This window comes from Kordia zhangzhouensis (assembly GCF_001005305.1).
GTDB lineage: Bacteria > Bacteroidota > Bacteroidia > Flavobacteriales > Flavobacteriaceae > Kordia > Kordia zhangzhouensis.
Genome location: NZ_LBMH01000006.1, coordinates 1 through 343,165, shown reverse-complemented (window position 1 = coordinate 343,165; position 343,165 = coordinate 1). Strand labels below are relative to the sequence as shown.

The window sequence follows — 343,165 nt, the reverse complement described above, 5'->3', positions numbered from 1 at the left end:
CTATTCCTTAAAATCAAGTTATTCCTTTTTCTTTTTATGATTCTTTTGTAAACACTACATTTAATTTTATTATAGTTAAATATTTTTATACTGCTATACTGACTGTATAACTTTTGTGGAAATAGCCTTTTATAGCTATAAAAAAACCTCTTAGGTTGCTAAGAGGCTTTGCGAAACAAAAAATAGAAGCTTATTATTTTACAATAAGCTTTTTAGTTATTTTCAAATCATCAGATGTTATTGTAACTAAGTACAGACCGGAAGCAATATTGCTCACATCAATTGTATTTTCTTCTGATAATTGAAGATGAATTAGTTTTCCTGAGTTGTCATAGATTTCAATTTCTATATTATTTACGCGTTCAGGGGTTATTATTTTTACAATATCACTGGCTGGATTTGGATACAATGATAAAGTATCTAATTCATTTGTTTCTTCCACAGATAGTGTATTGAAATTGAATGTACTCATTCCAGATACAGCAGCAGAATTTGGATCGACTACGTTTACAAAAACCGTAGTACCATCATCTATCATGTCTGCTTGCTTAAATGACTTTAAGGGTGTTACTGAGTTTGCCAAAGCAGAATTGTTTTCTAAAATATATATAGTTCCACTAGTTGGACTTCCATTTACTGTAAATGTGTACACGTTTGTGTTGGTTGCGGTTGAAGGAGCTGGATATGTAGCAGGACTCCCCAAAGTTTCTGTTATTAAATATCCATCAATTGAAGGCATTCCTACATTGGTGCCATCAAAGAATGTAGCACTAGCACCACCTCCTAACGAAGTAGCAGATCCAGTATCAATTGTAACTCCATCAGGTACTATAATTGTAAATCCATAGCTTTGTACTAACGGGGCAAATGTATTTGAACTTGTATTTGGTACTGCTTGTACAGTAAAGTTATAAGCTCCATTATGTTGAAACGTATAGGTGTAGCCATCTTGAGCTTTTAGTGATGTAGCTAAAAAATAGATAAAACTCAATATTAATATGTTGATTGCTTTTTTCATAATTTTAATTTTCTGGTAATTGTTCTAAAATTTGATATGTACTAAAATTTAGGAAATTTCCTGGGTGGATTAATACATTTTGTAATATTATTGGCGTGTCTGGAGATGTTCCGGTATATTGAGTGTTTCCATCCATATCAATATCATGTGTATTGTATCCGTTCACTATATACGTAGGGAAGTTTAGGAAGTTTCCAGGATCATTGAGCACTAATGATAAAATACTTGGTGAATCAGGAGTAGTTCCTGAATATTGAATAATAGTATCTCCGTTTACATTTCCTGACCACATTGCCATTGTTCCATTTGCCAGTTGTACACGTGCATTACTTCCATAAGTAGCAAGACCACTGTTCGTAAAGTCAACACTAGTAGGAACTACAGATAGCGCTATTGTACTTTGTGTCATCATTGCTAAATGATTTCTATGGCGTATAGTAATAAAATAATTCCCTGTCATTCCTCGTAAAATAACATCTGAAGTCCCGTCTAAGCTTACAATATCTCCATCACGTTGTAATAGAGCAGACGTTTCGTCAACTATTAACGTATTGTCAGAACTGTCTCGAATTTCTACTAATACCCAATCTACAATATTATCTGCCATTAAACCTGTTCCAGAAATACCTCCATTATTAAACACATCTGAATTTGGTATAGATGTACCTGCATCATATGGGCTTATTTTCGGAATTAAGTTTCCTATCCGAAGATCATCATTCATTAATCCATCATCATTTGGACTCAATATGGGGCCTTGAAGTAGAGCCTTAGCTTGGATTCGTAAGTCTACAATTTGATTCGGATTTAAAAAACCTGTTTCTTGATCTACATCAAATCCATCACCATTTCCTCCTGAATACAACACGAATAATTGAGTATTTTGTAGCGTTGTTGCATTAAGAGAAGTATCATCATATCCGTCACCATTTCCTCCTGAATACAATACAAATAATTGAGTATTTTGTAGCGTTGTTGCATTGAGAGAAGTATCATCATACCCGTCACCGTTTCCTCCAGAATACAATGCGAATAAAGGAGCATTCTGTAAAGTGGTAGCGTTTAGACTTTTTTCATCAAATCCATCACCATTTCCTCCCGAATATAAAGCAAATAGAGGCGTGTTTTGTAGCGTCGTTGCGTTGAGAGAAGTATCATCATACCCATCACCATTTCCTCCTGAATATAACACAAATAATGGTGTATTTTGCAAAGTTGTAGCATTTAAAGCCCTTGCGTCATATCCATCTCCATTACTACCTAAGTACATTATTGTTAGCGAAGTATTGGTTAAGGTTGTGGCTGATAATTCTTCTTTGTCATATCCATCACCATTAGACCCGTTGAACTGTGCCGATATTTGCAAACTGTACAGGAGAGAAATATATAGTAAGAAAATAATTTTTCTTTTCATCTCCGTACTTTTAAGGTGCAGTTCTTACAGCTCTAAAGCCTAATCGGTTATTGCCTGTTCCAATTACAGACGCACCATCAAATCTATCAGAAACTCTAATGAAGTCAGATCCATTCAACCAACTTCCTCCTCGATAGCTGTAACCATCTCCTGTAGAATTATTTGGCCAATTGATAGCAGTTCCATTACCAGTAGAGCTAATGATTCCATTACCATGAACACCTGTAAAATTACGTCCTTGAGCAGTTCCAACAGTCACACAACGTTCATATAAGTTTCCAGACATTTCCATGATACCATAGTATGTGCCACCAGTTTCTTCACGATTATTATTTACGGCACTTGCGGCAAAAATTCCATTACGTAAAGGGCCACTAATCGTTCCGTTAGTATCAGCATAAATTGCATTTCCAGTATTCGTTTCCGGATTTGAAACACGTTCACTTGAAAAACCTGAGTTCACTAACGTATATGCATTTGAAGCGATATTAGCACTTCCCCACGCAAATTCTCCTGGTTTTGGTAGTACAGGACCGCGACAGGCTTTTTCGTATTCCAATTCAGTCATAGGGCGCATTCCTGTCCAATCCATATAAGCATTTATATCTCCAGGACTTAAATAACTACAAGCTCTATCAGGTGCAGAAGTTGTAGCACTTGCTGATCCTCCTGTCCAAGAAATGGTATTTCGACTGACAACACTGTCACTGTTTTTGTGATTTGCGTCTGTTACATCTCTGTTGGTTTTTTGTGTTTCGGTTAAGCTATTAAAAAAGCCTAACCATTGGGCTTCGGTAACCTCATATTTCATACAGTAAAAGGCATTAAACCCTTTTGGGAAAGCAGCTCCAAGTGTTCCGGTTTGATCTCCACCACTCGCACTGTCTCCAGTATAGTATAAATTTCCCGAAGTATTTGCTATGGTGATAGCAGCTTCGGAAGTAATTTGAAATGACGAACTTGTAGAAAAACCTCCAGCATAAAATTTATTAGATTCACTTCCTGTTGTTCCACCTACGTAAAAAGCACTTTGAGGAACATATACCATTTCAATGGCAAATACTTGAATGTCTATAATATCATTCGTATCTGTTGCGCCAAAATTCCAGCGAAGCTGTACGTTTTGAAAATTTACATTTCCACTCCCGTCACTATCTCTATAGATAAAAGCACCCATGCCATCAGAGGTGACATCTAAAGTGCTACCTGCCGCAGCGACTGAGTTTGCTTGGCTTACAATTGCATGAGTCCATGCTCCATTATTAACTCTATATTTTACAAAAACCCATGCAGCATCCCAGTTAGAAGGACCTGAGCTAATTCTCCAAGAATTGTCCCAAGCTACATCAAATTCTACATGAACCCAATTGGATACTTCATTTAAATTCTCCAGAGAAATATTATTTACCCTGATATTGTTTGCCTGCACAGAAAATATGAAGCAAACAAGTGTTAAAAATAGTGTAATTCTTTTCATTACTTTGATGTTTGATTGTTTAGTTATTAGATAATTGTATTGATGTGATTAAAAATCATATATCATAACATTAGGGCGATCATCTAAAATTTGGGAGTAGTTTGATTGACTCAAATATAGAATATGAAAGACATGCAACGAGTGATTTTTGTATAGATGGATTTAAAAGTTGTATAACCTGTTAATGCGTAAAAACAGTGAAAATACCCTTGTCTGTTATTTATTTAAAAAACCAAACCGCATATACATATTTTTACACCAATGATACGAACTACATAAGAAATATGTGTAAAAAGTGTACCTTTAGACTAATAAAAAGCAAATATGTATGCTCAGAGCGATTTTAATTGATGACGAACCTAAAGCACTAGAAAGCCTTTCATGGGAATTAGATAATTTTTCTGATGAACTAGAAATTCTAGCAAAATTTACGGATCCTGAAGAAGCTTTAGTATATATTGAAAAAACGCCTTGCGATTGTATTTTTTTGGATATAGAAATGCCAACAATGGACGGGTTTCAATTTCTAAATAGATTAAAATCAAAAGATTTTGCTGTAATCATTACAACAGCATACAATGAATATGCAATCAAGGCACTTAAAGAAGAAGCCATCGATTATTTGTTGAAACCTATTGATATGGACGATTTAAAAATTGCGATTTCAAAGGTTAAAAAGTATATATCCAGAAATGATGTCTCGACTGAAAAATTTGAGCGTATCTTGTCAGATTATAATAGTAGGTTCAATAAAAAACGAATTACAATTAATACTGATGGGAAATTAATTTTTTTAGACTTGGATGATTTGCTTTTTGCCGAGTCGGATGGGAATTATAGTACACTGTACTTGAATAATTCAAAAAAAATCGTCTTAACTAAAAAACTAAAAGAAGTCAATTCAATGTTGCCAGATGAACGATTTTTCAGAATTCATAACTCTTATATTGTGAATTTAGACAAGATTAAAGAATTTATTAAGTCTGATGGATATGTGATTTTGGTCTCAAATCATAAAATACCAATTTCAAGACAACGAAAAGCCGCTTTTTTAGAGAAATTATAAGAAAATTAGAAGTGTATGCGCCATTTTAATAAGAATGCAACACTGTTCATTCTTGCCCTATTTTTTACAATGATATGTTTTTCACAAACTTCAGATAGTACTTTTGTGAAAGAGGCACATGCCTTGTTGGTAAAAAGACCAACAGCGTACTTCGAAATTAACGAGAAACTTAAAGTCTATACTAGAGATTCGTTACAACTTCAATATTTAATTAACGTATACCACAACAACGAATATCTTCAAGGAGAAAGTTATGCGCTGAATGCCATAGGAATTTATTGCAGAAATACTTCTCAATATGATAAAGCAATTGAATTTCACCAAAAAGCACTAGAAAAAGCGACAGAAGCGGGAGACAAGGAACTTCGTGTCAATGCGTTAAATATGCTAGGTGTAGTGTATCGCCGAATAGATGATATTCGAACAGCATTAGATTACCATCAAGAGGCATTAGCTTTGGCAGAAACTATTGAAAATCGTACCGAATCAGTAAATAGAAGTATTGCAGTTTCACTAAATAGTATGGGAAATATTTTTTTAGTGTTAGAACAGTATGACTTGGCTGTTCAGCGATTTACAAAGTCTATGAAAATAGAAGAAAGTGTTGGTAATAAGCTAGGATTAGCAATTAATTACCACAATATTGGATATGTAAAAGAAGCCAAAGGTGACCTAGAAGGAGCGCTTGCTGATTACAAAGAATCGTTGCGTTATAATAACGAAATCGATTCTGATTTGGGACGTGTAATTTGCAATAATACAATTGGTCGAATTTACATAAAGCAACAAAAGTATAATGAAGCCATCGAAATAATATCTTCTACTTTTGAAAAAGCGAAAGGATTACGAGATAAATTTCACCTTTCGGGAGTCTATACAAACTTAGGCTGGGCACATTTAGAATTAAAAAATTACCAAGAAGCTAAAAAATATTTAAATGAAGGACTGGCTCTTTCTAAAGAGTACAATCTGAAAAGTGCTATTGCAGAAAGCTATGGGCGTTTATCTGTCGTAGCAGAAGAAGAAGGTCATTACAAGGAGGCATTGGAGTTTCAAAAGAAGTCATACGAGCTTAATGAAGAAATTACTAATGAGAAGAATTTTAAATATGTAAATGACCTTATTGTAAAGTATGATACTAAAAAAATTAGCACACAAATTGAAACGCTAGAAAAAGAAAATCAAACAGTTAAGCAAACTTTAAAAAGGAATAAAAGTATTTGGATAACAAGCAGTATTGTATTTGCCTTTCTTGCAATCATGATTTACATTTTGTACCGACAACGACTGCTTAATAACGAGAAAAAGATCCTGACACTAGAGCAAGATATGCTGCGTAGCCAAATGAACCCACATTTTGTGTTTAACTCTCTTAATTCTATCAAACAATATATTATTAGCAATGAGCAGAAAAATGCAGTACATTACTTAAACAAATTTGCTAAGCTTATTCGAAAAATTTTAGATGCTTCTCGAGTAAAAGTAGTTTCACTAAGTGACGAATTGGAAACGATGGATTTGTATATGAGTATTGAAAATATTCGTTTTTCCAATGAAATTAATTTTGAAGTATTAGTTGATGAAGATATAGATCTTGATCAAATCAAAATTCCATCCTTAGTATTACAGCCGTTTCTAGAAAATGCATTATGGCATGGTTTGTCTTCTAAAAAGGGAGAAAAAAATATTAAGTTAGTGGTTAAAAAAACAAAAGATGATTTTGTAACAATTTCTATTATTGACAATGGAATTGGGCGTGAAGCAGCTCAAAAAATTGCCAGTGAAAAAATTGTAAAGCGAAAGTCTATTGGAATTGCGCTGACTAAAAATAGACTGGCAAATTTTGTAAAAGACTTTAAAAATAGTTTTTCAGTACATTTTTTAGACCTAAAAGATCAGCATAAAAAACCTAGTGGAACAGAAGTTGTACTTACAATTCCTTTAAAATAAAAAAACGCTGTTTTTATATAGAACAACGTTTTTTATTAAGTAGTTAAAAAAGCAAAATTAGTGTTTAATGCTATCTTTTTGAATTGCCAAACTATCAGCTACTATGTTCTCTTTTTGAACGGAAATCGTATCAACTATACTAAGTCGTTCCGTGTTTTCCTTGTCAGGATATAAATCACTATCTGATAATTGTTCAGAATCTTTCCAAGTTTCTCCCAATTGGTTCAAAATTTCAGTGTTCCATTGTGATGGATGCTTTGCATCAATCCAAACTACATCCTTATACGAAACATCTACTAAAGCGAGATCAGGTGTTGAACCGCCATCAAATTGATCGCTGTTTTCGCGTTTTGCGGCGATGGTACTTAGCATAAATAGACGTCTTTTTCCGGCAATATCTCTAATAAAAGGTCTGAACTCTACAGGTTTATTTACAGTCCAATCATACGATTTTTTAGATTCCATTACTTTTGCAGGCATGGCAGAAACACCTGCCAATCCTTCTTTTCGGCTAGCGTGATTGTAATAGTACACTTTTTTACTTCCATCAGCAGGAATGAAAACACTGATAGACAAACTTGTACGTTCGTCACCAATCGGTTCTAGTCCAAACCAATGATATAAACCATCATACGCATTGTTGACTGTTCCTGAAAATTTAAAATCAGTCACAAAAGGTTGCTGGTTTTGATCTTCTACAAGATCAGGAATTTTAACAGCCGTCTTTTTATTCCACGGAAGTGGATCTGTAAAACCACCTAAAAACATCATTGATTTTGCTTGTAAACGAGATACTTTTTCAGATAAAGTATTTTGACGTTGTAAATACGGATATTTTTGTACATCTTCTGCAGAAATATAAGTTCCTTTTCCAATAAGAAGGCGTTCTAAATAGTCGTTAAAATCATGGTCGCCAGCTTCTAGAACCATCACGCCTCCAAATGTGGGATAAGGAAAAAAGAATCCTTTCCATTTAATTAAACTTACTACTTGTACCCAATTTCCTTGATCGTTTTTCATGTAATATGCTTCGTGTGGTTCATAATTAAATAATTGCCACGGATTGAAGCGTTGTACAACCGCATTATACGTATTTCTGCTGAATGCTAGTGATTCACCAATGGAAAATGTCGCTTGAATTCTGTTCTCACTTGAAAAGCGAGGAGAAGGAGACGTACTTGATACAGAGAATAACTCTTCAATATTGTCTTTGGTTCGTTGGATAAAATATTCTTGCGAAGGCTGTACAGCCATTGTCCATTGATTGCGATCATCTACACGAACTAGTTGCGGTGTGGAAACTTCTTGTGTTTCAGAAATAGACTCGTATGCCATTGTTCGAATGTTATTGTATGGTTGAATTCGCTCATTTCTACTTAACGGTAGTTTTGAAATTTCTTGCAAATTCATATCATTAAAAACATTGTAGGTTTGCATGTAATCATACATCCCAACATTCCATAAGAGTACATAGATTACTGCAATGGAAGCAATGGTTAAAATTGCTCTAAAGATTTTTTTTAAAGCTGTAGTAGCTTTACGAAACGAACGTATTCCTAAGTAAATAATCGCAGCAAACAGTAGTAATATGAATAGGTACTTGCGTATGAACAATAAAAACGGTTGGTAGTCGTCTCTCAAAATGAACAACGTGCAGAAAAGAATCAACCCTATAATGATTAAGATTGTTTTTTGCTTGGTTCCTTTATTCCAATATCTTTTTAACATAGTTTCTATTTTAATAGTCCTTTATCTTTCAAACGTTCTCTGGCACTTTTTTCATTCGTTTCAGAGGTGTGATTGGTTTTTGTGCTTTCTTCTTTTTTATCAGATGAAAAACTAGAGGCTGCTTCTTTGCCTTTTTCTTTGATATCGTCTAGAAAGTCTTTTCCAGAATCGACTACTTTATCAATAAAATCTTCTGATTTGTCCTTTACATCAATAATGAAATTAGCAATGTAAATTCCAATCATCATTCCTAATAATGCGGAGACATAATGATATTGAAGCCCTGCGCTTTTAATTAAAGGCAGCACTAAAATAATAATGAGCCCTATAATGAGTAGTACATTCACAAAGATTAGTCTTGGAATAAATCCTCGCTTAACGATAAACCCTTTTTTGCTATGCACAGGCATTTGCAATTCTTTGGAATTAACCATTTTGTCAAACATTCGGTATAGTTTATTGTTTTTTGCTTCCAACCAATACAGGGAAATTCCAAAAACTATGCTCGAAATGAATATGATAAGTTCTAATAAGTTCATGAGTTCCAGGTGTTTTGTTTAATTAAATTAATAACCCAATCTTTATAAGATTCGTCCCAAGAGGTATATTCTTTATAAAAAGTTTCTTTGTCATACCAATACAAGAATAACGGATCTTTAAAGTTTGTTGTTTTTACAATAAGCTTCCATACCAGTTCTTGTTCATTCATAGGTAATTCTGGAGATGGAATTTGAATACAAGCAAGTACTTCAGGAGTCAATCCGCCTTCAATAGTGAGCGCATTTTCATCAGAAGAATTGGCTTGCAATCGATCTAATATTACTAGTTTCTTTCGCGATTGAATCGATAAGCTATTTAAATATCTTTTATATACATTTGGATTTTGTAAAATGGCACTCATGTCATGTGTTGGATCTTTGATTTGTGATAAAAAAATAGCTTTTTTCACACGTTCAAAATAGCCAGATTGAACACTAACCTCAGGGTCAAGTACAATCATTTTTTCAGCAGCCAAAGTACTGAAATAACGTTTGTCTTCAATATGAAAAGCTTGTGTTTGACTAGAGGTTTCTACTTTTTCGGCTTCTTCTTTTGATTCAAAGATTAAAATGTTTTTACCACTTCCATATCTTCTAAAAACAAATACGCCTCCAAAGGCCTTGGTGTAAAATGAACTGGTTTTGTAATCAATACTTTCCATTGTAAGCGTACGTGAGCGAAGGTCGCCATACTTTCTTGCAGAAGCTAGAATTTTTAAATGTAGACTTTCGTCTAAAAAATTATCTTCTTCACGAAACTCACGAATGAGTTCTAATTGTTGTTGTTGTATGCTATATAAATCATCTACAACAGTAAAACCTACTGTGATTTGGTTGTAATTTAATAGATCTTCAGGTTCATAGAATGCATCTATGTATTGATTTAAATCTACACAAATAGCAGCATCACGTGTTATATCTTTAATAGCAAGTTTATGTTCTTTAAACACAGAATTCATAATTTCTCTATCAAAACTGTGGAATGGCGAATACGCAGGTTTTTCATTTTGCTTTGGCGAAAGAATGATTGCATTTGGGTTAGCTTCTCCTGAATTCAAATAGAGAAAATCATTTTTTTCTTCGGCAATCTCCGGACTCCAACCCATAGCATCAATATGAAAACTTGATAAATTTGTTGGTGTGGTTCCTATATACAACAAACATTTATTATAACGCTCAACCAAAGCTCCTGTAATAGGAACTAATGCAGCGCCAAATAATTCAGATCGTTTTAATTTTTCCATGTATTCGGTTTCAAAGTGCTATAAAAATACAATTATTTATAGTTTTCTGATGAATAAAAAAGGTTCTTTTAAGTTCTCAAAAAAGCATATCTCATATTATATGAGTAAGAAATTTATATGTTTTGTTACAGATGTTTAAAAGCTACGTTTTTTTAAATCTATTTTAAATTGAATAGTGTGTTTTGATATACGCCTGTAAGTGCATTGGTATCAATTAAACCCAAAATGCGACTATCAATCGAATTGTCGCGATTGTCACCCAATACAAATATTTTTCCTTTGGGGATAATCAACGGACCAAAATGATCTTTGTTCCATGGTTGTTGATAGATTTCTTTAATTCTTGGATTTGGAATTGTTTTCAAGTCACGATAACGTGCTGTGTGTAAGTTAAAGTTTCGGGCATCTACATCTTCCACAAAAGTAAGAAGCAAATCGTCACCTTTATCGGAAGAAATTGGAAAATATTCTATTGTAGGGTCTTGTAAGAGTTTGTATTGTGCTTTGTCCAAAAGATAGGCGTGTAGTAAGTTGTAATTTTTGTCAAAACTTTTTCCATTTACAAATAATTCGCCATTTGTAATTTGAATTGTATCATTTTCTACACCGCATAATCGATGGATTTGTGAAACTTTTCCATATGTAGGGCAATCAAACACATAGGAGACAAAATCACCTCTTTTTGGAGTAATTAAATTGGAAACTGCAATAAAATCATGGTACTTGATATTGGGTTCATTACCAGTGGTTGGAATGCTGTAAAAAGCATACATGCCTGTTTTGTTGAGCAAGAAAACGACAGCTACTAAAGAAACAGCGATAATGAATACGATTTTAAGTGTTTTATTCAAACTCAAGGCGTTTTAAGAACTATATGTCAACGATTTTTCATGTCAGTTACATTCCTTTTTTCGAAACGATTACGAGCTTCTGCTGCAATTTTAATCTGAGTAATCTGTTGCTCTACTTTGCGAGAAAAATCAGTATCTGCAATAGTTGCTACATTGTCTAAATAACGAATAACTTCTTGTTTTCGAATATCAGCAAAGTTCAATCCTTTCATGTTTTCTGTCATTAGCTCTTTAAGCATTCCTAATTTGGTGTCGTAATCTTTTAAGAAATATAACTCCGGATTTTCAAACCAATCTTCTGGAAGGTTAAAGTCAGTCAATCGTAATGAAATTGCACTTTGAATGTTTCGAATGTCTCGTGAAGAGAAAAATGGAAACTCCTTTTGAACAGCGCCATACAAACTTGAATAGAATGTATGTGAGTCCAGTGAATCTTTTGTTAGCACTTGATTGTAAATAGTCGCAATTTTTTCTTCCGAAGGTCTGTCTAATTGCCCAAGGATTTCTCCTGCATTTTTTGCTAAAGCTTGGTCACTTAAGTATTGATAGTTTGGATGATTTTTCATCCCAACAAAACCCGGCACTGTTTTTTCGATTTTAGACCACCAAATATAATCTTGATCTAAAAAGTCATGCTCTGTGCGTGCACCATCAATTTTGAAACGGCCTTGGATTCTTGAAATTACCGCTTTGTCTAGCTGTTCAGGTAAATTCGTAAATAAACCTATTGAACTATTTCCATGATTTACTGCATATGCGCCTTCTGTGTAGCGAAGAAAAACTCCAATCACTTCTTTAACACCCGCAGAAACACCTTGTGCGGTACGTTCTTGCAAGTTGTTTTCGGCGTCATCAATCGGTGCAAAAATTAAGCGAGAAGGGTCTTGCATAGGTTTCATCCATTGTACCATTTTTTCGGCAGATCCACCTTGAAAGGTTGAAACTACAGTGTCTGGCATTGGATGAAATAAGAACGGAATATTTAAGTGGTCGCAACGCTCTTTTAACATAGTAGCAATGGCAGCAATTAACATACTTTTTCCTGTTCCAGGAATTCCGTATCCCATAAATACAGGCATAAAACCACCCAACTCTTGAAATGGATTTCGTTTGGTTGTCATGTCGTAGCTCATCAAACGCTCTACCAAACGCTTGGCAAAATGCTTGGCATCTTTGTTTCCAACAATTTGTTCAAAACGAATTGGATTGAATTCAACACTAGTTGCATTTCCTGTAAAAACTGTTTCCCAACCAGCAATTGAAAATTCTGAACCTTCAAGCTGATAGGTTCTATCTGTAATTACATCGGTATAATCTAAAGCCCCTTTTCGTTGTACAATCTCATCCAAATATGTTTCGAAATACATAACTGTAAAATCAATTACGTCTTGTTCAGAGTTAATTAGGTTTGGATGGTTTAGGTATTTATCGTAGTAAAATAACTGGCAAGAGATTCCTTTTGTTGGGGAAATAAGTGATACTTCAGGAATGCCAGCAAATTTATTGTGCATCACAGTATTGTCTTCTGAGGCTTTTTCTTTGAGTTTAGAAACTACATAATACGCCAAACTGAAAACCATAAATGCAGTAGCCGTTTGCTGTTTTGATTCATATTCTTTACGTTGTTCAGTAGAAAGTCCTGCTCGTTTTTCATGAAGAATAGACAAACCAGAGGCATCATAATAGCTATCGCGAATCCACAATCCAATTGCAATAGCTTCTTGCAAATTGAACAAGGTTTCGTTTAATGCAAGTGGTAAGGCAACAGAGTCAGGGAGTAATCTTTTTTTTAAGCTTAAAATTGTTTTTGAAATAGAAACAGCATTTCCGTTGTCACTTCCTTTTACTTTGGATAAGTATAAAAGAATATCTTCTTGTTCTTTATTGCCGTCACGACTTCGCGCTTTGTAACCTTGCTCCCAATGTATGCTTTTTATAAAGGAAGAAGCTTCTTCGCGCAGAATTTGTAATTCAGTTTTTTTGATAGGAAAAGTCGGTTGTTTCTCCATGTATGCTTTTATTATTTATTTTAGTATAGGTTTAATCGCTTTTGCAGAGGTTGTTATAGCTCAGGCAATTCTTCAACTTCAAAAGGTTCATGATGAAGATGTATAATGGTCTTTGGAATTTTTCCGTACAGTAATTGAATTACTCGATGCGGAGCCAAAATATATTGATGTTTGGTTATTTCACTCCAAACTTGAATTTCTTGTTTTTTAAACGATAGTAAGTCATTACTAACTTTTGACGAATTGATTGCTGTGATTGTATCTACCGTAGTGGTTAGTGAAAAAGAATGTAGATGCACTTCTTTTTGGGCAATCGCTTTGAGCAATGCATGCGTGATTTCATGGTCATCTTTAGAGAAAATGCTATGTAAAATTCCCAAATCAACACGCTTTATTTTTCTTGGATGCACATTTTTTAATCGTTTATCAATCATATACGCCATATTGTCAAGATCCAAATAACGATCAGCGCAATCTTTTACAGTAGTGTAAATTTCCTGCTCTATTTTTTCATCGAGTTTGGCATCAAAATACATGAAACATATAAATGGTCGGTTGAGCGTTACATCATAAAAAGCCCAATCTAAAACATATGTTCCAAATGTACTGCTGGTTTTTTTTATGCTTCCGCAGATAAATTTTTGAAAGATTTTATCTTCTTGAATTCTGTTATAATATAGAGAAGAAGAAGCTTCAAAAAGGTCACGTTTATCAACGTGTTTTTTGTTTACCATTAATTGATGAATAAACTTGTCTTTGAAAGTTTCTGCATCTGGAAATTTAGCTTTGAATTCTTCTTTTAAATCTAAATCATTATGAATATAGCGCAATTCCAAATAGTTTGGAAAACCAGATTCGGTTAAATCAACCTTTAGATGTTCTTCGTCAAAACGATATTTAAGCTGCATAACCTTGATGGAAAATGCAAGTCGCTTGCAATAGTCTTCTAAAGCTTTGAGTTCTTCTTTAGTGCAAATTCGAAAATGATTCCATTCCACTAGATTGATTTCAAATTCATCTAATACATGTGTGACCATTCGGTAATACAGGTCATATTGCGCATCAGAGTCTAATTTTGCGGCATCTAAAGGTGTGATAATTTCGTTTATGGACATGAAAACAATCGTGTTTCGTAATTATTTAGTTCGTAGGCATGTTCGCCAATTAGAAATTGACGCTCAAATGATTTTCTATATTTTTTGATATATCATTACAAGAAAATTCATAGAAAAAACGGTAATCTGTCTAATTGTAGTTACAAATTACAATGCTATTCATTCTTGTAATGATATACTAATTCATTTCTATTCTTCTATACGAAAAGGCAGAATATGTGAGGAAGTTATCCTAAAAGATCATCCGAATTGCCATCGTTTTTTGGAGCACCATTTCCTCCGCCGGTAGAATCACCAGCTCCGTCAGCATTTCCTGTAGATGGATTTTCGTTGTTTTTATAATATTCTTCGAATAATTCTTTCATGTCAATTCCGTAGCGATCGGCAAAATTTTTGCGAATTTCTATATCCTTTTCACGAATTTCTTGTAAGGATTCTGCATAACTACTGTAAATTCCTTTCATTACTTTTTCATGCACTGGAATATTTTCCATCATATCTTGACGTGCTTTCGAACTAGCTGTATACATAGCCGCTAAGGTTTCTCCAATCTTTTCATCTGTTTTAATTCCTAAATGTTCTAAGATTGCAGCAAATTCTTGGTCTGTTCTAGCTTTTAAAGCAACTACATAACCGTCATAATAGCGAATACGTTCTTCGGTATCTGACTTTAGCTTTGCGCGGTGCGTTTGTAAATTACTGCGTAATGAAGTAAGTACTTTGATGGTTAAATTATGTTTGTGCACAAAACTATCTTTACTAGCAGCAAGGGTAATGTAAGCCGTTCGTAAACCGTCTAATTCTTCCACTTTTTGCTCTAATTTTGTAATTTTAGCTAAGGCTTCCGAATATGCAGTAGACTGCTTGTCAACAATTTCTTCTAATTCTTGTCGTGCTTGACTCAACAACGCTTTTTGCTCCTCTAGTTGGTCTTCAGTTTCTTTTTTCTTTTCTAACGCTTTCGTATGATTTTTACTCGCTTCTACAATGGCATCTTGAAGTTTGTCTTCCACTTCTTTAATTTCCACTTCACGATCTTTTAAACGTTTTACAGCGGCTTGACTCTTGAATGATAATTCTTTAAGTAATGTTTCTGTATCAGAACTCTCAATTCGCTTTTGAAACATTTCTTTAGCTTTAGAGTCGGCAAACTTTCTATCTTTTTTTGCTTGTTCTAATTCGGTTTTTTCACGCTTAATTCGAGATTTTCTTCCCCAAAGATTATTCCACCATGTATCTGGCTTATTCAAAGCTTCTTGATATTCGGCTTCTGCTTTTTCCAGTTCTTTTTGTGCATTATCTATGACACGTTGCTCTTCATCATTTAATGTGGAGAAGCGTTCGAAAATAATACCAACTTCATCTTGATAATCAGTTAAATCTTTGATAGCATCCAATAAAGATGTACGATCTTTTTCAGCCATATCTACAACATTGTCTAATGTTGCATTTAATATTTTTTGACGTACTTCTGGACTATCTTCTTGGGCAAGTTTTGACTTCATTTGGTCAATTGCTTTTCCCCAATCTACCTTATCGTTTGATTTTTGTTGTTGTTCTGCTCCTGAAGTTTCCAGTAAATCAAATTCGTCAGCCATATACTATGAGTTATTATTTGTTAATGAATGTTATTTTTATGTTTAGCTTAGTTTTGCTTGAAAAGTTACTTTTTGTAAGCAATTTCTAAAGATAAAGAATTTAATAGTATATGTGTATTTTTTTTGGTAGATGTTACATAAAGTTAAAATAAGACAAGATTTTCGTTGATTTTATAAATGATTTTTTGAGAGGTAAGTTTCTAAAAAACAATACTTTTTACGAACTGTTGATTGCGCTTTTTTCCTGTGTAATGAGGAGCAAAAAATAAGTATAATTGAGTATTGCTTGAAGTTGGTTTTTGAATGATATTTATGAAAACCAAAAACACAATTAAATGAAATCATCAAAGACAACTATCGAAATAGGTAATGAATTTAAAGAAGTGGAAATTTATTACGATGAAGCAAAAAACTCACAGTTAACGATTGCTATTCATAAGAATCAGGTTACTGTTTTTCAAGAAGGAAATGATTGAAGTTGGTTTTTTGAAACATTTTTAATGATTGTATACCGTTGAGAACAGCTTGGCACTTTTCTTGATGACATTTTGCAACATTAAAACCAAATTATGAAGCCAAAAATTACACTATCATTCGCACTATGTTACCTATTTTTTAATTTTTGTGCCGCGCAAGGAAAGCTCAATAGAGCTAAAGAAGATCTTTCAGGGAGCTCTTCGTCTGATACGCGTTCAGAACGTTCTTGGAACGATGACAGTGATGGTAATGATAGTGTAGGCTTTTTTGATGATGTTTTTATAGAAATTGCATATCATGCTACTGTTGGTATATTTTTCGGAAACATGGAAACACGCTATTTTTATCAGTATCCGTATGCAAATGGATCACATGGCGAATATGCATTTCTTGAAGAAGATGGTGCGTTAAAAAGAAGCCAGCTACTAATCTCTAATACCGTATTTGCTAGCGGAAAAGAATTCTATGGGAATGATATAAAAGTAAATTTTAGAGTACTTCCAATACTAGGATTAGAAGCAAATCATTTGCATTTTTTTGAATCAAGACCTGATTCCGAGCTAGGAATTAGTTCGTTTATGCTAAATTTTTATCGCGTTCGTGAAAAGTATGTAACTGCATTTTGGGGTGTTGGAGCCTCATATGTGGGAAATGGAGTTGATGAAACCGGATTTGCTTATCAAGTTGGGTTAGAAGTTTTTTTGAATGCACCTTTTAGTATAAGTTCTTTATGGAAACAATCGTTGATTAATAATTCATCTGTAGATGAATTTACACTTCAAGCAAAGTATTATATGAAACGATTTGCAATTCATGGAGGTTATAGGCATTATCAACTAGGAAGTGTTACCGTGAATGCTTTAGGAGTTGGAGGAGAATATCGGTTTTAAATAAAAAAAAAGCGCATGAGTTTTATCATACGCTTTTTATAGTAATAAAGATTTTTTATGCTTTCAAAATTCCTCTAGAGATTACGATTTTCTGAATTTCAGAAGTTCCTTCGTAAATTTGAGTAATCTTCGCATCACGCATCAAGCGTTCTACGTGATATTCTTTTACAAAACCATTTCCTCCGTGTACTTGAACCGCTTCGACTGTGGTGTCCATTGCTACTTTTGAAGCGTATAGTTTGGCCATAGCGCTTGACATGTCATAGTTATTGCCATTGTCTTTATCCCAAGCAGCTTTCGTAACCAAATGACGAGCAGCTTCTATTTCTACATGCATGTCTGCCAATTTGAAGGCAATTGCTTGATGATTTGCGATCTCAGTACCAAAAGCTTTACGCTCTTTTGAATATTTTTTAGCCAATTCATAAGCTCCTGAAGCAATTCCTAGTGCTTGAGCAGCAATTCCAATTCGTCCACCTGAAAGTGTTTTCATGGCAAATTTAAACCCGAAACCATCTTCTCCAATACGGTTTTCTTTTGGAACTTTAACATCATTGAATTGTAATGTATGTGTATCGCTTCCACGAATTCCTAACTTGTCCTCTTTTGGACCAATATCAAAACCAGGAGTTCCTCTTTCTACGATAAACGCATTGATTCCTCGGTGCCCTTTATCTCTATCGGTTTGTGCTATAACAAGATAAACATCTGCACGACCTCCACTTGTAATCCAGTTTTTAGTTCCATTAATTACATAATGATCACCCATGTCAATAGCTGTTGTTCTTTGTGAGGTTGCATCACTACCAGCTTCTGGCTCACTCAAGCAAAATGCACCTACATTTTCTCCAGTGGCTAACTTTGTTAGGTATTTTTGTTTTTGTTCTTCTGATCCGTATGCTTCTAATCCGTAGCAAACTAAAGAATTATTTACAGATACAATTACAGAAGCAGAAGCGTCAATTTTGGAAAGTTCTTCCATGATTAAAATATAGGAGATTGTGTCCATACCACTTCCACCATATTTAGGATCGACCATAATTCCCATAAAACCTAATTCACCCATTTTGCGAACTAATTCTTGTGGAAACTCCTGTTTGTTGTCACGTTCTATGACTCCTGGAAGCAACTCAGTTCTTGCAAAATCTCTCGCTGCATCACGAATCATGATGTGTTCTTCTGTAAGATTAAAATCCATAACTGTATATATAGTAATTAATAAATTTTTAAAAAAGTCGCACAAAGATAATTTTAAAATAGCAGATTTTCAATAATCAATACGAATTTCTAAGAATCTTTAATCTGTCTAAATACTAGTTTTTTGTAAAATGTGAAGATTATCTTAAAACTGAAAAACATATGGTATAAAATAAATAGTTTTACCGAATGAGTATGTATAAAGTGATTGGAGTAATGTCGGGAACATCTCTCGACGGTATAGATGTAGCCTATTTACATTTTGAGAACAAAGAAAAATGGTTTTTTTCTATAGAAAAAGCAATCACAATTCCGTACTCAAAACCTATGCAACAACAATTGCGAGAAGCAATTAATTACTCCGCAGCACAATTGGAAGCATTCGATGCTGTCTACACGAAATATTTAGCAAAAGCTATTGGCTCTTTTATAGATAATCAAAAAATTACAACTATTGATGCAATATGTTCACATGGACATACAATTCTACATCAACCTGAAAAAGGAATTACTTATCAAATAGGAAATCAACGTCAACTAGCAACATTACTGCAACAAAAAGTAGTGTGTGATTTTAGAGTACAAGATGTTGCTCTTGGCGGACAAGGTGCGCCATTAGTGCCCATTGGGGATGAGTTGTTGTTTGAAGGATATGATTATTGTTTGAATTTAGGAGGATTTGCAAATGTATCCTATCATGAAAAAGGAGCAAGAGTTGCCTACGATATCTGTCCTGTAAATATTGTATTGAATCATTATGCAAATCGTTTGGGACTTGAATATGATGATAAAGGACAAATGGCTCAATCGGGAAATTATATAAAAAAGTTGGCAGAAGAGTTGGATCAACTGGCATATTATCAACAATCAGCACCTAAATCATTAGGATTGGAATGGGTTCAAGAAGAAATATTTCCTCGGTTAGAAGCCTCAAATCTGAAGCCGCAGGATATTTTACACACTTTTGTAGAGCATATTGCTCGACAAATGAGTAATAATTTTTTAAAGGAATCCAAAGTTTTAGTAACAGGTGGCGGAGCATTTAATGATTATTTATTGACAAGAATACAAAATTACAGTACTGTCAATTTGATTATACCGGATAAAAAAATCATCAACTACAAGGAAGCTTTAATCTTTGGTTTTTTAGGAGTATTGCGGCTGAGAAACGAAGTAAACTGTCTGAAATCGGTTACAGGAGCTTCAAAGAATCATAGTTCGGGCGTCATATACGATTACACATCATTATGATTACGTTAAATAGTCTTAAAATGATTATCTAAAGAAGCTAACAATTTTTATATTTGCTTGATTTAGATTTGAATTCTAATAAAAACTACTAAATTGAAAGAATTACTCAAAATTTACGAAAATAAAGCCCCTGAAATTGTATTCAACTGGAAAGACCCAGAAACAGAAGCCGAAGGTTGGACTGTTATAAATTCATTGCGCGGAGGAGCTGCCGGTGGAGGAACACGAATGCGAAAAGGATTAGATATGAATGAAGTGCTTTCGCTTGCTAAAACCATGGAAGTGAAGTTTACCGTGTCTGGTCCAGCTATTGGAGGCGCAAAGTCAGGAATTAACTTTGATCCACGAGATCCTCGAAAAAATGGAGTGTTAAAACGCTGGTATAATGCAGTGGCTCCTTTGCTAAAAAGCTACTATGGAACAGGAGGAGATTTGAATGTTGATGAAATTCATGAAGTGATTCCTATTACAGAAGATAGTGGTGTTTGGCATCCGCAAGAAGGTGTTTTTAATGGGCACTTTAAGCCAACAGAAGCTGATAAAATCAATCGAATTGGACAGTTGCGTCTAGGAGTAATCAAAGTGATTGAAAGTACGGATTATTCTCCTGATGTTTCTCGTAAATATACTGTGGCAGATATGATTACAGGATATGGAGTGGCGGAAGCTGTTCGACACTATTATGATATTTATGGAGGAACTGTAGCAGGAAAACGTGCCATTGTGCAAGGATTTGGTAACGTTGGAGCAGCTGCAGCCTATTATTTATCCCAAATGGGAGCTAAAATAGTAGGAATTATAGATATTGTGGGAGGAGTAATCAAGGAAGATGGATTTTCTTTTGAAGAGATTAAAGATTTCTTTTTGCGAAAAGAAGGAAATACTTTGGTAGCGGATAACTTGATTTCATTTGAAGAAATGAATAAGCGTATTTGGGAATTGCCAACAGAAATATTTGCACCTTGCGCAGCTTCAAGACTCATTACACAAGATCAAATTGATAAGATGATTGCAACAGGACTAGAGGTAATAACGTGCGGAGCTAATGTGCCTTTTGCAGACAAAGAAATCTTCTTTGGTCCTATTATGGAACATACAGATCAAAAAGTAAGTTTAATACCAGACTTTATCTCCAATTGTGGAATGGCAAGGGTATTTGCTTATTTTATGGAAAGAAGAGTGCAAATGACTGATGAAGCTATTTTTGAAGACACGTCCAAAGTCATTAAAAAAGCATTACAAAACACATTCAAAAAAAATGCATCCAAAGTAGATATTAGTAAAACTGCTTTTGAAATTGCATTAAAAGAATTAGTATAAATTCAACTTATAAAAACTATATATGGAATCAGCAATAGTAGCCGTATTCGTCATAGGATATTTAGCAATAACCCTAGAACACAACCTTAAAATTGATAAGCTTATTCCTGCATTGGCCATGATGGCTATTTGTTGGGCATTTGTCGCATTCGGGATTGAAGATTTTCAAAATTGGTTCGACTCTGGAGCGCATGCTCTTGTAGATAATTTTGAAGGAATGCCTAAAGGTGATAAAATGCATTTAATGGAAGAAACCTTGTTGCACCATCTCGGAAAAACTGCCGAAATACTTGTTTTCCTACTTGGGGCAATGACCATTGTAGAAATTATAGATTACTTTAATGGATTTGCAACTATTAAAGGATTCATTAAAACACGTAGCAAAAAGCGTGTTCTTTGGATTTTTGCTTTCTTAGCATTTATCTTATCTGCAATTATTGACAACCTAACAGCGACAATCGTATTGATTTCTATTTTGCAAAAAATAATCTCAGATAGAAACTTACGTATTTGGTATGCTGGTTTAATTATCATTGCAGCAAACTCAGGTGGTGCTTGGTCACCAATTGGAGATGTAACGACTACAATGTTGTGGATTGGTAAAAAAGTATCAACAGGTAAATTGTTAGGATATTTATTCATTCCTTCTTTGCTATGTATGCTTGTTCCTACACTTATTGCTTCATTCCTAAAACCTTTTCAAGGAAACTTGCCTAATGAAGAAGAAGAGGATAACACAGAAAGAACTCATCGTTTTGGACCAACAATGTTATATTTAGGTTTATCAGCAATTATTTTTGTTCCGGTCTTCAAAGTAGTTACGCACTTACCACCATACGTAGGAATGATGTTGTCGCTATCTGTAGTTGCAATTTTTGCGGAAATGTACAGTAATACAAAGTTTACTATGGCTTCTGTGGCGGCAAACGAAGGACATGATGCTGATTCAGATAATTCATTAGGTGCGCACCATAGTCCTGTGCATCATTCATTATCTAAAATAGAATTGCCTAGTATATTATTCTTCTTAGGAATCTTAATGGCTGTGGCAGCTCTCGAATCTTTAGGATTACTATTTGGTTTTGCAGATTGGTTAAAAGAAGCAACACCACAATTGGGAACTGAAATGGAAACAGGAGGTGTTTCTGATTTGGTAATAATGTTATTAGGTGTGGGGTCAGCAGTAATTGACAACGTACCTTTAGTAGCAGCAAGTTTAGGAATGTTTACAGAACCATTAGATCATGAATTATGGCACTTTATTGCCTTTGCGGCAGGAACTGGAGGAAGCATGTTAATTATAGGTTCTGCAGCTGGTGTTGTGGCTATGGGGATGGAAAAAATAGACTTTTTCTGGTATCTTAAAAAAATATCTTGGTTGGCACTCATAGGGTTTGTTGTTGGTTCAATTGCCTTTATGATTATGCGAACATTATTCTAAAGTATACTTAACTCAAAAAATAAACGTTATATAGTTTTAATCAAAAAATGCGTATGTTATTATTTCAATCAACAGGAAATCCTGAAGATGCGGCGGAAGTTCAAGAAAAAACACTTTCCATCTATGAATTAGTTGTCAATGGTGGTATTGGAAGTATTATCATTATCAGTGTGTTATTGGTGATGCTGGCAGTAGCACTTTATATCTATTTTGAACGAATTTTTGCTATTAAAGCTGCTTCGAAAATTGATAAAAACTTCATGAATCAAATTAGAGATAATGTGATGAGTGGGAAAATAGAAGCTGCTAAAATATTATGTGCGCAAACTGATTCGCCAGTGGCAAGACTAACGGAAAAAGGAATAAGTAGAATAGGTAAGCCACTAGAAGATATCAACAAAGCTATCGAAAATGCAGGAACACTAGAAGTTTATAAATTGGAAAAAAATGTTAGTATTCTGGCTACAGTTGCAGGAGCAGCACCAATGATTGGTTTCTTAGGAACAGTAATTGGTATGATTTTGGCTTTCCATGAAATGGCAACAAGTGGAGGGCAAGCTGAAATGGGTAGTTTGGCTGATGGAATTTATACAGCGATGACCACAACTGTGGCAGGTTTAATTGTGGGAATTATTGCGTACATGGGATACAATCACTTAGTAGTAAAAACGGATAAAGTGGTGCATCAAATGGAAGCAAATGCAGTAGATTTCTTAGATTTATTGAATGAACCTGTGTAATTTTTTTCTATGAAATTAAGAGGTAGAAACAAAGTGAGTCCAGAGTTTAGTATGTCATCAATGACAGATATTGTATTCTTGTTATTGGTGTTTTTCATGCTTACTTCAAATTCTCCTAATGCGCTCGATTTATTATTGCCAAAAGCAAAAGGGAAGTCAACAAATACACAAAATGTAGCTGTAAGTATTAAAAAAAACTTAGAAATCTACATTGATGCAGATCGTGTAAGAGCAGGAGAGGTAGAAGCGAAGTTGCAAGCTAAACTAAAAGGTCAAGAAGAGCCAACAGTTATATTGAGAGCAGAAGAAGGTGTGCCTATCGAGGAAGCTGTAAACATCCTGGATATTGCCAACAGAAATAAATATAAAATTATTTTGGCAGTACGACCTCAATAATGTCTTTGCTTCAAACTAAAAATAGCAAATTTAAAATACCATTTGTTTTCGTTGCAGGTGCTCTTTTTTTAATTTTTTTGATGTTTTTTGCTCGATATATAGAAGGATATCAAGAAAGTACACCAAGTAAAGATTTCTCAAAAGAAAAGGTAGTATTCGCTGTAAAAATTGCAAGTGAAGAAACTGTATACCTAGAAGAAGTTAAGATTGGTATGCAAGAATTGAAGAAAAAATTCGTAAGTTTAACTGATAGTCAGTACGTAAGAGTGAAAATTCAAACCTACGATTTTACTTCTTTTACGACATTAGAAATTATAAAAATGCTTCAAGAAAAAAACTATCAAGTTGAGGTTGTAGCATTGTCAAAATAAATAGATTATGTCATTATTCAATACAGAACATAAAAGAAAGTCTGCTACAATAACCACTATAGTAATGGTTGCATTGTTGATTATTATGTTTCTCTTCGGAATGCAATATTTAGATCCACCGGAAGAAAGCGGGATTGCTGTGAATTTTGGAACGACCAATGTTGGTAGTGGTAATGAGCAGCCTAAGGATGCGTTAAAACCTAAAACGGCTCCTGAATCTCAAGAAAAAGAAGTAGAAGAACAAACTGAATCGCAACCAGAAGAACAAACAGAAACGGTTACGGAAGAAGTGTCTTCTGAAGAAGTAGTTACACAAGATTCGGAAGAATCGATTGCAATAAAAAAAGCAGAAGAAGCAAAACGTAAAGCGGCTGAAGAAGCTAAAAAAGCTAAAGCAGAAGCAGATCGAATCGCCAAAGAAAAAAGAGAAGCTGAAGAAAAGAAAAGACAAGAAGAAGCTGCGAAGAAGGCAAAATTGGATGCTATGATGAATGGTGTAAACAATTCTAATGGCAATGAAGAAGGAGGAGAAGGTCCAGGCGATGGAGAAGGCGATAAAGGAAATCCTAACGGAGATCCTTATGCAGCTAGTTACTATGGAGACCCAGGAACTGGTAATGGCGGAGCTGGAGGATATGGTCTAAATGGAAGAAGCAAGATAGGTGGTGGGAATGTTGACAAACAAGACTGTAATGAATCTGGTAGAGTGGTGGTAAAAATTACCGTAAATCGTGAAGGTAAAGTAATTGATGCAGTTGCAGGTGTAAGAGGAACTACAAACAAAGCAGCGTGTCTTTTAAAACCGGCAGAAAAAGCTGCATATGAATATCGTTGGAATAAAGATTCTAAAGCTCCTGCCACGCAAACAGGTTTTATTGTGGTAAACTTCAAGATAGGGCAATAATTTTTTTGTAAACAAATGTCTGAAGTTGAAGAATTGCAATGGCTTGAACAAAAATTAGCTTCATCTTATCAAAATAAAGGAGCTGTTCAAGGAGATTTGGAATGGAGCTTAGATAAAATAATTGCTTTTTCTAAGTGTTTGAAGTCGCCTGAAAAATCATTCAAAAGTATCCATGTAGGAGGAACCAACGGAAAAGGTTCTACGAGTCATATGATTGCTTCTATTCTTCAAGAAGCAGGTTACAAGGTGGGCTTGTTTACTTCGCCTCACTTAAAAGATTTTAGAGAACGTATTCGGATTAATGGTAAAATGATTGAATATGTTCAAGTAATTAACTTTGTGCGTACGTACAAATCATACATACATACGCATAGACTGTCTTTCTTTGAATTTACCACTGGGATGGCATTTGATTACTTTGCTCGAGAAAAAGTAGATGTTGCAATTATAGAAGTAGGAATGGGTGGGCGATTAGATGCTACCAATATTATAAATCCTGAGGTAAGTATCATTACAAATATAGGGTTGGAACACACAAAATTTTTAGGAGATACATTGTCTGAGATTGCTGCTGAAAAAGCAGGAATAATAAAAAAAAGAACACCTATTGTCATTGGTGAGTATCATCCAGAAACATTTCCTGTGTTTGTAAATGAATCAAAAAAACATGAAGCGCAACTATTTTTAGCTGAAAAGACTATCCAGAAAAAGTACAAAACAGATTTAAAAGGAGTTTACCAGCTTAAAAACTACAAATCAGCAGTGCAAGCTATTCGGTTGTTAAAACACTTCAAAATAGAAGAAAAACATATTGAAAATGGATTGATGAATGTGATGGGCAATACCAATTTATTGGGAAGGTGGCAAATCATCAATGAAAACCCAAAAACTATATGTGATACAGCACATAATAAAGAAGGGTTAAGCGCTACAATAAAACAACTTCAAAAAGAAAGATATACTAAACTGCATATAGTATTTGGAGTTATGAAAGATAAAAATGTGGATGATTTTTTAAGTTTTTTTCCAAAAAAGGCAACTTATTACTTTTGTGCTCCAAAAAATGAGCGTGCTTTATCTGTAAATGAATTACAAAAAAAAGCAGCTCAATACAATCTTTTTGGGAATGTACATAATTCAGTTTCAGAAGCCTATGAGCAAGCATTGGCAAAAGCGTCTCATGAAGATGTGATTTACATTGGAGGAAGTACATTTGTAGTTGCAGAAATACTTTAAAATTTTTGAGTTTAAATTTTGTCAGATATAAAATGTATTCTATATTTGCATCCGCAATAAGGGCGATTAGCTCAGCTGGTTCAGAGCACCTGCCTTACAAGCAGGGGGTCACTGGTTCGAATCCAGTATCGCCCACAAAACTTATTGAAAATAGAATTCGGGTGATTAGCTCAGCTGGTTCAGAGCACCTGCCTTACAAGCAGGGGGTCACTGGTTCGAATCCAGTATTACCCACAAAAAAAGCTTCTTTTAAAGAAGCTTTTTTTATTTTACAATAATTCTAAAATTCGTTCTAGAGCCATCCCTCGAGATCCTTTAATGAGTAATGTGCTATCTGTAATTGAAGGAAAGTTATCTTTCAAAGAGTTAAATGAGGAGTGTGTAATAATGTTCTTGTCTTTGTTGGTAGTTTTGCTGAAATTTTCTCCAATTAAATAAATTGTGTCAATAGTAAGAGTTGCGGCATAGTCACTAATTGACTGATGCTCTTCTTTTGCGCTTTCTCCTAATTCGAACATATCTCCTAAAAATGCAATCTTTTTAATATCGCTCAAACTTGAAAAATTATCTAATGCGGCTTTCATGCTTGTCGGATTTGCATTGTAAGCATCTAAAATAATCTTGTTAGTGTTCTTTTTAATAATTTGAGATCTATTGTTTGAGGGAATGTAGGACTCAATAGCTTCTTTTATGCTGTTTCTGTCGACGTTAAAATAAGTTCCAATGGCAACTGCTGCAGCAATATTCGAAAAGTTGTAAGCGCCAATTAAATGACTTTTAATTTCTGTTTGTCCTACTTTTAAGTGAACCATTGGGTTTGCACTTTGGAATTCAATTGTGATATTGGTGTTATCAGTGTCTCCAAAAGTGTATTTATTGGCTTGTTTGGTGCGTTCTATTTGTTTTTGATCATTGGCATTAACAAAAATAAATTTGTCATTAGCCTTCAGGTAATCATATAGTTCACTTTTTCCCTTTATAACACCTTCTACGCCTCCAAAACCTTCTAAATGTGCTTTGCCGAAATTGGTAATATAGCCATAATCAGGTTCGGCAATATTACTCAAAAATTCAATTTCTTTTTGGTGGTTGGCACCCATTTCTACAATTCCAATCTCAGTGTCTTCATTCATGGAAAGCAATGTTAAAGGAACTCCAATATGATTATTTAGGTTTCCTTTGGTTGCGGTAGTTTTAAATTTCTTTGACAATACGGCATTTATCAACTCTTTTGTTGTAGTTTTTCCATTACTACCTGTTAAAGATATGATTGGAACTTTAAGTTGTTTTCTGTGATAATTGGCTAGTTTTTGTAATGTTTCTAAAACATTTTCAACTAGAATTGTTCCCTTTGGTAGATTAAACTCTGATTCGTCGATAACGGCGTAAGCGGCTCCTTTTTGGAGGGCTTCTTTTGCATAGATGTTTCCATTGAAATGTTCTCCTTTCAAGGCAAAAAAAATACAATCTTTTGTGATATTTCTAGAGTCAGTGGAAACGCTAGAATGTTTTTTATAAATACGATATAGCTCTTCAATCATACTACTTTTTATTAACGTGTAAACGAAAAAAAAGCCCTGAATAAGGAATCAGGGCTTTGATGTTATAGGTGCGCTAGAAAAATTAGTTTCTAGGTCTTTTCTTTCCTTGAGATTTAGAACCAACTCTTGACATAGCACATCTGAATCCAATGTAAGAAGTTGCCATGTATTCAGGGAAAGCTCTTCTTTGTGCAGGATCAATCCAGTAAGCTCTGTCTTTCCAAGAACCGCCTTTGTATACACGAACATTGTCGTCAATTAAAGTTGTTCTAGTGTCTGATTTGTCATACTGTCTTAGCATTCCTGTAGAATCTGAAGAAACTACGTGCTTTGGAGCGTTGTACATGCGTTTTGCATCAGATTCTCCTTCTTCTTCATCTTCATTATATAGGTCAAAATATCTAGAAGATGCTACATCTCCATCACGGTAGTTTCTGTTGTCCGATTTGTCAAAGTTGGTACGTAAATATGTTTCTTTTTCATCAACAGAAACTTCAGCTAATTGTCCAGGAAGGTTTCTTGCTACAATTCTACCATTGGCTAACGTGTCATACTTAATTGTTTCTGTAGATACGATTTCAACAGTTCCTTCATCGTTGATTTTGTTTTTCATGTAAACGTTTCCACGATAGTAGTTGAAATCATTAGCTTCGTCATCAACAATAGGACGATAAACGTCTGCAACCCATTCCGCAACGTTACCAGCCATGTCATATAAACCAAAATCGTTTGGCGGGTATGATTTTACTTCAGCAGTAATATCAGCACCATCATCTGACCAACCAGCAATTCCACCGTAGTCACCTTTTCCTTGCTTGAAATTAGCTAACTGATCTCCACGTCTTTTTCTGTTTCCGCTTCGTGTGAATTCTCCTTTCCAAGGATATTTTTTTCTACCACGTACGTTATTATATTCACGTAATCCGTCTAAACCTTTTGCTGCATATTCCCATTCAGCTTCGGTAGGTAGGCGATACTCTGGTAAAATAATTCCAGAAGTACGTTTTGCATATACGTTTTTATTTGCGTCTGTAGAGTCTTTTGACTTGCTATTAGCTTTTTGAGCAACACGACCTTGGTATTCATCAATGTTGCCTCCGTATGTTTCGCCTGGTTTTGTCAAATATGCTTCAGTGCTGAATGTGCTAGTTGCATCAATACTGTCTGTTTTAACTCCTTTGGCAATATAACCTTCGCGCTCTAATACGGCTTCATTTACTCTGTCAGTTCTCCACTGGCAGAATTGTACTGCTTGAATCCAGTTTACTCCAACTACTGGGTATTGTGCATATCCAGGATGTCTTAAGTAATTGGTAGTCATTGTTTCGTTAAATCCTAAACGATCTCTCCAAACAAGAGTGTCAGGTAGAATACCAGTGTAGATGTTTTTATAATTTTCATTTTCTGGTGGAAAAACAGTTTTTGTCCAATACAAATATTCTGTATACATTAAGTTGGTAACTTCTGTTTCGTCCATATAGAAAGACTGAACGTGTTGTTGATTTGGAGTGTTGTTCCAATCGTGCATAGGGTCATCCTGAGTTTTCCCCATTGTAAAGGTACCACCTTCAATGAATACGAGTCCAGGAGCGGTCTCCTGATCCTTGTATTTTGTGTTGGCTGCGAATCCTCCATCTTTTCCGTCAATACGCCAACCTGTGGCTCTTGAGGTGTTTTTGGATGATGATCTTTTACAGCTAAAAAATCCTAATGAAACTACTGCGACAAGTAGCATAATTTTGAATGTACGCTTTTTCATAGTCAAGACTTGAGTATTGAAAAAAATTTTGGTTTGCAATATAGCAATTAAAGGTAAATTATCAAGTTTTATTTCAAAATTTAATAAGGAGTTTTACCTTCATCACAATTATCAATAGTTTTCTTATAACGACTTCAGTTGTTATTTATTATTCTTAATTTTGTTTTTTTAGAAAAATAGCGAAAACATTGAATAATATTTCAAAGTATTTACCGTTTTAGTTGCAATGAAAAAAAAACTTACTCTCCTTATAGGACTCCTTTTTATAAGTGTTCAAGCGCAAAATAAGCACTTCGATTTGACATGGAGTGACTCGCCCGTTGAATTTTTGAAAGAAAATACAATCACTAAGCTGCCAACGTTTAATGAAGAATATTATGTAAATAATGACGATGGCACAATCAGTTTCATTGCACAATGGAATGATGATCGTTATGTGAATGCAAATTCAATTCGTATTGATAATGTGGTGTATGGCGCTATTTCTCGTGAAAATTTAGGGGCAATCAACAAACAACTATTGCCAACTACTATTAAAGCGAAAATAGTAAACTCTAGTGCTCGTAATAAAAATGCACATATCTTAATAGTGTCACCGCTAATTAACGATAATGGGAACGTTAAAAAAGTACTGAGTTTTGATGTAAGCTATAATTTTTTAGCAAATCGTTCAAATATTGTTGTTAAAAGTGCAGAAGCAATAACAAATTCTGTTTTAGCAAGCGGGAGTTTTTATAAATTCTCGGTTGAAGAATCGGGAGTATATCGCTTAAGTGCTGATTTTTTGAATCAATTAGGATTGGATACAGGAAGTCTTGATCCTAAAAAAATAAAAATCTATGGAAATGGAGGAAGAATGATTCCTTTATTGAATTCTCAAAATGAATACTATGACGTCACAGAAAATGCTATTACAGTAGTTGGCGAAGATGATGGGCAATTTAATGCGCAAGATTATATATTATTCTATGCAGAAGGACCAAAAAAGTGGAATGCAGATAGTCAAACACATATCAATGCTTATACAGATAAGACTTACTATTACATCACAGCAGATGGAACTGCAGATGGAAAACGTATTCCAGAAGCTGTACAACCTACAGGAACGCCAGATGTAACAATTACCGAATATGATGGTTATCAATTCCACGAAGTTGATAATATTAATATTGTAAAACTTGGTAGACGATGGTTTGGAGAAGTATTCAATATAGAAACAGAGCAAACATTCAATTTTACATTACCTAATTTAGTAACGTCAGCTCCTGTTCGAATTGGTATCAAACCTGCTGCGGTTTCTAATGGAACAACTTCCATGACAACAGTTATTAACGGACAACCTGCTCAAAACACAAATGGACAACCAACATTCGCTTTCAGTTTTGCTCCGATTAATGACTCTTCATTTGCAACGCAACATATTGTTTCGGGAGTCTCGCAATTGCAACAAGGATTAATAGAAGATGAAGTAAACCTGTCTTCAGAAAATTTGAATATAACACTCACGTACCAAAATAATGGTATTGCGGGTTCTGTGGCGTATTTAGATTATATTTCTATCTGGTCAAAGCACACACTTACAGGAACAGGAAGTCAATTTACATTTAGGTATAATGATGCACGAAATAGTATGGGAATTGGTGAATATGTTTTCTCTAACGCATCTTCAATAACACAAGTTTGGGATATTACTGATATATGGAATATACGTAAAATTTCAAATGATACTGCGGCTAGTGCCTTTTCATTTACAGCACCAATGGGTGAAATAAGAGAATATATTGCAGTGGATGGCTCACAGTTCTTAATTCCAACAATCGAACCGAATAGCCTAGTGGCAAATCAAGACTTAAAAGGAACTATCTTCAATGATGGCGATGTAGACTATATTATTGTTTCTCCTGATCACTTTACAGTACAAGCAGAGCGTTTAGCTGATTTTCATCGTAATTATTCAGGAATGAATGTGAAAGTTGTAACCTTAACCTCAATTTACAATGAATTCAATACTGGAAATCCAGATATAGGAGCTATTCGTAACTTTATTAAATATGTGTACGATAATGCAAGTAGTTTAGATAATCGACTGAAATATGTTTGTTTTTTTGGTGATGCTTCGTACGATTATAAAAACCGTATTGCTGGCAACTCAAATATCGTTCCTGTATATCATGCGTATGATAGTTTTAACCTAACAAGAGGTTTTATGAGTGATGATTTTTATGGAATGATGGATCAAAATGAAGGAACACTTGCGGTGTCAGACCGTTTGGATATTGCGCTTGGAAGAATGCTGGTTAATGATGTGAATCAGGCTAAAGAAATGGTTGATAAAACACTTACTTATTATAGTAAAGAAGCCTATGGAAGATGGCGAAATACAGTAACGATTGTTTCAGATGATGCGGAAAATAATTCAGACAAAGATTTAGAAGTTGACTTAGATGCACTTGGAAATACAATTGCGCAAGAAAAACCATTTATCAACATTTCTAAAATTCACTCAGACGCCTATGTGCAGCAATCATCTGCTGCTGGTGAGCGATATCCAGAAGTAAATGAGGCAATTAAAGATAATATTGCGCTTGGTTCATTAGTTGTGAATTATTTTGGGCATGGAGGAGAAGACGGACTAGCAGGAGAACGAATTTTTGAAAAAGTAGATTCGCAAGAACTGGCAAATGATTGTAGACTTCCTTTATTTATTACAATTACATGTGAATATACTCGTTTTGATAATCCTCTGCGTGATACTGCAGGTGAATTTATGTTTTGGAATGAAAATGGAGGTGCAATATCTTTACTAACAACAACACGTCAAATATTCCAAAATGTAGGTGTAAGTATTAACGAATTACTAGCTCGTTATCTCTTCTCGTATGGTTCTAATGAATATCAACCAATATCAGAAGCATTGCGTCAAACAAAAAATCTAGTTACAACTAGCAATAAACGTACAGTATTCTACATTGGCGATCCTGCATTAAAATTGGCTATTCCTAAGCCAAGAGTCAATCTTACAGCAATCAACGATGTGCCAATCACGCAGCCAACAGATACATTGAAGGCACTAAGTAGAATAAAAATGGCAGGAAATATTACTGATGAAGCGGGTAATATAATGAATACGTACAATGGAACTGTTTTTTCAACGATTTATGATAAAAAAATTCAAAGACAAACATTAGCAAACGATTTTCCTTTTATATTAGACTTCGAAACATTAGGAGAAATCATCTTTAGAGGAAAAGCTGAAGTAGTAGATGGTACCTTTGAATTTGAATTTGTAGTGCCTAGAGATATTACCATTCCTGTCGGAAATGGTCGTGTCAGTTTTTATGCTGAAAAAGAAGGGGTGTTAGAAGATCACACAGGATTTAATGAAAGTTTCAAAGTGGGTGAGCTTAATGAAGATGCACCAGTAGATAATGAGCCGCCTGTTATTAATCTATATATGAATGATGAAAGTTTTGTTTCTGGAGGAATTACAAATGAATCTCCTTTCTTATTAGCCAAACTCTCTGATGAAAACGGAATCAATACGGCTAGTGGAATAGGTCATGATATAGTGGCCATTCTTGATGGAGATGAAGTAAATCCGTTCATTCTAAACGATTATTATGAGACAGAACTAAATGACTATACAAGAGGAATTGTTAAATTTCCTTTGCGCGATTTAGAAGATGGAACACATACATTATCTCTCAAAGCATGGGATGTGTATAATAATTCCTCAACAACAGAAATACAATTTACCGTTTTCAACGAAAACAACTCGTTAACCATTACAAATGTGTTAAACTATCCAAATCCATTTGTAAGCTATACTGAATTTTGGTTCAATCACAATAGCTCAAGTGAATTAGATATCATGGTGCAAGTCTTTACTGTTTCCGGAAAAGTGGTACGTACACTAGTAGGGAAAACGAACGCTGAAGCTACAAGTAAAGATTATAGCTCATTGTCGAGAGATATTGTGTGGGACGGTAAAGATGATTTTGGAGATAAACTAGGAAAAGGAGTCTACGTATACAAGATTACGGTAAAATCTCCGTTAACTAATCAGAAAGTTGAAAAATTTGAAAAACTTGTAATCCTATAAATAAAACCTATATTTGTTAAAATTTTAACTGAATGAAGAAGCTAATCTTATTTATATTGTGCTTAATTCCAGTAGGAATGATGGCGCAAACTACTGTCACAAACCCAAATGATACACGAGTAATCACAACAGGTGTTCCTTTCTTATTAATTACGCCAGATGCTAGAGCAGGCGGAATGGGAGAATTAGGTGTGGCAACTTCACCAGATACCTATTCACAACAATGGAACCCAGCAAAATATGCGTTTGCTAATGAACAAATAGGAGTGGGGATTAGCTATACACCATACTTAAGTGATTTGGTAAATGATATCTTTTTAGGAAATCTTACATTCTATAATCGTATCAATGAACGTAGTGCGTGGTCGGCTAGTATTAAATATTTTAGTTTGGGTGAAATAGAAATTATTACACAACAACAAGCAGATATAGGAAACTTTACTCCATTAATTGAACGTCCTAACGAATTAGCAATTGATGCTTCGTATGCGTTGCGTTTAAGTGATCAATTTTCAATGTCGGTAACAGGACGTTTCTTGCGATCAGATTTAAAACTTCAATCACAACAAGATGTAGAAGCGAATGCAGCAAGTACATTTGCAGTGGATATTGCGGGTTATTATCAATCAGAGGAAATTGCGTATGACAATTATAACGGGCGTTGGAGAGCAGGATTTAATATCTCTAACTTAGGACCAAAACTAAAATATGACGAATTAGGACAAGAAAATTTCTTGCCAACACAGTTAAAACTAGGTGGTGGATTTGATTTTATTTTTGACGAATACAACAAGCTAGCGGTAAGTGCTGAAGTTAACAAGCTATTAGTGCCTACGCCACCAATTCTCGGTTTTGTTGATAAAGATGATGACGGGAATCAAGACTCTGACGACCTTTCAACTCCAGATGTTGACGAAAGTGAACCAACAATTATTGTTGAAGGACAAGATGATAATGTAGGTTTTGTCTCAGGAATTTTTCAATCGTTTGGAGATGCGCCAGGCGGATTCAGTGAAGAGTTAAAAGAATTTACATGGGCATTAGGTGCAGAATATTGGTATCAAGATTCATTTGCATTGCGAGTTGGATACTTTAATGAAAGCGAAATCAAAGGAGCAAGAAAGTTCTTTACATTAGGAGCTGGTTTCAAATACAGTGCTGTAAAAATTGATGTTTCCTATCTATTCTCAGCTTCAAAAGTGAGAAATCCTTTAGAAAATACCTTGCGCTTTTCTTTGACATTCAATCTTGGAGAAACCTATGATGAATTCTAGAATTCTATAAAAACACATAAAAAAACCTTTCAAATAATACTTTGAAAGGTTTTTTTATGTCCAATACTTATCTTTTTGCGATTGTTGACAATGACTTTAAAGGGAATCGACATACTGTAATGTAAATAGTTCTACATTCCATAAATAATTTAGTATCTTTCTAAGCTGATTTTTTGTGAATACAAAACAAAAAACGGAGAGTAAACAAATTTCAGATGCAAGAAATAAAAATTACGACAATACTTACGTGTTACGATCATATAAATGAGTTGCCTCAGCAGACACAAAAATTAATGGAACATGCGGTTGAAGCTAGAAAAAATGCGTATGCTCCGTATTCTAATTTTAGAGTTGGAGCTGCTTTATTACTAGCCAATGGGGAAGTAGTTACAGGGAATAATCAAGAAAATGCTGCGTATCCTTCAGGGCTATGTGCAGAACGAGTTGCTATATTTCATGCAGGAGCTAAATATCCAGGTGTGCAAATTAAACAAATTGCCATCACCGCTACGTCAGATCTTCATGTAAATAAAACTCCAATACCTCCTTGTGGGGCGTGTAGACAATCTATTGCAGAATATGAAATGCGTCAAGATGAAGCTATTGAAATTTATTTCATGGGAGGCGAAGGGAAAATCATGAAATCCAATTCTTTAAAGGATTTGTTGCCGTTGGTTTTTGATAAAACATATTTGTAAACTTTAAAAAACTAACAAAAAAATCATTTGCAGCAGAGTAAAATAACATATGTAATTAAAATTCTATTTTTCTCAAACGTTTTCGAATGAATATTTCATGTTAAAAGCACGATAATTTACCGCTACATTTTTTCCCTTCTTATTAAAATAGTATTTTTGTTATTTGTATAAGAAACAAACAACAAGAAGCTATAAACCTTAAAACGGAATTGTCAACAGGAAACAAGACAAGGACAACCAATTTGAAATAAATGGAAAAAATCACTAAAGAAGTATACCTCAAATGGTATGAGGATATGTTATTTTGGAGAAAATTTGAAGATAAGTTAGCCGCTGTATATATTCAGCAAAAAGTGCGAGGATTTCTTCATTTATACAATGGTCAAGAAGCTGTCTTAGCAGGATCATTACACGCAATGGATTTGTCAAAAGACAAAATGATTACAGCGTATAGAAATCACGTGCAACCAATTGGTATGGGCGTTGATCCAAAAAAAGTAATGGCAGAACTATATGGAAAAGCTACTGGGACATCTCAAGGTCTAGGAGGTTCTATGCATATCTTTGCGCCGGAAAATGGATTTTATGGAGGACACGGAATTGTAGGAGGACAAATTCCTCTTGGAGCAGGGTTAGCTTTTGCAGATAAATATTTCAAAAGAGATGCGGTAACACTTTGTTACATGGGAGATGGAGCGGTGCGTCAAGGTTCTCTTCATGAAACCTTCAATATGGCGATGAACTGGAAACTTCCGGTTGTCTTTATTTGTGAAAACAATGGGTACGCAATGGGAACTTCCGTAGAAAGAACCGCAAATCATACAGATATATGGAAACTCGGTTTAGGGTATGAAATGCCTTGTGGTCCTGTTGATGGAATGAATCCTGTAAAAGTGGCAGAAGCAGTATATGAAGCTGTTGAACGCGCTAGAAGAGGTGATGGACCTACATTTTTAGAAATGAAAACCTATCGTTATAGAGGTCATTCTATGTCTGATGCACAACACTATCGTACAAAAGACGAAGTGGAAGAGTACAAAAAAATTGATCCAATTACGCAAGTAAAAGAAACTCTTCTAGAAAACGAATACGCAACTGAAGATGATATTGCAGCAATGGATAAACGTGTGAAAGATTTAGTAAGAGAATGCGAAAAATTTGCAGAAGAATCACCTTATCCAGCGAAAAACGTAATGTACGATACTGTGTACGAGCAAGAAGATTATCCATTTTTACCTCATAAACTATAAAATATGGCAGAAATTATAAACATGCCAAGACTTAGTGACACTATGGAAGAAGGTGTCGTGGCATCATGGTTAAAACAAGTAGGAGACAAAGTAGAAGAAGGAGATATACTGGCTGAGATTGAAACGGATAAAGCAACGATGGAGTTTGAGTCCTTCCATGAAGGAACTTTGTTGTACATTGGTGTACAAGAAGGAGAAACTGCACCTGTTGATGCCTTGCTAGCTATTATTGGAAAAGAAGGAGAAAACATTGACGGACTAATCAATGGTGGCTCCAATAATACAGAACAGAAAAGCAAAGTTGCTGAAGAAAATATGGCAAGCGAAGAAATAAAAGAAGAGCCATCTTCTGAAAGTGTAAAAATGCCCGATGGAGCTGAAGTAGTTACAATGCCGCGTTTGAGCGATACTATGGAGGAAGGAACAGTAGCAACTTGGTTAAAACAAGTAGGAGACAAAGTAGAAGAAGGTGATATTTTAGCTGAAATCGAAACAGATAAAGCAACGATGGAGTTCGAATCATTTTATGAAGGAACTTTATTATATATAGGAATTCAAGAAGGTGAAACTGCTCCAGTTGATAGTATTTTAGCAATCATCGGAAAAGAAGGAACAGATGTAGATGCGGTGTTGAATGCAGCTAAATCTGGCGGAAGTTCAAAGAAATCTTCAAACAAAGAAGAAACTGGATCGATAGAAACTAAAGTTGTTGAAGAATCTCAAGAATCAGCATCAAACCAAGGAAAAACAGAGAGTTCTAACAGTCGTATCATAGCTTCTCCTTTAGCAAAGAAAATAGCAGAAGATAAAGGAATCGATTTGTCAAAAGTAAAAGGAACAGGAGATCATGGACGTATCATAAAGCGTGATGTGGAAAACTATCAACCTGTAACGGAAGCTAAACCAACTCCTGCTAAAGAAACTCCTATAGCAAAAGAAACTTCGGCTCCAGCACCATTTGTGCCTGCAGGCGAAGAGAGTAGTGAAGAAGTGAAAAATTCTCAAATGCGTAAAACGATTGCACGTCGTTTAGGGGAGTCAAAATTCTCTGCACCTCACTACTACCTAACGATAGAGTTAGATATGGATAATGCAATCGCTTCTCGTAAAACGATTAACGAAATTCCAGATGTAAAAGTATCATTCAATGATATGATTGTGAAAGCTTGTGCAATGGCATTACGTAAACATCCACAAGTAAATACCTCTTGGAATGGAGATACAACACGTTACAATAAGTATATTCATGTTGGTGTAGCCGTAGCTGTTGATGAAGGGTTGTTAGTTCCTGTATTGAAATTTACCGATCAAATGAGTCTAACAACTATAGGAAGTCAAGTGCGTGAATTAGCAGGAAAAGCAAGAAACAAAAAGATTTCTCCTGCGGAAATGGAAGGAAGTACATTCACTATTTCAAATTTAGGAATGTTTGGTATTCAAGAGTTTACTTCTATTATCAATCAACCTAATTCTGCAATTCTTTCAGTAGGAGCTATTGTTCAAAAACCAGTAGTGAAAAACGGTGAGATTGTTGTAGGAAACACAATGAAAGTTACCTTAGCATGCGACCATAGAACTGTAGATGGGGCAACAGGAGCGCAATTCTTACAAACTGTAAAACAGTACGTGGAAAACCCTGTGACCATGCTAGCTTAATAATATATCATCATAAAATCCCACGTGAGTGGGATTTTTTATTTTTTAGAAATAATCATCAATCAAAAAAAAACACTATGAAACATTTTGCACACTATGTCGCTCTCTTTTGTTTAAGTTTATTGGTTTTTTCATGTAAAACCAAAGAAATAATTATTCAAGCAGAAGAAGTTGATGATATTGTAACGTACTTAGCTTCCGATGAATTGGAAGGAAGAGACACAGGAAGTGAAGGTATTGAGAAGGCGGCTATCTACATTGAAAACTACTTTAAGGGGTTAGGAGTAAAACCTTATTTTGACACATACAGAGATAATTTTACGGTCAGAGGAAAAGAAGCATACAATGTTATAGGATATTTAGAAGGAACTGATCCTGTGCTAAAAGATGAATTTGTAATATTAGGAGCACACTATGATCATATTGGATATGGAGAAGCAGATGGAGACGATACAATTGCTAATGGAGCAAATGATAACGCAGCAGGTGTGGGTACTGTAATGGCAATGGCAAAGTATTTTGCAAAAACTAAAAGTAACAAACGAAGCATTCTCTTTACATTATTTTCTGCGGAAGAGAAAGGATTATTAGGGTCAAAATACCTTGCAAAAACCTTAAAAGAAAAGAATATAGATCTTTACATAATGCTTAATTTTGAAATGGTAGGTGTTCCGTTGGTAGATAAAGATTACATAGCCTATGTGACGGGATTTGATACATCGAACCTTGCAGAAAAGATGAATGAATATGCAGGAAAGAAAATTGCTGGGTTTCTTCCAAAAGCAGGTGAATACAGATTGTTTATGCGTTCTGATAACTATCCGTTTTTTCAAGAGTTTGGAGTGCCTTGCCAAACATTTTCAACATTTGACTTTACCAACTTTCAACACTATCATAAAGTAGGCGATGAAGCAGAAAAGATGAATTTCAATCATATGGCGAGTTTTGTAAACACTTTCATTCCAGCAGTAAAAAAAGCGGTTAATGCGCCTACAAAAGAAATCTTACTGAATTCTTCAGCAAAATAAATATCCTTTGATAGAGTAATCAAAAAATAAGAAAGATGAAAAACATCATCATTACTGGTACGAGTAGAGGAATTGGGTTTGAATTGGTACATTTATTTGCTACTGCAGGACACAATGTATTGGCACTTTCTAGAAATGAAAAACCAATTTCAAATCTAACCTATGACAATATTACTTCTTTTGCTTTTGACTTGACTAAGCAGGAAGATTATCAGCGAGTTACGGATTTTGTAAAAGATAATTGGCAACAAGTTGATGTGGTAATTCATAACGCAGGAGCTTTGCTTAATAGAGCTTTTTCGGAAACGACTATGGAAGATTTTGAATGGATATACAAAGTAAATGTATTTGGAGTCGCCGAATTGAGTCGTGTGTTGTTACCTTTTATGGTTGAAGGAAGTCATGTGGTAACAATTAGTTCTATGGGAGGTATTCAAGGAAGTATGAAATTTCCAGGATTGGCGGCCTATAGTTCTTCCAAAGGAGCTGTTATTACTTTAGTCGAATTATTGGCAGAAGAACACAAAGATCAAGGAATCGCTTTTAACGTTCTAGCGTTAGGAGCTGTGCAAACAGAAATGTTGGCAGAAGCCTTTCCAGGTTATAAAGCGCCACTATCAGCATTGGAGATGGCAGAATATATTTTTTATTTTTCGCTTAACGGAAATAAATATTACAACGGAAAAATACTGCAAGTATCTAGTTCGACTCCATAAAAAAAGGAAGCTAAACAGCTTCCTTTTTTATGTCTATTAAACTACTACATTTCTTCAATAATCTTTTCAATCAATTCTGTAGTAGAACTATAACTTAGTCCTTCTTTTTTTGCAATATCTACGGCTTCTTTTGCTCTTTTTAAGGCTTTGGTGTAATTGCCTGTTTTATACAATAAAGCAGCATGTGTATCTACATTGTAATAGTTTTTTTCTAATTCAATAGAACGTTCTACAATCTTAATAGCTTTGAGCAAATGCTTTACGTTATCATGTTTTTGGTATGCATGCCAAGCAAGAGAATTTAACTTGCTGGAAGAGTTCCAAATTTCATCTAATGTTGATTGAGAAAACTCATCAGAATTACCATGATTAGCACTTACGTCGTAATAACTACTGTCACCAGAATTGGAAGAAACAGTGGTAGTGCTTGCTTCGTTATTCATGTGTTTTTTTATCAAGTTTTCCATTGTTGTCTTACTCATTGCACCTTCTATTTGTTCTAAGTTTGTGCTATTTTTAATAAACAAATATGTGGGCATTGCATTAATTCCTAATGCATCATCTATTTGATTCTTATCTACGTCTATTTTATAAAAATCTACACGATCTTTATATTTAGCTTCTAATTCTTTTAAAATCGGATCCATGCGTTTACAAGGGCCACACCAAGTAGCGTAAAAATCCAAAACAATCAAGCGATCGTTGTTTACTAGTAGTTTTGCTTCTGCGGTTTGGTCTGTTAGCTCAGTTTGCGCAAAAGTTAAGCTGGTAGCACAACATAAGAGGAGTAGCAATACATTTTTCATACAATAAAATTTAATTACGACTTAAAGTTAACTAAAAAAATGAGGTCAAAAAATGTTTGCCTTGGTTTTTATGCAGATGATTTCTCACTCTTTTATAATTTGAAACGTAAAAGAAGTCTGCACTTTTTTTCTATTTTCAACCTCTACAATCGTTTGTTTCATTACCAAATTAGCACTGTCTTTTAGTGAATGTACTGAATTTACGATCATTGCATATCGAATTTTTTGAACGGCGATACTGTCATTAATAACTTCTAGATTATCAATATATTGTATGTCTTTTATTTTAATGGACTGAATAGAATCTGATAACAAAGTAGCGAACTTATTAGAATGGGCTAATTGTTCTACAATGGCATCTTTGAATTCTGGGTGTTTTGTAATCAATACAGATGCTTCATAACTAGCTTGCAATTTTTCTTCAATTTCTGAGTGCATACTCTGTAACAAAGATGTATATGTGGTTTTTATTTTTTTTGCATCTACATAGGTTTGTGAAGTTATGTGGCGATCGTTTGCTAATTCACTTTCAGTTGCTTCTTCTGTAGCAACAGTATTTTCTGCCTTTTGTGTTGAATTAGAGCAAGAGAAATTCAAAAGCAACAATAAAATAAAAACAACCTTTCGTATCATTGGATCATAAATTTAAGTTTTACAATTTTATTATCAACGTATACTTTGTCTAGTACATGCATTTTCTTCAAGGTACTTGTTGGGATTGTTAATAGATTGATAAACTCCTTTTTAGTGTATAATTCAATTCCTAAATTATTTTTAAATACACGGTAAATTTGAGCTTGATCGTCAATTAGCATATTTAATTGATCTCTTCTTTTTTGCCAATCTTCTTTATTTCCATTAGCATAATACAGTAACATTAGGGCATAATCATCTGTTTGCAATTTGACTGTTTTGTGGTTGCTAGAGTTGATGTGTCGAACAATAGTATCTGTTTTATGATAAGGCGATTTGACTACAAACCTAAGTTCGTCTTCAGTAGTTGTATAAGAAAAACAACCTAAACTATCCGTTTTAATATACACAGGTGATTCATGCTTTCTCAATATAACAATATCCAACGGAATTTTCGTGATGGCTTTTTGCTGATCAGCATCCACAAAACAAAAAGAAAATATATTTTCTGTTGGATACAACCTATAAATTCCAAAAGCAACAAAAGGTAATAGTAATAACCACATAAACTTTTGATACGACGTTTTAGCTTTTTTAGATGAATCTTCTATTTTGTCTTTATTTACATGTTGTTGTACAAAATCATTCCAATTGTTATAACCTACGTATACGCTCAATAAATTTAGCATATCAATACGCGGAAGTTTAGCTGTTTCTTTTTTGATGTATGTATAAAACCATTTTTCACTAATGCTACCTTTGGTTTTTCTTCTTAGGTCTTCTTGGAAATCTGTAATTGTATTTCCCTTCCACATACGAATATCGTTTTCAGCAGTATGAGAAGCTAAAAAAGTAGTCGTTATATGCTGTTTTAGTAATGAAAAGAGATATGTTTCTTGAGAATTCAATTAACGGTTAATATGTTGATATTTAATAGATTGTAATTTGTAAAATAATTTACAAGACGCTTACAACTCTTTTACAAAGTTTTTTGATGGCATCCCAATAGGTTTGTGTCTGTAATCCTTAAAAATAAAAAATTATGAATGCAATCACACGAAAACAAACACTAAAATTATATGTATTTACATTTCTTCTAGTAACAATTATGTCTTGTAATGAACATGCAGCAAAGTATAAAACGGAAGAACTCACGATAGAAACAGTCGATTTACGGAATGATTATAACGGAATAGAGAGTTCTCCCTCTTTAAAAAAAATAGAACAATCTCATCAAGAGCAAACTACAGGATTTACATCTTCTGATAAAGTGTCTGTGACTTCAAATATTCCTGAAAACTTACAAATTATAAAAACAGCAAGCACACGCTATAAAGTAAAGGATATATCGGAAGCATTAATAGCAATTAAACAAGAAATGTACGTACAAGGAGGTTATATATCAGAGTTGCGGTTTGATAAAAACTATCAGGAAAAGAAAAATAGATTTACAATCAAAATACCAAAAGAAAATTTTGATCAAATGCTAGATGGAATTCAAAAGTTTGCAGAAGAAACAGATTATGTTAACATATCAACAACTGATGTAACTGAAAAATATATGGATGCACAAACACGCTTGCAAACTAAATTGGAAGTAAAAGCTCGTTTAGAAGCTGTATTACGCAAAAATGCTAAAACAGTTAAAGATATATTAGATACTGAAAGTCAATTGCGTGTTCTTCAAGAAGAAATTGAAGCAGTACAAGGAAAAATTAAATATATGTCCAACCGAGTTGCGTATAGTACAATTCAAGTAGAGTTGTATGAAACAATTACCTATAAAGAAAAACCAGTAACGTATCAAAAAGGGTTTGGTGCTAAAGCAAAAGAAGGATTGATTGCTGGTTGGCAATTCATCCAGAATGTTATAATTGGAATGTTGCATATTTGGCCTTTTATTTTAGTTGTAACTATTGCAATTATTGTATTTAAACGCTGGAAGAAAACAAAAAAATAATAGTGGTTAAACTCATATTGAGTACAGTCAAAAACAATAGAAAAAAATCCATTTCGCAGTTTTTGATTGTACTCTGTTTTTTAATTTTCAATCATTCAATCTTTTCATTCAAAAAAACAAATCCTTACATTTGAATAGTGAAAGATATTTTAGCAAAATACATTCCCGAACGTGCTGTCGATGAAACTTTTCAATTAATCAAAGTACATCAAGTACATTTAAAAATCGTGAATCAACGGGTAACACGTCATGGTGATTATCGAAAAACGCCTGATGGAAAACATCAAATCACTGTAAATGCAGGAGAAAATAAGTATCGATTTTTTGTAACACTTATTCACGAAATAGCACACTTGGTCGCTTTTGAAAAATACGGACGTTTCATTAAGCCACACGGGATTGAGTGGAAACGAACTTTTCAGCAACTCATGTTGCCTTTTATCAATCCACAAGTATTTCCCACACGTATTTTGCCTATTGTAGCTAATCATTTTAAAAATCCACGCGCTAGCAGTGATACGGATGCGAAATTTGCTTTAGCACTCAAACAATACGACCCTGAAAATGACAAGCATTATGTTTTTGAAATTCCACTAGGAAGTACCTTCCGTTTGCATAATGGAAAAATATTCAAACGCGGTAATAAACGCATTAAACGCTATGAATGTTTGGAAGTCGCTACAGGTCGGGTTTATTTATTCAATCCAAATGCAGAAGTTGAGTTATTGAGAAGTTAATAATTGTGACTTTTATTATTTTTCTCATCAATCTGTAGTATCTTGCTAATTCATAATTCTACACTGAATTTACATGAATATGAACACGAATTATTATGCAATTCTAATGGCTGGTGGCGTTGGTTCACGTTTTTGGCCAGTTAGTACTTCGAGCTTTCCCAAACAGTTTCATGACATGTTAGGAACAGGAGAAACACTCATTCAAAAAACATTCAATAGGCTTACAAAGCTTATTCCTAAAGAAAATATTTTCATTCTTACAAATGAAAAATACAATGATTTGGTACTAGAACAATTGCCCGATGTAGCTCAAAAACAAGTAGTATTAGAGCCTGCAATGCGTAATACAGCACCATGTATTTTATATGCTTCATTGAAAATTCAAAAGGAAAATCCGAATGCAGTTATGGTTGTTGCTCCAAGTGATCACTGGATTGAAGATGAAGATGCTTTTATAAATGACTTGCAAACATGTTTTCGAAAGTGTGAAAAAGAAAATGTATTGATGACACTTGGCATTCAACCTACATTTCCTAATACTGGATACGGTTATATAAATTTTGAAAAAAGTGAAAAACCAATCAAAAAAGTACATCAATTTACAGAAAAACCCAATTACGAAACAGCAAAACAATTTCTTGAAAGTGGGAACTTTCTGTGGAATGCAGGAATATTTATTTGGAGTGTGAATACTATCATTACTGCTTTTCAAAATTTTCAACCCAAACTGTATGATTTGTTTGATGAAGGAATGACTGTATATAATACAGATTTTGAAGACGATTTTATTCGTGATAACTACAGCCGTGCCGAGAATATTTCTATCGACTATGCAATTATGGAACGTGCAAGTCAAGTATATGTGTTGCTAGCTACGTTTGATTGGAATGATTTAGGAACTTGGGGAAGTTTGTATGACAAACTACAAAAAAATGAAGGAGAAAATGCAGTGATTAATGCACGAACAGTTTTGCAAGATGCAAGTGGAAATATGATTCGTACCACAGGGAAAAAAGTTGTGGTGATTGATGGATTAAATGAGTATATTGTGGTTGATAACGATGATGTTTTGCTTATTTATCCAAAAACTAAAGAGCAAGACATTAAACAAGTATTACAAAAGGTAAAAAATACTTTTGGAGAACAATACGGATAAAATTTATGAGTACAGAAGAAAGCAAATTCAATTTCTCTGAAGACAAACCAAAAGAGAATACACAAACAACGCCTGCAAATGATGACCCAAAAGGGTTGTGGGAAGGATTAAAAAGTTTTATATATAAACTCTTAGATATTCGAGATGATGTAGATAAAGATCAAACAATCGAAGATGTTAAAAAAGACATTCCGTTTAAAGGAGCTACCGCTTGGATTTTAGTTTGTTCCATATTTATAGCATCTATTGGGTTGAATGCTAACTCACCTGCTGTAGTAATTGGAGCCATGTTAATTTCTCCACTTATGGGACCAATTTTGGGAATGGGAATGTCTATAGCGATTAATGATATATATACACTGCGAAAATCATTAGTCAACTTTGGTGTCATGGTTTTTTTAAGCGTGTTAACAGCATTCTTATTTTTTAAATTCTTTCCGTTACAGGAAGATTCATCAGAGTTATTAGCGAGAACACAACCTGATATTCGAGATGTATTAATAGCCTTCTTTGGTGGATTAGCATTAATTATTGCTCGTACTAAAAAAGGAACCATTGCTTCGGTAATTTTTGGGGTGGCAATTGCAACAGCTTTAATGCCACCATTATGTACAGTTGGTTACGGATTGGCAAAAGGAGGATCACAAGGATTAGGATATGCGGGTGGAGCGATGTATTTATTTACAATCAACACCATTTTTATTGCATTAGCGACTTTTTTGGTATTGAAGTTGCTTCGATTCCCGATGCTAAAATATGCAAACTCCCAAAAACGGAAGCGTATTTCTCAGTTAGCATCAGTCATTGCGTTGGCGGTGATGATTCCAGCAATTTGGACTTTTTGGAATGTATTACAAGAATCTAACATACGAAGAGATTATAACTTATTTATAAAACCAATTGCTGAAAATACTGAAGTTTGGTTGCAAAAGCGCGATAAAGACTTGGATATAGATAAGAAAAAAATATCCTTGCACTTTAATGGCGAAGTGCCTCCAGCTTTAGAAGCGGATTATCGTGCAGCATTAGAAAAATACGAATACATAAAAGATTTTGAATTGGTTGTAAGCGGAAACAAAACCCGAAGTGTTGATCAACTTTCAGAATCGTTAGAAAGGGCTTATTCAGATTTGGATGAAAGCAAAAATATTATTGATGGTTTGCAAAAACAAATAGCAGAACTTAAACAAGAAATTTCAAACTTAAATTCACAGTTAGAATCAAGAGCTTCTGTAGAAAATGATAGCTATGTGAAGTTTAGTAAAGTTGCTAAAGATGCCAAAATCCGATATGCAGATTTGCGTCAGTTTGGTTTTGCGAAAATGTTAAACTCAACTGATTTTATCAAAGTAGATACAATTCCTGTGGCAGCTGTTAAATGGAATGCGCAATTGTCTGACAGTGTAAAAACAGTGCGTGAGCAGGAACTTAAACAATGGTTAAGAGATGAATTAACGTTAGATACATTAATCATTGAACGCATAAAGTAAAAATTAGAAAAAATCTTATACTTAAAAAAGCGAGCTTCGGTTCGCTTTTTTGTTTTACAGAAAGTAACCCCACGAACTAACCTTCTGATAAAAGGTTTTCATCTCAATAGTTAATTTGGTGTTTTTCCCTATTCATAATTAGTGTTTTTATCGTTGAGTATTTTTTAAGATGGTCAGATCTTTGAGAAACGAAACAAAACAATAGAAATTATGAAAAAAAAGAAGGTAAAAAGTTTGGTCTTACACAAGGAGTCAATCTCTAAATTGGACAGCCAGCAAGTTTCAGGAGGAGCTTATATTTTATGGACATTGTTATGGTGTAAAGATAAGCCAGCACCAGCGCCGCACAATCCAATACCACAAGAACCACTTCCAGTTTCATGGACGTGTCCTCCAGAACCAACAGGAATCCTTTCAGGTTGTCCTAACGCTACTTGTTAATGAATTTTATAAGCGAACTTTGGTTCGCTTTTTTTAATCTTCCAACTCTTTCAAATACACTTCGCGTACTTTTTTGAACAAATCAGAAGAATATACAAAGTCAGTGACAGATTTGTTATCTGTCTTGAAGATTTCTTTGTTGGTTCCTTCCCACGCTTTATGACCGTCTTTTAAAAAGACAATTTTTTCCCCAATTTCCATAACAGAGTTCATGTCATGCGTATTAATTACAGTGGTGATGTTGTATTCGTCTGTAATTTCTTGAATTAAATTATCAATAACAATCGCAGTTCGAGGATCTAGTCCAGAGTTTGGTTCGTCACAAAACAAATACTTAGGATTCATCACAATAGCGCGTGCAATTGCTACTCGTTTTTGCATTCCACCAGAAGTTTCAGCCGGATACTTGTGGTGCGCATCAATCAAATTTACACGCTTCAATACAAAATCAACACGGTCTTGCATTTCACTTAATGGTTGATTTGAGAACATTCGAAGAGGAAACATAACATTTTCAGAAACTGTCATCGAATCAAACAAGGCACTTCCTTGAAAAACCATACCCATTTCGGTTCGCAATTCTCTTTTTTGTTCATCAGAAAGGGTTTTGTAGTCTTTTCCATCAAACAAAATAGAACCTTCTTCAGGAGTAAAAAGGCCTAGTAAAGATTTTAAAAAAACGGTTTTTCCAGAACCACTTTGACCAATTACCAAATTAGTTTTTCCTTTTTCAAAAGTGGTAGAAATTCCTTTGAGAATCTCTACTCCGTCAAACGATTTTTTTATGTTTTTTACTTCGATCATTACGTCAATAATAATTGTGTGATGAGGTAATTTATCAAAATTATAACTACACTCGTCCATACAAATGCAGTCGTACTTGCTTTTCCAACTTCAAGTGCACCACCTTTCATGTAGTATCCATAAAATGATGGAATTGTTGCTAGGATAAACGAAAATACAAATGTTTTTACAAACGCATAGGTAACGTGAAAAGGGATAAAATCAATTTGTAACCCTTGTACAAAATCCGCACTTGTTGAAAACCCTCCATATATAGAAGCCATCCAACCACCAAGAATTCCTAAAAACATGGCGATAGTAATGACAAAAGGATATAATGATAGGGCAATTATCTTAGGGAAAATAAGATAATTTAATGAATTAACTCCCATTACTTCCAAAGCGTCAATTTGCTCGGTAACTCTCATGGTACCTATACTAGAAGTAATAAATGAACCTACTTTTCCTGCCATAATAATGGAAATGAATGTAGGAGCAAACTCCAAAATTACGGATTGTCGCGTTGCAAATCCTACCAAATATTTTGGAATTAAAGGATTGTTGATGTTTAAAGCTGTTTGAATGGCAACAACTCCACCAACAAAAAAGGAAATAAAACAAACTATTCCCATAGAACCAATGATTAAATCATCGATTTCTTTAAAAATAAGATTTCTTAGCATTGACCATTTGGTCATTTTGCTAAATACGCCTTTTAACATTAAAAAATAGCGTCCTATATTTTCTAGGTAAATCATGGGCTAAAAATACACTATTCGAATTAGCTATTAAAATAATTAATGGAATTAATGATTACTTAAATGCTATTTATTTTAAAACGATTATTTTTGAAAAATTTTAGAAGGAAAACTTCTTTTAGTTAAAATCAATTAAAATCTCCCATGAAGAAAGTAATTACTTTAGGTATTTTGTCTGTCTTTTTTGTGCAGTGTATTTCAGTAAAGCAAAAAACGAAAACGGAACATAAAGTTGTTCAGACTCAAACAAACACACGCACTTCATCTTCCTCAAAAGTAAAATTGGTAGTAGGTATTGTGGTAGACCAGATGCGATATGATTACTTAACCCGTTTTGAACGTAAATATGGAGAAGGTGGATTTAAGCGGATGATTTCTGAAGGATTTAATTGTAAAAATAACCATTACAACTATATCCCAACCTATACAGGGCCTGGACATGCTTCCGTTTACACAGGAACAACGCCTGCTAATCATGGAATAATAGCAAACAATTGGTATGATAAATTTACAAAAGAAGATGTGTATTGTGCTTCTGACTCCAATCAAAAATCTATAGGAGTTGAAGATAAGTATGAAGGAAAAATGTCTCCGCATCGTATGCAAACAACTTCTGTAACCGATCAATTACGCTTAGATACACAACAACGAGGAAAGGTTATTGGTATAGCCATTAAAGATCGTGGAGCTATCTTGCCTGCAGGACACGCTGCTAATGGTGCATACTGGTTTTATGGAAAAGATAAGGGATATTGGATTACAAGTTCGTATTATCGAGATAATCTTCCAGGTTGGGTACAAGATTTCAATGCCTCTGATGAAGCTGAAAAATATATGAAACCATGGAATACTTTGTATGATATTGCCAATTATACAGAAAGTGATGCAGATGAAAACTCTTATGAAGGAACATTCAGGGGAAAAAACGACACGAGCTTTCCTTATGATTTAAATGCTTTGAAAGATCAAAATGGTGGGTTTGATATTTTAAAAGGAACAGCGTATGGAAACAATCTTACTACAGATTTTGCTATAGCTGCCATAAAAGGAGAGCAATTGGGAGCTGATGAATACCCTGATTTTTTAGCAGTAAGCTACTCTAGTACAGATTATGTAGGACATAAATTTGGGGTTAATTCGAAAGAAATAGAAGATACCTATATTCGCTTAGATAAGGATATTGAACGGTTATTGATTGCATTAGATGAAGAAGTTGGAAAAGGAAACTATACAGTTTTCTTAACTGCAGATCATGCGGCTGTTCATGTGCCATCCTATTTGCAAGATCAAAAAATTCCTTCGGGATATTTTGATGGAGGATTATTGAAAAAACATTTACAGGCATTCCTGCAAACCAATTATGGAAGTGAAAATATAATTACTAACATTTCCAATGGTCAGATTTTCTTTAATCATGACGAAATTAAACGATTAGGACGTAATGCTGAAGAGATAGAAAACGCTCTGCAAAAGGAATTATTAGCCTATAAACAAATAGCTAAAGTATATACGCGTCACAGTTTAACAACAAGTGAATTTAATTATGGAATTGCAAGCGCATTGCAAAAAGGATTTCATCAAAAACGATCAGGGGATGTATGCTTTGTGTTAGATGTTGCTACGATTTCATATTCACGAACAGGTTCAACCCATGGCTCAGGATTTAATTATGATACACATGTGCCATTATTATTTTATGGAAATGGAATTCGACAAGGAGCAACTTGGCAACGTACTGAAATCACAGATATTGCTCCTACAATTTCGGCTCTTTTGGAAATATCATTGCCAAATGCAGCTACAGGAAATCCTATTCATTATGTGTTGAAAAAATAAAGGGATTACTTGTTTTGAAGCATTAAAATTTCTAACACTTTTTTTCGATTACGAATAGAGATAGGAATTTCTTTTTGATTGGACATGATGATGTTTCCTCCTTTGGAGAATTTTTCAATATATTTTGTATTGATTAAAAAAGAACGATGCACTCGATAAAAATTATCTGCTTCAATCATGTCTTCTACTTTTTTTAAGTTTTTGGAAATTACAGATTGTTTGTTATTCACAGTATAAACAGTAGTGTAGTTTCCAAAAGCTTCAATATAAATTACGTCACTTAATCGAACAGAAATATATTGTCCTTTTTCATAAATGGTAATCCGTTTGTTTTTTTGTTCGATTTGTTCTTTGAAAGCGTTGTATTTCTTGACATTGAAAGCACTTATCTTTAGTTGATACATATCAAGTACTTTTTTGAGCTCCGTTTCTTGTATAGGTTTATTCAGATAATAAAAAGCAAAATAGTCCATCGCTTTTTCTTTATAATCTAAAAAACCTGTTGTAAAAATAACCTCAAAAGTCATTTGTATTTTTAATAGGTCTAATACTTCAAAACCATTGCCATCATTCAACTGAATATCTAAAAAAACAATATCTGGGTCGTTTTCTTCAATAAATGATATAGCTTCTTGAACATTGGTAGCCCAGCCTAGAATATTAATATTTTTGTGATTTCTTTTTAGAATAGAAACGAGATATTCCATAGAAGATTTTTCATCTTCAATGATGATAGCATTTGCCATGAACTATTTATATGTTAGGGTTATTTGAAAGAGAACGATGACAGCAAATTACGGTTAATTTTTGAAAGATTGTAATTTTTTTAAAAATAACAATACATTCTTAACTTACTTTTAAAAAATAGCCTTCAATTTTTTTAACATCTGTGCACGTCTATAAGACCGGATGAAAGAGGCTTGTTTGTTAGTTACCATTTTGGGAATTTTGGCTTTTCTTGCTTTCAAGAAACCTTTCATATAAGCTATAAATATGGAAACATTTCTCTTTTGTAAAGCAATCTTTGCAGAAGAAATCAATGCAATCCAAAAATCATACCCTAGTTTGTAAAAAACAGCTCCGTGATCCTGATGTACTTTTTGCTTATAAGCGTTTCCAGTAGGTTTTAAGTGTTGTACATGTAAACTTTGATCTACATAAATTTTCCAACCGTAAAAGCGTGCCAAAAGAACATCGGCAGTGTCCCATCCTAACGATTTTTGTAAGCCTCCAATTTCATCAAAACAAGCTTTTCGATACGCTTTAAATGGTCCTCTAACGTGATTTTTATCAGCAACAGTTTCATAAACCCATTTTCCTTGCTGCTCAACAAAGGCTAAGCCACCTGCGATACCAATTTTTGGATCGTTTTTGAAATGATTACAAATTGTCTCAAAATAATTTTTAGGTAAAATGATATCGGCATCTAGTTTTACGATTATATCAAAGTTTTTATCAAGTGTTTCAAATCCTTTGTAAAATGCATCGATTACTTTACTGCCTGGCAAATGTGCATCGCTTGCATTTGTGTTAACCTTAGTGATATAAGGATGTTGTTGGGTAAAAATATCAATAATTTTCTCTGTATCATCAGATGAGTTGTCATTCACTATAACCACTTTTTTAGGTAAGTAAGTTTGCGAAACAATAGAATGTAGCGTCATTTGTATAAACGCAGCTTCATTGTGTGCAGGAATGATAACACTATAACGCATCTAATTTTTTGAGTTTTTAAGGTAAAAAATGAATCTTAACGTATAATCCATTTGTCCACGAGGTTTTGTTTGTCTTTTGGAACAAAAAATACATTTCGCACCTGATTGTCTACTTCTCTTACCAAAGTATTCATTAGTTGTAAACCTTTCTCAGTATGTGCATAAAATGTATACTCGTGTTTGCTCATGAGTTCTTCAAGTTCTCTCTCAATTCTGTTGAACAATAATTCACATATGATAATAGGTTGATAATGTTCAATGGTCTTGCTGGCGCCTTTTAAAATATAACATTCAGCACCTTCTGTATCCAGCTTAATGAGGTCTAAGGTTTCAATCGTACGATCTGCAACATATGCATCAAGTGTAGTGGCTTGCACTCGAATTTTAGTAGCCAATTTATACGTTTTCGTACCAATATTATGTTCTCCGGATAAATTATAGATAGCAGGGTATTTTTTATTTCGGATCTCAAAAAAATCGATCTCACCTGGACTGTCCATCAACGCATAAGCTTCCACAAAAATTTGATGATCTAGCTTATTGATCTTTACGTTTTCGGTTAAATATGTGCGAGCACCTAAAGCAGGTTCAAAAGCGTACGTGGTCAATTGTGAATTTACATTACATCCCAAAATAGAATAGTACCCTATATTGGCTCCAATATCAAAAAAAACAGAGGCTTTCTTTATCAGATCAATAAACACTGGCGTATATTCAAAATTGGATGCGCCATCCCAAAAAAGCTCTTTGCTGATATAACTGGTTTGATTGGTTTGTAAAATAAAAGGATCATGGTCTTTATCAACAGCAATGGTCAGTTTTCCTGAAGGATGGATCTGAAATTTTGAAGGTAGGATTTTTTTGAAGAGAAAACTTAGGTTTCGAAGCGCCTTGTTAATTGCAGGTTGATAGATAATTGTATACAGTAGATTCATAATTTTATGTATATTGCAAATATAGTGATATCAAAACTCTTCTAAACAATTTTTTCACATGATAAAGTGGTTAGTTGCCTTCTCTTTTTTTGTCTTCACATGCTTTAGTTGTGCTCAAAATTATTCAGTTGCTAGTTTCCAGAAAATCAATGAGTTGTATGGTGGTTTTTCAGGAAACCTTGATGCAAATGATAATTTTGCAATTTCGATAGATAACATAGGCGATCTTAATGGTGATGGTATTAATGACGTAGCAGTGGGAGCGTATACAGATGATGATGGCGGGACTGATAAAGGAGCTGTTTGGATTTTATTTTTAGATGCTAGCAATCAAGTAATTTCTCATACAAAAATTAGTAATACGAGTGGGAATTTCACAGGCAGCTTAGATCCAAATGATAGATTTGGAGGTGCAGTTGCTTATTTGGGAGATCTTAATAATGATGGCTTAATCGAGTTGGCAGTAGGCGCAGACTATGATGGTGACGGTGGCTTTTGGCATGGTGCTGTTTGGATTTTAAGTTTAAATAGTGATGGAACAGTAAATTCTCATACCAAAATAAGTGACACGCAAGGAGGTTTTACTGGGTTTATAAATGGAGACGCAATTTTTGGAACGGATATAGAAAATATAGGCGATCTAAACGGTGACGGAATACAGGATTTGGCCGTAGGTTCAAGAAGAGATGCAGACGGAGGTTCTAGAAGAGGCGCGGTTTGGATCTTATTTATGAATGCTGATTTTACCGTGAATAACTACCAAAAAATCAGCGATACGCAAGGGAATTTTTTTGCACCACTAGCATTTGAAGATTATTTTGGTGGATCTGTGGCGAATGTTGGCGATCTAGATCAAGATGGTGTCACGGATATCGTGGTGGGCGCGTACCGCGATGACGATCAAAATACCAATTCAGGAAGTTTCTACGTACTATTCTTAAACTCGAATGGAACGGTAAAAAACTATCAAAAAGTATCAAATTTATCAGGAGGATTCAATGGAACAATTTCTACGGATGCTCTTTTTGGAGAATCTATTGATGGTGTTGTTGATATTGATAATGATGGTAAAATTGAGATCGTCGTTGGTGCGTTGCGACAACAAAACCCTACGACATTGCTTCAAACAGGCGCTTTTTTTCTGATTGAGTTAAATGCTGATGGAACCGTTTCGGAAGAACGTATGTATACATTTGGTGAAAACTGTTTTTCAGGAAACTTAAACTCAGGCGATTTTTTTGGAGGTGCTGTTACTGTGCTGAATGATGCCGGAACGATTCGCTTTGCCGTTGGCGCTTATAAAGACAGCGAAAATGGTAATGACAAAGGCGCCGTTTGGATTCTAGAACTCGGAGAATTATCTTTTACGATAGAAGCTACGCAAAATCCTACTTCGTGCAGTACAAATGACGGAGAAATTGCACTGGGAAATTTAAGTCCAAATACGACGTACAATATTGCCTATGAGCTCAACGGAACAATGATGACGCAAACTGTGACTTCAAACGTGAGCGGAGAAGCATCAATTGTAGGTTTGTCTGTTGGAAACTATACAAATATTGTTGTTGGCGATAACACTATTGGATGTTCCGAAAATCTAGGTGCTGTGTCGCTAAGTGGCAATCTCAATGCGAATTATGTTACGCAAGATCCTTCCATGTGTGGCGCTGCTGACGCGAGCATTCTCATAAGCAATTTAGGAGCAAACATAACCTATCAAATAACGTATCAACTTGATGGAGTGCAAGAAGTATTGAACGCAACGTCTGACGCTAGTGGCGAAATACTGATCTCCAATCTTACGGGTGGCGTATATGCTTCCGTTGAGGTTACCAATACAAATTTGAACTGTATGGATGCCTTGGGAGATATTTTTATAGATCAACCTGCCTTTGTACTGACATTTACTGAGACTGATATATCTTCTTGCAATGCGTCAAATGGAACTATTCTGATCTCAGGATTAGTGCCAAATCAAGCTTATGTGGTCGATTATTCTTATCAATCGAACTTGGTGCAAAATACCTATAATGCAGATGCCAACGGCGAAATCTTACTTACAAACTTAAGTGAAGGACTCTATGAATCTATCATGGTCGTTGATACGGTTTCTCCATGTACGGATGGAATCGGAATGCTAGAAATAGAAGGAGTTTCGTTAGTGTTAACAGCAAACACAACCGATCCAAGTGGATGCGGAATCAACGATGGTGAAATTACTCTTCAAGGTGCTTCTGCGAATGAAAATTATACTATTTCGTACAATTTGAATGGCACAACGGAAACGATTACGGTAAGTTCAGATGCTTCTGGCGTGATTACAATCAACAATTTAGGCGCAGGAACCTATACTTCGATAGTAGTAGAAGAGATCGCGACGAATTGTATCACTACGGTAAATGATCAAGTGTTGCAAAGTACAGACATAACTTTTACCACAAGTGTGACCGATCCCAGTGGATGCGGAATCAATGACGGAGAAATTATCCTTCAAGGTGCTTCAGTGAATGAAACCTATACTGTTTCATACAATTTGAATGGCACGACCGACACGATTACAGTAAGTTCAGATGCTTCTGGTGTGATTACAATCAACAATTTAGGCGCAGGAACCTATACTTCGATAGTAGTAGAAGAGATCGCGACGAATTGTATCACTACGGTAAATGATCAAGTGTTGCAAAGTACAGACATAACTTTTACCACAAGTGTGACCGATCCCAGTGGATGCGGAATCAACGACGGAGAAATTATTCTTCAAGGTGGTTCAGCGAATGAAAACTATGTCGTTTCGTACAATTTGAATGGCACGACCGAAACGCTTACGATAAGTTCAGATGCTTCTGGAGTAATAATGATCAACAATTTAGGTGCAGGAACGTACACTTCGATAGTAGTAGAAGAGATCTCGACGAATTGTATCACTACGGTGAATGATCAAGTGTTGCAAAGTACAAATCTAACTCTAATACCAAACATAACGCATCCGAGCGAATGTGAGGTCAATGACGGAACGATCGCTTTTCAAGGAGCCACCGCCAACGCTACGTACACAGTTTCTTATGAATTGAATGGAATAACGAATACAGTATCTACCGTGGCGAATACTCAAGGTGCTATTGTTCTTGAAAACTTGCCGTTTGGAGAATATCTGAATATCGTCGTAGAAGAAAACCTTACAGGATGTGCTGACATGTTTGCTTCTTTGCAATTAACTTGTGAAGACGAAACAGAACAATGCTTTCGAGTTCGTAAATTTTTTACACCAAATAACGACGGTTATAATGATGGATGGTATTTGGAAGATGTGCAAGGTTGTAACTACATCGTACACATATTTAATCGTTATGGAAAATTAATCAAAACGCTAACGCCACGATTTCCTGCATGGGACGGAACATACAGAGGGAAAGCACTTCCGTCAAGCGATTACTGGATTTTGATCAATTACACAAGAAACGATCAAGCGCAAACGTATATTACCAACATCACGCTACGACGATAAGAATTCATCAAACAAGTAGAAAGCAGTTGGTAAAACAACAACGTTAAAATACGGCATTCGGAAAATAAATGATTAATATTGTGACTTTAAACGAAGCGATCATTTTTTATCTCAACAGATGGAATTTTTAAAAAAAATACTCCGAAAATATAAACCTACCGCAAGAGTATTGGAATTGTATTTTTTCTCTAAAAAATACCTAACGCCTAAAGGTTGGTTTTTAAGTCGATTTTTATCAACTCCAGTTGATCAACACAATTCGCCATTGCCTTGGTTTACGTATGCGTCGATTCATTTCATCACACAAAAACTAGAAAACACATCGTTCAAAGTATTTGAATATGGAAGTGGAAACTCAACACTTTGGTTTGCTCCCAAAGTAAAAAGTATGCTTTCGGTTGAACATGACAAAGTATATTTTGATCTAAAAAAGAACGAGATCAGTGCGCTGTCAAACGTAGCATATGAATGCATTCCGTTAGAAGAAGGATACAGTGCTAAAATACTTGAATTTACGAACGAATTTGACATTATCGTGATCGATGGTAGAGATCGTGTCGCTTGTGCAAAAAACTGCATCAACGCGCTAAAAGAGGACGGAATCGTGATTTGGGACAACTCTGACCGAACCGAATATGAAGAAGGATACGAACACTTTCGACAAAACGGATTCAAGAAAATCAACTTTCAAGGATTAGGACCTATCAATCATCGAGAATGGGAAACATCTATATTCTACAGAAGTAACAATTGTTTTAACATATAGAACAACATCGGAGACACAATCCAAAAATCCGTACATTTGTTTTTATAATTACTGCGCGCTTGGAAAATCACCAAAAAGAAGTATCATCACAAACGCTTAAATTTAGTATCATTAATTATATTGGTGCTGCTATCGGAATTGTATCTACGCTGTTTATTTACCCTAATAATAAAGAGTTTCTAGGAATTATCCGTTATATTTTTGACGGTGCACAAATTTTAATGGCTTTTTTTGTGTTTGGAACTTCACAATCGTTGGTGAATTATTTTCCACGATTTAAAAACTCAAGTAACGAACGGAATTCTTTTTTTTCAACAACCTTATTCGTCGTAGTGATTAATAGTATGCTATTTTCAGTAATGTTTTTATTATTAGCAAATTCTTTAAAGCATCTGTTTCCAGCTATACGCACGTTTGATTATTTAGGATATTCGATAGTTGTAGGATTTTCATTTGCAATTATGGATATAAGCAAGCGACAAGCATCTAATTATAAGAAAATTGCAATTCCTACGTTACTAGAACGCTTTTCGGTTAAAGTGTTTTTTCCTCTAATTTTTTTATTGTTATTGGGAGATTATATTTCGGTTGAAACAGGAAAGCTTGTGTATACACTTTGCTTTGTTATCTTGATGTTGGTAGCTTTGCGATATGTCATAAAAGTGTCTCGTATTCAATTTCGTTTTCGCCCGAAAGAAGTCTTTAATCCTTCTTTTAGAAGAGAATATGTTCAATATAGTCTTTTTGCTTTTTTTAGTATTCTCGGTTCTTTATTAGCATTTAAGATTGATGGTATTATGGTGCCCAACTTGATAGAAGGAAGCAATGCGATGACAGCCAATGGAACATATAGTATTGGTGTAGTTTTGGCAGCAACATTGGCAATTCCAGCAATTGGATTGTACACAATTTATAGTCCAATTATCACAGAGCTGATTGCCAAAGACGATATTTCTTCCCTAGGTAAAAAATATCAAGAAGTGTCTAAATTATTGTTTGCGATAGGAGGATTTCTATTTAGCTGTATCTACTTAGGTGTTGAAGATTTGTTCTCTATTTTGCCTACACGAGAAAATTTAATGGACACCATTCCGGTAATCTTGATTTTGAGTTTTAATGTTGTGATTGATATGACCACATCTTTTAACTCTCATATTTTATTGTATTCAAAGTACTATCGTTTTAACATGATTGCTATTGCTATATTAGTGCTATTAAATATTACGTTAAATATATATTTTATAAAATATCTTGATTTAGGAATTGAAGGTGCCGCATATGCAACATTGATCTCAATGACGTTGTACAACAGTGTCAAATTAGTGTTTATCTACACAAAATATAAAATTCAACCATTCACAAAAAAACACCTTCTATTGCTTATTTCTTTCGTGGGAAGTGCAAGTTTACTGTATCAAATTCCAGCAACCAATTCAACACTTTTAGACATCGTAATCAAAGTAGGAGTGTTCATGCTTTTAAATGGATTTTTGATTTACAAATTACGAATGATTCCAGCATTGAATGATTGGCTGGCTACATTTAAAATTAAATAGAAAGATTACTTTTTTAGCGCATTTTTTTCGGTAATTTCCAATTGACGTTCTAGCAATTCTGTCATTCGATTCAATAGTTCTATTTCTTTAGGTGTAGCGACTGTTTTGTTTTTTGGATCTTGTGCTTTATTTCGAATAGAGTTCATGAATTTCACTACTAAAAATACAACAAACCCTATAATAGCAAAGTCCATTAATACTTCAAGAAGTTTACCGTAAGCAATAGCAACTTCTTGAACTTTTACAGTAGTATCTTCTATAATGGCTTCACGTAAAATTAATTTTTTGTCAGACCAGTTGATTTCATCTGTCAATAAAGATAGTGGCGGCAAAAACACTTCTTTTACCAATACATCTACCACTTTATTGAAGGCAGCACCAATAATAACACCAATTGCGATGTCTATCATATTTCCTTTAACAGCAAATTCTTTGAACTCTTTAAATAGTCTTCGTGTCATGCTATAATTTTTTGGCAAAAATAGCACTCCTTTTTTTAGTTATAGAATGTGGTATAAAATAATTTTAATACTGGTAAATGACAGCGTTGATATTCATTCCAGCACCTACACTCGCAAACATAATAATATCTCCTTTTTGAATTTCTTGGTTTTCCACTTTTCCTTTTGTTACCATGTCAAAAAGTGTAGGAACAGTTGCAACAGAGCTATTTCCGAGTTTATGAATATTCATAGGCATAATCCCTTCGGGAACTTTTTGATCATACAATTGATAGAAGCGGTGAATGATAGCTTCATCCATTTTTTCATTAGCTTGATGAATGAAGATTTTCTTTAATTCTTTAATTGTTTTGCCACTTTTATCTAAGCAAGCTTTCATGGCTAAAGGAACGTTGGTGAGAGCAAATTCATAAATTTTTCGTCCATACATTTTGATATAACGTGTGTCTTTGCATAACTCCTGATTGTTTGACTTTCCAAAGAAAAGATAATATGCCTCATCATATGCAAATGTAGCTGTTTCATGTGCGATAATTCCACCGTCATTATTTGTAGCTTCTAAGATGGTAGCGCCAGCGCCGTCAGAATAAATCATCGAATCCCTATCGTGTTTGTCAACAACTCTCGACAATGTTTCGGCACCAATAACCAAACATTTTTTTGCAATTCCCGCTTTGATAAAAGCATTGGCTTGAATCATTCCTTCAACCCAACCAGGACAACCAAAAAGAATATCGTATGCAACACATTTAGGGTTTTTAATACGTAAACTGTGTTTAACTCTACTTGCTAAACTTGGTAAAATATCACTCTGGATGGCATTGTGTTTTACATCGCCAAAATTATGAGCAAAGATGATATAGTCTAGTTCTTCAGGGTTAATTTTGGCATCAGCAATTGCTTTTTCGGCAGCAAAAAAAGCCAAATCGGAAGCATTGTGATGATTTTTAGCATATCTGCGTTCACCAATTCCAGTAATGGCTTTGAATTTTTTTATAATAACATTGGTGTTTTGCTTAAAAGGGCTACCATCATCATTTAAGAATTGATGTTGGTAAAAGTTTTCATTAGTTTCAACTTCAGAGGGAATATAGCATCCAGTTCCTGTGATTTTCACGTTCATACAGCTATGAATTTTAGGGTTTATGAATACTAAATTAACGATTATACTTTTTCTTTATTTAGCAAAATGTACAAATTTGCAATTTTTGAGGATATTGCATTCAAATGTTAATGTTTTGAAATATTTTTAATTTAGAATAGGTTTTATTGAGAAATGTTAAAGTGTGTTTAGGGAATAATCATAAAAAAAGGAACATTTATGAAAAATGTTCCTTTTTTTTGAAGTTATTTTAACTATTGTAGTTTAGGCTTCAGCATATGCTTCAATTGGCGCACATGTACAAATAAGGTTTCTGTCTCCATAAGCATCATCAACTCTACGAACAGAAGGCCAAAATTTATTTTCGGCAACATATGAAAGTGGGAATGCAGCTTTTTGTCGCGAGTAAGGAAGATTCCATTCGTCAGCAGTTAGCATTTGTAAAGTGTGAGGAGCGTTTTTCATCACATTATTGGTGTCGTTTGCACTTGCTTCAGAGATTTCTTCAAAAATAGATAGCATTGCATCACAGAATCGATCTAATTCAGCAATACTTTCACTTTCAGTAGGTTCTATCATAATCGTTCCATTTACAGGGAATGATACTGTTGGTGCATGAAAACCATAATCCATCAAGCGCTTTGCAATGTCTGTAACTTCAATACCATTTTGTTTGAATGGTCTACAATCGATAATCATTTCGTGAGCACAACGTCCGCGGTCGTTGGTATATAAAATTGTATACTTGCTTTCTAAACGGCCTTTGATATAGTTTGCATTTAAAATTGCATATTGTGTCGCATCTGTTAAGCCTTTAGACCCCAACATTGCAATATATCCATAGGAAATTAAGCATACTAAAGCGCTTCCCCAAGGAGCAGAAGAAATAGCTGTAATAGCATTTTCTCCACCTGTTTTAATAACCGGGTTGCTTGGTAAAAATGGTGCTAAATGTGAAGCTACACATATAGGACCAACTCCAGGACCACCACCACCATGAGGAATGGCAAATGTTTTGTGAAGGTTTAAGTGACAAACATCCGCACCAATTGTAGCAGGATTTGTTAAACCTACTTGTGCATTCATATTGGCGCCATCCATGTATACTTGTCCGCCGTTATCGTGAATTATTTTTGTAATTTCTTTAATAGTAGCTTCAAACACACCATGTGTAGAAGGATAAGTTACCATTAAAGCCGCTAAATTATCTTTGTGTAATTCTGCTTTTTCACGTAAATCTTCTACGTCAATATTTCCGTCTTCAGTAGTTTTAGTTACCACAACTTTCATTCCTGCCATGACAGCACTTGCAGGATTGGTTCCGTGGGCAGAAGAAGGAATTAAACAGATGTCACGGTGCGAATCATTGTTGGCTTCGTGATAGGCTCTAATAACCATTAATCCTGCAAATTCTCCTTGAGCTCCTGAGTTTGGCTGTAGTGAAGTGCCAGCAAAACCAGTCACAACATTTAATTGATGCTCAAGCTCTTTCAACAGAATTTGGTAACCTTCGGCTTGATCTGTAGGAACAAAAGGGTGAATATTATTCCATTGAGGAGAACTTAGTGATAACATTTCTGCGGCAGCGTTCAATTTCATCGTACAAGAACCCAAAGCTATCATTGAATGATTTAAAGAAAGGTCTTTACGTTCTAGTTTTTTGATGTAACGCATCATTTCAGTTTCTGAATGATAACTGTTGAATACTTCTTCTTCTAAAAAGGAAGTTTTTCTAGCAACAGAAGGCGTTATTTTAGTTTCTTCAGTATGTATAACTTCTACAGTTTCTTTTTCAATAGAAGCAGCAAAAATGAAGATAATATCTTGTAAATCACGATCGGTAGTCGCTTCATTTATAGAAATTCCAATCGTTTCTTCATCAATATATAAAAAGTTTACATCGTTTTGCTCGGCAATCTCTTTTACTTTTTCAGCATTGGCTTTTACAACGATTGTGTCAAAAAAGGTAGAGTTGGTTTGCTCAAATCCTAATGATGTTAATGTATTTGCCAAGTTTACAGCTTTAGTGTGTACTTTGTTGGCAATATAGCGCAGTCCATTAGGACCATGATATACAGCATACATTCCAGCCATGACAGCTAGTAATACTTGCGCTGTACAAATATTTGAAGTTGCTTTGTCTCGCTTAATGTGTTGTTCACGTGTTTGTAAAGCCATGCGAAGAGCACGGTTTCCATCTGTGTCACGAGTGATTCCAATGATACGCCCAGGAATGAAACGCTTGTATTCTTCTTTGGTAGCGAAAAAACCTGCATGAGGTCCGCCATATCCTAAAGGAATTCCAAAACGTTGTGTAGTTCCAACCACTACATCTACACCAAAATTCCCTGGAGATTCTAACAATACTAAACTTAAAATATCAGCAGCTACTGCTACTTTGATTTCGTTTGCATTGGCTTTTTCTGTAAACGCTCTATAATCGAAAATTTGGCCGTATTTTCCAGGATATTGTAGTAATGCACCAAAATATTCTGAAGAAAAATCAAATTCTTCATGATTTCCGAAAACCAATTCAATTCCAATTGGAATAGCTCTTGTTTTTAAAAGAGAGATTGTTTGTGGTAATACTTCATTAGACACGAAAAATTTTGCTACATCATTTTTTTTCTGAGTTCTAGAACGCACTGCATATAACATAGTCATGGCTTCTGCTGCTGCGGTACTTTCGTCTAATAGAGAAGCATTGGAAAGTTCCATCCCCGTTAATTCAGTGACGACTGTTTGGAAATTCAATAAAGCTTCTAATCTTCCTTGAGCAATTTCTGCTTGGTAGGGTGTATACGCAGTATACCAACCTGGGTTTTCAAGAATATTTCGTTGAATCACTGGAGGAGTTACGGCTTCGTGGTATCCTAATCCAATGTAGCTTTTAAAAATTTTATTGTGACCAGCCAAATGTTGCATGTGCGACAAAAATTCGTACTCACTCAATCCTTCAGGAAGTTCTAGAGCTTTTTGCAATCGGATGTCGTTAGGAATAGTTTCATTAATCAATTGATCTAATGAGTCAACTCCAATAGTTTTTAACATTTGAGGAATATCTTGCGTGCGAATTCCGTTGTGTCTCAATGAAAAAGAATCAGTTTTCATCAGCTATATTTTTTCTTTTTATAGTTGCGTTTATGGCATGCAAAAGTACAACTAAAAAATTACATCTTTACAATTTTATAAACATCCTCATAGGGAAAGTTTTTAACTAAAAATAAAGGTTATGAACAGTTTGGTTATTTTTGTTTGATGAATCTTTTTAAAAAGTTTTTCGATTTTTACTTAGATAGCAGTATTCATATAGGGTTGAGTGTGTATTCATTGACTTATATTACGTTGTTATACTTTCGGTTGCCGTATGATGAAGCTGTGCTATATTTCACATTTTACGGTACAATTGTGACGTACAATTTTATTAAGTATGGAAGTTCTGCTAAAAAGTATTTTTTTATGGAAACCAAGTACTTAAAGGTAATACAATTGGTTAGTTTTGGGTGTTTTGTTTTAGCACTTTATTATGCGGTTCAATTGCAAGTAATTACGTTGTTAATTGCTGTAGGATTGACTTTGCTTTCTTCTTTATATATTATTCCTTTTTTGCCAAATCAAAAAAACTTTAGAACGTTGCCAGGGTTTAAGATTTCAATTGTTGCTTTATGTTGGACAGGTGTAACAGTAATTCTGCCCATGGCAAATGCAAATATCCTGTTTGCTACAGACATTTCAATTGTACTTGTATGTGTACAGCGTTTTATTTTAATCTTGATTTTGATGATTCCTTTTGAGATTAGTGATTTATCGTATGATGAAGAAGCTTTAGGAACTTTACCACAGCGTATAGGAATCAAGTATACCAAATATGTTACCTATGTGTGGATTGGAATTTTTTTACTCTTTGCATATTTGTTACAAAATCAATTAGACTCGCATTTGTATGTTACGTTGACAATTGCCTGTTTGTTGTTTTTATCAATCTGGTATTCAAGCATAAAAAAATCGAAATACTATACCGCTTTTTGGGTGGAAAGTATTCCGATTGTATGGTTGATACTATTGTTAACTATGTAAACTTTAGTATTTTTTCATTTCTTCTTGCAGTTTTCGTTGCATTTCTTCTTTTTTATCTCTCTCAATAGCATCAATCTTCGATTTTTTCATCAATTTCGTTAATTTACCATTGTTATTTGAGTAGGCTCTTGTAATGTGACACCAAGAAAGTCTCACATTCAGTTTTACTTTTTCCCAAAAAGTAGCTTCGCCATATTGTGCTTTGTCACAAATATGTTTGGCTTCTTCACAAGAAATAAAAAATTTATATTTAGTTTTTGTACTCATTTTTTCAATTTAATACCAATTTTCTTCTAAACATTCAGAGAGAGCTGTACGCGCTCTGTGGATAATTACCCAAAGGTTAGACGCTGTAATATTCAGTTCATTACAGATTGTTTCTGTGTCATACCCTAAAATCGTTTTCATTTTAAAAATCATTGCTTGCTTTTCAGGAAGTTTATCAATACATTCTTCAATAGCAAGTCCGAGTTCTTCATTTTGAATTTGATCTTCTGCGTTTCGGTCAAAATTATCTGCAACACGTTCTTCCAGCCAATCGCCTTCCGATTCTGTGTCAGCATTATAGGCTATTCGAACTTCTGCTTGTCCCTTTTTAGAGTTTATTTTACGATAGTAATCAATAATTTTTCTTTTTAGGATAGAGATAAGCCATGTACGCTCAGAAGCATCACCCTTAAAGTTCGCCATTGATTTCAATCCAGCAAAAAACGTTTCTTGCACGAGATCTTGGGCAGTTTCTCTATCTTTTACCCTTACAATAGTGTAATTGAAGAGATAATCAGCATAGAGTGTAATCCAGTTGTTTGGATCCAATTGATTGTTTGGCATTTGAGAGCAATTGTTTTTTCAAATGTAGTTGATAATTGTTGAAATAAAAAATTATACATACATAAGAAGATATAGCTGTTTTTTGTGGCTATGTCAATGTTGCCTTTTGTTGCAAATGACGGTTTCTATTTAGTAAAAAGCGAGTGAGATATGACCTTAATAATAGTGTGTCAAAGAGTTTCCCAATACGACCTAACGGAACTTCATATGTAAAGACATCTGTCATTTTAGTTTCATTATTAATTTCTTCAAATATATGTTCGTGTAGCATACTTTTGAAAACACCTTTTACCATTTTATCTACAAAATAGGTCGGCGAATTAAACTCAGAAATTATACTAGTGTGTTGAAAGTATATACCAAAGTGTTTGGCTCGCCATGTGACGGTTTCTCCTAAACCAATTTTTCCAGAAGTTATACCTGCTATTGCTTTTTCATGCGTATGTTTGTTTGATAGTTCATGTTCTGAAATGTCTCTAGCTATATTAAATACTACTTCAATGGGAGCTTTAATATGAGTAGTTAGTTTGATAGTGGTCATGTTCGTTGAGTGATTTCTGTGATAGCTTCTTTGACAATTGGATAATTGAATTTGAATCCAGATTCTACCAACTTTTTAGGAATTACATATCTGCTTTTTAAAATTAATTCAGTTTCTGTACCTATTATTTTTGCGCCTAGTTTCAATACCCAAACAGGTTGAAATAGTCCAACAGGTATTTTCATTACATCTCGAATGATTTTCATGAATTGCTTGTTGGGTATCGGATTTGGAGCTGTGATATTGTATATCCCATATTTATGCTCGTCAATTAAAAATGCTACTGCACGACAAAAATCGTATTCGTGAATCCAGCTTACTTTTTGATTTCCTTTTCCTTGAGTACCGCCTAAACCAAATTTTACTAAATTCTGTAGCGGAATAAATGCACCTCCATTTTTACCAAGCACGATTGAAGTGCGTAAAGCAATTTTAAAAGTTCGAGGAGTTTTACATGTAAAAAATGCTTGTTCCCATGCTGTTGCAACACTCATTGAAAAATCGTGTCCGATACTCCCTTTTTCTTCGGTCATTTTTTGGTGCAATGAATGTTCATAAATTGTCGCTGTTGAGGAGTTTATCCATACTTTGGGAGGTACAACACATGCCTGTATTGCCTTGCCTAATATTGAGGTAGATTGGACACGCGAGTTTAAAATGGCAGTTTTATTCTTTTGGGTGTAACGGCAGTCTACAGACTTTCCTGTTAAGTTAATCAATACGTCTGCTCCTTCGAGTTCTGTTATCCAAATATCTATTGTTTCAGCATTCCATTGAACATACCGCACATTTTCCTGAATGTTCTTTTTTTCTTGTCTTGATAAGATGACAATTTCATAGTTTTTTGGTAAAAAATGAGCAACTAAAGCTTGACCTAAAAAGCCTGTGCCACCTGCAATAACCATTTTTTTCATGTTTTTTATTTTTTAGCTGTGATAATGTAGTATCCAAAGTTTGATAGACTTAGACTAGAAAGTAATGCAAAAAAGGAACCTTTTAAGTTTTGAATGGTTTCTGGTTTTAAGGTTTCTTTCTTGAGAAATTTTTTCAAAATAAAGCCACTTATAGAGAAGGGAACATGTAATACTGAAGGAGCAACTCTGTACCAAATGTTTTCCACTGTAATCTCTTTGAATCCTATAGATTTCAAATTGGCAGTTACTTGATGTATGTTTGCTAAACTTTCTAAACTCCAGGAATGACACAATCCTTTATACGTATTTTTTGCTATTGAATTCATTTGACTATAATCTTTCTTCGTAAAAGCATCGGCTATAACAAAGTATGTATTTGGTTTTAAAATCCGATAAGCTTCTTCTAAGGAAGCTTTGTTGCAACCTGAGTGGCATAAACTTTCAATCGCAATTGCTCCATCATAATATTGATTTTCAAAAAATGTACGTTGATAGTCTCTATTAAGAATAGTGCCACGTTCTGACTGTATTAATTGATAACCTTTTTTCACTTGAAAAGGAGAAATAGTCAGCCCTGTAATTGCAAGTTTTGGATATTTTTGAATACCATATCGGATTGATCCGCCCATTCCACAACCAAGATCTACAATATGTTTTTTCTGATCAGTAACGTGTAAGCGACTAAAAATTTCTTTATTCATTTGGTTCAACATTGTATCACGTTTCAATAAGCTAGTTTGAAAAGGGACATAGTAACCAAAATGCATGTTTAAATCACGACTCCAAAATCGATAATCTTCTGTTGCTCCATCATAAAAATCAATAACACGTTCTTTTACAGAAGTTGGTTTGTAAAGTTCTTTTGATACATAAGAAAGTAGACAAAGGTTTTTCATAATACTTGTTGATTTAATTTATAGATGATGTAGGTGAAATAAGTGCCGATAAGCATTGGAACAACAAAGAAAAATATGATTGAGCCACTAGTGTTTGAGACTAAACTCCAAAAAAGAATCAAAAACGCAGTAGTTATAATTCCATATACCTTTAAATGTAACTGGATTGTTTTGCTAAATTTTCCATAATTAAAAAGCAGTATGAGAAAAAATAATACTTGAACTATGCCTAAAAGGACTTGCATATACATGCCGAAAATAATTGTTGTGTACAATACTAATGTGAGCACATAAATGATGTTGTTGATGTAATACATAAATTTCATAACTATTGTATATTTTAAACTTTCAAAAAATATTGAAATAATGATTAAAAATAAAAAGGAAGCTCAGTTCCTTTTATTTACTATTTTAAGAGCTTAATAAAGGTTTTTGTAAGCCAATTAGACTCTTGATTTACGATACGATTCATAATAGAATCAGCAGTTTCTGCCAGCTCATGAAGTGATTTCGTTTGTTTGATAAATTCTTTGGTTTTAGCACTTCCATCATCTTCAATATTGCTCACTTCTTTTAACACTTTAAGTGTAGGCTGAATTTCTCTTCGACTACGTTCACGAGCTATTTGTTTGGCTAGTTCATTTACGTCTTTTTCTGATGAAAAGAATTCTTTACGTTCACCAGCAATAGAAGTTTTGTATACAATTCCCCAATCAATTAACTGTCGTAAATTCATACTTGTATTTCCTCTTGAAATTTGTAATTGCTCCATGATATCTTCCATAGATAATGGCTCAGGAGAAATTAATAGCAGCGCATGAATTTGTGCCATAGCTTTGTTAATGCCCCATAATGTTCCAAGTGAGCCCCAAGTTTGAATAAATTTATCTTTTGCTTCTAAGTAATTCATAGTACAAATATATAATATATTTTAAACTTTCAATATTTTTTGAAAGTTTATTCTTGTTTTTTAATAAATTGAATACTATCGCTTTGGTCAGTAGTAAGTGTAACCAAAGCGATATATTACTATTTTTTTAGAATCTTATAAAAGATATTAAACTTATTCGGTAAGTAAGCCTGCACGCTTGAGAAGGGCCTCAGGTTTCGGTTCACTACCTCGGAAACGTTTGTAAAGTGTCATAGGATGTTCTGTTCCACCTTTTGATAATACATGTGTCGCAAATTTACTGGCAATCTCTTTACTAAAAATATCATGCTCTTTAAAATATTCAAAAGCATCTGCATCTAATACTTCTGCCCATTTGTAACTGTAATATCCAGAAGAGTAACCTCCTTGAAATATATGAGAAAAGGAAGTGCTCATTGCTGTTTTAGGATTTTCAGGAAACAAACGTGTCTTGTTAAACGCTTTATCTTCATGTTCTTTTACATTTGTAACACTAGAAGGATCAATTCCATGCCAGCTCATGTCAAGTAACCCGAAACTCAACTGACGTAGAGTAGCCATGCCTTCTAAGAAGGTAGCAGAAGCCTTGATCTTTTCAATATATTCCATCGGGATTATTTCACCTGTTTCATAATGCTTGGCAAAAATGGCGAGGGCTTCAGCTTCGTAGCACCAATTTTCCATGATTTGACTTGGCAATTCAACGAAATCCCAAAAAACAGAGGTGCCGCTTAAGCTTGGGTATGTAGTATCTGCTAACATACCATGTAATGCATGTCCAAATTCATGAAATAGCGTTGTTACTTCATTAAATGTAAGTAATGAAGGTTTGGAAGCTGTTGGTTTAGTGAAATTACATACAATTGATATATGTGGGCGTTCAACGCTTCCATTTTTTCGTAATTGTGGCTTGTAAGAAGTCATCCATGCACCATTTCGTTTTCCTTTTCGTGGATGGAAATCAGCATAAAAAACAGCCACAAAATTGTCGTCACCATTGTACACTTCGTACGTTTTAACATCTTCGTGGTACGTATCGATATCAAAAACTTGTTTAAAGCGTAAATCAAATAGTTTGTTGGCAACTGTAAATGCACCATCAATTACATTTTCTAACTTAAAATAAGGCTTTAACTTTTCATCATCTAAGTCAAAAAGTTCTTGCTTTAACTTTTCAGAATAATATGCATTGTCCCAGCTTTGTAGTTGCTCAATACCGTCAATTTTTTGTGCAAAGTTTGATAATTGTTTGAATTCGCGTTCTGCCGCAGGTTTTGCTTTTTCAAGTAACTCTTCCAAGAAAGAAATTACTTTTTCAGGTGTTTCTGCCATACGTTCTTCCAATACAAAATGGGCATGCGTTTTATACCCTAGTAAGTTGGCGCGTTGATGACGTAGTTTGGCAATTTGTAGGACATTTTCTTGATTGTCCAATTCGTCTCCTTTAAAGCATTTAGAGCCAAAAGCAGTAGCCATTTGTTGACGCAATTCCCGATTTTCAGCATATTTCATGAAAGGAATGTAACTTGGGTAATTCAAAGTGAAAATCCACCCATCTTTATTTTCGCTTTCTGCAAGTGTTTTGGCAGCTTCCAAAGCACCTGCAGGAATTCCTTTTACATCATTTTCAAGAGTTAGGTGTAATTGAAATTTATTGGTTTCTGCTAGTACGTTTTCGCCAAAAGTAAGACTGAGTTTTGCTAATTGTTTATCAATGTTTCGTAAGATTTCTTTTTTTTCTTGAGGTAAATTAGCTCCATTCCTAGAAAATGATTTAAACTTTTTATCTAATAATGTTTGTTGTTCGGTAGATAAATTGAGATGCTCTTTTTCAGAATATACTGCTTTTACTCTTTCAAAAAGGGCTTCATTGAGCGTAATGTCATTTGACAGTTCAGTTAGTTTTGGAGAAATCTCTTGCGCAATTTTTTGAATAGTTTCGTTGGTTTCGGCAGAATTTAGATTGAAAAATATGCTTGTAATACGATCTAATTGCTCGCCTGAATATTCTAATGCCTCAATGGTGTTCTCAAAAGTAGGCGTTTCTGACGTGTTAGTAATGGCATCAATTTCTGCTTTTGTCTTTACAATTTCAGCTTCAATGGCTGATTTAAATTCGTTTATTTGAATTTTTGAAAAAGGAGCAGTTGTATATTTTGTAGGAAATTTTTTGTTTAGGATTGTCATTTTAACGATTGAATTGTATAGTTTATCGAAATTGAACTCATGTTTTTGTAAGAAAAAGCTAGCTTTACGAGAAATATATACCTTGTATATAAATTAGTTTTTCTATACTTCTTTAAAAACCAAAGATAGAGAAATTGCGTATATATTTAAAAAGCTAAATAATGAAAAAGATACAATTACTCACGTTACTATTGCTTGTAGTGTCTCATATTATAGCGCAACCATCTACAGATGGATATTATCTTGACGGGACAAACGACTACATTGAATTGACAGATTCAGATAATATAAACACTACCACAATCAACAATAGAACCATTGAAGGTTATTTTAAAGTAGACAATGGAACAAGTAGACAAGTTATATACAAAGAAGGTGGTGGTACAAGAGGAATTATGGCATATGTAGAGAATAATTATTTAATAGTTGGAGCTTATAATAGGTCAAATAGTGATTACACGCCTCGATGGGATGGAACATATTTTAGAGAGCCAATCAGTGATGATACGTGGTATCACTTCGCATTGGTTTTTGATAACTTATCTACTCCAGTAAATAATCCAATATCAGCATCAGACAATACAAATATTAAATGGTATTTAAACGGAACCTTGATGGACTCAAGAGCAGGTTTCGAAATTAGAAATCATTCTGGAGATGTAAATTTAGGGCGATCTGACTCCAATATAAGATATCCAAATTGTACTACATGGACAAGTGGAGGAAGTTCTGAATACTGTTTCGATAATAATTCTCAATCAAATTCAAATAACTATTTTGGAGGAAATATTTGGGGATTTAGAATTTGGAATGACGTTCGAACGGCTACTGAAATAGATGAAAATAAAGATGTTTTAATTACTTCTGTAGGAACAAATGATTTGGTAGGAGCTTTGGATGGAGACACCATGTATTATCTGGATGATGCAGATGCTGTTACTTCTAGGACTGCAAATAATAAAACGGTGATTACTTGGTCTGCAACTGCGAGTTCCAATAGCTGGACTACGGGAAGCAATTGGGTTGGAGGAGTTGTGCCAGATGCTAGCAAATTAGAATCGGTTATTATCCCAGTTTCGACAAACTACCCAGTGTTGACAGGACATACAATTGTAGGAGAACTAACTGTTCAGTCTTCCGCAACAATTACTGTAAATGCAGGAGCAACACTCGATGTAAATTATGACCTTACCAACAATGGAACTATTACTGTAGAAAATGATGGAGCTTTACTTTCACGAGAAAATACTCCTATAATAGGAACAGGCGATTTTATTATAAAGCGTGATTCTCCAAATTATACGAATAGATATTTTTACTCCTATTGGTCTACTCCAATTGATCAAAGTAGTAGTACAATCGTTTCTATTTTTCCTAATGTGGGAGGATACAATTATTATTGGGATGCATCAGCAAGCAATGCTTTTTGGAATAATAATCACACTCATATGGAAGTGGGAAGAGGTTATGCCTTCAGAGCAAATCATTTCAATGTAGAAACAGCTATTTTTACTGGAACGGTAAATAATGGTGATATCTCAGAACCTGTATACTATACTGTTGATCCAAATTCGAGTGAATCAGGATATAATATCATCGGAAATCCATATCCGTCAGCAATTGATTGGGAATCTTTCCAAAAAGACAATTCAGATGTAATACAAGGAACATTATATTATTGGCGACAAACGGATGCTCCTGTGGGAGATAATTTAGCTTCAGATTATATTGAGTACAATAATACAGGTTCAAATCCACTTGGTGCTGCCGATGGAAATATTGGAACTGCACAAGGATTTGCCGTGCAAGCTAAAACTGGAGGAGGAACGGTTACATTTAAAAACACACACAGAGTAGTAGCAAATAATGCGCAATTTTTTAGATCAAGTAATGAGTATGGAATGTTCTCTCCAGAAAATTCCACAAGTGCGAACAATAGCCAAACTGATGGAAGACTTTCGCTTCGCATGGCAGGAAGTGGTTTGTATGCTACGCAATTACTTGGGTTTATGCCTGAGGGAACTGAAACTTATGACGATACGTATGATGGGCCATTTATTAATGAAGGTGCAGGAATTGAATTTTATTCCTATTTAAATACTGATAAAATGTCTATTCAGGCGCTACCTGCGTTGACAAATATTGATAGAGAAATTCCATTAGGATTTCAAGTATTGTCAAGCGGGACGTACACAATTTCTATTGATGCAGATTATTTATCACAAGATTTTGATATTATTTTGGAAGATAGATATCAGGGAACGTTTACCGATTTAAGACAAGCAGCTTACACATTTACGAGTAATCCTACTGAAGAGAACGACCGATTCTTTTTAAATGTTCAATACAGAAACACGTTAAATATTGAGCCTGTTGAAACTATTGCAAACCAGATTAATGTATTACTTAAAGGAAATACTTTGCAAACATTAACTCAGCGTTCTGATATAGAAACTTTTTCCTTGTATGATATTTCTGGGAAGCAGTTATTACAAGGAGAATTTTCAAAATTAATTGCTGTTCCATCATTATCGCAAGGTGTATACATTGTAACGTACTCTATAGCTAGTGGGGCTACTGTAACAAAAAAAGTAATACGTTCATATTAATACAAAAAGAACACCGAAAGATTGCTTCTTTAATTCCCTCATAAGAGATTATTAATCCCCAAACTATCTCTACAATGAAAGTCAAATTAATTATAACTGTATTGATGTGCTTTTTAAATATTTTTAAAGCACAAGAAAAAGAAAATAATTTCCTTTCTAAAAACACGTTCGAAAAAGGAGATAGTCATCGGTTAAGCAGTCCTACAGATGGAAGAATTTCTCTTCGTTTGGCAGGGAATGGTTCATACATGACCATTCTATTAGGGTTTATCCCTGAAGGAACTGTGAATTTTGATGAAGGATATGATGGACACTTTATTAATGATGGAGCCGCCGTCGAATTTTATTCTTTGTTAGGAACAACACGATTATCCATTCAAGCCTTACCTGAACTTAACATGACAAATGTATCTGTTCCACTAGGTTATGAGCTTACTACGAATGGTACTTACACAATTTCAATTGATGCTGAATTTATAGATCCAAATTTTGATATTATTCTAGAAGATACTTATCAAAACACATTTACAGATTTAAGACAAATAAGCTACAGTTTTTCAGGCGAAATTGGAGAAGTTCATAATCGTTTTAAAATTAATTTTGATAATCGTTCTACGTTGGATGACCATCAAATAGAAGAAAACACCAAAAATGCACATGTGTTTTTTTCATCAAATAAACTTCATATTCAAACGTATAGAAAAGATTTACAAAGAATAGAGCTATTTACAATAACTGGCAAAAATTTATTAAAAACAAAATTTACTAAAAATGTGCACATAAATAATTTATCTTCTGGAGTTTATATTGTTTTATTGACAACTGATTCGGGAGAAAAGATGATTAAAAAACTAATCAAATACACAAATTAATTGCGTTTTGTCGATTAATCATGCTTGTTATCGATTCTTGAGAAAAAGCAATGCGCTCATGAAAGGAATTACTTGAGAATTAAGAATTTTGTCCTGTTGATTTAGTAGAGATATTTTTTTTCATGATAATAATACAGTATATGTAACCTACTTGATGCATTATTACAATGTTGATAGCCCTATTAACTGTATAATAATTAAAATGGATTGGTTGATTGAAAGCCCTTTAAATGCCCTTTAAAGGGTTTTTTTATGTAAAAAAGTAAAGGAAAGTAAAAAGATGTTTTTTATCGATAAGTTGGCACAGTTAAACGAGAAAACAATTTTTTGTTAATTGAAAAAGTGAAAAAAATAAACATAGCAATACATTTGAACATTCTTACAAACCGAAATTTTCCAAGTTGTTTTTTGGAATGAAAAAATGATTAATAATATGGTAGGTTAGTTTTATTTTTGAATGGTTTGTAAAGATAGGAAAGCCGCTTCATTGAAGCGGCTTTTACATTATACATACTATTTTACTTAGCTAGAAACTTTTTTAGCTCCTTCTATAACTTTTTGTTTTAATCCTTCTTTGTATACCAAAACTTTATCTAGTACACATTTATCAGCACTTCCTATAATTTGTGCCGCTAAGATTCCTGCATTTTTAGCACCATCTAAAGCGACAGTTGCCACTGGAACACCACCGGGCATTTGTAAGATTGACAATACAGAATCCCAACCATCTATGGAGTTTCTTGATTTCACAGGAACGCCAATCACCGGAAGAGGAGACAAGGAAGCAATCATTCCAGGTAAATGAGCAGCTCCGCCAGCACCAGCAATAATTACATTAATACCACGTAGATGAGCATTTTTTCCATAATCAAATAACTTATCAGGAGTTCTATGTGCAGAAACAATATCTACTTCAACTTCAATATCAAATCCTTTTAAAATATCAATTGCTTCTTGCATTATAGGAAGATCACTTGTGCTTCCCATAATAATTCCCACTTTTGCCATATTATTTACTAATTACGTTGATTGTTTGTTTTACTTTTTGAGCAATTTTACGAGCTTCTGCAACATCTTTGTTAACAATTGTTACATGTCCCATTTTTCGAAATGGGCGTGTTTGTTTTTTTCCATAAATATGTGGAGTTACTCCATCCAATTTCATGATTTCTTCAATATGTTCGTAGACAACGTCACCTGTATGACCTTCAGCTCCGACCAAATTTACCATTATACCTGCCACAATACTTTCGGTATTTCCTAAAGGAAGCCCTAAAATAGCTCGAATATGCTGTTCAAATTGATCAGTATAACTCGCTTCAATGCTGTAATGTCCACTATTATGTGGTCTTGGAGCTACTTCATTTACAAGAATTTCATCATTTTTTGTTTGAAACATTTCTACGGCTAAAATACCTGTGTGTTGCAATCCTTCAGAAACTTGTAAAGCTATTTTTGTTGCTTTTTCTTGAATATTTTCAGGAATTCTAGCAGGACAAATTACATATTCTACCTGGTTAGCTTCTGGGTGAAATTCCATTTCCACAACAGGATACGTTTTAGTTTCTCCCGAAACACTACGTGCCACAATCACAGCAAGTTCATTCTTAAAATCAATCAACTCTTCGCACATACATTCTACATTTGGCAATCGCTCTAAATCTTCAATAGTGCGTACAATTTTTACACCTGTTCCATCATACCCAAATTGTGTGCTTTTCCAGACAAAAGGAATCGAAATGACTTCATTTTCAACGCTGTGAATCAATTCTTCCAATGACATATAAATTGAAAAAGGCGCTGTTGGAATATTGTTTTTTTGATAAAACAGCTTTTGAACACCTTTATTTTGAATTGTTTGTAATGTATTGGCAGATGGAAATACACGAACTCCTTCCTCTTCAAGTTTTTGTAAGGCTTCTACATTTACATGCTCAATTTCAAATGTAAGCACATCAACCTCTTTTCCAAAATTATATACTGTATCAAAATCCATTAAATCACCTTGATGAAAATCATTGCATGCAATTTTACATGGAGCCTCAGCACTAGGGTCTAAAACTTTGGTAAAAACATCAAATTTTCGTGTTGTATAGAGTAGCATTTTGCCCAATTGGCCGCCACCTAGAATTCCTAATTTGAAATTGGAAGAAAAATAATTCATAAAACGCTCATTTTCGACAAAAGTACAAATCTAAACTGGTAAAAGTAAACTCGTTAAACGTTATTCATAAATCAATTTGTATCTTTGCACCTTTCTATAGGAAAAAAGACTAAAATAAAACACACAACAATCGCTAAATCTTTATCATACAAGTGATCAAATTACACGATAAATATTTTAAAAAATTCATATCAGAAGCGCAAATTCAAGAAGCAGTTGCTAGAATGGCAACAGAAATGGCTGTCGATTTGAAAGAGGAACAACCTATTTTTATTGGAATTTTGAATGGTGTTTTTATGTTTTTTGCTGATTTTATGAAGAAATACCCGTATCCGTGTGAAATGAGTTTTATCAAATTAGCTTCGTATCATGGAACGTCTTCTTCTGGAAACATAAAAGAACTAATTGGTCTTTCACAAGATATTGAAGGTAGAACTGTAGTCGTACTCGAAGATATTATTGATACAGGGAATACATTAGACGAATTACACAAAATATTTACAGCAAAAAAAGTAAAGCAGTTCAAGATTGGAACTTTATTTTTTAAACCTGAAGCCTATACAAAACAGTACAATATAGATTATATCGGAATGGAAATACCTAACGAATTCATAGTCGGTTACGGACTAGATTATGACGAGTTGGGACGCAATCTACCCGAAGTTTATCAATTACATACACACAACATGATCAATTTAATTTTATTCGGAAAGCCAGGTGCCGGAAAAGGAACACAGGCAAACTTTTTAAAAGAAAAATACAACTTAGTACACATTTCTACAGGTGATGTGTTTAGATATAATATCAAAAATGGAACAGATTTAGGCGTTTTGGCAAAATCATACATTGATAAAGGTGATTTGGTTCCTGATGAAGTAACGATTAATATGTTGCAAGCGGAAGTAGAAAAAAATACAGAAGCGAATGGTTTTATTTTTGACGGTTTCCCAAGAACCACGGCGCAAGCAGAAGCACTGGATAGTTACCTAGCGTCAAAAAATATGATCATTTCTGGAACCATTGCGCTCGAAGCAGACGATGAAATCTTAATTAAGCGTTTGTTGGAGCGAGGAAAAGTAAGTGGTCGTGCAGATGATCAAGACGAAAGCAAAATTAGAAATCGTTTTGATGAGTACAATCAAAAAACAGCTCCTTTAATTAACTATTACGAAAACCAAAACAAGTTTTACAGCGTAAATGGTATAGGAACTATTGAAGAAATTACAGGGCGACTAAGTGCCGTTATTGATGAATTATAATAAAGAAATATACACACAAAAAATAGCACAAGAGCTAGCTCCACTACAACAAAAAATAGTGTCGCACTCCTTGTACAATAAAGTAAATTCTGTAGAGGCTTTGAACGCATTTATGGAATATCACGTATTTGCCGTATTTGATTTTATGTCACTATTGAAAGCGTTGCAAATACACTTAACACAAACACAATTGCCTTGGACTCCTAAAGGAAATCCTATAACAAGACGTTTTATTAATGAAATTGTATTAGGAGAAGAAAGTGATGTAGACCAAGATGGTAAACCGCTGAGTCATTACGAAATGTATGTAGAAGCAATGAAAGCTTCAAATGCTGCTACTACACTAATTGAGGAATGTATCAATCATATTTCTAAAGGAGAAGATATTAGGACAAGCTTACACGCTGTCAAAGCACCAAAAGCAGTTCAAGATTTTGTGAATTTTACCTTTTCAATCATTGAAACAAACGAAGTGCACAAAATTGCTACGGTTTTTACATTTGGCAGAGAAGATTTAATTCCGAACATGTTTTTGGAAATAGTCAAAGGAATTGATCGCAAGCATATTCATGTAAATCTTGATAAATTTATCTACTATTTAGAAAGGCATATTGAATTAGATGGAGATGAACATGGTCCATTGGCTTTACAAATGATTAATGAACTTTGTGGAGATGATTCACAAAAATGGGAAGATTGTATCTCGGTAAGTAAAGAAGCTTTACAGCATAGAATTGATCTTTGGACAGCAATTGAGCAACAAATAGAAGTACTTCAAAAACGTCAATTGGCGTAACCAATAAAAATAGGATATCATGACGGATGGGAATTTTGTAGATTATGTAAAAATGCACCTTTCTTCGGGAAACGGAGGAAAAGGTTCTGCGCATTTATTGCGGGAAAAGTACAACGCCAAAGGAGGTCCTGATGGAGGAGATGGTGGTCGAGGAGGACATATCATTGTAAGAGGGAATCAAAACCTTTGGACTTTATATCACTACAAATTAAAAAGACACTATAAAGCAGGTCATGGAGAGCATGGTAGTGGAAACCGTAGTACTGGAGCCGATGGGCAAGACGTGTATTTGGATGTACCTTTAGGAACTGTAATTCGTGATAAGGAAACCAACGAGGTTATTTTTGAAATTACGGAACAAGGTGAAGAACGAATTTTAGTAGAAGGAGGAAAAGGCGGCCGTGGAAACTGGCATTTTAAATCTTCAACCAATCAAACGCCACGCTATGCGCAACCAGGTATTCCTGGTCAAGAAAAAGACGTCATTTTTGAACTAAAAGTATTGGCAGATGTTGGTTTGGTAGGTTTTCCAAATGCAGGGAAATCAACGTTACTTTCGGTGATTACTTCTGCAAAACCAAAAATTGGCGATTATGAATTTACAACATTAAAACCCAACTTAGGAATTGTAGAATATCGCGATTTCAAATCGTTTGTGATGGCAGACATTCCTGGAATTATAGAAGGTGCTTCCGAAGGAAAAGGGTTAGGACATTACTTTTTACGTCATATTGAGCGAAATTCGACCTTACTTTTCTTAATTCCTGCAGATAGTAAAGATATTTCCAAAGAATACGACATTTTACTCAATGAATTAAAAAAATACAATCCAGAAATGTTAGATAAGGAGCGATTTATTGCCATTTCAAAATCTGACATGTTAGACGACGAACTCAAAGCAGAAATGAGTAAGGAACTCGATAAGGACTTAAATGTGCCATATATGTTTATCTCGTCTGTTGCACAACAAGGTATTACAGAATTGAAAGACAAACTTTGGGAAATGTTAAACAATTAGAAACAAGCGGCGTGTACGTCGCTTTTTTTATGTCTTTTTATTAAAAAAACATAAACTTACTGGGCAAAAATTGTGAATAGTAAGTGTCTCTACAGAATTAAAAAATCTATATCTTACCATTATAAACAAAAATATAGTTACAAATAGGTTAATCGCATTGTTTTGAATTTATTTTTAACATATTGTGTATAATCTAAAAACTTAAAACCAATAACAACCCAACCATGAAACCAACTCTATTTATTTATGGCGGACAAGTAAATCGTGAATTTGTAAAATACACCGCAACACTTACTAAAAAAGAAAAACCACGAATTTGTTTTTTGCCAACAGCCACAGGCGATGCACTATGGTACATTAACTATTGGTATGAACTCTGTCATGATTTGGATGTAGAACCACACGTATTAAAAGTATGGATTAGTTCCAGTTCGCAAGACTGGGATTTTGAAGACTATTTATTAGAAATGGACGCTATTATTGTTGGTGGTGGCAACACGCTCAATATGATGACTTTGCTAAAAGCTCACGAAATTGACAAAGCGTTAATGAAGGCTTATAAAAAAGGCATCATTTTAGCAGGCGGAAGTGCAGGCTCGCTGTGTTGGTTTAATGGTGGATTTACTGATTCACGACCAAAACAACTCACATTTGTAGAAGGGTTTAATTTTTTGCCATATAGTCATTGTCCGCATTACCATTCAGAAGCATCACGCCGACCTTTATTTCACCATAATATCGCCAATGGAATATTAACGGATGGATATGCGTGTGATGATCTTTCGGGAATCTTATTTGAAGATGGAAAAGCTGTTAAATCAATATCTCTCAATGAAAAAAATCATTCTTTCTATGTTTATAAAAAAAATGGTGAAATTGTAGAAGAACGATTAAATTCAGAAATAATTTAGTATATCTATAGAGCTTTTCAACTACAATCTAAGCTAGTTGTATTGCGCTATTACTTTAACATAATCTTATTCTTTTGCACTAATGTTTTTATCTATCTTGCGTCGCTGTGAAATGTATTTATCAATATATACTGCATAATGACTGCTGCAAATGCCAGATACCAAGCGAAGAAAACAGGCGAAAATATTAAGAATATCAAGAAGTATTCACCGTACAATGGGAGTGTTTTTGTGTGTGTGCTTCTTTTTTATGGCGATATCAGGAACATTGTTGGGGTGGAAAAAAAATAGCAACGGTTATATTCTTCCAAATTCAGCAAAAGGAACTTCTACAACGCTTAAAGATTGGTTGTCTGTGGACAGTTTACAAACTATAGCATTTCAAACTTTACATGATTCAATTTCCACTGAATTGTCAACAAAACTCGATAGAATTGACATTAGAAAACACAAAGGCATTGTCAAATTTGTATTTAAAGATCATTTTTGGGGAATTCAACTTGATGGAGCCACAGGAAAAGTATTATCTATTGGACATCGAAAGTCTGACTTAATTGAAAAAATTCATGATGGTTCAATTCTAGATTACTATGCAGGAACTTCTGGTCAGTTCAAATTGATCTATTCTAGTATAATGGGCTTATCTCTTCTCATGTTTACTATTACAGGTTTTTGGCTTTGGTACGGACCTAAACGGATGCGAAAAGCTAAAAAAAATCGTCATAAATAAATTATGTTTTGGCAATGCAGTATCAAATAATACTGTAGGAAGAGTGTAGAAACGCAGCTAATTAGAGAATTTTTTATGACTAACGAGGCTATATGGAAACCTTTATTACTTTTTAAGAAACAGAAATTAAAACTTTTAAGAATAAAAGTACATCTGTTTTTATTGCAAAAATAAAAATAAAGTGTTCATTAGTAGAAATTTACAATTTTAGCCAAAAAACAAGCAATCGATTTGCAAATCAAGTTTTTGAGGAAGCAAAGTATTTTTCTAAAAGACAAAAAATCTATCTAAATAAATTAAAAAAATCACTAATTCATCTGTATATTGCCTTTGTTTTCAACAGGCTAACATTTTTTTTATGAATGATAAACTTGCACTATTATTCTTTCTGTGTGTCACTTTTGTGAAAGTAAATGCGCAAAAGATTGAACTCCCACGATTGGAATCGCCAGAGAATAATTTTTATGCATATTTGGAGAATGAACAAATTTCAAATCCTGAAAAATTTTATGGAAAGGTTAAAAAGGTTGTAAAAACTATAAAGCAATCACATGAAGAAGAAGCCCTAATGGTTGGTTCCATAGAAACCTTTTACATGAATAAACAACAAAAACTAGAAAAATCAATTGAACGGTTTTATTGGTATGGTGTGGAAGAAAGTGCTGAAGAAACAGAGTATTTAAAAACTCCAAAGTTTACAGTAAAGAAAAAAGGAACTCAGACTATCAAAATTTTAAAAAAAGAATTTGCAGCGAGTACAGATTATGCGCAAGAGTTTTTAGATCCTAACGATTATTATATATACGAAAAAGACCGTTTAGTCACTTTTTACAATGCCAATGATAGCATTTCTTATACGTATAACAACGCTGGCAAACTAACTCAAATACGTTATATGGAGAGCATACTTTCGGAATCGTATGATGAAGATGGAACAGTAACTATTTGGAAAAGTCAGTTTGTAGATCGTGCTTTAGAAAAAATAAGCTATACAAATGGATTGCCAAAAGAAAAAAAGATATACAGTAAATATGATGAAAGTATTAATACTGAAACGATTTCATACACATATACTGCTAAAAAACAACTTCTGAAATATCAAACAACTTATAGTCGATATCATGAAGGCGAGTACAGTAATAATTATTTGATGGATGGTATTGATTATTCAAAACTGTCAAAAGCAGAAGAAGACAAAATTCAAACAGGAACTTATACATACACAGCTTCTGGCCAGTTAAAAACATACCAAATTATTGCTGGTGATAGTCAATCTAAATATACGCTTGTTTATGACAAAGCAAACCGTTTGCATAAAGTAATAGGAAACTTGCAAACCACTCAAGAAGACGAACCTAATGTTAAATCGGTAGAATATGCGTATTTATATGACGACAAAGGAAATCCTAAAATAATTCGTCAGTATACACTAACTGATGGGAAAAAAGAATTAGAAGAGGAAATAACTTTTGAAATTACGTATTACCAAGAACCATAAATACAAAGAAGTAGGAATGTTGTGTTATATTTTTCGTATAAATTTCAAATCTACAAGTGTATTGCCAAGAGAAGTATAAAGAAAGTCTTTTGTAAACTATTATTTAGGTTTGAAGTCCTGTCAATACATCACTAATTCTCTATTTCCTTAGAATCTTCTTTCATTTTTAGTATTGAAATCCATATTCCCATAGCTAAAGAAATTCCAATAAATAACAAAGAGAACCATTCAGGAATTTCAAACCAATTAGCAACCATGAGTTTGAGAGAAACAAAGATTAAAATTGCAAAAACACTATACTTTAAATAGCTAAACTTCTCTAAAAGATTTGCTAAGAAAAAGTACAGAGATCTTAATCCCATAATGGCAAAAATATTGGAACTAAAAACAATGAAAGGATCTTTAGTAACTGCAAATATGGCAGGAATACTATCTAATGCAAATAAAAGATCTGTAAATTCAATCGTCAACAATGCTCCAAAAAGTGCAGTAAAAACTCTTTTCCCATTCACTATAGTTGTAAAGTGACCATTGTCTAAAGTATTCGAAATATTAAAATATTTTGCAAATCCTTTATTCTCATTAAATTGAGGTTGTTGCTCCTCTTTCTTTAACATCTTAAAAGCAGTATACAATAAAAACAATCCAAATACAATTGTGATATGATGTAGCTTATTGATAAGAATGAGACCTACACCAATTAAAATAGCTCTAAAAACAATAGCACCTAAAATTCCTAAAAATAAAAGTCTATGTTGGTACTGACTCGGAATTTTATACCCTAAAAAAATAATCGCAATCACAAATAAATTGTCTACACTCAAGGAAAGTTCAATAATGTAGCCCGTATAGTACTTAATAATACTATCTAAAGGAGTTAAATGGTTAGGATTGGCAACCAAATCATTTTGATAAAACCAATACAGAATGCCGCCAAAAAGTATTGCATTACTAATAAAAAAAATAGTTTCGTATAGTGCCTTTTTAGAACTAACAGGCTTATTTTTTTTGTGTAAAATAAAAAAGTCAATACACAACAATAAAGCTACATATACAAAAAGGACAATCCAAGGTAAACTATTTTCCATAAGTAAAATTATTTTCAAATTAGTGATATATCACTTAACAACAGGTACAAGTTAAAAAAAAGAAATCCCAGAAAAGAAATATTCTTTACTGAGATTTTAAATTATAGTAAGTATATAGTGTTGTTTAAAATACACTATTATTTTTTCTTCTTCGATTGAGAAACTAAAGAAGGTCCTTTCTTGTTAGATTTAGTAACAACAGATTTTGCCTTCGTTTCTCTAGCAGCTTTCTTTTTTGCTTTTTGCTCTTCTGCTTTTTTTCGTGCATCGCTTGCCTTACTTGTTTTTGCTACTCCCATTTTGTTTGGTTTTAAAATTGTTGATAATAATTTTTTACATTAAGACACCATAAAACTAAAAAGTCACTCAATGATTTAATTTTTTTTGAAAAAAAGTTGATACATTGTTAATGTTCTTGTTTTCAGTAGATTTATGGGGAGTTGTATACGTAAATAAAATTTTACGAAACAATTCTCTTTGTAGGGAAGTAGCAAATTTTTATCTTTTAGGTCGCTAATTACATGAAGAGTCTATAGACCGTAAAATGAAAAGAATGATTATTTTATTTAGTGCATCTCTCGAAAAAGAGAAAAGATTATTATCCGACGAAGAGTTGATAAAACGCATCGTTGAAACAAACGATCCTTCACTTTTTGGGATATTGTATGATCGATATGGTAAAAAAATATACAATAAGTGTTATAGCTTTGCTGAAGATTCGGATGAGGCTCAAGATTTAACACAAGATATTTTTCTAAAACTATTCGTACAACTTCACAAATACCAAGGACGATCAAAGTTTTCAACTTGGTTGTACTCTTTTACCTATAATTTTTTGGTGAACTATAAAAAAAGAGAAACAGGTAAAAAACTAGGTGAACGTTGGGAAAAACTAAATAAAAACGAAAAACATTTGACACAAGTGGATGATGTAGATGAAGAAGATTTATTTGAACTGAAAGTATCAGGTTTGGAAAAAGCAATTGATCTTATTGAACCTGCCGACAAAGCCTTATTATTGCTCAAATATCAAGATGATATCTCTGTGAAAGAACTACAAAACCTATTGCATATTAATGAAAGCGCTGTGAAAATGCGACTTAAAAGAGCGCGTATTAAACTGATTAAAGTGTACCAAAAATTGCAAGAAAATGAATGAACAAAATCCTTTCAAGAAAATTGAAACTGAAATCAAACCTCCAGAAGATTTGAAACAGGATATTCTTCAAGAGATTAAAGAAAACATTGAAGAAAACGACGAAGCATAAAACAGAAGTGCAAACAACATGCAATTAGTACAATGTGACGCAACCTTTCTTTTGGTGTCTTATATGATAATTTAAAATTTTTAGGGTATATGGAAAAAGAAAACCCTTTTAAATATATAGGAATACCGTTAAAAGAAGTGCCCGAAGACCTAAAGGAAGTTGTCATGTATGAAGTCAACAAAATGACGTCAAGTGCGAACCAATTTTCATGTGTCGATAATGATGAAAGCTTTTTTAACGAGATAAAACTTGATGAAGACAAGCAAGAATGACCAAAAGAGCCATTCCTTCAAATAGAGTTTTTAGTGATATTGATGATTACTTATCGTATTATCATGCACCTGAAAGAAGTGTACTTTCTTCAGAAAATCAATTACATTCTTTTATTTCTCAAAAAGAAGAAGCGTATTTTGAACATGTGAAAAGTTTGATGATATTAGAGAAAAATGAAGATCAACATCTCTCTGAAGAACAGAAAAAAGTAAAATATACACATCAAGCTTTTGAAAAACTGTTGAGAGAAATTACAGATGACCTGAAATTTCAATTCTAAAGCACAATATTTTTTTTAATTTAGTAATCCAGCAAGACTTGTTGAGTTTCTTTTTTATCAGAAGAACAGTTCTTTGGCAAGTTTATAAGCAGAGTTTAGTGAAATAACTTCATTGCTCATGCTTGTTTTATCAACAATGAAAAAGATGCTACATGGCACGATTTACAAACAAAAGTAAACACGAAATAGGACGAGCTCCAGATGAACTCTTTTTCAGAGGTGAAAAGAAAATAGAAAATGTATTGCTGCGCATTATTGATTATAGCGAAAATCATTTTGAAGAAATCAATATCTCCAAAACGAAAGAAGCTATAAAATATCGAGAACGCGATTCTGTTTCTTGGTTCAATATCGACGGATTGCACAATCCAGATGCTTTAAAAAACATTGCATTGGCATTTCAATTGGACAAATTGATTCTCGCTGATGTAATGGATACGCAAGCAAGACCAAAATCGTACGAGTACGATAATTGCATGGCTATTTCTGTAAAAATGCTCATGCTAGATGAAAAAACAGGAACCATTTCTGTTGAAAACCTTAGTTTGATACTTACCAAGTCTGTACTCATCTCTTTTCAAGAACGCACAGGCGATGTTTTTGAACCAGTCCGTGAACGCATCCGCAATAAAAAACGAATCATCACGGCAGGAACAGATTATTTAATGTATGCTTTGTTAGATATCGTAATCGATAATTACATTTATATCATTGGAGATCTTGGAGATAAAATTGAAGATTTAGAAGAAAAACTTCTCAATAAGCCTAGTAAAAATGTACTTAAGGAAATAAACAAGCTAAAAAAAGAACTAAATTTTTTACGTAAAAACATAAATCCTGCTAAAGAAATGTTTATCAACCTTTCTAAAATGGAGTCTGACTTTATTGAAGAAAAAAATGAAGTACATTACAAGGAATTATTAGCAAACATCAATCAGGCAATTGAAGCTTCAGATAGTTATCGAGAAATCTTATCCGATCAGCTCAATATATATCATACAACCATTAGTTCTAGACTTAATGATGTGATGAAAGTACTGACTATATTTTCAGTGCTTTTTATTCCACTAACATTCATAGCAGGTATTTACGGAACTAATTTTGAATATGTGCCAGAACTACAATACAAATATGGATACTTTGTAATGTGGGGATTTATGATTGTAATAGCACTAATTATGTTTTATTTCTTCAAACGTAAAAAGTGGCTCTAAATCGGCACTATAGATTTAGAAAAAAATATAAAAGCAGTAAGTTTTTTTATTTTATAAAATACACTTTTGAATAAGTGACCTAATTCAATTTTTGTGTCTTAATAGCCAAAAGAATCGTACTTTAAATAAATCAAATGATACTAAGAGACGGTGTTAAGTCTGTAGAAATAAAAGTTTCTTCAGAAACGCGAAAACTAAGTGATTTTGTTAAAGATAAAAACAAAACGTTGATAGATCGCTTAGAAAGTTTTGAAGACATCATCAACATTGAAGTTGGCGATACAAGCTTGTCAAGAGTAAAAACCATTGAACGCGAATTTGATATCAGACAATTGTACATTAAATACGAAGGCGATAATCCAACAGGAACTCAAAAAGACCGTATTGCTTTTGCTCAAGTATATGACGCCTTACGTCGTGATTTTGATACCATCGCATTAGCGACTTGTGGGAACTATGGAGTAGCTGTTGCTTTGGCGGCAAACTTAGCAGGAATTCAATGTAAAATATTTATTCCAGCTAGTTACCATACAGAACGTATCAAAGAAATGGAAGCTTTACAGGCAGAAATTATCAGATTGGACGGAAGTTATGAAGATGTCGTAAAGTCAAGTACTTTAGTTGCGTCAAAAAATGATTGGTACGATGCAAATCCTGGAGGAGCCAATACTCCTTTACAAATAACGGCGTATTCGCAAATTGCTAACGAAATTGTAGACGATTTAGGAGATGCGCCAAAATATTGCGCAGCACCAGTATCTAACGGAACATTATTTGCAGGGATTTATCGTGGTTTTGTAACACTCCATAAGCGAGGAAAAACTTCGAGGATTCCCAAAATGATTGCAGCTTCGTCTACTCGAAAAAATCCAATCATAAGCTCGTTCAAGTTGGGACTTTCTGAATGCGTGGATCTTGATCCCAAAATGATTAAAGAAACGCTCTATAATGAACCGCTAATCAACTGGCACAGCTTTGATGGAGATGAAGCACTATATGCTTTGCGCGAATCGGGAGGAGAAGCATTTCACATAAGTGATAAAAAATTAAAAGACATGGCTTCTTTTATATTAAAAAAAGAAGGTATGAAAATATTACCAGCTTCCACGGCTGGACTTATAGGATTATTAGAATTAGACGATCAATTAAACTTTGAACCTGATCGTTTTGTCGCTGTCATAACAGCAAAACATTAATTATAAAGAAAATGAAAAAAAAGATAGACGGACGCGCCCTCGTTTTTTGCGAAGGAGCTTTCAATACACCTGAAGGGAAAACAGCACATGGATTGGTACGCTTTACAGAACGCTATGAAATTGTAGGAGTTCTTGATAACACCTATGCAGGAAAAGATGCAGGAAAAGTCCTTGATGGAAAAAATAATGGTATCCCAATATTTGGTGATCTAACTACTGCTGTAAAAGAATTGCGTGACAAAGGTGTGTTGCCAAAGTCATTAGTCATTGGTTTAGCTCCCGATGGAGGAAGATTGCCAAAAGAAGCAAAAGCAACTATTAAACAGGCTCTTAATATGGGCTGGAATGTGGATAGTGGTTTGCACGATTTCTTAACAAATGATAAAGAACTTGTTGCAATTGCAGAAGCTAACAACTGCCGTATTCGTGACGTTCGTAAAACACCCGATCGAGATGCCTTGCACTTTTTTACAGGAGAAATTGAAAACGTACACGCGCTCAAACTGGCGGTGTTAGGAACCGATTCTGCTATTGGAAAGCGTACCACTGCATGGTTGATTGTACAAGGCCTTCGCAAAGCGAATCATACTGCCGAAATGATTGGAACTGGGCAAACTGCTTGGATGCAAGGTGCAAAATACAGTATGATTATGGATAGCTGTATCAACGATTTTGTGTCGGGCGAAATTGAACATGCCGTAGTCAGTGCTTACAAAAATGAAAAACCAGAGGTCATAGTAATTGAAGGGCAGGGAAGTTTGATGAATCCTGCATATCCTGGAGGTTTTGAAATTTTAGCAGCAGGAAGACCTGATTTTGTCATCCTACAACATGCGCCAACGCGTAAAGAATATGATGGGTTTCCTGGATATAAATTGCATCCGTTAAAAAAACAAATACAAGCTATTGAAATGATATCAGGTGTCAAAGTCATCGCCATTACGGTAAACCATGAAGGGATGCAGCCGGAAGACATTGTGCCAGCTTGTGATACCATAACCAAACAAACCAATTTGCCTGCTTTTGATGTATTAGCACACGGCACTGATAAATTGGTCAAACTCATTGGTTCAAAATTATAATGACAACCATTCGCTCGTTAGTTGTATTTAAAACCTTAAAAATTCATACGTTGGTTATAGAGCCAAAACGTGTAAAAGCGACGTATACTATTGTTAAAAATGATCTTACAGAAGTAAGCAACGAACTGATTTATTCGTACAATGCGGCGTATTTTCAGAAAAAAAATCCAGCAGATGTAAATTTGGCCTCTATGATGGTGGCACAAGTTGCTCTTAATTACGGACTGTTCTTTGAAACCGTTTCTTTTGACGGATTGTATGATGCAACTGACAAACGATTTCTTTTGGACATGATGGAAAACACTTCCAGAGAAATTTTAGTGCACAAATTTTTCGGTAAAAACGAATTCCTCAAAGCTCCTTTTGATGCGATTCAACCAGAAAAAATGGAACGCTACACGGCGGCTAACGTTGTATTTGTTAACACAAAATACGAAAACCTTCAACCTCAAAAAGAAGTTGTAGAAACAAACAAAGATGCGTATGCAATTCTTAGTAGTGGCGGAAAAGATAGTTTATTAACCTACGGGTTGATTCAAGAAATTGGCGAACCGCATCCTGTATATATCAACGAGAGTGGTCGTCATTGGTTTACTGCTGTAAATGCACATCATCACTTTCGTGAAAACGAGCCAAATACGGCAAAACCTTGGTGCAATAGTGATCGTATTTTTAACTGGATGGTTCGACAAATGCCATTCATCAAAGAAAACTTTCAAAATATCCGAGCTGACATTTATCCAATTCGTTTATGGACAGTTGCGGTGTTTCTATTTGGTGTATTGCCTGTAGCAAGCAAAAGGAATATTGGGAATATTTTAATTGGTAATGAATATGATACTTCTGTAAAAAGTAATTATCAAGGCATTACGCATTACAATGGTTTGTATGACCAAAGCAAATATTTTGACAATGCACTCACACGCTATTATAAAAAGAAGGGTTGGGATATTCATCAGTTTTCCATTTTACGCTCATTATCAGAACTTTCAATTTTGAAAATTCTAGTAAAGCGCTATCCTGAATTACAAAAATTACAAGTTTCTTGTCACGCTGCTCACGAAGAAGATGGCAAAATGTTGCCTTGCGGAAACTGTGAAAAATGCAGACGGATTGTCGGAATGTTAAAAGCGCTAGATGAAGATCCAAAACGTTGCGGGTATACGGATGAACAAATACAAAAAGCATTACAAGCATTGGCTTCTCAAAGTGTAAAACAAATAGGAAGTGATGCTGCACAACTATACCATTTACTCTTACAAAAAGGATTGATTGCCAAAAATTCACATACGGAAAAACTAGCCAAAGAACATAAAGAAATTACCATGCTACGTTTTGATACTGAGCGTAGTAATTTAGAAGACATGCCTAAGTATATTCGAAAACCGTTACTACACATTTTTTCAAAATATACGGATGGCACAGCGCAACTTACTAACAGAAAATGGCAAGTTGCTAACTTAACAGAGGAGCAAATAGAAACTCCTTATTTTTTACATAAAGAAAATGAAAGAACCTTATAAAAAAGTAGACTTCCTTTGGGAACAAAAAACTTGGCCTGAACTGGAAGCATACTTAAAAAAAGTAGACACGGTAATTTTACCTTGTGGAGCCATTGAACAACACGGGCCACATTTACCGGTAGATATTGATTATTTTGATGCCAATTATATGGCGTATAAAGTAGCAGAAGCGTGTGAAGAACCAAGACCTTTGGTGTTGCCTCCTATTCCGTTTGGAGTAAGTTACCATCATGAAGATTTTAAAGGAACCTTGAGTGTTACCAATGAAGCTTTGTCTAAATTCGTATATGATTTAGGAATGAGTCTTGCCAAAAATGGTGTCAAAAAAATAATCATTCTCAACGGACATGGTGACAATGCTCCAACGTTGAGTTATGCAGCACAAATGATTAACCGCGATGCAAAAATATTTGTTTGCGTTGATACTGGAGAAACTAGTGATGTTGATTTACTCAATCTGATTGATACGCCAAACGATGCGCATGCAGGCGAAATAGAAACCAGTACGAGCTTGGCTTTACGTCCTGAAATGGTACAAATGGATAAAGCAGTGAATGAAACCTTAACTTTTGGAAGTACATTTCTTGATTTTGACGATGAGCGAAGCGTAAGTTGGTATGTACGAACCAATAAAATCTCTGAAAGTGGAATTATGGGTGATGCCACTAAAGCAAGTGCAGAGAAAGGAGAAAAAATGTGGGAAATTATGATTCGGAACATGGTTGCTTTTGTAGAAAGTATTAAAAATACACCTCTTGACGATTTGTATCAAAAAAGATATTAATCCGAATACCGTATATGAAAATAACACGTATATCCTACGAAAAACTAGATTTACAGCTATCTGAGCCGTATACTATTGCGTATGAAACGGTGAGTACAGCTGTCAATTTTACCCTAAAAGTTGAAACGGAAAACGGATTTGTTGGCTATGGTTGTGCCGCACCTGATAAAGTAGTTACTAGAGAATCTGCAAACGATGTGGAAAGTGATATTAAAAATGTTATCATTCCCTTTTTAAAAGGAAAAAACGCCTTTATGTCATCGCAAATCCTTGTAGAATTGAAACCATTGCTGACGCAAAAATCGTCTGCCCTAGCAATGGTTGATATTGCGTTATTGGATCTTGCGGCTCGTAAATTTGACATTCCGTTGTATCAATATTTAGGAGGTTTTCGTCATCATATCATTACAAGTATTACCATAGGAATTATTACGCTAGAAGATACACTAAAAACAGCCAAAGAGTTTGTAGCACAAGGCTTTCAAAGTATCAAACTAAAAGGCGGTTTATCTGTAGCAGAAGATGTTGAAAAAATGATTCGTTTGCGAGAACAGTTTCCAACCATTGAACTTCGCTTTGACGGAAATCAAGGATACACACCTGAACAAGCGCTTTCATTTTATGAGCAAACCAAACATATTTCTATTGAATTTTTTGAGCAACCCATTGCTGTAGGTTTAGACAGTCATTTGGGAAAAGTTACTGATAAAACTACGATTCCCGTAATGGCAGATGAAAGCATTAAAAGTGTGAAAGATACTTTTCGACTAGCAAAAGGAGCTTACATTGACATGATAAACATTAAAATTATGAAAGTAGGTGGCATTAAAGAAGCCATGCATATCAATTCGGTTGCAAAAAGTGCTGGCCTCGAAGCCATGGTTGGTTGTATTGATGAATGTAGTTTAGGAATTGCGGCAGGATTGCATTTTGCACTTTCTCAAGAAAATGTATTATATGCTGATTTGGACGGACACTTAGATATCATTAACGATCCTTTTAAATCACTTTTTACTCTTAAAAAAGGGATATTATATCCATCAAACTCGCCAGGGTTAGGAAAAATTGAGTAACATTCATACATATTTAAAAAAAATCAGTTGGAGATTTTTATCGTTTACTTAGGTTTTATCATTACTGCATATGCGGTAATCGCTAATGATGTTATTCAAACGTTAGGTACTTTTTTGGCATCTAATGAAAAGAAAAAGTGGTGGTTATTGTGGAGTTTTGCTGCAATCATCTTATCCCTCACGCTTTGTTACGGCTGGTTTATAAATGCGGGAGATGTTTCATATGGAAGACTAAATAAAATTCCATTGCCATCGGTCATCGAATGGTGGTATCTTTTAGCACCTCTTTGTTTGTTGGTAATAACTAGATTTGGAATTCCTGTCAGTACCACATTTATGATTTTAAGTATATTTTCTTCTAGTCAAATTATAGAAAAGATGATTCTTAAATCTGTTTTAGGATACGCAATTGCATTTGTATCTGCTATGCTATTATATGGTTTTATTTCTAAAAAAATTGAATCACGTGCATCCATAAGACTTATGAATGTTAAGAAACAACATCACTATTGGTTGGTTGCTCAGTGGTTTTCTACAGGGTTTTTATGGTCACAATGGTTAATTCAAGATTTTGCCAATATATTTGTTTTTCTACCAAGACAGCTTACCGTTATAGAACTGCTGATTGCATTGGGAATCATCTTAACAATCATGGCGTACATATTTAAAAATAGAGGAGGAAGTATTCAAGATATTGTTAATAAGAAATCGAATACTGCCAACATTCGCTCGGCTACAATTATAGATTTTACTTATGGAATCTTACTACTTGTTTTAGGAAATATCAGTTCTATTCCTATGAGTACAACTTGGGCTTTTATAGGAATATTGGCAGGAAGAGAACTTGCTCTTGGATATACTCTTCAAAAAGAGCAATTAAAAAAATCGTATAAGTTAATTGCTAAAGATCTTGCCAAAGTAAACCTTGGACTAATCGTTAGTGTACTAATCGCATACATAATACAATTTCTTAAACATTGATTTTATTGATGTTAAAGATAATTTTGAATGATTTACTGTTTTTAAAAAGTGACCTAATCAAAATTTGGTGTCCTATAACATCATGTATCAATTTTTGTATATATGAAGATTAAAAAAAGTTCAAGATTTATCTTATTTAAACACTAATGACGCATATTATGTATCAAGAAAAAACGACTAGTATGAATGAGCCAACCACCAAAAGTGCTAGTCACTATGTGGCGATAGCTCATCTTTTTTATGCTATGGCAATGGCCGATAAAGCTATTGGGCGTGAAGAGAAATTGAAAGTTGCAGCTTTTTTACAAAAATACTGGTGTAAATATTCAACCAGTAAAGAAGAAGAAGCCTCAATTGCAAAAACAGTCAAAGACCTAATTGCAAGAAATGTAGAAGCACAAAAAGCATTCTTAGTTTTTTCAGAGTATTTCTATAAGAACAGAAAACTTTTTGATCAAAATGTTAAAAATCAAATTAATACTACGTGTGCGGCCATTAGCGAAAAGAAAGGAAAACGGTCTAAAATGGAGTTGATTTTTACATCAAAACTCTATTCCTTTTTCAATCCACCAGAAGATGCAACGCCTCTTAGTTATCATCAAGATGTAGATTAAAAAAAATAGTGACCTACCTACGACTTTGGGGTCTTATTAATGCTTTTCGAAGCAACAAGATTATAGATAGCATACAAACAACAAAACTTTTAAATTAAAAACAATGAAAAAATTAAAATTAGTACCGTTATTTCTTTTTGCATTTTTTGTGAGTACTTATACTTGCGTTGCACAAGAAAATGAAGAGGAAGAAGCAGTTGAAGAAGTAGAAAGTGAGGAACAAGAAGAGCCAGTTGTAATTACAGCAACTTTTACAGGTATGGACGATACATTATTTGTATTTACGTACATGGATAATGATGGAGAAGAAAGTGATATCGTTTTTGATAAATTGGCTCCTGAAGTAAAAAAAGCGTTCAACCTTGCCGATAAATCATTTGTAGGGAAGAAGTTTAAAGTTACTTATATCACTGAGAATGTAGCAGATGATGACGATGAAGATATGTTGATTAGCATTCGTACAATCATCTCTCTAGAAAAGATATAATGATATACTCATATCAATAGAACTCTTTTAATCAAAAAAGAGTTCTATTATAAATAGACTGTCTGAAAACTTAGTTTTGTCAGATTGAACCAAACATTCAAAATGATATTTCCAAAAAGCTTTCAGACAGTTTTTTATTTTTTATGTATACGAAGATTACTTTACTTCAATGCGTTCCCCTTTGCTATGACTACTAAACTCAGGAGCATACATACTTTGAATCGTTGTAATTCCATTAGAAAATTCTCCTTTATTATTGACACGTAAGTCATACTCAAAAACAAAAACTCCTTTAGGCAAATAGTCAAAGAAAAAGTTTGTGCTAGCATCTTTTGTACTCTCGTAATAACCTAGCCCATCTTGCCATTTGTATTGCGATAATACATTAACAGGTTCCACACCTGATGCGCGCATATCTTTCATATGCACAAACTCCATCGGTCTATCATTTCGTAGTTCAATTCGAACACGTATCAAGTCACCAACTTCCAATACCGTATTCTCTGTAATTTCTGTAATAATTTCACCGGTATCTCCATACGTGCGTTTGAATAATTTTTTATCAAGCTTCAATGAAGTTTCTGCGGAAGTGATGTTATCTAAGTCTTCAAAATATTGCCAATACAATCCGCCCCAAGCAATTCCTTTATCCTTTTTAGATAAGGTAACTGTTGCCATTTTTGAATTGATGTCATTTTCGTTCCAAGAAGTTTTATAATACCCAGTTCCAGCTTCTATTTTTACATCTTCTAAGTTGGCAGGTGTTACTTTTTGATTTCCAATTGTTACCTCTACCATTTCTGTTACAGATAGCCAATCGCTTCCTTGTAATAAAAGTGCGTACACTGCATCTGAAGTTGCTTTGGTGGTTGCCCAACGGTTGGTTTGTTTGTGTTTTAATAACCAGATTTTCAAATTATCTACGATTGTAATATCATTCGAAATTTCAGCAAATGCTTCAATTAGTAAAGCCTGCGTTTCAACAGGAGCTTGGTACCAATACCATGAAGGTGTATTGGCTTTCCAATACATACCTAACTCGTCACTTGTAATACTATTTTCTTCTAACGAACGAATAATAGCTTGTGCCGTTTTTGAACGATTCATACGGTGAGAAACCAATGCCATCATTCCTTTGGAAAATAAGTTTCTACTTAACCAATACTTATCAATTTGCCCCAAATAATAATCTGCAATCTTAGCCACTTCTTCAGACATTGATATGTCTTTATAAAAACTTCGCATGTACAAATAGTGCAATTGCATGTATGATAAGTGATCTTTGGAAAGATCTACAGTTTCACTGTACTTTCGAATATCTTTATACTCTTGTACAAAAGCAGCATCCAAATAAGTGATTGCATTTTGAATTACGGAAGTAAGTTCATTATTGTCTTTAGTTTGTACGCCAAGCTTATGTAAATGGCCTAAACCTGTAATAATATGTTGGGTAACAAATCGATTTTCACGTCCGCCAGAAAACCAAGGAAATCCACCTGATGGCAATTGCATCTGAGATAATTTTCGAAGGGTATTATTTTGTTCATTCTTCATACGATTCAAGTCAAATAATAAAGCGATACGTTTTTTCTGTTCACTTTCCGATAATGCATCTCGAACCCAAGGAGTTTCCTGAATAATTAAAGATTTTAATTCTTGGTTTTTCTCTAAATTACTCAACAAAGCGTCTGAAGATTTCCATTGTTCAAATACCTGTTGAATTCGCGGATTGCTATTCGCAATATGGCTTGCTAACGCATTTGCATAATAACGAGCAAAAGTTTGCTCAGCGCACTCATACGGATACTCCATCAAATAAGGCAATGCTTGTACTGCATACCAAGCAGGATTTGAGGTCATTTCTAAGCTCAATTTATGGTGTTTGAGCGTAGTTGAGGTATTATTTTTTAGTTTGTCCAACGTAAATGTTTTTGTCTCGTTAGAACGAATCCACATTGGCAATGTTTCGGTAACTAACATTCTGTTGGATAATACTGGCAACGCATTTTGTTCACCATCGCTAAATTCATTTGCTTTGGCTGTAATTGTATATTGTACTGCTTGAATAGAGCTCGGAATGTACAATAACCATGAAACTTGAGTATTGCCTTTTGCATCAACCGAAAACGATTGCTCAGGCTCGCCTAAGCGTGGAAATAACGCAGGATTAATATCATTTCCTGTCAGCGGATCCACCAATTGCAACATGGCTTGACCACTTAATTTTTTATCAGAAAGATTGGAAATTTTTGTACTCACAACAATTTTATCGCCTTCACGGAAAAAGCGTGGTACATTAGGCAATACCATCAATTCCTTTTGTGTCACAGTAGATAATGTTTTTACTGCCGAATGCAATTCTTTTGTGTGTGCTAATAATTGAACATTCCATTTGGTCAATGCTTCCGGAGTGGTAAAGCTAAACGTGACATTTCCTTCATTATCAGTATGTAATTGAGGATAAAAAAACGCAGTTTCTTGCAGATTTTTTCGAGGAACAATGGCTGCTTCTTTTGTGTTTTCGTTGTTAGCCTCTACGTTTATGCCCGCAGCTTGTCCTTTTAATGATTGAGTAAGTTCCTGTTCTTTTATAGAAGTTCTTCCTGAGGCAAAACCAAGATAAACATCCTCTTCAAATTCAATATCATCTTTCACACTTAAGCTCATTAAGCGTTGTGTACTTGCTGTTTCTTGTAGATAACCTTTGTTGTACATACGCCTTTGATTATGTAAATAAAATCCAAACCAATTCAAACGGTCATAATTTTGTGTAACATAATTTGGGTACGGAATTGTTTGGTGCTCATTGAAATTTTCAAGATCAAAGCTTTCTTTAGCACTGATGCTTATAGTGCTATAATAAAAAGGTTGTGCTATGGGTGAAAAGTCCCAATAATGCGAACGAAATTCATCTAACGAAGCATCGTACATGCTAGCGAGCATCTCTGCAGCTACTTTTTCTCCTTTACTTCCTTTAATGGTAAAACTCCACGTTTCTTCTTGCGCAGGTTTCAATTTATCTCTAAAGGTGCGTGTTTCAATAGTTAAGTCGGTTGTAGGATATGCAACCATTACAGGGATTTCCTTGTAAACAAAACTATTAAAAATCGTAGCAGAACAATGTATCCTGAATCCTCCTTCATCTTCTTTAGAAACAGGAACGCGAAGAGTTTTTTGTTCTCCTTGTAATGTAATCATATAGGATTCTACAATGCGATGATTTTTTTCAATATCCACAAAAACATGCAGTCCTTTTACGGCAGACTTTAAGGTAACGACTACTTCGTTGTTGGGTGTGTATGAGTCTTTATCTGTAAACACTTCCAAAATAGCTTGATCGGAAGCATCATTTTCTTTTGGATTCCACACCTCGGTATAAGCAATATCTTTTACTACAATACCATTTGCATCAGTTGTTGTAAATGTCACTACATATTTTCCAGTTTCCCAGCGCTTTATTTTTCCTAAAGATAGTTTGCTTGATTTTTCAGTATCAAAAGTTTCATGTAATACTTCTTTTCCTTTTTCCCAATATTGAAATGTTTGTTCTTCTTCAGAAAATGCTTCATGAGGAAACAATTGTACAAATTCATCCTGTTGTATGCTAGGTAAGTCTGGAATTGGCAATACTCGTTTGCGTAAAATACGCTTTGGAGCTTGCAATTTGTGAATAGTGAGAATTCCTTGGGCAGGAACTTTTTCTCCATTCAGATTATGGGTATTCACTTCAACATTGTAATCTTTTCTTGAAGTATCTAATTTTTTTGGAATGGAAACATTTGCAGTTATACGATGGTAGCCAACATACACAGTTGTATATGTACTACGAGTCTCTCCATTAATATCGGTTATGTCTGCTGTAATTTTATAAGCAAAAGTTGGTTGTAGATTTTTGTCAATTTTTGAATCTGGAATTGCTTTAAAATCAATCATAAAATTCCCTGTTGCGTCTGTAGTTGTCTCACCGCTTACAATTTGTTGTGAAGAAGTGTTCAAGTACGGAAATCTCCAATACGACCATTGCGGATAGCTAGGTGTGCGTTGCACAGAATATGTTACTTTAGCATCCGAAATAGCACTTCCAGCAAAAGCGATTGCTTTCCCTTTAACAGTAACAGTGTCATTTACAGAGTACGTTTCTGTGATTGGTAAAAATTCAGCTTCAAATTTTGGACGTTTATATTCTTCTACAGAAAAGCTTGCATAGCCAATACTCGAATCATTTAAGAATCCAGAAAGTTGGTATAAACCGGTTAATCCGCTATTAGGAATCACAAATTCTCCTTTAATAGAACCATATTCGTTGGTCAGTAGCGTTTGTGTTTGTACTTTTTGGCCGTTAGCATCGTATAAAGTAACCGTTATGGTTTGTTTACTCAATATGGAGGATGTATTCTCTTCTTTTTCAATCAAAATTCCTTTAAAATGAACAATTTGAGAAGGTCTGTAAATACTTCTGTCTGTGAATAAGAATAAATTTTTTCGAGGTTTTTCCTTGTTTTGGGATTGGGTATAAAAGTAGCCTACATTTGAAAAATAAGCCCGGTCTTTTTCAGTTTCAATACTCACAGAAATATTTCTAAAATTACGATGTCTATTTCCTTCAAGGACAAAGCTTCCTGTACGGTCTGTAGTAAACGTTTTACGAATCTTATTTTTTTCATATCCCATTTGATAAGATATGGTTACTTCTTGATTTATTATTGGCTGTCCGTTTGTTCGTTCAGTTACTTGAAAAATATAGTTTTGGCTTTCTTTTTTATGAGTTACAGCAAAATCTGTTACTTGAATAATTCCGTAAGCATGAAAGTCTTTGTTTAATGATTGATCGGGAGAAGCAATGATGAGATGAAATCCGTTAGCTAGCTTAGGAACTACAATTTCGGTACTATGTATTTGATGGTCATTCTCCGTAGGAAGTTTAACATTCCATTGTTGATTAACCGGTAGCTTGCTTATAAAAGCATATCGTTCGTCACGACGATACAGTTGCAATAAGCGTACGTACTGCTCTTCAGTAATAGAGCGTGTTGAAAAATAAAGTTGAGGAATGTTTTTATATCTTACATACACTTTAGACACTTGTCCAATAGGGATATACTTTTCAGTTTTTACGTCAATTTCTGGACGTTTAATTCTAAGTAGGATTGTTTTACATTTTTCAGCAGCAATACTAGTAGGAAACTTGGTAATTACAGCTTCACACAGTTCAATTGCTTTGTTATATTCCCATTGATAAGCATCTCCTTTTTTAGGATCATATTTGGCAGCTTGTTCTTGATGTAATAAGGCTGATTCTACATCGTACATTCCTGAAAAAGGGTGGGATGCATAGGTGTTTTTTTCGTTTTGATACGCTTGTATTAGTTTTTCGGTAGAATTATCGAAAGCAGCTTTTTGCGCTACATATTGCAAGCGTTCAATATTTACATCAATTAACGCTTCTGGAGTAGTATCTTTTAGGTGAAAACGAATGAGGTTTTGGTATATTTCTAAGGCTTTAAATTCTAAAGAAAGACGATCGTTAGTCGTTAAAGATATATTGGCAAACATCTCTGCATTACATAAATATTCTTCGTTGTCAATTTCAAAAACATCTGCTGGTTTTGTAAGTGTATTTTCATCTGTTCTATAAAATTGTAATGCATTATGTGCTAGTAAATCATATACAGTTGGGCGGTATATTTTTGAGTCTTTTTCTTCATAAAGAATTTCGCTATAGGCAGACAACGTTTGTTTTTGTAAAGAAGTAGTATTGGCTAATGAAGCATCAAAGTGATAGATAATTTCTTTAAAAATAGTTGTTAAGTCCCATGTTCTAAAATCAGTAGCATCTACCTTTTCGGTAGTTTCGGTACGGTTGTAAAACTGATAGCGATTATTTTGTAAATATTTCCAATATATATTTGCCAGAATACTGTGCAAAATATTTTTGGCAACTCCTTTTTGAGAATCAATCTCGTTTTGTAAATCCGTTATAATGGTAAGCTGAGCATCTTCTTCCAAAATTATTTGATATTTTGCCTTGTGAAGAAAAGCCTTGATAATTTGAGGGTTGTTTTGCTCTTTTTTTGCCTGTTGGTAAATTTCAGTTACTTTTTTAAAAGCAGATTGGGTCAACCCTTTCTTTTCTAAATTCAGCACTTCTTCCCACTGAGGTTGATAGGTTTGTTGGGCATTTGAAAACTGACTAAATAGTACAATCATAAATATGGTAAAAATATGTTTCATGTTCTTTTTTAAATTAAACCACAATGTAAATACTCTTTATACGTTGTGTGTTGCAAAACGTGTTAATGCATTTTCTCGTATGTTAAAATACGTATTTTGCTAACAACATGTCTTAATAGTTTGTTATTATTTTATGGATGTCAACAAATAGTATTCCAAAAGAAAAAATGATAATAACTAAAGGAAACAGTATCTTTGGAATGATAACTGTTTAGAAAGAGAGAAATATATTAACGAATGAAGCATTATTTTTTACTTCTCCTGTGTATTCCAATGTGTGTTTGGAGTCAAACAACTGCCGAAAGTATTGCCCAATTATTTGAAAAAAAACAATATCAAAAAGCAGAAACAATTTTAAAAGAAGCTTTGAAAAAAGCGCCTAATGATGTTGAATTAATTGAGCTTTTAGGAGATTCATACGGATATCAAAAAAAATGGGACGAAGCTATCGAAAACTATGAACGCTTGGTTAAAATGGATGACACTAATGCAAATTACCATTACAAATATGGAGGAGCAATGGGGATGAAAGCATTAATCGTGAATAAATTCCGTGCGTTAGGATTGATAGGAGATATTAAAAGTTCTTTTAAGCGTGCCGCAGAACTTGATCCAAATCATATTGATGTTCGCTGGGCAATGGTTGAACTGTACATGCAATTGCCAGGATTGTTGGGCGGAAGTTTTAAAAAGTCTATGAAATACGCAAACGAGCTAGAACAGCTTTCTAAAGTTGATGGATATTTGGCAAAAGGTTACATTTATGAATATGATGATGAACCTGAATTGGCTGAAAAATTTTATAAAAAAGCAATTGAAGTAGGAGGATCATTAACTTGCTATGAAAAACTTACTAAACTCTACGAAAAACAAGATCAACCATTAAAAGCTATTGAAAATATAGAAAGATCTCATAAAAAACATCAACGGAATGCCATGCATTATCAAATTGGAAAAGTGGCTGCAGATTACAATATCCAGTTAGAAAAAGGAGAAAAATGCTTGTATTTATATATCACAAATTACACATCTAAAGACGGAGTGCCAGTATCGTGGGCATATTATCGCTTAGCGCAGATATTTACACACAGAGGTGATAAACAAAAAGCGTTGGAATGGATTAACAAAGCGCTGACGGAAGACGATTTGAAACCATTTAAAAAGCAAAAAGAAGTGATTTTGGCAATGTAGAAAACAAAAGTATGGTGTTTATAATCTACTCAAACATTGCCACAACACGTGCAGGTGCAGCAGAAGCTCCTACAATTTTTAATGGAAAAACCGCAACTTTAAATCCTGAGTAAGGTAGTGCGTCCAAATTGACCAATTGTTCCATGTGACAGTATTCTTTGCGTTGTCCAACCAAATGCGCTTCCCAGAACAATTCTGAGTTTCCAGTTTCTTTCGCTTTTTTTAACATGTATGGTAATGGTAAATCCCATCCCCATGAATCAATTCCCATGACCTTAATTCCTTGATCAATCAACCATTCGGTCGCTTCGGCACTCATGCCAGTACCAATTTTGTGGAAATCTTTTGTACCATTGAATTTGTCTCTTCCCGTTTTAATCAACACAATCATTTTGGGTTTGAGTTGTAAATTATTTTTAGAAAGAAACGCAGTCATATCTTCCACAGTAATTGCGTCAAAATCTTCTTTATGTTTCATGTCAATCACAATTCCGTCACCGTAACACCAATCGAGTGGAACCTCATCAATTGTTTTTGCTTTTTCGCCATTTACAGTAGGTGAGTAGTGCCAAGGAGCGTCAATATGTGTGGTAGAATGCACGCCCATTTTCTGAATGGTATCGTCTGCCCAACCTATAAAATCTTTGGGAAACAATTTAAAAGGCAAACCCAATATGCGAATCAACCATTTTGCTTTTCGATGTGGTTTGTGTTTGATTTTTACTTTCATAAACCAAGGATCGTTCTTGTTGTATTGTATGGGTTTGGATAAGTCGATGATTTTCATGAATGTGATGTTTGTATAATTATTAATCGCAAAATATACTTCGTTACTACTATTTATCTATAAGGTGGACCAGAAACCCAACCAACAATAGATTGTCGCGTTCCTTTGATAATAGGTGTAACTCTGTGGTTGATGAATGAAGGGAATATAATGATAGTTCCTTTTTCTCTAGGAGCGTTGACCACTTTCTGATTGATCATAAATTGTAAATCACCGCCTTCATATTCGTCAGGATCTGATAGTTGAATCGTCATACTTAGTTTTCGAGCAGAAATTTCTCCAGCACCAAAATCAAGATGCCAATCAAAAAAATCTCCCTCGCTATAGCGTGTTAGTTGCAACTCTTGATGAAACCCAAGTAAGTCAAACCAATAGCGTTCATTATTACAACTTATAGCAAGACCTGCTAGTTTGTGATAAATCCAGTCATTTTCAGGGATATTGTCAATAAACATGACAGCACTTTTTCGTAGTTCATCGTCATAGGTGTCCTTTCCAGAAAGTGTTGCTTTGATAGTTTTTTCTTCATCCCAAAAACCAAGAATTCGATCAATTTCATGCGGAAGAAACAATCCTTGATAATATACGTATTCAGCAAAATGATGCTTCAGAGGAAGCCCAAATGAGTAATTTATAGACATGATCCTGTAATATGGTTGGTTTATGAAGAGAACAAGATAGTCTAAATTTATTTAAAAAAGTACGGTGTACTACATAGATTTCATCCAGCCGCTCAAACTCAATCGCTGCGCATTAGCCATCATCACTTCATGTTCAATATCACTTCGAAAAAACACCATTCTTCCAGGAATAGGTTGTATTTCAGTAAATGTATCTTCAGTATATAATCTCAATTCGCCTCCATCACCTTGTTTCCATGCTTCAGAAAGATAAAACACTATTGTAAACTGTCTTTTATCATCATTTTTAAATCGATCTACATGTTTTTTGTAGTACGAGCCTTTGTCATAAATTGCATATTGAAATTCACAAGATTGGATTCCTGTAAAACAAGTTCGATTTAAGTAGTCAACATATGCATCAATCTTTTCCAAAAAAAGTTGTTCCCAATGGTTGGCTTTGGTTCGATTGAGCCAATAAATTTGATCATTTCTAATCTTCTTTAAAACAAGGAGATTATCTTTATTTCCAATACCCGCAGCATGAAAATGGTCGTTTTCTTGATGAGTCAAGAGAGATTTTCGAAGACCTACTAGCTCCTCGTGAGTGAGCCAATTATCTACGGATCCAAACCCTTTATCCAAAAGACCTTGAATCAATTGTTCATATATGTCTAACACAATTTACTATATAGCAAATCATGCCTTTATAAGGCGCGCAAAAATAGTCGATTTTTTTATAATAAAATTGAGAATGTGATTTTTTAACAAGAGCAGCGTATTGTGAAAAAATTACGCTTTCTTTTTATTGCTGATTATAGTTTCGGGATAGTTAGTTTCTATAAGGTTCTTTATTTTTTCTGTATTCAGAATAGCAATTTGGTAATAGTTTATTTTATAAATTCTAAACCATAACACTTCTGATAATAAAAATCGAAACTCTTCGTCATTTTTTAATTGTGCTATATGCAGCGGAATATACCCAATTATTTGTTTAATTCCTCCACCAAAATCTCTTGGGTAAGTAATTTTAAGTGAATCGGCTAAATATAAATCGTATTTTAAACTAGCATCTCGGTTTACTTTAAAGTTTTTCTTAAAATAAGGAGTTAAATACTTATTAATATCAGGATGAAAATTATTTCCTTTAGATATTCTTGGGAAATAATTATTGTACACTAAAGTAATTAAGTCTCTTAGCGAATCATTTTTAATGATGCTCATTCCCGAACTCTTCAAATTTTCAAAAGCAGATGTGTTAGGGAAAATATATTCTTCTTTAGTCATCCAGTAAAAATCCATTAATAAAGAATCGCTATTATTGCTATTAGAGTCGATAAACTTTTGTACTCTTAGTTGGCTTTTGAGAGCATTTTTATGAATTTCAAAATCATTTTTTAAGTCTATTAAATTGTCATTCAATTCAAAATAAATTTGAGCAATGATTTCTTTTTCTCGTTTGCCTTCTTTGATGCTTTCGCCCCAATTGGTTAAAGAAAATGCAATCAATACACCTATGGTGATGATTAAAATTTCAATTAAATATTTATACAATTTTTTCTTTTTACCTTTCTTCATTCTAAATAATTGTGAGCGTATATCCCTAAAATTTATTTGTGACTAAGATTTGTTTAAATTTTTTAAGTAAAAACAGCGAACAATATAGTAAAATTGGAACTAAATAAGAGTATGAAGTAAATTGTCAATGAATTATTCTATACTACAATAGTAGCAGTTGTGTATTTGTTAAGAAGGTATATTGTTCTTAATCAAGGAAAGTATACTGCTGTGTGTAAAAACTAGAGATGCAATCCTTCAAAAAACAAAAAAGCCTTTTATCTTTACACTTTACGAATTTTTACAACTCATGCGAATACATTTTATAGCAATCGGTGGAAGTGCTATGCATAACTTAGCACTTGCGTTACATGCCAAAGGATACGAAATAACAGGAAGTGACGATGTGATTTTTGAACCTTCCAAAAGCAGGTTAGAGGCAAAAGGATTATTGCCAACTAATGTAGGTTGGTTTCCTGAAAAAATCACAAATGATCTTGATGCAATCATCTTAGGAATGCATGCCAAACCTGATAATCCAGAATTGCTTAAAGCACAAGAAATAGGAATTACAATCTATTCATATCCAGAGTTTTTATACGAACAATCTAAGTATAAAACACGTGTTGTAATTGGTGGAAGTCATGGAAAAACAACCATCACTTCAATGATTTTACATGTGTTAAAGTACCACGAAATTGAGGTTGATTATATGGTTGGAGCACAATTGGAAGGATTTGACACGATGGTTCATCTTACCGAAGACAATGATTTTATCATTTTAGAAGGTGACGAATATTTGTCTTCTCCTATTGATCGCAGACCTAAATTTCATTTATATAAACCAAATATAGCACTGCTGAGTGGCATTGCGTGGGATCATATCAATGTATTTCCTACGTATGAAAATTATGTAGAGCAGTTTCAAATATTTGTTGATTCAATTACCAAAGGAGGAAGTATCAATTACAATGAAGAAGATGCCGAAGTGGCAAGAGTAGTTGAAGCATCCGAGAATCCTATTCGCAAAATAGGATATCGCACACCAGAATACATAGTAGAAAACGGTCAGACTTTATTACTCACACCTGATGGTTATATGCCTATTGAGATTTTTGGAAAACACAATCTAAACAATCTAGCAGGTGCAAAATGGATTTGTCAGCATATTGGAGTAGATGAAGAAGATTTTTATGAAGCAATTGCTACTTTTTCAGGCGCAAGTAAGCGTCTTGAAAAGATTGCTGAGCATGAAATGACTGTTGTATATAAAGATTTTGCTCATTCACCAAGTAAAGTAAAAGCAACGACTGCTGCCGTAAAAGAACAATATACTAATAGAACTGTATTTGCCTGTTTAGAACTCCATACCTATAGTAGTTTAAATGCTGAATTCTTAAAAGAATATAAAGGAGCTTTGGATGCGGCAGACAAGGCTGTAGTTTTTTATTCGCCACATGCGGTACAAATCAAACAACTAGATGCTGTTTCAGAGGCACAGATTGCTGAAGCTTTTCAACGGGATGATTTAGTTATTTATACTAATCCAGATGCATTCAAAGAGTATTTATTTAGTCAAAATTTAGAGAATACAGCTCTGCTATTAATGAGTTCAGGGAATTATGGTGGATTGGATTTTGACGAATTTCAACAACATATACACTAAATCCTAAAAAGTGTCGTTTTGTAAATAATACGAACCCATAAAACACACGCTATACTTCATAATTACTTTTTTATCTCATCCAAAAAATAAATTAATTATGAAAAAAATGTTTCTACTAGCGTGTATTGCGGTATGTTTATTTGCCTGTTCCACAGATAATGAATCAACTTCAGAGCCTGAACAAAGTGTTTATGCTTTACAGGTTGGAAATATGTGGGTGTATGAACACCATCGTAGACTTCACGAATTTTCAGAAGAATTTGAAAATATTAATGTGATTGACTCTGTTCAAATTGTGGGGACAGAAGAAATAAACGGTCATGTATTTTACACTTTTCGCACTCGAACTTCAGGAAATGAATCGAATCAAGCATTTTGTTCTCCTAATGGAGAACATTTTAAGCAAATGAGAGATTCTTTGGGATATTTGATTAATGAACATGGAAAAATTCAATTTTCGCCTGTTGGCGATACCGACGAATATGTGCTAAATATGAATGTTGATAATCGTTTGGTGCATAGTCTTTCTGAAGAAAGTGAAGTTGTAACTACACCTGCAGGTGATTTTATGGCGTACTCTATGAATTTATACTTGCGTAATAATCATACAAATGAACGATCTGTTGGCACGAGTAAATACTATCGTGTGGAAGGAATTGGAGAAGTTTTTACCACCTCTTCATTTGCAAATCGTTCTTTGCATACCGTTGAAAAACGCTTAGTATCATATACTATACAATAAGTTTAGTTTGGGTTGTCATCACAATGGATAAGCAACGATATTCTTTGCCATTGAAAATAGGTTGTTTTGTGATGACAAGTAGGTATTAATTATCCAGAATACTATCCATGAAAGCCGTAATATCTTTGCGGCTTTCTTTTATCAATGCTTCTTTGGCAAGTTCTCTATCTTTTAGCAATTTGTCTTGCGAGAGTTTAAACTTTCCTTCCCAGGCAGTGATTTCCAATCGAAAACCAATAATATAATCTACTAGAGCTTGTATTTTTGGACTTTTAGGCTCTAATACATAAGGGGTTTCAGAAGTTTCTAGAAATGAAGTCATGTGAGCAATTGAATCAATTATTTCCTCAGGATTCACAATTTGAGTCGCTCTTGCTGAAATATGAACTTTCACATAATTCCAAGTAGGCAATTGTGTAGAGCTAAATATTTTTGGTGAAATATAGCTATTAGGTCCGTGAAAAATCACTTGAACTAGTTGGTTTTCTTGTAGTAATTCTGCTTGCGGATTAAATTTATCAATATGACCAATCAATGCGCCATATTCTCCCAAAGAAGCTTCGTACATAAGTGGAATATGAGTTGTGAAAACCTCATTATTCTTCACAGAAATCAAAGTTGCCAACGGAAATTGCTTGATAGTTTCTATAATAGCAGTAAAATCAGTTGCCTGATGATGTTTTGGAGGATAGTGCATGTTTATACGCCAAACTGTGTTAAGTGATGATCTAAATGTTTGTATTGCATTTTTCCCCATTGTTCATGTGTAAATTTTCCAAACATTGGATGCGCAGGCCATTCGGAAGTATCTTTTTTAGTGTGAAATTCTGTAACCAACGAAGAAAGTTTAGCTTTTTCTTTTTCAACATCTTTAGTTTCAGTTACCACAAAATCACCTACGGTTGGTAGATTTTTACTCCAAGGCTTATCATTATACATTAAAGGTTTATATAACTTAAAAATCAGTCGTTTCATAAAGCCAGGTTTTTTGGCACGAAGCTCACGTTGTTGCATAGAAAGCTCTAAAGGCATTTGACAATGGGTGCACATTTGCCCAACTGTCATTCGTCCCCAATGAGGAGTAGAATTTGCGGATAAATTACCAATTCTTGATTGTATTTCTGCGTGAGTTTCTTGATCAAACAAAGACTTCATAAGTGTAGTTTTGAGTTAACATAGGTGTGAATTAAAGGTACTATAATTACTAGGAATCTAAAAATAAAAACTCAAAAATTAACGCTTATACAATTTTTTCTACGCTTGTTAATTCGTTGTTCATTTCTGGAGAAAAAAGAAGTAGTTTTAAAAAAAAGAGAAACATGAAAGACCATCATTTACAATCAATCAAATATTGGTCAGAGGATGATCGTCCAAGAGAAAAGCTAGCAATAAAGGGAAAAACTGCGTTAAGTGATGCCGAATTGTTAGCTATTTTAATCCGATTAGGAAGTAAAGAAGAAAGTGCGGTTTCTTTGTCTAAGCGTATTTTAGCTTCTGTTGATGGAAATTTAAACGAGTTAGGAAAACTATCATCAGATCAGTTGCGAAAATTTAAAGGTGTAGGACTCGTGAAAGCAATAACTATCATAGCTGCTTTGGAACTTGGAAAACGCCGTCAAGTAGAAACACGAGTTGAACGTCAAAAGATTACTTCGAGTCAAATGGTATTTGAGATTATGCAGCCTATTATAGGGGAATTGCCTCATGAAGAGTTTTGGATTATTTATGTGAATAATTCTAACAAAGTTTTAAAAAAACTGCGACTGAGTCAAGGAGGTATTACAGGTACATTGGTAGATATACGATTGGTGTTAAAAACAGCTTTAGAAGTTGGTGCAGTAGCTATTATATTAGCTCACAATCATCCATCAGGAACGTTAAAAGCAAGTGCAGCAGATAAAGCAATTACAAAGAAGTTGGTGCTTGGCGCAGAAAATCTGGATATAAAGGTGTTAGACCATTTAATTATCACAGAAAAAGAGTATTTTAGTTTCGCAGACGAAAATTTACTCTAATGCTGTTAGTATACACACAAAAAATAACACCACGACTTCGGTATACATTTAAACATATAATCGCTCGAATTTTAGGAATTCCTGTGGATTTTACGACTAAAATAGAAACCTTTATTGCTCATAATGAGGTGAAAATGTCGTACGCAAAACAACCGTTAGGAGATGAATTTTTTGTGCGTTCTCAAGACTTATTGTTTGAACAAGGTATTGGAGAAGTAGATATTACAATACAATCTTGGGATGAAGTACCCTGTTTTTTTCCTACTGGAGAGAAAAGCGATATTCCGTTTGACTTTTTTGCAGCAAGTTTTTATTTATTAAGTCGCTATGAAGAGTATTTACCATATGTAAAAGATGATCATGGTCGCTTTACAGCAGGCGAAAGCTTAGCGTTTAAAAATGATTTTTTACACTTGCCTGTAGTTGATATTTGGAGTCATAAGTTTTTAAAAATATTCACAGAAGCATTTGCTGGAGTTGTTCCTGAAAATCGTTCCTTCAGTTATAAAGCACTTGTCAATATTCCTGCGGCATTTGCCTATAAAAAAAGAGGAGCAATCCGAACTATTGGAGGTTTTGTGACAGACGTGGTTCGATTAAAGTTTTCTCGTTTCCTAGAGCGTTCAGCGGTGTTGTTAGGAATGAAAGATGACCCATATGACAATTTTGAAGCTTTTATCGCATTGCATAAAAAATACCAAACAAAAGCATATTATTTTTTTCAATTGGGAAATTATGGTACTTATGATCACAATATTTCAATTTATAAAAATGTTTTTATACGCTTAATCAAAAATGTATCTGATTACAGCAAAGTTGGATTGTTGGCTTCGTATGCTTCTTTTGGAAACAACGATCAATTAAAAATTGAAAAGCAACGACTGAGCAATACAATTAATAAACCTGTAAAACGGGTTCGACAGCATTACAATATGCTCAATATGCCACAATTTTATCGCAATTTGATTGATTTAGAGTTCACTGAAGATTTTTCGATGGGATATCATAATACATTAGGGTTTCGTGCAGGTACTAGCTTTCCTTTTTACTTTTATGATATTAGTATGGAAATTCAAACACCTTTAAAAGTACAGCCCTTCTGTGTGCAATATCAAGGACAAGAAATGGAAGTGCCAACCGAAGAAATTAGCAATATGCTAACACAAGTACAAAAAGTGAATGGTACTTTTGCAGCAGTTTTTCATAATGTAGTGCTTTCCGATCGTAATGAAGCTTGGAAAGAAATGTATATTAAATTATTAAAAGAAAGCCACCATGCAACAAGTCACTGATGTTTTTTTCGATTTAGACCACACGCTTTGGGATTTCGAAAAAAATTCAGCATTAACATTCCAAAAAATATTAACAGAGAATAATGTTGCGATTGATATTGATCGTTTTTTAGAAACCTATGTGCCTATTAATTTGGAATATTGGCGCTTATTTCGAGAAGAAAAAATTTCCAAAAAAGAACTGCGGTATCAACGCTTGTCCAAAACATTTTCGACGTTACAGTATGAGGCTTCCGATGATCTGATTCACTTGTTATCGGAAGAGTATATTGCCTATCTATCTAGTTTTAATCATTTATTTGAATATACCGAAGAGTTGCTATCCTATCTGCAAAAAAAGTACACACTGCATGTTATTACCAATGGGTTTCGAGAAGTGCAACAAAAAAAAATTCATGCTTCAGGAATTCAAGATTACTTTAAACATATCATTGATTCAGAAAGTGTTCATGTAAAAAAGCCCAATCCAAAAATCTTTCATCACGCTTTAACATTAGCACAAGTAGCTCCCGAAAATGCGGTCATGATTGGAGATAGCTTTGAAGCGGATATTATCGGGGCACTCAAAGTAAATATGAGAGTTATTCACGTTGACTTTGACAAGAAGTATAATCATTTGTTGTGCCCAATTGTACATCACTTAGCTGAAATTGAAAAATATCTGTAATAAAACCCATAAAGCGTCGTTTTTTTAGTAGTTAGTTGTTCTTACAAAAGAACAAAGTATGCTTTGCTATTTGGCAAAGTGTACAAATGATTGCTAGTACGAACGTAAAACGAATTCATAAGCTTTGAAATTTATCAAAATCATTTCGGTTGTACTGATAGTTTTGCTGACTTCTTGTGTTAAAGACGTAGATTTTGAGCAAGCAGAAAACATTACTATCTCGCCAGTGCTTGAAGCAAGTTTGCTATTTTTTGATTTCCCAGCTTCGGAATTTCAAGAGCCTACGGGAACAGCAATCGTTACTGTTGGAGACGAACTTGAATTTGATATATTCAATGATGATTTTCTGCGTGACAATTTAGTTCGAACGGAATTTTTCTTTGAAATTACCAATTCAATCGATCGAACTTTTCGGGCAGATATTATCATGTACGATGAAAATGACCAAGTTGTTTATGCTTTTGATATCACTGTTTTTCCAGATGGAAATAATGAAGTAGTCACCACACATACAGAAGTTTTTGAAGATGCTTTATTGACGCAGTTACAACAAACTGTTCGGATAGAGTTGGTGTTGAGTATGTTTCCGAGTCAAACAGGTATTCCATTGGATGATAATAGTATAGGACGCATAAAAATGCGTTCTAAAGCGACTTTATTTTTTCAAATAGATAACGAATAGTAAAATTATTTCATCAGTGAAACAATTCTGTATGTTTATCGTATTCTGTTCTTGTTTTGGATTTGCCCAAAACAAACCTCTACTTTATAATTATACAGACATACCACAATCTTTATTATTAAATCCTGGGACGGAAGTTAATTATAAGTGGCATATAGGAGTGCCTTTACTATCTCATATTCATGCCAGTGCTGGAGCGTCAGGAATTTCTGTATATGATTTGTTTGCTGATAATGGAATCGATTTTAATGAAAAGCTACGTCGTGCGATATATGCTTTAGATAAGAATGATTATTTTACAATTCATCAACAATGGGAAATACTTAGTGGCGGATTTGCTTTTGGGAATTCGTATGAACCTAATAAGTATCTTTCGTTTGGTTTATATCAAGAAGCAGATATTCATGTATACTATCCGGAAGATGTGGTTATATTGGCATATGAAGGAAACCAAGCTCACATAGGTCGTGTATTTGATGTGGGACATTTAAATGGAAAAGGCGAGTTGCTTACAGTGTTACATGTAGGTATAACAACTAAGAAAAATGAAAAATGGAGCTATGGTTTTCGTGGGAAACTTTATTCGAGTTTACTAAACTTCAAGTCTACCAGCAATCGTGGAAGTTTTGTTACTACTGAAGGAAGCAACAATTTTTACAACCATATATTTGACCTTGATTTAGCATTGCAAACATCTGGATATGCTTCTTTAATTAACTTGGAAAATGATGGACAAAGTGATTGGAATCAAAAAGCAATCAAAGAATTACGAAAACGAATGCTTTTTAGTGGAAATTTAGGATTGGGTTTAGATCTCGGGTTTACATTTCATCCAGCAGAACAATGGACTATTACTGGAAGTATACAAGATTTAGGGTTTATTTATCATTCAAAAGATGTGGAAACTTATACAATCAAAGGACAGTATGCTTACGAAGGGGTGAATCCATTGTTTCCTAACAATGGTTCTGGACAAACAGCTGATGAGTACTGGCAAGAAATTACCGATAATTTTGAAAATCTTTTTGAATATGACACCATCACAAATCCTTATATAGCATGGCGTTCTCCTAAAATTAATGGTTCTGTTGCTTATCAATATGGCAAAAAAATAATGGAAGAATGTAACTGTACTGCAGATGATGGAGATTATTTGAATGAAGTTGGATTGCATTTGTTTGGAATAGGACGTTCTAGACGACCACAATTTGCCTTAAGTGCTTTTTATAAAAAACAACTTTTTTCCTTTCTAAGTGGGAAACTTTCGTATACGGTTGATGGCTTTTCTAAAACCAATGTGGGCGTGGGTTTGTCAGCACACATAGGAAACATGAATTTATATTTCATGGCAGCAAACATATTTGAATATTCAAACCTTGCCAAAGCTAACTATGCTTCGCTACAACTAGGATTTAATTATATTTTTCCGATAGAGAAAAAGTAATGATTCCAATAAAATGCTTAATTTGTAAGCCAAATCGTTAAAAGTATACACGTCATAAATAATAAGTTGAAAATATGACAAACTAGCATAGTAATTGATGTGTATGCTAACGTATAATCATATAAAATTGAACAGATGAAACGTTTTTTAGCAAGTGTAGTATTTCTTTTGATCTCTTTTTCTTGTTTATCTCAAGATTTGAATCAGTACAAATATGCTGTAATTCCTTATAAAATGGACTTTTTAAGTAAGCATAATCAATATCGTGTGAATAGTTTGGTACGCTATTTATTCAAAAAAGAAGGGTTTGAAGTTCTTTATAATACGGAAAAACTACCTGCTGATTTAGTGGAAAATCGCTGTTTGGCTTTGTATGTTGATATTAACAACGATTCAAGCATTTTTATCACCAAAATGGCGTTTGTGCTTCGTGATTGCACAAATAAAACGATATTAGAAACTTCCTTTGGACGTACAAAAATAAAAGCATATGAAAAGGCTTATAATGTAGCTTTAAAAGAAGCTTTTAGAGATATAGAAATGAAAAACTATACATACCAACCTAAGAAAAAGGAGGTAGTAGAAGTAGTAGTTGACAAAAAAGAAGAAACACCCAAAGTACAAGAAAACGTTACTATTACGGTAACGGAAGAAAAACTTCCAGTTCAGAAAACTGAGACAAAAACTGAGACTACTCTTACAGTAGTAGAAACGTCAAAAATGATGCTATATGCACAGCCTATTGAAAATGGGTATCAATTAGTAGATAGCACTCCAAAAGTGGTAATGGTTCTTTTAAAAACAGGAGTGCCAAATGTATATTTGGTAAAAGGTCAAGATGCCAGCGTATACAAGGAAGATGGAAAATGGTTTTTATCGACTGCGACTAGCGATGGAAATGTAAAATCTGAATTAAAAGTGAAGTTCTAGGTATAAAACCAAACTCTTTTAAGCTTAGGGCACATATTTTTTAAGTGGTAATATAGGTCTTAGTAGTCATATTTATCTTGCCAACGATTCTTTAAAAAATCGCGCAAACTTTTCTCTCTTGGATTGTTCCCTGGATCGTATATTTTTGTATTAGCAATCTCATCAGGCAAATATTCTTGAGCGACAAAATTATGGTTATAATCATGTGAATATTTATAATCTTCACCATAACCAAGATCTTTCATTAGTTTGGTAGGAGCATTTCTTAAATGAAGAGGAACTGACAAATCACCTGTTTCTCTAACAATGGATTGTGCTTTCTTAATAGCCATGTAGGATGCATTACTTTTAGGCGAAGTGGCCAAATATACAGCGCATTGGCTTAAAATAATACGAGCTTCTGGATATCCAATAATAGAAACTGCTTGAAACGTATTGGTAGCAATCACTAAAGCTGTTGGATTCGCAATTCCAATATCTTCACTTGCGGAGATTAGCATTCTTCTAGCAATAAATTTTACATCTTCACCACCTTCAATCATTCGTGCAAGCCAATATACCGCTGCATTTGGATCACTTCCACGAATAGATTTAATAAAAGCAGAAATAATATCATAATGTTGTTCACCTGTTTTATCATATAGCACTGTATTTTTTTGAACACGACTTGTTACAAGATTATTTGTAATTTCAATCTCATCTTTTGCTTCCGAATTAATCAAAAGTTCAAAAATATTTAAGAGCTTTCGAGCATCACCGCCTGATAATTTTAACAGAGCCTCGGTTTCTGTTAATTTAATTTGTTTTTTTGAAAGCTGAACATCCTCTCTAATTGCGCGTTTTAACAACTTTATTAGATCATTTTTTCCAAAAGGGTTCAAAACATACACCTGACAGCGTGATAGCAAAGCAGGAATTACCTCAAAGCTTGGATTTTCTGTGGTTGCACCAATAAGTGTAACCCAACCTTTTTCAACTGCTCCCAATAAGGAATCCTGTTGCGATTTGCTAAACCTATGAATCTCATCAATAAAAAGGATTGGATTTTTTGTGGTAAAAAGACCATTCTCTTGTTTCGCACGTTGAATCACTTCGCGAACTTCTTTGACTCCAGAACTAATTGCACTTAATGTATAAAAAGGACGTTGTGAGGTTGTCGCAATAATATTAGCCAGCGTAGTTTTTCCAGTTCCAGGAGGTCCCCAAAGTAGGAGAGAAGGTATGATTCCTTGTTTAATCTGATTAGTCAGGACACCTGTTTCTCCTACCAAATGTTCTTGGCTAATATATTGTTCTAATGTTTTAGGACGAATTCGTTCTGCTAAAGGTTCATTCATAAGTTAAAGGTAAACTATTGCAAATTAAGTGACAATTTTTCATGTGTGCTAGACTTGGCTAATTTTTTGACAAATAGATATAAATTAAAGTATGAAGTCTACACAGAAACCATTCATTTTTACACCCGAAGTGTTATTGCTTCCATTTCTATTTATAATGGTTATATGGCTTGTGTATTGGAGTGAAATTCGATTTGGGTTTCGCTTGAATGATTATGGCGTGTATCCACGAACCGTAAGAGGATTGAGAGGCGTTTTTTTGAGCCCATTTATTCATGGTAGTATGAATCACTTGTGGAATAATACTATTCCTCTTTTTTTATTGAGTGCAGCAGTTATATACTTTTATCGATCACAACGTTGGGTGATTTTTTTAATCGGTTTGCTTGGCTCAGGAATACTGACATGGCTCATTGGAAGAGAAGCTAATCATATTGGGGCAAGCGGTTTTATTTATGTTTTAATGAGTTTTCTTTTTTTCAAAGGAATTATTACTAGATATTATCGATTTGTAGCAGTTTCGTTAATTATTATGTTTGTTTATGGAGGAATGTTATGGTATTTATTTCCAATAGAACCTCACATTTCTTGGGAAGGACATCTAGGAGGGTTTATCACAGGTTTTCTATTAGCTGTTTTTCTTCCAGGAGTATATACCAAAGATACGTATGAATGGGAAAAAGAAGAGTTTGTTCCAGAAGATGATCCGTTTATGCGGCATTTTGATGAGCATGGAAACTTTATTGAAACCCTACCAGACGAAATTGAAGAAGAGTCAACAAGTACGACAAACCCTTCTATCAAAATACAATATATCTATTCAAATAAAAATATAGATGCTGAAGAATAGTATAGTAACTATTTACGATATGCGTTGACGAACAACTTCATACAAAAAAGCTCCACAAGCTACAGAAACGTTTAATGAAGTTATTTCTCCTAATATTGGGAGTTTTGCTTGTTGGTCGACAATTTTTAAAACAGAAGGAGAAACACCTTTTCCTTCAGATCCCATAACTATGGCAATGGGAACTTTAAAATCTATATCATATAAAGTTTCTTTTGCTTTCTCAGTAGCAGCCACTACATGAATGCCTGAGCTTTGTAAGTGATATATAGCATCTTTTATATGATCAACTTTGCATATTGGCATCTTAAATATGGCACCGGCAGAAGTTTTTACGGCATCTGCATTTACAGGAGCACCTCCTTTTTTCTGGATTATAATTCCATGTACACCTGTACATTCAGCAGTTCGTATAATAGCGCCAAAATTACGTACGTCGCTGAGTTGATCTAATACAAGGAATTTAGGAATTTCTCCAGATTCTATTACGTTCAATACTAAAGAATCAAGTTCGTAAAAGGTAACTGGCGAAATGAAAGCCACGACGCCTTGATGATTCTTTTTGGTAAGTCTGTTAAGCTTCTCTGAAGGAACAAAAGAAGTACTAATAGCATTGGAACGTAGCAATTGATCCAATTCATTAAATAATTCACCTCGTAATCCTTTTTGAAGGAAAACTTTATCAATAGTTTTTCCCGAGTTTATAGCTTCTATAACAGCTCTGATACCGAATATTTGTGTTTCATTTTTTTGCATGTGACAAATATAAACTAAAAAAACCACCCAATTGGGTGGTTTTTATGATGTATATCTCTGTTTTTTTAGTCACAGTAAGATACTGGTAATTCTCCAGCAGGCTCGTCAATACCAGCAGCATATAACAATGTACCGTCTGGCTTGTAGATTTCGAAACTGATTTCTCCCCAGTTATCTCCAGGAAAGTTCCAAACAGCTCCAACTACGTCTGAAGTAATTTCAATAGTTGTTGTAGCATCAAAGAAAGATGTACTTGCAGGTCCAGTACAAGCACCATCACCTAAGAAAGTCCCAGCTGCTGATGCGTAAGGAGAACACATACCAAATTCAATAACACTTTCTTCACCATCAACATTTGTAGTAACTACAGTAATACCAGATCCTCCGTTTGGATCGTCTGTTTGCCATCCATCTCCATATGAATCGTGCATGTCAATAGTGTATATTCCGATTGGAGGCTCACCACCACATAGTAAGTTAACTCTGTGAACGATTGGAGCACTTCCGTCAGACAATCCTACAGAAGCACCTCCTGTAGCACTAGTCAATTCGATATCAAAAACTACATCTCCGTTAGTAATCAATGTAGCTACCGCATCAGTTAATATATCAAAAGTGATTGTAGTTCTGTTAGTATTTGCCATAATAGTAGCAGAAGAACCAAGACCAGAAACTACAGATGAAGCTTCCCCTTGTATATTAACTATGTTATAGTTTACAGTTATTGTCTGACCGTTAATAGGAGCAGTGTAATTGATTGGAACAGTAACATCTGTTGTTCTTGATGTTACAGCAACAGTTGTTTCTGTGCTTGGGAACTCAACCCATCCAGACTCAGGGTTAGATTGAAATCTACCAGCAGAATCATCACTTACACAACTAAATGTAAGTACCGCTACTACAGGTAAAATGAAAAATTTTATAAGTTTTTTCATAACAATATTAATTATAATTTAGTTAATGTATAAGTAGTCGTAGCTACTGAACCACAGATTTCTCCAGTATCTTCAGCAAAGATAAGCGTCATAGACGTATCATCTCCAACTGTGTAAGAACCAGGTGATGGAGAAGGTCCGAATGCGATAGATCCACCACATCCAACTCCAGAAACTTGTCCAGAAGGAATACCATTAGAAACAGTAGTTCCACAAACTAAGCTGAAAGAGAAGTCTACAGGAGGATTAGAGAATCCGAAAGCTGGATAAAACTTCACATTGAAAATTCTTTCCGTAGAAGCAGTTCCAGGTGCTAAGTCTACATTTACTCCAGTACCCATTGCTGGAGAAAATCCAGCAGCAGGAATACCTCCTGAAACGAAATCTAATCTATATGTTCCAACAGCGAAAGTTGAAGCAATAGGGCAAATTTCAACAATATTTACAGTATGAACTCGAGTGCTTCCAACACCGCCATCAACTGAATCAATCTTTAATGCTAAAGTTTCTCCAGCAGTAGTTAGTCCATCATCTATACCAGTAACAGTTAATGTACCGAAGTACTCATTAGCTGGGATAGTAACAGTAGAAGGGAATGAGTACATTCCACTTGTAGCAGTTGTATTATCAGCATCAACTGATACAGCAACAGTTCTAGCAGAAGTAGAAATAGTACTTACACCGACAGAGATATCAATAGAATTTTCGCTATTGATCTCTACTTCTAATGTAGACGAGGTTCCATTGAAGTAAGCCAAAGTTTGGTTACCATCATATATTGGTGATTGAGTTTCTTCACAAGAAGTGAACATAAATAATGCACCAATGAGAAGTATTGCGATTTTTTTCATTACTTTCTTTTTTTAGTTATTAGTATCCAGAGTTCTGAACCATGTTAGGGTTTGCGTTGATCTCAGTTTGTGGTATTGGGAAAGTAAATTTCTCAGATGAAACTGGTAATGAACATGGAACACCACCTTGGCAATCGAATGCATCTCTTTCAATACCTTCATTTAAGATATTTCTATATCTTTTAATATCAAGATATCTGAAACCTTCAAAACATAACTCTAATCTTCTTTCATCTTTAATGTCAGCAATAGCTTGGTTTAAAGAAGTATAAGTAGCTGTTGTTTGAGCAGATCCAAATCTAGCAGTTCTGATAGCATTTACATCTGCTGCTGCAGCTGCAAAATCAGGAGCTGCTTTTCTAGCATGTGCTTCAGCTCTAATTAAATACATCTCAGAAAGTCTCATTGCTTTGTAGTCGTTGATGTAGTTAGTATCAGCTCCAGCAGGATATTTTCCGATAGTTAATACAGGAGGGTTAGCACCTGGATCACTAGAAGGGTCAACTGCTACTGAACGACGAACGTCACCAATTGCAAAAGCATTGAATAATTCAGTAGACATTTCAATAAAGTTTCCTCCAGTTCCAGTAAAGATCCAGTTGAAAGCAATACTAGCGTTATTTCCTTGAACATTGTCAAACTTGAAGATAACTTCAGTTGTGTCAGTGTCACCATTGAACATAGCTGCATACTGAGTTTGATTAGCTAATGAATAGCTAGAAATCAATGTGTTTGCATTAGTAATAGCAGTATTGTAATCACCACTGTAAAGAGCAACTCTAGCTCTTAAGAAAGTAATGAAATCTAAAGTAGCATAGTTCTTATCAGTTGAACTAGATGGCATTAAGCTAGCTGCTAATGTTAAATCATTTTCAATTTCAGTTAATACTTCACCTACTGTTTGTCTTGCAGGTAAATCTGAAGTTGAAACAGTGTTTTGATAAAATACACCTAATGAAGAAGGGTTTAATAAGTCTTCAGCATAGTATGTTAATAAATCGTGGTGTAAGTATGCTCTAAAAGCATAACATTGAGCTAATACGTTGTTATAACGATCTGTATCAGCAGCACTTGGAGTAATAGTTGATGCTCCTGCTAACACACGGTTAAAGTTGTTGATAGCATTGTATCTGTCTCCCCAAGTTCCTTGGTCACCAGTTTGAGAGTTCAAAATTTGGTTTAACAAGTTTAATTGTTGACCTCCGTTATCACCACCTAATCTTGCGTTATCAGTAAAGATAGAGTTGAAGGCTAGTAAACTCGCTTGTCCACCACCACGGTTGATGCTGTTAATTGCTCCACGCAATCCTGCTTCTAAGTCATTTACACTTTGATAAGCGGTTTCTTCAACCAAACTATCTACAGGAAAACGTTCTAATTGGTCATCACAACTTACTGTAAAAAGTAAGCTAACAATAATTGGTATTAGAAAATATTTTTTCATTTTTTATTTTTTAAAAGTTTAAGTCAAATCCTAAAGAGAATGTTCTTGGCACTGGATAGTCGAAGAAACCAGTACTTTGGTTACTTTCAGGATCAAATCCTCTCCATTTTGTCCATGTTACTAAGTTTGTACCTTGTACATATACTCTTAGTCCAGAAAGAACATTTGTTTTTTCTAAGATTTTAGGGTCAACTGAATATGATAATGTAACGTTTCTTAAACGTAAGAATGATGCATCTTCAAGATATCTATTTCCGTCTACAGCACGTAACCCTCCAAAAGCTAATGAAGGAATGTCAGTGATTTGACCTGGAGTAGTCCAAGCATTAAGCAATGATGTAGACATGTTAGCGAAACCTGCTAAACCTGAATCCTCAATAATTGCTAATGAACTGTTTTCTCTATATCTATCTGCTACAAATGAGAATAATGAACTTAATGTAAATCCTTTGTAAGTGATGTCAGCTCCGAAACCACCAGTGTAAGTTGGATCAAAGTTCTTGTCTAAGTATACTTGGTTTGCTGGGTCAAATACGTTTGTAATGTTTCCATTAGCGTCTAAGTATAATGGTTGACCGTTAGAAGGATCAACTCCAGCCCATCTTACGTTGTTCCAAGTAAATGCAGCACGTCCTTCAGCAACACGAAGAGTGTTTCCTGTAAATCCAACTGGTAATTCTTCAACAACGTTTTTGTTGTAGTTTGCGTTACCGTGAACTCTAATAGACCATGGGTTACTTTCAGACTTTCTTAATACGTCATAAGATAATTGTAAATCAATACCTCTGTTTCTCATGCTACCTACGTTAGCAATTACTTGAGAGTATCCAGTTCCTGCTAATGATAATGGTTTGTTGTTAGAGAATAACTCATCAGTTAAGAAGTCATAATAATCAAACTCACCTGTTAATCTGTTATTCCATAATCCGAAACTTAAACCAACGTTGAATTGCTTAGAAGTTTCCCACTTAATATCTTCATCAACTAAAGTACCTAAACTGTATCCAGTAGCTAATTGATAGCTAGGTCCAGCATTTACTGTTTGAAGACCTTGGTAACGGCTTCCAATGTTTTGGTTACCAACAACCCCGTAACTAGCTCTTAATTTTAAGATAGAAATGAAGTCAACATTGCTCATGAAATCTTCGTTGTCAATATTCCAACGACCTGCTACCGACCAGAATGTACCAGTAGAGTTTTTAGGGAAACGAGAAGTTTGGTCACGTCTGATTGTACCATCTAAACCGTATTTTCCGTCCCAATCTAAAGATAAAGTTCCGAATAACGAAGCTAAAGCAAGTTCAGTTTCTGATGAAGCAACACCTGGAATGTAGTTGTAAACAGCATCTTCTGGATCATCAACACCGTCATTGTTTGAATCTGCAGGGTATTCAACTGTGTTACCAGCTGTGAAACCACTACCAGAACCTGGTAAAGCAGGGTTTAAACCGAAAGCAGTAAATCCAGCAGACTGAGTGTTAGAGTAGTTGTACTCTCCGTATACAGTTGCAGTTAAGTTTAACTTGTCTGTGATATCATTTTGGTATCTTAAGAAAGCGTTAGTAATAAAGTTAGCATCTCTAAAGAATGTTTCACTTTGAGAACCTTTCTCTTCAGAACCTTGGTTTGGAGTAATTAAACCTCTAATACTTCCTGGAGTAGTAATCTGTAATAATTCGATATTTGTATAGTCAATACCAACAGAACCTCCAATAGTTAAGTTTTTAGCAAAGTTGTAATCCGCAGAAATACTACCTACAGCTTTAAATTCACTTTCTTGATCAGTATTTAATCTAGCAGTGTTCAATGCAAGGAACGCAGTGTTTACAAATCCGTTAGCACCACTAGCGTTAACAGAACCATCAGGATTAAGTGCACCACTTCGTTGCGTACCAACGATGTTAAGACTACCATCAGGATTGTAAGGCGACAAGTAAGGTAAACCAATGTATGGTACAATGAATGGGTTGTCTAACTGACCTCCAGTATTGTTTCCTCTTGTTGCATCAACGATAAAGTTACTCACAGAGTAGTTTAATGTCAAATTAGTAGCATAGTTAAATTTCTTGCTGTTTGAACTTCCATTAAAGTTATTTCTGAAAGAAAAACGCTTTAAATCACTACCTAATGTGATACCTTCTTGCTTGAAGTATTGTAAAGATGTATAAGAACTAGTGTTTTCATTACCAGTAGAAACACTCATTTCGTGAGAAAGTGTAGTTCCTTGTTGGAAGAAAATATCTGACCAGTTCGTATTTGTTTGTGCAGCGATAGCTGCAATTTGAGTATCTGTTAATGAATCACCAAATTGGTTACCTGGTAATAAATTCTTTTGGAAGTTTAAGAACTGACTAGCGTTCATTACTTCGAATCTAGTTTTAGGCTTTACAGCTACACCGTAAAGAGTTCTATACTGAATATTAACTCCAGAACCTTTCTTACCTTTCTTTGTAGTAACAAGTACCACACCTCCTGCACCTCTGTTACCATAGATAGCAGTTGCAGCAGCATCTTTCAATACAGATAAAGACTCGATGTCATTTTGGTTTAAACTTCTAAAGTTATCTTGATCTACAGGTACACCGTCAATAACGAATAAAGGCTCGATATCTCCTTGTAAAGAGTTACGACCTCTAATGATAATTGTTGCTGATTGTCCTGGTTGACCTGAACCTGTACTTACGTTTACACCAGCTGCAGCACCTTGAAGTACCTGGTCTAAAGAGTTAATTGGCACCTGCTCAATAGTAGCACCATCAACTGTAGCAATTGCAGATGCTACTTTAGCGCTGTTTACGGCACCACCGTATGCAACTACAGTAACAGCTTCTAATTGCTCACCTGGCTTTAATTGTACATTAACAGTACTAGAGGTAATTTTTACTTCTTGAGTAGCATATCCTACATAACTAAATACAAGCGTTTGCCCGATATTAGCTTGGATAGAGTATTCTCCGTCGAAGTTTGTAGATTTACCTTTGGTTGTACCTTTGACCAAAACAGTTGCTCCTGGTAACGGTAGACCGGTGTCATCGGTCACTATACCTGAGACAGTCTGTTGTTGCGCAAACAGAATTTGCACAAATAACGCTAAGAAAAGCGTTAGAATTCCACTAAACTTTGTTCTCATTTTTTTAATTTATTTGAATTAGCTATCGCCAAAAATCCTAATTATATGTTAATAATCCAATTTTTTTTTCTTAAAAATGCTTGAGTAGCCCTGTTTTTTTTGAAAAAGAGGATTTATTATTGGCTGTATTAGAAAGGTATTGAGGTAGAAATGAGCATGATGCAGAGTAAAAACATAGAAAAATATCAAAAACTTATAGAATTGTTAAAAATTTAAAGAGGTTGTAAAGTATTCATTGTGAAATATTTGACTTTTATTAAATTTTTAACACTTAAAAGAAAAACCCATAGTTCTGTTGTTGTTAGGAAGTATTAGTAGGAGGTTTGATTCCGCTTTTTTTGATAGAAAAGAGTAAAATCGATTCGTTATTCTTTGATAATTTCTGAAGTGAATACAGTTCCTTTTTTAGACAATTTTAGGATATAAATTTTAGAAGATTCTCTACTTAAATCTATGTGGTTTTGTTGTGTTGAGAGTAATGGTAATTTATTGTATTAGTTCTTTGTCAACGCTTAAAATAGTGCAATTTGTTAAGTTGGGATTTTACTCAACAGGAGTACTTGGAGTTAAAGTTATGCTACTGAAGGCGGGATAATCTACTACGTAGCATAGTGTTCTAAAAGTTGAATTTGTGTAAGCACTAGGAATGCGACCTAAACCATTGTTGCAAAGAATTGATTTCCTTGTATCTGCTAAGCCATCATTTGTAAAATGTGCATAGTGTTGGCTGAATAGTTTCTGATTGTGACAGTTCTTAGTTTATATGCTTGAGGATTTCCTTAGCGATATAAAATTTCCTCCTTTTTTCTCTCATGCTGCTATTGTTGCTAACTACTTCGGTAGTTAAAGTGCTATAATTTATGTTGTAAATCTCATTAAGGAATCTTGAGCAATCTAATCTTTCGTCGTATTGAATGGAATTGAAGTGAAGTCAATTGGCGTTTCAGGAAGAACTCCCTAAAGAATTAATTTCATGAAGTTGAGAGGTGTCCTGAACGATGTTAGCTGTGTTTTTTCTGTTGATGAAAAAGCATTGGAGAGGTGTTAGCTTACATGGTAGCTTTTTATCATCGTAATTTGCTGCAATAGAAAATGATTTTTCTTTTTCAGCGTAGAAAGTAATTAATAAAAGCTAAAAAAAACTGCCTTTGAATTTAATTCAAAGGCAGTCATATAAGTTAAGATTTTAAATCTTACTTTTTTTATTTACTCATTACATAAGTTTAATGCAATTGGTCCTGCAGCAGATCCAGGAGTAGCTGTCGCTACTGTGCTTCCGCTAGGTCCGGTAATTTGGTAAGACATTTCTCCCCAGAAATCACCATTAAATACCCAATCTCCACTTACGCCTGCAGGAATCGTGATGGTACGAGTACCACTACTTGTTCCTGAAGTACATGCGTATCCTGGCGCTTCATAAGGAGTACAAAGTCCAATTTCAAAAACAGTTCCGTTACTTAAAGTAACTGTGATTCCAGGTCCGCCACCATTACTAGTAGTAGGTTGCCAACCATCACCGTAAGAATCTTGCATGTCGATTACCCAATCACCAGCTGGTAATGTAGGAGAGTCACATACTACAGTTGAAGAAAACGTGTGGTCTGCCGATTGGTTGTCAAAGTTTGCACTTACGTCAGAGAACGTTCCTTTAGGGTTTGTTACAGCTAAACGATAATCAAATTTGTCACCACCTTCTAAACCATCAGGGTTGATGTCTAAAGCAGCAATAATTGCAGATCCTTCAAAGTTGATAGTTACTTCTGGATATCCTCCATCAGCATTAGTAAAGCTAGACGCATCAACAGTTGTTAAAAGTGCTTCAGGAGCAGTTATATTTTGCCCATTAATGCTTACATAAACTTCTACTTTTGAAATATCTGTTCCTCCTGCAGGAGAAATTAGTTGATATTCTTTTGAGAAGCTTGAACTACCTGGATCTAATTTATTAACATTTGTAGAACCATTGGTAGTAATTTCGGAGGCAAATGGCACACCGGAATTGATCAGTTCGTCAAATTGCACAGGAAGTGTGTCATCATCAGAACAGCTATTAAATGTTATAGCCATAACACCTAATACTAAGAATGATTTTAATAATTTATTTTTCATAATTTATTTTTTATTGAATGAATCCTGCTGGATTATTATCCCAAAATACTTGCACGTCAAGTCCAGGCTTTTGAGAGATGTTAATGTTTCTGTCAACTGTAACATTAGGATACAAGAACGATCTTGGGAATGTGCCAGTTCCTAATAGTGTAGGTTGTAAGTTTCCAGGTTTACCAGTTCTTCTGTATAGGTTGTATCCTTCAACTCCATTTCCGTACATTGCTAACCAATATTCTTTACCGATAATATCCATTCTTTCATCATTACTTCCAGCAGCCATGTATGCATTCATAACCATAGCAACATAATCGTCAATATCAGTTGCAGTTGCAGTGTTTGAAAAATCACCTGGATTTGGTAAGAACGATGTAACTGTGTTCATTGATGATCTAATACCTTGTTCTAACATTGCAGCAGCATCGTCAGATGTACCAAGATAAAGAGCTGCTTCTGCTCTCATGAAGTATACAAATGAATCCATCATGATTGGCCAGATACCTGCTCCTTGAAGTCCATCATTGTCGTCAATTCCATCAGCATCATTATCGTCAAAACGACCTCCTACAGGATATACTCCAAAAGTACTTCTCTTAGTGTTATCTGGTGGAATTCCATCATTTTCAGCATGGTCTCTTCCCCAATATCCATCAGCTCTTCCAAATAAAGAACAGAAAGGTAATGGAATTGCTTGCATAGCATCAATTGGTGCATATGTTGCAGGTCTTGGGTCATTCCAACAATCAATTTCATTGTTTAATGTAGCTTCATCTGTTGGGAATGAATTTACTTGTCTGTATACGTAATATCTTAATCTTGGGTCTTCAGTACCTTTTTCTACTGCTAAAGCCCACATTAAGTAGTTTGGAATATACTCCCCAGTATTTGCTGCTAAATATTCTTCAACGAAATAAGGATGCTTACTTTGTGGGTTTAAAGAAGTTCCTGATTGCCATTTGAAATCTTCAGAGCTTGACGTAATGATATTACCACTAGTAAGTAATGAATTGATACCAGCAGTAGATCCTGCAGGGTCAATCAATCTTCTGTTTAGGTAGTATCTTAATTTTAAGGTGTTTGCTAACTTAGTCCAATTAGGCATTGAGCTGCTATTTCCTTCATTGTAGTAAAGGTCATTGAATCCAGGAGTATTTCCGTCTATATTAGCAAAATCTGCTAATGCTAAGTCTAATTCATTAAACGCTGCATCATAAACATCAGATCCAGAGTCTACCGAAGGGAAAATGATTCCGTTGTTTCCTTGCAATGCTTCAGAATAAGGAACATCGCCAAAATAATCTACCATTGTCATCATGGTATAAGCTCTAATGATTCGAGCTACACCAATATGTCTGTGGCGGCTTGCAGATGTTGCAATAGGGATTAAAGCTTCTACCTCATTCATGATGTCTGCGTAAGCAGTTATCCACATACCACTATTGCTAGAATTAGTGTTGTTAAAGTTTACTGCGTATGTGTCAAACATGTACTCTAGTCGTACAGCTTCTGCTCCAGATTCTGTGGCATCTTCAAAGAATTTTGCCAACTGAACTTGGATATAGTTCAAGTTTGTATCCGCATCCAATGCTTCGGGAGTCGGAACGTTTGGGTCTACTAGTAAGTCTAATTCTGTTGTTTCACAAGAGAATACAAGTATTAGACCTAGCAACCAAAATAATTTATTATTTTTTATTTTCATTGTTGATTTTTTTAGAAAGTTACTTTTACGCTCATACCGTATCTTCTAGAGTTCCAAGAAGTTAAGTAGTCAAATCCTTGAGAGTTACCAACACCTAAACTGTTTAATTCAGGATCGTAATTTACACTGTCAGGAGTATTAAATGCTTTTACAAATAAGTTCTGTCCTGATAGAGTTAATGATACATTTCCAAATGGAGTTCTATCTAACCATTTCTTAGGAAGTCTGTAGCTGATAGAAGCTTCTCTTAAACGGATATGTGTAGCATCATAGATTAACAATTCGTCAATTCCGAATCCAATGTTGTTAAAGTATGCTTCTGTTGCTGTTAATTGAATGTCATTAGGTTGTCCAGTAGATTGGCGAACACCAGGTAATACAATACTTTGAGTTCTGTCAAAGTCAGTATCTTCTACAAGACCTCTACCTATCAATGCTCCAATAGTCGTAGCGTAGATATCTCCTCCTTGTTGATACTCCCACTGCATGTTTAATGTCCAGTTTTTCCAAGTAATTCCAGTGTTAACAGTTGTGAACCAATCTGGGTTTGGATCTCCAATAATTCCGTTTGACGGATCTTGAATCCAGTATCCATTTTCATCTACTAAACGGTTTCCTTGATCATCTCTTAATACACGTCCACCAACAATTACACCTAATGGTTGATTGTTGATTGCAGCATTGGTTGTAGAGCTGAAAAGACCACCAAATTGAATCTGCTCACCTTCGTCAAGACCTTTTACAGTACTTTCGTTTTGAGTGAAACTTCCTGAAAACTTTAACTCAAAATCTTCAGTTTTGATTGGAGTTGCATCAAATGCAATTTCAAAACCTTCGTTAATTACGTTACCAATATTTGTAAAAGTACTTGTGTATCCAGTTTCAGGAGCCAAAGGTCTTTGAATAATTTGGTCTTCAGTATCTCTGTTGTAATATGTAAAGTCAAATCCAATTCTGTTGTCTAAGAATCTAGCCTCAAGACCAACTTCAAATTCTTTTGAAAGTTCAGGCTTTAAGTCAGGATTTGGTAAGAAGTTAGGAATACTTGTAGTAGTAGTTCCAGAACCTCCTGCAGTTTGGAAAATGTTTGGTACTAATGAAATTACACCTCTTGTATTGTAAGGGCCAGGGAAACCTGGAGAGGTACCATAACCAGCTCTTAATTTTAAGAAGTTCAATCCATTAGTGCTTCTGATATTTTCAAAAGCTGACGTAGGAATAAATGATAAACTTACTCCAGGAGAAAACTGAGATCTATTTTCTTGCTCTAATGTTGAATTCCACTCGTTACGTAATGATGTGTTCAAGTACAAGTAGTTCTTGTATGAAAGAGTACCTGAAACATATGCTGCAACGTTGTTTTGTTCGTTGAACGTTTGGTACGTTAAGTTGTTGTCAGCAAATACAGTTCCTTCAATAATTGTACTTGAGTTACTGAAGTTTAAGTGATTCCATAATCCATAAATGATTTGGTCTCTACTTTCAGAACCGTCACGCTCAAAAACTTGACGCTTAGTCGTTGCACCAATAGTTGCTTGTAAACCAAAATCTTCAGAAAGTTCTTTGTCAATACCAACTAATAAAGATTGATCCCAAATAGTAAATCTTGAAGATGTAGTTTGTAAATATCCATTAGGATGTAAACCATCGTTTGATCCTTTATTGATAACACGTCTTGTACTTGTGTTTTGGCTGTCAATACCTAAACGGTAACTAACAGTCATCCAGTCTGCAGCATCATAAGAAGCAACAAAGTTTGTAAATACACGGTCAGTACTGTTTTTGTCTTGTGTGTTATTTAGTACCCAAGCTGGGTTTGTACGGTCGTTACCACCACGATACCAAATACTCTCTCCTGTAATAGGGTGTTGATTTGGTAGTGTAATATCTACACTTCGAGGTAAATAAAGAATGTTCCAAATAGAAGCGATTCCTCCAGTACCAGCAGTAGATGAAGTTACGTCACTACCTGTTGAAGCATCTGTAAAAGGACTTCTAATGTCTGTCTTAGCTAAACTAATTTTACCTGATAAAGTAAACTTGTTTGACATTTTGTAAGTTCCACCAACAGAGAAGTTATCTCTACGTAAACTGTTGTTTGGAATAAATGATTGATCATCAACGTGTGCATAAGAAGCGTTGAAGTTACCTTTATCTCCAAAAGTTCCAGAAACATTTACAGAAGTACTAGCAATAGTACCTGTTTTAAAGTATGCTTCTTGGCTATCATAAGGTCTGTAAGTAACATCAGGGCTATCTAAACCAGGTAAATTAGGGAATAATACTGATGGTTCAACACCAAAGTTATTCAAAATAGAAGTCCTAAATGCGTTATCGATAGTAGCTTGGCTATCAAAACGAGCTCCCCAGTTACTGAAAAATGCTCCATAAACGTTTTGGAATCCGTTACCCCAAGTGTCTTGGTAATCTGGTAAAATAATGTCGTTGAAGAAAATAGATTGATTAACAGTTACTTCCATTTTCTTGTTTGCATCTTTTCCTGTCTTTGTAGTAATTAAGATTACACCATTACGACCTTCACCTCCGTATAATGCAGTTGCACTCAAACCTTTTAAGATGCTTACACTCTCAATGTTGTTAGGGTCGATATCTGCGAATCTACTAGCTACGTTACCAGATTGAAATGCTCCAGAGCTTGCAGATTGGTTGGCACTACCTGATGATCCGTCAAAAGGAACACCATCTACAATGAATAGTGGTTGGTTTCCACCTGTAATAGAAGACTGTCCACGGATAATGATGTTTGAACCACTACCAGAAACACCTCCAGAACCGGTAATACGTACACCAGACGCTTTACCACGTAAAATTTTTCCAATGTCTGTGTCGGCTTTTTGCTCAAGATCTTCACTCTCAACGGTTGATACTGCATAACCTAAAGCTTTTTTCTCTTTCTTGATACCTTGTGCAGTAATAATTACTTCCTCTAATTGGTTATCGGGCTCTAAAGAAATATTGATTGTGCTAGTAGCACCAACCTTTACTTCTTTCTTTTTATAACCAACGTAACTAAAAACAAGTGTCTGTCCTTGGTTAACTTTGATAGAATAGTTTCCGTCAAAATCCGTAGACATACCCGCATTAGTTTCTTTAACGACTACGCTGGCCGCGGGAAGCGGAACGCCAGATTCGTCGGAAACAGTACCCTTTACTGTTTTTTCTTGTGCTAGCGCTAGCTGCACCATTAACGCTAGCAACAGCGTTAACATTCCATTAAACTTTGTTCTCATTGTGTTAATTATTTGAATTAGCTAATCCCAAAAATCATAATAATATGTTAATATTCCTATTTTTTTAAGGAAAAAAGTGACTGATATTCAAGAAAATTAACGAAATGGAAGAAAATATACAGTATGGTTAAGGTTGGTATGTGGCTTAAATTCAATTACTTCTAAAAGTAATTTAGATGACTTTTAAATTTTATTAACAAGTTAAAAATTACAGGAAGAAGCTGTTTCTGGTTAAAGCAATTGAGTCTAACTAATCTTTAAAAGTTAGTTGATAGACTAATATGTACTTTTGATTCCGATAGTTTAATAGGTGAGGCCTCTGTTTTTCCAACGGCATAGTTTATTTTTAAGAGCCCTGATCTAGAGCGGATGCCGAGACCGAAACCAAAACCATATAGTTTAGCGGTAGTTTTGGTAAGATCATCTTGTAAATACGTAAAATCAATGATAGAATGTACGTATGAATTGCGCGACAAAATATATCTGTATTCGGTATTGAGAGTGCTGTATAAAGTTGCTTCTAAGCTATTTTCATTAAAACCACGAATTGATTGAATACCGCCCAGACGTAGTTTTTCATTGGTTAAATAGGTGTCAGAAATTAGAGTTTCGGAAGTGTTGTTTATATAAATATAATTTCGGTCATTAAGTTCCCATAAATAATTCGTGGTAAATAAAAATTTTGATTGTTCGTTTTTATTAGAGCTGTTTTTTCTTGTGCCAATTTGTCCTTCGGCTACAATATTGAATTTGTCTTGAAAGATGCTGTAATTGATATTTTGTTTTGAAAATGTGTAGCCAGCAGTGGTGAAAAAACTTTTATAATCGTCAATGTTTGTGTTTGAGGTATTTTTAAGTAAATTATTTGATTCAACCTGTTGTATTCCGACATAAACTTGATTGTTTTGGTTAATTTGATAAAACGTATTAAGCTTGGTGTTGATGATGGTAAAAAGAGAATCGCGTTTAAAAATGTCGAGACCTGCATTGATACCTAGAGGAGAGTTGAAGATGTATGGAACTTGAAGGTTGGCTAAAAATTTTGTTTGTTTATTTCCGTCGTTCTTCCATAATATAGTAAACTCTTCTCCTGCATTTAGGTTGTTAATTAATTTTAGGTCTAAATAGCCATTTAGTTTTAAATTGCCAGTTTCTTCATCTGAATTAAATCCTAGAAAACCGTCAAAAAAATTACTCTTAACTTTTTCTACATATATATATAATGTAGTGGAATCTTTGGTAAATAGTAATTCAGGATCTTTAAGTTGCCTGGCAAAAGGGAGTTGGTTAATGCGTTGAGTTTGTTTCGTGATTTCTTCTTTGTTGAAAGTTTTCGATTTTAAACGTAAGAAGTGTTTGGCATAAGATTTTGGAAACTTTTCATATCCTTTTACGATAATTTTGTCAATAGTTCGCTTATTTCTTATCTGAATATCTAAAGAAGCAAAAACGGTATCGGTTTTCTTGTCAATGTTTTTCAATTGTGCTTCAGCGAAGGGATTTCCAGTGTTTTGATAGTTTTCAACAATGGCTTCTAAAAAGGGGCTAAGAGTATTTGGGGAAATGGTAAAAGTACTATCTGTGTATTTTATATTAAAAGCTTTAAAAAGATTGGTGTCTAAAAGTTGTTTATTATAATTGATGTGTAAAGAAGAATATTTTTGGCCAAGAGAAAATATACTTTGGTATGTCGAGTCGTTTATCTTTTCGGGAGTAGAATGAGAGGCGTCAAAATATCCAATTTGGAAAAAGGTTTTCTGTAAAAGCGTTAACTCATCTATAATAGATTTTATATTTTCGTGCGATTTTTGATAATTGGTCGCATCAATAATGTCTTGTTGCCCCGTATTTTTAGCGAGCACTTTTAATGTTTGTCCTTCTATAGTATATAGACAAAGAAAATATAGGATAAATAATGATATATGTATAATTAATTTTTTCAAGCTAAAACAGACTGCTATTTATTGCTCGAAATAACGTAAAAAAAGAAGAATTAATATGTTTTGTAATGCTAAAAAATTAATCTTCTTGAAAATTAAGTCATTAAGATTTGAATCTTAAAAAATAATACTTACCTTTGCCGCCCTCAAAAGAGGGTTTTAATATAAAATTATATTTATTTATAGATGCCAACAATTTCACAATTAGTAAGAAAAGGAAGAGCCAAAATAACTAAGAAGAGTAAATCGGCTGCTTTAGATTCTTGTCCTCAGAGACGTGGAGTTTGTACGCGTGTATACACGACAACGCCAAAAAAACCGAATTCAGCGATGCGTAAAGTTGCTAGGGTTCGTTTGACAAATGGTAATGAAGTGAACGCTTATATTCCAGGAGAAGGGCACAATCTACAAGAGCACTCGATAGTATTAGTTAGAGGTGGAAGGGTAAAAGATTTGCCAGGAGTTAGATATCATATTGTTCGTGGTGCTTTAGACACAGCAGGTGTTGAAGGTAGAACGCAACGTAGATCTAAGTATGGTGCTAAACGCCCAAAGAAGTAATTAAAAACTTTTAATGTAAAGAAATGAGAAAAAGAAAGGCGAAAAAAAGACCTCTTTTACCAGATCCAAGATTTAATGATCAATTAGTAACACGTTTTGTGAACAACTTGATGTGGGATGGTAAAAAGTCAGTAGCATTCAAAATTTTCTATGATGCAATTGATATTGTAGATCAAAAGAAAACAGACGACGAAAAAACAGCGTTAGAGTTGTGGAAAGATGCATTATCTAATGTAATGCCTCACGTGGAAGTTCGCTCTCGTAGAGTGGGTGGAGCTACATTCCAAATTCCAATGCAAATTAGGCCAGATAGAAAAGTGTCTATGGCAATGAAGTGGTTAATTAGCTATTCTCGTAAAAGAAACGAAAAGTCAATGGCTTTACGATTAGCTTCTGAAATCTTAGCGGCGTCAAAAGAAGAAGGTGCGGCAGTTAAGAAAAGAGTAGATACTCACAAAATGGCAGAAGCTAACAAGGCATTCTCACATTTCAGATTTTAATCACACACAACTATAAAAATGGCTAGAGATTTAAAATATACTAGAAATATCGGTATCGCTGCTCACATTGATGCTGGTAAAACAACAACTACAGAGCGTATCCTTTACTATACAGGTGTATCTCACAAAATTGGAGAGGTGCATGATGGTGCGGCTACTATGGACTGGATGGAGCAAGAGCAAGAGCGTGGTATTACAATTACGTCTGCTGCTACAACATGTACATGGCAATTCCCTACGGAAAATGGAAAGCCGACTGCTGATGCTCAAGGATATCATTTTAATATTATTGATACTCCAGGTCACGTTGACTTTACAGTAGAGGTAAACCGTTCGTTACGTGTATTAGATGGGTTAGTTTTCTTGTTTAGTGCGGTAGATGGTGTAGAGCCTCAATCTGAAACTAACTGGAGATTAGCTGATAATTACAAAGTTCCAAGAATTGGATTTGTAAACAAAATGGATCGTCAAGGTTCTAACTTTGCGAACGTATGTACGCAAGTAAAAGAAATGTTGGGTTCTAATGCAGTACAAATTGTATTGCCTATTGGAGATGAGGCAGATTTCAAAGGTATTGTTGACTTGGTGAAGAACCGTGCTATTGTTTGGCATGATGAAACTCAAGGTGCTACTTTTGATGTTATTGATATTCCAGAAGATTTAAAAGCTGAAGCGTCTGAAGCACGTGCGCGCTTAATAGAAGAAGTAGCAACGTATGACGAGGAGTTGTTAGAGAAATTCATGGAAGATGAAAACTCTATCACGGAAGAAGAAATTCACGCTGCATTAAGAGCTGCGGTAATGGACATGGCAATCATTCCTATGATTTGTGGTTCTGCGTTTAAAAACAAAGGAGTTCAGTTCTTGTTAGATGCTGTTTGTCGTTACTTGCCTTCGCCGGTTGATAAAGATGATATTAAAGGAACGCATCCTGATACAGGAGAAGAGATTTCTCGTAAGCCTTCTGTAAAAGATCCATTTGCTGCTTTAGCATTTAAAATTGCTACCGATCCTTTCGTAGGTCGTTTGGCATTCTTCCGTGCATACTCTGGAAGATTAGATGCAGGTTCATACGTATTGAACAACCGTTCTGGTAAAAAAGAGCGTATCTCTCGTATCTACCAAATGCACTCAAACAAGCAAAATGCAATTGAATATATTGAAGCTGGAGATATTGGAGCTGCTGTAGGATTTAAAGATATCAAAACAGGAGATACATTATCTGATGAAAAGAGTCCTATTGTATTAGAGTCAATGGACTTCCCAGATCCAGTAATCGGTATCGCAGTTGAGCCAAAAACAAAGGCTGATGTTGATAAATTAGGAATGGCTTTGGCAAAATTAGCTGAAGAAGATCCAACATTTACAGTAAAAACAGATGAAGCTTCTGGTCAAACAGTAATTTCGGGAATGGGTGAGTTGCACTTAGATATTATTGTAGATCGTTTAAAGCGTGAATTTAAGGTTGAAGTAAATCAAGGAGAACCTCAAGTAGAGTACAAAGAGGCATTGACTAGAAAAGCGGAGCACAGAGAAGTTTATAAAAAGCAATCAGGTGGTCGTGGTAAGTTTGGTGATATTGTATTCGAAATGAGTCCGGTTGATGAAGACTTTAAAGGAGATGGATTGCAATTCGTTGATGAAATCAAAGGAGGGCGTATTCCAAAAGAATTCATTCCAGCGGTAGAAAAAGGATTTAGAGCAGCGATGTTGAATGGACCGTTGGCAGGATTTGAGATGGATACTATGAAGATTGTCTTAAAGGATGGATCTTTCCACCCTGTAGATTCTGATGCATTATCATTCGAATTGGCAGCAAAATTAGGATACAAAGCGGCAGCGAAAGCAGCTGGAGCAGTAATTCTTGAGCCAATCATGAAATTAGAAGTATTAACTCCAGAAGAAAACATGGGAGATATCGTAGGTGACTTAAACCGTCGTCGTGGACAAGTATCTGACATGTCTGACAGAGCTGGTTCTAAAGTAGTAAAAGCTACGGTGCCATTATCTGAAATGTTTGGATATGTAACATCGTTACGTACATTATCATCTGGTAGAGCAACTTCAACAATGGAATTCTCTCATTACGCAGAAACTCCTTCTAATATTTCTGAAGAAGTAATCGCAAAGTCTAAAGGTGTAACTGCTTAAAACTAAGAAAATGAGTCAAAAAATTAGAATAAAATTAAAATCATACGATCATAACTTAGTTGACAAGTCAGCTGAAAAAATCGTTAAAACAGTAAAAACTACTGGTGCTGTAGTAACTGGTCCAATTCCATTACCGACGCACAAAAAAATCTTTACTGTGTTGCGTTCTCCGCACGTAAATAAGAAATCAAGAGAGCAATTTCAATTAAGTTCTTACAAAAGATTGCTTGATATCTATAGTTCTTCTTCAAAAACGATTGATGCGTTGATGAAGCTTGAATTGCCAAGTGGAGTAGAAGTAGAGATTAAAGTGTGATAAATACTTTTCGCTTAGCGAAATAAACATGTCTGGAGCTGCGTGCGAAGGAAAAACGGAAAAAATACAATTCAGGGTTGAAACGTATTTTCGCCCTGAATTTTTTTAAATAAGTAAATAAATTAAATTAATAATTATGTCTGGGTTAATCGGAAAAAAAATCGGCATGACAAGTATCTTTGACGAGAATGGAAAAAACATTCCATGTACTGTCATTGAGGCTGGACCTTGTGTCGTTACCCAAGTCAGAACCAGTGAGGTTGACGGGTATGAAGCTCTTCAACTTGGTTTCGATGACAAGGCAGAAAAACGTGCTTCTAAAGCGGCTAATGGTCACTTTAAAAAAGCAGGTACTTCGCCTAAATACAAAGTTGTTGAATTCCAAGGGTTTGAAGATGAGTATAAATTAGGAGATAGTATCACTGTTGATCACTTTAGAGAAGGTGAGTTCGTTGATATTTCTGGAACATCTAAAGGTAAAGGATTTCAAGGGGTTGTAAAGCGTCACGGATTTGGTGGTGTAGGTCAGTCTACTCACGGTCAGCATAACCGTTTGAGAGCGCCAGGATCTATTGGAGCTGCTTCTTATCCTGCAAGAGTATTCAAAGGAATGCGTATGGCAGGAAGAATGGGTGGAGATAAAGTGAAAGTTCAAAATTTAAGAGTTTTAAAAGTAGTTCCTGAAAAGAACTTACTAGTGGTTAAGGGGTGTGTTCCTGGGCACAAAAACGCTTATGTAATCATTCAGAAGTAATGGAAATAGCAGTTTTAGATATAAACGGAAAAGAAACAGGTAGAAAGGCAAACCTTTCTGATGCTGTTTTTGCTATAGAGCCAAATGATCATGCAGTTTACTTGGATGTGAAGCAATATCTTGCAAATCAAAGACAAGGAACGCATAAGGCTAAAGAAAGAGCTGAGATCGCAGGAAGTACTCGTAAAATCAAAAAACAAAAAGGTACGGGTACAGCGAGAGCGGGTAGTATTAAAAATCCTTTGTTTAAAGGTGGAGGTAGAGTATTTGGTCCAAGACCAAAAAGCTACACTCAAAAGCTGAATAAAAATGTGAAGAGATTGGCTAGAAAATCGGCTCTTACATTAAAGGCAAAAAGCGAATCGATTATCGTTGTTGAAGACTTTAATTTTGACGCTCCAAAAACGAAAAATTTCGTAAACGTGCTGAAAGCTTTAGGGTTAGATAGTAAAAAATCGCTATTTGTGTTGGGTGATTCAAATAATAATGTATATTTGTCGTCACGTAATTTGAAAACCTCTGAAGCGATAACTACTTCAGAATTAAGTACTTACAAAATAGTTAATGCAAACAGCGTTGTTCTTTTTGAAGGTGCATTAGAAGGAATTGAGTCGAATTTAAGTAAATAAGGAACCAGATGAGTATCTTAATTAAGCCAGTTGTAACTGAAAAAGCTACTGCTGATAGTGAATTAAATAATCGATATACTTTCTTAGTGAATGTAAAAGCTAATAAAGTTGAGATTAAGAAAGCTATAGAGGCTACTTATGGGGTTTCTGTAGAGAAAGTTCGTACTATGAATTACGGACCTGATAGAAAAGTACGTTACACCAAGACTGGAATTCAGCATGGAAAAACAAACGCAACGAAGAAGGCGATTGTAGATGTAGCGGAAGGAGATATTATTGATTTTTATAGCAATATATAAGTAAAGACAAAAAATGTCAGTAAGAAAATTAAAACCAATTACACCAGCTCAGCGTTTTAGAGTAGTTAACGGATTCGATGCCATCACTACTGATAAGCCGGAGAAGAGCTTGCTCGCACCGAAGAAGAAGTCTGGTGGTAGAAACAATCAAGGTAAAATGACCATGCGTTACATCGGAGGTGGTCATAAGAAGAGATACCGTATTATTGATTTCAAAAGAGATAGACATGACGTTCCTGCGGAAGTTAAATCTATTGAGTATGATCCAAATAGAACTGCTTTTATCGCATTGATTCAATACAATGATGGTGAGAAGCGTTATATTGTTGCTCAGAATGGATTGCAAGTAGGGCAAACTGTAGTTTCTGGAGAAAAGGTAGCTCCTGAAATTGGAAACGCAATGCCATTAAGTAATATTCCATTGGGAACTATTATTTCTTGTGTTGAATTACGTGCAGGTCAAGGGGCTGTAATGGCTCGTAGTGCTGGTGCGTTTGCTCAGTTAATGGCGCGTGATGGTAAATATGCTACAATTAAATTGCCTTCTGGGGAAACTAGAATGGTGTTAGCAAACTGTTTGGCGACTATCGGAGCTGTTTCAAACTCTGATCATCAGTTACTTGTATCAGGTAAGGCTGGTAGAGGAAGATGGTTAGGTAGAAGGCCAAGAACAAGACCAGTAGTAATGAACCCTGTTGATCACCCAATGGGAGGTGGTGAAGGTAGAGCTTCTGGAGGTCACCCAAGATCTAGAAAAGGATTGCCAGCTAAAGGATTCCGTACAAGATCTAAAACGAAAGCGAGTAATAAGTATATCATAGAACGTAGAAAGAAATAAGACATGGCAAGATCATTAAAAAAAGGACCTTACGTTCACTATAGTTTAGATAAGAAAGTTCAACAAAATGTTGAGTCAGGAAAGAAGACTGTGATTAAGACTTGGTCAAGAGCGTCTATGATTACTCCAGACTTCGTTGGTCAGACTATCGCTGTTCATAACGGTCGTCAATTTGTTCCTGTATATGTTACAGAGAACATGGTAGGACACAAATTAGGAGAATTTTCACCAACACGATCATTTAGAGGTCATGCAGGTGCAAAAAATAAAGGAAAAAAATAATAAGAAGCTATGGGAGTTCGTAAAAGAGAAAGAGCAGAGCAAATCAAAGAAGCTAAAAAAAGCATAGCGTTTGCAAAGTTGAATAACTGCCCTACTTCGCCTAGAAAAATGCGTTTAGTAGCGGATTTAGTAAGAGGTGAAAAAGTAGAAAAAGCGCTTCATATATTAAAATTCAGTCAAAAAGAGGCTTCACGTCGTTTAGAAAAATTATTGTTGTCTGCAATTGCAAACTGGCAAGCTAAAAACGAAGATGCAAGTGTTGAAGAAGCTGAATTATTTGTAAAGGAGATTAGAGTAGATGGTGGAAGTATGTTAAAAAGACTTCGCCCAGCTCCTCAAGGTCGTGCACACAGAATTAGAAAACGTTCCAACCATGTTACATTGGTATTAGGGGCTAATAATAACACACAAAGTTAAGATAAGTAAGTATGGGACAAAAGACAAATCCAATCGGAAATCGCCTTGGTATCATCAGAGGATGGGAATCTAACTGGTACGGAGGTAATGACTATGGAGATAAACTTGCTGAAGACGATAAAATCAGAAAGTATATCCATGCTCGTTTATCTAAAGCTAGTGTTTCTAGAGTAATTATTGAGCGTACGCTTAAACTTGTAACCGTTACTATCACTACGGCTCGTCCTGGTATCATTATTGGTAAAGGAGGTCAAGAGGTAGACAAGTTGAAAGAGGAGCTTAAGAAGATTACAGGTAAAGAAGTACAGATCAATATCTTTGAGATTAAAAGACCTGAGCTTGATGCAAATCTAGTGGCTGCTAGTATTGCGCGTCAAATTGAAAACAGAATTTCATACAGAAGAGCTATTAAAATGGCTATTGCGGCTGCAATGCGTATGAATGCTGAAGGAATCAAGGTGCAAATTTCTGGTCGTTTAAACGGTGCGGAAATGGCACGTTCAGAATCGTATAAAGATGGTCGTATTCCTTTATCAACTTTCAGAGCAGATATCGATTATGCATTACATGAAGCTCATACTACTTATGGTAGATTAGGAGTGAAAGTATGGATAATGAAAGGTGAGGTGTATGGTAAGAGAGAATTGTCGCCTTTAGTTGGAATGTCTAAAAAGCAATCTACCAAGAGCGGAAACAATTCAGGAGGAAAAGGAAAATCTCGTCGTAGAAAGTAATTTTTTAAAGCAAAAGAAAAATGTTACAGCCTAAAAGAACAAAATATCGTAAAGTACAGAAAGGGCGAATGAAAGGGAACTCTGGTAGAGGTCACTTGCTTTCTAACGGTATGTTTGGAATTAAATCATTAGATTCAAACTTTTTGACATCTCGTCAAATTGAAGCTGCCCGTGTTGCGGCAACTCGTTTTATGAAAAGAGAAGGTCAATTATGGATTAAAATTTTTCCAGATAAGCCAATTACAAAAAAGCCGCTTGAGGTACGTATGGGTAAAGGTAAAGGTGCTCCAGAATATTGGGCAGCTGTTGTAAAACCTGGAAGAATTATTTTTGAAGTAGGAGGTGTTCCTTTGGAAGTTGCCAAAGAAGCATTACGCTTAGCTGCTCAAAAATTACCAGTAAAAACTAAGTTTATTGTAGCTCGTGATTACGACGCTTAATCTTTATAATTATGAAACAATCAGAAATTAAAGAATTATCTGTAGCTGAGTTACAAGACAAACTAAAGGAGTTAAAGAAGAATTACTCAGATTTAAAAGTAGCGCACGCTATCTCTCCTTTAGATAATCCAATTCAGTTGCGTTCAGTAAGAAGATCTGTTGCTAGAGTAGCTACTGAACTAACTAAAAGAGAATTGCAATAATTGAATTCTACTGACAGATGGAAAAAAGAAATTTAAGAAAAGAGAGAATAGGTGTTGTTACAAGTAACAAAATGACGAAATCAATTGTGGTTTCTGAGGTAAAAAGAGTAAAACACCCTATGTACGGTAAGTTCGTGTTAAAAACAAAAAAATATGTTGCACACGACGAAAAGAACGATTGTAACATTGGTGATACTGTAAAAATAATGGAAACTCGTCCATTGAGTAAAACTAAATGTTGGAGATTAGTTGAAATCATTGAAAGAGCTAAATAATTATGGTACAACAAGAATCAAGATTAAAAGTAGCAGATAACACGGGAGCTAAAGAAGTGTTAACTATCCGTGTATTAGGAGGAACGAAAAGACGTTACGCTTCTGTAGGTGATAAAATTGTTGTAACTGTAAAAGATGCAACTCCTAACGGAAGTGTTAAAAAAGGACAGGTTTCTACGGCAGTTGTTGTACGTACTAAGAAAGAAGTTAGAAGGCCAGATGGTTCATACATCCGTTTTGATGACAATGCTTGTGTACTTTTAAACCCAACTGGGGAGATGAGAGGAACACGTGTATTTGGACCTGTAGCTAGAGAACTTCGTGATAAGCAATTCATGAAAATTGTATCATTAGCGCCAGAGGTGCTTTAATACATTGTGTAAGATGACAAAACTAAAGATAAAATCAGGAGATACAGTACGAGTAATTGCTGGAGATCATAAAGGATCTGAAGGTAAGGTGCTTACTGTGCTTCGTGAAAAGAATAAAGCGATTGTTGAAGGTGTAAATATGGTGTCTAAGCATCAAAAGCCTAGTGCTCAAAACCCTCAAGGAGGAATCGTTCAGAAGGAAGCACCTATCCATATTTCTAACCTATCTTTGTTGACTTCAAAAGGAGAAACAACAAGAGTTGGGTATAGAATGGAAGGAGATAAGAAAGTAAGGTTTTCTAAAAAATCTAATGAAGTATTATAGTTATGGCTTATATTCCAAGATTAAAAAAAGAGTACAAGGATAGAGTTATCCAAGCTCTTACAGAAGAATTCGGATACAGCAACGTAATGCAAGTTCCAAAACTTGAAAAAATTGTTTTAAGTAGAGGAGTTGGTGGAGCTGTAGCTGATAAGAAGTTAATTGACCATGCTATTGAAGAGTTTGGTAAAATAACTGGTCAAAAAGCCGTAGCTACTATTTCTAAAAAAGATGTCGCTTCATTCAAGTTACGTAAAGGAATGCCAATTGGTGCAAAAGTTACGTTACGTGGAGAGAAGATGTATGAATTCCTTGATAGATTGACTACTACAGCCTTACCTCGTGTAAGAGACTTTGGTGGTATTAAAGCAAATGGTTTTGATGGAAGAGGTAATTATAACTTAGGAATTACTGAGCAAATTATTTTTCCTGAAATAAATATCGATAAGGTAAACAGAATTGCTGGAATGGATATTACATTTGTAACTTCTGCATCAACAGATAAAGAAGCTAAATCATTATTAACAGAATTAGGATTACCTTTTAAAAAGAATTAATATGGCTAAAGAATCAATGAAAGCCCGTGAGGTAAAAAGAGCAAAATTGGTTGCTAAGTATGCTGAAAAAAGAAAAGCTTTGAAAGAAGCTGGAGATTATGAGGCATTGCAAAAGTTACCAAAAAATGCTTCTCCAGTTCGTACGCACAATCGTTGCAAGCTTACTGGAAGACCAAAAGGGTACATGCGCCAATTTGGTATTTCTCGTGTAATGTTTAGAGAAATGGCAAACAAAGGATTAATTCCTGGAGTAAAAAAGGCAAGTTGGTAAAATTATAAATTGGTTTCAGGTTTGATGTTAACACATCGAAAACCAAAACCGCAAATTCATAAATATGTATACAGATCCAATAGCGGATTATTTGACAAGAATAAGAAACGCTAGCAGAGCAGGACACAGAGTTGTTGAAATTCCAGCTTCAAAACTTAAAAAAGAGATTACCAAGATTTTATTTGATCAAGGGTATATCTTAAGCTATAAGTTTGAAGATACAACAGTACAGGGGTCAATCAAAATCGCTTTAAAGTACGATAAGATGACAAAAGAACCTGTAATCAAGAAAATTCAAAGAATTAGTACGCCAGGTTTACGTAAGTATGCTGGAGCTAATGATCTTCCAAGAGTATTGAACGGATTAGGAATTGCGATTGTATCTACTTCTCACGGAGTAATGACAGGTAAGCAAGCTAAACGTGAAAATGTTGGAGGTGAAGTTTTATGTTACGTTTACTAATTAAAAAGACTAACGGAAATGTCAAGAATAGGTAAAAACCCAGTAAGTATTCCAGAAGGAGTTACTGTAGATATAAAAGAAGGTCAGGTAACCGTAAAAGGGAAACTAGGAGAATTGACTCAACAAGTTGATGGAGTTACTATCAAACAAGAAGAAGGTCAAATCGTTCTAGAACGTCCATCTGATAGCAAAGATCATAGAGCAAAACACGGTCTATATAGAGCATTAATCAACAATATGGTTGAAGGTGTATCTAAAGGATTTACTAAAGAACTAGAACTAGTGGGAGTTGGATACAGAGCAAGTAATCAAGGACAACGTTTAGAGTTAGCTTTAGGATTTTCTCACAATATTGTTATGGACTTAGCTCCAGAAGTGAAAGTTGAAACAGTATCTGAGAAAGGTAAGAACCCAATTATAAAATTAACTTCTCACGATAAACAATTAGTAGGTCAAGTAGCTGCTAAAATCCGTGCGTTCCGTAAGCCAGAGCCTTACAAAGGAAAAGGAGTTAAATTCGTTGGAGAAGTATTAAGAAGAAAAGCAGGTAAATCAGCTTAATAATTAATTATGGGATTATCAAAGACTGAAAGAAGACAAAGAATTAAAAACAGAATCAGAAAAATCGTTGGTGGTACTGAAGCTAGACCAAGATTGTCTGTTTTTAGAAGTAATAAAGAAATTTATGCTCAAATTATCAATGATGTAGATGGTAAAACATTAGTTGCTGCTTCATCAAGAGATAAAGATATCAAAGCTGAAGGAACAAAGTCAGAAATAGCAGCTCAAGTTGGGAAAGCAATTGCTGAAAAAGCCTTAAAAGCAGGAATTGAAACAATTTCATTTGATAGAGGTGGATATTTATACCACGGAAGAGTAAAATCATTAGCTGAAGGAGCTAGAGAAGGAGGACTTAAATTCTAAGAAACTATGTATCAGAAATACAAAAACGCAGAATTAGTAAAGCCAGGTGGACTAGAATTAAAGGATCGTTTGGTAGGAGTACAACGTGTAACTAAAGTTACTAAAGGTGGTAGAGCTTTTGGTTTCTCAGCTATCGTAGTTGTTGGAGACGAAAACGGTGTTGTAGGACACGGTCTAGGAAAATCAAAAGATGTTGCTACAGCAATTGCAAAAGCAATTGAAGATGCAAAGAAAAACCTAGTTCGTATTCCATTACAAAACGGAACATTGCCACACGAGCAAAAAGGTAAATACGGTGGAGCGAGAGTATATATTCAACCAGCTTCTTCGGGTACTGGAGTTATCGCTGGTGGAGCTGTACGTGCGGTATTAGAAGCTGTTGGAGTTCACAATGTATTATCAAAGTCACAAGGATCATCAAACCCTCACAATGTAGTTAAAGCAACATTTGATGCATTATTACAATTGAGAGATCCAAGAACTGTGGCTAAGCAAAGAGGAATTTCTTTAGAGAAAGTATTTAAAGGATAAATCAAGGATAAAATGGCAAAAATTAAAGTAACACAAGTAAGAAGCAAAATTAGTCGTCCTCAAGATCAAAAGAGAACACTAGAAGCGCTAGGTCTTAGAAAGATCGGTCAGGTGGTTGAGCATGAAGCTACACCAAACATCCTTGGAATGGTAAATAAAGTTAAACACTTAGTTTCTGTAGAAGAAGCTTAAAAATAACAACTGGTTATGGATTTAAGTAACTTAAAACCAGCTGAAGGTTCAGTTCAAAGTAATAACAAAAGAGTAGGTAGAGGTCAAGGATCTGGTAAAGGTGGTACTGCCGCAAGAGGACACAAAGGTGCTAAATCTCGCTCTGGTTATTCAAAGAAAATTGGATTCGAAGGTGGACAAATGCCTTTACAAAGACGTGTTCCTAAGTTCGGTTTTAAAAATATAAACCGTAAAGAATATCAAGGTGTAAACTTAGATAAACTTCAGGAATTAGTGGATGAAGGTAAAATCACAGATACTGTTGATTTGCAATTATTAGTAGCGAATAGAGTAGCTAGAAAGAATGATTTAGTGAAAATCCTTGGAAGAGGTGAGCTAAAATCAAAATTAAAAGTTACAGCACACAAATTCACAGCTTCAGCTAAAGCAGCAATCGAAGCAGCAGGAGGAGAAGCAGTAACTTTATAATTTTCACATAGAAGCATGAAAAATTTTATTGACACAATAAAAAATATTTGGAAAATTGAGGAACTAAAAAACAAAATTTTAGTAACTCTTGGACTTTTACTTGTATACCGATTTGGTGCACAAGTGAGTCTTCCAGGTATGGACTATACAAAACTTGGCGCAGAGTTTGCCGGTAATTTCGATAACGGACTTGGAGGTCTATTAAACATGTTTACTGGAGGAGCTTTCGCTAAGGCTTCTGTATTTGCATTAGGAATTATGCCATACATATCTGCTTCTATTGTAGTACAGTTGATGGGAATCGCAATTCCTTACTTACAAAAACTTCAAAAAGAAGGAGAGAGTGGACGTAAAAAAATCACTCAAATCACAAGATGGTTGACAATTCTTATTTGTTTGGTGCAAGCACCGTTCTACTTATGGGGATTAGGTCAATTAGGTGTTCCAAATGAAGCTTTTACTGTAGGTAGAGGTCTTGATTTCATCATTCCTTCCGTAATTATTCTTGTTACAGGAACCATTTTTGCAATGTGGTTAGGAGAAAAAATCACAGATAAAGGAATCGGTAATGGTATCTCATTATTAATTATGGTGGGAATTATTGCATACATGCCACAAGCATTTGTGCAGGAATTTGTTTCTAATTCAGGAAAGCCAATGTTAATTCTAATCGAGATAGTTATTTGGTTGGCAATTATTCTAGCAAGTGTTCTGTTGGTAATGGCAGTTCGTCAAATACCAGTACAGTATGCTAGAAGAACAGCAACAGGTGGTTACGAAAAGAATGTATTTGGCGCAAGACAATTTATTCCATTAAAATTAAATGCATCAGGAGTAATGCCTATCATCTTTGCACAGGCATTGATGTTTGTGCCTACAGCTCTTGGAAAAGGATTAGGTGCAGAATCTACTGTAGGACAGTGGATGCAGGCAAATTTTCAAGATGTATTTGGTTTATGGTACAATGTTTTATTTGCATTTTTAATCATCATATTCACTTACTTCTACACGGCTATCACAGTGCCGACAAACAAAATGGCAGATGATTTGAAAAGAAGTGGAGGATTTATTCCAGGGATTCGCCCAGGTGGAGAAACTGGAGAATACTTAGACAAGATAATGTCTCAAATTACCTTGCCAGGTTCGATTTTCTTAGCATTGATCGCTATTTTTCCAGCAATCGTTGGAAACATCCTTGGAATCCAACAAGGTTGGGCATTATTCTTCGGAGGAACATCGTTGCTAATTATGGTAGGAGTTGCTATTGATACCATGCAACAAATAAACTCATACTTGTTAAACAGACATTATGATGGTTTAATGAAAACTGGTAAAAATCGTAAAGTAGTTGCATAATTATGGCTAAACAAGCTGCAATAGAACAAGATGGAACAATTATAGAAGCATTATCAAATGCTATGTTCCGAGTAGAATTAGAAAACGGTCACATCGTAACGGCTCATATTTCAGGTAAAATGCGTATGCATTACATAAAATTATTACCTGGAGATAAAGTAAAATTAGAAATGAGTCCTTACGATTTAACAAAAGCAAGAATTACTTATAGATACTAAAATCATGAAAGTAAGAGCATCATTAAAAAAGAGAAGTCCCGAGTGCAAAATTGTGCGTCGTAAGGGAAGATTATACGTAATCAATAAAAAGAATCCTAGATTTAAACAAAGACAAGGATAGTTATGGCAAGAATCGCAGGAGTAGACATTCCAAAACACAAAAGAGGTGTTATCGCATTAACATACATCTTTGGAGTAGGTAAAAGTAGAGCTAAAGAAGTTTTAGCTGCTGCAAACGTAAGTGAAGATACGAAAGTATCTGATTGGACAGATGATGAAATCGGAAGAATTCGTGAAGCTGTTGGAGCTTACACAATTGAAGGTGAATTACGTACCGAAGTACAATTAAACATCAAACGTTTAATGGATATCGGTTGTTACAGAGGAATTCGTCACAGATCAGGACTTCCATTAAGAGGTCAACGTACGAAAAACAACTCTAGAACAAGAAAAGGTAGAAGAAAAACTGTTGCTAACAAGAAAAAAGCAACTAAATAATTAACATAGATGTTGGTAATTGGTACAAAGTAGTACGAGTTTATCATACTACAACACTATCAAAACCTTAATACTAAAAGTATGGCAAAGTCTAACAAGAGTACAAAAAAACGTAAAGTAATAGTTGAGTCTGTTGGAGAAGCGCACGTAACTGCATCTTTCAACAATATCATCATATCACTTACTAACAAAAAAGGAGATGTGATTTCTTGGTCATCTGCTGGGAAAATGGGCTTTAGAGGTTCTAAAAAGAACACTCCATATGCAGCTCAAACTGCAGCAGAAGATGCTTCAAGAGTAGCACACGAAGCTGGTTTACGTAAAGTAAAAGTATATGTGAAAGGTCCTGGAAACGGAAGAGAATCTGCAATCAGAACTATTCACAATGCTGGAATTGAAGTAACAGAAATTATTGATGTTACTCCATTACCACACAATGGATGTAGACCTCCTAAAAGAAGAAGAGTATAATTAATTATTTTTTCACTGAGAGATTAACGATCATCGAAGGACAGCCTTAATTCATGATCACTCTCATAATCATTATTAGAAATGGCAAGATATACTGGTCCAAAAACTAAAATTGCTCGTAAATTTGGTGAAGCAATTTTCGGAGACGATAAATCTTTTGAAAAAAGAAACTATCCTCCAGGGCAACATGGAAATAACAGACGTAGAGGTAAAAAATCCGAATACGCAATCCAGTTGCAAGAAAAACAAAAAGCAAAATACACGTACGGAATTCTTGAGCGTCAGTTCAGAAACTTGTTTAAAAAAGCAAACAGTAGCAAAGGAATTACCGGTGAAGTATTATTACAATTGTGTGAGTCTCGTTTAGACAATGTAGTATACAGAATGGGTATTGCTCCAACAAGAAGTGGTGCAAGACAATTAGTATCTCACCGTCACATTACTGTAAATGGTGAGTTAGTAAATATTCCTTCATACACATTAAAAGCAGGTGATGTAGTAGGAGTAAGAGAAAAATCAAAATCTTTAGACGTAATTGAGCGATCTTTGACTAATTCTAGCAATGTGTACGAATGGATCACATGGAATGGAGATAAAAAGGAAGGTACATATGTATCAGTTCCTGAGAGACTTCAAATTCCTGAGAACATCAAAGAACAATTAATCGTAGAATTATATTCTAAATAATAAATAATCAGAAAGTATTCTTAATATGGCATTATTAAACTTCCAAAAGCCCGACAAAGTTATCATGATTGACTCATCTGAGTTCGATGGCAAATTTGAATTTCGTCCTTTAGAACCTGGTTACGGGCTAACTATCGGGAACGCATTAAGAAGAGTACTTCTATCATCATTGGAAGGTTTTGCGATTACTTCTGTACGAATCGACAAAGTAGATCACGAATTTTCAACGATTTCTGGTGTTGTAGAAGATGTAACAGAAATTATTCTAAACCTTAAGCAAGTTCGTTTCAAACGCCAAATAGATGATATTGATAATGAATCAATTTCAATCTCAGTTTCAGGTAAAGAACAACTTACGGCTGGTGACTTCCAAAAATTCATTTCTGGATTCCAAGTATTAAATCCTGATTTAGTGATTTGTAACATGGATCCAAGTGTGAACATTAATATGGAAATCACTGTTGAAAAAGGTAGAGGATATGTTCCTGCTGAAGAAAATAAAAAATCAAATGCTCCTTTAGGAACTATCTTTACAGACTCTATTTATACACCTGTAAAGAATGTAAAATACAGCATAGAAAACTATCGTGTTGAGCAAAAAACTGACTACGAAAAGCTAGTTTTTGAAATCATTACAGATGGTTCTATCCATCCAAAAGAAGCATTGACTGAAGCAGCAAAAACATTAATTCATCACTTCATGTTATTCTCTGATGAGCGTATCACTCTTGAAGCAGATGAAATTGCACAAACAGAAACATATGACGAAGAGTCATTGCACATGCGCCAATTATTGAAAACTAAATTGGTTGACATGGATCTTTCTGTAAGAGCATTGAACTGTTTAAAAGCTGCAGAAGTAGATACTTTAGGAGACTTAGTATCTTACAACAAAAACGATTTAATGAAGTTCAGAAACTTTGGTAAAAAATCTTTAACAGAACTAGAAGAATTAGTGAATGTAAAAGGATTAAGTTTCGGAATGGACTTATCAAAATATAAATTAGATAAAGATTAATTCCTTTGTAATTTGCTCCTCAAACGAGTCGAAGCAAGATAAAGGTTAAAAACAAATGTCATGAGACACGGAAAAAAAGTAAACCACTTAGGTAGAAAAACGGCTCACAGAAAGTCAATGTTAGCTAATATGGCTTGTTCTTTAATTGAGCACAAACGTATCAATACAACAGTTGCTAAAGCAAAAGCGTTAAAGCAATTTATTGAGCCAATTGTAACTAAGTCGAAAGAAGATACAACGCACAATCGTCGTTTAGCATTTAGTAAACTTAGAAACAAATACGCAGTTACTGAATTGTTTAGAGAAGTAGCGGTAAAAGTAGCTGACAGACCAGGTGGTTATACAAGAATTATTAAATTAGGAAATCGTCTAGGAGATAATGCGCAAATGGCATTAATCGAGTTAGTAGACTACAACGAAACGTACAATACTGAGAAGAAATCGAAATCTACAAGACGTAGTAGAAGAAGTGGTGGAAAGAAAACTACACCTGTAGTAGAAACTCCTCAAGCTTCTAACGAAGAAGAATAATGAAAATGAATTCGTAACATATTAAAGGATAAACTTTTTAAGTTTATCCTTTTTTTATATCACAAACCGAATACTTTAAAATGGTCCAATTTGTAAAATCATTAGTTCCTAAAAAGCTTAAAAAGTTTATCAAACAAAAATTGCTAAACAAAGGATATGTAACGAAGCCTGCTTATGTAGCCTCTTTCATGCAAAATGAATTTACGCTCGATGCTACTATCGCTTATAATAAATATGGTGGTTATTGCACGCCGTATTCCGTACAAAAAGAATCGGTTGTTCAAGCTATTTTGAAAGGAGAAGTATATGAACCTGATACGATTCAATTCATTATTAATCATGCTGGTGATAGCGATGTGATACAAGCAGGAGCATTTTTTGGTGATTTTTTACCAGGAATTGCTAAAAACATTTCTAAAAATGCCAAAGTTTGGAGCTTTGAGCCAAGTTTAGAATTTTTTAGGTGTGCCGATATTACAATACGAATCAACAATTTAAAGAATGTAGAACTTTTTCAAGTTGGTTTAGGCGCTGAGAAATCATCACTAAAACTGCAAGTTGCTACAGAAGATGGACGACAATTAGGTGGTGCAAGTAGAATAATTGATTCAGAAAATGGTAAATTTGTACCCATTGTCATTGAAACGTTAGATAGCATCATTCCAAAGGACAGAAATATCTCAATCATACAATTTGATTTGGAAGGTTTTGAAATTCCTGCACTCAAAGGAGCTATTGAAACAATCAAACGATGCAAACCTATTTTAATATTAGAAATATTATCACACAATGATATTTTAACAAACACATGGTTCAAAGAAAATATTCTTTCTTTGGGCTACCAAATCACAGGAAAAGTACACAACAACACAATAATTACAATAGAACACAACTAAACAAGCATAGCAATATGAAATATCAAACTCGACAAAAAGCGCTATTACTTTTAGAAGATGGAACTATTTTTTACGGAAAAGCAGTGGGACAACCTGGTACTGCTTTTGGTGAAGTATGTTTCAATACAGGAATGACTGGATATCAAGAAATTTTTACAGACCCCTCATATTTTGGCCAATTAATGGTAACTGCTAATGTGCATATCGGAAACTACGGAACGGCTGAAGACGAAATGGAATCTGAAAGTGTGAAAATAGCAGGGTTAATCTGTAAAAGTTTTAGCTATGAATATTCTAGAGATGCTGCAGATAGTTCTTTAAAAGATTTTTTAGAAAAAAATAATCTATTTGCAATTTCTGATGTAGATACAAGAGCGTTAGTAAGCTATATTCGAGATAATGGAGCAATGAATGCTGTTATCTCTACAGATGTAGATAAAATTGATGAATTAAAAGCAAAACTAGCAGAAGTACCAAGTATGGCAGGGTTGGAATTGGCTTCTAAAGTATCTACCAAAGAGCCATATATATATGGAGATGAAAATGCAACATATAAAATTGCAGCACTCGATATTGGTTGCAAAAAGAATATCTTACGCAACTTAGCTAAACGTGATGCTTGTATCAAAGTATTTCCATACAATACAAGTTTTGAAGAGATGAACGCTTGGAATCCTGATGGATACTTTTTGTCTAATGGACCAGGAGATCCTGAACCTCTAGAAGATGCGATTAACTTAGCAAAAGAAGTAATTGCACGTGATTTACCACTATTTGGAATTTGTTTAGGACATCAAGTAATTGGATTGGCCAATGGCATATCAACTTACAAAATGCATAATGGACACCGTGGAATTAATCATCCAGTGAAAAACATGATTACAGGAAAAGGAGAAATAACTTCTCAAAACCACGGATTTGCAATCAATAGAGAAGAAACAGAAGCAAATGCCAATGTTGAAATCACACATGTGCATTTGAATGATAATACAGTGGCGGGAATTCGTATCAAAGACAAAAACTGCTTCTCAGTACAATATCACCCGGAAGCAAGTCCTGGACCTCATGATGGAGAATATCTATTTGATCAATTCATTGAAAATATAGCTAAAGTAAAGACGGCATAAACGAAAAAATAAAATTCTTACTATGCGCACAATCTTTATTTTATTCATGGTAGCATCACTTGTAGTTTCTTGTAAAGAAGAAAAGAAAACAGAAACGCCAATTGTTTCTGAAAGTAAAAAAATCAGTACAACAACTACAGAACAACCATTATCAACAGATACTGAACAGTTTTTAGCAACTTCAATAGCTTATTTTAAAAACTGTAAGGAAAATGCAGTGAATAGAAATGATTGTCGAAATAGCATTACGAAGATGATTTCGGAATTCTATAAAATAGAAGACTTTAAAAATGATTTAGGTGAATATGTAATATACGATAGCATACAACCTATAGTAGCACAATCTAGAGCATGGGAAAAACTTGGAAATGCTAGCAACCAAGATGTGCTTGCAAAAGCACAAAATACTGCGAATGCAGGAAAAGCGACCATTGCAATTGATGTTTCTGAAAGTTACGGACAAGTGGCTATGATTTTAGAAGGAAAACTTACGCAATCAAATGCATGGCAACGAGAAGTGCCAAATGCAGCAGTACTTGTAAATTATAGTGCAGACAAGTCGTTCATGAATAAACCTTTATCATATGCTTTCAAATCTCCTCAACATATTGTGCTATACACTAAAAAATAGTTGCACTATTTTATGAGGAAAACGTTTTCGCATTTTATAAAAATAAGTAAATAGAACACATTCGTAGAATATCCGTAAAAGCAACGACAGAGCGTATAAAACTTATGATAGTTTCGTAAATTAGCCAATACAGAAAATAAAAGACACAAAGAAAATGAGCAGAATTATAAACATTCACGCAAGACAAATATTAGATTCAAGAGGAAACCCTACAGTAGAAGTAGATGTAGTTACTGAAAATGGAATTTTGGGAAGAGCAGCTGTTCCTTCAGGAGCTTCTACGGGAGAACATGAAGCAGTAGAACTAAGAGATGGAGGCACTGCATATATGGGAAAAGGAGTTAGCAAAGCTGTTGCGAATGTAAACACAACCATTGCAGAAGAACTAATGGGAATCTCTGTTTTTGAACAAAATCAAATAGATCAACTAATGATCAATCTTGATGGAACACCTAATAAAGGAAACTTAGGAGCAAACGCAATATTAGGTGTGTCATTAGCGGTTGCAAAAGCGGCTGCCAATGAACTAGGAATGCCTTTATACAGATATGTTGGTGGTGTATCTGCAAATACATTACCTGTACCAATGATGAACATCATCAATGGTGGTTCACACTCTGATGCGCCAATCGCATTTCAAGAATTTATGGTAATGCCAGTAAAAGCCAAAAACTTTACGCATGCTATGCAAATGGGGACCGAAATTTTTCACCATCTAAAAAAAGTATTACACGACAGAGGATTAAGTACAGCTGTGGGTGATGAAGGTGGTTTTGCGCCAACTTTAGATGGAACCGAAGATGCGTTGGATACCATTTCGAAAGCAGTAAAAAATGCAGGATATAAGTTAGGAGACGAAGTTATGATTGCTTTAGATTGTGCTGCTGCAGAATTTTACGTAGATGGCGCATATGACTACTCAAAATTTGAAGGAAGTACAGGAAAAGTTCGTACTTCACAAGAACAGGCAGATTACTTGGCAGAGTTAGCAGAAAAATATCCAATCATCTCAATAGAAGATGGAATGGATGAAAACGATTGGGAAGGTTGGAAATACTTAACTGAGAAAATAGGAAACAAAGTACAATTGGTGGGAGACGATTTGTTTGTAACCAATGTAGAACGTTTGTCAAGAGGAATTGAAAATAATATTGCCAACTCTATCTTGATTAAAGTAAACCAAATTGGAACATTAACAGAAACTATTGCAGCTGTTAATATGGCTCACAATGCAGGATACACTTCTGTAATGTCTCACCGTTCAGGAGAAACAGAAGATAATACAATTGCTGATTTAGCCGTAGCCTTGAATACAGGACAAATAAAAACAGGTTCAGCATCACGTTCTGATCGAATGGCAAAATACAATCAACTGCTACGAATCGAAGAAGAACTAGGAATGGTAGCGTATTATCCACAAGGGAAGGCTTTCAAAGTAAACTAGTTTATTACAAACAGATATTTATAAAAAACGAGTTTCTATTCAGAAACTCGTTTTTTATTTTTAATAAATATATGAAGAAAAAGAAAATGTAAAATGTGCATACTAAAAACAAAAAATCCGCAATTCTTCGTATATTCAAGTTTGAAAAAAGATACTATCTTTAACACATGACAGAATCACCAAAACCAAACGGCTGCTTCGTTTCTTTTCAGCGAATATTCTCAGGTTTACTAGCACTTGTAGCAACCGTTTTTTTAATAGCTGTCATTTTTAGTCTCGTAGCTGAAGTAAAAATTCAAGGAGCATCCTTATTAGTACTTGTGGCAAGTAGTTTTTTTGTTTTGCGCTATCTGTGGAAAAAAGTAGCCGTCAAATCAGTATCTAACAAGCAAGTATTCAAAAATATACTATCTAGTTTTTTTAGGACAATTATTGTAATTGTTCTATTTACAGTTATCCTAATCATCTTAAAAGACAACTATCATAGCAATGATATTACTAGAACAGATGATGATTCACAAACAGAAATTGTAGAAACTACAGAAGGAGAAGAAACAATTCGATACATTATCAATAAAATGCGTTGGAGAGATTTTGATGGAGATCGTTATCAGATGAATTTCAAAATAGCCGAAAACAATGTACAAAAGTCCAAAACCAATAGAGAAAGCTATCGTTATACTAGAAATTTTACTTGGGGACAATTCTATAAACACATGGCAGATCATGATCAGCCATTATTAGAGCATCTATATACTGAATTTAGTAAGATTCAAAAACAAAGAAAAATGAATCGTACAAAATTTGCTGAGTTCATTATTACGAGTATTCAAAATATTCAGTACAACTATATCAAATCGACACCATGTGACGGAACTGAAGATTATCCATGTGTTGGAAATGTGCGCTTAGGAATCTTTGCTCCGGTAGAATTCAGTGCCAATCTTAAAGGCGACTGTGATTCACGTACAGTATTGCTATTTGTCTTGTTGGCAAAATTCAACTATGAGGTGGCTATTCTGAACAGTGATCAATACAAACACTCTGTATTAGGGATTAATGTGCACGCACGAGGAAAATATAAAACTTACAATCGAAAAAAATACTACTTTGTAGAAACAACAGCAACAGGATGTCCGATAGGATACCTGCCTAACAATGTATCTACATTGAGCTATTGGAACTTCGTATTAGTCAACTAAAAAAACAAAGACATGAGAACCGATCTATTCTATTTAGCGTTAAGTCAAATGATACTTTCCATCATTTTGGCAATAGTAATCTTCTTTATCTCTTATAAAATATTAATTCGAATATTTAAACTTAAAGAAGAAAACCTAAATGATTCCAACTTAGCCTTGAGCATCTTCTTTTCGGGGATTATTTTTAGTACAGGCTACTTACTAAGTGGAATTATTCCTTCCATTATTAGTGCTATAGAGATGCTTAAAATTCATGCAAAAGAAAACCTGTTCATGGAAATTCTTAAATACTCTTCTTTATCACTATTCGTTGGATTTTTATTGGCAGGTGTAATTCACTTTAGTTCTTTTATGCTAGCAAAATCATTAACAAAACACGTTGACGAAGTAGGAGAGTTAAAGAAAAATAATTTGGCGGTTGCTATTCTATTGGCTACAATTCTGATCTCTATAACAATCATTTCTAGAGATAGTTTAGTATTCTTAATAGAGTTATTTTTACCACAACCTACTGTAGTTGAATACACAGCGATGTAAGGAAATAAAAACATTCAGCTATAAAGAAAAAAGACCTTTGTACTGCTACAAAAAAGGGGTGTAGTCTATTCGTTTATTAGAAATGAGAAATCGTTAATTATTGTTTATGGATTAAATCAATTTTATTAATAATACAATAACCAAATCATTTGGTTATAAACTTTATAATTAGCGCGATATTTAGTAAATTCGCATACTTTCTAAAATTACATTAATTCAAACATAAATATGTCAGATAATATAGCTACGTTAGAAATCAAAGGTGAGAAATATGAGTTCCCTCTAATCCATGGAACAGAAAATGAAACTGCCATTGATATCAAAAGTTTAAGAGGATCTACAGGTGGAATTATTACTATTGATCCAGGGTACAAAAACACAGGTTCTTGTGAAAGTGCTATTACGTTTTTAAATGGTGAAAAAGGAATACTTCGATACAGAGGATATGCCATTGAAGCTCTAGCAGAAAAAGCAGACTTTTTGGAAGTTGCGTATCTATTAATTTTTGGTGAATTGCCAACAAGTGAGCAACTAACTAAGTTTTATAAAGACATAAAAGCACAATCTGTAGTTGATGACGATGTAAAGAAAATATTAGATGCGTTCCCTAAAAGTGCACATCCTATGGGTGTGTTAGCATCATTAACAAACGCATTGACAGCATTCAATCCTTCTTCTGTAAATGTTGATTCTGAAGAAGATATGTACAAAGCAATCGTAAAAATACTAGGAAAATTCCCAGTGTTAGTTGCGTGGACAATGCGAAAAAAACGAGGACTTCCGTTAGATTATGGTGATTCTTCTTTAGGCTATGTTGAAAACGTTTTAAAAATGATGTTCAAGCAACCTAATGAAGAGTATAAATTAAATCCAATCATCGTTAATGCTTTAGATAAGTTATTAATTCTACATGCCGACCACGAGCAAAACTGTTCTACATCTACAGTTCGTATTGTAGGTTCGTCTCACGCAGGTTTATTTGCGTCATTAGCTGCAGGAATCTCTGCATTGTGGGGACCATTGCATGGAGGAGCAAATCAAGCTGTATTGGAAATGTTAGAAGCAATCAAGGAAGATGGTGGCGACACGAAAAAGTACATGGCTAAAGCTAAAGACAAAGATGATCCGTTCCGTTTGATGGGATTTGGGCATAGAGTGTATAAAAACTTTGATCCAAGAGCTACAATTATCAAAAAAGCTGCTGATGAAGTATTGGGAGACTTAGGAGTGGAAGATCCAATTCTAGATATTGCTAAGGGATTAGAAAAAGAAGCCTTGGAAGATTCTTATTTTGTAGATAGAAAACTTTATCCAAACGTTGATTTCTATTCAGGAATCATCTACAGAGCTATGGGAATTCCAACAGAAATGTTTACTGTAATGTTTGCGCTTGGTCGATTGCCAGGATGGATAGCACAATGGAGAGAAATGCGTTTGCGCAAAGAGCCAATTGGTCGTCCGCGTCAAGTATACATTGGAGAAAACCATAGAGAATTCAAAAATATCGCTGATAGATAATTTTAAAAACAATACATAAAAGCTTCATAGGTTTCATACCTGTGAAGCTTTTTTACTATATACCAAATACGTATGTTAGCACTACACGTAAACGATGAAACTTCAAAACTAAAAGCAGTAGTATTAGGAACAGCTGAAAGTTGCGGGCCAACTCCTAAGGCTGAAGACTGTTACGATCCCAAATCCAAACAACATGTTTTGGCAGGAACCTATCCTCTTGAAAAAGATATGATTCCTGAAATGGAAGCTGTAGCGAAAGTCTTTGAAAAATATGGCGTTCAAGTATTTCGTCCAAAAGTTATAGAAGAATACAATCAAATATTTTCTAGAGATATTGCTTTTGTGATTGAAGATAAATTCATCAAATCTAACATACTACCCGATCGTGCTCGCGAAATAGAAGCCATTCAGCATGTAATAGATCAAATTGATCCAGCTCACATCATAACTCTTCCCGAAGAAGTGCATGTAGAAGGTGGCGATGTAATGCCTTGGGGCGATTATATCTTTGTAGGAACCTATTCTGGAGAAGATTATTCAGATTACATAACGGCACGTACTAATATGGATGCCGTAATTGTATTGCAAGAACTATTTCCAGAAAAAACTGTCAAATCATTCGAACTTCGCAAATCCAATACCGATCCTAAAGAAAATGCATTGCACTTAGATTGTTGCTTTCAACCAATAGGAAAAAATAAAGCAATACTACACAAAAATGGGTTTCTTATAGAAGAAGAATATCAATGGTTGGTGAACTTCTTTGGAGAAGAAAACATTTTTGAAATCACAAAAGAAGAAATGTATAATATGAACAGCAATATTTTTTCTATTTCTCCTAAAGTGGTCATCTCAGAACAAAACTTTACTCGTTTAAATACGTGGTTGGAAGCAAATGGATTTACGGTAGAAAAAGTACCTTACGCTGAAATTGCAAAACAAGAAGGCTTATTGCGTTGTAGTACAATGCCACTCATACGAGAAGCGTAAGTTTTATGTGTTCAATTAGACTAAGTTCAAAAAAAACTATGTCTAGACAAGTACTACGCTTTGTGTATACTTTTATATTGATGTGTATTGTATATAAAGGAACTGCACAAGGAGCAATCAGTGGTTTTTACAACCAAAAAGGAGCGACTACATTGGTAGCTGGAGTTGGATTTGAAGACACTAAAAACTATTATATTGGTCGTGAAAAGAGTAATCTGGGAAGAAATCTATACAGTATTTCTCTCTTTGGTATCTATGGAATCTCCGATAAGTTCAACATACAAACATCATTGCCGTATTTGTCTAGTGATGACCAAAGCGGATTACAAGATTTACAACTTTTTCTCAAATATCAAATCTATCAAAAACAAAAAGAAACTTACAAGTTAGAATTGTCTTTGGCTACGGGTTTTTCTACCAACATAAGTAACTATGAAGTTGGTGGACTCAACGATCTCGGGCAACGTGCAAAAATTATCGAAACACGTGCGTTGTTACATTACCAGCAACCATCAGGTTGGTTTGCAAATTTACAAAGCGGATTCTCATATAAACTGGAAGAAGTCCCGAATAGCTTACCATTAACGTTTAAAATTGGAAAAGCAAGTGCCAACAATTATTTTGATATTTGGTATGACTTTCAATATGCCTTTGGAGGAATTGATTACCGTGGTACACCAGCACCACAAAACTTCAGAGAATTGGGAGTTGGCTATCATAAAGTAGGAGGTACATATCACTTTTCTATCTCTACAAACTCTGGTCTATATATAGCGCCTTCATATGTAATTAGTGGTAGAAACGTATTTCAAGGAGTTGCATACTATGCTGGATTTACCTATCAATTATAGTACAAAAAAGCGCAAAAATCCTTTTCAAAATAAGCACACACTATTTTACTTTTTTGCGTAGCTTTACTACCTAAAAAGTAATTACAAAAGTTTAGGTAGCATGCGACAAATTACCAATACCATCTTGATGGTGCGCCCAGTTGCTTTTCGTATGAATGAGCAAACAGCAGTAAATAATTATTACCAACAAGAAATAGACAGTCTTAAACCCAATACAATCCAATCAAAAGCACAAGAAGAGTTTGATGCTTATGTAGAAAAGCTACGTGGAATTGGTGTCAATGTGATTGTTATTCAAGATACTGAAGAACCAGATACGCCAGACTCAATATTTCCTAACAATTGGGTTTCTTTTCATCAAACAGGAAACGTAGCTTTGTATCCAATGTTTGCTGAAAATCGTCGTTTAGAGCGAAGAGAAGATGTTTTTGAAATATTAGAAGAACACGGATTTTATATAAAAGATGTAATTGACTATACATCGGCTGAAGAAGAAGATGTTTTTTTGGAAGGTACTGGAAGCATGACGCTTGATCGAGTTCACAGAAAAGCTTACTGTGCCTTATCACCTCGTGCAGATGAATCTTTATTTATAGAATTTTGTGAAGATTTTGAATATACACCTGTGGTTTTTACTGCCTATCAAACCGTTGAAGGGCAACGTAAAGAAATTTATCATACCAATGTGATGATGTGCTTAGCAGAAACTTTTGCGGTAATCTGCTTAGAATGTATAGACGACAAAAAAGAGCGAGAAGCGGTTAAAAAACACCTCAAAGAAGATGGCAAAGAAATCATTACAATTACCGAAGCACAAGTAGAAAAATTTGCAGGAAATATGCTGCAAGTAAAAGGGAATGATAACCAAGCATATTTAGTGATGAGTGCTTCTGCTTATGGAAGTCTTACAGACAGTCAAATCAAAACAATAGAAAATCATTGCAACATTTTATACAGCGATATAGAAACTATTGAAACTTGTGGTGGCGGAAGTGCCCGTTGTATGATGGCAGAGGTCTTTTTGCCTAAAAAATAAGAAGCATAATAAAGTTTGCGTTGTACCAGGTATTACATGCTACACAACTTACAAAGCTTGCTATGACATAAAGAAGCCTGAGAAATTGTTTCTCAGGCTTTTAGTTTTATATTGTCTAGTTTCAAAAACTAGAAAAGGCAAAAGATAATTACTTTCCGCAATTGCTATATTCTTCAATAATCTGTTTGAGGTTTTCCTCGTTCTTTACATCAAATTCACCAGCTTTTAAATCGTCAGCAAGTTGTTTGCAATTCTTAACATATTTTGCCAATGCTTTAGAAAGTTTTTCATTATTTCTATCGTCAATCATGAAACCTACCTTTTCATCTGCCACTTTGATAACATAAGTGCCTTCTTCTCCAGGTTTTGCTAAGAGCATATTTCCGTTCTCTTTATAAATTTCTTCATAAAAATAAGAGTTGTTAAAACCAAAATTAGAAGCATTCGCCATCTTTTTTAAAGCATTTCCTTTAGTTTTCATTCCGTGGAAAGTTTTAGTCACTCCTTCGTCAACCGCTGTAAAAGAAATGTCATCTTTGGCTGAAAATTTCTTGATACGTGTTTTTCCTTTTTCATTTTCATAGCGAATACTAATATACTTTCCGTAGTTGTCAATAGAATTCATGTCGTGCAATCCAGAAACTTCCTGTCCAGGTTCTAAGACTAACTTCTCAAAAATCACATACACAGTTCCTGTATATTGTTGTCCTTTCGCATCTGTTATGGTTCCAGGAACACCATAAAGATTTACACTATTTTCTTTGGCTATTTTCACCTTTTCTTTGTGTAATTCACTTTTATACTGTTTGGCTTGACGACCAAATACATAACCACGACCCACCATTTCTTCTACAAAAAGTTGTCCAAATGTTCTTGAAAAACGATTCGTAAACATAGTTTTTGAGCCCTCGTCAAATTGAAAAGTTTCGTCAGTATAGGTCTTTACTTCTGCCGCAGTTGAACCAATTTTACTACTTTCTTTGGCAGTAGCTACTCGAATGCCATCTAAATCAGTAATCACATAGGCTTTCTCTGAAGCAGAATAATACACTTTTCCAACAATTTTAGTGCCTTGTGCTCCACCAAAAGTAATCGTGCCGTTAGGTTTTACATATGGTTTGTAACGTCCTACAGTTTGTTTGCGTTTGTCAGCTTCTAATTTGGCTTCTGCAGCAACTTTCATATACTTTTCACTAATTGATTCACGCTTTTCAGCAAAAAAACTAGCTACCACTTCTTTATTGATTCCATCGGAGGTTATCAAACCATATTTTTCACTCAATAAGCGAATTATAATTTTCTTTGTATTAAAAGAAGTTTGTAAAATTTCATATGGAATTTCAGTTTTAGTACCTTCTGCGGAAGTCATTTCTAAGTACTGATGATCTTGAATAGAAGAAATTGAGAAGGCTTTATAAGTTGCATCAAAAGCTTTTTCGCCAGATAGATACTTAAAAGTATATGAATTTCGCTCGCTACCTTCTTCAATTAGCGCTACTTCTTTAGTATCAAAGAGAATCTTATTTTTTTTAATCTTAATTTTTTGGCTAATGGCCAATACTGGAAGTAGCAGTAATAGGAATACGATTTTTTTCATGAGAAAGTTTTAATTTATGATATGATTGGTGGCTAAAGTACTAAAATAAACCTAACAGAATGAGTGTTTTAGAAAAATTATACGTCAGTCATACTCACAGAAATAGTAGAAACTCACAGAAATATGTAAGCATTTATCTTTCAATGGATAAAAAAGAATTGTATTGAACTCGTAAAAAACACATGAGGATTTTAAAAAATTAGTAAATTTTATAACTAAAAATCAGATAATTAACAATTACTTTTGTTTTTAATAAACAACCCTTTATTTTTACGTGCTAGATTGGAATGCCTCGAAAACGTACCATGACTAGAAATTGATATTACATGCTTTCTAAAAAGACTAAATACGGAATTAAAGCATTAAGTTACATCGCGCAAAAAGGCAACACTTCGCCTGTTTTAATATCAGAGATTGCCGAGGAAGAAAACATCTCTAAAAAATTTCTTGAGGCCATTTTATTACAGCTTAAAAATAACGGTTTATTAGGTTCTAAAAAAGGAAAAGGCGGTGGATACTATCTTATAAAAACTCCTCAGGAAATTAAGGTAGCTGCATTAATTAGGATTTTAGAAGGTCCTATAGCAATGCTTCCATGTGTAAGTTTGAACTTTTATGAAAAATGTGATGATTGTCCAGACGAGACCAAATGCGGATTGCACCATATCATGTTGGAAGTACGAGACAATACGTTGGCAGTTTTAGAGAACAAAACCTTACAAGATTTGGCTACATTGTAAAACATTATTATCTCCATAAAGTTTTCGTAATACATTCTTAATAATTAATATCTTTGCACCTTAAATTTTTAAGTGTAATGAATATTCAAGAAGTATTAGCAGTAAAAGTCAAAGAAGCATTTCAATCCTTATACAATGCCTCACTTGATGAGGTAGAGTTTCAAGCTACACGAAAAGATTTTGAAGGGGATATCACGGTTGTGATATTTCCAATGTTACGCGTTAAAAAGATGAATCCTGCACAAATGGGAGAGGAAATTGGAGCATACTTGATGGCTAATGTTGATGCAGTAGAAAGATATAATGTGGTAAAGGGCTTTTTGAATCTTGTGATTGACGACAGCTATTACTTAGATTTTTTTACAGAGGTGTTCAAGAACAATTACTTTGGGCATAAAACACCAAAAGAAGGTGAAAAAGCAGTTATGGTAGAATATTCCTCGCCGAATACCAATAAACCATTACACTTAGGGCATATCCGAAATAACTTGTTAGGATACAGTGTTGCAGAAATTATCAAAGCTTCCGGAAAAAAAGTATATAAAACACAAATCATCAACGATCGAGGAATTCACATTTGTAAGTCCATGTTGGCGTGGCAACGTTTTGGTAATGGTGAAACGCCACAATCTACAGGATTGAAAGGCGACAAATTGGTAGGGAACTACTATGTTGTTTATAATAATAAATTGAAAAAAGAACTTAAGCATATTTTTAATATTGCAATAAAGGAGTTTCAGGAGATTAGAGATAAAAGAAAAATTAATTCTTCGGTTTTAAGATCAATAGATAAAGAATTGAAAATAAATCTTATCGCTGAAGCATATAATAGAGCTTTATATAAATATTTATATTATAAAAGAGAGATTAATGATTATTCAAAAATATTGAATGAGAGTTATTCTACAAGAAAATTATTGGAAGAGAACCCACTTTCTTTTAATTCATATGATAAGGCAAAAGCAAAATTTAGCGCTCAAAACATAAATGTTTTAAACTTCATAGAAAATAAGAAAATAGAATTCCCGAATAAAAATTCTAAAAAAATATTTGGAATTTTAAAGAAGGAGCTAGAATTAATAGCTCCGATTCATCAAGAAGCGCAAGAAATGTTACGCCAGTGGGAAGCAGGAAATCCTGAGGTGGTTGCCTTATGGGAACAGATGAATCAATGGGTATATGATGGTTTTGCTGAAACATATGTAAATCTGGGAGTTGATTTTGACGCATTATACTATGAAAGTGACACTTATTTGTTAGGAAAAGACTTTGTTGAAGAAGGCTTAGAAAAAGGGGTGTTTTATAAAAAAGAAGACGGTTCGGTTTGGTGTGACTTGACTGATGAAGGCTTGGATGAAAAAATCGTGTTACGTGCCGATGGAACTGCAGTATACATGACACAAGATATTGGAACGGCAATTCAGCGTGTAAAAGACTATCCAGATGTAGGTGGAATGATTTACACCGTTGGAAACGAGCAAGATTACCACTTTAAGGTATTGTTTTTAATCTTGAAAAAACTTGGTTTTGATTGGTCTAAAAACCTATATCACTTGTCATATGGAATGGTTGATTTGCCAAGCGGAAAAATGAAAAGTCGTGAAGGAACTGTAGTGGATGCAGATGATTTAATGGTAGAAATGGCTGCAACAGCGAAAGAGATTTCACAAGAGTTAGGAAAGTTGGATGGCTATTCGGAAACAGAAAAAGAAGCATTGTACAAGATTATCGGAATGGGCGCATTGAAGTACTTTATCTTAAAAATAGATCCTAAAAAGCGTATCCTTTTTGATCCTAAAGAATCTATTGATTTTGCAGGAAATACAGGGCCATTTATTCAATATACCTATGCACGTATTCAATCAATTTTGCGAAAAGCAGATTTTGACTACTCAAAAGAAATCGGTGGTATTGAATTGGACATTCGTGAAAAAGAAATTCTAAAACAATTGCAAGGATATCCAGATACGGTACAATTGGCAGCCAATAATCAAAGTCCTGCAATTATTGCCAACTATACGTATGATTTGGTAAAGTTGTACAACTCATTTTTTCAAAATATTTACATTTTAGGAGAAGAAGACGAAGACAAAAAAATCTTCCGAGTACAATTGTCTAAAAAAGTAGGAGACACCATAAAACTAGCCTTTGGTTTATTGGGAATTGAAGTGCCGGAACGTATGTAATACAGTCCTACTGAACTTGATTGAGTATCTTAATTATAATAAAAAACTAAACAAAAGCACGTGTTTTTAAGGAACATGTGCTTTTATTTTTTAATATATTTTTTTAAAAATCCACCCTAAAACTCACATTAGGTGTTATGCCTAATGCACGATTCTGCACTTGAGAAACGATTTCATTGTCTAGATTGTAGTATTCGTTCAATACATTTTGTTGGTCAAAAATGTTCCAAACAGATAGCCCAATCTTACTATAAATTTTTTTCTTTTTAGAAAGAGTCAAACGATAAGTAGATGAAAAATCCGTTCTAAAATAATCCTCCAAATTCTCTGTATTTGGCGTATTATAGTTGATTTCATTATTTACAATGGCAGGAGAGTTTACACCTGTAGTAGGTTTGCCTGAACGGAAATATGTCCCTAAAGAAAATTCAAATTTTTTCCACGAATACGTGCCGCCTAAGGTTAAGTTGTGTGTAATATCTAAATTGTTTGGAAATCGCATTCCGTTGTTAAGGGATTCAAATTTGTATTCATTTTTACTCAGGGAATAGCTCATCCAAATATTCAAATCGTGCCATTTTTTGTTGAATAATACATCCATGCCAAACGTAGTATATTTTCCGACTGCATTCACAAATTGATACTGATTTTGAAAACCTTGACTTCGTGTGGTGATTCCTTCAACTTCCTTTAAATAGGCTTCGGCACTGAGTAATAAATTATTTTTAGTGTATTGCATACCGATAGAAGCTTGTTTGCTTTCAATGAGTGGAACAGAAGTGCCATTTGCCAATGTCCATCGACGTTTTTCAATGCCTAGAAAATCATTTTGAAGATCGATAACTTGTGAAAACGCTTGACTTTTATATTCTCCCAAAACCAATAAACTCAAATAATCTGAAAACTGCTGTCTAAAATGGATTCTCGGTTCAAAACGGAAGCGGTTAATCTTTTCATACCGATTGCCACGTATGCCAAAGGTAAGCATGGTTCGATAACTATCAGAATAATAACTAAGTTCGGAGTATATTGCATGACTACGCATTACGTCTTTACGATTACTTCGAAACTGTGGATTGCTTACATCTTGTATATTGGTAATTCCAATCTCTGTAAATTGATAGCCGTTTTCAATTGTAAAGTTCTCATTAATTCTATTCTTGGTATGTATTTTTAATGAATTATCTTGAACGTCGTTTTCTTGAAACAAACGTTGATTATCGGCTATATTATAATTAGTTGCTTCTAAATTATATTGAGATGTATAGGCATGAAATTCAGTTAAAAATGTAGGTGTCCATTCTTTCGTATAACTCAACCCTGCAGCAAAGTTTCGCTGGGTAATACCACTATTTACCACGAGTTGTTGATTGTTTATTGTCGCTTCTTCTGTATAGCTTAAATCATTGAAGATGTTGAGAAAACGCACTTGAAGATTGGCTGTTTTAGATATTGAGTAGATTAATTTTGCGCTCATATCGTAGAAATAGAAATCTCTATTGGTAGACGTTGCATTATTCAACTCTTGATTACTGTTAGTAATATCAGTATCTTGAAAAATTCGATCAAAATAAATGGCATACGTAGGAGTTTCTACCAAATCGGTGATAGAACGTCGAGCAGAGGCTTGTAATTCTATTTTTTTGGAAAGCTGTACTTTCGCAAAACCATCCACATGAATTAAGTTCATACCTGCACCAGCAATCAACGAATCGTTAAGTGTTTGATCGAGCTCCATTTGAACCATTCCAGAAACGCCATCACCATATTGGGCACTTGTTCCATTTTTTGTAACAGTTACTTTCTTTAAAAAGTACGGATTAAAAGCAGAAATCAATCCGAAAAAATGTCCAGATTGATACATTTTAATATCGTCCCACAATAAAATGTTTTGGTCATTCGTGCCGCCGCGAATGTTAATATTTGAAATGGTTTCATTAATGCTCGAAATGCCAGGTAAAGCCTGTATAGTCAATAAAACGTCAGGTTCGGTAACTCCAGGTAAAATCCCAAAGTTTTTAGGTTTTATAGAAATTTGCCCATTTCTATTTGCTGAAATTCCCGAAGCAATATATTCAGTTAAGTACACTTCATCGAGTTCTTGTATTTCATCCTTAAAAACAGTAATTGCTATATAGCGCTTATTGATAAGAGTGAATCGCAAATTCGTTTCAGATTCAAAACCGTCTAATATGGTTTGTAGTGCTGTTGATTTTGTATTTGGAGTGACAAAAATACCATCTAACGTGTGGTCTACATACGAAAAAACGACATCAAATTGTCGTTGTATTTTTGGGATTAGTTTGGTCAGTAAGACTTTTTTCTCTTGATCTTCTTGTGCGGTAATTGCTTGAAGACTAAGAAATAAACTCAAAAAAGTAAAAAGAATAAATACGCGTTTATTAATCACGTGTTAGAATGATGGAATTTTGTTTCTTTTGATACTTTAGTTGTGATGGTAACGTAATCGCTTTTAACGCTAAATTTATATCTGTATGCGTAAAACTTCCTGTAAATACTTGAGAAGTATCGATTTTGCTGGCATCAACTTTAACATCGTATTGTCGTTCAAATTCTTGAATGACTTCTTGTAAAGGTAAACTTTTAAATGAACTTTCATTATGAATCCATGAAGGATCTTTGGCATTTTCTTTTTCGTTATGAAATTCTTTCCCATCAAGTAATAAGAATCGTTGCCCTGGAGTTAGTACAATTTCTTTTTGTAGATACGCAACTTTAACAGAACCTTCATAGCAAAATACTTCTAGGAGGTCATTGCGTTGTTTAACATTGAATTGAGTTCCAAGAACTGAAACAGTTCCTTCATCAGTGATGACACTAAAAGTAGCTCCTTTGGCAACTTTAAAATAAGCTTCTCCCTCTAGGTTGATTTCTCGTTTTTTATCCCAGGCTTTTTTGTTAAAGGAAACTGAAGATACAGCATTGAGTGTTGCTGTAGAAGCATCAGGTAGTTCCACAATTTTTTTATTGGCAGCTACTGTCTCAATAATGGTAAGATTTGGGAGCGTTGCAAACATATATATACCAAAACCAATTACTAAAATGGCGGCAATTTTTAATAGAGGTTTAAACCATGAAGTAGGTTTGGATGTATCTTTTTTTGTAGTTTGAATAGTGCGGTACGCAGTTTCAACATCTACTCGTGGTGCTTTGAATCCTTGTAATGCCTGTTGCAGTTTCATCAATTCGGAATAATCGTCCAATTGCTGAAATGCTTGTAGTTCTTCAGGGGTTAATGAATGGTCAAGCCACTTTTGTATTAATTCTTCTCGTGTCATAATCGTTACTTATCTATATAACAACTTACTATATGAAATTCCTACCTTTTAGCAATGTTGAATTATAAATTTTGAATGCTGAATGATTTCTACATCAAAAATTGGCAACCCAAAAACTATAATTCCTTAATTTCTTCACGCAGTTTTGCCAAAGCTCTATAGATTCGTTTTTCAACAGCTTTGGTTGATATATCTAAAATTGCTGCGATTTCTTTGTGTTTTTTACCTTCAACCCGATTCATTAAAAAAGCCGTTCGTTCCGATTCGGTCAAATTGGCAATAGCACATTCTAACTTTTCTAAGTACTGCTTTTCTTGTAGAACAAATTCAGGACTTTCATTGGTATGAGATTTCGGTTTTATCTTTTGGTGTTGCAATACAACCTTATGATGCTTAACTTCGTTTAACATTAAATTGTTTCCAATAGTAAATACATAGCTTTTCGCTTTGGCAGGCGATACTTTTCCGCAGTTTTGCCATAATTTGGTAAAAGCTTCTTGTGCTTTATCTTCTGGATTCAAATACTCTCCAAATTTATAGTACAAATACGAGTACAAACTTTGGTAGTGTTTTTTAAAAAGACTCGAAAAAAGTCCTTCATTACAAATATTTTCTTGAAGCGGTTTTGGCATTAGTCATGATTAAATAGGACGTTAAAAGTAAACATAAATTTTTGATAAGTAAAGGTGGGAATTTTACGCTTTCAGTTGTTCTATTCATAGTATGCGAAAAAAATTGCGTGTGCTTTTATGCCAAATTCTTATGAATGTAATTAACCGAATCAACGTACTAAGACTTCCTTTTTTACTTCTCATCATCAGTATATGGTTTATTTCTTGTCAAGAAGAAAATGATCAGGTTTCACCACCAAATGCAGAAGAAACATTGGTTGCAAATACTACTTTGCCTAGATTGCTAGAACGCATTACTTTGCTTGATGGTTCTATAGACAATATGATTGATACGGCTAATTGTTTTCTTGTAGAACTACCTGTCACAGTTTCCGTTGGAGGAACTTCTATAGTGGTAAACTCTGTAAATGATTATGCATCAATTGTAACATTACTAAATCAGCAAAACACCGATGTGGTAAGTATTATGTTTCCAATTACTATTATTTTGAGCGACTATACAGAGATTACTATTGAGAATGAAGAGCAGTTAGCCTCTCAAATAGCAAGTTGCGCCAATACAAATCAGCCAGATATTGATATTGAATGTATTGACTTTGTGTATCCTTTTAGTATAGCCCTATTTGATACTAACTTTGAAGTTACTGAGACAATCACAATCTCTGGAGATCAACTTTTACATGATTTTCTTACTACTACTTTAGCAAATGGTGTTGTAGCCAGCATTAATTATCCTATTCAATTAGTTCAAGCTGATGGAACCATTCTTACAGTAACTAATAATGCTTCATTAGAAGCCGCTATTATAGCTGCACAAGACACTTGCGATGAGGATGATGATACTAATTACAATGATGCAAATTGTACAGAAGTATTTATTCGTGAAAACTTACTCAATTGTTTTTGGAGAATAACTGATATCGCTACGGGCACTCAGTCAGATTATGATTTCTACTTTAATGACAATCAAACTTTTTCGTTTTCACAGCATCCAACTAGTAGTGTAGCATATTCGGGAAGTTGGGAGTTACTTATTTATGAAGGAAACTTAGTCTTAAACATTAGTAATCTGTCTACAGATATTGTGCCGATTGAAGGTTTTTGGATTTTTGATGAATGCTATACAGATGAGTTGTTACTACATAATGGGAATCAGGAGATTCGATTAGAAAAAGTATGTGAAAACATCACTCCTTTTGAATGTTTTGATCATGTACAAACCACTATGTGTGATGAAGAAAATCCGTTTGATGGATTTGTAGAAATGGATCTCGAAGCTCTATTTATTGATACTATAAGCTGCACACAACCCTATACATTCTCTTTTCATCAAACACAACTAGATGCAGATACAAATGTAAATCCAATACAACCCAATTCATACACCAATACCGCACTACAAGAAACATTATACTTGCGTATTGAAGATGTAAATGGAATCTTTGAAATATATACAATCAACATTATAGTAGAAGATTGTTGTGCCAATAATACAATTATTACCGACCATTTGGTACTATATATGCCTTTTGCAAATGAAACAAAAGATTTGGTGAGTAATTGGGAAGCTTCTGGAAGTTATACGTATGTTTCTGACAGAGCTGGAAATCAATCATGTGCCATTGCTTTCAATGGAAATGAAACGGTTGAGATTCCTGTAACAAATGTTAATCAAATTGTGCAAGGAGATGCTTTTTCAGTGAGTTTATGGTTTAAAATGCAAAATACAAATCCTTCTAACTATGAAATATTATTCCAAAAAGGCAACATGGTAAGCGAAGGTTTCCAAATTAGTGTATTTGATTTAAATACGCCTGTATTTAGTGATGCAAATTCTGGGTATGGTTTGTGGGATAATCCTTGGAATATGGATGCTAACTTACCAACAGACACAACAAATTGGCATCATTTAGTACTTACAGTTGATGCAAGTAATACGGTACGATTGTATCGTGATGGGATAGAACGTAATGCAGATGTAAATGCAACTATCAATATCGGAAATACACCTTTAATGAATTACCTACTCGGAAATGGTTTTGAAGGTCATCTGGATGATATAAGAGTATACAAAACGGCTTTAAATCCAAATCAAGTAGCCAATCTTTATACTTTGGAAGCCGATTGCAATATTTGTTTATAAAAAATAAAAGTAAGTGTTTATTTAAGTTAGTTTAGTGACTTAGTTGAAAAGCTGCCTCAGACCAATCTAGGCAGCTTTTTTTAACAATAGTACTAATTAAAAACACTATAGGATTAGAGGAAATATGCTTAAAAAAGTGGTCAAGAAAAGTTGTTAGTAAAAAATGATTTTTTTTCTTGAAACGAAATAGATTATGAACTTACTTTTTTAAGATTTTGCTACTCTGAATTCCTTTTACTGTTTTTACATTCAAAATATACATTCCGGTAGGAAAGTTGGATACATCTACCTGATCAGTATGCTGAGCTTGTAAAACTACTTGTCCCATAGTGTTTATAACTTCAATAGAAATGATAGTTTCTTTCGTTGCAATGTGTACTACTGAATGGGTAGGGTTTGGGTATATTGTAAGTTTTGGGGTGCGCTGATCGAGTTCGTCTACACTCAATGGAGTAGAGTTAAACTCGTACGCACCAAGATCAATGGTCGTATTGGCAAATCTTTGGTTTCCGATTAAATCTGCATTTCCAAACAAATTTGCATCGTAAAAAGTATTAGTTCCTTGGTCAATCACAGCAGTAGAAGCACTTGTTGGTTTATAGTTGGCATCCAAATTTGGATTTGTAACGTTGATATTAAAACCATCGGCATCCACGTTTGCAGTATATGGATAAATACTAGGCATCACACAATTATCAATATTCAAATCTCCAAAATTCCCTTCGCTTGTTTTCGAATTGTCAAAAACGATATCACTTATCGATGAGGTATTGTATAAGTTATTATAGAAGATAGAGTTATGTACATTGACAATATTATTTAAAGAACCTGTTGCACTAATATTTATGAGTTGCTTTAAAGTTGTAGAAGGGAACAAGTTTACATTGTCGACAAAAGTAGAGTTAACTATTGTACTGTTCATAGTTGATGAACCTGTTCTTCTAAACCAAATAGCTCCAAAGTCTGAAGGACATTGATTTCCTACGAATTCAAAGTTTACAAAATTTGCTGTAATAGTATTTGAGTTTGACGATTGCATTAGTAAAATTCCTGTAGTACCATTCGTTGCGTTGTTTTTAACAGAAACATTGATAAAGTTGATTGTTCCGTTGAAGTTTCGATAATCCATTACCAAGCCAGTAGAAAAATGTTCTTGGATGATGGAGTTTTTCAAAGTAAAATTAGTTGTCGTGTTTGATTGAAAATCGATGGCAGGATTTTTACTGCCCGAATGCCCATTTTGGATAATGAAACCATCAATAGTTACAAAACTAGCACCTACATATACCAACTGTGATAAGTTGTCGGTTCTATTTGTAAATTGATCATCATATACATCATCCTCATTTACATCACCAGATATGATAGTAGCATTTGTAGTGTGTATTAATGAAAGGTTTCTGTCGTTTTCGTCAGTTTCTGTGCCATCAAAACCGCCAATAAGCTTCACTGAAGCATCTGCAATTGTGTATGCGCCTGTCGTTGGTTTGTATGTGCCTGCTTTTACAAATATTTTTGATCCTGCACTCACACTTGTAGAGTTTACGGCATCATAAATAGTAGTATACGCATCTGCCCAACTCGTTCCATCATTGTTTCCTGTAGCCGCTGCATCCACATAAATAGTTGCTGCTGGTGCTGGCAATGATAAGCTTGCAATATTTCCTGGCCCGGTAAACATTGCTGTATTTGCATATTGAATAGCGCCTAACCCAATGATTGTTCCATTAGAGTAAAATCGTCCGTTTTGGAAACAATCTGTAAAAGGTAATTCGTTTGTATTGTAGGCGCTACCACTTGCAGTTCCTGTTTGTCTGTATGCTGGTAACGGAGCAAAATTTCCTGTAGAAATATCTTCAAAAGGACTTTCCGACAATGAAATTGAATTTGGCACTGTATATACTGGAGTAAAATCGAGTGCATTCGTACTTCCAAAATCAATACTTGCGGTACTCGCCGTTGCAGTTCCTACAAACTCGTTGGTTCCTGTGTTGTTGTAATAAATATTGTTATACCACCAACCATCAACAGCACCTGAGGTACGTTCTAAGCGAATACAACTTGCCAATGAAGCGGCTACGCCAGTACCTTCTTGATTTAATGCAAGGGTATTATTAGAAAATCGGACGGTAAGCCCTTGCGCACCATTTGAAATAAAACGCGCCACACTACCAGAGTAACCTGCATCTGTAACTTTGTTGGCAATGAATAAATTGTTTGCAATATAAATTTCAGTGAATTGACTGAAATTGCGATATTCAAATGCATATCCTACTTGCGAAACGTTTTCATCCATGATGCTATTCAATAAGTAAAAATTCTTTGTTGGATTTGAGGAAGTTCCTGAATTATTTAAAGAACGCATGTCTAGAGCAGGACGAGAAGCCGCATAGTTTCTTGAAAAACGACAATTAAGAATAGTAATTTTTTGCTGAGTATATCCTGTCTGCGGATGCGGAAAACTATAAAAAGCACTGCCTCCATAGGAATGTACTAAGTTAATTCGATCAATAATAATTTCAGCGTTTACGTGATTTAGTGTAGTTCCTCCATCCGTAGTAGGTTCAATTTGTAAAATACGAGTTGCATTATCTGCTTTGTTTGCTGAAGTTGCACTTGGAACTTCGTTGAGGTCGTCACCATTGATATCGCCAGATAAATATACAGGATGTAGCCAAGGATCGGTACTTCTGTCGGCTCTGGTCATTTCGGTACCGTCAAAACCTCCATATATATTCACTCCATATTGATTTAAAAATGGTGTAGAAGCACTTGTGGGTTTGTAGATTCCTTCGGCAATCCAAATTTCTGCGCCTACAGTGGTGGTATTGGTGAGTGCATCGTGTAAGGAGTTGTAGGCATTTGTCCAACTTGTTCCGTCGTTACTTCCTGTAGCATCAATATCTACATAAACAACAGTTTGTGCATGTGAAACAGCAAATACCAAAAGGGGAAATAATAGTAGTATTTTTTTCATAATGATTGTTTTACTTCATTTAATTTAGAAGCAAAACAACAAATGACTAGGCTGTTTCCAAGTTACATTTTTCTAAATGGGTTCAATTTTTTTCTAAATGAATTTAAAGAAATGTTTCTTTGACAATAGTAATGAATTGTTCTTTTTTAGATCTAGAAATAGGAATGCGTTTATGATTGTTCATCAATAAAAAATCACCATCTTCTTTAATGAGCTCGTCTACATATTTTAAATTAATTAAATACGATCGATGACATTTAAAAAACATGGCGTTTTCTTCTAGTTGCGCTACAAAATGTTTCAACGGTTTGCAAATGATTTTCGTTTTTCCATTTTTAAGCTGTACGTTGGTATACATGCCATCAGCTTCAAAGTAGATAATGTCTTCATGAGAAGCAAACATGATTCCCTTGGGAATCTCTAACGCAATTTTATTGATAGAAATTTGTTGTAGTGAAGCTCTTAACTTATCAAATTGCTGGGTTAAGTTACTAGCTTCGATGGCTTCTTGAGCTTTTAGTACAGCACTTTGCAACTCCTGCGTGTCAATAGGTTTTAGGAGATAATCAATTGCAGAAATTTTAAAAGCTTCAATCGCATATTGATTATAAGCAGTCACAAAAATGATTTTAAAGTCAATCGATTCTTCAAAATAATCTAAAATATCCAATCCAGATTGATTGGGCATTTCTATATCTAAAAAGACCAATTCGGGTTGTGTTTTTTTTATCAACTCAACGCCGCTAGCTAAATCGGGAGCTTCTTCTGTTTGATGAATTTGTGGACAGTATTGCTTGATTAATTGGAGTAATAAATGCCTTGCTCGTTTTTCGTCATCAATAATTATAGCTTTCATATCAATTTGACTTTATATTCAAAGGAATATCAATGTGTACTTTGGTTCCTGCAGGTTCTTCATTTTCTATCAAATCTTCAATAGTCACATTAATATCATACTTCAAATTAGTGTTGTAAATATGAACACGTTCTTCGTTGGCTTTGGTCGCAAACGGTTTGTGTGTTCTTTTTTGAGAAGAAATTTCTCTTGCTTTGCTTCGCCCTATACCATTGTCTTGTATCGTTATCATTAGTTTCTCATTGTTTTCTGTAACGGTAATAGTGAGAACTCGGTTGTCTTTTTTGTGAAGCAATCCATGTTTTAATGCATTTTCAACATACGGTTGAATAAATAGTGAAGGTACTTTAATTTGCTGTGTGTTAAGGTTTTTGTCAATAGTAACTTCGTAAGTTAACTCATCTTCAAAACGTACTTTTTCAAGTTGCAAGTACAGTTTTAACGCTTGTATTTCTTCCGCTAAAGTAATTTCATTCTGCTGACTGTATTCTAAGTACATTCGAATCAACCGGCTAAACTTTACCAAATACGAACTTGCCAATTCTTTTTCGTTAGAGATAATATAGTCTTGAATAGAGTTTAGTGCATTAAAAATAAAATGTGGATTCATTTGTGAGCGAAAGTTCTCTAACTGCAAACTAGCAATTTTCTTTTCCATTAAAATCTTTTCAATTTCCCGATTTCGTTTTTTCTCTTTCTTTTTAAGTGTTCGCATAAAGAAAAAGACAATAATTCCAATACAAATACCACTACATACAATATAGAACCAAATCGTTTCCCAAAATGGTTTTGCTATTATAAAACTAATAGTCGCAATTTCTGAGAAGCTAGTGCCCGCCATATTTTTGGCTTTGACCTCAAAAGTGTATTCGTTGCTTGCTAAATTATTGAAAGTTATAAAGCTATTTCCGTTTTCTATCTCTTGCCATTCAGTATCAATTGGCTTTAAGCGATATTGATATCTCATGTGTTTGTCTGATTGGTAACCCGCCGAATGGAACTCAAATTTTAGTTTATTCGTGTCGTAATCAAATGTATAATTGTCACAAACTAATGTATCTATATTATTTACAGTAACAGCATTAATATACACTTTTGCAGTGTGGTATTTCTTAAAAACCAATTGAGCATTTTTTGGGAATGTATAAAAATGTTTTGGCGTTGTCAATACAACATGATTTGAAAGCAGGACCATATTTTTTACACTGATATCCAAACCATCTTGACCTGTTAAAAAATGCAAAGTATTGTTGGTTGTGTTGAATTTAGCTAAGCCTTTATCAATAGCCATCCATACAATATTTTTATCTGCTTTGATAGAGTTGATTTCTAAATTTGTAACGTTTTCCACAGCTACTACGCTTGTATCTTTGTAGCGTAGTACTTTGGCGTTCTGTGTTAATATCCAAACTTGATTTTCGGTAGCAGTAATTTCACTAACTAAAATGGGTTTGTTATTGTATAAAATAGGGGTTTCATTTCCGTCTTGATCATACAAAAACAAACCATCTACAAAAGCCACTAGTAATTTGTGATTGGGCAATTGAAGCGAAGTGACTACACGTTTCTCTCGTAACACTTGTTGTTGTGCGTTGTCATAAATAATAGCTTCTTTATAATTGCCATAAAAAATACGGTTTGCATCTAAAATTTGAACACTCTTGGCTACGGCAAATTTGCGATGCGTGTTTTGCAACGTCTTACTTTTAAGATTGTACACATATGATTGTGCATCACTAGTACTGATAATGAGTTGATTGTTATGATTGTCAAACTGTATCAACTTGATGACAAGTTTGGAAGGAAGGACAACTTCCTCAATCAATTTGAAATGATCATAAAAAAGAAGTGTGCCTTGATTTGTACCTATCACAAATGCATTATTTTCTAGTGGACAACTAGCGGTTATTTTAGAAACTTTAGAAGGCAGTTCAAATGTTTTGATAGATAAATTAGGAGAGACCAATACACCGTTATCAATAGTAGTAAACCAATAATTAGCATTAAAATCTTTAATGATGTTTGTGATAGATTCTTCTTTGAAAAAGTGATCTGTTAGTAACAGTTGATTGTCAACAAACGTATACACAAATACACCAGAAACAGTACAAAACCATACCTTTTCATCAATTGTTACCACATTGTAAATAGTCTCTTTGAGCAACTCTTTGGGTGTTGTAATGGTGACCAAATGTTGGCTCTTTACGTGATACAAACTAAAACTATATGCTAGTGCATCTTTGTATATAAACAAAAGCGACTCTGTATTAATGCTAAAAATTTTGGGCGTTTCAACAATAGAATTGGAGTTGATGGTAGCAACTTGTCGTTCTTTCGTTCCCTCAATAACTTGCAAAGTTGGTGCTTGATTAATAGGAAAAAAGTAAAAACTATCTTGTAAAGCACAACTTGTAATTACAGGATTTGACGTTAGTTGTTGTATTTCTTTTGTCGTTTTCGAGATTCTAAAAATACCTGCATTGGTAAAAACAACTATAAAATCTTTAGAAACCTCAAAAGTAGCCAACTGCCCATTCGTGATATGATTCAAATCTAAAAAAAGATGCAACTGATTATTCTTCACATAAAACAACTGACCGTATAAGTTATTACACCAAATTGTACCTTCGGTATCTTCCTTGAGCCCAAAAACAGCTTTTCCTTTTTGAGAAGCGTTTGTAAAATTTGTATATGCATAGCCGTCATAACGAAGTAATCCCTTATTGGCAGCCAACCAAATATAATGATTGCTATCTTCCAAAATATCGTAAAACTCACTATACGGTAAATGGGTTACATTCGTTAAATTATCAGCCACAGGACGCTGAGAAAAAGCGAACTGCATACCAATAAAGAATGTACAAAAGAGTAGTAAATACCTTATAATTTGAAACATACCAACTAAAAAAAGCAAACTTATCATTTTCTAATTACATCTAACTTCTTTTTTTTCTGTAGCGTGGTTATTTCTTTCTAAAAAACAAGGATTGATTCACTTTTTTAAAAATTAAATTCTAAAGAAGGGAATAAGTTTCTAAAGCTAGGCTATACAATACGTACACTTGAGAAGCAATAAGCATCAAAACCAGCGAGTTTATACTTTCAAAAGTTAGAAGTTTCCTTTATCTTTGCCACTTCTAAAAAAAGAATTCAACCAGTATGTTTAATAATTTAAGTGAAAAGCTCGATAAAGCGCTACATGTACTCAAAGGACATGGAAGCATAACGGAGGTCAATGTTGCAGAAACCCTCAAAGAAGTGCGTAGAGCACTGTTGGATGCCGATGTTAACTTTAAAATTGCAAAAGATTTTACCAATCGTGTAAAAGAAAAAGCAATTGGGCAAAATGTACTGACTACCTTGCAGCCAGGGCAACTCATGGTAAAAATCGTTAAGGATGAACTAACGGAATTGATGGGAGGCGATGCTGCAGGAATCAACCTTTCAGGAAAACCTTCGGTTATCTTAATGTCTGGTTTACAAGGTTCGGGTAAAACGACTTTTTCTGGTAAACTTGCCAACTATTTAAAAAATAAAAAAACAAAAAAACCTTTATTAGTAGCCTGTGATGTTTATCGTCCTGCCGCTATTGATCAGTTGCATGTCGTAGGAGAGCAAATTAAGGTTGATGTATACTCTGATAAAGGAAATAATGATCCAGTTGCTATTGCCAAAGCAGGAATTGCCCATGCAAAGCAAAACGGACATAATGTTGTTATCATAGATACCGCAGGTCGTTTGGCTGTTGACGAAGCCATGATGACCGAAATTGCAAATATTCACAAGGCAGTAGAACCACAAGAAACATTGTTTGTAGTTGATTCCATGACAGGACAAGATGCTGTAAATACGGCAAAAGCCTTCAACGATGTATTGAATTTTGATGGAGTAATCTTAACGAAGTTAGATGGTGATACACGTGGTGGAGCTGCTATCTCAATCAAATCTGTAGTTAATAAACCAATTAAGTTTATTGGTACAGGAGAAAAGATGGAAGCAATTGATGTATTCTATCCTTCTCGTATGGCCGATCGTATCTTAGGAATGGGAGACGTTGTTTCCTTAGTAGAAAGAGCGCAAGAACAGTTTGATGAAGAAGAAGCGAGAAAACTTCAAAAGAAAATTGCAAAAAATCAATTTGGTTTTGACGATTTCTTGAAGCAAATACAGCAGGTAAAAAAAATGGGAAATATGAAAGACCTTGTTGGAATGATTCCTGGAGCTTCTAAAGCAATGAAAGGAATGGAGATTGAAGACGATGCGTTTAAGCACATTGAAGCATTAATTCACTCAATGACACCAGAGGAACGTTCTAAACCTTCTATGATTAACGCAAGTCGTAAAAAACGAATCGCTAAAGGTGCAGGTCGTTCTGTTCAAGAAATGAATCAACTGTTAAAACAGTTTGATCAAATGAGTAAAATGATGAAGATGATGCAAGGCGGCGGCGGAAGAAAGCTGATGCAAATGATGAAAGGAATGGGACACTAATTGAAGTTAACAGTCTCAAGTTGCTTTTTCAGTATGCTTCCTATGGTCATTACAAGGAATTAAACATGATGGGTTTTCAGAAATTAGTAGCGTATCAAAAATCATATGAACAGGCAATACATATTTTTGAAATCAGTACCCAATTCCCAAAGGAAGAAGTATACTCTTTGACAAACCCGATAAGACGTTCTTTAAAATCAGTGGCTGTAAATATTGTGTAGGCGTATAGAAAGAGAAAGTATGTAAAACACTGTATTAGTACACTCACTGATGCTGAAAATTTAGAAACGAATGTATGGCTTGGAGTTTTCTTTATCTTGTAATTATATATCCAAATTGGAAGTTAAGACTGAAAACCGACAACTGAACATTAAAACAACAAAAACAACACACAACACAACTATACATGATTTTATTAGACGGAAAAAAGGTATCGAATGATATCAAGAATGAAATAGCAGCAGAGGTCCAAAAAATGAAAGATCGCGGCGAAAAAGTACCTCACTTAGCAGCGGTTTTAGTAGGGGATGATGGTGCTAGTTTAACGTATGTAGGAAGTAAAGTTCGTGCCTGCGAACGTGTAGGATTCAAATCTACGCTCATTCGTATGTCTAACACTACTTCTGAGTTTGAGCTGCTTCGTAAAATTGAAGAACTCAATGAAAATGATGATATTGACGGATTCATTGTACAATTGCCTCTGCCAGATCAAATTGATACACAAGAAGTCTTAATGGCAATCAATCCAGATAAAGATGTAGATGGCTTTCATCCAGAAAACTTTGGGAAAATGGCGTTAGATATGTCTACCTTTATTCCTGCAACTCCTTTCGGAATATTAGAACTTCTAGAGCGTTATAATGTAGAAACCAAAGGGAAACATACTGTAGTAATAGGAAGAAGTCATATAGTGGGTAGGCCAATGAGTATCTTGATGGGTAGACGTGGTTTTCCAGGAAATTCTACGGTAACACTTACCCATAGTCATACCAAAAATATTACACAAATTACATGTCAGGCAGACATTATCATTACAGCATTAGGGCAGCCTAATTTTCTTAAAGCAGAAATGGTAAAAGACGATGCTGTAATCATTGATGTAGGAATTACACGTGTGCCAAATGAGAAGGCAAAACGTGGTTATGTAATTACGGGAGATGTTGATTTTGACAATGTAAGCAAAAAAGCAAGTCACATTACACCAGTTCCTGGAGGCGTAGGACCAATGACTATTGCCATGCTTCTTAAAAATACATTATTGGCAAGAGAACGTCACCGCAAAGCAGGGAAAAAATAAGCCAAAACATATAAAAGCAATCTTGAAAAAGGTTGCTTTTTTTATTAAAAAAACGATTGGATAATTTGGTTATCTTTAGAAAAAATAGACATGAAAACCTCAGAACCGCCAGTTATTGTCACACAACGCTTCAATCAATCTGTTGAAACTGTTTGGAAAGCTATTACAGATGTATCGCACATGCGCCAATGGTTTTTTGACAATATTCCAGACTTTAAGGCACAAGTAGGTTTTCAAACTAAGTTTAATGTCAAAGCACCTTCGAGAGATTTTCTACATCTATGGACAATCACAGAAGTCATTCCGCAACAAAAAATAGTATACAACTGGAAATATGAAGGTTTATCAGGGGATTCATTGGTGACATTTCAGCTAGAAGAAACTCAAAACGGAAGTTTACTAACCCTTACGACTACTGTGGTAGAAGATTTTCCAGAAGAGATTCCAGAATTTGCTCGTGAAAGTTGTTTGGCTGGTTGGAATTATTTCATCAAGGAACAATTGCTTCTGTACTTAAATTAATAGAAATACGTAAGTGAGATTTTGTTCTGGACCACTAACAAGGTTTTTGGAATTAAAAATTGTATGTGTATAGTAGTATGTTGATTATAAAAAACCGAGCAATAGATTCTCACTACTATTGCTCGGTTGTTAAAGCTAACTGTCTAATAACACTTACTAACTACTCACTTTTTTATGTATACACTAGCTTTTTAATTTATTCTCCTTGACCTAATGAGAACCCGCGTTTCCCATCAAATTCATATAAATTTTCTGTTTTAATGATTTCGTAACCAATTGCGTTGATGTTTGCTAATAAGGCTAAAATCTGTTCAAAGTCAACAGGAGCGTATACAGATTTGCCTTCGTTGCTTACGGTATCACTAGCTACAAATCGGCATCGCCAATGATCGGTACAATATGTTTCTGGTAAACCATTGGGATATACTTTAACTCCTCGGTTGGTAATCATTTTGAGTGTAAGTTTATAGGAAGCCAAATCGGCAAGTGCTTGCCCAATTTCTTCCGGATTGTTTCCTTGCCAGTTAATGAAAACATCAGTTCCTACAAGGACTTGTTTTTGTTGCGGACGTTGATATGTTGGAATGGTTATACTTCCTGCATTTTCATGTAAGGTACTTGGTGTAAGCTGTATGGGTTGTTTGCCTAAGTTTTCGATAACTTTTTTAGCAAATTCACCTGTAGATAACTTAGCTATACTTTGTCCTTCTATGTATATATCTGCTGTATGATATCCTTGTTCGATGGTAGTTAACCATGCATTTTTAATTTTGTTGGCAACTGCTACTTTTCCAATATGTACAAGCATCATGATTGCAGCATTCAATAAGCCCGAAGGGTTGGCAATGGCTTTGCCTGCAATATCTGGAGCTGACCCGTGAATTGCTTCAAACATGGCTACGTTTTTTCCAACATTTGCAGAGCCTGCCATTCCTACAGAACCTGCAATTTCTGCAGCAATATCAGAAATAATGTCTCCATATAAGTTGGAAGTAACAATCACATCATATTTTTCAGGATGGGCTGCTAATCGGGCAGAACCTATGTCGATAATTTGCGATTCACTTTGTATGCTTGGATATTCGGCTGCAACTTCTTTGAAAACAGTGTGGAATAATCCATCAGTCAACTTCATGATGTTATCTTTTACCATACATGTAACCTTTTTACGGCCATAGCATTTGGCATACTCAAAGGCATATCGTATAATCTTTTCACAACCTGGTCGTGTAATCAATTTTAAACATTGTACAACATCTTGTGTTTGTTGGTGCTCAATTCCTGCATACAAATCTTCTTCATTTTCCCGAATAACAACCACATCCATAGCTGGAAAATGCGTGTGTACATATGGATGCAATGCATTTACCGGTCGCACATTGGCAAATAAGCCTAATGATTTGCGAAGTGTTACATTTAAACTTTTATATCCTTTTCCTTGTGGAGTAGTAATCGGCGCTTTTAAGATAATCTTGTTCTTATTGATGATATCCCAAGATTCTTTTTCAATCCCAGCAGAATTTCCTGATAAGTACACTTTTTCACCTACTTCTATAACTTCAGGCTCTATATTGGCACCTGCTGCTTCTAGAATGCTGAGCGTTGCTTTCATAATTTCAGGACCAATCCCGTCACCATAAGCAACAGCTATTTTTGTTTTGGTGTCAGTGTTTTTGACTTGTGAGATTTGCGTTTTGATATTCTCCATTTCGATGTGTTTTAGAATTGCAGTACAAAGATGAAGAATATTGTTTATATGTTTTTATTTATGTTTTATATGGTATGTATAAATAAGATTTATGTTTTCTTGGTAATGATTTGATTAGAAGTGTGTCATGAAGTTTTATTCTTCTCTTTTAACACAGGTAATTCGCCAAAAAGGAAAGCTTATTTTTTCTTTGGTATCTACCCATTCGCCTATCCATTTATACCCTTCTTCAGTGATATCGTAGAAGGTAAGTCGTGAAAACCCATCCATCCCGTTGGGAGCTTTTTGAGGTTTGTAAAGGACAATGGTGCCATCTTCTTTTTTTGCACCTTTCCAAGAGCCTAAACTTGGTGATGGCGAAGCAGATGTATAATAATGTACATACCACTGTAGGCTATCTTTACTAAATTGGCGAATACTGCCTGAATGCTTTCCATCTGCTTTTAAGGTTTCGTCTTGTATAGCCATTCCATTCATGATGTACTTGAATTTCCAAGTCATTTTTATAGCTTCTGCCCATGTTCCATCAGCATTTTTGCGTTGCGAGTCACAATCACACATACCAATCATCGGTTTAAAATCATCGAGTTGTTTGGGAGCAATAGGGTTTTTAAGACCATATGGGTCTATTTCAGTTGGTTCGTATTCGCTTTGCGCATGCGTACATAATAGGCATAAAAAGAGGAGAAATGTAGCGAGTAATTTCATGTTGATGAATTTATGATTCTTTTTTGAAGATACTAAATTTTTAGAAAGGTAGCCTCTTTCGTTTTTTGACATGTATTTGAGGCAATCCTAAATAGATGGGAAACAACCTATGTATTTTACATACATAAAAGGGATTGTACGATTAGCTCATTTCGCAGTCTTTCCTTATAACGAATAAGTAAATCTAAAAGTATAACGGTTTTTAAAAGTGTCGAAATTCTCTTTATTTTTTATGAATACTGCTGAGCACTTCCATGACTTCTACTTTTTTTCGGACAGAAACAGGGACTGTACTTTTGTCTTTTAATAGTAAGTAACCGCCATCAGTTTTTATAAACGCTTTGATGAATTGTAGGTTGACTAAATGACTTTGGTGTACGCGTAAAAAACCATAGTTACCCAACATGTCAGAAAAGTATTTTAAGGTTTTGGTTACAAAAATCTTTTGTCCGTCTTGTAAATAGAAAATGGTATTGTTGCTATCCGATTCACAGCGCATAATTTCATCTAAACTTACAATGATAATCTTGTCAAGTGTGTGCAGTGATATTTTTGTAGGCTTTTCGTTTGGGGCAGCGAGTGTGTCTTTTAATATATCCAAACGTTCTTTATTTGGATGAATTTGACTTTTTGCTTTTTCAATGGCTGCCGTGAGTTCTTCTTCGGCATATGGTTTTAGTACGTAATCGATTGCCGCAAATTTGAAGGCGCGAATAGCAAACTCATCACTTGCAGTTACAAAGATTATTTTTGATGTTAGGTTTGGAAATATTTCTAATACATCAAAACCAGAACCATCTCCTAGCATGATGTCTAAGAATAGAATGTCTGGTTGTTTTTTGCGTAATAATTTGGCAGTTTCCACTACGCTTGATGCCGTTCCAATAATGTTCAATTCAGGGTGTAAACGTTCTATGTCGCTTTGAAGCATTTGCAATGCCGCAGGGATATCATCAACAATAACAGTAGTGAGCATATTCTTAGATTTTAGTTCCTGATTCTATGTGTTGAGGCAGGAATTTACTATTTTTCTTTTTAAAGTTAAAAAGGTTCTGTTTATACAAATATTTTTAATTTTTCGTATTTCACTTTATAAAAGTAAAAGACCACGAGTTTTGTGAAAATGACCATTTATTATTATACCACACAAAGAAATCGGTGTAAAATTTCTTTGTAATATCGCTCCAAAGAACATTTAGTAATCAGTTTCTAATGGAATCTTGAACGAAATTTTTGTACCCGCTAAGGTAGCATCTTTTTGAGAAAGATCTTCTATCTGTAACGTATTGCTTCCTGCCAATGATTCGATTCGTTCTTTGGTTACTTGTAATGCCATAGATTGATGATCGGTTTTCGGCTTATTTTCTTTAGATTGTTGAATGCCGATACCATTATCTGTAATGGTAGCATATAAATATTGATTGTCTGTAGTAAACTCAATGTTAAGTTCGCCTGTTCGCTGTAAGGGCATGATACCATGGCGAATTGCATTTTCTACAAAAGGTTGGATGAGCATAGGAGGAATTAATACTTCTTCTACATCTAATGCAGATTGCACATTGATAGTGTACTTAAATTCTTTACTAGCCATTAAGCGTTCTACTTCTATGTAGTTGGTAAGTGTTTTGATTTCTTGCGCAAGTGTAATACTGTCTTTTCTAGAATTGGTTAAAGTTTCTCTCAATAGTACCGCAAACGTATTGATTGTTTTGTCCATTTTTTCAATATTATTACGACTCATTCCTTTGATACCGTTCAATACATTAAAGATAAAATGCGGATTCATTTGTAGTCGCAATGCTTTTTGTTCTAATGAGAGCAAGTGATTTTCCAATTGTAAACGTTCTCGTATGGCACGGTTTTTAGCTTTAACACGTTTTATATAACTATATACTATAAAAACTATGATTAATCCTAAGATGGTCCATAATGCATTTTTGAACCACGTTTTTTTGTACAAAGGCTGAATTACATGAAACTTAAACCCGATTGGATCGCTTTCCAACCAATCTTTATTGCGCGATTGCGCTAAAAAAGTATGATCACCAAAGTCTAAACCACCAAACGTAATCTTGTTCTCTTTAGTCCACGGACTCCATTGGTCTTCATCAAATTTGTATCGATAAAAAATTGCTTCGGGATTGTCTAAATCAACTGAACGAAATTGAAAGGCTACATGATTTTTATCTTGAGTGAGTTGCAACTGCTTTTTTGAATTTGTCCATTGTTGTAAATCAATTGAATCTAAGCTTTGATATGCCACTTCAATATCTTCAAAATGAATTTGTGGTTTGCTGCTTTTTTCTTTTGAAGTAGAAGGAGCGTATTGTGTTAGCCCATAAATAGTACCGAACCACAGGTTTCCTTTATCGTCTTTTTCAATAGCATTATGGCAAGTTTCTATTCCCAAAAAGCCATCATTACGACCATAGTGGATAACCTCTTGGATTTCATTTGTAGTGTCAAGAGTAATTTGATCTACACCTCGTTCACTTCCTGCCCAAAGTGTTCCATTATCATCAAAAATTAATTGATAAATATTGTCTGAGTATAATTCTTTTTTTCCTTGAAGAGGCTGGAACTTTAAATCTTTTGATAGATAAGAATACCAAATTCCTTTTCCAAAAGTTCCTAAATACATATCATAATTATGAAAACGGATGGTGCCAATTGTAACTTCACTACCTGTTACATGTTGAGCATCTATGTGGGTAAGTTGCCCATTTTTAATATATCCTAAATGTCCTTTGTTGGTCGCATACCAAATTCGACCTGTTTCATCACGAGCCAAATCTCGAATAGCGAGGTCTTTCATGCCTTCCTTAGAGCCATAAGAGGTAAGATTAAATATTTTTTTTGTTTTATGATCGTATTGAAAACGAACAATGCCGTTGGTGTAAGTAGCTGCCCAAATTTCAGAACCATATATTTTAATTGTACGAATCCAATTGGAAGGCAAGCCGTCATCTTCGGTAATGGTTGCTGTATAGATATCTTCTATTTGTTGCTTTTCGTATGAAATCTCATCTACAAGAGTACTGTCATATACAATGGTGTCACGCACTTTTTTTTGATATAAATAAATGCCTTTTCCTTCAGTTCCTGCCCAAATGGTTCCGTGAGAATCACTTGTAAGGGTTTTTACTTTTACATTAAGATACTCACTGGTTTCTTTTTCTTGTTGAATCCCCGTTGAATCAATTTTCATTAAACCAGCTTCTGCTGTTGAGAGCCAAATTGTATTTTGAGCATAATGAAGTGCGTAAATACGATTTGCTGTAAGTCCGTTGTCTTTGGTATAGTGCCTAAAATTATTTTTTTCAAACTTGAACAGTCCACCACCTGAAGAACCAATCCATACATTATTTTGGAGATCTTGAAAACTTTTACGAACGTGATATACCGAGAGTCCGTTTCGTTTGGAGATTGGTTTTTCGGGCAAATTGTCCGATAGGTTGAGACGTTGTATTCCGGCATTGGTTGTTTGTATCCAAAGCTCATCCGAATTGATTAAGTTGATAGTGTTGACTTGTGTTTGAGAGGAAAGAAGTTCGGGTGTATGTTTTTCAGCAGGAAAAGCAAAAACGCCATCAGAGAAGGTCGCAGCAATAACCTTTTCTTTATATTGGACAAGCGATTTAAAATCACCATCCATAAGTTTTGTAAAATTTCCTTCATTGGTTAAACGGTCAGTTTTCCATAAACCACGACGCGAAGCAATCCAATACGAAGTTCCATCATAAAGAATATCGTTAATTTGTGTGTTGTTGATGACACCATTACAATCGACAGAAGTTACTTTTTGAGTAAATTGATAAATGCCTTTTCGAGTTGCGAGAAATAGAGTTCCATTTATGTGTTCAATGTTATATACTGGCGGTGCGGCATAGTTTTTAAAAGTATTTTTAGTACGAATTGAAATGCCTTGACGTGTTCCAATATATAAGGTGTCTTTTTGAAAAAATAAATCGTGAATGTAGTTCGAACCGATTCCATTTTTTTCATTCCAAACCTTAAAAGATATTCCGTCAAAACGAGCAATTCCGCCACCTTGTGTACCAATCCATAAATAACCTAGCGCATCTTGCGTGATGGCATTTACTTGTGATTGTGGTAAACCATCTTTTAAAGTATACGCACGAAGTTGATCGTTTTGTGCACGTAATGTGGAGACAAAAACAAAACAATATAGAAGGAAAAGGTACGTGGGTTTCAATGTCTGCATATAACAAAGATAGAATAAAAGTAGTTGTTTTTATGTTTGATAAAAGATTGAGTGAGTAAATACTTAAGCATGGATTAAAAACAAGAAACAATCTGCCATTTTGAGTACAGATTGTTCTTTGCATGTATACTTTTACTAGTTGAACTCCTCACATTAAAGTTGTGTATAGTAGCGTTCATTGTCAATTTCAGTACGTACGTACGATAAAGGATTGTTGCGTTGCATGATGGGTTTTAATACACAAACAACAGTTGTTTTTCCTTTGATAATTACTTTTTGTCCTTTTTGGTATGCGCTCCATCTAAACTTTTCCACGTCAATTCCCATATCTTTCAATTGATTGTTGTAGGATTCATTTGCTTCGATCCAATCCATAATTTCGTTACTACCAGTTAGTGAAGGAACATCTTCATCATCTGAAAAGGTTACTTCCCAACGAATCGGAATATTGAATTTATAAGAAAACGGCTTTCCAGGTTCGTGTTCTTCTCGAGTGCGAATTGCGTCTAACCAATGAATGTTTTCTAACGGATATTTGCGAATAAATTGTTTAGACAAATCAATGTTTCCAGGCGATTGCGCTGTTGGGTAATACCCATAAAATACTTTGGCTAGGAAATGTTTTTGAAACTGGCCATTGAATACCATTGCATGCGGTGTTGCGTATACTTTGGGCTGATGATTGGCGGTAAATGTTTGCTTTAACGTTTGTAAAAGCTGTTTGTTTTTGCCTAATTCGGATGTGTGAAAGATTAATTTGCTGTCTTCAGCCAATACATTTTCAAGCTTAGGCAATTTATCTTCTTTCAAACAATTCAATAAAGAAGTTTCAGAGAGTAGTTCTCCGTGTATAGTAGTTTCAAGGGAGAGTCCTTTTTTTGAATTTCCTTTATTGATAATATGTATCTCTTTATAATCTTGTCCATTATGATTTTTATTCAGCCAAGCAATAATTTCTTGAAGAGAGAAAGCATCGTCTACAATTTTATAATGTTGCTCTTGAAAATGCTTTTTAGCATCTGTATAATATGTACTTGAACCTTCGTCATATCCTGCTATAAATACAACAGATTGTTGTGTAGCTACAGAGTCAGTTTCAAAAGTTTCAGCCACATCGTTTACATTTTGTTTAGGAGAACATGCAATACACATTGCTAATACAAGTCCTACGAATCCTATCTTTTTTGTTTTTCTTGTGTTCATAATATAATCGTTTTTAATGTGTTGTTTATATGAGTATTTGATTTAGATTTTTGTTTTTAGAAAAAAAATCAGCTTTAGCGATATCGCTCTGCTTTCGGATCGATAGTACTAGTTGTATTGCATTTTAAACCACTCTTCAATACATTTTGCTAGTCCCTTTTGACAGCCATCAAAAGCCGCCAAGCTGATCTTTTCCCAACTAACCAACCTAAACTTATCTTTTTAAAAGTATTGATGCCTTTTGTCGTACAGGCAAGACAACGTGTTGCAATTGCATTTGCTTAGCTAAGGTTGGACTAGTAATCCATTTGCCTTCAAGGAATAAATCTACTCTGTGAATATTTCCTTCAACATCAAAATGCATTTGTATCTGTGAGTAGATGTTCAAATATTTTTGAATCATTTTCGTTGTTGTTGCTGAGTACCACATGACTATTAATTTTTGAGTTTTACTTTTTAATTACAGTTCAAATGTAGTGGCTGAATTTTGTCTTTAGGAAGTGGTTTTAGAATTCGTTAGCACCAAACTAGAATTCGTTATCTACACTAAAAATTGATAGAAAACGTCATAGTATATAGGCAGAAAGAGGAAAAAATTAGGAAGCACGTACTTTTTTACCTGTATATGAACAGTCTTTTTCCTATGTTAAATTAGTTTTTCGCCTCTTATACAGGTAGTTAGGTGTGTTTATTTTTACCCATGGAAATAATATAACCAAAAAACTAAAAAAATCATGGGAACAATTAAATCACTTTGGGCTGCTACGCCCATTACTTTAGATGATCAAATAGAAGATGCTGTTTGGTCGGGAGCTATTGAAAATCAAATGTCGTTTGACGGAGGTTTTATGTTGGCAAAAAATGATGCTAAATATTTGTATGTTGTGTTGGATGTTATAAAAGACACCCATAATGATCCAGGTACTGAAGATTATTTTTGGTTTACATTTGATAGAAATCGAAACCGCGCAATTACCCCAAATCATGATGTTAATTATGGTTGCTATCGTGGTAATCCTAATAAAATAGGAAGACAATATTATTTAGGTGCAGGACGATGGACAGGTTTGTTAAATGAAGAACAAAAGTCAGCGTGTAGAAGTACGTTTGGTGTGTCGCCAAACTCGGCAACCCCTCATCGAATTTGGAAGTTCAGATTTCGATTGAGTGATCTTAATGTTAATTTGCTGTGGTGGTGGTTTAGTTCATATACAAAGTTTGGATTTAGAGTACACTCGTCTAAACCCAATTTGAACTATGATACGCCAACCAATTTCTTTAGAGACTTCTCAAAACTTCATACACTGTATTTTTCTAGAAAACCTGCTATTTCAACGGTTGATTTAGGACCTGTGATTGGTAGTATTGGATTGATTCCAACAACAAAAATCAATTCTTCTGGACGCGCTAATACAGCATCTAATTATTTTATTTATGCACGAAATTCTGCTTTTGGCGGACTATTGAACGTTATAGGGAATCGTTCAAGAATGGATCAACTACCAGGATTGGGAGCTAAGAAATATAAAGTGTTTCATCGTTCTGGAACTTCGGGGTCATTTGCTGAGTTTGTAACTTCTTGGTACAATTATAAATGGAATGGTTCAGATTATATACTTGAAGCAGCTTCACCCGATAGTAGTAATTTTTACAAAATGCCAAGTGCTGGTGTTGATTATTCAATTGATGATTTGTTGTTTCAATTCAATTCTACCCAATTAAATACAGGAGTACATCAGTTTAAAGTTAAGTTTTACAATGCTGCAGGAGTTGAAGTAGGAGCAGTGTCACCCGAACAAATAGTAACTCTGTATATTGATAATAATGTGCCAGAAGTTAGCATTCATTCAATAAAATATAAAAATGTAGAAGTTGGGGCTTGCGGTATCGTAGATCTTCAAAACCCTACAGATGTTCTCGATATTGATTTTGAAGGGTTTGATACCGAAGGTAATTTATTAGATTATAGTTTGACAGCTCGTTGGGGAGAAGGCGATTCTGAAAATATTGTCTATAAAAAGTATGATCCTGCAACGATGAGTGGAAATTGGCAGGGAAGTCATCATATTGCAGGAAGTTTTAACCCGAAAGTAACCTGTGCACATTCCTTCAATGTGTATGCAAGAGCGAGAACTACCAATGGATATGGCTATATTGGAAAAAATACAGCGTATCGTTATGTAACAATTATTAAATAGTTCTCTTTGTATAAAAAGGTGTTTGGAATAACCCGTTATACTGAATTTTTTGGATTGAGATAATCAAAGCGTAATTCAGTTTTACAGATGTTTCTGAAGGTATTTTCAAACACCTTTTTCATTAGTATTGTTCTTCACGATGAACGAGTTCCATAGAAAATGCAGGTAAGCATATTGCAATATACTCGCAGTGTTCATCAAATGGATTGGAATACTGAATACGTGTATTTTTTTCTATTTTAATAGATTGCCCGGCTTCTAAAATAATGGTATCTTCTTCAATGATGAATTGCTTTTTTCCTTTAATGATGTATGTGTATTCATCAAATTCTGGAGTTTGGAACGGTTCACTCCATTTTGGAGGAGCAATCATATGAGCAATGCTTATATGAGAATTACCGTTTGTAGCATTTCCAAAATGTTCTTCAATCAATTTTCCATCTGTGGTAGGAACTACAAAAGGTTTTTTTTGTATGTGATATTTCTTTTTACTCATTGTTTGCCTCTTTTTGAGAAGGTTCTTCATGTTCCCAATTAATCATAAAGTGTTTAATTTTTGCTTTGTCAGGAATTTGTATAGCTTCAATTGATAAGTTCATGTTGTACCGAAGATCTTCAGGTAATTCCTTTTTATCAATTGTAAAATATTCATTTCCTTCAACAGTAATGATTAAATTTTTCAGTGTATTGTGGATGTATTTAATTTTGAAGTTGTCACGAATGTCTTTGAATGTACTTTCTAATGATATTCCTTTTGCTGTTTTATAGCGTGCATCATGAATTTGAATATTCTTTATTTTTTCATTTTCATCATGTTGCTGTGTAGGTGTTAGGGTAAGCAATTGAGTACCGCCTTTTTCATAAATCAAATAAGTATCGCTTCCAGCTTGCACATAGTCGCCTTCTCCAATACGCTTTACAATAGAATCTGCCGAAAAAACAGAATCTAGCTGTTTTACAGTAATGTCTTTATACAATTTTCCAATTCGATTCGTTTCGATTAAAAAAGGATCCTTTTTTTTGGCGCAACTTACCAATGAAGCTGCAATGATTCCTAGAAATAGGTTTTTTTTCACGTTGAATAGGGTTTTAATGTTTTTTATTTGATAACTTTTTTTAGAATGCCAAAAACACTGCGAATAAAGGTAGCGCTAGTTAGCACTTTGACAATTGGGTTTTGGCGAGTACTTGCTCTACTGGTACTTTTTGAAGTATTAACTCGTTCTTCCGATTCTTTTTCATGTAAGTGTTCTGCTTTTTTTATTTTTTCATTTAGCATTTCATATGCACTTTCACGATCAATTACAGAATTGTATTTTGGAACTAACTTTGAACGATTAATAAGTTCTTTCAGTTCAGCGTCAGTTAATACATCCATACGGCTCATTGGCGCACGTAGCATAGTAGCAGCTAATGGTGTTGGACGGCCTTTTTCATCTAGTGCAGAAACCAAAGCTTCTCCGATTCCTAACGAAGTTAATACTTCGGCTGTGTCATAATAATCAGAGTCTGGATAATTTTCTGCCGTAAGTTTAATTGCTTTTCGATCTTTGGCAGTAAACGCACGTAAAGCATGTTGTATTTTTAATCCTAGTTGTCCTAATACAGCATCAGGAATATCGGTTGGGTCTTGAGTTACAAAATAGAGGCCGATTCCTTTTGAACGAATTAACTTTACAATACTTTCTATCTGATTGAGCAATGCTTTTGATGCTTCTTTAAAAATCAAGTGCGCTTCATCAATAAATAGTACCAATTCGGGCTGTCCACTATCTCCTTGTTCAGGAAAGGTTTCGTAAATTTCAGCCAAAAGGCTTAACATGAATGTAGAAAAAAGTTTTGGTTTGTCTTGAATATCTGTTAAACGGATAATGTTAATATAGCCACGACCATTTTCATCAATGCGTGTCAAATCGTTCACATCAAAAGAGGTTTCTCCAAAAAATAGGTCAGCGCCTTGTTGTTCTAATTCAATAATCTTTCTTAAAATAGCTCCTGTAGAAGCGGTTGAAACGCGTCCATATGCTTCTTTAAATTCTTCTTTTCCTTCATCAGTAGCATATTGTAAAACTTTTTTAAAATCTTTCAAATCAAGTAGCGGCATTTTATGATCGTCGCAATATTTAAAAATTACTGCTACTATTCCTGCCTGCGTTTCAGTAAGGTCTAGAATACGAGATAAAAGCACTGGACCAAATTCTGAGACGGTTGCACGTAAGCGTACACCATCTTGATCAGATAGTGATAAAATTTCTACAGGAAAACTTTTAGCTTCAAAAGGAAAACCAATTTTTGCATGGCGCTCATCAATTTTAGGATGTCCAGAACTAGGTTGTGCAATACCACTTAAGTCTCCTTTCAAATCCATCAGTAATACAGGAATTCCTTTGTCTGATAGATTTTCGGCCAATACTTGTAATGTTTTGGTTTTTCCTGTTCCTGTTGCACCTGCAATCAATCCGTGCCTATTTAAGGTTTTTAGTGGAATCTTGATAAAGGAGTTTGTCATAGTTTCTCCTTCTAACATGGCTGCGCCAACTTGTATAAAATCTCCTTTAGAGGCATATCCATTGTCAATGTGCGCAATAAAATCTTCCTTTCTGCTCATACATTCAAAAATTTGTCTAAAAGTAATTGATTTTGATGAAGTCTAAAAAAAATGCTTTTAGTTTTCTATCAAAGTACGTGGAATAAGTATATAAAAAAAACATCTGCTGGAAAAAGCAGATGTTCTTAATGTATATTGAATTCTTATTTTTTAATACTTCACAATCTTTTTTGTGACACTTGCATTACTTTCTACATCAGTAATTTTAATGAAGTACATACCTGCGGCTTCATTTTGCATAGAAAGTGTATTAGAACCATTATTAAAAGTACCCGTTTGGATTCGTTGCCCTGTAATGCTGCTTATTTCATAAGTTGTGTTTGAAAACTTATCAATATGTACAGTAAAGTTATTTGCTGAAGGATTTGGGAAGATGCGTAAATTATTAGCAAGCTCATTTTCCCCAACACTTAATGGATCTGAAACTTTAAACAAGTTTGAAATACTAGTAGAGAAAGAGCCGTTACCATTGATGAGTATGTTGCCATTTCCATCTTCAATTCGGTACGTTCCTGCACCATATAAACAGCAAATTCCATCACCGTAAGAGTCGTTCAATGTGAAAGTATAGCACTCATCAAATACGGTAATAGTAATATCTTGAATTTCATCTGGTTGTGTTCCATTCGTGCCTACCGTTGTATATGGCCCGCCACTTCCAATAACAGTTCCAATAGAGTTGGTTAACTCCCATGTAGTTTCAGCCCCATAGCGATCTGGTGTAATAATAACTCTGATTGTATCGGTGTCAAAATTATCTGGAATAGAAAAACTTTCCACATCAGTATCATTAAATGAAGCTTGATCAGGATTTCCATTAGGATTAGAAACAGAAGCCGTAAATGCATGAGCTCCAACTCCTGATACTGCAATAGGACTTAATGGAATATCATCTGTTTCTCCATTTGCTAAGCTACCAGTCCAGTTGATTGTAGTTTGTGCTCCACTATCTAATTGATATACAACAGTAACACTTGTTAACTGGGTGTTTCCTTCATTTGTAATACGTAGTGTAGGAGTGATTGTTGCGTCACAAAGATTTGTTGGAATATTAAAAATAGAAATTGCAGCATCAAAATCGAATGTTTGTAATGGAGGAAATTGTTGTAGTGATACGGGGTTGGTTCCTGCAGGGTCAAGCCAAAATTTAAGTTGTTGTGAAGAAGCAGCGTTGAAATCCCAAGAAACACCAAAGCGACCATAATCATCAAACTGATTATTGTCATTTGTCCCAGAACACGCAGCAGCTCCACCTGAAAGTTTTCCGATAATTAACCCATTTTGATCAAATAGTGGAGAACCTGAAGAACCTGGTTCGGTTACTCCTAAATCCCAATCAGCAATTCGCCAAGCTTGAAACGATGGTAATCCTGCTCCTGAAAGTACGTTGGATGTAACTCTCGAAGAACTTTGTAAATCAACACATACTTTTTGAATATCACCACTTGGGTGATGAATTCCCACATTTAAAGAAGGAACAGCAGAAGTAGAGCGGTTCCAACCTGCCCAAACTACGTCTGGATTTCCTGCAAAAAAGGCTGCGTCTGTGATTTCTAGCAATGCCATGTCAGAGTCGGAACTAGAGGCTCTTAATACAGCACCACTTGCTGTTTGAATGAATGAGTTGTTAATACTTGGCGCATTGGTCGCACAGTCTGCTACCGAAGCATCACTTGCCCAATTGAAACGAAATGCCCAGCCACCAACAGAACCACCTAAACAGTGATTGGCAGTCAAAAAGTACGGTGTTCCATCATTATTCGTATTGTTTACCAATGCACCTGTACAGAAACCATTTCCGCCTACCACAATCATTGCAACTGATTTTTTCACATCTTCTTTAATGTCGTGCGCGGTAGAATTGAATGCAGAAATATCACAGTTTACATCTACATTACATGGACCAGAATCGTTTAATGCTTCTGGAGTGCCATTTACATTGTGCATGCTTAATGTACGATACCCGTGAATTACATTTCCTATGTTTAAACGAGCTTGTCCTCGTACTTTTTTAGGCTCATAATATTCGATTATAATACTTTCTCCATCAATCATCCAAGTACCTAAAATTTCTTCAGGATTGTTTTGAAGATGAGAGAATGTATTAAGGATTTGAGAACGATCACCGTTATAAATGTACACTTTCCCTCCAACAGGAATTTTATAACGATCAAAAAGAATATTCATCGTCAATGCACCTGGAGAAATAAAGTTAATTCGCCAAATACGGTCACCATTTGGCAAAGTGTGCCATTGTCCAGCATTGTTAATTCCGTAATCTACAAAATGGTCGTATCCAAATCGCCAAGGAATGGATTTATCTTGATCATTGATTGCGTCTTCAGCATGTAATGTAGCGAGATTCGGTCTTTCAAATTTAATAGGAACGACTTTTTCAATTGTTGGAATGTTCCAACTTTCAGGAACTGGTCGTTGAAGGTTTTGGGCTGATACATTCAAGATAAACGAAAGCAGCAGCATTAGTGTAAAGTTTTTCATAGTAACAGTTGGTGGTTGATTTGTTTTCAATACTTTTTGCTGGAAAATTAACAAAAAAATAACAGTTATTGCTAATTTTTTGCATATTTATCGTCAATAGTGTATTGCTTTTCTTCTAATATTCAAAATGTCTTAAATAGGGTAGAGACTCTTTATTTCAGTCGAATCTATAATTGAAAAATTTGGAATAGTATTTGAAATGCAATATTCTTGTAAAGCCTACCAATAAATAATTACGTATTTATGAGAACATTTTTTATTGCGGTACTATTTGTATGTGCTGTACAACAGATTACGGCACAAACAGACACGTATGTAGAGAACGTAAAACATTACTTAACAATCAATGGGACACAACAACAGTATGAATCTGCCATTGATGCGATGTATGTTATGCTTAAAAAGCAGTTCAAGGAATATAAAATTCCTAATACTATATGGGAAGAACTGGAAAGTAAAAAAGCACAGCAAGTTGACGATGTAAAAGCGGTCTTGGTTTCTGCATACAAAGCGTATTTTACAGGAAAAGATATTCAAAATATGATTGTTTTTTATGAATCGGCAGCAGGGAAGCAATTAGTTGCAGATGCTTCTCGATTGACACCAGTTCAACGAGCACAGATAGGGAATTTTTACGATTCTGAAACAGGTCAAAAAATGATTGCAAGCAGGGATGGTTTGGCACAAATTGAAGGAGAGATTTCTATGCAGTGGAGTGGAGAATTGTATAAAAGCGTGCTCAATAAATTAGCAGAAAAAGGATATAGTTTGAATTAAAATAGAAAAGCGGTTACTTATTGATAACCGCTTTTTTTGATTGTTTTTTACATTACTTAGCATGTATATATTTGCGGACAGGCAAAATATAGCTGGCAATAATATGGACCAGTTACATTTCCAGCACAATCGCAACCACATTTATCAGTGTTTCCACCAGAAGCAGCTCCTTTGATGTTTCTCTGATGTTCTTTAGATAGAACTTCCATTCCTTTGATTTGTAAAATGCTTTTTTTCATGATTTCTTGTTTTTGGTTATACATTTGAACTTAAAAATAAGAAAAATAAGCATATGTTTAGCTGAAAATCAGTTAGATATGTTGTGTTTGTTATCTCTTGGATAGTTTGGCCAAGTAGTCATAATGTGTGCCTTCTTCGATGAGTTCGCATTGTAAACCACAAGCGTGAGCTGCATTTTGTAATGTATTATAATCAATATATAACCAATGAAAAGGTTCTTCTTGCTCACCTTTATAACCTACGTAGTATAAAAGTTCTCCATAGTATTCATTATCAGTAGGAATCCATTTGCCTCCATCTTCATCTTCATCAAACATATAAATGATATCAGAAGAATCAACTAATATTTGTCCTTCATCAGTTAATAAGCTTTTTAGATGAAGTAAAAAATCACTGATGCGATTTAGCTTACCGCACATGCCAGCTCCATTCATCAACAAGAGAATAGTGTCAAATTCACCTGAAAAATCCATGACATTAATATGCTGTGCATTGCGTATTCCACGTAAGAGGCATGTTTTAATGGCTGCTTCAGAAACATCAATGGCAGTTACTTTTAATTGTCGTTCATTTTGTAAATACAAACTATGACTGCCAGCACCACAGCCAACATCCAATACATGTCCCTTTGCCATTTGCAACGCTGTTTGTTCAATAGCGGGCATTTCTTCATAAGAACGAAATAGGTAGGGAATTGGTAAGCTGTCTTCTTCAGAAATAGAAGTTGCCGTAACTATATCTTCTGTATAGTTTCCTTGTTGGTAATCTAAAATTGCCTTTCCGAATAAATCTTTCATTTACATGTAAAATAAATTACAAAAGTACATTAACTCCTTAACTTTTACTCATGATGATTGCTGTACTTTTAAAAAGAAGCAATTTTAAAGTCTACATTTTTATGTATTATAGGTGTTTGTGATATTAATTACGGTCTTTCCGTAAGTAATTTCTACATTGTTTTTATAATTTCCGCTATAATTAATTTTAAAAAATAAATCATGTTAAAAAGTATTTTAAACTTAGAAAATGTCCAAGTACTAGACAAACAAGAACAAGTAAACTTAGTAGGTGGTGGTAATTATTGTTGCTTTCAATATAGTAATTGCGAAGATCTTTGCCATCACCATTAAACATATTTGCGACCTTCGGGTCGCTTTTCTTTTTTTAGCATGTATACTTTGTAACTTTATACTAAGCGTTTGAGTTAATTTTTTTTTGTAAAAGAAAGTTATCAAAAAATAGAAAAGCAACGAATCCTACCTTCGGTATTCATCGTTGCTTGGTGTTAACTATAACCTAAATAATTAACCTAGACCCGTAAAATCCCCCAATTTTAGTGACTCTAGTTACCTAAAAATTAGATATTGTACAGACTAGTTTCAGTGTTTTGATTTTGTTACCCAGTAAATCAAAAAATTATCGTGTATTTTTGTCACAAATGATGAAATGCATATGCAGGATTTTATAAATGAGTTGCCAAAATTGGCGAAAGAGGCTGAAAAAGAGAACCGTAAGTTTTTTCATAAACTCCGAAAAAAGACACCTAAAAACTTAGATTATCTCATGCAAGAGTTGCATGAGGAAGAATTTGCTCAAACGGATTGTTTGGCTTGTGCCAATTGTTGTAAAACTACAAGTCCTATTTTTACGAATGCAGATATTGCTCGTATCTCTAAGCATTTTCGAATGAAAGAGCATCAGTTTATTAGTCAATTTTTATATTTTGATGAAGACAATCATTATGTGCTACAAAGTGCGCCGTGTCATTTTTTAGGAGCAGACAATGAGTGTATGATTTATGATGTGCGCCCCAAAGCATGTAGAGAATATCCGCATACCGACCGTAAAAAGTTTCATAAAATATCTGATATTACTATTAATAATACAGCTATTTGTCCAGCAACCTACCGTATTGTAGAAAAACTCAAAGTAGTATTGGAAGGGAAAGCTAAACGTTAGTTTGCAACCATTTTAAGAAAAACGTATCTTTATGAACTAACATAACCTACGAAATCTACATAACTTTGGATACTATCTTATCATACTTTGAATCCATTCCTTCATCCCATAGAAGTGCCATATTGGTAGGAGGAATTGCATTTTTCTGGTTAGTTGAATATATAATCCCTTTATTTCGATTCAATTACAAAAAAATAAATCACGCAGGAATCAATATTTTTTTTACACTGACAACTATTGTAGTCAACTTTGTATTAGCTTTTTTATTATTCAAAGCTTCTGAATGGACGGTAGCTTCTAAATTTGGTATTTTGCAATGGATTGACCTACAGTTTCCTGAGCTATCCGCATGGTGGTATGTGCTCATCGGTGTTGCATTGTTAGATTTTTTTGGAGCGTGGTTAGCACATTATGTTGAACATAAAATACCTGTATTGTGGCGTTTTCACTTAGTTCACCATACAGATACTCATGTAGATACAACTACGGCAAATAGACATCATCCAGGAGAAAGTGTCATTCGTTTTGCCTTCACACTTTTAGGAGTTGTTATTGTTGGTGCGCCGGTGGCAATTATTATGCTATATCAATCTATGTCAGTTGTACTATCACAATTTAACCACGCCAACATCCGTATTCCAAGCAAAGTAGATACTTGGCTAAGTTATGTAATTGTTTCTCCCAATATGCATAAAGTGCATCATCATCATGTATTACCATACACGGATACTAACTATGGGAACATTTTTTCCATTTGGGATCATATTTTTAAAACATTTGCAAAAAAAGATCCTGAAACTTTGATATACGGGGTTGATACATATCCAGATGCTTCTGAAAATGCAAATTTGAAAAGCTTACTCAAAATTCCTTTCAATAAATACCGTCCGCCAACAACTCTTAAAACTGATGAATAATATTTTCTTTGTAAGATCTATATATCTTCGTAGTTGGACTCTTCTTTTTTTATTTTTAATAAGTTGTACACACACACCCAATCATAAAAAAATGATAGATATTCAAGGACATCGCGGCTGTCGAGGACTATTGCCTGAAAATTCACTAATCGGTTTCCAAAAAGCTCTTGAAATTGGCGTGCATACGCTAGAATTGGACGTGGTCATTTCGAAAGATCATAAAGTAGTAGTGTCACATGAACCTTTTATGAATCATGAAATCGCATTGAATATAGACGGAAAACCGATTGATGAGCAAAGCGAAAAAAACTACAATCTATACCAAATGACTTACGACAGCATTCGTCTGTATGATTGTGGAACACGAGTACATCCTCGATTTCCTTCTCAAGAAAAAGTAAAAGTGATCAAACCCTTGTTGGAAGAAGTTATACAGATGGCAGAAGACAAATCTAAACAACAAGTTCGCTACAATATTGAGATTAAAAGAGTATCTTCTTACGATACTATTTACGCACCAAAAGTTGAAGAATTTGTTCGATTAGTATTGGAGGTCATTCAGCAATTTCATCTAGGAAATCGTGTAAACTTACAAGCTTTTGATATAGAAATGCTTGAGCAAATCAACAAACAAGCGCCTTATATGACTACGGCATTATTGGTTGATGAAAACGAATTCATTGAAAAAAAGTTAGAACAACTTAGTTTTTCTCCTACTATTATCAGTCCATATTACCAACTACTTACCAAAGAAGTTATTCGAAGCTATCAAAACAAAGGATTTAAAGTCATTCCTTGGACAGTCAATGAAACGGAAGAGATGCAACAGTTGATTAATTGGCATGTAGATGGAATCATTACCGACTATCCGGACCGACTCAAAAAGCTTCTTGCAAAATGATACAGCATATTCTCGTGATTGGCTATGTATGGCCTGAACCCAATTCATCAGCGGCAGGTACACGCATGCTACAGTTATTGCAATTTTTTCGTTCTCAAAAATGGAAAGTAACATTTGCTTCTCCTGCAACTCAAAGTGAATTTGCATTGGATTTGCGTCAACTGGAAATTGCTTCCCAAACTATTCAGCTTAATGATTCGAGTTTTGATGAATTTTTAAAAAACACACAACCCACTATTGTATTGTTTGATCGTTTTATGATGGAAGAACAATTTGGGTGGCGTGTTGCCGAAAATTGTCCCGATGCTTTACGAATCCTTGATACGGAAGACTTACATAGTCTGCGAAAAGCGAGACATCAGGCAATCAAAGATGGAATAGATTTTCATGTTGAACAACTAAAAAGATACCAACTAGCACAGCGAGAAATGGCGAGTATCTTACGTTGCGATTTATCTTTGTTAATTTCTGAAGTAGAATGTGAATTATTGATTAACGACTTTAATATTGATTCTTCTTTACTATTATATCTTCCTTTTTTACTTGATAGAGAATCAAGGGCAGTTCAAAAAAACATACCTACATATGAAGAGCGGCAACATTTAGTAATGATAGGAAACTTTTTGCATGCGCCTAATCGTGACGTGGTATTACATCTTAAAAAAAATGTGTGGCCATTACTGCGAAAAAAACTGCCCAAAGCAGAAATGCACGTATATGGTTCGTACGCAAAGCAAGAACATTTACAATGGAATCAACCGAAAGAAAAATTCTTTGTACACGGTCGTGCAGAAGATGCTTCCGAAGTTATAAAAAAAGCAAAAGTCTTGCTAGCGCCGCTACGTTTTGGTGCAGGACTTAAAGGAAAATTTATTGACGCGATGCAAAATGGGACGCCTTGTGTAACTACCAACGTTGGTGTAGAAGGCATGCATGGAGATTTGCCGTGGTGCGGAATCGTTTCTGACGCTATAGAAACCTTGGTTACAGAAACTGTAGCTTTATATACAGATAAACAACGTTGGATGCAAGCACAACAGAATGGATTTACGATTCTAGAAAAACGATTTGCAAAAGAACTTTTCGAAGAAAAACTCTTGGAGAAAATACGTTCACTACAAAACGATTTACAAGCACATCGTACACAAAACTTTTTGGGGAGCATGTTGCAATTGCACACTTCAAAAAGTACCAAATACATGTCTCTTTGGATTGAAGAGAAAAATAAACTTGGGAATAATAAATCCTAAAATATTTGCTACTATATAAGGGTAACTCAAGAATATTGAGTATTTAATTATTCATATATTAAATACAAATCTCTTATTTTTTTAAAGCTTTGCAGTCCTTTTTGCCAAGTTGCTTTAATATCGGTTTCGCTCATACCTGCTTCAATTTGTTGTTGTAATTTATCTGTTCCAGCAAGCTTTGCAAAGAAATTATTTTTATTAAAAAAAGGAACATCAACTTGGCTGGTTTGATATTTTTTATAAAAATCGATAAGCCATGTAAGCTTTATAAATTGTAATTTTTCGTGTTTAGAAAGATCATATCCGTTACACATTAATCCATTATGCTTAGGATTTTTTGCACCAAAATTTGGTTTGGGTGTAAAATGATCAAAATGTTTTAAATCAAATCGCGGAGTTCCAATAACTTGAAATTGTTGCTCGGTTCCGCGTCCAACGCTGATATCGGTTCCTTCAAACAAGCACAAGCTTGGATACAAATTGATTGCTTGATCGTTGGGTAAATTAGGCGAAGGTTTAATTGGTAAACTGTAAGGTGTTTGATGGGTGTAATTTTCAACAGGGATTACATTCAATTGACATTGAATACCATTACTCAACCATTGTTCGCCGTTAATCATTTGTGCGTACTCGCCAATCGTCATTCCATGAACAATTGGTACAGGATGCATTCCTACAAAACTCGTAAACTCTTTTTCCAAAATTGGACCATCTACATAATGTCCATTTGGATTGGGTCTATCTAATATAATAACTGGAATATTTGCTTCTGCGCAAGCTTCCATTACGTAATGTAATGTAGAAATATAGGTATAAAAACGAACGCCTACATCTTGCACGTCAAAAATAACAACGTCTAAGTTTTCTAACTGATTAGGGAATGGTTTTTTATTTTTTCCATAGAGAGAAATAATAGGCAACCCTGTTTTCACATCTTTTCCATCTTTTACGATTTCGCCTGCATCAGCGTTTCCTCGAAATCCATGCTCGGGTGAAAAAACGGTTTTTACAGCAACTTTTAATGCAACCAATGTGTCTACCAAGTGAGTGTATGTATGTATGGGTTTAAAAACGACACTGGTTTGATTAGCCACAATACCTACACGCTTACCGCTTAACTTTGGCAGCCATTCATTCATTTTATTAGCTCCTACAATAATTTTTTTTGTAAAATCCTTTTTTTCTAAAGTAGTATCTGTTAAAACAGCTACAGCAGATGTTGAAGAAACTGTTCGATTGTTTTGTTGTTCTCTAGAGCCACATCTTATAAAAAATGCAAGCATTAACAACAATAAAAATGTATTTTTGAAAAATCTATAAACCATTCTTGAGTTTGAATTACGAGTTTTTTATTGCCAAACGTATTATAAAGGCAAAACAGTATAAAAGTAGTGTATCGGCAACAATAATAAAAATTGCAATTGCAGCAATTGCAATTGGTATTGTCATGATGATGGTTGCTATAGCTACAGGAATGGGACTCCAAAAAACAATTCAAGAAAAAGTAGCTGCTTTCAACGGGCACATTCAGATTACAAATTTTGATAATAACGATTCGGAAGTTTCATTAATGCCCTTATCGATTGAACAGGATTTTTATCCAAACTTTACGCAGGTAGAAGGGATAGAACATATTCAGGCAGTTGCTACTAAAGCAGGTATTATACGTACGGAAAAAACATTTGAAGGTGTACTAGCTAAAGGAGTTGGTACTGATTATCAGTGGGAATCTTTTCGAGATTTTTTAAAAGAAGGACGATTTCCCAATGTTTCTGAAAAAAGAGAAAATAGGGAAGTGCTTTTATCAGCATACCTTGCCAGACGCTTGGAACTACAACTAGGAGATACTTTTAAAACGTTATTTTTAAAAGAAGACACTAGTGAAATACCAAATGAACGAACATTTGAAATTGTAGGAATCTATGATTCAGGATTCCAAAAATTTGATGCTAACGTGATGATAGTAGACATTCGTCACATTCAACGAATGAATCAATGGAAAAATGGAGAAGTAGGAAATTTTGAAGTCTTTCTCAACGATTTTGATTTAATACAAGATAAAGAAAGTGAAATCTACAATGTTATACCTCCCACACTCGATACGCAAAGTGTAATTAGTAAATTTCCATTTATTTTTGAATGGATTTCACTATTTGATGTAAATATATTTCTCATTATAGGGATTATTATAATAGTAGGAGGTATCAATATGATTACAGCCTTATTGGTGTTGATTTTAGACAGAACCCCTATGATTGGAATTTTAAAATCATTAGGAAGTAATGATTGGAGCATCCGTAAAGTATTTTTATACAATGCAGCCTATTTAATTGGAGTTGGATTGCTTTGGGGAAATCTCGTAGGAGTTGGACTTTTATGGGGACAACACACATTTGGATGGTTAAAATTTCCCAATCCCGAACAGTATCATACAGCCATTATTCCTGTGAGTATCCAACTGTGGCAAATTGCTGCACTCAATGTAGGAACCTTAGTATTATGCGTGTTAATGCTTGTGCTTCCGTCTTACATCATTACTAAAATATCGCCAGTAAAAGCGATAAAATTTCAATAATTTTAAAAAAGGATTTGTGAAGAGGTAGTTTCTAGCTTGTCGCAAATTTTATGTGTGGATTGCCTTCTTTTTAAGCTAAAAGTATCGCTTTTATAGTTGGAAACAATCGCTAAAAGAATCACTTTCAAAAAAATACACATATCATTTAATAGACTCTTAATATTTGAATTCAAAAAAAAGCTACAGACTTTGTATATTTGTCGCTTCAAAAGAAAACGATGAAATACGCAGAAAATATATTAGAGACTATTGGGAATACGCCTTTAGTAAAAATGAATGCCTTAGTAAAAGACGTAGACGCGTTAGTTTTGGCAAAATATGAGACGTTCAATCCAGGAAATTCAGTAAAGGATAGAATGGCGTTAAAAATGATTGAAGATGCTGAAGCTGATGGACGTTTAAAGCCTGGAGGAACTATCATTGAAGGAACTTCTGGAAACACAGGGATGGGATTGGCTCTAGCTGCCATTGTAAAAGGATACAAGTTGGTGTGTGTAATGGCCGATAAACAATCTAAAGAAAAGATAGATATTCTACGAGCTGTTGGTGCAGAAGTAGTGGTATGTCCAACGGCAGTTGAGCCAGATGATCCACGTTCGTACTATTCAGTATCTAGACGTTTAGCAGAAGAAACGCCAAATGCTTGGTACGTAAACCAATATGACAATCCAAGCAATGCCAAAGCACACTACGAAAGTACAGGTCCTGAAATTTGGGAGCAAACCGAAGGAAAAGTAACTCATTTCATCGTAGGCGTAGGAACTGGAGGAACTATTTCTGGAGTTGGAAAATATCTGAAGGAGAAAAATCCGAATGTAAAAGTTTGGGGAGTCGATACGTATGGATCTGTGTTTAAAAAATACCACGAGACAGGAATCTTTGATGAAAATGAAATCTACTCCTATATCACTGAAGGTATTGGAGAGGATATTTTGCCGAAAAACGTAGACTTTAGCATTATTGATGGATTTACAAAAGTAACTGATAAAGACGCTGCTGTGTACACACAACGTTTAGCTAAAGAAGAAGGAATGTTTTTAGGAAACTCTGCGGGTGCAGCAATCAAAGGTGTGTTGCAATTAAAGGAGCATTTCAAAAAGGATGACGTAGTTGTAGTTCTGTTTCATGATCATGGAAGTAGATACGTAGGGAAAATGTTCAATGACGATTGGATGCGCGAACGTGGTTTCTTAGAAGAAGAAATATCTACTGCGGCAGATTTAATTAAAGATCATCAAGACAAACCTTTAGTCACTGTAAAAACAGGCGAGTTGGTTTCACATGCTATTGAACGTATGCGCAAATTTAAAATCTCTCAAATTCCTGTTGTGGATACAGAAGGGATTGTAGGTTCGGTTGACGAAACGGCATTATTCTCAAAGTTTATGGAAAATAAAGACATTGCAGATGTGTACATTTCAGAAATTATGCAAGCACCTTTTCCGGTAGTCAAAAAAAATACTTCAATTGATGCGATTTCTAAATTAATTACAAAAGACAATCAAGCTGTATTGGTTGATCTTGACAATGGAGAACATCATATCATTACAAAATATGACATTATAAAAGCTATTGGCTAAACTCAAATAGCTAACAAAAGAAAAGTCGAATACCCCTAAAGTATTCGACTTTTTTTATAGTATCATTATCTAAATTATAAAATAGAATCTTTATTCTTAAAATCGGAAAGGAGTTTCTTGTAACGTTTTTCTAAGTTTCTATTATCAATCAATATAATAATCAATACAGAAAAGAAAATCAAAATAGAATACCCTAAAATGGAGTTCAAATCACCTTTATCTGCATTTAAACCTCCACTTTCAATAGGACTCTCAATTGTTGGAGATGAAATAACCGCTGCATTGGTGCTTTTGGCACTCATAAAAGTAACCTCAGCATCATACGCAGTACTGTTCTTTCTTTTAGACGTGTGTGCGAGTAATACACAAGTGCTTACAGAAAATAGTAGGATGGTTAAAAATGTTTTCACAGTCTAAAAGTATAAAAAAAAACTCACAAAAATAATTTTAGTTATTGACAATTAGCGTTTTAGTGTTGATTTCTTGTGAATAAAAATTGGGTAACAATAACTCATTTTACACTCATAAGCACCATTAGCTTGTCAAAATTTTCATCATAAGTATTTCAAACCATTACGGCATATCCTTCATTTCTCATCAACATTTGGATATGTGTAGATTTCTTATTAAATCACTAAAAATCAAAAACTTAAAATTAAATAACACATAGTAATAACAGTGTTTAGTAACATTTATTTTGCTACAATAACTTAGGATAGAGATATCTTCTTGGCAAGTAGACATGTTGGTTTAGGGGAAGAAAAAATATGCCATACTTACTAAATTTATATCATAATTCTTTCCAAAAAAAGTTAGAACTTCGTGTATTATTATCACAAAATAACAACTTTTTTTTCAAAAAATCACAAATAAATATCGGATAAACTGCAAATAAAGGAAGATAAATAGCACTTTTTGTTGATTATTTGTAGGAGTAAACTCTAAAATAAGGTGTTTTGAATACATGTTTGTTTTATAAGTATGTAAGAATCTGTATTTTTAGTTTCTGTTACTTCAATAAAAATTGTAACGCATATGAATAAGATGATTGTAAATAGAGAATCATGAAAATGTATATACTTATAAAAGATAATGTGCCAGATACATTAGCACCAGTCATCGCTGCTCATGCTTCTTTAGCGTGTTACAAAAAATTTGAAAGCGACGCAGATATGCAGCAATGGATACAAAGTGTTTTCAAAAAAGTTGTTTGTCGAGTCAATGCCAAGGAATTTGAAAATGCGTTACGGGAAAGGAAACATATTGTGCTAACTGAGTCTGCATTAGCGCATGAAGAAGTTTGTATTGCATTTTGTCCACGCACAGAATACTCTAAACAATTTCGTTTCTTTAAAATGTGGTCGCCCAACCCTATCTCTTAATAATTAAACGGCCCAATCAACGTATGTAAAAAATCTCCATACTTAATTAAGTTGTGGCGATTTGCTAATCTGAAAACGCTGATGCCATTGTGAAAAGCAGAGTGTTATTTATGTGAAATAGATTTTAGCTAAAAATTAAGTTAACATTAAGATTATCAAGGCTTCATACGTAAAATAAATTAGATACAAGACACTCTTTATCATAGCTTCTTTATGGGGATGCCGTACTCCTTTTTTAGGTTGATAAGATACTTTTACAACATGCAATTTTTCAAAGTATAAAACCAAAAAAACAAAAAATCATGAAGAAAAGTATCAATCAATTTATTGTATACGGTTTGCTAGGTTTTCTCACCTTAGTAGGCTGTCAATACGATTCGCAAGAAGTACTCGAAGAAGAAGCTACCGAAGCTGTTTTAGAACGTGTAGATGAAAAATGGCTTGCTTCCGATTCACATCCTGTGGTGCAATTACTATACAGCCGAGGTTATGAACGAGGCACTATTTACGAAACAGAAGAACATTTCTTAGCGCCGCCAGACTTACTCTACAGTAAAAATATAGATGATTACGACCTTAATGATATGGGTAATAATGGTGCAGAACAGGCATACAATACGGGGAAATTGGTATCGTTGGAGCGTATGCGTATCAATGTATTTTTAGACAATTCACTTGGAGCCGATCTTCAAACACAATCTGTCAATGCAATGAATGCACTTAATGGGATTAACAACTGTGCATTATTCTTTGTAAGGGTGTTCAATGCTAATCAGGCACATATTACAGTACGGAGTGACTTTGGCGTAGAGCCAACCAATGTATTAGGAAGAGCGGGTTTTCCTTCTAACGGACGACCATTTGATACAGTTACCTTGAATGTTGATCGTTTGGATGATTTTGGAGCAGACATTCGTAGAAATACAATCATTCACGAGCTAGGACATTGTGTTGGATTGCGCCATACAGATTGGCGTGCTAATAGAGAAAGTAGTGCAGTTAACATTCCTGGGACTAGCGAAAATGATTCAGGTTCTATTATGTGGCATACCATCAATGGAGGAAACCCATTCACCAATGGAGATTTAACTGCTTTTAGGGCATTATTTCCACGAGCTTTACGTGTTGATGTAGTCAATGTAATTGATGATTATGATTACAGCGGAGAAATATATGTATTAGACGAAGTGTATGTTGATGTATTTACGGATGGAAGTTATACAACATCAGCAACCCTTAACAGAAATGTTCGTGTCAACTACAAATTAAGAATACAAGAATACAATCATACCTCAGGAAGTTACACTTATAATCGAAACCGCTTGCTAAATTCGGGAAGTAGCCGTTATTACATAGATGAAGAAGAAGAACAATGCTCACCGTACCAAGGAGAAACGTGTACTTATGAAGAGGTAGATATTACGTATGCTTTTTCCATCTTATAAATTTCTCTTCACCACTTAAAAACACTCGTTTTTATTACGCAACCAAAAGTCCAACAATCCCTGTTGGACTTTTTTATCATTGGTTTACTTTGTTATAATGTGGTATTGAAAGAGCAAAAAAAAGCGAACTTTTTGAGTTCGCTTATCCATAGTGTATTACATATATCTTAATTCAAGTGACAGCCCAATCCTCCTTGGTCTCTTGGAACAGTATTACAGGTCATAGCAGTAGGACCACCACCTTTTACATAAGTAGCTTGTAGGTTAGACACTTGTTTTTTGTTTAGTTGTAACGATAATACATTTCTTTTTTTCATGGTAAATTAAAATTTTGATTTGTATGAAATTAGAAAAAGTACGTCACTATGTAGTATGGGAATACCCTATTTTTCTTATGTATCCAATTCATATAAGAAAAATAGGTAAAAATAGTGTGTTACATACAAATGCAATATTCAAATAAAAAAAATACAATCACTTATGCTCTTTATCAAAGAAGTTAGTATCTTTAGATTTCTCCCAAAGTAGTTGTTACAATAAAAACTACTTCATATACACATAAGTATACATCAATAACTTAAAAACCTTCTAGTAGTAGTGTAGGCTACTATATTAACTTGTTTTTACTATTACAAACAAAAAGAATAGATACTCTGACTACTCTTTTTGCACATCTAATTCAGAGTTCATCGTAAATAATTACACTATGTTACAAAACATTTTAAAACTAAAAGGGGTTCAACAATTGGACAAACAACAACAAAAAGAAGTTAAAGGTGGTAGAGCAGAAATTGATGGAGTTTGCTGTTTTAACAGTGCCGATTTTCATATGGAATCTATTCCTAACTATGCAGATCCATCTGCGGAGGGATATTTAACACATGCCCAGCGTCATGATATTTGGTTATATTACTATGATGCCTGTATGGGCGGACAAGATATTCTGTGCGTACCTGTACAATAAATAGATACTTAACAATACTAAACCACCTAAATCGTTTTGAAAAAATGGTTTGGGTGGTTTTTTTGTATTATGGCAAACGTCTTAGAATAAAGTAAGACAGTGAAAAACTTTTCAATCGTCTATAAAAACCACTAAAGAAGAGTAAGCGAAAGAAAGTACAGTAGAAAGAATTATAATAAAATAGAGAACTAAGGCTTTTGAAGTCCGAAGTTCTCTATTTTAGTTTTTTAGAACAAATTATTCCTTAAAATATTAGCAAATAGGACGTGTCTCTGTGTCCAATTCGTTGGTCTTACAAACGTTGGCGGTGCATGCTTCAATAGAATCACACGCCATTAATTGCGAGCACCCTGTTTTTGTTATTTGTGGTAAGGGACATATTCGTGTAATACGTGCGCCGCCAAACATTTCGTTCAAATTTGAAATGGTAGACTTGTTTACCTGTAAACTTTTAAGATTTCTTTTCTTCATGATATTATATTTTAATTGAAAAATAAAGTACTGTATGTGTACTATGCACATAGAGAAGCTGGCTTGGTATCTGTATCTACAAACCTTGTAGGACGAACACCTTCCGGACATATTTCAGCAGAATCACATACTGCTAATTGTGAACACCCGGTTTTAGTAGCATAATCAGTAGTACGAATTATAATAATAGTTGCAATATCTACAATGACGTCAGTACCACCTGAAACGGAGTAAGAGTGCAAACTACTAATGGTTGTTTTTTGAAGTTGTAAACTTTTAAGATTTCTTTTTTTCATGATGCTATGAGTTTAGTACAAAAAGATACTAAGAAAAGAAAATATATAACTACGGTTTTGCCGTAAAATGCGGTAATTCAATAAAGTAAGAAATGATATTGCGCTTTCTTACAATGTCTGATATGTATTACTTTGACAATATATACGAGTTGTTCTTTAAAAAGAAGTTGTGAATCATGATGCATATTATTAAAATCAATACAAACTTTTAATTAAAGCAACTGAGCATAGTTATGGAAATTTAACTGAGGTGTAATAGATATACAAACGCATTTGCGCTCATAATTTATGCGATTGCAGTACAACAAATACAAAAAAAATCGGAACTTGCTAAAAAGTTGCCACCTTGAAGATGATTAAATTTACCAAAAAAGGCATTTACTGCATTCCAGGGAAATTTTACCTCGATCCTTGGTTGCCTGTAGAGTATGCAATTATTTCGCACGGACATGCCGACCATGCTCGTTGGGGAATGAAACACTATCTCTGCCATACACATACCAAAAACATTTTGAAGCATCGTATTAGTGATGATATTTTGGTGGAAACTTTAGGATACAATGAGCCTAAAACAATCAATGGTGTTCGTGTAAGTTTTCATCCAGCAGGACACATCATTGGATCGGCGCAAATTCGGCTAGAACACAAAGGAAAAGTTGTAGTATTTACAGGTGATTATAAGGTAAAAGATGACTATATAACAACTCCGTTCGAATCGGTTAAGTGTCATGAGTTTATTACCGAAAGTACGTTTGGATTGCCTATTTACAAATGGTTGCCAGAAAAAGTGTTGCAGCAACAGCTTCATGATTGGATATTACAAAATAAAGCAAATAATCGTACGAGTGTATTGTTTGGATATTCACTTGGAAAAGCACAGCGAATTATGAAATTGGTAGAAGGGTTGGACGAAATTCTCGTGCACAATGCTATCTATCATAGCAACAATGCAATTGAAAGTTCAGGAATTGTCTTGCCAAAAACAACACGTTTAGACGGATATTTTAACAAAGCAGATGTTCAAAATAAAATCATCATCATGCCTCCTGGATTGCTAGGAAGCAAAATGCTTACACGTGTTCCAAACGCTGCAACAGCAATTTGCTCAGGTTGGATGCAGGTTCGTGGAAATCGTCGTTGGCGTGGTGTGGATGCAGGTTTTGCTGTAAGTGATCATGCTGATTGGGATGGACTGTTACAGGCAGTGAAAGAGTCTGAAGCAGAAAAAGTATATGTTACACATGGTTCGCAAGCAACTTTTACCAAGTATTTAAATAAAATTGGTATAAAAGCGCAAGAGGTAATCACTGAATATGGAGACAATGAGTTAGAAGCTGCAGAAGCCAAAAAAGAAGCGATAACATGAAACGATTCTCCGAACTCATAAGTGCTATTGAAATAACGAACAAAACCAATGCTAAAATTGAAGCGTTGGTACAGTATTTTACACATGCGGCAGACAAAGATAAATTGTGGTTGATTGCTTTGTTTACAGGCAAACGTCCGCCTCGCCCTGTAAAATCTTCACTCATGAAACAATGGTGTGCAGAACTAACTGAATTGCCCGAATGGTTATTTTTAGAAAGTTATAGTACGGTAGGCGATTTGGGAGAAACGATTGCATTGCTCTTGCCACAGCCAACACATCATATTGAAAAATCACTAGATGCTTGGATGCAAGAACTCATTCAGCTCAAATCAAAAACAGAATCGGAAAAGAAAGCGTACGTACTTAATGCATGGAGTGGATTGAATGTGCAGGAACGTTTATTATTTAACAAGCTTATCGGTGGAAGTTTTCGGATTGGTGTATCTAAAAAAACATTAGTAAATGCGTTGGCAAAGTTGACAAATATGGATGCAAACCAGCTCATGCACAGTATTATCGGAAACTGGGATATCAATTCTATTACATTTGATGAACTATTATTGGGAACTCACATTAATTATGACAACTCCAAACCCTATCCATTCTGTTTGGCATATGCATTGGAAAAAGAATTGAACCAATTGGGTGATGTAAATGATTGGCAAGTTGAGTACAAATGGGACGGCATCCGTGGACAAATTGTAAAGCGTAATGGGGAACTTTTCATCTGGAGTAGAGGAGAAGAATTGGTAACGCAGCAATTTCCTGAACTCGTAGAAGTATTTGAAACATGGCAGTACAATTTTGTAATTGATGGTGAAATTATAGCTATAAAAGATAGCAGTGTGTTGCTGTTTAATGACTTACAAAAGCGATTAAATCGAAAAAATATTTCAAAGAAACTACTGGAAGAAGTGCCTGTAGGATTTTATGCCTATGATATCTTGGAATTTGAAAATAAAGACATTCGAGAAAAATCGTTGGTAGAACGCCGCAAGAAACTTTCGCTAATTTTTAAGCAGAATACTGCAAAAAACATTCAGCTTTCAGAGACTGTAGCGGTGACTAATTGGAATGCGCTACACGAAATTCGTGAGAACTCGCGTAGTGTCAATTCAGAAGGATTAATGTTGAAACAGAAACATTCTCCTTACCATACAGGACGAAAAAAAGGCGATTGGTGGAAGTGGAAAGTTGATCCGTTGACAATCGATGCTGTGATGATTTATGCACAAAAAGGAAGTGGACGACGTAGTTCAAAGTATACGGATTATACATTTGCTGTTAAAAAAGATGATGGATTGGTAACAGTTGCCAAAGCATATTCTGGACTAACAGATGCAGAAATTACCGAAATTAGTCGTTGGGTAAATAAAAATGCAATCGAAAAATTTGGACCTGTACGAACAGTAAAGGCAGAATTGGTGTTTGAAATCGCTTTTGAAGGAATTGCTCTAAGCAATCGACACAAATCGGGCGTTGCATTACGTTTTCCACGAATTAAACGTTGGAGAAAGGATAAAACGATTAATGATATTGATACGATTGAAAGCGTAAAAGATTTGATTTATGCAAACTCGAACAATAATGAATTGTGAAAAATAAAATAAAAACGAAACAATGTCCAAACTAGAACATACAGAAGGTTATCGAATTGTTCATAATTGGATGGCAGAAAAAGGTTTTGCACCATTCGATTTTCAGCTAAAAGCATGGAAAAAATATGCGCAAAATTATAATGGATTGGTTGTAGCGCCCACAGGTTTTGGAAAAACCTATGCAATGTTTCTAGCAATATTAATTGATTATTTGAATCATCCTACTCAATATAAAAAGGGTATCAAACTGCTTTGGATTAGTCCGCTACGATCGCTGGCAAAAGACTTGCAAAAAGCCATGCAAACAGCTATTGATGAAATAGGACTTGATTGGCAAGCGGCAGTTCGCAATGGAGATACCTCTACCAAAGTTCGTCGCCAACAAGAACATGCGATGCCTGATATTTTGTTAACAACACCCGAAACGATGCACTTATTATTTTCTCAAAAAAAGAATTCACGTTGGTTTAAAAATATGCGTTGTGTGGTGGTAGACGAGTGGCATGAGTTGTTATCAACAAAGCGTGGTGTATTGACCGAATTGGTTGTAGTTCGCTTACATGCAATTGCGCCTAAAATTAAAATATGGGGCGTTACTGCAACAATTGGAAATCTAGAGCAAGCTAAAGATGTACTGATTCCTTTTAAAAATGTAAAAACTGCGATTATTACCTCTAAAGAAAAGAAAAAACTAAAAATCATTTCGTTGCTGCCCGATGAAGTTGAATTATTACCATGGGCTGGACACTTAGGAGGAAAGCTAGCTAAAGAAGTACTCAAAGTAATTTATAAAAATAATACCACATTGGTATTTACTAATACACGCGGTCAAGCCGAATTGTGGTATCAATTACTATTGGATGCCGATGCTGATTTAGCTGGGCAAATAGCGATTCATCACGGATCTATCGATGCCAAACTACGCAATTGGATTGAAAATGCTATCAACGAAGGAATTTTGAAAGTAGTGGTATGTACATCGTCTTTAGATTTAGGTGTTGATTTTAAACCTGTAGATTGTGTGGTGCAAGTAGGTTCATCTAAAGGAATTGCTCGATTCATTCAGCGAGCCGGACGTAGCGGTCATTCACCATATGAAGTGTCCAAAATATATTTTGTACCAACACACACCCTCGAATTAATAGAAGTGTCTGCTTTAAAAGAAGCTGTAAAACAACGTGACGTCGAAGCGCGTGAACCTATGGTAATGACGTATGATGTACTGGTTCAATTTTTAGTAACACTGGCAGTAGGAGAAGGTTTTGCGAAAAATGAAACTTTTCGAATGCTGCAACAAACACACGCTTTTTCATATTTGACCAAAGACGAGTTTGAATGGGCAATGCAATTTATCACCAAAGGAGGGGCAACGTTACATGCGTATGAAGAATTTCATAAAGTTGTTTTTGATGAAGAAAAACAATTATATGTCGTAAAAAGTAGACGCATCAGTATGTTGCATCGTATGAACATAGGAGCAATTGTTAGTGATGCGATGATGCGAGTCAAATATATGAAAGGTGGTTATGTTGGAATGGTAGAAGAATATTTTATTTCTAAACTAAAAGTAGGAATGCCGTTTGTGCTAGCGGGCAAAGTGTTAGAGATTGTGCATAGTAAGGACATGACTGTGTTTGTAAAACGAAGTAAAGCAAAGAAAGCAATTACACCAAGTTGGAATGGTGGACGTTTACCGTTAACGTCATATTTAAGTCATTATTTGCGCTTAAAATTGGATGATGCCTTGCAACCGTCTACGCGAGAACGCGAACTGAAATTTTTAAATCCGTTGTTGGCAACTCAGAATACACACTCTCACATTCCAAAATCAAATGAGTTTTTGGTAGAAAAAATCTATGCGAAAGAAGGATGTCATTTGTTTTTTTATCCGTTTGAAGGTCGTTTGGTAAATGAAATCATGGCATCGTTGATTGCGTATCGCATTAGTAAGTTGCAACCAATTACTTTTTCAATTGCCATGAACGACTATGGGTTTGGGCTCTTAAGCGATCAAGACATTCCTGTAACAGAGGAAGATCTGTCTGCGATTCTTTCCAAAGAAAATTTAATGGATGATGTCATTGCTAGTATCAATGCTTCGGAGGTAGCGAGCCGAAAATTTCGCGATATTGCTGTCATTGCAGGATTAGTGGTGCAATCGCAACCTGGCGCGCGAAAAACAAATAAAAGTTTGCAATCGTCTTCGAGCTTAATTTTTAAAGTGCTGGAAGATTACGAACCGAATAATTTGTTGTTGCGGCAAGCCTATACAGAAGTATTTAATGAGCAGTTGGAAGAAGTGCGTTTGCGAAAAGCATTTGAACGTATCGGGAACAGTAAACTTATATTAAAAGTAGCAAAAGGCTATACACCTTTAAGTTTTCCAATAAAAGTTGATAGTTTGCGCAACACCATGAGTAACGAAAAATTGAGCGATCGTGTAGCTCGCTTACAGAAACAACAGTACAAATTAATTACGTGAACATAGTTACAAAAAATATACAATTTGGAGGAGAAGAGCTTACCTTAACAAATCAGCGTGTAATTTACTGGAAAGCTGAAGAAACGTTGATTTTATCAGATATTCATATTGGAAAAACAGCACACTTTAGGCAACATGGTATCGCTATTCCTGATACTATTTTTAGGGAAGATTTGGAGCGATTACGACTTCTTTTGGAATATTTTACACCTAAAAAAATGATTGTGGTAGGCGATTTGTTTCATGCAAATTACAATCAGAATTTTGAGATGTTTACGAATTGGTTACAACAGTTTGAAGAACTTGATCGTGTGTTGATTCGTGGAAATCACGATCGGTTTTCGGTAGGATTTTATGAGCATTTGGGTTTTCAAACTGAGGAGCAATACGAATGCCAATCACTCATTTTTGTACATGATGCTGAGGTAATTGCACCCCACAAGTTTTATATTTCAGGTCATACGCATCCAGGTGTTCGTATCAAAATGAAAGGCAGACAATATTTGAAACTACCTTGTTATCAAGTTACAACACAACAATTGATTTTACCTGCATTTAGCTTATTTACAGGTTTAAATACACGTTCTGATTTTGAAGATTTAAAGAATTATGCATTTACCGACGACGCAATCTTAGAACTTTAAGTTGTTTATTGCATGTAAGAATCTAATCAAACTTTATAATTTATTTTTTTAACTACTTCTCAATAGTTAAGTTTAGGAAGTTGTGTGATAACAATTATTTGATTTGCTGCACAAAGCAATAATGATGGATGCTGCTATTTTGTCTGTAAAAAAGAGTGTGATGTGTAAACATTATCAATATTTTCGTCCAATAAGAACAAAAAAAGATGCTCAACCGATAGAGCATCTTTAGTGAATAAAATTAAAAAATAAACTATATAAATAGAATCTTGTAGGTAGTTATATTTGAATAGTTATTTTAAGGTAAAACTACTTTGCAATGAAGTAATTGAACTTCCTCCCACAAAAACTTCAAAGTCGCCCGCTTCTACTATATACTCCCCTTGGTTGTTAAAAAATCCAAGTTCTTTATTGCTTAATTTGAATTCAATAGTTTTGGTTTCTCCTTTTTTTAGCGAAACTAACTCGAAGCCCTTGAGTTCTCGCACGGGGCGTGTAATACTTCCAAAAAGGTCTCGGATATACAATTGCACTACTTCTTTGCCATCATAATCGCCTGTATTGGTTACGTCAACGGTTACTTTGATGGTGTCACCAATCTTAAATTCTGTTCCATGTACTTTGAAGTTAGAATATTGGAACGTTGTGTAACTCAATCCGTGTCCAAAAGGGTATAAAGGAGTGTTGTCAACATCTGTATAATGTGACCAAAATACATTGTCGTTCGTGTCTACAGGTCTTCCTGTACTTTTATAGTTGTAGTAAATAGGGATCTGTCCTACATTTCTAGGAAATGTCATAGGTAATTTTCCGCTAGGGTTATAATCGCCATATAGCACTTGTGCAATAGCATTACCAGATTGCGTGCCGAGCTGCCAACCTTCTACAATGGCAGGAATATGCTCTGTAGCCCATTCAATGGCTAGCGGCCTACCATTGTTTAATACTAATACAATATTTTGATTTACGGCATATACGGCTTCAAGAAGTTCTTGTTGCAATCCAGGCAGATCTAAATGGGTTCTGCTTCTGCCTTCGCCACTTTGAAAACCATGTTCGCCTAGTACCATAACAACAACATCTACAGTTTGGGCAGCTGCTACAGCTTCGTCAATGCCAGTGCGATTTGTTGTATTGATTTGCACTTCTTCTATGAAAGCAGTGTTTCCAACAACGAGTTCAACACCTTTGTGATGCGTAAGTGTGTTGCCTGTATATTGTTGCATTCCTTCCAACACAGAAACGGCTGTATGATCATCTGAAGCTATACGCCAACTTCCTAAAGGGCTGTTTTTATCGGCAGCAAGCGGTCCTATCAGTGCTATTTTTTGTCCTTCTTTTTGTAATGGGAGAAGATTCCCCTGATTTTTTAATAACACAATAGATTTTTTAGCAACATCAAGTACCGCCTCATGATGCTTTGTGTGGCCGATATTTTCTTTTTCGTTGGTTTCGTCGCAATACGTATATGGATTGTCAAAAAGACCTAATTCGAATTTTACTTTTAAGATTCTGCGAACGGCATCATCTATAATACTTTCTTGTACTACACCTTCTTGTACTAATTGTACCAATTCTTGTATGTAAACATGTCCTTCCATATCAAGATCAGAGCCTGCTCGAGCTGCAATAATGGCTGCTTGACGCTTGTCTTTCGCGTGTCCCCAAAAAATAATTTCATTAATCGATGCCCAATCAGATACTACAAATCCATCAAAGTCCCATGCGCCTTTTAAAATGTCTCTTTGTAAAAATTCACTTCCAGTAACAGGAACACCATTTAGTTCGTTGAACGAGTTCATAAATGTTTTTACGCCACTATCAGCAGCGGCTTTAAAAGGAGGTAATACTGTATTGTATAGGGTTGAAGTTCCAATATCTACTGTATTGTATTCTTTTCCTGCTTCAGAGAATCCATAAGCAGCAAAGTGTTTTGCACATGCGGCAATAGTATTATTTTTTGTGAGGTCGTTTCCTTGAAAACCAAGTACACGAGCTTTGGCGATTTTACTTCCTAAATATGGGTCTTCTCCACCACCTTCCATAACACGTCCCCATCGCGGATCTCTAGAAATATCTACCATAGGAGCAAAAGTCCAATTGATTCCAGCTGCAGAAGCTTCCGTTGCTGCTACACGAGCAGAATTGCGAATTGCTTCAAGATCCCAACTTGCTGATTCTGCTAATGGAATAGGACTTAGTGTTTTGTATCCGTGTATGACATCAAACCCGATGAGTAATGGAATGCCCAAGCGTGTTTCTTCCACAGCGATGCGTTGTACTTCTTTTACATTTTCGACACCTCGTATGTTTAGCATAGCGCCTACCCAGCCTTTTTTTAAATGCTCGTATTTAAGCTTTGCAGAACCTCCTTGTGGTGTTGGGCCAGTTACGTCCCAAAAACCATTATATAAATTCATTTGACCTACTTTTTCTTCTAAGGTCATTTTTGCTAGTAAAGAATCAACTCTTTGGTCAACAGATATTTCTTTCATCACTTCCATTTGTGAACCACTTTTTTTATTTGTGACACATCCTAAAAAACAAAGTACCATTATTAATATGAGTAGGACGTTGTATTGGTTACGATTCATGAGGATTGTTTTCATAAGGATTATGTGATGTAAAAGTATAATATTATTAGTCTAACTATTATACCCAAATAGTCAAAATATAATCTTTTTTTTATGTTAGAGTATTAAAAATGGTATTAAAATGATAAAATAGTATTATAGCACTTTTTGTATGCCATTAAATTCTGCACGGAATTCACTTGGGGTGGCATTTTTAATTTTTTTGAACATTCGGTTAAAATGAGCTAGGTTGTTAAATCCGCATTTGTATGCAATTTCACCTACACTCATATCTGTTTCCAAAAGAAATCGGGTAGCATAGCTTACGCGTGTACTATTGGTAAACGCAATGAAGGTTTTTCCTGTTCTGCTTTTGATAAAGCGATTAAAAGAAACAGGAGTCATATTAATTAAAGAAGAAATTTCGTCAAGTGTGATTTTTCGATGAAAATTATTCTGAATGTATTCGTATATCTTTTTGATTTTGTCGCTGTTTTCAAATTCATTATAATTAGAAAAAGAAGTAGATAGGAGTTTTTGGTTTCTCGAATTAGAAAGATCTTGTAAGATGGAAATAAATTCTAAAAAGTAGTCAATGCCCGATGTTTTGGGAAGTTCAAGTAATCTTGGCATGATTTCTTTGGCAGTTTTTTCTGAAAATAAAATTCCGTGAATAGATCTATTGAGCATGTCTCGAATTGATTTGAACACTCTTCTTGAAAGCAATTGGTCGTCTAAAAGATCGTTGTGAATATGTATGGTTACTTCGTGAATTTCTTTGTTTTTACAATTGTGTAATTCCCAGCAGTGTGGTAAATTAGGGCCTACCAAAACTAGTTCGTAAGTACCTATTTCTTCCATGTGATCTCCAATGACACGACGAACACCTTTGCCGTTGTAAATAAAGTTTAATTCGTATTCTGGGTGAAAATGTAGAGGGAAGTCAAATTCATCTTTTACGCGATAATATACTAAAAAGCTGTCGGCTTGTGATAACTGTGTAATTTCTCTATGAATCTTCTTTTGCATAAGTTAGGAGAATTGCTTTAACATAATTTTATAAAAAATATACTGGTATTTGATAAAATTGTATTAAACATTTGTTAATATTGAGTATACATTTGTGCAAATTAAATGATTTTTTGTGTAAAAAGTTGAAAATAATCCAATAGTAATATTGTTTTTTTGACAATTAAAACGCTAAAAAATAAATTCTACACAAAAACTGACCTAATTAATTATCAATATGAAAAACAACATTTTAAAGAATTTTTTGCTGGTCATGCTCCTTTCTTCTTTTAGTGTTTTATACGCACAAAAAGAAATTAAGGGAGTTGTATCAGATGCTACTGGAGGAATTCCAGGAGTGAATGTTACCGTAAAAGGAACGTCTAATGGAACAGTTTCCGGATTTGATGGGAGCTATACAATTAAAAACGTGCAACCAGATGCAACTTTGGTTTTTAGTTATGTAGGTTACAAAACGAAAGAAGTAGCTGTTGGAAACCAAACAGTAATTAACGTAACACTAGAAGAAGATCAAAGTGCGTTGGATGAAGTGGTTGTGGTAGGTTATGGAGCTAAGAAAAAGAGTTTAGTAACAGGTGCAATCTCTAGTGTGGATGCAGAAGATATTAAAAGTGTATCCAATCAACGAGTAGAACAAGCGTTACAGGGGCGTACGTCTGGTGTTACAGTTTCTTCTTCTTCAGGTTCGCCAGGTTCTGGAGCGCGAATTCGGATTAGAGGAACAGGTTCAAGCGGTACTTCCGAGCCATTATTTATCGTTGATGGAATGAAGGTTTCTACTATCGATAATATTCCGCCTTCCGATATTGAGAATCTAGAAGTTTTAAAAGATGCTGCGTCTGCGGCTATTTATGGAACAGAAGGGGCTAATGGTGTTATTATCATTACAACCAAAAGTGGAAAAGGAAAAAAAATTAAGGTAAACTTTAACTCTCAATTAGGAGTTCAATTTTTACGTACCGATTTAGAATTGATGAACGCCTCTCAGTTTGTTACTTACATGAACGAAGCAGGTGTAACATCTGTAGTAAGTAATGGGTATGATACCAATTGGGTTGACGAAGTTTTTGATACAGCATTCATGCAACGTTATGATGTGAGTTTATCGGGAGAAGCAGCTAAAATTTCATACTATTTCTCGGCAGCTCATACAGATCAAGATGGAATTGTATCTAAAGAAAATTCATCATTCAAAAGAACGGCACTTCGCTTAAACTTGAAAAGTGAAATTACGAAATGGTTTGAGGCAGGAGTAAGTGCTACAACATCATTTATAGATAAAAAAGGGGTGCAAGAAGATAATGATACAAGAGGAGTTATTCAAAATGCATTGGTAATTGATCCATTAACACCTGTGGTTTACCCTGCGGGGCAAGTGCCACAAGAAGTAATTGATAGAGCTGCCGATAATGGTTTTCCAAATGTACCTTTACTTAGAGATGGAGACGGAAATGTGTATGGATACCCAACATATTCAACTGGAGAAGTGTTGAACCCTGTAGCATATGCAGATGTAAATAGAACATTGAATGAAAACAATCAGTTTTTATCTACTATTTATGGAAAGTTTACCATTTTAGAAGGATTGCAATTTACGTCAAGATTTGGGTATGAATACAGAGACTTTTATAACAGAAACACAGTATTGCCATATTTTGTAGCATCTGAAGCACAAAATACAACGTATACAATGTCTGAATCAAGAATTCGCTCAAGACGTTGGTTATGGGAAAATTTTGCTTCCTACAATAAATCGTTCGGGAATCATAATTTCTCAGTCTTGGCAGGATATTCTGCAGAAGAAACTGAAATTCCAACAATTGTATCAAGAAGCGGTTCTATTGCGATACCAGATTTTACAGCTTTTGATTTAGACTTACCAGGCTATACAGTAGATGATCGTACGGCTAATATTAATACATTCAGAGATAATTTAGTATCAATGTACGGTAGACTTTCGTATGATTATAATGGAAAATATTTATTTGAAGCTTCTGTAAGGCGCGATCGTTCAGACAAGTTTCCTTCAGCAAATAGAGCGGCTACTTTCCCTGCTTTTTCTGCAGGATGGGTAGTGTCTAATGAAGATTTTTGGAAAGAAGATGCATTTTTAAACTATTTTAAAGTTAGAGGAAGTTGGGGACAAAATGGAAACAAGTCTAATTTGGCAGGAAATTCAGATGTAATTAGTATAACACGAAACATTAATGGGCTACCAATCGATTACCTTGGAGTTGGAGGAGCGCAAATTACAGGATTTGCTAACTCGAACTTAGTTTGGGAAACCTCTTCTCAAACGAATTTTGGAATTGACTTGCGTGCTATGCAAAATAAACTGCGTTTTTCGGTTGACTATTACAAGAAAACAACTGAAGACTTAATTGTATCTGATGGAAGTCTTATTACGCCAGGTTCGGCAGGATTTACATCAAATGAGTTCAATGCAGGAACAATTGTCAACAAAGGTTTTGAATTTGAAGTAGGGTATGCAAATAATGATAATGAATTTAAATATCAAATCAATGCCAATCTATCTACTCTAGATAATGAAGTTACAGAAATACTATTCTTACCTCAAGGAACTTCAATCCGTGGAGCAGGAGCCCCACAAAATGATGATGGAATTACAAGGTTCACAGAAGGATTGCCAGCATGGTATTTCTTCGGATATCAAACTAATGGAGTTGATCCAGCTACAGGAGAATTGATTCGTGTTGATACGGATGGAGATGGAAACATTACAAATGCAGACAAAACGTTTATAGGTTCGCCACATCCAGACGTGTTATTTGGAGGGAATATTGGTATGCAGTACAAGGCATTTGACTTTAACTTGCAGTTTCAAGGAACACTTGGAAATGATATCTTTACTTCATATAACCAACCTTCGCGTCCTATTACCAACAAACCTGTACATTACTTTAATGATAGATGGCAAAATGCAGGAGATACAGCTACTTTTCCATCTGCAGCCACAATTACAGATGCGTACGATACTGACTTAATGGTAGAAGATGGTTCGTATATGCGAATTAAGCAAATCCAGTTAGGATACACGCTGCCACAAAACATTACAGAAAAATTACACGTAAACAATTTACGAGTTTACGTATCTTTAGATGACTACTTTACATTCACTAAATATAGAGGACTAGATCCAGAAATTGGAAACTTTGGATTTAATGATATAGGAGTAGATAGAGGATATTATCCAACAGCCGCAAGAATGATCTTTGGTTTAGCGCTCGATTTTTAATCAAAAAAACTTTGAAAATGAAAAAAAACATTCTATTAACCGCCGTAATTTTATTTTTAGGAATATTGGCGTGTAGTGATGACTTTACTACAAATCCACCTGAAAATGTAGAAGACCTTGAAACATTCTTCCAAAAAGAAGAAAATGTAGAAGCAGCAGTCATTGGAATTTATGATTTAATGCACTTGAATTATAGTAAAGATTGGCACAGTGCCTTTTTTGTAAAGTTATTACCTGGAGATGATGCCAACTGTGCAGGAGGAAACTCTAGTGACCAACCTCAATTGCAAGACATTGACGATTATACAAATATTTCTACTGCAAACGGATCCATTGAGAATATATGGAACAACTTTTATAGTACAATTGCGCTTTCTAACCTAGTCATTGAAAGTTTGCAAGAAAGTACGTTGAGCAATAAAGATAGAGCTACTGCTGAAGCAAAATTTATCAGAGCGTGGAGCTATTTTGAATTAACAACTATGTTTGGAGATGTGCCGTTACGATTGACACTTCCGCAAGGTGCAGCTGATTTTGGATTGGCTAAATCTTCTCGAGCAGATATCTACACACAAATAGAAGCAGATTTAGCAGATGCAATTGCTAATTTACCAGAAAAATCTGCTTTGGCAGATGATTTTAGATTTTCAAAAGGAGCAGCGCAAGCGTTAATGGGAAAAGTGCTAGTATTCCAAGAAAAATATATGGAAGCTATTCCGTATTTTGAATCAGTAATCACCAATCCTATGCATGATTTAGAAGCTAGTCCTGCAGATGTATGGTCTATCGATAAAGAGTTTGGTATAGAATCTCTAGTTGAAATAGGTTTTGTATCTACCACGAGTAGAGATTGGGGAAATATCGCTTGGGGAGGACGTAATGAAAGTAACTTACACATTCAGTTGATGGGGCCAAGAGGAGATGGAATTTTTGATGTAACAGGAACAGGATTGTTAAATGGCTGGGGATTCAATCTGCCAACAGCAAAACTTATAAGTGCTTTTGAAAATGCTGGAGATACACAAAGAAAAGCAGCAACATTACTTACTGAAGCCGAATTGATTGCTGCGGGAGGCGGAGTAGATGCTACCAGTGCAACAGGAGGAGTTATTTGGGATTATGAAGGTGCTATTCGTATAAAATATGCTACCCGAGCAGAAGATACAAGTAGTGATGGAGTTCGTGAATTAAACTATAGTACCAACTTTAGATTGTTCCGTTATGCAGAAGTATTATTACTTGCAGCAGAAGCATACAATAAAGCAGGACAAGACGGAAATGCACGTGCCGAATTAAATAAAGTAAGAAATAGAGCAGGATTGGCAGATGTAAGTCCATCACTAGCAGGAACTGCTTTATTTGATGCAATTGTAGACGAAAAATTCTTAGAATTGGCTCATGAAGGACAACGTTTTTGGGATTTAGTTCGTTGGGGAAGAGCTGCAACAGAATTGGCAGGAACTGGTTATGCACCTAAAAATGATCTATTCCCAATTCCAATTACTGAAATAGATAAAAATGCAGAACTTACAGTAGCCGACCAGAATCCTGGTTACTAGAAAATAACTTTATTCAATCATATCATTTGAATTGCTGTAACAAAGCAGTGTGTCATGCATGCTGCTTTGTTATTATATAACTCAAACTAAGTTGTTAATGAAAAAACTGAGTAAAATACTGATGCTTTTGTGCTTGCTAAGTGCGTGTACTTCCAACGAGACATCAAAAGAGAAATCACAAAAGATATTTACAAAGTTAACAGCTGAGCAAACAAATGTTTTATTTGCAAATACGCTTACAGAAACAGATAGCCTTAATTACTTCACATATACATCGCTATATATGGGAGGCGGCGTATCGGTAGGTGATATTAATAATGATGGTTTGATTGATATATTCTTTACTGGCAATCAAGTAAAAAATAGACTCTATCTTAACCAAGGAAATCTGCAGTTTAAAGATATTACGGAAAGTAGTCATATTGCTGGAGATGATCGATGGTATACAGGTACGACAATGGTCGATGTGAATAATGATGGATTTTTAGATATTTATTGTTCAGTTGCGGGGAAAACAGGAAATAAAAAAAACCAACTGTTTCTCAATAATACAGACAATACATTTACGGAAGTTGCAGAAAAATATGGAGTTGCAGATGAAGGAAACTCTATTCAAGCTACTTTTTTTGACTACGATAATGATGGCGATTTGGATATGTATTTGGCAAACTATCCTATAGCACATCCATCTACGCCAAACATGATCTATAAAAATCGTATGCAAAATGTCACCTCGATTGAATCTGATAAACTTTACCGAAATGATGGACATGCGTTTACAGATGTTTCAGAAGAAGCAGGCGTTAGGAATTACAGTTTTTCAATTGGTATAGCTGCCGCAGATGTGAACAATGATGGTTGGATGGATTTATATGTTTCAAATGATTATAGTATTCCAGATTTTCTATACATCAATAATCAAGACGGTACATTTAAAGAAGTCATTAAACAAGCAACCAACCAAACAGCTTTCTATGGAATGGGTGTTGATGTAGCCGATATCAATAACGATGGTTTTTTAGACATTTTCCAAGCTGATATGGATGCAGATACCAACAGACGGTCCAAGGCAAATATGGCAAGTATGAATCCTCGTTTATTCTATGAAACTGTACTCTATGGATTTCATTACCAATATATGCACAATTGCTTGCAACTCAATACAGGATATCAAGAAGAAGGAGTGCCAAAATTTTCAAATATTTCTCGATTAACAGGAACTTCTTCAACCGATTGGAGTTGGGCGCCATTATTTGCAGACTTTGATAATGATTCACATAAAGACCTTTTTGTTAGTAATGGAACGCGTCGAGAGATTAACAATAAAGATTTTTTTAAAAATATAGGAAAAGAAAAGTACGACTCACTATCATTATTGGAAAAAAGTCAATTAATTCCGAGTGAAAAAATAGACAACTTTATATTCCAAAATCAAGGAAATCTGTCATTCAAAAAATCAAATCAAGACTGGGGAATTGAACACAAAGGCTTTTCCAACGGAGCTGTATATGCCGATATAGATAATGATGGTGACTTAGAAATTATCATTAACAACATAGACGAAGAAGCTGTTATTTTTAAAAATAATGCGTCAGATACATATAATTATCTAAAAGTTCAACTCAAAGGAAGTACCTCAAACAGTTACGGATTGGGCTCAAGAATTACTATATATGTTGATGGGAAGCAGCAAGTACAAGAACTGACATTGACTCGTGGATTCCAATCTTCAATCGCACCTGAATTGCACTTCGGATTGGAAAAAACAACCCGAATAGACAGTTTATTCGTGGTTTGGAATGATGGTAAAATCTATACACAAAAAGACATTGAAGCCAATCAAACTCTAGTATTGAATTATGCTGAAGCAATTGAAAAAGAAAACGTTCAAATCTCAGAGAACCCAAAACAATTTGCTACTCATAAGGCACTTTCGAAAATCATTAAGCATACTGAGAATGATTATGATGATTTTGCTACGCAAGTATTATTACCACATCAAATGTCTACACTTGGACCAGCAGTCGCAGTTGCCGATGTAAATAATGATGGTTTTGAAGATATTTTTGTTGGTGGTTCATTTGGAAATTCTGCTCACATATACTTACAGACTCATAATGGCTTTCAAGCGCAAACAACTACTACATTTGAAGCTGATAAAATTTCAGAAGATACTGGTGCACTTTTCTTTGATGCAGACAACGATGGAGATCAAGATTTATACGTGGTAAGTGGAGGTTATGAATTTGCTCAAAACTCTAACTTCTTGCAAGACAGAGTATACATTAATGATGGAAAAGGGAGTTTTCAAAAAAGTAATACTGCACTTCCCACTATTGCTATTAGTGGTTCACGTGTTTACTCATTTGATTATAATAAAGATGGAAAGCAAGACGTATTGGTTTTAGGTCGTCAAACACCAGGCAAATACCCATTTCCAACATCAAGTCTTCTTCTTGAAAATATCTCAACTACTAATGAAATAAAATTAGAAGACACTACGAAAAATTTTGCGCCTGCATTGCTAAACATAGGAATGGCTACAAGTGCCGTAATCACTGATTTTAATAATGATTCATGGGAAGATATAATTCTCGTAGGAGAATGGATGCCCATTACACTACTTCAAAATAACAAAGGAGTGTTTGAAAATGTGACTGAAAAATATGGATTACAAGAAACAAGAGGTTGGTGGTGGAGCATTAAGCAAGGAGACTTTGATAATGATGGTGATATGGATTATGTAATAGGCAACAACGGACTTAATTATAAATACAAAGCAACCGAAGCTGAAACATTTGATATTTATGTAGAAGATTTTGATAAGAATCAAAAAGAAGATATTGTACTTAGTTACTATCAAAATGGAGAACAATATCCTGTTCGTGGCCGACAATGTTCTTCGCAGCAAGTACCAGGAATCAAAGAAAAATTCAAAAATTATGACGAATTTTCTACTGCTACTCTTATAGATGTATACGGAAAAAAGAAATTAGAAAATGCATTACACTATCAAGTAAAATCGTTTGCAAGTATATATTTAGAAAATACCAGCCAAGGGTTTAAAATACATGAATTGCCTGTAGAAGCGCAACTCTCAAGCATTCAACAAATTCTTGTAAATGATTACAATGGCGATGGTTATTTGGATATCATTGCTGCAGGAAATTTATATAATTCAGAAGTAGAAACACCTCGAAATGATGCGAGTTATGGAGTATACCTGCAAGGAAATGGAAAGGGATTCTTTCAATCGGTTCCAGTTACACAAAGCGGATTGTATACTTCGGGAGATGTAAAGGATTTACAAACAATTTCTATTGGAAAAGACACATACCTACTCTCCATCAAAAACAACGATTACATTCAGTTTATAAAATATAATTAAGCAACATACACATATTTTTTGAGGAGAATACAAGAATCACCTTGTATTCTAGGATAAATACATACCTATATTGTCAAAAAATGAAAAGAATAACTTTATGCTTTCTACTGCTTGTTTTTACGTGTTGTAAGACAAATAAAACAGAATTAATGGCAGAATTAGAATATGAAATTCCTTCTAAATTAGGAGAAGGAGCTATTTGGGATTATCGAAAAAAAGTACTCTATTGGGTAGATATTGAAGGAAAATCACTCAATATCTATTCGCCTAAAACCAAAACTAACAAAGAAATCAAAATGCCGTCACGGATAGGAACTGTTGTGCCTTCTGAAATTGAAAATGAAGCAGTGGTAGCTCTGGAAGATGGTATTTATATGGTTAATATCGTCACAGAAAATATATCATTACTCTCAGATATTGAAGCTACACATACAGAAAATCGTTTCAACGATGGCAAGTGCGATCCTAATGGAAATCTTTGGGTGGGTTCTATGCATTTGCCACAATCCAAACCTGAAGGAAGTCTATATAAAATCAACTCTGACGGAGAAGCACAAAAAATGTTGGGAAATATTACCATTTCTAACGGTATTGTATGGACAAAAGATAAAAAAACAATGTACTATATCGACACACCAACTTCAAACATTAGAGCGTTCGATTACAACGAGCAGAACAACACTATTTCCAATGAACGAATCGCAGTAAAAGTTGATGAAGCTGATGGTTTTCCTGATGGAATGACAATTGATGAAAACGATAAACTTTGGGTTGGTCTTTGGAACGGTAACTGTATTGCGCAATATGATCCTATTACAGGGAAAATGCTTTCAAAAGTTCATGTGCCTGCTCACAATGTAACTTCCTGTGCATTTGGAGGAGAAAATCTGGATATTCTTTATATCACAACCTCAAGTCTCGATATGAACGATGAAGAAAAAAAGCAGTACAACAAAGCAGGTTCTATCTTCAAAATTAAACTCGACACAAGAGGCGTTCGCAGCACATTTTTCAAAAAACCAATGTATAAAATAACTCAAGCAAACTATTCTTTTTCCCATGAATAATTTAAAACAACATAGAATACTACTCTGTATTTTTTCAATTTTGATAATTTCTTGTGAAACACACACACAACCAGTAGATGAAATAGAGACAAAAGTCAATGAACTCCTTACTACAATGTCCTTAGATGAAAAAATAGGTCAATTAAATTTGCGAGGAACTTCAAGCCGAGTAAAAGGAGAACTGCCAGACTCTTTAAAACAAGCTGTTAGAGATGGAAAAATTGGAGCTTTTTTAAATGTCACAAATACCGCATATGTAGACGAATTGCAACGAATTGCTGTAGAAGAAAGTCCTCACAAAATCCCATTAATCTTCGCTAGAGATGTCATTCATGGATATAAAACCATTTTTCCAATTCCCTTAGGAATCGCTGCTAGTTGGGATACAGAAGTTGCTGAAAATTCTTCGAGAATAGCAGCTATAGAAGCTTCGTCATTTGGTATTCGTTGGACGTTTGCTCCTATGCTTGATATTGCGAGAGATAGTAGATGGGGACGTATTGCCGAATCACCAGGAGAAGATCCATTCTTAGCGGCCAAATTATCCGAAGCGTATATAAAAGGATTTCAAGGGAAAAATTTAAAAGATCCCACCAGTATGATTGCTTGCGCAAAACATTTTATTGGCTATGGCGCTGCAATTGGAGGACGCGATTATAATACAGCCATCATCAATGATGCACTATTGCGCAATGTCTATTTACCTCCTTTTAAAACTGCTGTAGAGGCAGGATCACAAACATTTATGACTGCTTTTAACGAAATGAATGGTATACCAGCTTCTGGTGATAAGCGGTTGCTGACACATATATTACGTGACGAATATAATTTTGATGGATTTGTAGTGAGTGACTGGGATTCGGTTAAAGAAATGATTCCTCATGGTTTTGCAGAAGATCTTAAACATGCAGCCGAAATTTCGCTGAATGCAGGTTTAAATATGGAAATGACAAGCAAAACATTTGAAACCTATACAAAAACATTACTTGATGAAGGAAAAATTACCATTTCACAAATTGATAAATTGGTAGGTGATATTTTACGGGTAAAATTGAAAATGGGACTCTTTGAAAATCCTTATAGAGAAGATAAAAGTAGCAATCTGTACGCGACAGCACATTTGGAAAAAGCAAAAGAAGCTGTTATAAAAAGTTCGGTATTATTAAAAAATAATCAAAATATATTACCATTGGCTGCCAACACAAAATTGGCAGTTATTGGACCGTTAGCAAATCAGCCAAGAGAACAACTTGGTACATGGACATTTGATGGTGATGGAAAATTTACACAAACGCCAATCCATACATTTCAAAGCAAAAACGTTACATTCAACTATGTAGAAGGATTATCACACAGTCGTGATAAGAGTGCTGCAAACTTCTCAAAAGCAATGTCGGTAGCAAAAACTTCTGATGTCATTATATTTATCGGCGGAGAAGAAGCAATTCTTTCGGGAGAAGCGCATAGTAGAGCTGATATTAATTTGCCTGGAGCACAAGAAGATCTCATTAAAGAGCTAGCCAAAACCGGAAAACCCATTGTGCTAATCATTATGGCTGGACGACCAATTACAGTAGGAAATATTATCAATGATGTAGATGCAATCTTAATGACATGGCATCCAGGAACAATGGGAGGACCTGCAATTTACGACATGATTTTTGGAGAAGATGAACCTCAAGGACGATTGCCAGTAACATGGCCAAAAATGGCAGGACAATTGCCATTATTTTACAATCATAAAAATACAGGACGACCAGTAATTCCAGAGGAATTTGTACAGCTAGATAGCATTCCAATTGGTGCATGGCAAAGTTCACTTGGTAACACATCTCACTATTTAGATGTTGGTTATTTGCCACAATATCCATTTGGCTATGGCTTAGGATATACCAGTTTTTCATATGGAAAAATTAATTTAACAGATACGATTATTTCGGAAAATGAAGAACTAATTGTTTCGGTAAAAGTCACCAATACAGGTGAACGTGCAGGAAGTGATATTGTACAATTGTATGTGCAAGATGTGGCTGGGCGCATTACTCGACCAGTAAAAGAACTAAAAGGATTTCAAAAAGTGACGTTGCAACCCAATGAAACAAAAACGATACACTTTACCTTAACAATTGATGATTTGAAATATTATGATAATCAACAACAATTAAGTGTAGAAAAAGGAACTTTTAATGTTTGGGTTGGGGCGCATTCGGCTACGCAAAATAGGGCAACATTTAAGTATGAATAAACTCTTTATTATTATGGGTGTTAGTGGATGCGGAAAAACAACTATTGGAAAGCAGCTAGCAAAAAAAATAAATCTTCCATTTTTGGATGCAGATGACTTTCATTCTGAAGAAAACATTCAAAAAATGACAAATGGAATAGCTCTCAATGATACAGATCGCATGCCATGGTTGGACACACTGAACAATGAACTTAAAACGTATACAGAGAAGTACGGAGTAGTTTTAGCTTGTTCAGCATTAAAAGAAAGCTACCGAAAAAAATTGAGTGAAGGAATAAGTCAAATACAGTGGATTTACTTAAAAAGCGATTCTAAACTAATTCAACAACGTATGCAACAGCGTACAGATCATTTTATGAATGTTCAATTAATGCAGTCACAGTTTGATACTTTAGAAGAACCGACATATGGATTACATATCTCTAACGCAAGTTCACCAAACGAAATTATGATACAAATTTTACAAAAAATGGGACACATATGAAGAATGCTTCTTTTGGAATTATCGGTTTGGGCGTGATGGGAAAAAGTATAGCTATCAACGCACTAAATAAAAACATTTCGGTGGCAGTGTATAATCGAGAAACGACAGATGAGGTACATATTGCCCAAACTTTTGCAAAAGTTTATTCAGACAAACAAGTTCAAGGTTTTTCAGATATACAGGCTTTTGTTAACGCTCTTGAAACTCCTCGAAAAATACTGCTCATGGTCAATGCAGGAAAAGCGGTTGATCAAGTGATTGCTACGTTACTTCCTTATTTATCAGCAGGAGACATCCTTTTGGATGGAGGTAATTCACATTATAAAGATACCAATAAAAGAATTTTAGACTTAAAAAAACAGCACATACATTTATTAAGTGTCGGAATTTCAGGAGGAGAAGAAGGCGCACTTACGGGGCCTTCATTAATGCCTGGAGGAGATAAGGAAAGTTATCTTGTTGTAAAAAAAATCTTGGAAATGATTGCTGCAAAAGATGCAGATAAAAAACCATGCTGTGCTTACATTGGAAATGATGGTTCAGGACATTTTGTTAAAATGGTTCATAATGGTATTGAATATGGCGACATGCAATTATTGGCAGAACTATACGAAGTTTTATCGCTAACATGTTCATATAATGATATTGCAACAATTTTCCGTAACTGGAATCAAACGGAACTTCAAAGCTATCTATTGGAAATTACTGCAGATATTTTGACTACCAAAGAAGGTAATACCTATGTATTAGATACAATTTTAGATAAAGCAGGCAATAAAGGGACTGGTTCGTGGTCGAGTATAGCTGCGATGGAATTAGGAGTGCCTACAACAATCAAAACCTCGGCAGTATATGCTCGTTATTTATCTTCACTTAAAGAAAAAAGAGCGCAATTAGCAATTTCCAAACCACATCACCCTATTGAAGAAATAGCCATTGATGTGATAAAAAGAGCCTACAAGTTTACTCGATTATTAAACTTGCATCAAGGATTTGAGCTACTTCGTGCTGCATCAAAAACATACGAATGGCAATTACAATTGGCAGAAATTTGTAGAATATGGTCCAATGGGTGTATAATTAAATCTGCCATGTTAAAACAATGTATGAGCATTCTTAAAGAAAAAGACTCATTATTGGATGACGAGACTATTATTCAGCAGCTTACTGATCTGGAATCCGATGTAAAAAAAGGAATACAATATGCATTACAATATCGCTTGAATATTCCATGTATTACAGCAGCGTATTCCTATTGGCTTATGATGACAACTCAACGTACTTCTGCGAATATGATTCAAGCGCAACGAGATTTTTTTGGAGCGCATACATTTCAAAGAGTAAATGATGCCTCTCAAAAACAAATTCACTATCACTGGAAAAAATAAACATGGAAGCACAGTTAGACATATCGTTACTTTTTTCTGTTTTAGCAGGTATTGTAGTCTTATTAATATTAATCTTAAAATGTAAGATTCAGTCTTTCATAGCATTGCTTATAGCAAGTATTGTGGTAGGAATGCTTGCAGGAATGTCGCCGAGTAGTATTCTCATGACTATACAAGAAGGAATGGGAAATACCTTAGGGTTTGTAGCGCTTGTCATTGGACTTGGTGCAATTTTTGGTTCCATTCTTGAATATTCAGGTGGTGCTGAGACTTTAGCTCAATTTATGCTGTTAAAGTTTGGAGAAAAACGTGCCTCATGGGCATTAATGCTTACAGGTTTTTTAGTTGCAATTCCTGTATTTTTTGATGTCGCTTTTATCATCTTAGTTCCAATTCTGTATTCGCTCCAACGAAAAACTAAAAAATCCTTGTTGCTTTATGCAATCCCGTTGTTGGCAGGTTTGGCAATTACACATTCATTTATACCACCAACACCTGGACCAATTGCAGTAGCTGATATTTTAACAGCCGATTTGGGATGGGTAATTTTATTTGGAGTGTTGGTAGGGATTCCCACAGCGACTGTATGTGGTCCTATTTTTGCAAACTATATCTCTAAGAAAATTCATGTAGAAGCCCCCAAAATAACAGCCAATGAAACAATGGAAAGTTACCCTGCTGTTTCATTAATTCTTGCTATTATTGGCATTCCGATTGGGTTAATAGTTTGTAATACAGTTATTAATAGTCCTTTAGTTTCTGATAATTTAATTGAGGAAAATATAAAGCAATGGATTCGTTTTATAGGAAATCCGATTGTAGCCTTGATTTTAGCCAATTTAATTGCTTGGTATGTATTAGGAGTTCGAAGAAAAGTTTCCCGAGAAAAATTGTTGGATATCACATCTCGATCTATGGGACCAACAGGAGTCATCATCTTGCTAACAGGTGCAGGAGGTGTTTTTAAACAAGTGCTTGTCAATACAAGTATAGGAGAGATGTTGGCAAATTACTTTTCACAAATAGGGGTTTCTATACTAGTCTTTGGCTTTTTCATTTCAGCGATAATTCGCATACTTCAGGGTTCTGCAACAGTTGCAATGATTACAGCGGCAGGAATTACAGCTCCGTTAGTAATGGTACAAGAAAACTTTACTGAGATAGACAAGGCATTGCTAGTTATTATTATTGCTTCAGGCGCATCTATTTTATCACATGTAAACGATAGTGGGTTTTGGCTTGTTAGTAAATACTTAGGAATTAACGAAAAACAAACATTTCAAAGTTGGACACTTATGACTACAATTTTGGCATTTATGAGCTTTGTTATCGTTTTAGGGATTTCACTCATCATTTAATTTTTTATTTTCGTCGCATGTCAACACAAACAAAATTATCATTCAAAGAAAAAGTAGGCTACGCTCTAGGCGACACTGCAGCAAACATTGCTTGGCGAACTATTGGCCCTTTTTTGCCCATATTTTATACAGATGTCTTCGGATTGGGAACGGCTGCTGTAGCAACCTTATTATTAGTAATCCGTTTTGGCGATGGTGTGACTGATTTGATTATGGGAAATATTGCAGATCGAACAAAAAGCAGATATGGAAAGTTTCGTCCTTGGTTACTTTGGACAGCATTACCGTTTGGAGTGGCTCTCGTTTTGCAGTTTACTACGCCCGATTTAAGTCTGCAAGGAAAAATCATTTGGGCTTATGGAACATCTATATTTTATACATTGGTCTATACCGCCAATAATGTCCCATATTCTGCTTTGATGGGTGTAATGACAAGTGATGTAAAAGAGCGAACCGAACTCTCTTCGTATCGTTTTTTTGGCGCGTATTTAGGAGGAATCATTGCTACAATAGGAGTAATATCTTTAGTTGACTATTTGGGAGAAGGAAATAAAAATATTGGGTATCAATACACGATGTATGTGTTGGCGTTTATTTTGGCAATATTCTCGTTTATTACATTTTACACTACACGCGAACGAGTAAAAGCAGTGGCTACTAATAATATTAAAGAAGATTATAAAGACTTACTAAAGAATGGTCCTTGGTTAATTTTGTTATTCATAGGATTCGTTTTTGTAACCTACAATATCATCAAGCAGAGTTCGGCAATGTATTATTTTACTCATTACGCTAAAGATGAATCTCATTTTTTTGGGAGTTTAACTGCTTGGGGTGGCGAGAATGGATTGGCTGGACTGTATTTATTGTCTTTGTTAATCATTTCAATGATTTCTACCATTTTTGCGCCTAAATTGACCAAATATTTTGGAAAAGTTAACCTATTCATTATAAGTATTCTATTTTCAGCAATTACGGCGGGTGCCATGTATTGGTTAGATTCTAATCAAGTGGGAATGATGTTTTTTTTAGGAATCAGTTCTGAATTTGGAGCAGGACTAATGCCTGTGTTATTCTTTGCGATGCTAGGCGATGCTGCAGATTATTCTGAATATAAAAATGGACGTCGCGCCACAGGTTTAATTTTTTCTGCCGGAACCTTTGCTATGAAATTTGGAGGAGGAGTTGCAGGAGCAATTACTTTGATGGTTTTAAACATATATAATTATGATGGAAAAGCCTTGGTAAAAACTCCAGAAATGCTAGAAGGAATTAAACTGAATATGAGTATTGTTCCAGCAGTTTTTGTATTAATTGGAGTTGTCGCATTGTGGTTTTATCCGTTGACCTCTAAAAAAATGATTGAAATTGAAGAGGGATTAACGGCAATGCGTAAAGAAAATTGAGTTATTTCATTAATTCAATAGCTTTTTCTATACGTTCTGTGGGTTGTTTACAAGTTCTATTTACGCATACATATATTAAAGTTTTGCCTTCGTTGAAACGATTTTTGAGTAAAGGCAATTCACTATCGGATGTGCTTCCACAAAGTAACATGTTTGGAAGGTAATTTTGTTGTAATGCTCTTGCTTTTTCATGTGCGTCTTTACCGCAAATAACAACTTCATAATAAGGTTGCGAAAGATGCAACAACAAATCCAGCCAATTGGCATATAAGTTTGGGTATTCTATAATGTCAGGGATGTTTCGTAGTAGCATAATTTTACTTTTTTGTAAAAAGTCATCATTGCCAAAATAGTGTCCAAGTTGTAATAAATTATGACTCATCACAGAATTTGCTGAAGGCATAATTCCATCTTCTACATCAAACTCTTCAAAATGTAGCCCTTTCGAGTTGATTTCACTAAAAGTGAACAAATTGTTTGTGTGGCTGTAAAAATGCTCTAACACATATGTAGTGAGTGATTTTGCATCATACAACCATTGCGAGTCAAAGGTAATTTGGTACATGCTTAAAAAACTATCGATTAAATATGCATAATCTTCTAAGAAACCATCAATTTCAGGATTGTTTAAACTACGCAAAACTTTCCATTCTTTTGAAATGAGCTTGTTCTTAATAGCAGTAGCTGTTTGGACAGCTTGTGTTTTTATTTGCTCATCTCCAAACGTTTTGTATGCGTCTGTATATGCTTTTAGCATTAAAGCATTCCAAGCTGTGAGTACTTTGGTATCTGTTTGAGGAAGATTTCTTTTTTTTCGTTCATTTAAAAGAATCGTTTTCCATGTATTGACCTTTGCTTTTAATTGATCTTCCGTGAGATGGTATAAATTCATAAAAGAGGCATCATCGTGCTTTTTTGTCAACACGTATTTTTCTTCTGGATTTTCTTCAGATATAATGTTTGTCGAAGAGTGGAGATTAAAATATTTAGAAAATAAGTCAAAATCGCTACCTAATACTTGCTGTAAGGTTTCTTTTCTCCATGTATAATATGCACCTTCTTCGAGTTCATTCTTTTCATTAAAACTATCAGCATTGAGCGATGCATATAATAAATGATCGTTGCGAAGCCATTGTTTTTTGATAAAATTTAAGGTTTCATATACGACAGTTTTGTAATTTTCATTCTTTTGGGTTTGGTAAGCCAACGAATATGAAGAAATTAACTGCGCATTGGTGTAGAGCATTTTTTCAAAATGAGGAATTTGCCATGCTTTATCAGTAGTATATCTTGTAAAGCCACCTTCTATATGATCGTACAAGCCTTTTTCGGCAATCATTCGTAATGTAGTATGCACATAATTCAGCAACACAGAATCTTTTTCTAGCACTGCATAACGAAGTAAAAAGCGATAATTAGTTGAACGTGGAAACTTCTCTTCTTCCTGTTGCCCGCCATTAACTAAATCTAACTTCTTTTTCCATTTAGATTGGATTTCTTTCAGCGAAATTTTAGAAAGATTAAGTAAAGTATCAGAAGAAAATGTGTTCCATTTTTGAATATCATTAGCTACTTTTTTTGCAAACTGAGCGGTTTCATTAGGATTGCTATCATGTATTTTAACAATTTGTTCCAATGCATTCATCCATTGTTCTTTTGTAAAGTACGTGCCGCCCCAAACAGGTTCGCCATTAGGAAGTGTGATACAATGTAAAGGCCAACCCGCATTTCCAGTCATCATTTGTACTGCTTTTAAGTAAGTTTTGTCTATGTCGGGATGTTCTTCACGATCAACTTTAACATTAATAAAATGTGTGTTCATAAATTTTGCTACTTCTTCATTCTCGAAAGTTTCTTGTTCCATAACATGACACCAATGACATGAAGCGTATCCGATAGAAAATAGAATTAGTTTATTTTCTTTTGTAGCTTTAGCTAAAATTTCTTCACTCCAAGGTTGCCAATTTATGGGGTTATGTGCATGTTGTAACAAATAAGGGCTGGTTTCATGAACAAGAGCATTCGTATAGGGGTGAGTTTCTTTCGTACAAGCGCAAAAGACTAAAAAAATAATCGAAATGAATAAGATAAAAAATCGCATGTATGGTATTTTATCAAATATAAGCATCACAGTACATAGGTGCAATAAATAAACTTTGTATTTGTATCCTTTTACTAATAATTTTTTATTAGCATGAATAGTATTACTTTTATTTCTAAAAGCAATACTCTTTAGGTGTTGTGTAGTATGTATAAAAGAAAAAAAATGCACTTATGAAAAGAACTATTTTTCTATTCACAATCTGTTTATTATTAACAAAAATGAGTCATGCGCAAGGACCTGATGAAGATCAATTGGGAGCTTGGTATATGTATTTTTATAGTACAAATTTTAAAAATTCCAATTGGGGAATTCAAGGGGATTTTCAATATCGTGATTGGCGTGGTTTGGGAGATAGAGAGCAATTATTACTTCGATCAGGAATTACATATACACCGAAAAACTCAGGAGTTAAGTTTACTTTAGGATACGGAAACATAACCACGGGGCAATACGGTACAGAAGTAGACAATCCCGTTTCTGAAAGCCGAATTTATCAAGAAGCTTTGTTTTCAAATACATTGTGGAATCGAGTATTGTTAACTCATAGACTTCGATATGAACAACGTTGGGCAGAAAATCAAGATTTTAGAACACGCTACCGATACAATTTATTTGTAAACATACCTTTAAAGGGAACAAGTTTAGCGAAAGGAACTCCTTATTTTGCTTTTTATAACGAATTGTTTATTAATGGAGAACGACAGATAGGCAAGAATCGTAGTGTCCAATTTTTTGATAGAAATCGTACTTATCTTGGATTTGGATATGCTATCACAAACTCGGTTCGTTTTCAACTGGGTTGGATGAAACAAACTACGGTTAATTGGCAAAAAGGACAACTGCAATTCAGCATGCACCATTCTTTTTGAGAATAAAAAGATAGAGTAAATAAAAAACGTTTCAATAATATGAAACGTTTTTTTATGCTATTGATTTCTTCCGTATATAACATTCAGATAAATTTGTCCAATCACTTTCGTGCCTTCCTCCTCGAACTAATTCTGGATTAGAGAATAAGTTTTAAGTTAAGGTAATATACCAGCTACTTATTTACATTGCTATTCTAAATGGAGTGTTTGATTCTGTATTACCAACCATCTTTAGAATAATTCGATTTTTGCGATGACTTATCGGTAACACAATTTCTCCAGTAAGATGTACAAGTCTGTAATGAGGTTCATATAATTGTACATAATTAGGATTGATTAAATAGGAACGATGTATGCGTATAAAACTAATGTCTTTAAAAGACTCTTCGAGTGTTCCAATATTTTTACTGCTTAAAATTTCCGAACCATCCTTTAGGTATATCCAAGAATAACTCTCAAAAGCTTCAATGTACACAATTTGTGACTTATCAATGTATTTTCCTTGAAGTTTACTTCCTATGCGGAAAAATTTTTTGTTGTTTGTAATTAACAGACCTTGATAATCTCTTTCTTTTGACATGATGCAATATGTATTTTAGTTTATTATTCCTTTAATTGGATAGGGGAAATAGGAAGGTTAGGGTTATATTCTGAAATCAAAGGAAAGTATTACACCTATTCGATACAAAAAAATTGTATAAGCGTCGAGTTTTTGCAATGAGCGTCATGTTTTGTTTTAATAAGTATGTTTTTTCTTATTAAAAATATGTTAATAAAAATAGTGTGTTGAAATTCATTATATACATTACCGATGATTTACAAGAAATTTAAACAACCAAGGACACTTACTTAGGTAGCTTTTTTTTTGAAAATTTTCTTCACCATTTTGAACACTAGAAAACTGTGTTTTTCTAATTCAACTCACATATGTCAATAGAAAAAAATGACGCTTATAAATTAATTTCTACGCTTATAAAGTATAATTGGTTTATGTATAGTATATGTTGTAAAATGCAACTCAATACATCTATCAAGTTCTTGTTACATTGGAATTATGAAAATTTATATCACACTATTTTTAGTTTTATGTGCCCTTCCGCAAAAGCGAATCATCAATAATCAAAATTTTGATTATGAGTTTTATATTTCTTTAGAAAAAAAGATAAAACCTGAGATTGGAAAAACTTATTTCTGGTATAGAGCAGGAGAAATTCATCAGGTAACAGGTGATATAGGAGGTGCTATTTTAGTGAATGATTATATTAAATATTATAAATCTAAGCAACTTGCTGAAAAAGGAGTTTTTGATAACGGATTAAAAGATGGGCTTTGGAAGAGTTGGTATGAAAACGGAAATTTAGCAACAACCGAAAAATGGAAAAATGGCTCTAGACACGGCAGTTTTATTTCGTACACTGAAAGCGGAGAAAAGAAAGAGGAAGGAATGTATCGAAATCACAAAAAACATGGAACTTGGATAGATTATGTTTCACGAGATACATTGATTTACAAAAGAGGAGTTCTAGTTCCAAAAAAACAAAAAGATACTATAAAAAGAGAACCCTTTTTAAAGCGCTTATTTAAGAAAAAGCGGAAAGATACCATTCAAAGAGCGCCTTTTTTAAAGCGTATTTTTAAAAGAAAGCGTAAAGATACTATTAATGGAAACCAAGAAAAACTGAAGCGTGATGCTAAAAAAACTTAAAGCATCGTCATTATTACAAGCTGTTTTTGTGTGTTTGTTAATTGGCGCGCTTTGTTTTGGAATGTTATTAATGTCAAGCTATAATTCCTTATTTCAAAAAAGAATACTACAAAAAACTCAACTGCAACTCACAAATGATTCTGCGATACAATTAATGCTGTCAAATATTAGTAAAACTAAAGAAGAAGTCTTACAGACTAATATTTTTTCAGATCATATATATTCAAATATGAAAGTATCCGATTGGGGATTTTACAAAGTACTATCTGCAAAAACTTATCATAAAAGGGATACCGTAAAAAAAAATGTACTTGTAGGCGAAATTATAAAACCTACTATAGCTTTATATGTCTCAGATTATGATAGAGTTTTAAATGTGGCAGGTAATGTAACTATTACTGGTGATATTTACATTCCAAAAGGAATACTTGAAAAAAAAAATATACATGGGGAAAAGACAAACATAAAAGTACAAGGAATTCAAAAAACATCTGAAGAGCGACTTCCTAAATTGAGAAACTTTGATACGAAGACAGCTATTGAATCGGCCTCAATATCAACTTTTGAAGTTATAGAGAAACAACAAACCTATGTGCGGACATTTGATAAAGCAACACAAGTGCACATTACAAATGATCTTTCATTTTTGTCAGGTAAAACAGTTAAAGGGAATATTATATTTCAATCTGAAGGAACATTAGTGGTACGGCGAAATATGAAATTGGAAGACGTCATTATAAAAGCAAAAAAAGTAGTGGTGGAAGAAGGTTTTAGTGGAAACATTCAAATTATTGCTTCAACGGCTGTCATAATTGAAGATAACGTAACCTTACAATATCCATCAAGTATCTTAATCCAGCAACCAAAAGACAGCGCTAACATTACTATAGGAAAGAAAAGTGTGTTGATTGGAGGAATTATACTAAACAATATGAATCATCAAACAGCACAAAAATCAACACTATTCATTGATGATAGCGCAACTGTTGTGGGAACTATATATTGTTATGGAGTGATGGAACTAAAAGGAACTGTATATGGAAGTGTGTATGCAGATAGATTGAATACTAAAACTAAGGAAGCTAACTACGCTAATCTTTTGATGAATGCAAAAATAGACATTAGTAAACTACCTGAAAATTTTATTGGAATTCCATTATTTGATACAAATACAGAACATGTTCGTACTTATGAAACTATTAAAGAATTATAACGTAAAAGCATCATCATTACTAGAGTCTGTCATGGCAACAGCAATTATTGCTATCTGTATGGTCGTAGCAACCATTGTTTTTGTGAATGTTTTTAAAACAAACTTTTCTACTGATTATATACAGGCACATCAAAAAATACATACAATCATACATGAATTGCACGAACAAGATAAAATTGAAGCTCAAACCTATACATTCTCCAATTTTACCATAGAACAAGAAGTGAATAATTATGAAGATAATTCCAATATCAAACAAATTGATTTTACCATAACTACCAATACAAAAACAGAAACATTTACGTATCTAATTTCAACTACTAATGAGGTTCAACCATAAATACAAAGCGTTTACACTTACAGAAACCGTATTTGGTCTCATCATTTCTAGTGTGTTGATAGGTGTAATATATACGGTGTTTACCTCTTTTAACAAGCAATTTATAATCTTTCAGAAGCAACAATTAATCACCAATGATTATACGGTATTCAATACTACTTTCAATGAAGATTTGTATAAAGCTGTGACTTTAGATTATAGTGATGAAACCTTACACTTAAAACGATATGACGAAACAGAGATATATTATTCTTTTAAAAATGATACGATTAAAAGGGCTCATAATGCACATGTCGAAACTCTATTTTCAAAAGTAATTTCATGCACTTTTGAAAAAAAAGAACATCATTTTGCAATCTCTTTGAAGTTACAATTGCATGATGAAATTATTGATTTGAATTATTATAAAAAGAATACTTTAAATCAAACTATAAATACTGCTTTTATAGAAGAAATGAAATAATTGTTAAAAATTAAAGGAGTGAAACTTAATGTAACAAAACCGAAAAATACAATAAAGGAATTCAAAATCGAGAAAGCAGATTCGACCTCTTTGAACTTTGATTTTTTTTCTAAGTTTTCAAGCAAAGACAAAGAGGCTTTTTATAGAGAATTTGCGGTACTCATCAAATCAGGTGTCGATTTTAATCAGTCACTACATATATTAGCCTCTCAACAAAAGTCTAAAAAAATCAAAAAAATACTGGTAACAATTAATACAGATGTAGTTGCCGGAAATACACTTTTTGATGCTCTTAAAAAGCATAAAGAATTCTCTCCGTATGAGTATCATAGTATAAAAATAGGGGAAGAAACACGAAAATTAGCAGAAGTATTGCAGCAGTTGCAGTTATTTTTTGCGCGTAAAATAAAAATGAAACGACAGCTTATTTCGGTCATTACATATCCTGCATTTGTATTGGGAATTACATTTTTGGTATTGTATTTTATGCTCAATTATATTGTTCCGATGTTTAGTTCTGTTTTTAAACAATTTGGAAGTGAATTACCTAGCATCACAAAATTTGTCATTCAATTATCAGAAAACTTTAATACCATAATAGTAGTGCTATTAATGGCTATATTACTAATTATTGGTATTCATAAACACTATAAAAACAATGATAAATATAGAGAGATAACAGGTGTTATACTTTTAAAAATACCTTTTATCGGCAAATTTATACAGAAAATATATGTATCCAGATTTTGTCAATCATTAAGTCTATTGCTAGGGGCAAAAACACCTTTAATTATCTCATTAGAACTCACCAAAGAAATGATTGTGTTTTATCCGATGCAGAAATCAATTTACCAAATAAAACAAGACATATTGAAAGGAAATTCATTAGCTGTTAGTTTGCAAAAGCATACTATATTTCCCGACAAATTAAAAGCTCTTGTAGGTATTGGAGAACAAACCAATGAACTTGATAGTATGTTTCATAAACTTAATAACCAGTATAATGATGAAATTGATCACACTACAAAAATGGTGGGCACCATCTTAGAACCTTTAATCATCATCATTATAGGATTTTTGGTGGGTTTTATCCTAATTTCCATGTACACGCCAATGTTTGACCTCAGTAAAGTCATTGGTTAATCTGTGTTATTTTTTAGCTCAAAAAGCATTTTTTACAAGAGAAAATGAACGCTTATTAATTATTTCTGACGCTTATTAGCTATTTCATAGAGTCATAGTGCTTTATGTATACATTTGATATGAAATAATAAAACTCAATAGGTTCATGGTCAAAAAAAATCTTCAGAAAAAGAAACAGCATTTATGGCTCAAAGGATACTCACTTACTGAAATTCTTATTGTATTATGTATTATTGGTATTCTTATATATTTAGTATTACCAAATCAAACGCAAGCTGTTGTACAAGCAAGAGCTATTGAGGCAAAAACAGCTCTTAACTCTCTATACTCTTACGAGAAAAATTACTTTTTTACACATGCTAAATATTCTTCAAGTTTAGAAGATATAGGATATGAAACCGAACTGACGATTGATAAAGGTGGACAAGCTGTTTACAGAATTGAAATTATTGAAGCGTCTATTAATAGTTTCAAAGCCAGAGCGCAATCCATTCAAGATTTTGATGGCGATGGAAATTACAATACCTGGGAAATAGATCATCAACGAAACTTAAAAGAAATTGTAAAAGACTAACGTTTTGAAAATAATTTTCATCATACTACTGTTGTTACTGTTTCTCATTATTAGTATACAAGATTTTAAATATAGAGCTGTTCACGCATTTCTTATCATAGGGACTGCTATGATTTCAATCCTAATTAACTACCTAGAACCATTACTCAACCTTTACGAAATGTGTAAAAGTATTGCCTTTTTAGGCATAACAAGTATCGGATTTATGATGTATCAAACAATAAAAAATAAACAGTTAGAAAACCCTATTGATACATCAATCGGTTTGGGAGATATTTTATTTCTTATAGTAATAACGCCTTTGTTTCAAGTTCATAATTATATTCTGTTTTTTATTGTGGGACTATTGCTTTCAATCATCCTATTTGTGATTACACAAAAATTAAGAAAACAGGCCACACTACCATTAGCTGGGTATTTAGCTCTTTTTCTAATCGTGTGTTTTGGTTTAAAACTCTGCAATATTGTAAATCCATTTTTCATTGAATTCAACTGAACAATATATCGCCATCACTGTTGAGCAAAAGCAAATTATTAATGCTGAGCTTGCCAATCACTATAAGGTAATTCCTTTTAGTGAAGATGCGAGTACAATTGTTTTGTATACAGAAGAAGGGAATCGAAATAAAGACCACTTTACGCAGGAATTGCAACTCTTTTTAGGTAAGAAAATCAGCTTTAAATATGTAGATGCAGCAAGTATTCAACAAGCATTGGCTACATACTATAGAACAGGAGAAAATGAAACTGCACACGCAAATTCTAATACCCAACTTAGCACCGATTTTTTAGACGAATTAATTCAAGAAGCCAAACAAATTAGAGCGAGTGATATTCACATAGAAATCTTTGAGGAAGAAGCGCGCGTGCGTTTTAGAATTGATGGTTTGCTCATTGAAAAATATAAAATAGAAACGACAAATTATCTCGAATTAATCAACAAAATAAAGATTCGTGCTAGCCTTGACATTACTGAAAAAAGATTGCCGCAAGATGGACGCATCAACTTTAATACATTCGACATTAGGGTTTCCATATTGCCAACACATTACGGCGAAAAAGTAGTAATGCGTTTGTTGGGAAGAGATGCATCTCATTTAGACTTAAATGCATTAGGGATGGATGCTGAAGAGCAAGACATGTATCGAAATGCGGTCAAAAAAACCAATGGAATTATATTAATTAGCGGTCCAACGGGATCAGGAAAAACAACGACTTTATACGCTACGTTGAAGCACTTGAATCATTCCAAAACAAACATTGTAACCGTTGAAGATCCTATTGAATACACACTAAAAGGAATCAATCAAGTACAACTCAAAGAAAGTATTGGGCTTACGTTTACTTCCGCATTACGCTCGTTTTTACGACAAGATCCAGATATTATTATGTTAGGAGAAATCAGAGATGCACAAACTGCTCAAATGGCAATTAGAGCTTCCTTGACAGGTCATTTAGTACTTTCTACAATACACACAAATTCTGCTTTAGGAACCATTTCAAGACTTATTGACATGGATGTTCCAGCATTCTTAATAGCAGAAACACTCAACATTTCAGTGGCGCAACGCTTACTTCGTAAACTATGTGTACACTGTAAAGAAAAAGCAGTTTTAAACAAAGAAGACTTACCTAATTATTTAAGGAATGATTATACGTTATCGAATCATTACATTTCAAAAGGATGTCACCAATGTTATTACACAGGATATAAAGGTAGAACCGCAATCTATGAAATGATTCCTATTACTTCTATGATTTCAGAAGTTATAAAAAAAGAACGCTTGCAAGAAGCCAAAAATCATATTGATACTACTCAAAGTTTAGCACACAAAGCGTTACAATTATTTAAAAATGGTACGACTTCATTAGAAGAAGTGTATCCAATTTTATTGAACACCTAATATGATGTATAGAAAAATTAGTTTCATACTGATCCTCTTAATAGTTGGTTGCTGTTTTTCACAGGAAAGCAAGGAGTATCGTACACAAATAGAAAAATTAGCTACTGAAATTGATGCATATAATAAAACAATGCAAGTTGAAATTTCAGGAATCACTTTGTATGATTTTGTTTCTGCAATTGCAGATGAACACAAGCTAAGTATTGATGTCGATACTTCTTTGGATCAAATAGTCTCTAGCAATTTTTATGATGTTCCTGTAAAAGATGTATTGCTCTTTTTAATTGGGAAGTATGATATAGAAATGGATGTAAAAGGCAAAATTTTAGTCTTAAAAAAGAAAGAAGTTGTTCCAGAAAAACCTAAACCTATTCCTGTAAAAAAAATTGATGTCAGTTATAATAAAGAGAATGGTTTTTTATCGTTAAAACTCAAGCAAGACTCTATTGTAAAAGTAGCACAAGCAATTACAGATGCATCTCAAAAAAACATTGTGTTAGCACCTTCTATAAAAAAACAAGTGATTTCGTCGTATATTCTCAACAGACCGTTTGATCAAGTGTTAGACATGATGGCGAAGTCAAACAATTTAATGGTTACTAAAGATGAAAATGATTTCTATTATATTGAAAAAAGTGACATTGTCATAGAAGAAAGCGTTGCGGCCAAAAATTCAAAAAGTAATAAAAACAATAGACAAAAAAACGTACCTGTAAACTCGAGTGGGTATTATTCAATTGCTGTTGATACAAAAGGATTTCTCTCAGTCAATGCATATGAAGGGGATGTTATGAATATTATAGTGGAGGCTGCGGAAAAGCTGAATATTAACTATTTTATGTATGACAAGCCCGAAAATGAAACAACAACACTACTAGCAAATGGAATTACCTTTGAAGAGCTTTTAAATCACGTATTTAAAGGAAAAAAATACACTCACAAAATAGTTGATGAAATCTTTTTAATTGGAAAACACGACACCGATGGATTGCGCAAAACTACGTTGATTCAAATGGAAAACAGAACGATAGAATCTGTAAAAGAAACGTTCCCCAAAGCCTTAACAGATAAAATTGAAATTGTAGAGTTTGTAGAATTAAACGGGTTTGTAGTAACAGGTTCTAGTATTCAAATTATAGCACTCAAAGAGTACTTAAAAGAAATTGACAAAGTAGTTCCCAATATTGAAATTGAAATCATGATTGTACAATATCAAAAAGGATATGAAGTGCAAACGGGTTTTCAAGCTGGGTTAGATGATAACAAAAGAACTACTTCTGGAGTCTTGTTTCCTACCTCAGAAGTTCAAGTAAATGCAAACTCCGTAAATGGATTGATAGATGCTTTTAATGGCTTGGGAATTGTGAATTTAGGAAAAGTAACTGAACGTTTTTACCTAAGTCTGAAAGCACTAGAAAACAACTCATACATAAAAGTAGAATCGACGCCAAAATTAGTGACGCTTAACGGTCATGAAGCTTCAACTTCTATTGGTGAAACTAGTTATTACTTTGAGCAAAGAAATGAATTGATTCAAAATGGCATTAATAATAATGTATTACAATCTGGACAATGGAAATCTACGGATGCTAATTTGAGCGTGCGCATCAAACCCTACGTGTCAAAAGATGAATATGTCACATTAGAAGTGTCTGTAGAGCAAAGTTCTTTTTTAGGTAGAGCAGGTGAAAATGCACCTCCCGGAAAAGCTACACGGAAATTTGAATCGATGGTACGCGTCAAAAATAATGAGATGATTTTATTAGGCGGATTGGATGAATTGGAAAATGAAAACTCAGGAACAGGAACACCTTTCTTTTCTAGAATTCCCGTAATAAAATGGTTTTTCAGTAGTAGAAAAAAGAAAAAAGAGAAGTCAAAATTACACATTCTTATCAAGCCAACAGTTACGTATTAAAATGTTTCAAAAGTTAAAACATATCATTCCTTTTCAACAAACTTTTCAAGTGTTGGGTATTCACTTTTCAACTGAAGAAACAGTAAATTATTACTTTTTGACTGTTCACAATAAGCAAAATAATTTTACGGTAGGTAAACGTTTCGATACAAAATCTTTAGACATTGTATACAAAGAAGTACAGCCAAAATATCCCTTGTTGTTACATTTTTCTGGTGTTGGAATACTTCATAAAAAAACAGTCCGTGTTGCTAATTATCGTAACAAGCTATTATTTAAAGGCAATCCAGACGATTTCTATTTTTATGAACTACATCAAAGTGAACACGTATTTGTGTCAATGTGTAGAAAACAAATGGTTGATAAGTATGTAGCACAGTTCAAAGCCAAAAAGTATCACATTTTAGATATTGCAATGGGGCCATTTATTACATATACATTGCGTTCTTTTTTATCAGAAAAAAACATTATTTCTAATAGCGTAAAGTTGTTTTTTTCGGAAGATGGACTTCAAGATTTTGAAATTGACAGCACTATAGAAAAACAACTATACACTATTGAAGATATAGAATTAAATAGGGAAGAAATTGCCTTATTCGCTATGGTCATACAATATCATGTCCAAGAAGAAGTGCTTACAATGGAGACTCCTTTTTTAGATCAAAATCGTATCGACTATGCTTTTTTTAATAGAACAAAAACAGTTGGAATCATTGGGTTAGTATTATTACTCATGGCAATACTTTTTGGGCACTTTACTTTGGAAAACTATCAAAGATTATTTACTGAAAAAGAAGCCTTGATTGCAGAAGTTTCGAAAGCTAATGAAATAATCTCTTTATTAGAAAAAGAGAAAAAAAACAAAGAAACTATTGTGGCTACTTCAGGTTTGTTTCACCCTAAGTTCTTAACACACTATTTCTATGAAATTGGGAATTCAGTTCAGAAAAACATCAAATTGACGGAGCTTAACATTACGCCACTTACAAAGAAAATACGTGATGATAAAGAAGTGCAATTTTATAAAAAACAAATTCATGTACAAGGAACTACTAACAACGATTCGGATTTTAATTATTGGATAGCGGAATTAACAGAAAAAGATTGGGTGCAAAAAATAGATATTGAAGACTATACACAAGATAGGAATCGTAAAAAATCATTCCTAATTCATATTCACTTCTAATGCTAGAAAAAATTTCACATAAAAGACGTTTTTTCATCGTGATACTCTTATTGGTATTGCTCTTTTTGGCAGTATACAAAAAGACCTATCAACCTATTTTTCAATTAAAGAAAGAACTCAATGCTTCATATCAATTGGTAGAAAATGTAACACAACCGTTTGCAAAAATTGAATCCTTGAAAAATGAATTATCAGTATTAGATAAAGTGGTTGGTAATTCAGAAAATCATGCATTAATACAACAAAAAATATTGGATTTTATAACAACACATGCGCTTCATGTAAGTGTTGTAAATATTGCAGATTCTCACATGTATAAAGGGAATAATGCTTTTACAATACTTACCAATAAAATAATCTTGACAGGCAATTACGAAACATTATTAAATACAATATATACTATTGAAAAAGAATTTAAAGCTTCCAAAATTGTAAGTGCAAAATTCTATTCAAAAAAAAATTATAGCACAAACAAAACAGAATTATTGTTAGAACTTTATTTTCAAAATTATGGGAAATAACATTAAATTTTTAAGCATTATATGGTTGCTTCTTTTTCTATCATGTGATGATATTTTAGAAGAAGACTTAAGTAATGATCTGGTCATACCAATCATGCCTTCAGAAGGCAGTACGATTGTAAATAATTTGGTAAATTTTTCGTGGCAATCTTTGGAAGGTGCGGATAATTATCGATTACAATTGGTACGTCCTTCTCAAAATAACATGATACTATTGGATTCACTGGTTAGTGGAACTTCGTTTCAATATCCGTTAGAGCCAGGAATGTATCAGTGGCGAGTGAGAGGAGAAAACTTTGCATATGATACCGCGTATTCTTTTCCGATTTCTTTTACCGTAGAAGCTTCTTCTGATTTAACAAACCAAACGTTACTTCTCAATACGCCATCCGCAAATTTGTATACAAATACGACTAACTTACTATTCACTTGGAATGAATTACAATTTGCAGATTCTTATACTTTTGAGTTGATTAAAAATCTGAATGGGCAAACAACACTTACACAACAAGGAGATATTACAGGAACAAACTATAGTGTGAATGCTTCAGTTTTTGATGAAGATGCAGCATACATTTGGAAAGTAAAAGCAGTGAATTCTAATTCAGAAACCGCATATACTTCGAGATCAATTTATATAGATAGGCAAGCACCAAATCAGCCTTTATTAGTTTCTCCTGCCAATGAGGAAATTATTACAGCTATTGCTATAGATTTTAACTGGACTACTGGTCAAGACAGTGGAAATGTGCAGTCGGAAGTAAGTAGTATTCTTGAAATAGCACAAGATGCTAACTTCAATACGATTATAGAAAGTTTTACAGTCACGAATGGAACTTCGCAACAAGTAGATATTCCAAATGTCGGAACGTATTATTGGAGAGTAAAAACAAAAGATGTTGCAGGAAATTCAAGCTCTTATAGTATTTCCAGATCATTCACAACCGAATAAAAATAGTATCAATTTTGATCTCTAAAAAGAATATAAATAATGCGTTGATTTTGTTGACACTCATCATTTGGGGAAGTATTGGTTATACATATTTCGTCAAGAAAAAAATAGTATCAAGCCCTAAAATTGCTCAAAAAACCAGTAAACCAACTCAATACACAATACGAAAAGATACTTTTGAATTGAAAGACATAAACAATCCTTTTGAAAATGTATTTGTCACACGTAAAACATCACAAAAAATAACACAGACAAAAATAGCTCCTAAAAAAAAGCCACTTCCTGTTAGTGTAAAATGGCCTAGTATTCTATACCATGGATATATAGTAAGTAAAGGAAGTAACAAAAAATTAGGCGTAATCAATGTAAATGGAAAAATCATGAAAAGGAGAGAAAGAGAAATCATTTTGGAAAAATTCGAGGTCAAAAAAATTTATGAAGATTCCATACAATTACAATACAATAACACATTAAAAACGATAAAATTAAGCAGATGAAAAAATTAACTTTTCTCCCGATTATCAATCTAATACTTCTCATTGTAGGACTGATTAGTATGTTTGTATTTCTATTTCCAAAAGAAGAAGTAAAACAATATGGATATGTTGATAATTTAGCATTGTTTAGTCAATTCAATATGACTGAAGATTTACAAAAAATGAAGTTACCAGCTTTAAATCAACAACAAAAAAAGATAGACAGCTTGTATCAATTATTACAACGACAAAATAACCCAAAAGCAATTCAAGAATTTAAACAAAAAGTCTATTTGGAGAATACGAACCTTCAACGTTTAACTACTGAAGTAAAGGAGCAAATTAATAGGCAAGTTTGGGAACGACTTAACTCGTATTTGGAAGAATTTGGCACAGAAAAAGAAGTACATCTTATTTTCGGAATACAAGGTAATGGGAATATTATGTATGCTGATAAAACGTATGATTTTACTGAAGAAGTGATACAGTTTGCAAATAATAAATACGAAGGAAGTAATCAATAAACATAATCATTATGAAAAAATTAGCATATATTCTATTTGCTATTTTGGCAGTAATATCTTGTAAGAATACCTCTCATGAGCGTGTTGTTACAGAAGATTATAAATTTTTTAATTTGGCTGTCGATGGGTGGAAATCGAAACAAATAAATCAATATATCAACACTATAAATTATACTGCAACAGAAGTTCCGTTACACTATTATATTTTAAAAGATAATCAAAATTTTGAGCCCAAAGCAGTGGATTCATTATATAAACTACATAAAAATGAACGCATTGTTGAAATTGAGTTTCATCATGATGAAGAAAAAGATTTACTTGAAAAAGAGTTTACCAACTTGCCTTATGAAAAAGCGGTAGAATATATGTCTTTTAAATTAGAAAAGGATTTTCAAGTTATTACCTCTTCCAGAGATACTATTACGTGTTCGGGAGTTTTGTTTGAACGAAACTTCAAAGTGGCTCCTTTTAAGAGAGCCTTGTTATATTTTGGAAACGTTCCTGAAAATGAAGAAATTCAATTGTTGTATAATGATCAGTTATTCGGTAATGGAATCATTAAATTCAATTTCAAATCCAAACCACTTAAGCTTTAAAAAGTATTTCAAAACTGATTTTTATGACGCTTATGAAAAAAAAAGTACGCTTATTAACTATTTATATGGTAACATAGTATAATTACATACTTTAGCCGTTGTAGAATAAACCCACCTCAATTGTTTTAGCCCTAAAAGCAAAACAATTTCCTCTCTAAAACATTCAGGTAAAACTTCATCTTTTCATTGATGCAATGTAAAGACTGTATTGTACATCATACATTTTAACGAAGAATAACAAATTAAGTTTAAAAATAAAACTTAGCTATAATGATTATACAGCATATTAGAACTGGAAAACTATCAAAGGTTATAGCTTGCTATTTAGCAATGCAATTGGTGTTAACCACTATACAACCTTCTCAATTATTTGCATTGACAAGTGGTCCTTCACAACCAGAGTTTAATGCCTTTACGCCAATTGGAACTTCCGATATGGTAAATCTTAGTACGGGAGATTTTAATTATAACATTCCTATTATGGATGTTGGTGGTTATCCATTAAACTTAGCGTATGATGCTGGCATTACGATGGATCAAGAGGCTTCTTGGGTTGGCTTAGGTTGGAACTTAAGCGTGGGGCAAATCAACAGAAACGTTCGTGGACTACCTGACGATTTTAAGGGAGATTCGATTCGCTATGAAAACAATATGAAGAAGAACAAAACTGTGGGAATGACGCTTTCTATAAATGGGCAGCTTTCAGGTACTGAACCTATACCAGGTACTGAACCTATACCAGGAACAGATTCTTTTTCAGGAAATGCTAGTGCCACTTTAGTGCATAACAACTATGAAGGTTTTAGTTTTACACCTTCTTTTGGAGTTTCCTATCAGTTCACCAAAAATACAAGTGTAGGAATGAATCTTTCTCCGTCCGTTGAAAATGGAGCTTCGGTATCGCCAACTATTGGTTTCTCTGAAAGTTTGGACGGTGCAAAAGCAAATAGTAATGAATCCATTTCTCAAAATTATGGGGTAGGACTTCCGTATAACAGTAGACAGGGAATCTCCGCTTTTAATATTAATTCATCAACGACGCGAAGGGTTAATATAAAAAAGGGGTATACAAGTACATTGGGTAGTGCTTCTAGAGGTGTTTCTTTTATAGATAACACTTTTACACCGACAAAGCGTATAGGGTATCATAATGAAAATTATACGTTTAGAGCCTCTTTAGGACCGCAACTAGCAGCATTTAGTTTTGAAGGAGGAGTATCTGCATTTTATTCCGTGCAAAAAATAAAAAAGGAAGAAAAAATAAAAGAAGAAAAAACGTACGGTTACGAATTTACTAAAGAGGCTTCACATAAAGATATCTTAGATTTTAACAGAGAAAATGAGCGTACGGTCACAAAAAATACCTTAGCACTACCTATAACGAATTACACGTATGATATTTATCAAATTCAAGGACAAGGAATTGCTGGACAGTTTCGTCCTTTTAAAGGGCAAACAGGGTATGTGTTTAATCAAAAAATTGAAGACTCCGGTGATAGCTTTAGTCTGGGCGGTGAAATTGAAGGTGGCTGGGGATTTAGAAATGGGGTAGATATTCACTACTCGCCAACGAGAAGTCATACGGGCGTTTGGAATACTCCGGCAATTCACAAATTTCAATCGGTAAGTGATACGGAATTGGATTATGAAGAAACTTATTTTAAGCCTATAGGAGATTTAAGTGCTGATCTTGAGGAAGATCTATATAATAATAAATTGTCAGGTGAAAAACCGATGGCGTTAGATTTAGAGCCAGATGGTAATAAATACAATAAAAAAGCAGTTAGTCGATTTAATATAAAAAACTATACGGCTACTAATGATATTGAAGATGATACTCCACCGGTACTGATTGATGGTTCTTTAAGAAGAGCGAAACGTGAGCAACGAAATCAGGCAATTCAAAAAATAAACAAAAAAGACGCTTCATTTGATCCTTTTGTGAGTGAACACGATAGTCTAAAGCTACACCATACCAATGGGATGAAAATTACCCAACCAAGTGGTGCAGTCTATGTATATGGAGAAGCGGCTGTAAATTATACGAAAGAAGAAGTAACTTTTGGTGCTAACGGAATCGCTGATTTAGAAACAGGGACTATAGCTGTTAATGGAAATGATTCTGCTGATAGTGCAGGAGGTTTTGATGAATATTTTAATAAAATTATCACACCTGATTATGCACATACTTATTTGTTAAGTGCGGTGCTTTCTAACGATTATGAAGACCTTACGGGAGATGGCCCTACAGATGACGATCTTGGAGCATATACCAAAATACATTACAACGATTTTACAAATGATACAGCAGAAGATAATGAGCTTATCAGTTCGTTAGATGCTACTTATAAATGGAGTGTGCCTTATAATGCAGAAGGGGAAGCTCCAAAGGCATCTTATAATCCTGGATTATATACAAAAACGAACGATCAAAAAGGAAGTTATGTGCGTGGTGAAAAAGAATTAAAATATGCTACGATGATTGAAACGAAAACGCACGTAGCTACCTTTGATTTTTCAAAGAGAAAAGACGCAAAAGGAACTGGTAATTCGAAAATGTTACGATTGAATACTATCAGATTATACTCGAAGCCAGAATATAAAAAGCTTATCAATGGAGATAGTGACATTAGTCCAATAAAAACAGCGCATTTTGAATACGATTATTCTTTAGCCCCCGAAACGCTTAATAGTGAAGCTACCACGGCAGATAGTAATGACGGTCTAACCAATAGGGGAAAACTTACTTTAAAAAAAGTATACTTTACCTACCGCAATTCTAAGATGGGAAAATACACACCGTATGTGTTTAATTACGACAATATGAATCCGGATTACCAAATGAAATCATATGACATTTGGGGTAACTATAAACCGTTATTTGAAAAAGGAGTTTCAAAAGTAGATACAGATAGTGATGGAGTCAATGATGACGTAGTATTGCCTACTGGAAATACAACTGCTACTTGCGAAGTTGAAATTGATATCACAGCTCAAGAATTCCCTTTTGTGCAACAAAAAGACAAGGAATTACAAGACTTATATGCACGAGCTTGGACACTCTCATCAATAGACTTACCATCAGGCGGACGTATTGAACTACAATATGAATCGGATGACTATCAATACGTGCAGGATAAAAAAGCCATGCAGATGTTCAAAGTAAAGGGTGTGAGTGACCAAGTTCCTTTAGGTTTAGACAATCTTACCGAAAACTTATATACTAATGGAGCACATACAAAATACTTGGTTGTAGAGCTACTAGAAGATGTGAATACATCTTTATCAATTGATGAATTCAAAGCAAGATATTTAGGAGAAAATATTGATAAGCCGCTGTTTTTTAGATTTTTATTAAATATGACCCAAAACGGTAATTGTAATTATGATTATGTAGAAGGGTATTGTAATATAGATAAAGCAGGAAGTTTTAGTGTCTTTACAGATACTGATAACAATGGTACGGTTAATGACACTAGTGATGATGTTGATAGAAAATATGGAGTTATTCCTATTCAATTGGAAAACCAAGAAGGAGGCGATAGTTCAGTTTCTCCGTTTGGAAATAATTTGCCTGCCGGAACTACGAATCCAATAGCAAAATCAGGTTGGTTTTTTGCTAGGAAGCATCTCAATCGTTATGCCTATGGAACAGGTGATAATACACCTTCTTCTACAAATATTGGTGATATTGTTAATGCAATAGGTAGCACACTGCCAGTAATGTTAGAAATTTTTGATGGTCCAAACGGGTATCTAGAGCGTCGAAGAATTGCTCGGAATTTCAACCCTGAAAAATCATGGATTCGCTTGCAACATCCAACGAATGCAAAACTAGGAGGTGGATTACGTGTTAAAAAAGTAATTATGCATGACAATTGGGACATCATGGTAGAAAATCCACAATCAGATTCTGTAAACCCTTATAGCAATTTTTACGGACAAGAATATGATTATAGTTTAGGAAAAGATGAAAACAATAATAGTAAGGGCTCTAGCGGAGTTGCTACTTGGGAACCAAATATGAGCAAGGAGAATCCTTTGATTCAACCATTTTTTGACGATTCTGAAAAACTACAAGCTAGGGAATATGTTGAAAAACCCTTTGGAAAATCATTCTATCCTTCAGCAATAGTTACGTACAGTAAAGTTTCTGTGAAAAATCTACAAAGAACGTATGATGATGGTACTGATGTGAAAGTTGTAAAAAGACATGCAACAGGAGAAGTGGTTAATGAATTCTTTACTTCAAAAGACTTTCCGACAAAATCAGATCATATAGATATCGACGATAAAAACAATTATAGAACCAATCAAGAGAATATATTAGATAATGTGCTACGATTAAGCGTAAATACAGAATTAGCACTTTCTCAAGGATTTTCAATCATCACGAATGACATGAACGGAAAATCTAAATCGCAAAAAATATATGATGAAAATAAGAACCTAATTTCTGGTGTAGATTATAAATACAATACAAATGATACTGGAGAATTAGACAACCGCCTATCTGTAATTCTCTCTGATGGTACCGTAGCGACTAAAGAAATAGGAACTCATTACGATGTAATTACTGATTTTAATGAAAATTATAATTTATCTGAAAGTTATGGTGTAAATATAAATCTTACTTTTTTCACTGTTGGTATCATCCCGATTCTTTTAGGTCAAATTCCTTATGAATACAAACGAAATGAAACCATATTACATACAACGACCACTACTAAAGTAATTCACAAAACAGGAATTTTAAAAGAAAAAGTAGCATACGATTTAGGAGCTAGTGTCAGTACTCGAAATCTTGCTTGGGATGCGGTAAGTGGACAAGTGTTGCTGACTGAGACAGCTAACGCATATAAAGACAATTATTACAATTTTAGCTATCCAGCACATTGGGCATATAAAGGAATGGGGCAAGCTGTTCAAAATCTAGGAATATCTCTTTGGATCGAACCTGTTCAAAGTAATGGTACTCCAGATGCATCAGGAGATGAAGAAGGAGCTACAGCATGGTATCAACAAAGCACATCACATTACAATACGTCTTTCAATTTAGATAAGTTTTTAAATGAAGGAGATGAGGTTTACATGTACAACGGAGAAGATGAAACCATTGAAGGACATTACTGGATTAACGAAATCTCTCCTGAGAATAAAATCATATTTATTGATAGAGATGGCTCAATTGTTAATGCTTGTGGAATTGATAGTAATGAAAAGCTAATTAAAGTGATACGCTCTAGCTATCGAAACTTACAGAGTGCAACGATGGCATCCGTAACAACGATGAGGAATCCAATAGGGACTGGAGACGATGTGATTGAGGTTAGTGATTTTGCCTATGGTGGGACAGGAGTGAATCCAAGAATTATCAATGCTTCTGCTATTAAATATGAAGATTATTGGCGAAAAGGCGTAAAATATCCTTCTGAGGATAATCTAAACGGTGAACATTTACTTTCATATCCGAAATTTAGTACTGTAAACCCATTTATAAATAATGTTTTAGGAGATTGGCGTGCTGTAAAGTCGTACGCATATTTAACGACACGTTCATCAACCGATACGAAACGAAATAGTGGATTCTTTGAAACCTTTTCTCCTTTCTATACGTATGATTCTAACTTAGAGAAATGGGTCGAAGATGATACTAATTGGACGTTCGCTAGTGAAGTAACACAATACTCACCGTATGGTGCTGAATTAGAGAATAGAGATGCACTTGGTAGGTATTCTTCTGCTCAGTATGATAGTGACTATAAGCTTCCGTTAGCAGTGGCTTCCAACAGTAACTATACGGAAATGGGATATACAGGTTTTGAGATTGACACGTATCATTTCAACTTCTCTCAACCTAATGGAGTAACAATTACTGAAGAAGAATCACATACTGGACGTTATAGTATCAAAGTTCCTGCAGGCTCTTTTTCTGGTCAAAAAGTACAATTATATGACGATGGAATTGAATGTATCCCAACAGTAGCAGTTGAAATTTTTGACTGCCCATCAACAGATTCTTTTATTTGCCCAATTATTCCAGATCAATCTGTTAGCCTTGACCATGATTCTTTCTCAGGTTCTTTTAACATTCCTTCTTTAATACAAAATCATCTTGGAGAACATACAATTATACAGTTACGCAGTGCAACTGTTATATCAGACACAAACGACCCAAATTACGTAAGTCTTTCAATCAATGGACTCAATTTAGAGGTAGATATCCTTGGACAAACTCTTCCGAATGCTACTGCAACCTGTAGAGTTGGTATTAAACTAGACAATGGCGAAATCTGTTCCTTTATAATAACTGTAGGATATGGAAATGCTTAATAATAAATTAATATATACACAAATGAAAAAATATATTCTACACATTTTAGTCCTCCTAGCTGGAAGTACTTTATATTCTCAAGAAACCTCATGTTTAAGTTTTTCATTAAATAAAAGCAAAAAATATATCGTCAGTGCTTGGGTAAAAGAAGACAACAGTAATGAAAAAAAAACATATACTAATGGTACGCTAGAAATCCATTTTTACACTGGTGATTCTGCAACACCTTCATATCCTGTAATGACAATGTATCCAAGCGGAAAAATCATTGACGGTTGGCAACGCATTATTGGAATTATCCAAATTACTGAAAGTCAAAACTCAAATAACACTCCTGATTCACTAAGAGTTCGTTTGTCTTGTCAAAATGAAAGTGATTGCTACTTCGACGATGTTCGAATATTTCCATTCAACAGCAGTATGAAAAGTTTTGTGTATGATAAAGACACACAACGATTGATGGCAGAACTCGATGAAAACAACTATGCAACTTACTATGAATACGATAAAGAAGGCGGTTTAGTTCGTGTTAAAAAAGAAACAGAAAAAGGAGTGTACACCATTCAAGAAACACGCTCTAAAAGTAAAAAACAATAAGAATGAAACAATTTATATATAACAATCTAAGAGTTTTAACGGGAATCTTTTTTATAAGCTGTAGTACGTTAGGAATTGCACAAGAAAAAACAGCACTTGAAATTCTAAAAGAAACTCAAAATATCATGAAAAGTAGTAGTGATATGAGTTGTGATATGAGTTATAATTGGTATGATACATATGCAGATACGAATCCTTCCTTATCCTACAAAGGAAGAACGATTAAACACGATAAAGTTGTATACACAAAAATCAACCAAACATTTTTTTTAATCGATCAAAAAACACAATTAGCAATAAAATGTAATGAAACACAAAAAGCACTACTTGTTACAAAAGTAAATGATGATTATAATCAATCGCCGTGGGAACTTTTAGAGAGCTATATTCAACAATTTAAAGTAAAAAAAGTATCTGATCAAGGAAATCATTGGGTTTGTACTTTAACGACAGATGTCATTACCCAACTGCCTTACGGAAAAATTGAAATTTATATTGACAAACAAAGTTCAATGATGACCAAGCAGGTCTTGTATTTTCTGTCACAAGTACCTTACACGAGTGCAGATGGCGAGAAAAAAATAGGAAACCCTAAATTAGAAGTTGCCCTATCTGACTTTAAAACTGTTCTTAGCCAAGAAGAAAAGCGAATGACTCAATTAACTTCTTATATACATAAAAAAGGAGAAAAGATTACTCCCACAATAGCTTATAAGGCATTCAGAATTATTCAAGACTAAGATTGTCTTTTCATCTTAATCTCAATACCAGTACCAGTATTCCATAACATTATAAAAACAGTGTAGCCATTACGGAACACAAAAAATACAAGCACATGAAAATAATGAAATCAACATATATATTCAAAGTAGCACTCTGGATGAGTATATTTTGTACATATTCATTAGCAATAGCACAAGGAACTATTCCAAAAGTAGCTGAGCAGAGTGATGTATACGACAAAGTAGCTATCGAAAACTATGCAACGTATAATATTCCTCTTTTTAAAGCTGCTGGTTTAGACATTCCTAACAATACAATTTACAATCCAGAAGCTCATGTTTTATTGAAAGTCAATAATGATATTGCACCTTTTAGACACTACTCTTTTGAATTGCAATTAAAAATATATCCTGTGCTTTCTGATGGTAATTTGGATGATTTTTATAATGAAACCTTAACTGTTGAGTTCAAACCACATGCTAATTTGGGAAATAGTGCAGATCAAGTATATCATAAAATTTTGAATCGTTATGGTGCAAAAATAGAAGTTGAAGGCTACTCGACTACTTATCATGATACCAATACAACTGTTTTGGAAGTTCCTGAAAATATTCAACTCCAATTAGGATTCAATGGAGTTTATGTAGTTGATATTTCAAACAGTCCAGCCCCTACAGTTTTCGAACTAGTTGAGAATGCCGAAAATACGAGTGAGTACAAACTTTCATGGAATCCTGTGGCTGGTGCTATTTCGTATGATGTAGAATGGACTTGGATTGATAATTACGAAAATACACCAAATACTGTTTCATTAACCGAAAAAGAATTTCAAAGAAACAGTACCAGAATTAACACGAAAAACACTCATTATGAAATTTCAGATATTTACGATAGTGGTTATATCATTTATAGAGTAAGAGCTGTAGGGAGATTTGCTGATGATTACACCACAAACTTTTATGGACCTTGGAGTCAAACAGGAACAACAACCTCAACAGTAGCTGATTGGGCACACAAAACTGTAATTGGACATGAAGACAATAAGAACTGGCAGTTTCAAGCCAGTTATGCGGAAGAAGGTAAAAAGAAAGAAGTTGTTAGCTATTTTGATGGAACACTGAGAAATCGTCAAACAGTGACTAAGATTAATACTGACGATAATGCTATTGTAGGTGAAGTAGTATATGACAATCAAGGACGGCCTGGTATTGAAATTTTACCGGCGCCAACTACGAGTAATGAAATAAGATACTACGCCAACCATAATGTGAATATGAATGAAATAAAATATTCTCATATGGATTTTGATTGGGATGCCACAAACAATACAACTAACTGCGATATAGAGGTGGATGGAATGAAAAATACCTCAGGAACCAGTAAGTACTACTCTCCTAATTATACGGGCACTAGTGAATTTCACGATGCCGTTCCAGATGCGCAAAATTATCCGTTTTCTCAAATTCAATACACGCCAGATAATACAGGTCGTATCAAAAGAAAAAGTGGAGTGGGTGTTACACATAAACTAGGTTCTGGACACGAAATGAAATATTTCTATTCCAAACCTTCTCAACAAGAATTAGATCGTCTTTTTGGAGCTGATATTGGTTGGGATTCGTATTACAAAAAAAACACCGTAGTAGATCCTAACGGACAAGTAAGTGTAAGCTATGTAGATCCGCAAGGAAGAACCATTGCAACAGCATTAACAGCAGACAATCCTGAATCACTTGACAGTTTACCAGAAGAAGAAAATGGTTTACATATAAATACCACTCTTGATTTATTAAATAAAGTAAATCCAAACGACGCTGATACGGATATCGATAATAACATTGACTTCAATACAGGAAGATTTCCAAATTTTAATGTCAACGACGGACTGAGATATGATGGATTTAGAACTGTAACAAAAGATGGAGAAGCACATGCTTTTACCTATAATTTGAATGTAAATGGAGAGTTTACTACAAATTGTGAAAACGAAACAACTCTCACAACTACAGAAATCACATTCCCTTTTTCCTATGATATAGGTATCGATATAAAAGACGAATGTGGAAATGTCTTATTCACATTTAATGATCAAGATATAAGTGGCTCACATGATGAATCATTTTCAATAACACCGCCTTTAGGCGATTTAGCTATTCATAAAACGGTTCAAGTAAACGAAGAAACCCTTAATAAATATGCTGATGATTATATCACTGAAGGACAAACCAATGGCTGTATTTTAGAACCTTCTGATTTTGACGTATCAGGTAGTATTGAAGATTGTTTCCCAACTTGTGAAGAATGTGTACAATCACTTGGAACTAACCAAGCTGATTATGTCGATACCCAAATACTATACTATAACAACTTAGACCAAACAACTGAAGACGCATTAAGAGAAAGATTTCAACGTGAATATGACTTACTAGTAGAAGCATGTATGGCGCCTTGTATTGCTGACGGAATGGTTTCCACAACCTATACAAATGCTACAGATTTAGCCACGAATTCAATATCATGTGACGTTACCATTCAGACACTTATCAATGATATGAAACTTGTCGGGCAATATGGTAAAAAAGTAAGTGAACTCAACAGTAATGGCGAATACGAATTAGTTGATGTAGTACCTGAATTGAGCATCTTTGACGATGTGAACAATATTCTTACAAATCCATTTATTGAAGATTTGTATGTCACTAGTGGATCTGGACAAAGCTTGCCCGCGAGATTTAGTTGGAAAACGCCTTTCAATCCAAAATATGCAGATCCGTATCATTATTACGATGCTAATGGTGAGATTGTAACAGTATTGATTCCAATAGAAGGAAATACGTATGGTCTCACAGTAGAAGACCCTTTAAATGCTGGTTTCGTAGCGATTGAGCCACAAAACTTAAATGAAGAAGACTTTGAAACCTATTGGCAAGATCAATGGGCAGAATCTTTGGTAGCATTTCATCCAGAATATGTGTATTCACACTTTTCAGATCAACTTTGCAATCTTACAAAGCAATTAACCAATTCAAACGGTACTTTTATAGTGAATGTTGATGGATACGAAAACTTCTTGAATCAACTTTCAACTGTAGATGCTTCTGATTATTTAAATACTAGTTCTCTAAACACAATTGTCGATAACGATCCTTTATTTAAAGATATTAACGGAGTTTTTGCTAACGCCACGGTCACCTATCATACTGCAGTAGCTCTAGAAGCGGTAACGAATAATTATGAAAACACGAATCAAACCATGCTGTACAATGCTCTTTTAACGGTTGGATGCAACAGTATTGAAGCAAATTGTACGGTGAATGTAAGTGCCATGACGGACGAGCAGAAAGAAGAAGTGTGGCCTATTTACAGGAGCATGTATCTATCTTTCAGAGATCGTGTTAAAAGTGCTTTGGCAAATATGTACGCTATTCAAGAAAATGCTTATAATGGATGTATTGGTGAAGATGCTGATAATCCTGGAAATCCCGTATTGCGATTAAACGAATATACGGGTAGTAATTTTGGACCGACTTCAGTGCCAAATGGTGCTAATGAAAACGTTTGTGGGGTGTATGCCAATCTGTATTTTTCTAAAATAAAAAGATTTATCTCTGAAGATTACAACTACGATTCAAATCAAACTGTAGCAGAAGTTGGGCAACAGTTAGAAGAATATACAGGATATCAATTCTATGTAAGCTCAGGACAATGTCCTTTAGGGCGTGATTTTGAAACCTTTGTTAAAGGAATTATTACTGACACAAACGAGATTTCACAAGCAAATAGCAATTCCATAGTCTTATTAGGAGATATTAGTCCGTTTGAAGGAAATTATCTTAGCATGAATCTTTTTGAAAGTTTAGGAGGAACAACTACAACTCAAGCAAATCCTAATACTGGAATTGAGTTTGAAGCTACAGAAACTGGACAAGATTTGGCAATTGTCATCACAGTAGATACACCTACAACTACAACGTTGCCTATCAATTTTACAATCGAAGATCCAACCTACAGTTGGAGCAACTATAATAATACTTGGAGAATTAGTGAAGTAAGTCAGTTTGCATATACAAACTATAATGCCGCAGTTTCTCCTACACGATTTAATTTTAGCATGGCGGCTAAAGTAGTAGTTCCAGGAAGTACCAATGTAATTGCAGAAATTATCATTTCAGGAAATACCATTGCTAAAATTGGTGAATGCTTTGTAGACGGACAGGATAATGTAGCAACATACGGAGACGGAACTCCAATTGGAGAACCACTTGGAAACGGTGGTGTTATGAACGATGATATAGCATGTCAAGACAAAGAGGATTTTGCAATGAGCATTAAGAATATGATGAACGCTATGTTGCCATTTTCTGGGACTTCTGTAAATCTACAATCAGTGGAAGCATACAGTGAAGATGATTTTCTTCCTGAGTTTTTAGGAGATGATCCTTTAAATAGTGCTGCTATTTGGAATAATAACGCAAATGGAAACTATACCATTACACTTGCAGGAAATACTGTAGTAGAGCTTTCTAACTTTTCAGATTTTATACACAACGGACAAACAATAAGTTTTGAATCTTTAGCAAGTGGTGTGATTCCATCTCAAAATGGTATTTATGCTATCAATAACGTTAGTGTACGAGGAACAACAAATATTGTTATAGAAACGATTGTGAATTACGCAGTTACAGGACATTCTATCCCTTACACGTTCACGGCTACTATTACAGCATTACCATACGATTGCTGTACATATATTGATGGAGATGAAAGTGTTGATATTAATACGCCAGATTGTGGAAAAATTGATTTAGATAATGATGGTGTATTTGATAACTGTGACAACTGTTTAAAATATGCAAATCCATTACAGATAGATAGTGATGGAGATGGAATTGGAGATGGTTGTGACAACTGTCAAAACACCTACAATCCTGATCAATCAGATGTTGACCAAGATGGTATTGGCGATATTTGCGACAGTGATACTAGTAGTGCTAATTGTATTGCTGCAATTCAGACAAATGAAACAGTTTTCAATACAGGAATGACACAATTACTGAATTCGGTATTATCAGGTGGGAACTTCTATGCGCAGCAAGAAGTATCACAATTCTTTACATCTGAATTGATGGATTTCTTTACAAAAAATGCACGATTACTGCACAATAACATCTCAATAACGTATAACTCTGTTGTTTGGACCGCTCCATTTGCTGTGAATACCAATCTACAAAATACAATAGAATTAGAATTTAAAAACACAGGAATTTCATTACCTAGTTATTTTGTAATCATAGAACTGACAGATGCGTTAATGCAAAACGGAATTGCCAATGGAGCAAGTTTTACTGGAGTTGATCCGTACGGATTACCATCTAATACAATGCCTACACAATATGGAATTTTTTATAATAGTCCATATAGTAGTAATGCAGTTGCTTCAAGCGAAATTTATCAATCACCAAACAAAAGATATACAAGTTTATCTCCTTTAAATTTTGATTGTGATTTGGTAGCGATACTTTCTAACAATGGACCACTCACGGCACATAGAAATATCGTAACAACTTTCCAAAAAGAAAATACTTCTTTTACGGAACCTTGTACAACCTGTATTCCACAAACAGTTACTCCTGTAGACAGAGATGTTATGTGGGAACGTTATACTAATGAAATAGGTGACATTCCAAACTATACAATTCCAAATCATCATACACTAGAGTATTTTGATAATATGAATTATCAATACATTACAGAAGGTTATATTGATTATTTAGAAACCTTTGCTGGAGGAACAGATGTTGTAGATACTAATGCTCCATATTTCTTAACCATTGCTGAGTTTGGAGCAACTCCATTAAACTATGGTTTTAATCTTAACGGAGCAGGTTATGTACCTGTAATACAGGCATACAAAACTTATATTGACAATGCAGGAAATACTTTAACTCCTGAAGATCCAACATATAAAACATGGAGTGAATTCGTTATTTATTACTTAGCTGAGTATCCTGAAATTTGTCCGCCAAAACCAATGATTCCAACAATCAATCTTAACATCAATGATGACTTGAGTGATTGTAGAGAATTCGCGATTAATATTTCAGAAGCGTATGGTGCTGATAATTATAATGCTTATATAGAAAGAATCAAACACCAATTCAAACTAGACTATACTTCACAAGCTTTAGCTGCATTGGTAGAGAAATTTGATGTTACCTATAAAGACAAAGAATATCAATACACACTTTACTATTATGACCAAGCAGGAAATTTAACAGAAACAGTACCGCCGCAAGGAGTCAATCGTATTGAATTTGGTGATATGGATTTAGAAGAGCATAATCTATTCCGTAACAAAAATACTACCACGCCAATTTTACCAGCACACGTATTAAAAACACAATACAAATACAATTCGCTAAATCAATTAGTTTGGCAAAAAACACCTGATGGTGGCGAAACAGTATTTGCTTATGATGACTTAGGAAGAATTATCGCTTCTCAAAATGCAAAACAAGCAGATGCAACTCCACATAAAAAGTATAGCTACACAAGATATGATGGCTTAGGAAGAATTTTGGAAGCTGGTGAAATTGAAGACAATGCTTCTAGCTATACAATTACAAACGAAGGAAAACTGTTATATGGCGGAGTTAGAGTCAATAATTTTGATGACTTATACGAGTCTATGCGCAGAAGAGAAGTCACTCGAACGACGTACGACGACAGAATTTTAGTAGAAGAAACAGCAAATACAGCGGTATATTCTTCAGACTTATTCACTGCGACATATACACCGTTTAATAGTATTAATAGAGTCACAGCTGTGTGTTATTTTGATGAAATCCCTCCAAATAAAACACCTAAGTTTGACAATGCATTATTCTATAACTATGATGTTCATGGAAATGTAAAAGAATTAGTTACATACATAACGGAATTAAAACTCCCAAACTGTGAAGAGCAAACAACTATTCTTGATTGTGAAGCACACCTAAAGCGAGTACATTATGAATATGATTTAATTAGCGGAAATGTCCATCAAGTTATATTTCAACCTGAAAAACCTGACCAATTCATCCATAAATATGAATACGATGCTGACAACAGAATTGTTTCAGCATATACGTCCAAAGATGGCAATGTTTGGGAACAGGATGCTAATTACAACTATTATGAACACGGTCCATTAGCCAGAGTAGAAATTGGTGATAAAAAAGTACAAGGAACCGATTATATCTACACCTTGCAAGGTTGGTTAAAATCGGTAAATGGTGAAAGCCTAGCTAATGCGACCAACGATTTTGGTAATGATGGAATTGCTTCACGGAGCAATATGGCAAAAGATGCTTTTGGATACGCATTACATTATTACGATGGTGACTATACACCAAGCAATACTACTATTTCAGGAAATGTATTTAAGCTTTCTAATACTTCGATAGTAGCTTCTAATGACAAGAATCTCTACAATGGAAACATCAAAACCATGATGACTTCATTGCGAGATCAAAATGAACATATTTTAACGACGCAGGTAAATAACTATACCTACGATCAATTAAATAGAATCAAAGCAATGAATTCCAAAGCAGTAACAGATAAACCACTGAATTCATTGCAGGCGAGAGAAAGTTATGCGTCAGCATACACATTTGATAAAAACGGAAACTTACAAACATTACAAAGATATGTGCCAGAAAATGGAGTGCTCAAAACCATGGATAATTTTGAGTACAAATACATTACCGAAAATGGAGAACTAACAAATAAGTTAGCCATAGTTAGTGATGAAATAGCTGCCGCAGATAAATTCGAAACTGGTGCAGATATCGAAGACCAAATAGACTTCTTAACAAGCTACGGTTACAATTACAATGTTAATCCGAACAATACCAACAATCATAACTACATATATGACGAAATTGGACAATTAATTGAGGATAAAACAGAAGGATTACAAATCTTTTGGAGAGTTGATGGAAAAGTAAAAGAAGTGCACAAATTGCCGTACATGTCAAAAGGGACTCCTAATGTTATTGCATTCCACTATGATGGATTAGGAAATCGAATTGGAAAATCAACCTATAAAAAAGGAAATAGCAACGACAAAGAAACCACTTTTTATGCTCGTGATGCACAAGGAAATGTATTAGGAATTTATGATGTTACGAGCTCAAGAAATCTGTACGATTTCGACATAGAAATGATTCAAAAAGAACATCATATATATGGAAGTTCACGCCTAGGAATTGAAAATGTTGGTAAAACACTCGTAAATCAAAACTTTCCAACAGAAATACAAACAGGGACAACAGGAAGCGGTGTGCCAGTGTTTACAGGAGGTTTTACAAAAAGTGGGTTGCGAACTACAGCTGATACGTATTTCTATTGGGATCAACCAACAACGAATTCAGGTGTAGGAAGTGAGTTTAGAGGTATTAATATTCAGACACAATTCAAAATTGAAACCAATCAACAAAGCAATCCGATAGCTATCTTGCGTCACGCTAATGTAAGAGATGGGAAATATGATGAATATGTAGAAGCAAGTATTTATGTGATTAAAAATTCAACGAGTAACAAATATGCATTTTATATGCGTATTCGTGAAGAATATGAAGATGTCAAAAACAATGGAGACGGATATTTCACTAGTAAATACTACATTACTCCATACATTTTCAGTGAGGCGCAATTACAAAGCAAAGGTCTTAAAGTAAATTGTAACTACTTTGGTGAAAATGCAAATATTACCATTAACGGAGTTACCTATTCTCCATCTGACGATGTTAATAGACTCATTGTATCCAATACAAGTACAGGAGCTTTGACACAAATCAACAGACAAAGCCGCGGATTCATATATAGAACTGCGGGCTTGGTATCACAAGATGTAGCATACTTTAAGTATTACTTTGACTTTTCTGACAGTGATTCGGAAACGATTTATTTCCCAATGCTAGACGAAGATTTTCTAACCAACAATCAGGGTGTGGCAATGAATGCCATTAGTACAAGTAATCCAATATCTAGCGATTATACAATTCCAGATGCTTTCTATACAGATACAGACAATGATGGAATCGATGATTATTTAGAAGATACCAATCAAGATGGAAATGTAGACAATGACGATTCAGACGGTGATGGTACTGTAGATTATCTAGATACCGATGATGACAATGACGGTGTTTTGACAAGTGTAGAAGGAACTACTGATACCGACAATGATGGGATTCCAAATTATTTAGATACTGACGATGATAATGATGGTTTTTTCACTTCTGTAGAAGGGCAAGCTGACGATGACAATGATGGAATTCCAAATTATTTGGACAATACCTACTATGAAAATTTTGTTAACGGACCGTTGGCATACACTAACAACACTAACTATATTGGAGATAAGGCCTATGAACTATCCAATCACTTAGGAAACGTATTAAGTGTCATCTCTGACAAAAAAGTAGTAGCCTACGGAAGTCAGACCAATAAAATTGCTGGTGATTTAGAAAGTTTTGTAGAAGATGGTGAAGGTGTTGAATTGGTTTTAAATGGGAACTTACAATGTGCCACAACCAATAACAATACAGGAACGTATTTTCAAGTAGATTTTGTAGAAAACACCGAATACCAAATAGTTACAGATATAATTAAGAATAACTACAATGCAGATATTAAAATTGAAGTTACTGAAGAAGGAGGTACTGCTCACTACAACATACTAGTAACACAAAGTGGCGAAACGACATTTACATTTACAGCACCTGTAACGGGAACCTACAAGGTTCGTCTCTTAAAATCACATCAAGATCCAACGGATACTAGTATAGAAGCATTTTATATCAAAGATTTTGCTATCTTTACCGTGGTTGAAACCCAAGAAGTAACAGGTTTCTTACCAGACGTTCTTTCATATAACGATTATTATCCGTATGGAATGCTAACTCCAGGAAGACATGCAAGTGATGAGAGTTATAGATATGGCTTCCAAGGACAAGAAAAAGATGATGAATTAAAGGGTGAAGGGAACTCGCATAATTTTAAATTTAGAATGCATGATCCTAGATTAGGTAGATTTTTTGCTACTGACCCATTAAAGAAAGATTTCCCTTGGAACTCTCCTTATTCTTTTTCAGAGAATAAATTAGGTTTAGGAGTAGAGCTTGAAGGCGCAGAACTTGAAGTATACAATATAGTCAAAGCTCTTTACAATGTTACTAAAGAATATCTTTATCGAAGAACTAGTAAAGATGTTAAAGATATGGTTGAAGCAACGACAACCGATAAATTTAACAATCAAATTAGATATGGTAAGGGGCAAATGTCAGATAGTGAATATGATTTAGCTGAATCTAAAAGATTAAAGAAGTTCTTAAATGCAGGAAGTGACTTAGCAAGTCTAACAAATGATGGGATACATTTAGGATTAGATATTGCAGGAATTGTACCAATTGTAGGAGAGTTTGCAGATGGAACCAACGCATTATTTTATACTATTGAAGGTGATTATGAAAATGCAGCTTATTCAATAGTAGCGGTAGTTCCTATTGTTGGTGATGGAGGAAAAATCACTAAGTATGTAACCAAATACGGAGATGAAGCTATTAGCTTGTTTAAGCAGGCAAAAAAACTAAGCCCTTGTGGATGCTTTATAGCAGGTACAGAGGTACTCACATCTGATGGTTATAAAAATATTGAAGATGTAAAAGTAGGTGATTTGGTTTGGGCTTTTGATGACAAAACTAGGAAGCTTGAACTTAAACCAGTTATCAATACATTTGTAAAAGTAAGAGATCACATCTATAAAATATATGCAGGTGATGAAGTAATTGAAGCAACAGAAGACCACCCATTCTTTATTGGTGGTAAGTGGGTAGAAGTTAGAGATTTAAAAATTGGTGATGAACTAACGCTTTATGACGGTAGTAAGATTATTATTGATAATATTACTTATGAAAAAGGAGAACATAGAGTATATAATTTTGAAGTAGCTGATTTTCATACCTATTATGTTTCTAAACGAAAAGTTTTAGTACATAATAGCGACTGTGATCCTGTTTCGCTTCTGCAAAAGAGCAAAACATTAGGATTCAAAATAATCGGAAGTGTTAGAGAATTTATTTCTAATTCTATCCAAAATCCTTACTTAAAAGATTTTTTTGGAGAACTTTATAGAAAAAATGCTTCTATTGGAAATGGAGGGACTGCAGCTGCTGTTTTAAAGGAGGGTGTCGGAGGAAGACATTGGCAAAAGGCACATGATAAATTGAAGGGGTTAAAAGATTTAGTTTCTGGAAAAGGAAAATATAAAAATGAAGTTCTTAGTAGTGAAGACTTAAAAATTGCAAATGAATTAATAAATGAATTAAAAGATGCAATCAAAAGTGTAAGTAATTAATTCTATATTATGATAAAACGAAATATTAAAAAAGAAAAATACTATTTGGGGAAATTATCTGATGATGTACCAGAATTTTTAGAGTACGAGGAATTTGAAAATCTAATTTATAATGATTATGATAGGTTAGGTACATACATACTAAAAAATGCTCATGATTCAAAATTATTAAAAAAAATCTTTAGCCATTTAAACTCAATTTTTGAATTAGAAAATAAATTAGTATTGAATATTCTAGATGTATGTATATATGAAGCTTTAATAACTAATAAATTAGGATATAGCATTGCTGAAAAATATATGAGTAAAGAAATGAAAAAAAATTTTTTAAACTTATTTCCTTATGAAAAACACAAAAACGATTGGGATACAGATAATTACTATACTGAAGAGGAGTTTAAAAAAATAATAGATAGTTTGAATAATGGTACAGATTAGTTGATACACTTACTATGAAGAAAATTTTTTTAAAATCCAAAATTACTGAAAATAAAGTTGGGTAATGGTGTAAATTAGGGCATAGCTTTAATTTTAGATATGAATAATTGAAAAACAGCACTGGAATCTCTACGGCTGTTTTAAAATAAACTGTCCCATTTATGGGAAATCACTCAAATAGAGAGAGTTAAAAATTACTATTTAAAATTCACTATATTTATAAAAAGGGAAGTATCAAAAAGATGCTTCCTTTTTCTTTTTGGTTTGGTGAATTGGTTTTATAGACATCCTTTACATCTATTTTTCTTGTTTTCTATACGTCTTAGCTGTTTTTGGTGTACAAAACCTGCTTTATAGGTATCAAAATTGCTAGGAATTCCATGAAAAGATTCCTCGGGTGTATTTCCGTTCAGGCTCATTTGTGGGCGTATTTCGTTGTAGATAGGAACAGATTCATCGAGAATAGAACGAAGTCGAATTCCGTTAGTAATTTCCTGTGGAAACAGAAATTGGTGTTTGATCACTTTGTTCAAAGCTTCCACCATAGAATTGGAAAATACCACATCCTTCTGAGCAATAATATGTTCTATAGGAACATCAGGGGAGTTGATAAAATTGGAAACAATTGTATTTACATTTTCACTTCCACCGTCAGTCAAAAATTGTAGTTTTTCTGGCTTGTGTAACTCATACGCTGAATGAAGTAACTCTTTAATAGCTTCACCAGAAGAGCTTTTACAAACTTTATATCCAATAATGTACTTTGAAAAATGATCCATTAAAAAATGTATATAATGTTTTACGTTGTCTTTGGTTTTAAAGATCGTCACATCGGCACACCAAAGTTCGTTGGGTTTTGTTGTTCTAATAGGATGATAATGATCCGACTTTTTATATCTGGCATTGCCAGTAAACCCAAGTAGTCGGCAGTATTTATAGAATGTTGAAATACAACACTTCAACTCTTATCGCTTTTAAATAGATTGAAGATTTTGACCAATGTTTGTAATTATCATTGTTCATATACTTTTTGATAGTTTCTACTTCTTTTGCTAACAACTGATTGGAAAATCGCTTCACACACCATTTAAAATAGGAGGCATTGCACCTGTGAATTACAATGGATTTATAATTCTCAAAAGTACTTCTTGATACATTAGCACAAAGCGTGACAGCTAATGAGAACAAAAAACCTCACAAGGTACAAATAGCGGGCAATGGTACGGAAATGATAGGTAACGAATCACTAATCAATAGAGCGCAACGTAAAACAATTTCTCGCAAATTGTTATTAAGCCTTATTGATGTAGCAAAAGACAAAGGAGCGACCGAACGTGTAAAATCATATTGGAATGCTTATCATTGCTGTTCAACTTTTACAGAACATAACAAAAGGCTTCACGCAAATTATTGTAAAACCCGTTATTGTACCATTTGTAATGCCATTCGCAAAGCAGATAAAATAAATACCTATTATCCAGTATTGAAAAATTGGGAAAATCCGTATTTCGTTACTCTAACTATAAAAACTATAAAAGCGAATAAGCTTAAAAATAGAGTTGATGGAATGAAAAGAGCATTCACAAAAATAAAAGATAGGTGTAAACAACGACACCACCGCGGAAAAGGGATGAGATTGGTAGGTATTAAGTCACTCGAATGTAATTTCAATCCAAAAGAAAATACATATAATCCGCATTATCATGTAATTGTACCCAATAGAGAAACCGCCCTTTATTTGATACAGGAATGGTGCAAGCAATGGAACAGAAAAGGGCAATTTCATTGCTCAAAAAAAGGGCAGCATTTTAGAGCAGTTGAAAACTTAGAACACGACTTAATAGAAACAATAAAATACGGCACAAAGGTTTTTACAGAACCCGATCCAAATAATAAAAAGCATGTAAAGAAAGAAATGAAAATATATGCGCGTGCAATGGATAACATAAACGCGGCTATGAAAGGGAAACGCATCTTTGATCGTTTTGGGTTTAACTTACCACCGCAGGAAACCAAAGAAGCCAATGTACGCACAGTAGAAAATTACAAATTATGGGAGTTTACGCCCAACGCAACCGACTGGATTAATACCGATACGGGCGAATGCTTGACAGGATATAATATGACAATTGATTTACAATATTTGCTTTCTGAATCCATAGACACCGCAAAGGAATAAAGAATACATAATTTCTGAAAGTTAATTTTTTGAAGAAATGGCTACTATTTTTGAATGTTTAAACTATCTTTCTTTATCTCATCCAACTTTAAATTTAAAGAGTCAGTTTTTGTAGTAAGTTCTTTATAAACCGAATCTTTTTGAATTTTAGGTTTCAACTCATCTTTTTTGAATTCAAAAAAAGCATCAAACTTCAAATTTAAATAATTCTTTTCCTTCTTTTCATTTTCATAAATGATAAAAATATACTTATCATTGAAGTATTGTATAGTATATGGCAAATCACCTATTTTTTCTTTGACAATTCTATTTATATTTTTTGTGTTGTAGAATTTGACAAAATCTTTATCATAGTAATATGACTTTGCATCTGGAGAGTTCTTTAACTTATTATAGGCTTCCCGAATAGAAAAAGATAATCCAAAAATAATAAATGAGGATATTATTATTGCAATATACTTATTTTTTGACCATACAAAAAGTATATGACTCAATAATAATATAGATGAAAAAACAATAATGAGTAGTATATATAATAATTGGAAGTAAGAACTAAGGGAATAAGTATTTATTTTTAAAATTATACTGAAAGAGATTCCTAAGATGAAAAAATACCATAAAATATTTAGCTGTGCTTTTCCCTCTTTGCTAATAGTTTCCTTTTTATTATCATTAGTATCTTCTAAATCTAAATCCTCGTTAACTATAATTTTACTATACGGTATGTAAAGTGCAAAATAACCTATTAGTAAATAGATTAAAATTAAAAGCCCATCCGATGCTAGTTGAGAAAATGAAAAAAACCTAATATGATAAGGGGAAATTCTGTATAACTCTAGTATTTGCCATGTTCCACCTAAGAAAGTAGGAATAAACAAGATAATTGATAGGTGGTCTTTAAGAGATTTAGAAATCTTCTTTATAAAATTAAAAATTAATTTCATTTACATTGTTTTAAATAAAAGTAAGAAATTTAATTCATTAATTAGAAATTTCTAATTTTGACTACAATATTTAATTTGAAGAGGTGTTTACAATGTCAAGCAAATTCTCCAAATCCTTTTTCGAGTGAATACGATACACTTCATTTTTGTACTCTACATAGCCGTGAAGCTTCGCATTACCTTTTGACGAACTAAATAACTCGCTAATTTCAACGTCAAGCGCATTCGCTATTTTCGTCAATGTTTCAACGGTGGGATTGCCGTTAATGGTTCTACTTAACGTAACTCTATTTATTTGTAAAATATTGGCTAATTGTTCTAAGCTTATATTTTTACTCTTTGCAACTTCTTTTACACGTAACATAAAAAATACTATTTAACATTTCAAAGCTATATAAAAATACAAAAGTAACGTCTAAATGTTATGTCTTATGTTACTGTTTAATATTAAGTAGCTATATTTGTTGTGTTTTGTAACATTAAAATTATCGTATATGACAAATCAAAAAGAAGTAAACAAAGCTTTATTAAAAGAATTGAAGCAAAAAAAGTCGGAACTGGAAAAGTGCAAACGTGAATTTGAAATTGAAAAGAATATCAAAAACGGTTTATACTTTTTCATTCTCACAAACAATCTGTACGAACTACTGGTATCATTCTGCAAAACGAATGATTACCAAAATGAAGATTATCAAATCAAATCTTTAGATTATTTAATTGAAAATTTGGGATAGAAATAAATCAACTATTCTAAAAGTCAAATGAAGCTGAAAAACAAAGATAAAAATACTACTTCTGTCAACGATAATGTCAACTCAAAAAACAAACGCCCTAAAACCAATGCTTTAGAGCGTTATTTGTGGAGTCGGAGAGAATCGAACTCTCGTCCAAACAAGCAATTCAAATGCTTTCTACACGCTTAGTTTTTGTTTCTTTTTCGACTGTTAGCTGACCAAAAACCGCCCACTAATAGCTTAGCTTCTTCAATTGGAAAACTGTGACGAAGCTACACAGTTTCGATGTTGACTTTTATGGTGCCTCTGAAGTAATCGCCATCAACAAGGGCTATTACGAGACATTTAGCTTTTCCGTCTAACGGAAACTAAAGGCGTATCGTACTATAATTCGGATTATGCAGCTAAAGCGTAGTTATTCTCGCCATTTAAAAAGTGTGAATTATGAGATTTACGAGCTATTTTTCAGCGCTCGACGTGCTTACACTTCAATTCGACTCGCTGTCAAAACCAGTCGACCCCAATATGTTTAAGAACTTTTTCTTTTAATTCGTTAAAAGAATCGCAAAAATAACACAAATTTTAATAGTTTTGTGTGTTTTGTTTAAAATCCTACTATTAAGTAATCAAAAAATATACCAAACACACTTTTGTCAGAGTATAAAATATCTGACCTAATTATACCAAAAGCCTATGAAATTTGCCCTCATTAAAGAACGTAAAAACCCACCAGACAGGCGCGTTGTTTTTTCTCCTGAAAAATTAGCTGAAGCTAATGAAAAATTTTCGGAAGCGACGTTTAAAGTAGAGAGTTCTGATATTCGTATTTTTACTGATGATACTTATACTACGAAAGGATTTGAAGTCACTAATGACGTGTCTGATTGTGATGTAATGATTGGTGTAAAAGAAGTTCCTATTGATCATTTGATTCCTCACAAGAAGTACTTTTTCTTTTCTCATACAATTAAAAAACAGCCTTACAATCGTGCATTGTTACAAGCTATATTGGCCAAAAACATTGAAATGTATGATCATGAGGTAATTACAAAGAAAAATGGAGGCCGTTTGATTGGTTTTGGTCGTTATGCGGGACTAGTAGGAGCTTATAATGGTTTTCGTGCTATGGGACTGCGTGATGGATTATTTTCGTTACCCAAAGTGGAAAGTTTAGAAGATTTGAAAGCTGTTAAAAAGGAATTAGATAAGATAACAATTCCTGCTATTAAGATTGTTCTATCTGGTTCAGGAAAAGTAGCGTATGGAGCCAAAGAAATTTTAGACCATCTTGGAGTCAAAGAAGTTAGTGATACAGCATATTTGACTACAGATTTTACAGAGCCAGTATATTGTATGATTGATGTGATGGAGTATAATGTCCGTACAGATGGAAAAGCTGGAGATAAGTATGAATTTTATAAAAATCCAAGCGGCTATAAAAGCAATTTTAGACCGTATGCCAAAGTGACAGATTTTTTTATTGCAGGTCATTTTTATGGAGATGGAGCTCCGTACTTATTTACTCGCGAAGATGCGAAACAACCTGATTTTAATATTAATTTGGTAGCAGATATATCATGTGATATAGATGGTCCTGTGGCAAGTACCATTCGTCCTTCTACAATCGCAAATCCTTTTTATGGCTATGATCCACAGACAGAATCTGAAGTAGCTTTTGATGCAAAAGGAGCAATCACGGTAATGGCAGTTGATAATTTGCCTTGTGAGTTGCCTAAAGACGCTAGTGAAGGTTTTGGTGAGATGTTTTTAAAACATGTAATTCCAGCTTTTTATAACGGAGATAAAGATGGAGTATTGGCTAGAGCAAAAATGACAACTTCAGACGGAAAACTGACGGAACGATACGCATATTTGCAAGACTATGTAGATGGCAAATAATTTGCTTTTAGACCTATAAAAATATAAAAGCATCTCAGGAGCGAGATGCTTTTTTTGTGGTATAAATTTTTTGTGTTGACAAAAATAAAAACCATAAAAATGAACCGAAACCTACAGTAATTCCCCAAGTTCGAATTCGGTATGAAGGATGAATTAAGCTCCAAATACAATCTTGAATAAGCTGAAAAGGATGTGTAAAGAACTCCCATGAATTCCAACGTAAATATCTACCTAAATAAATTCCAAATCCGCATAGAAAAACAACAAAAAATATAAGTAGCTTTGCCATTCTCCGATTCCATGTTTCCTTCGCTATCTGAAAAATATGTTGTATTGAAATAACTCCATAAAGTAAACTGTTTAGAGCAAAAGCAAATAGCATAAAAGGATCAAACCAACTCAAAGAAGATTTGGCATATCTTAAATGCTTAAGATCTGTAATGACATAAGGTGCATTTGGTAAAAATAACAACCAAATTCCTAAGAATAAAAGTAAAGGAAAACTATGTTTTCGTATCCAATGTGTGTGTATTAACCAGGAAGAGATTCCATATGGAACCATTGCTAAGAACAAATTCCACACTAGAAAACCATAAAATAAACTTTCGGTTAGGAGCATGCGAAATGAAAGTAATACCATGCAAAATATGCTGAAAATGAGCAAAAAACGATTCAATTTAGTAGCGTCTAATAACATTTTATTCTCTTATTTAATTAATAATTAGCAATCAGTATTACATAACATAAACTGATAGGAATATTCAGTATCATCAATAGCAATGATTTAAGAATATTTTTGCGTTTTACTTCACTATGCATGAAAATGATACATAGAGTAAAAAATAATATACTGTTCATGAGTAATGTGAATAATGCATAGTAAATTCCTAAATTGAGAATTGTTTGAGATCCTGCATTATACAAATAGCAGATAAGTAAAAAAGTTCCACCTAAAAAACTCAAAATAGCGGTGATTTTAGCTGTTTTTAAAAGCGTGTAGATATAAGGAATATTCATGATAATTTTTTTTAAATGAAAACGAAACCTATGCTTTTTTCGCTAAAAAGTTTAAAAGCTAGGAATCGTTTTCTCATCAAACTAACAAATCAATTTTTATGCAGATTGTACCTGCTGTGAATTTGAAGGGTCAACATACCAATCTATTTTTCGAGATACATACATTACTATACCCAAAATGATAAACAGGCCAATGCTTCCCACTAAAAGGGCGTAACTTTCTAATTGAATAATCACAAAAATAAATCCGTACATAGTGGTTAACGTGGCTCCGATAAAGAGTGGAAATTTCCACTTTTTCAAGATTGATCTAGAATATAAAGTAATCATCACAATGACGGCGACACCTGCGATGAGATACGCTTTTAAGAAACTGCTGTGTTCTGAAATAGAAATTAATAAAGTGTAAAACATAATCAATGCAAGCCCAATCATTATATATTGAAAAGGATGAATGGATATTTTACTTAGAGTTTGAATTAAAAAGAATACTAAAAATGTGAGTCCAATGACTAAAAAGCCATATTTGGCAGAACGTTGACTCTTTTGATATTCATCAAGAGGAAAGATAAAATTTGTGCCTACGGCATAACTTGTAAGTTGCGGTAAGTTTTGAAAAAATTGTTGAGAAAATGATCGATTCGTGCTCAAAATTTTCCATTCGGCTTCAAATCCGCCATTAGCAGTTGTCTGTTCGTTTTGTGTTGTAAAATTGCCAATATGTTTAGGATCTTTCCAATCGGAAGTCATATGTATATTAGTAACTTTTCCAATGGGAACAAATTCAATTTGTTCGCTTCCGTTATATTCTAGCTCAAATTGAAAATCGCTTGTATTTGTTTTTGGAATATCTGCAAGAGCTATGAAGGAACTTTCAAGTTCTTCCAAGTGTGGATACCCATTATTTTGGATTGTATAATTTGTTTCAAAACCATACTCATTTCCATTAAGAGTAAGCTTTACTTCACTTTTAAGTCCTTTTAAGTTAGAACTATGGATTATTAAAGCGGCTTTGTCCCAAACAATATCTTCTTCTAGAATTGATTTTGTAGAAAAATTAGGAGTTTCAAAATGACCTGTAGCTTTAATACCTGCTTTGAATACTGCGGTATCAAAATTATTTCGCTTTTTTCGCTCCGTATCCACATGAGTGTCAATATTCAACTGCTCTGGGAAAAAATATGCATAATTCAATATGGTGCGTTTCTCTTTAAAACTTTCTTCTGTTTCTGCATTATAGGTTACTGTTTCTTCATAGGTTTTGTATGGAACTTTCAATATAGGACCATAAAAAACGATTTCATTTCCCCAATTATCATTGATTTCATTCATGACACTACGTTGTCGATGTTCACGTTCAATAATTAGTTCTTGTACTAGCGCAAGAGGAATCATTAAAAGAAAAACCAAGGTTCCCATAATGAGCATACGAGCTGTGATTGAAGTTCGAAACCAAGTAACAAACTTTCCGTTTTGATTTGTGTTTTTTTGTGATATTTCCATTGTTTATAATTTAAAAGTACTTTGAATTTCAAAGTTGTATATAAAATTTTTTTAATTTTTCATTCTCAGTAGTAAGAATGGGCGTAAGGTATAATTAATTGTAAGTGTGCTCATGTATTTCAAAATTTGATTATTCACTGTTTCGAATAAGTTGTTCTAGGGCTTCTATATGCTTTTTGAATTCAGTTTTTCCTAATATAGTAGCACTATATCTCGTATTAGGCTTTCGCTCAATAAATTGTTTTTCCACTTTTATATAAGCTACTTTTTCAAGTGCTTTGGCATGGCTGGCTAAATTCCCATCTGTGGCATCTAAAAGTTCTTTTAATGTTTTAAAATCAGCATACTCGTTTACCATCAACACAGACATAATGCCCAAACGAATTCGGTGATCAAATGCTTTATTTATATTATTAAGGATACTCACTTTTTTATTTTGTATTTTGTTCTAAAAGGATGTACATCCACGTGCCATAAACAATATGAAATATACCAAAACCAATTGCCCAAAAATACAAACCATATCCAATATATTGAGTGGCAATTAATCCCAAAATGATATTGGAAAATCCTAAATATTTTACATGTCCATACGTAAACTTACTTGCACTTACACATGCCAACCCATAAAAAATAAGCGTTGTAGGAGCAACCAATCCCACCAAACCTCTTTGCAAAATTACAAGTGTAAAAATACCACCTGTAATTAATGGAATCAAAAAGTTGACAAGTAGTTTAATTGCTGACTTATCAAGCATTTTTTCATTATTTTTCTTGGCTTTTCGTTGCGTAAGAAAAATCCCAGTAACAATAGCAAGGACAACAACAATTGTTGCAATAAGCAATAAATTAAAAGTAACTTCACTAGTTGTCGCTTCATAATGTCCAGTACGCATATCAATTTTGTTTAAAGCAGCTTTTGCCAATTCTTGTTTAGCAAACCAAGCTCCAATAAGCGCATAAATACCAGCCATTACTCCTGAAAGCCCACTGAGTGAAATGAATCGAGACGACCTATTCATTAGGTGCTTAATCTCTTTAATATCGTTTAAATAGTCTGATGATGCCATATTAAAGTACTTTGAAATACAAAGTAATGTAAAATGTTGTTGACAAACAAGTAAAAAATCATTTTTAATACATTTTTTTTAAAATCATTTTCCATAACTTTAAAACCTTAACATAAAATTAGTTATTTGGATAAAATTGTAAAATATCTTAAAGATGTTGGACGATTAGAACCTTTTGAAATAAAGAACAGTAGTATCACTTTTTTGCTTGCAGGACCAAGCACGTATATCTATGTGATATTCATGCTACATTACAACCCTGATCTCAACATTCCTTTTTACGGTGAAATAGTATTTTCGTTGCTTTTTGTGCTAGTAGGAGCTATTCCTTATTTTAAGCATAAACGTCTCAACGAAATGTATGGTTGGATTTCTTTTGCCACACTAATGACCTTTCAATACTATCTAACTTATGCAACGGCATTGAATGATTTTTCATTAGATTATTTATTGGTAACGTATGTCTTTATTTTTGGTTCTGTATTACTTTTAAGCAATCGATTATTAGTTATTATTTTTAGTGCTTCGCAGTTATTACACCTTGCATATAGGGTATATTATTCTACATTAGATCGTATGTCAGAAAGTGCAATTATGGTATCCATGAGCACTATTTTTATCTTTTCTTTTTTAGTTATGAATGGGTTGATTCGTTATCGAAAAAAGTTAGAAGCGGTAAATGTTGAACTGGAAGAACGAATAAAACAACGCACAAACGATTTAGAGAATAGAGCAAAAGAATTATTGCGAAAAAATAAAGATTTGGAAGAGTTTGCTTATGTAGTATCTCACGATCTTAAACGCCCACTACGAAATATTTATACACTTACTGATTGGCTTACTGATGACGATGAATATCAGTTTAATGATGAAACGAATCAAAGTTTTCGATTGATTAAAGAACAAGTGACACAAATGGATCTATTAGTAGAAGGAATTTTGAACTATTCCTTGCAAATGGACAAAGAGTTGCCTGTCAATAGTGTAGATTCTCAAGCGTTGGTAGAACGTATAATTACAGTAAATTCTAGTGAAACGGTACGTATCCATTTAAAGAAAAAACTTCCAAAAGTAATGTTTAATGAGTCGCAATTACTACAAGTTTTTCAGAATTTAATTCAAAATGCTATAAAGCATACCGATAAAGATCATGTTGATATTACGATTGATTATCAAAAATTAGAAAGAATGCATCAATTTTCTATCAAAGATAATGGTCCTGGAATTGAAGAGAAATACCATAAAAAGATTTTTGAACTCTTTCAAAAGCTTGATGTTAAAAAAGAAGTAGATTCTATAGGAATTGGCTTGGCTTTAGTGAAAAAAATCATTGAACGGAATGGAGGAAAAATTTACATAGAGAGTGAACTAGGCAAAGGAGCTCAATTTATTTTTACAATACCATCTTAAAAATTAAAACATAAACTGCCTCAAACTTTCATGATAAAAAACGTATTTAAAACTTTAGGAAGGCTGGAACCTTTTGAAATTCGCAATAGTGGCATAACGTTATGTCTTGGTGCACCTAGTACGTTTGTGTATATGGAAATCATGAAATATTATCATCCAGAGGTTATTATACCTTTTTATGGAAATATGGTGTTTGCAGTTTTATTTTTACTAATTGGAATTTTACCCAATTTGAAGAATAAATTCATTTTGCAGTACTATGGTTTATTTGTCTTTTTTTCTACAATGGCATTCCAGCACTATTTAACGTATGCAACTTATTTAAATAATTTTTCACTAGACTTCCTATTGGTTACTTATGTGTTTATTTTTGGTTCTGTATTGCTGTTAAGTAACCGAATATTAGTAATTATATACAGCACTACAGAAACGATTCACTTAGCCTATTATGTATATATATCTGATTTAGATCCTGTACATGAGAGTAGCATTTTAGCTACGATAAGCATTATTTTTATACTTTCCTTTCTGATTACGAATGGCTTTATTCGCTATCGTAAAAAATTGGAAGTGATTAATACAAATCTTGAAAAAGTAATTAAAAAACGGACTAAAGATTCTGAGCTTCGCGCCAAAGAATTATTGCGAAAAAATAAAGATTTGGAAGAGTTTGCATATGTAGTATCACACGATCTCAAACGTCCATTGCGAAACATTTATACACTGACAGATTGGTTGATAGAAGACGAAGATAAACAGTTAAACGATGCTGCAAATCAAAGCTTATTTCATATCAAAAAACAAGTAACGCAAATGGACCTTTTGGTAGAAGGAATCTTAAATTATTCGCTTCAAGGAAATCCAGAACAAGAAGTAAAAGAAGTGAATGTACATACGTTGGTAAAGAGAATTTTACGCACATATGAAGCTAATCATATCAACTGTACGATAGAAAAAAAATTACCTAGAATTCTTTTTAATGAATCGCAGCTTACTCAAGTATTTCAAAATTTAATTCAAAATGCGATTAAACATAATGACAAAGATCTTATTGAAATAACAATTGATTATCAAGAAACAAAAACAGATTATCGATTCTCTATTAAAGATAATGGCCCAGGAATTCACACTCGTTATCATAAAAAAGTGTTTGAATTGTTTCAGAAATTGCAAATTGATACAGATGGAGAAGCAATTGGTATTGGGTTAGCTTTGGTCAAAAAGATAGTAGAGCGTAATGAAGGTGAAATTTACCTAGAAAGCTCAGAAGGTAAAGGCGCTACTTTTAGCTTTCAAATTCCTAAAAAGATGAAAAATTAATCGCATTATCTATTTTGGAATTAAATTTTCTATTTTTGAGTATTCCCTGTTAACTATTTCAACGTTTTAGCTATGTCAATTCGATTTTATTGTTCTTCTCATATTCTACTAATTTTGTTTTTTGTAAGTTTTATAAGTAGTGATATGGCAGCACAAACGAAATTGTCTCATGATCGAAATGATACACTACAAGCGTTTAGAGAAGCTTTGCCTTCACATTCTTTTTACAAGCTCACACGAATATTTCATGCTGAAAAAAATAAAGATTCTCTCAAAGCGGCTCTCGTTGCATCTTACCTTAAAGAACATTATCTCAACGCTTCCAATCCTAAAATAGCAGCTTCTACAGCAATTACATTGCCTTATTGGGAAGACAAAGTAGGGAATTTAGAAGCAGCAATAGCGCTATTTGATAAAGGAATTAATCTTGCTAGTACAATAAAAAATGATAGTATACTATACTTAGCTCATCTTCGAAAAGGTTTTTTTTATTTTAAATCGGGGAAAAATTTTCCAGCCTTACGTTCCTATTACAATGCATTAGAAATCGCTAAAGAAGCGAATGATCTTAAACGAAAAGTTGCTGTAACAGGAAATATAGCCTTAGTAAAAATGCAAGCGAATGACACAAAAGCTGCTATTGCACTTTTATTGGAAAATTTAGAAATTATCAATAATAATCCGTCAATTATCAATGACAAACAAAAGTTGAATATCTACGTGAATTTATGTGGAGCTTATACATATATTGAAGAATATGAGTTAGCTACATTGTATTGTGATAAAGGCGTGCAATTAAATGAAACAATCAATAATAAGCGAGCAGAAGCTCATTTTTTGTCAGCTTTTGCAGAGATTGAAACAGCCAAAGGCAATTATCAAAAAGCGCATACACTTTTAGATAAAACCGAAACACTTATTGATAATATGGTGGGAAATGAAAGTTTGAATTTATTTGCCAAATTTTACAGAGGGAAAACATATTATGGTGAAAAAAAATATCAAAAAGCAATAGAAGAATTACAAAAAATAGAAGAACTCAAAGAAACGCACAAATTAGATTTCTTAAGTCTTCAAGAGATGTACTACTATATAGCCAAATCGTATACGGCACTTGGTAATGCTGAAATGGGTGTAAAATATCATGAAAAAGCTATTGAGATTGATACAGAGAATGATAAAAAAATGAATGAACTAAATGCAAACATTGTCAAAAAGTTTGATTTAGTACAACTAAAAGAAGAAATCAACACCTTACAGGAAAAATCAAAACAAACCAAGTATATCTATACAGTAGGTATTGTAAGCTTGGTATTGATTATAGTAGGATTATTATTTTTTAACAAACGACAACAGAAAAAAAATAAAGAACGTTTTAAAAGCTTGATGCTACAATTAGAAGAAAAACGACAGCAAGAAAAAGCACGAAAAGAGGTAGTACTAAATGAAAAAAACGCTCATAAAGAACCTGAAGTATTAGTAAAGAAAGAAACGGAAGAGCCTGAAGATATTGAAGAAATTGATGAAATTACGCTAGAAATATTAAACAAGTTAGATGCGTTTGAAACGCAGGAAATGTTTTTAAGTCCGGAGAGTACTTTGGTAGAAGTTGCTAAAAAATTACAAACCAATACAACGTATCTGTCTAAAGTCATTAATCGACACAAACAAAAATCGTTTACCTCCTATATCACTGATCTTCGAGTAGAGTATGCAATTGAAAAATTATCAACGGATCGAAAATTTAGATCCTTTACTATTGGTGCTATTGCTCAAGAAATTGGATTTAAACGCTCCGAATCATTCTCTAAAGCATTCAAAGTAAAAACAGGATTATATCCATCATACTTTATAAAAGAGCTTGAAAAACAGTAATTTAGTAAGTGTGTGTAGTCGTTATTTATAAATCACGACTAGCTATATCTGGGCTCGCTATCATTTTCTAGTATATTTGAAACAATACAAATTAAACAAAACGTATCATTATGAAAAAAGGAAGAAAATTGAAGCTAGAGGTCAGAAAAGTGAGTGTGTCAAGGCTAAATAACATTGTAGGAGGAAACGATCCCCAACCTTCTATAGATGATGTTTGCATTATCACAACTATCAGGGTAACTATTCTTGGAGCTGACTGTAAAACTGGCATCACACTCTCAAATGATACAGAAGAGTTTTGCATAGATGCTTCTGTTGACAAATGTTAAAACACTCAACCAACCTATATAGTAAACTCTCTAAGCCATTTAGAGAGTTTTTTATTGCTATTCTTTCATAGAAACATAAAATTGACAGTAAAAGAAGGTGTTAAATTCTATAAAAACCTTTATTTTTGATATACTGCCTATTTTGATAAATAATAGAATCAAAAAAACTGTATATGCTCCTTCAAAAATATGTAGTGTGTTTACTACTCATTTTTATTATTTCCTCTAATCAACATTTATATGCAAATACGATTGTACAAAATCATATAGCATCTTTTGATCAAGAAGCGTTCAAAAAGTCCTTGAGTGATATTGAACCTAAAGAGTTTGCTCGTTTATTTACGCAACAGTACAAGTTAGATTCTATCAAAACAAAGATTAGCGTCGATTACGCAGAATCTGTCATGCTTTCCTCAAAAGAACTCCGAACACAGTTTTGGGGAAATTTTGTATTGGCTCACTGGTACCACAGTCAGATGCGCTTGGAAGAATCATTAAATTATGTAGATAGACTCTACGTAATTGCCAAAAAAATGAATGAGAATGATTTGATTTTATCGGCTCTGATTAATAAAGGCAATTTTTATTATGCATTTGGTTCTTACAAAGAATCAATGGAATATAATCTAGAAGCACTTGAACTGGCTCGAAAAACCAAAAATCTCAAACGCGAACTTGCCATATCACTTAATATCGCATTAATTAAACAACAAACGAATGATAATTCTGGAGCTATTGAAATCCTTGAAAAAATCATTGCGACAATTGAAACTGGAACAGCAGGTGATTTAACGCCTTTCAAAACTAAAGTTTACGTAGCGTTGATAAAAGGATATATATATACTGAAGATTACACCAAAGCGAAACAATATTGCGAACAAGGGATAGTACTTAGTAACCAAAACAATTTAACTGAATCTAAGTTCTATTTTTTATCTTTTTTAGGGACAATTGAAGGGTTGAATAAAAACTATGATAGAGCTCACGAATTGTTGGATGCTTCGCTGGAAATAGCCCATCAAATTAAATCTATCGACCCAGAAATTCCGCTTATATATTTTGAAAAAGGAGAAGTTTACTATTATGAAGGAAAATATGAAAAAGCGGTTGAGTATTTAGTAAAATCTGAAAAGTTGATGAATGCTAATCATCTTAATTTTATCAAGTTAGAAGAAACCTATGCTTTACTGGCTAAGTCATATAATGAATTGGGAGACATTAATAATAGTATAAAATATTTTGAGAAAGCGAATGATATATACAAGCAAAATGATAAACGACAAGAAAATATAAGTATCAATATCATTCGGAAATATGATCTTCAATCGCTTAAAGAAGAATTAAGCTTGGCAGAAGAAAACTCATATATAACGAAGATTATTTTATTTGTGAGTGTTTTTCTTGCCATAATTACAGTTATCTGGTTGGTTTACTTTTATAAACAGCGTGAAAAAGAAAATCAACGGAAATTTGCGGCAATCCTTCAAAGTTTAGAAGATGAAAAAGAAGAGATTGTTGAAAAAATTGCCCAAGTCACTCAAGAAAAACTAGAAGAAAAAACAACCGAAAAACTTCCTGAAAAAAAGATTGAGGCCAAAGAAGTTGAAATCATTGATGAAACCAAAGTTCGTTTATTAAAAAAATTAGAAAAGTTTGAAACTAAAGAGCAATACCTAAGTCGTAACTGTAGTTTGAATGAAGTTGCTAAAAAATTAAAAACAAATACATCTTATTTGTCGAAGTTGGTTAACTCGCACAAAGGGAAATCTTTTTCGGCATATATTACAGATCTTCGTATTAATTATGCAATTAGAAGATTAAAAGATGATAAGAAATTTCGTTCGTACACTATCGATTCCATCGCACAAGAAATTGGTTTTAATCGTTCAGAATCGTTTTCTAGAGCATTCAAAAACAAAACAGGATTGTATCCCTCGTATTATATAAAAAACCTTGATAATAAAGGGATTGAATGATTTTTTTTGCACTCGTAATTTATGAATTTCTAGATATTTTCTTGTATAAGTAGAATGTCTACACATATATTTGGATGAAAACTTATGAAACCTAATGATTATGAAGAAAAAACAATTTACCTCCAAATTACAATTCCAAAAAACTACTGTAGTATCATTTAAAGCGATGGGTCGCGTAAGAGGTGGCGCTATTCAAAACGGTGAAACTATTCCGCTTTCAGATCCTTTAACTTGTGGAACTCGTGATTGTTTAAATGAAACGCTGTATGATACATGCGCATGTATGTCTGTAGAAACAAACGTATGTACACGACCTACAAATACGCAAAATGGAGCTACAGATTTTTGTGGAGGAAGCGACGAACCGACTAAGATGGATTGTTTGGAAACAAGAAGGTGTTAAAAAAAACAAACTGTATTGAAAAAAAGACCTGCTATCGTAGGTCTTTTTTTATGCCGAAACATTCATAAAAACTATATTTGAGTTTTAGAAGTCATGAATCCAGCAGAACTGTACATATTAAATCAACCAGAACCATATAAAACTATATTGCTACAACTACAAGTGTTGATAGAACATGATTTTCCAAGAATAGAGTTGAAGTATAAGTATAAAATTCCTTTTTATTATTTAAACGGTAAACCATTTTGTTATCTAAATGCAAGTCACAAACGACAATATGTAGATGTTGGGATTGTTAAAGGAGGAAATATTCAAGTTCATTCTTCTGATTTGGTTACGAAAGATAGAAAGAAAATGGCGTCACTTCGCTACCAAAACATCAAACATATTAACCCAACAATACTATCAGATGTATTAAAAGAAGCCGCTAGTTATTACTAGCGGCTTCTTTAAGTTTATAGCTTATTAAAGATTGTTAATTGTTTGTCGAATTTTCACCAAATTGGTAAGTAGTTTTTGCAAGTAATCCAAATGCAACATATTAGCACCATCACTTTTTGCATTGGCAGGGTCAAAATGTGTTTCGATGAATAGCCCGTCTACATTATTTACTACACCAGCACGTGCAATTGTTTCAATCATTTCAGGACGCCCACCTGTAACACCGCTTGACTGGTTAGGTTGTTGTAGTGAATGAGTTACATCTAAAACTGTCGGTGCAAATTGTTTCATCGTTGGGATCCCTCGAAAATCTACAATCATATCTTGGTAGCCAAACATCGTACCTCTATCGGTAATCCATGCATTTTGATTGCCAGAATCATGTACTTTTTTTACCGCATGTTTCATACTTTCAGGACTCATAAATTGCCCTTTTTTAAGGTTTACAACTTTTCCTGTTTGTGCAGCAGCTACAACAAGATCTGTTTGTCGTACTAAAAAGGCTGGAATTTGAAGTACATCTACATATTCGGCTGCTTTGGCAGCATCAGAAATTTCATGAATATCAGTAATTGTTGGTATATCAAATGTATCAGAAACCTTTTTAAGGATTTTTAGGGCTTTCTCATCACCAATACCTGTAAAACTGTCAATGCGACTTCGATTGGCTTTTTTAAAACTTCCTTTAAATACGTAAGGTATTTCTAATTCATCAGTAATTTTAACGACTTTTTCAGCAATGCGTAACGCCATATCTTCACTTTCAATAGCGCACGGACCTGCAAGCAAGAAAAAATTATCAGATGTTGTATGTTTGATTTTTGGAATCGAATTCAGTTGCATAAATTGAAATTTTGCACAAAGATACGCTAAATTTCAGTAGTGAGTAAGCTTGTATTAACTTTGGTTAATTGTGTAATTTTTTGATAAATATGTCTACGGTAATAAGATGCAAATACAATAAAAAGTATTGCAGCAAAAATTACTAGATAACCAATTGAAAATATCGTTGTGTTTGACTGTAAAATTTCTAAATACGAACTCAGAGCACATTTGCATATAATAGCGATTACCAAAGCGATAACAATAGAAAAAGCCAGTATTTTTAGAGCAATATTAAGATATACCTTGGCAATGTTTTTTCTTGAATATCCTAAAAAATAGAGTTGACAAATAGTTTGTTTATTTTTCAGAATAAGCAAATTGATGTTGGTAATCACCAAGAGTATAGATAAGGCAGTTATTAAGAAGCCAATGCTCAGAACAATCCAGAGAATTAATTGTAAAAAATAACTAATTCTAGAAGTTTGAACGTCATTTTTAAGATATTTAAACTTCTTTTTTTCTAAAAAATCTAATATGCTCGGATCTGAAGGATTGGTAACTTCTATGATTAAGCGGGAGATTTTAGGAGTTTTATTAGGACTCAATAGTTGATTGGTGTGTTTTAAAAATGAAGCAGGAACTAATATAGAATTTAGTTTTTCTGAAGCCGCTAATACATACGCACGATAGTTTTTTTGTTGTGTGGTACCTACTAGAGAAAGATCGATAGGAATTTCACGAATAATGGTTTCATTGATTTGCGGCATGCCTGTACTAGCCGCATACCCAAAATTGTACAGATTAATATAATTTTTTGGAATAATGATTGGAACTTCTCGATCTCCAGGTTTCCAATTCCATTCATCACTTTTTATATCAATAAAATCATCGGGGATTGCTTCCAAGAACATTTCTGTAGAAATACTAGCATAATTAGGAAGTGTTACGCTAGCTGCTACGCGATAGGTTCCATGTGTAAAACCGCCTACTTTTTTGGTGAAGTTTTGCTGCGCTATTTCTTGAATTTCTCCCCTTGTAAAAACGTTGTTTTTTCCAACATTTTTATAAATAATGAGATTCTGTTTTCCTAATAAATCATTTGAAGTATCAAAAAGGGGGCGCGTATCTATAAATAATTGAAAAACTACCAATAGTATGCCTAAACCTATACTAGAAGTAAGCGCAAAAAAAAGCAGCTGTGATATGCGTAATTGTTTGTGTAATAAAGAACGAATCACAGCGAGTAAATTTTAGAATATTGTACAGTATAGGAATCTCCTAAACTAGCTAATAAAAGACTCGCATTTTGAGCTTTTACCTCATCAAGTATCAACGATTTGGCATTTTGAATTTGCGTAGCATCGATATGACTAAAAGGTTCGTCAAGAAGTAACACTTCAAAAGGTTGACAAAGCGCTCTAACAATAGCTATTCGTTGTTGTTGCCCATATGATAAAGTTTCTACTTTTTTATTAGCTAGCTGAGCCATATCCAAACGTTCCATACAAGTCAAAATCTCAGTTTCAGATTTGTAATTGGTAAGTGTATTTTTTAGCTGAATATTTTCTAAAGCAGACAGCTCCGGAAAAAGGCGCAACCCTTGAAAAACAATAGAAATCTTTTTTCTTCGTATATCAGTCCATTCGTCTTCTGTAAATTTTGAAATATCATTATCATCAAAAAAAATCGTCCCAGAAAATTTGTTATTCAAGCCGTAAAGAAAATTGAATAGAGAACTTTTTCCACTTCCAGAAACAGCATGTATCAAATGCAATTCTTTGGGAGAAAAATCAACTATTTTACTCCATACTTCAGACGAAGCAGGAGTAAAATAAGTTGGTATGACTGATTTCATCTGTATCTTCATGGAACGACACTATAAAGAAGACTTATTAGAATTTCTTAGCCATGTTGGCTGCTTGATTTGCTATTGCGTCAGAGTATTGAATCAGGTTTATCCAAGAATTATTTTCTCCTTTTGTATAGGTATAGCTTTCCATACCATCAGCATCAAGGAAATAGTGAGTGTCCGCAAAGTATTTTTTATACAATTCAGCTGATTCAGTAGAGAAATCAGTTGAAAATGAGCCATAAGAATTTAATCTAGAAGTATACGAAGACAAGAAATTTCCATACATTTCAGTAGCATTTGGAGTCATAAACATATATACCGAATGCGAAAGATAAGATTTGTGTTCAAAGTTTGAAAGATTGGCAGCTAGTGAACCATTTGCATATACTTCATCTGCTTTTGCTTCATCGTTTGTGAGAAATAAGAAATCATCTGTAATAACAGCAAACATATTGTTTCCTAATTCGTAATAGTCTTTTCCTTTGGTTGCTTTTGGAGCTTCTTTCTTCAAAATGACTGTCATCAATGCATCAAACTTAGCTTTGTCTTTAATAGCAATAGCACTGTATACATTTGGAATTTTTATGTCTAAAATTTCATACTCATCTTCGTCTGTGTAATAATCATATGAGTGTATAGTATCTTTTATAGTTTTTCCTTCAGATAAGGAAAGCAACATAGAACCTTCAAAAACTTCCGCAAGATCTTTTCCAGTCATTCCAACCTCTCGTTTCATTCCACGGTTCATGTTTCTAAAACCTTGCTTTAATTCTGCACGGGCTTCTTTTGGAATGATTCTATTGTCTTGTAAGCCTTCAATATGGTCATATAAAGCAGTAGGATTAATAGAAACCTTGAGTAAGAAACTTGGGTTCTCAGGAATAGCTTTTAGAAGAGAAGATTCATAACTGGTTGTCATCCAAGACTTATGTCCAATCAAAGATTCAAAGTCGTCATTAAGATTTAGCTTCGCTTCCGAGTGAATACGATCATCTTCAAAATTCATATGGTAATAAAAATTATTATTTTCAAGATTTATATCTATACCGGCTAACATAGAGGCAAGAGAATTTGCCAAAGTTGCTAAAGGAGTTGAAGAAATATGAACACCCATATCTTTATCGGTGTCAAAAAATCTTTTAAAATAATTAGTCGTATATATATTATCTGAAGAGTCCATATTGGTCAAATCAATCAATTCTGTCGAAGCATAATCTCTAGCTCCAATAATTAAGGCTGTTTTATCATTCCAACCAATTGCCATTTGACCCGTAGAGTACACCGTAAAAGCATCATTTTTTCCAACATTTTCCTCTTTTTGCATGGATGATTTTTCCAATAAAGGTTGAATCATCTTTTCAAATGCAGCAGCACTTTTTATAGGAATAATGAATCCTCCAGTTCCAGTCATACGATCTACAGATACGTACCCTAATAGAAACTCTTTGCGAAATGTAGCATCAATATTTTCCGTAGTAACATATTCATTCATAAAATCTTGCATCTCTTTGGGTGCTTCTTTTTCGAATACTTGACTTAATTTCAAATTCTTAAAATCAACACCTTCACTCTTTTTAGACAAGGATTCAAGATTTACATACATAACGCCAATTGCATCTTTAGGAATGTATGACGATTCTGAACTCTTCTTTCCGCAGCTAATAATCATTATGGCAACTGCGAATAGGCATAAAAAATTTTTCATAATATAATGAAGTCGTTAAAGGATTAAATAATGCTATTAATATGTGGAGGAGCACAAAAATAAAAATATATACCAATTAATAGATAGAAAAGACCGAAAGAAACTTTTTTTACTAGAAAGATTGATTAAAAAGAAGGAAGATGGGTTGTCTAGCAATTTTTAAGAGAAGTTGAAGAGAGAGCGACGCAACAACGTCGCTCAGGTTTTAGTGTTTAATTTTCAGCACACGAAACATCTACAAAAGCACAGTTTTTATATTCTAACGGTAAGGCTTGCCATCTGGCACAGCTTGCGCAGCCAGGCATTGGACCAAAACAACTTGGACCATTATAAGAGTTACAACTATTTCCGCCTGTTACGTTTTGTTGCTCTTTTTTACTCAAAATTTTAGTCCCTTGGATACGTAAAATACTTTTTAACATAGTAATTTTTTTATGGTTAAACAGTTGATAAGTTACAAGATTCATATGTGAATAGCTTACGGAAACACATGAAAGAAAGTACTAGGAAAACATAGAAACGCATTTCTTTTAGCTAAAACCTGTTGAAACACAGGTAGAAATCAAGTAAAATATTAGTTAACAATAATTTAAGCTAAAAAAGTAAGTAAAATTCTTTTGTCTATTAAATAAACTGTACATTTGCACGCTTAAAAATAAAGGCGCAATGGCTTCAATTAAAAATATCGCAATTATTGCACACGTTGACCACGGAAAAACAACCTTGGTTGATAAAATAATGTATCACTGTCAGCTATTTCGTGAAAACGAAAATACAGGTGATTTGATTCTCGATAACAACGACTTGGAGCGTGAACGAGGAATCACTATTACGTCTAAAAACGTATCTGTTACTTACAAAGGAACTAAAATCAATATTATTGATACACCAGGGCACGCCGATTTTGGTGGAGAAGTAGAGCGTGTATTGAATATGGCAGATGGTGTTTTACTATTAGTAGATGCTTTTGAAGGGCCTATGCCGCAAACTCGTTTTGTGTTGCAAAAGGCAATTGATTTAGGATTAAAACCTTGTGTAGTTGTCAATAAAGTAGACAAAGAAAATTGTACACCTGATGAAGTGTATGAAAAAGTATTTGACCTAATGTTTGAATTAGGAGCTGAAGAATGGCAGTTGGATTTTCCTGTAGTCTACGGTTCTGCAAAGCAAAACTGGATGTCAGACGATTGGCAAAAACAAACAGACTCTATCGAGCCTTTATTAGATATGGTAATGGAGCATATTCCTTCTCCGAAATTTGATGAAGGAAGTACACAAATGTTAATTACCTCGTTAGATTACTCTTCTTTCACAGGGCGAATTGCTATTGGACGTTTGCAACGCGGAACATTAAAAGAAGGGATGCAAGTGTCATTGGTAAAGCGTGATGGTTCTACGGTAAAATCAAGAATTAAAGAATTACACACTTTTGAAGGATTAGGACGTAAAAAAGCGACTGAAATTCAGGTAGGTGATATTTGTGCAATTGTTGGATTAGAAGGTTTTGAAATAGGTGATACAATTGCAGATGCTGAAAATCCTGAAGGATTACAAACCATTGCAATCGATGAACCAACGATGAGCATGTTGTTTACTATCAACGATTCTCCTTTCTTTGGAAAAGATGGAAAATATGTTACCTCTCGCCATATCAAAGACCGCTTAACAAAAGAATTAGAAAAAAACTTAGCACTTCGTGTACAAGAAACGGATAGTGCAGACAAATTCTTAGTATTTGGTCGTGGTGTATTACACTTGTCTGTATTGATTGAAACGATGCGTAGAGAAGGATATGAACTGCAAATTGGTCAGCCGCAAGTAATTATCAAAGAAATTGATGGTGTAAAATGTGAGCCTATTGAAGAATTGACAATAGATTTGCCAGAGCATGTTTCTGGAAAAGCGGTAGAAATGGTCACGCTTCGTAAAGGTGATTTATTAAGTATGGAAGCCAAAGGTGATCGTATGATTTGTGAATTTTTAATTCCATCACGTGGTATTATTGGGTTGCGTAATCAATTGTTAACAGCTACTGCTGGAGAAGCAATCATGGCTCATAGATTCAAAGAATATCAGCCAGTTCGAGGTGGTATTCCAGAACGTCAAAATGGGTCACTAGTATCAATGGAAAAAGGAACAGCAATTCCGTATTCTATTGATAAATTACAAGAACGAGGAAAGTTTTTTATCGATCCAGGAGAAGAAATTTATGAAGGACAAGTGATTGGAGAAAACTCTCGTGGAGACGATATGACAATCAACGTTACTAAAACTAAAAAGTTATCAAACGTACGTTCTGCCGGAGCAGATGACAAAGCGAAAATTGTTCCAGCAATCAAATTCTCATTAGAAGAAGCGTTAGAATATATTCAAAAAGATGAATATGTAGAAGTAACGCCAAATCATTTACGACTTCGAAAAATATATCTTACAGAAGTAGAACGAAAGCGTAATAAATCAATTTAAAAAATATAACATATTAAATACTTAAAAGGTTTCATTACACATTGTAGTGAAACCTTTTTTATCACAAATAATTTCTACAGTATTAGAAACTTTTCAATCAATAATTTTAAATTTATACTATGGATATTCTAGGAATTACAATTACAGAGTGGATTGGATATATGGCATCAATAGCAGTATTGATTTCATTTACAATGAAAGATTTAAAAAAGTTACGAATGATTAATGGAATTGGTTGTTTGCTTTTTGTTGTGTATGGTTGCTTAATGCCAACATTACGTGTAGGATTGCCAATAATCATTACCAACTTAGCAATTTTAGGCATCAATATCTATCACTTGAGCGCTCGTAAAAAGTAAAATTTTATATCTTTACCAGAAATCAGATAGTATGGAATTTCTTTATTTTGATGCGGGTTTAGGCGCAATGTTAGCACAAGCTGCTGTTGCAGTTGTTGCAGGAGTTGCAGTATTCTATAAAAGTATCAAATATAAAATCAAAACTATTTTTGGACTTCATAAGGAGTCTTCTGAAGAAGTTTTTGACGATATCGATGTAGATGACAAATCACTCAAAAAACCATCTAAAAATGACCAATAATTCGCGTCATGCTTCTTCCTATCGCGATCCTAGTGGACACGTGTATGTAGAGAATGGAATTATTAAGCGAGTTATTTTTTCTACCTATTTTTCGCAATACAAAGCGCTACAAAATACTGGTTTTTTTCAAAAGGCATTTCAGCATCAATTATTGATACCGCATGAAGAATTGAAAGTTTCTGAAACTGAAATTCACATTCAGCCAACACAAATTCCTTTTATTACCTATCCATACGAATGGAGTTTTCAACAATATAAAGAAGCTGCTTTACTGACACTTAAGCTTCAAAAATATGCATTGCAACATGGGTTTTCGTTAAAAGATGCAACTGCTTATAATGTTGCTTTTTTTCATGGAAAGGCAATCTTTATTGATACACTTTCGTTAGATTTTTATAAAGAAAATACACCTTGGCGAGCTTACAAACAATTCATTACACACTTTTTAGGGCCTTTGGTGTTAGCTAAATATCATGGAGCAGATTTTTTAAAAACAATGACTAGTTTTATCGATGGAATTCCGTTGAAGTTGCTCTCATCCTTGCTACCAACTCGAACCAAGTTGAATCCGTTTTTATATACTAATATTCATTTGTTAGCAAGATATGAGCACAAGCATCAAGAAGAAAATGTAGAGAAAAGGAAACAAGCTACATTGTCTAAAAAAGGGCTGTTTAATATTATTGATAGTTTATACAATTATATAAAAAAAATAAAGCTCAAGGAGCAATCTGAATGGGGAGATTACTATCAAAAAACCAACTATTCAGATACGGCTTTTCAACAAAAATCAACAATTATCAACGATTGGATTCAGCAGCTAAATGCTAAGAAAATAATTGATGTTGGTGGAAACGACGGAACTTTTGTGCGGCAAATAAGTGCTGATATCACACTTGCATTGGTAGGCGATATTGACAATAATGCAGTCAATCAAAATTATTATTTGGTTAAGAAAAACAAAGAAGCACATATAATTCCTTTTACGATTGATCTGTTAAACCCTTCTCCAGCTATCGGTTTTCAAAATACAGAACGTTTTTCATTCATCAAACGTGTAGCAAACTTCCAACCCGATGTAACACTTGCATTAGCGTTAATTCATCATCTGTCACTAACAGGGAATGTGCCTTTTGAAAATTCAGCTCAATTTTTTGCATCAATTTCTAACAACCTTTTAATTGAATTCCCAAAGCGAACAGATTCATATGTTCAACGGTTGCTCAATGCAAAAGCAGAATTCAAAAATCATTTTGAACATTACCAAATAGAAAATTTTGAAAAAGCATATAGTTTTTATTTTGAGTTAGTTGATAAACGACCAATTAATGATTCAGAGCGTGTACTGTATCTTTTCAAAAAGAAAAAATAATGTCAGCCATACGGAAACATATAGAAAAATTTGTAGCCAGTCAGCGTGAATACCCAATTGTATTTGCAATAGCTGCAGGTTTATACTCATTCATATATGTATACCATTCCAATTTTATGCTGGTAAATTCGGTATTTCAGTTGGTGGTAATTTTAGCTGCCTATTTAATATTGCCTATAATTGTATGTGTAATTTCTTGGAAATGCGTACAGTATATCAAGCCGTTGCAAAAATTGCAACCGTATTTGTTGCCAATACTGAATGCAGCGTTTTTTAGTTTTTATTTTGTAGGAAGAATGTATAGTTTTCAACATCGAAAGCTTATTTTATTGGCAATGATTGTTTCTGTGGTATTCGCAATTATACTTAGGAAGCAGTACAAAAAAATTGTAGTAATCCAATTCATAATGGCATTTGTTGCATTTATAACTCTATTGCCCACATTATTTCGAGCTATTAGCTCTTCAAATATCTGGCAAGAACAACCTGATGCCATTGTAGAAACAAAATTCAAGCAGTTTCCAAACATATACATAATTCAACCAGATGGTTATGTGAATTTTCGTGAATTGGCTAAAAATCCATACAATTTTGAGAATAGTGAATTTGAATCATTCCTAGAAACAAGTGGATTCAAGCTATATACCAATTATCGTAGTAATTATACTTCAACCATACTATCCAACAGCTCTATGTTTGCCATGAAGCATCATTATCATGGAGAACAGTTATTTGGTGCAAGAGAAGTCATAGCAGGAAACAATCCAGTAATAGAAACGCTAAAGAAGAATGAGTATCAAACCTTTCTTTTTATTGAAAATCCATACATTTTGCTCAACCGACCAACAATTGCTTATGACAAGAGCAATTTTCCTATGAATGAAGTTCCTTGGTTTGGAATTGGAGCATTTGGAATACAAAAAAAACTCATCGAACCATTAAAAGAAACAATCCAAGAACAACAAGGGAAACGTAATTTTTACTTTATTGAAAAAATTGCTCCAGGACATATTACCACTTTTAAAGAGCAAGCATTAGGTGTAAAAAAAGAGCGAGAAAATTACCTTATGCAAATAAAAGAAGCCAATAAGTGGTTGCGTGAAATAGTTGCTGTTATTACGGAAAATGATCCAAATGGTTTGATTGTCATTGCAGCGGATCACGGTGGCTACGTCGGACTTAATTACACGAAAGAACTTTTCCAAAAACAAACAGATAGAGAACTAATATATTCTGGGTTTTCTGCGGCATTGGCAATTAAATGGCCTAATAAACTTGCACCCGAGTACGATGAAAAACTTAAAACACCTGTCAATCTTTTTAGAACACTATTTGCGTACTTAGGCGAAAACAAATCATTGTTAAATCATCTGCAAGAAGATGCTAGTTATTCAATCATTAAAAATGGTTTTTGGGGAAATGTGTATAAATATATTGACAGCGAAGGAAATGTAGTTTTTGAAAAGGTGCAAAAGTGAGTTTTTTCATATCATTTAAAAGTAATAAAGATAGTTCTACAAAGTCAAAACTATTTTTCTATACGACTTTTACCAAACTCACATTAAAATTAGTAACTTCACTTTTTCTAAAAGACCAACTCAATTTATACATTAACTAAATACACAAAAGAGCAACAAGCGCTTTGGGACGAGTTTGTTTCAAAAGCGACAAATAGTTCGTTTTTGTTCTATCGAAACTTTATGGAATATCATAGTGATCGTTTCGAAGACCATTCCTTACTACTATACAAAAAAGACAAGTTAGTAGCGCTATTTCCTGCAAATCTACGTGACAACACACTATACTCGCATCAAGGATTGACATTTGGAAGTTTCATTTTGCAAAAAAAACAAAATGCATACGAGGTGTATCAATTATTAGAGTTGGTTATAAATTATGCAAAAAAACATGGATGTAACGCAATTGTTGTCAAAACAATGCCCTCTTTTTACTATACAGTTCAAAGCAATGAATTGTTGTATTTTTTAGCACAAAAGGGGACATTGCATTCGCGAAATTTGGTATTAACGATTGATTATCGAGCAGGTTTTCATATTCATAAAACCAAATTAAAGCATTACGAAAAAAATCATCATACAGGTTTTGAAATTGTAGAAAAGGGGAGTCTTTCTGAGTTTTGGAATCAGGTGTTAATTCCAAAATTGAATGACAAATATGAAGCAACGCCAGTACATTCATTAGAAGAAATTAAAAAACTAGAAAAGTTATTTCCTCAAAACATCATTCAATACAATATCAAATTAGAAAATGAAATCTTAGCGGGGATAACTATTTTTAAGCATAAAAAAATAGTCAAATCGCAATATGGAGCCAATACTAAGAAAGGCGCTTCTTTGCGTGCTTTAGAATATTTATTTATATACTTAATTGAAAAGTTTCAACAAGAAAGAATGCACTATTTTAGTATGGGAACTGTAGATGCAGCTACAGAAATAGGGTTTAATGCAGGTTTATTAAAACAAAAAGAAGAATTAGGGTGTGTATGTGTCACACAAGATATTTTTAAAATTTTGCTATGATACCGTTTTTAGATTTACAAAAACTCAATGCGCGCTTTGAAACGGAATTTCAAGAAAAATTCACGCAATTCCTTACGAGTGGATATTATGTGCTAGGTGAGAATGTAAAAAGTTTTGAGCAATCATTTGCAGATTATTGTGGGACGAAATTTTGCATAGGTGTAAGTAACGGTTTAGATGCGTTGATTTTGATATTGGAAGCGTATAAAATTTTAGGAAAACTGAAAGAAGGAGATGAAATTATCGTTCCAGCAAATACCTACATCGCAAGTATATTAGCAATTTCGAAAGTTGGATTGGTTCCGGTGTTGGTTGAACCTACACTTGAAACCTACACTATAGATAGCACCAAAATCGAAGCAGCCATGACACCAAAAACCAAAGGAATTATGGTGGTTCATTTGTATGGGCAATTGGTAGAAATGTCTACTTTACAAAAGTTAGCAAATGCGCACAATCTATTGATTATAGAAGATGCAGCACAAGCACATGGAGCAGAAACGAGTAAAGGTAAAAAAGCAGGAAATCTTAGTGATGCAGCCGGATTTAGTTTTTATCCAACAAAAAATTTAGGAGCGTTAGGAGAAGCAGGAGCAGTTACTACAAACGATTCTGAATTAGCAGAAATCATCAGGAAATTACGCAATTATGGAACTTCTTCAAAATACGTCAATCAGTATAAAGGGGTAAATAATCGATTAGATGAAATTCAAGCTGCTTTTTTACGTATAAAATTACCTTTACTGAATGCAGACAATGAAATTCGTCGAAAAATTGCGAGCAGATATCTTAGCGAAATTAAAAACGCAAAGATTATTTTACCCAAATATGCTCATGATGCTTCTCATGTTTTCCACCAATTCGTTATTAGAACAGAAAACCGAATGCAATTAAAGGAATATCTTTTTGAAAACGGAATAGCAACGATGATTCATTACGAAATTCCTCCGCATAAACAAGAAGCATATCAAGAATGGAATGAGCTACATTTTCCGATTACGGAAAAAATTCATGCAACATGTTTAAGCGTGCCAATTAATCCACTATTAACAAAAGAAGAAGTTACGAAAATAGTTAGTGTTTTAAATAAGTATTCTTGAAAAAACTACGTGCCTATATTGGAAATAATATTCTGTTGAAAATAACCTCTTTCAACAGTTTTGCAATTTTAATCAATGTTTTGGTTGGCGTATTGACTTCAAAAGCATTGGCAGAATTTGTAGGACCTAAAGGAATGGCATCAGTCGGAAATTTAAAAGATTTTCTAAAAACCATATATGCTTTGGCAACATTTGGGATTTATTCAGGAATTGTAAAATATACTTCAGAATATAAAAACAAGCCAAACCAACTTCAACGGGTATTATCTACGGCTTTGTTCATTATTCTTGTAGCAACCATTTTAGTTAGTATAGGACTGTTTGTAGGAGCTTCTTATTGGAATAATTTGATTTTTGAAGGAAAAGAATTTGGTTACATATTTCGAGTACTTGCAGTAGTATTACCATTATATGCATTGAATATGTTTTGTTTGGGAATTATCAATGGATTAGAAAAATATAAACAATTCATTGCAATTAATATAGCGGGTTATTTGGTCAATTTACTTGTAACGGTAGCGTTAGTTTGGCAATACCAGTTGGACGGAGCTTTACTCTCGTTAATTATCATTCCATCAATACTCTTAATTTTTAGTTTGATAATTCTGTATAGAGAACGCGGAGCACTTCCTAAATTCCATTCAAGACATTTTTCGAAAAGGTATGTAAAAAAGTTTATGTCTTATACCCTAATGGCGGCGGTTTCTGCGGTTATTTTTCCGATGGTCTACGTATTTGTTCGAAACCATATCATAGAAACGATAGGAGAAACAGAAGCAGGATATTGGGAAGCGATGCTTCGAATTTCCAATCAATATTTAATTTTTGTAACTTCTTTATTGTCGTTATATGTATTGCCTAAACTTGCTGAAAATCACTCTATACAGGGGTTCAGGGATATTGTGTTTGGTTTTTATAAAACCATCTTGCCGTTTTTTATTTTAGGGTTACTAGGAATTTATTTCTTGCGAGTTCCTATCATAAAAATCATATACAATGAAGAGTTTTTAGCAACTGAAGGTTTATTTTTTTGGCAGCTTTTAGGTGATTTTTTTAAAGTAATATCATTGGTTATTGCGTATCAATTATATGCAAAAAAAATGTTGGGGCATTATTTATTAGTCGAAATAAGCTCCATTCTTTTATTTTATGGATTAAGCATTTATTTAACAAATGCAAAAGGAATTGAAGGAGTTGTGATGGCGCATTGTATTCGAAGCTTTATAGCACTACTTTTAATCGTGACAATCTTTAGAAAATCTTTATTTGGAATAATAGAGAGTGAAAAACAGTAAAAAAAGCCGAGACTTGTATAAAATACGTATTTTTAATTCATTAAAATAAGGAAACACGAGTGAAACAATCCATAAGACATTATCTACTTCGTTTTAACGTATGGAAATATAACTTTTTGAGTAACTGTAAAAACGTGATTGGAAAGCCAAAACGTTTTCAACCTTTATTGCTAGAAGGTAATGGGACAATTGAGTTTGGACAGAATGTAAGTTTCGGAATATTGCGATCTCCATATCTCTTTAGTGGATATGGCTATATGGAAGCTCGTGAAAGCTTAGCGCATATTTATATTGCAGATAATGTGGCAATCAATAATTCGTGTGTATTTACTGCTGAAAAAAAAATCACTATTTCTAAAAATACAGTAATAGGGTATAATTGCCATATCAGTGATAGTTCTTTTCATAACTTAGACATTGACAAACGACACGAAACAGATCCGCAGCCACAAGAAGTTTTTATTGATGAAAATGTGTTTATTGGGAATAATGTTACCATTCTTAAAGGAGTAAACTTAGGGAAAAATGTAGTTGTAGGAAGCGGTGCTGTAGTTACAAAAAGCTTTCCAAATAATTCCATTATCGCTGGCGTACCCGCTAAACAAATCAATCAAGTTTCATAAAAAAAACCATTCCTTCTAAGGAACGGTTTTTATAATATATCGGTTATTCAAGTAAATGAGTTGTATTACTTCATGTCTACCACTTCAATTTCATAAACTTCTCCATTGGTAGAAATAATATTATATATACCTTCAGAAGACAACATGTTTACTTTTTTCTTGTTGTTGTATGAATCAATCCTATGAATTTCTTTCATGTTGTTTGACCATACTTGTAAACCATTTTCTGTAAGCATAAAATCATATCTAAAATTTTCTGGTCTTACATACTTAATAGTAATCTCTCTTTCATAAGTAGAATCATTATCTGAATCTAATTTGAAAGTAGTTTCCAATCTAGGAGCAACTACAATTCGATCTTGATTCAACTTATATCGGTCACTCTCATCAAATACTACAGGATATGTAGCTTTCGTTTCTTGATATATTTTAGAATTATTTTCCAATTCCATTTCTACAATTTCATATGCGGCACTATTCTCTCTTACCACAGGATCTCCATTCACACTATCTTGCGCAAATGCAATTGAAGTTGATAATAAAATTGACGGGACTAAAAATTTAATATACTTTTTCATAATTTCTTTATTTATTTTTTGTTATTAATGACACTATTCAATTTTGAAAGCTGCAACAATGTCTTCAACAGCTACTTATACATGATAAGATTTTTAAAATTTGAATACTTATGCTTTTACCATCGAATTGTTTAATTGAGCAGAAGTTTCCTTGGCCCATGCATTGAGCATCCAACTAGATTTTTCTAGTTCTCTAACATATGCTCCAAGCATGTCAATGGTACCTTCATCTTCTGCGTTATTAGCATGATCAATTACTACTTTCATTTGGGACAATAATATTTTGTGGTCATTGATCAAAATTTCAACCATTTCTTTATCTGTTAATAAAGGACTTGATTCCTCAATTTGTGAGATTTCTAAATAGTCTCCCATTTTACTAATTGGATGGTATTTTAAAGTCAAAATTCGCTCTGCAATTTCATCAATCTTTGTTTGTGCAGCAGTGTAGAGCTGCTCAAACTGATCGTGTAGCTCAAAGAAATTTTTACCTAAAATATTCCAATGAAAGTTTCTTAATTTTTGATAGTAGACATTATAATTAGCGAGTAATGTATTTAACTCTACAACTACAGGAACTAACTTTTTGTCGCTCATATTCAAATAATTCATTGTTATAATTCTTTTTTAGGATTAATAATCAGTTTTCTGAAAAAACACGCATTTCTTGATTAGTTAATATCAGTTTAATAACTTTTCAATCAGTGTTTTACTTGTGATGATTTCAAATCACAACTGTAATATACGGGCTAGAGAAATTTTGTCAAGCGTTTTAACAACACTTAACTTGTAGATTAAAAAAATAACATAAAAAGTGTTAAATAGAGGAGATGAAATGTTAAATATTTAACATGTATTTTTGTTGAGAAAAATTAATTTTTACGAAAAAATCGCAAAAAAGACTTCTTTTTATAAAAAATCAATATGGAAATTATATAAAAACTGGCGAAAATCATGTAAATTACTAAAAAATGTAAAAATTAATGGAAAACTGAAAAAGTAGTAAAATTCTTCAATTTTAACATATTTTAACAAATGATATAGTGCTTCAATTTATCAAAAGCTTACACTAATTATTTGTATCTTTAAAAAAAGCTAGAAAAGACTTATGAAAAAAGTACTCATATATTGTTTCCTAATTTTTTTTCAAATCATATATGCTCAAGAATCTACAATTGATTTCAGTAAATATGGTGATGGAGAACGTTGGGAAATTGTAAATGATGGTGTGATGGGCGGTTTTTCTCAAGGGAACTACAGATTTACAGATGGAGGAGTCGTTTTTGAAGGAAAAATTTCTCTTGAAAATAATGGCGGATTTTCTTCATTTAAAAGTAATTTTCAAAAACGAGACCTCTCTTCTTTTTCTAAAGTAATTATTCGTTATCGTTCCAAAAAATGTGCAATAGGCTTTACGTTAGAGTTGGATAAACGCTGGTTTGTTCCGTATTACAAAGCAGATTTACCTTCTACACAATGGAAATGGAAGGAAATAGAAATTCCTTTTTCAGATTTCATTCGATACAATATAGGGAGAAAACGAAAAGGAAAAATATCCAATGAAGAACTCCAAAACATCCTTAGAATAGGATTTATTACCAATGAAAAACGAGCTACTTCTTTTAAAATAGAAGTAGATTACATCAAATTTGAATAACGATTTCAACGGATTTATTCTGTAGATTTCCAGTGCTCTGTGTATGATTTGGCTACCTTTTGATAATGATGAAATTTTTCCACAAAAGCACGCGCATTTTTACCTATTTGAATCATTTTTTCAGGATTTTCAATCAGAAATGATAATTTTTCAACCAAATCATCAATATTTGGAGTAGCGTTGATTACCACTGTTTCTGGCAACTTGTAAAATTCCTGAAAAGCTGTTTCAGCTCCAGAAAACACTACTTTTCCTTTAGCCATTGCTTCCAATGCATTATATCCTTGATCGTAACCGTACAATTGATCCATAATAATGTGTGCCTTGTCATAGGTTTTTATGTATTCTTTATAGGGCAAGCTATAGGCTGTTTTAACTTCTACACAATCAGGGAATTTTTTCTCAATGATTTGAAGTGCTTTTTCGATGATGTCATTCCCTTTTTTTAAATAATTCACTTTATTAACTCCATGAAAAATAAGTACTTTTCCATCATAAGTTAACGGAGAAAATTTCAAAAGATCAATATTGATTGGAAAAGGAATTAATGGCAATGCTTTTGGATGATTTGTATATGCCATTTCATAATCAAAATTTGCAGGAATGACACCTTGCACATTATTAATTACAAATTGATGTAGTTTTTTATGTGCTTTTGTTAAATATTGAAGGGAATATTTAAAGTGTTTTTTATGTGCAGAATTATTTACATAAGGTGTTAAAATATGATAAGGAAGCTTGGCATGTAAAATATAATTCAAATAATAAAAATCATCTCCACAAGAGGAAACAAAAACATTTTTATTGTGCTTAAAAATATAAGCAAGTAATTTTCGCTCTACAAAAGGAGTTGTGGCAAAAGGAAATTCATTAATAAGCTGAACCGCATCGTAATGTTGAAACGAATGTCGATGTTTGTAAAAACGATAAGCAATTTCTAAAAAAGCAATATCTACTTTGGTCAATCTAAAAAAGAATTGTCGAAACACATTGGGAATCTTTTTCTGAAAAAAAGTCGCTTCCAATGAAATATCTATAGGGTAGTTTTTAAAGCTGTCAGCGCGACCGATCAATGTCACATCGTGTTGTAATAACTGTAGACCTTCTTTTAACGAATTGTGAAATCTACTGTATTCTCCTACCAATAATATGCGCATAAACAGTATATTTGCGTGAAAGATAGTGGGAAAACTTTATGCTGCAAAATTCTAAAAAGAAAATCTGTCTAATTGTTGAATGTCTAAGCATAGGCGGCGCAGAAAAACAAGCGGCCAACTTTTCAAAATCGCTAGAAAAAGAAGGTTTTGAAGTGTCTATCATTACTCTCAAAGACAAAATTTCATACGAATACGCAGGAACATTATATAATTTAGGAAAAAAGGAATCTTCCATAAAAATTGTTAAACAGGCTCAAAAACTTATCGCATTCAAAAAAGCCTATCAACACTGCAATGCAGATGTGTATATAGACTTTAGAACACGAACAAGAAAACGTATGGAGTTTGTTCTACACAAGTGGGTGTTTGACAATGCTAAAATGATTTTTGTTATTCATAGTTATAAAATCGATTGGCATATTCCCAAAGGAAGATTTTTTACAAAAATATATGCGAAAGCAAAAGCAGTAGTTGCAGTTTCAGAAGCAATTTGCAAAAATGTTGAAAAAACATACGATTTTAAAAATGTTATTCACATTCCAAACTACATAACTTCGGAAGTTTCTTGCAGTCAAGCGACAGTTCAACTAGATGAGGATTACATTATTGCTGTGGGACGTTTGGACAATCATATCAAGCAATTTGATAAATTAATTGAAGCTTATAAAGCATCAAAAATAGCCGAAAAAGGAATAAAGCTAGTAATTTGTGGCGATGGACAGGATAGAAAAGTTTTGCAAGAATTAATCAAAAAACTACAATTAGAAGCTCATGTACAACTCCTAGGTTTTGTAGAAAATATAGACGATTACATTCGTCAAGCTAAGTTTTTAGTATTATCAAGTAGGGTAGAAGGCTTTCCAATGGTTTTAATAGAGGCATTGCAACAAAAAACACCTGTTATTTCATTTGACTGTCTCTCGGGACCTAATGAAATTATTCAGCATAAAATCAATGGTTTGCTCGTTGAAAATCAAAATTTTGCGAATTTTAAAGATGCAATGCGACTGTTAATCGAAAATTTGGAATTGTACGCAATTTGTAAACAAAATGCTGTATCTTCCATAAAAAAATTTACTGAAAAGAACGTAATTCCCCTGTGGATTCAACTCTTAAATGCCTAAATATGTCTACAACTGTTGCTGATATACAACTCATTTCAATCCCCAAAATTGAAGATTTTAGAGGAAATATTTCTGTCATTGAAGGCGAAACGATTCCCTTTACATGCAAACGAGTATATTATTTATATGATATTCCGAGTGGAGCTAAGCGTGGCGGACATGCACATGTAGAGCAACATGAAGTGCTTATTGCATTGAGTGGAAGTTTTGAAGTAATTTTTAAAGATGGAACTAGTAAAAGACGTATTTCATTGAATAAACCGAATCAAGGATGTCTTATTCCGCATGGAATTTGGCGTGAATTGGAAAACTTTTCTTCTGGAGCCGTTTGTTTGGTATTGGCTTCTGACGAATTTGATGAATCAGACTATATTCGTGACTATCAAGATTTTTTAATCACCAAGGAAGATGTAAAGCTTTCTAAATAACTTTATGGATTCTATACTAAAAAGACGTAACTCTGATATTGCGTTTTAATAAAAAACCTTTAATTCTTTTCAAGAATAATAAAACAAACCGTGGACTTTTCAATAGAAAACGCTGTTTAGCAGTCAAATTATTGTAATCTATTTTTTCAAGCATTTTTTGCTGTTGTGGAATCGCATTCTCCAAACGATATAAAATGGCAAAAATATATCGGTACAAATCCAAGTATTTTTTCAAAGAAAGGTTAGATAGAGCCAATTCTTCGTACTGATTTAAATCTGGAAGCGTCTTATTTGCAATAGTAGTTCGTGTCATTTGATTAGGTACTTCAAAGCGTACTTTAGCCAAGGCTTCAAAATGATACGCAATGCGATATTTAGAGCCAAATTTTATATAAAAATCAATATCTTCAGCAAAAGTAATTGCAGGATTAAAAACTACAGTATTATTTGTAATTTCTTTTTTGAAAGCGATACAACTTTGTACAAAAATGGGTTGAAACATGCTCGCATCAAAAAAATCTGTAACTAAAAAAGAGTTTCCTTGTAATGAAGCATCCAGATTTTTATGTGGAGTTAACGCTTGTGTTGGATAACTTTCAATATAATCAGTTCCAAAAATATGAGCTTCAGGAAATGATTCGAATAAATTTTTAATTGTGTGCAAAAAAGTAGGAAGCCACGTGTCATCAGCATCTAACAGAGCAATGATGTTGCCAGAAGCTTTAGAGATTCCATGATTTCGAGTGGCTGAAAGTCCCAAATTCGATGAATTTTCCAATAATTGAATTCTATCATCTTTAATTTTTGATACAATCGAAGCACTTGAATCAGAGCTAGCGTCATTTACTACCAGCAATTCAAAATCTGTGAAAGTTTGTTGTAACACACTTTCAATAGTTTCTTGAATGTAGTTTTCTTTGTTGTACAAAGGAATGATTACAGAAAAAAGTGGCATTATGAACGCTTATCTAAGTAGCAAAGATACGTTAATCTATAGAAGTCAAAAATAAACATGGAAGGATTGTTAGAAACTAAATTCTTTTCAAAAGATGTTCCAAACCAACGATACATGATTGCTAAAATATGATTAAAACCGAACATTTTAACTCGTTTAAAAACTTTGGTAATCAAAATATCATTATGCTCTATCAAGCCATTTTTTAAAAATAAAATCAATACTGCTACAGATTCTAATGACTTTTGTATAAACTCTTTACTAGTGTCTAAGCCTAAATGATACACAGGATTGTGAATATGAGTCATGTGTACATTGGCATGTTTTAAATCGTTAGCAAATAAAGTATCTTCATGTCTTGCATTAGGAATATCTTCATTAAACTTTACTTTTTGAAACACTGTTTTTTTAATCAAAAAACTCAGCGTTAAAAAACGTAGATAGGAAGCCTCTTCTCTCTGTTGTACACTTAAGGCTTCACGCTCTCTCCCATAAACCCAACGTAAAACATGTTCTTGTGGAGGTTTGATATCTTCATACAAAATACCTCCATAAATCACTTCTTTCTCTGCTGAAATACTAGCAACATACTTCGCAATAAAATCATCATGAACAGGAATTACGTCAGCATCTAAAAATAGTAACCATTGATACTGCGCACGTTCAGCTAATACATTTCGAATTCGGCTGCGACCAATATTTTCAGATAAAACCTCATAGGAAGCATTTGGTAATTTGTTAATAACCTGATTTTGTTGAATAGAATGTTGATTGTGAGAATGATCATCCAAACATAAGATTTCAAAAACAATACCTGTGCGTACAACTTGGGTATGGATTTTTTCTACGAGAGTAGAAATATCATAATTGTATGTAGGTATTAAAAGGGAAAGCATACATTGTGAATATGAATACAGTTTACGGAGCCAAAATAAGCTTTATTTTCATATCATTTACTAAGTTCTTTGTGAAATGATGAAATCTCTTGATAAAAGGACTATGTATTTTTTTGAACAACTTCAAAAACTTTTCCTTCATCACATTTTAAAGTTTTTGAAGGATATTTTAATAGTAACGCATAATCATGTGTAGCCATTAAAATAGTACGCCCATTTTTATTGATTTCTTGCAACACTTGCATTACTTCAATACTTGTTTGTGGATCTAAATTTCCAGTAGGTTCATCAGCAATAATCAATTCAGGATCGTTTAAAAGTGCACGCGCAATAGCCACACGTTGTTGTTCGCCTCCCGAAAGTTGATGTGGAAATTTGAAGTTTTTCGTTTTCATTCCGACTTTGTCCAATACTTCATCAATTTTTGCTTGCATTTTGTCTTTATCTTTCCATCCAGTAGCCTTAAGTACAAATTGCAAGTTTGCCGCAACGGTACGATCTTGTAATAATTGAAAATCTTGAAAAACAATTCCTAGCTTTCTTCGTAAATAAGGAATGTCTTTTTCTCGGAGTTTTTTTAAATCAAAATCGACAATTGTTCCTTCTCCTTCAGTTAATGGCAAATCACCATAAAGGGTTTTCATAAAACTACTTTTTCCAGAACCTGTTTTTCCGATTAGATACACAAAATCGCCTTTATTGATTGTAAGATTGACATCAGAAAGAATCAAATTTTCACGTTGAAAAATAGAAACATTTCTAAGATTGAGTATGTGTTCCATGAAAGTGCATCGTTTTTGAATAGAATACACAAAGTAAACAATTAAACGGCAATACGAAAAACTTATTGATGTAAATGCATTAAGAAATTATCAGATTGTAAATTATACAAAGAAAAATCAAGTGTTTTCTTTTTTGTATCTGCATACTTATCACAAAAAACAAACGTTATATAGAAAAGTTAACATATATCTTAACTTTCCAAAATTGGCGAAAGCTATTTATTTGCGTTAAGTTTGTAGTAAATACAATCTAATCGTAAAAACAGTAAAAAGAACTCATAAAACCACACGATTCATGAGCAAAAAAAATCTTCAATTCCTTTTGTGTGTTGTGTTGCTAAGTTTTCAGCTTTTACAAGCTCAAAAAACAAAAGTGTACACGCATGATTTAAAAGAGTATAATGAAGCATTGCATTTATACAATAGCAAGCAATACCAAGCTTCTCAAGCACTTTTTGATAAAGTAAAAGGTGCTACTTCAGATTATGAAACCAAAGCAAATTGTGCTTATTATATTGCCAATTGTGCCGTGCGACTGAATCAACTTGGGGCAGATAATATGATGGAAGAGTTTGTAAAAAAGTATCCTACAAGTACAAAACGTAATTCGGCGTTTATTGATGTGGCAGATTATTATTTTGAAAATGGAAAATATGCACGTGCCTTAACTTGGTATAATAAATCTGGTGAAACAAATTTGACAAATGCGCAACGTGAAGATTATAACTTCAAGAAAGGATATGCATATTTTACAGCAAAAAGCTACGATCAAGCAAAAACATACTTTCAAAAGTTGCTAGACTCTCCAAAATACGGTTCGCAGGCTAAGTACTATACAGGATATATTGCTTATCAAGAAGATAATTACAAAGAAGCCAATGAATATTTTGAAGGAGTTTCTGAAGAAGATGAATACAATGAAAAGTTATCTTACTTCAAAGCAGATATGAATTTCAAACTTGGGAATTTTCAAAAGGCAATTGAATTGTCTAAAAAAGAATTGCCAAATGCAGATCGAAAAGAGCTTTCAGAGTTAAACAAAATTATTGGCGAAAGTTATTTTAATCTTAAAGAATACAAAGAAGCAATTCCGTATTTGACAGAATATAAAGGTAAAAAGGGAAAATGGAACAATACTGATTTTTATCAGTTAGGATATGCTTATTATCAGCAAAAAGATTACGAAAACGCCATTAAACAATTTAATAAAATTGTTGACGGAAGTAACTTTGTAGCTCAAAATGCATACTATCATTTGGGAGAATGTTATTTGAATACAGATAAAAAACAAGAAGCATTGAACGCTTTTCGAAATGCATTTCAAATGGATTTTGATTTGAAAATTCAAGAAGATGCTGGACTGAATTATGCGCGTTTGAGTTACGAGATTGGAAATCCATACGAAAGTGTACCTTCTGTTTTGACTTCATACTTGAAAAAATATCCAGAAACAGAGCACCAGGGAGAACTTGAAGAGTTGTTGGTGAGCTCATATATAACATCTAAGGATTATGAAGCGGCTTTAAATCTGTTGGAAGCTAGTAAAAAATATAGTGACAAAGCGACGTATCAAAAGGTAGCTTTTTATAGAGCAATCGAATTATTTAATGATAGTAAATATCAAGAAGCGTTGGAGTTTTTTGAAAAATCATTAAAAGAAAATGAATCTGAAGAATATATAGCAAGAGCTACTTTTTGGAAAGCAGAAACCAACTATTTATTAGATAACTACGATACTGCTTTGCAAGGCTTTCAAACGTTTGCCAATGCAAATATGACCGATACGGACGAAGCAAAAACTATCGATTATAATTTGGCGTATACCTACTTTAAACAAAAGGAATATGCAAAGGCAATTGCGAGTTTTGAGAAATTTATCCGTACTCAAGAAGACGATACAGATCGTGTAAATGATAGTTACTTGCGCTTGGGTGATAGTCATTTTGTGACTAGTGATTACGATAATGCAATCAAAGCCTATGATAAAGCAATTGCATTAAAAGGAGTTGATGAAGATTATGCGTATTTTCAAAAAGCGATTAGCTATGGCTTTACAGGAAAAACGAATACAAAGATCGCTGAACTTGAAAAATTTACAAAAAAATATACAAATTCATCTCTACGTGATGATGCTTTGTATGAACTAGGAAATACGTATATCAACGACGGAAATACAGCTAAAGGATTGAATGCATATGAAAAAATGATTACAGAATATCCTAAAAGTTCCTATGTGCCAAAAGCAATGCTTAAGCAAGGACTCATCAATTATAATGATGGTAAAAACCAAGTGGCATTAACGAAGTTTCGCTCTGTTGTGGCAAAGTTCCCAAATACAGAAGAAGCCATTCAGGCAGTAGCAACGGCAAAATTGATTTACATTGAATTGGGACAAGTAGAAACGTATGCAAATTGGGTAGAAAATCTTGACTTTGTGGAAGTATCAGATGCAGAATTAGACAAAGCTACCTACGAATCTGCTGAAAAGCAATTTTTTCAAAACAATACGGATAAAGCTATTGAAGGATTTAAAAAGTACCTTCAGCAATTTCCAAATGGGATAAATGCTGTCAAAGCAAACTTCTATTTGGCACAATCATACTTCAGTAAAGGAGAAAATCAAAAAACGGTTCCGCACTATGAATACGTATTGCAAAACGAGCGTAATGAATATACAGAGCAAGCACTGGCTCGATTGTCGCAAGTCTTCTTAGAAGCAAACAATTATGCAAAAGCAATTCCTGTGTTAAAGCGATTGGAAGAAAGTGCTGATTTTCCTCAAAATATCACTTTTGCACAGTCTAACTTAATGAAGTCAAATTACGAACTGAACAATTATACTGAAACTGTAACATATGCTGAAAAAGTATTGGCAAATGATAAAATAGACGATCGAATTAAGAGCGATGCTCATGTATTTATTGCACGTTCTGCAATAGCTACTAATGATGAAGCAAAAGCGAAAGTAGCTTATCAAGAAGTACAGAAAATTGCAACTGGAAAACTAGCAGCCGAAGCTTTGTACTATGATGCGTATTTTAAAAATAAAGAAAAAAAATACGATGAATCAAACGAAGTTGTACAAAAACTAGTCAAAGATTATGCAAGTTACAAGCAATTTGCTGCTAAAGGATTAATCATTATGGCAAAAAATTTCTATGCGTTAGAAGACTCGTTCCAAGCAACGTACATTCTGGAAAGTGTAATCAAAAATTTCACTAAGTATCCTGAAGAAGTGGCCGAAGCCGAAAAAGTATTGACGCGTATCAAAACAGAAGAAGCAAAAAGAAACTCTTCGGTAAATCCGGTAGATCAAGAAGGTGGAAACTAATTACATCATCAAACAAAACAATTACAAACACAAAGCAAGCAATATATGCGACACCAAATCATAAAATCAACGTTCATATTAGCGATATTTTTTATAGCGAATTTGGCAACTGCTCAAGATGAAGATAAGGACAAAGACAAGGATAAAGATAAAAACATTGGTACAGAAGTAGTGAATGTGGTAAAACCCTATTCGCCTTCTGTGTCAGATGCATTCAAAATAAGACAAACGCCTTCGCTAAACGATAAAGAAACACAACAAAAAAAGGAAATTAAATACGCTATTTTTTCTTTTCCTGTAGCATCAACATTTACACCAGCTAAAGGAAAAGCCGAAGGACTCAAAAAAGCAAAAAAAGAAAAACTTTACAACACTTATGTTTCTTTAGGATTAGGAAACTATAATACAGCTGCATTAGATTTCTTTACAAGTAGAGCGATTAGTAGAGATGAAACTTTTGACATTATGTTGCGTCATCATTCGTCACAAGGAGATATTGATGGAGTTGAATTGGACAATAACTTTTTTGACACAAAACTAGATTTAGCGTATATCAATCGTAGTCGTGACATGTCATGGAAAGCAAAAGCAGGGTATCAGCATCAAATATATAATTGGTACGGATTGCCAGAAAATATGTTAACACCCGCTCAAATAGGTGGAATTAGTGAGCAACAAACCTATCATAATTTTTACCTTGGTGGAGATGTTGAAATGGAGAATTCTTTTTTTAATGGAGGAAAACTGCAATACAGACGCATGTTTGATGCATTTAGTTCTGGAGAAAATCGATTGATACTACAACCTGAATTTGAAGTAGAAATTGCTGGCGAATTGATCAATGCTATGATAGATGTTGATTATGTAGGAGGAACGTTTGAAAACAACTATGCTGAAACTGCGAGTATAGACTACAGTGTGTTAAAAGCAGGAATTTCGCCAAGTTTGGTTATTTTGCGTGACGATTTAACGGTTAATTTAGGAGCCGGAATTTATTATGCTTTGGATGCAGAAAACAGTGAAAGTGATTTCTTTATTTATCCTAGAATTACAGCGCAATACAGACTAAGTGGTGACGATATTATCGCTTATGCAGGACTAGAAGGTGATTTAAAACAAAATTCTTATTATGATTTTGTACAAGAAAACTATTTCGTGTCGCCAACATTAGGAATCGCACCAACTGATCAGCAATACAATGGATATTTGGGAATCAAAGGGAAATTAACTTCTAATGTAAGTTATAACGCTCGTGCATCGTATATTTCTGAAAAAAATAAACCTTTATTTAAAGTAAACACGTTCAATCCTTCGTCGAATGCAGACAATGGATATACCTATGGAAACTCGTTCAATGTGGTTTATGATGATATCAATACAATTTCTGTTTTTGGAGAAATCAATGTAGATATTACAAGTAATTTTAAATTTGGGGTAAAAGCAGAATACTTTAATTTCAATACAGACAATGAAGAAGAAGCTTGGAACTTACCAAACATAGAAGCTTCGGTATTTGCGGATTATCAGATTACTGAAAATTGGTTTGCTGGAGCAAATATTTTTTATATTGGAGAACGTACAGACGAAGTAACTTTTGGAAACAGTCTTATGTCGCCATCGCCAACAGTAGTTACTCTAGATGGTTTTTTTGATATAAATGCACACTTAGGATATCGTTTCAACGACCGTTTGTCAGTATTTGCAAAAGCCAATAATATTGCAAGTCAAAACTATCAACGTTGGGTAAATTTCCCTGTACAGCAATTTCAAATCATGGCGGGAGCTACCTATAAATTTGACTTTTAGAAGAAATAAATTATAAATAATATCTCTAAGCGTTCCATCACATGGAGCGCTTTTTTTGTGAATTTTTCTTCACTTCTTGAAAAATAAAAAGGAACAATGCTAAAAGTTGTATTTTTAAGGATTCATAAAAGAACAAAGCTTTAAACATTCTAACCATGACCAAAAAACTACTACTAGCATTACTTATTATTCAAGCTATTGCCTGTACAGAAAAAAAGCAAACGGTTGATACGATTGTATACAATGCAAAAGTATATACTGTCAATGATACCTTTTCTCATGCTGAAGCATTTGCTGTAAAAGAAGGAAAATTTGTTGCTGTGGGCAACGCAGAAGACATTCAGTCTAATTATGAAGCTTTAAATACTATTGATGCGAAAGGAAAAATTATTTTTCCTGGCTTTATTGATGCCCATTGTCACTTTTATGGATTAGGATTGGAAAAACAAAATGTAAATCTAGTAGGAACAAAAAGTTTTGAAGAAGTCATTCAACGTATTTATGACTTTCAAAAAGTTAAAAATCTGCCATTTATACGCGGTCGAGGATGGGATCAGAACGACTGGGAAATCCAAGAGTTTCCAACAAAAGAACGTTTGGATAAATTATTTCCTAATACACCAATTGCTTTAACTAGAGTTGACGGACATGCGTATTTAGTAAATCAAAAAGCTTTGGATATGGCAGGAATTACTATAGAAACCAAAGTAGAAGGAGGTGAAATTCAACAAAAAGAAGGAAAACTTACGGGGATAATCATAGATAATCCAATGGACTTGATTGATAAAGTAATTCCACAACCTAATAAAAATCAGCAAATTCAAGCATTGTTAGATGCACAACAAGAGTGCTTTTCGTACGGATTAACCACAGTAAACGATGCAGGTTTAGATAGGCAAGTCATTGAATTGATTGATAGCTTACAGAAAGCGAAGCTATTAAATATTCGTATGTATGCAATGATTAGCAATACGCCAGAAAATGTTGAATATTACATTCACAAAGAACCATATAAAACGACTCATTTAAATGTATGTTCATTCAAAGTATATGGTGATGGAGCTTTAGGATCTCGTGGAGCTGCGTTGAAAGAATCGTATACTGATAAAGAGAATCATTATGGAGCGATGGTTATTAGTCCAATAGAATTAGAAAAACTAGCAGGTCGCATAGCACAAACGAAATACCAAATGAATACACATGCAATTGGTGATTCTGCAAACTGCCAAGTATTGAAAACCTATACAAGTGTATTGAAAAACCAAACTGATCGTCGCTGGAAAATTGAGCATGCACAAGTCATTGATGAATCTGATTTTTCTGCCTTTCAAAACAAAAATATTATTCCGTCAGTACAACCAACACATGCAACCAGTGATATGTATTGGGCTGGAGATCGGTTAGGGGAAAAACGTGAGAAAGGAGCCTATGCTTACAAGCGCTTGCTAGATATTTCGGGACAGTTAGCTCTTGGAACTGATTTTCCTGTAGAACATGTGAGTCCATTTAAAACATTCTATGCAGCTGTAGCTCGTAAAGATGCGGCACAATATCCTAAAGATGGATACCAAATGGAAAATGCTTTATCACGAGAAGAAACACTTAAAGGAATGACGATTTGGGCGGCATATAGTAATTTTGAAGAAAATGAAAAAGGAAGTATTGAAGTAGGAAAGTTTGCTGATTTTATTATAGTAGATCAAGATATTATGCAAATCCCTGAAGATAAGATATTACAAACAAAAGTATTACAAACATTCATTGCTGGAGAAAAAGTAAAATAACTTATAAAAAAACAAAAAACTCAGAAGCAATATTGCTTCTGAGTTCTTCAAATAACCAATAATAACAATAAATAAAGAATAATTAAAAACTAAACGGTACCGCAACACTAATATTGTCCCATGCTAGTATCATGCGTGCACCATCAGTTTCTTTTGTGAATGCAATTGAAAAATATTCAATTGCCTCCGAGTCTTTTACAGGAACCTCTAATCGGGCAACATCTTTTTCTTTATTGTAGTAATAAGATCCCCAAATATCAGTATCCGAGTTAATAATAATAGTCCATGTATCTTTACCAGGAATCGTAAACAATGTATAAGTTCCTGCTTTAATTTCTTGATTTCCTAATTTTACATCTTGAAAAAATGTAATTTCCGTAGCTTCATTTGCTCCAGTTCTCCATACTTTGTCATACGGTACTAAGTTTCCAAAAATACGGCGTCCTTTTTTTTGAGGTCTTCCATACAAAACTTTAATTACTGGAGGAGCATTTCGTTTTGCTTTATAATAACTAATATCATGTGGGCTTTTGTCAATGTCGCTAAATTTTTGAGCAGAAACATTTACAGTAAATAACATAATGATAATAAGTAGTCCTGTAGCAAAGAAGTGCTTTTTCATAGTGCAAATTTTTCGATATAAATGTACTAAAACTTCTTCTTAGCATTTTGTTAAACTTTTGTTTAAGATGTTAAAATTATTTTCTAAGAAGAATAATGTTCGGTTAAAAAAGTAAGGAATAACCATACTTCTTTAAGTATTTAAAAACCAATACACGGAAAATTACCATGAAACTACTAATTAGTGTAATGAAAACGAATTACTTCTAAATTACTTTTACACATCTAAAGTTTATAAGTGTTTTTTGACTTAAAAAGTTTTAAAAATAATTAAAATCAGTTTTTATAGTTTTAAAATGTAATCATAAATTGATTTTATGTTTTTAATATGAAAGTTAAAAATCATATTTGTAACGTAATTTATAACAAAAGAAAAAAAGAAATAGTATGTGTGGAATTGTATGTGCTTTCGATTTGAAAGAAAAAGCAGAAGCGTTGAGACCTCAATTATTAGAAATGTCAAAAAAAATCCGTCATAGAGGTCCGGATTGGAGTGGAATTTATAGCAATGATAAAGCTATTTTAGCACATGAGCGTTTGGCAATTGTTGATCCAGCTTCGGGAAAACAACCTTTGTTTAGTGAAGACAAACAATTAATCTTGGCTGCAAATGGTGAAATCTATAATCATAGACAGCTTCGTAAACAATTTGAAGGAAAGTACAAATTTCAAACACAATCAGATTGTGAAGTGATTTTAGCACTATACCAAGAGAAAGGAAGTACATTTTTAGACGATCTTAATGGGATTTTTGGATTTGCTTTATATGATGAAAAACAAGATCGATATTTAGTAGCAAGAGACCACATGGGTATCATTCCTTTATATATGGGTTGGGACAAACACGGAACTTTTTATGTTGCTTCAGAATTGAAAGCTTTGGAAGGTGTATGTAGTAAAATCGAAGTTTTTCCTCCAGGATATTATTTAGATAGTGTTGAAGGAGAATTAAAACAATGGTACCAACGTGATTGGATGGATTATGAAGCAGTAAAAAATAATCAAACAAGTATCGATGAACTACGTGAAGCATTAGAAGCTGCTATTCACAGACAATTAATGTCGGATGTGCCATATGGAGTATTGCTTTCAGGTGGGTTAGATTCTTCTATTACTTCAGCAGTCGCTAAAAAATATGCGCAAATGCGTATTGAATCTGACGATACAACAGAAGCTTGGTGGCCACAATTGCACTCATTCTCTATAGGACTTGAAGGTTCTCCTGATTTGGCTGCAGCTAGAAAAGTTGCAGATCATATTGGAACTGTTCATCATGAAATTACGTTTACAATTCAAGAAGGATTAGACGCTATTAAAGATGTAATATATCATTTAGAAACGTATGATATTACTACGGTGAGAGCTTCTACGCCAATGTATTTAATGGCTAGAGTAATCAAATCTATGGGAATTAAAATGGTGTTATCTGGAGAAGGTTCTGATGAAATTTTTGGAGGATATCTATATTTCCATAAAGCTCCAAATGCGGAAGAATTACATAAAGAAACTGTTCGTAAGCTAGATAAATTATATCAATATGACTGTTTGCGTGCCAACAAGTCACTTGCTGCTTGGGGAATTGAAGGTCGTGTTCCATTCTTAGATAAAGAATTTATGGATGTTGCAATGCGTATCAATCCACAAGATAAAATGATTAATGGTGAGCGTATGGAAAAATGGGTGTTACGAAAAGCTTTTGAGTCATATTTGCCAGAAAGTGTAGCGTGGAGACAAAAAGAACAATTTAGTGACGGTGTAGGGTACAACTGGATTGATACTTTAAAAGAATTGGTAGAAAGCGAAGTTTCTGATGAGCAATTAGCAAATGCAAAATATCGTTTCCCAATTCAAACACCAAGAGCTAAAGAAGAATATTATTATAGAACTATTTTTGAAGAGCATTTTCCATCAGAAACGGCTTCACTCACAGTGCCTTCAGTGCCTTCTGTAGCCTGCAGTTCTGTAACGGCTTTAGAGTGGGATGAATCATTCAAAAATATGAACGATCCATCAGGTAGAGCGGTTGCAAATGTGCATGAGGAAGCTTACTAGTACCTATATTTCTTAGTTATACTTACACTAAAAGTGCTTTACATTCTTGTAAAGCACTTTTTTTATAAAGTACACTTTAAATGCAAATACCTACATATGTGTATAATCTTAAATAAAATAAAAATTGTATATTTATTCATTCCCCGAAAATACTATCTAACTTATTAGAATATTGAAAATTAAAGACCTAAAGTATAAGTCTAAAGAGGCTGCCTTAAAACAATCAGAATTATGAAAAAAATACTCACTCTTTTAGCATTTATTTGTAGTGTTCAATGGTGTATTTCACAGAATTTTTACGAGATCGAATGGAAAGGTGATAATGGTGTTGTATATACGGCTTTGGTTGAATTCTTTGAAAAAGAAAACATTAAAGTACGTGTAAAATATACCATGACCGATGGTGAGTATAAAGTGGCAAAATATAAATGTACAGGAAGTTACCACTATAATGAAGAAGGAGAAAAATATTTTATTTTTGATGGAAAAGATGCAGAAATGGTCTACTCTTCCAAAGGAAGTAAAACAGGGTATTCTGCAGATAATTTTGTGTTTAAAAATATCAATTCGCAAAATAAATTTGAAAAGCTATACACGTACGATGATCAAGACCTAAAAGATGGTAAGCTAGATAATATAAAGGATGCAAAATTTAAAAAATTAGATCCCTCTAAAGATTTTACCTCTGCATATATCAATAGTTATTATTGGAAAAACGAACCAGAGTATACCACGTACACTAGTTTAGTTACAAATTCTTCAAGCACTACCAATGTAAGCACCACTAGTAGTAGCTCAGATTATAGCTCAAGTTCAAGTTCTAACGAATCTTATTACCGATTAAAATTCAAAAATAAGTGTATAAAACCAATTAAGGTTTTAATTCGATATTTGGATTTTAATGACAATTGGACATCAAAAGGTTGGTGGACAATTCAGCCCAATAAAACAGTATATGTAGAAGATTCACCAAACCGTATTTTTTACTATTACGCCAAATCAACTGATGGAAAATCGGTTTGGAGTGATAAAGACAATATGCGAACCTATAAAGGAAAAAAATATGGGTTTAGAAAACTTAAAAAATCAGATGCTGAATACGGTTCTTGGGTTACCAATATTACTTGTACAAAACTTACAGATAGTGGAGGAACCGTTACCGGTACGTCTGAAGGAACTAGTACTTCTACCAACACTTCTACAGGGAATAATAAAAATGTAAAATTGCATCTTATCATGGTTGCTGATACCAAAGATCCTAAAATTGGTGCAAGTGTACAACAAGACCTAAATGATGTATCTAATCTGTTTGAAAAAGCAGCCCGTGAAATCAATGTGAAATATAGTATCAATAAACTATACGGTAATACTTTTGATAAAAATAGTATCATTTCAAAAATCAATAGCTTAGAAATCAAATCAAACGATGTTGTAATATTTTACTATTCAGGACACGGTTACAATGATATTTCACAATACAATCGTTTTCCAAACATGAGCTTGGACGGAACAGATTTAGGACTGGAAAGTATTCATAAATTCATCAAACAAAAAGGGGCACGCTTAAACATAACTGTTGGAGACCTTTGCAACTCTATTCCTCGTTCTCGAAATGGTACAACACGATCTGAGGAAATTCCGTTCAAATCTGGATTTTTGTTTGATGAAGCTAAATTAAAACGCTTGTTTTTACGATCAAGAGGCTCACTGATATCAACATCCTCGAGTAAGGGCGAATGGTCGTACTGTATGACAAATGCCAATGGTACGATGGGTAATGGACATTTTACCAATGCTTTCATTAATTCTTTTGCAAAAGAAGCTAGTAAAGTAAATAGCAATACAGGTTCATGGAATAATTTGTTTAATAGAGCTTACACGGATGCAAAAAATAGTACTCGCTATCAACGTAATCAAAATGGCAAGTACGGTCAGTCAGGCTTTAATAGCAATACTATAACGTATAACTAAGAAAAAATGAAAAAAATCACCTTATTAATCATAGCTTTAGTCATCAATTCGTGTAGTGAAATGAAAGATGTATTTGAAATTAATGATTCGGAAACAATTACCATAGGACTGTTAAGCGAAGAAGTTTATTCGGCAGACGAACAAAAGAAAGACAAAACATACTATGAGCGAAGAGAAGTTGTGCAGCAAAAAGAGTTAACAGGAGAAAAACGTACTGCATTTCTAAAAGAATTCAAAAACAAGGATAATTATGTGCCTTTAGCAAGAAAGTGCAAATATGAACCTGTTTTTGTGCTTCTGGTGGATGATAGACCCCATGCATATTTTGATGTAGAATACTGTCCTACGGTCAAATTTATTTTGGAAGGAAAAAAAGAAAAGTATTTGGATATTGTTACTGAAAATACTTTGAAAGAACTTCTAGATACTCACTTTTCTAAAGAAAACTAAAAAGAACCTATTTCTTTCCTGTGAAAACTAAAAGCGGATATGTATCTTTAAAAAATGAAGCTATCAGCACATTTTTTTGAACTATCGTTAAAAAATCCATTTACGATTTCTAGATACACGGTTACAACGCAAAAAACCATGGTAGTGTCCATTTCTGATGGAAAAAACACAGGGTATGGAGAAGCAACAGTAAACCCTTACTATGATAGTTCTGTAGAGCGATTAAAAAAATCTATAGAGAAAATAAAGCCAATTATTGAGCGTGTCAATGCAACAATTCATCCCGAAGAGTTGTGGAAAAATATTGAACCAGAACTTGCCGATAATTATTTTGCACTTTGCGCTATTGATTGTGCATACTGGGATTTATATGCACGCCAACAAAAAAAAACGCTTCGTGAGTTTTGGAGTAATCACAATCAATCACTTCCTAAAACAAATTACACTATTGGAATAGATTCTATAGAAGTAATGAAGTCAAAAATAAAGCAAACGCCTTGGCCAATTTACAAAATCAAACTAGGAACACAGAACGATCTCGATATCATTCGCTCACTGCGTACAGTTACAAATGCTATATTTCGTGTAGATGCCAATTGCGCCTGGACAGTAGAAGAAACGTTGCATAATGCCAAGATTTTACAAAAATTAAATGTAGAATTCATAGAGCAACCTTTACATGCCGATAATTGGAGCGGAATGCAAATTGTAAAAGAAAAATCTGTCTTGCCAATCATCGCAGATGAAAGTTGTCAAAAATTAGTAGATGTTTCAAAATGTATAAAAACTTTTCATGGAATCAATATCAAACTCATGAAATGTGGAGGAATTACACCTGCTTTGCAAATGATACATCAAGCTAAAATGGCAGGAGTAAAAGTTATGGCAGGTTGTATGACAGAATCTACAATAGGTATTTCTAATATAACCCAATTAGCACCACTATTAGATTACATAGATGCAGATGGAGCTTTACTACTTCAAGAAGACATAGCAACAGGCGTAACATTTCAAGAAGGAAACATAATCTTTCCAAATAAAAATGGAGCAGGAAGTAACTTGATTTAATTTTGCGAAAATCGCAAAAAATAAAAACTGATTTCGTGTTTTTATCTATATGTAATGTGTAATTCACAATACATTTGAAAATAACATAAAAAGAAATCAGTATGAGGTCACTATTTATCAGTTTTATCATTCTATTATGTGCCAGCAGTGTTTTGGCGCAGAGCGATACAAGTAACTCGAACTTGTTTGACAAGGCAACACTTTCTTTGGGAGGAGGTATTTTTATGCCTCAAGGAAATCTGAGTACTTACTTTGGAACAGCACCATTCTTTGAAATTAGTGGACATCTTCCGTTAAAGCGGAAAAAGGCAATAGGAATGACACTTCAGGTAGTAGTTCCAAATCAAAAAGACGATTTCCTCTACAGAAGAACAATAGATACAATTCAAGTAAAAAGTACAATGATGCTCAATTTTACAGTAGATTTCAAAAAAACACTTACCGAAACAAATACATCAATTCTAGATGTCAAGATTGGAGTGGGAGCTTCAGCCATTACAACCGATGCTCGAAATCCTTTTTATAGTGGAGAAGAAGGTGAAGAAAAATACGAAACAATAACCGCAATATTATTCAGTCCAGGGTTTGAATATACACATACTTTTAATAAAGGAACTAAATTTATTATCGGAATGAGCTTGAACTATGCTCCCTACAAAGTGGAAGGAGCTGTTAGAGAAAATATTGGAGGTTTGGCGTTAGTGCCCAAAATCACTTATATATTTTAGAAAATAAAGAAACGTCTTTCTTTGTAAAAATACGCTCTCATAAGAAGCTTACTTGACATTGAATACTACTTTTGTAAGTCTTTTACGATAAAATAAAAAGCATTTAAATCGCTTCTGCCGAATTCTTTTAAAAATGAATCAGTCGCAAAGAAAAAAAAATATCAAAAATGCCGTTACGCTTATTTTTAGCTATTCTAAGCAATTTTTAGTAAAAAACGTTAAATGTTGATAACTATATAAAAAACTGCTTAAAACTGTTTAAAAATCAATTCATGAAATAGTATATTTGTTATATAACTACAACATGAATCGGAACGAAACAGTCAGTTCCAAAACTATAAAATTTAAGGAGAATATTTATGAGCGAAGAAGCAAAAAAACAATATTCAGCCGATAGTATTCAGGCGTTAGAAGGAATGGAGCACGTGCGCATGCGTCCGTCCATGTATATTGGTGATGTAGGTGTACGCGGATTGCACCACTTGGTGTATGAAGTAGTGGATAACTCTATCGATGAAGCGTTGGCAGGACATTGTGATACCATCAGTGTTATAATTAACGAAAACAACTCTATTACAGTAGAAGATAATGGTCGTGGTATCCCAGTAGGAATCCATCAAAAAGAAGGAGTTTCTGCATTGGAAGTTGTAATGACAAAGATTGGAGCTGGTGGAAAATTTGATAAAGATTCGTATAAAGTATCTGGAGGATTACACGGAGTAGGTGTAAGTTGTGTGAATGCACTATCAGATCACCTAAAGGCGACTGTTTTTAGAGAAGGAAAAACTTGGGAACAAGAATATGAACGAGGAAAACCATTATATCCTGTAAAAGCCACGGGCGATTCCGATAAAAATGGTACGGTAGTTACTTTTAAGCCAGATGCGACAATTTTTACGCAGACGCTAGAATATAACTATGAAACACTTGCCAATCGTATGCGTGAATTAGCATATCTAAATAAAGGAATTACAATTACCTTGACAGATATGCGTAACAAAGATGATAAAGGTGAATTTATTCAAGAAGTATTCTACTCTGAAGAAGGATTGAAAGAATTTATCAAGTACTTAGATGGAAATCGTGAGCAAATCATTGCGGATGTTGTTGCTTTTGAAGGTGACAAAAATGGAATTCCTGTCGAGGTAGCGATGACTTACAATACTTCGTATGCGGAAAACTTACACTCATATGTAAACAACATTAACACGCATGAAGGAGGAACTCATTTGTCAGGATTCCGTAGAGGATTAACGCATACTCTAAAAAAATACGCGGAAACTTCAGGAATGTTAGACAAGTTAAAGTTTGATATATCAGGAGATGATTTCCGAGAAGGACTAACGGCAATTATCTCTGTAAAAGTAGCTGAACCTCAATTTGAAGGACAAACCAAAACAAAATTAGGAAACCGTGAAGTATCAGCATCTGTAAGTCAGGCAGTATCTGAAATGCTTACCGATTACCTAGAAGAACATCCAGATGATGCCAAAACAATCGTACAGAAAGTAATTTTGGCAGCACAAGCACGTCATGCAGCACAAAAAGCGCGTGAAATGGTTCAGCGAAAAACGGTAATGAGTATCGGTGGATTGCCTGGAAAATTAAGTGACTGTTCAGAACAAGATCCTGCAAAATGTGAAGTATTCCTTGTGGAGGGTGATTCGGCAGGTGGAACAGCCAAGCAAGGACGTGATAGAAACTTTCAAGCTATATTACCTTTACGAGGAAAAATATTGAATGTAGAAAAGGCAATGCAGCATAAAGTTTTTGAGAACGAAGAAATCAAAAATATATTTACAGCCTTAGGAGTAACCATTGGAACAGAAGAAGATAGTAAAGCATTGAATCTTTCAAAATTACGTTATCATAAAATTGTGATTATGTGTGATGCAGATGTCGATGGTTCGCATATTGCAACTCTAATTTTGACGTTTTTCTTTAGATATATGAAAGAACTAATTGAAAATGGACACGTATATATCGCAGCTCCACCGCTATATTTAGTGAAAAAAGGAGCTAAGCGTAAATATGCTTGGAATGATAAAGAACGTGATGTTATCATTGAAGAACTTGGGCAAGGAGCTAATATTCAACGTTACAAAGGTCTTGGGGAAATGAACGCAGAGCAGCTGTGGGATACAACAATGAATCCAGAATATAGAACGTTGCGCAAAGTAATGATTGATAATGGTGGAGAAGCAGATCGCGTATTCTCCATGTTAATGGGAGATGAAGTGCCACCACGTAGAGAATTTATTGAGAAAAATGCAGTCTATGCAAACATTGATGCTTAGATAAATCTCTAAAAATATAAAACGGACATACAAACAACTACGTATATTATATGCGTAGTTGTTTTTTTTTACGACAACTTTAAAATGATTTGAGCTATCTATTGCTCTCATAATTTTGTACATTTATTCAATAAAAAACGTAACCCAATGAAAAATAAAGGTATCCTACTTATGTCTGTATTTACAATGGCTTTTGTAAATGCTCAAGAAAACATCAATGAACTTTTGGCCGCCGGTGTGGAAGATGCTAAAAGATTTACTACAGATTATATTGCACCTGCTTCTGATGCGTTGGCATTTGGAATCAATGCAGGTTGGTTTAACACGGCAAATGCGCCTAAAAAATATGGTTTTGAAATTTCACTTATTGCAAATGGAGTGTTTAGTAATGAAGAAAAAGAATCATTTCAACTCAATGTAGCGGACTATGAAAATATACGTTTTCCAGACAATAGTCCTTCCAAAATGGTGGCTACGGCTCTAGGAGATAATAATCCTGATGTTACTGTAATTGTGACTTATGACGATCCAATATTTGGAAATCAAGAAGTAGAATTAACACTGCCAACAGGTATTGGCTCAGAAGGAGTTAGTATTGTTCCAACGGCCTTTGTGCAAGCAAGTTTCTCTCCATTTCGCGGAACTCAATTAAAAGGGCGCTTTTTTCCAAAAATTGATACGGAAGATGTGGATTTTAGTACGTATGGTTTTGGCATTCAACAAGAATTTACCTCTTGGTTGCCGGCAGAAAAAACTATTCCTGTGGCTATTTCAGGTCTTATTGCTTATTCACATTTAGACGCAAGTTATGATTTTACTGATCAAACGGGGATTCAAGGAGATAATCAACGAGTAGAAACAGATGTCAATACCTTGCTATTTCAGCTTATAGTAGGAACTAAGTTCAAAGTAATCAATTTCTATGGAGGGCTAGGGTATATTACAGGAGATGCTACAACCGATTTACTGGGTTCATATACGGTTACTAACGGAGTTGTGTTTTCTCAAACAATTACAGATCCTTTCTCTGTTGAGCGTGACATATCTGCTGTAAGAGGAACACTTGGAGCCAATCTAAAACTTGGTTTTTTCAGTCTAAATGCTGATTACACAATAGGAGATTTTGATAGTGCAAGTTTAGGATTGAACTTTTCTTTTTAAGGATAATTTAAGTACTAGTTCTTTTCTAAAAAGCAGATTAATTTGTACTTTTGCAGCCAATAAACAATACATAAAAAACATTAAAAATATGAAAGTTACAGTTGTAGGAGCAGGAGCAGTAGGTGCTAGTTGTGCAGAATATATTGCTATCAAAAATTTTGCTTCGGAAGTCGTTTTATTAGATATTAAAGAAGGTTTTGCTGAAGGAAAAGCGATGGACTTGATGCAAACGGCTTCTCTAAATGGTTTTGACACCAAAATTACTGGAAGCACTAACGACTACTCTAAAACAGCTGGTAGCGATATTTGTGTGATTACTTCTGGAATTCCTAGAAAACCAGGAATGACACGTGAAGAGTTAATTGGAATTAACGCTGGAATTGTAAAAACAGTTTCTTCTAGTTTAATAGAGCACTCTCCAAACACAATCATTATCGTTGTAAGTAATCCAATGGATACAATGACTTATTTAGTTCATAAAACAACAGGATTGCCAAAGAATAAAATTATTGGTATGGGAGGAGCGTTAGATAGTGCTCGTTTCAAATACCGATTGGCAGAAGCTTTAGGAGCTCCAATTTCTGATGTTGACGGAATGGTAATTGGAGGACACAGTGATAAAGGAATGGTGCCATTAACGGCTCATGCAACACGTAACAGTGTAAAAGTATCTGAGTTTTTATCTGAAGAGCGTTTAAATCAAGTAAAAGAAGATACCAAAGTAGGAGGAGCAACATTAACTAAATTGCTTGGAACTTCTGCTTGGTATGCACCTGGAGCAGCTGTTTCTGGATTGGTACAAGCTATTGCTTGTGATTTGCAAAAAATGTATCCATGTTCAGCGCTATTAGAAGGTGAATACGGTTTAAATGATTTATGTATCGGAGTTCCTGTAATTTTAGGAAAAAATGGAATCGAGAAGATTGTAGAAATTAATTTAAGTGATGCAGAAAAAGCGCATTTAGCTGAAAGTGCAGAAGGAGTTAAGAAGACAAACGGATTATTAGAATTATAATATTTCCACAATAATATATACAAAACCTCAACATGTATTTTGTTGAGGTTTTTTGTTGTTCACTAATTTGAAAAAAACAGTATTATAAATTAAAACTTTACTAAAAAGTAGTGTTTTTAACATAATACTTATAAATTGATTGAATGATGTTAGAAAAACTATTAAAGAACAAAAGCATAAAAAGCTAAATAAAAAAGAGCAATCTGAAATTTCTGGAAAAATCAATCCTAATGTCTTAATCATGTGTAATTATTATGCAATCGCAATGGCTAATAAATATTGATGGAGAAGTAGGAGGCTATTTAAATGACGAAGTTACGATGAGTACATTGTATAGAGAACATTTTTATGAGTGTAGTGGCGTTTCAATGTTTTAAATCATAAAATCGAAAAATAAAAAGTATCTAGCATTCTATTTAATACTACTCTGCCTGAAGGTTATAAAAGTATGTAAAAAGGGAAGTAGTTGATATTGCTGTCATTTTAGGATAATCATTTTCAAACTTTTAGTATAAAATAAATCAATAAAAGACTGCGTAATTGCAGTCTTTCTTTTTATATTTGGCGGATGATTGCAAAAAAGTACATTTCTGCACTGATAATATTACTAACTCTGCTTGGTTTTTACAAGGAACAAACACCTGCGCAAAACCAAGAGATTGAGTTGCAATTTGCCAATGCAATCACTCAACCATTACAAGCGGAAGAAATCATTCAAGCAATTAAAAGCAAGCTTGAAATGCTTGATGTTAAGAATATTACGGTTCGTCAGCAATCAAGTCAAACATTAAAAATTGCCTATCATAGTCAACAAGAAGTTGCCGCAATTAAAGCTTTATTGGTTGATGCCGGATTTGAAAGTGAGTTTCCGCTTCAAGAACTTCCGTTCAAAAATGCGTCTAACACAATTCTTATTGATGAATTTGCGACAACTGACGGGTATAAAATCGATGTGTACGAGTTGCAAACCGCTTCTGATTCTTATATCGGAATGCAAGGCAAATTTATTTTGTCATTGCAAAAAGAATATGACAAATCGCCAAGTCCTAATTCATTTGCTCTGTACGATTCATACATAGCAAAAATTAATGGATATGTAAAAATATCAACACATACAGTATCTCATTATAAAGCAATCTATAAAGATGCTACTTCGTATGAAACTCCTGATGTTCGTGCAGGGCCTATCTCTCTTGCATAAGTAAATCGTAGAGAAACTATCAAAAAATATTCTCTCTATGTTTCTTTATGTGTTCTAAAAAAGAACAGGTAAAAATGTCTTTCAAAACGTTGAGTTATGAGGCACAACATCATCATCAAAACACCTAAAAAATAAATTGTCAAATGCGAGTGTAAATTCTATATTTGCTCGTTTTAAAAAATTTGACCAAAAACATTGAATAATGCAAAACAAAGGATTAGTAAAATTATTTGCGCTTTTATTCGGATTGGTAAGTATTTATCAATTATCGTTTACATTTATCACAGATAAAATTGAAGACGATGCAAAAGCATATGCGGTAGCGCAAGTGCCAAAACCAGCTGATGGTATTGACACGAAAGAAAACTCAGATAGAAGAAGTTTAGTAGAAAAAGAATACTTAGATTCTATCAACAAACATGAACCAATTAGTTTTGGTTTTACTTCATTCACTTATGAAGAAGCTAAAGAAAAGGAATTAAACAAAGGTCTTGACCTTAAAGGAGGAATCAATGTGATTCTTCAAATTTCTGTAAAAGACATCTTAATAGGACTTGCAAATGGTTCTCAAGATGAAACTTTTAGAAAAGCATTAGATAGAGCTGATGTTTTACAAACAGATGCACAAGAAGACTACGTAGAATCTTTCTTTAGAGCTTTTGATGAATTGAAGCCAGAAGGATTGCGCTTGGCAGATCCAAATATCTTCTTTACGCAATCATTAGAAGAAGAATATGGAGATGATCCATTGAATGTTACAGATGAAGTAGTTAAAAATGTACTACGTCGTAAAGTTGACCAATCTATCGTGTCGGCAAAAGAAGTATTAAGTAAGCGTATTGACCAATTTGGAGTAACTCAACCAAACATTCAGCGTTTGGGAACTTCAGGTCGTATCTTAATTGAGCTTCCAGGAGCAAAAGATGTAATTCGTATTGAAAAACTTTTACAAACTACTGCAGAGTTAGAATTTTGGAAAACATACAATGACAATTCGAAGTTAGCACAATATCTAATTGCGGCGAATCAAAAACTTAAAGAACTTCCAGAGTTTGCTACAAAAAAAGAAACTGATGAAACGGAGGAGTTAATCACTTCTACGGAAGAAGATTCATTAAATGTAATCAATCCTTTATTTGACAAACTTAACATCATTCCAGGAGGAAACACAGGAGGTGTTATAGGAAGTGCTAAAGAAGAAGATAAAGAAGCAGTACTTCAGTTATTAGCTAGAGAAGAGTTAAAGCAAGTAATGCCTGCAGAATTACGCTATGTTCGATTTGCTTTTGGAAAAGAACAAAATGTACAAGGAGTATATGACTTGTATGCGTTGGCAGGAGAAAGAAAAGGAAAAGAAGCAGTACCGCAAATGCGTGGTGATGTGGTAGATGGTGCAGCACAAGGGTATGCAAACAATGGAAAGCCAAACGTAAACATGCAAATGAACGGTATTGGTGCAAAACAATGGGAAAAATTAACGGATGAAGTATACAACGAAAGAGTAAATATTGCGGTTGTTTTAGATAACATCGTATACTCTGCTCCAGGAGTATCTAGTGGTAAAATTTCAGGAGGAAATACTGAAATCTCTGGGCAATTCACAGTAGAAGAAGCGCAGGATTTAGCAAACGTATTACGTGCAGGTAAATTACCAGCTCAAGCAGACATCTTACAATCTGAGATTGTTGGTCCGTCGTTAGGACAAGAGGCCATTGATAGCGGATTAATGTCGTTCTTAATCGCTTTAGGATTGGTATTAGTTTGGATGATATTTTACTATGGAAAAGCGGGTCTTTTTGCAGATGTAGCATTAGCGTTCAACATCTTGTTAATATTTGGTGTATTGGCAAACTTAGGAGCTGTATTAACTCTTCCTGGTATAGCCGGTATTGTATTAACAATTGGTATGTCGGTGGATGCAAATGTACTTTTATTTGAGAGAGTTCGTGAAGAACTGGCAAATGGAAAAGCGTTGAAAGATGCAATCAAACACGCATTTAGCTGGAAAGGAGCTATGTCGTCTATCTTTGATGCTAACATTACTACTGGATTAACAGCATTAATCTTATTCTTATTCGGTACAGGCCCTATCAAAGGATTTGCTACAACTTTATTAATTGGTATTGCAACATCATTATTTACAGCAATTTTTATTACAAGATTGTTAATTGATTGGTATGTAGACAAAGGAAATACGTTAGATTTTGCTACAGGAGCTACAAAGAACTTATTCAGAAACATGAATGTTGAGTTCTTAAAGAAGCGTAAAATAGCATACATTATTTCAGGAATTGTAATCGCAATTGGTTTAGGTTCTATCATTTTTGGTAACGGATTAAACCAAGGTGTTGACTTTGTTGGAGGACGTTCTTATCAAGTTCGTTTTGAAGGAACTGTAAGCTCACAAGAAGTAAAGAATGACTTAACAGCAATTTTTGGAAGTGAAAACTCTCCAGAAGTAAAAACATTCGGAGAAGACAATCAGTTAAAAATTACTACGAAATATAAAGTAAACGAAACTGGAACTGCTGTTGATGAAGAAATTAAGAAAATGTTGTTTGACGGAGTAAAGAAATACTTGCCAAGCGATATGACTTATGAGCGTTTTGTGGATGGAGCAGAAGACAAGCAAATTGGTGTAATGCAATCTGTTAAAGTAGGTCCTACGATTGCCGATGATATCAAAAAAGACTCTTTCTGGGCTGTATTAGGTTCGCTTGTAGTAGTATTCTTGTATATCCTATTGCGTTTCCGTAAGTGGCAATTCTCATTAGGTGCTGTAGTAGCAGTATTCCATGATGTATTAATCGTATTAGGTATCTTCTCATTGGCATGGAAATATTTACCATTTACTATGGAGATTAACCAAGCGTTTATTGCGGCAATCTTAACGGTAATTGGTTACTCGTTAAACGATACCGTGGTTGTATTTGATAGAATTCGTGAGTTTATGGAAGAGAATTCTAATTGGAAGCTTAGTAAAGTTGTAAATTCAGCATTAAACAGTACATTAAGTAGAACTTTAAATACATCTCTAACTACGTTAGTAGTATTATTAGCAATCTTTATTTTCGGTGGAGAATCTATTCGAGGATTTATGTTTGCCTTAATTGTAGGTGTTGTAGTAGGTACTTATTCTTCGATGTTCATTGCAACGCCTATTATGTTTGATACAGTAAAAAAAGGAGATATCAATAAAGGACTAGAAGAAACTAAGTAGTAGTTTTAAATAACTATTGTAAAGTATATAAATAAAAAGTGCCACGATATCGTGGCACTTTTTTTATAATACAAACTCTTTTTCATGGTTATTTGTATTATATAGAATCTTTTATCTTTCGTCACAAACAATAACAGAGTTTTCACAAATACCTCCACATGTAATGTTGGTTTTGTGAGTTGTTGGTGCAACTCCGCCTGTTAGTTGATGCGAAGTAAGTTTTGAAACTGCTGTTTTTTGTAGTGATAAACGATTAAGTTTTCTAGCTTTCATATAAATGTGGGTTTAGTGACGATTTAAAGGTACATATCGTATACAAGAAAAAAGTACGGGAAAACCTTACTATTTTGATAACTCTCTTTCTAAATCTATTAGTTTCTGCCAAGTAGGATTTTTTCTCGAGCCTTTTGAATATAATATAATGCTTGCTGTTGATTGTTCTTTTTATAAAATCAATCTACTTTTGAAAATATTTAGAGAAGCATAAAAAACATCAAGATAAATTTATTTTTCGTCCTGATGAGTTGAGTAATTTGTCCGGATAAAATATCCAGCCTATCCAGAGTTTATTTTTACAATACTTTTAAAGTGTAGATTCGTCTTTTACAAAAGTAATTGTATCACCAATTTCAAGTAACCATTTTTGGGCTAATCCGGCATTAACTTCCAATACATACATTGCTGGAACCTTTGAAGGTAAGCCGGTTTCATCTAAAGGTTTTGCATTTTCTTGAAAACTCACAATTTTTTTATCGGCATCTATATAAATAATATCTAGCGGGATTAAAGTGTTTTTCATGTAGAAGCTTCTTGGGTATTCTTCTGAGAATATAAACAACATTCCTTGGTTGTTTTTCATGGAAGAACGATGCATTAATCCAGTTTCGCGCTCGTACGGAGTTTCAGCAAATTCAATATCTAGTGTTATAATGTCGTTTCCGCTAGCTTTGGAAAGAGTCAACTGACCTTCTTTGGTAAAGGTAAATTCAACAGTCTTAATTTTTTTATCTTTATCTGAATTCGCACAAGAAAAGATTACCAAAGCAACTAATAGGAAAGCTATATTTTTCATGAGGTAGCAGTAGTTGTATTTGTATCTGTTTTTCTAAACATAAAATAAAAACCTAGGATGATAAAAGGAATACTTAGCCATTGTCCTGTTAATAACAACCAATCTTCGCGAGCTTCTATTTGCGCTTTTTTTACAAACTCTACAAGGAAGCGAATAGTCCATAACATAACTAAAAACAAACCAAAAATATAGCCAGGCTTGTGTTTTTTATCAGTCTTCCAGTAGGTATACCATAAAATGATAAATACAAAAATATAGCAAAATGCTTCATATAATTGCGCAGGATGTCTTGGTAAAGTATCGCCATTGGCTTGGAATACAACTCCGAAGTCAGAATTGGTATACTTTCCAACAATCTCAGAATTGAAAAAGTTTCCGATGCGGACAAAAACGCCTCCAATGGCAACAGGGATTACAATTCGATCCAAAATCCAGAGTAAAGATTTGTACTTGTATTTGCGTCTATAAAGATACATAGCAGTAATAATTCCTATAGCTGCTCCGTGACTTGCCAAGCCAGCAAATCCTGTAAATTTATATCCATCAATAAAGCCAAATAGACTTGCATTAGCATCTTCTTTTATAGGCAATAAAATTTCTACCAAGTGATTTTGATAGTATTCCCAATTGTAAAAGAAAACTTCTCCTAAGCGTGCACCTAATAATGTTGCGATTACGGTATACATGAACAAGGAGTCCAAATACTTTAATGGAACATCTTCGGCTTTGTAAATTTTGGTCATAATGTAATAACCTAAACTAAAAGCAATGATGAACATTAAACTGTAATACCTAATTTGAATCGGTCCTAAATTCAATAAAACTTCACTCGGATTCCAGTTGATACTTAGTAGGTGCATAAATTGGTCGTATTTGTAAATTGTAAATATAGGGAAACCAAACGGAAATCAAAGAACGCAAATGGTAAAGGAATGTTATTTTTTTGGGAGTTCGTCTGGTACGGGATCATATCCGCTTCCGCCAAATGGGTTGCAACTTAAAATACGTTTAATTGCAAGTTTACCTCCGCGAAATAATCCATGCTTTTTCAATGCTTCTGCAGTGTAATGTGAGCATGTAGGAGAGTATCTACATGTTGCAGGAGTATATGGAGAAATAGCCGTTTGGTAGAAACGAATGATAAGTAAAAAAGGATATATTAGTATCTTTTTGATATGCGTTTATTTAGTTAACGAAAAAGACGTCCCATCTTTTCCATCTTTTAGTTGTACGCCTAAAGCAGCAAGTTCGTCACGAATTTTATCGGATGTAGCAAAATCTTTGTTGGCACGTGCTTCATTGCGTAAATTGATTAATAAATCAACTACACCAGAGAGTGTATTACTATCGTCTGAAGTAACACTTTGTTCTTCAAGTCCTAGAATTTCAAAAACAAATGCATGCATACTTTCTTTTAGAGACTGTAAATCTTCGGTTAAGATAGTTGCTTTGCCATCTTTTAGTTGGTTGATATATTTTACAGCTTCAAACAAATCTGCAATTAAGATAGGAGTATTAAAATCGTCATTTAGCGCATCATAACAATTGCGCTTCCAAACAGCTAGGTTGAATGAAGTTTTATCTCCAGAAGGTTGTAATTCATCCAAAGTTTTCATTGCTTCCATGAGTTTGTTAAACCCTTTTTCAGAAGCTAATAAGGCATCATTACTAAAATCAAGAATACTACGATAGTGTGCCTGCATCATAAAGAAACGTGCAACACTTGGAGCAAATCCTTTAGATAAATGCTTGCTGTTACCAGTAAAAATTTCGCCAGGAAGAATGTTGTTACCTGTCGATTTTGCCATTTTTTTACCATTTAGTGTTAACATATTGGCATGCATCCAATAGTTTACCGGAGAAGTACCTTTGGCGGCTTCGTTTTGAGCAATTTCACATTCATGATGTGGGAACTTTAAGTCCATTCCGCCACCGTGAATGTCAAATTGTTCTCCTAAATATTTAGTGCTCATTGCGGTACATTCTAAGTGCCAACCAGGAAATCCATCACTCCAAGGTGAAGGCCAGCGCATGATGTGATTTTCGCCTGCTTTTTTCCAAAGAGCAAAATCTTGAGGGTTTTTCTTGTCTGTTTGTCCGTCTAGTGTGCGAGTATTATGAACCAGGTCTTCTACATTACGCTTGCTAAGTTTTCCGTAGTCATTAGTTTCATTGAATTTAAGTACGTCAAAATATACAGAGCCGTTTACTTCGTAAGCAAATCCTTTTTTGATGATTTCTTTGACAATTTCAATTTGTTCAATAATATGACCTGTAGCAGTAGGTTCAATACTAGGTGGCTTGAAGTTGAACTTTTGTAAGATTGTATGGAAGTCAACGGTATAACGTTGTACAATTTCCATAGGTTCTAATTGCTCTAAGCGTGCTTTTTTAGCAATTCTGTCTTCTCCTTCATCAGCATCATTCTCTAAATGCCCTGCATCGGTAATATTACGAACATAGCGTACTTTGTATCCTAGATGTGTCAAATACCTAAAAATCATATCAAATGACATGAACGTGCGTACATTTCCTAAATGTACATTACTGTATACAGTAGGACCGCATACATACATTCCAACATGACCTTCATTAATAGGTTTAAATACTTCTTTTTGGTTTGTGAGGGAATTGTATATTTTTAGTTCTTGTTCTTGGTATAATTTCATGGTTATTTTGGTAAAAAAATTAGTTGGTTAAAATTTCGTATCTAATTTAATATAATCTAGGAATTCTAAGCGAGTTTTTTCATTTTTAAATTTTCCACCAAATTCTGCGGTTACAGTACTACTTTCTATATCTCTAATTCCACGAGAATTTACACATAAATGTTTGGCATCAATAACGCAGGCTACATCTTCTGTATGTAGTACTTTTTGAAGTTCTTTTACAATTTGAATAGTTAAGCGTTCTTGTACTTGCGGTCTTTTTGCGTAATAATCTACTATACGATTCATTTTAGAAAGTCCAACTACAGTTCCATTAGAAATATAAGCAATATGCGCTCTACCTACTATGGGTAATAAATGGTGTTCACAGGTAGAATATACAGTGATATTTTTTTCTACCAGCATCTCATTATATTTATATTTATTTTCAAATGTTGAAGAGGTTGGTTTTCGATTTGGATGTAGTCCACCAAAAATTTCTTTAACAAACATCTTAGCAACTCTATTAGGAGTTCCTTTAAGACTATCGTCTGTCATATCTAGTCCTAAAGTTTCCATAATATGGGCTACGTCTTTTTTGATGCTTTGAATCTTTTCTTCGTCACTTACATCAAAAGCGTCTTTACGCAAAGGAGTATCGTAAGAAGTCATGATGTGATCGTCTCCAACGGCTTGTATTTCTTCTTCTAGCGCCTTATCTAATTTCATGTATCTAATATATTTCTTTTTTATGCGAAAAAGTAGTGTAATTCGTCAGAATATTAGGTCTAAAATTCGATGGTGTCATTACACGCATTTTCTCAAAAATTAACAAGATTGCAAAGATAGTCAATTATTGAATATGATTCGTTGGAACCTGCCGTAAATAAATGTGTTAAAGAGTTATGTATATCACAAAATTTTCTTAATTTTCCCCGATTCAAAATAAATTTTTTAACACAATGTCGGGTTTTCATAGATGTTGTTGTTATATATATTGTAAAGAGATGAGGCACATTTAATCATACCCTAACGGCTTCATTTCAAATAAAAATGTTAGATACAATCATGACTATTATGCGTAAAATCTATGTATGTATGGTGTTTTTATTTTTAGGTTTTTGTGTTACCGCACAAACTAAAAATAATCGTTACAATTTTAAAGAACACCAAGTAGATAACTTCATTAAAGAAGTTTATGGAGATCAAGCTCAAAAATTGATCTTTTCCAATCAAAATCTGTACGGATCATTTAAAAAACTTATTCTCGAGCGAATGGAAATCGCAAAAAAAACAGAGATACAAGGGAAAAAAGTTCCAAAAATAACAGCAGAAGGAATGTTGGATACTTATAATAGTAACTTAAAGCATGATGCTACTTTTAATATCAATACTTTCAATCCTTTAAAATATAAACTAGCATTTTTTGATATACAGTCATACAGAATGTACGAAATAGATAATACAGACTATATATTGATTATCAAACCACAACCTAAATTACAAAACTAAACTATAGAGATGAAAAAAATAGTTCTCTTTTTACTTATAGCACCACTGTTTTGCTTTGCACAAAATGTAATTATTGAAAATGGTACTTTCAATGTTTGTCAAGGTACATTTCTAGATACAGGAGGAAATGGTGCAGGACAATATTCAAATAATGAAAACTTTATCATGACTTTATGTCCTAATAATGCAGGAGATAAAGTTCAATTAGAATTTACTTCGTTCGGATTGCAGGACATGAGTGATTTCATGAATATATATGATGGTGATGATACAACAGCACCATTGTTTGGTTCATTTACAGGAACTACAGCACCAGGAATAGTAATTGCGACCAATTCTAATACGACGGGCTGTATTACTATTGAATTTACTTCAGATGCAGCAGGGGTAAATATTGGTTGGGCAGCAACAATATCATGTGTTACACCTTGTCAAACAATTATTTCACAACTTGATTCTTCGGTGCCAGCAGCAGATGCTAACAATATCATCGAAATTTGTCAAGGAGATTCAGTAACGTTTAATGGAAGCGCTACATTTACCTCAGATGGAACAGGAGCACAATATCAATGGGATTTCGGAGATGGAAACTCAGCGATGGGACAATCTGTAACGCATACCTTTCCAAACCCTGGAGCGTATATTGTTAACTTGAATGTTACGGATACCAATAACTGTACAAATGACAATCTTATAAATCAAGTAGTCAGAGTTTCTACAACACCTGATTTTACTGGTACAGCAGCAAATGATGATATTATTTGTTTTGGTGAGAGTACTGACATTGCAGGAGTTGTAACTCCAACACCGTACATTGTTGAGTGTACACCGCCAGTAAGTGGGCAAACTTTTTTACCTGACGGGAATGGAGTATCGTACGAAACTTCAATTCCTGTTGATTGTTTTGATGCAGGACAAACACTTACTTCAGGATCTCAAATCCTTCAAATATGTTTAAATATTGAACACTCTTATTCGGGAGATTTAGATATCGTAATCATTAGTCCTAGTGGTCAAGAAGCAGATTTATTCACGCAAGCAGGAGGAGGAACGTATTTTGGAGGAGCTAATGATGATGGTAGTAATGATCCAGGTGTGGGAGCAGATTATTGTTTCTCTTTATCTGGTACTGTATTCTTGCAAAATGCGCCAACGATTACTGCAGGTTCAAATCCTCCAAACAACTCGTGGCAGCCAGGAACATATCTTCCAATAGATTCTAATGGTTTTGACGATTTAATCGGAAGTCCTCTTAATGGGAACTGGACAATTAGAGTTACAGATAATATTGGGATTGATAATGGATATATTTTTAGTTGGAACTTAGATTTTGATCCATCTATTTTACCAGCAGACGAATCATTTACACCAGTAATTGAAACGCAAGCTTGGTTGCCGGATGCATCTATTACAAATACGGTAGGAGATGTAATTACAGTTCAACCTACAACTCCGGGGCAACATTGCTATACGTATGAAGTAACAGATGATTTAGGATGTACTTATTCAGAAACTGTATGTATTGACGTTACACCAGAAATTAACAATGGGTTACCGTCTAACTTGTCAAACTGTTCTAACAATACAACAGAAGTATTTGATTTAACAGTGAATACGGCTCCTGTACTGGCTCCGATTACAGATACAACAGATATGGTGGTAACTTATCACTTATCGCAAGCAGATGCAGATGCAGGAATCAATGCGCTTACAGATGCGCAAGCACAAGCGTATACAGCTACGGATGGAGATGTGATTTATGTGCGAATCTCCTATACAGGAACTACTGCGATTGATTGTTATGAAACAGAATCATTTACTATCAATATTGGAACTACGACTGCCAACGGTGTGCCTGATTTGGTATTGTGTGACATTGGCAATGATGGTGTGGAACAATTTGACCTTTGTGCGCAAACACCTTTAGCTTTAGGTACACAGGATCCTGCAAACTATACAGTTACATATCATGATACACAAGCAGATGCTGATAACAGCGCAAATCCTTTACCTTGTTTATATACCAACGGTTCTGTGCCAACTGATGATATTTATGTAAGAGTACAAGATAACAACAATGCAACTTGTTTTGGAATCACTTCATTCAATTTAATCCTCAATCCAGAACCAGCATTAACGACTGCACCAGATATGGTAGTTTGTGATGATGCTTCAAATGACGGAGTAGAAATATTCGATTTATCTACACAAATACCAATTATACTAGGGACACAAAACCCTGCGGACTTTATGACTACTTTCCATGGAAGTCAGGCAGATGCTGATGCGAATACGAATCCACTTCCTACGATGTATACAAATGTGAATCCTTCAGATTTGATTGTAGTAAGAGTAGAAAATAACACAACAAACTGTGTTTCAACAACGCAATTTAACGTAGTGGTTGATGCATTGCCTATTGCAAATGCTGTGGCAGATGTTACGGTGTGTGATGACGCATCTAATGACGGAACAGAAACATTTAACCTCTCAGCGTTCAATATGCAAGTATTAGGAACGCAAAATCCGGTTCAATTTGTAATAACATACCATATTTCGCAAGCAGATGCAGATGCTGGAGCAAATGCATTACCTGATCCTTACAATAATACTAATGCATGTGAGCAAATTTATGTAAGAATCGCAAACGTAATGAATGCAACATGTTATGATACGACTAATTTTGAAATTTGTGTTGATTATCAGCCGTTAGCAGCACAACCTGCAGATATAATTGTTTGTGATGATCCTTCGAATGATGGAGTAGAAACGTTTGATTTTTCTACGCAAATTCCAGCAATTATAGGAACACAAAATCCAGCAGATGTAAATATCAACTTCCACGCAAGTCAAGCAGATGCTGATGCGAATGTGAATCCGTTGCCAGCTATGTATTCAAATACAAACCCAACGGAAACTATATATGTAAGTGCTACCAGTACGCAAGCAGGTAATATCTGTTTTGCGACCACAAGCTTTACGATTACAGTGAATCCACTGCCAATAGCAGTTGTGCCAACAACTCTACAAGAATGTGATGATGATACAGATGGCTTTGCAGATTTTACCTTAACAGATGCCAATGCAGAGATTATC

Annotated in this window: 296 protein-coding genes, 2 tRNA genes, 1 other RNA gene and 1 pseudogene; 193 read left to right on the top strand and 107 right to left on the bottom strand. The window is 34.0% G+C overall.

The genetic code is table 11. The features are described from left to right. Positions 1-193 precede the first annotated feature (193 nt). From AA088_RS17695 to AA088_RS11865, 3 genes are read right to left on the bottom strand one after another with little or no spacing between them, the layout of a single operon-like run. Positions 194-1,018 carry a T9SS type A sorting domain-containing protein gene (locus tag AA088_RS17695; protein WP_052752881.1) on the bottom strand — a complete coding sequence of 275 codons (825 nt, stop codon included), beginning with the start codon at positions 1,016-1,018 and terminating at the stop codon, positions 194-196. A gap of 4 nt (positions 1,019-1,022) precedes the next feature. Further along, positions 1,023-2,432 carry a hypothetical protein gene (locus AA088_RS11870; RefSeq protein ID WP_157547175.1) on the bottom strand — a complete coding sequence of 470 codons (1,410 nt, stop codon included), beginning with the start codon at positions 2,430-2,432 and terminating at the stop codon, positions 1,023-1,025. A 10-nt stretch (positions 2,433-2,442) separates the two neighbouring features. Then, entirely contained in the window at positions 2,443-3,909 is a 1,467-nt protein-coding gene (locus AA088_RS11865) for an SUMF1/EgtB/PvdO family nonheme iron enzyme (RefSeq protein ID WP_046745208.1), read from the bottom strand. 328 nt (positions 3,910-4,237) lie between these two features. Here AA088_RS11865 and AA088_RS11860 point away from each other — a divergent pair, with 328 nt between their 5' ends. Continuing rightward, complete coding sequence (locus AA088_RS11860) at positions 4,238-4,975, top strand: LytR/AlgR family response regulator transcription factor (protein ID WP_046745207.1); 738 nt, start codon at positions 4,238-4,240, stop codon at positions 4,973-4,975. Between the two features lie 15 nt (positions 4,976-4,990). Then, a complete protein-coding gene (locus tag AA088_RS11855) occupies positions 4,991-6,925 on the top strand; it encodes a tetratricopeptide repeat-containing sensor histidine kinase (protein ID WP_046745206.1) in 1,935 nt (644 codons plus the stop codon). A gap of 57 nt (positions 6,926-6,982) precedes the next feature. Here the strand turns inward: AA088_RS11855 and AA088_RS11850 are convergent, their stop codons facing one another. The 7 genes from AA088_RS11850 to AA088_RS11820 form a co-directional block, all read right to left on the bottom strand. Continuing rightward, positions 6,983-8,653 (bottom strand): hypothetical protein, encoded by a 1,671-nt coding sequence (locus tag AA088_RS11850; RefSeq protein ID WP_046745205.1) that lies wholly within the window; start codon positions 8,651-8,653, stop codon positions 6,983-6,985. 5 nt (positions 8,654-8,658) lie between these two features. Then, positions 8,659-9,192 (bottom strand): YtxH domain-containing protein, encoded by a 534-nt coding sequence (locus tag AA088_RS11845; RefSeq protein ID WP_046745204.1) that lies wholly within the window; start codon positions 9,190-9,192, stop codon positions 8,659-8,661. After that, a complete protein-coding gene (locus AA088_RS11840) occupies positions 9,189-10,436 on the bottom strand; it encodes a DUF6638 family protein (protein ID WP_046745203.1) in 1,248 nt (415 codons plus the stop codon). The genes AA088_RS11845 and AA088_RS11840 overlap by 4 nt, the downstream gene beginning before the upstream one ends. A gap of 158 nt (positions 10,437-10,594) precedes the next feature. After that, complete coding sequence (gene lepB / locus AA088_RS11835; RefSeq protein WP_162199689.1) at positions 10,595-11,287, bottom strand: signal peptidase I; 693 nt, start codon at positions 11,285-11,287, stop codon at positions 10,595-10,597. Between the two features lie 26 nt (positions 11,288-11,313). Continuing rightward, positions 11,314-13,296 carry an AAA family ATPase gene (locus AA088_RS11830; protein WP_046745201.1) on the bottom strand — a complete coding sequence of 661 codons (1,983 nt, stop codon included), beginning with the start codon at positions 13,294-13,296 and terminating at the stop codon, positions 11,314-11,316. A gap of 53 nt (positions 13,297-13,349) precedes the next feature. After that, positions 13,350-14,411, bottom strand: coding sequence for a hypothetical protein (locus AA088_RS11825; RefSeq protein WP_046745200.1), 1,062 nt, complete (start codon positions 14,409-14,411; stop codon positions 13,350-13,352). A gap of 227 nt (positions 14,412-14,638) precedes the next feature. Next, positions 14,639-16,009, bottom strand: a complete 1,371-nt coding sequence (locus AA088_RS11820; RefSeq protein WP_046745199.1) for a coiled-coil domain-containing protein — start codon at positions 16,007-16,009, stop codon at positions 14,639-14,641. Positions 16,010-16,344: 335 nt separating this feature from the next. On the opposite strand from AA088_RS11820, the gene AA088_RS18360 reads away from it, so the two are divergent. Beyond that, positions 16,345-16,485, top strand: a complete 141-nt coding sequence (locus AA088_RS18360) for a hypothetical protein (RefSeq protein WP_157547173.1) — start codon at positions 16,345-16,347, stop codon at positions 16,483-16,485. Between the two features lie 93 nt (positions 16,486-16,578). Beyond that, the gene (locus AA088_RS11815; RefSeq protein ID WP_046745198.1) at positions 16,579-17,376 is read left to right on the top strand and encodes a hypothetical protein; all 798 of its coding nucleotides are present in this window, start codon (positions 16,579-16,581) and stop codon (positions 17,374-17,376) included. A gap of 55 nt (positions 17,377-17,431) precedes the next feature. On the opposite strand, the gene AA088_RS11810 is transcribed toward AA088_RS11815, so the two are convergent. Further along, positions 17,432-18,574, bottom strand: a complete 1,143-nt coding sequence (locus AA088_RS11810) for an acyl-CoA dehydrogenase (protein ID WP_046745197.1) — start codon at positions 18,572-18,574, stop codon at positions 17,432-17,434. Between the two features lie 188 nt (positions 18,575-18,762). Between AA088_RS11810 and AA088_RS11805 the strand changes: the two genes are divergently transcribed. From AA088_RS11805 to AA088_RS11760, 10 genes are all read left to right on the top strand, one after another. Continuing rightward, complete coding sequence (locus AA088_RS11805; RefSeq protein ID WP_046745196.1) at positions 18,763-19,824, top strand: anhydro-N-acetylmuramic acid kinase; 1,062 nt, start codon at positions 18,763-18,765, stop codon at positions 19,822-19,824. Positions 19,825-19,917: 93 nt separating this feature from the next. Beyond that, the gene (locus AA088_RS11800) at positions 19,918-21,144 is read left to right on the top strand and encodes a Glu/Leu/Phe/Val dehydrogenase dimerization domain-containing protein (RefSeq protein ID WP_046745195.1); all 1,227 of its coding nucleotides are present in this window, start codon (positions 19,918-19,920) and stop codon (positions 21,142-21,144) included. Between the two features lie 22 nt (positions 21,145-21,166). Continuing rightward, positions 21,167-22,585: a sodium:proton antiporter NhaD gene (gene nhaD / locus AA088_RS11795; protein ID WP_046745194.1), complete on the top strand. Its 1,419-nt coding sequence runs from the start codon at positions 21,167-21,169 to the stop codon at positions 22,583-22,585. Positions 22,586-22,638: 53 nt separating this feature from the next. Continuing rightward, entirely contained in the window at positions 22,639-23,325 is a 687-nt protein-coding gene (locus AA088_RS11790; RefSeq protein ID WP_046745193.1) for a MotA/TolQ/ExbB proton channel family protein, read from the top strand. Between the two features lie 9 nt (positions 23,326-23,334). Next, positions 23,335-23,721: an ExbD/TolR family protein gene (locus AA088_RS11785; RefSeq protein ID WP_046745192.1), complete on the top strand. Its 387-nt coding sequence runs from the start codon at positions 23,335-23,337 to the stop codon at positions 23,719-23,721. Positions 23,722-23,801: 80 nt separating this feature from the next. Further along, the gene (locus AA088_RS11780; RefSeq protein ID WP_157547171.1) at positions 23,802-24,092 is read left to right on the top strand and encodes a hypothetical protein; all 291 of its coding nucleotides are present in this window, start codon (positions 23,802-23,804) and stop codon (positions 24,090-24,092) included. A 7-nt stretch (positions 24,093-24,099) separates the two neighbouring features. Next, complete coding sequence (locus tag AA088_RS11775; RefSeq protein ID WP_046745190.1) at positions 24,100-24,996, top strand: energy transducer TonB family protein; 897 nt, start codon at positions 24,100-24,102, stop codon at positions 24,994-24,996. A 15-nt stretch (positions 24,997-25,011) separates the two neighbouring features. Next, entirely contained in the window at positions 25,012-26,232 is a 1,221-nt protein-coding gene (locus AA088_RS11770) for a bifunctional folylpolyglutamate synthase/dihydrofolate synthase (protein WP_046745189.1), read from the top strand. Between the two features lie 60 nt (positions 26,233-26,292). Continuing rightward, positions 26,293-26,367 (top strand) — tRNA-Val (locus AA088_RS11765). 24 nt (positions 26,368-26,391) lie between these two features. Next, positions 26,392-26,466, top strand: a tRNA-Val gene (locus AA088_RS11760). Between the two features lie 35 nt (positions 26,467-26,501). Here AA088_RS11760 and AA088_RS11755 read toward each other — a convergent pair. After that, entirely contained in the window at positions 26,502-27,773 is a 1,272-nt protein-coding gene (locus tag AA088_RS11755; protein WP_046745188.1) for a UDP-N-acetylmuramoyl-tripeptide--D-alanyl-D-alanine ligase, read from the bottom strand. An 82-nt stretch (positions 27,774-27,855) separates the two neighbouring features. Next, positions 27,856-29,532, bottom strand: coding sequence for a gliding motility lipoprotein GldJ (gene gldJ / locus AA088_RS11750; protein ID WP_046745187.1), 1,677 nt, complete (start codon positions 29,530-29,532; stop codon positions 27,856-27,858). Between the two features lie 226 nt (positions 29,533-29,758). Between gldJ and porU the strand changes: the two genes are divergently transcribed. From porU to AA088_RS11715, 7 genes are all read left to right on the top strand, one after another. Continuing rightward, positions 29,759-33,634, top strand: coding sequence for a type IX secretion system sortase PorU (porU, locus tag AA088_RS11745; protein ID WP_046745186.1), 3,876 nt, complete (start codon positions 29,759-29,761; stop codon positions 33,632-33,634). 32 nt (positions 33,635-33,666) lie between these two features. After that, positions 33,667-34,908, top strand: coding sequence for a type IX secretion system outer membrane channel protein PorV (gene porV / locus AA088_RS11740; RefSeq protein ID WP_046745185.1), 1,242 nt, complete (start codon positions 33,667-33,669; stop codon positions 34,906-34,908). Positions 34,909-35,123: 215 nt separating this feature from the next. Beyond that, positions 35,124-35,606 (top strand): cytidine deaminase, encoded by a 483-nt coding sequence (gene cdd / locus AA088_RS11735; protein ID WP_046745184.1) that lies wholly within the window; start codon positions 35,124-35,126, stop codon positions 35,604-35,606. A gap of 251 nt (positions 35,607-35,857) precedes the next feature. Further along, the gene (pdhA, locus tag AA088_RS11730) at positions 35,858-36,856 is read left to right on the top strand and encodes a pyruvate dehydrogenase (acetyl-transferring) E1 component subunit alpha (protein ID WP_046745183.1); all 999 of its coding nucleotides are present in this window, start codon (positions 35,858-35,860) and stop codon (positions 36,854-36,856) included. 3 nt (positions 36,857-36,859) lie between these two features. Continuing rightward, positions 36,860-38,512, top strand: a complete 1,653-nt coding sequence (locus AA088_RS11725; RefSeq protein WP_046745182.1) for a pyruvate dehydrogenase complex dihydrolipoamide acetyltransferase — start codon at positions 36,860-36,862, stop codon at positions 38,510-38,512. A gap of 77 nt (positions 38,513-38,589) precedes the next feature. After that, positions 38,590-39,540 (top strand): M28 family metallopeptidase, encoded by a 951-nt coding sequence (locus AA088_RS11720; protein WP_046745181.1) that lies wholly within the window; start codon positions 38,590-38,592, stop codon positions 39,538-39,540. Between the two features lie 35 nt (positions 39,541-39,575). After that, positions 39,576-40,256: an SDR family NAD(P)-dependent oxidoreductase gene (locus tag AA088_RS11715; RefSeq protein WP_046745180.1), complete on the top strand. Its 681-nt coding sequence runs from the start codon at positions 39,576-39,578 to the stop codon at positions 40,254-40,256. A 44-nt stretch (positions 40,257-40,300) separates the two neighbouring features. On the opposite strand, the gene AA088_RS11710 is transcribed toward AA088_RS11715, so the two are convergent. The 3 genes from AA088_RS11710 to AA088_RS11700 form a co-directional block, all read right to left on the bottom strand. Beyond that, the gene (locus AA088_RS11710) at positions 40,301-41,062 is read right to left on the bottom strand and encodes a thioredoxin family protein (protein ID WP_046745179.1); all 762 of its coding nucleotides are present in this window, start codon (positions 41,060-41,062) and stop codon (positions 40,301-40,303) included. An 84-nt stretch (positions 41,063-41,146) separates the two neighbouring features. Further along, positions 41,147-41,695: a hypothetical protein gene (locus AA088_RS11705; RefSeq protein WP_046745178.1), complete on the bottom strand. Its 549-nt coding sequence runs from the start codon at positions 41,693-41,695 to the stop codon at positions 41,147-41,149. Next, positions 41,692-42,603, bottom strand: coding sequence for a hypothetical protein (locus tag AA088_RS11700; protein WP_157547169.1), 912 nt, complete (start codon positions 42,601-42,603; stop codon positions 41,692-41,694). Before AA088_RS11700 ends, AA088_RS11705 begins: the two co-directional genes overlap by 4 nt. Before the next feature lie 134 nt (positions 42,604-42,737). Between AA088_RS11700 and AA088_RS11695 the strand changes: the two genes are divergently transcribed. The 5 genes from AA088_RS11695 (at position 42,738) to AA088_RS11675 (ending at position 47,479) form a co-directional block, all read left to right on the top strand. Next, a complete protein-coding gene (locus AA088_RS11695) occupies positions 42,738-43,655 on the top strand; it encodes a DUF4349 domain-containing protein (RefSeq protein WP_046745176.1) in 918 nt (305 codons plus the stop codon). 137 nt (positions 43,656-43,792) lie between these two features. Next, positions 43,793-44,392 (top strand): SprT-like domain-containing protein, encoded by a 600-nt coding sequence (locus AA088_RS11690; protein WP_046745175.1) that lies wholly within the window; start codon positions 43,793-43,795, stop codon positions 44,390-44,392. 79 nt (positions 44,393-44,471) lie between these two features. Further along, a complete protein-coding gene (locus AA088_RS11685) occupies positions 44,472-45,548 on the top strand; it encodes a mannose-1-phosphate guanylyltransferase (protein WP_046745234.1) in 1,077 nt (358 codons plus the stop codon). 5 nt (positions 45,549-45,553) lie between these two features. Next, positions 45,554-47,038, top strand: a complete 1,485-nt coding sequence (locus AA088_RS11680; RefSeq protein WP_046745174.1) for a DUF389 domain-containing protein — start codon at positions 45,554-45,556, stop codon at positions 47,036-47,038. A 210-nt stretch (positions 47,039-47,248) separates the two neighbouring features. Further along, the gene (locus AA088_RS11675) at positions 47,249-47,479 is read left to right on the top strand and encodes a class I lanthipeptide (RefSeq protein ID WP_046745173.1); all 231 of its coding nucleotides are present in this window, start codon (positions 47,249-47,251) and stop codon (positions 47,477-47,479) included. A gap of 33 nt (positions 47,480-47,512) precedes the next feature. On the opposite strand, the gene AA088_RS11670 is transcribed toward AA088_RS11675, so the two are convergent. Beyond that, on the bottom strand, positions 47,513-48,283 hold the full coding sequence (locus tag AA088_RS11670; protein ID WP_046745172.1) for an ABC transporter ATP-binding protein: 771 nt from the start codon (positions 48,281-48,283) through the stop codon (positions 47,513-47,515). Then, entirely contained in the window at positions 48,283-49,020 is a 738-nt protein-coding gene (locus AA088_RS11665; RefSeq protein WP_046745171.1) for an MlaE family ABC transporter permease, read from the bottom strand. Before AA088_RS11665 ends, AA088_RS11670 begins: the two co-directional genes overlap by 1 nt. A 144-nt stretch (positions 49,021-49,164) precedes the next feature. Here AA088_RS11665 and pafA point away from each other — a divergent pair, with 144 nt between their 5' ends. Then, positions 49,165-50,856 carry an alkaline phosphatase PafA gene (pafA, locus tag AA088_RS11660; RefSeq protein ID WP_046745170.1) on the top strand — a complete coding sequence of 564 codons (1,692 nt, stop codon included), beginning with the start codon at positions 49,165-49,167 and terminating at the stop codon, positions 50,854-50,856. Between the two features lie 5 nt (positions 50,857-50,861). On the opposite strand, the gene AA088_RS11655 is transcribed toward pafA, so the two are convergent. The 3 genes from AA088_RS11655 to AA088_RS11645 all read right to left on the bottom strand — a co-directional run bounded on the left by AA088_RS11655 (position 50,862) and on the right by AA088_RS11645 (position 53,506). After that, a complete protein-coding gene (locus tag AA088_RS11655; RefSeq protein ID WP_046745169.1) occupies positions 50,862-51,602 on the bottom strand; it encodes a LytR/AlgR family response regulator transcription factor in 741 nt (246 codons plus the stop codon). A 111-nt stretch (positions 51,603-51,713) separates the two neighbouring features. Beyond that, positions 51,714-52,571, bottom strand: a complete 858-nt coding sequence (locus AA088_RS11650) for a glycosyltransferase (protein WP_046745168.1) — start codon at positions 52,569-52,571, stop codon at positions 51,714-51,716. 35 nt (positions 52,572-52,606) lie between these two features. Further along, the gene (locus AA088_RS11645) at positions 52,607-53,506 is read right to left on the bottom strand and encodes an FkbM family methyltransferase (RefSeq protein WP_046745167.1); all 900 of its coding nucleotides are present in this window, start codon (positions 53,504-53,506) and stop codon (positions 52,607-52,609) included. A gap of 58 nt (positions 53,507-53,564) precedes the next feature. Between AA088_RS11645 and AA088_RS11640 the strand changes: the two genes are divergently transcribed. The 3 genes from AA088_RS11640 to AA088_RS11630 all read left to right on the top strand — a co-directional run bounded on the left by AA088_RS11640 (position 53,565) and on the right by AA088_RS11630 (position 59,333). Continuing rightward, complete coding sequence (locus AA088_RS11640; protein ID WP_046745166.1) at positions 53,565-57,011, top strand: T9SS type B sorting domain-containing protein; 3,447 nt, start codon at positions 53,565-53,567, stop codon at positions 57,009-57,011. A 118-nt stretch (positions 57,012-57,129) separates the two neighbouring features. Then, entirely contained in the window at positions 57,130-57,777 is a 648-nt protein-coding gene (locus AA088_RS11635; protein WP_052752879.1) for a class I SAM-dependent methyltransferase, read from the top strand. Positions 57,778-57,836: 59 nt separating this feature from the next. Then, positions 57,837-59,333 carry an oligosaccharide flippase family protein gene (locus AA088_RS11630; RefSeq protein WP_046745165.1) on the top strand — a complete coding sequence of 499 codons (1,497 nt, stop codon included), beginning with the start codon at positions 57,837-57,839 and terminating at the stop codon, positions 59,331-59,333. Positions 59,334-59,338: 5 nt separating this feature from the next. Here AA088_RS11630 and mscL read toward each other — a convergent pair whose 3' ends face one another. The 3 genes from mscL to gcvP all read right to left on the bottom strand — a co-directional run bounded on the left by mscL (position 59,339) and on the right by gcvP (position 64,007). Then, positions 59,339-59,794 (bottom strand): large conductance mechanosensitive channel protein MscL, encoded by a 456-nt coding sequence (gene mscL, locus AA088_RS11625; RefSeq protein ID WP_046745164.1) that lies wholly within the window; start codon positions 59,792-59,794, stop codon positions 59,339-59,341. A 64-nt stretch (positions 59,795-59,858) separates the two neighbouring features. Further along, positions 59,859-60,917 carry a 3-oxoacyl-ACP synthase III family protein gene (locus tag AA088_RS11620; protein WP_046745163.1) on the bottom strand — a complete coding sequence of 353 codons (1,059 nt, stop codon included), beginning with the start codon at positions 60,915-60,917 and terminating at the stop codon, positions 59,859-59,861. 243 nt (positions 60,918-61,160) lie between these two features. Next, a complete protein-coding gene (gene gcvP / locus AA088_RS11615) occupies positions 61,161-64,007 on the bottom strand; it encodes an aminomethyl-transferring glycine dehydrogenase (protein ID WP_046745162.1) in 2,847 nt (948 codons plus the stop codon). A 348-nt stretch (positions 64,008-64,355) separates the two neighbouring features. On the opposite strand from gcvP, the gene AA088_RS11610 reads away from it, so the two are divergent. Further along, positions 64,356-64,973, top strand: a complete 618-nt coding sequence (locus AA088_RS11610; RefSeq protein ID WP_157547167.1) for a UbiA prenyltransferase family protein — start codon at positions 64,356-64,358, stop codon at positions 64,971-64,973. A 3-nt stretch (positions 64,974-64,976) separates the two neighbouring features. On the opposite strand, the gene AA088_RS11605 is transcribed toward AA088_RS11610, so the two are convergent. The 7 genes from AA088_RS11605 to AA088_RS11570 all read right to left on the bottom strand — a co-directional run bounded on the left by AA088_RS11605 (position 64,977) and on the right by AA088_RS11570 (position 71,252). After that, on the bottom strand, positions 64,977-65,240 hold the full coding sequence (locus tag AA088_RS11605; RefSeq protein ID WP_046745160.1) for a hypothetical protein: 264 nt from the start codon (positions 65,238-65,240) through the stop codon (positions 64,977-64,979). A 9-nt stretch (positions 65,241-65,249) separates the two neighbouring features. Further along, on the bottom strand, positions 65,250-65,804 hold the full coding sequence (locus tag AA088_RS11600; RefSeq protein ID WP_046745159.1) for a sigma-70 family RNA polymerase sigma factor: 555 nt from the start codon (positions 65,802-65,804) through the stop codon (positions 65,250-65,252). An 88-nt stretch (positions 65,805-65,892) separates the two neighbouring features. Beyond that, positions 65,893-66,345, bottom strand: coding sequence for an SRPBCC family protein (locus AA088_RS11595; RefSeq protein WP_046745158.1), 453 nt, complete (start codon positions 66,343-66,345; stop codon positions 65,893-65,895). After that, a complete protein-coding gene (locus tag AA088_RS11590) occupies positions 66,342-67,259 on the bottom strand; it encodes a TIGR01777 family oxidoreductase (protein WP_046745157.1) in 918 nt (305 codons plus the stop codon). The genes AA088_RS11595 and AA088_RS11590 overlap by 4 nt, the downstream gene beginning before the upstream one ends. Before the next feature lie 5 nt (positions 67,260-67,264). Next, complete coding sequence (locus AA088_RS11585) at positions 67,265-68,155, bottom strand: SAM-dependent methyltransferase (protein ID WP_046745156.1); 891 nt, start codon at positions 68,153-68,155, stop codon at positions 67,265-67,267. Between the two features lie 406 nt (positions 68,156-68,561). Then, on the bottom strand, positions 68,562-69,065 hold the full coding sequence (locus tag AA088_RS11575) for a GbsR/MarR family transcriptional regulator (protein WP_046745154.1): 504 nt from the start codon (positions 69,063-69,065) through the stop codon (positions 68,562-68,564). Positions 69,066-69,218: 153 nt separating this feature from the next. Continuing rightward, complete coding sequence (locus tag AA088_RS11570; protein WP_046745153.1) at positions 69,219-71,252, bottom strand: M3 family metallopeptidase; 2,034 nt, start codon at positions 71,250-71,252, stop codon at positions 69,219-69,221. Positions 71,253-71,413: 161 nt separating this feature from the next. Between AA088_RS11570 and AA088_RS11565 the strand changes: the two genes are divergently transcribed. Together AA088_RS11565 and AA088_RS11560 are read left to right on the top strand one after the other, a co-directional pair. Continuing rightward, positions 71,414-73,861, top strand: coding sequence for a T9SS type A sorting domain-containing protein (locus AA088_RS11565; RefSeq protein ID WP_046745152.1), 2,448 nt, complete (start codon positions 71,414-71,416; stop codon positions 73,859-73,861). Positions 73,862-73,935: 74 nt separating this feature from the next. Then, the gene (locus AA088_RS11560) at positions 73,936-74,733 is read left to right on the top strand and encodes a T9SS type A sorting domain-containing protein (protein ID WP_046745151.1); all 798 of its coding nucleotides are present in this window, start codon (positions 73,936-73,938) and stop codon (positions 74,731-74,733) included. A gap of 522 nt (positions 74,734-75,255) precedes the next feature. Here AA088_RS11560 and purE read toward each other — a convergent pair. Continuing rightward, a complete protein-coding gene (gene purE / locus AA088_RS11555; protein WP_046745150.1) occupies positions 75,256-75,741 on the bottom strand; it encodes a 5-(carboxyamino)imidazole ribonucleotide mutase in 486 nt (161 codons plus the stop codon). 1 nt (position 75,742) lies between these two features. Beyond that, positions 75,743-76,897, bottom strand: a complete 1,155-nt coding sequence (locus tag AA088_RS11550; RefSeq protein WP_046745149.1) for a 5-(carboxyamino)imidazole ribonucleotide synthase — start codon at positions 76,895-76,897, stop codon at positions 75,743-75,745. Positions 76,898-77,043: 146 nt separating this feature from the next. On the opposite strand from AA088_RS11550, the gene AA088_RS18025 reads away from it, so the two are divergent. From AA088_RS18025 to AA088_RS11520, 6 genes are all read left to right on the top strand, one after another. After that, complete coding sequence (locus AA088_RS18025) at positions 77,044-78,156, top strand: adenylate kinase (RefSeq protein WP_169746264.1); 1,113 nt, start codon at positions 77,044-77,046, stop codon at positions 78,154-78,156. After that, positions 78,146-78,952: a DUF3050 domain-containing protein gene (locus AA088_RS11540; RefSeq protein WP_046745148.1), complete on the top strand. Its 807-nt coding sequence runs from the start codon at positions 78,146-78,148 to the stop codon at positions 78,950-78,952. Before AA088_RS18025 ends, AA088_RS11540 begins: the two co-directional genes overlap by 11 nt. A gap of 19 nt (positions 78,953-78,971) precedes the next feature. Next, positions 78,972-79,970: a GTPase ObgE gene (gene obgE, locus AA088_RS11535; protein ID WP_046745147.1), complete on the top strand. Its 999-nt coding sequence runs from the start codon at positions 78,972-78,974 to the stop codon at positions 79,968-79,970. A gap of 224 nt (positions 79,971-80,194) precedes the next feature. Continuing rightward, positions 80,195-80,881 carry a Type 1 glutamine amidotransferase-like domain-containing protein gene (locus tag AA088_RS11530; protein WP_046745146.1) on the top strand — a complete coding sequence of 229 codons (687 nt, stop codon included), beginning with the start codon at positions 80,195-80,197 and terminating at the stop codon, positions 80,879-80,881. 151 nt (positions 80,882-81,032) lie between these two features. Continuing rightward, positions 81,033-81,611, top strand: a complete 579-nt coding sequence (locus AA088_RS11525; RefSeq protein WP_046745145.1) for a PepSY-associated TM helix domain-containing protein — start codon at positions 81,033-81,035, stop codon at positions 81,609-81,611. Between the two features lie 358 nt (positions 81,612-81,969). Continuing rightward, positions 81,970-83,109 (top strand): hypothetical protein, encoded by a 1,140-nt coding sequence (locus AA088_RS11520; protein ID WP_046745144.1) that lies wholly within the window; start codon positions 81,970-81,972, stop codon positions 83,107-83,109. A gap of 131 nt (positions 83,110-83,240) precedes the next feature. On the opposite strand, the gene AA088_RS11515 is transcribed toward AA088_RS11520, so the two are convergent. Both AA088_RS11515 and AA088_RS18355 read right to left on the bottom strand, forming a co-directional pair. Further along, positions 83,241-84,197 carry a TerC/Alx family metal homeostasis membrane protein gene (locus tag AA088_RS11515; protein ID WP_046745143.1) on the bottom strand — a complete coding sequence of 319 codons (957 nt, stop codon included), beginning with the start codon at positions 84,195-84,197 and terminating at the stop codon, positions 83,241-83,243. A 137-nt stretch (positions 84,198-84,334) separates the two neighbouring features. Beyond that, complete coding sequence (locus AA088_RS18355; protein WP_157547165.1) at positions 84,335-84,496, bottom strand: hypothetical protein; 162 nt, start codon at positions 84,494-84,496, stop codon at positions 84,335-84,337. A 254-nt stretch (positions 84,497-84,750) separates the two neighbouring features. Here AA088_RS18355 and AA088_RS11510 point away from each other — a divergent pair, with 254 nt between their 5' ends. From AA088_RS11510 to AA088_RS11455, 12 genes are all read left to right on the top strand, one after another. Then, positions 84,751-85,356: an RNA polymerase sigma factor gene (locus tag AA088_RS11510; RefSeq protein WP_046745231.1), complete on the top strand. Its 606-nt coding sequence runs from the start codon at positions 84,751-84,753 to the stop codon at positions 85,354-85,356. Between the two features lie 198 nt (positions 85,357-85,554). After that, a complete protein-coding gene (locus tag AA088_RS11505) occupies positions 85,555-85,737 on the top strand; it encodes a hypothetical protein (RefSeq protein WP_046745142.1) in 183 nt (60 codons plus the stop codon). Continuing rightward, positions 85,734-86,018: a hypothetical protein gene (locus AA088_RS11500; protein ID WP_046745141.1), complete on the top strand. Its 285-nt coding sequence runs from the start codon at positions 85,734-85,736 to the stop codon at positions 86,016-86,018. The genes AA088_RS11505 and AA088_RS11500 overlap by 4 nt, the downstream gene beginning before the upstream one ends. A 152-nt stretch (positions 86,019-86,170) precedes the next feature. Further along, on the top strand, positions 86,171-87,232 hold the full coding sequence (gene corA / locus AA088_RS11495) for a magnesium/cobalt transporter CorA (RefSeq protein WP_046745140.1): 1,062 nt from the start codon (positions 86,171-86,173) through the stop codon (positions 87,230-87,232). 134 nt (positions 87,233-87,366) lie between these two features. After that, the gene (locus tag AA088_RS11490) at positions 87,367-88,428 is read left to right on the top strand and encodes a pyridoxal-phosphate dependent enzyme (RefSeq protein ID WP_046745139.1); all 1,062 of its coding nucleotides are present in this window, start codon (positions 87,367-87,369) and stop codon (positions 88,426-88,428) included. 11 nt (positions 88,429-88,439) lie between these two features. Continuing rightward, positions 88,440-89,510 carry a DUF1611 domain-containing protein gene (locus AA088_RS11485; RefSeq protein ID WP_046745138.1) on the top strand — a complete coding sequence of 357 codons (1,071 nt, stop codon included), beginning with the start codon at positions 88,440-88,442 and terminating at the stop codon, positions 89,508-89,510. Beyond that, positions 89,510-91,033, top strand: a complete 1,524-nt coding sequence (locus tag AA088_RS11480; protein WP_046745137.1) for a hypothetical protein — start codon at positions 89,510-89,512, stop codon at positions 91,031-91,033. Before AA088_RS11485 ends, AA088_RS11480 begins: the two co-directional genes overlap by 1 nt. After that, positions 91,017-91,817, top strand: coding sequence for a creatininase family protein (locus AA088_RS11475; protein WP_046745136.1), 801 nt, complete (start codon positions 91,017-91,019; stop codon positions 91,815-91,817). Before AA088_RS11480 ends, AA088_RS11475 begins: the two co-directional genes overlap by 17 nt. 14 nt (positions 91,818-91,831) lie before the next feature. Then, positions 91,832-92,890 carry a mandelate racemase/muconate lactonizing enzyme family protein gene (locus AA088_RS11470; RefSeq protein WP_046745135.1) on the top strand — a complete coding sequence of 353 codons (1,059 nt, stop codon included), beginning with the start codon at positions 91,832-91,834 and terminating at the stop codon, positions 92,888-92,890. 27 nt (positions 92,891-92,917) lie between these two features. Continuing rightward, the gene (locus tag AA088_RS11465; protein WP_046745134.1) at positions 92,918-93,871 is read left to right on the top strand and encodes a hypothetical protein; all 954 of its coding nucleotides are present in this window, start codon (positions 92,918-92,920) and stop codon (positions 93,869-93,871) included. 146 nt (positions 93,872-94,017) lie between these two features. After that, positions 94,018-94,485, top strand: coding sequence for a hypothetical protein (locus AA088_RS11460; RefSeq protein ID WP_162199688.1), 468 nt, complete (start codon positions 94,018-94,020; stop codon positions 94,483-94,485). Positions 94,486-94,588: 103 nt separating this feature from the next. After that, complete coding sequence (locus tag AA088_RS11455; protein WP_046745132.1) at positions 94,589-94,972, top strand: hypothetical protein; 384 nt, start codon at positions 94,589-94,591, stop codon at positions 94,970-94,972. Positions 94,973-95,128: 156 nt separating this feature from the next. Here the strand turns inward: AA088_RS11455 and AA088_RS11450 are convergent, their stop codons facing one another. Then, a complete protein-coding gene (locus AA088_RS11450; RefSeq protein WP_046745131.1) occupies positions 95,129-101,203 on the bottom strand; it encodes an alpha-2-macroglobulin family protein in 6,075 nt (2,024 codons plus the stop codon). Between the two features lie 237 nt (positions 101,204-101,440). Between AA088_RS11450 and AA088_RS11445 the strand changes: the two genes are divergently transcribed. Further along, positions 101,441-102,394 carry a tetratricopeptide repeat protein gene (locus AA088_RS11445; protein WP_046745130.1) on the top strand — a complete coding sequence of 318 codons (954 nt, stop codon included), beginning with the start codon at positions 101,441-101,443 and terminating at the stop codon, positions 102,392-102,394. 25 nt (positions 102,395-102,419) lie between these two features. Here AA088_RS11445 and AA088_RS11440 read toward each other — a convergent pair whose 3' ends face one another. The 4 genes from AA088_RS11440 to AA088_RS11425 all read right to left on the bottom strand — a co-directional run bounded on the left by AA088_RS11440 (position 102,420) and on the right by AA088_RS11425 (position 105,379). Further along, positions 102,420-103,181: a cyclase family protein gene (locus AA088_RS11440; protein WP_046745129.1), complete on the bottom strand. Its 762-nt coding sequence runs from the start codon at positions 103,179-103,181 to the stop codon at positions 102,420-102,422. Positions 103,182-103,234: 53 nt separating this feature from the next. After that, a complete protein-coding gene (locus AA088_RS11435) occupies positions 103,235-103,822 on the bottom strand; it encodes a 2OG-Fe(II) oxygenase (RefSeq protein ID WP_046745128.1) in 588 nt (195 codons plus the stop codon). Between the two features lie 69 nt (positions 103,823-103,891). After that, complete coding sequence (locus AA088_RS11430; protein WP_046745127.1) at positions 103,892-104,482, bottom strand: 2OG-Fe(II) oxygenase; 591 nt, start codon at positions 104,480-104,482, stop codon at positions 103,892-103,894. Positions 104,483-104,593: 111 nt separating this feature from the next. After that, positions 104,594-105,379, bottom strand: coding sequence for a DUF6090 family protein (locus AA088_RS11425; protein WP_046745126.1), 786 nt, complete (start codon positions 105,377-105,379; stop codon positions 104,594-104,596). Between the two features lie 289 nt (positions 105,380-105,668). Here AA088_RS11425 and AA088_RS11420 point away from each other — a divergent pair, with 289 nt between their 5' ends. Both AA088_RS11420 and AA088_RS11415 read left to right on the top strand, forming a co-directional pair. Further along, complete coding sequence (locus tag AA088_RS11420) at positions 105,669-107,024, top strand: UDP-N-acetylmuramate--L-alanine ligase (protein ID WP_046745230.1); 1,356 nt, start codon at positions 105,669-105,671, stop codon at positions 107,022-107,024. 97 nt (positions 107,025-107,121) lie between these two features. Then, positions 107,122-107,766, top strand: coding sequence for a hypothetical protein (locus AA088_RS11415; protein WP_046745125.1), 645 nt, complete (start codon positions 107,122-107,124; stop codon positions 107,764-107,766). An 85-nt stretch (positions 107,767-107,851) separates the two neighbouring features. On the opposite strand, the gene AA088_RS11410 is transcribed toward AA088_RS11415, so the two are convergent. After that, positions 107,852-108,463: an FMN-binding negative transcriptional regulator gene (locus AA088_RS11410; RefSeq protein ID WP_046745124.1), complete on the bottom strand. Its 612-nt coding sequence runs from the start codon at positions 108,461-108,463 to the stop codon at positions 107,852-107,854. Positions 108,464-108,465: 2 nt separating this feature from the next. Continuing rightward, a complete protein-coding gene (locus AA088_RS11405; RefSeq protein WP_046745123.1) occupies positions 108,466-108,921 on the bottom strand; it encodes a DUF1569 domain-containing protein in 456 nt (151 codons plus the stop codon). 164 nt (positions 108,922-109,085) lie between these two features. On the opposite strand from AA088_RS11405, the gene radC reads away from it, so the two are divergent. From radC to AA088_RS11375, 6 genes are all read left to right on the top strand, one after another. Then, positions 109,086-109,781 carry a RadC family protein gene (gene radC / locus AA088_RS11400; protein ID WP_046745229.1) on the top strand — a complete coding sequence of 232 codons (696 nt, stop codon included), beginning with the start codon at positions 109,086-109,088 and terminating at the stop codon, positions 109,779-109,781. Next, positions 109,781-111,073 carry a polysaccharide deacetylase family protein gene (locus tag AA088_RS11395; protein WP_046745122.1) on the top strand — a complete coding sequence of 431 codons (1,293 nt, stop codon included), beginning with the start codon at positions 109,781-109,783 and terminating at the stop codon, positions 111,071-111,073. Before radC ends, AA088_RS11395 begins: the two co-directional genes overlap by 1 nt. Beyond that, the gene (locus AA088_RS11390; protein ID WP_046745121.1) at positions 111,057-111,740 is read left to right on the top strand and encodes a YjjG family noncanonical pyrimidine nucleotidase; all 684 of its coding nucleotides are present in this window, start codon (positions 111,057-111,059) and stop codon (positions 111,738-111,740) included. Before AA088_RS11395 ends, AA088_RS11390 begins: the two co-directional genes overlap by 17 nt. A gap of 124 nt (positions 111,741-111,864) precedes the next feature. Beyond that, positions 111,865-112,422 carry a hypothetical protein gene (locus tag AA088_RS11385; RefSeq protein ID WP_046745120.1) on the top strand — a complete coding sequence of 186 codons (558 nt, stop codon included), beginning with the start codon at positions 111,865-111,867 and terminating at the stop codon, positions 112,420-112,422. A 31-nt stretch (positions 112,423-112,453) separates the two neighbouring features. After that, the gene (locus AA088_RS11380; protein WP_046745119.1) at positions 112,454-113,866 is read left to right on the top strand and encodes a DUF5723 family protein; all 1,413 of its coding nucleotides are present in this window, start codon (positions 112,454-112,456) and stop codon (positions 113,864-113,866) included. Between the two features lie 135 nt (positions 113,867-114,001). After that, on the top strand, positions 114,002-114,796 hold the full coding sequence (locus AA088_RS11375; RefSeq protein ID WP_046745118.1) for a hypothetical protein: 795 nt from the start codon (positions 114,002-114,004) through the stop codon (positions 114,794-114,796). 59 nt (positions 114,797-114,855) lie between these two features. Here AA088_RS11375 and AA088_RS11370 read toward each other — a convergent pair whose 3' ends face one another. Next, positions 114,856-116,133, bottom strand: coding sequence for a replication-associated recombination protein A (locus AA088_RS11370; protein ID WP_046745117.1), 1,278 nt, complete (start codon positions 116,131-116,133; stop codon positions 114,856-114,858). Between the two features lie 91 nt (positions 116,134-116,224). Between AA088_RS11370 and AA088_RS11365 the strand changes: the two genes are divergently transcribed. After that, the gene (locus AA088_RS11365; protein ID WP_046745116.1) at positions 116,225-116,983 is read left to right on the top strand and encodes a rhomboid family intramembrane serine protease; all 759 of its coding nucleotides are present in this window, start codon (positions 116,225-116,227) and stop codon (positions 116,981-116,983) included. A 12-nt stretch (positions 116,984-116,995) separates the two neighbouring features. On the opposite strand, the gene rlmB is transcribed toward AA088_RS11365, so the two are convergent. The 9 genes from rlmB to AA088_RS11320 form a co-directional block, all read right to left on the bottom strand. Beyond that, a complete protein-coding gene (rlmB, locus tag AA088_RS11360; RefSeq protein WP_046745115.1) occupies positions 116,996-117,736 on the bottom strand; it encodes a 23S rRNA (guanosine(2251)-2'-O)-methyltransferase RlmB in 741 nt (246 codons plus the stop codon). A gap of 65 nt (positions 117,737-117,801) precedes the next feature. Continuing rightward, a complete protein-coding gene (locus tag AA088_RS11355) occupies positions 117,802-118,671 on the bottom strand; it encodes a hypothetical protein (protein WP_046745114.1) in 870 nt (289 codons plus the stop codon). An 11-nt stretch (positions 118,672-118,682) separates the two neighbouring features. Next, entirely contained in the window at positions 118,683-119,522 is an 840-nt protein-coding gene (locus AA088_RS11350) for a DUF1735 domain-containing protein (RefSeq protein ID WP_046745113.1), read from the bottom strand. Positions 119,523-119,541: 19 nt separating this feature from the next. After that, entirely contained in the window at positions 119,542-120,966 is a 1,425-nt protein-coding gene (locus AA088_RS11345; RefSeq protein ID WP_046745112.1) for a RagB/SusD family nutrient uptake outer membrane protein, read from the bottom strand. A gap of 10 nt (positions 120,967-120,976) precedes the next feature. Then, complete coding sequence (locus tag AA088_RS11340) at positions 120,977-124,096, bottom strand: SusC/RagA family TonB-linked outer membrane protein (RefSeq protein ID WP_046745111.1); 3,120 nt, start codon at positions 124,094-124,096, stop codon at positions 120,977-120,979. 1,206 nt (positions 124,097-125,302) lie between these two features. Then, positions 125,303-126,205, bottom strand: a complete 903-nt coding sequence (locus AA088_RS11335) for a hypothetical protein (protein ID WP_157547163.1) — start codon at positions 126,203-126,205, stop codon at positions 125,303-125,305. A gap of 10 nt (positions 126,206-126,215) precedes the next feature. Further along, a complete protein-coding gene (locus tag AA088_RS11330) occupies positions 126,216-127,901 on the bottom strand; it encodes a SusD/RagB family nutrient-binding outer membrane lipoprotein (RefSeq protein WP_046745109.1) in 1,686 nt (561 codons plus the stop codon). Positions 127,902-127,912: 11 nt separating this feature from the next. Then, entirely contained in the window at positions 127,913-131,152 is a 3,240-nt protein-coding gene (locus tag AA088_RS11325; protein WP_046745108.1) for a SusC/RagA family TonB-linked outer membrane protein, read from the bottom strand. Between the two features lie 257 nt (positions 131,153-131,409). Beyond that, complete coding sequence (locus AA088_RS11320) at positions 131,410-133,014, bottom strand: BamA/TamA family outer membrane protein (RefSeq protein ID WP_052752878.1); 1,605 nt, start codon at positions 133,012-133,014, stop codon at positions 131,410-131,412. Between the two features lie 264 nt (positions 133,015-133,278). Between AA088_RS11320 and rpsL the strand changes: the two genes are divergently transcribed. The 42 genes from rpsL (at position 133,279) to ctlX (ending at position 160,601) form a co-directional block, all read left to right on the top strand. Then, positions 133,279-133,653, top strand: a complete 375-nt coding sequence (gene rpsL / locus AA088_RS11315; protein WP_007094992.1) for a 30S ribosomal protein S12 — start codon at positions 133,279-133,281, stop codon at positions 133,651-133,653. Between the two features lie 23 nt (positions 133,654-133,676). Next, positions 133,677-134,153 carry a 30S ribosomal protein S7 gene (rpsG, locus tag AA088_RS11310; protein ID WP_046745107.1) on the top strand — a complete coding sequence of 159 codons (477 nt, stop codon included), beginning with the start codon at positions 133,677-133,679 and terminating at the stop codon, positions 134,151-134,153. An 18-nt stretch (positions 134,154-134,171) separates the two neighbouring features. Further along, positions 134,172-136,304 carry an elongation factor G gene (gene fusA, locus AA088_RS11305; RefSeq protein WP_046745106.1) on the top strand — a complete coding sequence of 711 codons (2,133 nt, stop codon included), beginning with the start codon at positions 134,172-134,174 and terminating at the stop codon, positions 136,302-136,304. Positions 136,305-136,314: 10 nt separating this feature from the next. Further along, positions 136,315-136,620 carry a 30S ribosomal protein S10 gene (gene rpsJ, locus AA088_RS11300; protein WP_007094989.1) on the top strand — a complete coding sequence of 102 codons (306 nt, stop codon included), beginning with the start codon at positions 136,315-136,317 and terminating at the stop codon, positions 136,618-136,620. Between the two features lie 136 nt (positions 136,621-136,756). Continuing rightward, the gene (rplC, locus tag AA088_RS11295; RefSeq protein ID WP_046745105.1) at positions 136,757-137,374 is read left to right on the top strand and encodes a 50S ribosomal protein L3; all 618 of its coding nucleotides are present in this window, start codon (positions 136,757-136,759) and stop codon (positions 137,372-137,374) included. Beyond that, positions 137,374-138,003, top strand: a complete 630-nt coding sequence (gene rplD, locus AA088_RS11290) for a 50S ribosomal protein L4 (protein WP_046745104.1) — start codon at positions 137,374-137,376, stop codon at positions 138,001-138,003. The genes rplC and rplD overlap by 1 nt, the downstream gene beginning before the upstream one ends. An 8-nt stretch (positions 138,004-138,011) precedes the next feature. After that, a complete protein-coding gene (gene rplW / locus AA088_RS11285) occupies positions 138,012-138,302 on the top strand; it encodes a 50S ribosomal protein L23 (protein ID WP_046745103.1) in 291 nt (96 codons plus the stop codon). Between the two features lie 13 nt (positions 138,303-138,315). Beyond that, positions 138,316-139,140: a 50S ribosomal protein L2 gene (gene rplB / locus AA088_RS11280; RefSeq protein ID WP_046745102.1), complete on the top strand. Its 825-nt coding sequence runs from the start codon at positions 138,316-138,318 to the stop codon at positions 139,138-139,140. Positions 139,141-139,143: 3 nt separating this feature from the next. Continuing rightward, positions 139,144-139,422 carry a 30S ribosomal protein S19 gene (rpsS, locus tag AA088_RS11275; protein WP_046745101.1) on the top strand — a complete coding sequence of 93 codons (279 nt, stop codon included), beginning with the start codon at positions 139,144-139,146 and terminating at the stop codon, positions 139,420-139,422. 9 nt (positions 139,423-139,431) lie between these two features. Next, complete coding sequence (gene rplV / locus AA088_RS11270; RefSeq protein ID WP_046745100.1) at positions 139,432-139,839, top strand: 50S ribosomal protein L22; 408 nt, start codon at positions 139,432-139,434, stop codon at positions 139,837-139,839. Positions 139,840-139,850: 11 nt separating this feature from the next. Continuing rightward, positions 139,851-140,573 carry a 30S ribosomal protein S3 gene (gene rpsC / locus AA088_RS11265; protein WP_046745099.1) on the top strand — a complete coding sequence of 241 codons (723 nt, stop codon included), beginning with the start codon at positions 139,851-139,853 and terminating at the stop codon, positions 140,571-140,573. A 20-nt stretch (positions 140,574-140,593) separates the two neighbouring features. Then, entirely contained in the window at positions 140,594-141,013 is a 420-nt protein-coding gene (gene rplP, locus AA088_RS11260; RefSeq protein WP_046745098.1) for a 50S ribosomal protein L16, read from the top strand. An 11-nt stretch (positions 141,014-141,024) separates the two neighbouring features. Continuing rightward, a complete protein-coding gene (gene rpmC / locus AA088_RS11255; RefSeq protein ID WP_046745097.1) occupies positions 141,025-141,216 on the top strand; it encodes a 50S ribosomal protein L29 in 192 nt (63 codons plus the stop codon). A gap of 17 nt (positions 141,217-141,233) precedes the next feature. Continuing rightward, positions 141,234-141,491: a 30S ribosomal protein S17 gene (rpsQ, locus tag AA088_RS11250; RefSeq protein WP_007094979.1), complete on the top strand. Its 258-nt coding sequence runs from the start codon at positions 141,234-141,236 to the stop codon at positions 141,489-141,491. 2 nt (positions 141,492-141,493) lie between these two features. Continuing rightward, positions 141,494-141,862: a 50S ribosomal protein L14 gene (rplN, locus tag AA088_RS11245; RefSeq protein ID WP_007094978.1), complete on the top strand. Its 369-nt coding sequence runs from the start codon at positions 141,494-141,496 to the stop codon at positions 141,860-141,862. Positions 141,863-141,875: 13 nt separating this feature from the next. Continuing rightward, complete coding sequence (gene rplX, locus AA088_RS11240; RefSeq protein WP_046745096.1) at positions 141,876-142,187, top strand: 50S ribosomal protein L24; 312 nt, start codon at positions 141,876-141,878, stop codon at positions 142,185-142,187. A gap of 2 nt (positions 142,188-142,189) precedes the next feature. Continuing rightward, positions 142,190-142,741 carry a 50S ribosomal protein L5 gene (gene rplE / locus AA088_RS11235; RefSeq protein ID WP_046745095.1) on the top strand — a complete coding sequence of 184 codons (552 nt, stop codon included), beginning with the start codon at positions 142,190-142,192 and terminating at the stop codon, positions 142,739-142,741. A gap of 1 nt (position 142,742) precedes the next feature. Next, positions 142,743-143,012, top strand: coding sequence for a 30S ribosomal protein S14 (rpsN, locus tag AA088_RS11230; RefSeq protein ID WP_046745094.1), 270 nt, complete (start codon positions 142,743-142,745; stop codon positions 143,010-143,012). A 64-nt stretch (positions 143,013-143,076) separates the two neighbouring features. Further along, the gene (gene rpsH / locus AA088_RS11225; protein ID WP_046745093.1) at positions 143,077-143,475 is read left to right on the top strand and encodes a 30S ribosomal protein S8; all 399 of its coding nucleotides are present in this window, start codon (positions 143,077-143,079) and stop codon (positions 143,473-143,475) included. 18 nt (positions 143,476-143,493) lie between these two features. Next, entirely contained in the window at positions 143,494-144,036 is a 543-nt protein-coding gene (rplF, locus tag AA088_RS11220) for a 50S ribosomal protein L6 (protein ID WP_046745092.1), read from the top strand. Between the two features lie 9 nt (positions 144,037-144,045). Beyond that, positions 144,046-144,399 carry a 50S ribosomal protein L18 gene (gene rplR / locus AA088_RS11215; protein ID WP_046745091.1) on the top strand — a complete coding sequence of 118 codons (354 nt, stop codon included), beginning with the start codon at positions 144,046-144,048 and terminating at the stop codon, positions 144,397-144,399. A gap of 6 nt (positions 144,400-144,405) precedes the next feature. After that, positions 144,406-144,930: a 30S ribosomal protein S5 gene (gene rpsE / locus AA088_RS11210; RefSeq protein ID WP_046745090.1), complete on the top strand. Its 525-nt coding sequence runs from the start codon at positions 144,406-144,408 to the stop codon at positions 144,928-144,930. Between the two features lie 12 nt (positions 144,931-144,942). Further along, complete coding sequence (gene rpmD / locus AA088_RS11205) at positions 144,943-145,122, top strand: 50S ribosomal protein L30 (protein WP_046745089.1); 180 nt, start codon at positions 144,943-144,945, stop codon at positions 145,120-145,122. Between the two features lie 15 nt (positions 145,123-145,137). Further along, positions 145,138-145,590 carry a 50S ribosomal protein L15 gene (gene rplO, locus AA088_RS11200; protein ID WP_046745088.1) on the top strand — a complete coding sequence of 151 codons (453 nt, stop codon included), beginning with the start codon at positions 145,138-145,140 and terminating at the stop codon, positions 145,588-145,590. A 15-nt stretch (positions 145,591-145,605) separates the two neighbouring features. Then, positions 145,606-146,946 (top strand): preprotein translocase subunit SecY, encoded by a 1,341-nt coding sequence (gene secY / locus AA088_RS11195; protein ID WP_046745087.1) that lies wholly within the window; start codon positions 145,606-145,608, stop codon positions 146,944-146,946. Positions 146,947-146,948: 2 nt separating this feature from the next. Then, a complete protein-coding gene (infA, locus tag AA088_RS11190; RefSeq protein WP_007094967.1) occupies positions 146,949-147,164 on the top strand; it encodes a translation initiation factor IF-1 in 216 nt (71 codons plus the stop codon). 4 nt (positions 147,165-147,168) lie between these two features. Continuing rightward, positions 147,169-147,285 carry a type B 50S ribosomal protein L36 gene (ykgO, locus tag AA088_RS18020; protein ID WP_074978891.1) on the top strand — a complete coding sequence of 39 codons (117 nt, stop codon included), beginning with the start codon at positions 147,169-147,171 and terminating at the stop codon, positions 147,283-147,285. 2 nt (positions 147,286-147,287) lie between these two features. Further along, on the top strand, positions 147,288-147,662 hold the full coding sequence (rpsM, locus tag AA088_RS11185; protein WP_046745086.1) for a 30S ribosomal protein S13: 375 nt from the start codon (positions 147,288-147,290) through the stop codon (positions 147,660-147,662). 81 nt (positions 147,663-147,743) lie between these two features. After that, a complete protein-coding gene (gene rpsK / locus AA088_RS11180) occupies positions 147,744-148,133 on the top strand; it encodes a 30S ribosomal protein S11 (protein ID WP_046745085.1) in 390 nt (129 codons plus the stop codon). Between the two features lie 81 nt (positions 148,134-148,214). Further along, positions 148,215-148,820 (top strand): 30S ribosomal protein S4, encoded by a 606-nt coding sequence (rpsD, locus tag AA088_RS11175; RefSeq protein WP_046745084.1) that lies wholly within the window; start codon positions 148,215-148,217, stop codon positions 148,818-148,820. Positions 148,821-148,845: 25 nt separating this feature from the next. Then, positions 148,846-149,838: a DNA-directed RNA polymerase subunit alpha gene (locus tag AA088_RS11170; protein ID WP_046745083.1), complete on the top strand. Its 993-nt coding sequence runs from the start codon at positions 148,846-148,848 to the stop codon at positions 149,836-149,838. Between the two features lie 60 nt (positions 149,839-149,898). Further along, complete coding sequence (gene rplQ, locus AA088_RS11165) at positions 149,899-150,369, top strand: 50S ribosomal protein L17 (protein WP_046745082.1); 471 nt, start codon at positions 149,899-149,901, stop codon at positions 150,367-150,369. A gap of 80 nt (positions 150,370-150,449) precedes the next feature. Next, on the top strand, positions 150,450-151,265 hold the full coding sequence (locus AA088_RS11160) for an FkbM family methyltransferase (RefSeq protein ID WP_046745081.1): 816 nt from the start codon (positions 150,450-150,452) through the stop codon (positions 151,263-151,265). Positions 151,266-151,279: 14 nt separating this feature from the next. Beyond that, the gene (gene carA / locus AA088_RS11155) at positions 151,280-152,392 is read left to right on the top strand and encodes a glutamine-hydrolyzing carbamoyl-phosphate synthase small subunit (protein ID WP_046745080.1); all 1,113 of its coding nucleotides are present in this window, start codon (positions 151,280-151,282) and stop codon (positions 152,390-152,392) included. A 22-nt stretch (positions 152,393-152,414) separates the two neighbouring features. Next, positions 152,415-153,023: a hypothetical protein gene (locus AA088_RS11150; protein ID WP_157547161.1), complete on the top strand. Its 609-nt coding sequence runs from the start codon at positions 152,415-152,417 to the stop codon at positions 153,021-153,023. A 154-nt stretch (positions 153,024-153,177) separates the two neighbouring features. Next, positions 153,178-154,467 carry a phosphopyruvate hydratase gene (gene eno, locus AA088_RS11145; protein ID WP_046745078.1) on the top strand — a complete coding sequence of 430 codons (1,290 nt, stop codon included), beginning with the start codon at positions 153,178-153,180 and terminating at the stop codon, positions 154,465-154,467. Positions 154,468-154,634: 167 nt separating this feature from the next. Next, a complete protein-coding gene (locus AA088_RS11140) occupies positions 154,635-155,669 on the top strand; it encodes a hypothetical protein (RefSeq protein WP_046745077.1) in 1,035 nt (344 codons plus the stop codon). 12 nt (positions 155,670-155,681) lie between these two features. Further along, positions 155,682-156,206, top strand: a complete 525-nt coding sequence (locus AA088_RS11135) for a DUF350 domain-containing protein (RefSeq protein WP_046745076.1) — start codon at positions 155,682-155,684, stop codon at positions 156,204-156,206. A gap of 228 nt (positions 156,207-156,434) precedes the next feature. Continuing rightward, entirely contained in the window at positions 156,435-157,724 is a 1,290-nt protein-coding gene (locus tag AA088_RS11130) for a citrate synthase (protein WP_046745075.1), read from the top strand. A 72-nt stretch (positions 157,725-157,796) separates the two neighbouring features. Next, complete coding sequence (locus AA088_RS11125; RefSeq protein ID WP_046745074.1) at positions 157,797-158,714, top strand: dimethylarginine dimethylaminohydrolase family protein; 918 nt, start codon at positions 157,797-157,799, stop codon at positions 158,712-158,714. 38 nt (positions 158,715-158,752) lie between these two features. Next, positions 158,753-159,565: a transporter gene (locus AA088_RS11120; protein WP_157547159.1), complete on the top strand. Its 813-nt coding sequence runs from the start codon at positions 158,753-158,755 to the stop codon at positions 159,563-159,565. Between the two features lie 100 nt (positions 159,566-159,665). Next, positions 159,666-160,601, top strand: coding sequence for a citrulline utilization hydrolase CtlX (gene ctlX / locus AA088_RS11115; RefSeq protein ID WP_046745072.1), 936 nt, complete (start codon positions 159,666-159,668; stop codon positions 160,599-160,601). A gap of 148 nt (positions 160,602-160,749) precedes the next feature. Here the strand turns inward: ctlX and AA088_RS11110 are convergent, their stop codons facing one another. Next, positions 160,750-162,198: a hypothetical protein gene (locus AA088_RS11110; protein ID WP_046745071.1), complete on the bottom strand. Its 1,449-nt coding sequence runs from the start codon at positions 162,196-162,198 to the stop codon at positions 160,750-160,752. 326 nt (positions 162,199-162,524) lie between these two features. On the opposite strand from AA088_RS11110, the gene AA088_RS11105 reads away from it, so the two are divergent. Both AA088_RS11105 and argS read left to right on the top strand, forming a co-directional pair. Next, entirely contained in the window at positions 162,525-162,938 is a 414-nt protein-coding gene (locus AA088_RS11105; protein WP_046745070.1) for an RrF2 family transcriptional regulator, read from the top strand. Positions 162,939-163,015: 77 nt separating this feature from the next. Next, complete coding sequence (argS, locus tag AA088_RS11100; RefSeq protein WP_046745069.1) at positions 163,016-165,124, top strand: arginine--tRNA ligase; 2,109 nt, start codon at positions 163,016-163,018, stop codon at positions 165,122-165,124. A gap of 103 nt (positions 165,125-165,227) precedes the next feature. Here argS and AA088_RS11095 read toward each other — a convergent pair whose 3' ends face one another. From AA088_RS11095 to AA088_RS11085, 3 genes are all read right to left on the bottom strand, one after another. Then, positions 165,228-167,534, bottom strand: coding sequence for a TonB-dependent receptor plug domain-containing protein (locus tag AA088_RS11095; RefSeq protein ID WP_046745068.1), 2,307 nt, complete (start codon positions 167,532-167,534; stop codon positions 165,228-165,230). After that, positions 167,527-168,423, bottom strand: a complete 897-nt coding sequence (locus tag AA088_RS11090) for a FecR family protein (protein ID WP_046745067.1) — start codon at positions 168,421-168,423, stop codon at positions 167,527-167,529. Before AA088_RS11090 ends, AA088_RS11095 begins: the two co-directional genes overlap by 8 nt. Before the next feature lie 116 nt (positions 168,424-168,539). After that, on the bottom strand, positions 168,540-169,055 hold the full coding sequence (locus AA088_RS11085) for an RNA polymerase sigma factor (RefSeq protein ID WP_046745066.1): 516 nt from the start codon (positions 169,053-169,055) through the stop codon (positions 168,540-168,542). Positions 169,056-169,185: 130 nt separating this feature from the next. On the opposite strand from AA088_RS11085, the gene AA088_RS11080 reads away from it, so the two are divergent. Continuing rightward, positions 169,186-171,198 (top strand): LamG domain-containing protein, encoded by a 2,013-nt coding sequence (locus AA088_RS11080; RefSeq protein ID WP_162199687.1) that lies wholly within the window; start codon positions 169,186-169,188, stop codon positions 171,196-171,198. A gap of 199 nt (positions 171,199-171,397) precedes the next feature. Here AA088_RS11080 and AA088_RS11075 read toward each other — a convergent pair whose 3' ends face one another. From AA088_RS11075 to AA088_RS11065, 3 genes are all read right to left on the bottom strand, one after another. Next, complete coding sequence (locus AA088_RS11075) at positions 171,398-174,175, bottom strand: T9SS type A sorting domain-containing protein (RefSeq protein ID WP_046745064.1); 2,778 nt, start codon at positions 174,173-174,175, stop codon at positions 171,398-171,400. Positions 174,176-174,278: 103 nt separating this feature from the next. Further along, positions 174,279-175,031: a LytR/AlgR family response regulator transcription factor gene (locus AA088_RS11070; RefSeq protein WP_046745063.1), complete on the bottom strand. Its 753-nt coding sequence runs from the start codon at positions 175,029-175,031 to the stop codon at positions 174,279-174,281. 1 nt (position 175,032) lies between these two features. Continuing rightward, the gene (locus AA088_RS11065) at positions 175,033-177,876 is read right to left on the bottom strand and encodes a sensor histidine kinase (RefSeq protein ID WP_052752877.1); all 2,844 of its coding nucleotides are present in this window, start codon (positions 177,874-177,876) and stop codon (positions 175,033-175,035) included. A gap of 314 nt (positions 177,877-178,190) precedes the next feature. Here AA088_RS11065 and ffh point away from each other — a divergent pair, with 314 nt between their 5' ends. From ffh to AA088_RS11045, 4 genes are all read left to right on the top strand, one after another. Continuing rightward, the gene (ffh, locus tag AA088_RS11060; protein WP_046745061.1) at positions 178,191-179,522 is read left to right on the top strand and encodes a signal recognition particle protein; all 1,332 of its coding nucleotides are present in this window, start codon (positions 178,191-178,193) and stop codon (positions 179,520-179,522) included. A 65-nt stretch (positions 179,523-179,587) separates the two neighbouring features. Beyond that, on the top strand, positions 179,588-179,743 hold the full coding sequence (locus tag AA088_RS18720; protein WP_316931684.1) for a four helix bundle protein: 156 nt from the start codon (positions 179,588-179,590) through the stop codon (positions 179,741-179,743). 185 nt (positions 179,744-179,928) lie between these two features. Next, a complete protein-coding gene (locus AA088_RS11050) occupies positions 179,929-180,819 on the top strand; it encodes a bifunctional 5,10-methylenetetrahydrofolate dehydrogenase/5,10-methenyltetrahydrofolate cyclohydrolase (RefSeq protein ID WP_046745060.1) in 891 nt (296 codons plus the stop codon). 90 nt (positions 180,820-180,909) lie between these two features. Continuing rightward, positions 180,910-181,341 (top strand): SRPBCC family protein, encoded by a 432-nt coding sequence (locus tag AA088_RS11045; RefSeq protein ID WP_046745059.1) that lies wholly within the window; start codon positions 180,910-180,912, stop codon positions 181,339-181,341. A 196-nt stretch (positions 181,342-181,537) separates the two neighbouring features. Here AA088_RS11045 and AA088_RS11040 read toward each other — a convergent pair whose 3' ends face one another. The 6 genes from AA088_RS11040 to AA088_RS11015 all read right to left on the bottom strand — a co-directional run bounded on the left by AA088_RS11040 (position 181,538) and on the right by AA088_RS11015 (position 189,615). After that, positions 181,538-183,049: an NADP-dependent isocitrate dehydrogenase gene (locus tag AA088_RS11040; RefSeq protein WP_046745058.1), complete on the bottom strand. Its 1,512-nt coding sequence runs from the start codon at positions 183,047-183,049 to the stop codon at positions 181,538-181,540. Between the two features lie 135 nt (positions 183,050-183,184). Next, positions 183,185-183,829 (bottom strand): hypothetical protein, encoded by a 645-nt coding sequence (locus tag AA088_RS11035; protein ID WP_241483408.1) that lies wholly within the window; start codon positions 183,827-183,829, stop codon positions 183,185-183,187. 151 nt (positions 183,830-183,980) lie between these two features. Further along, on the bottom strand, positions 183,981-184,733 hold the full coding sequence (locus AA088_RS11030; RefSeq protein ID WP_052752876.1) for a LytR/AlgR family response regulator transcription factor: 753 nt from the start codon (positions 184,731-184,733) through the stop codon (positions 183,981-183,983). Between the two features lie 219 nt (positions 184,734-184,952). Further along, entirely contained in the window at positions 184,953-187,982 is a 3,030-nt protein-coding gene (locus AA088_RS11025) for a ligand-binding sensor domain-containing protein (RefSeq protein WP_046745057.1), read from the bottom strand. A gap of 153 nt (positions 187,983-188,135) precedes the next feature. After that, positions 188,136-189,185 (bottom strand): hypothetical protein, encoded by a 1,050-nt coding sequence (locus AA088_RS11020; RefSeq protein ID WP_052752875.1) that lies wholly within the window; start codon positions 189,183-189,185, stop codon positions 188,136-188,138. A gap of 214 nt (positions 189,186-189,399) precedes the next feature. Then, the gene (locus AA088_RS11015; RefSeq protein ID WP_046745056.1) at positions 189,400-189,615 is read right to left on the bottom strand and encodes a hypothetical protein; all 216 of its coding nucleotides are present in this window, start codon (positions 189,613-189,615) and stop codon (positions 189,400-189,402) included. A gap of 304 nt (positions 189,616-189,919) precedes the next feature. Here AA088_RS11015 and AA088_RS11010 point away from each other — a divergent pair, with 304 nt between their 5' ends. After that, positions 189,920-191,383: a hypothetical protein gene (locus AA088_RS11010; protein WP_046745055.1), complete on the top strand. Its 1,464-nt coding sequence runs from the start codon at positions 189,920-189,922 to the stop codon at positions 191,381-191,383. 121 nt (positions 191,384-191,504) lie between these two features. Here AA088_RS11010 and AA088_RS11005 read toward each other — a convergent pair whose 3' ends face one another. The 4 genes and pseudogenes from AA088_RS11005 to AA088_RS10990 form a co-directional block, all read right to left on the bottom strand. Then, complete coding sequence (locus tag AA088_RS11005; protein WP_046745054.1) at positions 191,505-191,879, bottom strand: cupin domain-containing protein; 375 nt, start codon at positions 191,877-191,879, stop codon at positions 191,505-191,507. Further along, entirely contained in the window at positions 191,872-192,459 is a 588-nt protein-coding gene (locus AA088_RS11000; protein ID WP_046745053.1) for a hypothetical protein, read from the bottom strand. Before AA088_RS11000 ends, AA088_RS11005 begins: the two co-directional genes overlap by 8 nt. 116 nt (positions 192,460-192,575) lie before the next feature. Then, positions 192,576-193,892 (bottom strand): annotated as a pseudogene (locus tag AA088_RS10995) (helicase HerA-like domain-containing protein); the annotation flags it as partial. A 249-nt stretch (positions 193,893-194,141) separates the two neighbouring features. Continuing rightward, positions 194,142-196,520 carry a T9SS type A sorting domain-containing protein gene (locus AA088_RS10990; protein WP_052752874.1) on the bottom strand — a complete coding sequence of 793 codons (2,379 nt, stop codon included), beginning with the start codon at positions 196,518-196,520 and terminating at the stop codon, positions 194,142-194,144. Positions 196,521-196,733: 213 nt separating this feature from the next. Between AA088_RS10990 and AA088_RS10985 the strand changes: the two genes are divergently transcribed. After that, complete coding sequence (locus AA088_RS10985) at positions 196,734-197,267, top strand: DUF2059 domain-containing protein (protein ID WP_046745051.1); 534 nt, start codon at positions 196,734-196,736, stop codon at positions 197,265-197,267. Positions 197,268-197,323: 56 nt separating this feature from the next. On the opposite strand, the gene AA088_RS10980 is transcribed toward AA088_RS10985, so the two are convergent. Both AA088_RS10980 and AA088_RS10975 read right to left on the bottom strand, forming a co-directional pair. Further along, positions 197,324-197,506, bottom strand: coding sequence for a hypothetical protein (locus AA088_RS10980; RefSeq protein WP_046745223.1), 183 nt, complete (start codon positions 197,504-197,506; stop codon positions 197,324-197,326). Positions 197,507-197,596: 90 nt separating this feature from the next. Further along, positions 197,597-198,304: a class I SAM-dependent methyltransferase gene (locus AA088_RS10975; protein ID WP_046745050.1), complete on the bottom strand. Its 708-nt coding sequence runs from the start codon at positions 198,302-198,304 to the stop codon at positions 197,597-197,599. 655 nt (positions 198,305-198,959) lie between these two features. Here AA088_RS10975 and AA088_RS10970 point away from each other — a divergent pair. The 4 genes from AA088_RS10970 (at position 198,960) to AA088_RS10955 (ending at position 202,534) form a co-directional block, all read left to right on the top strand. Continuing rightward, a complete protein-coding gene (locus AA088_RS10970) occupies positions 198,960-199,466 on the top strand; it encodes a YkgJ family cysteine cluster protein (RefSeq protein ID WP_046745049.1) in 507 nt (168 codons plus the stop codon). A 65-nt stretch (positions 199,467-199,531) separates the two neighbouring features. Further along, a complete protein-coding gene (locus tag AA088_RS10965; RefSeq protein ID WP_046745048.1) occupies positions 199,532-200,383 on the top strand; it encodes a sterol desaturase family protein in 852 nt (283 codons plus the stop codon). A gap of 91 nt (positions 200,384-200,474) precedes the next feature. After that, complete coding sequence (locus AA088_RS10960) at positions 200,475-201,284, top strand: glycerophosphodiester phosphodiesterase family protein (protein ID WP_052752873.1); 810 nt, start codon at positions 200,475-200,477, stop codon at positions 201,282-201,284. Then, entirely contained in the window at positions 201,281-202,534 is a 1,254-nt protein-coding gene (locus AA088_RS10955) for a glycosyltransferase (protein WP_046745047.1), read from the top strand. Before AA088_RS10960 ends, AA088_RS10955 begins: the two co-directional genes overlap by 4 nt. Before the next feature lie 47 nt (positions 202,535-202,581). On the opposite strand, the gene AA088_RS10950 is transcribed toward AA088_RS10955, so the two are convergent. Beyond that, entirely contained in the window at positions 202,582-203,859 is a 1,278-nt protein-coding gene (locus tag AA088_RS10950; RefSeq protein ID WP_046745046.1) for an exo-beta-N-acetylmuramidase NamZ family protein, read from the bottom strand. An 8-nt stretch (positions 203,860-203,867) separates the two neighbouring features. On the opposite strand from AA088_RS10950, the gene AA088_RS10945 reads away from it, so the two are divergent. Further along, positions 203,868-205,109 carry an ABC transporter permease gene (locus AA088_RS10945; protein WP_046745221.1) on the top strand — a complete coding sequence of 414 codons (1,242 nt, stop codon included), beginning with the start codon at positions 203,868-203,870 and terminating at the stop codon, positions 205,107-205,109. A gap of 218 nt (positions 205,110-205,327) precedes the next feature. Continuing rightward, positions 205,328-206,689: a pyridoxal-phosphate dependent enzyme gene (locus tag AA088_RS10940; protein WP_046745045.1), complete on the top strand. Its 1,362-nt coding sequence runs from the start codon at positions 205,328-205,330 to the stop codon at positions 206,687-206,689. Positions 206,690-206,763: 74 nt separating this feature from the next. On the opposite strand, the gene AA088_RS10935 is transcribed toward AA088_RS10940, so the two are convergent. Next, complete coding sequence (locus AA088_RS10935; protein ID WP_046745044.1) at positions 206,764-207,099, bottom strand: hypothetical protein; 336 nt, start codon at positions 207,097-207,099, stop codon at positions 206,764-206,766. A 654-nt stretch (positions 207,100-207,753) separates the two neighbouring features. Between AA088_RS10935 and AA088_RS10930 the strand changes: the two genes are divergently transcribed. After that, the gene (locus AA088_RS10930; RefSeq protein WP_046745043.1) at positions 207,754-208,071 is read left to right on the top strand and encodes a peptidyl-tRNA hydrolase; all 318 of its coding nucleotides are present in this window, start codon (positions 207,754-207,756) and stop codon (positions 208,069-208,071) included. 302 nt (positions 208,072-208,373) lie between these two features. After that, on the top strand, positions 208,374-209,516 hold the full coding sequence (locus AA088_RS10925) for a M57 family metalloprotease (RefSeq protein WP_046745042.1): 1,143 nt from the start codon (positions 208,374-208,376) through the stop codon (positions 209,514-209,516). 167 nt (positions 209,517-209,683) lie between these two features. Here AA088_RS10925 and AA088_RS18350 read toward each other — a convergent pair whose 3' ends face one another. After that, positions 209,684-209,833 carry a hypothetical protein gene (locus tag AA088_RS18350; RefSeq protein ID WP_157547158.1) on the bottom strand — a complete coding sequence of 50 codons (150 nt, stop codon included), beginning with the start codon at positions 209,831-209,833 and terminating at the stop codon, positions 209,684-209,686. 389 nt (positions 209,834-210,222) lie between these two features. Here AA088_RS18350 and AA088_RS10920 point away from each other — a divergent pair, with 389 nt between their 5' ends. After that, the gene (locus tag AA088_RS10920) at positions 210,223-210,480 is read left to right on the top strand and encodes a hypothetical protein (RefSeq protein WP_046745041.1); all 258 of its coding nucleotides are present in this window, start codon (positions 210,223-210,225) and stop codon (positions 210,478-210,480) included. A gap of 252 nt (positions 210,481-210,732) precedes the next feature. Here AA088_RS10920 and AA088_RS18345 read toward each other — a convergent pair whose 3' ends face one another. Beyond that, positions 210,733-210,951 (bottom strand): hypothetical protein, encoded by a 219-nt coding sequence (locus AA088_RS18345; RefSeq protein ID WP_157547157.1) that lies wholly within the window; start codon positions 210,949-210,951, stop codon positions 210,733-210,735. Positions 210,952-210,992: 41 nt separating this feature from the next. Further along, positions 210,993-211,247 carry a hypothetical protein gene (locus AA088_RS10915; RefSeq protein ID WP_046745040.1) on the bottom strand — a complete coding sequence of 85 codons (255 nt, stop codon included), beginning with the start codon at positions 211,245-211,247 and terminating at the stop codon, positions 210,993-210,995. A 346-nt stretch (positions 211,248-211,593) separates the two neighbouring features. Here AA088_RS10915 and AA088_RS10910 point away from each other — a divergent pair, with 346 nt between their 5' ends. From AA088_RS10910 to pdeM, 4 genes are read left to right on the top strand one after another with little or no spacing between them, the layout of a single operon-like run. Beyond that, on the top strand, positions 211,594-212,613 hold the full coding sequence (locus AA088_RS10910) for a ligase-associated DNA damage response exonuclease (protein ID WP_046745039.1): 1,020 nt from the start codon (positions 211,594-211,596) through the stop codon (positions 212,611-212,613). After that, the gene (locus AA088_RS10905) at positions 212,610-214,214 is read left to right on the top strand and encodes an ATP-dependent DNA ligase (RefSeq protein ID WP_046745038.1); all 1,605 of its coding nucleotides are present in this window, start codon (positions 212,610-212,612) and stop codon (positions 214,212-214,214) included. The genes AA088_RS10910 and AA088_RS10905 overlap by 4 nt, the downstream gene beginning before the upstream one ends. 22 nt (positions 214,215-214,236) lie before the next feature. After that, on the top strand, positions 214,237-216,696 hold the full coding sequence (locus tag AA088_RS10900) for a ligase-associated DNA damage response DEXH box helicase (protein WP_046745037.1): 2,460 nt from the start codon (positions 214,237-214,239) through the stop codon (positions 216,694-216,696). Beyond that, the gene (pdeM, locus tag AA088_RS10895) at positions 216,693-217,340 is read left to right on the top strand and encodes a ligase-associated DNA damage response endonuclease PdeM (RefSeq protein WP_046745036.1); all 648 of its coding nucleotides are present in this window, start codon (positions 216,693-216,695) and stop codon (positions 217,338-217,340) included. Before AA088_RS10900 ends, pdeM begins: the two co-directional genes overlap by 4 nt. Positions 217,341-217,633: 293 nt before the next feature. Here the strand turns inward: pdeM and bglX (AA088_RS10890) are convergent, their stop codons facing one another. Beyond that, complete coding sequence (bglX, locus tag AA088_RS10890) at positions 217,634-219,949, bottom strand: beta-glucosidase BglX (protein WP_052752872.1); 2,316 nt, start codon at positions 219,947-219,949, stop codon at positions 217,634-217,636. A 120-nt stretch (positions 219,950-220,069) separates the two neighbouring features. After that, positions 220,070-220,942 (bottom strand): AraC family transcriptional regulator, encoded by an 873-nt coding sequence (locus AA088_RS10885; RefSeq protein ID WP_046745034.1) that lies wholly within the window; start codon positions 220,940-220,942, stop codon positions 220,070-220,072. 253 nt (positions 220,943-221,195) lie between these two features. On the opposite strand from AA088_RS10885, the gene AA088_RS10880 reads away from it, so the two are divergent. The 9 genes from AA088_RS10880 (at position 221,196) to AA088_RS10840 (ending at position 237,093) form a co-directional block, all read left to right on the top strand. After that, entirely contained in the window at positions 221,196-224,198 is a 3,003-nt protein-coding gene (locus AA088_RS10880; protein WP_241483406.1) for a SusC/RagA family TonB-linked outer membrane protein, read from the top strand. Between the two features lie 17 nt (positions 224,199-224,215). Continuing rightward, on the top strand, positions 224,216-225,757 hold the full coding sequence (locus AA088_RS10875; RefSeq protein WP_046745032.1) for a RagB/SusD family nutrient uptake outer membrane protein: 1,542 nt from the start codon (positions 224,216-224,218) through the stop codon (positions 225,755-225,757). Between the two features lie 97 nt (positions 225,758-225,854). After that, a complete protein-coding gene (locus AA088_RS10870) occupies positions 225,855-229,145 on the top strand; it encodes a VCBS repeat-containing protein (protein WP_064972165.1) in 3,291 nt (1,096 codons plus the stop codon). Between the two features lie 149 nt (positions 229,146-229,294). Continuing rightward, complete coding sequence (locus tag AA088_RS10865) at positions 229,295-230,212, top strand: SMP-30/gluconolactonase/LRE family protein (RefSeq protein WP_046745031.1); 918 nt, start codon at positions 229,295-229,297, stop codon at positions 230,210-230,212. After that, positions 230,205-232,457 carry a beta-glucosidase BglX gene (gene bglX / locus AA088_RS10860; RefSeq protein ID WP_052752870.1) on the top strand — a complete coding sequence of 751 codons (2,253 nt, stop codon included), beginning with the start codon at positions 230,205-230,207 and terminating at the stop codon, positions 232,455-232,457. The genes AA088_RS10865 and bglX (AA088_RS10860) overlap by 8 nt, the downstream gene beginning before the upstream one ends. After that, positions 232,450-232,941: a gluconokinase gene (locus AA088_RS10855; RefSeq protein ID WP_046745030.1), complete on the top strand. Its 492-nt coding sequence runs from the start codon at positions 232,450-232,452 to the stop codon at positions 232,939-232,941. Before bglX (AA088_RS10860) ends, AA088_RS10855 begins: the two co-directional genes overlap by 8 nt. Then, entirely contained in the window at positions 232,938-234,329 is a 1,392-nt protein-coding gene (gndA, locus tag AA088_RS10850) for an NADP-dependent phosphogluconate dehydrogenase (RefSeq protein ID WP_046745029.1), read from the top strand. Before AA088_RS10855 ends, gndA begins: the two co-directional genes overlap by 4 nt. Positions 234,330-234,331: 2 nt before the next feature. Beyond that, on the top strand, positions 234,332-235,687 hold the full coding sequence (locus AA088_RS10845) for a GntP family permease (RefSeq protein ID WP_046745028.1): 1,356 nt from the start codon (positions 234,332-234,334) through the stop codon (positions 235,685-235,687). A gap of 17 nt (positions 235,688-235,704) precedes the next feature. After that, positions 235,705-237,093: an MFS transporter gene (locus tag AA088_RS10840; protein ID WP_046745027.1), complete on the top strand. Its 1,389-nt coding sequence runs from the start codon at positions 235,705-235,707 to the stop codon at positions 237,091-237,093. A 1-nt stretch (position 237,094) separates the two neighbouring features. On the opposite strand, the gene AA088_RS10835 is transcribed toward AA088_RS10840, so the two are convergent. Then, a complete protein-coding gene (locus tag AA088_RS10835; RefSeq protein WP_046745218.1) occupies positions 237,095-239,194 on the bottom strand; it encodes a thioredoxin domain-containing protein in 2,100 nt (699 codons plus the stop codon). 173 nt (positions 239,195-239,367) lie between these two features. Here AA088_RS10835 and AA088_RS10830 point away from each other — a divergent pair, with 173 nt between their 5' ends. Next, positions 239,368-240,066, top strand: a complete 699-nt coding sequence (locus AA088_RS10830; RefSeq protein WP_046745026.1) for a DUF2490 domain-containing protein — start codon at positions 239,368-239,370, stop codon at positions 240,064-240,066. Between the two features lie 181 nt (positions 240,067-240,247). On the opposite strand, the gene AA088_RS10825 is transcribed toward AA088_RS10830, so the two are convergent. Next, entirely contained in the window at positions 240,248-240,646 is a 399-nt protein-coding gene (locus tag AA088_RS10825) for a LytR/AlgR family response regulator transcription factor (RefSeq protein WP_046745025.1), read from the bottom strand. 474 nt (positions 240,647-241,120) lie between these two features. On the opposite strand from AA088_RS10825, the gene AA088_RS17690 reads away from it, so the two are divergent. The 20 genes from AA088_RS17690 to AA088_RS10725 all read left to right on the top strand — a co-directional run bounded on the left by AA088_RS17690 (position 241,121) and on the right by AA088_RS10725 (position 273,077). After that, on the top strand, positions 241,121-241,771 hold the full coding sequence (locus tag AA088_RS17690; RefSeq protein WP_052752868.1) for a toxin-antitoxin system YwqK family antitoxin: 651 nt from the start codon (positions 241,121-241,123) through the stop codon (positions 241,769-241,771). Further along, entirely contained in the window at positions 241,755-242,984 is a 1,230-nt protein-coding gene (locus tag AA088_RS10815; protein WP_046745024.1) for a hypothetical protein, read from the top strand. The genes AA088_RS17690 and AA088_RS10815 overlap by 17 nt, the downstream gene beginning before the upstream one ends. Continuing rightward, positions 242,962-243,324 carry a hypothetical protein gene (locus AA088_RS10810; protein WP_046745023.1) on the top strand — a complete coding sequence of 121 codons (363 nt, stop codon included), beginning with the start codon at positions 242,962-242,964 and terminating at the stop codon, positions 243,322-243,324. The genes AA088_RS10815 and AA088_RS10810 overlap by 23 nt, the downstream gene beginning before the upstream one ends. Continuing rightward, positions 243,308-243,787 (top strand): competence type IV pilus minor pilin ComGF, encoded by a 480-nt coding sequence (locus tag AA088_RS10805; protein WP_046745022.1) that lies wholly within the window; start codon positions 243,308-243,310, stop codon positions 243,785-243,787. The genes AA088_RS10810 and AA088_RS10805 overlap by 17 nt, the downstream gene beginning before the upstream one ends. An 18-nt stretch (positions 243,788-243,805) precedes the next feature. Continuing rightward, entirely contained in the window at positions 243,806-244,930 is a 1,125-nt protein-coding gene (locus AA088_RS10800; protein WP_052752882.1) for a type II secretion system F family protein, read from the top strand. A gap of 145 nt (positions 244,931-245,075) precedes the next feature. Next, positions 245,076-245,504, top strand: coding sequence for a type IV pilin protein (locus AA088_RS10795; RefSeq protein ID WP_046745021.1), 429 nt, complete (start codon positions 245,076-245,078; stop codon positions 245,502-245,504). Positions 245,505-245,508: 4 nt separating this feature from the next. Then, complete coding sequence (locus AA088_RS18815; RefSeq protein WP_082106713.1) at positions 245,509-246,000, top strand: prepilin peptidase; 492 nt, start codon at positions 245,509-245,511, stop codon at positions 245,998-246,000. Then, entirely contained in the window at positions 245,987-247,408 is a 1,422-nt protein-coding gene (locus tag AA088_RS10785; RefSeq protein ID WP_046745019.1) for a GspE/PulE family protein, read from the top strand. The genes AA088_RS18815 and AA088_RS10785 overlap by 14 nt, the downstream gene beginning before the upstream one ends. Positions 247,409-247,538: 130 nt before the next feature. Continuing rightward, positions 247,539-249,326, top strand: coding sequence for a type II and III secretion system protein (locus AA088_RS10780; RefSeq protein WP_241483405.1), 1,788 nt, complete (start codon positions 247,539-247,541; stop codon positions 249,324-249,326). Position 249,327: 1 nt separating this feature from the next. Then, a complete protein-coding gene (locus tag AA088_RS10775; protein ID WP_046745018.1) occupies positions 249,328-250,512 on the top strand; it encodes a hypothetical protein in 1,185 nt (394 codons plus the stop codon). Between the two features lie 38 nt (positions 250,513-250,550). Continuing rightward, positions 250,551-251,033, top strand: coding sequence for a hypothetical protein (locus AA088_RS10770; RefSeq protein ID WP_157547154.1), 483 nt, complete (start codon positions 250,551-250,553; stop codon positions 251,031-251,033). Next, the gene (locus AA088_RS10765; protein WP_046745016.1) at positions 251,023-251,985 is read left to right on the top strand and encodes a hypothetical protein; all 963 of its coding nucleotides are present in this window, start codon (positions 251,023-251,025) and stop codon (positions 251,983-251,985) included. Before AA088_RS10770 ends, AA088_RS10765 begins: the two co-directional genes overlap by 11 nt. 14 nt (positions 251,986-251,999) lie before the next feature. Next, entirely contained in the window at positions 252,000-252,482 is a 483-nt protein-coding gene (locus AA088_RS10760; RefSeq protein ID WP_157547153.1) for a hypothetical protein, read from the top strand. Beyond that, the gene (locus AA088_RS10755) at positions 252,479-252,985 is read left to right on the top strand and encodes an OmpH family outer membrane protein (protein ID WP_082106711.1); all 507 of its coding nucleotides are present in this window, start codon (positions 252,479-252,481) and stop codon (positions 252,983-252,985) included. Before AA088_RS10760 ends, AA088_RS10755 begins: the two co-directional genes overlap by 4 nt. An 11-nt stretch (positions 252,986-252,996) precedes the next feature. Then, positions 252,997-253,581, top strand: a complete 585-nt coding sequence (locus AA088_RS10750; protein WP_046745013.1) for a hypothetical protein — start codon at positions 252,997-252,999, stop codon at positions 253,579-253,581. 270 nt (positions 253,582-253,851) lie between these two features. Beyond that, the gene (locus tag AA088_RS10745; RefSeq protein ID WP_157547152.1) at positions 253,852-259,914 is read left to right on the top strand and encodes a hypothetical protein; all 6,063 of its coding nucleotides are present in this window, start codon (positions 253,852-253,854) and stop codon (positions 259,912-259,914) included. A 22-nt stretch (positions 259,915-259,936) separates the two neighbouring features. Next, positions 259,937-260,512 (top strand): hypothetical protein, encoded by a 576-nt coding sequence (locus AA088_RS10740; protein ID WP_157547151.1) that lies wholly within the window; start codon positions 259,937-259,939, stop codon positions 260,510-260,512. Positions 260,513-260,514: 2 nt separating this feature from the next. Continuing rightward, on the top strand, positions 260,515-261,252 hold the full coding sequence (locus AA088_RS10735; RefSeq protein ID WP_046745010.1) for a hypothetical protein: 738 nt from the start codon (positions 260,515-260,517) through the stop codon (positions 261,250-261,252). Between the two features lie 95 nt (positions 261,253-261,347). After that, a complete protein-coding gene (locus AA088_RS10730) occupies positions 261,348-272,639 on the top strand; it encodes a polymorphic toxin-type HINT domain-containing protein (RefSeq protein ID WP_157547150.1) in 11,292 nt (3,763 codons plus the stop codon). A gap of 9 nt (positions 272,640-272,648) precedes the next feature. Then, on the top strand, positions 272,649-273,077 hold the full coding sequence (locus AA088_RS10725) for a DUF7674 family protein (RefSeq protein ID WP_046745008.1): 429 nt from the start codon (positions 272,649-272,651) through the stop codon (positions 273,075-273,077). Positions 273,078-273,355: 278 nt separating this feature from the next. On the opposite strand, the gene AA088_RS10720 is transcribed toward AA088_RS10725, so the two are convergent. Further along, complete coding sequence (locus tag AA088_RS10720) at positions 273,356-274,039, bottom strand: DDE-type integrase/transposase/recombinase (protein WP_082106709.1); 684 nt, start codon at positions 274,037-274,039, stop codon at positions 273,356-273,358. A 266-nt stretch (positions 274,040-274,305) separates the two neighbouring features. Here AA088_RS10720 and AA088_RS10715 point away from each other — a divergent pair, with 266 nt between their 5' ends. Continuing rightward, positions 274,306-275,256: a protein rep gene (locus AA088_RS10715; protein WP_162199686.1), complete on the top strand. Its 951-nt coding sequence runs from the start codon at positions 274,306-274,308 to the stop codon at positions 275,254-275,256. A 44-nt stretch (positions 275,257-275,300) separates the two neighbouring features. On the opposite strand, the gene AA088_RS10710 is transcribed toward AA088_RS10715, so the two are convergent. Together AA088_RS10710 and AA088_RS10705 are read right to left on the bottom strand one after the other, a co-directional pair. Next, on the bottom strand, positions 275,301-276,200 hold the full coding sequence (locus AA088_RS10710) for a hypothetical protein (RefSeq protein ID WP_046745005.1): 900 nt from the start codon (positions 276,198-276,200) through the stop codon (positions 275,301-275,303). Positions 276,201-276,270: 70 nt separating this feature from the next. Further along, on the bottom strand, positions 276,271-276,564 hold the full coding sequence (locus tag AA088_RS10705; protein ID WP_046745004.1) for a helix-turn-helix domain-containing protein: 294 nt from the start codon (positions 276,562-276,564) through the stop codon (positions 276,271-276,273). A 130-nt stretch (positions 276,565-276,694) separates the two neighbouring features. On the opposite strand from AA088_RS10705, the gene AA088_RS10700 reads away from it, so the two are divergent. Next, positions 276,695-276,934, top strand: a complete 240-nt coding sequence (locus AA088_RS10700; RefSeq protein ID WP_046745003.1) for a hypothetical protein — start codon at positions 276,695-276,697, stop codon at positions 276,932-276,934. Positions 276,935-277,057: 123 nt separating this feature from the next. Here AA088_RS10700 and ssrA read toward each other — a convergent pair. Continuing rightward, positions 277,058-277,456: a transfer-messenger RNA gene (gene ssrA / locus AA088_RS17875) on the bottom strand. Positions 277,457-277,627: 171 nt separating this feature from the next. On the opposite strand from ssrA, the gene AA088_RS10695 reads away from it, so the two are divergent. After that, complete coding sequence (locus AA088_RS10695) at positions 277,628-278,833, top strand: NAD(P)-dependent oxidoreductase (protein ID WP_046745002.1); 1,206 nt, start codon at positions 277,628-277,630, stop codon at positions 278,831-278,833. Positions 278,834-278,867: 34 nt separating this feature from the next. Here AA088_RS10695 and AA088_RS10690 read toward each other — a convergent pair whose 3' ends face one another. The 5 genes from AA088_RS10690 to AA088_RS10670 form a co-directional block, all read right to left on the bottom strand. Next, a complete protein-coding gene (locus AA088_RS10690; protein WP_162199685.1) occupies positions 278,868-279,452 on the bottom strand; it encodes a DUF1361 domain-containing protein in 585 nt (194 codons plus the stop codon). Between the two features lie 95 nt (positions 279,453-279,547). Then, positions 279,548-279,850 (bottom strand): hypothetical protein, encoded by a 303-nt coding sequence (locus AA088_RS10685; RefSeq protein WP_046745000.1) that lies wholly within the window; start codon positions 279,848-279,850, stop codon positions 279,548-279,550. Between the two features lie 96 nt (positions 279,851-279,946). Next, entirely contained in the window at positions 279,947-281,353 is a 1,407-nt protein-coding gene (creD, locus tag AA088_RS10680) for a cell envelope integrity protein CreD (RefSeq protein ID WP_046744999.1), read from the bottom strand. 130 nt (positions 281,354-281,483) lie between these two features. Next, positions 281,484-281,780, bottom strand: a complete 297-nt coding sequence (locus tag AA088_RS10675; RefSeq protein WP_046744998.1) for a winged helix-turn-helix domain-containing protein — start codon at positions 281,778-281,780, stop codon at positions 281,484-281,486. A gap of 4 nt (positions 281,781-281,784) precedes the next feature. Then, positions 281,785-282,423, bottom strand: a complete 639-nt coding sequence (locus AA088_RS10670; RefSeq protein ID WP_046744997.1) for a hypothetical protein — start codon at positions 282,421-282,423, stop codon at positions 281,785-281,787. 126 nt (positions 282,424-282,549) lie between these two features. Here AA088_RS10670 and AA088_RS17685 point away from each other — a divergent pair, with 126 nt between their 5' ends. The 7 genes from AA088_RS17685 to AA088_RS10635 all read left to right on the top strand — a co-directional run bounded on the left by AA088_RS17685 (position 282,550) and on the right by AA088_RS10635 (position 290,177). Then, positions 282,550-283,833 (top strand): sensor histidine kinase, encoded by a 1,284-nt coding sequence (locus AA088_RS17685; RefSeq protein ID WP_052752866.1) that lies wholly within the window; start codon positions 282,550-282,552, stop codon positions 283,831-283,833. Positions 283,834-283,863: 30 nt separating this feature from the next. After that, positions 283,864-285,153, top strand: a complete 1,290-nt coding sequence (locus AA088_RS17680; protein WP_082106707.1) for a sensor histidine kinase — start codon at positions 283,864-283,866, stop codon at positions 285,151-285,153. A 144-nt stretch (positions 285,154-285,297) separates the two neighbouring features. Beyond that, on the top strand, positions 285,298-287,028 hold the full coding sequence (locus AA088_RS10655) for a helix-turn-helix domain-containing protein (RefSeq protein ID WP_046744996.1): 1,731 nt from the start codon (positions 285,298-285,300) through the stop codon (positions 287,026-287,028). Positions 287,029-287,156: 128 nt separating this feature from the next. Beyond that, positions 287,157-287,357: a hypothetical protein gene (locus AA088_RS10650; protein WP_157547149.1), complete on the top strand. Its 201-nt coding sequence runs from the start codon at positions 287,157-287,159 to the stop codon at positions 287,355-287,357. A 173-nt stretch (positions 287,358-287,530) separates the two neighbouring features. Further along, positions 287,531-289,333: a helix-turn-helix domain-containing protein gene (locus AA088_RS10645; protein ID WP_046744994.1), complete on the top strand. Its 1,803-nt coding sequence runs from the start codon at positions 287,531-287,533 to the stop codon at positions 289,331-289,333. 100 nt (positions 289,334-289,433) lie between these two features. Next, the gene (locus tag AA088_RS10640; protein WP_046744993.1) at positions 289,434-289,736 is read left to right on the top strand and encodes a hypothetical protein; all 303 of its coding nucleotides are present in this window, start codon (positions 289,434-289,436) and stop codon (positions 289,734-289,736) included. Positions 289,737-289,829: 93 nt separating this feature from the next. Then, a complete protein-coding gene (locus AA088_RS10635) occupies positions 289,830-290,177 on the top strand; it encodes a DUF1801 domain-containing protein (protein WP_046744992.1) in 348 nt (115 codons plus the stop codon). 24 nt (positions 290,178-290,201) lie between these two features. Here AA088_RS10635 and kdsA read toward each other — a convergent pair whose 3' ends face one another. The 5 genes from kdsA to AA088_RS10610 all read right to left on the bottom strand — a co-directional run bounded on the left by kdsA (position 290,202) and on the right by AA088_RS10610 (position 294,981). Further along, on the bottom strand, positions 290,202-291,020 hold the full coding sequence (gene kdsA / locus AA088_RS10630; RefSeq protein ID WP_046744991.1) for a 3-deoxy-8-phosphooctulonate synthase: 819 nt from the start codon (positions 291,018-291,020) through the stop codon (positions 290,202-290,204). A gap of 26 nt (positions 291,021-291,046) precedes the next feature. Continuing rightward, the gene (locus tag AA088_RS10625; protein ID WP_157547148.1) at positions 291,047-292,240 is read right to left on the bottom strand and encodes an FtsX-like permease family protein; all 1,194 of its coding nucleotides are present in this window, start codon (positions 292,238-292,240) and stop codon (positions 291,047-291,049) included. Further along, complete coding sequence (locus tag AA088_RS10620) at positions 292,237-292,857, bottom strand: ATP-binding cassette domain-containing protein (RefSeq protein WP_052752864.1); 621 nt, start codon at positions 292,855-292,857, stop codon at positions 292,237-292,239. The genes AA088_RS10625 and AA088_RS10620 overlap by 4 nt, the downstream gene beginning before the upstream one ends. Before the next feature lie 37 nt (positions 292,858-292,894). After that, a complete protein-coding gene (locus AA088_RS10615) occupies positions 292,895-294,559 on the bottom strand; it encodes a DUF4836 family protein (RefSeq protein WP_082106702.1) in 1,665 nt (554 codons plus the stop codon). A gap of 212 nt (positions 294,560-294,771) precedes the next feature. Next, positions 294,772-294,981, bottom strand: coding sequence for a hypothetical protein (locus AA088_RS10610; RefSeq protein ID WP_046744987.1), 210 nt, complete (start codon positions 294,979-294,981; stop codon positions 294,772-294,774). A gap of 244 nt (positions 294,982-295,225) precedes the next feature. Here AA088_RS10610 and typA point away from each other — a divergent pair, with 244 nt between their 5' ends. The 9 genes from typA to AA088_RS10565 all read left to right on the top strand — a co-directional run bounded on the left by typA (position 295,226) and on the right by AA088_RS10565 (position 304,555). Further along, on the top strand, positions 295,226-297,025 hold the full coding sequence (gene typA / locus AA088_RS10605) for a translational GTPase TypA (RefSeq protein ID WP_046744986.1): 1,800 nt from the start codon (positions 295,226-295,228) through the stop codon (positions 297,023-297,025). A gap of 119 nt (positions 297,026-297,144) precedes the next feature. Then, positions 297,145-297,384, top strand: a complete 240-nt coding sequence (locus tag AA088_RS10600) for a hypothetical protein (RefSeq protein ID WP_046744985.1) — start codon at positions 297,145-297,147, stop codon at positions 297,382-297,384. Positions 297,385-297,415: 31 nt separating this feature from the next. Then, entirely contained in the window at positions 297,416-297,625 is a 210-nt protein-coding gene (locus AA088_RS10595) for a hypothetical protein (protein ID WP_046744984.1), read from the top strand. Continuing rightward, on the top strand, positions 297,615-298,997 hold the full coding sequence (locus tag AA088_RS10590) for a hypothetical protein (RefSeq protein ID WP_046745212.1): 1,383 nt from the start codon (positions 297,615-297,617) through the stop codon (positions 298,995-298,997). The genes AA088_RS10595 and AA088_RS10590 overlap by 11 nt, the downstream gene beginning before the upstream one ends. Continuing rightward, positions 298,997-300,475, top strand: coding sequence for a sulfatase-like hydrolase/transferase (locus AA088_RS10585; RefSeq protein WP_046744983.1), 1,479 nt, complete (start codon positions 298,997-298,999; stop codon positions 300,473-300,475). Before AA088_RS10590 ends, AA088_RS10585 begins: the two co-directional genes overlap by 1 nt. 222 nt (positions 300,476-300,697) lie before the next feature. Next, the gene (locus AA088_RS10580) at positions 300,698-301,537 is read left to right on the top strand and encodes a FemAB family protein (RefSeq protein ID WP_241483404.1); all 840 of its coding nucleotides are present in this window, start codon (positions 300,698-300,700) and stop codon (positions 301,535-301,537) included. After that, complete coding sequence (locus AA088_RS10575) at positions 301,534-302,637, top strand: DegT/DnrJ/EryC1/StrS family aminotransferase (protein WP_046744981.1); 1,104 nt, start codon at positions 301,534-301,536, stop codon at positions 302,635-302,637. Before AA088_RS10580 ends, AA088_RS10575 begins: the two co-directional genes overlap by 4 nt. Continuing rightward, positions 302,634-303,932 (top strand): O-antigen translocase, encoded by a 1,299-nt coding sequence (locus tag AA088_RS10570; protein ID WP_046744980.1) that lies wholly within the window; start codon positions 302,634-302,636, stop codon positions 303,930-303,932. The genes AA088_RS10575 and AA088_RS10570 overlap by 4 nt, the downstream gene beginning before the upstream one ends. Positions 303,933-303,991: 59 nt before the next feature. Next, entirely contained in the window at positions 303,992-304,555 is a 564-nt protein-coding gene (locus tag AA088_RS10565) for an acyltransferase (protein WP_157547147.1), read from the top strand. A gap of 65 nt (positions 304,556-304,620) precedes the next feature. Here AA088_RS10565 and AA088_RS10560 read toward each other — a convergent pair whose 3' ends face one another. Together AA088_RS10560 and AA088_RS10555 are read right to left on the bottom strand one after the other, a co-directional pair. Next, positions 304,621-305,133, bottom strand: a complete 513-nt coding sequence (locus AA088_RS10560; protein WP_046744979.1) for a hypothetical protein — start codon at positions 305,131-305,133, stop codon at positions 304,621-304,623. Between the two features lie 108 nt (positions 305,134-305,241). After that, the gene (locus AA088_RS10555; RefSeq protein WP_046744978.1) at positions 305,242-305,745 is read right to left on the bottom strand and encodes a Dps family protein; all 504 of its coding nucleotides are present in this window, start codon (positions 305,743-305,745) and stop codon (positions 305,242-305,244) included. Between the two features lie 496 nt (positions 305,746-306,241). Between AA088_RS10555 and AA088_RS10550 the strand changes: the two genes are divergently transcribed. Continuing rightward, positions 306,242-306,790: a CIA30 family protein gene (locus AA088_RS10550; RefSeq protein WP_052752862.1), complete on the top strand. Its 549-nt coding sequence runs from the start codon at positions 306,242-306,244 to the stop codon at positions 306,788-306,790. 14 nt (positions 306,791-306,804) lie between these two features. On the opposite strand, the gene AA088_RS10545 is transcribed toward AA088_RS10550, so the two are convergent. Further along, a complete protein-coding gene (locus tag AA088_RS10545; protein WP_046744977.1) occupies positions 306,805-307,947 on the bottom strand; it encodes a glycosyltransferase in 1,143 nt (380 codons plus the stop codon). A gap of 38 nt (positions 307,948-307,985) precedes the next feature. Between AA088_RS10545 and AA088_RS10540 the strand changes: the two genes are divergently transcribed. Then, positions 307,986-309,071, top strand: coding sequence for a glycosyltransferase family 4 protein (locus AA088_RS10540; protein WP_046744976.1), 1,086 nt, complete (start codon positions 307,986-307,988; stop codon positions 309,069-309,071). Between the two features lie 2 nt (positions 309,072-309,073). Beyond that, positions 309,074-309,499, top strand: coding sequence for a sugar 3,4-ketoisomerase (locus AA088_RS10535; RefSeq protein WP_046744975.1), 426 nt, complete (start codon positions 309,074-309,076; stop codon positions 309,497-309,499). Positions 309,500-309,515: 16 nt separating this feature from the next. Here the strand turns inward: AA088_RS10535 and AA088_RS10530 are convergent, their stop codons facing one another. From AA088_RS10530 to AA088_RS10520, 3 genes are all read right to left on the bottom strand, one after another. Then, positions 309,516-310,454 carry a glycosyltransferase family 2 protein gene (locus AA088_RS10530; RefSeq protein ID WP_046744974.1) on the bottom strand — a complete coding sequence of 313 codons (939 nt, stop codon included), beginning with the start codon at positions 310,452-310,454 and terminating at the stop codon, positions 309,516-309,518. Further along, entirely contained in the window at positions 310,454-311,350 is an 897-nt protein-coding gene (locus AA088_RS10525) for a glycosyltransferase family 2 protein (RefSeq protein ID WP_046744973.1), read from the bottom strand. The genes AA088_RS10530 and AA088_RS10525 overlap by 1 nt, the downstream gene beginning before the upstream one ends. Before the next feature lie 101 nt (positions 311,351-311,451). After that, the gene (locus AA088_RS10520) at positions 311,452-312,132 is read right to left on the bottom strand and encodes a cell division ATP-binding protein FtsE (protein ID WP_046744972.1); all 681 of its coding nucleotides are present in this window, start codon (positions 312,130-312,132) and stop codon (positions 311,452-311,454) included. A 295-nt stretch (positions 312,133-312,427) separates the two neighbouring features. Here AA088_RS10520 and AA088_RS10515 point away from each other — a divergent pair, with 295 nt between their 5' ends. From AA088_RS10515 to AA088_RS10505, 3 genes are all read left to right on the top strand, one after another. Next, positions 312,428-315,463 carry a tetratricopeptide repeat protein gene (locus AA088_RS10515; RefSeq protein WP_046744971.1) on the top strand — a complete coding sequence of 1,012 codons (3,036 nt, stop codon included), beginning with the start codon at positions 312,428-312,430 and terminating at the stop codon, positions 315,461-315,463. A gap of 45 nt (positions 315,464-315,508) precedes the next feature. Further along, entirely contained in the window at positions 315,509-317,269 is a 1,761-nt protein-coding gene (locus AA088_RS10510; protein ID WP_046744970.1) for a TonB-dependent receptor, read from the top strand. Between the two features lie 155 nt (positions 317,270-317,424). Then, complete coding sequence (locus AA088_RS10505) at positions 317,425-319,053, top strand: amidohydrolase (protein ID WP_046744969.1); 1,629 nt, start codon at positions 317,425-317,427, stop codon at positions 319,051-319,053. Positions 319,054-319,135: 82 nt separating this feature from the next. Here the strand turns inward: AA088_RS10505 and AA088_RS10500 are convergent, their stop codons facing one another. After that, on the bottom strand, positions 319,136-319,675 hold the full coding sequence (locus AA088_RS10500) for a DUF2911 domain-containing protein (RefSeq protein WP_046744968.1): 540 nt from the start codon (positions 319,673-319,675) through the stop codon (positions 319,136-319,138). 386 nt (positions 319,676-320,061) lie between these two features. Here AA088_RS10500 and asnB point away from each other — a divergent pair, with 386 nt between their 5' ends. The 11 genes from asnB to secDF all read left to right on the top strand — a co-directional run bounded on the left by asnB (position 320,062) and on the right by secDF (position 334,837). Beyond that, positions 320,062-321,726, top strand: coding sequence for an asparagine synthase B (gene asnB, locus AA088_RS10495; RefSeq protein WP_046744967.1), 1,665 nt, complete (start codon positions 320,062-320,064; stop codon positions 321,724-321,726). Positions 321,727-321,957: 231 nt separating this feature from the next. Continuing rightward, positions 321,958-323,697 carry a DUF1036 domain-containing protein gene (locus tag AA088_RS10490; RefSeq protein WP_046744966.1) on the top strand — a complete coding sequence of 580 codons (1,740 nt, stop codon included), beginning with the start codon at positions 321,958-321,960 and terminating at the stop codon, positions 323,695-323,697. A 6-nt stretch (positions 323,698-323,703) separates the two neighbouring features. Beyond that, positions 323,704-324,147: a hypothetical protein gene (locus tag AA088_RS10485; protein ID WP_046744965.1), complete on the top strand. Its 444-nt coding sequence runs from the start codon at positions 323,704-323,706 to the stop codon at positions 324,145-324,147. A gap of 54 nt (positions 324,148-324,201) precedes the next feature. After that, a complete protein-coding gene (locus AA088_RS10480) occupies positions 324,202-325,215 on the top strand; it encodes a dipeptide epimerase (RefSeq protein ID WP_046744964.1) in 1,014 nt (337 codons plus the stop codon). 101 nt (positions 325,216-325,316) lie between these two features. After that, positions 325,317-325,943 (top strand): hypothetical protein, encoded by a 627-nt coding sequence (locus tag AA088_RS10475; RefSeq protein WP_157547146.1) that lies wholly within the window; start codon positions 325,317-325,319, stop codon positions 325,941-325,943. A 359-nt stretch (positions 325,944-326,302) separates the two neighbouring features. Beyond that, positions 326,303-328,240, top strand: coding sequence for a DNA topoisomerase (ATP-hydrolyzing) subunit B (gene gyrB / locus AA088_RS10470; RefSeq protein WP_046744962.1), 1,938 nt, complete (start codon positions 326,303-326,305; stop codon positions 328,238-328,240). A gap of 147 nt (positions 328,241-328,387) precedes the next feature. Beyond that, positions 328,388-329,401, top strand: coding sequence for a DUF6588 family protein (locus AA088_RS10465; protein ID WP_046744961.1), 1,014 nt, complete (start codon positions 328,388-328,390; stop codon positions 329,399-329,401). Between the two features lie 88 nt (positions 329,402-329,489). Further along, the gene (gene mdh, locus AA088_RS10460) at positions 329,490-330,416 is read left to right on the top strand and encodes a malate dehydrogenase (RefSeq protein WP_046744960.1); all 927 of its coding nucleotides are present in this window, start codon (positions 329,490-329,492) and stop codon (positions 330,414-330,416) included. Positions 330,417-330,670: 254 nt separating this feature from the next. After that, positions 330,671-330,793, top strand: a complete 123-nt coding sequence (locus AA088_RS18780; protein ID WP_262494934.1) for a hypothetical protein — start codon at positions 330,671-330,673, stop codon at positions 330,791-330,793. Between the two features lie 191 nt (positions 330,794-330,984). Continuing rightward, complete coding sequence (locus AA088_RS10455) at positions 330,985-331,617, top strand: hypothetical protein (protein WP_046744959.1); 633 nt, start codon at positions 330,985-330,987, stop codon at positions 331,615-331,617. Positions 331,618-331,819: 202 nt separating this feature from the next. Further along, on the top strand, positions 331,820-334,837 hold the full coding sequence (gene secDF / locus AA088_RS10450) for a protein translocase subunit SecDF (RefSeq protein ID WP_046744958.1): 3,018 nt from the start codon (positions 331,820-331,822) through the stop codon (positions 334,835-334,837). Between the two features lie 111 nt (positions 334,838-334,948). Here secDF and AA088_RS18340 read toward each other — a convergent pair whose 3' ends face one another. The 6 genes from AA088_RS18340 to folE form a co-directional block, all read right to left on the bottom strand. Further along, positions 334,949-335,110 carry a class I lanthipeptide gene (locus tag AA088_RS18340; protein ID WP_157547145.1) on the bottom strand — a complete coding sequence of 54 codons (162 nt, stop codon included), beginning with the start codon at positions 335,108-335,110 and terminating at the stop codon, positions 334,949-334,951. A gap of 310 nt (positions 335,111-335,420) precedes the next feature. Next, the gene (locus AA088_RS10445; protein WP_046744957.1) at positions 335,421-335,909 is read right to left on the bottom strand and encodes a DUF192 domain-containing protein; all 489 of its coding nucleotides are present in this window, start codon (positions 335,907-335,909) and stop codon (positions 335,421-335,423) included. Continuing rightward, positions 335,906-336,769: a prolipoprotein diacylglyceryl transferase gene (gene lgt / locus AA088_RS10440; protein ID WP_046744956.1), complete on the bottom strand. Its 864-nt coding sequence runs from the start codon at positions 336,767-336,769 to the stop codon at positions 335,906-335,908. The genes AA088_RS10445 and lgt overlap by 4 nt, the downstream gene beginning before the upstream one ends. 75 nt (positions 336,770-336,844) lie before the next feature. Beyond that, complete coding sequence (gene yidD, locus AA088_RS18010) at positions 336,845-337,084, bottom strand: membrane protein insertion efficiency factor YidD (RefSeq protein WP_082106700.1); 240 nt, start codon at positions 337,082-337,084, stop codon at positions 336,845-336,847. Between the two features lie 6 nt (positions 337,085-337,090). Then, complete coding sequence (gene cysS, locus AA088_RS10435; protein ID WP_046744955.1) at positions 337,091-338,578, bottom strand: cysteine--tRNA ligase; 1,488 nt, start codon at positions 338,576-338,578, stop codon at positions 337,091-337,093. A gap of 27 nt (positions 338,579-338,605) precedes the next feature. Further along, the gene (folE, locus tag AA088_RS10430; protein WP_046744954.1) at positions 338,606-339,286 is read right to left on the bottom strand and encodes a GTP cyclohydrolase I FolE; all 681 of its coding nucleotides are present in this window, start codon (positions 339,284-339,286) and stop codon (positions 338,606-338,608) included. A gap of 324 nt (positions 339,287-339,610) precedes the next feature. On the opposite strand from folE, the gene AA088_RS10425 reads away from it, so the two are divergent. Both AA088_RS10425 and AA088_RS17675 read left to right on the top strand, forming a co-directional pair. Then, on the top strand, positions 339,611-340,069 hold the full coding sequence (locus AA088_RS10425) for a hypothetical protein (protein ID WP_046744953.1): 459 nt from the start codon (positions 339,611-339,613) through the stop codon (positions 340,067-340,069). Between the two features lie 9 nt (positions 340,070-340,078). After that, the coding region (locus AA088_RS17675) for a PKD domain-containing protein (RefSeq protein ID WP_052752860.1) at positions 340,079-343,165 on the top strand (3,087 nt) is incomplete at its 3' end.

Excerpts from the sequence above, each read along its gene's own strand:
- AA088_RS18350 (WP_157547158.1), bottom strand. The coding sequence starts at position 209,833 with ATGAAAAAAAGAAATGTATTATCGTTACAACTAAACAAAAAACAAGTG.
- AA088_RS17690 (WP_052752868.1), top strand. The coding sequence starts at position 241,121 with ATGAAAATTTATATCACACTATTTTTAGTTTTATGTGCCCTTCCGCAA.
- AA088_RS10870 (WP_064972165.1), top strand. The coding sequence starts at position 225,855 with ATGAAAAAACTGAGTAAAATACTGATGCTTTTGTGCTTGCTAAGTGCG.
- AA088_RS11715 (WP_046745180.1), top strand. The coding sequence starts at position 39,576 with ATGAAAAACATCATCATTACTGGTACGAGTAGAGGAATTGGGTTTGAA.
- lgt (WP_046744956.1), bottom strand. The coding sequence starts at position 336,769 with ATGCACCTACTAAGTATCAACTGGAATCCGAGTGAAGTTTTATTGAAT.
- rpsQ (WP_007094979.1), top strand. The coding sequence starts at position 141,234 with ATGGAAAAAAGAAATTTAAGAAAAGAGAGAATAGGTGTTGTTACAAGT.
- AA088_RS11025 (WP_046745057.1), bottom strand. The coding sequence starts at position 187,982 with ATGCAGACATTGAAACCCACGTACCTTTTCCTTCTATATTGTTTTGTT.
- AA088_RS11675 (WP_046745173.1), top strand. The coding sequence starts at position 47,249 with ATGAAAAAAAAGAAGGTAAAAAGTTTGGTCTTACACAAGGAGTCAATC.
- secY (WP_046745087.1), top strand. The coding sequence starts at position 145,606 with ATGAAAAATTTTATTGACACAATAAAAAATATTTGGAAAATTGAGGAA.
- AA088_RS10745 (WP_157547152.1), top strand. The coding sequence starts at position 253,852 with ATGATTATACAGCATATTAGAACTGGAAAACTATCAAAGGTTATAGCT.
- AA088_RS10515 (WP_046744971.1), top strand. The coding sequence starts at position 312,428 with ATGAGCAAAAAAAATCTTCAATTCCTTTTGTGTGTTGTGTTGCTAAGT.
- AA088_RS10750 (WP_046745013.1), top strand. The coding sequence starts at position 252,997 with ATGAAAAAATTAGCATATATTCTATTTGCTATTTTGGCAGTAATATCT.
- AA088_RS10960 (WP_052752873.1), top strand. The coding sequence starts at position 200,475 with ATGATAGATATTCAAGGACATCGCGGCTGTCGAGGACTATTGCCTGAA.
- rlmB (WP_046745115.1), bottom strand. The coding sequence starts at position 117,736 with ATGCAAAAAAATGAAACACAAATATTCGGTATCAGAGCTGTTATAGAA.
- rplR (WP_046745091.1), top strand. The coding sequence starts at position 144,046 with ATGGGATTATCAAAGACTGAAAGAAGACAAAGAATTAAAAACAGAATC.
- AA088_RS11085 (WP_046745066.1), bottom strand. The coding sequence starts at position 169,055 with ATGCCAAAACCGCTTCAAGAAAATATTTGTAATGAAGGACTTTTTTCG.
- ffh (WP_046745061.1), top strand. The coding sequence starts at position 178,191 with ATGTTTAATAATTTAAGTGAAAAGCTCGATAAAGCGCTACATGTACTC.
- rplC (WP_046745105.1), top strand. The coding sequence starts at position 136,757 with ATGTCTGGGTTAATCGGAAAAAAAATCGGCATGACAAGTATCTTTGAC.
- AA088_RS11490 (WP_046745139.1), top strand. The coding sequence starts at position 87,367 with ATGATACTAAGAGACGGTGTTAAGTCTGTAGAAATAAAAGTTTCTTCA.
- AA088_RS10925 (WP_046745042.1), top strand. The coding sequence starts at position 208,374 with ATGAAGAAAAGTATCAATCAATTTATTGTATACGGTTTGCTAGGTTTT.
- AA088_RS11440 (WP_046745129.1), bottom strand. The coding sequence starts at position 103,181 with ATGAAAATCATCGACTTATCCAAACCCATACAATACAACAAGAACGAT.
- AA088_RS10710 (WP_046745005.1), bottom strand. The coding sequence starts at position 276,200 with ATGAAATTAATTTTTAATTTTATAAAGAAGATTTCTAAATCTCTTAAA.
- AA088_RS11475 (WP_046745136.1), top strand. The coding sequence starts at position 91,017 with ATGAAAGAACCTTATAAAAAAGTAGACTTCCTTTGGGAACAAAAAACT.
- AA088_RS11840 (WP_046745203.1), bottom strand. The coding sequence starts at position 10,436 with ATGGAAAAATTAAAACGATCTGAATTATTTGGCGCTGCATTAGTTCCT.
- AA088_RS11590 (WP_046745157.1), bottom strand. The coding sequence starts at position 67,259 with ATGAAAAAAATGGTTATTGCAGGTGGCACAGGCTTTTTAGGTCAAGCT.
- AA088_RS11650 (WP_046745168.1), bottom strand. The coding sequence starts at position 52,571 with ATGCGTTATAGTGTTATCATTCCTGCACACAATGAAGCTGCGTTTATA.
- AA088_RS10600 (WP_046744985.1), top strand. The coding sequence starts at position 297,145 with ATGGATATTCTAGGAATTACAATTACAGAGTGGATTGGATATATGGCA.
- porV (WP_046745185.1), top strand. The coding sequence starts at position 33,667 with ATGAAGAAGCTAATCTTATTTATATTGTGCTTAATTCCAGTAGGAATG.
- AA088_RS11365 (WP_046745116.1), top strand. The coding sequence starts at position 116,225 with ATGAAGTCTACACAGAAACCATTCATTTTTACACCCGAAGTGTTATTG.
- AA088_RS10645 (WP_046744994.1), top strand. The coding sequence starts at position 287,531 with ATGCTCCTTCAAAAATATGTAGTGTGTTTACTACTCATTTTTATTATT.
- AA088_RS11540 (WP_046745148.1), top strand. The coding sequence starts at position 78,146 with ATGAATTATAATAAAGAAATATACACACAAAAAATAGCACAAGAGCTA.
- ykgO (WP_074978891.1), top strand. The coding sequence starts at position 147,169 with ATGAAAGTAAGAGCATCATTAAAAAAGAGAAGTCCCGAGTGCAAAATT.
- mscL (WP_046745164.1), bottom strand. The coding sequence starts at position 59,794 with ATGACACGAAGACTATTTAAAGAGTTCAAAGAATTTGCTGTTAAAGGA.
- gcvP (WP_046745162.1), bottom strand. The coding sequence starts at position 64,007 with ATGAAAACTGATTCTTTTTCATTGAGACACAACGGAATTCGCACGCAA.
- AA088_RS10855 (WP_046745030.1), top strand. The coding sequence starts at position 232,450 with ATGAATAAACTCTTTATTATTATGGGTGTTAGTGGATGCGGAAAAACA.
- AA088_RS10595 (WP_046744984.1), top strand. The coding sequence starts at position 297,416 with ATGGAATTTCTTTATTTTGATGCGGGTTTAGGCGCAATGTTAGCACAA.
- AA088_RS11865 (WP_046745208.1), bottom strand. The coding sequence starts at position 3,909 with ATGAAAAGAATTACACTATTTTTAACACTTGTTTGCTTCATATTTTCT.
- AA088_RS10810 (WP_046745023.1), top strand. The coding sequence starts at position 242,962 with ATGAAACTATTAAAGAATTATAACGTAAAAGCATCATCATTACTAGAG.
- AA088_RS11720 (WP_046745181.1), top strand. The coding sequence starts at position 38,590 with ATGAAACATTTTGCACACTATGTCGCTCTCTTTTGTTTAAGTTTATTG.
- AA088_RS11790 (WP_046745193.1), top strand. The coding sequence starts at position 22,639 with ATGTTATTATTTCAATCAACAGGAAATCCTGAAGATGCGGCGGAAGTT.
- AA088_RS11515 (WP_046745143.1), bottom strand. The coding sequence starts at position 84,197 with ATGGAAAATAGTTTACCTTGGATTGTCCTTTTTGTATATGTAGCTTTA.
- radC (WP_046745229.1), top strand. The coding sequence starts at position 109,086 with ATGAAAGACCATCATTTACAATCAATCAAATATTGGTCAGAGGATGAT.
- AA088_RS10765 (WP_046745016.1), top strand. The coding sequence starts at position 251,023 with ATGGGAAATAACATTAAATTTTTAAGCATTATATGGTTGCTTCTTTTT.
- obgE (WP_046745147.1), top strand. The coding sequence starts at position 78,972 with ATGACGGATGGGAATTTTGTAGATTATGTAAAAATGCACCTTTCTTCG.
- AA088_RS10940 (WP_046745045.1), top strand. The coding sequence starts at position 205,328 with ATGAAATACGCAGAAAATATATTAGAGACTATTGGGAATACGCCTTTA.
- AA088_RS10775 (WP_046745018.1), top strand. The coding sequence starts at position 249,328 with ATGTTTCAAAAGTTAAAACATATCATTCCTTTTCAACAAACTTTTCAA.
- bglX (WP_052752870.1), top strand. The coding sequence starts at position 230,205 with ATGAATAATTTAAAACAACATAGAATACTACTCTGTATTTTTTCAATT.
- rpmD (WP_046745089.1), top strand. The coding sequence starts at position 144,943 with ATGGCAAAAATTAAAGTAACACAAGTAAGAAGCAAAATTAGTCGTCCT.
- rpsM (WP_046745086.1), top strand. The coding sequence starts at position 147,288 with ATGGCAAGAATCGCAGGAGTAGACATTCCAAAACACAAAAGAGGTGTT.
- AA088_RS11040 (WP_046745058.1), bottom strand. The coding sequence starts at position 183,049 with ATGGAGAATATCAAAACGCAAATCTCACAAGTCAAAAACACTGACACC.
- rplE (WP_046745095.1), top strand. The coding sequence starts at position 142,190 with ATGGCTTATATTCCAAGATTAAAAAAAGAGTACAAGGATAGAGTTATC.
- AA088_RS17680 (WP_082106707.1), top strand. The coding sequence starts at position 283,864 with ATGATAAAAAACGTATTTAAAACTTTAGGAAGGCTGGAACCTTTTGAA.
- AA088_RS11620 (WP_046745163.1), bottom strand. The coding sequence starts at position 60,917 with ATGAACGTGAAAATCACAGGAACTGGATGCTATATTCCCTCTGAAGTT.
- AA088_RS10455 (WP_046744959.1), top strand. The coding sequence starts at position 330,985 with ATGATTGCAAAAAAGTACATTTCTGCACTGATAATATTACTAACTCTG.
- AA088_RS10550 (WP_052752862.1), top strand. The coding sequence starts at position 306,242 with ATGAAAAAAGTACTCATATATTGTTTCCTAATTTTTTTTCAAATCATA.
- AA088_RS10950 (WP_046745046.1), bottom strand. The coding sequence starts at position 203,859 with ATGGTTTATAGATTTTTCAAAAATACATTTTTATTGTTGTTAATGCTT.
- AA088_RS11380 (WP_046745119.1), top strand. The coding sequence starts at position 112,454 with ATGTTTATCGTATTCTGTTCTTGTTTTGGATTTGCCCAAAACAAACCT.
- AA088_RS11645 (WP_046745167.1), bottom strand. The coding sequence starts at position 53,506 with ATGAATCTACTGTATACAATTATCTATCAACCTGCAATTAACAAGGCG.
- AA088_RS11830 (WP_046745201.1), bottom strand. The coding sequence starts at position 13,296 with ATGGAGAAACAACCGACTTTTCCTATCAAAAAAACTGAATTACAAATT.
- AA088_RS11350 (WP_046745113.1), bottom strand. The coding sequence starts at position 119,522 with ATGAAAAAAATCGCAATACTTCTCATTGGTGCATTATTTATGTTCACT.
- AA088_RS11550 (WP_046745149.1), bottom strand. The coding sequence starts at position 76,897 with ATGAATTATTTTTCTTCCAATTTCAAATTAGGAATTCTAGGTGGCGGC.
- AA088_RS11860 (WP_046745207.1), top strand. The coding sequence starts at position 4,238 with ATGCTCAGAGCGATTTTAATTGATGACGAACCTAAAGCACTAGAAAGC.
- rplX (WP_046745096.1), top strand. The coding sequence starts at position 141,876 with ATGACAAAACTAAAGATAAAATCAGGAGATACAGTACGAGTAATTGCT.
- AA088_RS11415 (WP_046745125.1), top strand. The coding sequence starts at position 107,122 with ATGAAAAAAATGTTTCTACTAGCGTGTATTGCGGTATGTTTATTTGCC.
- AA088_RS11815 (WP_046745198.1), top strand. The coding sequence starts at position 16,579 with ATGAAGCCAAAAATTACACTATCATTCGCACTATGTTACCTATTTTTT.
- AA088_RS10900 (WP_046745037.1), top strand. The coding sequence starts at position 214,237 with ATGTCCAAACTAGAACATACAGAAGGTTATCGAATTGTTCATAATTGG.
- AA088_RS10780 (WP_241483405.1), top strand. The coding sequence starts at position 247,539 with ATGCAAGTTGAAATTTCAGGAATCACTTTGTATGATTTTGTTTCTGCA.
- AA088_RS11810 (WP_046745197.1), bottom strand. The coding sequence starts at position 18,574 with ATGGATTTTAATCTTACAGAAGAACACATCATGATTCGTGATGCAGCG.
- rplQ (WP_046745082.1), top strand. The coding sequence starts at position 149,899 with ATGAGACACGGAAAAAAAGTAAACCACTTAGGTAGAAAAACGGCTCAC.
- AA088_RS11585 (WP_046745156.1), bottom strand. The coding sequence starts at position 68,155 with ATGAAAAACCTTTGTCTACTTTCTTATGTATCAAAAGAACTTTACAAA.
- creD (WP_046744999.1), bottom strand. The coding sequence starts at position 281,353 with ATGGAAATATCACAAAAAAACACAAATCAAAACGGAAAGTTTGTTACT.
- AA088_RS10915 (WP_046745040.1), bottom strand. The coding sequence starts at position 211,247 with ATGAAAAAAAGAAATCTTAAAAGTTTACAACTTCAAAAAACAACCATT.
- ctlX (WP_046745072.1), top strand. The coding sequence starts at position 159,666 with ATGCGACAAATTACCAATACCATCTTGATGGTGCGCCCAGTTGCTTTT.
- AA088_RS10620 (WP_052752864.1), bottom strand. The coding sequence starts at position 292,857 with ATGAAATCAGTCATACCAACTTATTTTACTCCTGCTTCGTCTGAAGTA.
- AA088_RS11600 (WP_046745159.1), bottom strand. The coding sequence starts at position 65,804 with ATGCCAAACAATCAATTGGATCCAAACAACTGGATTACACTCTATGCT.
- AA088_RS11340 (WP_046745111.1), bottom strand. The coding sequence starts at position 124,096 with ATGAGAACAAAGTTTAGTGGAATTCTAACGCTTTTCTTAGCGTTATTT.
- rpmC (WP_046745097.1), top strand. The coding sequence starts at position 141,025 with ATGAAACAATCAGAAATTAAAGAATTATCTGTAGCTGAGTTACAAGAC.
- fusA (WP_046745106.1), top strand. The coding sequence starts at position 134,172 with ATGGCTAGAGATTTAAAATATACTAGAAATATCGGTATCGCTGCTCAC.
- AA088_RS11325 (WP_046745108.1), bottom strand. The coding sequence starts at position 131,152 with ATGAGAACAAAGTTTAATGGAATGTTAACGCTGTTGCTAGCGTTAATG.
- gldJ (WP_046745187.1), bottom strand. The coding sequence starts at position 29,532 with ATGAAAAAGCGTACATTCAAAATTATGCTACTTGTCGCAGTAGTTTCA.
- AA088_RS10880 (WP_241483406.1), top strand. The coding sequence starts at position 221,196 with ATGCTCCTTTCTTCTTTTAGTGTTTTATACGCACAAAAAGAAATTAAG.
- AA088_RS11120 (WP_157547159.1), top strand. The coding sequence starts at position 158,753 with ATGTCTAGACAAGTACTACGCTTTGTGTATACTTTTATATTGATGTGT.
- AA088_RS11775 (WP_046745190.1), top strand. The coding sequence starts at position 24,100 with ATGTCATTATTCAATACAGAACATAAAAGAAAGTCTGCTACAATAACC.
- AA088_RS11080 (WP_162199687.1), top strand. The coding sequence starts at position 169,186 with ATGAATGTAATTAACCGAATCAACGTACTAAGACTTCCTTTTTTACTT.
- AA088_RS10735 (WP_046745010.1), top strand. The coding sequence starts at position 260,515 with ATGAAACAATTTATATATAACAATCTAAGAGTTTTAACGGGAATCTTT.
- rpsH (WP_046745093.1), top strand. The coding sequence starts at position 143,077 with ATGTATACAGATCCAATAGCGGATTATTTGACAAGAATAAGAAACGCT.
- AA088_RS10805 (WP_046745022.1), top strand. The coding sequence starts at position 243,308 with ATGAGGTTCAACCATAAATACAAAGCGTTTACACTTACAGAAACCGTA.
- corA (WP_046745140.1), top strand. The coding sequence starts at position 86,171 with ATGGCACGATTTACAAACAAAAGTAAACACGAAATAGGACGAGCTCCA.
- AA088_RS10635 (WP_046744992.1), top strand. The coding sequence starts at position 289,830 with ATGAATCCAGCAGAACTGTACATATTAAATCAACCAGAACCATATAAA.
- rplB (WP_046745102.1), top strand. The coding sequence starts at position 138,316 with ATGTCAGTAAGAAAATTAAAACCAATTACACCAGCTCAGCGTTTTAGA.
- AA088_RS11805 (WP_046745196.1), top strand. The coding sequence starts at position 18,763 with ATGAGTATGTATAAAGTGATTGGAGTAATGTCGGGAACATCTCTCGAC.
- AA088_RS11045 (WP_046745059.1), top strand. The coding sequence starts at position 180,910 with ATGAAAACCTCAGAACCGCCAGTTATTGTCACACAACGCTTCAATCAA.
- AA088_RS10445 (WP_046744957.1), bottom strand. The coding sequence starts at position 335,909 with ATGAAAAATATAGCTTTCCTATTAGTTGCTTTGGTAATCTTTTCTTGT.
- gyrB (WP_046744962.1), top strand. The coding sequence starts at position 326,303 with ATGAGCGAAGAAGCAAAAAAACAATATTCAGCCGATAGTATTCAGGCG.
- AA088_RS10530 (WP_046744974.1), bottom strand. The coding sequence starts at position 310,454 with ATGCCACTTTTTTCTGTAATCATTCCTTTGTACAACAAAGAAAACTAC.
- AA088_RS11015 (WP_046745056.1), bottom strand. The coding sequence starts at position 189,615 with ATGTGGTACTCAGCAACAACAACGAAAATGATTCAAAAATATTTGAAC.
- cysS (WP_046744955.1), bottom strand. The coding sequence starts at position 338,578 with ATGAAATTATACCAAGAACAAGAACTAAAAATATACAATTCCCTCACA.
- AA088_RS10545 (WP_046744977.1), bottom strand. The coding sequence starts at position 307,947 with ATGCGCATATTATTGGTAGGAGAATACAGTAGATTTCACAATTCGTTA.
- AA088_RS11405 (WP_046745123.1), bottom strand. The coding sequence starts at position 108,921 with ATGAAGTCTTTGTTTGATCAAGAAACTCACGCAGAAATACAATCAAGA.
- AA088_RS18720 (WP_316931684.1), top strand. The coding sequence starts at position 179,588 with ATGATGGGTTTTCAGAAATTAGTAGCGTATCAAAAATCATATGAACAG.
- AA088_RS11395 (WP_046745122.1), top strand. The coding sequence starts at position 109,781 with ATGCTGTTAGTATACACACAAAAAATAACACCACGACTTCGGTATACA.
- infA (WP_007094967.1), top strand. The coding sequence starts at position 146,949 with ATGGCTAAACAAGCTGCAATAGAACAAGATGGAACAATTATAGAAGCA.
- rpsL (WP_007094992.1), top strand. The coding sequence starts at position 133,279 with ATGCCAACAATTTCACAATTAGTAAGAAAAGGAAGAGCCAAAATAACT.
- AA088_RS10615 (WP_082106702.1), bottom strand. The coding sequence starts at position 294,559 with ATGAAAAATTTTTTATGCCTATTCGCAGTTGCCATAATGATTATTAGC.
- AA088_RS11375 (WP_046745118.1), top strand. The coding sequence starts at position 114,002 with ATGAAACGTTTTTTAGCAAGTGTAGTATTTCTTTTGATCTCTTTTTCT.
- AA088_RS10920 (WP_046745041.1), top strand. The coding sequence starts at position 210,223 with ATGTTACAAAACATTTTAAAACTAAAAGGGGTTCAACAATTGGACAAA.
- rplO (WP_046745088.1), top strand. The coding sequence starts at position 145,138 with ATGGATTTAAGTAACTTAAAACCAGCTGAAGGTTCAGTTCAAAGTAAT.
- AA088_RS11170 (WP_046745083.1), top strand. The coding sequence starts at position 148,846 with ATGGCATTATTAAACTTCCAAAAGCCCGACAAAGTTATCATGATTGAC.
- rpsC (WP_046745099.1), top strand. The coding sequence starts at position 139,851 with ATGGGACAAAAGACAAATCCAATCGGAAATCGCCTTGGTATCATCAGA.
- AA088_RS10840 (WP_046745027.1), top strand. The coding sequence starts at position 235,705 with ATGTCAACACAAACAAAATTATCATTCAAAGAAAAAGTAGGCTACGCT.
- porU (WP_046745186.1), top strand. The coding sequence starts at position 29,759 with ATGAAAAAAAAACTTACTCTCCTTATAGGACTCCTTTTTATAAGTGTT.
- AA088_RS11355 (WP_046745114.1), bottom strand. The coding sequence starts at position 118,671 with ATGAAAAAACTTATAAAATTTTTCATTTTACCTGTAGTAGCGGTACTT.
- AA088_RS11525 (WP_046745145.1), top strand. The coding sequence starts at position 81,033 with ATGCCAGATACCAAGCGAAGAAAACAGGCGAAAATATTAAGAATATCA.
- AA088_RS11075 (WP_046745064.1), bottom strand. The coding sequence starts at position 174,175 with ATGAAAAAAATACTACTATTATTTCCCCTTTTGGTATTTGCTGTTTCA.
- AA088_RS11110 (WP_046745071.1), bottom strand. The coding sequence starts at position 162,198 with ATGAAAAAAATCGTATTCCTATTACTGCTACTTCCAGTATTGGCCATT.
- AA088_RS10505 (WP_046744969.1), top strand. The coding sequence starts at position 317,425 with ATGACCAAAAAACTACTACTAGCATTACTTATTATTCAAGCTATTGCC.
- folE (WP_046744954.1), bottom strand. The coding sequence starts at position 339,286 with ATGAAATTAGATAAGGCGCTAGAAGAAGAAATACAAGCCGTTGGAGAC.
- rplW (WP_046745103.1), top strand. The coding sequence starts at position 138,012 with ATGAGTATCTTAATTAAGCCAGTTGTAACTGAAAAAGCTACTGCTGAT.
- AA088_RS10585 (WP_046744983.1), top strand. The coding sequence starts at position 298,997 with ATGTCAGCCATACGGAAACATATAGAAAAATTTGTAGCCAGTCAGCGT.
- AA088_RS11560 (WP_046745151.1), top strand. The coding sequence starts at position 73,936 with ATGAAAGTCAAATTAATTATAACTGTATTGATGTGCTTTTTAAATATT.
- AA088_RS11125 (WP_046745074.1), top strand. The coding sequence starts at position 157,797 with ATGTTAGCACTACACGTAAACGATGAAACTTCAAAACTAAAAGCAGTA.
- AA088_RS10970 (WP_046745049.1), top strand. The coding sequence starts at position 198,960 with ATGCAGGATTTTATAAATGAGTTGCCAAAATTGGCGAAAGAGGCTGAA.
- AA088_RS10985 (WP_046745051.1), top strand. The coding sequence starts at position 196,734 with ATGAGAACATTTTTTATTGCGGTACTATTTGTATGTGCTGTACAACAG.
- AA088_RS10815 (WP_046745024.1), top strand. The coding sequence starts at position 241,755 with ATGCTAAAAAAACTTAAAGCATCGTCATTATTACAAGCTGTTTTTGTG.
- AA088_RS11510 (WP_046745231.1), top strand. The coding sequence starts at position 84,751 with ATGATTATTTTATTTAGTGCATCTCTCGAAAAAGAGAAAAGATTATTA.
- AA088_RS11160 (WP_046745081.1), top strand. The coding sequence starts at position 150,450 with ATGGTCCAATTTGTAAAATCATTAGTTCCTAAAAAGCTTAAAAAGTTT.
- AA088_RS11130 (WP_046745075.1), top strand. The coding sequence starts at position 156,435 with ATGTCAGATAATATAGCTACGTTAGAAATCAAAGGTGAGAAATATGAG.
- AA088_RS11420 (WP_046745230.1), top strand. The coding sequence starts at position 105,669 with ATGCGAATACATTTTATAGCAATCGGTGGAAGTGCTATGCATAACTTA.
- cdd (WP_046745184.1), top strand. The coding sequence starts at position 35,124 with ATGCAAGAAATAAAAATTACGACAATACTTACGTGTTACGATCATATA.
- AA088_RS11020 (WP_052752875.1), bottom strand. The coding sequence starts at position 189,185 with ATGAACACAAGAAAAACAAAAAAGATAGGATTCGTAGGACTTGTATTA.
- AA088_RS11725 (WP_046745182.1), top strand. The coding sequence starts at position 36,860 with ATGGCAGAAATTATAAACATGCCAAGACTTAGTGACACTATGGAAGAA.
- AA088_RS11135 (WP_046745076.1), top strand. The coding sequence starts at position 155,682 with ATGAGAACCGATCTATTCTATTTAGCGTTAAGTCAAATGATACTTTCC.
- AA088_RS11640 (WP_046745166.1), top strand. The coding sequence starts at position 53,565 with ATGATAAAGTGGTTAGTTGCCTTCTCTTTTTTTGTCTTCACATGCTTT.
- AA088_RS11755 (WP_046745188.1), bottom strand. The coding sequence starts at position 27,773 with ATGATTGAAGAGCTATATCGTATTTATAAAAAACATTCTAGCGTTTCC.
- AA088_RS10975 (WP_046745050.1), bottom strand. The coding sequence starts at position 198,304 with ATGAAAGATTTATTCGGAAAGGCAATTTTAGATTACCAACAAGGAAAC.
- AA088_RS11070 (WP_046745063.1), bottom strand. The coding sequence starts at position 175,031 with ATGAAAGCTATAATTATTGATGACGAAAAACGAGCAAGGCATTTATTA.
- AA088_RS11445 (WP_046745130.1), top strand. The coding sequence starts at position 101,441 with ATGAAGCATTATTTTTTACTTCTCCTGTGTATTCCAATGTGTGTTTGG.
- AA088_RS10590 (WP_046745212.1), top strand. The coding sequence starts at position 297,615 with ATGACCAATAATTCGCGTCATGCTTCTTCCTATCGCGATCCTAGTGGA.
- AA088_RS10835 (WP_046745218.1), bottom strand. The coding sequence starts at position 239,194 with ATGCGATTTTTTATCTTATTCATTTCGATTATTTTTTTAGTCTTTTGC.
- AA088_RS10475 (WP_157547146.1), top strand. The coding sequence starts at position 325,317 with ATGAGGTCACTATTTATCAGTTTTATCATTCTATTATGTGCCAGCAGT.
- AA088_RS11855 (WP_046745206.1), top strand. The coding sequence starts at position 4,991 with ATGCGCCATTTTAATAAGAATGCAACACTGTTCATTCTTGCCCTATTT.
- bglX (WP_052752872.1), bottom strand. The coding sequence starts at position 219,949 with ATGAAAACAATCCTCATGAATCGTAACCAATACAACGTCCTACTCATA.
- AA088_RS11345 (WP_046745112.1), bottom strand. The coding sequence starts at position 120,966 with ATGAAAAAATATTTTCTAATACCAATTATTGTTAGCTTACTTTTTACA.
- rpsN (WP_046745094.1), top strand. The coding sequence starts at position 142,743 with ATGGCTAAAGAATCAATGAAAGCCCGTGAGGTAAAAAGAGCAAAATTG.
- AA088_RS11705 (WP_046745178.1), bottom strand. The coding sequence starts at position 41,695 with ATGATACGAAAGGTTGTTTTTATTTTATTGTTGCTTTTGAATTTCTCT.
- rplD (WP_046745104.1), top strand. The coding sequence starts at position 137,374 with ATGGAAATAGCAGTTTTAGATATAAACGGAAAAGAAACAGGTAGAAAG.
- AA088_RS11460 (WP_162199688.1), top strand. The coding sequence starts at position 94,018 with ATGACGCATATTATGTATCAAGAAAAAACGACTAGTATGAATGAGCCA.
- AA088_RS10560 (WP_046744979.1), bottom strand. The coding sequence starts at position 305,133 with ATGAAAAAGTATATTAAATTTTTAGTCCCGTCAATTTTATTATCAACT.
- AA088_RS11695 (WP_046745176.1), top strand. The coding sequence starts at position 42,738 with ATGAATGCAATCACACGAAAACAAACACTAAAATTATATGTATTTACA.
- AA088_RS10825 (WP_046745025.1), bottom strand. The coding sequence starts at position 240,646 with ATGTCAAAAGAAAGAGATTATCAAGGTCTGTTAATTACAAACAACAAA.
- AA088_RS10845 (WP_046745028.1), top strand. The coding sequence starts at position 234,332 with ATGGAAGCACAGTTAGACATATCGTTACTTTTTTCTGTTTTAGCAGGT.
- AA088_RS10730 (WP_157547150.1), top strand. The coding sequence starts at position 261,348 with ATGAAAATAATGAAATCAACATATATATTCAAAGTAGCACTCTGGATG.
- AA088_RS10690 (WP_162199685.1), bottom strand. The coding sequence starts at position 279,452 with ATGCTCCTAACCGAAAGTTTATTTTATGGTTTTCTAGTGTGGAATTTG.
- rpsG (WP_046745107.1), top strand. The coding sequence starts at position 133,677 with ATGAGAAAAAGAAAGGCGAAAAAAAGACCTCTTTTACCAGATCCAAGA.
- AA088_RS11825 (WP_046745200.1), bottom strand. The coding sequence starts at position 14,411 with ATGTCCATAAACGAAATTATCACACCTTTAGATGCCGCAAAATTAGAC.
- AA088_RS10905 (WP_046745038.1), top strand. The coding sequence starts at position 212,610 with ATGAAACGATTCTCCGAACTCATAAGTGCTATTGAAATAACGAACAAA.
- AA088_RS10795 (WP_046745021.1), top strand. The coding sequence starts at position 245,076 with ATGGTCAAAAAAAATCTTCAGAAAAAGAAACAGCATTTATGGCTCAAA.
- AA088_RS11480 (WP_046745137.1), top strand. The coding sequence starts at position 89,510 with ATGACAACCATTCGCTCGTTAGTTGTATTTAAAACCTTAAAAATTCAT.
- AA088_RS11050 (WP_046745060.1), top strand. The coding sequence starts at position 179,929 with ATGATTTTATTAGACGGAAAAAAGGTATCGAATGATATCAAGAATGAA.
- AA088_RS11010 (WP_046745055.1), top strand. The coding sequence starts at position 189,920 with ATGGGAACAATTAAATCACTTTGGGCTGCTACGCCCATTACTTTAGAT.
- AA088_RS11470 (WP_046745135.1), top strand. The coding sequence starts at position 91,832 with ATGAAAATAACACGTATATCCTACGAAAAACTAGATTTACAGCTATCT.
- AA088_RS11450 (WP_046745131.1), bottom strand. The coding sequence starts at position 101,203 with ATGAAACATATTTTTACCATATTTATGATTGTACTATTTAGTCAGTTT.
- AA088_RS11670 (WP_046745172.1), bottom strand. The coding sequence starts at position 48,283 with ATGATCGAAGTAAAAAACATAAAAAAATCGTTTGACGGAGTAGAGATT.
- AA088_RS11485 (WP_046745138.1), top strand. The coding sequence starts at position 88,440 with ATGAAAAAAAAGATAGACGGACGCGCCCTCGTTTTTTGCGAAGGAGCT.
- AA088_RS10465 (WP_046744961.1), top strand. The coding sequence starts at position 328,388 with ATGAAAAATAAAGGTATCCTACTTATGTCTGTATTTACAATGGCTTTT.
- AA088_RS11635 (WP_052752879.1), top strand. The coding sequence starts at position 57,130 with ATGGAATTTTTAAAAAAAATACTCCGAAAATATAAACCTACCGCAAGA.
- AA088_RS10490 (WP_046744966.1), top strand. The coding sequence starts at position 321,958 with ATGAAAAAAATACTCACTCTTTTAGCATTTATTTGTAGTGTTCAATGG.
- AA088_RS10540 (WP_046744976.1), top strand. The coding sequence starts at position 307,986 with ATGCTGCAAAATTCTAAAAAGAAAATCTGTCTAATTGTTGAATGTCTA.
- AA088_RS11685 (WP_046745234.1), top strand. The coding sequence starts at position 44,472 with ATGAACACGAATTATTATGCAATTCTAATGGCTGGTGGCGTTGGTTCA.
- argS (WP_046745069.1), top strand. The coding sequence starts at position 163,016 with ATGAATATTCAAGAAGTATTAGCAGTAAAAGTCAAAGAAGCATTTCAA.
- AA088_RS11035 (WP_241483408.1), bottom strand. The coding sequence starts at position 183,829 with ATGTCAAAAAACGAAAGAGGCTACCTTTCTAAAAATTTAGTATCTTCA.
- AA088_RS10755 (WP_082106711.1), top strand. The coding sequence starts at position 252,479 with ATGAAAAAATTAACTTTTCTCCCGATTATCAATCTAATACTTCTCATT.
- AA088_RS11785 (WP_046745192.1), top strand. The coding sequence starts at position 23,335 with ATGAAATTAAGAGGTAGAAACAAAGTGAGTCCAGAGTTTAGTATGTCA.
- rplF (WP_046745092.1), top strand. The coding sequence starts at position 143,494 with ATGTCAAGAATAGGTAAAAACCCAGTAAGTATTCCAGAAGGAGTTACT.
- AA088_RS17695 (WP_052752881.1), bottom strand. The coding sequence starts at position 1,018 with ATGAAAAAAGCAATCAACATATTAATATTGAGTTTTATCTATTTTTTA.
- AA088_RS10705 (WP_046745004.1), bottom strand. The coding sequence starts at position 276,564 with ATGTTACGTGTAAAAGAAGTTGCAAAGAGTAAAAATATAAGCTTAGAA.
- rplV (WP_046745100.1), top strand. The coding sequence starts at position 139,432 with ATGGGAGTTCGTAAAAGAGAAAGAGCAGAGCAAATCAAAGAAGCTAAA.
- AA088_RS11030 (WP_052752876.1), bottom strand. The coding sequence starts at position 184,733 with ATGCTCACTACTGTTATTGTTGATGATATCCCTGCGGCATTGCAAATG.
- AA088_RS11150 (WP_157547161.1), top strand. The coding sequence starts at position 152,415 with ATGCGCACAATCTTTATTTTATTCATGGTAGCATCACTTGTAGTTTCT.
- AA088_RS10520 (WP_046744972.1), bottom strand. The coding sequence starts at position 312,132 with ATGGAACACATACTCAATCTTAGAAATGTTTCTATTTTTCAACGTGAA.
- AA088_RS11090 (WP_046745067.1), bottom strand. The coding sequence starts at position 168,423 with ATGACACGAGAAGAATTAATACAAAAGTGGCTTGACCATTCATTAACC.
- AA088_RS11770 (WP_046745189.1), top strand. The coding sequence starts at position 25,012 with ATGTCTGAAGTTGAAGAATTGCAATGGCTTGAACAAAAATTAGCTTCA.
- AA088_RS11610 (WP_157547167.1), top strand. The coding sequence starts at position 64,356 with ATGGAAACCAAGTACTTAAAGGTAATACAATTGGTTAGTTTTGGGTGT.
- rpsK (WP_046745085.1), top strand. The coding sequence starts at position 147,744 with ATGGCAAAGTCTAACAAGAGTACAAAAAAACGTAAAGTAATAGTTGAG.
- rpsJ (WP_007094989.1), top strand. The coding sequence starts at position 136,315 with ATGAGTCAAAAAATTAGAATAAAATTAAAATCATACGATCATAACTTA.
- kdsA (WP_046744991.1), bottom strand. The coding sequence starts at position 291,020 with ATGCAACTGAATTCGATTCCAAAAATCAAACATACAACATCTGATAAT.
- gndA (WP_046745029.1), top strand. The coding sequence starts at position 232,938 with ATGAAGAATGCTTCTTTTGGAATTATCGGTTTGGGCGTGATGGGAAAA.
- rpsE (WP_046745090.1), top strand. The coding sequence starts at position 144,406 with ATGTATCAGAAATACAAAAACGCAGAATTAGTAAAGCCAGGTGGACTA.
- AA088_RS11655 (WP_046745169.1), bottom strand. The coding sequence starts at position 51,602 with ATGGCAAATGCTATCATCATTGAAGATGAAAAATCTTCTATGGAATAT.
- AA088_RS10955 (WP_046745047.1), top strand. The coding sequence starts at position 201,281 with ATGATACAGCATATTCTCGTGATTGGCTATGTATGGCCTGAACCCAAT.
- AA088_RS11505 (WP_046745142.1), top strand. The coding sequence starts at position 85,555 with ATGGAAAAAGAAAACCCTTTTAAATATATAGGAATACCGTTAAAAGAA.
- AA088_RS10575 (WP_046744981.1), top strand. The coding sequence starts at position 301,534 with ATGATACCGTTTTTAGATTTACAAAAACTCAATGCGCGCTTTGAAACG.
- AA088_RS11370 (WP_046745117.1), bottom strand. The coding sequence starts at position 116,133 with ATGAATGAACCTTTAGCAGAACGAATTCGTCCTAAAACATTAGAACAA.
- AA088_RS10485 (WP_046744965.1), top strand. The coding sequence starts at position 323,704 with ATGAAAAAAATCACCTTATTAATCATAGCTTTAGTCATCAATTCGTGT.
- AA088_RS11665 (WP_046745171.1), bottom strand. The coding sequence starts at position 49,020 with ATGATTTACCTAGAAAATATAGGACGCTATTTTTTAATGTTAAAAGGC.
- AA088_RS11820 (WP_046745199.1), bottom strand. The coding sequence starts at position 16,009 with ATGGCTGACGAATTTGATTTACTGGAAACTTCAGGAGCAGAACAACAA.
- AA088_RS10930 (WP_046745043.1), top strand. The coding sequence starts at position 207,754 with ATGAAAATGTATATACTTATAAAAGATAATGTGCCAGATACATTAGCA.
- AA088_RS10830 (WP_046745026.1), top strand. The coding sequence starts at position 239,368 with ATGAAAAGAACTATTTTTCTATTCACAATCTGTTTATTATTAACAAAA.
- AA088_RS11575 (WP_046745154.1), bottom strand. The coding sequence starts at position 69,065 with ATGAATTACTTAGAAGCAAAAGATAAATTTATTCAAACTTGGGGCTCA.
- AA088_RS10740 (WP_157547151.1), top strand. The coding sequence starts at position 259,937 with ATGAAAAAATATATTCTACACATTTTAGTCCTCCTAGCTGGAAGTACT.
- AA088_RS10510 (WP_046744970.1), top strand. The coding sequence starts at position 315,509 with ATGCGACACCAAATCATAAAATCAACGTTCATATTAGCGATATTTTTT.
- AA088_RS10425 (WP_046744953.1), top strand. The coding sequence starts at position 339,611 with ATGTTAGATACAATCATGACTATTATGCGTAAAATCTATGTATGTATG.
- AA088_RS10875 (WP_046745032.1), top strand. The coding sequence starts at position 224,216 with ATGAAAAAAAACATTCTATTAACCGCCGTAATTTTATTTTTAGGAATA.
- AA088_RS10725 (WP_046745008.1), top strand. The coding sequence starts at position 272,649 with ATGATAAAACGAAATATTAAAAAAGAAAAATACTATTTGGGGAAATTA.
- AA088_RS10555 (WP_046744978.1), bottom strand. The coding sequence starts at position 305,745 with ATGAATTATTTGAATATGAGCGACAAAAAGTTAGTTCCTGTAGTTGTA.
- AA088_RS11565 (WP_046745152.1), top strand. The coding sequence starts at position 71,414 with ATGAAAAAGATACAATTACTCACGTTACTATTGCTTGTAGTGTCTCAT.
- AA088_RS11680 (WP_046745174.1), top strand. The coding sequence starts at position 45,554 with ATGAGTACAGAAGAAAGCAAATTCAATTTCTCTGAAGACAAACCAAAA.
- AA088_RS10700 (WP_046745003.1), top strand. The coding sequence starts at position 276,695 with ATGACAAATCAAAAAGAAGTAAACAAAGCTTTATTAAAAGAATTGAAG.
- AA088_RS10885 (WP_046745034.1), bottom strand. The coding sequence starts at position 220,942 with ATGCAAAAGAAGATTCATAGAGAAATTACACAGTTATCACAAGCCGAC.
- AA088_RS11455 (WP_046745132.1), top strand. The coding sequence starts at position 94,589 with ATGAAAAAATTAAAATTAGTACCGTTATTTCTTTTTGCATTTTTTGTG.
- AA088_RS18360 (WP_157547173.1), top strand. The coding sequence starts at position 16,345 with ATGAAATCATCAAAGACAACTATCGAAATAGGTAATGAATTTAAAGAA.
- AA088_RS11065 (WP_052752877.1), bottom strand. The coding sequence starts at position 177,876 with ATGCAGTTCGCTTTTTCTCAGCGTCCTGTGGCTGATAATTTAACGAAT.
- AA088_RS10670 (WP_046744997.1), bottom strand. The coding sequence starts at position 282,423 with ATGGCATCATCAGACTATTTAAACGATATTAAAGAGATTAAGCACCTA.
- AA088_RS18340 (WP_157547145.1), bottom strand. The coding sequence starts at position 335,110 with ATGAAAGCTAGAAAACTTAATCGTTTATCACTACAAAAAACAGCAGTT.
- asnB (WP_046744967.1), top strand. The coding sequence starts at position 320,062 with ATGTGTGGAATTGTATGTGCTTTCGATTTGAAAGAAAAAGCAGAAGCG.
- AA088_RS10610 (WP_046744987.1), bottom strand. The coding sequence starts at position 294,981 with ATGTTAAAAAGTATTTTACGTATCCAAGGGACTAAAATTTTGAGTAAA.
- pdhA (WP_046745183.1), top strand. The coding sequence starts at position 35,858 with ATGGAAAAAATCACTAAAGAAGTATACCTCAAATGGTATGAGGATATG.
- AA088_RS11425 (WP_046745126.1), bottom strand. The coding sequence starts at position 105,379 with ATGAAGAAAGGTAAAAAGAAAAAATTGTATAAATATTTAATTGAAATT.
- AA088_RS10500 (WP_046744968.1), bottom strand. The coding sequence starts at position 319,675 with ATGAAAAAGCACTTCTTTGCTACAGGACTACTTATTATCATTATGTTA.
- AA088_RS11605 (WP_046745160.1), bottom strand. The coding sequence starts at position 65,240 with ATGAGTACAAAAACTAAATATAAATTTTTTATTTCTTGTGAAGAAGCC.
- AA088_RS10525 (WP_046744973.1), bottom strand. The coding sequence starts at position 311,350 with ATGCTTTCCCTTTTAATACCTACATACAATTATGATATTTCTACTCTC.
- AA088_RS11845 (WP_046745204.1), bottom strand. The coding sequence starts at position 9,192 with ATGAACTTATTAGAACTTATCATATTCATTTCGAGCATAGTTTTTGGA.
- carA (WP_046745080.1), top strand. The coding sequence starts at position 151,280 with ATGAAATATCAAACTCGACAAAAAGCGCTATTACTTTTAGAAGATGGA.
- AA088_RS11870 (WP_157547175.1), bottom strand. The coding sequence starts at position 2,432 with ATGAAAAGAAAAATTATTTTCTTACTATATATTTCTCTCCTGTACAGT.
- rpsS (WP_046745101.1), top strand. The coding sequence starts at position 139,144 with ATGGCAAGATCATTAAAAAAAGGACCTTACGTTCACTATAGTTTAGAT.
- AA088_RS11710 (WP_046745179.1), bottom strand. The coding sequence starts at position 41,062 with ATGAAAAATGTATTGCTACTCCTCTTATGTTGTGCTACCAGCTTAACT.
- AA088_RS11500 (WP_046745141.1), top strand. The coding sequence starts at position 85,734 with ATGACCAAAAGAGCCATTCCTTCAAATAGAGTTTTTAGTGATATTGAT.
- AA088_RS11335 (WP_157547163.1), bottom strand. The coding sequence starts at position 126,205 with ATGAAAAATAAATTATTAAAATCATTCTTAGTATTAGGTGTTATGGCT.
- AA088_RS10865 (WP_046745031.1), top strand. The coding sequence starts at position 229,295 with ATGGCAGAATTAGAATATGAAATTCCTTCTAAATTAGGAGAAGGAGCT.
- secDF (WP_046744958.1), top strand. The coding sequence starts at position 331,820 with ATGCAAAACAAAGGATTAGTAAAATTATTTGCGCTTTTATTCGGATTG.
- AA088_RS11105 (WP_046745070.1), top strand. The coding sequence starts at position 162,525 with ATGCTTTCTAAAAAGACTAAATACGGAATTAAAGCATTAAGTTACATC.
- eno (WP_046745078.1), top strand. The coding sequence starts at position 153,178 with ATGAGCAGAATTATAAACATTCACGCAAGACAAATATTAGATTCAAGA.
- AA088_RS11530 (WP_046745146.1), top strand. The coding sequence starts at position 80,195 with ATGAAACCAACTCTATTTATTTATGGCGGACAAGTAAATCGTGAATTT.
- AA088_RS18780 (WP_262494934.1), top strand. The coding sequence starts at position 330,671 with ATGCAATCGCAATGGCTAATAAATATTGATGGAGAAGTAGGAGGCTAT.
- nhaD (WP_046745194.1), top strand. The coding sequence starts at position 21,167 with ATGGAATCAGCAATAGTAGCCGTATTCGTCATAGGATATTTAGCAATA.
- AA088_RS10655 (WP_046744996.1), top strand. The coding sequence starts at position 285,298 with ATGGCAGCACAAACGAAATTGTCTCATGATCGAAATGATACACTACAA.
- mdh (WP_046744960.1), top strand. The coding sequence starts at position 329,490 with ATGAAAGTTACAGTTGTAGGAGCAGGAGCAGTAGGTGCTAGTTGTGCA.
- AA088_RS11850 (WP_046745205.1), bottom strand. The coding sequence starts at position 8,653 with ATGTTAAAAAGATATTGGAATAAAGGAACCAAGCAAAAAACAATCTTA.
- AA088_RS11140 (WP_046745077.1), top strand. The coding sequence starts at position 154,635 with ATGACAGAATCACCAAAACCAAACGGCTGCTTCGTTTCTTTTCAGCGA.
- AA088_RS11005 (WP_046745054.1), bottom strand. The coding sequence starts at position 191,879 with ATGAGTAAAAAGAAATATCACATACAAAAAAAACCTTTTGTAGTTCCT.
- rpsD (WP_046745084.1), top strand. The coding sequence starts at position 148,215 with ATGGCAAGATATACTGGTCCAAAAACTAAAATTGCTCGTAAATTTGGT.
- AA088_RS11330 (WP_046745109.1), bottom strand. The coding sequence starts at position 127,901 with ATGAAAATAAAAAATAATAAATTATTTTGGTTGCTAGGTCTAATACTT.
- AA088_RS18345 (WP_157547157.1), bottom strand. The coding sequence starts at position 210,951 with ATGAAGAAAAGAAATCTTAAAAGTTTACAGGTAAACAAGTCTACCATT.
- AA088_RS10480 (WP_046744964.1), top strand. The coding sequence starts at position 324,202 with ATGAAGCTATCAGCACATTTTTTTGAACTATCGTTAAAAAATCCATTT.
- AA088_RS11410 (WP_046745124.1), bottom strand. The coding sequence starts at position 108,463 with ATGCACTATCCTCCAAAACATCATCAGGCAACTGATTTTACTGCTATT.
- AA088_RS11390 (WP_046745121.1), top strand. The coding sequence starts at position 111,057 with ATGCAACAAGTCACTGATGTTTTTTTCGATTTAGACCACACGCTTTGG.
- purE (WP_046745150.1), bottom strand. The coding sequence starts at position 75,741 with ATGGCAAAAGTGGGAATTATTATGGGAAGCACAAGTGATCTTCCTATA.
- AA088_RS11570 (WP_046745153.1), bottom strand. The coding sequence starts at position 71,252 with ATGACAATCCTAAACAAAAAATTTCCTACAAAATATACAACTGCTCCT.
- AA088_RS10640 (WP_046744993.1), top strand. The coding sequence starts at position 289,434 with ATGAAGAAAAAACAATTTACCTCCAAATTACAATTCCAAAAAACTACT.
- AA088_RS18355 (WP_157547165.1), bottom strand. The coding sequence starts at position 84,496 with ATGGGAGTAGCAAAAACAAGTAAGGCAAGCGATGCACGAAAAAAAGCA.
- AA088_RS10695 (WP_046745002.1), top strand. The coding sequence starts at position 277,628 with ATGAAATTTGCCCTCATTAAAGAACGTAAAAACCCACCAGACAGGCGC.
- rplN (WP_007094978.1), top strand. The coding sequence starts at position 141,494 with ATGGTACAACAAGAATCAAGATTAAAAGTAGCAGATAACACGGGAGCT.
- typA (WP_046744986.1), top strand. The coding sequence starts at position 295,226 with ATGGCTTCAATTAAAAATATCGCAATTATTGCACACGTTGACCACGGA.
- AA088_RS11520 (WP_046745144.1), top strand. The coding sequence starts at position 81,970 with ATGAATGATAAACTTGCACTATTATTCTTTCTGTGTGTCACTTTTGTG.
- AA088_RS11595 (WP_046745158.1), bottom strand. The coding sequence starts at position 66,345 with ATGACCACTATCAAACTAACTACTCATATTAAAGCTCCCATTGAAGTA.
- AA088_RS11435 (WP_046745128.1), bottom strand. The coding sequence starts at position 103,822 with ATGTCTATAAATTACTCATTTGGGCTTCCTCTGAAGCATCATTTTGCT.
- pafA (WP_046745170.1), top strand. The coding sequence starts at position 49,165 with ATGAAGAAAGTAATTACTTTAGGTATTTTGTCTGTCTTTTTTGTGCAG.
- AA088_RS10980 (WP_046745223.1), bottom strand. The coding sequence starts at position 197,506 with ATGAAAAAAAGCATTTTACAAATCAAAGGAATGGAAGTTCTATCTAAA.
- AA088_RS10535 (WP_046744975.1), top strand. The coding sequence starts at position 309,074 with ATGTCTACAACTGTTGCTGATATACAACTCATTTCAATCCCCAAAATT.
- AA088_RS10685 (WP_046745000.1), bottom strand. The coding sequence starts at position 279,850 with ATGAATATTCCTTATATCTACACGCTTTTAAAAACAGCTAAAATCACC.
- AA088_RS10580 (WP_241483404.1), top strand. The coding sequence starts at position 300,698 with ATGGAATATCATAGTGATCGTTTCGAAGACCATTCCTTACTACTATAC.
- AA088_RS11780 (WP_157547171.1), top strand. The coding sequence starts at position 23,802 with ATGTTTTTTGCTCGATATATAGAAGGATATCAAGAAAGTACACCAAGT.
- AA088_RS10715 (WP_162199686.1), top strand. The coding sequence starts at position 274,306 with ATGATAGGTAACGAATCACTAATCAATAGAGCGCAACGTAAAACAATT.
- rplP (WP_046745098.1), top strand. The coding sequence starts at position 140,594 with ATGTTACAGCCTAAAAGAACAAAATATCGTAAAGTACAGAAAGGGCGA.